This window comes from Micromonospora humidisoli (assembly GCF_016900955.1).
GTDB classification, from domain to species: Bacteria; Actinomycetota; Actinomycetes; order Mycobacteriales; family Micromonosporaceae; genus Micromonospora; species Micromonospora wenchangensis.
In genome coordinates this window covers 1-461,373 of the sequence record NZ_JAFEUO010000002.1, presented here as the reverse complement: position 1 = coordinate 461,373, position 461,373 = coordinate 1, and the positions used below count along the sequence as shown (strand labels likewise).

At 73.0% G+C, this 461,373-nt stretch carries 408 protein-coding genes, 4 tRNA genes, 1 rRNA gene, 1 other RNA gene, 8 pseudogenes and 1 riboswitch (1 of these 423 only partly in view); of the genes and pseudogenes, 184 read left to right on the top strand and 238 right to left on the bottom strand.

What is annotated here, in order from left to right:
- The 5 genes in view from JQN84_RS07490 to JQN84_RS07470 are tightly spaced (at most 55 nt apart) and all read right to left on the bottom strand, a layout consistent with a single transcriptional unit that may run on beyond the window.
- Positions 1-701, bottom strand: partial view of a complex I subunit 4 family protein gene (locus JQN84_RS07490; protein WP_204957672.1) — the 5' end (the start) only. Its footprint begins 829 nt before the window's first position; the window shows 701 of its 1,530 coding nt (coding positions 1-701); the start codon lies at positions 699-701; its stop codon lies off the left edge, out of view.
- On the bottom strand, positions 698-2,611 hold the full coding sequence (locus JQN84_RS07485) for an NADH-quinone oxidoreductase subunit 5 family protein (RefSeq protein ID WP_204957671.1): 1,914 nt from the start codon (positions 2,609-2,611) through the stop codon (positions 698-700). Before JQN84_RS07485 ends, JQN84_RS07490 begins: the two co-directional genes overlap by 4 nt.
- Positions 2,608-2,988 carry an NADH-quinone oxidoreductase subunit NuoK gene (nuoK, locus tag JQN84_RS07480; RefSeq protein WP_307821069.1) on the bottom strand — a complete coding sequence of 127 codons (381 nt, stop codon included), beginning with the start codon at positions 2,986-2,988 and terminating at the stop codon, positions 2,608-2,610. The genes JQN84_RS07485 and nuoK overlap by 4 nt, the downstream gene beginning before the upstream one ends.
- Positions 2,989-3,043: 55 nt before the next feature.
- On the bottom strand, positions 3,044-3,586 hold the full coding sequence (locus JQN84_RS07475) for an NADH-quinone oxidoreductase subunit J family protein (RefSeq protein WP_204957670.1): 543 nt from the start codon (positions 3,584-3,586) through the stop codon (positions 3,044-3,046).
- Entirely contained in the window at positions 3,583-4,176 is a 594-nt protein-coding gene (locus JQN84_RS07470; protein WP_204957669.1) for a NuoI/complex I 23 kDa subunit family protein, read from the bottom strand. The genes JQN84_RS07475 and JQN84_RS07470 overlap by 4 nt, the downstream gene beginning before the upstream one ends.
- 130 nt (positions 4,177-4,306) lie before the next feature.
- On the opposite strand from JQN84_RS07470, the gene JQN84_RS07465 reads away from it, so the two are divergent.
- The gene (locus JQN84_RS07465; RefSeq protein ID WP_204957668.1) at positions 4,307-4,882 is read left to right on the top strand and encodes a Uma2 family endonuclease; all 576 of its coding nucleotides are present in this window, start codon (positions 4,307-4,309) and stop codon (positions 4,880-4,882) included.
- Here the strand turns inward: JQN84_RS07465 and JQN84_RS07460 are convergent.
- A complete protein-coding gene (locus tag JQN84_RS07460) occupies positions 4,863-5,285 on the bottom strand; it encodes an ester cyclase (RefSeq protein WP_204957667.1) in 423 nt (140 codons plus the stop codon). The two genes, JQN84_RS07465 and JQN84_RS07460, sit on opposite strands and share 20 nt — an antisense overlap.
- A gap of 83 nt (positions 5,286-5,368) precedes the next feature.
- Between JQN84_RS07460 and JQN84_RS07455 the strand changes: the two genes are divergently transcribed.
- Positions 5,369-6,415: a glutathione S-transferase family protein gene (locus tag JQN84_RS07455; protein WP_204957666.1), complete on the top strand. Its 1,047-nt coding sequence runs from the start codon at positions 5,369-5,371 to the stop codon at positions 6,413-6,415.
- Between the two features lie 254 nt (positions 6,416-6,669).
- A complete protein-coding gene (locus JQN84_RS07450) occupies positions 6,670-7,986 on the top strand; it encodes a S8 family peptidase (RefSeq protein ID WP_204957665.1) in 1,317 nt (438 codons plus the stop codon).
- 43 nt (positions 7,987-8,029) lie between these two features.
- Here JQN84_RS07450 and JQN84_RS07445 read toward each other — a convergent pair whose 3' ends face one another.
- Together JQN84_RS07445 and JQN84_RS07440 are read right to left on the bottom strand one after the other, a co-directional pair.
- Positions 8,030-8,995: a complex I subunit 1/NuoH family protein gene (locus JQN84_RS07445; RefSeq protein WP_088644755.1), complete on the bottom strand. Its 966-nt coding sequence runs from the start codon at positions 8,993-8,995 to the stop codon at positions 8,030-8,032.
- Positions 8,995-9,792 carry an NADH-quinone oxidoreductase subunit C gene (locus JQN84_RS07440; RefSeq protein ID WP_204957664.1) on the bottom strand — a complete coding sequence of 266 codons (798 nt, stop codon included), beginning with the start codon at positions 9,790-9,792 and terminating at the stop codon, positions 8,995-8,997. The genes JQN84_RS07445 and JQN84_RS07440 overlap by 1 nt, the downstream gene beginning before the upstream one ends.
- Positions 9,793-10,026: 234 nt before the next feature.
- Here JQN84_RS07440 and JQN84_RS07435 point away from each other — a divergent pair, with 234 nt between their 5' ends.
- Positions 10,027-11,073 (top strand): glucose 1-dehydrogenase, encoded by a 1,047-nt coding sequence (locus tag JQN84_RS07435; RefSeq protein ID WP_204957663.1) that lies wholly within the window; start codon positions 10,027-10,029, stop codon positions 11,071-11,073.
- A gap of 16 nt (positions 11,074-11,089) precedes the next feature.
- On the opposite strand, the gene JQN84_RS07430 is transcribed toward JQN84_RS07435, so the two are convergent.
- Both JQN84_RS07430 and JQN84_RS07425 read right to left on the bottom strand, forming a co-directional pair.
- The gene (locus JQN84_RS07430) at positions 11,090-12,406 is read right to left on the bottom strand and encodes a DUF2252 domain-containing protein (RefSeq protein WP_204957662.1); all 1,317 of its coding nucleotides are present in this window, start codon (positions 12,404-12,406) and stop codon (positions 11,090-11,092) included.
- A 431-nt stretch (positions 12,407-12,837) separates the two neighbouring features.
- Complete coding sequence (locus tag JQN84_RS07425) at positions 12,838-13,398, bottom strand: NADH-quinone oxidoreductase subunit B (protein ID WP_204957661.1); 561 nt, start codon at positions 13,396-13,398, stop codon at positions 12,838-12,840.
- A 179-nt stretch (positions 13,399-13,577) separates the two neighbouring features.
- Between JQN84_RS07425 and JQN84_RS07420 the strand changes: the two genes are divergently transcribed.
- Positions 13,578-14,126 (top strand): SigE family RNA polymerase sigma factor, encoded by a 549-nt coding sequence (locus tag JQN84_RS07420; RefSeq protein ID WP_204957660.1) that lies wholly within the window; start codon positions 13,578-13,580, stop codon positions 14,124-14,126.
- A complete protein-coding gene (locus JQN84_RS07415; RefSeq protein ID WP_204957659.1) occupies positions 14,119-15,324 on the top strand; it encodes a hypothetical protein in 1,206 nt (401 codons plus the stop codon). The genes JQN84_RS07420 and JQN84_RS07415 overlap by 8 nt, the downstream gene beginning before the upstream one ends.
- 43 nt (positions 15,325-15,367) lie before the next feature.
- Here JQN84_RS07415 and JQN84_RS07410 read toward each other — a convergent pair whose 3' ends face one another.
- Genes JQN84_RS07410 through JQN84_RS07400 form a run of 3 tightly spaced genes read right to left on the bottom strand, consistent with a single transcriptional unit; the run spans position 15,368 to position 18,717 of the window.
- Positions 15,368-16,816: a pyridoxal phosphate-dependent decarboxylase family protein gene (locus tag JQN84_RS07410; protein WP_204957658.1), complete on the bottom strand. Its 1,449-nt coding sequence runs from the start codon at positions 16,814-16,816 to the stop codon at positions 15,368-15,370.
- The gene (locus tag JQN84_RS07405; protein ID WP_204957657.1) at positions 16,813-18,372 is read right to left on the bottom strand and encodes an MFS transporter; all 1,560 of its coding nucleotides are present in this window, start codon (positions 18,370-18,372) and stop codon (positions 16,813-16,815) included. Before JQN84_RS07405 ends, JQN84_RS07410 begins: the two co-directional genes overlap by 4 nt.
- A gap of 30 nt (positions 18,373-18,402) precedes the next feature.
- Positions 18,403-18,717 (bottom strand): MGMT family protein, encoded by a 315-nt coding sequence (locus tag JQN84_RS07400; protein ID WP_204957656.1) that lies wholly within the window; start codon positions 18,715-18,717, stop codon positions 18,403-18,405.
- Positions 18,718-18,730: 13 nt separating this feature from the next.
- Here JQN84_RS07400 and proB point away from each other — a divergent pair, with 13 nt between their 5' ends.
- Together proB and JQN84_RS07390 are read left to right on the top strand one after the other, a co-directional pair.
- Positions 18,731-19,888, top strand: coding sequence for a glutamate 5-kinase (gene proB, locus JQN84_RS07395; RefSeq protein ID WP_204957655.1), 1,158 nt, complete (start codon positions 18,731-18,733; stop codon positions 19,886-19,888).
- Positions 19,889-19,937: 49 nt separating this feature from the next.
- The gene (locus tag JQN84_RS07390; protein WP_204957654.1) at positions 19,938-21,179 is read left to right on the top strand and encodes a glutamate-5-semialdehyde dehydrogenase; all 1,242 of its coding nucleotides are present in this window, start codon (positions 19,938-19,940) and stop codon (positions 21,177-21,179) included.
- Positions 21,180-21,213: 34 nt separating this feature from the next.
- On the opposite strand, the gene JQN84_RS07385 is transcribed toward JQN84_RS07390, so the two are convergent.
- From JQN84_RS07385 to JQN84_RS32535, 6 genes are all read right to left on the bottom strand, one after another.
- The gene (locus JQN84_RS07385) at positions 21,214-22,155 is read right to left on the bottom strand and encodes a prenyltransferase/squalene oxidase repeat-containing protein (protein ID WP_204957653.1); all 942 of its coding nucleotides are present in this window, start codon (positions 22,153-22,155) and stop codon (positions 21,214-21,216) included.
- A 93-nt stretch (positions 22,156-22,248) separates the two neighbouring features.
- Positions 22,249-23,430 (bottom strand): adenylyltransferase/sulfurtransferase MoeZ, encoded by a 1,182-nt coding sequence (gene moeZ / locus JQN84_RS07380; protein ID WP_204957652.1) that lies wholly within the window; start codon positions 23,428-23,430, stop codon positions 22,249-22,251.
- Positions 23,431-23,541: 111 nt separating this feature from the next.
- A complete protein-coding gene (locus tag JQN84_RS07375; protein WP_307821068.1) occupies positions 23,542-24,462 on the bottom strand; it encodes a DUF3152 domain-containing protein in 921 nt (306 codons plus the stop codon).
- Positions 24,463-24,585: 123 nt separating this feature from the next.
- The gene (locus tag JQN84_RS07370) at positions 24,586-25,617 is read right to left on the bottom strand and encodes a DUF3152 domain-containing protein (RefSeq protein ID WP_204957651.1); all 1,032 of its coding nucleotides are present in this window, start codon (positions 25,615-25,617) and stop codon (positions 24,586-24,588) included.
- 5 nt (positions 25,618-25,622) lie between these two features.
- Positions 25,623-26,660 carry an alpha/beta fold hydrolase gene (locus tag JQN84_RS07365; protein WP_204957650.1) on the bottom strand — a complete coding sequence of 346 codons (1,038 nt, stop codon included), beginning with the start codon at positions 26,658-26,660 and terminating at the stop codon, positions 25,623-25,625.
- A gap of 46 nt (positions 26,661-26,706) precedes the next feature.
- On the bottom strand, positions 26,707-29,916 hold the full coding sequence (locus JQN84_RS32535) for a hypothetical protein (RefSeq protein ID WP_372445947.1): 3,210 nt from the start codon (positions 29,914-29,916) through the stop codon (positions 26,707-26,709).
- A 149-nt stretch (positions 29,917-30,065) separates the two neighbouring features.
- Here JQN84_RS32535 and JQN84_RS07355 point away from each other — a divergent pair, with 149 nt between their 5' ends.
- From JQN84_RS07355 to JQN84_RS07340, 4 genes are all read left to right on the top strand, one after another.
- Positions 30,066-30,704: a TetR/AcrR family transcriptional regulator gene (locus JQN84_RS07355; RefSeq protein WP_204957649.1), complete on the top strand. Its 639-nt coding sequence runs from the start codon at positions 30,066-30,068 to the stop codon at positions 30,702-30,704.
- A gap of 66 nt (positions 30,705-30,770) precedes the next feature.
- Positions 30,771-30,998 carry a DUF3107 domain-containing protein gene (locus tag JQN84_RS07350; protein WP_088644741.1) on the top strand — a complete coding sequence of 76 codons (228 nt, stop codon included), beginning with the start codon at positions 30,771-30,773 and terminating at the stop codon, positions 30,996-30,998.
- A 294-nt stretch (positions 30,999-31,292) separates the two neighbouring features.
- Complete coding sequence (locus JQN84_RS07345) at positions 31,293-33,011, top strand: DEAD/DEAH box helicase (protein ID WP_204957648.1); 1,719 nt, start codon at positions 31,293-31,295, stop codon at positions 33,009-33,011.
- Positions 33,012-33,147: 136 nt separating this feature from the next.
- Positions 33,148-34,326, top strand: coding sequence for a class I SAM-dependent methyltransferase (locus JQN84_RS07340; RefSeq protein WP_204957647.1), 1,179 nt, complete (start codon positions 33,148-33,150; stop codon positions 34,324-34,326).
- A 5-nt stretch (positions 34,327-34,331) separates the two neighbouring features.
- Here JQN84_RS07340 and JQN84_RS07335 read toward each other — a convergent pair whose 3' ends face one another.
- Positions 34,332-34,760 carry a hypothetical protein gene (locus JQN84_RS07335; RefSeq protein ID WP_204957646.1) on the bottom strand — a complete coding sequence of 143 codons (429 nt, stop codon included), beginning with the start codon at positions 34,758-34,760 and terminating at the stop codon, positions 34,332-34,334.
- A 217-nt stretch (positions 34,761-34,977) separates the two neighbouring features.
- On the opposite strand from JQN84_RS07335, the gene JQN84_RS07330 reads away from it, so the two are divergent.
- Positions 34,978-35,394 (top strand): helix-turn-helix domain-containing protein, encoded by a 417-nt coding sequence (locus tag JQN84_RS07330; protein ID WP_204957645.1) that lies wholly within the window; start codon positions 34,978-34,980, stop codon positions 35,392-35,394.
- A 43-nt stretch (positions 35,395-35,437) separates the two neighbouring features.
- Here JQN84_RS07330 and JQN84_RS07325 read toward each other — a convergent pair whose 3' ends face one another.
- Positions 35,438-36,610: a DUF8832 domain-containing protein gene (locus JQN84_RS07325; protein ID WP_307821066.1), complete on the bottom strand. Its 1,173-nt coding sequence runs from the start codon at positions 36,608-36,610 to the stop codon at positions 35,438-35,440.
- A gap of 116 nt (positions 36,611-36,726) precedes the next feature.
- The gene (locus JQN84_RS07320; RefSeq protein WP_204957644.1) at positions 36,727-38,973 is read right to left on the bottom strand and encodes a RecQ family ATP-dependent DNA helicase; all 2,247 of its coding nucleotides are present in this window, start codon (positions 38,971-38,973) and stop codon (positions 36,727-36,729) included.
- Positions 38,974-39,203: 230 nt separating this feature from the next.
- Between JQN84_RS07320 and JQN84_RS07315 the strand changes: the two genes are divergently transcribed.
- Complete coding sequence (locus JQN84_RS07315) at positions 39,204-39,407, top strand: hypothetical protein (RefSeq protein WP_204957643.1); 204 nt, start codon at positions 39,204-39,206, stop codon at positions 39,405-39,407.
- A gap of 165 nt (positions 39,408-39,572) precedes the next feature.
- On the opposite strand, the gene JQN84_RS07310 is transcribed toward JQN84_RS07315, so the two are convergent.
- Together JQN84_RS07310 and JQN84_RS07305 are read right to left on the bottom strand one after the other, a co-directional pair.
- Positions 39,573-39,752, bottom strand: coding sequence for a nucleotidyl transferase family protein (locus JQN84_RS07310; protein WP_204957642.1), 180 nt, complete (start codon positions 39,750-39,752; stop codon positions 39,573-39,575).
- 194 nt (positions 39,753-39,946) lie between these two features.
- Positions 39,947-41,080: a glycerophosphodiester phosphodiesterase gene (locus JQN84_RS07305; protein ID WP_204957641.1), complete on the bottom strand. Its 1,134-nt coding sequence runs from the start codon at positions 41,078-41,080 to the stop codon at positions 39,947-39,949.
- Between the two features lie 192 nt (positions 41,081-41,272).
- Between JQN84_RS07305 and JQN84_RS07300 the strand changes: the two genes are divergently transcribed.
- Together JQN84_RS07300 and JQN84_RS07295 are read left to right on the top strand one after the other, a co-directional pair.
- Positions 41,273-42,607: a TrkH family potassium uptake protein gene (locus JQN84_RS07300; protein WP_204957640.1), complete on the top strand. Its 1,335-nt coding sequence runs from the start codon at positions 41,273-41,275 to the stop codon at positions 42,605-42,607.
- Positions 42,597-43,265: a potassium channel family protein gene (locus JQN84_RS07295; protein ID WP_239484964.1), complete on the top strand. Its 669-nt coding sequence runs from the start codon at positions 42,597-42,599 to the stop codon at positions 43,263-43,265. The genes JQN84_RS07300 and JQN84_RS07295 overlap by 11 nt, the downstream gene beginning before the upstream one ends.
- A gap of 90 nt (positions 43,266-43,355) precedes the next feature.
- Here JQN84_RS07295 and JQN84_RS07290 read toward each other — a convergent pair whose 3' ends face one another.
- From JQN84_RS07290 to JQN84_RS07260, 7 genes are all read right to left on the bottom strand, one after another.
- Positions 43,356-45,017 (bottom strand): serine/threonine-protein kinase, encoded by a 1,662-nt coding sequence (locus JQN84_RS07290; RefSeq protein ID WP_204957639.1) that lies wholly within the window; start codon positions 45,015-45,017, stop codon positions 43,356-43,358.
- A 71-nt stretch (positions 45,018-45,088) separates the two neighbouring features.
- The gene (locus JQN84_RS07285) at positions 45,089-46,642 is read right to left on the bottom strand and encodes a fused MFS/spermidine synthase (protein WP_204957638.1); all 1,554 of its coding nucleotides are present in this window, start codon (positions 46,640-46,642) and stop codon (positions 45,089-45,091) included.
- A 36-nt stretch (positions 46,643-46,678) separates the two neighbouring features.
- Positions 46,679-47,677 carry a coiled-coil domain-containing protein gene (locus JQN84_RS07280; protein WP_281902631.1) on the bottom strand — a complete coding sequence of 333 codons (999 nt, stop codon included), beginning with the start codon at positions 47,675-47,677 and terminating at the stop codon, positions 46,679-46,681.
- A 260-nt stretch (positions 47,678-47,937) separates the two neighbouring features.
- Complete coding sequence (locus JQN84_RS07275; protein ID WP_204957637.1) at positions 47,938-48,744, bottom strand: inositol monophosphatase family protein; 807 nt, start codon at positions 48,742-48,744, stop codon at positions 47,938-47,940.
- Positions 48,737-49,189, bottom strand: a complete 453-nt coding sequence (locus JQN84_RS07270) for a response regulator (protein ID WP_088644726.1) — start codon at positions 49,187-49,189, stop codon at positions 48,737-48,739. The genes JQN84_RS07275 and JQN84_RS07270 overlap by 8 nt, the downstream gene beginning before the upstream one ends.
- Positions 49,186-51,030 carry a sensor histidine kinase gene (locus JQN84_RS07265; RefSeq protein WP_204957636.1) on the bottom strand — a complete coding sequence of 615 codons (1,845 nt, stop codon included), beginning with the start codon at positions 51,028-51,030 and terminating at the stop codon, positions 49,186-49,188. Before JQN84_RS07265 ends, JQN84_RS07270 begins: the two co-directional genes overlap by 4 nt.
- Complete coding sequence (locus tag JQN84_RS07260) at positions 51,027-52,244, bottom strand: PP2C family protein-serine/threonine phosphatase (RefSeq protein WP_239484963.1); 1,218 nt, start codon at positions 52,242-52,244, stop codon at positions 51,027-51,029. The genes JQN84_RS07265 and JQN84_RS07260 overlap by 4 nt, the downstream gene beginning before the upstream one ends.
- A gap of 268 nt (positions 52,245-52,512) precedes the next feature.
- Between JQN84_RS07260 and JQN84_RS07255 the strand changes: the two genes are divergently transcribed.
- From JQN84_RS07255 to JQN84_RS32530, 6 genes are all read left to right on the top strand, one after another.
- Positions 52,513-54,909 (top strand): M28 family peptidase, encoded by a 2,397-nt coding sequence (locus tag JQN84_RS07255; protein ID WP_204957634.1) that lies wholly within the window; start codon positions 52,513-52,515, stop codon positions 54,907-54,909.
- A 63-nt stretch (positions 54,910-54,972) separates the two neighbouring features.
- Positions 54,973-55,314: a type II toxin-antitoxin system HicB family antitoxin gene (locus JQN84_RS07250; RefSeq protein ID WP_145923058.1), complete on the top strand. Its 342-nt coding sequence runs from the start codon at positions 54,973-54,975 to the stop codon at positions 55,312-55,314.
- 63 nt (positions 55,315-55,377) lie between these two features.
- On the top strand, positions 55,378-55,827 hold the full coding sequence (locus JQN84_RS07245) for a GNAT family N-acetyltransferase (RefSeq protein WP_204957633.1): 450 nt from the start codon (positions 55,378-55,380) through the stop codon (positions 55,825-55,827).
- A gap of 111 nt (positions 55,828-55,938) precedes the next feature.
- Positions 55,939-56,328: a hypothetical protein gene (locus JQN84_RS07240; RefSeq protein ID WP_204957632.1), complete on the top strand. Its 390-nt coding sequence runs from the start codon at positions 55,939-55,941 to the stop codon at positions 56,326-56,328.
- Positions 56,325-56,516 carry a type II toxin-antitoxin system RelE family toxin gene (locus JQN84_RS07235; protein ID WP_204958237.1) on the top strand — a complete coding sequence of 64 codons (192 nt, stop codon included), beginning with the start codon at positions 56,325-56,327 and terminating at the stop codon, positions 56,514-56,516. The genes JQN84_RS07240 and JQN84_RS07235 overlap by 4 nt, the downstream gene beginning before the upstream one ends.
- Positions 56,477-56,587: a type II toxin-antitoxin system RelE family toxin gene (locus JQN84_RS32530; protein WP_204957631.1), complete on the top strand. Its 111-nt coding sequence runs from the start codon at positions 56,477-56,479 to the stop codon at positions 56,585-56,587. Before JQN84_RS07235 ends, JQN84_RS32530 begins: the two co-directional genes overlap by 40 nt.
- 6 nt (positions 56,588-56,593) lie before the next feature.
- Here JQN84_RS32530 and JQN84_RS07225 read toward each other — a convergent pair whose 3' ends face one another.
- The 3 genes from JQN84_RS07225 to JQN84_RS07215 all read right to left on the bottom strand — a co-directional run bounded on the left by JQN84_RS07225 (position 56,594) and on the right by JQN84_RS07215 (position 57,401).
- Positions 56,594-56,848, bottom strand: coding sequence for a Smr/MutS family protein (locus JQN84_RS07225; protein ID WP_067315484.1), 255 nt, complete (start codon positions 56,846-56,848; stop codon positions 56,594-56,596).
- A 68-nt stretch (positions 56,849-56,916) separates the two neighbouring features.
- The gene (locus JQN84_RS07220; RefSeq protein WP_067315487.1) at positions 56,917-57,111 is read right to left on the bottom strand and encodes a helix-turn-helix transcriptional regulator; all 195 of its coding nucleotides are present in this window, start codon (positions 57,109-57,111) and stop codon (positions 56,917-56,919) included.
- A 77-nt stretch (positions 57,112-57,188) separates the two neighbouring features.
- Positions 57,189-57,401, bottom strand: a complete 213-nt coding sequence (locus tag JQN84_RS07215; protein WP_204957630.1) for a helix-turn-helix transcriptional regulator — start codon at positions 57,399-57,401, stop codon at positions 57,189-57,191.
- A 300-nt stretch (positions 57,402-57,701) separates the two neighbouring features.
- Here JQN84_RS07215 and JQN84_RS07210 point away from each other — a divergent pair, with 300 nt between their 5' ends.
- Complete coding sequence (locus JQN84_RS07210) at positions 57,702-57,944, top strand: hypothetical protein (protein ID WP_204957629.1); 243 nt, start codon at positions 57,702-57,704, stop codon at positions 57,942-57,944.
- Between the two features lie 32 nt (positions 57,945-57,976).
- Here the strand turns inward: JQN84_RS07210 and JQN84_RS07205 are convergent, their stop codons facing one another.
- A complete protein-coding gene (locus JQN84_RS07205; protein ID WP_088644718.1) occupies positions 57,977-58,345 on the bottom strand; it encodes a tetratricopeptide repeat protein in 369 nt (122 codons plus the stop codon).
- Positions 58,346-58,437: 92 nt separating this feature from the next.
- A complete protein-coding gene (locus JQN84_RS07200; RefSeq protein ID WP_204957628.1) occupies positions 58,438-59,208 on the bottom strand; it encodes an ROK family protein in 771 nt (256 codons plus the stop codon).
- Positions 59,209-59,649: 441 nt separating this feature from the next.
- Between JQN84_RS07200 and JQN84_RS07195 the strand changes: the two genes are divergently transcribed.
- The 3 genes from JQN84_RS07195 to JQN84_RS07185 all read left to right on the top strand — a co-directional run bounded on the left by JQN84_RS07195 (position 59,650) and on the right by JQN84_RS07185 (position 62,481).
- Positions 59,650-61,287, top strand: a complete 1,638-nt coding sequence (locus JQN84_RS07195; RefSeq protein WP_204957627.1) for an ABC-F family ATP-binding cassette domain-containing protein — start codon at positions 59,650-59,652, stop codon at positions 61,285-61,287.
- Positions 61,288-61,324: 37 nt separating this feature from the next.
- Entirely contained in the window at positions 61,325-61,639 is a 315-nt protein-coding gene (locus JQN84_RS07190; protein WP_088646124.1) for a hypothetical protein, read from the top strand.
- Positions 61,640-61,755: 116 nt separating this feature from the next.
- Positions 61,756-62,481 carry a methyltransferase domain-containing protein gene (locus JQN84_RS07185; RefSeq protein ID WP_204957626.1) on the top strand — a complete coding sequence of 242 codons (726 nt, stop codon included), beginning with the start codon at positions 61,756-61,758 and terminating at the stop codon, positions 62,479-62,481.
- A 70-nt stretch (positions 62,482-62,551) separates the two neighbouring features.
- Here the strand turns inward: JQN84_RS07185 and JQN84_RS07180 are convergent, their stop codons facing one another.
- Positions 62,552-63,550: a LacI family DNA-binding transcriptional regulator gene (locus tag JQN84_RS07180; protein WP_204957625.1), complete on the bottom strand. Its 999-nt coding sequence runs from the start codon at positions 63,548-63,550 to the stop codon at positions 62,552-62,554.
- A 127-nt stretch (positions 63,551-63,677) separates the two neighbouring features.
- Here JQN84_RS07180 and arfA point away from each other — a divergent pair, with 127 nt between their 5' ends.
- Entirely contained in the window at positions 63,678-65,189 is a 1,512-nt protein-coding gene (gene arfA / locus JQN84_RS07175) for an arabinosylfuranosidase ArfA (RefSeq protein ID WP_204957624.1), read from the top strand.
- A 67-nt stretch (positions 65,190-65,256) separates the two neighbouring features.
- On the opposite strand, the gene JQN84_RS07170 is transcribed toward arfA, so the two are convergent.
- Positions 65,257-66,759 carry an amino acid permease gene (locus JQN84_RS07170; protein ID WP_281902608.1) on the bottom strand — a complete coding sequence of 501 codons (1,503 nt, stop codon included), beginning with the start codon at positions 66,757-66,759 and terminating at the stop codon, positions 65,257-65,259.
- 460 nt (positions 66,760-67,219) lie between these two features.
- On the opposite strand from JQN84_RS07170, the gene JQN84_RS07165 reads away from it, so the two are divergent.
- A complete protein-coding gene (locus JQN84_RS07165; protein ID WP_307821063.1) occupies positions 67,220-68,893 on the top strand; it encodes a glycoside hydrolase family 10-like protein in 1,674 nt (557 codons plus the stop codon).
- 171 nt (positions 68,894-69,064) lie between these two features.
- Positions 69,065-69,607, top strand: coding sequence for a phospholipase (locus JQN84_RS07160; RefSeq protein ID WP_204957623.1), 543 nt, complete (start codon positions 69,065-69,067; stop codon positions 69,605-69,607).
- A 62-nt stretch (positions 69,608-69,669) separates the two neighbouring features.
- Here the strand turns inward: JQN84_RS07160 and JQN84_RS07155 are convergent, their stop codons facing one another.
- Positions 69,670-72,498, bottom strand: a complete 2,829-nt coding sequence (locus JQN84_RS07155; protein ID WP_204957622.1) for an ATP-binding protein — start codon at positions 72,496-72,498, stop codon at positions 69,670-69,672.
- 169 nt (positions 72,499-72,667) lie between these two features.
- Positions 72,668-72,895, bottom strand: coding sequence for an FmdB family zinc ribbon protein (locus tag JQN84_RS07150; RefSeq protein ID WP_204924783.1), 228 nt, complete (start codon positions 72,893-72,895; stop codon positions 72,668-72,670).
- 56 nt (positions 72,896-72,951) lie between these two features.
- Here JQN84_RS07150 and JQN84_RS07145 point away from each other — a divergent pair, with 56 nt between their 5' ends.
- From JQN84_RS07145 to JQN84_RS07135, 3 genes are all read left to right on the top strand, one after another.
- On the top strand, positions 72,952-74,382 hold the full coding sequence (locus tag JQN84_RS07145; protein WP_372445944.1) for a lytic murein transglycosylase: 1,431 nt from the start codon (positions 72,952-72,954) through the stop codon (positions 74,380-74,382).
- A gap of 72 nt (positions 74,383-74,454) precedes the next feature.
- Positions 74,455-75,471, top strand: a complete 1,017-nt coding sequence (locus tag JQN84_RS07140) for a GNAT family N-acetyltransferase (protein WP_204958171.1) — start codon at positions 74,455-74,457, stop codon at positions 75,469-75,471.
- Between the two features lie 140 nt (positions 75,472-75,611).
- A complete protein-coding gene (locus JQN84_RS07135; RefSeq protein WP_204957620.1) occupies positions 75,612-78,884 on the top strand; it encodes a lamin tail domain-containing protein in 3,273 nt (1,090 codons plus the stop codon).
- A gap of 56 nt (positions 78,885-78,940) precedes the next feature.
- Here JQN84_RS07135 and JQN84_RS07130 read toward each other — a convergent pair whose 3' ends face one another.
- The 7 genes from JQN84_RS07130 to JQN84_RS07100 all read right to left on the bottom strand — a co-directional run bounded on the left by JQN84_RS07130 (position 78,941) and on the right by JQN84_RS07100 (position 86,349).
- Positions 78,941-79,558, bottom strand: a complete 618-nt coding sequence (locus JQN84_RS07130; RefSeq protein ID WP_239484961.1) for a helix-turn-helix transcriptional regulator — start codon at positions 79,556-79,558, stop codon at positions 78,941-78,943.
- A gap of 539 nt (positions 79,559-80,097) precedes the next feature.
- Positions 80,098-81,081 carry a porphobilinogen synthase gene (gene hemB / locus JQN84_RS07125; protein ID WP_204957618.1) on the bottom strand — a complete coding sequence of 328 codons (984 nt, stop codon included), beginning with the start codon at positions 81,079-81,081 and terminating at the stop codon, positions 80,098-80,100.
- 19 nt (positions 81,082-81,100) lie between these two features.
- Positions 81,101-82,681: a bifunctional uroporphyrinogen-III C-methyltransferase/uroporphyrinogen-III synthase gene (locus tag JQN84_RS07120; protein ID WP_204957617.1), complete on the bottom strand. Its 1,581-nt coding sequence runs from the start codon at positions 82,679-82,681 to the stop codon at positions 81,101-81,103.
- The gene (gene hemC, locus JQN84_RS07115; protein ID WP_204957616.1) at positions 82,678-83,646 is read right to left on the bottom strand and encodes a hydroxymethylbilane synthase; all 969 of its coding nucleotides are present in this window, start codon (positions 83,644-83,646) and stop codon (positions 82,678-82,680) included. Before hemC ends, JQN84_RS07120 begins: the two co-directional genes overlap by 4 nt.
- Entirely contained in the window at positions 83,643-85,034 is a 1,392-nt protein-coding gene (locus tag JQN84_RS07110; RefSeq protein ID WP_204957615.1) for a glutamyl-tRNA reductase, read from the bottom strand. Before JQN84_RS07110 ends, hemC begins: the two co-directional genes overlap by 4 nt.
- Complete coding sequence (locus JQN84_RS07105; RefSeq protein ID WP_145921832.1) at positions 85,031-85,801, bottom strand: redox-sensing transcriptional repressor Rex; 771 nt, start codon at positions 85,799-85,801, stop codon at positions 85,031-85,033. Before JQN84_RS07105 ends, JQN84_RS07110 begins: the two co-directional genes overlap by 4 nt.
- A gap of 293 nt (positions 85,802-86,094) precedes the next feature.
- On the bottom strand, positions 86,095-86,349 hold the full coding sequence (locus JQN84_RS07100; protein WP_145921833.1) for a glutaredoxin family protein: 255 nt from the start codon (positions 86,347-86,349) through the stop codon (positions 86,095-86,097).
- A gap of 708 nt (positions 86,350-87,057) precedes the next feature.
- On the opposite strand from JQN84_RS07100, the gene JQN84_RS07095 reads away from it, so the two are divergent.
- The 3 genes from JQN84_RS07095 to JQN84_RS07085 all read left to right on the top strand — a co-directional run bounded on the left by JQN84_RS07095 (position 87,058) and on the right by JQN84_RS07085 (position 90,159).
- Complete coding sequence (locus JQN84_RS07095) at positions 87,058-88,089, top strand: ECF subfamily RNA polymerase sigma factor, BldN family (protein WP_204957614.1); 1,032 nt, start codon at positions 87,058-87,060, stop codon at positions 88,087-88,089.
- A gap of 229 nt (positions 88,090-88,318) precedes the next feature.
- A complete protein-coding gene (locus JQN84_RS07090; protein WP_204957613.1) occupies positions 88,319-89,182 on the top strand; it encodes a DUF5667 domain-containing protein in 864 nt (287 codons plus the stop codon).
- A gap of 107 nt (positions 89,183-89,289) precedes the next feature.
- The gene (locus JQN84_RS07085; RefSeq protein WP_204958170.1) at positions 89,290-90,159 is read left to right on the top strand and encodes an HAD family hydrolase; all 870 of its coding nucleotides are present in this window, start codon (positions 89,290-89,292) and stop codon (positions 90,157-90,159) included.
- 106 nt (positions 90,160-90,265) lie between these two features.
- Here the strand turns inward: JQN84_RS07085 and JQN84_RS07080 are convergent, their stop codons facing one another.
- The 5 genes from JQN84_RS07080 to JQN84_RS07060 form a co-directional block, all read right to left on the bottom strand.
- Positions 90,266-91,120 (bottom strand): lysophospholipid acyltransferase family protein, encoded by an 855-nt coding sequence (locus JQN84_RS07080; RefSeq protein WP_204958169.1) that lies wholly within the window; start codon positions 91,118-91,120, stop codon positions 90,266-90,268.
- Positions 91,121-91,275: 155 nt separating this feature from the next.
- Positions 91,276-92,349, bottom strand: a complete 1,074-nt coding sequence (locus JQN84_RS07075) for an NAD-dependent epimerase/dehydratase family protein (RefSeq protein WP_204957612.1) — start codon at positions 92,347-92,349, stop codon at positions 91,276-91,278.
- 118 nt (positions 92,350-92,467) lie between these two features.
- On the bottom strand, positions 92,468-92,569 hold the full coding sequence (locus tag JQN84_RS07070; RefSeq protein ID WP_007465623.1) for a 30S ribosomal protein bS22: 102 nt from the start codon (positions 92,567-92,569) through the stop codon (positions 92,468-92,470).
- Positions 92,570-92,775: 206 nt separating this feature from the next.
- Positions 92,776-92,988 (bottom strand): helix-turn-helix domain-containing protein, encoded by a 213-nt coding sequence (locus JQN84_RS07065; RefSeq protein ID WP_088646105.1) that lies wholly within the window; start codon positions 92,986-92,988, stop codon positions 92,776-92,778.
- A gap of 187 nt (positions 92,989-93,175) precedes the next feature.
- Entirely contained in the window at positions 93,176-94,096 is a 921-nt protein-coding gene (locus tag JQN84_RS07060) for a proline dehydrogenase family protein (protein WP_204957611.1), read from the bottom strand.
- A 143-nt stretch (positions 94,097-94,239) separates the two neighbouring features.
- Here JQN84_RS07060 and JQN84_RS07055 point away from each other — a divergent pair, with 143 nt between their 5' ends.
- Genes JQN84_RS07055 through JQN84_RS07045 form a run of 3 tightly spaced genes read left to right on the top strand, consistent with a single transcriptional unit; the run spans position 94,240 to position 96,252 of the window.
- A complete protein-coding gene (locus JQN84_RS07055; RefSeq protein WP_281902590.1) occupies positions 94,240-94,515 on the top strand; it encodes a hypothetical protein in 276 nt (91 codons plus the stop codon).
- A 2-nt stretch (positions 94,516-94,517) separates the two neighbouring features.
- Positions 94,518-95,684: a glutathionylspermidine synthase family protein gene (locus JQN84_RS07050; RefSeq protein WP_204957610.1), complete on the top strand. Its 1,167-nt coding sequence runs from the start codon at positions 94,518-94,520 to the stop codon at positions 95,682-95,684.
- Positions 95,685-95,703: 19 nt separating this feature from the next.
- The gene (locus JQN84_RS07045; RefSeq protein ID WP_204957609.1) at positions 95,704-96,252 is read left to right on the top strand and encodes a CGNR zinc finger domain-containing protein; all 549 of its coding nucleotides are present in this window, start codon (positions 95,704-95,706) and stop codon (positions 96,250-96,252) included.
- A 197-nt stretch (positions 96,253-96,449) separates the two neighbouring features.
- On the opposite strand, the gene JQN84_RS07040 is transcribed toward JQN84_RS07045, so the two are convergent.
- Positions 96,450-97,256, bottom strand: a complete 807-nt coding sequence (locus tag JQN84_RS07040) for a sugar phosphate isomerase/epimerase family protein (RefSeq protein ID WP_204957608.1) — start codon at positions 97,254-97,256, stop codon at positions 96,450-96,452.
- Between the two features lie 76 nt (positions 97,257-97,332).
- Positions 97,333-98,277, bottom strand: coding sequence for a Ppx/GppA phosphatase family protein (locus tag JQN84_RS07035; protein ID WP_204957607.1), 945 nt, complete (start codon positions 98,275-98,277; stop codon positions 97,333-97,335).
- A gap of 73 nt (positions 98,278-98,350) precedes the next feature.
- On the opposite strand from JQN84_RS07035, the gene JQN84_RS07030 reads away from it, so the two are divergent.
- Complete coding sequence (locus JQN84_RS07030; RefSeq protein WP_204957606.1) at positions 98,351-99,163, top strand: DUF3109 family protein; 813 nt, start codon at positions 98,351-98,353, stop codon at positions 99,161-99,163.
- 13 nt (positions 99,164-99,176) lie between these two features.
- On the opposite strand, the gene JQN84_RS07025 is transcribed toward JQN84_RS07030, so the two are convergent.
- Together JQN84_RS07025 and JQN84_RS07020 are read right to left on the bottom strand one after the other, a co-directional pair.
- Positions 99,177-99,860, bottom strand: coding sequence for a response regulator (locus tag JQN84_RS07025; RefSeq protein ID WP_067314784.1), 684 nt, complete (start codon positions 99,858-99,860; stop codon positions 99,177-99,179).
- A complete protein-coding gene (locus tag JQN84_RS07020; RefSeq protein ID WP_204957605.1) occupies positions 99,857-101,167 on the bottom strand; it encodes a sensor histidine kinase in 1,311 nt (436 codons plus the stop codon). Before JQN84_RS07020 ends, JQN84_RS07025 begins: the two co-directional genes overlap by 4 nt.
- Positions 101,168-101,379: 212 nt before the next feature.
- Between JQN84_RS07020 and phoU the strand changes: the two genes are divergently transcribed.
- Positions 101,380-102,033, top strand: coding sequence for a phosphate signaling complex protein PhoU (gene phoU, locus JQN84_RS07015; protein ID WP_204957604.1), 654 nt, complete (start codon positions 101,380-101,382; stop codon positions 102,031-102,033).
- Positions 102,034-102,098: 65 nt separating this feature from the next.
- On the opposite strand, the gene JQN84_RS07010 is transcribed toward phoU, so the two are convergent.
- Entirely contained in the window at positions 102,099-102,866 is a 768-nt protein-coding gene (locus JQN84_RS07010; protein ID WP_145921842.1) for a phosphoglyceromutase, read from the bottom strand.
- 151 nt (positions 102,867-103,017) lie between these two features.
- Between JQN84_RS07010 and JQN84_RS07005 the strand changes: the two genes are divergently transcribed.
- The gene (locus tag JQN84_RS07005) at positions 103,018-104,364 is read left to right on the top strand and encodes an MDR family MFS transporter (RefSeq protein WP_204957603.1); all 1,347 of its coding nucleotides are present in this window, start codon (positions 103,018-103,020) and stop codon (positions 104,362-104,364) included.
- Positions 104,365-105,571: 1,207 nt separating this feature from the next.
- Here the strand turns inward: JQN84_RS07005 and JQN84_RS07000 are convergent.
- The 3 genes from JQN84_RS07000 to mshA form a co-directional block, all read right to left on the bottom strand.
- Positions 105,572-106,336 (bottom strand): hypothetical protein, encoded by a 765-nt coding sequence (locus JQN84_RS07000; RefSeq protein WP_204957602.1) that lies wholly within the window; start codon positions 106,334-106,336, stop codon positions 105,572-105,574.
- A gap of 76 nt (positions 106,337-106,412) precedes the next feature.
- Positions 106,413-106,928 carry a type III secretion system chaperone family protein gene (locus JQN84_RS06995; RefSeq protein WP_204957601.1) on the bottom strand — a complete coding sequence of 172 codons (516 nt, stop codon included), beginning with the start codon at positions 106,926-106,928 and terminating at the stop codon, positions 106,413-106,415.
- 60 nt (positions 106,929-106,988) lie between these two features.
- Positions 106,989-108,353, bottom strand: a complete 1,365-nt coding sequence (mshA, locus tag JQN84_RS06990) for a D-inositol-3-phosphate glycosyltransferase (RefSeq protein ID WP_204957600.1) — start codon at positions 108,351-108,353, stop codon at positions 106,989-106,991.
- Between the two features lie 182 nt (positions 108,354-108,535).
- Here mshA and JQN84_RS06985 point away from each other — a divergent pair, with 182 nt between their 5' ends.
- Together JQN84_RS06985 and JQN84_RS06980 are read left to right on the top strand one after the other, a co-directional pair.
- A complete protein-coding gene (locus tag JQN84_RS06985; RefSeq protein ID WP_204957599.1) occupies positions 108,536-109,303 on the top strand; it encodes an SDR family oxidoreductase in 768 nt (255 codons plus the stop codon).
- Positions 109,304-109,309: 6 nt separating this feature from the next.
- Positions 109,310-110,107 carry a class I SAM-dependent methyltransferase gene (locus JQN84_RS06980; RefSeq protein ID WP_204957598.1) on the top strand — a complete coding sequence of 266 codons (798 nt, stop codon included), beginning with the start codon at positions 109,310-109,312 and terminating at the stop codon, positions 110,105-110,107.
- Between the two features lie 382 nt (positions 110,108-110,489).
- On the opposite strand, the gene JQN84_RS06975 is transcribed toward JQN84_RS06980, so the two are convergent.
- Positions 110,490-111,581: a UDP-N-acetylmuramate dehydrogenase gene (locus JQN84_RS06975; protein ID WP_204957597.1), complete on the bottom strand. Its 1,092-nt coding sequence runs from the start codon at positions 111,579-111,581 to the stop codon at positions 110,490-110,492.
- A 71-nt stretch (positions 111,582-111,652) separates the two neighbouring features.
- On the opposite strand from JQN84_RS06975, the gene JQN84_RS06970 reads away from it, so the two are divergent.
- The 7 genes from JQN84_RS06970 to JQN84_RS06940 all read left to right on the top strand — a co-directional run bounded on the left by JQN84_RS06970 (position 111,653) and on the right by JQN84_RS06940 (position 119,936).
- Complete coding sequence (locus JQN84_RS06970) at positions 111,653-112,414, top strand: maleylpyruvate isomerase family mycothiol-dependent enzyme (RefSeq protein WP_204957596.1); 762 nt, start codon at positions 111,653-111,655, stop codon at positions 112,412-112,414.
- A 292-nt stretch (positions 112,415-112,706) separates the two neighbouring features.
- Entirely contained in the window at positions 112,707-114,014 is a 1,308-nt protein-coding gene (locus JQN84_RS06965) for an ABC transporter substrate-binding protein (RefSeq protein ID WP_204957595.1), read from the top strand.
- Between the two features lie 121 nt (positions 114,015-114,135).
- Complete coding sequence (locus JQN84_RS06960; RefSeq protein WP_204957594.1) at positions 114,136-115,122, top strand: carbohydrate ABC transporter permease; 987 nt, start codon at positions 114,136-114,138, stop codon at positions 115,120-115,122.
- Positions 115,119-115,952 carry a carbohydrate ABC transporter permease gene (locus JQN84_RS06955; protein ID WP_088646087.1) on the top strand — a complete coding sequence of 278 codons (834 nt, stop codon included), beginning with the start codon at positions 115,119-115,121 and terminating at the stop codon, positions 115,950-115,952. Before JQN84_RS06960 ends, JQN84_RS06955 begins: the two co-directional genes overlap by 4 nt.
- Before the next feature lie 58 nt (positions 115,953-116,010).
- On the top strand, positions 116,011-117,390 hold the full coding sequence (locus tag JQN84_RS06950; protein WP_204957593.1) for a GH1 family beta-glucosidase: 1,380 nt from the start codon (positions 116,011-116,013) through the stop codon (positions 117,388-117,390).
- Between the two features lie 19 nt (positions 117,391-117,409).
- Positions 117,410-118,417 (top strand): LacI family DNA-binding transcriptional regulator, encoded by a 1,008-nt coding sequence (locus JQN84_RS06945; protein WP_204957592.1) that lies wholly within the window; start codon positions 117,410-117,412, stop codon positions 118,415-118,417.
- Between the two features lie 622 nt (positions 118,418-119,039).
- Positions 119,040-119,936, top strand: coding sequence for a GNAT family N-acetyltransferase (locus JQN84_RS06940; RefSeq protein ID WP_204924752.1), 897 nt, complete (start codon positions 119,040-119,042; stop codon positions 119,934-119,936).
- A 48-nt stretch (positions 119,937-119,984) separates the two neighbouring features.
- Here JQN84_RS06940 and JQN84_RS06935 read toward each other — a convergent pair whose 3' ends face one another.
- Together JQN84_RS06935 and JQN84_RS06930 are read right to left on the bottom strand one after the other, a co-directional pair.
- Positions 119,985-120,500, bottom strand: a complete 516-nt coding sequence (locus JQN84_RS06935) for an O-acetyl-ADP-ribose deacetylase (protein ID WP_204957591.1) — start codon at positions 120,498-120,500, stop codon at positions 119,985-119,987.
- A gap of 1 nt (position 120,501) precedes the next feature.
- Positions 120,502-121,296: an EI24 domain-containing protein gene (locus tag JQN84_RS06930; RefSeq protein ID WP_204957590.1), complete on the bottom strand. Its 795-nt coding sequence runs from the start codon at positions 121,294-121,296 to the stop codon at positions 120,502-120,504.
- An 84-nt stretch (positions 121,297-121,380) separates the two neighbouring features.
- Here JQN84_RS06930 and JQN84_RS06925 point away from each other — a divergent pair, with 84 nt between their 5' ends.
- Positions 121,381-122,376, top strand: a complete 996-nt coding sequence (locus JQN84_RS06925; RefSeq protein ID WP_204957589.1) for a helix-turn-helix transcriptional regulator — start codon at positions 121,381-121,383, stop codon at positions 122,374-122,376.
- Here JQN84_RS06925 and JQN84_RS06920 read toward each other — a convergent pair.
- Positions 122,367-123,284: an SDR family oxidoreductase gene (locus JQN84_RS06920; RefSeq protein ID WP_204957588.1), complete on the bottom strand. Its 918-nt coding sequence runs from the start codon at positions 123,282-123,284 to the stop codon at positions 122,367-122,369. The genes JQN84_RS06925 and JQN84_RS06920 overlap by 10 nt on opposite strands.
- Positions 123,285-123,360: 76 nt before the next feature.
- On the opposite strand from JQN84_RS06920, the gene JQN84_RS06915 reads away from it, so the two are divergent.
- Positions 123,361-124,053, top strand: a complete 693-nt coding sequence (locus tag JQN84_RS06915) for a nucleotidyltransferase domain-containing protein (protein ID WP_204957587.1) — start codon at positions 123,361-123,363, stop codon at positions 124,051-124,053.
- Here the strand turns inward: JQN84_RS06915 and JQN84_RS06910 are convergent.
- The 4 genes and pseudogenes from JQN84_RS06910 to JQN84_RS32525 all read right to left on the bottom strand — a co-directional run.
- Complete coding sequence (locus tag JQN84_RS06910) at positions 124,043-124,930, bottom strand: alpha/beta fold hydrolase (RefSeq protein WP_204957586.1); 888 nt, start codon at positions 124,928-124,930, stop codon at positions 124,043-124,045. The two genes, JQN84_RS06915 and JQN84_RS06910, sit on opposite strands and share 11 nt — an antisense overlap.
- On the bottom strand, positions 124,927-125,241 hold the full coding sequence (locus JQN84_RS06905) for a DUF2516 family protein (protein WP_088643267.1): 315 nt from the start codon (positions 125,239-125,241) through the stop codon (positions 124,927-124,929). Before JQN84_RS06905 ends, JQN84_RS06910 begins: the two co-directional genes overlap by 4 nt.
- Before the next feature lie 70 nt (positions 125,242-125,311).
- Positions 125,312-126,094, bottom strand: a complete 783-nt coding sequence (locus tag JQN84_RS06900; RefSeq protein ID WP_204957585.1) for a hypothetical protein — start codon at positions 126,092-126,094, stop codon at positions 125,312-125,314.
- Positions 126,095-126,273: 179 nt separating this feature from the next.
- Positions 126,274-126,870 (bottom strand): annotated as a pseudogene (locus JQN84_RS32525) (helix-turn-helix domain-containing protein); the annotation flags it as partial.
- Between the two features lie 111 nt (positions 126,871-126,981).
- On the opposite strand from JQN84_RS32525, the gene JQN84_RS06890 reads away from it, so the two are divergent.
- Positions 126,982-127,782, top strand: coding sequence for an alpha/beta fold hydrolase (locus tag JQN84_RS06890; RefSeq protein WP_307821057.1), 801 nt, complete (start codon positions 126,982-126,984; stop codon positions 127,780-127,782).
- Between the two features lie 16 nt (positions 127,783-127,798).
- On the opposite strand, the gene JQN84_RS06885 is transcribed toward JQN84_RS06890, so the two are convergent.
- From JQN84_RS06885 to JQN84_RS06870, 4 genes are all read right to left on the bottom strand, one after another.
- A complete protein-coding gene (locus JQN84_RS06885; RefSeq protein WP_204957582.1) occupies positions 127,799-128,758 on the bottom strand; it encodes an asparaginase in 960 nt (319 codons plus the stop codon).
- 119 nt (positions 128,759-128,877) lie between these two features.
- Positions 128,878-129,705, bottom strand: a complete 828-nt coding sequence (locus JQN84_RS06880) for a beta-keto acid cleavage family enzyme (RefSeq protein ID WP_204957581.1) — start codon at positions 129,703-129,705, stop codon at positions 128,878-128,880.
- Positions 129,706-129,876: 171 nt separating this feature from the next.
- Positions 129,877-130,989 carry a CAF17-like 4Fe-4S cluster assembly/insertion protein YgfZ gene (ygfZ, locus tag JQN84_RS06875; protein ID WP_204957580.1) on the bottom strand — a complete coding sequence of 371 codons (1,113 nt, stop codon included), beginning with the start codon at positions 130,987-130,989 and terminating at the stop codon, positions 129,877-129,879.
- Positions 130,986-131,390, bottom strand: coding sequence for a Fur family transcriptional regulator (locus tag JQN84_RS06870; protein ID WP_204958167.1), 405 nt, complete (start codon positions 131,388-131,390; stop codon positions 130,986-130,988). Before JQN84_RS06870 ends, ygfZ begins: the two co-directional genes overlap by 4 nt.
- 91 nt (positions 131,391-131,481) lie before the next feature.
- On the opposite strand from JQN84_RS06870, the gene JQN84_RS06865 reads away from it, so the two are divergent.
- Complete coding sequence (locus JQN84_RS06865) at positions 131,482-132,324, top strand: aminotransferase class IV (RefSeq protein ID WP_204957579.1); 843 nt, start codon at positions 131,482-131,484, stop codon at positions 132,322-132,324.
- 68 nt (positions 132,325-132,392) lie between these two features.
- Here the strand turns inward: JQN84_RS06865 and JQN84_RS06860 are convergent, their stop codons facing one another.
- On the bottom strand, positions 132,393-132,980 hold the full coding sequence (locus JQN84_RS06860) for a heme-binding beta-barrel domain-containing protein (protein ID WP_204957578.1): 588 nt from the start codon (positions 132,978-132,980) through the stop codon (positions 132,393-132,395).
- A gap of 114 nt (positions 132,981-133,094) precedes the next feature.
- Complete coding sequence (gene mtfM / locus JQN84_RS32070) at positions 133,095-133,199, bottom strand: small membrane protein MtfM (protein ID WP_067315095.1); 105 nt, start codon at positions 133,197-133,199, stop codon at positions 133,095-133,097.
- A gap of 12 nt (positions 133,200-133,211) precedes the next feature.
- On the opposite strand from mtfM, the gene JQN84_RS06855 reads away from it, so the two are divergent.
- The 3 genes from JQN84_RS06855 (at position 133,212) to JQN84_RS06845 (ending at position 136,092) form a co-directional block, all read left to right on the top strand.
- Positions 133,212-133,586: a DsrE family protein gene (locus JQN84_RS06855; protein WP_204957577.1), complete on the top strand. Its 375-nt coding sequence runs from the start codon at positions 133,212-133,214 to the stop codon at positions 133,584-133,586.
- A 74-nt stretch (positions 133,587-133,660) separates the two neighbouring features.
- On the top strand, positions 133,661-134,038 hold the full coding sequence (locus tag JQN84_RS06850) for an SCP2 sterol-binding domain-containing protein (protein ID WP_204957576.1): 378 nt from the start codon (positions 133,661-133,663) through the stop codon (positions 134,036-134,038).
- Positions 134,038-136,092, top strand: a complete 2,055-nt coding sequence (locus JQN84_RS06845) for an amylo-alpha-1,6-glucosidase (RefSeq protein ID WP_204958166.1) — start codon at positions 134,038-134,040, stop codon at positions 136,090-136,092. The genes JQN84_RS06850 and JQN84_RS06845 overlap by 1 nt, the downstream gene beginning before the upstream one ends.
- A 13-nt stretch (positions 136,093-136,105) precedes the next feature.
- Here the strand turns inward: JQN84_RS06845 and JQN84_RS06840 are convergent, their stop codons facing one another.
- Together JQN84_RS06840 and JQN84_RS06835 are read right to left on the bottom strand one after the other, a co-directional pair.
- Entirely contained in the window at positions 136,106-136,882 is a 777-nt protein-coding gene (locus JQN84_RS06840) for a hypothetical protein (protein ID WP_204958165.1), read from the bottom strand.
- Between the two features lie 115 nt (positions 136,883-136,997).
- Positions 136,998-137,483: a winged helix-turn-helix domain-containing protein gene (locus tag JQN84_RS06835; protein WP_281902534.1), complete on the bottom strand. Its 486-nt coding sequence runs from the start codon at positions 137,481-137,483 to the stop codon at positions 136,998-137,000.
- A 300-nt stretch (positions 137,484-137,783) separates the two neighbouring features.
- Between JQN84_RS06835 and JQN84_RS06830 the strand changes: the two genes are divergently transcribed.
- Positions 137,784-142,166: a S8 family serine peptidase gene (locus tag JQN84_RS06830; RefSeq protein WP_372445942.1), complete on the top strand. Its 4,383-nt coding sequence runs from the start codon at positions 137,784-137,786 to the stop codon at positions 142,164-142,166.
- 200 nt (positions 142,167-142,366) lie between these two features.
- Here the strand turns inward: JQN84_RS06830 and JQN84_RS06825 are convergent, their stop codons facing one another.
- Both JQN84_RS06825 and JQN84_RS06820 read right to left on the bottom strand, forming a co-directional pair.
- Positions 142,367-143,293 (bottom strand): pentapeptide repeat-containing protein, encoded by a 927-nt coding sequence (locus JQN84_RS06825; RefSeq protein ID WP_204957575.1) that lies wholly within the window; start codon positions 143,291-143,293, stop codon positions 142,367-142,369.
- A gap of 282 nt (positions 143,294-143,575) precedes the next feature.
- Positions 143,576-143,815, bottom strand: coding sequence for a winged helix-turn-helix domain-containing protein (locus JQN84_RS06820; RefSeq protein WP_204957574.1), 240 nt, complete (start codon positions 143,813-143,815; stop codon positions 143,576-143,578).
- Positions 143,816-144,254: 439 nt separating this feature from the next.
- On the opposite strand from JQN84_RS06820, the gene JQN84_RS31250 reads away from it, so the two are divergent.
- Positions 144,255-144,479: a DivIVA domain-containing protein gene (locus JQN84_RS31250; RefSeq protein WP_372445940.1), complete on the top strand. Its 225-nt coding sequence runs from the start codon at positions 144,255-144,257 to the stop codon at positions 144,477-144,479.
- Entirely contained in the window at positions 144,476-144,730 is a 255-nt protein-coding gene (locus tag JQN84_RS06810; RefSeq protein WP_204957573.1) for a hypothetical protein, read from the top strand. Before JQN84_RS31250 ends, JQN84_RS06810 begins: the two co-directional genes overlap by 4 nt.
- Before the next feature lie 113 nt (positions 144,731-144,843).
- On the opposite strand, the gene JQN84_RS06805 is transcribed toward JQN84_RS06810, so the two are convergent.
- From JQN84_RS06805 to JQN84_RS06790, 5 genes are all read right to left on the bottom strand, one after another.
- Complete coding sequence (locus JQN84_RS06805; protein ID WP_204957572.1) at positions 144,844-145,164, bottom strand: DUF1416 domain-containing protein; 321 nt, start codon at positions 145,162-145,164, stop codon at positions 144,844-144,846.
- Between the two features lie 3 nt (positions 145,165-145,167).
- Positions 145,168-146,016, bottom strand: a complete 849-nt coding sequence (locus tag JQN84_RS06800) for a sulfurtransferase (protein WP_204957571.1) — start codon at positions 146,014-146,016, stop codon at positions 145,168-145,170.
- A 203-nt stretch (positions 146,017-146,219) separates the two neighbouring features.
- Entirely contained in the window at positions 146,220-146,297 is a 78-nt protein-coding gene (locus JQN84_RS32520; protein WP_323135737.1) for an Ms5788A family Cys-rich leader peptide, read from the bottom strand.
- A 115-nt stretch (positions 146,298-146,412) separates the two neighbouring features.
- On the bottom strand, positions 146,413-147,192 hold the full coding sequence (locus JQN84_RS06795; RefSeq protein WP_204957570.1) for an LmeA family phospholipid-binding protein: 780 nt from the start codon (positions 147,190-147,192) through the stop codon (positions 146,413-146,415).
- Positions 147,193-147,344: 152 nt separating this feature from the next.
- Positions 147,345-148,382: a hypothetical protein gene (locus tag JQN84_RS06790; RefSeq protein WP_204957569.1), complete on the bottom strand. Its 1,038-nt coding sequence runs from the start codon at positions 148,380-148,382 to the stop codon at positions 147,345-147,347.
- 273 nt (positions 148,383-148,655) lie between these two features.
- Here JQN84_RS06790 and JQN84_RS06785 point away from each other — a divergent pair, with 273 nt between their 5' ends.
- The 7 genes from JQN84_RS06785 to pstB all read left to right on the top strand — a co-directional run bounded on the left by JQN84_RS06785 (position 148,656) and on the right by pstB (position 155,827).
- On the top strand, positions 148,656-149,372 hold the full coding sequence (locus tag JQN84_RS06785; protein ID WP_088643167.1) for a winged helix-turn-helix transcriptional regulator: 717 nt from the start codon (positions 148,656-148,658) through the stop codon (positions 149,370-149,372).
- 176 nt (positions 149,373-149,548) lie between these two features.
- Positions 149,549-150,436, top strand: coding sequence for a polysaccharide deacetylase family protein (locus JQN84_RS06780; protein ID WP_204957568.1), 888 nt, complete (start codon positions 149,549-149,551; stop codon positions 150,434-150,436).
- A gap of 27 nt (positions 150,437-150,463) precedes the next feature.
- Positions 150,464-151,387 (top strand): mycothiol synthase, encoded by a 924-nt coding sequence (mshD, locus tag JQN84_RS06775; RefSeq protein WP_204957567.1) that lies wholly within the window; start codon positions 150,464-150,466, stop codon positions 151,385-151,387.
- 323 nt (positions 151,388-151,710) lie between these two features.
- Positions 151,711-152,814, top strand: a complete 1,104-nt coding sequence (gene pstS / locus JQN84_RS06770; RefSeq protein WP_204957566.1) for a phosphate ABC transporter substrate-binding protein PstS — start codon at positions 151,711-151,713, stop codon at positions 152,812-152,814.
- A 42-nt stretch (positions 152,815-152,856) separates the two neighbouring features.
- Positions 152,857-153,948: a phosphate ABC transporter permease subunit PstC gene (gene pstC, locus JQN84_RS06765; RefSeq protein ID WP_088643170.1), complete on the top strand. Its 1,092-nt coding sequence runs from the start codon at positions 152,857-152,859 to the stop codon at positions 153,946-153,948.
- Positions 153,945-155,033 (top strand): phosphate ABC transporter permease PstA, encoded by a 1,089-nt coding sequence (pstA, locus tag JQN84_RS06760; RefSeq protein WP_204957565.1) that lies wholly within the window; start codon positions 153,945-153,947, stop codon positions 155,031-155,033. The genes pstC and pstA overlap by 4 nt, the downstream gene beginning before the upstream one ends.
- 17 nt (positions 155,034-155,050) lie before the next feature.
- Positions 155,051-155,827: a phosphate ABC transporter ATP-binding protein PstB gene (gene pstB, locus JQN84_RS06755; protein ID WP_145921987.1), complete on the top strand. Its 777-nt coding sequence runs from the start codon at positions 155,051-155,053 to the stop codon at positions 155,825-155,827.
- Between the two features lie 641 nt (positions 155,828-156,468).
- Here the strand turns inward: pstB and JQN84_RS06750 are convergent.
- Entirely contained in the window at positions 156,469-157,389 is a 921-nt protein-coding gene (locus tag JQN84_RS06750; RefSeq protein WP_204957564.1) for an NUDIX hydrolase, read from the bottom strand.
- Between the two features lie 143 nt (positions 157,390-157,532).
- Here JQN84_RS06750 and JQN84_RS06745 point away from each other — a divergent pair, with 143 nt between their 5' ends.
- Positions 157,533-158,501: a Gfo/Idh/MocA family protein gene (locus tag JQN84_RS06745; protein WP_204957563.1), complete on the top strand. Its 969-nt coding sequence runs from the start codon at positions 157,533-157,535 to the stop codon at positions 158,499-158,501.
- A 54-nt stretch (positions 158,502-158,555) separates the two neighbouring features.
- On the opposite strand, the gene JQN84_RS06740 is transcribed toward JQN84_RS06745, so the two are convergent.
- The 4 genes from JQN84_RS06740 to JQN84_RS06725 all read right to left on the bottom strand — a co-directional run bounded on the left by JQN84_RS06740 (position 158,556) and on the right by JQN84_RS06725 (position 161,900).
- Positions 158,556-159,560 (bottom strand): inorganic phosphate transporter, encoded by a 1,005-nt coding sequence (locus JQN84_RS06740; RefSeq protein ID WP_204957562.1) that lies wholly within the window; start codon positions 159,558-159,560, stop codon positions 158,556-158,558.
- 4 nt (positions 159,561-159,564) lie between these two features.
- The gene (locus tag JQN84_RS06735) at positions 159,565-160,191 is read right to left on the bottom strand and encodes a DUF47 domain-containing protein (protein WP_067311399.1); all 627 of its coding nucleotides are present in this window, start codon (positions 160,189-160,191) and stop codon (positions 159,565-159,567) included.
- Between the two features lie 119 nt (positions 160,192-160,310).
- Positions 160,311-161,312: a PPK2 family polyphosphate kinase gene (locus tag JQN84_RS06730; protein ID WP_239484959.1), complete on the bottom strand. Its 1,002-nt coding sequence runs from the start codon at positions 161,310-161,312 to the stop codon at positions 160,311-160,313.
- A gap of 81 nt (positions 161,313-161,393) precedes the next feature.
- Entirely contained in the window at positions 161,394-161,900 is a 507-nt protein-coding gene (locus JQN84_RS06725) for a DUF402 domain-containing protein (RefSeq protein WP_204957561.1), read from the bottom strand.
- 141 nt (positions 161,901-162,041) lie between these two features.
- Here JQN84_RS06725 and JQN84_RS06720 point away from each other — a divergent pair, with 141 nt between their 5' ends.
- A complete protein-coding gene (locus tag JQN84_RS06720; RefSeq protein ID WP_204957560.1) occupies positions 162,042-164,222 on the top strand; it encodes an ATP-dependent DNA helicase in 2,181 nt (726 codons plus the stop codon).
- A gap of 58 nt (positions 164,223-164,280) precedes the next feature.
- Here JQN84_RS06720 and JQN84_RS06715 read toward each other — a convergent pair whose 3' ends face one another.
- Entirely contained in the window at positions 164,281-165,585 is a 1,305-nt protein-coding gene (locus JQN84_RS06715; RefSeq protein WP_372445936.1) for an AI-2E family transporter, read from the bottom strand.
- 156 nt (positions 165,586-165,741) lie between these two features.
- Here JQN84_RS06715 and JQN84_RS06710 point away from each other — a divergent pair, with 156 nt between their 5' ends.
- Together JQN84_RS06710 and JQN84_RS06705 are read left to right on the top strand one after the other, a co-directional pair.
- Positions 165,742-166,089, top strand: a complete 348-nt coding sequence (locus JQN84_RS06710; RefSeq protein WP_204924720.1) for a GroES family chaperonin — start codon at positions 165,742-165,744, stop codon at positions 166,087-166,089.
- Between the two features lie 97 nt (positions 166,090-166,186).
- Entirely contained in the window at positions 166,187-166,354 is a 168-nt protein-coding gene (locus tag JQN84_RS06705; RefSeq protein WP_204924719.1) for a hypothetical protein, read from the top strand.
- Between the two features lie 41 nt (positions 166,355-166,395).
- On the opposite strand, the pseudogene JQN84_RS06700 reads toward JQN84_RS06705, so the two are convergent.
- Positions 166,396-167,911 (bottom strand): annotated as a pseudogene (locus JQN84_RS06700) (PrsW family intramembrane metalloprotease).
- 58 nt (positions 167,912-167,969) lie between these two features.
- Positions 167,970-169,229 (bottom strand): FUSC family protein, encoded by a 1,260-nt coding sequence (locus JQN84_RS06695; protein ID WP_372445960.1) that lies wholly within the window; start codon positions 169,227-169,229, stop codon positions 167,970-167,972.
- Positions 169,230-169,287: 58 nt separating this feature from the next.
- On the opposite strand from JQN84_RS06695, the gene JQN84_RS06690 reads away from it, so the two are divergent.
- A complete protein-coding gene (locus tag JQN84_RS06690; protein WP_204957557.1) occupies positions 169,288-169,923 on the top strand; it encodes an HD domain-containing protein in 636 nt (211 codons plus the stop codon).
- 45 nt (positions 169,924-169,968) lie between these two features.
- Here JQN84_RS06690 and JQN84_RS06685 read toward each other — a convergent pair whose 3' ends face one another.
- Positions 169,969-170,262 carry a DUF4031 domain-containing protein gene (locus JQN84_RS06685; RefSeq protein ID WP_204957556.1) on the bottom strand — a complete coding sequence of 98 codons (294 nt, stop codon included), beginning with the start codon at positions 170,260-170,262 and terminating at the stop codon, positions 169,969-169,971.
- Between the two features lie 35 nt (positions 170,263-170,297).
- Between JQN84_RS06685 and JQN84_RS06680 the strand changes: the two genes are divergently transcribed.
- Positions 170,298-171,698: an FAD-binding oxidoreductase gene (locus JQN84_RS06680; protein ID WP_204957555.1), complete on the top strand. Its 1,401-nt coding sequence runs from the start codon at positions 170,298-170,300 to the stop codon at positions 171,696-171,698.
- A gap of 15 nt (positions 171,699-171,713) precedes the next feature.
- On the opposite strand, the gene JQN84_RS06675 is transcribed toward JQN84_RS06680, so the two are convergent.
- The gene (locus JQN84_RS06675) at positions 171,714-172,208 is read right to left on the bottom strand and encodes a hypothetical protein (protein ID WP_281902497.1); all 495 of its coding nucleotides are present in this window, start codon (positions 172,206-172,208) and stop codon (positions 171,714-171,716) included.
- Between the two features lie 73 nt (positions 172,209-172,281).
- Positions 172,282-174,123 carry a glycerol-3-phosphate dehydrogenase/oxidase gene (locus tag JQN84_RS06670; RefSeq protein ID WP_372445935.1) on the bottom strand — a complete coding sequence of 614 codons (1,842 nt, stop codon included), beginning with the start codon at positions 174,121-174,123 and terminating at the stop codon, positions 172,282-172,284.
- 462 nt (positions 174,124-174,585) lie between these two features.
- Between JQN84_RS06670 and JQN84_RS06665 the strand changes: the two genes are divergently transcribed.
- On the top strand, positions 174,586-177,108 hold the full coding sequence (locus JQN84_RS06665) for a S8 family serine peptidase (RefSeq protein ID WP_204957554.1): 2,523 nt from the start codon (positions 174,586-174,588) through the stop codon (positions 177,106-177,108).
- Positions 177,109-177,219: 111 nt separating this feature from the next.
- On the opposite strand, the gene groL is transcribed toward JQN84_RS06665, so the two are convergent.
- From groL to JQN84_RS06650, 3 genes are all read right to left on the bottom strand, one after another.
- Complete coding sequence (gene groL / locus JQN84_RS06660; RefSeq protein ID WP_204957553.1) at positions 177,220-178,842, bottom strand: chaperonin GroEL; 1,623 nt, start codon at positions 178,840-178,842, stop codon at positions 177,220-177,222.
- Positions 178,843-179,121: 279 nt separating this feature from the next.
- Entirely contained in the window at positions 179,122-179,850 is a 729-nt protein-coding gene (locus JQN84_RS31245) for a hypothetical protein (RefSeq protein WP_239484956.1), read from the bottom strand.
- A gap of 717 nt (positions 179,851-180,567) precedes the next feature.
- Positions 180,568-180,771, bottom strand: coding sequence for a cold-shock protein (locus JQN84_RS06650; RefSeq protein WP_067305333.1), 204 nt, complete (start codon positions 180,769-180,771; stop codon positions 180,568-180,570).
- Positions 180,772-180,994: 223 nt separating this feature from the next.
- Here JQN84_RS06650 and JQN84_RS06645 point away from each other — a divergent pair, with 223 nt between their 5' ends.
- Positions 180,995-181,525, top strand: coding sequence for a GNAT family N-acetyltransferase (locus tag JQN84_RS06645; RefSeq protein ID WP_204957551.1), 531 nt, complete (start codon positions 180,995-180,997; stop codon positions 181,523-181,525).
- Between the two features lie 188 nt (positions 181,526-181,713).
- Here JQN84_RS06645 and paaN read toward each other — a convergent pair whose 3' ends face one another.
- The 3 genes from paaN to thrC all read right to left on the bottom strand — a co-directional run bounded on the left by paaN (position 181,714) and on the right by thrC (position 186,207).
- Complete coding sequence (gene paaN, locus JQN84_RS06640; RefSeq protein WP_204957550.1) at positions 181,714-183,387, bottom strand: phenylacetic acid degradation protein PaaN; 1,674 nt, start codon at positions 183,385-183,387, stop codon at positions 181,714-181,716.
- A 52-nt stretch (positions 183,388-183,439) separates the two neighbouring features.
- Complete coding sequence (locus JQN84_RS31240; protein ID WP_239485051.1) at positions 183,440-184,603, bottom strand: GNAT family N-acetyltransferase; 1,164 nt, start codon at positions 184,601-184,603, stop codon at positions 183,440-183,442.
- A 317-nt stretch (positions 184,604-184,920) separates the two neighbouring features.
- A complete protein-coding gene (gene thrC, locus JQN84_RS06625; RefSeq protein ID WP_204957549.1) occupies positions 184,921-186,207 on the bottom strand; it encodes a threonine synthase in 1,287 nt (428 codons plus the stop codon).
- A gap of 8 nt (positions 186,208-186,215) precedes the next feature.
- Positions 186,216-186,351, bottom strand: a riboswitch (SAM riboswitch).
- A 276-nt stretch (positions 186,352-186,627) separates the two neighbouring features.
- Between thrC and JQN84_RS06620 the strand changes: the two genes are divergently transcribed.
- Positions 186,628-187,371, top strand: coding sequence for a hypothetical protein (locus tag JQN84_RS06620; protein WP_204957548.1), 744 nt, complete (start codon positions 186,628-186,630; stop codon positions 187,369-187,371).
- Between the two features lie 48 nt (positions 187,372-187,419).
- Here the strand turns inward: JQN84_RS06620 and JQN84_RS06615 are convergent, their stop codons facing one another.
- The gene (locus JQN84_RS06615) at positions 187,420-187,869 is read right to left on the bottom strand and encodes a DoxX family protein (protein ID WP_204957547.1); all 450 of its coding nucleotides are present in this window, start codon (positions 187,867-187,869) and stop codon (positions 187,420-187,422) included.
- 978 nt (positions 187,870-188,847) lie between these two features.
- Here JQN84_RS06615 and JQN84_RS06610 point away from each other — a divergent pair.
- Positions 188,848-190,608, top strand: a complete 1,761-nt coding sequence (locus JQN84_RS06610; protein ID WP_281902481.1) for a hypothetical protein — start codon at positions 188,848-188,850, stop codon at positions 190,606-190,608.
- Between the two features lie 161 nt (positions 190,609-190,769).
- Here the strand turns inward: JQN84_RS06610 and JQN84_RS06605 are convergent, their stop codons facing one another.
- The 4 genes from JQN84_RS06605 to JQN84_RS06590 all read right to left on the bottom strand — a co-directional run bounded on the left by JQN84_RS06605 (position 190,770) and on the right by JQN84_RS06590 (position 194,410).
- Complete coding sequence (locus JQN84_RS06605; RefSeq protein WP_204958156.1) at positions 190,770-191,945, bottom strand: ABC transporter permease; 1,176 nt, start codon at positions 191,943-191,945, stop codon at positions 190,770-190,772.
- 77 nt (positions 191,946-192,022) lie between these two features.
- A complete protein-coding gene (locus tag JQN84_RS06600; protein WP_204958155.1) occupies positions 192,023-192,709 on the bottom strand; it encodes an ABC transporter ATP-binding protein in 687 nt (228 codons plus the stop codon).
- 28 nt (positions 192,710-192,737) lie between these two features.
- Entirely contained in the window at positions 192,738-193,871 is a 1,134-nt protein-coding gene (locus JQN84_RS06595) for a peptidoglycan-binding protein (protein ID WP_204957546.1), read from the bottom strand.
- Positions 193,868-194,410 (bottom strand): hypothetical protein, encoded by a 543-nt coding sequence (locus tag JQN84_RS06590; RefSeq protein WP_204957545.1) that lies wholly within the window; start codon positions 194,408-194,410, stop codon positions 193,868-193,870. Before JQN84_RS06590 ends, JQN84_RS06595 begins: the two co-directional genes overlap by 4 nt.
- A 125-nt stretch (positions 194,411-194,535) precedes the next feature.
- Here JQN84_RS06590 and JQN84_RS06585 point away from each other — a divergent pair, with 125 nt between their 5' ends.
- Genes JQN84_RS06585 through JQN84_RS06575 form a run of 3 tightly spaced genes read left to right on the top strand, consistent with a single transcriptional unit; the run spans position 194,536 to position 197,192 of the window.
- Complete coding sequence (locus tag JQN84_RS06585) at positions 194,536-195,192, top strand: response regulator transcription factor (protein WP_204957544.1); 657 nt, start codon at positions 194,536-194,538, stop codon at positions 195,190-195,192.
- Positions 195,189-196,361: a sensor histidine kinase gene (locus JQN84_RS06580; RefSeq protein ID WP_204957543.1), complete on the top strand. Its 1,173-nt coding sequence runs from the start codon at positions 195,189-195,191 to the stop codon at positions 196,359-196,361. Before JQN84_RS06585 ends, JQN84_RS06580 begins: the two co-directional genes overlap by 4 nt.
- A gap of 42 nt (positions 196,362-196,403) precedes the next feature.
- A complete protein-coding gene (locus JQN84_RS06575; RefSeq protein ID WP_204957542.1) occupies positions 196,404-197,192 on the top strand; it encodes a hypothetical protein in 789 nt (262 codons plus the stop codon).
- A gap of 958 nt (positions 197,193-198,150) precedes the next feature.
- On the opposite strand, the gene JQN84_RS06570 is transcribed toward JQN84_RS06575, so the two are convergent.
- On the bottom strand, positions 198,151-198,384 hold the full coding sequence (locus JQN84_RS06570; RefSeq protein WP_204957541.1) for a winged helix-turn-helix domain-containing protein: 234 nt from the start codon (positions 198,382-198,384) through the stop codon (positions 198,151-198,153).
- Positions 198,385-198,630: 246 nt separating this feature from the next.
- Here JQN84_RS06570 and JQN84_RS06565 point away from each other — a divergent pair, with 246 nt between their 5' ends.
- The 3 genes from JQN84_RS06565 to JQN84_RS06555 are packed head-to-tail and all read left to right on the top strand — an operon-like array spanning position 198,631 to position 199,747.
- Complete coding sequence (locus JQN84_RS06565; protein WP_204957540.1) at positions 198,631-199,239, top strand: hypothetical protein; 609 nt, start codon at positions 198,631-198,633, stop codon at positions 199,237-199,239.
- The gene (locus JQN84_RS06560) at positions 199,236-199,499 is read left to right on the top strand and encodes a DivIVA domain-containing protein (protein ID WP_204957539.1); all 264 of its coding nucleotides are present in this window, start codon (positions 199,236-199,238) and stop codon (positions 199,497-199,499) included. The genes JQN84_RS06565 and JQN84_RS06560 overlap by 4 nt, the downstream gene beginning before the upstream one ends.
- Positions 199,496-199,747 (top strand): hypothetical protein, encoded by a 252-nt coding sequence (locus JQN84_RS06555; RefSeq protein ID WP_204957538.1) that lies wholly within the window; start codon positions 199,496-199,498, stop codon positions 199,745-199,747. Before JQN84_RS06560 ends, JQN84_RS06555 begins: the two co-directional genes overlap by 4 nt.
- A gap of 86 nt (positions 199,748-199,833) precedes the next feature.
- Here the strand turns inward: JQN84_RS06555 and JQN84_RS06550 are convergent, their stop codons facing one another.
- Positions 199,834-200,736 (bottom strand): ABC transporter permease, encoded by a 903-nt coding sequence (locus JQN84_RS06550; protein ID WP_204957537.1) that lies wholly within the window; start codon positions 200,734-200,736, stop codon positions 199,834-199,836.
- Positions 200,736-203,606, bottom strand: a complete 2,871-nt coding sequence (locus JQN84_RS06545; RefSeq protein WP_204957536.1) for an alpha/beta fold hydrolase — start codon at positions 203,604-203,606, stop codon at positions 200,736-200,738. The genes JQN84_RS06550 and JQN84_RS06545 overlap by 1 nt, the downstream gene beginning before the upstream one ends.
- A gap of 370 nt (positions 203,607-203,976) precedes the next feature.
- On the opposite strand from JQN84_RS06545, the gene JQN84_RS06540 reads away from it, so the two are divergent.
- From JQN84_RS06540 to JQN84_RS06510, 7 genes are all read left to right on the top strand, one after another.
- Entirely contained in the window at positions 203,977-205,164 is a 1,188-nt protein-coding gene (locus tag JQN84_RS06540; RefSeq protein ID WP_204957535.1) for a hypothetical protein, read from the top strand.
- Positions 205,151-207,964: a sensor histidine kinase gene (locus tag JQN84_RS06535; RefSeq protein ID WP_204957534.1), complete on the top strand. Its 2,814-nt coding sequence runs from the start codon at positions 205,151-205,153 to the stop codon at positions 207,962-207,964. The genes JQN84_RS06540 and JQN84_RS06535 overlap by 14 nt, the downstream gene beginning before the upstream one ends.
- Positions 207,961-208,431, top strand: a complete 471-nt coding sequence (locus tag JQN84_RS06530) for a roadblock/LC7 domain-containing protein (RefSeq protein WP_067305308.1) — start codon at positions 207,961-207,963, stop codon at positions 208,429-208,431. Before JQN84_RS06535 ends, JQN84_RS06530 begins: the two co-directional genes overlap by 4 nt.
- Positions 208,428-208,895 carry a DUF742 domain-containing protein gene (locus JQN84_RS06525; protein WP_204957533.1) on the top strand — a complete coding sequence of 156 codons (468 nt, stop codon included), beginning with the start codon at positions 208,428-208,430 and terminating at the stop codon, positions 208,893-208,895. Before JQN84_RS06530 ends, JQN84_RS06525 begins: the two co-directional genes overlap by 4 nt.
- A complete protein-coding gene (locus JQN84_RS06520; protein WP_204957532.1) occupies positions 208,873-209,628 on the top strand; it encodes a GTP-binding protein in 756 nt (251 codons plus the stop codon). The genes JQN84_RS06525 and JQN84_RS06520 overlap by 23 nt, the downstream gene beginning before the upstream one ends.
- Positions 209,629-209,669: 41 nt before the next feature.
- On the top strand, positions 209,670-210,341 hold the full coding sequence (locus JQN84_RS06515; RefSeq protein WP_204957531.1) for a hypothetical protein: 672 nt from the start codon (positions 209,670-209,672) through the stop codon (positions 210,339-210,341).
- A 112-nt stretch (positions 210,342-210,453) separates the two neighbouring features.
- Positions 210,454-212,751, top strand: coding sequence for an AAA family ATPase (locus JQN84_RS06510; protein WP_204957530.1), 2,298 nt, complete (start codon positions 210,454-210,456; stop codon positions 212,749-212,751).
- An 82-nt stretch (positions 212,752-212,833) separates the two neighbouring features.
- Here the strand turns inward: JQN84_RS06510 and JQN84_RS06505 are convergent, their stop codons facing one another.
- The 5 genes from JQN84_RS06505 to JQN84_RS06485 all read right to left on the bottom strand — a co-directional run bounded on the left by JQN84_RS06505 (position 212,834) and on the right by JQN84_RS06485 (position 217,010).
- Positions 212,834-213,346: a GNAT family N-acetyltransferase gene (locus JQN84_RS06505; protein WP_204957529.1), complete on the bottom strand. Its 513-nt coding sequence runs from the start codon at positions 213,344-213,346 to the stop codon at positions 212,834-212,836.
- A gap of 133 nt (positions 213,347-213,479) precedes the next feature.
- Positions 213,480-213,926, bottom strand: coding sequence for a DUF3263 domain-containing protein (locus JQN84_RS06500; protein WP_307821049.1), 447 nt, complete (start codon positions 213,924-213,926; stop codon positions 213,480-213,482).
- A 159-nt stretch (positions 213,927-214,085) separates the two neighbouring features.
- Positions 214,086-215,099, bottom strand: a complete 1,014-nt coding sequence (locus JQN84_RS06495; RefSeq protein ID WP_204957528.1) for an ABC transporter permease — start codon at positions 215,097-215,099, stop codon at positions 214,086-214,088.
- Positions 215,096-216,106: an ABC transporter ATP-binding protein gene (locus JQN84_RS06490; protein ID WP_204957527.1), complete on the bottom strand. Its 1,011-nt coding sequence runs from the start codon at positions 216,104-216,106 to the stop codon at positions 215,096-215,098. The genes JQN84_RS06495 and JQN84_RS06490 overlap by 4 nt, the downstream gene beginning before the upstream one ends.
- A 118-nt stretch (positions 216,107-216,224) precedes the next feature.
- Positions 216,225-217,010, bottom strand: a complete 786-nt coding sequence (locus JQN84_RS06485; RefSeq protein ID WP_204957526.1) for a DeoR/GlpR family DNA-binding transcription regulator — start codon at positions 217,008-217,010, stop codon at positions 216,225-216,227.
- Positions 217,011-217,207: 197 nt separating this feature from the next.
- Here JQN84_RS06485 and JQN84_RS06480 point away from each other — a divergent pair, with 197 nt between their 5' ends.
- The 3 genes from JQN84_RS06480 to nagA are packed head-to-tail and all read left to right on the top strand — an operon-like array spanning position 217,208 to position 220,178.
- The gene (locus JQN84_RS06480; RefSeq protein ID WP_204957525.1) at positions 217,208-218,137 is read left to right on the top strand and encodes an SIS domain-containing protein; all 930 of its coding nucleotides are present in this window, start codon (positions 217,208-217,210) and stop codon (positions 218,135-218,137) included.
- Positions 218,134-219,072 (top strand): ROK family protein, encoded by a 939-nt coding sequence (locus JQN84_RS06475; protein ID WP_204957524.1) that lies wholly within the window; start codon positions 218,134-218,136, stop codon positions 219,070-219,072. The genes JQN84_RS06480 and JQN84_RS06475 overlap by 4 nt, the downstream gene beginning before the upstream one ends.
- Entirely contained in the window at positions 219,069-220,178 is a 1,110-nt protein-coding gene (gene nagA, locus JQN84_RS06470; protein ID WP_204957523.1) for an N-acetylglucosamine-6-phosphate deacetylase, read from the top strand. Before JQN84_RS06475 ends, nagA begins: the two co-directional genes overlap by 4 nt.
- Before the next feature lie 476 nt (positions 220,179-220,654).
- On the opposite strand, the gene JQN84_RS06465 is transcribed toward nagA, so the two are convergent.
- On the bottom strand, positions 220,655-221,863 hold the full coding sequence (locus JQN84_RS06465; RefSeq protein WP_204957522.1) for a DUF4032 domain-containing protein: 1,209 nt from the start codon (positions 221,861-221,863) through the stop codon (positions 220,655-220,657).
- Between the two features lie 144 nt (positions 221,864-222,007).
- Here JQN84_RS06465 and JQN84_RS06460 point away from each other — a divergent pair, with 144 nt between their 5' ends.
- Positions 222,008-222,787: a phosphatase PAP2 family protein gene (locus tag JQN84_RS06460; protein WP_204958153.1), complete on the top strand. Its 780-nt coding sequence runs from the start codon at positions 222,008-222,010 to the stop codon at positions 222,785-222,787.
- Positions 222,788-222,796: 9 nt separating this feature from the next.
- Positions 222,797-224,029, top strand: a complete 1,233-nt coding sequence (locus JQN84_RS06455) for an APC family permease (RefSeq protein WP_204957521.1) — start codon at positions 222,797-222,799, stop codon at positions 224,027-224,029.
- On the opposite strand, the gene JQN84_RS06450 is transcribed toward JQN84_RS06455, so the two are convergent.
- A complete protein-coding gene (locus tag JQN84_RS06450; RefSeq protein WP_239484954.1) occupies positions 224,030-225,829 on the bottom strand; it encodes a potassium channel protein in 1,800 nt (599 codons plus the stop codon).
- Positions 225,830-225,940: 111 nt separating this feature from the next.
- Between JQN84_RS06450 and JQN84_RS06445 the strand changes: the two genes are divergently transcribed.
- Positions 225,941-226,465: an MSMEG_6728 family protein gene (locus tag JQN84_RS06445; protein WP_204957520.1), complete on the top strand. Its 525-nt coding sequence runs from the start codon at positions 225,941-225,943 to the stop codon at positions 226,463-226,465.
- Between the two features lie 58 nt (positions 226,466-226,523).
- Complete coding sequence (locus JQN84_RS06440) at positions 226,524-228,050, top strand: FAD-dependent oxidoreductase (protein WP_204957519.1); 1,527 nt, start codon at positions 226,524-226,526, stop codon at positions 228,048-228,050.
- A gap of 32 nt (positions 228,051-228,082) precedes the next feature.
- Here JQN84_RS06440 and adhE read toward each other — a convergent pair whose 3' ends face one another.
- Positions 228,083-230,656: a bifunctional acetaldehyde-CoA/alcohol dehydrogenase gene (gene adhE, locus JQN84_RS06435; protein ID WP_204957518.1), complete on the bottom strand. Its 2,574-nt coding sequence runs from the start codon at positions 230,654-230,656 to the stop codon at positions 228,083-228,085.
- A 223-nt stretch (positions 230,657-230,879) separates the two neighbouring features.
- Between adhE and JQN84_RS06430 the strand changes: the two genes are divergently transcribed.
- Together JQN84_RS06430 and JQN84_RS06425 are read left to right on the top strand one after the other, a co-directional pair.
- Positions 230,880-231,848, top strand: a complete 969-nt coding sequence (locus JQN84_RS06430; protein WP_204957517.1) for a hypothetical protein — start codon at positions 230,880-230,882, stop codon at positions 231,846-231,848.
- Positions 231,849-232,178: 330 nt separating this feature from the next.
- A complete protein-coding gene (locus JQN84_RS06425) occupies positions 232,179-232,622 on the top strand; it encodes an HNH endonuclease (RefSeq protein ID WP_204957516.1) in 444 nt (147 codons plus the stop codon).
- A 127-nt stretch (positions 232,623-232,749) separates the two neighbouring features.
- Here JQN84_RS06425 and JQN84_RS06420 read toward each other — a convergent pair whose 3' ends face one another.
- Complete coding sequence (locus JQN84_RS06420; RefSeq protein WP_204957515.1) at positions 232,750-233,514, bottom strand: enoyl-CoA hydratase/isomerase family protein; 765 nt, start codon at positions 233,512-233,514, stop codon at positions 232,750-232,752.
- A 106-nt stretch (positions 233,515-233,620) separates the two neighbouring features.
- Entirely contained in the window at positions 233,621-236,008 is a 2,388-nt protein-coding gene (locus JQN84_RS06415; RefSeq protein WP_204957514.1) for a M4 family metallopeptidase, read from the bottom strand.
- Positions 236,009-236,176: 168 nt separating this feature from the next.
- On the opposite strand from JQN84_RS06415, the gene JQN84_RS06410 reads away from it, so the two are divergent.
- Both JQN84_RS06410 and JQN84_RS06405 read left to right on the top strand, forming a co-directional pair.
- Positions 236,177-236,719, top strand: a complete 543-nt coding sequence (locus JQN84_RS06410) for a hypothetical protein (RefSeq protein ID WP_204957513.1) — start codon at positions 236,177-236,179, stop codon at positions 236,717-236,719.
- A gap of 137 nt (positions 236,720-236,856) precedes the next feature.
- Positions 236,857-237,543 carry a hypothetical protein gene (locus tag JQN84_RS06405; RefSeq protein ID WP_204957512.1) on the top strand — a complete coding sequence of 229 codons (687 nt, stop codon included), beginning with the start codon at positions 236,857-236,859 and terminating at the stop codon, positions 237,541-237,543.
- Positions 237,544-237,561: 18 nt separating this feature from the next.
- Here the strand turns inward: JQN84_RS06405 and JQN84_RS06400 are convergent, their stop codons facing one another.
- The 4 genes from JQN84_RS06400 to JQN84_RS06385 form a co-directional block, all read right to left on the bottom strand.
- On the bottom strand, positions 237,562-237,987 hold the full coding sequence (locus tag JQN84_RS06400) for an ASCH domain-containing protein (RefSeq protein WP_204958151.1): 426 nt from the start codon (positions 237,985-237,987) through the stop codon (positions 237,562-237,564).
- Between the two features lie 67 nt (positions 237,988-238,054).
- Positions 238,055-238,474, bottom strand: coding sequence for a VOC family protein (locus JQN84_RS06395; protein ID WP_204957511.1), 420 nt, complete (start codon positions 238,472-238,474; stop codon positions 238,055-238,057).
- A 35-nt stretch (positions 238,475-238,509) separates the two neighbouring features.
- Positions 238,510-238,914, bottom strand: a complete 405-nt coding sequence (locus tag JQN84_RS06390) for a helix-turn-helix domain-containing protein (RefSeq protein WP_204957510.1) — start codon at positions 238,912-238,914, stop codon at positions 238,510-238,512.
- Positions 238,915-239,082: 168 nt separating this feature from the next.
- Positions 239,083-239,159 (bottom strand) — tRNA-Thr (locus tag JQN84_RS06385).
- A 366-nt stretch (positions 239,160-239,525) separates the two neighbouring features.
- Between JQN84_RS06385 and JQN84_RS06380 the strand changes: the two genes are divergently transcribed.
- Positions 239,526-240,617 carry an ABC transporter ATP-binding protein gene (locus JQN84_RS06380; RefSeq protein ID WP_088643228.1) on the top strand — a complete coding sequence of 364 codons (1,092 nt, stop codon included), beginning with the start codon at positions 239,526-239,528 and terminating at the stop codon, positions 240,615-240,617.
- Positions 240,618-240,706: 89 nt separating this feature from the next.
- Here JQN84_RS06380 and rlmB read toward each other — a convergent pair whose 3' ends face one another.
- Positions 240,707-241,852 (bottom strand): 23S rRNA (guanosine(2251)-2'-O)-methyltransferase RlmB, encoded by a 1,146-nt coding sequence (rlmB, locus tag JQN84_RS06375; RefSeq protein ID WP_204957509.1) that lies wholly within the window; start codon positions 241,850-241,852, stop codon positions 240,707-240,709.
- Entirely contained in the window at positions 241,852-243,267 is a 1,416-nt protein-coding gene (gene cysS, locus JQN84_RS06370; RefSeq protein WP_204957508.1) for a cysteine--tRNA ligase, read from the bottom strand. Before cysS ends, rlmB begins: the two co-directional genes overlap by 1 nt.
- A 63-nt stretch (positions 243,268-243,330) precedes the next feature.
- Between cysS and JQN84_RS06365 the strand changes: the two genes are divergently transcribed.
- Complete coding sequence (locus tag JQN84_RS06365; RefSeq protein WP_204957507.1) at positions 243,331-244,008, top strand: IclR family transcriptional regulator; 678 nt, start codon at positions 243,331-243,333, stop codon at positions 244,006-244,008.
- 87 nt (positions 244,009-244,095) lie between these two features.
- Here the strand turns inward: JQN84_RS06365 and JQN84_RS06360 are convergent, their stop codons facing one another.
- The 3 genes from JQN84_RS06360 to JQN84_RS06350 all read right to left on the bottom strand — a co-directional run bounded on the left by JQN84_RS06360 (position 244,096) and on the right by JQN84_RS06350 (position 247,587).
- Entirely contained in the window at positions 244,096-245,787 is a 1,692-nt protein-coding gene (locus JQN84_RS06360) for a S8 family serine peptidase (RefSeq protein ID WP_204957506.1), read from the bottom strand.
- A gap of 88 nt (positions 245,788-245,875) precedes the next feature.
- Complete coding sequence (locus JQN84_RS06355; RefSeq protein ID WP_204957505.1) at positions 245,876-246,565, bottom strand: HAD family hydrolase; 690 nt, start codon at positions 246,563-246,565, stop codon at positions 245,876-245,878.
- 59 nt (positions 246,566-246,624) lie between these two features.
- On the bottom strand, positions 246,625-247,587 hold the full coding sequence (locus JQN84_RS06350; RefSeq protein WP_204957504.1) for an EamA family transporter: 963 nt from the start codon (positions 247,585-247,587) through the stop codon (positions 246,625-246,627).
- A 77-nt stretch (positions 247,588-247,664) separates the two neighbouring features.
- Between JQN84_RS06350 and JQN84_RS06345 the strand changes: the two genes are divergently transcribed.
- Complete coding sequence (locus JQN84_RS06345; RefSeq protein ID WP_204957503.1) at positions 247,665-248,213, top strand: CGNR zinc finger domain-containing protein; 549 nt, start codon at positions 247,665-247,667, stop codon at positions 248,211-248,213.
- On the opposite strand, the gene JQN84_RS06340 is transcribed toward JQN84_RS06345, so the two are convergent.
- From JQN84_RS06340 to JQN84_RS06330, 3 genes are read right to left on the bottom strand one after another with little or no spacing between them, the layout of a single operon-like run.
- The gene (locus JQN84_RS06340; RefSeq protein ID WP_281902418.1) at positions 248,170-248,751 is read right to left on the bottom strand and encodes a GNAT family N-acetyltransferase; all 582 of its coding nucleotides are present in this window, start codon (positions 248,749-248,751) and stop codon (positions 248,170-248,172) included. The genes JQN84_RS06345 and JQN84_RS06340 overlap by 44 nt on opposite strands.
- Positions 248,752-248,805: 54 nt before the next feature.
- On the bottom strand, positions 248,806-249,018 hold the full coding sequence (locus JQN84_RS06335; RefSeq protein WP_307821045.1) for a DUF397 domain-containing protein: 213 nt from the start codon (positions 249,016-249,018) through the stop codon (positions 248,806-248,808).
- Positions 249,009-249,821: a helix-turn-helix domain-containing protein gene (locus tag JQN84_RS06330; RefSeq protein ID WP_204957501.1), complete on the bottom strand. Its 813-nt coding sequence runs from the start codon at positions 249,819-249,821 to the stop codon at positions 249,009-249,011. The genes JQN84_RS06335 and JQN84_RS06330 overlap by 10 nt, the downstream gene beginning before the upstream one ends.
- Positions 249,822-250,540: 719 nt before the next feature.
- Here JQN84_RS06330 and JQN84_RS06325 point away from each other — a divergent pair.
- Positions 250,541-250,789: a hypothetical protein gene (locus JQN84_RS06325; RefSeq protein ID WP_204958149.1), complete on the top strand. Its 249-nt coding sequence runs from the start codon at positions 250,541-250,543 to the stop codon at positions 250,787-250,789.
- Between the two features lie 100 nt (positions 250,790-250,889).
- On the opposite strand, the gene JQN84_RS06320 is transcribed toward JQN84_RS06325, so the two are convergent.
- The 4 genes from JQN84_RS06320 to JQN84_RS06305 all read right to left on the bottom strand — a co-directional run bounded on the left by JQN84_RS06320 (position 250,890) and on the right by JQN84_RS06305 (position 256,447).
- Positions 250,890-252,290, bottom strand: a complete 1,401-nt coding sequence (locus tag JQN84_RS06320; RefSeq protein ID WP_372445930.1) for a class II fumarate hydratase — start codon at positions 252,288-252,290, stop codon at positions 250,890-250,892.
- A gap of 318 nt (positions 252,291-252,608) precedes the next feature.
- The gene (locus tag JQN84_RS06315; RefSeq protein ID WP_204957499.1) at positions 252,609-254,276 is read right to left on the bottom strand and encodes a fumarate hydratase; all 1,668 of its coding nucleotides are present in this window, start codon (positions 254,274-254,276) and stop codon (positions 252,609-252,611) included.
- A gap of 67 nt (positions 254,277-254,343) precedes the next feature.
- Complete coding sequence (locus JQN84_RS06310; protein ID WP_204958148.1) at positions 254,344-255,756, bottom strand: outer membrane protein assembly factor BamB family protein; 1,413 nt, start codon at positions 255,754-255,756, stop codon at positions 254,344-254,346.
- 202 nt (positions 255,757-255,958) lie between these two features.
- Positions 255,959-256,447, bottom strand: a complete 489-nt coding sequence (locus JQN84_RS06305; RefSeq protein WP_204957498.1) for an Lrp/AsnC family transcriptional regulator — start codon at positions 256,445-256,447, stop codon at positions 255,959-255,961.
- Between the two features lie 139 nt (positions 256,448-256,586).
- Here JQN84_RS06305 and hppD point away from each other — a divergent pair, with 139 nt between their 5' ends.
- Genes hppD through hisC form a run of 4 tightly spaced genes read left to right on the top strand, consistent with a single transcriptional unit; the run spans position 256,587 to position 260,731 of the window.
- Complete coding sequence (gene hppD / locus JQN84_RS06300) at positions 256,587-257,792, top strand: 4-hydroxyphenylpyruvate dioxygenase (protein WP_204957497.1); 1,206 nt, start codon at positions 256,587-256,589, stop codon at positions 257,790-257,792.
- 11 nt (positions 257,793-257,803) lie between these two features.
- Complete coding sequence (locus JQN84_RS06295; protein ID WP_204957496.1) at positions 257,804-258,532, top strand: RDD family protein; 729 nt, start codon at positions 257,804-257,806, stop codon at positions 258,530-258,532.
- A gap of 40 nt (positions 258,533-258,572) precedes the next feature.
- Positions 258,573-259,631 carry an RDD family protein gene (locus JQN84_RS06290; RefSeq protein ID WP_204957495.1) on the top strand — a complete coding sequence of 353 codons (1,059 nt, stop codon included), beginning with the start codon at positions 258,573-258,575 and terminating at the stop codon, positions 259,629-259,631.
- A complete protein-coding gene (gene hisC / locus JQN84_RS06285; protein WP_204957494.1) occupies positions 259,628-260,731 on the top strand; it encodes a histidinol-phosphate transaminase in 1,104 nt (367 codons plus the stop codon). The genes JQN84_RS06290 and hisC overlap by 4 nt, the downstream gene beginning before the upstream one ends.
- Positions 260,732-260,796: 65 nt before the next feature.
- On the opposite strand, the gene JQN84_RS06280 is transcribed toward hisC, so the two are convergent.
- From JQN84_RS06280 to JQN84_RS06260, 5 genes are all read right to left on the bottom strand, one after another.
- A complete protein-coding gene (locus JQN84_RS06280; protein ID WP_204957493.1) occupies positions 260,797-262,044 on the bottom strand; it encodes an outer membrane protein assembly factor BamB family protein in 1,248 nt (415 codons plus the stop codon).
- 103 nt (positions 262,045-262,147) lie between these two features.
- The gene (locus JQN84_RS06275) at positions 262,148-262,630 is read right to left on the bottom strand and encodes an SRPBCC family protein (protein ID WP_204957492.1); all 483 of its coding nucleotides are present in this window, start codon (positions 262,628-262,630) and stop codon (positions 262,148-262,150) included.
- A gap of 108 nt (positions 262,631-262,738) precedes the next feature.
- Positions 262,739-262,948 (bottom strand): DUF397 domain-containing protein, encoded by a 210-nt coding sequence (locus tag JQN84_RS06270; RefSeq protein ID WP_204957491.1) that lies wholly within the window; start codon positions 262,946-262,948, stop codon positions 262,739-262,741.
- A 154-nt stretch (positions 262,949-263,102) separates the two neighbouring features.
- On the bottom strand, positions 263,103-264,299 hold the full coding sequence (gene fahA, locus JQN84_RS06265; RefSeq protein WP_204957490.1) for a fumarylacetoacetase: 1,197 nt from the start codon (positions 264,297-264,299) through the stop codon (positions 263,103-263,105).
- The gene (locus tag JQN84_RS06260) at positions 264,296-265,168 is read right to left on the bottom strand and encodes a hypothetical protein (protein WP_204957489.1); all 873 of its coding nucleotides are present in this window, start codon (positions 265,166-265,168) and stop codon (positions 264,296-264,298) included. Before JQN84_RS06260 ends, fahA begins: the two co-directional genes overlap by 4 nt.
- A gap of 95 nt (positions 265,169-265,263) precedes the next feature.
- Here JQN84_RS06260 and JQN84_RS06255 point away from each other — a divergent pair, with 95 nt between their 5' ends.
- Entirely contained in the window at positions 265,264-266,448 is a 1,185-nt protein-coding gene (locus tag JQN84_RS06255; protein WP_204957488.1) for a homogentisate 1,2-dioxygenase, read from the top strand.
- 16 nt (positions 266,449-266,464) lie between these two features.
- On the opposite strand, the pseudogene JQN84_RS32650 reads toward JQN84_RS06255, so the two are convergent.
- The 5 genes and pseudogenes from JQN84_RS32650 to JQN84_RS06235 all read right to left on the bottom strand — a co-directional run.
- Positions 266,465-267,322, bottom strand: a pseudogene (locus JQN84_RS32650) (tetratricopeptide repeat protein); the annotation flags it as partial.
- Positions 267,323-267,616: 294 nt separating this feature from the next.
- A pseudogene (locus JQN84_RS32645) lies at positions 267,617-267,814 on the bottom strand (tetratricopeptide repeat protein); the annotation flags it as partial.
- 7 nt (positions 267,815-267,821) lie between these two features.
- The gene (gene ispF, locus JQN84_RS06245; protein ID WP_088643252.1) at positions 267,822-268,304 is read right to left on the bottom strand and encodes a 2-C-methyl-D-erythritol 2,4-cyclodiphosphate synthase; all 483 of its coding nucleotides are present in this window, start codon (positions 268,302-268,304) and stop codon (positions 267,822-267,824) included.
- 16 nt (positions 268,305-268,320) lie between these two features.
- Positions 268,321-269,016, bottom strand: coding sequence for a 2-C-methyl-D-erythritol 4-phosphate cytidylyltransferase (gene ispD / locus JQN84_RS06240; RefSeq protein WP_204957487.1), 696 nt, complete (start codon positions 269,014-269,016; stop codon positions 268,321-268,323).
- Positions 269,017-269,070: 54 nt separating this feature from the next.
- Complete coding sequence (locus tag JQN84_RS06235; protein WP_007073334.1) at positions 269,071-269,556, bottom strand: CarD family transcriptional regulator; 486 nt, start codon at positions 269,554-269,556, stop codon at positions 269,071-269,073.
- A gap of 328 nt (positions 269,557-269,884) precedes the next feature.
- Here JQN84_RS06235 and JQN84_RS06230 point away from each other — a divergent pair, with 328 nt between their 5' ends.
- Positions 269,885-270,616 carry a hypothetical protein gene (locus JQN84_RS06230; RefSeq protein ID WP_204957486.1) on the top strand — a complete coding sequence of 244 codons (732 nt, stop codon included), beginning with the start codon at positions 269,885-269,887 and terminating at the stop codon, positions 270,614-270,616.
- Between the two features lie 9 nt (positions 270,617-270,625).
- Here JQN84_RS06230 and JQN84_RS06225 read toward each other — a convergent pair whose 3' ends face one another.
- From JQN84_RS06225 to JQN84_RS06210, 4 genes are all read right to left on the bottom strand, one after another.
- On the bottom strand, positions 270,626-271,189 hold the full coding sequence (locus tag JQN84_RS06225; protein WP_204957485.1) for a hypothetical protein: 564 nt from the start codon (positions 271,187-271,189) through the stop codon (positions 270,626-270,628).
- A gap of 211 nt (positions 271,190-271,400) precedes the next feature.
- The gene (locus JQN84_RS06220) at positions 271,401-272,462 is read right to left on the bottom strand and encodes a type III polyketide synthase (protein WP_204957484.1); all 1,062 of its coding nucleotides are present in this window, start codon (positions 272,460-272,462) and stop codon (positions 271,401-271,403) included.
- Between the two features lie 58 nt (positions 272,463-272,520).
- Positions 272,521-273,687 carry an acyl-CoA dehydrogenase family protein gene (locus JQN84_RS06215; protein WP_204957483.1) on the bottom strand — a complete coding sequence of 389 codons (1,167 nt, stop codon included), beginning with the start codon at positions 273,685-273,687 and terminating at the stop codon, positions 272,521-272,523.
- Positions 273,688-273,731: 44 nt separating this feature from the next.
- Positions 273,732-274,490: a methyltransferase domain-containing protein gene (locus JQN84_RS06210; protein WP_204957482.1), complete on the bottom strand. Its 759-nt coding sequence runs from the start codon at positions 274,488-274,490 to the stop codon at positions 273,732-273,734.
- 46 nt (positions 274,491-274,536) lie between these two features.
- On the opposite strand from JQN84_RS06210, the gene JQN84_RS06205 reads away from it, so the two are divergent.
- The 4 genes from JQN84_RS06205 to disA all read left to right on the top strand — a co-directional run bounded on the left by JQN84_RS06205 (position 274,537) and on the right by disA (position 279,165).
- A complete protein-coding gene (locus JQN84_RS06205) occupies positions 274,537-275,376 on the top strand; it encodes a UbiA family prenyltransferase (RefSeq protein WP_204957481.1) in 840 nt (279 codons plus the stop codon).
- 142 nt (positions 275,377-275,518) lie between these two features.
- A complete protein-coding gene (locus JQN84_RS06200) occupies positions 275,519-276,298 on the top strand; it encodes a copper chaperone PCu(A)C domain-containing protein (RefSeq protein ID WP_204957480.1) in 780 nt (259 codons plus the stop codon).
- Positions 276,299-276,390: 92 nt separating this feature from the next.
- Positions 276,391-277,842 (top strand): DNA repair protein RadA, encoded by a 1,452-nt coding sequence (gene radA, locus JQN84_RS06195; protein ID WP_204957479.1) that lies wholly within the window; start codon positions 276,391-276,393, stop codon positions 277,840-277,842.
- A gap of 141 nt (positions 277,843-277,983) precedes the next feature.
- Positions 277,984-279,165 (top strand): DNA integrity scanning diadenylate cyclase DisA, encoded by a 1,182-nt coding sequence (disA, locus tag JQN84_RS06190; protein WP_204957478.1) that lies wholly within the window; start codon positions 277,984-277,986, stop codon positions 279,163-279,165.
- Positions 279,166-279,176: 11 nt separating this feature from the next.
- Here the strand turns inward: disA and JQN84_RS06185 are convergent, their stop codons facing one another.
- The 3 genes from JQN84_RS06185 to JQN84_RS06175 all read right to left on the bottom strand — a co-directional run bounded on the left by JQN84_RS06185 (position 279,177) and on the right by JQN84_RS06175 (position 281,306).
- Positions 279,177-279,908 carry a hypothetical protein gene (locus JQN84_RS06185; RefSeq protein ID WP_204957477.1) on the bottom strand — a complete coding sequence of 244 codons (732 nt, stop codon included), beginning with the start codon at positions 279,906-279,908 and terminating at the stop codon, positions 279,177-279,179.
- Positions 279,909-280,056: 148 nt separating this feature from the next.
- The gene (locus tag JQN84_RS06180; protein ID WP_204957476.1) at positions 280,057-280,620 is read right to left on the bottom strand and encodes a peptide deformylase; all 564 of its coding nucleotides are present in this window, start codon (positions 280,618-280,620) and stop codon (positions 280,057-280,059) included.
- Between the two features lie 173 nt (positions 280,621-280,793).
- Positions 280,794-281,306, bottom strand: a complete 513-nt coding sequence (locus tag JQN84_RS06175; protein WP_204957475.1) for a glycine cleavage system transcriptional repressor — start codon at positions 281,304-281,306, stop codon at positions 280,794-280,796.
- Positions 281,307-281,402: 96 nt separating this feature from the next.
- Between JQN84_RS06175 and JQN84_RS06170 the strand changes: the two genes are divergently transcribed.
- Positions 281,403-282,308, top strand: a complete 906-nt coding sequence (locus JQN84_RS06170; protein WP_204957474.1) for an iron-sulfur binding domain-containing protein — start codon at positions 281,403-281,405, stop codon at positions 282,306-282,308.
- 203 nt (positions 282,309-282,511) lie between these two features.
- On the opposite strand, the gene JQN84_RS06165 is transcribed toward JQN84_RS06170, so the two are convergent.
- The 3 genes from JQN84_RS06165 to lysS all read right to left on the bottom strand — a co-directional run bounded on the left by JQN84_RS06165 (position 282,512) and on the right by lysS (position 287,473).
- Positions 282,512-285,037, bottom strand: a complete 2,526-nt coding sequence (locus JQN84_RS06165; protein WP_088647575.1) for an ATP-dependent Clp protease ATP-binding subunit — start codon at positions 285,035-285,037, stop codon at positions 282,512-282,514.
- A 469-nt stretch (positions 285,038-285,506) separates the two neighbouring features.
- Entirely contained in the window at positions 285,507-285,851 is a 345-nt protein-coding gene (locus tag JQN84_RS06160; protein ID WP_168222573.1) for a histone-like nucleoid-structuring protein Lsr2, read from the bottom strand.
- Between the two features lie 113 nt (positions 285,852-285,964).
- Positions 285,965-287,473 carry a lysine--tRNA ligase gene (lysS, locus tag JQN84_RS06155; RefSeq protein WP_204957473.1) on the bottom strand — a complete coding sequence of 503 codons (1,509 nt, stop codon included), beginning with the start codon at positions 287,471-287,473 and terminating at the stop codon, positions 285,965-285,967.
- A gap of 92 nt (positions 287,474-287,565) precedes the next feature.
- Here lysS and JQN84_RS06150 point away from each other — a divergent pair, with 92 nt between their 5' ends.
- Positions 287,566-288,306, top strand: coding sequence for a class I SAM-dependent methyltransferase (locus JQN84_RS06150; RefSeq protein WP_204957472.1), 741 nt, complete (start codon positions 287,566-287,568; stop codon positions 288,304-288,306).
- 28 nt (positions 288,307-288,334) lie between these two features.
- On the opposite strand, the gene JQN84_RS06145 is transcribed toward JQN84_RS06150, so the two are convergent.
- The 8 genes from JQN84_RS06145 to JQN84_RS06110 form a co-directional block, all read right to left on the bottom strand.
- Entirely contained in the window at positions 288,335-289,093 is a 759-nt protein-coding gene (locus JQN84_RS06145) for a type III pantothenate kinase (RefSeq protein ID WP_088647577.1), read from the bottom strand.
- 71 nt (positions 289,094-289,164) lie between these two features.
- Positions 289,165-290,061: a carboxylating nicotinate-nucleotide diphosphorylase gene (gene nadC / locus JQN84_RS06140; protein ID WP_204957471.1), complete on the bottom strand. Its 897-nt coding sequence runs from the start codon at positions 290,059-290,061 to the stop codon at positions 289,165-289,167.
- 56 nt (positions 290,062-290,117) lie between these two features.
- Complete coding sequence (locus tag JQN84_RS06135) at positions 290,118-291,815, bottom strand: L-aspartate oxidase (protein WP_204957470.1); 1,698 nt, start codon at positions 291,813-291,815, stop codon at positions 290,118-290,120.
- Positions 291,816-291,889: 74 nt separating this feature from the next.
- Entirely contained in the window at positions 291,890-292,795 is a 906-nt protein-coding gene (locus JQN84_RS06130) for a septum formation family protein (protein ID WP_204957469.1), read from the bottom strand.
- Between the two features lie 100 nt (positions 292,796-292,895).
- On the bottom strand, positions 292,896-293,321 hold the full coding sequence (panD, locus tag JQN84_RS06125) for an aspartate 1-decarboxylase (RefSeq protein ID WP_204957468.1): 426 nt from the start codon (positions 293,319-293,321) through the stop codon (positions 292,896-292,898).
- A gap of 31 nt (positions 293,322-293,352) precedes the next feature.
- The gene (panC, locus tag JQN84_RS06120; protein ID WP_204957467.1) at positions 293,353-294,198 is read right to left on the bottom strand and encodes a pantoate--beta-alanine ligase; all 846 of its coding nucleotides are present in this window, start codon (positions 294,196-294,198) and stop codon (positions 293,353-293,355) included.
- A 41-nt stretch (positions 294,199-294,239) separates the two neighbouring features.
- The gene (locus tag JQN84_RS06115) at positions 294,240-295,214 is read right to left on the bottom strand and encodes a Rossmann-like and DUF2520 domain-containing protein (RefSeq protein WP_204957466.1); all 975 of its coding nucleotides are present in this window, start codon (positions 295,212-295,214) and stop codon (positions 294,240-294,242) included.
- Positions 295,215-295,358: 144 nt separating this feature from the next.
- The gene (locus JQN84_RS06110; RefSeq protein ID WP_204957465.1) at positions 295,359-296,639 is read right to left on the bottom strand and encodes a phytase; all 1,281 of its coding nucleotides are present in this window, start codon (positions 296,637-296,639) and stop codon (positions 295,359-295,361) included.
- A gap of 46 nt (positions 296,640-296,685) precedes the next feature.
- On the opposite strand from JQN84_RS06110, the gene JQN84_RS06105 reads away from it, so the two are divergent.
- Positions 296,686-297,837 (top strand): SAM-dependent methyltransferase, encoded by a 1,152-nt coding sequence (locus JQN84_RS06105; RefSeq protein ID WP_204958147.1) that lies wholly within the window; start codon positions 296,686-296,688, stop codon positions 297,835-297,837.
- Positions 297,834-299,003 carry an NADH-quinone oxidoreductase subunit D gene (locus JQN84_RS06100; protein WP_204957464.1) on the top strand — a complete coding sequence of 390 codons (1,170 nt, stop codon included), beginning with the start codon at positions 297,834-297,836 and terminating at the stop codon, positions 299,001-299,003. The genes JQN84_RS06105 and JQN84_RS06100 overlap by 4 nt, the downstream gene beginning before the upstream one ends.
- 39 nt (positions 299,004-299,042) lie before the next feature.
- On the opposite strand, the gene JQN84_RS06095 is transcribed toward JQN84_RS06100, so the two are convergent.
- From JQN84_RS06095 to JQN84_RS06080, 4 genes are all read right to left on the bottom strand, one after another.
- Entirely contained in the window at positions 299,043-300,794 is a 1,752-nt protein-coding gene (locus tag JQN84_RS06095) for a hypothetical protein (protein WP_204957463.1), read from the bottom strand.
- Between the two features lie 194 nt (positions 300,795-300,988).
- Positions 300,989-301,993: a glycine betaine ABC transporter substrate-binding protein gene (locus JQN84_RS06090; RefSeq protein ID WP_204957462.1), complete on the bottom strand. Its 1,005-nt coding sequence runs from the start codon at positions 301,991-301,993 to the stop codon at positions 300,989-300,991.
- A 152-nt stretch (positions 301,994-302,145) separates the two neighbouring features.
- On the bottom strand, positions 302,146-302,868 hold the full coding sequence (locus JQN84_RS06085) for an ABC transporter permease (RefSeq protein WP_204957461.1): 723 nt from the start codon (positions 302,866-302,868) through the stop codon (positions 302,146-302,148).
- 81 nt (positions 302,869-302,949) lie between these two features.
- Positions 302,950-303,636: an ABC transporter permease gene (locus tag JQN84_RS06080; RefSeq protein ID WP_204957460.1), complete on the bottom strand. Its 687-nt coding sequence runs from the start codon at positions 303,634-303,636 to the stop codon at positions 302,950-302,952.
- Between the two features lie 2 nt (positions 303,637-303,638).
- Here JQN84_RS06080 and JQN84_RS06075 point away from each other — a divergent pair, with 2 nt between their 5' ends.
- Positions 303,639-304,634: an ABC transporter ATP-binding protein gene (locus JQN84_RS06075; RefSeq protein ID WP_204957459.1), complete on the top strand. Its 996-nt coding sequence runs from the start codon at positions 303,639-303,641 to the stop codon at positions 304,632-304,634.
- A 12-nt stretch (positions 304,635-304,646) separates the two neighbouring features.
- Here the strand turns inward: JQN84_RS06075 and JQN84_RS06070 are convergent, their stop codons facing one another.
- The 7 genes from JQN84_RS06070 to folP all read right to left on the bottom strand — a co-directional run bounded on the left by JQN84_RS06070 (position 304,647) and on the right by folP (position 309,229).
- Positions 304,647-305,147 carry a hypothetical protein gene (locus JQN84_RS06070; RefSeq protein WP_204957458.1) on the bottom strand — a complete coding sequence of 167 codons (501 nt, stop codon included), beginning with the start codon at positions 305,145-305,147 and terminating at the stop codon, positions 304,647-304,649.
- A 65-nt stretch (positions 305,148-305,212) separates the two neighbouring features.
- Positions 305,213-305,518, bottom strand: a complete 306-nt coding sequence (locus tag JQN84_RS06065) for a hypothetical protein (RefSeq protein ID WP_088643875.1) — start codon at positions 305,516-305,518, stop codon at positions 305,213-305,215.
- Between the two features lie 87 nt (positions 305,519-305,605).
- The gene (locus tag JQN84_RS06060; RefSeq protein WP_204957457.1) at positions 305,606-306,817 is read right to left on the bottom strand and encodes an ABC transporter permease; all 1,212 of its coding nucleotides are present in this window, start codon (positions 306,815-306,817) and stop codon (positions 305,606-305,608) included.
- Between the two features lie 100 nt (positions 306,818-306,917).
- Positions 306,918-307,394 (bottom strand): DUF3180 domain-containing protein, encoded by a 477-nt coding sequence (locus tag JQN84_RS06055; RefSeq protein WP_372445921.1) that lies wholly within the window; start codon positions 307,392-307,394, stop codon positions 306,918-306,920.
- A gap of 67 nt (positions 307,395-307,461) precedes the next feature.
- Positions 307,462-307,989 carry a 2-amino-4-hydroxy-6-hydroxymethyldihydropteridine diphosphokinase gene (gene folK, locus JQN84_RS06050; RefSeq protein ID WP_204957455.1) on the bottom strand — a complete coding sequence of 176 codons (528 nt, stop codon included), beginning with the start codon at positions 307,987-307,989 and terminating at the stop codon, positions 307,462-307,464.
- Complete coding sequence (folB, locus tag JQN84_RS06045; protein ID WP_204957454.1) at positions 307,986-308,345, bottom strand: dihydroneopterin aldolase; 360 nt, start codon at positions 308,343-308,345, stop codon at positions 307,986-307,988. The genes folK and folB overlap by 4 nt, the downstream gene beginning before the upstream one ends.
- Positions 308,342-309,229, bottom strand: a complete 888-nt coding sequence (gene folP, locus JQN84_RS06040; RefSeq protein ID WP_204957453.1) for a dihydropteroate synthase — start codon at positions 309,227-309,229, stop codon at positions 308,342-308,344. The genes folB and folP overlap by 4 nt, the downstream gene beginning before the upstream one ends.
- A gap of 355 nt (positions 309,230-309,584) precedes the next feature.
- Here folP and JQN84_RS06035 point away from each other — a divergent pair, with 355 nt between their 5' ends.
- From JQN84_RS06035 to JQN84_RS06010, 7 genes and pseudogenes are all read left to right on the top strand, one after another.
- Complete coding sequence (locus JQN84_RS06035; protein ID WP_088643869.1) at positions 309,585-309,899, top strand: hypothetical protein; 315 nt, start codon at positions 309,585-309,587, stop codon at positions 309,897-309,899.
- A 13-nt stretch (positions 309,900-309,912) separates the two neighbouring features.
- The gene (locus JQN84_RS06030) at positions 309,913-310,275 is read left to right on the top strand and encodes a hypothetical protein (RefSeq protein ID WP_067302246.1); all 363 of its coding nucleotides are present in this window, start codon (positions 309,913-309,915) and stop codon (positions 310,273-310,275) included.
- A gap of 821 nt (positions 310,276-311,096) precedes the next feature.
- Positions 311,097-314,118 (top strand): annotated as a pseudogene (locus JQN84_RS06025) (ATP-binding protein); the annotation flags it as partial.
- Positions 314,119-314,120: 2 nt separating this feature from the next.
- A complete protein-coding gene (locus tag JQN84_RS06020; protein WP_204957452.1) occupies positions 314,121-316,073 on the top strand; it encodes an MraY family glycosyltransferase in 1,953 nt (650 codons plus the stop codon).
- Between the two features lie 4 nt (positions 316,074-316,077).
- Entirely contained in the window at positions 316,078-316,623 is a 546-nt protein-coding gene (locus tag JQN84_RS31235) for a hypothetical protein (RefSeq protein WP_239484952.1), read from the top strand.
- Positions 316,620-317,786 carry a M23 family metallopeptidase gene (locus JQN84_RS06015; protein ID WP_204957451.1) on the top strand — a complete coding sequence of 389 codons (1,167 nt, stop codon included), beginning with the start codon at positions 316,620-316,622 and terminating at the stop codon, positions 317,784-317,786. Before JQN84_RS31235 ends, JQN84_RS06015 begins: the two co-directional genes overlap by 4 nt.
- A 13-nt stretch (positions 317,787-317,799) precedes the next feature.
- Complete coding sequence (locus JQN84_RS06010) at positions 317,800-318,402, top strand: hypothetical protein (protein ID WP_204957450.1); 603 nt, start codon at positions 317,800-317,802, stop codon at positions 318,400-318,402.
- Between the two features lie 3 nt (positions 318,403-318,405).
- Here JQN84_RS06010 and JQN84_RS06005 read toward each other — a convergent pair whose 3' ends face one another.
- Positions 318,406-318,972, bottom strand: coding sequence for a DUF4813 domain-containing protein (locus JQN84_RS06005; protein WP_239484951.1), 567 nt, complete (start codon positions 318,970-318,972; stop codon positions 318,406-318,408).
- A gap of 217 nt (positions 318,973-319,189) precedes the next feature.
- Between JQN84_RS06005 and JQN84_RS06000 the strand changes: the two genes are divergently transcribed.
- Together JQN84_RS06000 and JQN84_RS05995 are read left to right on the top strand one after the other, a co-directional pair.
- On the top strand, positions 319,190-321,907 hold the full coding sequence (locus JQN84_RS06000; RefSeq protein ID WP_204957449.1) for an FtsK/SpoIIIE domain-containing protein: 2,718 nt from the start codon (positions 319,190-319,192) through the stop codon (positions 321,905-321,907).
- Positions 321,908-321,921: 14 nt separating this feature from the next.
- A complete protein-coding gene (locus tag JQN84_RS05995; RefSeq protein WP_281903349.1) occupies positions 321,922-322,608 on the top strand; it encodes a hypothetical protein in 687 nt (228 codons plus the stop codon).
- Positions 322,609-322,653: 45 nt separating this feature from the next.
- On the opposite strand, the gene folE is transcribed toward JQN84_RS05995, so the two are convergent.
- From folE to JQN84_RS05975, 4 genes are all read right to left on the bottom strand, one after another.
- Positions 322,654-323,316, bottom strand: coding sequence for a GTP cyclohydrolase I FolE (gene folE / locus JQN84_RS05990; RefSeq protein ID WP_204958145.1), 663 nt, complete (start codon positions 323,314-323,316; stop codon positions 322,654-322,656).
- 35 nt (positions 323,317-323,351) lie between these two features.
- Entirely contained in the window at positions 323,352-325,358 is a 2,007-nt protein-coding gene (gene ftsH / locus JQN84_RS05985; protein WP_145922108.1) for an ATP-dependent zinc metalloprotease FtsH, read from the bottom strand.
- 378 nt (positions 325,359-325,736) lie between these two features.
- Positions 325,737-326,312, bottom strand: coding sequence for a hypoxanthine phosphoribosyltransferase (hpt, locus tag JQN84_RS05980; protein WP_067302270.1), 576 nt, complete (start codon positions 326,310-326,312; stop codon positions 325,737-325,739).
- Between the two features lie 99 nt (positions 326,313-326,411).
- Positions 326,412-326,549, bottom strand: coding sequence for a hypothetical protein (locus tag JQN84_RS05975; RefSeq protein ID WP_169733054.1), 138 nt, complete (start codon positions 326,547-326,549; stop codon positions 326,412-326,414).
- A gap of 150 nt (positions 326,550-326,699) precedes the next feature.
- On the opposite strand from JQN84_RS05975, the gene JQN84_RS05970 reads away from it, so the two are divergent.
- The gene (locus JQN84_RS05970) at positions 326,700-327,662 is read left to right on the top strand and encodes a GlxA family transcriptional regulator (protein ID WP_204957447.1); all 963 of its coding nucleotides are present in this window, start codon (positions 326,700-326,702) and stop codon (positions 327,660-327,662) included.
- 22 nt (positions 327,663-327,684) lie between these two features.
- Here the strand turns inward: JQN84_RS05970 and JQN84_RS05965 are convergent, their stop codons facing one another.
- The 4 genes from JQN84_RS05965 to dacB form a co-directional block, all read right to left on the bottom strand.
- Positions 327,685-329,313 carry a gamma-glutamyltransferase family protein gene (locus JQN84_RS05965; RefSeq protein ID WP_204957446.1) on the bottom strand — a complete coding sequence of 543 codons (1,629 nt, stop codon included), beginning with the start codon at positions 329,311-329,313 and terminating at the stop codon, positions 327,685-327,687.
- Positions 329,314-329,322: 9 nt separating this feature from the next.
- Entirely contained in the window at positions 329,323-330,396 is a 1,074-nt protein-coding gene (tilS, locus tag JQN84_RS05960) for a tRNA lysidine(34) synthetase TilS (protein WP_307821040.1), read from the bottom strand.
- 89 nt (positions 330,397-330,485) lie between these two features.
- A complete protein-coding gene (locus JQN84_RS05955; RefSeq protein ID WP_204957444.1) occupies positions 330,486-331,553 on the bottom strand; it encodes an Rv3626c family coenzyme F420 biosynthesis-associated protein in 1,068 nt (355 codons plus the stop codon).
- 134 nt (positions 331,554-331,687) lie between these two features.
- Positions 331,688-333,196, bottom strand: a complete 1,509-nt coding sequence (gene dacB / locus JQN84_RS05950) for a D-alanyl-D-alanine carboxypeptidase/D-alanyl-D-alanine endopeptidase (protein ID WP_307821039.1) — start codon at positions 333,194-333,196, stop codon at positions 331,688-331,690.
- 512 nt (positions 333,197-333,708) lie between these two features.
- On the opposite strand from dacB, the gene JQN84_RS05945 reads away from it, so the two are divergent.
- Complete coding sequence (locus JQN84_RS05945; RefSeq protein ID WP_204927072.1) at positions 333,709-334,215, top strand: inorganic diphosphatase; 507 nt, start codon at positions 333,709-333,711, stop codon at positions 334,213-334,215.
- A 65-nt stretch (positions 334,216-334,280) separates the two neighbouring features.
- On the opposite strand, the gene eccD is transcribed toward JQN84_RS05945, so the two are convergent.
- Positions 334,281-335,681, bottom strand: coding sequence for a type VII secretion integral membrane protein EccD (gene eccD, locus JQN84_RS05940; protein ID WP_204957442.1), 1,401 nt, complete (start codon positions 335,679-335,681; stop codon positions 334,281-334,283).
- 102 nt (positions 335,682-335,783) lie between these two features.
- Between eccD and eccCa the strand changes: the two genes are divergently transcribed.
- The 4 genes from eccCa (at position 335,784) to JQN84_RS05920 (ending at position 342,753) form a co-directional block, all read left to right on the top strand.
- Positions 335,784-339,752: a type VII secretion protein EccCa gene (gene eccCa / locus JQN84_RS05935; RefSeq protein ID WP_204957441.1), complete on the top strand. Its 3,969-nt coding sequence runs from the start codon at positions 335,784-335,786 to the stop codon at positions 339,750-339,752.
- A gap of 75 nt (positions 339,753-339,827) precedes the next feature.
- On the top strand, positions 339,828-341,168 hold the full coding sequence (gene mycP / locus JQN84_RS05930; protein WP_204957440.1) for a type VII secretion-associated serine protease mycosin: 1,341 nt from the start codon (positions 339,828-339,830) through the stop codon (positions 341,166-341,168).
- A gap of 41 nt (positions 341,169-341,209) precedes the next feature.
- Entirely contained in the window at positions 341,210-341,998 is a 789-nt protein-coding gene (locus tag JQN84_RS05925) for a phosphatase PAP2 family protein (RefSeq protein ID WP_204957439.1), read from the top strand.
- Between the two features lie 29 nt (positions 341,999-342,027).
- The gene (locus tag JQN84_RS05920) at positions 342,028-342,753 is read left to right on the top strand and encodes a phosphatase PAP2 family protein (protein ID WP_204957438.1); all 726 of its coding nucleotides are present in this window, start codon (positions 342,028-342,030) and stop codon (positions 342,751-342,753) included.
- Positions 342,754-342,803: 50 nt separating this feature from the next.
- Here the strand turns inward: JQN84_RS05920 and JQN84_RS05915 are convergent, their stop codons facing one another.
- From JQN84_RS05915 to JQN84_RS05890, 6 genes are read right to left on the bottom strand one after another with little or no spacing between them, the layout of a single operon-like run.
- Positions 342,804-343,982, bottom strand: a complete 1,179-nt coding sequence (locus tag JQN84_RS05915) for a MarP family serine protease (protein WP_204957437.1) — start codon at positions 343,980-343,982, stop codon at positions 342,804-342,806.
- Positions 343,983-344,040: 58 nt separating this feature from the next.
- Positions 344,041-344,739 (bottom strand): NUDIX hydrolase, encoded by a 699-nt coding sequence (locus JQN84_RS05910; RefSeq protein WP_204957436.1) that lies wholly within the window; start codon positions 344,737-344,739, stop codon positions 344,041-344,043.
- A gap of 28 nt (positions 344,740-344,767) precedes the next feature.
- Positions 344,768-345,466, bottom strand: coding sequence for a TlpA family protein disulfide reductase (locus JQN84_RS05905; RefSeq protein WP_204957435.1), 699 nt, complete (start codon positions 345,464-345,466; stop codon positions 344,768-344,770).
- Positions 345,463-346,251, bottom strand: a complete 789-nt coding sequence (nth, locus tag JQN84_RS05900) for an endonuclease III (RefSeq protein ID WP_204957434.1) — start codon at positions 346,249-346,251, stop codon at positions 345,463-345,465. The genes JQN84_RS05905 and nth overlap by 4 nt, the downstream gene beginning before the upstream one ends.
- Before the next feature lie 51 nt (positions 346,252-346,302).
- Positions 346,303-347,460 carry a CapA family protein gene (locus JQN84_RS05895; RefSeq protein ID WP_204957433.1) on the bottom strand — a complete coding sequence of 386 codons (1,158 nt, stop codon included), beginning with the start codon at positions 347,458-347,460 and terminating at the stop codon, positions 346,303-346,305.
- Between the two features lie 57 nt (positions 347,461-347,517).
- Positions 347,518-348,180, bottom strand: a complete 663-nt coding sequence (locus JQN84_RS05890) for an adenosylcobinamide amidohydrolase (protein WP_204957432.1) — start codon at positions 348,178-348,180, stop codon at positions 347,518-347,520.
- Positions 348,181-348,400: 220 nt separating this feature from the next.
- Between JQN84_RS05890 and JQN84_RS05885 the strand changes: the two genes are divergently transcribed.
- The 8 genes from JQN84_RS05885 (at position 348,401) to JQN84_RS05850 (ending at position 358,804) form a co-directional block, all read left to right on the top strand.
- Positions 348,401-349,078 (top strand): Crp/Fnr family transcriptional regulator, encoded by a 678-nt coding sequence (locus tag JQN84_RS05885; RefSeq protein WP_067306583.1) that lies wholly within the window; start codon positions 348,401-348,403, stop codon positions 349,076-349,078.
- A 159-nt stretch (positions 349,079-349,237) separates the two neighbouring features.
- Positions 349,238-349,981, top strand: a complete 744-nt coding sequence (locus JQN84_RS05880) for a metallophosphoesterase family protein (RefSeq protein ID WP_204957431.1) — start codon at positions 349,238-349,240, stop codon at positions 349,979-349,981.
- Positions 349,982-350,085: 104 nt separating this feature from the next.
- A complete protein-coding gene (locus JQN84_RS05875) occupies positions 350,086-350,718 on the top strand; it encodes a TetR/AcrR family transcriptional regulator (RefSeq protein WP_204957430.1) in 633 nt (210 codons plus the stop codon).
- Positions 350,719-351,090: 372 nt separating this feature from the next.
- Entirely contained in the window at positions 351,091-352,728 is a 1,638-nt protein-coding gene (locus JQN84_RS05870; protein WP_239485015.1) for an acyclic terpene utilization AtuA family protein, read from the top strand.
- On the top strand, positions 352,725-353,921 hold the full coding sequence (locus JQN84_RS05865) for an acyl-CoA dehydrogenase family protein (RefSeq protein WP_204957429.1): 1,197 nt from the start codon (positions 352,725-352,727) through the stop codon (positions 353,919-353,921). The genes JQN84_RS05870 and JQN84_RS05865 overlap by 4 nt, the downstream gene beginning before the upstream one ends.
- Before the next feature lie 118 nt (positions 353,922-354,039).
- The gene (locus JQN84_RS05860) at positions 354,040-355,641 is read left to right on the top strand and encodes an acyl-CoA carboxylase subunit beta (RefSeq protein ID WP_204957428.1); all 1,602 of its coding nucleotides are present in this window, start codon (positions 354,040-354,042) and stop codon (positions 355,639-355,641) included.
- Positions 355,642-355,664: 23 nt separating this feature from the next.
- Complete coding sequence (locus JQN84_RS05855) at positions 355,665-357,644, top strand: ATP-binding protein (protein ID WP_204957427.1); 1,980 nt, start codon at positions 355,665-355,667, stop codon at positions 357,642-357,644.
- On the top strand, positions 357,641-358,804 hold the full coding sequence (locus JQN84_RS05850; protein ID WP_204957426.1) for an acyl-CoA dehydrogenase family protein: 1,164 nt from the start codon (positions 357,641-357,643) through the stop codon (positions 358,802-358,804). Before JQN84_RS05855 ends, JQN84_RS05850 begins: the two co-directional genes overlap by 4 nt.
- Positions 358,805-358,812: 8 nt before the next feature.
- On the opposite strand, the gene JQN84_RS05845 is transcribed toward JQN84_RS05850, so the two are convergent.
- Entirely contained in the window at positions 358,813-359,853 is a 1,041-nt protein-coding gene (locus tag JQN84_RS05845; RefSeq protein ID WP_204957425.1) for a hypothetical protein, read from the bottom strand.
- Complete coding sequence (locus JQN84_RS05840) at positions 359,850-360,791, bottom strand: transporter substrate-binding domain-containing protein (protein ID WP_204957424.1); 942 nt, start codon at positions 360,789-360,791, stop codon at positions 359,850-359,852. The genes JQN84_RS05845 and JQN84_RS05840 overlap by 4 nt, the downstream gene beginning before the upstream one ends.
- A 185-nt stretch (positions 360,792-360,976) precedes the next feature.
- Here JQN84_RS05840 and JQN84_RS05835 point away from each other — a divergent pair, with 185 nt between their 5' ends.
- Positions 360,977-361,303 (top strand): hypothetical protein, encoded by a 327-nt coding sequence (locus tag JQN84_RS05835; protein ID WP_204957423.1) that lies wholly within the window; start codon positions 360,977-360,979, stop codon positions 361,301-361,303.
- Here the strand turns inward: JQN84_RS05835 and JQN84_RS05830 are convergent.
- The 7 genes from JQN84_RS05830 to JQN84_RS05800 form a co-directional block, all read right to left on the bottom strand.
- The gene (locus tag JQN84_RS05830) at positions 361,290-362,846 is read right to left on the bottom strand and encodes a serine/threonine-protein kinase (protein WP_204957422.1); all 1,557 of its coding nucleotides are present in this window, start codon (positions 362,844-362,846) and stop codon (positions 361,290-361,292) included. The genes JQN84_RS05835 and JQN84_RS05830 overlap by 14 nt on opposite strands.
- Before the next feature lie 30 nt (positions 362,847-362,876).
- Positions 362,877-363,395, bottom strand: coding sequence for a hypothetical protein (locus tag JQN84_RS05825; protein ID WP_204957421.1), 519 nt, complete (start codon positions 363,393-363,395; stop codon positions 362,877-362,879).
- 174 nt (positions 363,396-363,569) lie between these two features.
- Complete coding sequence (locus JQN84_RS05820; RefSeq protein ID WP_204957420.1) at positions 363,570-367,145, bottom strand: adenylate/guanylate cyclase domain-containing protein; 3,576 nt, start codon at positions 367,143-367,145, stop codon at positions 363,570-363,572.
- Positions 367,142-367,942 (bottom strand): MBL fold metallo-hydrolase, encoded by an 801-nt coding sequence (locus JQN84_RS05815; RefSeq protein ID WP_204957419.1) that lies wholly within the window; start codon positions 367,940-367,942, stop codon positions 367,142-367,144. Before JQN84_RS05815 ends, JQN84_RS05820 begins: the two co-directional genes overlap by 4 nt.
- Positions 367,943-368,065: 123 nt before the next feature.
- Positions 368,066-368,527, bottom strand: coding sequence for a RidA family protein (locus tag JQN84_RS05810; RefSeq protein WP_204957418.1), 462 nt, complete (start codon positions 368,525-368,527; stop codon positions 368,066-368,068).
- An 11-nt stretch (positions 368,528-368,538) separates the two neighbouring features.
- On the bottom strand, positions 368,539-368,694 hold the full coding sequence (sp36, locus tag JQN84_RS05805) for a Sp36 family protein (protein WP_088643831.1): 156 nt from the start codon (positions 368,692-368,694) through the stop codon (positions 368,539-368,541).
- A gap of 45 nt (positions 368,695-368,739) precedes the next feature.
- Complete coding sequence (locus JQN84_RS05800; protein ID WP_204957417.1) at positions 368,740-369,225, bottom strand: hypothetical protein; 486 nt, start codon at positions 369,223-369,225, stop codon at positions 368,740-368,742.
- A 327-nt stretch (positions 369,226-369,552) separates the two neighbouring features.
- On the opposite strand from JQN84_RS05800, the gene JQN84_RS05795 reads away from it, so the two are divergent.
- From JQN84_RS05795 to bagB, 3 genes are read left to right on the top strand one after another with little or no spacing between them, the layout of a single operon-like run.
- The gene (locus JQN84_RS05795; RefSeq protein ID WP_204957416.1) at positions 369,553-370,158 is read left to right on the top strand and encodes an Rv0361 family membrane protein; all 606 of its coding nucleotides are present in this window, start codon (positions 369,553-369,555) and stop codon (positions 370,156-370,158) included.
- Between the two features lie 26 nt (positions 370,159-370,184).
- On the top strand, positions 370,185-371,162 hold the full coding sequence (gene bagA / locus JQN84_RS05790) for an ATPase BagA (protein ID WP_204957415.1): 978 nt from the start codon (positions 370,185-370,187) through the stop codon (positions 371,160-371,162).
- Positions 371,163-371,216: 54 nt separating this feature from the next.
- Positions 371,217-372,365: an ArsA family ATPase gene (bagB, locus tag JQN84_RS05785; RefSeq protein WP_204957414.1), complete on the top strand. Its 1,149-nt coding sequence runs from the start codon at positions 371,217-371,219 to the stop codon at positions 372,363-372,365.
- Positions 372,366-372,435: 70 nt separating this feature from the next.
- On the opposite strand, the gene JQN84_RS05780 is transcribed toward bagB, so the two are convergent.
- On the bottom strand, positions 372,436-372,756 hold the full coding sequence (locus JQN84_RS05780; protein ID WP_145922143.1) for a WhiB family transcriptional regulator: 321 nt from the start codon (positions 372,754-372,756) through the stop codon (positions 372,436-372,438).
- Positions 372,757-373,158: 402 nt separating this feature from the next.
- On the opposite strand from JQN84_RS05780, the gene JQN84_RS05775 reads away from it, so the two are divergent.
- Positions 373,159-375,591, top strand: coding sequence for a penicillin-binding protein (locus JQN84_RS05775; RefSeq protein WP_204957413.1), 2,433 nt, complete (start codon positions 373,159-373,161; stop codon positions 375,589-375,591).
- 97 nt (positions 375,592-375,688) lie between these two features.
- Here the strand turns inward: JQN84_RS05775 and JQN84_RS05770 are convergent, their stop codons facing one another.
- Positions 375,689-376,144 (bottom strand): GatB/YqeY domain-containing protein, encoded by a 456-nt coding sequence (locus JQN84_RS05770; RefSeq protein ID WP_204957412.1) that lies wholly within the window; start codon positions 376,142-376,144, stop codon positions 375,689-375,691.
- Between the two features lie 25 nt (positions 376,145-376,169).
- On the opposite strand from JQN84_RS05770, the gene JQN84_RS05765 reads away from it, so the two are divergent.
- Together JQN84_RS05765 and JQN84_RS05760 are read left to right on the top strand one after the other, a co-directional pair.
- On the top strand, positions 376,170-377,063 hold the full coding sequence (locus JQN84_RS05765; protein ID WP_204957411.1) for a metallophosphoesterase: 894 nt from the start codon (positions 376,170-376,172) through the stop codon (positions 377,061-377,063).
- Between the two features lie 267 nt (positions 377,064-377,330).
- Positions 377,331-377,407: transfer RNA gene (locus tag JQN84_RS05760), tRNA-Pro, on the top strand.
- A gap of 56 nt (positions 377,408-377,463) precedes the next feature.
- Here the strand turns inward: JQN84_RS05760 and JQN84_RS05755 are convergent.
- From JQN84_RS05755 to JQN84_RS05740, 4 genes are read right to left on the bottom strand one after another with little or no spacing between them, the layout of a single operon-like run.
- Positions 377,464-378,564, bottom strand: a complete 1,101-nt coding sequence (locus JQN84_RS05755; RefSeq protein ID WP_239484949.1) for a tyrosine-type recombinase/integrase — start codon at positions 378,562-378,564, stop codon at positions 377,464-377,466.
- Positions 378,555-378,839, bottom strand: a complete 285-nt coding sequence (locus tag JQN84_RS05750; RefSeq protein ID WP_204957410.1) for a helix-turn-helix domain-containing protein — start codon at positions 378,837-378,839, stop codon at positions 378,555-378,557. Before JQN84_RS05750 ends, JQN84_RS05755 begins: the two co-directional genes overlap by 10 nt.
- A gap of 13 nt (positions 378,840-378,852) precedes the next feature.
- Complete coding sequence (locus JQN84_RS05745; protein ID WP_204957409.1) at positions 378,853-380,577, bottom strand: replication initiator; 1,725 nt, start codon at positions 380,575-380,577, stop codon at positions 378,853-378,855.
- Positions 380,574-381,032 (bottom strand): hypothetical protein, encoded by a 459-nt coding sequence (locus tag JQN84_RS05740; RefSeq protein ID WP_204957408.1) that lies wholly within the window; start codon positions 381,030-381,032, stop codon positions 380,574-380,576. Before JQN84_RS05740 ends, JQN84_RS05745 begins: the two co-directional genes overlap by 4 nt.
- A 174-nt stretch (positions 381,033-381,206) precedes the next feature.
- On the opposite strand from JQN84_RS05740, the gene JQN84_RS05735 reads away from it, so the two are divergent.
- The 3 genes from JQN84_RS05735 (at position 381,207) to JQN84_RS05725 (ending at position 384,134) form a co-directional block, all read left to right on the top strand.
- On the top strand, positions 381,207-381,998 hold the full coding sequence (locus JQN84_RS05735) for a GntR family transcriptional regulator (protein ID WP_204957407.1): 792 nt from the start codon (positions 381,207-381,209) through the stop codon (positions 381,996-381,998).
- Entirely contained in the window at positions 381,995-382,624 is a 630-nt protein-coding gene (locus JQN84_RS05730) for a GNAT family N-acetyltransferase (RefSeq protein ID WP_239484948.1), read from the top strand. The genes JQN84_RS05735 and JQN84_RS05730 overlap by 4 nt, the downstream gene beginning before the upstream one ends.
- 928 nt (positions 382,625-383,552) lie before the next feature.
- A complete protein-coding gene (locus JQN84_RS05725) occupies positions 383,553-384,134 on the top strand; it encodes a hypothetical protein (protein WP_204957406.1) in 582 nt (193 codons plus the stop codon).
- A 200-nt stretch (positions 384,135-384,334) separates the two neighbouring features.
- On the opposite strand, the pseudogene JQN84_RS05720 reads toward JQN84_RS05725, so the two are convergent.
- Positions 384,335-385,551, bottom strand: a pseudogene (locus JQN84_RS05720) (tyrosine-type recombinase/integrase).
- A 739-nt stretch (positions 385,552-386,290) separates the two neighbouring features.
- Complete coding sequence (locus tag JQN84_RS05715) at positions 386,291-388,840, bottom strand: tetratricopeptide repeat protein (protein WP_239485009.1); 2,550 nt, start codon at positions 388,838-388,840, stop codon at positions 386,291-386,293.
- Between the two features lie 843 nt (positions 388,841-389,683).
- Between JQN84_RS05715 and JQN84_RS05710 the strand changes: the two genes are divergently transcribed.
- Positions 389,684-390,250: an NUDIX hydrolase gene (locus JQN84_RS05710; RefSeq protein WP_204957404.1), complete on the top strand. Its 567-nt coding sequence runs from the start codon at positions 389,684-389,686 to the stop codon at positions 390,248-390,250.
- Between the two features lie 3 nt (positions 390,251-390,253).
- Here JQN84_RS05710 and JQN84_RS05705 read toward each other — a convergent pair whose 3' ends face one another.
- Positions 390,254-391,669 (bottom strand): NsdA family TPR-like regulatory protein, encoded by a 1,416-nt coding sequence (locus tag JQN84_RS05705; protein ID WP_204957403.1) that lies wholly within the window; start codon positions 391,667-391,669, stop codon positions 390,254-390,256.
- 147 nt (positions 391,670-391,816) lie between these two features.
- Between JQN84_RS05705 and JQN84_RS05700 the strand changes: the two genes are divergently transcribed.
- Together JQN84_RS05700 and JQN84_RS05695 are read left to right on the top strand one after the other, a co-directional pair.
- The gene (locus tag JQN84_RS05700) at positions 391,817-392,155 is read left to right on the top strand and encodes a hypothetical protein (RefSeq protein ID WP_239484947.1); all 339 of its coding nucleotides are present in this window, start codon (positions 391,817-391,819) and stop codon (positions 392,153-392,155) included.
- 3 nt (positions 392,156-392,158) lie between these two features.
- Positions 392,159-392,431 (top strand): hypothetical protein, encoded by a 273-nt coding sequence (locus JQN84_RS05695; RefSeq protein WP_043964909.1) that lies wholly within the window; start codon positions 392,159-392,161, stop codon positions 392,429-392,431.
- Between the two features lie 201 nt (positions 392,432-392,632).
- Here the strand turns inward: JQN84_RS05695 and JQN84_RS05690 are convergent, their stop codons facing one another.
- Positions 392,633-393,460 (bottom strand): LysR family transcriptional regulator, encoded by an 828-nt coding sequence (locus JQN84_RS05690; RefSeq protein ID WP_204957401.1) that lies wholly within the window; start codon positions 393,458-393,460, stop codon positions 392,633-392,635.
- A gap of 69 nt (positions 393,461-393,529) precedes the next feature.
- Here JQN84_RS05690 and JQN84_RS05685 point away from each other — a divergent pair, with 69 nt between their 5' ends.
- Positions 393,530-394,261, top strand: a complete 732-nt coding sequence (locus JQN84_RS05685; protein ID WP_204957400.1) for an SDR family oxidoreductase — start codon at positions 393,530-393,532, stop codon at positions 394,259-394,261.
- Positions 394,262-394,373: 112 nt separating this feature from the next.
- On the opposite strand, the gene JQN84_RS05680 is transcribed toward JQN84_RS05685, so the two are convergent.
- The gene (locus tag JQN84_RS05680; RefSeq protein ID WP_204957399.1) at positions 394,374-395,561 is read right to left on the bottom strand and encodes a chymotrypsin family serine protease; all 1,188 of its coding nucleotides are present in this window, start codon (positions 395,559-395,561) and stop codon (positions 394,374-394,376) included.
- Positions 395,562-395,854: 293 nt separating this feature from the next.
- Here JQN84_RS05680 and JQN84_RS05675 point away from each other — a divergent pair, with 293 nt between their 5' ends.
- The 3 genes from JQN84_RS05675 (at position 395,855) to JQN84_RS05665 (ending at position 399,723) form a co-directional block, all read left to right on the top strand.
- On the top strand, positions 395,855-396,535 hold the full coding sequence (locus tag JQN84_RS05675; protein WP_204957398.1) for a M23 family metallopeptidase: 681 nt from the start codon (positions 395,855-395,857) through the stop codon (positions 396,533-396,535).
- Between the two features lie 60 nt (positions 396,536-396,595).
- A complete protein-coding gene (locus tag JQN84_RS05670; protein WP_204957397.1) occupies positions 396,596-397,702 on the top strand; it encodes a calcium:cation antiporter in 1,107 nt (368 codons plus the stop codon).
- Positions 397,703-397,815: 113 nt separating this feature from the next.
- Complete coding sequence (locus JQN84_RS05665; RefSeq protein ID WP_204957396.1) at positions 397,816-399,723, top strand: hypothetical protein; 1,908 nt, start codon at positions 397,816-397,818, stop codon at positions 399,721-399,723.
- Positions 399,724-399,799: 76 nt separating this feature from the next.
- Here the strand turns inward: JQN84_RS05665 and JQN84_RS05660 are convergent, their stop codons facing one another.
- From JQN84_RS05660 to JQN84_RS05650, 3 genes are all read right to left on the bottom strand, one after another.
- Positions 399,800-400,276 (bottom strand): hypothetical protein, encoded by a 477-nt coding sequence (locus tag JQN84_RS05660; protein WP_204957395.1) that lies wholly within the window; start codon positions 400,274-400,276, stop codon positions 399,800-399,802.
- Between the two features lie 198 nt (positions 400,277-400,474).
- A complete protein-coding gene (locus JQN84_RS05655) occupies positions 400,475-400,933 on the bottom strand; it encodes a lamin tail domain-containing protein (RefSeq protein WP_281902219.1) in 459 nt (152 codons plus the stop codon).
- 142 nt (positions 400,934-401,075) lie between these two features.
- Positions 401,076-401,759, bottom strand: a complete 684-nt coding sequence (locus JQN84_RS05650) for a histone deacetylase (RefSeq protein WP_239484945.1) — start codon at positions 401,757-401,759, stop codon at positions 401,076-401,078.
- A gap of 174 nt (positions 401,760-401,933) precedes the next feature.
- Here JQN84_RS05650 and JQN84_RS05645 point away from each other — a divergent pair, with 174 nt between their 5' ends.
- A complete protein-coding gene (locus tag JQN84_RS05645; protein WP_307821036.1) occupies positions 401,934-403,355 on the top strand; it encodes a GGDEF domain-containing protein in 1,422 nt (473 codons plus the stop codon).
- Between the two features lie 210 nt (positions 403,356-403,565).
- Here JQN84_RS05645 and JQN84_RS05640 read toward each other — a convergent pair whose 3' ends face one another.
- Together JQN84_RS05640 and JQN84_RS05635 are read right to left on the bottom strand one after the other, a co-directional pair.
- Positions 403,566-404,624 (bottom strand): aspartate-semialdehyde dehydrogenase, encoded by a 1,059-nt coding sequence (locus JQN84_RS05640; protein WP_204957393.1) that lies wholly within the window; start codon positions 404,622-404,624, stop codon positions 403,566-403,568.
- Between the two features lie 5 nt (positions 404,625-404,629).
- Positions 404,630-405,895: an aspartate kinase gene (locus JQN84_RS05635; protein WP_204957392.1), complete on the bottom strand. Its 1,266-nt coding sequence runs from the start codon at positions 405,893-405,895 to the stop codon at positions 404,630-404,632.
- A 530-nt stretch (positions 405,896-406,425) separates the two neighbouring features.
- Between JQN84_RS05635 and JQN84_RS05630 the strand changes: the two genes are divergently transcribed.
- From JQN84_RS05630 to leuA, 3 genes are all read left to right on the top strand, one after another.
- On the top strand, positions 406,426-407,154 hold the full coding sequence (locus tag JQN84_RS05630; RefSeq protein ID WP_307821035.1) for a hypothetical protein: 729 nt from the start codon (positions 406,426-406,428) through the stop codon (positions 407,152-407,154).
- Positions 407,155-407,238: 84 nt separating this feature from the next.
- On the top strand, positions 407,239-407,769 hold the full coding sequence (locus JQN84_RS05625; RefSeq protein ID WP_204957391.1) for a nitroreductase family protein: 531 nt from the start codon (positions 407,239-407,241) through the stop codon (positions 407,767-407,769).
- Between the two features lie 309 nt (positions 407,770-408,078).
- On the top strand, positions 408,079-409,833 hold the full coding sequence (gene leuA / locus JQN84_RS05620; RefSeq protein ID WP_204957390.1) for a 2-isopropylmalate synthase: 1,755 nt from the start codon (positions 408,079-408,081) through the stop codon (positions 409,831-409,833).
- A gap of 138 nt (positions 409,834-409,971) precedes the next feature.
- On the opposite strand, the gene JQN84_RS05615 is transcribed toward leuA, so the two are convergent.
- The gene (locus JQN84_RS05615; protein WP_204957389.1) at positions 409,972-410,661 is read right to left on the bottom strand and encodes a hypothetical protein; all 690 of its coding nucleotides are present in this window, start codon (positions 410,659-410,661) and stop codon (positions 409,972-409,974) included.
- 371 nt (positions 410,662-411,032) lie between these two features.
- On the opposite strand from JQN84_RS05615, the gene JQN84_RS05610 reads away from it, so the two are divergent.
- The gene (locus JQN84_RS05610) at positions 411,033-411,674 is read left to right on the top strand and encodes a hypothetical protein (protein WP_204957388.1); all 642 of its coding nucleotides are present in this window, start codon (positions 411,033-411,035) and stop codon (positions 411,672-411,674) included.
- A 16-nt stretch (positions 411,675-411,690) separates the two neighbouring features.
- On the opposite strand, the gene JQN84_RS05605 is transcribed toward JQN84_RS05610, so the two are convergent.
- Positions 411,691-413,154 (bottom strand): MFS transporter, encoded by a 1,464-nt coding sequence (locus JQN84_RS05605; protein WP_204957387.1) that lies wholly within the window; start codon positions 413,152-413,154, stop codon positions 411,691-411,693.
- Positions 413,155-413,262: 108 nt separating this feature from the next.
- Here JQN84_RS05605 and JQN84_RS05600 point away from each other — a divergent pair, with 108 nt between their 5' ends.
- Both JQN84_RS05600 and JQN84_RS05595 read left to right on the top strand, forming a co-directional pair.
- Positions 413,263-413,922: an HNH endonuclease family protein gene (locus JQN84_RS05600; RefSeq protein WP_204957386.1), complete on the top strand. Its 660-nt coding sequence runs from the start codon at positions 413,263-413,265 to the stop codon at positions 413,920-413,922.
- Complete coding sequence (locus JQN84_RS05595; RefSeq protein WP_204957385.1) at positions 413,904-414,332, top strand: hypothetical protein; 429 nt, start codon at positions 413,904-413,906, stop codon at positions 414,330-414,332. The genes JQN84_RS05600 and JQN84_RS05595 overlap by 19 nt, the downstream gene beginning before the upstream one ends.
- Positions 414,333-414,387: 55 nt before the next feature.
- Here the strand turns inward: JQN84_RS05595 and JQN84_RS05590 are convergent, their stop codons facing one another.
- From JQN84_RS05590 to JQN84_RS05570, 5 genes are all read right to left on the bottom strand, one after another.
- Positions 414,388-415,464, bottom strand: a complete 1,077-nt coding sequence (locus JQN84_RS05590) for an ABC transporter ATP-binding protein (RefSeq protein ID WP_204958139.1) — start codon at positions 415,462-415,464, stop codon at positions 414,388-414,390.
- A 92-nt stretch (positions 415,465-415,556) separates the two neighbouring features.
- Positions 415,557-416,543 (bottom strand): ABC transporter ATP-binding protein, encoded by a 987-nt coding sequence (locus JQN84_RS05585; RefSeq protein ID WP_204957384.1) that lies wholly within the window; start codon positions 416,541-416,543, stop codon positions 415,557-415,559.
- A gap of 109 nt (positions 416,544-416,652) precedes the next feature.
- On the bottom strand, positions 416,653-417,735 hold the full coding sequence (locus JQN84_RS05580; protein ID WP_239484944.1) for an ABC transporter permease: 1,083 nt from the start codon (positions 417,733-417,735) through the stop codon (positions 416,653-416,655).
- A complete protein-coding gene (locus JQN84_RS05575; protein WP_088643793.1) occupies positions 417,732-418,739 on the bottom strand; it encodes an ABC transporter permease in 1,008 nt (335 codons plus the stop codon). Before JQN84_RS05575 ends, JQN84_RS05580 begins: the two co-directional genes overlap by 4 nt.
- A gap of 99 nt (positions 418,740-418,838) precedes the next feature.
- Positions 418,839-420,518, bottom strand: a complete 1,680-nt coding sequence (locus JQN84_RS05570; RefSeq protein WP_204957383.1) for an ABC transporter substrate-binding protein — start codon at positions 420,516-420,518, stop codon at positions 418,839-418,841.
- Between the two features lie 768 nt (positions 420,519-421,286).
- Between JQN84_RS05570 and JQN84_RS05565 the strand changes: the two genes are divergently transcribed.
- The gene (locus JQN84_RS05565) at positions 421,287-421,871 is read left to right on the top strand and encodes a hypothetical protein (protein WP_204957382.1); all 585 of its coding nucleotides are present in this window, start codon (positions 421,287-421,289) and stop codon (positions 421,869-421,871) included.
- A 67-nt stretch (positions 421,872-421,938) separates the two neighbouring features.
- Here JQN84_RS05565 and recR read toward each other — a convergent pair whose 3' ends face one another.
- The 4 genes from recR to ffs form a co-directional block, all read right to left on the bottom strand.
- Positions 421,939-422,532, bottom strand: a complete 594-nt coding sequence (gene recR / locus JQN84_RS05560) for a recombination mediator RecR (protein WP_088647762.1) — start codon at positions 422,530-422,532, stop codon at positions 421,939-421,941.
- Between the two features lie 7 nt (positions 422,533-422,539).
- Positions 422,540-422,848 (bottom strand): YbaB/EbfC family nucleoid-associated protein, encoded by a 309-nt coding sequence (locus tag JQN84_RS05555; protein ID WP_239484943.1) that lies wholly within the window; start codon positions 422,846-422,848, stop codon positions 422,540-422,542.
- Positions 422,849-422,958: 110 nt separating this feature from the next.
- The gene (locus tag JQN84_RS05550) at positions 422,959-425,760 is read right to left on the bottom strand and encodes a DNA polymerase III subunit gamma and tau (protein WP_204957380.1); all 2,802 of its coding nucleotides are present in this window, start codon (positions 425,758-425,760) and stop codon (positions 422,959-422,961) included.
- 106 nt (positions 425,761-425,866) lie between these two features.
- An RNA gene (gene ffs, locus JQN84_RS05545) (signal recognition particle sRNA small type) lies at positions 425,867-425,956 on the bottom strand.
- 82 nt (positions 425,957-426,038) lie between these two features.
- Here ffs and JQN84_RS05540 point away from each other — a divergent pair.
- The 6 genes from JQN84_RS05540 (at position 426,039) to JQN84_RS05515 (ending at position 431,241) form a co-directional block, all read left to right on the top strand.
- Positions 426,039-426,123, top strand: a tRNA-Ser gene (locus tag JQN84_RS05540).
- 208 nt (positions 426,124-426,331) lie between these two features.
- On the top strand, positions 426,332-427,027 hold the full coding sequence (locus JQN84_RS05535; protein ID WP_204957379.1) for an alpha/beta hydrolase: 696 nt from the start codon (positions 426,332-426,334) through the stop codon (positions 427,025-427,027).
- Between the two features lie 59 nt (positions 427,028-427,086).
- Positions 427,087-427,293 (top strand): helix-turn-helix transcriptional regulator, encoded by a 207-nt coding sequence (locus JQN84_RS05530; protein ID WP_204957378.1) that lies wholly within the window; start codon positions 427,087-427,089, stop codon positions 427,291-427,293.
- Positions 427,294-427,432: 139 nt separating this feature from the next.
- A complete protein-coding gene (locus JQN84_RS05525) occupies positions 427,433-428,047 on the top strand; it encodes a hypothetical protein (RefSeq protein WP_204957377.1) in 615 nt (204 codons plus the stop codon).
- Positions 428,048-428,079: 32 nt separating this feature from the next.
- Positions 428,080-428,574: a hypothetical protein gene (locus JQN84_RS05520; protein WP_372445959.1), complete on the top strand. Its 495-nt coding sequence runs from the start codon at positions 428,080-428,082 to the stop codon at positions 428,572-428,574.
- Positions 428,575-428,664: 90 nt separating this feature from the next.
- A complete protein-coding gene (locus tag JQN84_RS05515) occupies positions 428,665-431,241 on the top strand; it encodes a hypothetical protein (protein WP_204957375.1) in 2,577 nt (858 codons plus the stop codon).
- A gap of 98 nt (positions 431,242-431,339) precedes the next feature.
- On the opposite strand, the gene JQN84_RS05510 is transcribed toward JQN84_RS05515, so the two are convergent.
- A tRNA-Ser gene (locus JQN84_RS05510) sits at positions 431,340-431,426 on the bottom strand.
- 75 nt (positions 431,427-431,501) lie between these two features.
- On the opposite strand from JQN84_RS05510, the gene deoD reads away from it, so the two are divergent.
- Positions 431,502-432,212 carry a purine-nucleoside phosphorylase gene (deoD, locus tag JQN84_RS05505; protein ID WP_204957374.1) on the top strand — a complete coding sequence of 237 codons (711 nt, stop codon included), beginning with the start codon at positions 431,502-431,504 and terminating at the stop codon, positions 432,210-432,212.
- A 158-nt stretch (positions 432,213-432,370) separates the two neighbouring features.
- Here deoD and JQN84_RS05500 read toward each other — a convergent pair whose 3' ends face one another.
- The 4 genes from JQN84_RS05500 to JQN84_RS05485 form a co-directional block, all read right to left on the bottom strand.
- The gene (locus JQN84_RS05500; RefSeq protein ID WP_204958137.1) at positions 432,371-432,883 is read right to left on the bottom strand and encodes a nucleoside deaminase; all 513 of its coding nucleotides are present in this window, start codon (positions 432,881-432,883) and stop codon (positions 432,371-432,373) included.
- A gap of 220 nt (positions 432,884-433,103) precedes the next feature.
- On the bottom strand, positions 433,104-433,637 hold the full coding sequence (locus tag JQN84_RS05495; RefSeq protein WP_204957373.1) for a tRNA adenosine deaminase-associated protein: 534 nt from the start codon (positions 433,635-433,637) through the stop codon (positions 433,104-433,106).
- A 112-nt stretch (positions 433,638-433,749) separates the two neighbouring features.
- Complete coding sequence (locus JQN84_RS05490; RefSeq protein WP_204926980.1) at positions 433,750-433,917, bottom strand: hypothetical protein; 168 nt, start codon at positions 433,915-433,917, stop codon at positions 433,750-433,752.
- A 73-nt stretch (positions 433,918-433,990) separates the two neighbouring features.
- On the bottom strand, positions 433,991-434,353 hold the full coding sequence (locus tag JQN84_RS05485) for a hypothetical protein (RefSeq protein WP_204957372.1): 363 nt from the start codon (positions 434,351-434,353) through the stop codon (positions 433,991-433,993).
- Between the two features lie 144 nt (positions 434,354-434,497).
- Between JQN84_RS05485 and JQN84_RS05480 the strand changes: the two genes are divergently transcribed.
- The 4 genes from JQN84_RS05480 to JQN84_RS05465 all read left to right on the top strand — a co-directional run bounded on the left by JQN84_RS05480 (position 434,498) and on the right by JQN84_RS05465 (position 441,307).
- Complete coding sequence (locus JQN84_RS05480) at positions 434,498-435,268, top strand: M23 family metallopeptidase (protein ID WP_204957371.1); 771 nt, start codon at positions 434,498-434,500, stop codon at positions 435,266-435,268.
- A gap of 162 nt (positions 435,269-435,430) precedes the next feature.
- Complete coding sequence (locus tag JQN84_RS05475) at positions 435,431-438,376, top strand: glycosyl hydrolase (protein ID WP_204957370.1); 2,946 nt, start codon at positions 435,431-435,433, stop codon at positions 438,374-438,376.
- A gap of 76 nt (positions 438,377-438,452) precedes the next feature.
- Positions 438,453-439,529, top strand: coding sequence for a PHP domain-containing protein (locus JQN84_RS05470; protein ID WP_204957369.1), 1,077 nt, complete (start codon positions 438,453-438,455; stop codon positions 439,527-439,529).
- 107 nt (positions 439,530-439,636) lie between these two features.
- Positions 439,637-441,307, top strand: a complete 1,671-nt coding sequence (locus JQN84_RS05465) for a DUF885 domain-containing protein (RefSeq protein WP_204957368.1) — start codon at positions 439,637-439,639, stop codon at positions 441,305-441,307.
- 86 nt (positions 441,308-441,393) lie between these two features.
- Here the strand turns inward: JQN84_RS05465 and JQN84_RS05460 are convergent, their stop codons facing one another.
- From JQN84_RS05460 to pgfA, 3 genes are all read right to left on the bottom strand, one after another.
- Positions 441,394-442,908, bottom strand: a complete 1,515-nt coding sequence (locus tag JQN84_RS05460) for a DUF6114 domain-containing protein (protein ID WP_204957367.1) — start codon at positions 442,906-442,908, stop codon at positions 441,394-441,396.
- Positions 442,909-443,009: 101 nt separating this feature from the next.
- Positions 443,010-443,624 (bottom strand): DUF6230 family protein, encoded by a 615-nt coding sequence (locus JQN84_RS05455; RefSeq protein WP_204957366.1) that lies wholly within the window; start codon positions 443,622-443,624, stop codon positions 443,010-443,012.
- 362 nt (positions 443,625-443,986) lie between these two features.
- Complete coding sequence (gene pgfA / locus JQN84_RS05450; RefSeq protein WP_204957365.1) at positions 443,987-445,168, bottom strand: cell envelope lipid trafficking protein PgfA; 1,182 nt, start codon at positions 445,166-445,168, stop codon at positions 443,987-443,989.
- 113 nt (positions 445,169-445,281) lie between these two features.
- Between pgfA and JQN84_RS05445 the strand changes: the two genes are divergently transcribed.
- Positions 445,282-446,499: an acyltransferase family protein gene (locus tag JQN84_RS05445; RefSeq protein WP_204957364.1), complete on the top strand. Its 1,218-nt coding sequence runs from the start codon at positions 445,282-445,284 to the stop codon at positions 446,497-446,499.
- Here the strand turns inward: JQN84_RS05445 and JQN84_RS05440 are convergent.
- Entirely contained in the window at positions 446,394-450,626 is a 4,233-nt protein-coding gene (locus JQN84_RS05440; protein ID WP_204957363.1) for an alpha-(1->3)-arabinofuranosyltransferase, read from the bottom strand. The two genes, JQN84_RS05445 and JQN84_RS05440, sit on opposite strands and share 106 nt — an antisense overlap.
- A 172-nt stretch (positions 450,627-450,798) precedes the next feature.
- On the opposite strand from JQN84_RS05440, the pseudogene JQN84_RS05435 reads away from it, so the two are divergent.
- Positions 450,799-451,944 (top strand): annotated as a pseudogene (locus JQN84_RS05435) (glycosyltransferase family 4 protein); the annotation flags it as partial.
- A gap of 131 nt (positions 451,945-452,075) precedes the next feature.
- On the opposite strand, the gene JQN84_RS05430 reads toward JQN84_RS05435, so the two are convergent.
- Positions 452,076-452,270: a hypothetical protein gene (locus tag JQN84_RS05430; protein ID WP_204957361.1), complete on the bottom strand. Its 195-nt coding sequence runs from the start codon at positions 452,268-452,270 to the stop codon at positions 452,076-452,078.
- Positions 452,271-452,309: 39 nt separating this feature from the next.
- Positions 452,310-453,951: pseudogene (locus tag JQN84_RS05425) on the bottom strand (MmpA family trehalose lipid delivery protein).
- A 148-nt stretch (positions 453,952-454,099) separates the two neighbouring features.
- Here JQN84_RS05425 and JQN84_RS05420 point away from each other — a divergent pair.
- From JQN84_RS05420 to JQN84_RS05410, 3 genes are all read left to right on the top strand, one after another.
- On the top strand, positions 454,100-455,398 hold the full coding sequence (locus JQN84_RS05420) for a polysaccharide biosynthesis protein (protein WP_204957359.1): 1,299 nt from the start codon (positions 454,100-454,102) through the stop codon (positions 455,396-455,398).
- A gap of 12 nt (positions 455,399-455,410) precedes the next feature.
- The gene (locus tag JQN84_RS05415; RefSeq protein WP_204957358.1) at positions 455,411-457,927 is read left to right on the top strand and encodes a DUF5005 domain-containing protein; all 2,517 of its coding nucleotides are present in this window, start codon (positions 455,411-455,413) and stop codon (positions 457,925-457,927) included.
- 277 nt (positions 457,928-458,204) lie between these two features.
- Positions 458,205-460,025 (top strand): VanW family protein, encoded by a 1,821-nt coding sequence (locus tag JQN84_RS05410; RefSeq protein ID WP_204957357.1) that lies wholly within the window; start codon positions 458,205-458,207, stop codon positions 460,023-460,025.
- 225 nt (positions 460,026-460,250) lie between these two features.
- Here JQN84_RS05410 and JQN84_RS05405 read toward each other — a convergent pair whose 3' ends face one another.
- On the bottom strand, positions 460,251-460,877 hold the full coding sequence (locus tag JQN84_RS05405) for an NADPH-dependent F420 reductase (protein WP_204957356.1): 627 nt from the start codon (positions 460,875-460,877) through the stop codon (positions 460,251-460,253).
- Between the two features lie 375 nt (positions 460,878-461,252).
- Positions 461,253-461,369: ribosomal RNA gene (gene rrf, locus JQN84_RS05400) — 5S ribosomal RNA — on the bottom strand.
- Between the last annotated feature and the right edge of the window lie 4 nt (positions 461,370-461,373).

Genomic DNA, 461,373 nt, shown 5'->3' with positions numbered 1-461,373 from the left:
AACCCGAGCAGGGCGAACGCGGTCAACTGGGTGCCCCGGGACAGCCCCACCCCGCCGGTCAGCGCGACGATGTCGGCGGTGCCGGCGGCGGCCACCACCACGAACACGCCGACCAGCAGCAGCACCGAGCCGAAGAGCGTGTAGAGGGCGAACTTGCGGGCCGCCGCGCGGGCCGCGTCGCGTGCCGGCAGATCATCGCCGGTGCCGCCCCAGCCGGCGATGATCGCGTACATCGGCAGCAGGACGACCTCGAAGAAGACGAAGAACAGCACCAGGTCGAGGGCGAGGAAGGTGCCCAGGATGCCCACCTCGACCACCAGCAGCAACGCCACCAGCGCCCGGCCGCTCCCCCGCCCCTGCGGCACCCGACGCACGGTGTAGCCGCAGCAGAGCAGGGTGAGCAGGGCGGTGAGCACCACCAGCGGCCAGGAAATGCCGTCCACCCCGAGGTGGAAACGCAGGTCGAGGCCGGGCACCCAGGGCAGGTCTACCTCGTGCCAGGGCTGCACGGCCGGTGCCGGGCCGTAGCCGAACCAGCCGTGGTCGCCGAGCACCAGCAGCGCCGCCCCGACCAGGGTCAGGCCGGCGACCGCCGTACCCAGCAGCCGGGCCGCCCGCTCCCCGGGGAGCACGGCGACCAGCGCCGCCCCCACCGCCGGCAGTACCAGCACCGCGACCAGCAACACCTGCCCCACCGTCATGAGGAGACTCCGATCAGGGCGGCGGCAAGGCCGATCAGCAGGGCACCGGCCAGCACCGCCGCCGTCGCGCGGGGCAGCGCCGCCCGGTGCAGCGCGGCCAGCCCGGCACCGAGCGCCGAGGTGCCCCGGCCGACCCCCTCCACCAGGCCGTCCACCCCGACCTCGTCACCGGTACGGGTCACCCGGGCAAGCGCCGTCGTGGGGCGTACCACGAGGGTGTTTTGCAGGTCGTCGAGGCGGAAGGCGCGGGCGAACACCGGCCGCAGCGGACCCAGCGCGCGGGCCGGATCGGCGGCCGGGTCCCGCCGCCAACCGGCCCAGGCCAGCCCCGCCCCGACCAGCAGCAGCACGAGCGGCAGCAGCACCGCCGGGGCGAGGTGGACCAGCTCGACGTCGGCGGCGGTGCCGCGCAGCCGGTCGGTGAACGGCGGCCAGAACGCGGCCAGCCCGAGCAGCGCGGCCAGGACGGCCAGCAGCAACACCGGCCAACGCATCAGAGCCGGGGGGTCGTGCGGGTGCAACAGCGGCAGCCGGGGCTCGCCGAAGAAGGCGCGCAGCAGCAGCCGGGTGGCGTACGCGGCGGTGAGCAGCACCCCGAGCAGCCCGGCCAGCCAGACCAGCCACCCTACCCAGGTCGGAGCGGGACCGGTGCCGTCGAGCGCGGCCGACTCGGCGGCGGCGAGCACGCCGTCCTTGCTCCAGAACCCGGACAGCGGCGGCACCCCGGCCAGCGCGCCGAGGCCGATCAGGGTGCACCCGAAGGTGACCGGCATGCTGCGGCGCAGCCCACCCATCCGGGACAGCAGGGTGGTGCCGACGGCGTGGATCACCGCACCGGCGGCGAGGAACAGCAGCGCCTTGAACGCGGCGTGGGTGAGCAGGTGGAACAGTGCGGCGGCCGGGGCACCGACGGCGAGCGCGCCGGTCATGTAGCCGAGCTGGGAGACCGTCGACCAGGCGAGTACCCGCTTCAGGTCGTCCTGGGCGGTGGCGGCGAGCGCCCCGAGCAGCAGGGTGATCGAGGCGAGCACGCCGAGCACCGCCAGCGCCACCGGGGCGCGGGTGAACAGCGGGTAGAGCCGGGTCACCGCGTACACCCCGGCGGCGACCATGGTCGCGGCGTGGATCAGCGCGGAGATCGGCGTCGGGCCGGCCATCGCGTCCGGCAGCCAGGTGTGCAGCGGGAACTGGGCGCTCTTGCCGGCCACCCCGGCGAGCAGCAGCAGGCAGGCGGCGGTCAGCGTAGCGGTGGAGTGGTCGTGGGCGAGCACGTCGGCGATCCGGAAACTCCCGGCGGAGACGCCGAGCAGCGCGATGCCGAGCAGGAACCCGACGTCACCCACCCGGGTGACCAGGAACGCCTTCATCGCGGCGGCCGGCGCCTCGGGCAGCCGCCGGTCGTGGGCGATCAGCAGGTACGAGCAGAGGCCCATCACCTCCCAGCCGACCAGCAGCAGGATCAGGTCGCCGCTGACCACCACCACCAGCATCGCGGCGGTGAACAGGCTGATCTGCGCGGCGTAGGGCGGATAGCGGTGGTCCACCTCGACGTCGTCGTGCGGGCCGCGCCGCAGGTAGGCCACCGAATAGACCTGCACCGCCAGGGCCACCGCCGCCACCGCGACCGCGACCAGCGCGGCGACGCCGTCCAGCCGTACCCCGAGGGTGACCCGCAGCCCACCCAGATCGATCCAGCTGGTGCTGGTCTCCACCGGGTCGCCGACCCGGACCAGCAGCAGCACCGCGACCAGCAACGCGCCGGCCGCGCCGGCCACCCCGAGGCCGATCGCCGCCCGCCGGGCCGCGCCCTCCCCGCCGGTCGCGCCCTGCGGTGCCGGCGGCAGCAGCAACCCGAGCAACCCGGCAACCAGGGGTACGACGGGCAGTGCCGCCCCGAGCAGCCCGGTCACCGCCCGACCTCCGCCCGTGCGCCGGCCGACCCGGCCTCGACGTCACCTGTCGACCCCGCCCGGCCCCCGGCCGGCTCGGTCAACGGCACGTCGTCCACGGTGACACTGGCCCGCATCCGGTAGAGCTGGAGCACGATGGCCAGCCCGACGCCGATCTCGGCGGCGGCCAGCACGATCACGAACAACGCGAAGACCTGCCCGGAGTGCGGCAGCACCGCCCGCACGGTGGTGTCGGCGGTGACCAGGATCAGGTTGACCGCGTTGAGCATCAACTCCACCGCCATCAGCACCAGCACCGCGTTGCGTCGCCGCAGCACGCCGTAGACGCCTAGGCCGAACAGCAGCGCGGCGGTGACGTACGGGATGACCGGCCTCACCGGATGACCTCTGTTCGCGACTGCGGGGCTCGCAAAACCGGCTCACTCCTCGCGCTCACGGGATGACCTCTGTTCGCGACTGCGCGGGGGCGGCGTCGGGGCGGCGGCCGATGTCGGGGCGGGACAGGATGACCGCGCCGACCAGGGCGGCCAGCAGCAGCACCGACAGCACCTCGAACGGCAGCACCCAGGAGCGGAACACCTGCTCGCCGATGCCCTCGGCGGTACCCGCCGCCGGCAGCTCCACCGTCGACCAGCGGAACGCGTCGACCAGCAGCGCCGTCAGGCCCAGCCCGGTGCCCGCCCCGATCAGCGCGGCCGGCCAACCCGGACGGTCCAGGTCGTCGGACGCCCCGATCGGGGCCCGGGTCAGCATCACCGCGAACAGCAGCAGCACCACCACCGCGCCCACGTAGATCAACACCTGCACCCAGGCGACCAGTTCGGCGGTGAGCACCAGGTAGTCACCGGCCAGCGCGCCCAGGCAGAGCACCAGGTAGAGGCCGGCCCGGACGAGGTGCTTCGTGGCGACCACCAGCACCCCCGACCCGACCGCCACCGCGCCCAGGGCGAGCAGGAGGACGTCCGCACCGGTCACCGGGAGGCACCTCCGTCGTCGGCGGGGCCGGGCTCGGGGCGTACCACGGTGGGGCGGGCGGCGGAGCTGGTCGGGGCGGCGGCCTTGCGCGCGGCGGTGGTCTCCTCCTTGGCCGGCTCGCCGTGCGGGTCGTGCGCGGGTGGCGGCGGCACCGTGGCCATCCACTGGCCGAGGTGGTCCCGGTCGTGCAGCAGGTCCTTGATGTCGTACTCGGCGTACTCGAACTCGGGCGACCAGTAGAGGGCGTCGAACGGGCAGACCTCGATGCAGATGCCGCAGTACATGCAGAGCGAGAAGTCGATGTCGAACTTGTCGAGGACGTTGCGCTGGCGGGGACGGGCCGCGCCGGCCACCGCCACCTCCTCCTTGTGCGAGTCGATGTAGATGCACCAGTCGGGGCACTCCCGGGCGCAGAGCATGCAGACCGTGCAGTTCTCGGTCAGTAGCGCGATCACGCCCCGGGAGCGGGGCGGCAGCTCGGGGGCGACGTCCGGGTACTGCTGGGTGTGCGACCGGCGGGTCATCGTCTTCAACGTGACCGCCAGCCCCTTCACCAGCCCGCCGCCGGTGCCCCCGCCGTGCTCGCTCACCGTGTCGCCCCGACTCGCTCGCTCATGGGGTCATCCTGCCCTGTGGCCACGGCGTGCGCGACCACCACCCGGCGTTTGCCGGCGTTACCCTCACGGGTGGGGAGAACGACGCACCGGGAAGGACCGACCGATGACCGCCGCGCTGCAGAACGACCATCCGCCGGAGGGCGGCTGGACGACTGACGATCTGGACGCGCTGCCCGAGGACGGCCGCCGCCGCGAACTTCTCGATGGAGTGCTGATCGTGTCCCCCTCCCCCACCCGTGTCCACCAGACCATCGCCGGCCGCCTGATGGTCGCGCTCGAAGAGGAGTGTCCCGACGACTACGACGTGACCCAGGCCGTGGAGGTGCGGATCAACCGGACCCGCTCGTTCATCCCCGACGTCCTGGTGACCACGTCCACCGCCGCCGCCCGCGAACCGTCCCGGTACGAGCCGCACGAGGTGGTGCTGGCCGTCGAGATCGTCTCCCCCAGCACCCGCTCCATCGACCGGGTGCTCAAGCCGACCCTCTACGCGCAGGCCGGCATCCCGTTCTACTGGCGGATCGAGGTGGAGGACGACGGTCTGGTCGTGCACACCTACAAGATCGACGCGGTGAACGAGGTCTACACCGAGACCGGGCGGTGGACGAAGTTCGTCGACACCGGTGAGCCGTTCCCGGTGAACCTGTCGATCGACCGGATCACGCCCCGGCGTCGGTGAGCGGCGGCAACATCTCCACACCCAACTGTTGCAACAGTTGGAACAGCTCGTTGACGCTCCACACGTCGACGATCCGGCCGGCGGCGTCGAAACGCAGGAACGTCGCCCCGGAATAGCTGACCACCTGCCCGGTCGGCGGCACCGGGCCGAACTGCCCCGCCTGGGTGCCGGCGGCCCGCCAGCGCAGCGCCACCCGGTCCCCGGCCGCCACCACGTCCACCAGCTTGTAACGCAGGTCGGGGAAGGCGGCCCGGCGGTCCCGGTGCCAGGCCAGCACCGCCGCCGGGCCGGTGCCGCCGAGCCCCGGGCACTCCTGCGCCACCAACTCGTACGCCGACTCCTCGCGGCCGGCGTTCCACACGTCGGCCACGAACCGCCGGGCCACCGCCGCCACGTCGATCATGTGGGCAGCCTAGGCCCGCGTTACCGTGCCACCGGACGCCGGACCCGCCATGATGGGAGCCGAAGCGGACGAAGGGCGACACGATGGCGGAGAGCAACGGCAGGACGGCGACCCAGACCGGCGGCAAGTACGTCGAGCCGGGCGGCGAGTTCACCCGGGACCAGCGCTACATCGCCACCCGGATCACCGTCGACGGGCGGGACGGCTACCCGGTCGAGCCGGGCCGCTACCGGCTGGTCGTCAGCCGGGCCTGCCCGTGGGCCAACCGCATGATCATCGTACGGCGGCTGCTCGGGCTGGAGGAGGCGCTGCCGATGGCGGTGGCCGGGCCCACCCATGACGCCCGGAGCTGGACGTTCGACCTGGACCCGGGCGGGCGCGACCCGGTGCTCGGCATCGAGCGCCTGGCCGAGGCGTTCTTCGCCCGCTACCCCGACTACGACCGGGGGATCACCGTGCCGGCGATCGTCGACGTGCCGACCGGTCAGGTGGTCACCAACGACTACGCGCAGATGACCCTGGACCTGTCCACCGAGTGGGGGGCGTACCACCGTGAGGGTGCCCCGCAGCTCTACCCGGAACACCTGCGCGCCGAGATCGACGAGGTGAACGCGGTCGTGTTCGCCGACGTCAACAACGGGGTCTACCGGTGCGGCTTCGCCGGTTCGCAGGAGGCGTACGACAAGGCGTACCGGCGGTTGTTCGACCGGCTGGACTGGCTCAGCGACCGGCTCGCCAACCAGCGTTACCTGGTCGGCGACACCATCACCGAGGCCGACGTGCGACTGTTCACCACGCTGGCCCGGTTCGACCCGGTCTACCACGGCCACTTCAAGTGCAACCGGCAGAAGCTCAGCGAGATGCCGGTGCTGTGGGCGTACGCGCGGGACCTGTTCACCACCCCCGGGTTCGGCGACACCATCGACTTCGACCACATCAAGCGGCACTACTACGAGGTGCACCGGGACATCAACCCGACCGGGGTGGTGCCGCTCGGCCCGGACCTGGTCAACTGGCTCAGCCCACACGGGCGGGAGGCGCTCGGCGGCCGGCCGTTCGGCGACGGCACGCCCCCGCCGCCCCCGCCGCCCGGCGAGCAGGTGCCGCCGGAACACACCCCGATCGGCTGAGCCATCCCGACCACGCGCCCCCGCCCGGCCCACCGGATCGGGGGCGCACCGCCGTGCCCCCACTGAGCCATCCCCGCACGCGCGGAACCACGGTCGACAGCGGACACCGAGAGCTGCCACACATTCACCCTCAGCGTTCAAGAGTTAACACGATGGTCAATATGACCTGTTCGACTAGGGGGCGTCCGTCGCCGCGATTCCCGTCGGCGGGCTACCAGTCCACTACGGACTCCCCCTTCGAGGAGGAACGAGCCTTGCGCAAGCTGGGTAGCAGGACCGCACGTCTGGGCGTACTCGCCGGTGTTCTCGCCGGCGCGCTCGCCGCCACCACCAACGCCGCCGTCGCGGCACCGGTCACCCCCGGCCCCGGCCGGACCGCACCCGCGCCGCTGCTGACCGGCAGCGGGGAAGCCGCGCCGGACCGGTACATCGTCGTCCTGGACGACAAGCCGGTCAGCGGCGAGCGCACCGCCCGCCTCGCCCGCACCGCCCAGTCGGCCGCCGTCGCCGAGCGGGCCGGCGGCACCGTGCTGAACCGCTACACCCAGGTCCTCGACGGGTACGCCGCCGTGCTGCCCCCGGCCGCCCTCGCCGCCGTCCGCAGCGACCCGGCCGTGCAGTACGTCGAGCGGGACACCCGGATCGAGGGCGGACTGACCAGCACCACCCCGGACCGGACCGGCCCGACGACGGCCCGCGCCGAGCGGGCCCAGGCCGGCGGCGCGTCCACCCAGGCCGTGCAGAGCAACCCGCCGTCGTGGGGGCTGGACCGCATCGACCAGCGCAACCTGCCGCTGAGCAACAGCTTCGGCTACACCACGACCGGTTCCGGGGTGACCGCCTACATCGTCGACTCCGGCATCCGGGCCACCCATGTCGACTTCGGCACCCGCGCCGCCGGGGTCTACGACGCGGTAGGCGACGGCAACGGCACCAACGACTGCCACGGCCACGGCACGCACGTCGCCGGCACCATCGGCGGCACCACCTACGGGGTCGCCAAGTCGGTGACGCTGCGGGCGGTCCGGGTCCTCCAGTGCGACAACTCCGGGTGGAGCACCGACCTGATCGAGGGCGTCGACTGGCTGGCCACCAACCACGCCACCACCTCGGTGGCGAACTTCAGCCTCCAGGGTTACGGCACCTCGGCGAACACCTCGATCGAGAACCTGATCGACCACGGCGTGTACCCGGTCTTCATCGCCAACAACTTCAACACCGACGCCTGCACCAACGGCCCCCGGTCCAGCCGGGGCATCACCGTCGCGGCGACCGACATCAACGACAACCGGGCCTCGTTCTCCAGCTACGGGACCTGCGTCGACATCTTCGCCCCGGGGGTGGACATCACCTCCGCCGGCATCGCCTCGAACACCGCCGTCGCCAGCGGCTGGTCCGGCACCTCGATGGCGGCCCCGCACGTCACCGGTTGGCTGGCCCGCTACCGGCAGACCAACCCGACGGCGACCCTCGCCACCGCCAAGAGCGCACTGATCAGCGCCGCCACCACCGGCAAGGTGGTCAACCCGGGGACCGGCTCCCCGAACCGCCTGCTCTACGCCGCGCCGTGAGCACGCCGGAGGGGCCCCGTCCGGGGCCCCTCCGGGCCGACGCTCAGTTCAGGGTGAGACGGACGGCGGTGGTGAGGACGAGCTGGGCCAGCGCGGCCGGCACCAGCACCAGCCAGCACAGCCGCTGGAGCTGGTCCTCCCGCAGCCGGGGGAACGACACCCGCAGCCAGATGATCACGAACGAGACGGCGAACACCTTCAGCAGGGTCCACAGCCAGCCGAGCTGGGCGTCGGCGAACGGGCCCTGCCAGCCGCCGAGGAACAGCACGGTGGTCAGCGCGGCGATCACCACGATCCCGACGTACTCGGCGAGCAAGAAGAACGCGAACCGCAGGCCCGTGTACTCGGTCATGTAGCCGAAGACCAGCTCCGAGTCGGCGACCGGCATGTCGAACGGGGGCCGCCGGATCTCGGCCAGCCCCGCCACGAAGAACACGATCATGGCCGGGGCCTGCCAGAGCAGCCACCACGGCTGCCACGCCTCGACGATCCCGCCGAGGCTCAACGTCCCGGCCGCCACCGCCACCGAGGCGGCGGCCAACACCAGCGGCAGCTCGTAGCCCAGCAGTTGGGCCGCCCCGCGCAGCCCACCGAGCAGGCTGTACTTGTTGGCCGACGCCCACGCCGACATCAGCACCGCCACCACGCCGACCCCGACCACCGCCAGGACGAAGAACAGGCCGATGTCCAGCGGCTGCCCGACCAGGTCGTCCGGGCCGAGCGGAATCACCAGCAGCACCAGCAGGTAGGGCACCAGGGCCACCACCGGCGCCAACCGGAACACCGCCCGGTCCGCCTCACGCGGGGTGATGTCCTCCTTCTGGACGAACTTGATCCCGTCGGCGACGAGCTGCGCCCACCCGTGGAAGCCACCGGCGTACATCGGGCCGAGCCGGCCCTGCATGTGCGCCATCACCTTGTGCTCGGCCTGGCCGACGATCAGCGGCAGGGTCAGGAACGCGACCAGCACCCCGCCGATCCGGATCACCAGCTCCAACCAGGTCGGCATCAGGCCGTACCCCCCTCGTCGCCAGCCTGGTCACCGCGCGCCGGGCCGTCGCTCATCCCCGGCCCGTCGGGGGCCGGGCGGGCGGTGGCCGCCGGGTCGTCGCCTGCCGCGCCGGGGCCGGGGGTACGCGGCGGACGGGCCCCCGGGGCCGGCCGGGCCGGCCGCTCCCGGGGCGCGCGGGCCGCAGCCCTGTCACCCACCGTCACCGGTCCGGCCGGGGCCGGCACCGCACCCCACTCCCCCGGGGCGGGCACTCCGGGTGGGCGGACCGCCCGGCGGCCCCCGCCGGCCTCGGACTCGCCCGGCTCCTTCGCCCCCGGCCACGGCTTGGCCACCCGGGAGGCGAGCACGAACTCCTTGCGCAGCGGATGCCCCTCGAACTCGGGCGGCAGCAGCAGCGGGGCCAGCCCCCGGTGGCCGGTGAAGTCGACACCGAACATCTCGTGGGTCTCCCGCTCGTGCCAGGCCGCGCCCGGGAAGACGTCGACCACCGACGCCACCGTCGGCGTCTGCCTCGGCACCCGGGTACGCAGCAGCACGCCGTGCCGGTGCCGGGTCGACCACAGGTGGACCACGACGTCGAACCCGTCGGCCAGCTCGTCGACGGCGGAGAGCCAGTCGAAGAAGTCGCAGGCCAGCTCGGCGTCGTCGCGTACCGCGCGGAGGGTGTCCGCCCAGGCCGCCGGGGGTACGTCGACGGTGGCCCGGGCGTGGGCCTGCCCGCCGGACACCGACGCGGTCGCCTCGACCGGCGTGAGCAGCGCGACCACCCGCCGACCGACCTCTTCCGGAGTCATGCGGTTGATCCTATGGCCGCCGCCCCGACGCCGGGCCCGCCCGCCCGGTCGTACGCGCCCGGCGGACACCTGGATGAGGTGAACGGACGGCCCCGCGCCCCGTCGTACGACGGTTCCGGCGGGCGTCGTACGACGGTTCCGGCGGGCCTCGTCCGGCGCGTCGCCGGGCAGGGCGGGGCGGGCATCTGACGCTTTGGCCGGCAGGGCGGGGCGGGGCGGGGAAAGATGGGGGTTGTGCGCGCTGTGACGGTGACTCCCGGGGTCCGCGACTCGCTACGGCTGGTGCAGGACTGGCCGGAGCCGCTGGCCGAGGAGGGCGCCATCCTGGTCGAGGCGCTCGCCGTCGGCATCTGCGGCACCGACCAGGAGATCATCTCCGGGGACTACGGCGAGGCCCCGCCCGGCCAGCGGGAACTGGTGCTCGGCCACGAGTCCCTCGGCCGGGTGCTGGAGGACCCGTCCGGCACCCTGCAACCCGGCGACCTGGTGGCCGGCATCGTCCGCCATCCCGACCCGGTGCCCTGCCCGAACTGCGCCGTCGACGAGTGGGACATGTGCCGCAACGGCCGGTACACCGAGCACGGGATCAAGGGGCTGCCCGGCTTCGCCCGGGAACGGTGGCGGGTGCAACCGAAGTTCGCCGTCGGGCTGGACCCGGTCCTCGCCCCGGTCGGCATGCTGCTGGAGCCGGCGAGCGTGGTGGCGAAGGCGTGGGACCACATCGCGCAGATCGGCACCCGGGCCGAGTGGAAACCGCAGACCGTACTGGTCACCGGGGCCGGGCCGATCGGGCTGCTGGCGGCCCTGCTGGCCATCCAGCGTGGCCTGTCGGTGCACGTGCTGGACCGCAACACCACCGGCCCCAAACCGGACCTGGTCCGGGCGCTCGGGGCGACGTACCACACGGTGCCGGTCGACGAGCTGGACTTCGAGCCGGACGTGGTGGTCGAGTGCACCGGCGCGCCGACCGTGGTGCTGGAGGCCATGTGCAAGGTCGGCCCCGCCGGGATCGTCTGCCTGACCGGGGTGTCCAGCGGGGGCCGGACCATCGACTTCGACGCCGGGGCGCTCAACCGGGCGCTGGTGCTGGAGAACAACGTGGTGTTCGGCTCGGTCAACGCCAACCGACGGCACTGGGACCTGGCCGCCCAGGCGCTCGCCCGGGCCGACCAGTCCTGGCTGAACGCCCTGATCACCCGCCGGGTGCCGGTGTCGGCGTACGCACAGGCGTACGCCCACGCCGACGACGACATCAAGGTGGTGCTGGAGTTCGGGCTGTGACGCCCGACGGGCCGGCTCAGATGCCGGGGAGCCGGCCGTTGCGGAACAGGTCGACGAAGAGCTGGTGGTCGGTGCGGGCCCGGACGCCGTACGCGTGGGCGAACTCGACCAGGTGCCCGACGAAGCCGTCGGTGTCGTCGCCGATCGCCGCGACGATCGCCTCTTCGGTGGAGTAGTCCACCAGGTCGTGGCTGGACTCGTCGTCGGCGACCGAGTGCATCCGGGCCACCGCCCGACCCAGGTCGGCGAGCACCCCGGCCAGCTCCTCCGGCTCGTTGACGTCCGACCAGTCCAGGTCGGCGGCGTACGGGGAGACCTCGGCGACGAGCTGACCGGCCCCGTCCAGCTCGGTGAAGCCCAGCCACGGGTCGGCGTGCGCCTGCAACGCCCGCTGCGACTCGGCCGTGCGGTGCCCCTGGTGCCGGAAGTAGCCCCGGACCCGCTCGTCGTCGATGTGCCGGGCCACCGCCGGCACCTGCGCCTGCTTCATGTAGATGACGACGTCGTTCTCCAACGCCTCGGTGTGCCCCTCCAGCAGCAGGTTGTACGACGGCAGCCCGGCCGAGCCGATGCCCACGCCCTTGCGCAGCACCACGTCCTTGATCTGGGTGGCGACCGGTCGCAGTCGGGCCGTCGAGGGGGGCAGGGTGTCCAGGTACGCGGTGAACGCGGCGCACACCTTCTTGCGGGTCTCGCCGTCGATCTCGAAGACCCCGTCGCCGAGGGAGAACCGCCGCTCGTAGTTGTCGACGGTGGTCTGCGCGGCCAGCAGGTCGACCCGGGTGTTCAGCCGGGCCTCCTGGAGCACCCGGCGCAGCACCCCGTCGGCGTTGTCGAGGGTGATCGAGCCGATCGCGTCATCCCCACCGGCGGCGATGGCCTGCAACTCGGTCAGGTACGACCGGGCGAAGCCGGTGACCAGCTCGCCGATCGCCCGGTCGGACAGGGCCTTGGCGTAGCCGATCAGGGCCACGCTGGCGGCGAGCCGTTTGAGGTCCCAGGAGAACGGCCCGACGTACGCCTCGTCGAAGTCGTTGACGTTGAACACCAGGCGGCCGGAGGCGTTCATGTAGGTGCCGAAGTTCTCGGCGTGCAGGTCGCCGTGGATCCACACCCGGCTGGTCTGCTCGTCGAGGAACGCGTCGTCGGCGAAGTCGCCGCGCTGGTCGGCGTAGAACAACGAGGCGCTGCCCCGGTAGAAGGCGAACGGGGAGGCGGCCATCTTGCGGAACTTGCGACGGAACGCCGCCGGGTCGAGCGCCATCGACGCGCCGAACTCATCGGTCAGTACGTCGACGATGAAGGTGGACCGCCGGTCCACGGAGTCGGTCATGAAACGCACGCTAACCCCTACCCGCCACCCACCCTCGGGCCCCTCCTCCCCAACCCGTCCCACCCCGCCCCGTCTCGGTGATCAAGAGGTTTACGTCAGTTGATCAAGAGGTTCGCGTCAGATTCACGCGGAATGGTGACGCGAACCTCTTGATCACCGCGACGGGGCGGCTTGGTCACCGGCCCGGATCGGCCACGCACCTGCGGCACCACCCTGATCTCGGCCACCCCGGCTGACCCGGCCAGCATCCGGCCTCCAGCCCGCATCCGGCACAGTGATCAAGAGGTTTTGGACAGTGTCGGGCGCGGATTTGACGCAAACCTCTTGATCACCGGGGCCCAGCGGAGGTGCGGCGGGGCCCAGCGGGGGTGCGGTGGGGCCCAGCGGGGACGGGGGTGGGGCGCAGCTGGGCAGGGTGGGGCGGGAGCGGGTCAGGAAGGGGTCGGAGGGCGGACCGGGGGAGCGGTCAGGGACTCGACCGGGCGGGGGGCGTCGGCGGGCGAAGCCAGCGGGTCCGTGCGGTCGACGCCGCCGATGCCTGACTGTTCGGCGGCGATCTTCTCCTGGAGGCGGAGGATGCCGTGCAGGAGCGCCTCCGGCCGGGGTGGGCAGCCGGGCACGTAGACGTCGACCGGGATGAGCTGGTCGACGCCCTTGGTCACCGAGTACGAGTCCCAGTACGGGCCACCGCAGTTGGCGCAGGACCCGAAGGAGATGACGTACTTCGGCTCGGGCATCTGGTCGTAGAGCCGCTTGATCGCCGGGGCCATCTTGTCGGTCACCGTGCCGGAGACCACCATCAGGTCGGCCTGCCGGGGTCCGTGCGCGAACGGGATGACGCCGAGCCGGATGAAGTCGTGCCGGCCCATGCTGGTGGCGATGAACTCGATCGCGCAGCAGGCCAGGCCGAAGTTGAACACCCAGAGCGAGTAGCGACGACCCCAGTTGAGGACGAACCGGATCGGCTCGCCGAGCACTCCCGGCAACTGCACGACCGCCTCCTCGTCCGGCCGGTCGACGCCCATCCGTCGCCGTGGCCGCTGCGCTGTCTCCCACTGGACAGTCAACCACAGCCCACGGACGCAACCCCGTGCGCCGGCAGCGGGCTCTTACCGGTGTGACGACGGCCCGGGTGCGGGATGCGGGCCGCCGGCGACCACGGGGAGGACGAGTGACTGTGACGAGAAGCGCGCGGGTCGGTGATCCGCCACCCGACCCCGCGACCGCACCCGGGCAGCTGAGCTTCGACGGGTTCTACCACGCCCACTTCCGAGGGCTGGTCGTGCAGCTCACCGGCTACACCGGCGACCTCGGGCAGGCGCAGGACCTGGTTCAGGAGGCGTTCTGCCGGGCGTACGCGCGATGGGACCGGGTGTCCGGCTACGACGATCCGCTGGCCTGGGTCCGCAAGGTCGCCTGGAACCTCGGCCACCACCGATGGCGGCGGCTGCGGACCGCCCAGGCGTGGTTGTCGCGGCAGCGGGAGACGCACGTGGCCGGGCCGACGCCCGACCGGGTGGCGCTCGACGTCGCGTTGGCGCAGCTGCCCGCGAAGCAGCGCCGGGCGGTCGTCCTGCACTACCTGGCCGACATGTCGGTGGGCGAGATCGCCGCCCAGGAACGGGTCGCCGAGGGGACGGTCAAGTCCTGGTTGCACCGGGGCCGGGCCGCGTTGGCGACGCAACTGCGGGAGAGCACCGGGGAGGTGCGCGATGCCTGATTCGGAGATTCTCGACCCGACCGAGGAGTTCGCCCGTTACCGCCGTACCGTGCTGGACTCGGTGGTGGTGCCGGGCCCGGCCGCCATCCGGCGGACCGTGCGGCTGCGCCGCCGTCGCCGGTGGGCCGCGCTGGTCGCGGCGGCGCTGGCGTTGCTCACCGGTCCGACCCTGGGCTACGTCGCGCTGCACCGCCCGGAGCCCCGGCCCGGCCCGGTGCTGCCCACCCCCGACGCCACCGGCACGCCGACGCCGACCGCGCCGACGACCCCGACCGGCGGCCCTCCGCCGACCGGCGCGGGCCCGACGGCGACCCCGCCCGACGGCCGGATCAGCCGGGGCGAGCTGCTGGCCACCCCGGTGACGCTGCCGACCTGGCCGACCGGTGCGGCCTGCCCTACCGCAGGCGTCCGGTTGACCGCGGACGGCCAGGAGGGGAGGAACGCCCTGCTCGCCCTCGCCCACGGGGACGTCGACGGGGACGGGGCGCAGGAGACGGTGGTGTTGGTGCAGTGCGTCTTCGGCACCCACGGCTGGCAGCAGGTGGTGGCCTTCGACCGGGGCACCGCCGGCCGGATCGTCACCGTCGGGCGGGTGGTCGTCAGCGCCCGGGAGCGGCCCCAGTGGCTGATCGGGGTGCAGGTACGCGGCGACGGGGTGGTCCGGGTGCAGGTCGGCGACATCTACCCGGGCGGCGGCTGGGCCGGTGAGTGGTCGCAGCGGCAGTGGCGCGGCTACCGCTGGGACGGCGGCTCGTTCCGCCAGGTTTCCGGTCCGACCGGTTTCCCGACCAACCCGCACGAGGTGAACCTGGTGGTCACCGCCACCGAACTGGTGCTCGGCGTCGCGCCGGACGGCTCCCGTACCGGAAGCACGACGGTGCGGGTCCGCAACACCGGCACCGCGCCGGCCCGGTCGGTGGCGCTCCGGTTCGACCTGCCGGCGGCGTTGCGTCCGGACGGCGACGGCTGGGCCGCCTGCCGGAGCGCCCCGGGGACGACCGGCGGGCCGGTGCGCTGCGAGGTGGCCGGGCTGGCACCCGGTGCCGAGATCCGGCTCGTCCTGGGCCTGCGGGTGGCAGGTGACGACCCGCCCGGCGCGGGCACCGCCGAACTGACCGCCAGCGCGTTGGACGCCGACCACCGGGTCGTCGCGGAGGTCGTCGAGTACGACAACGTCACCCCGCTGCGCTACCGGTGACCAGCCGTCCCGGCCGGCCCGAGCGCCGGCCGGGACGCCCGGGTCACCAGGTGGGGCGTTGCAGCAGGCCGACGAACTCCACCAGCAGCCGTTCCCGCAGCGCGGCGGGGGCGGCGTCGAGCAGGGTGTTCACCACCGCCATCCGGTCCGGCGGTCCGGCACCGAGCCCCAGGCCGGCGGCGAGTCCACCGATCAGGTCCGGGGTGAGCGCCTCCGGGGTCAACGAGCCGGCCAGGGCGACCAGGTCGGCAGAGAGTTCGACCGGCCCGGCCTGACGGGCGGCGGCCACCGCGTCGGCCAGGTCCGGGCCGAATTCGGCCACCCGGGGGGCCACCGAGGCGGTCACCGTGAGGTGCACGCTGACGGGCAGGTCGGCGTACCGGAGCTGGGGCTGGGTGTGCCAGCCCCGGGCGGTCAGCTCGTCGACCAGGACGAACAGGTCGAGCGCCGGGTCGGTGCTGGTGAAGCAGACCACGGTGGCTTCGGGTTCGGCCATCAGCCGCAGCCCGTCGACCCCGCGGACGGCGGCGGCCAGGGTGCCGACCGCGTCCCGGGTGGTGGCGGCCAACCGCAGGTAGCCGTCGTCGCCGAGGTGCCGCAGCGTGGCGTACGCGGCGGCGATCGGGCCACCCGATCGGGTGGAGGCGAGCACCGGGTTGACCATGGTGTAGCCGGGCCAGTCGGCGTACGCGAAGTACTGCGGGGAGCGCAGCGTCGGGTCCCGGTGCAGCAGCACCGACACCCCCTTCGGGGCGTACGCGTACTTGTGCAGGTCGACGGAGATCGAGGTGACCCCGTCGACGGTGAAGTCGAACGGTGGCACCGGCACGCCGAGGCGACGCAGGTAGGGCAGGGTCCAGCCGCCGAAGCAGGCGTCCACGTGGCACCGCACCCCGGCCGCCGCCGCCACCTGCGCGATCCCGGCCACCGGGTCGACCACTCCGTGCGCGTACGACGGGGCGGAGCAGGCCACCAGCACCGTCTGCGGGCCGATCGCGGCGGCCATGTCCGCCACCGACGGGCGCAGCGTGACCGGGTCGACGGGAACCGTGTCCAGGCCGACCCGCAGCAGGTGGGCGGCCTTGGCGAAGGCGGCGTGCCCGCTGGCCGGCACCACGATCCGGGGTGCGGTCAGCTCCGGGCGGGCGTCCCGGGCGGCCTTGACGGCCAGGATCAGCGACTCGGTGCCGCCGCTGGTGACGCTGCCCACCACGTCCGGTGCGGCGCTGCCCGGCCCACCTCCGAGCAGCCCGCCGGCCGCCCCCACCAGCCAGTTCTCCATCGCCAACAGGGACGGGAAGGCGGTCGGATCGAGCCCGTTCACATGCGCGCTCTCCGCGTAGGCCGCCGCCCCCAACTCGTCGAGCCCCCCGACCCCCGGGTCATACACATAGGCGAACAACCGCCCCCCGTGCACCGGCCGATCCCCCACCCGCAACCGCCGAATCTCGTCCAGCACCCGCTCCGCAGGCACCCCGTTCTTGTCGATCATGGACTTGTGCTGGCCTTTCCGTGGGTTTTCGCGGCTTTCGTCCCCGCCACAACTCCATGATCGACGGGGTGGGAGGGGGGAGCGGGGGTGGGGGGAGGCGGGAGGGGGAGGTAGGGGTGGGGGCGGAGGAGGAGGGTGGCGGGGGCGATGAGGAGGGCGGGGAGGAGGGTGAAGCCTAGGAGGACACCTAGGCGGGCGGTGTCGGACTGCGCGGCGGCGGTGCCGGTGGCTGAGGAGACGTAGCCGGAGAGGGCCAGGACCAGGCCGTAGATGCCGGGGCCCAGGGCCAGGCCGAAGGTCTCCCCGGCGGTCCAGAGGCCGGTGAAGACGCCGGCCTGGCGGCGGCCGGTGCGCGCCGTGGAGGCGGCCACGCAGTCGGGGAGCAGGGCCAGCGCGAAGACCTGTTGGCCGGCGTACCCGACGCCGAGAAGCGCGACCACCGCGTAGACGACGACGGCGGGCAGCACCGGCGCGGCCACCAGGGCCGCCGCGCCGGCGGCCAGCAGCAGCGAGGCGGCCACCAGCGCGGTCTTCTTGCCCAGTCGCGCGCCGAGCCGGGTCCACAGCGGCATCACCAGCAGCGCCGGCCCGACGAAGCAGGCGAACAGCACGGTGGGCCCGGTGGTCGGGTCGTGCAGGATCTGGGCGGCGAAGTAGCTGACCCCGGCCAGGATGGTCGCCACCCCGGCGGACTGGATCACGAAGCAGAGCAGCAGCGCCCGGAACGGCCGGTCCGCGGCGACCACCGCGAGCTGGGCGCGCAGCGTCGGCTCGGTGGCGGTCACCGTGCCGGTCGCCGCAGCACGGGTGCCGAGGAACGCGCCGAGCGCGCCGAGCGCGATCAGCGCGGCGACGAACACCCCCATCCAGCGGTGCCCGGCCACCCCCTCGCCGCCGGCGGTCACCACCACCGGGGCCACCGCGCCGGAGATCAGGATGGCCAGCGCCAGCACCGCGACCCGCCAGCCCATCAGCCGGGTACGCTCCGCCGCGTCGTCGGTCAGCTCGGCGGGCATCGCCACGTACGGCACCTGGAAGAAGGCGAACGCGGTGGCGGTGGCGAGGAACGCGACGGCCACGTACGCCCCGGCGGCCGGCCCGACGCCGAAGGGCGCGGCGAAGATGGCGGCGAAGAGCACCGCCAGGGCGAGCCCGGCACCGAGCAGCCACGGTCGGCGCGGCCCCCAGCGGGAACGGGTGCGGTCGGAGATCCGTCCGGCGACCGGGTTGACCAGCACGTCCCACGCCTTGGGTAGCAGCACCAGCAGGGCGGCCAGCCCGGCGGCCACCCCGAGCGTGTCGGTCAGGTAGGGCAGCAGCAGCAACCCGGGCACGGTGCCGAACGCCCCGGTGGCCAACGAGCCGAGCGCGTAGCCGGCGTGCACCCGACGCGACAATCCGCCCCCGCCGGCACCAGCCGACCGGGGCGTCCCACCGGCCGACCCGGACGAACCGCTGGCCGACCCGGACAGCCCGGCGATCGACGCAGGCGGATCGCTCGCCGACCCGGGCGGACCGGCGGGTGGGGAGCCGGGCCCGGCCGGCGGCGCGTCCATCGGCCGAATGTTACTCACGTTACCGCCGGGTCACCGCCCCTCATCCGGCCACCATTTGGCGGCATCCAGATCCACCCCGGCCCCCCGCAACGGGCAGCCCTCGGCCCGCAGCAGGGCCCGTGCCCGCGCCTCGTGCCCGGGTGGCAGCCGACCCGCCGCGTTCACCACCCGGTACCAGGGGACCCCGCCACCGTGCCGGGCCATGATCGAGCCGACCAGCCGGGCCGAGGCCCGTCCGGACCGCTCGGCCAGGGCGTCGGCGATCGCCCCGTAGGACATCACCCGGCCCGGCGGAATCCGCTCGACCAGCGCGAGCACCGCCTCCACGTACTCCTCAGGCGTCACGACCGGCCAGGATATGGGAACGCGACGGGGTCCGCCGGCACCGACCGCGCAGAATGGGCGGGTGCGTGAAGCAGTCACCCAGGCCCGACGGATCGTCGTCAAGATCGGTTCGTCCTCGCTGACCACCGCGACCGGCGGCCTGGACGACGCCCGGGTGGACACCCTGGTGGACGCCCTCGCCGCGCTCGCCGCCGCCGGCCGCGAGGTGGTGCTGGTCTCCTCCGGGGCGATCGCCGCCGGGCTCGCCCCGCTCGGGCTCCCCCGCCGCCCGCGCGACCTGGCCACCCAGCAGGCCGCCGCCAGCGTCGGCCAGGGCCTGCTGATCGGCCGGTACGCGGCCGGTTTCGCCAGGCACCGGCTCACCGTCGGGCAGGTCCTGCTCACCGTCGACGACGTGACCCGACGGGCGCACTACCGCAACGCGTACCGCACCCTGCGCAAGCTGCTCGACCTGCGGGCGGTGCCGATCGTCAACGAGAACGACACGGTCGCCACCGAGGAGATCCGGTTCGGCGACAACGACCGGCTGGCCGCCTTGGTCGCCGCCCTGGTCGACGCCGACCTGCTGATGCTGCTCTCCGACGTCGACGCGCTCTGGACGGGCAACCCGACCCGCCCCGGCAGCACCCGGATCACCGAGGTACGCGGCGAGGCCGACCTGGCCGGCGTGGACATCGGCGGGGCCGGCCGGGCCGGAGTCGGCACCGGCGGCATGGTCACCAAGGTCGAGGCGGCCCGGATCGCCACCGGCTTCGGCATCCCGGTGGTGCTGACCGCCGCCCCGCTGGCCGGCGCCGCGCTGGCCGGGGAGCCGGTGGGCACGTTCTTCCACCCGGCCCGGCGACGCCCGGCGGCCCGGCTGTTCTGGCTGGCGCACGCCACCGCCCCCCGGGGCCGGCTGCACCTGGACCCGGGCGCGGTGCAGGCCGTGGTGGGCCGGCGCAAGTCGCTGCTGCCGGCCGGGATCACCGCCGTGGACGGCACGTTCACCGCAGGCGACCCGGTGGACCTGGTCGACGTCGACGGGGCGTCGGTGGCCCGGGGCCTGGTCAACTACGACGCGGTGGAGCTGCCCGGACTGCTCGGCCGCTCCACCGGAGAACTCGCCGCGGCACTCGGCCCGGCGTACGAACGTGAGGTCGTCCACCGCGACGACCTGGTGCTGCTGTGACGTCAGGCGTCCCCGCGCGGGCGCTTCCGAAGATCCGAAGGAGTACGCAATGAGCGTCGTCGAGCAGGCCCGGCGGGCCCGGGACGCGGCGGAGGCCCTCGCCGTGGCCACCCGTACGGTCAAGGATGCCGCGCTGCACGCGATGGCCGACGCGCTGGTGACGCGTACGCCGGAGATCCTCACCGCGAACGCGGCGGACCTGGCGGCCGGGCGGGAGGCCGGGCTGAGCGCGGCCGTGCTGGACCGGCTCGCCCTCGACGCGGGCCGGGTGGCCGGCATCGCCGACGCGCTGCGCGAGATGGCCGCGCTGCCCGACCCGGTGGGCGAGGTGGTCCGGGGTTCGACCCTGCCCAACGGGCTGGAGCTGCGGCAGGTACGGGTGCCGTTCGGGGTGGTCGGGATCATCTACGAGGCGCGGCCGAACGTGACCGTGGACGCGGCCGGCATCTGCCTGAAGTCCGGCAACGCGGCGCTGCTGCGCGGGTCGTCCTCGGCGGCGCACTCCAACGCGGCGCTGGTGGCGGTGCTGCGCGACGCGGTCGCCGGGGCGGGCCTGCCCGCCGACGCGGTGCAGTTGCTCGACGCCGGCTCCCGGGACTCGGTCAAGGAGCTGATGCGGGCCCGGGGCCTGGTCGACGTGTTGATCCCGCGCGGCGGCGCGTCGCTGATCCGCACCGTGGTCGAGGAGTCGACGGTGCCGGTGATCGAGACCGGGGTGGGCAACTGCCACGTCTACGTCGACGCCGCCGCCGACCAGGCCAAGGCGGTGGCGATCGCCCTGAACGCCAAGACCCAGCGCCTGTCCACCTGCAACACGGCCGAGTCGCTGCTGGTGCACGCCGACGTCGCCGACGCGTTCCTGCCGGCGGTGCTGGCCGCGTTCGCCGAGGCCGGGGTGACCGTGCACGGCTCCCCCGAGGTCGCCGCGTACTCGCCCGCCGTGGTGCCGGCCACCGACGAGGACTTCGCCACCGAATACCTCAGCGCCGACATCTCCGTCGCCGTGGTCGACTCGCTCGACGCGGCGGTCGCGCACATCCGCCGCTACGGCACCGGGCACACCGAGGCGATCGTCACCGACTCGCAGGCCGCCGCCCGGGAGTTCGTGGCCCGGGTGGACGCGGCGGCGGTGATGGTGAACGCCTCCACCCGGTTCACCGACGGCGGCGAGTTCGGCTTCGGCGCGGAGATCGGCATCTCCACCCAGAAGCTGCATGCCCGGGGCCCGATGGGGCTGCCCGAGCTGACCTCCACCAAGTACGTGGTGACCGGCGACGGTCACCTGCGCTGAGCCGCCCGGCCCCCGCCACGCCCCGGGGCCGGGGTCACCAGGTGCCGGGCTCGTCGTCCGTCGGCGGTGGGACCGGCCGGACCCGGCGCACGACAGGTGAGCCGGGTGGCGTCACCGGCGAGCCCATCGGGGCGAGTGGGAGGACCGGTCCGATCGGGCGGCAGGCACGGATCGCGGTGAGCGTGGTGTGCACGTCGAACTGGTGGCCGTCGTCGCTGTCCCAGCCGCCGTCGCTGCGTTGGGTCTCGGCGAGCCGCTTGCGGGCCGACACCAGCACCCACTGCTCCTCGCCCACCTCGACCCGGCGCAGCGTGGCCGCCAGCGCGGCGGTGTCGGCCGGGGAGAGCTGCGGCATCCGCTCGGCCAGCACCGCCTGGATCCGGGCCGACTCGTAGTAGAGCTGCTGGCGGTGCAGCACGGCCGCGCTCAACCAGCCGGCGGCCAGGAACGACGGCCAGCTGCCGTCCGCGGCGAGCTGCCCGGCCAGGGCCTGCGCCGCCGCCTGCACCACCCCGGCGTACGCGCCGCCGACGCGGTGGTCCAGCGGGCCGGCGGCACGGGCGTCCCGACCGGCGACGCTGAGCCAGAACGCGGCGTTGGCGGAGAGGTAGAGCCGGGCCTCCGGGTCGCCCGGGGTGGCCCACTCGGGGGCGCTGCCGGCCAGCCTCGGGTCCTCGTCCCAGCCGCCGTCGGGCAGTTGCCGGGCGGCCAGCCAGTCCAGGGCGTGCCGGGCCGCCGGCCGGCCGAGCGCGCCGAGGTCGTCCAGCTCGGCGAGACGGAAGCAGGTGGCGTCGATGGAGGGCACGTCACCGCCGAGCATGGCCGGCCAGCCACCGTCGGGGGTCTGCCCGACCTCGGCCGCGTCGAGCAGGTCGGGGGGCACCGGCGCACCGGTGCGCAGCCGGGACAGTCGGGCGCGGTCCACCGCGTCGCCGTGCGCCACGACGAAGCCGACCGCGGCATCCAAGTCCACCACGGCGCTGACGCTACCGGCGCGAACGCGATCCCGCCTCGGGGAATCGGTCGAGGCCGGGGGCGGTTCGGCACCGCCCCACGGCCCCGGCCCAGGTCAGTACGCGGGCAGTGAGGGATCGATCTGCTTGATCCAGGAGAGCACCCCGCCCTGGACGTGCACCGCGTCGCGGAACCCGGCCGCCTTCAGCGCGGCGAGCGCCTCGGCCGAGCGGACCCCGGACTTGCAGTGCAGCACCACCTGCTTGTCCTGCGGGAGCTTCGCCAACGCCTCACCCGAGATGATCTCGCCCTTGGGGATCAGGGTGGAGCCGGGGATCCGGACGATCTCGTACTCGGCGGGCTCCCGGACGTCGACCAGGAAGATGTCCTTGCCGGCGTCCTGCCACTCCTTGAGCTCGGTGGCGGTGATGGTCGAGTCGACGATCGCCTCCTGGGCCGCCTCCGAGACCGCGCCGCAGAAGTCCTCGTAGTCCTCCAGCAGGTCGGTGACCGTGGGGTTCTCCCCGCAGAGCACGCAGTTCGGGTCCTTGCGGATCTTGATCTTGCGGTATTCCATCTCCAGTGCGTCGTAGACCATCAGCCGGCCGACCAGCGGCTCGCCGACCCCGGCGAGCAGCTTGATCGCCTCGTTGACCTGGATCGACCCGATCGAGGCGCAGAGCACGCCGAGCACGCCGCCCTCGGCGCAGGACGGCACCATGCCGGGCGGCGGGGGCTCCGGGTAGAGGCAGCGGTAGCAGGGGCCGTGCTCGGCCCAGAAGACCGACGCCTGGCCGTCGAACCGGTAGATCGACCCCCAGACGTACGGCTTGCCGAGCAGCACCGCCGCGTCGTTGACCATGTACCGGGTGGCGAAGTTGTCGGTACCATCGACGATCAGGTCGTACTGGGCGAAGATCTCCCGGACGTTCTCCCGGTCCAGGGCGGTGTTGTGGATCTCCACCTGGACCAGCGGGTTGATCTCGCGGATCGACGCGGCGGCGGACTCGGCCTTGGACCGGCCGATGTCGGAGACGCCGTGGATGATCTGGCGCTGGAGGTTGGACTCGTCGACGGTGTCGAAGTCGATGATGCCGAGCGTCCCGACCCCGGCGGCGGCCAGGTACATCAGAGCCGGCGAGCCGAGGCCACCGGCACCCACACAGAGCACCCGGGCGTTCTTCAACCGCTTCTGCCCCTCGACCCCCACATCGGGGATGATCAGGTGACGGGAGTAGCGACGGATCTCGTCAACGGTCAGCTCGGCGGCGGGTTCGACGAGCGGGGGCAACGACACGGTGGACTCCCCGGTGATCGGCTGATGGCGAACCGAGCCATTGTTGCTCGACCGGCCACCCTTCGGCCATGAGCAGTGACACCCCGTCCGACATACGGGAGCGGGAATATCTCAACTGCCGGGTACGAGATCGCCCGCGTACAACGAGCCGTCGACGTACGGCCAGGCGTTCGCCACGCAGCCGTCCAGCCCGTACGTCTGCTGCTGCATGACCGGGGCCGGCTCGCCGGGGCCGGGGCAGGCCTGGTGTTCCTCGCCGAGTTCGTGCCCCACCTCGTGGTTGACCACGTACGTCCGGTAGACCGACAGCGGCGCCCCGTAGTCCGGCACCGCCTCCATCCAGCGGGCCAGGTTGATGACCACCCGACCGGGCAGCCGGCAGGAGGTGTAGCCCTCGGTGTCCAGCCCACCCTCGGCGCACATCCGCTCGGAGGTGGCCGGGGTGGCGAGATAGATGGTGAAGTCGGCGGCGGCGACCTCCGGCACCCGCTGGAACCGCAGTTCGCCCGAGCGGATCCAGCTGTTCGGATCGCCGAGCGTCGCGTCGACGGCGGCGGCGAACGCGGCCACGTCCTGCCCGGTTTCCTGCTCCACCTCGATCCGGTAGCGGTGCAACGGCCCGTCGAAGCCGTACACCTCGGAGCGGCCGTCGGCGGCGGTGAAGCGGCCGGGTCCGCTGCGCGGGTAGGCGACGGTGGTCCGTTCCGCGCGTACCCCGTCGGGCAGCCGGCCGCCGCCGGACCCGTCGGCCACCCGCCCGGCGACCTGCTCGGGGCGGCTCGGGCCGCGCTCCGGGTGGAGGGTGACGAACCCGCCCACGCCCGCGCCGAGCAGGGCCAGGCCGAGCAGGGCGGCCCGTCGACGACGCCGGCGCATCCGCCGGCTGCGGCGCGGCCCGACGCCCGGCTCGCCGTGCCACCATGCGGCGCGCGGGTCGGCGTGACGCGGGCCGGCCCGGTACGGGTCGGTGTGACGCCGGTCGGGCCGGCCGGAGTCCGGCGGCTCCGGGCGCTCGGCGGACTCGGTGCTCACCCGGCCAGCATGGCAGACTAATCGGGCATAAACCTGCTATTGCCGCAAACTACGAGAACATGTTTCACTTCTCCGGTAACCGTCCGACAGCCGGCACCAGGCCCGGACACCCCCACCGGGAGCTCAGAGCGCCGGGCCGGCATACCGGCGACCGTCCAGGTACGGCCACGGGTTCGCGGTGCAGCCCCGCAGGAACAGCGACTGCTGCTGCATCACCGGCGCCGGCCGACCCGCCCCCGGACACCCCTCGTGGCGGTGCCCCAACTGATGCCCCACCTCGTGGTTCACCACGTACGTCCGGTAGACCGACAGCGGCACCCCGGCCCGGACGAAGTGCGGCACCGACGTCCGCCACCGGTCCAGGTTGATGATCACCTTCCCCGGCGCGCGGCACGACGTGTACGGCACGCCACCGACCCTGATGTCCACACCCCCGGCCCGGCACAGCCGCCCCGCCGTGCCGCGGGTCGCCAACTGCACGGTGAAGTCGGCAGACGCGTTCCCCGGCACCCGGCGCAGCCGCAACCGGCCGCCGTCCACCCAACTCCCCGGCCCGGCCAGGGCCGCCTGCACCTGGTCCGAGAAGGCACGCACGTCCTCGCCGGAGCCGTCCTCCACGGCCACCCGGTAGCGCCGCAGGCCGCCCGACCGGCCCAGCGTCGCCCCCGCCCGGTCGTCGTAGCGGAAGGTGCCCCGGCCCGTCGCCGGCACCGGGCCCGACAGCGCCAACGGCGGCACGGTCCCCGCCGGGACCACGGCACCGGCCGGTGCCGGCCGGGCCGACCCGACCCCGCCCGGCGCACCGACCGGCCCGGCCCCGACGACCGGCCCGCCGCGACCGAACGGCCCGCCCGCACCGGACGCTGCCCCGGCACCGAACGCCCCGGTGGCACCGGGCGATCCGGCGGTCACACCGGACGCGGGTACGCCGGGCAGGCCGGCCGGGCCCGGCGCGTAACCGTTCGGGCCGCCCGGTGTCGTCGCCGGACCGGCGACGGGCCGGCCGGCAGCCGGCGGCGGGGTGGCGACGGCCAGCCCGCCGGAGGTCACCACCAGCAGCAGGACCACCAGCGCGGTCGGACGCCAGCGGGCGGTGCCGGACGCCGGCCGTGGGAGGAGGATCGGACGCGGGTCACGGGAGGGGAGCGCAGACATCCGGGTCAGGATGCCATGCCGGGAAGCCACCTTCCGTCATCACCGGACCCCGGCGCGTCATCACCGGGCAGGGTCGCGGGACGCTGCGCCGACGGGCCCGGCGTCGACTCGGCGAGCAGGTGCAGCACCGCGCGGGCCACCGTACGCGGCACCTCCAACTGCGCCACGTGCCCGACGCCGGCCAGCATCATCAGCCGGCTGTCCGGGATGACCCGGGCCGTCTGCGGGGCCACCCGCACGTCCACCAACCGGTCCTTCATCCCCCCGACCACCAGCGTGGGCGCCCCGATGCCGGCGGCGATCCGCCACAGCGACTCCGGCCCCGGCAGGTACGACCGCAGGAAACTGGCCACCAGCCCCCGGAACGTGCGCACGTACGCGGCGGCGTAGTGGGGCGCGTCGTAGCGGACCCGGATCTCCTCCAACGCCTCCTGCCGGCGCTGCTCGCTGATCCGGCTCAGGTCGGCCACGCACGCCTCCATCGCCTGCTGGGCCATCACCTCCGGGGCGAGCTGGGCGAGCCGCCAGGCGGCCAGCCGCTCTCCGCGCGGAATGGCCAGCAGCGGCAGCATCCGCCCCTGCAACGAGCGGCCGAAGTTCAGGAACGGCAGCGCCGGGGAGATCAGCGTCAGGGTGCGCACCAGGTCCGGCCGGCGACCGGCGACGTACACCGAGACGGCGCCGCCCAGCGAGTTGCCGAACAGGTGCACCGGCCCCCGGCCGGAGTGCTCGATCCAGCGCACCACCCGGTCGGCGAAGGCCGGGATCGTGTACCGCAGCCCCGGCTCGCTACGCCCGAAGCCCGGCAGATCGATCGCCTGCCCGTCGAGGCGCTCGGCGAGCAGACCGGCGAGGTCCGTCCAGTTCTGCGACGAACCGCCCAACCCGTGCACGTACAGCGCCGGTTCCGCGTCCGGGCCGGTGGCCGGGGTGTCCCGGACGTAGGTGACCGTGCCGTCGAGGCGTACCGGCCGGCCGGGCCAGGGCGGGGGCAGCCGGTGCGGGGGCAGGTGCTCCTCGGGCCAGAGGGCGGCGCGTTTCATGCCGCCAAGTGTTCCCGTTCCGGCCCCGTACCGACAATGTGGCCGGTCAGGCCAGCAGCGCTTCGAGGCGACGGTTGACCGCCGCCAGGGTCGCCCGCACCACCGCCTGGCGTGGGTCCCCGGAGACCAACGCCGACCCGGCCAACTGCTCCACCCAGCCGTCGCAGACCAGCAGCACCACCACGGTCGCCACCTCGCAGTTGCCGAACGGCACCACGGCGGCGTGCTCGACGAAGCACCGCCCCCGTTCGGCGGTGCGCTCGGCGTGCCGCAGCAACTCGTCCACCGCCGCGGCGGCGGCCACCGCGCACAGCCGCAGGACGTACCCGTCCACGGCCGGCCCGGTGGCGTGCCCGGCGGCCGGCTCACCGGCGGTGAGCAGGCGTACCTCGACGTTGGCGTCCAGGCCGAAGGTGCTCACCTGGACGTGGTCGATGACCACCCGGGGCCCCGGCACGCCGCCGGTGTCCAGCGGTCGCGAGGGCGCGGTCTCCGTCGTGGTCATCTGCCCGCCCGAGTACGACGCGTTGAGCGTCGCCGGGCTGCCGGTGGGCGGCAGCGCGCCCGGGAGGGTCTCCTCCACGCTGGCCCGTCCCCGGTGCGGGGTCGACTGTCGGCGTCGCCGGGGCACCCCCGACGCCGTCGGTGACTGCTCGGCCGGCGGGTCCTCGGCGTCGCGGGCCGGGCCGCCGGTCGCCGCGTCGGCGCGTACCCCGGTGGCCTGTCGCTCCACGGCGGGCCGGGCGGCCGGGGGCTCCGCCGCCGACCGGGCCGGGTCACCTGCCGGCCGTTCCGCCGAGGTCGGCAGGCCGGCGGCCGGCTCGACCACGCGGGGTTCACCGGTACGGCGGCGCATCGGCGGCGGCACCGCGGCGCTGGGCTCACCGGACAGGCTCTGCGGTGCGGCGGCGAGCCCCATCCGTTCCTGGAGCAGGCGGGCCACCAGCCGGCTCACCTCCGCCGGGTCAGCCCCGTCGGACAGGTCGAGCCGCAGGCTGTGCGCCCCGGCCGGGGTACGCCGCAACGCCGCGTCGCGGACCCCGGCCACCTCACGTACGGCGTCCAGGATCGCGTTGACGTCGAAGCCCTCGGGGCGTTCCCGCAGCGGCGCCGGCTCGTCGTCGCGGCGCAGGTGGGTGGCGATCCGGGCGAGTTCCGGGGTCTCGGCGGGGGGCTCCACGGCTGGCGGCTCCGGCACGACGGGCACGTCCGGTTCGGCGGGGACGCGCTGCGGCAGCACCGCCGTGCCCCGGTCCGGTCTCCGTCCGTCCACCACCGGCTCGGTCGTGGTCAGCGGATCGGGCGCGGATCGGCGGGCCGCGTAGGGGGGTGCGCTCGTCGGGGCGGGCGCTGCGGGGATCTGGTCCAGCCGGCGTGGCCCGCTCGTGGCGGGGGCACCGGCGGTCGGGAGGGGCTCCGGCGGGTGGCCGGGCAGGTCGGTGGCGGTGGCCGGCTCGGTCGGCACCGACCGGAGCCGGAACGGCTGGTCGGCGCGGCCGGCCGGGGAGGTCGCCGGGCGGGGCGACGGTTCGTCGCGCGGGAGCCGGAACGGCTGCTCGGCGCGGACGGCGGCCGGCAGCGGGGCGGCCCGGTCCTGGCGCAGGCCGGTGGGCTCGTCGCGGGTCAGCGGCACCACGCCCGGCTCGTCGCGGGCGGCGGGCTCGTCCCGGGGCGACGGCGGCGGAACGACAGGCACCTCCCGCGGGGGCGGGGGCACCTCGGTGGGTCTCCCCGTCGACCATCCGGGCCGCTCGGCCGGGTGCAGTCGTTGCAGTGCAGGCGGCTCGGCCGGATGCAGCCGTTGCGGCACGGGCGGCTCGGCAGGCGACCGGTCCCGCTCGCCGGGACCGGGCCAGTTGCGCCCGGCCGGGTCCGACCAGTCCCGCTCGGACCGGTCGGCCCAGTCCCGCCCGGCGGGGTCGGACCAGTCCCGCTCCGGTCGGGTGCCCCGCTCGGACCAGTCCGGACCGGCACGGTCGGCACGGTCCCGCTCGGCGCGATCGGCGGGCTCGTGCCGCTCCGGCCGGTCGGCGCGCTCGGACCAGTCCGGTACGGGGTACTCCCCGCTCCGCCCGGCCCAGGCTCGCTCGGGGTGGTCGATGCCCGGGGTTACCGGGGCGACCCGCTCGGCGGCCGGCCGTTCCCGCCCGGACCGCTCGGCGGTGGGCTCCGGCAGGGCCGGTGGGGTGGCCGGTTCGGTTCGGGTCAGCTCGTACGGGCGGGGCACCTCCGAGCGCACCGGCTCGTACGGGCGGGCGGGCTCGGCGCGCACCGGCTGGTACGGCCGGGCCGGTTCGGCGCGCACCGGCTCGTACGGGCGGGCGGCCTCGGCCGACCACTCGGCCGCGCGTTCGGCACGGGTACGTCGGCCGACTGGTGGTTCCTCGTCCCGCGACCAGGAGGGGCCCCAGGTCCCGCCCCAGCTCGGGCGGTTCCAGCTCGGTCCGGACCAGTCCGGCTCGTCCGGCCCGGCGGTCGCCCGGCGCTCGCCGGACAGCGGCTCCCCGGCACCGCGCGCACCGACGCCCCGCTGGTCCGTCCCGGACGGCCCGGTGTCGGCGGTGGGCTCGGGGCGGTCGGCCCCGCGTGGCCCGTCAGGCGCGGAGAAGCGGTCGCGGGGGTCGTCGCCCGGGGAACCGGTGCCGCCCCGCTCGGGCGCGTGGAAGCCGGGGGGCACCTCGAAGCCGGAGGCGGCGGTGCCCACCGGGGGGACCTGCACGGCCGGTGGGGCCGAGGTGGGCAGGTCGCCTGCGGGCCGGTGGGCCGGCCGGGGTGCGGCGGGATCGTCCGAGGAATGCCGGGCGGCCTCCGGGTCGTGCTGCGGCCCGGCCGGGGAGGCCGGCCGGGGGGCCGGCACGACCAGCCGGTCACCGTCGGTGACCCGGGGGTCGGCGGGGTGGCCCGGCCCGCCGGGCGGGGCGCTCACCGGGCGCCGCAGCGGCGCCGGGAAATCCGGTGCCGAGTCGTGACCATTGCGGTGGACCCGACCGTTACGCGGGGACTCCTCGTCTGTCGACGGGGCGGCGAACGGCGCAGGTAGATCACCGTGCCGGGACGGCTGACCACCCCAGCCGCCGGCGGGGTCGGGCCGGTTCCACGGCGACCCGGTCTCCCGGTAACCCGGGGCGTCGACGCCGCCGGACCACCCGGTCGCAGGTGCCCACCCACTGGCGGAGCGGGCCAGGTCGTCGTGCTGACCCGTCCCGTCGCCGTGCTCTCCCGGGGTGGCGGCACCGGGTTGCCCTGATTCACTCACCGCGCGCTCCTTGGTCGCCCCCGCTGAGGCTACCGTGTGGTGACAGTGGCGATAAGTTACAGCGGCGGGCCAATTCCGGGGCCGGGGTGAGTGCCCTGACCGGTACGGGGTAAAAGTGCCGGCTGGAATGACGAAACTCGGAGGTTCCCATGACCGCTGTGGGGAACGGTGCGCAGACTGCCGGCCGGCCCACCCGGCTGCCCCGTTCAGCACGCCGTAAGCAGCTACTCGCGGCGGCTCAGGAGGTGTTCGTGGCGCAGGGGTACCACGCCGCCGCGATGGACGACATCGCCGAGCGGGCCGGGGTTTCCAAGCCCGTGCTGTACCAGCACTTCCCGGGAAAGATGGATCTGTATCTGGCGCTGCTCGACACGCACTGTGACGCCATCGTCGCCAAGGTGCACGAAGCGATGCGCGGCACGAACGACAACAAGGAGCGGGTCGGCGCTTCGGTGCGCGCGTACTTCGACTTCGTCGACCACGAGAGCGAGGCGTTCCGACTCGTCTTCGAATCCGACCTGCGCAACGACCCGGCCGTGCGGCAGCGGGTCGAGCGGGTGGAGCAGGGCTGTATCGCGGCGATCACCGACACCATCATCTCGGACACCGGGGTCAGCCGGGCGCACGCCGAGCTGCTCGCCTCCGGCCTGGTCGGCGCGGCCGAGACGGCCGCCCAGTTCTGGCTGGCCGGCGGCCGGCAGGTGCCGAAGGCCGAGGCGGAGGCGCTGGTCGCGGCGTTGTCCTGGCGGGGTATCGCGAGCTTCCCGCTCCAGGGTGAGTCGGCCTGAACATCCGGCTCCGAGATCGGATAGCCTTCCCAACGGCGGCTATCTCGCCCACCTGAGGAGGCACACGTGGAGGTCAAGATCGGCGTGCAGTACGCGCCGCGCGAGCTGGTTCTGGAGAGCGCGCAGTCGCCGGCCGAGATCGAGCAGATCGTGACCGACGCCTTCGCCAAGGCGGAGGGGACGCTCTCCCTGACCGACGAGAAGGGTCGACGGGTCATCGTGCCGGTCACCAAGGTCGCCTACGTCGAGATCGCCGAGGCGTCCGCCCGCGCGGTCGGTTTCACCGTTCGCTGAACCGGTCCGACCCTGCGGCGGGCACGGCCCGCCGCAGGGCGACCCGGTGACGCGGGTCACATTTTTCACCCCTGCCGAAAAGCCGGCCATCCAGGTCAGGGGCGTGTACCCACCCGCTCGGGTAGGATGAGGTAGTTGCCGTGGGCGCCGATCTGATCGAAGTCCTGCCCACGGCGCGCGTGCGGCCCGGTCTGACACGGCGATTTTCCGCCGCCGATCGCGTGGCCCGCGCCATACCGACCGCGCCCTGAGGACACCACGGGGCGCACCACGAGAGGGCACCCCCAGATCCAGATGAGCGAACAGATTCTCGACCAGCTGGAGGGCCAGGAACTGGCCCCCACCGCCCCGGTCCGCCCGGAGGCCCCCACGTTCGCCGCGCTCGGCGCGCGGCCCGAGACCGTCGAGGCCCTGGCTGCGGCGGGCATCACGCGCGCCTTCGCGATCCAGGAGTACGCGCTGCCGATCGCCCTGCGCGGCACCGACCTGATCGGTCAGGCACCCACCGGCACCGGCAAGACCCTCGGGTTCGGCGTCCCGCTGCTGGAGCGGGTCTTCGCCCCGGCCGAGGGCAGCGACGGCGTGCCGCAGGCCCTGGTCGTCGTACCCACCCGCGAGCTGGGCATCCAGGTCGCCAAGGACCTGGCCGCCGCCGGCCGTACCCGGGGCGTCCGGGTGCTGCCGATCTACGGCGGGGTGGCGTACGAGCCGCAGATCGACGCGCTGCGCAAGGGCGTGGAGATCCTGGTCGGCACCCCGGGCCGGCTGATGGACCTGCAGAAGCAGAAGCACCTGCGGCTGGACCGGGTCCGCGCGCTGGTGCTCGACGAGGCCGACCGGATGCTCGACCTGGGCTTCCTCGACGACGTCGAGAAGATCCTGGCGATGCTGCCGGAGGACCGGCAGACCATGCTCTTCTCGGCGACCATGCCGGACCCGATCGTCACCCTCTCCCGGCGGTTCCTGCGCCGGCCGGTGACGATCCACGCCGGGCACACCGCCGAAACCGGCCCGTCCCCGCAGACCCAGCAGCTGGCCTACCGCACCCACTCGATGAACAAGATCGAGATCGTGGCGCGTATCCTCCAGGCCGAGGGGCGCGGGCTGACCATGATCTTCACCCGGACCAAGCGGGCCGCCGACCGGGTCGCCGAGGACCTCGACTTCCGGGGCTTCGCGGTGGCCGCGGTGCACGGTGACCTGGGCCAGGGTGCGCGGGAACGGGCGCTGCGCGCGTTCCGGGCCGGCAAGATCGACACCCTGGTCGCCACCGACGTGGCCGCCCGGGGCATCGACGTGAGCGGCGTCACCCACGTCATCAACTACGACTGCCCCGAGGACCAGGACACCTACACCCACCGGATCGGTCGTACCGGCCGGGCCGGGGCGACCGGGGTCGCGGTCACCTTCGTCGACTGGGACGACATGCCCCGGTGGCGGATCATCGACAAGACGCTCGGGCTCGACATGCCGGAGCCGCCGGAGACCTACCACACCTCCCCGCACCTCTACACCGACCTGGACATCTCGCCGGAGATGACCGGCACCCTGCCGACCGCCGAGCGGACCCGCGCCGGGCTCTCCGCCGAGGTCGAGGAGGACCTGGGTGGCCGGTCCCGCCGGGGCGAGAGCGGTGGCCGGGGCGGCCGGCGCGGCGAGGGCCGGGGACGCGGCGAGAGCAGCGGCCGGGGCGGCGGACGCGGTGACCGGCGTCGGGCCCGCCCCGACTCCGACGCGCCGGATGCCACCGGAACGCCCGTGGAGGCCGCCGAGGAAGGCCCGCGTACCCCCCGCAGCCGGCGTCGCCGCCGGGCCGGCGAGGTGGTCGGGGGCGAGCCGACCACGGTGACCACCGGCGGGTCCACCGACACCGCCACCGGCCCGACCGGCGAGCCCGCCGTCGCCGCCGGGTCGGCCACCGAGGGTGAGCCGGGCCGGCCGCGTCGCCGCCGTCGCCGGCGCGGTGGTGGCGGCTCCGGCGCGGACGCGCCGGCCGAGGCCACCGCCGACTGACCCGACAGCACCGCCGACATCCCCCGGCCGTCCGACGGTCCGGGGGATGTCCCGTCTGCGCCGGTGGGCACATCGCCCTCCCTGCCCGGGGCGGGCCGGGAGCGGCGAGGGCCGGGTGGGAAAGGATGATGGGACCATGCCGGAACCGTTGGACGCCGCCCTGACCGAGGTCAGGGCGTTGCTGCTCGACCCCGCCCTGACCCGTGCCGTCGCCGCCGGCCGCCGTCGGGGCCAGCGCCCCTCGGTGGTACGCGCCGAACTCCGCCCGGTCGCCCTCAAGGCCGGCCCCCGGTTGCAGATCGCCACGTCCGACGGCGCACGGCCGTACACCCGGAACGTGTCGCCGGGCGCGGAGGCCGACGCGGCGGTCGACGCGCTGCTCGCCGAGCCCTTCGGCAACTGGCACGTGGAGACCGCCGGGGCGACCCTCCAGCTCCGGGTGACCAAGTCCGGCGAGGCGCAGGTGCACCGGGCGGCGGCCAGCCGGCCGGCCGCGCCCGCCGACGGCCACGACCGGGCCAAGGAGTACCTGCTCGACCCGGGCGACCCGATCTTCGCGGAGATCGGCGGCAACGCCGCGAAACGCCGGCAGGTGGACGCCTTCCTGCGGGCGCTGGCCGCCACCCTGCCCGACGACCTCACCGGGCGGCTGCGGGTGGTCGACCTGGGCTGCGGCAACGCCTACCTGACCTTCGCCGCCTACCGCTACCTGACCGCCCGCGGGCTCGACGTGGAACTGGTCGGGGTGGACGTGCGGGAGGACCAGCGGCAGCGCAACAGCGAGCTGGCGGAGCGCCTCGGCTGGGCCGACCGGGTCACCTTCGTGGCCGGCACGATCGCCGACGCGGTGGTGGAGCCCACCCCCGATCTGGTGCTCGCCCTGCACGCCTGCGACACCGCCACCGACGAGGCGCTGGCCCGCGCGGTGCGCTGGGACGCCAGGTGGGTGCTGGCCGCGCCGTGCTGCCACCACGACCTCGCGGCGCAGCTGCGCGCCCGGCCGGCCCCGGCACCGTACGAGTTGCTGACCCGGCAGGGCATCCTGCGGGAACGCTTCGCCGACGTGCTCACCGACGCGCTGCGGGCCGGGCTGCTGCGGTCGCACGGCTACCGGGCCGAGGTGGTCGAGTTCGTCGACTCCCGGCACACCCCCCGGAACCTGCTGATCCGGGCCCGCCGGACCGGCACCGGCGGCGGTGACCCGCAGGCGGCCGAGTACCGGCAGCTGGTCGACCAGTGGCAGGTGACCCCGCGCCTGGCCACGCTGCTGGCCGACCCGACCGGGGACGGCGTGGCGGACAGCGTGCGGGGCTGAGCGGTTCAGCGCCGCCGGTCGCCGCCGGGGCGCTCCCCCGGCCTGCGGTCGACGATCGAGGAGATCCGCTCCCGCGGCCTCCGCTCGTCGTCGCCGGGCGCGGCAGGGAACGGCACCACGGTGCCGGACAGTTCGGCGTTGCCGGCGGCGGCGAACGCGTTCCAGGAGATGTCGACCAGGAGCCGTTTGAGTTCGGCGTGCCTGACGGCGGCGCTGCGTTGCAGGGCCAGCCGGACGCCGAGCAGCACCCCCACCAGGGTGGTGGTGACCGCACCGGCGGCGGCCAGCACGTGCGCCCCGGTCGCCTCGTCACCGGTGAACACCAGCACCAGCAGCCAGCCCCAGAAACCCAGGGCGAACACGGCCGCCTTGACGACGAAGAAGAGGCTGACCGCACCGGGACGGTGCGACGCCGGACGGTCGGACTCGGCCATGCTGCTCCTCACCGGATGCGACAGGTGACGAACCCGTCGGGTTCGATTGACCTACGACAACTGACGCTGTGTCACGAACTGTGCCGCCGCCCCGCGTGGAGGCCGGACGGGGACTCAGCCGGCCGGTACGGGGAATTGCACCGGACCGCCGTCGTACTACCCTCGGGGGGCGTACCGGACACCCCGGCTCCCACCCGAAGAGGACGATCTCACAGGCATGGGTTCGACAGAGGTTTCACCCCAGATGGCGTTCGCCCGCTTCGTGCGACGGGCCATCGACGACGCCCGTGACGAGCGGGGTTGGACGGTGAGCGATCTCGCTGCCCACACCGGTGTGGGTCGGTCCACCGTCTTCCGCTGGCTCGCCGGCGACTGGCAGGACTACCCCGAACTGGCCAAGGTACGCGGCTTCTGCGCCGCCCTCGACCTGCCGGTCGCGGCGGCCTTCCGGGCGCTCGGCCTGCCCGACGCGGGGCCCGCCCCCCGCCGCCGCGCCGACGACGGCCCGGTGGAGGCCGACGTCCGGGTGATCCTCGACCGGCTGGCCGATCCGACGGTACCCGCCGAGGAGAAGCACCACATCCGTGACCTGCTGCGCTATCTGGCCCGCCGTCCGGTCCGCCGCGCCGGCTGACCGCCGCGCCGGTCGATCCGGCCGGCTCCCCGGGCCGCTGCTCTCAGCGGACGGTCAGGGTGAACTCCGCGGTCCGCACCACGCCCGCCACCTGGAAGTCCAGGTACATCCGGTAGTTGCCGGGGCCGGGTGCGGTCAGCCAGAACGTCACCGTGTCGGCGGCCGGCCCCGGGCCCGGGTGCACGTGCAGGTAGCCCAGGTCCCCCTCGCGCAGGGCGACCAGGTGCCCGTACGCGTCGAGGTAGCGCTCCAGGGCGACGGGTCGTCCCGCCGGGTCCCGGACCGTGAACCGCAGCGGTACGGCGGCGTCCACCTGCGGGGTGCCCTCGTAGTCGACGGTGAACCCGTCGACGGCCGCCCGGCTGGCCGGGGCGGGCAGCGGACGGGGCGCGTACTCCCCCGGGGCGACCAGGTCCACGCCCAGCGTCGCCGGGGTCTGCCGGCCGTCGTCGGCGACCGCCGTGAAATCCGTGTACGCCCGCCAGACGCCCGGCTGCGGCAGGGTCAGCGGGATCGACCAGGTGCCGTCGGCGGCCATCGTCGGGTGCAGGTGCTGGAATCCGGTGAGGTCGCGGCGTACCACCACCAGGTGCATCGGCTTGTCGTGCACGACCGCGAACCGGGTGACCGGGCGGCGCTGCGCGTCACGGATCTGGAACCGCAGTTCACCGGCCCGCCCGGCGACGAACTCCCCGCCCGACCGGACGAGTGTGTAACCGCCGGAGCTGACGGACAGACCGGTGGCCGCGTCGCCTGAGGAGTCCCCGCCGGTGCCGTCGTGCTGGTGTGCGCCGGTGCCCGGAGCGTGGGTGTGGTCACCGGCGGCCGTCGCGGCGGTCGCCGTCGTACGCCCGGTCGGCCGCCCGTTGGCCCGGCCGAGCCCGAAACCGAGCAGGACGGCCAGCACCAGACCGCCCACCACCAGCGCCAGCCGCAGCGTGGCCCGGTCCGGCCCCACCGTCGACGCCCCGTCCCCGGTCGTAGTCCCGCCTGACAGGGTCCATCCGCCGGGTTCCGCGCCGCCCGGTTCCTGCCGGTCCACCGGGTGTGCGCTGCCCGCGTCACTGCCGCGCCCCTGCTGGCCCGTCGGTCGGCCGATGCCTGCGTCGGCCCCCCGGGCCGGCTGGTCCACCGGCTCCGGGGTGCCCTGGTCGGGGGCCGGTCCGCCGCCGGCTGCCGGGCCGGCGGGCCGGGTGACGGATCGCTGGTCGGCCATCCGCTCACCGTACCGCCGACCCCGACGGCACCGGGACGACGGCCGGACACCGTGGCGGCGGTCGCACCAGGGCCGGCCGGGGAACTTATCCGCCCGGTCCGCCGACCCGGTCCGGGTCAGCCGGCGACGGCGAGGGCGAGCGGGAGGACGTCGGGGGCACCGGAGCGGCGCAGCAGGCGGGCCGCCATCGTCATCGTCCACCCGGAGTCGACCAGGTCGTCGACGAGCAGCACCGGGCCGTCCAGGACGGTCAGCGCCCCGGCCACCTCGTCGGGGAGGCTGAAGGCGTCGTGCAGGGCGCGTACCCGCTGGGCGCTGTTGCCGCGCGGCCCGCCGCCCCCGGCAGGGCCGACCGGGGTGACCGCGCCGAGCAGCGGTAGCCGGCCGACCGTGGCGATCCGCTCGGCGAGCGAGGCGACCAGGGTCGGGTGGCTGCGGGAGCCGACCGTGACCACGCCGGCCGGGCGACGCGGCCACGGGTCGTCGCCGTGCGCCCAGGCTTTCAGCACCTCCACCACGGCCGTCACGACGTCGTCGGGCACCGGGCCGTCGGCCGTGCCAGGGCCGACCAGGGCGCGGAGCCGGCCACCCCAGCCCAGGTCGGACAGCCGCCCCACGGCCCGACCGGGCAGCGCCTGCTCCGTCGGCGGAATCCGCCCCTTCAGCGGTACGCCGACCGCGTCGAGGCCGGTCGGCCAGAGCTTCTTGGGAGCGATCTGCACCCCGGGGCGGCCGAGGAAGGTCTGTGCGGCGGTCAGCGCGGGGCCGGACACGTCGGCGGTGAACAGGGGCGCGGCGCAACGGTCGCACCGGCCGCAGTCGTCCGCCCCGCTGTCGTCGAGGCAGTCCCGCAGGTACCGCATCCGGCAGCCGGGCGTCGCGGCGTACTCGCGCATGGCCTGCTGCTCGGCGGTGCGGGCCTCGGCGACGCGGCGCAACCGGGCCTCGTCGTAGGTCCAGGGTTCGCCGGTGGCGAGCCACCCCCCGCGCACCCGGCGGACCGCGCCGTCGACGTCGAGCACCTTGAGCATCAACTCCAGGCGGGTCCGGCGCAGGTCGACGAGAGGTTCGAGGGCCTGGGTGGAGAGCGGCCGGTCGGTGTGCAGGGCGGCCAGCACGGCACGCACCTGCTCCTCGGGCGGGAAGGCGAGTGAGGCGAAGTAGCGCCAGATCGCGGCGTCCTCGACACCGGGCAGCAGCAGCACCTCGGCATGTTCGACGGCCCGACCGGCGCGGCCGACCTGCTGGTAGTAGGCGATCGGCGAGGGCGGCGCACCCAGATGCACCACGAAACCGAGGTCGGGCTTGTCGAACCCCATCCCGAGCGCGCTGGTCGCCACCAGCGCCTTGATCTTGTTATCGAGGAGGTCCTGTTCGGCGGCGCGGCGGTCGGCGTCCTCGGCCTGGCCGGTGTAGGAGGCCACCGACCAGCCGCGCGCACGGAGGAACTCAGCGGTCTCGGTGGCCGCCGCGACGGTGAGCGTGTAGATGATCCCCGAGCCGGGCAGCGCGTCCAGGTGGTCGGCGAGCCAGGCCAGCCGGTGCGCCGGGCTGGGCAGGTCGAGCACGCCGAGCCGCAACGACTCCCGGTCCAGGGTGCCCCGCAGCACCAGCACGTCGGCCCGGCGCGCGGCCCGCCCGACGGGGTCGGCGCTCGGCGCTGCGGGGCCGGTGGGCGGCGTGGTGGGTCCGGCGGGGCCGGTGGTCGACGTGGCCAGGTCGGCCGGGGGCGGGGTGGTTTCGGTGCCGAGCTGCTCGGCGACGTCCCGGGTCACCCGCTCGTTGGCGGTGGCGGTGGTGGCGAGCACCGGGGTCCGCTCCGGCAGGTTGCCCAGGAAGGTACGCAGCCGGCGGTAGTCGGGCCGGAAGTCGTGCCCCCAGTCGGACACGCAGTGCGCCTCGTCGACCACCAGCAGCCCGGTGGTGGCGGCCAGCCTCGGCAGGACGGCGTCCCGGAAGTCGGGGTTGTTGAGCCGCTCGGGGCTGATCAGCAGCACGTCCACCGTGCCGGCGTGGATCTCGGCGGTGATCTCGTCCCACTCGTCGAGGTTGGCTGAGTTGATGGTGCGGGCCCGGATGCCGGCGCGGGCCGCCGCCTCCACCTGGTTGCGCATCAACGCCAGCAGCGGCGACACGATGACCGTCGGCCCGTGCTCACCGCGTTCGCGCAGCAGGGCGGTGGCCACGAAGTAGACCGCCGACTTGCCCCACCCGGTGCGCTGCACGCAGAGCACCCGCCGCCGGTCCACCACCAGCGCCTCGATGGCCCGCCACTGGTCCTCCCGCAGCCGGGCGTGCGCGCCGGCCAGCCGCCGCAGCACCCCCTCGGCCCGCTCCCGCACCGCCGCCCGATCCCCACTCATCCGGCATTCCTACCACCCCGGCCGGACACCCCGACCTCCCACGCGGTTGATCAAGAGGTTTACGTCATGAACCGCTTTTCGGGTGACGCGAACCTCTTGATCACCGGGGCGACCGGGTGGGAGGTGGGCGTGGGTAACCCGCCCACGGCGACTCCGTCCCATGGCAACTCCGGGCGCTTGACCCGAGGGTCCACTCTGAGTGGCAGATCCCTCACCCGCTGGAGGCAGACATGCGCTGGCTCATCATCCTCGTCGTCGTACTCGTGGCTCTCGCAGCCGTGGCATGGTGGCGTCGTGGCCGCCGGGCGGTGACCGACGGCGACCGGCAGGTACGTGACCTGACGGCATCGGAGCAGGCCCGCCGCCGCCTGGACGACCACCGGAACCCGACGGACGGCAGCAACCTCCGCAGCACCGGGGGCGGAAGTCTCTGATCGGAACTCCCGAGCCCGAGATCCTGGGGCACGCCACTCCCCTGAACCGATGGAGCGGTATCCGGCCGGCCTGCCCACCCGTGCCGTTGGATTGTGGAGAGTTGTTGCGGCCCAGGCGACAACAACTCTCCACAGTCGGAGCGCCCCGGCCGTCCGGTGTTCGCGCTACCCCGGTCGCGGCAGCGACTTACCGAGCGTGCGTACGGCGGTCGACGACATCGCCGCCAGTTCGGGCTGGGCGGGCAGGAAGACCGTGGGGACAACCAACGACTGGTTCATCGCGGCGAGCCGGCATTCGGTCTGGAGGTCGGTGGTGTTCCGTACGCCCCGGACGATCGAGACCATGTGTACGCGGCCAAAGCGACTCCTGGCCGGTCCGGGATCGCGCCTGGGCGATTGATCCACTCCCGTGGGCCGAGGTAGCGGTGTCCCGGGCGACGGGACACCGCTACCTCGGCGACACTGAGTTGATCAAGCGCCCGACCGGACCCGACCGGAACCGACCGGACCCGACCGGGTGCGGGCAGGTCAGCGGGCGGTCAGCGGGTGGGGAGGCCGGCGCGGGCGGCGACGGCGGTGTCCGGCTGGTCGGCGAAGACCCCGTCCAGGCCGAGGCCGAGGAAGAGCTCGTACTCGGCGGTGATGTCGCCCCGGGCGTTCGGGTCGGCGCCGATCCGGAAGTCGACCGGGAGGAACTGGTTCTCGGCCCGGAACGTCCAGGCGTGCACCAGCAGCTGGTGCCGGTGCGCGTCGCGGATCACCGTGGTCGGGGCGAGCAGCTTGCCGGTGGCGTCCCGGGGGATGATCAGGTTTTTGTTCAGCCCGACCCCGTCGGCGTACCTGGCGATCCCGCGCAGGCCGGCGGCGGTCGCCAGGTCCTGGTAGGTGCGGGGGTCACCGGCGGCGGTGAAGTCGTACGGCCGGCCGGTGGCGTCGAGGAGCTGGACCAGCGGCACGTCGATCATCCGGTCGAGCGTGCGCAGGTTGGCGGTCTCGAAGGACTGGATGAAGACCGGGTCGTCGCGGTGGGTCAGCTTGTTCCGGCGCAGCACCGTGACCAGCGGCTCCTCCAGCGGCAGCCCGATCGAGGCGAAGTAGGTGGGGTGCTTGGTCTCCGGGTAGACGCCGATGGTGCGGCCCCGCGCCTTCGACTCGGCGCGGGCCAGGTCCAGCACCTCCTGGAAGGTGGGCACCGCGAACCGGCCGTCGAACGCGGTGTTCGCCACCCGCACCTGGGGCAGCCGCTCCTTGGCCCGCAGCGTCTTCAGCTCGGCCAGGGTGAAGTCCTCGGTGAACCAGCCGGTGACCGGCACCCCGTCGATGGTCTTGGTGGCCTTGCGGCCGGCGAACTCCGGGCGGGCCGCCACGTCGGTCGTACCGGAGATCTCGTTCTCGTGCCGGGCGACCAGCACCCGGTCCCGGGTCGAGACCAGGTCGGGCTCGATGTAGTCGGCGCCCATCCGGATCGCCAACCGGTACGCCTCCAGGGTGTGCTCCGGCCGGTAGCCGCTGGCCCCCCGGTGGGCGATCACCAGGGGCCGGTGGGTGGCCCGGTCGGCGCGGTCCGCGTCGTCCTCGCGGGCCGAGGCTGCGCCGGCGGCGGCCACCGGGACGGCGACGGCCACGGCGAGCAGCGCGCCGGCCACACCGAGAGCGGAAAGGGTACGTCGCAACGCGATCTCCTTGGTCGAGGGGCCTCCGGCCGGACGCCGGTACGCCCCGACGGGCGCTCACAGCAGACCGGGCGCGGCTGACGGCCAGTTGGTCGCCGACTGGCCGTCAGGTGAACCCTGCGGGGAGACCGGGACCGGCCCGGGATACGCGATTCACCGACCCGGTCCCGCCGGAATCGACAGGATTGTCTGGTGCGCCGGTTCCTTCGTCACCCCGTCCGGCTGGTGCCGTTCGGTTTCCTGGTGACGATCGCGATCGGCACCGGCCTGCTGATGCTGCCCTGGGCCACCAGCGCGCACCGGTTCACCCCGCTGGTCACCGCGCTGTTCACCGCCACCTCGGCGGTGTCGGTCACCGGGATGGCGGTCACCGACACCCCGAACTACTGGAACGGCTTCGGGCTGGTGATGATCACCGTGCTCACCCAGGTCGGCGGGCTGGGCATCCTCACCGGCGCGGCCCTGGTCAGCCTGGCGGTCACCCGGCAGCTCGGGCTGCGCAACCGGCTGCTGGTACAGGCCGAGACCGCCGAGTACGGCCCGGCCGACCTGCGCCGGCTGCTGCTGCGTATCGCCGGCACGGTGTTCGGCTGCGAGCTGGTGATGACCGCGGTGATCACCGCCCGGCTCCGGCTCGCCTACGACTACTCCCCCGGCCGGGCGCTGTGGTCGGCGGCGTTCCACTCGATCCAGGCGTTCAACAACGGCGGTTTCACCCTGTACACCGACGGGCTGGTCGGGTTCGCCCGGGACCCGTGGGTGGCGCTGCCGCTGGCGTTCGGCGCGATCGTCGGCGGGCTGGGCTTCCCCGCACTGTTCGAGGCGTTCCGCCGGCGTCGCCGGCCGGGCCGCTGGGCGGTGTCCACCAAGCTGACCGTCTGGGGCAGCGTGGTGCTGGTGGCGGTGGGTTTCGTCGGGCTGCTCGTCACCGAGTGGGACAACCCGTTCACCATCGGCACCTACGACACCCCGGGCAAGCTGCTCGCCACGTTCACCCAGATCGCGCTCAGCCGTACCGGTGGCTTCGACGTGATCGGCGTGGCCGCCCTCCGCGAGGAAAGTTACCCCCTGCTCATCGCCCTGATGTTCATCGGCGGCGGCAGCGCCAGCACCGCCGGTGGGATCAAGGTCTCCACGTTCTTCCTGCTCGGCTTCGTCATCTGGGCGGAGCTGCGCGGGGAACCGGACGTCACCGTGGGCCGCCGCCGGATCGCGGTGGCCAGCCAACGCCAGGCGTTGACGGTGGCGCTGCTCAGCGTCGCCCTGGTGACCGTCGGCACGCTCGGCCTGACCGTGCTCACCACCGACGTCCGGTCCAACGCGACGCTGTTCGAGGTGACCTCGGCGTTCAGCACCGCCGGCCTCACCGTCGGGCTCACCCCGCACCTGCCCGCGTCGGGGCAACTGGTACTGACCGTGCTGATGTACGTCGGGCGGATCGGCCCGCTCACCCTCGGTTCGGCGATCGCGTTGAACACCCGACGCCGGCTGTACCGCTACCCGAAGGAGCAACCCGTTGTCGGCTAGGGACGAAGGCGACGGCGACATCGCCGTGATCGGGCTGGGCCGGTTCGGCTGCCACCTGGCCGGGTCGTTGACCCGGCTCGGCCACCGGGTGCTCGCCGTGGACCGCGACCCCGACCGGGTGCAGCGCTGGTCGGCGGTGCTGGACCGGGTGGTGCAGGCCGACGCGACCGAGGAACAGGCGCTGCGGCAGCTCGGCATCGACGACTTCACCCGGGTGGTGGTCGCCATCGGCGCCTCGGTGGAGGCCAGCGTGCTCACCGTGCTGGCGCTGACCGAGGTGGGCGTACCGCAGGTGTGGGCGCGGGCGACGTCCCGCAAGCACGCCAAGATCCTGGCCTCGGTCGGCGCCCACCACGTGGTCTTCCCGGAGGCGGAGACCGGGGAACGGGTGGCCCACCTGATCGTCAGCCGGATGCTCGACTTCATGGAGTTCGGCGACGACTTCGCCATCGCCAAGGTGCCGGTGCCTCCGCCGCTGGTCGGTCACCGGCTGCGGGACCTGGCGGTGCAGGAGCGCTACGGGGTGATGGTGGTCGGTGCGAAACCGGCCGGGGAACGCTTCCGGTACGCCGACCCGGACACGGTGCTCGGGCCGGGCAGCGTCCTGATCGTGGAGGGCGGGATCGCCCGGGTGCAGCAGTTCGCCGCCCTACGCTGACCGCGCCGTCCGCCCGCCGCGACCGGGCCCGGCCTCAGCCCCGGGGCCCCTTGCCGGGACCGCCACCTGCGCCTCTGCCTCCCTTCCCGGTCACTTTCCCGCTTTTCCCGGTGCCCCACCCGGCCCCTTGCCCGCCGCCGGACCGGGCCCCTTGGCGGGCTTCTCGGCCTTCGGCTTCGGCTTCGCCGGCCCGGCCGCGCCGGAACCGCCCTTGCCGGACGTCTTCGCCGGTTTCTTCGCCGCCGGCTGCTTGGCCGCCGGTTTCTTCGCCGCCGGGGGCTTCACCACGGGCGCGCTGCCGGCCACCCCGGAGACCCGTACCCCGCAGCTCGAATCGCCGACGGTGAACTCCAGCGGCAGCGGGTTGCCCCCGGTGTAGCGGCCGGTCAGCGCGACTTTCTCCGACGCGCCGGGGGCCAGCGCGGCCCGCCCGGCCGCCGGGGTGACCCGCACCAGGCGGCCCTCCTGGCGTACCTCGGGGGTGGTCGTGGTGACGGTCTGCTGGCCGGGGAAGGCGAAACTCATCGTCCAGTCCCGCAGTTCCCGGGGACCGGTGTTGGTCAGCGTCAGCTGGGCGGCGAAGTCCCTGCCGGAGTCGCTGCGCAGCGCGTACTCGACCTCGCACGGGATGGTCTCGGGCAACCCCATCCGGGCCTCGGTGGGCCGGTCGACGCCGCCGCTGGCCGGGCTGCGCGAGGTCACCCCCCAGACGGCCGCGGTGACGGCCACCAGGCTCACGGCGGCCACCCCGGCCTCGATCCGGCGGCGGCGGGCAGCGGCCCGGCGGGTGCGGGTACGCCCCGAGAACGGCAACGCGTCGGTGTCGGCCGACCAGGGCAGGATCGTGGTGCCGGCGTTGGCGAGCAGGGCCGGGTCCATTCGCCCGGGTGCCGGCGAGACGGGCACCGCCGCGACCATCCCGGCCGCCGCGGCGAGGGTACGCGCCACCTCGGCCGTCGCCGGCCGGTCCTCGGGGCGCTTGGCCAGGCAGCGGCCGACCAGCTCGACCACCTCGTCGGGGAGCCCGCGGACCGGGGGCATCGGCTCCGGATCGTGGTACATGTGCGCCCGCAGCATCTGCGTCGTGGTGCTGGCCTGCCAGGGCAACCGCCCGGTGAGCATCCGGTAGAGCAGCAGCCCGACGGCGTACACGTCGGTGGCCGGGGAGACCTGGCCGTTGTCGAGGCGCTCCGGGGCGAGGTAGGCGGGGGTGCCGAGCAGCGCGCCGTCCGGCCCCTTCTCACTCTCCCCGACCAGCGCCGAGATGCCGAAGTCGACGACCTTCACCCCGGTCGCGGTCAGCATGACGTTGCCCGGGGTCACGTCCCGGTGCACCACCCCCCGGGCGTGCGCGGTGGCCAGTGCCGAGGTCACCTCGGCGCCGATGGTCACCGCCTCCCGCCAGGGCAGCTGCCCGTCGCGGCCGAGCCGCGCGGTGAGCGGACCGCCGTCCACCAGCTCCATCACCACGTACGGCACGGTCAGGCCGACCTGCTCCGACTCGCCGTAGTCGTACACGTTGGTGATGTTGGGGTGGCAGAGCCGCGCGGCGGCCTGCGCCTCGATCCTGATCCGGTGCCGGAAGGCCCGGTCGCTGGCCAGCCGCGAGGCGAGCACCTTCACCGCGACCTGACGGCCGAGCACCTGGTCGTAGCCGCGCCACACCACGGACATGCCGCCCGCGCCGAGCTGCTCGATCAGCCGGTACCGCTCACCGAGGAGCTGGGCGGCGTTCCGGACTCCTGCACCCATGGTCGACCGAGTTGCCCGGGACGGCCCGGCCTACACCTCGATGGTCGTAATCGGTCAGGAAAGTCACCCGATCAGGCGGTCGCGAGCAGTTGGTCCACCGGGGCGTAGTCGTCGGTCAACACCAGCGCGCCGTCGACGAACCGGGTCACCTCGCTGCCGGCGAGCAGGTCCGGGATCTTCGTCACGGTGCCCAACCGGGCCCGCAGCGCCTCCAGCGGCAGCGGGGCGTCCGAGGCGACGATGAGGAAGTTGCTGCCCTGCTGCCCGGCGATCGCCTCCGGTGGCGCGACCAGCGCCATGTGCTCGAACTCGGCGGCCACCGTGGCCAGCTCCGACCTGATGAACCGGCCCGGCGGGTAGTCGATGACGTTCTGCACGTAGATGCCGCCGGGACGCAGCACCCGGTCGACCTCCGCCGCCATCTCCCGGGTGGCCAGGTGCCACGGCACCACCAGGTGCCCGAAGGCGTCGCCGACGACGAAATCCCGGCTGTCCGCCGGCTCGCCGCCGACCAGCATCCGGGCGTCGCCCACCGCCGCCCGCAGCCCCGGCCCGGTCCGGACGCCCAACTCCCGCCGGTCCAGGTCGACCAGCTCACCGTCGATCTCGAAGACCACGTTGTCGGTGCCCGGCCGGGTGGCGCCCAGGTAGCGGGGCATGGTGAACCCGCCCCCGCCCAGGTGCAGCGCGTCCAGCCGCTGCCCCTTCGGGGCGGACACGTCGGCGACCGCGCCGATCCACTGGGTGTACTCGTACTCCAGGTGCGTCGGGTCGTCCAGGTCGACGTACGAGTGCTGGGCCGAGTTGAGGTAGAGGGTGCGCCCGCCGGCCCGGTCCGGATCACGTTCCACCCGGGCGCAGTGGTAGGCGGTCTCCACGTCACACGGGTTCGGCGCGACCGCGCTCAGCCCCGCCGCGACCAGCCCGAGCACCGCCAGGGCGGCCTTCGCCCGGGTCGGGCCGGGCAGCCCGGCGGCCTCCTGCCGGCGCAGGTAGACCCCGAGCGCCAGCCCGACCACGCCGAGCGCCGCCGCCAGCCCGATCAGGATGACCGTGCTGGGCAGCGCCGCCACCAGCACGAACCCGGTGACCAGGGTGGCGGTGATGCCGCCGAGGGTGCCGATCCCGGAGAGCCGGCCCACCACCTGCCCGGTACGCCGCAGGTCGGACAGTTGCAGCTTCACCACCAGCGGGGTGACCGCCGACAGCAGCGCCGCCGGCACGAACACGGCCAACGCGGTGAGCAGCAGGATGCCGCTGACCGCACCGCCACGCAGCAGCTCACCGGCGTACCGGACCACCGGCAGGGTGACCGCGGCGGCGATGCCGGCCAGGATCAGCGCCGGGGCGAGCAGCCCGCGCGGGTCCCGACGGTCGGCCAGCCAGCCGCCCGTCCACGCCCCGTAGGCGATGGCGGCCAGCGCGATGCCGATCACCGAGCTGGTCACCTGGAGGGTCACCCCGACGTAGGGACCGACCAGGCGCAACGAGACCGTCTCCAGCACCAGCACCGCGCCGCTGGCGAAGAAGACCAGGAACGCGGCGAGCCCGTTGGGCAGGGCCCGGGAGGAGGTCGGCGCGGAGGGCGTCGGAACGGTCACGACGTCGGACGATGAGCTGCTCACCGTCGCGATGCTACGTCCCGTTCCTGGGGCGAACGGTCAGTACATCGAAAGATGAACATGGTTTGTGTGGTCGGCGGCCGGGCTGCCCGACCCGCTGTAGGCCCGCCAGCCGGTGTTCGGCATCCAGATCTGCCGGTACCAGATCACGTAGAGCACACCGAGCCGGTTGGCGTTGTTCTTGAAGTAGTTGGCCAGGCTGTCACCGTAGGCCTTGTCCCCGCCGGTGGCCGTCTCGTCCTTGAAGCCGCTGGTGGCGGCCGAGAAGTCGCAGGCCCGACCCTTGGGGTGCTCGCCGCCCCCGCCGCTGCGGTAGCAGGACACGTAGCGCTTGTAGCCGGCCGCCTTGGCCTGCTGCATGGCGTGCAGGGTGCGCGGGGTGATGCAGCCGGAGGTGGTCGGATCGTTCACCGAACACGACTCGCCAGGCCACGACCCGTCGGAGTTGCGCGGGGCCGGCTTCGCCGAACTCGACCCGCCGCTGAAACCGGCGCTGCTCCCCGAGCTGACCGTGGCCAGGGCGCGCTCGGCGTCCCGCTTCTTCTTGGCCAGCGTGTTGAGCTGCTTCTGCTGCTCGCGGACCTCGGCGTCGATCGCGATGGTGGCCTCGGCGGCGGTCTGCCGGGCCTCGGCCAGGGCACGCAGCTGCTTGCCGTCCCGCTGCGCCATCATGTCCAGGTCGGCGGCCCGCTTGAGGAACGCCTCCGGGCTGGCCGTGTTGAGCAGCATCGACGTGGGGGTCAACCGGCCCACCCGGTACGACTGCGCGGCCACCTCGCCCACCTGGGCGGTCAACGCGCCCAGCCGCCCCTCGACCTCCTTGAGCTGGGCGGCCAGCGCGGCCTGCCGCCGCTTGGAGGTGTCCAGCTTGGCCTTGGCCTCGATGTGCCCCTTGGCCGCCGCCGTCAACGCGTCCTTGAGCTGCTTGGTGCCACCTTCGCCGGGCTCCGCCGAGGCGGGCACCGCTCCGACGCCGAGCAGCAGCGCCACCGCGGCGAGCAGCACGGTCAACGGCCGGGTCAGGTTGGTCCTGGGCACGGAGGTGTCCTTCCCTCTGCCGCCGACGCCCGACCGGGGGCCGGTGCGGCGGCGGTCCCGCCGGCCCCGGTTGGCGGCCTGGGGGCGGAGACCGCCGGTCACATTACCGCAATCACGCCCGGTCACCAGGCCCGTGCCGGCACCGGACGGCGACCCTCGACCGGGAGTGTCGAGCCGGTAGCCGAGGGTCCACCGTCGTCGATCCCTCAGGCGGTGGAGCCGGTGGCGCGGCCCGCCGCGCCCCGGAACCGGACCGGCGGTCAGTCGCCGAGCAGGGCGGCCCGGACCTCGTGCCAGGTCTGCTCGTCGGAGGCGACCAGCAGGCCGGTGCCGTCGTCGGCCGGGTGGTAGTCGGTGCCGTCGAAGCGTCGGGCCACCCCACCCGCCTCGCGCACCAGCAGCGCACCGGGGAGATGGTCCCACGGCAGGGTCCGCCAGAACATGACGAACTGCTGGTCGCCGGTGAGCAGGTCGAGGTACTCCCGCCCGGCGCAGTGCTGGCCGGGCAGCAGCTCCCCGATCCGGCTGCGGCCGGCCGCCACCCGGTCCCGGGTGGCCCGGGGCAGGTACTGGACCATCGCGGTGCCGCGCAGCCGATCCGGCGGCAGGACGGGGTTCTCGCGGACCGGCCGGCCGTCCAGGCGGGTGCCGGCCCCGGCGCGGGCCACGGCCATCGTCCCGGCCAGCGGGTCGAACACCCAGGACGCGGCCGGCTCACCGCCGGAGAGCAGGGCCACCATCAGCGCGAACGGTCGCCGTCCGGCGGCGAAGTTCCCCGTCCCGTCGATCGGGTCGACCACCCACACGTCGCCGTCGCCGCGCAGGTGACGCAGCAGCGACCCGTCCTCGGCCACCGCCTCCTCGCCGACGACCAGGGAACCCGGCAGCAACCGGCGCAGCCCCGCCGAGATCCGCTCCTCGGCCCGCTGGTCGGCGACGGTGACCAGGTCGCCCGGTGCCTTCTCCGTGACGTCGGCGTCGTCCAGCTTGCGGAACAGCGGCAACACCACGCCCGCCGCGGTCTCCCGCAGCAGCGTGTCGACGTCGTCGAGCAGGTGGTCAGCCACGCGGCGGCAGCTTGACCACGCTGACGAAGAACTCGTCGATCTGCCGGACCACCGAGATGAAACGCTCGAAGTCCACCGGCTTGGTCACGTAGGCGTTGGCGTGCAGCTGGTAGCTGCGCAGGATGTCCTCGTCGGCCTGGGAGGTGGTCAGCACCACGACCGGGATACGGCGCAGCTCCTCGTCGTTCTTGATCTCCTCCAGCACCTCCCGGCCGTCCCGGCGGGGCAGGTTCAGGTCGAGCAGGATCAGGTCGGGGGTCACCGCGTCCGCGTACCGACCCTCGCGCCGCAGGTAGGCCAGCGCCTCGGCGCCGTCGGAGACGACCGTCAGCCGGTTGCGGAGCTTGTGCTCCTCGAACGCCTCCTGGGTCATCAGCACGTCGCCCGGGTCGTCCTCGACCAGCAGGACCTCGATCGGGCTCTTGCCGTCCGCCGGCGCGGTCATCCGACCCTCTCCTTCGTGCCACCCGTGGTGCCGTGCCCCGGCGGCCCGCCGGGTGGGTCCTCGTCCTGCGTGCCGTCCGGTTGCCGGCCGACAGGCGTCGGTCGGTCAGCCGGCTCGGCGTCCCCGGCCGGGCGGGACGCGTCGTCGGACGTCGTCGCCGTGCCGCCCCCGTCGGGCGCTGCCGGGACGTCCCCGTCGGATCCTGCCGGGACGTCTCCGTCGGGCCCTGCCGGGGCGTCCTCACCGGTCGCCGTCGCCGGGCCCGCCTCGGCGGCCACCTTCGCCGCTTCGACGTCCTCCGGCCGGGCCGGGAGGGTGAACCGGATCGCCGTCCCCTCGGCCTGGTCGGTGTCCACCCAGACCCGACCGCCGTGGTACTCGACGATCTTCTTGACGATGGCCAGGCCGATGCCGGTGCCAGGGTAGGCGTCCTTGGCGTGCAGCCGCTGGAAGATCACGAAGATCTTGTCGGCGAACTCGGGCTCGATGCCGATGCCGTTGTCCGCGCAGGTGATCTCCCACTCGTCGCCGACCAGCCGGGCCGAGACCCGCACCTTCGGCGCGACGTCCGGGCGGCGGAACTTCACCGAGTTGCTGACCAGGTTGACCAGCAGGTTGGTGAGCAGCGGCTCCTCGCCCCGGATCACCGGCAGCTCGCCCCAGGTCAGCTCGGCGTCGGCGTACTGCCGGCCCGGCTCGGTCTGGCTGGCCACGTCGCCCATCACCCGGTTCAGGTCGACGTCGACGAAGCCGGTGGTGAGCCGGCCGATCCGGGAGAACGCCAGCAGGTCGTTGATCAGGCGCTGCATCCGCTGCGCGCCGTCGACGGCGAACGCGATGTACTGGTCGGCCCGCTCGTCGAGCTGCCCCGCGTACCGGCGTTGCAGCAGCTGGCAGAAGCTGGCCACCTTGCGCAGCGGCTCCTGGAGGTCGTGCGAGGCGACGTAGGCGAACTGCTCCAGGTCACGGTTGGAACGGGTCAGTTCCTCGGCCTGCTTCTGCAACTGGCTGTTGACCCACTCGATGTTCTCCCGGGCGGCCCGCACCTCGGCCAGGTCCTTGGCGATCTTCTGCCGCATCACGTCGACGTCGTCGGCGAGCCGGCGGAACTCCGGCGGCCCCGACCCGGCGATGTGGTGCTGGTAGTCACCGGCGGCGACCTCCCGCACCTGCTGGGCCAGGCCGGTCAGCGGCCGGATCACCATCCGCTCCAGGGAGAGCAGCATCAGGGTGCCGGCGAGGACGACCACCACCGCCGCGACGATCAGCAGCATCACCAGCATGTTGCCGGTCCGCTCGATGTCCCGGGCGCCCCGCTCCCGCTCGGCCAGGATCGCCGTCTGGAGGTCGCCCACCGACGTCCGGATCTCGTCGAACTGCTGCCGCGCCTGGGCGGTGATCAACGCCTGGCCGGCGGCCGTGCCGCTGCTGCCGGTCGTCGCGATCACCGGCTCGGCCACCGTCCGCCGCCAGTCCGCCGCCTGCTGCTGCGCCGTGCGCAGCGCATCCACGATCGCCGGGTAGTCACGGCCGAGGTCGGCGATCGTGGCGGCCACGTCACGCTCCTGCCGCACCCCCTGCTCGTACGGGGCCAGGTCGGCGCGGTTGCCGCTGACCGCGTACCCACGGACGCCCGTCTCCTGGTCGAGCAGCACGTTGAGCAGTTCCTGCCCCTGCACCCGCAGCGGGCCGGTCCGGGTGAGCAGCGTGTCGGTGTAGGCGCGGTTCTTCGCCGCCACCGCCGCCTCGGCCACGGCCAGCCCGACCAGCAGCACGCCCACCAAGGCCAGCAGCGCCAGCACCCGGCGACGCAGGGTCCACCCCCGGCGGTACGTGTTCACCGGCCACCGCCCCGGGTGACCAGCAGCATGGCGACATCGTCGGCGAGTGGCCCGCCGTTGATCTGCTCGGCCCGACCGACCAGCCAGGCGGGCAGCTCGGCCAGCGGCACGGCGTGGTTGGCGCGCTCCTGGAGCAGGCCGGTCAGCCCGTCGACGTCCAACCGCTCGTCGCCGTCACCCACCCGCCCCTCGATCAGGCCGTCGGTGTACATCAGCAGGGACCAGTCATCGGTGTCGAACTCCAGGTCGAACGCGACGGGACGGCGGGGTCGTACGCCGAGCAGCAGGCCACCCCGGGCCGGGACCGGCGCGACCTTGCCGCCGGACAGCAGCAGCGGCGGCGGGTGGCCGGCCAGCCGGACGGTGGCCCGGTTGGCGGCCAGGTCGAGCCGGGCGGTGGCGACGGTGGCGAAGATCTCCTGGAGCCGGCGCTCGCTCATCAGCACCTGCTCCAGGGCGGGCAGCACCTCGTCGTCGGGCACCCCGGCCAGGATCAACGCCCGCCAGGCCACCCGCAGCTCGACGCCGAGGGCGGCCTCGTCCACCCCGTGCCCGCAGACGTCGCCGACGATCAGGTCGACCCGGTCCGGCCGGGTCTGCACCACGTCGAAGAAGTCCCCGCCGATCAGCGCCGCGTGCCGGCCCGGCCGGTAGAAGGTGTGCACCGCCACCTCGTCGGTGCTCATCAGCGGCTGGGGCAGCAGGCCCCGTTCCAGTCGGGCCGACTCGGCCTGGCGCAGTTCGACCTCGCGCAGCCGGCGGGCGTTCTCGTCGGCCCGTTTGCGTTCCACCGCGTAACGCAGGGCGCGGGTCAGCAGCACCCCGTCCACCTGGCCCTTGACCAGGTAGTCCTGGGCGCCCTCGGCGACCGCGACGATGCCGAGGTGCTCGTCGGAGCGACCGGTCAGCACGCAGACGGCCGCACCGCTGGACATCTCCAGCACCCGACGCAGCCCGTCGAGGCCCTGCGCGTCGGGCAGGCCCAGGTCGAGCAGGACGCAGTCGACCCCGGCGATGCGCTGCCGGGCCTCGCTGAGGCTGGTGGCGACCAGCAGGTCGATCATCGAGTTGGTCTCGGCGAGCAGCTCACCGACCAGGAAGGCGTCGCCCTCGTCGTCCTCGACCAGCAGTACCCGCAGCCGTTCACCCGGCGGCAGGTTGGGGTGCGGCCCCAGCCCGCCGTGCGGGTACGGCACGACGGAGGGCCCGGCCATGCCCGGCCCCCGGTGCGACCGGGTCACCGCCGCGAGACGCGGGAGTTCGCTGGTGATGTCGGGCTCCTTCCGAGTGCCCTGCTGATCCTGTATTAGACAACGGTCGCACACAACACGGTCCGCCCGGTCCGGGCGTTCCCGGGCAAGGCCGTCACCAGGTGAGCGTCCGCTCAGCGCCGCGCGTCACGGTTCGGTTCCGGTACGCCCCGGCCGCGCCCCGCCGGGGCAGGATGGTGCACCACCCCCGCACCACCCCCGAGGAGTTCCCGTGGGCGCACCCCCCGCCTCCGCCGCCGACCGGGCCCTGGCCCGCCCCCGGCGTCGTCCACCCGCCGCCCTGGCCGCCCTGCTGGCGCTGGTCGCGGTGGGCGCGGTCGTGCTGGTCACCCTGGCCACCCCGACGCCCCGGCCGGTCGACGCCCCGGCCGACGAGTTCAGCGCCGGGCGGGCCTACCGGACCGTGCAGACGGTGGCGCAACGCCCGCACCCGGCCGGCAGCGCCGCCAACGACCAGGTCCGTGAGCACCTGGTCGGGGTGCTGAGCGGGCTGGGCCTGCAGACCGAGGTGCAGGACACCGTCGCCCCGGAGGCCGGGCAACTCAGCGGGGCGGCCGGCGGGGCCACCTTCGCCCGGGTCCGCAACGTGGTGGCCCGACTGCCCGGGACCGCCTCCACCGGCCGGGTGTTCCTGGTGGCGCACTACGACTCGGTGCAGACCGGCCCGGGTGGCAACGACGACGCGGCCGGCACCTCCACCGTGCTGGAGGTGGCCCGCGCGCTGGCCGCCGGCCCCCGGCCCCGCAACGACGTCGTGTTCGTGCTGACCGACGCCGAGGAGGCCTGCCTGTGCGGGGCGGCGGCGTTCGCGGCGAGCCACCCGCTGGCCGCCGACGGCGGGGTGGTGCTCAACCTGGAGGCGCGGGGCTCCACCGGCCCGGTGATCATGTTCGAGACGTCCCGGAACAACGCCGAACTGGTGGCCGCCTTCGGCCGGGGCGCCCCGCACCCGGTGGGCACCTCGTTCGCGGTGGAGATCTACCGGGCGCTGCCCAACGACACCGACTTCACCGCGTTCCTCGACAACGACTTCGTCGGGTTGAACGCGGCGTACATCGACGGGGGCGCGATCTACCACACCCCGCTGGACACCCCGGCGGCAATGGACCGGGGCAGCCTCCAGATGCACGGCGACAACGCGCTCGGGCTGGCCCGGGAGTTCGGCCGCGCCGACCTGACGGCGCTGCGCGCAGGTCACGACGCCACCTACTTCCCGGTGCCGGGCGGGCTGGTCCGCTATCCCGGCTGGCTGACCTGGCCGCTGGCCGCCCTGGCGGTGCTCGGGGTGCTGGCGCTGGGCTGGCTGGTCCGGCGCACCGGCCGGGCCGGGGCCGGTCGGCTGGCCGCCGGGTTCGGGCTGGCGCTGGTGCCGATCGTGGCCGCCCCGGTCGCCGCCCAACTGCTGTGGGCGGGGATCACCGCGCTGCGCCCCGGCTACGCCGAACTGCTCGACCCGTACCGGCCGGTCTGGTACCGGCTGGCGGTGGTGGCGCTCGCCGCCGCGATCCTGCTCGCCTGGTACGCGCTGACCCGCCGCCGGGTCGGCCCGGCGGCGCTGGCCGTCGGCGGGCTGGGCTGGCTGGCCCTGCTCGGGGTGGTGCTGGCGGCGCTGGTGCCCGGCGGGGCCTACCTGGCCACCCTGCCGGCGCTGGCCGGCGTGATCGCCGGCCTGGTGGCACTGCGTACCCGGATCGACGGCCTGTGGCCGGTGGTCGCGGTGACCCTGGCCGGGGCGGTCGCCGTGGTGATCCTGCTGCCCACCGTGGTGCTGCTCTTCCCCGCGCTGGGGATGGCGATGGGCGGGGTCGCGGCCCTGTTCGCGGTGCTGCTCGGCCTGGCCGCGCTGCCGCTGCTCGACCTGCTGCACCCGGCGGCCGGCGGCCAGCGCGGCCTGGTCGCCGCCCGGGCCCGCCGGCTCGCCGCGCTGCCGGCCGTCGCCGCCACGCTCGCCGCCGCCCTGTTCGCCGGGGTCGGCCTGGCGGTCGACCGGTTCGACGCCGACCACCCCGTGCCCACCCACCTGATGTACGCCCTGGACGCCGACACCGGCACCGCCCGGTGGGTCAGCCGGGAGGCCGCCCCCCGGCCCTGGACCGACGGGTACGTCGACGGCCCCGCCTCGCTCGACGACTTCCCCGGACTGGGGGAGACGGACCTGCGTGGCGGCCCGGCCCCGGCGGCGAACCTGCCCGCGCCGACGGTGCGGGTGCTGGCGGACACCACCGCCGGTGGGCTGCGCACCCTGCGGCTGCGACTGCTTCCCCAGCGCACCGTCCGGCTGGCCACCCTGCATGTGGATGCGACCACCGCCGAGGTGACCCGGGCCGAGGTGGCCGGGCGTGAGGTGCCGGTCGGGCGGCAGCCGACCGTCGAGGAGGCGAAGGCCGACCGGTGGGGCTTCGGCATCGTGTTCCACGCCCCGCCTGCCGAGGGGGTCGAGATCACCCTGACCGTGCGGCCACGGGCGGGGCAGGTGGCGCTGCGGGCGATGGACGCCAGCGACGGGCTGGCGGGGCTGCCGGGGTTCCGGGAGCGGCCGGCGGGGGTGGGGGTGGTCGGCTCGCACACCTCGGAGATGTTGGCGGTCGCCCGCACGTATCCGTTCTGACGAGCGCCTGCCGCTATAGCACCACAGGCGGTACCATATGTCTGGAGCGTGGGAGGCCTTGTGATGCAGGATGTTCGCCCCGAGGTGAGTCACTACTCCTATCGCGTCACGTGGTCGGCCCAGGACAACGAGTTCGTCGCCACCTGCGCCGAGTTTCCCTCGCTGTCCTGGCTGGCCCCCTCTCAGATCGAAGCCCTGCAAGGGCTTCAGGACCTGCTGAGCGAGGTGGTCGCGGACCTGGAGCAGCAGGGCGAGGAAGTACCGGAGCCGTTTGCCGATCGGAGCTACTCGGGCAAGTTCAACGTGCGCGTCGGCGAAAGCCTGCACCGCGAGTTGGCCATCCATGCCGCAGAAGACGGGATGAGCCTCAACCAGTACGTCGTACGGAAGCTGTCGGCAGCCTGAACACGGTGGGATGGCCCGGATAACCGGTCGCCCGGACCGGCGGGGCGGACTACGGTCCGCAGGATGCGGCTGGAGAAGGTCACCCCGGAGAACTACGAGGCGGCGCTCAAACTGTCGGTGCGCCCCGATCAGGAGGATCTGGTCGGGCCGGTGGTCAAGTCACTGGCCGAGGCGTACGTCTTCCCGGACATCGCCTGGCCGAGGCTGATCTTCGACGGCGACCGGCTGGTCGGCTTCCTGATGGCCTTCCTCGACTACGCGTGGGGCGACAACCCCGATGATGTCCGGTCCGGCCTCTGGAAACTCAACATCGCGGCCGACGACCAGGGAAAGGGTTACGGGCGGTTCGCCGTCGAGGCGGTGTGCGCGGAGATCCGCGCCCGGGGCGGCAACCGGGCGTACGTCACCTGGGTTCCCCGGGAGGGCGGGGCGGAGGGCTTCTATCTGAAGCTGGGCTTCCGGCCGACGGGTGAGCAGAGCGACGGGGAGACGGTCGCCGTCCTGAACCTCTGACAATGAGGATGTAGGAGCGGGTCACCCGGCTGGGCTGACTCAACCCTCTGACGGATTCCAGCCGACACCGCCTCAGCTGGTTGTCCGGCTCCGGGGCAGTCCAGCGTTACCATGACCTCCATAACCGCCGCACACGCGTTCGAGTATGAGGTTCCGCCTCATGCCGGTCCGCCGTCCGAGGCCGTCGAGGCGGCTGAGGATGGCAACGTCGTCTACCTGACTCGTCAGGGGCAGCGGGTGGCGGCGATGGGGCCACCGACGGCGCTCGATCCGCAGGGTCTTGAGAAGATCAGACAGTATCTGGGAGCGGTGGCCAGAAACCCGAACCGGACACCCGCTCTGCGCGCCTCGGCTCGTGAGGAGCTTGCGCGGCTCGACGAGATCATGGAACAGGTGATCGACGAGGAGGACGCCCAGGCATGCGACGACGCACTGGCGTCGATGCGTGCTGGTGAGTCGACGCAGCCGTGGAGCGCGGTCAAGCGGGAGCTCGACCTGTGACATGGAAGCTCGAGCTCACCAATGCTGCGGCGCGCGAACTGGCCAAGCTCGATCGCCCCACCCAGGTCCGGATCGCTGCCGCGATCGATCAGCTGGCAGTTGACCCTCGGCCCGCCGGCTGCGTGAAGCTGTCCGGTGGCGATACCAAGTGGCGCATCCGGGTCGGCGATTTCGGATCGTCTACCTGATCCTGGATGACCAGGCTTTGATAGCAGTCGTGCGAATCGCCCACCGGAGAGAGGTATACCGGTCCTTCTAGGGCTGGCTACTTCCAGCGGAAGTGGACGAAGAGGCGGCCGAAGTTCTTGGAGTCCTTCTCGACCCGGTGGTAGAGCTGCTTGACGTCCTTTTGGTCGAGGAAGCGCAGCACCTTCTTTTTGAGCTGGCCGGACCCCTTACCCGGGATGATCTCGACCAGGGTGGCCTTCTTCGCCACCGCCTCGTCCATGATCCCGCGCAGGGCGCGGTCGATGTCGTGACCCTTGTTGAAGATGTCGTGCAGGTCCAGCTTGAGCTTCATCCCGCCTCCCCCACCTGCGCAGCCGCCATGGCAGGCCCATCGTAGGCCGGCAGACGTCGGAGCGAGGCTCAGGCTTCGTCGGGCAGGTTCGGCCGGTGCTCGCGGATCCAGGCCTCGATGTCCTCGGTACGCCAGATCCGACCAGTGGCGAGCGACTCGTAGGGCTTCGGCCAGTCGGGACGCTTCATCAACTGCTCGACGCGCTGCCTGCTCACGCCCAGCCGCATCCGGATCTCGTACGCGCCCATGAGATGCCGGCCCATGAACGGGAGGCTACCGGGGTACGCCTCGCCACTCTCAGCGACGAGCGGTCAGCCCGATACCTACCCAGCGGCCGAACTCAGACGGGCTGTTCCTCGTCGTCGGCCTCGCCGAGGTGAGGGCGGTGTTCGCGGATCCACGCCTCGACCTCAGCCTTCAGCCACACAGCACCCATCCCGAGCCGGTCGTACGGCTGGGGGAAGTCGGGCCGGTCGATGATCTGCCGGGCCCGTTGTCGGCTGACGCCGAGCCGCGTCGTGATCTCGCCTGCCCCGTAGAGGTGGCGTGGCACGGCGCGAGAGTAGCCAGACCGCCAGTAGTCAAACCGCAGCTAGTCAGACTGCATCTTGTCTAATACACCCTTGCATCTTGACAAGTAGCGAGTAGGCCCACACGCTGGACTGATGTCGCAACAGCCCTCCCGACCCGCTCGTCCCACACGCTGATGGCCGACGCCACGGAGAACTCGATGGACCTCAGCCGCACCGGCGTCGGCAGACCGCATGACCGGTTCGTCACCGCAACTCGACGAAGCTCGAACGCCTCGCCGGTGCACGCCCGCCCAGGCGGGGCTGCCCGGCCACACGTACCGATGCGGCCGCTCTGGTTGTGCCGGGTGTGCGCCGCTCCCTGGCCGTGTCAGCCCGCCCGGCTGCTACTGATCTTCGAATACCGGCGGGACCGGGTCGGGCTGTCCATCCACATGGCTGGGCAACTGTTCGACGCCACCGGCGACCTGGCGACCCTCAACCCGAACGCCGTACCGCCCCCGGCGGAGCTGTTCGACAGGTTCCTGGCCTGGACCAGACGCGGAACCGGGCCGGGGGAAGGCTAGAAACCCTCCCCCGGCCCGGCGCGGTCTGCGACTCACCGACCGTTGCCGACCCGGCTCTCCACCCGGCGCAGCGCGGTCACGTAGTCGTCGTTGGTCGAGTGCATGGCCGCCGCGATGCGCAGGTGCCGCAGCGCGTCCGGGTAGCGGTTGAGCCGCTCCAGCGTCCGGCCCAGCACGTGGTGAGCGTAGTGGTCGCTGGGGTCCCGGTCGACCAGCTCCCGCAACTGCTCCTCGGCGCGGCCGAGCTGGGCGGTCTGGAAGTACGCCCGGGCCAGCAGCTGACGTACGGAGGAGTTGCCGGGCTCGGCCGCCACGATCGGCTCCAGCAGCCGGACCGCTCCGCTCGGGTCACCCATCTCGAAGTACATGGTCGCCCGTCGGTACTCCGCCAGAAGATCCATCCCGACCCACCCCCTCGCGTCACGTCGCCATTGCTCCGACGCTGGCACAACACCGGGCGTACCGCGAGTGTTCCTGGGGGTCGACTTGTGGCTCAGGAGGCCGGCTCGTCCCGTTCGCCGGTCAACTGCCAGGCCCGGACACCGCCGACGATTCCGGCCGTGTTGGGCACGATCACCACGTCGTCGCCCATCCGGGCCACCTGTTCGGGGCGGATCAGCCGCGAGTTGCCGCCGCCGAGATAGAGCCGGTCCCAGCGGAACACCGGCCGCAGCCCGTCCACCACCTGCCGGATCCGCCGGGACCAGAAGGCGTCGCCGAGCCGCCGCCGCTCCGGCTCCCCGACGTACGTGTCGTAGGTGGTGCCCCAGCGGACCGGGGCGTGCGACAGCTCCAGGTGCGGGGCGAGCCGCCCACCGTCGAACAGCGCGCTGCCCAGCCCGGTGCCGAGGGTCAGCACCAGTTCACAGCCGGTCCCGGCGACCACCCCGGCACCGTGCACCTCGGCGTCGTTGAGCACCAGCGCGGGAATCCCGAACGCCTCGGTGACCGCCCGCCGCGCGTCGTACCCGGACCATGCGGCGAGCAGGTCCGGGTCGACCCGGCTACGCGGCCCGGACCGGGTCACGTAGTGCGGCGTGGCTACCACCACCCCGTGCCGGATCATGCCCGGCATCCCCACCGTGACCCGGTCCGCCGGGGGCAGCCGGCCGGCCAACTCCAGCAGCGTCTTGACGAACAGCTCGGGCGGCAACGGGTACGGGGTGTCGACCCGGATCACCGGTGCCCGCAGGGTGCCGTCCCCGTCCAGCACCGAGCCCTTGATGCCGCCGCCCCCGCAGTCAACCGCGAACGTCAATCCCACACCCCCACCTTGCCCCACCCGCCACCGTTCCTCCCGCCCCTCCCTCATCTTTCGCCGACCGGGCCGGCAGCCCGACCGCCGACCCACCCGCCGGCCGGAAGACCTGACGGAGGTGGTGACGGGCGACAGTGACCGACGGATGCGGTCGGAGCACAGGATCGTGGAGAGTTCTTGTCGCCATAGCCGCAAGAACTCTCCACGATCAGGCGCACGGACCCCCGGTCCCCGCACCGGGCACCCCACCCGGTGGTCCCGGACCGGTCACCGAGGCCGCAGTGGTCCGGCAGCCGTGGCGGCAGGGCCGACCACCGGGGCCGGCGGCCGGACGGCGGCGGTGGGCCAGCCACCGAGGCCGGTCACCGGGCCCGCCGTGGCCGGCAGCCGGGGCCGGGCCGCGCGGTGTCCCCGCCCCGGACCGACGGACGCTAGGCTCGGGACCTCATGAGCGCCACGATGATCGCCAAGGGACTCGCCGCCGGGCACGGGGAGCGGGTGCTCTTCAGTGACCTCGACCTGGTGGTCGCCCCCGGTGACGTGGTGGGGCTGGTCGGGGTCAACGGGGCCGGCAAGTCGACGCTGCTGCGCACGCTGGCCGGGGTGCAGCCGGTAGAGGAGGGCGGTGTCACGCTGAGCCCGCCGGGAGCCTCGGTGGGCTACCTGTCGCAGGAGACGGAACGGCGGACGGGCGAGACGGTCCGCGACTTCCTGGCCCGGCGGACCGGCGTCACCGGGGCACAGGCCGCCCTGGAGGCGGCCACCGGGGCGCTCACCGCGGGCACGGCCGGTGCCGACGACGCGTACGCCGGGGCGTTGGAGCGGTGGCTCGACCTCGGCGGGGCGGATCTGGACGAACGCGCCGAGCAGGTCGCCGCCGAGTTGGGGCTCACCGTCGACCTGGACCACCCGATGACCGGCCTGTCCGGTGGCCAGGCGGCCCGCGCCGGGCTGGCGTCCCTGCTGCTCAGCCGGTACGACGTCTTCCTGCTCGACGAACCCACCAACGACCTGGACCTGGCCGGCCTGGACCGGCTGGAGCGGTTCGTCACCGGGCTGCGCGCCGGCACGGTGCTGGTCAGCCACGACCGGGAGTTCCTGACCCGGACGGTGACCCGGGTGCTCGAACTCGACCTGGCGCAGCAGCAGGTCCGGCACTACGGCGGCGGCTACGGCGCCTACCTGGAGGAGCGGGAGGTGGCCCGCCGGCACGCCCGCGCCGACTTCGAGGAGTACGCCGAAACCCGGGCCGCGTTGGAGGCCCGCGCCCGCACCCAGCGGGCCTGGATGGAGAAGGGCGTGAAGAACGCCCGCCGCAAGGCCACCGACAATGACAAGATCGGCCGGAAGTTCCGGACCGAGGCCACGGAGAAGCAGGCGGCCAAGGCGAAGCAGACCGAACGGCTGATCGAACGCCTCGACGTGGTCGAGGAGCCCCGCAAGGAGTGGGAGCTGCGGATGGAGATCGCCGCCGCGCCCCGGGCCGGTGCGGTGGTGGCCTCGCTGCGCGACGCGGTGGTCCGCCGGGGCGACTTCACCCTCGGGCCGGTGAACCTCCAGGTCGACTGGGCCGACCGGGTGGCGATCACCGGGGCGAACGGCTCCGGCAAGACCACCCTGCTCGGCGCGCTGCTGGGCCGGTTGCCGCTCGACGGCGGGCACGCCGCGCTCGGTCCGGGGGTGGTGGTCGGCGAGGTGGACCAGGCCCGGGGGCTGTTCCTCGGCGACCAGCCGCTGCTGGAGGCGTTCGGGGCCGCCGTACCGGACATGGCACCGGCCGATGCGCGGACGCTGCTGGCCAAGTTCGGCCTGCGCGCCGCGCACGTGCTGCGGCCGGCGGCGACACTGTCGCCGGGCGAACGGACCCGGGCGGCGCTGGCGCTGCTCCAGGGCCGGGGGGTCAACCTGCTGGTGCTGGACGAGCCGACCAACCACCTCGACCTACCGGCCATCGAGCAGTTGGAGTCGGCGTTGGCCGGCTATCCGGGGACGCTGCTGCTGGTCACCCACGACCGGCGGATGCTGGAGGCGGTCAGCGTCGACAGGCGGCTGCGGGTCGCCGACGGGCGGATCGCCGAGGACTGATCCGCGCCGTCCGGCAGCGGCGGGGTGACAATGGGTCATGCTCAGATGGGAGTACGCGCTGCTGGTGCGCCGTCGCCAGCCGACCGCCTCCGACCTCAGCTGGGAGGTCGTCTTCGTCTGGTACGGCCCGGACGGCTCGATGACCGACGTCACCGCCTACGGCGACACCGCGCTGGCCCACCTGAACCGGGCCGGTGACCAGGGCTGGGAACTCGTCGGGATGAGCGAGGACCCGTCCCTGGAGGGCCACAACGAGCTGCACCGCTACCACCTCAAGCGGCCGAAGGCGGCAGGTGCGCCCCGGCAGCGCATCCGGGCCGTCGGCCGGCCCACCCGACGTGCCGGCGGCTGACCCGGGTGCCGGCGGCTGACCCGGTCGGCGGTGACGGCTGACCCGGGCGGCGCTGGCGAAACAGATCGGGTGGTGTGCCGGGCCGGGAAGCGGGTAACGGCCGGCGGGAGGTGGCCATGGTCGCGCTGGCGCAGGCACCGCCCTCGGCCGAACGGCTGCGGGCGCTCGACGGGTTCCTCGAAGCGGCCTGGGCCGAGCAGGCCCACCACGACGAGCGGTTACGCGGGCTCGGCATCGAGGTGCGGTTCGACCGGGGGGTCGCCCACCTGAGCGGGGAGGTGCCGGGACCGGAGCAGTTGCGGCTGGTCCGCGAGCTGGTCGGCCGGCTGGCCGGGGTGTACGGAGTGTGGGGGCGGGTGCGGGTCGACGGCCGGGACCCGGTGGTGGTGGACCTGGGCTGCGGCGGACAGAAGCAGTACCCGACGAACCTCGGGTTGGACATCTTCCCGGCCGCCGGGGTGGACGCGGTGGCGGACCTGTCCGGGTCGCTGCCGCTGGCCGACGACTCCGTCGACGTGATCTTCACCGTGCACATCCTGGAGCACCTGATCGACTTCCTGCCGCTGCTGGACGAGTGCCACCGGGTGTTGCGGCCGGGTGGCGTGCTGCACGTGATGAGCCCCTGGTGGGGGCATGTCAACGCGGTGGCCGACCCGACCCACGTCCGGCTGCTGGACGTACAGACGATCAAGGGGGTGTGCGGTCAGCGCCCGCCGGGGACCCCGCGCTGGTATCCGCTGCACGCCGGCTGCGACGGCGCGTCGATCTTCGCCGACCTGACCCCGCTGCCCGCCGACGCGCCGCCGGTGTCCCCGGCCCACCTGGCCCGTTTCTTCGACTGACCGAACCGGACCCCGACGGCAGCGGCGAAACGGCAGCCGCCGGGGCCGGTAGCGCGGGCGGACGACGGCGTCAGGCGGTGCTCTCCCGCAAGGACAGCCGGTGCGGGGCGGTGACCTCCCGGGCGGGCGCGTCCCGCTCACCTGCCAGCCGGCCGGCGAGCAGGTCGACGGCGAGCCGGGCGATCCGTTCCTTGTCCGGGCTGACCGTGGTCAGGGTGGGGACGCTGAACCGGCCGTCCTCGATGTCGTCGAAGCCGGCGACGGCGACGTCGGCGGGGACCCGCAGGCCGGCCTCGTGCAGGGCGCGCAGCGCGCCGAGGGCGAGGGTGTCGCTGAAGCAGAAGACCGCGTCCGGGCGGACGCCGGAGGCGAGCAGGTGGCGCACGGCAGCGGCCCCGTCGGCGCGGTGCCAGGCCGGTGTGTCGGCGACGAGGCGTTCGTCGTACCGGATGCGGGCCTGCGCCAGGGCGGCGGTGTAGCCGGCCAGCCGGAGGCGGGCGCCGGCACCCCCGGGGGTGTGTTGCGCGCCGACGGCGGCGATCCGGCGGCGGCCGAGACCGATCAGGTGGGCGGTCATCTCCCGGGCGGCGGTCACGTTGTCGATCATCACGTGGTCGGCCCGGCCGTGGTCCGTCCGCTCGCCGAGCAGCACCATCGGCAGTTCCAGCCCGACGAGGTCGTCGGCCGGAAGCGACAGCGGACTGAAGATCAATCCGTCGATCATGTGGTCACCGATGCCGGCGGCGGCCACCCGTTCCCGTTCCCGGCCACCGCCGGTCTGGTCGATGAGCACGGTCCAGCCGTGGCCGGCGGCGGCGGTGACCACGTGCCGCGCCAGCTCGGCGAAGTAGGGCACGTCCAGCTCCGGCACGGCGAGGGCGATCACGCCGGTACGCCCCTTGCGCAGGTTGCGGGCCGACAGGTTGGGTCGGTAGCGGAGTTCGGCGATGGCGGCCTCGACCCGGGCCCGGGTGTCCGGGCGGACGTGCTGGTAGCCGTTGACCACGTTCGACACGGTCTTGACCGACACCCCGGCCCGCTCGGCGACGTCCTTGAGGCGGTGGCGCACGTGCCCGTTCCCTCCCGTGTCGGTGGCCCGCGACAGATCCTTTACAACGTTGGCGACAACGGTATACAAACGCGGGGCGGTGCATCGACCGCAGTCGCTCCGACCAGCTCAGGGAAGAGGTGGGCCCGTGCGTGCAGCGCGGATGACGATCGACCCGGCCTTCACGATCGGCCCGGTGGACCGCCGGCTCTTCGGTTCCTTCGTGGAACACCTGGGCCGCTGCGTCTACGGCGGCATCCACGAGCCGGGGCACCCGAGGGCCGACCCGCTCGGCCTGCGCCGCGACGTGCTGGAGCTGACCCGGGAACTGGGCGTCACCGTGGTCCGCTACCCCGGCGGCAACTTCGTCTCCGGCTACCGCTGGGAGGACGGCGTCGGCCCGGTCACCGACCGCCCCCGCCGGCTCGACCTGGCCTGGAAGACCATCGAGACCAACGCCTTCGGCCTCGACGAGTTCATGGCCTGGGCCACCGCCGCGCAGGTCGAGCCGATGATGGCGGTCAACCTCGGCACCCGGGGTGTGCAGGAGGCGTGTGACCTGCTGGAGTACACCAACCACCCGGGCGGCACCCGGCTGTCCGATCTGCGCCGCGCACACGGCGCGCAGCAGCCCTACGGGGTGCGGCTGTGGTGCCTCGGCAACGAACTGGACGGCCCCTGGCAGGTCGGCCACAAGACCGCGCAGGAGTACGGCCGGCTCGCCGCCGAGACCGCGCGGGCGATGAAGCTGATCGACCCCTCGATCAGCCTGGTCGCCTGCGGCAGTTCCGGCCGGGGCATGCCCACCTTCGCCTCCTGGGAGGCGACCGTGCTGGAACACACCTACGAGCAGGTCGACTACGTCTCGGCGCACATCTACTACGACCCGACCGACGGCGACCGGGACAGCCTGCTCGCCTCGGCCGTCGACATGGACCAGTTCATCGACGAGGTCGTCGCCACCGCCGATCACGTGGCCGCCCGGCTGCGGCAGTCCCGCAAGCTGAAGATCTCCTTCGACGAGTGGAACGTCTGGTACCAGTCCCGCGTCCAGGGCGACCTGGACGGGCGCGGTTGGGTCGAGGCACCGGAGCTGCTCGAAGACGACTACACGGCCGTCGACGCGGTGGTGGTCGGTGACCTGCTGATCACCCTGCTCCGGCACGCCGACCGGGTCGGCGTGGCCTGCCAGGCGCAGCTCGCCAACGTGATCGCCCCGATCCGTACCCGCACCGGCGGGCCGGCCTGGCGGCAGAGCATCTTCCACCCGTTCGCCCTGACCGCCCGGTACGCCACCGGCACCGTGCTACGCACCGAGCCGGTCGCGCCGCACTACGCCACGAAACGGTACGGCGACGTGCCGGTGCTGGACACCGTCGCGCTGCACGACGAGGAGTCCGGCGCGCTGACCGTGTTCGCGGTCAACCGGGGCACCGACGACCTCCCGTTGGAGATCGACCTGCGGGGCCTGTCGGGGCTGCACCCGGTGCGGCACCTCGCCCTCGTCGCCGGGGACGACCCGGATGCGGTCAACACCGAGGCCGAGCCGGACCGGGTGGCCCCCCGGGAGCTGTCCACCGGCACCGTCGACGGCGACCGTTGCACCGTACGCCTGCCGGGGATCTCCTGGAACCTGCTGCGCTTCGCGCCGCACCCCTGACCCCGCCGGGTCCGGCGACGGCGGGGCGGGTGCCGGCCGGTGGTCCCGGCCGGCACCCGCCGGGCGGTCAGGCGGAGGCGGGTTCCTTGGCGTGCTCCTCGGCCTCCCGGACGGCCAGCCGGTTGTGCCGGTAGCCGTAGCAGAAGTAGACGACGCCGCCGAGCGCCATCCAGATCAGGAACCTGATCCAGGTCTCGACCGACAGGTTGAGCGTCAGGTACAGGCAGGCCAGCGCGGTGAAGATCGGCAGCACCGGGGAGAACGGCACCCGGAACGGCCGCTCCAGGTCGGGGCGCTTGCGGCGCAGGATCGGCACCGCGATCGAGACGATCATGAAGGCGCAGAGCGCGCCGATGCTGACCAGGTCGGCCAGGGCCGACAGCGGCAGGAACCCGGCGAGCACCGCCACCACGACCGTCATCACCGCCGAGATCCGGTACGGGGTCCCCCAGCGCGGGTGGATCTTCGCCACGGCGGGCGGGAGCAGGCCGTCCCGGGAGATGGCGAAGCCGATCCGGCCCATGGCCACCAGGTCGACCAGGATCACGCTGGTCAGGCCGGCGACGGCGGCGATGGAGACGAGCACCCCGGCCCAACCCGCGCCGACCGCGTTGAAGGCCGCCGCGATCGGGGCACCCCGGTCGATCTCGGTGTACGGCACCATGCCGACCACGACCAGCGAGACGCCGATGTAGAGCGCGGTGGAGATCAGCAGGGTCCCGAACAGACCCAGGGTCAGGTCCCGCTTGGGCCGCCGGGTCTCCTCACCCAGGTTCGCCACCGCCTCGAAGCCGGTGTACGCGAAGAAGACCACGGCGGCGGCGGTGAGCACCCCGACGAAACCGAAGACTGAGGGTTCCAGCCCGAACAGCGCCTGGGTGACCGGCTGCTTGATCCCGTCGTCGCCGGCACCGGCCGGCTCGGCCGGCGGGATGAACGGGGTGAGGTTGGCCGCCTTGACGAAGAACAGCCCGGCGACCACGACGAAGACGCAGACGCCGACCTTCACCAGGACCAGCAGGTTGGTGATCCGGGCCGACTCGCGGATGCCGACGATGGCGACCACGCCGAGCAGCAGCACGATGCCGATCGCCCCGAGGTTGACCACGCTGCCCTCCTCGGCGAACCAGGTGCTCGGCAGGCCGAACAGTTCGGCGAGGTAACCGGACCAGCCCCGGGCCACCACCGCCGCACCGAGCGCGAACTCCAGCAGCAGGTCCCATCCGATGATCCACGCGACGATCTCGCCCATCGTGGCGTACGCGTAGGTATAGGCGCTGCCGGCGGTCGGCACACTGGACGCCAGTTCGGCGTAGCAGAGGGCGGCGAGCAGGGCGACCGCCCCGGCGATGGCGAACGAGATCACCACACCCGGCCCGGCGCTGTCGCGCGCCTCGATGCCGGTGAGGGTGAAGATGCCGGTGCCGATCACGATGCCGATGCCGAAGCCGGTGAGGTCGCGGGCCCCGAGTCGTCGTTTCAGACCGGGGGTGCCGTCACTGCCGTCGGCGTTGCCCTGGGCAACCACGTCCCTGATCGGTTTGGTTCGCAGCACGGACACTGCGCTCACCCCTCCCACCACCGCGACCGCCCTGCTGACAGCCGGTGCCGGGCGTTGCTACCCACCCCGACCCCGCCCCAATCACCACGCCCCATCCACACCCGGTTTCCCACCAACCACTTTCGGTCACCCCCACCCGCGTCCCACCCCTTGCACCAGAACCCCAAGTATGAAAATTTCCTCCCATCCCCCCACCCACCCCGCCACTTCCCTCCACCCTCCCCTCCCCTCCCCCTCTCCCCTCCCCCACCCCCGCCGTCCCCGCCATCCCCGGTGATCAAGAGGTTTACGTCAATCCGAGCGCATCAGGTGACGCAAACCTCTTGATCAACTGACGCAAACCTCTTGATCACCGGGGGCGGGACGCCGGAGGGACCGGGGGGAGGTGGCAGGGCAGGAGGCGGAGGGGGCGGGGGAGGGGGAGGGGTGGCGGCGGGTGAGGGCGGGACCGGATGAGGGGGAGAGTGTGGTGCGAAGGCTCGGGATCGGTGTGGTCGGGTTGGTGCTGGTGGTGGTCGGTGGGCTCGCGGCGAGCGGGCCGGCGGCGGCCACCGGCGGGGGTGGCGGGGCTGCGGCGGTCGGGCCGGCCGCCGGCAGCGCCACGGCGGGTGACGCCTGTGTGGTCGATCCGGCGGTGCCGAAGCGGCAGTTCCGGGCGATGTGGATCTCGTCGGTGGTGAACATCGACTGGCCGAGCGCGGGTTCCCGTACCGCCCCCGACCGGATCGCCGCCCAGCAGGCCGAGTACCGGGGCTGGCTCGACCTGGCACAGCGGCTGCATCACAACGCCGTCGTGGTGCAGGTCCGGCCGACCGCCGACGCGTTCTGGCCGTCGCCGTACGAGCCGTGGTCGGAGTACCTGACCGGGGTGCGGGGACAGGATCCGGGCTGGGACCCGCTGGCCTTCCTGGTCGCCGAGTCGCACCTGCGGAACCTGGAGTTCCACGCCTGGTTCAACCCGTACCGGATCTCCATGCCGGCGCCCGGGGGCGCGGGCGCGGACCTGGGGCAGCTCGCCCCGGGGCATCCGGCCCGGCAGCACCCGGAGTGGACGTTCGCCTACCCGCCGGCCGGCGTCGCCGGCAGCCGGTTCTACTACGACCCGGGGGTCCCGCAGGTCCGCGAGTTCGTCCAGACCGCGATGCTCGACGCGGTACGCCGGTACGACATCGACGGTGTGCACTTCGACGACTACTTCTACCCGTACCCGAGCGGCAGCTACCAGGTGCCCGACGACGCCACGTTCGCCGCGTACCACCGGGGGTTCACCGACCGGGCGGCCTGGCGGCGGGACAACATCGACCTGCTGATCCAGGAGACGGGCACCCGGATCAAGGCGGTGAAGCCGTGGGTGAAGTTCGGGGTGAGCCCGTTCGGCATCTGGCGCAACGTCAGCGTCGACCCGGCCGGCTCGGACACCACCGGCAGCCAGTCGTACGACATCATCTCCGCCGACACCCGCAGGTGGGTCAAGCAGGAGTGGATCGACTACATCGTGCCGCAGCTCTACTGGTACATCGGCCAGTATCCGGCCGCCGACTACGCCCGGCTGGTGCCGTGGTGGGCGCAGACGGTACGCGGAACCCGGGTGCAGCTCTACGTCGGCCAGGCGGACTACAAGAGCGGCGATCCGGCGTACGGCACGTACTGGATGAACCCGCAGGAACTGTCGGATCACCTGACGTTGAACCGGGCGTACCCGGAGGTGCTCGGCAACGTGCACTTCTCGGCGGTGCAGGTGCGGGCCGACCGGCTGGGCGCGACGAGCCGCTACGCCGCCGCGCACTACTCCCGGCCGGCGCTGGTGCCGACCATGGCGCATCTGCCGGCGAAGCCGCTGCCGCGCCCGGTGCTCACCCGCGCCGAGCGGACCGCCGACGGGGTGCGGCTGCGCTGGCGGCAGCCGGTGCCGGGCACCGCCACGTCGTACGCGGTCTACCGATTCGACGGGCCCGGGCCGGTCGACGGGTGCGGCCGGGCCGACGCCACGCACCTGCTCGGCACGGTCCGGGCCGCCCCGGGGCAGCCGCAGTCCTGGGTGGACGACACCGCCGAGCCCGGCCGGGCGTACACCTACCAGGTGACCGCGTTGGACCGGGCGTGGAACGAAAGCGCCGCCTCGCCGGCCCGGGTGGTGCGCTGACCGGACGCGGACGCCCCGGGCGTCGCGACGCCCGGGGCATTCGTCTGTTTCGACGCATGTCACCAATACGTCGCCTCCGCCCCGCCCCACCGACCGGATATTGATCGAGACTGATCGAATTCCGGTTACCAGCCGGTGACGCACCGTACCGCCCATCCCGCGGAGGAACCCGTGTCCCGTCGTCTCGCCACCGCCCTTGCCGCCGGCGCGTTCGCCCTGCTCAGCGTGCTCGGCGTCGGCTCGCCCGCGTCCGCCGCGGTGAGCACCTCGCAGAAGCTCAGCGTGCTCAGCAGCTGGACCCAGACCAGCGCCAGCAGCTACAACGCCTGGAACTCCGGCCGCCTCAACCAGGCCGGCTGGGCCGACTACGGTTTCGACTGGTCCACCGACTACTGCTCGTCGAGCCCGGACAACCCGCTCGGCTTCACCTTCAACCTCGCCTGCTACCGGCACGACTTCGGCTACCGCAACCACAAGGCGATGGGGATCTTCTCGGCCAACAAGTCCCGCCTGGACAGCGCCTTCTACGAGGACCTGAAGCGGGTCTGCGCCACCTACAACTCCGTCGTCCGGCCGGCCTGCACCAGCCTGGCCTGGACGTACTACCAGGCGGTCAGCATCTTCGGTTCGGTCGCCGCCGTCTCGCAGGCCGACCTCGACCGGGCCGCCCGGATGAAGGCCGACGCCGAGCGGGCCGCCGCCCGGCGCGGCTGACCCCGCCGGGGCCGACACCCGACCTGTGGTGCCGTCCAGGGTTCCCCGGACGGCACCACAGGTCAGGCCCACTCCTCCCGACGGTCGGCCTCACGGTGGTGGACCGGCCTGGGCGTCAACGGGCCGGTCGCCCGGAACCGGATCGAGTCGGCCGCCAGGTCCGGATGCTCCACCGCGAACGCCAACGCCGCCGCCTCCTCCAGGCCCAGCTCACCACCCTCGCCGTAGGCGGCGTCGAAGGCCGCGTCACCGAGGATGCGCCGCAGCTCGGCCTGCTGCTGGAGCCAGTACGTGCCGTAGATGCCCGGGGTGCCGCGCAGCCGCGCCCGGGTCGCCTGGGCCGCACCGAACAGCCGGGCCGCCGTCAACGGCTCCCCGCCCAACGCGCACCGCACCGCCACCGCGTTCACCGTGTCGCAGGCCCGCCCGTGGTAGCCGTGCCCCATCCGGGCCCGCAACGCCACCAGCAGGTGCTCGTGCGCGGCCACCAGGTCACGCCGGGCCAACGCCACCATGCCCAGCAGCATGTCCACCGACCGGTAGCCCCGCTCCACCGGCCGGGCCGCCTCCACCGGTCGGGCCGCCCCGAGCAGCTCCGCCGCCTCCGTCAACGCGCCCCGCCGCCACAGCAGCTCGGCCAGGTTGTAGACGGCCAGCAGGGCGTCCCCGCTGACCTCCAACTCGCCCGCCCAGTCGATGACCTCCCGGCAGACCCGCTCCGCCTCGGCGAACTGCCCCATGTCGACGAGCGGCACGGCCCGCCCGGCGAGCACCCGGGCCAGCAGCCCCGCGTCGCCGGCCTGCCGGGCCGCCGCCTCCGCACGCTGCGAGAACCGCAGCTCCTCGGCGAACTCGCCGTCCGCGCCGGCGTGCAGCGAGTGCAGGTGGTACGCCGCCGCCAGCTCCGCCTCGGGAATCGCCTCGCCGGTCTCGGCGATCCGCCCGTACAGCCGGAACAGCCACAGCCGGGCCTCCCGGGACAGCCCGCGCTCGCGCCACCACTGGTCCAGCCCACCGGCCAGCCGCAGCCCGGCGCGGGCGCTGCCCCTGGTGGCCGACCAGCGCAGCGCCGAGCGCAGCTCACCGGCGAGCGGGTCGACCGCGTACAGCGACAGGGTGACCGGTCGGCCGTCCGCCCCCAGGTGTGCCCGGTGCAGCGCGTGCTGGGCCCAGGCCACGTGCCGGTCCCGGGCGGCCTGCTCCTCACCGGTCTCGACCAGCCGACGCGCCGCGTACGCCCGGATCGGGTCGAGCATCCGGTAGGTGCTGCCCGAGGCGTGCGGCTCGGCCAGCACCATCGACTTGTCCACCAGCACCGACAGCGGGTCGAGCGGGTCGTCACCGATCAACCACTCCACCGTGGCCAGGTCCACCGGCCCGGTGAAGACCGCCAACCAGTGCAGCAGCCGGGCCGCGCGGGGCCCCAACGTGCGGTACGACCAGGTGACAGTGGCCTGCATGGTGAGGTGCCGCTCGGTCGCCGACCGCTGCACCGCCCGGTGCGCCGGGCTCGGCGGCGTCTGGCCGGAGGCCGCGGCGACCAGGTCCACCGTGTCCTGCTGGTTGCCCGCCCAGCCCCGCTCGGGGGGCCGCTCCGGCACCCCCCGACCGGCGTCGAGGGTGCCCAGCATGTCGTCCAGCCGGGCCGCCAACTGGCCGGCGGAGAGCACCCGCAACCGGGCCGCGGCCAGCTCGATCGCCAACGGCAACCCGTCCAACCGCTGCACCACCCGACGCAGGTCCGCGGCCTCGGTCCACTCCGGTGGCCGCCCGCCCCGGGCCGCCGCCGTACGGTCCAGCAGCAGCGCCACCGCGTCGCTCTCGGTACGCCCCGGCTGCGGGTCGACCGCCAGCGGCGGAATCCGCCACACCACCTCGCCGGGCAGACCGAACGCCTCCCGGCTGGTGGCCAGCACCCGCAGCCCGCTGCCCCCGGCGAGCAGCCGCGAGATCACCTCGGCGCAGGCCGCCGGCTGGGCGTCACAGGTGTCCAGCACCACCAGCATCCGCCGGACGGCCGCGTACTCGACCAGGGTGTCCAGGATCGGGCGGCCCGGTTCCGGCCGGGCCCCGAGCACGGCGGCGATGGCGAACGCCACCAGCCCCGGGTCGGTGACCGTGGCGATGTCGACGAACCACACCCCGTCCGGGTACGCCTCCACCTGGCCGGAGGCCACCTCGACGGCGAGCCGGGTCTTGCCGGCCCCACCCGCGCCGACCACCGTGACCAGCCGCTGGCGGCGGATCAGCAGGTCCAGCTCCACCCGCTCGGTCTCCCGGCCGACGAACGAGCTGACCTGGGTGGGCAGGTTGTGCGCCAGCGCCTCGGCGGTGTTCGGGCGGGGGAACTGCCGTTCCAGCCCCGGCGCGACGAGCTGGAACAGCCGTTCCCGGTCGTCGAAGCCCCGCAGCCGGTGCAGGCCCAGGTCGATCAGGGTGGCCCCGGCGGGCAGCGGGTGGGCCAGCCGCTCGGTCGACGCCGAGCAGAGCACCTGCCCACCGTGCGCGGCGGCGGCCACCCGGGCGGCCCGGTGCACCTCGGGGCTGGCGTACTCGCCGTCGCGGGGCTCGGCGAAGCCGGTGTGCAGTCCCATCCGTACCCTCGGCGCGGCCTCCGGGTTGGGCCAGTCGTGGGTGGACAGCGCCCGCTGCGCGGTCAGGCAGGCGGTCAGCGCCGCCGACGCGTCCGGGAAGGCGAGGAAGAACGAGTCCCCCTCGGTGAGCAACTCCGCGCCGTCGGTCGCGGCCAGGGTGTCGCGCAGCAGCCGGCGGTGCTCCCAGAGCACCGGGCGGTAGTCGGACCCGAGCAGTTGGGCCAACCGGGTGGAACCTTCGATGTCGGTGAAGACGAAGGTCACCCAACCGCTCGGGAGGTGCATCCGTGGCGACATGCGTGGACCTCCGCCCCTGACGTCGGGTTCATGCTGCCCTATGGTCGACCGGTCACGCATCGTAAGAACGGTCGGGCGATATCAGACCCAAGGGGTCACTCATCCCGGCGTACCGGCCTGCCGAACCGTTACATCGGGCCGGTTGCGGTGCGGTCGGTGGCCGGCCAGGTCAACAGCCGCAGCCGCCGCCGCAACAACCACCGCCGGCGGCGGGACCCGCCGGGGCGCCGCCGGTGGCGGAGCCGCCCCCACGTCCGGTGACCGCCACGGTGGACAGCAGCTTGACCGTGTCGGCGTGACCCTGGGGGCAGTCGGCCGGCGCACCGGCCTCGGCCATCGGTCGGTTGACCTCGAAGGTGTCGCCGCAGGCGCGGCAGCGGAACTCGTACCGGGGCATGGGCCCACCCTACGGCCGGACCTGACTCCCCGGCCGACATGGGTGATACTCAAACAGTGGTGAGCGGCGAAGATTCGACGGAACGGCCCCTGCGCGCAGCGACCCCGCCCGAGGACGTGCCTCCCGCTCCGCGTCGCGGCTGGCTCCCCCGGCCCCGCCGACCCCGCCACGACACCCTCACCCCGCCGGCCGCCGGACCCGCCGCCGGTCCTCCCCCGGCCGCTGCTCCTCCGTCGGCCGCCGGGACGGACGCCCGTCCCGGGTCCGATGCGCCGGCCGCCCCGGGCGGCGGGACCGGGCCCGCCGAGCCGGCCGCCCCCGGCGCAGGGACCGAGCCCGCCGGACCGGCCGCGAGGACCGACGGGACCGCGAACGCCGACGCCGGGGAGGTTTCCGAGCCGGCCGCAAAGACCGAGCCGGCCGCAGAGACCCAGCCGGCCGCAGAGACCCAGCCGGCCGCGGAGAAGACCGAGCCGGCCGCGAAGACCGACGGGACCGGGGAGAGCGGCACGGGCGACAGCGCCGCAGCCGGGGTGAAGACCGGTCGGCGGCGGCGGGTGCCGTTCGCCCACGCCGTCCGGCTGCCGCCGCCCCGGCAGGCGGTGGGAGCAGCGACCCGGGCCACCCGGGCCTGGTCGCGCCGGCCCAGCGGCCGGTTGACCCTCCCCGGCCTGTTCCTGTTCGCGCTGGTCGCGGCGACCGCCGCGGTCGGTGCGGTGGTGGTGCCGAGCGCGGTCCGGGCACCCCGGCCGGTGGCCGTGGACGACAGCGCCTCCGCCGGCCCCGAGGCCCCGTCGGCCGGGGCGACCACCGGAGTGCCGGTGTTCCCGGGTGTCACCCCCACCCTGCCGCTGGGCAGCTTCCCGTCGGCCGGGGCCGTGCCGAGCGGGTCGGGCGTACCGCCCGCCGCCGGCCGGCCCGCCGACGCGCTGGGCGACTGGGCCCGGGTCACCGGCAGCAAGGCGGGCGTCTCCCCGATCGCCATGCAGGCGTACGGCTACGCCGAACTGGTGCTCGCCCAGACGAACCGGAGCTGCCAGCTGAGCTGGACCACGCTCGCCGCGATCGGCTACGTGGAATCCCGGCACGGGCAGGCCAACGGCGCGACCCTCGGGCCGGACGGCCGGGCCGTACCGGAAATCATTGGTGATCCACTCGACGGCAAGGGCGGGCGGTCCCTGATCCGGGACACCGACGGCGGGCTGTTCGACCGGGACACCGTCTACGACCGGGCGATCGGGCCGATGCAGTTCATCCCGACCACCTGGCAGCAGGTCGGCGCGGACGCCGACAACGACGGCCGCAAGGACCCGCACGATCTGGACGACGCGGCCCTCGCCGCCGGGAACTACCTGTGCCAGGGCGGCCGGAACATGACCATCCCCGGCGACTGGTGGGGGGCCATCCTCTCCTACAACGACGTACGCCGCTACGCGCAGGACGTCTTCGACAAGGCCCAGGAGTACGGGCGCGCAAGCCGTACGTGAGGTGATCGTTCGCATACATTGGCGGACCGGACACTTCCCCCGAAGAGCCGTTGACGGCAAGCTAGACGCGTGATGGTGCGCGAATGGGACCCCCGAACCGCGTCGTCCGCCGAGATCGGCTCCGTGCTGGACACGCTGAACGCGGTTCTCGCGGCCGACCTCCCGCAGGACCCGCCGTGGCGGGAGGATTCGCTGCGGGAGTACCTCTCCGAGGTGATGCCCGGCGAACGACGCATCTCCTGGGTGGCCCACGCCGATCCGCCGGCCGACGGGGGCCCCGCCCCGATCCTCGGGCACGTGCACGTGCTGCTGCTCGGTGACATCGGCGTACTGGAGGTGCTGGTGCACCCGGCGGTCCGTCGCAGCGGGCTGGGCCGGGAACTGGTGCGCACCGCAGCCCGCCGGGTCTATCAGGAGGGTTTCCGGTCGATCGGGGTCGAGGTGGTCGGCGACACCCCGGCGATCGGCTTCTACTCGTCGCTGGGCTTCACCCGCGAGTACGTCGAGACCCGCAGCGTGCTCGACCTCGGCACGGTCGACTGGACGGCGCTGACCGAGATGGCCGCCGCCGTCAACCCGGGCTACCACCTGGAGTTCTACCCGGGTGGGCTGTTCGACGACCTGATCGAGGCGTACGCCCGGGCGAAGGCCGAGGTCCGCGACGTCGAGGACGGCGAGCTGCGCCCCAGCTCGTACGATCCGCAGCGGCTGCGGGACAGCCTCGACACGCTGCACCGGCGGGGCATGAAGCCGTACATCGTGCTCGCCCTGCACGAGCGCACCGGCGCGGTGGCCGGCCTGACCGAGGTGGTGGTGCCGGTCCAGCACCCCACCCGCGCCGACCAGTACGACACCATCGTGACGCGTGACCATCAGGGCAACGGCATCGACCGGGCGATCAAGGCGCGGATGCTGCTGGAGCTGCGCTCCGCCGAGCCGGAGCTGACCGAGGTGCAGACCTGGAACACCCAGGCCAACGAGGTGATGCTCAAGGTCAACGCCGAGCTGGGCTACCAGCCCGACCGGGACTGGTGCGAGTACAGCGTGGACGTCGCCGAACTGGTGCACCGGCTCGACGCCCACCGCTGAGCAGGGCGGCCGGCGGCATCCGGTCGGGGGCGTCGGGCAGCACTGTCGCGAATTCACCACATCGCCGCCCGAGGGATGGACGGCGGACAGCGACGCACCTTAACGTGCGTTGGTTCCCGTCCACCCATCGTGGAGGCCCCATGCGCCTGCGCCGCAGATTCGCCGCGCTCGCCACCGTCGCCGTCGTCGCCGTACCGGTGCTCGGCGTCGCTCCCACCGCGGCCACCGCCGCGCCCACCGACCTGTTCATCTCCGAGTACGTCGAAGGCTCGTCCAACAACAAGGCGATCGAGCTGTACAACGGCACCGGCGCAGCGGTCGACCTGACCGCCGGCGGCTACCAGCTCCAGCTCTATTTCAACGGGTCCACCACGGCCACCACGATCGCGCTCACCGGTACCGTCGCCACCGGGGACGTGTTCGTCTTCGCCGCCGCGTCGGCCGGCCCGGCGATCCTCGCCCAGGCCGACCAGACCACCGGCGCGAGCCTGTTCAACGGCGACGACGCGATCGTGCTGCGTCGGGGTGCCGTCGTGCTCGACGCGATCGGGCAGGTCGGCGTCGACCCGGGTAGCGAGTGGGGCAGCGGGCTGACCAGCACCGCCGACAACACGCTGCGCCGGCTGCCGTCGGTGTCCAGCGGGGACGCTGACCCGTCTGACGCGTTCGACCCGGCCGCCCAGTGGGCCGGCTACCCCACCGACACCTTCGACGGGCTGGGCGCGCACACCCTCGACGGCGGGGGCCCGGTCGACCAGCCGGCCGTGCTGACCTGCGGCGGGACGTTGACCATCGAGGCCGGCGCGACCGGCACCCGGGAGGTCACCGGCACCGACCCGGACGACACGGTCGTCGACCTGGCGGTCACCGCGGTCGCCCCGGCCCCGGCGGGCGGCTCGATCAGCCGTACCGCGTTCACCCCGGCGACCGCGCCGGGTGGCACAGCGACCGCGACGGTCACCGCCACCGGCCTGCCCGCCGGCACGTACACGGTCACCGTGACCGCGACGGACACCGACGGCGGCACCGCCACCTGTTCGCTCACCGTGCAGGCCAACGGGGTGCTGTCGGTGGGCCAGGTGCAGGGCCCGACCCGCGACGACGAGAACCCGCGCACCGACCGGTCGCCGCTCGCCCCGCCCTCCGGCACCGGCACCAGCCCGCTGCTGTACGACGTGCGGGGCGTGATCACCCAGAAGTCGCTGGCCCGCACCTCGGCCGGTGCCGACCAGTACGGCTTCTACCTGCAGAGCCGCACCGGCACCGAGGACGGCGACCCGCTCAGCTCGGACGGGATCTTCGTCTTCATGGGATCCTTCACCACGCTGATCGGTGGCTACGCGCCGACCGTCGGCGACGAGGTGGTGCTGCGCGGCCGGGTGTCGGAGTACTTCGACCAGACCCAGCTCTCCGGTGCCTCGCTGGTCCGCCGACTCGACACCGGGCTCGACGTGAACACCGCCGTGACCGTGGACGACGCGGTCCCGCCGGCCGACGCGGCGGCAGCCGACCGGTTCTGGGAGCGGCACGAGGGGGCCCGGTTGCGGGTCCGTAGCGGCTCCGGCGTCACCGGTCCCCGGGACGTGTTCGGCTCCACCGCCGACTCCGAGGTGTGGGTGGTGGACCGGGCGGACCCGCTGCTCAAGCGGACCGACCCGTACGCCCGCCGGGTCTTCCGGGACGCCCACCCGCTGGACGACGTGCCAGGGCAGGTCTTCGACAACGGCAACGGGCAGCGCATCCTGCTCGGCGGTGGCGGCGTGAAGGCCACCGCCGGTGACTCGACGGCGCTGCTCCCGCCGGCCCGTACCTTCGACACCCTCACCGCCGACGCGTTCGGCGCGGTGTCGTACGGCTTCAGCAAGTTCAGCGTGCAGCCGGAGTCGCTGGCCCTGACCGCCGGGGTGGACCCGGCGGCGAACAACCCGCCGCGCCCGGCGGACCGGGCCCGGGAGGTCGCGGTGGCGACCTACAACGTGGAGAACCTGTACGACTTCCGCGACGACCCGTTCGACGGCTGCGACTTCACCGGCAACGCGGGCTGCCCGGGGGTGTCCCCGCCGTTCGACTACGTGCCGGCGAGCGAGGCCGAATACCGGGAGCACCTGTCGGAGCTTGCCGCGCAGATCCGCACCGACCTGCACGCCCCGGATCTGATCCTGGTGCAGGAGGCCGAGGACCAGGACATCTGCTCGGTCTCCGGCGGCAGCCTGGTCTGTGGCACCACCGACAACGCCGACGGAGCGCCGGACACCCTCCAGGATCTGGCGTTGGCGGTGCGGGCCGCCGGTGGTCCCGCCTACGCGGCGGCGTACGACCGGACCGGCGCGGACGCCCGGGGCATCACCTCGGCGTTCCTGTACCGCACCGACCGGTTGTCGCTGGCCGGGGCGAGCGCCACCGACCCGCTGCTCGGTTCCGCGCCCACCGTGCAGTACCGGTCGGCGGGGCTGGCGTCCAACGCGGACGTGCAGAACCCGAAGGCGCTCAACGCGGTGCTGCCGGCCGACACCGACACCTCGACCGGCAAGGACGGCAACAACGTCTTCACCCGGGCCCCGCAGCTCGGCAAGTTCGTGGTGAAGGCGACCCCCGGCGGGTCGGAGTCCTACCTGCTGTACGCGCTGAGCAACCACTACTCGTCCGGGCCGGACACCCGGGTCGGGCAGCGCACCGAGCAGGCCGCGTACGGGGCGGCGATCGTCACCGCGATCGAGGCGGCCGACCCGGACGCCCGGGTGGTGTACGGCGGGGACCTGAACGTCTTCCCCCGCCCGGACGACCCGATCGCGACCGGGGCGAACCCGACCCCGTCGGACCAGCTCGGCCCGCTCTACCGCGCCGGCCTGCGTAACCTCTGGGACGACCTGGTGGCCGACGTGCCGTCGGCGGCGTACTCGTACAGCTTCCAGGGGTCGGCGCAGACGCTGGACAACCTGTTCGTCAACGATGCCCTGCACGCGGACCTGGTGCAGATCCGGGCCGCGCACGTCAACGCGGACTGGCCTGCGGAGTTCACCGGGGACGGCACCCGGGGGGCCAGCGACCACGACCCGCAGGTGGCCCGGTTCCGCAGCCAGCCGTCGCTGCGGGTGGCCGACGCGTCCGTGGTGGAGGGCGACCGGGGCACCAGCACGATGACGTTCCAGGTCACCGTGTCCCGTCCGCTGTCCCAGCCGACCACGCTCTGCGCCGCCACGGTGGGGCTGACCGCGACGGTGGTGCTGGACTTCACCCCGTACGTCGGCTGCCGGACCCTGCCCGCCGGGCAGACCTCGCTGGCGTTCCCGGTGACCGTTCGCGGTGACCAGAAGCGGGAGCCGGACGAGAAGATCGCCTTCGCGGTGGCCGGCCCGTTGAACCTGCGGTTCGCCGACCTGCTGGCGACCGGCGTCATCACCGACGACGACTGAGCGTCGCGTACCTCCGACGGCCCGTCGGTCCGGCTTCCCGCCGGATCGGCGGGCCGTCACCATGGCGGGCGCACCACCCGGGGCGGCGGTGGCACGTTGCGGTACTTCGCCACCCGCACCTCCCACTGGCTCCGGCGGCGCATCGCGTCCCGGACGGCCCGGTTACGGTAGAACGTCTCCGGTGGCCGGGCGAGCCCGTAGACGTCCGCCCACCACTCACCCGGTTCCGGGTCCAGAATCGTGTCCAGGTGCGACGGGTAGCGGCGGCCCGCACCGTCCCGGGCGTCGTCGCGGTCCCGCATCGGGGTGAGCACCCGACCGAACTCGTCGACCACGGCCAGCCGGAAACCGGCCGCCGCGATGATCCGGCGCAGCAGGGCGATGCTCGGGGTGAGCGCGCCCGCCTCGATCCGCCCGACCGTGCCGTGGTGCACCCCCGCCCAGCGCGCCAGTTCCCGTTGACTCGCGTCGGCACGCCGGCGGACCGCCCGCACGATCCCGGCCGCCGGCCACGGCAGGTCGTAGGGCGTGCTGAGGAAGGTCGGCGGCTCGTCCCCTTCCCCGTCCGGCGTCGGAGGGGAGGTGGCAGCCGGGCGGGTGTCCGGGGCGGTGGGAGCCGCGGGGACCGGAGTGGGGTGGGTGCCAGGTCGGTGCGGCGGCGCGGGGTCGGTCATGTCGCCACCGTCGCGCCCGGCCGAACCCCGTCGCAATCCCGCCGTCATCACCTGTGGACAACGCCCAGGCCTGTGGAAAACTCGCTTCCTTTGCGACCCGGCATCGATTACACAGGGTCACTTCACCGACCCGACCCGTCAATTACCGTGAGTCATGTCACCTCGGGCAGGGATCCACATCACCAAGATCCGCAAAAACAGCCTGAACAGCGGAAACGCCCAACCTCTCTCCACCCAGCCCTACTCCCCCTCGCACGCTTTGCTCTGCTGCCGAATCGGCGACAGGCACCCACGGTAAGCGTCGCATAGGGGGCAGCAGAGCAAAGCGTGCGAACCAGGGTGGTGGGGGGAGCCGAAAAGTGCGGAGAGTAACCAGATCGGTTGACCGCCGAGCAGGCGGTCGACGCCGATGAGGGACCAGCCACGCCGGCAGCAGGCGCCCGCCGACGGCGGCGGGGCCGGGGAGCCAGGTGCAGGGGCGTGGGCGAGGAGCCACGGCCACGGGCGTGGGCCACGGCGTCCGCAGCCCGCCCCCGCGATCAGTAGCGCTGGCGCAGCAGCTCGGCGGCCTCGACCGCCCAGTAGGTGAGGATGATCTGCGCACCGGCCCGACGGATCGAGGTGAGCGTCTCCAGCATCACCCGCTCGCGGTCGATCCAGCCGTTCGCGGCGGCCGCCTCGACCATCGCGTACTCGCCGGAGACCTGGTAGGCGGCGACCGGGACGTCCACGGCGGCCCGGACCGCCGCCACCACGTCGAGGTAGGGCAGCGCGGGCTTCACCATCACCAGGTCGGCGCCCTCGGCCACGTCCAGCTCGACCTCGCGCAACGATTCCCGCAGGTTCGCCGGGTCCTGCTGGTAGGTGCGCCGGTCACCGTCGAGCGCCGACTCGACGGCGTCGCGGAACGGGCCGTAGAAGGCGGAGGCGTACTTCGCCGCGTACGCCAGCACCGCCACGTCGGCGTGGCCGGCGGCGTCCAGCGCCCGGCGGACGACGCCCACCTGGCCGTCCATCATCCCGGACGGGCCGACCATGCCGACCCCGGCGTCCGCCTGCGCCACCGCCATCTCGGCGTACGCGGCCAGGGTCGCGTCGTTGTCCACCCCGCCGTCGGGGGTGAGCAGCCCGCAGTGACCGTGCGAGGTGAACTCGTCGAGACACAGGTCACTCATCACCACGGTGGCGTCGCCGACCTCGGCCACCACGTCGCGGATGGCGACGTTGAGGATGCCGGCCGGGTCGGTGCCGCCGGAGCCGGTCGGGTCCCGCCGCTCGGGCACCCCGAACAGCATGATCCCGCCGACCCCGGCCTGGACCGCCGCCACGGCCGCCTTGCGCAGCGAGTCCCGCGAGTGCTGGAGCACCCCCGGGAGCGACGCGATGGCCCGTGGCTCGGTCAGCCCCTCCTTGACGAACATCGGCACGACCAGCTCGGCCGGGTCGACGCGGGTCTCGGAGACCAGCCGCCGCACGGCCGCGTTGCGACGCAGCCGGCGGGGCCGGATCTCGGGGTACGGCATGAGGGGCCTCCCAGTACGGCTAGCGGAACCTGAGCGCGGTCGGCCCCTGCACCTTCGAACCCCGACGCTGCTTCGCCGGCATCGCGGCGAGCTTCTCACGCAGTTCGACGGCGTAGGCGGCCAGCGCCTCGACCAGGTCGGGCACCGAGGCGTGCGGCGGCTGCACGTCGACCCGCAGGCCGAACTCCGTCGCGGTCTCCGCCGTCTTGGGCCCGATGACGGCAACCACGGTACGCGCGTGCGGCTTCCCGGCGATACCGACGAGGTTGCGCACCGTCGAGGAGGACGTGAAGAGCACCGCGTCGAACCCGCCCGACTTGATCGCGTCGCGGATCTCGGCGGGCGGCGGGGCGGCCCGGACCGTGCGGTACGCGGTCACGTCGTCGACCTCCCAGCCGCGCTCGGTGAGCCCGGCGGCGAGCGTCTCGGTGGCGATGTCGGCGCGGGGCAGCAGCACCCGGCCGACCGGGTCGAGGATCTCGTCGTGCGGGGAGAACTCGGCCAGCAGCCCCTCGGAGGACTGCTCCCCGGCGGGCACCAGCTCCGGCTGGATGCCGAAGGCGCGTACCGCGTCGGCGGTGGCCTCACCGATGCAGGCGATCTTGACGCCGCCGAAGTGCCTGGCGTCGAGACCGTGCTCGGCGAACTTCTCCCAGACCGCCCGGACCGCGTTGACCGAGGTGAAGATCACCCAGGCGTACCGGCCGTCGACCAGCCCCTTGACCGCCCGCTCCATCTGGGCGGGGGTGCGCGGCGGCTCGACCGCGATGGTCGGCACCTCGCACGGGATCGCCCCGTACGCGCGCAGCCGGGCGCTCATCGCCCCGGCCTGCTCCTTGGTCCGGGGGACGAGCACCTTCCAGCCGTACAGCGGGCGGTTCTCCCACCAGCTCAGCCGGTCCCGCTGGCCGACGCCCTCGCCGACGGTGAGCACCACCCGGCCGGTGAAGCCGAGCGCCGCCGCGACGAACGAGTCCACGCTCGACGTGGTGGTGTACTGCGTCTCGCCGGTGCCGTCGCCGGTCACCCCGACCCCGGTGGTGCCGTCCACCCCGGCGGCCAGCAGGCCGTCCCGCACGGCGGCCAGGTCACCGGCGTCGACGGCCAGGGCCAGTGACCCCCGGCCGACGGCGGCGGCGAGCGCGTCGAAGTCCAGCGTGCCGACGTCCTCGACGTCGGCGGCGGTGCGTACCCCGGGCAGCGGCACCCCGGCGTAGGTGGCGACGCCCTCGGCCTGGCCGACGCCCGGCACCACCTCGAAGTGCGCGGCGGTCCGCGCGACCGCCTGCACCTCCTTGACCACCGAGTCGTGGCCGAACGGGTCGCCGGCGACCAGGTGCACCGCGTTGAGCCCGGAGCGGGCCGCGCTGATGAGCATCTTCGCCACGTCGCCCGGTACGCCCTCGGCGGGGCTGAACTGGGCGTCGGACCGGGCCTGGGCCCGGACCACGTCGAGCAGCGTCTCGGGGACTCCCCGGTCGTAGACCACCTGGTCGGCGTCGACCAGGGCGTCGTGGGCCCGGCGGGTCAGCAGGCCCGGGTCACCGGGTCCGGCGCCGACGAACGCGATGCGGCCGACGGGCTTACGGGTGCGGGTCATTCTGTGCTCCCAAATTGCTGGGTCCCCGGGCCGGTGCTTCCTTCGTGGCCGAGGATCGAGTCGGCGCCGAGTTCGAGGAGTTCGGCGGCGAGTGCCTTGCCGATCTCCGCCGCGTCGGCGGGCGTTCCGGTGCGGGACAGCCGGAGGTCTCGCGAACCGTCCGGGCTGATCACCGCCCCGCGCAGGTAAATCTCGTCACCGTTCTCACCTTCGGCGAGTTCGGCGTAGGCGGCGACCGGGGCGGAGCACCCGGCCTCCAGGGTGGCCAGCAACGCGCGTTCCGCGACGACCGCGGCCCGCGACGGTGCGTGGTCGAGCACGGCGAGCAGCTCGACCAGGTCGGAGTCGTCGGCCCGGCACTCCACGGCCAGCGCGCCCTGGGCGGGCGCGGGCAGCATGAGCATCGGGTCGAGCGTTTCGGTGATCACGTCGGTGCGGCCGAGCCGGGCCAGCCCGGCCCGCGCCACGACGACGGCGTCGAGGTCGGCGTCCGGGCCGAGCACCCGGGCGAGCCGGCTGTCGACGTTGCCCCGGATCGGGGTGACCTCCAGGTGCAGACCGAGGGCGTGCAGCTGGGCGATACGGCGCAGCGCGCCGGTGCCGACCACGGCCCCCGCCGGCAGCTCGGCGAGGGTACGCCCACCGGTGGCGACCAGCGCGTCGCGCGGGTCCTGCCGGGGTGGCACGGCCGCGACGTGCAGCCCGCTCGCCCCGGCGGTGGGCAGGTCCTTGTACGAGTGCACGGCCAGGTCGATGGTGCCGGCGGTCAACGCGTCGCGCAGCGCCGAGACGAAGACGCCGACGCCGAGGCGTTGCACCGGCGCGGACGACCGGTCCCCGGCGGTGACCACCTCGACCAGCTCGACGGCGCGGCCGGTCGCCGCGGTGATCGCCTCGGCGACGTGGCCGGACTGGGCCATCGCCAGGGCGCTGCCCCGGGTGCCCAGGCGCAGGGGGGTACTCATCGCTCACCTCCGGTGGGCGGCTGGTCGGTGTCGGTCGCCGGCGCGTCGGCGCCCCCGAACGGACCACGGCCGTCGACGGTCTCGACCACGTCGGGCACCGAGTCGACCCCGGAGGTCTGCGGCACCTGGAGGTCGAACAGCTCGCGCAGCAGCGCGGCGTACTGGTCGCCGCCCGGCTCGGCGGCGAGCTGGCGGACCCGGACGGTGGGCTGGTGCAACAGCCGTTGCACCACCCGGTGCACCGTGCGGGCCACCTCGGCACGCTGGTCGTCGCTGAAGTCCGGGCGACGCTGGGCGAGCCGGCGCAGTTCGGCGGTGACCACGTCGTCGGCGCGACCGCGCAGGGCGGCCACGGTGGGTGCCACGTCGGCTCCGCGCAGCCAGCTCAGAAACGCCTCGACCTCGGCGGTCACGATCCGGCCGACCTCGGCGGCGTCGGTGGCGGCCGGGCCGTCGGCGAGCAGGGTGGCCATCCGGTCGATGTCGATCACCTCGACGCCGGGCAGCCCGGCCACCTCGGGGGCGACGTCGCGGGGCACGGCGAGGTCGAGCAGGACCAGCGGTCCACGGTCGGGGTCGCGGCGGTCGAGCGCCTGGGTCACCACGTCGACGGTGAGGACCGGTTCGGTGGCCGCGGTGGCGGCCACTACGATGTCCACTGTGGAGAGCGCGGGGACGAGTCCGGCGATCGGGACGGCGTTCGCGCCGTACGACTCGGCCAGCCGGACGGCCCGGTCGGCCCCCCGGTTGGTGACGGTGAGCGGCCCGGCGGCCCGGCGGGACAGCGTCGCCACGCTCAGCGCGCCCATCGCGCCCGCCCCGACCACCAGGGCCGGCCGGCCGGCGAGGTCGCCGTCGAGCAGTTCGGCGGTGAGGTCCAGGGCTGCGGTGACGACGCTCTGGCCGGCCCGGTCGATGCCGGTCTCGGCGTGCGCCCGCTTGCCGACCCGCAGCGCCTGCTGCATCAGCTCGTGCAGCAGCCGCCCGGCGGTGTCCGCGCCGGAGGCCCAGTGGTAGGCGTCGCGGAGCTGGCCGAGGATCTGCGCCTCGCCGACCACCATCGAGTCCAGCCCGGCGGCGACCCGGAAGACGTGGTCGACGGCGGCCGAGTCGTAGTGCACGTAGAGGTGGCTGGCGAAGGCGGCGGGCGGCGCGCCGGCCTGCTCGGCGAGGACGGCGCAGACGTCGCCGAGACCGCCGTGGAAACCGGACACGGCGGCGTACACCTCCACCCGGTTGCAGGTGGAGACGAGCACCGCCTCGGCGACGTACGGCTGGGCGACCAGGCGGTCCAGGGTGCGGGTGAGGTCGGCGGGGGCGACCGCCAACCGCTCCAGCGTCGCCACGGGAGCGGTGCGGTAGGACGCGCCGACGACGAGCAGCTTCACGTGCCGATCGCCTCCTGGGTGTCGGGGGTCGCGAGCCCGCCGGGCAGGGCGGTGAGGGCGGAGCCGCCGGCGGCGGGCAGCGCGGTCAACGACGCCTTGCGGTGCTCGTGGAAGGACAGGATCTGAAGCTCGATGGCGAGATCGACCTTGCGCACGTCGACCCCGTCCGGCACCGAGAGTACGCACGGCGCGAAGTTGAGGATGCTCGTGACGCCGACGGCGACCAGCTGCTCGGCCACCGCCTGGGCGGCCGGCGCGGGGGTGGCGATCACGCCGATCGAGATCGCCTCCTCGGCGGCGACCCGGGGCAGCTCGTCGACGTGCCGGACGACCAGCCCGTTGATCATCTCGCCGACCCGCGACGCGTCGGCGTCGAACAGGGCGGCGATCCGGAAACCCCGGCTGGCGAAGCCGTCGTAGCCGGCCAGGGCGTGACCGAGATTACCCACCCCGACCAGGGCGACCGCCCGGCGCTGGGTGAGCCCGAGCACGAACTCGATCTGGTCGATCAACAGGGCGACGTCGTAGCCGACCCCCCGGGTGCCGTACGAGCCGAGGTGGGAGAGATCCTTGCGGAGCTTGGCCGAGTTGACCCCGGCCGCCCCGGCCAGCCCCTCGCTGGAGACCGTCTCGTGGCCGGCGTCGGCGAGGTTGTGCAGGGCGCGGAGATACTCGGGGAGCCGTGCGACGGTCGCCTCCGGGAGGTCCGGGAGCGCCGGTACGGCACCGGCGCGGCCGGGCGCGCCAGGGTGACGGTGCTGACTCATGAGACTCCGTGCGGTGCGATCCTCGGCCGGCTCCGGTGCCCGCCCGTTGGGGGACCCCCGCCGGTGACCGGGCGAGCCGGCCGTGCTAGCAGGGCGCGTCGAAACTACAGAGTAGGCGCTTGTGAAGACGTGCACAAATCGCGATCTTGCTGAATCGCGGCCGCCCTGCACCTGCTCCCCCATCCCACAAGATCGATCGGGCACGCCAGCGGTGCCGCCGCGCGATTATTGCGCAATCCCGACTTCTCTCACCAATCGCGCTCGCTCGATGACCCAGCGTGATCCACGCCACCCTAGAGCTGGGGGGTGGTCAGGTCGCGCAGCAACCGCTCCTCCTCCACCCGCCAGTAACCGTGCTCCTTGCCGTCGAGCAGCACCACCGGCAGTCGGTCGCCGTACTCGCGCTCCAGCTCGACGTCGCCGGTGACGTCCTTCTCCACCCACCGGTCCCCGGTGACCGCCACCACCCGGTCCAGCGCGGCCTTGGCGTCCTCGCACAGGTGGCAACCGGGCCGGGTGATCAGGGCGAGCCGGGCGGCAGTGGACATCGGGACCTCCGGGTGAGGGCGGCCGGAGTCGGCCGCGACGGGGATGCGCACGGTGGCGGACCGCTGCGCACCGGTGCCGGATGCCCGGCGGCGGGCCGGGCCCACCCGCCCAGTCTCGCCCGTCCCCCGGTGCGGCACACCCGGGACGGCCGAGCCGGTCGCGCGGTGGCTGAGTCTGACACGCCGTCGGCCGCCCGGCCAGGCCCACACACCGGACGGTCACGCAGCGTCGACCGGACCACCCGATCGGGGCCGGCGCAACCACCCGCGCAGCCGCGCCGGGCGGACCTGTGGACACTGCCCGGCGGACCGGACGCGCGGGGCCCCGGCGGCCCTCCACCACTCCCCTGGGCTGCAATTTCCACCAGGGAACAAGCCGCGACGTGAAAGTCAACCGACCACGACGGACAACCGGTCCGCCAGGGGTCGGCGAGCCGGGCAAATACTTTGGCCCTGTGTAACGGACTTGGCACACGCGGGTGACGTTGGCCCTATCATCACTCGGGTCGGCTCACCCCATTTGCCGTGAGTCGACACCCCTCAGCCCGAGGAGGCCCCCGTGCCTGTGCGCGCATTGGACCAGCACCTCAAGGGGATCTGCCGCGCGTCGGCACCCCCCCACACGGCCCTGCCCGTCCGGGGCAGACCCGGCACGGCGGCCGTCCACCGCCGTCCGGTCACCGTCGTGACCCGCTGCGGGGAGGCCCGGTGACCGCCTTCGGCTACCCGGATCGTCCCACCGGACTGACCGGGCCGACGCCCCGGGCCACCGTCAACGAACGGCTCGACCCGGCCCGCCCGGAGGCGACGCCCCGCCGGCCGCACCAGCGTCCGCACCCCAACGAGGCGGCCCCCCGGCCCGCCGCCCCCGGCGGCAACGCCACGCCGGCCGGCCGGGTGACCTCCCACTCCCGGCCCCCGATGCCGACGCAGACCCGACGGGTCGGTGAGCCGCCCGCCGTCACCGACCCGGCCGGTGGGGAGACCGCCGTGATCCCGGTGGTGCCCGCCGACGACACCGCCGTCATCCCGGCCGTGCCCGCCGACGACACCGCCCTGATCCCGGCCGTGCCCGACGGGCCGCCGCCGGCGCCGGCCGCCGAGCCGCCCGGCACCGCGGCGACGCCCGCCGGCACCTCCCCCACCGGCTTCCCGAGCCGCCCCGACCCCTCCGACCCGGCCACCGAGGTCTGGACCCTGGTGGAACGGGCCCAGGCCGGCGAGGCCGAGGCGTTCGGCCTGATCTACGACCGGTACGTCGACACCGTCTTTCGGTTCGTCTACTTCCGGGTCGGCAACCGGCAACTGGCCGAGGACCTCACCTCGGACACCTTCCTGCGCGCCCTCAAACGGATCGGCAGCTTCACCTGGCAGGGCCGCGACCTGGGCGCCTGGCTGGTCACCATCGCCCGCAACCTGGTCGCCGACCACTTCAAGTCCGGCCGCTACCGGCTGGAGGTGACCACCGGCGACGTGCTCGACGCCGACCGGGAGGACCGGGGGCCGGAGGGCAGCCCCGAGGCCGCAGTGGTCGAGCACATCACCAACGTCGCGCTGCTCACCGCCGTCACCCGGCTCAACCCGGAGCAGCAGGAATGCATCGTGCTCCGCTTCCTCCAGGGCCTCTCGGTGGCCGAGACCGCCCGCGCGATGGGCAAGAACGAGGGAGCGATCAAGGCGTTGCAGTACCGCGCGGTCCGCGCGCTGGCCCGGCTGCTGCCGGACGGATTCCAGCCCTGACCTGCACCGACGATCACTCTTCGTGATTTCGCTCCCGACCGCCCCGTAACCGGGGCCCGGCACGGAGCGTTTCTCCGGGTGCGGCCGGTGGTTGTCCGGCGCCCCCGGACCCGTCCCGGTCCGGAGCAGCGCCGCCGACCACGACCCTGGTACGACGGTGCACGCCGCCGCCGGTCGCGTGGAACCACCGCGGCCGACCGGCCGTGACCAGCGAGAGGGGGTGCCTGCGGTGGACAGCGACCTTTTCTCCCGTCGTCGGGCCGTACGCTTCGCCCAGCTTCTCGACGAGGCCAACGGCGGCCGACGCCACCACGTCCGGTCCCGTGCCGACGACCAGCTCACCAGGCTCGTGGCGGTCGGGCAGCGACTCGTCGCCGAACGACCCGACATCCAGGTGGACGTCGAGTTCCGCGCCGGCCTGCGGGCCATGCTGGTGGCCACCGCCGAACGCGAGCACACCGCCGAGGTGGTCACCGACGGCACACCGCAGGCCACCGGCCGGGGTTCCCTGCTGGGCGGGGTGACCGCCCGACGGGCCCGGGCCCGGGGTGCCATCCTGGTCGGCATCGCGGCCGGGGCGGTCGCCGTCTCCGGCATCTCGGCCGCCAGCGAGAACGCGGTGCCGGGTGACGCCCTGTACGGCATGAAGCGCTCCACCGAACGCGCCCAGCTCGCCCTGGCCAGCTCGGACGTCAGCCGGGGGCAACTCTTCCTCGACTTCGCCCGGACCCGGCTCGACGAGGCGGCCACGCTCCGCGACGACGCGGCCGGGTTCAGCGCGGTCCTCGACGACATGGACGCCGACACCCGCCAGGGCGTACGACTGCTCACCGGCGGTGCCGTGCAGCACGGCGATCCGGCGGCGCTGGACGCGGTGAACACCTTCGTCAGCGGGCAGCGCCGGGCGGTCGGTGGCCTGCTCGACGGGGCCGGCGTCGCCGAGCGGGACCGCACCCGGCAGTCCCTCGCCCTGCTCGACGCCATCCGCAAGCGCTCCGACGCGCTGCGTACCGCGCTCGCCTGCGCGCTGCCTGCCCCGGTCGGCAGCGACGCCCTCGGCCCGGTGCCCGGCACCTGCCCGACCTACCGCTGACCGGCGACGGAGCCGCACACCACAGTTCCCGCGCCGGCCGGTCGGCCACGGTCCGCGCCGGACTAGGCTCGATCACGCAGGGCCGCTCGTCGCAGGGAGGTGCCATGATGGCCGACACCCGCAGGGTCACGGTCAGCACCGACGCCCACGGGCACACCACCGGCTGGGCGGAGGCGACGGCCACCGGGCCCACGCCGACCCACTCCCGCGCCGCCGCGTTCTTCGACGTCGACAACACGATGATGCGCGGCGCGTCGATCTACTGGTTCGCCCGGGGGCTCGCCGCCCGCCGCTACTTCACCACCGGTGACCTGGCCCGGTTCGCCTGGCGGCAGGCCCGGTACCGGCTGCTGGCCACCGAGCACGCCGGCGACATGTCGCAGGCCCGGCAGGCCGCCCTCGCCTTCGTCGAGGGCTGGCGGGTCGACGCCGTCGAACGGCTCGCCGAGGAGATCTTCGACGAGTTGATGGCACCCCGGATCTGGGCCGGCACCCGTCGGCTCGCCCAACGGCACCTCGACGCCGGGCAGCGGGTCTGGCTGGTCAGCGCCGCGCCCGTGGAGATCGGCCGGGTGATCGCCGCCCGACTCGGCCTGACCGGCGCGATCGGCACCGTCGCCGAGGTGGTCGACGGGGCCTACACCGGTCGGCTGGTGGGCGAGCTGATGCACGGGCCGGCCAAGGCCGAGGCGGTCACCCAGCTCGCCACCGTCGAAGGGCTCGACCTGCCCCGCTGCACCGCCTACAGCGACTCCTGCAACGACCTGCCGATGCTCACCACGGTGGGACGCGCGGTGGCGGTCAACCCGGACGGCGCGTTGCTGCGGGTGGCCCGGGAACGGGGCTGGGAGGTGCGGGACTTCCGCACCGGTCGCCGGGCCGCGCGGATCGCCGTACCGTCGACGGCCGCGCTCGGGCTGCTGGCCGGCGCGGTCTCCGCCGGTCGGGCGCTGCACCGACGTCGCCGCCCGGCCTGACCCGGACCGCCGCACCGCTGCCGGGGGCCGGGTTCGCCGCACCGCTGCCCCGGGGGACCGGGCCGCGCAGCACTGCCCCGGGGACCGGGCGGTCGGCGGCGTGGGCTCAGGGGCCGAACGGGTCGGGGCGGCGTTCCAGCAGCTGGTGCAGGGTCTGTTGGATGGTCTCCCGGACCTGGTCGGCGAGGTTGAACACGACGAGCGGGTCGTCCGCCGAGTCGGTCAGGTGGGCGGTCGGGATCGGCGGGCAGAACTCGATCAGCCACTTGCTCGGCAGCGGCACCATGCCCAGCGGCCCCAGCCACGGGAACGTCGGGGTGACCGGGAAGTAGGGCAGTTTGAGCAGCCGGGCCAGCGGCTTGATGTCGGCCAGCATCGGATAGATCTCCTCGCCGCCGACGATGGCGACCGGGACGATCGGGGTGCCGGTGCGCAACGCCGCCGAGACGAAGCCGCCCCGACCGAAGCGTTGCAGCTTGTAACGGTCGGAGTAGAGCTTGCCGATGCCCTTGAACCCCTCGGGGAAGACGCCGACCAGCTCACCGTTGCCGAGCAGCCGCTCGGCGTCCGGGTTGCAGGCGACCGTACCGCCGGTCTTGCGGGCCAGCTCGGAGACCACGGGCATCCGGAAGACCAGGTCCGCGCCGAGCAACCGCAGGTAGCGGTGGGCGGGATGCTGGTCGTGCAGGGCCGCGGAGAGGATCAGCGCGTCCAGGGCCACCGTGCCCGAGTGGTTGCCCACCACCAGGCCGGCGCCGTCGGCGGGCACGTGCTCCAGGCCGGTGACCTCGGTACGGAACCAGTCACGGTAGAGCAGCCGCAGCAGCGGGTGGAAGACCGCCCCGGTCAGCTCCGGGTCGAACCCGAACTCGTCCACCTCGTACTGGCCGGCCAGGCGGCGGCGCAGGAACGCCAGCCCGGAGGCGACCCGACGGTCCCACGGGTCACCGGGCCGCTCCACCCCCGGCGAGCGCCCACCCGCCGGACCGGAGGCGGCCGGACCCGGGGTGGCCGGGGTGGGACGGGGCGTCGCGGGGACGGTCGGGTCGGGGCCCGACCCGTTGCGCGAGGCGGGGGTGGGTGACGTGGTGAGCCGGCGGTGGCCGTTCTGCGCGGTCACGTACGTTCCCGGACGGCGGAGCGGACCTGCCGGATGCTCTCCAGCACCAGCTGCTCGGCGGTGGCGAGCTGATCCGGGGTGACCACGACACCGCCGTGGTGGGCCCGGATGAAGTCGTCGAACGCCGCCGCCGTGGTGCGCGGGGTGAAGCCGTACTCCCGGGTCAGCCGGCGGGTGTCGACCACCCGGCCGTGCACGATCAGGTCGACCTGGTCGAGGCCGTAGCGGCCGAAGCCGAGGTTACGGGCGATCGCGGCGGCCCCGGACAGCCCCGGCTCCCACACCGGCACGGCCACCCGGCCGGCCCGGCGGATCGCCTGGGACAGCGAGAGCACCCCCGGCCCGGCCACGTTGTACGTCCCCGGATGGTCCTCGGCGACGGACCGGTGCAGCACCTCCAGGGCGTCGTCGAAGTGCACGAACTGGAGCCGGGGGTCCCGGCCGAAGACGGTGGGCACCACCGGCCGGGAGAAGTAGCGGGTGAGCGTGGTGTCGGCGGTGGAGCCGATGAACGGGGCGAACCGCAGCACCGTCGCGGTCACGTCGGGCCGGCGGCGGCGGAAGCCGCGCACGTACCCCTCGATGTCGAGGATGTCCCGGCCGAAACCGCCGCGCGGCACCTCGCGGGGCTCGGTCTCCTCGGTGAAGACCGCCGGGTCGCGGAAGGACGCGCCATAGGCGGCGGTCGACGACCGGACCACCAGCTTGCGCAGCCGGGGTGCCCGCTGGCAGGCGGCGAGCAGTTGCATGGTGCCGATGACGTTCTGTTCCTTCATCGCCGCCCGACCGCCCTGCTGCGGGTCGGGGGCGGTGACCAGGGCGAGGTGGACCACGGCGGCGACGTCGAGGTCGGCCAGCAGACCGCCGAGCGAGTCGAGGTCCAGCCGGATGCGTTCCACCCGGTCGAGCAGGCCGGCGAACTCGGGGCCGGGGGTGGCCGGGTCGATGCCGATCACCCGTTCGATCCGGGGGTCGGCGGCGAGCCGGGCGGCGACGTGCGCGCCGAGGTAGCGACCGACCCCGGTCACGACGACGACCCCCGGAGCACCTGGGGTGCCACCGGGGGTCATCGCGCACGCCCTGACCGGCAGGCGAGATCGAGCCGGGATGTCCGCGGCCTGATCACTGAGCCTCCGGGGGTCGACAGATGGCAAGTGGTGCCGGACGCCGGGGGTGACCCGGCGTCGGTCACTTGCCGAGACGGCGACGCTGGACGCGGGTCTTGCGCAGCAGCTTGCGGTGCTTCTTCTTAGCCATGCGCTTGCGGCGCTTCTTGACCACCGAGCCCATACGACAGCCTTTCAATGCAACGTTCGGGACGGACCCTCGGCGTCGAGATGGTGACGCCGGTGGCCGCTTACGGACAACGGACCTGGACCAGCCTGGTGGCGTCGGGGCGCACCGGCGCACGGTCAGATCGGGCTCCAGGGTAGCCGGAGAGCGTCAGCAGGACCAACGCGCCCCCGTCGATGCCCGTTACGTCGCGATCGGCGGGCTCAGGCGGTCTCCTGGAACGCCCCCCGCAGATAGTCGTGCACCGCGTGCTCGGGCACCCGGAACGACCGGCCCACCCGCACGGCGGTGAGTTCACCGCTGTGCACCAGGCGGTAGACGGTCATCTTGGAGACCCGCATCACCGAGGCGACCTCGGCGACCGTGAGGAACCTGACATCCGACAGCCGACCGTCGGAGGACTGCGACCCGGCCATGGCTCACCCGACCCATCCCATGCCCGGCGCGCGCCACCCGACGGAGCTCCCGAACGGGCCGGCAACGCGCGTGTTACCAGTACGGTAGCGGGACGGCTGTGACCTGCGCGATCCCTTCCCACAACTGACCGCGCCGCAGGCGTCGTTCACCCGGTCGTGACCCGGTGTTTCCGGGCCGGCCCGGGGCCTACTTCTTCGAGGCCAGGGCCCGGCCGAAGAAGACCAGGTTCGCGGGGCGCTCGGCGAGACGACGCATCAGGTAGCCGTACCAGTCCTCCCCGTACGGCAGGTAGGTGCGTACCGTGTAGCCCTCGCCGGCCAGCCGGGCCTGCTCCTCGGGGCGGATGCCGTACAGCATCTGGAACTCGAACTCGCCCGGCCCCCGGTCGAACCAGCGGGCCCGGTCCTCGCCGATGGCGATCAGGCGCGGGTCGTGGGTGGCCAGCATCGGGTAGCCCGCCCCGGACATCAGCACGTTGAGACAGCGCACGTACGACTTGTCGACCTCGCGGGCCGACTGGTACGCCACCGACTCCGGCTCGGCGTACGCGCCCTTGCACAGCCGGACCCGCGACCCGGCACCCGCCAGCTCCCGGCAGTCCGACTCGGTCCGCCGCAGGTACGCCTGGAGCACCGCGCCTGTCGACGGGTGGTCCTTACGCAGCTTGAGCAGCGTGTCCAGGGTCGAGTCGGTGGTGGTGTGGTCCTCCATGTCCAGGGTGACCGTGGTGCCCGCCTGGTCGGCCGCCGCGCAGATCGCCCGCGCGTTGTCGTAGGCCAACTGCTCGTCGAACCGCTGGCCGAGGGCGGAGAGCTTCACGCTCACCTCGGCGGCCGGGGCGAGCCCGGCGGCGTCGAGCGCCCGCAGCAGGGCGAGGTACTCGTCCCGGGTGGCGGTGGCCTGCTCTGCGGTGACGGTGTCCTCGCCGAGGTTGTCGAGGGTGACCCGGAGGCCGTCGGCGACGAGTTCGCGGGTGGCGCGCAACGCGTCGTCGGTGCCGGTGCCGGCGACGAACCGGCGGACGACGTCCCGGGTGAACGGGGCCGTCGCGACGAGCCGCTCGACCTGGGATGACCGGGAGGCGGCGAGGATGACGGAACGGAGCATGAGCCGAGCGTAACGCCCGGCCGTGGGACCGCGCCCGGCGGCGGGGCGGACCGGTTCCGGCCACGGTGGCGGGCCGGTTCCGGGCCGCGTCATGGGCCGGTCAGGGGACGCGCCGGTGGCGTGGATCAGTTACAACCATGAACGTGGAACGACACCCCCGCCGCCGGCTGCGGTCGGCCTCCGTGCAGCTCGGCGCGCTCACCGCGCTGGCACTCGCCCTGTCCGGCTGCAACCTCACCTCCGACGACGACGATGACGACTGCGCCCTCGGGCCGATCGGCGGCGGGGACACCGTGGCGCTCGCCATGCAGGTGCCGACCGTCGGCATCGACCCCCGGGCCGCCGCACCCGACCCGGTGGCCGGCGCGCTGCCGGAACGCGGCGGGTTCGGCACCCATCTCGCCTCCTGCGGCGGCTGACGGTGCGCCGGGAGCGGGTCACCCCCCGCCCGGACTCCGACGCGGTGATCCGTACCCAGGGCCTGGTGTACGTCGACACCGAGCTGCCCGACGGCGAGATCATGTCGTACTGGGACGAGTCCGCCGCGTACGCCTTCGACCTCGACGAGGTGCTGCGGCTGGAGGAGGCGACCGAGGAGCTGCACCGGATGTCGGTGGCCGCCGCCGAGCACGTGGTGGCCCGCAACCGGTACGCCGAGTTCGGCATCCCCGCCTGGGCGGCGCAGGCGGTCGCCAGGTCGCTGCACGAGCGCCCACCCACCCTGTACGGCCGGTTCGACCTCGCCTACGACGGCACGTGGCCGCCGAAGCTGCTGGAGTACAACGCCGACACCCCGACCGCCCTGGTCGAGGCGAGCATCGTGCAGTGGTACTGGCTGGAGGACACCCGGCCCGACGCCGACCAGTGGAACAGCCTGCACGAGCGGCTGGTCGGGGCGTGGGCCAAGATCGGGGCCGGGCTGCACGACCGGCGGGTGCACGTGTGCTGGTCCAACGAGGAGGAGTCGGGCGAGGACCAGATCACCGCCGGCTACCTGGCCGAGACCGCCCGGCAGGCCGGGTTGGACGTGACGCTGCTGCCGATCCAGCACGTCGGCTGGGACGGCCGGCGCTTCGTCGACGCCGCCGACCGGCCGGTCACCACCTGCTTCAAGCTCTACCCGTGGGAGTGGATGCTGGCCGAGCCGTACGGCCGACCGGCCCTGGAGCCGGGCACGCCGACCACCTGGATCGAACCGGCCTGGAAGCTGCTGCTGTCGAACAAGGCGCTGCTGGCCGTGCTCTGGGAGCTGTTCCCCGGGCACGAGTACCTGCTGCCGGCGTACCTGGACTCGCCGCGCGGGATGCCGGAGTACGTGGCGAAGCCGCTGCTCGGCCGGGAGGGTGGTTCGGTACGCATCGTGACCGGCGACACGGAGATCAGCAATCCCGGGATCTATGGCGACGAGGGTTTCTGCTATCAGGAGTTCCGGCCGTTGCCGCAGTTCGACGGGGGTCGGACGGTGCTGGGCAGCTGGATCGTCGACGGTGAGTCGGCAGGCGTCGGCATCCGGGAGAGCGAAAGTCTGATCACCGACGGTTACGCGCGCTTCCTGCCGCACTACATCGACGCGCCGCGTGCCGCGTGAGTCGACTACCGTTGGTCGGGTGAACTTCGACGCGTACGCCAGGACCGGGGTTGACCTCGTCAACGCCCGCCTGGACGGCCTCGACGACCTGCGGGCCCTCATTCCGGACGAGAACGCGTGGATGCGCGACGAGGTGGCCGACCGGGACCTGGCGGTCTTCCGACGGGCGCAGAAGCGGTTGCGCGACGTCTTCGAGTACGGCACCTCGGGGCGTGACGCCCAGGCGGTGGCCGAGCTGAACGCCCTGCTGGAGGCGTTCCCGGTGCAGCCGCGCATCTCCGGGCACGACTCCAGCGACTGGCACATGCACGTGACCAGCCGGGGCGCGTCGGTCAGCGCCGAATACCTGGCCGGGGCGGCGTGGGGCCTGTCGGTGTGGCTCTGCGAGTACGGCAGCGCCCGGTTCGGGGTCTGCGCCGACGAACGCTGCGGCAACGTCTACCTGGACACCTCGTCGAACTGCTGCCGCCGGTTCTGCTCGGAGCGCTGCGCCACCCGCTCCCACGTGGCCGCCCACCGCGCCCGCAAACGCGCCGCCGAACAACCCACCCTCACCCCGGTCCCCTGACCCCTCCCCCGCGCTCTCCCCCTCCCTCTCCCTGCCGCACCCCGCCCTGCCGTGCCGCCTCGGTGATCAAGAGGTTTACGTCAGTTGATCAAGAGGTTTACGTCAGATCCACGCCCGAACATGACGCAAACCTCTTGATCACCGGGGTGAAGCGGGCGGGGGGCGGGGCGGGAGGGGGGAGAGGGCGGGGGTGGGGGTTAGGCGTTGAGGGGGGTGGGGGCGGTCAGGTGGGCTCGGGCGAAGGCGAGGGATTCGCGGAGGTCGGACTCGCGGACGGCGCGGCTCTTGGCGCCCCGGGTGGTGACCTCCACCGCGACCGAGCCGGTGAAGCCGCGTCCGGCCAGGGAACGGAGCAGTTCGGCGCAGGGTTGGGTGCCCCGGCCGGGCACCAGGTGCTCGTCGCGGCCCTCGCCGGTGCCGTCGCCGAGGTGGACGTGGGCCAGGCCGGCACCCATCCGGTCGGCCATCGCCAGCGGGTCGCTGTGCGACGCGGCGCAGTGCGACAGGTCGAGGGTGTACGCGGGGTAGCCGACCTCGGTCGGGTCCCAACCGGGCACGTACGGCACGAACTGCCGGCCGGCCATCCGCACCGGGTACATGTTCTCCACCGCGAAGTGCAGCCCGGTGAACCGGTCGGCGACGGTGTGCAGCCCGTCGGCGAAGTTGCGGGCGTAGTCGCGCTGCCAGGTGAACGGGGGGTGCACCACCACCGTGGGCGCCTCCAGCGTGTCGGCCAGCTCGGCGGCCCGGCGCAGCCGTACCCACGGGTCGGGGCTCCACACCCGCTGGGTGACCAGCAGGCAGGGGGCGTGCACCGACAGCACCGGGACGCCGTAGTGCTTGGCGAGCCCACGCAGCGCGCCGGCGTCCTGGCTGACGGCGTCGGTCCAGACCATCACCTCGACCCCGTCGTAGCCGAGTGCCGCGGCGAGCTGGAACGCCGCCGCGGTCCGCTCAGGAAAGACCGAGGAACTGGACAGGAGCACCGGGACGCGGGAAGTCACATCCCCGAGGGTAACCGGGGCCGCCACCACAGTTCCGGACGAGCAGCGGCAAAAGCCGCGCAACGACCGGCGTACGTCACATCGGTTCGAGCTGATCCAACCGTCTGAGGATGACGCCCTCACGCAGCGCCCACGGGCAGATGTCCACCGCCGGCACGTCGAGCCGGCGCAGCACCGCCTCGGCCACCACCGCCCCCGCCAGCAGCTGGTGGGCCCGGCCGGCACTCACCCCCTCCAGCTCGGGCAGTTGGGCCGGCGGGATGTGCCTGACGAACCCCAGCACCTGCCGCAGCCCCGTGCGGGTGAGGCTGCGCCGCGCCCACAGGCCGGCCGAGGAGGGGGCCGCCCCGGTCAGCCGGGCCAGCGTCCGGAACGTCTTGGAGGTGGCCACCGGGCGTTCCCAGCCCACCCCGGCCAGTTTCTCCACCACCGGGTCGAGCTGCGCGTCGACGTACTCGCGCAGTTCCTCCACGGCCTCGGCGGTCGGCGGGGTCAGCCCCGACGGGTCGACGTGCAGCCGGTCCCGGCTCAACCGGCCGGCGCCCAGCGGCAGCGACACCGCCACCTCCGGGTCCTCGTCGATGCCGGCGGCCAGCTCCAGCGAGCCGCCGCCGATGTCCATCGCCAGCAACCGCCCCGCCGACCAGCCGAACCAGCGCCGGACCGCGAGGAACGTCGCCCGCGCCTCGTCCGCCCCGGACAGCACCTCCAGCCGTACGCCGGTCTCCTCGCGGACCCGGGTCAGCACCTCGGCCGCGTTGGTGGCGTCGCGCACCGCGCTGGTCGCGAAGGCCAGCAGGTCGTCGGCGGCCAACGCGGTGGCCGACGCACGGGCCGCCCCGACCGCCTCGACCAGCGCGTCGGCGCCGGCCCGGGTGAGCGCGCCGTCGGGGCCGAGCTGCTCGGCCAGCCGCAGCACCACCTTCTCGGAGTGCGCCGCCCACGGGTGCGCGCCGTGGTGCGCGTCGACCAGTAGCAGATGCACCGTGTTGGAACCGACGTCGAGCACACCCAGCCGCATGAGAAGACCCTAGGGCCGCCACGTTTCGACGGCACGCCGGCCGGCCGGTTCACTCACGCGTACGCTGGTCCGGGTGACGAGCCAGGTGGAGCTGCACGTGCTGGTGGACGACCCCGACGACCCCCGCAGCCGGGAGGTCGGGCTGGACTTTCCCCGGGAGTGGATCGAGTTCGTCGACCCGGCCGACGAGCGGCATCTGGTGCGCGCCGACCTCACCTGGTTGCTGTCCCGCTGGACGTGTGTCTTCGGCCGGGGCTGCCACGGCATCGTCGCCGGGCGGGCCACCGACGGCTGCTGCTCACACGGCGCGTTCTTCACCGACGACGACGACGAGAAGCGGGTCCGGGCGGCCGTCAAGCGGCTCACCCCGCAGACCTGGCAGCACTTCCGCAAGGGTACGAAGAACTGGACCGCGACCGACACGATCGACGGCAAGAACCCGGCCCGGCGGACGGCCACCCGGGGCGAGGACGCCCCGTGCGTGTTCCTCAACGACGCCGACTTCCCCGGCGGGGGCGGGTGCGCGCTGCACGGCCAGGCGCTGCGCGACGGGGTGCACCCGCTGGAGTACAAGCCGGACGTCTGCTGGCAGCTGCCGATCCGTCGGGACCAGGAGTGGACCACCCGCCCCGACGACACGAAGGTGCTGGTGTCGACGCTCGCCGAGTTCGACAGGCGGGGCTGGGGCTCCGGCGGGCACGACCTGGACTGGTGGTGCACCTCGTCGACCGACGCGCACGTCGGCACCGAGCCGATGTACCTGTCGTACGGCCCGGAGCTGACCGCGCTGGTCGGCGCGCCCGCGTACGCGAAGCTGGCCGAGCTGTGCGCGGCCCGGCTGGGCCAGGGCCAGATCGCCCCGCACCCGGCCAGCCCGCAGGGGTGAACGGTGTGCCGGCCTACGGCTCGAACTTGTAGCCCAGCCCGCGCACGGTGACGATGAACCGGGGTGCCGACGGCTCCGGTTCGATCTTGGAACGCAGCCGCTTGACGTGCACGTCGAGGGTCTTGGTGTCACCGACGTAGTCGGCACCCCAGACCCGGTCGATCAGTTGCCCCCGGGTGAGCACCCGGCCGGCGTTGCGCAGCAGCAGCTCCAGCAGCTCGAACTCCTTGAGCGGGAGCTGCACGGCCGCCCCGTCGACGGTCACCACGTGCCGTTCGATGTCCATCCGGACCGGGCCGGCGGCCAGCGTCGGGGCACCCGACTCGGTCACCTCGGGGCTCTGCCGGCGCAGCACCGCCCGGATCCGGGCCACCAGCTCCCGGGGCGAGTACGGCTTGGTGACGTAGTCGTCGGCACCGATCTCCAGCCCGACCACCTTGTCGATCTCGCTGTCCCGGGCGGTCACCATGATGATCGGCACGTGCGAGCGCTGCCGCAGCTGCCGGCAGACCTCCGTCCCGGACATCTCCGGGAGCATCAGGTCGAGCAGCACGATGTCCGCGCCGGTCCGGTCGAACTCGGTGAGGGCGGAGGTGCCCGTCGCGGCGACGGAGACCTCGAAACCCTCCTTGCGGAGCATGTACGACAGGGCGTCGGAGAACGACTCCTCGTCCTCGACCACCAGTACGCGGCTCAACGGGGTGTTTCCTTTCCTACGGTCAGGCCCGGCGCAGGGACGGTCGGGCCGGGCTCGATACCAGCGGACGGCAGTAGCGACTCCAGGGCGTCCGGTGGGCTGGCGGGTAGCCGGAGGGTGAATGTCGACCCCCCACCCAGGGTGCTCGCCACCTCCACCCGGCCGCCATGGTTGCTGGCGATGTGTTTGACGATGGCCAGGCCGAGGCCGGTGCCACCGGTGGCGCGGGACCGGGCCTGGTCGGCCCGGTAGAACCGTTCGAAGATCCGGTCGACGTCGGTGGGGGCGATGCCGATCCCCTGGTCGGTGACGGAGACCGTGACGTGGTCGTCGTCGGCCCGGGTGACGACCCGCACGGTGGTGTCCTCGCCGGAGTAGGTGATCGCGTTCTCCACCAGGTTGGACACGGCGGTGGCGAGCTGGCTGTCGCTGCCGTACGCGGTCAGGCCCCGCTGTCCTTCGGTGACCACCTGGACCCGGCGGGCGGTGGCCGAGGTGCGGGTCCGGTCGAGCACCTCGGCGATCACCCAGTCGACCGCGACGGGTTCCGGCGCGGGTTGCGGCTCGGCGCCCTGGAGCCGGGTCAGCTCCAGCAGCTCCTGCACCAGCCGGCCGAGCCGGGTCGACTCGTGCTGGATGCGCTCGGCGAACCGGCGGGCGGCCAGCATGTCCTCGGAGAGGTCGGGTGCCCCGTCGGCCGGCTCGGTGGCGTCGACGAGCGCCTCGGCGAGCAGTTGCAGCGCCCCGATCGGGGTCTTCAACTCGTGGCTGACGTTGGCCACGAAGTCCCGCCGGACCCGGGCGAGCCGGTGTGACTCGGTGACGTCGGCGGCTTCGACGGCGATGTACCCGCCGCCGATGCCCATCGCCCGCAGGTGCACGCCGAGCGGGTTCTCCCCGGCGTTGTCGCGGCCACGGGGCAGGTCGAGCTCGATCTCGCGGCGCACCCCGGTCCGCCGGACCTGCCCGGCGAGGGTACGGATCAGCGGGTGGGCCGCGATGGAGCCGGGGGTGGCACCGGTACGGAGCAGCCCCATCGCCCGTGCGGCCGGGTTCACCAGCACCGGAACGTCGTCCGGGCCGAGCACCACGACACCGGCGCGCAGCGAGTCGATGGTCTTGCGGCCGAGCCCGCTCAGCCCGCCGGACTGGTCGTCGGGAATCGCACGCCTCCCCAGGTCCCCGTGGGGGCCCTCGCCCCCGGACGGCGTCGCGCGACGCCGCCAGGTCTGGACGGGACGCGCCAGCAGCAGCCCGGCGACCAGTCCGGTCACCAGGGCCACCCCGATCGCCACCGCCCACTCCACCCGGCGATCGTAGGGTCATTGTTAACCTGGCTATCGCCCATAACAGGACGAACCACACTCGCTTTGGCAGAAATTCACTCCCGGGCCCCGCGTCGTTCATCCGGGTTCATCTGGGCTCCCGTCACCCCCGCCTACGGTGGGTTCCGCACCTGCTCAACCCGTACGCCAACGGTCCCCGCGACCACCGGCGGCACCGACCCCAGGAAGTGACGATGCGCGACGAGTTCCGGGCCGACCTGCAGATCGTCAGCCAACTGCTGGTGGACATGGCCGACGGCGTACGCGCCGCGATGCGCCAGGCCACCCGCGGCCTGCTGACCGCCGACCGCGAGGCGTCCGAGGCCGTGATCGCGCGGGACGCCGAGATCGACGACCTCTACCAGCACGTCGAGGAGCGGGTCTGCGACCTGCTCGCCCGGCAGGCGCCGGTCGCCTCCGACCTGCGCGCGATGATCACCGCGCTGCACGTCGCGGCCGACCTGGAGCGGATGGGCGACCTGGCCGACCACGTGGCGAAGACGGCGCTGCGCCGGCATCCCTCCCCGGCGGTGCCGGCCGAGCTGCGGCCCGTCTTCACCGACATGGCCTCGGTCGCCGACCGGATGGCCGAGAAGATCGCCAAGGTGCTGGCCACCCCCGACGCCGACATCGCCGCCGAACTGGACCGCGACGACGACGTCATGGACGACCTGCACAAGAGCCTGTTCGGCATCCTGCTCGGCGACGGGTGGCCGTACGGGGTGGAGACCGCCATCGACGCCACCCTGCTCGGCCGGTTCTACGAGCGGTTCGCCGACCACGCGGTCAACGCCGGTGAGCGGGTGGTCTACCTGATCACCGGCGAGACCGCTCCCGCCGCGGGCTGACCCGCACCGCGTGAGAGAGGGCCCCGGCCCGGCGAGCTCCGCCGGGCCGGGGTCCTTCCGTCAGCTCAGCGGCCCTGGTTGGCGACCGCGGCGGCGGCCTCCTTGGCGGCGGCCGGGTCGAGGTAGGTCCCGCCCAGGGCGAGCGGGCGCAGCTGCGGGTCGAGGTCGTAGCGCAGCGGGATGCCGGTGGGGATGTTCAGCTTGGCGATCGCCTCGTCGGAGATCTGGTCGAGGTGCTTGACCAGGGCACGCAGCGAATTGCCGTGCGCCGCCACCAGCACCGTACGGCCGGCGAGGATGTCCGGCACGATCGAGTCGTACCAGTACGGCAGCATCCGGTGCACCACGTCCTTGAGGCACTCGGTGCGCGGCATCAGCTCGGTCGGCAGCAGCGCGTAGCGCGGGTCACCGACCTGGGAGAACTCGTCGTCGTCGGCGATCGGCGGCGGCGGCGTGTCGTACGAGCGACGCCAGAGCATGAACTGCTCCTCGCCGTACTCGTCGAGGGTCTGCTTCTTGTTCTTGCCCTGTAGGGCGCCGTAGTGGCGCTCGTTGAGCCGCCACGACCGACGCACCGCGATCCAGTGCCGGTCGGCGGCGTTCAGCGCCAGCTCGGCGGTGCGGATCGCCCGGCGCATCACGCTGGTGTGCACCACGTCCGGCAGCAGGCCGTGCTCGCGCAGCAGTTCGCCGCCGCGACGCGCCTCCGCCTCGCCCTTGGCGGTCAGGTCGACGTCGACCCAGCCGGTGAAGAGGTTCTTCGCGTTCCAGTCGCTCTCGCCGTGCCGCAGCAGGACCAGCGTCCCGACGGTGGGCCCCTCGCTCGCAGTCATGCCGATCATCCTGCCGCACGGCGTCCGGGGACACGCGGGCGGTGGTGGTGACGACCACCACGTGGAAAAACGGATGACCGGTGTCCGACCCCGGAACTAGGTTGTAAGGCGCTTCAAGGACAGCGGTCATTACCTGAGCGGGGGCGCGGGCGTGCGGACGGTGCGGGGTTGGTTCCGGGAGACCACAGGCGGGCTACCGAGGACCTTCTGGTACCTCTGGACGGGCACGCTGATCAACCGGCTCGGTTCGTTCGTGCTGGTCTTCCTCGCCATCTACCTGACCCAGGCCCGCCATTTCTCGGCCGCCCAGGCCGGCCTGGTGATGGGCCTGTGGGGGGTCGGCGGCGCGGTCGGCACCACCGTGGGTGGCACCCTGGTCGACCGGTGGGGACGGCGGCCCACCCTGCTCACCGCCCACCTGGGCGCGGCCACCATGATGCTGACGCTGGGCTTCGCCCGGCCGCTCTGGGCGGTCGCGGTGGGCGCACTGCTGCTCGGCACGTTCGCCGAGGCCGCCCGGCCGGCGTTCGGGGCCATGATGATCGACGTGGTGCCGGAGCGGGACCGGTTGCGCGCGTTCTCGCTCAACTACTGGGCGATCAACCTGGGCTTCGCCTGCGCCGCCGTGCTCGCCGGCCTCGCCGCCGAGGCCGGCTACCTGCTGCTGTTCGTGGTCGACGCGGCCACCACGCTGGTCACCGCGCTGATCATCTTCGTCAAGGTCGGCGAGACCCGCCGCCCGACGGCAGGCACCGCCCAGGGCGTGCCCGCCCCGGCCGGTCCGCCCCGGGTGGGCGCGCTGCGCACCATCGCCGCCGACCGGGTGTTCCTGGGCTTCGTCGTGCTCAACCTGTTCGGCGCGCTGGTCTTCCTCCAGCACCTCTCGATGCTGCCGATCGCGATGGGCGACGCCGGTCTGTCCCCCGCCACCTACGGCTCGGTGATCGCGCTCAACGGGGTGCTGATCGTGGTGGGGCAACTCTTCGTCCCCCGGCTGATCCGGGGACGGAGCCGGTCGCACGTGCTCGCCCTCGCCTCGGTGGTGATGGGCGTCGGCTTCGGGCTGACCGCGTTCGCCGACGCCGCCTGGTTCTTCGGGCTCACCGTGCTGATCTGGACGCTCGGCGAGATGCTCAACTCCCCGTCCAACGCCACCCTGATCGCCGAACTCTCCCCTGCCGAACTGCGCGGTCGCTACCAGGGGGTGTTCTCGCTGTCCTGGCAGGTGGCCGGGGCGGTCGCCCCGCTGCTCGGCGGGCTGGTGCGCGAACACGCCGGCAACGCCACGCTCTGGCTGGGCTGCGCCGGGATCGGCGCGGCGACCGCGCTGGCCCACCTGCTGTCCGGGCCGGCCCGGGAACGTCGGGCGGCCCGCCTGCGCCGCCCCGGGACTCCGGTCGTGCCGGTCGCCGCAGTTGCGCCGCCGGCCCCGCCGTCGGCCGAGGCCGGGGTGCGGAGCGCACCCGCCGAGCCGGTCACGGCCCGTACCCCCGCCTGAGTACGCTCACCGCCGCCGACCCCACCCCCTGGGCTGCTTCATCGGCCCCTGCCCGCCCGCACCGACCGAACCCCACCCGCTCGAATCCCACCCGGCCGAACCCCACCCGACCGAACCCCACCCGGCCGGACTTCGCCTGCCAGGACGACCACCTGCCAGGACGACCATCCGGCCGGGACCGCCGGGCCCGCCCCTGCCCACCGGGATCCACCCCTGCCCGCCGGACCCGCCCCTGCCCGCCCGGATCCGATCCGCGGGAACCCCGGCGACCCGAAGTGCCGCAGGTCATCGCGTAGCTGGGCGGGGCAGACATACACCGAGCGCGTCCTTTAGACCTGATGACCTCAGCGACTCACACCGGCTTCGACGTCGGCACGAGTGCCGCCCAGCACCCGCCGCCCGCCGCCCGCCGCCCGGGTGCAGCAGCCCTCTTCGATGAGGGCTTGGGTCCTGTCGCCTGTCACGAGTCACGAGTCACGCATCACCGGTCGCCGGTCGCCCCTCGCCCCTCGCCGGTTGCCGGTTGCCGTCGCCGGTCGCCGGTCGCCCCTCGCCCCTCGCCGCTCGCCGGTTGCCGTCGCCGGTCGCCGCTCGCCCCTCGCCGGTCGCCCCTCGCCGGTCGCCGGTCGCCGGTCGCCGGTCGCCGGTCGCCGGTCGCCTGAATCGTTGACGACGTCAGCTCGAAAGGACGCGCTCGGGCCATCCGGTCCTCCGGGCCGAGGGCTGGAACCACGTTCCGCGACACCATGGAGCTTGCTTGCCCGGTCGGCCGAACGGGGCCGAGGCCGAGCAGGGCCGAGGAGCGACGGGGCCGAGGAGCGACGAAAGAAGCCACAACGGCAGAGCGCCCACCGGCGACCCGATGGTCGCGGTGGGCGCTCGTACCGCCTGCCCGGCGGCGGCGGGCGACCCTCACCCCCGTAAGCGTCGCCCGCTCGCGCCGCCGGTTCCCGGGTGGCACCGTCCCCCAACGGCGTGCTCCACCCGATTTGCGTCTCGCTCGGTGCACGGATCTGATCGATCCGCCGCTCCCCCGAACGTTTCCGAGCGTGACGCGGTGCAATAAAGTTAGTTCGCCCGGATTCCGGATTCAACCTTCGAGCACTGTCTCGCCGGTCACAACACCTACCGTCCCTGCTCGGTGCCGCTGCTCCGGGCTCCGTGACTGCCAACACGCGGCTACCCGGCAGCCATTCCGGTAAAACCCTCAGCCGGCTTCCCGATCGGGTGACTCGGTGCGGAAGAAATTGCTCTGCCGGCCGTTCCGCAACTGCTCCTGGAAGATCAGGTTCAGCCTGCGGCCGTCGAACGTCCGGAACCAGTCGTCCCAGCTCACCACGCGCAGCCGACGATTCTCCCGGTAACCAGGCAGGTCGAAGGTGAGCACCCCCGGCCGGCCGTTGCGCTCGGTGCCCGCAATGGTCGCCGGCTTTGCCCCCCGGGCCGCGGCCCAGTTCCGGATCACCTGGTGGTTGGTGGTCACCAGGCTCCGGCCCGGACGTTCCGGACGGTCCGCCGGAGACGTGATGACCTGCGCGGAGCGTACCGAACGGGAGGTGGACCGCCCGGTGCGGACACCGGTGGCGCGGGCGGCCTTCGCCGGCGTCGCCTTCGCCCGCGTCGCCTTCGCCGCTGCCCGCGACGGGGTGGCCTTCGCCGCCCCGGCGGTGCCCGTGCGGGCCGGCGTCTTGCGGGCCGGCGCCCGGCCGGACGGGCCGGTGCTGCGTCGGGCGGCACCGCCGGCCCGACCCTCCGCGCGCAACGTCCGCGCGAGCGTCTTCACCAGTTCCGGCTTGCGCAACGCGGAGATCCCCGAGACCCCCCGCCGGCGCAGTTGACCCCGGATGTCGTCGACCCGCATCCGGGAGATCTCCGACTCGGAGATGCCCGGCGTGTTCGGGGTCCGGTTGCCGGCCTGACGCGTGGTCCTGGTCGCCGTCGCGCCGCGACCTGAGCTGTTCCGCTGAGCCATGACACGCTCCTCGACAGTCCGTCCTCGGCCTGCGGCGGGTCCCACACTGCCGCGCCGCAGCGCTGCGGCATACCCGTCAGGACCGGTCCGAACCACCTGACGACGGGGTGAACAGGTGGGCGAAGGCGGCCAGGTTCGCCGTCGACTCGCCCCGCTTGACCCGCCACTCCCACTCCCGGCGGATGGAACTACCGAAGCCGATCTCCAGCATCGTGTCGAAGGACTCGTCGGCGTAGCTGAGCACCGAGCCGAGCAGCCGGTCCAACTCGTCGGCGTCGACGGCCGACGGATTGACCCGCCCGGTCAGGTAGACGTCCCCGACCGCGTCGATCGAGAACGCGACCCCGTACATCCGGGCGTTGCGTTGCAGCAGCCACGCCCACAGCTCCTCACGCCGCTCGTCGGGTTGACGCATCACGAACGCCTCGACCCGCAGCGCGTGCTCACCGACGATCAGGTTGCAGATCGTCTTCAGCTTGTGGGTGCCCGGCAGGGTGACCGCGTACGAGCCCTCACCGGTGGCTTCCCAGTCCAGCTCCCGTTCGGTGCAGACCGCCTCGATCAGGGCCGCCAGCTCGCTCTTCGCGCTCATCGGACCCACTCTACGGCCGCCGTGGCCGCCCCACCCGACGACGCCGGGCGGGGCACCCCGTCACCAGGAGCCGGTGAGCGCCGGCCCGTCGGCAAGCCGGGCCGCCAACCGCTCCCGGTGCCCGGTGACCGCCTCGCCGTACACGGCGAGCAGCCCGGACACGGTGCGCTCCCAGGAGAAACTGCGGGCGTGCCGGGCAGCCCCCCGGCCCAGCGCCTCCCGGCCGGCCCGGTCGGGCAGCAACCGGGCCAGCGTACGGGCCCAGTCGCCCGGGTCGTGGCCGCGCACGAGCACGCCGCTGACCTGGTCCCGGACGGCGGTCACCAGGCCACCCACGGCGGCGGCGACCACCGGCGTACCGCAGGCCTGCGCCTCCAGGGCCACCAGCCCGAACGACTCGTTGTGCGAGGGCACCGCCACCAGGTCGGCCGCCCGGTAGAGGGCGGGCAGGTCGTCACCGGTGCGCGGCGGCAGGAAACGCACCCGGTCGGCGACCCCCAACGACCCGGCCAGCTCGATCAGCGAGGTGGGCCGGTCGAGGCCGCTGCCGCTCGGGCCGCCGCAGATCACCACGGTCACCTGGTCGGCGAGGACCGGATCGCGCTCCCGCAACGCGGCGACCGCGCGGACCAGCACGTCCGGGGCCTTCAACGGCTGGATCCGGCCGACGAACGCGACGACGTACCCGCCGGTGGGCAGGCCCAGCCGGCGACGGGCGGCGCGGGTGGCGACCTCCCGGTCCCCGACGACGGGCCGGAACCGCGCCAGGTCCACCCCCGGCTCGACGACCGCCACCCGGGCCGGGTCGGCGGCGTACCTGTCGACCAGGTCGGTGGCCTCCGCCCGGGTGTTCGCGACCAGCCGGTCGGCCTCGGCGACCACCTGCTCCTCGCCGATCACCCGGGCCTTCGGCTCCGGCCGGTCGCCGGCGGCGAGCTGGGCGTTCTTCACCTTCGCCAGGGTGTGCGCGGTGTGCACCAACGGCACCCCCCAGCGCTCCTTGGCCAGCCAGCCGACCTGCCCGGAGAGCCAGTAGTGCGAGTGGATCAGGTCGTAGTGGCCCGGCGGGCGGGCCGCCTCGGCCCGCAGCACCCCGGCGGTGAAGGCACAGAGCTGACCGGGCAGTTCCTCCTTGGTCAGCCCCTCCAGCGGGCCGGAGGTGACGTGCCGGACGTGCACGCCGGGGGCCATCTCCACCACCGGGGGCAGGTCACCGGAGGTGGCCCGGGTGAAGATCTCCACCTCGACGTTCGCCTCGGCGAGCCGCCGGGCGACCTCCAGGATGTAGACGTTCATGCCACCGGCGTCACCGGTGCCCGGTTGGTGCAACGGCGAGGTGTGCACCGACAGGGTGGCGATCCGGCGGGGCCGGGGCCACGGCAGGGCACCTCGCTGACGCCCGACACCGGTGTGCTGATCCGCCACGTCCGCTCCCTCTGTCAGGGTTGATGCCGTCCCGCACGACCGGCGCTCCTCCGTCAACCTGCACGCCGGATGCAATCTTCCCCATCGGGCTTCGGAAATGCCTCGCCCCGGGCCGTGGGCGTGACGGACCTCATCACCGGACCCGGGGCGGCCGGTCCCGTCGCCAGGGTGAGAATGGCGTGATGACCTCTGTCGCGATCGTCACCGGGGCGTCCAGCGGGATCGGCGCGGCCACCGCCCGCCGGCTCGCCGCCGAGGGTTTCCACGTGCTCGCCGCCGCCCGCCGCACCGACCGGCTCGCCGCGCTGGTCGCCGAGATCGCGTCGGCCGGCGGCAGCGCCACCGCCGTGGCCTGCGACGTCACCTCGGACGAGTCGGTGGCCGGGCTGGCCCGCGCCGCCGACGACGCCCCCGGGCCGGTCACCGTCCTGGTCAACAACGCCGGCGGGGCACGCGGGTTGGACCCGGTGGAGACCGGCTCGGTCGCCGACTGGCAGTGGATGTACGACGTGAACGTGCTCGGCACGTTGCGGGTCACCCAGGCCCTGCTGCCGGCCCTGGAGCGCTCCGGCGCCGGGACAGTCGTGATGGTCTCCTCCACCGCCGGCTTCACCGTGTACGAGGGCGGCGGCGGATACAGCGCGGCCAAGCACGCGCAGACCGCCGTGGCGGGCACCCTGCGGTTGGAGCTGTGCGGCCGGCCCGTCCGGGTGGTGGAGATCGACCCCGGGATGGTCCGGACGGAGGAGTTCAGCCTGAACCGCTTCGGCGGGGACTCGGCGAAGGCCGACGCCACCTACGCCGGGGTGGCGCAGCCCCTGGTGGCCGCCGACGTCGCCGAGTGCGTCGCCTGGTGCGCCACCCTCCCGCACCACGTCAACGTGGACCGGCTGGTGGTCCGCCCGCTGGCCCAGGCCGCCCAGCACAAGGTGCACCGGGTCGGGCAGTGACCCGGGATGGCTGACCGGGGCCGGCAGCGGCCGGTAGGGGTGGTGACCCGGGGAACGACGAACCCCAACCGGCTCCGCCGGGTCGACAACTGGATCGTCGAGACCTGCGGCGACCGGTTACGGGTCGCCGCCGACCCGCTGGTGGTGGACCTCGGTTACGGCGCCACCCCGGTCACCGCCGTCGAACTGCGCGAGCGGCTGGCCGCCCGGGTCCGCGCCGACGTCCGGGTGGTCGGGCTGGAGATCGACCCGGTACGGGTGGCCGCCGCCGCGCCGGCCGCCGACCCGCCGGGGTTGACGTTCGCCCGGGGCGGCTTCGAACTGGCCGGGTTGCGGCCCACCGTGGTCCGGGCGTTCAATGTGCTCCGCCAGTACGACGAGCGCGAGGTCGCCGATGCCTGGCGGACGGTCACCGACCGGCTCGCCCCGGACGGGGTGCTGGTCGAGGGCACCTGCGACGAGTTGGGCCGGCTGGCCGGCTGGCTGCTGATCGACGCCACCGGCCCCCGGACGCTGACCCTGGCCGCCAAACTGACCACGCTGGAGGGCCCGGCCCAGCTGGCCGAGCGCCTGCCGAAGGCGCTGATCCACCACAACGTGCCGGGTGAACGCATCCATGCCCTGCTCCGCGCCCTGGACAACGCCTGGCACGCCGCCGCCGGGCTGGCCCCGTTCGGTCCCCGCCAACGGTGGCTGACCGCCGTCGGCACCTTGCGGTCCGCCGGCTGGCCCGTCCTCGACCGCCCCCACCGCTGGCGGCACGGCGAACTCACCCTCCCCTGGCCCACCATCTCCCCCACCTGACCCCACTCCCCACCCGCACCCACCCGCGCCGCCCCGCCCGCGCCCACCCGCCCCATTTGTGTTGATCAAGAACTTTACGTCAAATTCGATCAGCAGCCTGACGTAAATCTCTTGATCACCCGACCCACCTGCCCACCTGCCCCGCCCCGACGGGCCTCGCAGGGGTGATCAAGAGGTTTACGTCATCCAGCCGCCCGAGAATGACCCGAACCTCTTGATCACGCTCGCCGACCACCGACCACCTCAACGCCACCCGTCCCGCCGAGGGTGGGGCCCGGCGATCAAGAGGTTTGCGTCATGGGGGCGGGCAGGGATGACGTAAAGCTCTTGATCAACACGGGCGGACACGAGCGCGGACGCGGCGCGGGGCGGGGCAGGGGGGTCAGAGGGTGCAGTTGATGAGGACGGGTTCGGGGTGGAGGGGGACGGCGAAGCGGGTGTGCACGCCGTCGCGGATCTCCCGGGCGAGGGCGATCAGGTCGGCGGTGCGGGCGGTGCCGCTGTGGTTGGTCAGGGCCAGGGTGTGCTTGCCGGAGATGGCGGTGCCGCCCGGCCCGGGATGCCCCTTGGCGAAGCCCGCCTTGTCGATCAGCCAGGCGGCGCTGACCTTCACCAGGTCACCCGGGCAGGGCCAGGAAGGGGGCTCGCCGATGTCGGCGGCACGCTCGCGCAGCAGGTCGTACGCCGCCCGGTCGAGCACCGGGTTGGTGAAGAACGAGCCGACCGACCAGGTGTCCGGGTCGGCGGTGTCGAGCACCATGCCCTTGCCGGCGCGCAGGGTCAGCACCGTGTCCCGGGCGGCGGCCAGCGGCACCCGGTCGCCGACCTCGACGCCGAGCGAGCGGGCCAGTTCGGCGTAGCGGACCGGCCCGGACAGCGGCGAGCGGTCCAGCCGGAAGTCGACCGAGAGCACCACCCAGCGGTCGCTGTACTTGAAGATGCTGCCCCGGTACGCGAAGCCGCAGTCGGCGGCGGCGACGGTGGTGAGCCGGTCCTCGGCGCGGTCGTACACCTGGACGCCGGTGATCCGTTCGGCGACCTCCTGGCCGTACGCGCCGACGTTCTGGATGGGGGTGGCGCCGGCCGAGCCGGGGATGCCGGAGAGGCACTCCAGGCCGGACCAGCCGTTGCCGACGGTGGCGGCGACGAGGTCGTCCCAGGGTTCGCCGGCTTCGACCCGTACGGTGACGGTGTCGGTGTCCTCGGCGACCACGGCGAAGCCCCGCGACCGGATCAGCACGACGGTGCCGGGGAAGCCGGCGTCCCCGACGACCACGTTGCTGCCGCCGGCGAGGACCAGCACCGGCTCGTCGCGCCGGTGCGCCTCGCGGACCCGGTGGACGATCTCGTCGGCGCTGGTGGCGGCGACGCAGCGGGCGGCGGGACCACCGAGGCGCAGGGTGGTGTATTCCGCCAGGGCAGCCGGATCGGCGGGTTCGGCGTCCGTTGTCGGTTTGGCGTAGACGTCTGACACGCCTTTCACCCTAGGCTGAGGGGTAGCCGCGGCACCCACTGGTCGCCGGGTCACCCCGGGGAGGATTTGCGATGAGCAGACTGCACGCCACGAAGGACTTCTGGATGGGAGCGCTCCGGGTCGACGGCCCGGCGTTCGCCGCGGCCGTCGCCGAGGCCCCGCCGGAGACACCGGTGCTGTCCTGCCCGGGGTGGACGGTGGCGGACCTGACCCTGCACCTGGCCGGCCTCTACCACTGGGTGCACTCCTTCGTCGGCTCCGGGGACACCGCCCAGCCGGCCCGCCCCGACGACACCGCCGAGATGCCCGCCGGGGTGTCCCCCCTCCAGCTCTGGCAGTACCAGTACGACCAGCTGATGACGCTCTTCGACACGCTCGACCCGGAGGCCCCGGCGTGGAACTGGGCGCCGCAGCCGAAGAAGGCCGGGTTCTGGCCCCGGCGGATGGCGCACGAGACCGCCGTGCACCGGTGGGACGCCCAGCTCGCCATCGCCGCCGGTGACCCGATCGAGGCGAAGCTCGCCGCCGACGGGGTCAGCGAGGTGCTGGACACCTGGCTGCCGTCCGGCCGTCGGCGCAACCGGGGGCAGTGGCAGGGGGTGGTGCACCTGACCGCGACCGACGCCGCCCAGGACTGGTACCTGCGGATGCGCGGCGAGGGGGTGGCCCTGCTGGACACCGCGACGGTCTTCGGGCACGACGACCACCACGCCCGGGTCCAGGTCACCGGGTCGGCCAGCGACCTGCTGCTGGCGCTGTGGGGCCGGGTCAGCTTCGACACCCTCGGCGTTGCGGGGGACCGTTCCCTGCTGGAGGGCCTGCGCGTCGGCTGACGCCCACCCGCGACCGCGCGTCGCCGTACCGAGAGCGGCCGTCCCACCCGTGACGGCCGCTCTCGGCGTTTCCGGGCGGCTGCTTCCGGCGTTGCGGTGCAGACCACGGGACGGCCGGCCCCGGCATCCGCGACAAGGTTCGAGAGAGCGCTCTCTTGACAGGAACCCATCGACCTACCACCCTGTCGTGAGAGCGCTCTCTCACCGAGATCGAATCCGGGCCGACGATCCGCGCGGCCCGCTCATACGCAGGTCCACACCCCACCACCCGACCTGAGAGGGGTCCCGACCCATGGGTGTCATCTCCCGCCGCCGCCTCACGGCGGTCGCCCTGGTCACCGTCACCGCGTTGCTCGGCACCACCGCCTGCGGCGGCGACGACGAGGCCGCCGACGGCGGCCCGGTCACGCTGACCGTCGACGTGTTCGGCCAGTTCGGCTACGAGAAGCTCTACCGGCAGTACGAGGCCGACCACCCCGGCGTCAAGATCGTCGAGCGGGGCACCGGCGGCAACCTCGACGAGTACTCCCCCAAGCTCACCCAGTGGCTCGCCGCCGGCAAGGGCGCCGGTGACGTGGTCGCCATCGAGGAGGGGCTGCTGGTCGAGTACAAGGCCAACCCGCAGAACTTCGTCAACCTGCTCGACCACGGGGCCGCCGAGCTCAAGGGCAACTTCCTGGAGTGGAAGTGGAACGGCGGGCTGACCGCCGACGGCAAGCAGCTCATCGGCCTCGGCACCGACGTCGGCGGGATGGCGATCTGCTACCGCAAGGACCTCTTCGCCGCCGCCGGCCTGCCCACCGACCGGGAGGCCGTGTCCAAGCTCTGGCCCACCTGGCAGGACTACGTGCGGGTCGGCGAGCAGTTCACGGCGAAGAACACCGGCGCGGCCTTCCTCGACGCCGCCACCAACACCTTCAACACCATCCTGTTGCAGACCGCCGGCAACACCACCGGCTACAGCTACTACGACACCGCCGACAAGCTGGTGGTCGACAGCAACCCGGCGGTACGCCAGGCGTACGACACCACCGTCGACATCATCGACTCCGGCCTCTCCGGCCGGTACGGGGCCTGGTCGGAGGAGTGGGTGTCGGCCTTCAAGCAGGCCAAGTTCGCCACCATCGCCTGCCCGGCCTGGATGACCGGGGTGATCGAGGGCAACGCCGGCCCGGACGCCAAGGGCAAGTGGGACATCGCCCAGGTGCCCGGCAGCGGCGGCAACTGGGGCGGCTCCTACCTGGCGGTGCCGAAGCAGAGTCGGCACCAGGCCGAGGCGATCGAGCTGGCCAAGTTCCTGACCAGCGCCAAGGGCCAGATCGGCGCGTTCCAGGAGAAGGGGCCGCTGCCGTCGTCCCCGCAGGCGCTCGACGACCCGGCGATCGTCAACTCGACCAACGCGTACTTCTCCGACGCCCCGGTCGGCACGATCTTCGCCGCCGGCGCGAAGAGCCTCAAGCCGGTCTACATGGGGCCGAAGAACCAGGCCGTCCGCACCGAGGTGGAGAACGCCGTGCGCACCGTCGAACTGGGCCAGCGCAACCCCGCCCAGGGCTGGGCCGACGCCACCGCCAACGCGAAGAAGGCCGCCGCCAAGTAACCCGCCCGGGTCCGTCCGGGGGCGAGGTGGCGGGGTCAGCACGCCGGGACGCCGCCACCCCGCCCCGGACGGACCCGGCAGGCGGGGACCGGGTGGGCGCGGAGAGAGGGAGCTGCGGGAGATGGTTGTTCAGGTTGACGGTCCGCCGCCGGGTGCAGTGACGACCCGGAGCAGACCGCCGGAGCGGGGGCACCGGTTGGCCCGGCTCGACGTCAGGTACTCGCCCTACCTGTACGTGACGCCGTTCTTCCTGCTCTTCGCGGTCTTCGGGCTCTATCCGCTGGCGTACACGTTCTGGGTGTCGCTGCACGACTGGGACCTGTTGGGGGTGGACCCGGCCTTCGTGGGCGCGCAGAACTACACCCAGCTGCTGGCCGACGCCGACTTCTGGAACTCGGTGGTGAACACGCTGGGCATCTTCGTCATCTCCACGGTGCCGCAGCTGCTCGCCGCCCTCTGGCTGGCCAATCTGCTCAACCGGCGGCTGCGGGCGCGGACCACCTGGCGGATGGCGGTGCTGGTGCCCAACGTCACCTCGACGGCGGCGGTGGCGATCGTCTTCGCGGTGCTGTTCGGCCGCGAGTTCGGCATGATCAACTGGCTGCTCGACCTGGTCGGCGTCGACGCGATCGACTGGAAGGCGAACCGGTTCGCCGCCTGGACGGCGATCTCCGCCATGGTCGACTGGCGGTGGACCGGCTACAACGCGTTGATCTTCCTGGCCGCCATGCAGGCCATCCCCCGCGACCTGTACGAGTCCGCCTCCATCGACGGGGCCGGCCGGGCCCGGCAGTTCTGGTCGATCACCGTGCCGCTGCTCAAGCCCACGATCATCTTCGCGGTGATCATCTCCACCATCGGCGGACTGCAACTGTTCACCGAGCCCCGGCTGTTCAACTCCGGCACCAACGCGATCCGGGGCGGGCCGCTGCGCGAGTCCCAGACGATGACCATGTACATGTTCGAGAACGCCTTCGCCCCGCACTACAACTTCGGCTACGGCTCAGCCGTCGCCTGGCTGCTCTTCGCCCTGATCGCGGTGGTCGCGGCGATCAACGTACTGATCCTGCGCCGGCTCGGCGGCGGCGCCCGCAAGGGGGACCGATGACCCGCATCTGGTCGGCCGGCCGGCTCACCTACCCGGCGCTGACGCTCACCGCCCTGCTGTCGATCTTCCCGATCTACTGGATGTTCGTGGTCGCCAGCCGCAGCAGCGACGCGATGGGCCAGGTGCCGCCACCGCTCACCCCCGGCGGCAACCTCGGCGCGAACATCACCCGGCTGTTCGCCAACCCCGACGCGCACTTCCTCACCGGCCTGGTCAACTCGACGATCGTCGCGGTCAGCGTCACCTTCTCGGTGGTGCTCTTCTCCACGCTGGCCGGGTTCGCCTTCGCCAAGCTGCGGTTCCGGGGCCGCAACGCCCTGCTCATGGTCATCGTCGCCACCATGATGGTGCCCACCCAGCTCGGGGTCATCCCGCTGTACCTGCTGATGACCAAGCTGAACTGGAACGACCGGCTGCCGGCGGTGATCGTCCCGGCCCTGGTCACCGGGTTCGGCGTGTTCATGATGCGCCAGTACGCGGCCCAGGCGGTCAGCACCGAGCTGATCGAGGCGGCCCGGGTCGACGGCTGCCACACGCTGCGGATCTACTGGAACGTGGTGCTGCCCGCGCTGCGCCCCGCCGCCGCCGTCCTCGGCCTGCTCACGTTCATGACGACCTGGAACGACTTCCTCTGGCCGTACGCTGTGCTCAACGACCCGGAGAACCCCACCGTGCAGTTGTCGCTACGGGCCCTCTCCGACGGTTACTACCAGGACATGTCGCAGGTGTTCACCGGCACGGCGATCGCGACGCTGCCGCTGCTGCTGGTGTTCGTCGTGTTCGGTCGCCAGATCATCGGCGGCATCATGGAAGGTGCGGTTAAGGCGTGAGCGCGAGGAGTGAGCCGGGTTTGCGAGCCCCGCAGTCGCGAACGAAGGAGAAGGCCGCGTGAACGATGTTCGATTTCCGGAGGGCTTCGTGTGGGGCGCGGCGACCGCCGCGTACCAGATCGAGGGCGCGGCCCGCGACGACGGTCGCGGCGAGTCCATCTGGGACACCTTCAGCCGTACGCCGGGCAAGGTGTTCGCCGGGCACACCGGTGACGTCGCCTGCGACCACTACCACAGGTACGCCGACGACGTGGCGCTGATGGCCGAGCTGGGGCTGGCCGCGTACCGGTTCTCGGTGGCCTGGCCCCGGATCAGGCCGGACGGCACCGGCCCGGTCAACCCGCGCGGCCTGGACTTCTACGACCGGTTGACCGATGCGCTGCTCGACCGGGGCATCGACCCGATCGTCACCCTCTACCACTGGGACCTGCCGCAGGCTTTGCAGGACCGGGGCGGCTGGGCCAGTCGGGAGACCGCCGAACACTTCGCCGACTACGCCCTGGCGGTGCACGCCCGGCTCGGCGACCGCATCCGCACCTGGACGACACTCAACGAGCCGTGGTGCTCGGCCTACCTGGGTTACGGCAACGGGGTGCACGCTCCCGGCGAGCGGGACGCCGGGGCGGCGTTCCGGGCCGTACACCATCTGCTGCTGGGGCACGGGCTGGCGGCGCGGGCGCTGCGGGCGGCGGGCGCGCGGACGGTCGGGATCACCCTCAATCCGGCGGACGTCGCGCCGGCCGACCCGGCCAGCGCCGCCGACGCCGCCGCGGTACGTCTGGTCGACGGCCTCCAGAACCGGATCTTCCTGGACCCGCTGACCGGCGCCGGCTACCCGGCCGACATGCTCGAACACGTGGCCCGGATGGTGGAGCCCACGTTCGTCCGGGACGGCGACGAGAAGATCATCGCCGCGCCGCTGGACCTGCTCGGGATCAACTACTACTCACCCACCTACGTCGCGGGCCGCCCGGACGGGGCGGGCAGCAGCGCCTACCCGGGCACCGAGGGGGCGGTGGAGTTCCTGCCCGCCACCGGGCCGGTGTCCGACATGGGCTGGCAGATCGAGCCGGCCGGGCTGACCCGGCTGCTGGTGCGGCTCGCCGCCGACTACCCGGGGCTCCCGCTGATGATCACCGAGAACGGTGGCGCGTTCCCCGACGACGGCAGCAGCCCGGCGGCCGACGCGGCGGGCCGGATCCACGACGCCGACCGGATCGCCTACCTGGACGGGCACCTACGGGCCGCGCACGAGGCCATCTCCCGCGGCGTCGACCTGCGCGGCTATCTCGTATGGTCGTTGCTGGACAACTTCGAGTGGGCCGAGGGCTATCGGAAGCGGTTCGGGATCGTCCACGTCGACTATCTGAACCAGCGGCGCACCCCGAAGTCGAGCGCCCGGTGGTACCAGGAGGTGATCTCCCGGAACGGGCTGTGACGAGGTGGTGGTGGCGGGTATGACGGCGGCACAGCGGCCCACCCTGGAGGAGGTCGCCCGGCAGGCCGGCGTCTCCCGGGCGACGGTCTCCCGGGTGGTGAACGGCTCCACCACGGTCGCCGAACCGATCCAGGAGGCGGTCCGTCGGGCGGTGGCCGAGCTGGGGTACGTGCCGAACCTGGCCGCCCGCAGCCTGGTCACCCAGCGGACCGACTCGGTCGCCCTGGTGCTGCCGGAGGCGGCCACCCGGGTCTTCTCCGACGACCAGGTCTTCCCCGGGCTCATCCGGGGCGCGGCCCAGGAGCTGGAGGCGGCCGACAAGCAGCTGGTGCTGATGCTGGCCGGCTCGCCCGCCGGACACGACCGGGTCACCCGCTACACCACCGGCCGGCACGTCGACGGGGTGCTGTTCGCCTCGCTGCACGGGGAGGATCCGCTGCCCGGCCGGCTCGCCCGCCTCGGCATCCCGGTGGTGTGCAGCGGCCGGCCGCTGGACGCCGCCGACGTGCCCTACATCGACGTGGACCACATCGGCGGGGTCGCCAGGGCGACCCGCTACCTGATCGACAACGGTCGTCGCCGGATCGCCACCATCGCCGGCCCGCAGGACATGGTCGCCGGCATCGAACGGCTCGCCGGCTACCGGGACACCGTGGTCGCCGCCGGCCTGCCCCAGATGATCGAGTACGGCGACTTCACCCGCGAGTCGGGGACCCTCGCGATGCGTCGGCTGCTCGCCGCGTACCCCGATCTGGACGCGGTCTTCGCCGCCTCCGACCTGATGGCGCACGCGGCCCTGCGGGCGCTGCACGAGGCGGGCCGGCGGGTGCCGGACGACGTCGCGGTGATCGGCTTCGACGATATCGAGACGGCCGCCTACACCGAGCCGCCGCTGACCACCGTGCGGCAGCCGATCGTCGAACTGGGCCGGAAGATGACCCGGCTGCTGCTGGCCCTGGCCGATGGTGCGGAGGTGGAGCGGGCGGTGGTGCTGCCGACCGAGCTGGTGATCAGGCAGTCCGCCTGACCCCTCCGCCCGTTCCCTTCCCCCGCCCCGCTCCCGGCCCGACGCTCCCTTCCCCGCCCCATGCTCCCCGCCCGACGCTCCCGGCCCGACACCCACGCCTTCGCCGCTCCCACTCGCGCCTTACTCGCCCACTTCCCCGCACTTCCCGCCGCCCGGCCACCCCGCTACCCGGCCACCCGGCCACCCGGCATATTTGAGCATCGCCCGACATAATCACTTTGAGTGACATAGCCGCAGCCCACCCACATCCCACCTCGACGCTTTGCTCTGCTGCCATCCAAGTGACAGGCACCGTGAGTAGTCGTCCGCGATAAGCGTCAGCCGGGCGTCCGCCCACCCCGCGCCAGGTCAGACGCCTGTCGCGCAGAGGGCAGCAGAGCAAAGGAAGGAAGTGAGAAGTGATGGGGATGGGCGGGCGCTTACCTGGAGTAGTCACGGTCGCATTCCCTCTCAACCGCTACCCAGAGCGACGACGGTAGGGGACGACGTAAAGCCGTAGCAGTCGGCTGCGACGGATGCCTACGCTCGCGGGCATGCCTGCCGCCGCTGTATCGCGTCGTCCCTCGCCCGTGCCTCCCGGCGAAAAGCGCTCCGCAGTCCGGCCGGGGGCGGGGTGGCGCGGGTGCTGATCCGTACCGCCCGACCAGACGACGCGCCGAGGGTGGTGGCGCTGCGGTCGCTCGTCCATCCGTATTTGGTGCGGGGGATCGCGTCGACCCGGCAGATGATCGCCCAACCACCACCCGAGGAGAACTGGGCGGCCTGGGTCGCCGAGACGGACGGGCAGATCACCGGCTGGGTTTCGGCGTTCCGGAACGCTCAGACCTCCGAGCCGGACTTCGGGGACATCTCCACCCTGCACGTGCATCCGGGGCATCGGGGCCGGGGGGCCGGAACGGCGCTGCTCACCGCCGCTCTGGCGCACCTGAGGTCGCTCCGGGTCCGCCGGGTGCGGACCTGGGCGCTGACCGACTCCCTGCCGTACGCCCGCCGGCACGGGTTCACCCCGAGCCGGGAACTGCGCTACTCGGCGCTCGACCTCCGCCCGGCACCACCGATGCCCGAACCGCCCGCCGGGGTACGTCTGCTCCCGCTCACCGGGCTCGACCCGTACCAGGTCTATCTCCTCGACGACGCCGCCGCTCCGGACGAGCCGGGCGACGTGCCGGTGGACGCGACCAGCTACTCCTACTGGCGGTCGGAGTGCTGGGAGAACCCGGGGCTGGACCGGGACGCCAGCACCGTCGCCGAGGTCGACGGTGCGCTGGTCGCGCTCAGTCTGGTCAAGCGGGACGGCGACCGGATGTGGTCCGACTACACCGCGACCCGGCCGGAGTACCGGGGCCGAGGGCTGGCGCGACTGACCAAGCAGGCCGCGCTGCACCGGGCCGCCGGCAATGGGGTACGGACTGCCTACACCGCCAACGACGAGGCCAACGCCCCGATGCTGGCGATCAACACCCGACTCGGCTACCGCCAGACGGCATCCAGTTGGTCCTGCCTCCGCGAACTCACCTGACGACACATCCGGCCGGATCACCCCACCACCGGGAAGCCCGGCCGCCGGTCAGCCCTCGGCGAGGACGCGGGTGGCGATCGCGTGGGTATCGACGCCGAAGAGCACCAGGCGGGCCTCGGTGACCTGGGCCGGCGTCGCAGGGCGCAGCACGGACAGCGCCTGGCGTACCGCGTCGTCGATCGGCCAGCCGTAGACGCCGGCGGAGATCAGCGGGAACGCGACGGTGGTCGCACCCAACCCGCCGGCGACGGCGAGACTGTTGGCGTAGCAGTCCCGCAGCAGGGCCGACCGGTCCTCGGTGATGGAGTGGACCGGGCCGACGGTGTGCACCACCCAACGGGCCGGCAGGTCACCGGCGGTGGTGGCGACCGCCTGCCCGGTGGGCAGACCCCGGCCGTACCGGGAGGCCCGCAACGCCCGGCACTCCGCCAGGATCGCCGGGCCGCCCCGGCGATGGATGGCCCCGTCGACGCCTCCGCCGCCGAGCAACGACGAGTTGGCCGCGTTGACGATCACGTCGACCCGCTGAGCGGTAATGTCCCCCTCGACCAGGGTCACCCGCATGTCAGCTCTCCTCGATGTGCTGGCCCAGCGACCGGCGGGCGAGCAGCGCCGCCCCGGCGACGGCGGCCGGCATCACCAGCACCGCACCGAGCGGGATCAGGAAACACAGGAAGACCGCCACGCCGAAGCCGAGCGAGGTGGCCCGGTCCGCCTTGAGCCGGGCCCGCCGATCCGGCAGGCGCAGCCCCCGGCGGGAGAACGGCGCACCGACCAGCTCCACGGCGAGCAGCCAGCCGCCCACCGCCGCGCCGACCACCGGCACCACGGTCTGCCCGACCACCGGGATGAAACCGGCCAGGAACAGCGGGATGCCGAACAGCACCGAGAGCCCGACCAGCCGCAGCGAGTCGACGACGCTGCGCCGCAACGACGCCCCGAACGGCACCTCCACCGCGCCGGGGGTGCCACCGAGGCGGTCCTCCACCCGCTCGGAGATCTTCTCGTAGAACGGGTCACCGATGACCAGGGTGACCGCGGTGAACCCGACCACGGTGAGCAGCCCGCCGAGCCCGAGGAAGGCCAGCCCGGCGATCACCCGGACCAGGCTGCGCGGGGTGTCCGACCAGTCGTCGGCGAACGGGGTCACCCACGCCGCCAGCTCGTCCACGAAATAGATCAGGGTGGCGAACGCGGCGACGAAGAGCGCGGCGGACAGCAGCGCCGGTACCACGCCCAGCAGCATCAGCCCCGGGCTGCGGACGTACAGGCCGAGGCCGCGCAGGAGCAGGCCCACGCCGCCGAAGAAGCGACGGGTGGCGCCGGTCACCGGCGCGGCGATCGTACGGGGTCCGTTCACGACCGCAGAGCCTATCGGCCGTACGCCATCGCCACCGGACACCCGGTGACGCCGCGCGCCGGGTCGGGCCGGCAGGATGCAGGGGTGCGCGCCGCCCGGTTGATCTCCCTGGTGCTGCTGTTGCAGGCCCGGGAGACGATGACCGCCGCCGAACTCGCCCGGGAGCTGGAGGTGTCCGAGCGGACCGTCTACCGGGACGTGCTGGCGTTGTCCGCCGCCGGGGTGCCGGTGTACGCCGACCGGGGACGCGCCGGCGGGTACCGGCTGCTCGGCGGCTACCGGACCCGGCTGACCGGGCTGACCCGCGACGAGGCGGAGGCGCTCTTCCTCGCCGGGCTTCCCGGCCCCGCCGGTGACCTGGGACTGGCCGACGCGGTGGCGTCCGCCGAACTGAAGGTGCTCGCCGCGTTGCCGCCGAGCCTGCGCGACGCCCCGGCCCGCACCGGGCAACGGTTCCACCTGGACGTGCCCGGCTGGTTCCGGGAGTCCACCCCGCCCCGCTGGCTGGCCGAACTGGCCCGCGCGGTGTGGCGGGACGGCGTGGTGGTGCTGCGGTACCGGCGCGGCGAACGGGAGGTGACCCGGCGGGTCGAGCCGTACGGGTTGGTGCTCAAGAGCGGCACCTGGTATCTCGTCGGCCGGGTCGGTGACGCGATGCGTACCTACCGGGTGGACCGGGTGGTCGACGTCGTGCCCGACCCGGCGACGTTCGTCCGGGACGACGGTTTCGACCTGGGCGGCTACTGGCGGGAGCAGGCCGAGGCGTTCCTGCGGGGCATGCTCGCCGAGCGGGTCACCGTGCGGGTCAGCCCCGTCGGCCTGCGCCGGCTGCGGTTCCTCGCCGACACCCCCTTCGCGTACGAGGAGGCGCTGGCCGCGGCCGGCGCACCCGACGGGCAGGGGTGGGTGGTGACCCGGCTGCCCGTCGAGTCCGTCGAGGTGGCGTACGCCCAGCTGCTCGCCTTCGGTCCGGAGGCGGAGGTGCTCGACCCGCCGGAGCTACGGGCCCGCCTGGTCGACGCGGCGGCCCGCTCAGCCACCCTCTACGGCGTCGCCCCCGGGCCCCCGGATCAGCGGTAGCCGGTGGGGTCGGCGGGCCGGTCCGCCTCGACCACCTCGCTGAGGTAGCGGAAGGCGTCCGGGCGGCTGCCGTCGAGGTCGGTGAAGCCGTACACCCGGGCCAGTTCGCCGGCCGAGACGGACGCCTGGTTCCAGCGGGCCCGGTCGGCGTCGGCGGCCAGGGCGACGACCGCGCGCCCGACGAAGGCCGGCGTCTCCGAGATGACGAAGTGCGGGTCCTTCGCCGCGCCGTCGCGCCAGGTCTCCTCGGTCACCCCGAAGTGCTCCAGCATCGCCTCGGACCGGATCCAGCCGGGGGTGAGCGCCACGGCGGTGCACCCGTGCGGTGCCAGCTCGTGCCCCCAGCTGTACGCGAGCCGGGTCACCGACACCTTCGCCAGGTCGTAGAAGACCGACAGCCGGTAGTGCGTGTCGTTGTACGCCCGGGTGCCGTCGCCGATCTCGACGACCAGCCCCCCGGGGCGGCGGATCAGCAGCGGCAACGCGAAGTGGCTGGTGACGATGTGGGTGTCCACCGCCAGCCGCAGGGTGCGGAACCCGGTGTCCAGCGGCTGCTCCCAGACCGGCTTGTCCCAGGTGATCAGCGGGTCGGCCCCCCACACGTCGTTGACCAGCACGTCGAGCCGGCCCTGTTCGGCGTCGATCCGGGCCACCAGGTCGCGTACCTGCTCGGGCACGAGGTGGTCGACCCGGACCGCGACGCCGGTGCCCCCGGCGGCGGTGACCAGCTCGGCGGTCTCCTCGATGGTCTCGGGACGGTCCAGCTCGGAGCGGCCGGCCCGGCTGCTGCGGCCGGTGGCGTAGACCGTCGCTCCGGCCGCGCCGAGCTGGATGGCGATCTGCCGGCCCGCGCCCCGGGTCGCGCCGGCCACCAGCGCGACCTTTCCGTCCAACGGTGTCGTCGTCATACCGTCGAGGGTGGCAGTGATACCTGACAACCGAAGTCCGGTTTCACGCGACGGTTCGATCCGGCATGCTCCCGGCATGCACCTGCTGCTCTCCGGGATCGTCGGCTCGGTCGCCTACGGACTGGCCGGCCCCGGCTCCGACGTCGACCGGATCGGCGTCTTCGCCGCCCCGACCGTCGCCTTCCACGGCCTGCGTCCGCCCCGGGAGTCGGTGGTCACCACCGACCCGGACGTCACCCTGCACGAGGCCGGCAAGTACGCCCGGCTGGCGTTGAGCGGCAACCCGACGGCCACCGAGCTGATCTGGCTCCCCGACGACTGCTACGAGACCCGCACCGAACTCGGTGACCGCCTGGTCGCCATCCGGTCGGCGTTCCTCAGCGCACCGCGCGTCCGCGACGCCTACCTCGGGTACGCAAGCCAGCAGTTCCGCAAGCTGACCACCCGGGACGCGACGGTGGGCGGCCGACGCCGCTCGGCCAAGCACGCCCGGCACCTGGCCCGGCTGCTGCACCAGGGGCGCACCCTCTACGCCACCGGCGTGCTGGAGATCCGGCTGGCGGACCCGCAGTGGTTCCGGGCGTTCGGCGAGCGGGTCGCGGGCGGCGCGCTGGCCGAGGCGCAGGCGCTGGTCGCCGAGGCGGAACGGGACTTCGACCGGCTCCGCACCCCGCTGCCCGACCGGCCCGACGAGGCCACCGTGGAACGCTGGCTGCGTGCCGTCCGCGCCGCCCACCTGCCGACGGCGGACGCCGACGCTAGTCGTTGAGGAAGGTGGAGATCCGGTCCCGCAGGTCGGCGCGGTCGGTCCAGGCGAACCCGGGGCGGTCGTAGACGTGCAGGGTCGCCTGCGGCAACGCATCGGCCAGCTCGGCGGCGATGTGGGTCGGGTGCAGGTCGTCCCCGACGCAGCCGATCACCAGGGCCGGGGCGGTCACCCCGGCCAGCACGGCGAGGTCGGCCAGCGGGGACTGCTCCGGCAGGTCGGCCAGCCCGGCGGCGAGCCCGTCGCGGAGCAACTGGTCGAGCCGCTGCCGCAGGTAGGCCCAGCCGGCCGGGGTGTTGCGGACCGACGGCGGCAGCTCCAGGGCGACCACGTCCGCCACGGCCGAGGCGTCGCCGCCGGACACCGCCGCCAACAGGTCGGCCAGCCGCTGCTGGGCGATCGGGCCGCGCGGCCGGTCGAGGACGGCGGGCAGCAGGAAGACCAGCTTGTCGAACCGGTCCGGGCTCTCGGCGAGCAGCCGGCACAGCGCGCCCGCGCCGAGGCTCGCCCCGAACGCCCGGGTGGCGCCGCTGAGGTCCGCCACCGCCCGCAGGTCACGGGCCAGGTCGAGGTAGCTCCACGGGCCGGGCGGCGCGTCGGAGCGGCCATGGCCCCGGAACTGGAAGAAGACCCGGCGGCCGGCGACCGCGCTGCCGAACGGGCGGGTGGTGGCGATGCCGTTGCCGAATCCGTGCGCGAACACGGTGACCGGGTCACCGACGCCGGTGACCAGCCGTTCCAACTGCACGTCGTGCGGGGTGGCGACCAGCTCGGTCTCCGGCTCCGGCAGGGCGGGTCGCCCGGTGCGCGGCGCGCCCGGCCCCGGGCCCCAGGTGCGGGGTCCGCCGTCCGGCGGTGGCGGCCAGCGGAAACCCCTCACCAGAACCCTTTGCCGTCGTGCAGGTCACGCAGCCCCACCCGGACGTCGAGCAGGTAGATCAGGCCGGCAGCGATGCCGATCAGCCCGAAGATGCTCAGCGCGCCGAAACCGAGCAGGGTGAGCAGCATGCAGACGGCCAGGATGGCGATCCAGCCACCCTTGGGGAGGGTCCCGATCGCCGGGAAGGCGTCCGAGCGCTGGGTGAACGCGTGCACCAGCGAGATGCCCTGCACCGCCAGTGCGAACACGAGCAGGACCAGGTCGATCACGTAGACGAGGTGGAACACGAAGATCGGCGCGGCGATGGCCATGTCGGCCAGCATATGCCGACGGCCCCGGAAACGTCCGTCAGGACGCCCCCGGGGCCGGTGTCGGCGACCGTCACTCGGCGGCCGGGCGGGTCCGCTTCGTGGTCTTCGGCTTCGCCGGCGTACCGGTCGTGGTCGACCCGGTCGCCGCCGCCTTGGTGGCCTTGGCGGCCTTGCTGACCCGGGTCCGGGCAGGCTTGGCGGCGACCGGCTTGGCCTCGACGACCTCGGCCACGTCCGCCGGGGTCGGCGTGTGGTCGGTGGCGGTCACGTCCGAAGGGCCGGTCGTGGCGTCCTGCGTGGTCCCCGTACGCACGGTGGCGTCGGTCGCCTCGATGTCGGCGTTGACGGTCTCGGCGGCCTCCAGCACCCCGGCACCGACCACCCGTTCGCCCCGGGCGATCAACGCACCGTAGGCGGCCAGCGCACGCTCCTGGGCGGCCTGCGCCCCGGCGACCACGACGGCCGCGTTGCGGGTGGCGGCGCCGCGCAGCCGGTCCAGGTCCAGCTCGGCCCGCAGCTTGTCCAGGTCCAGCTCGGCGCGGAGCTTGTCCAGGTTCAGCTCGGCGCGCAGCTTGTCCAGGTTCAGCTCGGTCGGGGCGACCCGCTCACGCAGGCCGGTGGCGGTCAGGTTGGCGGTACGGAACGTCTCGGTGGCCTTCTGCCGCAGCTCGACCCCGGTGACGACGGCCCGGCCACCCAGCTCGGCGACGACCTTGGTGCCGTCGGCGACGACCCGGTTGCCCAGTTCGGTCGCCACGCTGGGCAGCTTGCGCAGCTGCTGGTAGGCCAGCTCTCCGGCGCCGGCGGCGGCGTAGAGCGGGGCAGGGATGCGGTTGGTCTTCGGCTGGGTCATGACAACTCCTCCTCGGCCGCTCCGGCGGCCCTGCTGGTGCTGGTCGTGGGTGCGGCGTCCACCCGGCCGGTGCGGGTGCCGGTGGCCGGAAACTCCGGTGCCGCCACGCTGTCGGCGGCGCTGCCCGGGGCGGGGGCGGTGCCCGCCTCGGTGCGGGCGACCGATTCGAGGACGGCCTCGGTCGGGGTGCCCTCCGGGGTGACCGGGCCGGTGGCCGCCGGGGTGATCCCGGCTGCCGCCTCGGTCGGCACGGCCGGTGCGGACGGGCCACCCGCCGGGGCCGGCGTGGCCGGTCCGGGGTTGGTGACCGGTCGGTCCGCCATGGCGGCGGTCCGGTCCGTGACGACCGGCTGAGCCGTGCCGGGGGCCTCGTCGGTGGCGGCCACCGGCTCGTCCTCGGCGGGCGGGTTGGTGGCGGCTTCGGCCTCGGCCAGGCGGGTGTTCTCCCGGCGGAAGGTCTCGTAGATCTGGCTGAGGGACTGTTTCTGGGCCATCGTGAGGTCGGGGTCGACCGCGATGGCGGCGAGCACCCCCTGACCCTCCTTGTCGTCGAGCAGCCCGGCCCGCAGGTACATCGCCGGGGTGGAGACCCGCAACGCGCTGGCCAACTGCTGGAGCACCTCGGCGCTGGGCTTGCGCAGCCCCCGCTCGATCTGGCTGAGGTAGGGGTTGCTCACCCCCGCCTGCTCGGCGAGTTGGCGGAGCGAGATCTTGGCGTTCCGCCGCAGGTCACGGATGAATCCGCCGACGTCGGGTAGATCCTTGGGTGCGGCCATACCCCAACCGTAGTCCGCGCCGCTAGCTCCAGCAAGCAAAACGCTAGCCAGAGTTAGCGAGGTAACAAACCGCGTTGCGGCACCCGATGTCCGGTCCGTACCTTGCTCGGCGTGACCACGAACATCGCCGTCAACGGCACCACCCTGGGGTACGACGAAGCGGGCAGCGGCAGCCCGGTGCTCCTGCTGCACGCGGGGATCGCCGACCGGCGGATGTGGCACGGCGTACGGGACGCCCTCGCCGACCGGCACCGGGTGATCTGCCTGGACCTGCGCGGCTACGGGGACTCCGCGCTGCCGCCGAAGTCCTTCGCCCACCACGACGACGTCCGGGCGGTGCTGGACGCGCTCGGCATCGAACAGGCCGCCCTGGTCGGATGCTCGTTCGGCGGGGCGGTGGCGATCGACACCGCGCTGGCGTACCCGCAGCGGGTGTCGGCGCTGGCGCTGTTCGGCACCGCCGTGTCCGGGCACGAGTGGTCGGCGCAGACCGAGGAACTGTGGGACACCCTGGTCGGTGAGGTCGACGAGGCGGATCTCGCGGCCAGCGCGGCAGGTGAGGTGCGGTTCTGGGTGGTCGGGCCGTACCGCCGCCCGGAGGACCTGGACCCGGCGTTCATCGCCGCCGCCGAGGAGTCCGACCGCCGGGCCCTCGCCGCCGAGCAGGCGCTGAGCGCGGTCGACGTCGTCGAACTCGACCCGCCCGCCATCGGCCGGCTCGGCGAGCTGCGGATGCCGGTGCTGGTCACCGCCGGTGCCGTCGACATCCCGGACATCATCGGACTGGCCGACCGGATCGCCGCCGAGGCCCCGGACGCCCACCGCCTCCCCGACGTACCCGACGCGGCCCACCTGGTCCCGCTGGAAAGCCCAGCCCCGGTCGCCGACGCCCTCCGCGCCTTCCTCCCCTGACAGTCGCGGGGGCGGGTCACCAGACGGAACGGACCGCACCGACCGGGAGGCCCCCACCCAGCAGGGGAAGCTCGGCGTACTCGGTCAGGACAGGGGCCTGTACGCCGAGCCGGCGCAGCCCGGAAACCAGCACCGGCGTCCGGGCCCGGGTGGCCCCGTCGTCGATCTTGACAGCGACCGCGCCGACACCGGGCAACGCGGCGGCGATCACGCCCTCCGCGCCGATCTTCACCAGCATCCCCGGTACGCCCCGCATCAGCCGGGTGTCGTCCGCCCCGGTGCCGCCGACCAGTTCCGGGTACGCCCGCATCGCGTCCGCGACGGTGCGCTCCGGGGAGCCGGGCTGGGCGCTCACCAACCGCAGGAAAGCCCGTGCCAGCCCGGTCAGCGAGATCGCCAGCACCGGCGCACCGCAGCCGTCCACCCCCACCGCTGCCGCCGGCTCACCGGCGTACTCCTCGATGGTGGCGGTCAGCCGGCGCTGCAACGGGTGTTCCGGCCGCCAGTACCCGTCCAGCGGCCAGTCGGCGGCCAGGCAGGTCAACAGCATCCCGGCGTGCTTGCCGGAGCAGTTCATCGCCAGCCGGCTCGGGCCACCGCCGGCCCGGAGCACGGCCTGTCGGGCGGCCTCGCCGAACGGCAGGTCGGGCGGGCAGTGCAGGGCCTCCGGGTCGAGGCCGGCGGAGCGCAGCAGCGTCGCCACCCGGGCCAGGTGGAACTCCTCACCGGCGTGGCTCGCCGAGACGAGCGCGACGTCGGCCGGGTCGGTCGTCGTCAGGCCGGCCCGGAGCATGCCGAGCGTCTGCAACGGCTTGCTCGCCGACCGGGGGAAGATCGGGGAGGTGCCGTCCCCGGCCCCGGCCACCGGGGCGCCGGTGGCGTCGAGCACCACCGCCGAGCCCCGGTGCACACCCTCCACGAACCCCGACCGGACCACCTCGGCGACCGGCTCGCCACCCTCGTACGTCTTGGCCACCCTGGGAAGGTACCGACGGGGGCCGGAGCGGCCGACACCCGGGTGACCTGCGGCGTCAGCCACCGAGGTAGGGAGCGCCGGGCCGGGTACGGCTTACCGACGCCGGGCCGGGCGGCGGGCTACCGGCCGAGCAGCCGGCGGGCCTCGGTGGTGGTCAGCGGCGGGCGCTGGGCGAGCTGGGCGAACCCGACCGCGCGGGCGACGAGCTGCATGTTGGACTCCACCGGGCGGCCCTTGGCGTACGTCACGGTGTCCTCCATGCCGACCCGCAGGTGACCGCCGGTGGACAGCGACGCCAGCATCACCGGGATGGTGCTGCGGCCGATGCCGGTGGCCGAGAAGGTGGTGCCCGCCGGCAGGTCCCGCAGCATCTGCTGGGCGGCGACCAGGGTGGCCGTGGTGCCCGGCATCCCGCCCGGCACCCCCATCACGAAGTCGACGTGCACGTGCCCGCCGTGCGGCACGCCGTACCGGTCGAGCAGGCGGGACAGGGCGGCGAGGTGACCGAGGTCGAAGATCTCGTACTCGGGGAGGATGCCGCGTTCCTGCATCCGGGTGTGCAGGTCGACGATGAACTCCCACCGGTTGAGGAAGACGTCGTCGCCGAAGTTGACGGTGCCCATGGTGCAGGAGGCCATGTCCGGGGCGGCATCCAGCACGGCCAGCCGGTCGGCCTCCGGGTCGGTCACCGCGCCGCCGGAGGAGAGCTGCACGATCAGGTCGGTACCCTCGCGCAGCGCCGCCACCGTCTCCCGCAGCCGTCCCTGGTCGAGGGTGGGACGGGCCGCGTCGTCCCGGATGTGGACGTGGATCACGGAAGCGCCGAGCGCCTCGCACTCCTTGGCGGTGAGCAGCAACTCGTCGAGGGTCACCGGCAGCGCCGGCACCTCCGCCTTGGCCGACTCCGCGCCGGTCGGGGCAACCGTGATCAACGTCCCTGTCGTCATGCCGGGATGGTAGCCGTCCCGACCGCCCCAGGTCGATGGCGCAGCCAGGCAGGACAGGAAGAACCGCACGCTCGAAGCGGAATACGCGAAGGAATTCCCGCCCGCGTGGCGGCGGAGGGGCATCCTTGCCGTCCGCCGGGTCGGCCACCCCGGGTCGGCACCCCGGGTCGGCTACTCCGGGTCGATGGCGGCGGCGGTGTCGCCCACCGACAGCCGGGCGTCGTCGGCAAGGTTGCGCTTGACCACGGCCAGCGCGACCTGACCCAGTTCGTAGTGGTGCACGGCGGTGCCGACGAAGCCGACCGTCCGGCCGTCCAGGGTGACCGGGGTGCCCGCCGCCGGAAGCTGGTCGGTGGTCACCCCGTCCAGGTGCAGCAGGACGAGCCGACGCGGCGGCTTACCCAGGTTGTGCACCCGGGCGACCGTCTCCTGCCCCCGGTAGCAGCCCTTGTCCAGGTGTACCGCCGGGGCGATCAGGCCCACCTCGGCGGGGATGGTCCGGTGGTCGGTGTCCACCCCGACCCGGGGCCGTCGGGCGGCCACCCGTACCGCCTCGTACGCCCACAGCCCGGCCGCCGGCACCCCGCCGGCACGCAGCTCGGCGACGACCCCGTCCAGGGCGGGCCGGGGCACCAGCAGGTCCACCCCCAGCGGGACCCGACGGGCCCAGCCGCCACCGGTCAGCGGCTGCGCGTCGTACCGGATGGTGGGTCGGGGGGGCAGCTCGCCGGAGCGGAACTTCGGACCCGGCACCGTGAGCGCCTCGGGTGCGGCCAGCCCGGTCACGCCGAGCGTGGCGACGGCGTCGGTGGCCTGCGGCCCGACCAGCGACAGCAGCGCGTGCCCGGCGGTGGCGTCGTGGGTCTCGACCTGGCTGAAGAACCGCATCTTCTCCAGGTACGTCAGCAGGCCGGCGGTCATCCCCGGCTCGGTGTCCAGCCAGGTGGTCGTGCCGTCCTCGGTCACCATGGCGTGCTGCTCGACGTGCCCGTGCGGGCTGAGCACCAGCAGCTCGGTGCCCTGCCACGGGCCGAGCGCGGCGAGGTGCTGACTGGTCAGGGTGTGCAGCCAGCCGATCCGTTCCGGACCGGAGACGGCGACGACGCCCCGGTGCGAGCGGTCCACCAGACCGACCCCGGTGGCCAGGGTGCGCTGCTCGCGCAGCGGGTCACCGTAGTGCGCGGCGACGCCCCGTACCCCGGCCGCCCGGTGCTCGGCGTCCGGCTGGTCCCGGCTGGCCTCGTCGATCGCCTCGACGGCGACCGCCCCCCCGATGTCGATCATGTCGGTTCCCCGTCCTCGCAGTTGTCGCAGACGCCGAAGAGCGCCACGTGCCCGATGTCCACCCGGAAGCCCCGCCCGGTGGCGAGCTGGTCGGCCAGCGGGCGCATCAGCTCCGGGTCGATCTCGTCGATCGCGCCGCACTCGCGGCAGACCAGGTGGATGTGCTGGTGCTCACCCGCCGCGTGGTAGGTCGGCGAGCCGTGCGACAGGTGGGTGTGGGTCACCAGGCCGAGCCGTTCCAGCAGCTCCAGCGTGCGGTAGATGGTGGTGATGTTGACCCCGGCGGCCACCTCCCGGACCGCCGTGTGCACCTGCTCCGGTGTGGCGTGCCCCAGGTCGAGCACGGCTTGGAGGACCAGTTGCCGCTGCGCCGTCAGCCGCAACCCACGGGAGCGGAGCATTTCCGCCAGCGAGGATTCGGACACCGTCCGATCATAGTTCGGCCGCCGGCCCGCGCCCGGCCGCGTCGTGCCGCCGCTAGGCTCGACGGTCGTGGTGGCATCGAGGATCGCCGTGCTCGGCCGGGGCGTCGTCCCCGCGACGGAGCCGGTGCTGCGCGGCAACGACCTGGGTGCACTGCACGGCGACGGGCTGTTCGAGACCATGCACCTGCGCGACGGACGCCCCTGGCTGCGGACGGCCCACCTGGCCCGGCTGCGCACCGGCGCCGCCGCCCTGGAACTCCCGCTGCCCCCCGACGCGGTCCTGGTGGACCTGCTGGACGCCGTCGTCGACGGCTGGCCCGCCGGGGTCGAGGGCGCGCTGCGCCTGGTCTGCACCCGGGGACCGGAGGGTGGCGGGCTGCCCACCGTCTACGCCACCCTGGCCGAGGTGCCGGCCGCCGCGAAGCGGCTACGCCACACCGGGGTCACCGTCGCCACCCTGCCCCTCGGGGTGCCGGCCACCGCCCGCCCCGAACTGTCCTGGCTGCCCACGGGCATCAAATCCATCTCGTACGCGACCAACAGCGCCGCCCGCCGCTGGGCCGCCCGCAACGGCGTGGACGACGTGCTCTGGGTCTCGACCGACGGCTACCTGCTGGAGGCACCCGGCGCGAACGTCGTCTGGCTGGACGGCGACACCCTGTGCACCGTCCCGGCCGCGCGCACCGGCATCCTGCCCGGCACCACCTGCGGCCGGCTGCTCGACCAGGCCGCCGAGCTGGGCCTGACCCCGGCCGAACGGATGGTCACCCCGGCCGGGCTGCACGCCGCCGCCGGAGTCTGGCTGACCTCGTCGGTACGTGGCCTGGTCGAGGTCAGGACCCTCGACGGCACGCCCCGCCCGCCCTCCCCGCACACCCCCCGCCTCCGGGAGCTGCTGGGCTTCACGTGATTCACACGACGGGCCGAGGTTGCGGTATCCCCGCTCGCGGTAACCGCAACCTCGGCTCACCCGAGACGTCAGCCGGCCACCCGGATCAGCCGGGCCGACAGGTGCGGGGAGAGGCTGTGGCCCATGCCCGCCATCTCCTGGGCGTAGAGCAGCGCCCCCTCCACGATGCCGAAGAGCCGGGCACCAGCCGTCACCTCCTTGGCGGTGGCCGTACGCACCACCGCGTCGGTGGCGAACTCGATCTGGGTGCCGGTGCGCTTGCCGATGTGCAGCTCCATGATCCCCGTCGGGACGGTCATCAGGGCCTCCAACTCGTCGGTGACCCGCTCACCGTCCAGCACCGGACGCCACCAGCCCACCTCACGCCCGGCCGGACGGACCGGACGGCTCTGGTCGTCGAGCAGCCAGGCCCGGGACTCGTAGAACAGGAACGGCCGGCCGTCGTGGCTGATCCGGATCTCCTGGGCGTAGTCGAAGTCCTCGATGGTGGGGAACCCGCCCCGGCCCCGACCGCGCCACACCCCGACGTACGGCAGCAGCCCGTCCAGCGACGGGTGCAGCTTCGGGCCGACCCGCAGATCGTGGCTCTCCTGGTACGGGTACTCCTCGACCGGCGGCGCGTTCAACCACGGCGGCTGAAGGGGATTCTCGCTCACCGGATCTCCTTCGTTCGCGACTGCGGGGCTCGCAAACCCGGCTCACTCCTCGCGCTCACCGGATCACCTTCGTTCGCGACTGCGGGGCTCGCAAACCCGGCTCACTCCTCGCGCTCACCATTTACCTCTCGACAGGCGTACGGCCAGGTAGACCAGGCCACCGGCGAGCGCGCCCAGGCCAGCGACCAGCAGGCTGACGAACCCGATCTCGGTAACCATCATGGTCATCCTATGCTGGGCGGCATGGGCCGCACTCTCGTCGTCAAGGCCACCGCCGGAGCGGACGCCCCGGAGCGGTGCGCGCAGGCGTTCACGGTGGCCGCCACGGCCGCCGCCGCCGGGGTGACCGTGTCGCTCTGGCTGACCGGTGAGTCAACCTGGTTCGCCGTGCCCGGTCGGGCCGGGCAGTTCACCCTGCCGCACTCGGCACCGCTCGACGACCTGCTTGACGTCATCCTCGCCAGCGGCCGGGTCACCGCCTGCACGCAGTGCGCCGCCCGCCGCGACATCGGCCCGGACGACGTGCTGCCCGGTGTCCGGATCGCCGGTGCGGCCGTCTTCGTCGAGGAGGCGATGGCCGAGGGCGCGCAGGCCCTGGTCTACTGACCCGGCCACACCTGCCCGCACCGGGCGGTGCCGATGTTGCCCCTGTCTGTAGGCATTTTGCCTACCATGCGGAGGTGAGTCGGGCGACGGAGGAGTTCTTCGCGGCACTGCCGGCACGTGCCCCGGCGGTGCTGCGTGCCCCGGTCACCGGAACACTCCAGATAGACCTGGTCGACGACGACCACACCGACCACTGGCTGGTGCGGATCAGCCCCGGTCGGGCGGTGGTGGAACGGGCCACCGGCCCGGCGGACGCAATCTGGAGCAGCAGCTCGGACCTCTTCGAACGGCTGGTCACCGGGCGGGCCCAGGGGGTCTCGGCGGTGCTGCGCAACGAGTCCACGTTCAGCGGCAACGTGATGCTGTTCCTGGTGTTCCGGCAGTTCTTCCCCGCCCCGCCCGGGGTGCGCGACCCCCGGGAGACCGCCCGTGAGCAGACCGGGCGGACGTGATGCAGCAACGGGTCAGCATCCTCGACGGCAACACGTTCCTGGTCTGCGACGGGCGCGGGGACGTCGAACCGTCGTTCGACTTCCCGACCGGGTTGTTCTCGTTCGACACCCGGTTCCTGTCCACCTGGCTGCTCACCCTCGACGGCGAGCGGCTGCACGCCCTCTCGGTCGACGACGCGCACTCCTACCAGACCCGGTTCTTCCTCGTCCCGGGCGAGCCGACGCACTACCTCGACGCCAAGGTGTCGATGATCCGTACCCGGTCGATCGGCGGCAACTTCACCGAGGAACTCACCGTGCTCAACCACTCCGGCCGGGAGATGCATTTCGACCTGCGGCTGGAGATGGGCTCCGACTTCGCCGACCTCTTCGAGATCAAACACCAGCGGCCGAAGAAGGGCCGCACCAGCGCCGTCGCCGGGGACAACGCGCTGCGGCTGACCTACCGGCGCGAGGCGTTCCACCGCGAGGCGACGATCACCAGCAGCACCGACGCCCACGTCGACCAGGCCGGGATGACCTGGTCGATCACCGTCGCGCCGCACTCCGAGTGGAACACCCGGCTGACCGTGACGCCGATCATCCACGGCGCGCGGGGCGAGGACGTCCGGGCGATCACCGCGCTCGGGGCGGTACGCGGGCCGTCGGTCATCCGCGCCGAACAGGAGGAACTGGTCAGCCGGGCACCGCAGCTCGGCTGCGACTGCGAGCCGCTCGCCGGGGCGTACCGGCAGAGCCTGCACGACCTGGCCGCGCTCCGGTACGAGTCGATCACGTTGGGCGTACGGCTGCTCGCGGCCGGTCTGCCCTGGTTCATGACCCTGTTCGGGCGGGACAGCATGCTCACCTCGTTGCAGGTGCTACCGTTCCTGCCGGAACTGGTGCCGCCGACGATCCTGATGCTGGCCGGGCTCCAGGGCCACCGGCTCGACGACTTCCGCGACGAGGAACCCGGCAAGATCCTGCACGAGCTGCGGTACGGCGAGACCGCCGGCTTCGAGGAGCAGCCGCACTCCCCCTACTACGGGGCCGCCGACTCGACCCCGCTGTTCGTCATCCTGCTCGACGAATACGAGCGGTGGACCGGGGACGCGACACTGGTCAAGCAACTGGAAACCCCCGTCCGGGCCGCGCTGCACTGGATCGACACCTACGGCGACCTGCTCGGCACCGGGTACGTCTGGTACCGCAGCCGCAACCCGGAGACCGGCCTGGAGAACCAGTGCTGGAAGGACTCCTGGGACGCCATCTCCTACGCCGACGGCCGGCTGCCCGGTTTCCCCCGGGCCACCTGCGAGATCCAGGGGTACGCCTACGACGCCAAGCGGCGCGGCGCCCGGATGGCCCGGCTGTTCTGGAACGACCCCGAGTACGCCGACCGGCTGGAACGGGAGGCGGCGGCGCTCAAGGAGCGTTTCAACCGGGACTTCTGGATTCCGGAGAAGGAGTACTTCGCCGTCGCCCTGGACCCGGACGGCCGGCACGTCGACTCGCTCACCTCCAACATCGGCCACCTGCTGTGGAGCGGCATCGTCGACGAGCCCCGGGCGGCCCGGATCGCCGAACACCTGCTCGGCCCCCGGCTCTACTCCGGTTGGGGGGTACGCACCCTGGCCACCGGCGAGGGCCGTTACAACCCGATCGGCTACCACGTCGGCACGGTGTGGCCGTTCGACAACGCGTTCATCGCCTGGGGGCTGAGCCGGTACGGCTTCCGGGAGGAGGCCGGGCGGATCTGCGAGGCGATGCTCGACGCCTCCCGGTTCTTCGGCGGCCGGCTACCTGAGGCGTTCGCCGGCTACGAACGGACCCTCACCGACTACCCGGTGCAGTATCCGACGGCGTGCAGCCCGCAGGCCTGGTCGGCCGGCACCCCGCTGCTGCTGCTGCGGGTGATCCTCGGCCTGGAACCGCAGGGCGAACACCTGATCATCGACCCGCTGGTGCCGGAGGGGATGGGCCGGGTCGAACTGCTGGACATCCCGGGCCGGTGGGGGCGGGTCGACGCCCTCGGCCGCAGCCGCACCCCACGCGAGCACGGACCCCGGCACTGACCGGCCGGGCGGGTCAGCCGGGGCAGCCGGTGGAGGCGGCGACCCGCACCTGCGCGCCGGTGCCGTCGGCCAGCACGGTGGCCGGGCCGCTGCGGTAGGCGTACACCTCGGGGAGGTCGGCCACCGGGGGGCCGGCGGCCAGCGGACGCAGGCCGGTCAGCGCGACCGGCGCGTCGCCGGCCGAGACGGCGACGGTACGCGCGGTGCCGCCGCCCGGGCAGGGCGCGGTGACCTGTTCCGGGGCGGAGCGCGCCGGGCGGCCCAGCGCCCGCAGCGCGGCGTCCAGCGTCGCATCGGCGGGGGCCGCCGACGGCTGCGGATAGCCGACGCCGACCGGGCGGCACCCGGTGTCGGCGGTGAACCGGACCCGGCCGCCGCTGGTGACCCGGCCCTGCACGGCGACGAACTCCCCGGCGTCGGCGCGCAGCCGGGGACCGGACGCGCCGGCCCGCACCCCGGCCCGCCAGCCGGCCGGCAGCCGTTCGGCGACCCGGTCCAGCAGGGCCCGCTCGCCGCCCTCGGCGACCAGCACGTCCAGCCCCCGGCTCAGGGTCGCGCCGTCGGCCATCGGGGTGATCCGGCAGCCGCGCTCGATCTGCGGGCCGGTCATGGCCCAGGCGCCGTCGCCGACCGCCGCGACCAGTTCACCGAGCGCCCGGTCGACCACCGGCCCGGCCTCGGCGAGGGTGCGCTGTTCCTTGACTGTCGGCGGATCGTGCCGGGCCGACCACCAGGTGAGCCCGCCCACCACCACCGCCCAGGCCACCGTCACGGCCACCAGCCAGGCCAGCCGGCGGCGCGGCGCGGACGGACCGGTCGGTGGGGCGTATCCCTGCTGGACGGCACCGTTCACCGGGCCATCGTGTCACGCCCCCGCCGCCGGTCCGCCCGCCGGTGTCCGGACGTCAGGCGCACGGTACGGCGAGCCGGTAGCCGACGCCGCGTACGGTCTGCACCTGCGGGCCGCCGGCCACCTCGCGCAGCTTGCGGCGCAGCCGCTTGACCGCCGAGTGCAGGATGGCCGCGTCGCCCAGCCAGGTGCCGCCCCAGACCGAGCCGAAGATCCGTTCGTAGCTCCACACCGACCCGGGGTCGCCGGCCAGCCGGGCCAGCAGTGCCCGTTCCAGCCGGGTCAGCGCCAGCGGCTCCCCCCGCCAGGTGACCAGGTGGCGGGCCGGGTCGACGACGAGGTCGCCGCAGCGCACCGGGACCTGCTCCGGCGGGGGCGCGGGGGCCGGCACCGGCGTGGTCGGGAAGAGCATGGCGCGCAACTCGGCCAGGTCGGCGCAGATCACCACCGGGCCGAGGTCGTCGAGCCGGCGGACCACCCGCTCCCGGACCGCGACGTCAGCGCTGACACAGACCACGAAAGGGATGTCGACACCGGTCACCCGTCCTCCCCAGGACCGCACCCGCCGCCCGCCCCCGACGCCCGTCTGCCCACGACAGGTGCCGGTGCGGCTGAAGTCAGCCTAACGGTCAGCGTGGCGCCCGGTTACTGACCAAATACTGACCGACCCGATCCATTGATCAGCATGGTTCTCCGGCTGAGCATGATGCACAGCGGCCGTGGGGGGCCGGCTTACCAGCACCCACCACCTGCCGCCTCCCCGACCGCTCCGCGTGGCCGTGACCCGGCACACGCGGCCGGGCCCGAACCGATCGGGCCCGCCGACGTGGGGAGGAACAGCGTGCTCAGACGACCGACCGGACGACCGTCCCGGTGGCGATTGGTGGCCGCGCTCGCGGCCGGACTGTTGGGCCTCACCGCCCAGCCCGCACTACCCGCCGGGGCCGCACCGGCCGCGCCCCGGGCCACCGTGGACCGGCAGGTACTCGACGGACTCGCCGACGGCACCGAGACCTTCCTGGTCTACCTGCGCGAACAGGCCCCGCTCGCACAGGCGGCCCGGCTGCGCAGCCCGGACGCCCGCGCCGGCGAGGTGCACCGGCTGCTCACCACCACCGCCGAGCGGACCCAGCGCGACCTGCGGGCCGTGCTCGACGACCGGAAGGCCAGCTACACCGCCTACTGGATCGCCAACGCGCTGCGGGTGACCGGGGACCGGGCGCTGCTGGACACCATCGCCGCCCGGCCCGAGGTCGAGCGGATCGCCCCGACCCGCAGCTACCCGCTGATCCGTCCGGTCCGCAGCACCGCCGCCCGCGCCGGCACCGACGCCGTCGAATGGGGGCTGACCAACATCGGCGCACCCCGCGTCTGGGACGAGTTCGGCGACCGGGGTGAGGGCCTGGTCGTCGCCAACATCGACAGCGGCGTCCAGTTCGACCACCCCGCGCTGGTCAACTCCTACCGGGGCAACCTCGGTGGCGGCACCTTCGACCACAACTACGACTGGTACGACCCGGCCGGCATCTGCCCGCAGGACGCCCCCTGCGACAACAACGACCACGGCACCCACACCATGGGCACCATGGTCGGCACCGACGGGTCCGCCAACCAGGTGGGGGTCGCCCCCGGCGCCAAGTGGATCGCCGCCAAGGGCTGCGAGACCAACAGCTGCTCGGACGCCTCGCTGCTGGCCGCCGGCCAGTGGGTGCTCGCCCCGACCGACCTCAACGGGCAGAACCCCCGCCCCGATCTGCGTCCCGACATCGTCAACAACTCCTGGGGCGGCGACGGCGACGACCCGTGGTACCAGCAGACCATCGCCGCCTGGCGGGCCGCCGGGATGTTCCCGGTCTTCTCCGCCGGCAACGACGGCCCGGCCTGCGGCAGCGCCGGCTCCCCCGGCGACAACCCCAACGCCTACGCGGTCGGCTCGTACGACGTGAACAACGCCATCTCCAGCTTCTCCGGTCGGGGTAACTCCACCGACCCGGCCGGGCTGAAGCCGAACATCGCCGCGCCCGGCAGCAACGTGCGCTCCAGCGTCCCCGGCAACGGGTACGCGTCGTTCAACGGCACCTCGATGGCCGCCCCGCACGTCGCCGGCACGGTCGCCCTGATCTGGTCGGCCGCGCCCAGCCTGCGCGGGGACATCGCCGGCACCGAGGCGCTGCTCGACCGCACCGCGACCGACGTCGACGCGACGAACTGCGGGGGCACCGCCGCCGACAACAACGTCTTCGGCGAGGGTCGGCTCAACGCGTACGAGGCGGTCCGGCAGGCCCCGCGCGGGCCGGTGGGGCAGGTCGGCGGCCAGGTCACCGACCAGGCGACCGGTGACCCGGTGGCGGGTGCCACCGTCGCCACGGGCGCGCGCAGCGTCACCACCGGCACCGACGGCAGCTACTCGCTGACCGTCCCGGCCGGTGAGACCACGCTGACCGTGTCCGCGTACGGCTTCCGCACCGCGATCGACACCGTGACCGTCCCGGAGGACGGCACGGTCACCAGGGACTTCGCCCTGACGGCCACCCCGACGGCCACCGTCTCCGGCCGGGTCACCGACGGCTCCGGGCACGGCTGGCCGCTGTACGCCACGATCGACGTCGCCGGCCGCCCCGGCGGACCCGTCTTCACCGACCCGGTGACCGGCCGGTACTCGTTCACCGTGGCCGGCAACACCGACTACAAGCTCACCGTCACCGCCAAGTACCCGGGCTACCGGACGGTGACCAAGGACCTGACCGTCGGGTCGACGGCCACCACGGCCGACGTCCCGGTCCCGGTCGAGGCGGCCTGTGTCGCCGCCGGCTACACCGGCAGCCTCAGCGCGCCGCTGCTGTCGCAGAGCTTCGACGGCACCACCGCGCCCGAGGGGTGGACGGTGCGCAACCGCACCGACAAGGGCGGCTGGGTCTTCAACGACCCGGGCGCGCGGGGCAACCTGACCGGCGGCACCGGCGGGTTCGCGATCATCGACAGCGACAAGCTCGGCACCGGCAACACCCAGGACACCGACCTGATCGCCCCACCGGTCGACCTGACGGCCTCGGCCGCGCCGCTGCTGCGCTTCCGCAGCGACTGGCGGGCGGTCGGGATCAGTGACACCGCCGACGTGGACGTCTCCACCGACGCCGGGACGAGCTGGACGAACGTCTGGCACCAGACGGCGAGCCGGCGCGGCCCCCGGGTCGAGGAGGTGCCGCTGACCCCGGCGGCCGGTGCGACCGGGGCGCTGGTGCGCTTCCGGTTCAAGGGCACCTTCGCCTGGTGGTGGCAGGTGGACGACGTCCAGCTGGTCAACCGGGACTGCACCCCCGTGCCGGGTGGCCTGGTGGTCGGCAACACCACCGACCGCAACACCGGCGCGGCGGTCAACGGGGTGACGGTGACCAGCGTCGACCGGCCCACCGACACGGCCGTCTCGGCGGCCACCCCGGACGACCCGAACCTGCCGGACGGCTTCTACCACCTCTTCTCGGGGCTGACCGGCACCCACCCGTTCACCGCCGCCAAGCCGCCGTACACCCCGGTCACCCAGCAGGTGACCGTGGTGGCCGACAGCACCCGCCGGGCCGACCTGGCCCTGGCCGCGGGGCGGCTCACCGTCAGCACCACCACGATCGAGGCCCACCAGCCGTACGGCAGCACCCGCACCGCCAAGGTGACGGTCCGCAACACGGGCTCCGCCCCGGCGACCGTGGAACTGCTGGAACGCGGTGGCGGGTTCGAGGTGCTGTCCACCGGCGGTGCACCGCTGCGGGAGCAGGTGGTCAAGGGGATCAGCACCGGGCGTGACGGTGCCCGGTACGGCGGCGGGAACGTCGACGCCGCGCCGCAGGCCGACGACGCCTGGGCCCGGATCGCCAGCCTGCCCGCCGCGATCTACGACAACGCGGCGGCCAACCTGGACGGCAAGGTCTACTCGGTCGGTGGCGGTGGCGACACCGGCAACGAGCGCAAGGCCTGGGTGTTCGAGCCGGCCACCGGCGTCTGGACGGCGCTGCCCGACCTGCCGCACGCCCGGTCCAAGCCGTCGGCCGTGGGCATCAGCGGCAAGCTGTACGTCCTCGGCGGCTGGGGCGACGGTACCGGTGCCGAGCCGACGGTGGACGTGTTCGACCCGGCCACCGGGGCGTGGAGCACCCTGGCCGGGGCGGTCAACCCGGCACCCGCCGCAGCTGCCGGCACCGCCGTGGCCGGGGGCAAGGTGTACCTGGTCGGCGGCTGCGTCGACAGCACCTGCACGGAGAGCAACAAGCTGGTGGTGTTCGACCCGCGTAGCGGCACGTTCCGCACCGGCGCGGCGTACCCGCACCCGGTCTCCTGGGTGTCCTGCGGCGGGATCGGCAGCCAGGTGTACTGCGCGGGCGGGGTCGCCGCCGACGAGTACACCGACACCTGGCGGTACGAGCCGGCGGCGGACTCCTGGAGCGCGCTGCCGAACCTCCCGGTCGACCTGTGGGGTTCCCAGTACACGTCGGCCGGCGGCATGCTGGTGCTGGCCGGCGGGGTGACGGGCGGCTCGACGTCGGTCACCAACCGGACGCTCGGCTTCGACCCGGTCGCCGGGGCCTGGAAGAACCTGCCGAACGCCCAGTTCAGCAGGTACCGGGGCGCCGCCGCCTGCGGGGCGTACAAGATCGGTGGTTCGCCCAGCTCGTTCGTCGGCTCGGCGGACAGCGAACGCCTCGGCGGGCTGGAGGGCTGCTCGGACGCCGCCGATCTGCCGTGGCTGTCCACCGCGCCGACCAGCTTCACGCTCGCCCCGGGGGCGTCCCAGACGGTCACCGTCACGCTGACCGCCACGGCGGCGGCCGGGGTGCTCCAGCCCGGGGCGTACTCGGGTGAGCTGGGGCTCACCTCGAACACGCCGTACCCGGTGTCGTCGGTGGGCGTCGAGATGAACGTCTCGCCGCCGAACAACTGGGGCAAGATCCAGGGCACGGTGACCGGGGTGACCTGCGGCGGCCAGACCGTCGGCGTCCCGGCGACGATCCGGCTGAACCTGGTCAACTCGACCACCGGCGTCACGCTCACCGCCGACGCCCAGGGTCGCTACGCCTGGTGGCTGCCCAAGGGCAGGTACGAGGCGATCGTGGCCAAGGACGGTTGGGTGCCCCAGGTCCAGCGCACCGTCGTGGAAGCAGGCATCGTCGGGACGCTCAACTTCGGGCTGACCCCGACGTCGACCTGCGCGGGCGTCCGGGCATCCGGCCTCTGACCGGCTGACCGGCCCCACCCGGTGGCCGTCGACCCCGCCCGGGGTCGGCGGCCACCGCCATCTCTCCCCCCGCCCTCTGGGGCGGCGTCCCTCGTGATCGACGCTATTGGGCCGATGTAGCGGTATCCGCCCGCTCTGATACCGCTACGCCGGCCCAATGGTTGAGCTATCCGGTGTGCGCGGCGGTGGAGGCCGGCTCATCAGGAGCACGATTTCGGACGGACCGCTCCTGCTGGCAGCCGGGTGTCGTCATTCGTTCTGGCACATTCCCAACGCGCGTTGCGCAGTCCGGTACCCCTCAGATCAGCCCCGAACAGGTTCGCGCCACTCAGGTCCGTACCGCTCAGGAGCGCATAGCGCAGGTTCGCGCCGCTCAGGTTCGCGCCGCTCAGGTCCGCATGGATCAGGTAGGCGCCGCCCAGGTTCGCGAGGCCCAGAAGCGCACCCCTCAGATCCGCATCTTCCAGGTTTGCGCCCTCCAGATTCGCCCGGAGCAGGACCGCGTCCCGCACATTCGCGTGGCCCAGGTCCGCACCCTTCAGGTCCGCCTCACCCAGATTCGCGTTGGCCAGATTCGCGTTGCTCAGATCCGCGCCGAGCAGGTGCGACCCTTTCAGATTGGCGCGGAGCAGGTCGGCACCGCTGAGGTCCGCGCCGCTCAGGTCCGCGCCGGAGAGGTTCAATCGGCGGGGACTCGGGTCCTCGTCACCCGCACCGACGGTGCCGTCACGGGCGCTGTCGCGGCGGCCGAGCACGGTCAGCGCGGCCTGGATGTCAACCGGTGGGTTGGACCGGGTCAGGGAGGCTCGCGGGGAGCGGGAGGGCGTCGGGATGGGCGTGACCCCTACGGGCGCGGGGGCATGGACCCGGATGAACGTGGCGAGAATGTCGACGACGGCGGGTTGGTCCGCAGCCGAGTCACGCATGATGCGTTCCAGTGCGTAGATCGCGCCCAGTCGCACGTCGACCTTCTCCGCGCCGGCCTGGCCGAGTTGTTCGATGGCCTTGGAGAACCGGTCGGTGATCTGCCCCTGCGCGGTGAGCCGCTGCTGTTCCCGGTTGGCTTCGTTGGTGAGATAGAGGCCGATGGCCACGAACAGCACCGACAGGATGCTGCCGACAGCCACCAGCCGCTGCCAGGGGTCAGCTACGACGTCGACCTTGCCGGCCGGGACGATTTCCAGCCGGGTCGTCGCAGGCAGGGAGGGGCGTAGCGCCCTGTTCCTGGTCGGCGGCTGACCCGCAGCCCGCCACGGCCGTCTCGATGCGGGCACACCACTGCGTGGACCTCGCGCAGGCGGTTGATCGGCATCCGTGGACACAGGCACCATTAAACGCGGTGTAGGCCACTCTCCGAACACATGCGATCACCCTGTCACGGCGGTGGCAGCTGAACCGTCAGCTACCGGTCAGGGCTTGCGCAGCCAGGTCGCCGGGTCGGTCACATAGACACCCTTGCCCTGATGGCGGTCGATCACTTCAAGCGCCTCAAGGCGCACAAAAACCATCCTGATCGTCGATGCACTCACCTTGTGCAGTGCACACAGCTCAGCGATCGACGGCAGCTTGTCCCCCGGCTTGAGGCGACCGCTCCGCGTGTCCGACATGATCTCGTTGGCGATCTTGAAGTAATCAGGCAAAGCAGGCATAGCACTCCTCGCGTGGCACCTCCGATTCGATCACAAAACAAGCGCACTGAACAAGCGGAAGACACAAGACAATTGGAGGTTGCCTTAGAAGACTTCCGTGACTAAGTTGGTCGCCGAGCGCTCCTCGCGTGGCAACGAGCAGGGCTCTCCCCCGGCCGGGGTGGGTGCAGTGGAAGGGAAACCGCCCGCCCCGGCCACCTTCCACGGCAGCACGATCCCCCGCTGCCCCCTGCGGAGAGGTGGTCCCATCGTGTGCAGGTTCCTCCGGCTGTTCCGCCGGAACCGGTCGACGGCAACCGACCGACCCCCGACCATCCAGGTCCCGACCAGCCATGTCGCGAGCAGCCGGACCGGCAACCGTCCCGTCAGGCGGTCCGGGCCGTCGGGGCGGCAGAACACTGGGCACCACCACGGGCCGGCGGCACACCAGCATCGACCGGTGGCGTACCGGCCGCTGTGTACGAGTCAGGTGCGGCAGCAACGGTTCCGGCGGTCCCGGCACGGGCTGGACCCGGCCGAGGTGGACGGGTTCCTGCACCGGGTCGCCGACGAGCTGGCCGTGCTGCACGCCGAGCTGGCCCGTACCCGGGAGGAGAACGCACGGATCAAGGGTGCGCTGCGCGACTGGCAGTCCCGGTTCGCACCCCGGGTGGTGCGGGCGTGACCGCCGCGACCGGACGCGAGCGGTTCGTCGTACACCTGACCGTCGCTGCCGACGACCTGCCGGCGGCGCGGCTGCTGGCCGGCGCGATCGGCCGGTCGCTGGCGTTCCTGCCGGAGCTGGTGCTGGGCGAGACGACCGTCTCCGAGGAGGGCGGGTCGGAACCGCAGCACCAGGTCTTCTGCGACCGACGGCTCGGTGGGCGTCGCCGCTGCGTCCGGCGGGTCGACCACCAGGGCGGCTGCACCTCGTGACGCGCCCGCCGGGCGACCGGGGCGGTGCCGGCGCGAGGTGCCGGAGAGGGCTACGGCGCGGGGCCGGTCACCCCGGGTGGGGTGACCGGCCCCGGGCCGATCGTGAGCGTGGGTCAGGCCACCGTGACGGAGACCTCGTTGACGCCCCGGCTGGCGGTCACGGCGGTGTCGCCGTTGCCGTGCCGGGACAGCGCCCGCAAGGTCCAGCTGCCCGGCGCGGCGAAGAACCGGAACTGGCCGGTCGGGGAGGTGACGACCTCGGCGGTGAACTCACCCGTCGAGTCGAGCAGCCGGACGTACGCGCCCGGCACGGGCTCGCCCGACCCGGCCAGCACCTGGCCGGTGATGACGGTTTCCTTCTCCAGGTCCAGGCTGGCCGGCAGGGGCGCGGACTGGTCCGGCGCGGCGCAGCCGGCGGCGGTGGGAGCAGTCATGGCTCAGGCCTCCCCGGGCTCGTCGCCGAGGGCCACCGGCACACCGACCAGCGAGCCGTACTCGGTCCAGGAACCGTCGTAGTTCTTGACGTTGGAGTGGCCGAGCAACTCCTGGAGGACGAACCAGGTGTGCGAGGAGCGCTCGCCGATCCGGCAGTACGCGATGGTCTCCTTGCCGTCGTCCAGCCCGGCGTCGGCGTAGATCTTGCGCAGCTCGTCGTCGGACTTGAAGGTGCCGTCCTCGTTGGCCGCCTTGGACCACGGCACGCTGATCGCGGTGGGGATGTGACCGGCCCGCTGCGCCTGCTCCTGCGGCAGGTGGGCGGGGGCCAGCAGCCGACCGGCGAACTCGTCGGGGCTGCGCACGTCGACCAGGTTCTTGGTGCCGATCGCGGCGACGACCTCGTCGCGGAAGGCCCGGATCGAGGTGTCCGGCTCCTGCGCGACGTACTGCGTCTTCGGCCGCTCCACCGCGTCGGTGACCAGCGGGCGGGCGTCCAGCTCCCACTTCTTGCGACCGCCGTCGAGCAGCTTGACGTCGCGGTGGCCGTAGAGCTTGAAGTACCAGTACGCGTACGCGGCGAACCAGTTGTTGTTGCCGCCGTAGAGGACCACGACGTCGTCGTTGCCGATGCCCCGCTCGGACAGCAGCGCCTCGAACTGCGCCTTGTTGACGAAGTCCCGGCGGATCGGGTCCTGCAGGTCGGTCTTCCAGTCGAGCTTGATCGCGCCGGCGATGTGGCCGGTGTCGTAGGCCGAGGTGTCCTCGTCGACCTCGACGAAGACGACGCCCGGGGCGTCGAGGTTCTTCTCGGCCCACTCGGCCGAGACGAGTGCGGTGTCGCGACTCATCAGATCACTCCCTGGTGAGGATGGGTGGTGAGCCAGCGCGGGTGGTGGAGATCGGTGATGTCGCACCATGCGCGGGACCCATAGAGGAACGGATCACGGGTTCGTGCGACGGCGCCGCTGCCGGGCGTTTCGGAGGGTTGGCACCGAAGGTCGGAAGGACCCTGGGTGCGGTGGCCGCTGGGCGGCCGGAGACAGCCCCGCCGTCAGATGACGGAGCGACACAGGCAGGTGGCCACGCGGCACAGGTCGACCGCGCGCCGTTTGGTGAGGTGCGTCCCCATGAGCTCGGAGCCTACCAGCCGTATCGGAGAGTGGCAGCTCACGACCAACATGCGGGACGTCTGCCCACCTGGCGGGCAACGCCCGGCGGGTCCGCGTTCACGGCTGAGCGGTGACTCAGCTCGGCGAGTTGATCGGGACGTCCTTCGCGTCGGCGGTCACCGTGAGCCCCTCCGGGCGCGGCTCGACCTTGCGCACGTTGAGCTGGAACGGCAGCGACGGCAGCGGCACGTCCACCGAGATGCCCCGGGCGTAGTTGTTCAGCAGGGTCCGGGCCAGCGGCACCGCCGGCAGCCCCTGGGCGTTCAGGTCGCTGAACTTCAGCGACACCTTGCCGTCGTCGGCCACGGTGACGTCGGCGGTGCCGGTGACGGTGAGCTTCTGGCCGAGGATGTCGACAGGCGCGGTGACGGCCAGCTTGCCGTTCTGCTCACCGAGCTTGAGGCCCGGCCGGTCCAGCAGCTTGGCCAGGCTGTCGTAGGTGACCGTGCCGGTGCCGGCCACCGTCTCGGCCACCACCTCGCCCTGCCCCGAACGGATCGTGTCCAGCGGGGCGCGCACGTTACGGGCGTCCACGTCGAGCCGGGGCAGGCTGACCGCGTTGCCCTCCACCGAGCCCTGCACGTCGGTCAGCACGATGGAGATCCGCTCGTACCGGCCGTCGACGACCTGGGTGAGGAACGGAAAACCACCCACGTCGACCTGGGGCGGCGCGGAACTGGCGTCCTGGTCGGTGATCGCCTGCTGCACCTGGTCGGCGATGGCGCGTTCGGCCAGCCCGGCCGCCACCCGGTCGGCCACCACCAGCAATCCGCCCAGGATCAGCACCAGGATCACCAGTACGACGAGCCACCTGCGCCCGCGCCGCCGGGGCCGCTCCTCGTACGTCTGCGCCACGCCCGTCTCCGTCCTTCGTCGCCGTCGCGGGTACGCGACGTGCCTGTCATCGATGCCGCCGCCCGCGGCGCACCGCTACTACCCGAGCGCCGCCGCGCCCAATCGCGCCGCGCGCCCCACCGCCGTCAGCGGCCCCGGCCGGCGTCGGAGGATCAGAGAAAGAGCACACACATGGCGTACGCCGCCGGAGCGGCAAGCGCGAACCCGCCCAGCGGACCCTGCATGTGCCGGGCGATCCACATCGTGGGCGGCTCGCCGGCCATCAGCCGGCCCGCCTCGGCGTAGCCGACGGCGAGGTCGGCCAGCACGGCGGTGGCCGCACTGACCAGCCCGATCACCGCGGCGCTGGTCGGGGTGAAGCCGACCAGGTAGCTGCCGAGCAGGGCGCTGGTGAGGGTGCCCACCATCGCGCCGACGACCACCCCGGCGGCCCCCCGGGGCACCTGCGGCGCGAGCCGGGGCCAGGCGAGCACGGCATCGGTGAGCCGGGCCACGGTGAGGGCGACGCCGGTGGCGGCCAGGCAGACGGTGATCGCCTGGGTGCCGGCGGGAATCCGGCTGAGCGTGATCAGGGTGGCGAACGCCACCACGCCGACCACGATGAGCAGGGTGGTGCCGAGCGAGTCGGTCACCCGCACCCGGTCCACCCGGCGGACGAGCTGGCCGAGCACCCCGACCAGGAACCCGCCCAGCGCCACGTACCCGAGCGGGGCCAGCCCGGCGACGTCGGTTTGCACGGCGGCGATGTCGGCCCCGGCGGCGACCACGCCGCTGGTCAGCGCGACCAGCAGCAGCGCGGGCGGGCGCATGGCCATCGTCCAGGCCAGCACGAAGAGCAGTTGCACGCCGAACACGATGATCGCGAACGGCAGCCGGTGCCCGGGGCCGGCGGTCTGCGCGCCGAGCACCAGGCCGACGCCGAGCAGCGCGGCGAAACCGGCGACGGTCAGCGAGAGCTGCCGGCGTACCTCGACCGGCTCGACCGGTTCCTCGTCCGGCTCGACCTCGTCGTCCTCGCTGCGACGCGGTGCGCCGCCCTTGCGGAACCGGCGCGGGCCGCGTTCGCGTCGGCTTCCGGGGTCGTCGTCCGGGGCGGGGCGGGGCCCGGGTGCGGGCCCGTCCGCCGGGCCGTCGGGGGCGTCGTCGGCCCACGGGTCACGGCCGGTCTCGGGCGAGGTGGAGGGAAACACGCCCCGATCGTGCCAGACCGACGGGGTTCGGCGGGGATCACGGGGTGCCGGACGGGGATCACGGTTTCGGCGACGTTAAAACCTGACCGGTGATCACGGGCAGATCCGACAAACAGGAAAGGACGCCGGGGTGACAGCGGAGCAATCGGTTACGCTCAGGCTGTTACCCGCCCGTCAGCGACGCCGGGACCCACGCAAGTTCTCAGCGCCCTGCCCACCCGCGGGGCAGCTGGTCGCGTGCGGCCGAAGGGCCGCCGGGACGGAGGTGATCGTGTGGAGCTCCTGCTGCTGGTGACCGCGCGCGCAGGTGAGCCCTCGGCGGTGCTGCCGGCACTCGACCTGTTGCCGCATTCGGTCCGTACCGCACCGCGTGACGTCCGCACCCTGGTTTCCGGGCCAAGCCCGGACGCGGTGCTGGTCGACGCCCGGTCGGAGTTGAGCGAGGCTCGTGCCACCTGTCGCATGCTGCACGCCACCGGGCTGGGCGTGCCGCTGGTCGCGGTGGTGACCGAGGCCGGCCTGATCGCCCTGAACGCCGATTGGGGCGTCGACGACGTGATCCTGGCCGGGGCGGGTCCGGCCGAGGTGGAGGCCCGGCTGCGGCTCGCCGTGGGCCGGCTGAGCAACGCCACCTCCGGCGCCGGCGGCTCGATCCGGGCCGGCGAGCTGAACATCGACCCGGACACCTACGCGGCGAAGCTGAAGGGCCGGCCGCTCGACCTCACCTACAAGGAGTTCGAGCTGCTCAAGTTCCTCGCCCAGCACCCGGGCCGGGTGTTCACCCGGGACCAGCTCCTGCGCGAGGTCTGGGGCTACGACTACTTCGGCGGCACCCGGACGGTGGACGTGCACGTCAGGCGACTGCGGGCCAAGCTCGGCTCGGAGTACGAGTCGATGATCGGCACCGTCCGCCAGGTGGGCTACAAGTTCGTGGTCCCGCCGTCGTCCCGGTCGCTGCCCGAGTCCGAGCCCGCCCCGTTGCCGGTCTGATTCCGGGCGGTACCACCGCACCCCGATAGGACTATTTCCGATACGCCCCTTTTGCCCTTGTTGTCGGCTCTATTCTTGGTGCCGGAATCAGCAAGGGTGAGAGGGGCTACGGTGCGTGCACTGACCACGGGGGCGACACGAGGACCGTCCCGCGATCCGGACCGACGGTGGCGCTGATGCGTACCCGGTCGACCGGCGGCACCATCGGCGTCGTCACGTTGGTGCTGGCCGCCCTGCTCGGGTCCGCGTACGCGCTCGGCCGCAGCATGACCCCCGACCCGCCCCGCCAGCCCCTCGGCACGACGCAGATCGCGGGGGCCCAGTACGGCGAGCAACCCGCCGACCCGGCCGCGCCGCCCGCCACCACGGACGGCACCAGCCCCGACGGGACCACCCCGGCCGGCAGCCCCACCGCCGGGGCCGACCCGGACGCGGCGCAACCCGCCAGCGGCGGAGACGGCCCGTTCGGCAGCCACGCCAGCACCGGCACCGGCGAGGTCGCGCTGACCTTCGACGACGGCCCCGACCCGACGTACACGCCGCAGGTGCTGGAGGTGCTGCGCACGTACGGGGTCAAGGCGACGTTCTGCGTGGTCGGCGAGAACGCCCAGGACCACCCGGACCTGATCCGGGCGATCGTGGCCGACGGGCACACCCTGTGCAACCACTCCTGGCAGCATGACGTGCTGCTCGGCAAGCGATCCCCCGCTCTGATCCGGGCCGACCTGCTGCGGACCAACGCGGCCATCCACGCCGCCGTGCCGGACGCCCCGGTCAGCTACTTCCGGCAGCCCGGCGGGGCCTGGACTTACCCCGTGGTGTCGGTCGCCGAAGGGTTGGGGATGACCCCGCTGCACTGGACCGTCGACCCCAACGACTGGCAGGTCCCCGGGGCCGCGAAGATCATCGCGGCGGTCTCCCGGGACACCGGGCCGGGCGCGATCGTGCTCATGCACGACGCCGGTGGCGACCGGCAGGGCACGGTGGACGCGCTGCGTCGGCTGCTGCCCGACCTGACCGGCCGGTTCCATCTGGAGGCGCTACCGACCAGCGGGGCCAACTGAGCCGGCGACGCCGACTACGGTGGCGGGATGAGCAGCGTCGAACCGAACGCCGACCGGGTGGTCCGCACCGACCGCCTCACCCCGGCCGAGGCGACCGAGGTGCTGGCCCTGGCCCGGCTCGGCGGCGACGCCGACGGGGCCGATCCGTTCGACGAGCACACCCTGCTGCGGCTGCGTGACCCGCAGGCGGCGGCCGGGCACCTGACCGCCCGCGCCACCGACGGCACCCTGACCGGCTACGCCCACCTGGACACCACCGAGCCGGAATCCGGAATCGGGGTGGAACTGGTGGTGCACCCGGCCTTCCGGCGACGGGGCACCGGGCGGGCGCTGGTCCGGGGCGTCCTCGCGGCGGCGTCCGGCCCGCTGCGGGCCTGGGCGCACGGTGACCACCCGTCCGCCGCGGCGCTCGCCGTCGACCTCGGTTTCACCCGGGCCCGGGTGCTCTGGCAGTTGCGCCGGCCGCTGACCGCTGCGGTGCCACCGCCCCGCCTGCCGGACGGGGTGACGCTGCGGTCCTTCCGCCCCGGTGCGGACGACGACGCCTGGCTCGCGCTCAACGCCCGCGCCTTCGCCACGCACCCCGAGCAGGGCCGGTGGACCATCGACGACCTGCGGGCCCGGCAGGCCGAGCCGTGGTTCGACCCGGACGGTTTCCTGCTCGCCGTCGACGCCGCCGGGCGGCTGCTCGGCTTCCACTGGACCAAGGTGCACGAGCGGCCGGGCTCGGCCCGTACCGGTGAGGTCTACGTGGTGGGGGTGGACCCGGACGCCCACGGCGGCGGCCTGGGCCGCGCACTCACCACGGCCGGCCTGGCCTACCTGCGGGACCGGCGCGGGCTGGACCGGGTGATGCTCTACGTCGACGAGTCGAACACCGCCGCCGTCGCGCTCTACGAACGGCTCGGGTTCGCCCGCTGGTGCGGGCACGTCAACTACCACCTGGGCTGACGCCGCCCCGTCCCCTCCACCCCGTCCGGTGACCTGCCGAGGCACGACCGGTGCGGTCTCCGTGCGGTAACGGCGGGGCCACGCGCGGATAACGGCTGCCCGGATATATCGCATCAATGCGGATACCGGGACGGCAGTTCACCTAACGGACAACCCTGCCTCAGGCAGCGGTCACCTTCCCGGCCGGGGCTGTTCATGCTCCGTTCACTTCCGACCGGCGAACCGTCTACCTGGCACTTCTAGCTTTCGTGTCAGCCGGTCAGCGCCGGCACTCGGGCCCCATCCGGGCGACCTGACCAAAGACGTGAAGGGAAACCCCTCAGGTGAAGCTCCAGCGGCACGGCGCCATTGCCTGCCTCGCTCTTACCGCGGTCCTCGGCCTCAGCGCCTGCGGCTCGGACAACAACGAGCCGGCCAGCGCCTCCGCCTCCGGCTCGGCCAGCGCGGCCGACTGTGGCAAGGGCACCCTGAACGCGCAGGGCTCCTCCGCGCAGAAGAACGCCATGGCTGAGTGGATCAAGGCGTACCAGCAGAAGTGCAGCGGCACCACGATCAACTACGAGTCGACCGGTTCGGGCGCGGGCATCCAGGCGTTCATCGCCGGCACCGCCGACTTCGCCGGTTCCGACTCCGCCCTCAAGCCGGAGGAGCAGCCGCAGGCCGACGCCAAGTGCACCGGCGGCGCGGCGCTCAACCTGCCGATGGTGATCGGCCCGGTCGCGGTCGTCTACAACGTCGGTGGCCTGGACAACCTCCAGCTCAAGCCGACCACCCTGGCGCAGATCTTCGCCGGCAAGGTCACCAAGTGGGACGACCCGGCGATCAAGGCCGACAACCCGAACGCCACGCTCCCGGCCTCGCCGATCCAGACGGTGCACCGCTCCGACGAGTCGGGCACCACCGACAACTTCACCAAGTACCTGTCGAAGACCGCGCCGGCCGAGTGGACCTTCGGCAACAACAAGGCGTGGAAGGCCCCCGGTGGCCTCGGCGCCCCCAAGTCCGACGGGGTCGCCTCCAAGGTCAAGAGCACCGAGGGCACGATCAGCTACGTCGAGTGGTCGTACGCCGAGAACTCCGGCCTGAAGAAGGCCAAGGTGCAGAACGGGGCCGGCGAGTACACCGAGCTGACCGCCGAGTCGGCCGGCAAGACCATCGCCGGGGCCAAGATCGAGGGCCAGGGCGACGACCTCAAGATGTCGATCGACTACGCCACCAAGGAGGCCGGGGCGTACCCGATCGTCCTGGTGACCTACGAGATCGTGTGCAGCAAGGGCATCGCCGCCGACAAGCTGCCGCTGGTCAAGGGCCTGCTGGGGCACGCCGCCAGCACCGAGGGCCAGGCCGAACTGGTGGAGCTGGGCTACGCCCCGCTGCCCGACTCGGTCCGGACCAAGGTCGAGGCCGCGGTCAAGAACCTGGCCTGACCATCCCGAGCGACATCACCTCAAGTCGAAGCGAGCGAGCAGATGGGTGAAACCCCTCACCGCTCGGCACACGCCGGCACCGGCGGACACCCCGTGACCCTGGGTCACGAGCGGTCCGCCGGTGCCTCGGCGCGTGTGGCCGAGGCACCAGTCAGCCCCCGTACCCCCGATGACGACCGTGGCCTCGGCGGAGGCGGCGGGCTGCCCCGGGCCCGCGCGTTCGGCGCGGAACGGGCGTTCCGTGGCGTGACCCTGGCCGCCGGCGTCGCCGTGCTGGTCATCATCGCGGCCATCGCGGTCTTCCTGATCGCCAAGGCCGTGCCGGCGCTACGGGCCAACAGTGCGAACTTCTGGACCTTCGAGGGGTGGTTCCCCAACGACGATCCACCCACCTTCGGCATCGGCGCGCTCGCCTTCGGCACCGTGCTCACCGCCCTGCTGGCGCTGCTGGTCGCGGTGCCGGTGGCGCTGGGCATCGCCCTCTACCTGTCGCACTACGCGCCCCGGCGGCTCGGCACCGCGCTGGGCTTCGTGATCGACCTGCTGGCCGCCGTGCCGAGCGTGGTGTTCGGCCTGTGGGGGCGGGACTACCTGGTCGGGCCGGTCGCCGACCTGTCGGCCTGGCTGAACCGGTACTTCGGCTGGATCCCGATCTTCGGCGACGGCCCGTACGGCAACTCGATCCTGCTCGGCTCGCTGGTCCTGGCGATCATGGTGCTGCCGATCATCACCTCGCTCTCCCGCGAGGTGTTCCTCCAGACCCCGACCGCCAACGAGGAGGCCGCCCTCGCGCTGGGCGCCACCCGCTGGGAGATGCTGCGCACGGCGGTGCTGCCGTACGGCCGGCCGGGCATCATCGCCGCCGTCATGCTCGGCCTGGGTCGGGCGCTCGGCGAGACCATCGCGCTCGCGCTCACCCTCGGTTCGACGTACGCCATCTCGTTCAACATCCTCGCCAACGGCGGCAACAGCATCGCCGCGAACATCGCCAACCGGTTCGCGGAGGCCAACGAGACCGGCCGGGGTGCGCTCATCGCCTCCGGCCTGGTGCTCTTCGCCATCACGCTGGTCGTCAACATCACCGCGCGGGCGATCATCTACCGCCGCCGCGAGTTCACGGAGTCGGCCGCATGACCACCACCCTCACCCCCCGCCGTTCCCGCCCACCGGCCCAGCCGGACAGCCTGCGGGCCCGCCGTCTGCCCGGGTACGCCGCCCCCGCCCTGGCGGTGCTGGCCCTGCTGGTCGCCGCCGGCCTCGTCTACGGTGTCGACCTCGGCGGCCCGGTCCTGGTCGTGGTGCTCGGCGCGGTGCTCTACCTGACCGGTCTCTTCGTCGCGGCGAACGCGGTCGAGGGCCGGCGCTCGGCCCGCAACCGGTTCTGGAGCGCGCTGATCCACTCCGCCCTGGTGCTGGCCGTGCTGCCGCTCGCCTCGGTGGTGTGGACGCTGGTCAGCAAGGGCACCGCCCGGCTCGACGGTGACTTCTTCGGCAGCTCGATGAACAACATCGGGGCCCGGGACGCCAACGGCGGCGCGTACCACGCCATCGTCGGCACCCTGGAGCAGGTCGGCATCGCCACCGCGATCACCGTCCCGCTCGGCGTGCTCTGCGCGATCTACATCGTCGAGTACGGCCGGGGCCGGTTCGCCTTCACCATCCGGTTCTTCGTCGACGTGATGACGGGCATCCCGTCCATCGTCACCGGCCTGTTCGTGCTGGCCTTCTGGGTGCTGATCGTGTCCCCGTGGTTCAACGACGGGCAGCCCGGCTTCTCCGGGTTCGCCGCCGCGCTCGCGTTGAGCGTGCTGATGCTGCCCACGGTGGTCCGTTCCACCGAGGAGATGCTGCGGCTGGTCCCCGCGCCGCTGCGGGAGGGCGCGTACGCCCTCGGCGTGCCGAAGTGGAAGACCATCCTGCGGGTGGTCCTGCCGACCGCACTGCCCGGCATCGTCACCGGCATCATGCTCTCCATCGCACGGGCCGCCGGTGAGACCGCCCCGGTGCTGCTCGTCGCCGGTGGTGGTGCGGCGATCAACTTCAACCCGTTCGAGAACAACCAGTCGTCGCTGGCCCTCTTCGTGTACCAGCAGGCCGGCGAGGCGTCGAAGTACTCCCCGGCACGGGCCTGGACCGCGGCGTTGACCCTGGTCGTCCTCGTGCTCGTCCTGACCGTCGCCGCGAAGCTGCTGGCCCGCCGCAACCGGCTCGGCCGATGAACCCCGGAGGTACCACCATGGCCAAGCGCATCGACGCCACCGACGTGACCGCCTACTACGGCGGTTTCAAGGCGATCGAGAACATCAACCTGACGGTCGAGCCGAAGACGGTCACCGCCCTGATCGGCCCGTCCGGCTGCGGCAAGTCGACCTTCCTGCGGTCGATCAACCGGATGCACGAGGTGCTGCCGGGTGCCCGGGTCGAGGGCAGCCTGACCATCGACGGCCAGGACGTCTACCACCGCGACGTCGACGTGACCGCCGTCCGCCGCATGATCGGCATGGTGTTCCAGCGGCCGAACCCGTTCCCCACCATGAGCATCTTCGAGAACGTGGTGGCCGGGCTGCGGCTCAACGGGGTCCGCCGGAAGTCCATCCTGGACGAGGCCGCCGAGAAGGCGCTCCGCGCGGCGAACCTGTGGGACGAGGTCAAGGACCGGCTCGGCAAGCCCGGCGCGGGCCTGTCCGGCGGTCAGCAGCAGCGGCTCTGCATCGCGCGCACCATCGCGGTCGAGCCGCAGGTGGTGCTGATGGACGAGCCCTGCTCGGCGCTGGACCCGATCTCGACGCTGGCCATCGAGGACCTGATGTTCCAGCTCAAGGACAAGTTCACCATCATCATCGTCACCCACAACATGCAGCAGGCGGCCCGGGTCTCCGACCGCACCGCCTTCTTCTCGATCGAGAAGACCGGCGACCCCGGCCGGCTCATCGAGTACGACAACACCCAGAAGATCTTCAGCAACCCCGGCCAGAAGAAGACCGAGGACTACATCACCGGCCGCTTCGGCTGACTGCCGCCCGCCGGTCCGGTCTTTACGGGCCGGTCCAGCCGGTCCGGTCCGCACGTTCGCTGCGCCGGGGCGTCCCTGCGGGGGCGACCGCCGACGCGGCGGAATGATGCGGTCCAGGAACACTCCAGCGGGCCCTTTCGACCTGATGACGTCAACGACTCGCCTGTCCGGCGACCTCACCGGTCCCATAGCCCTGAGAAGCCCCCGCCCGACGGCACGGCGAACCGCCGCCCGCACCGGCGGGTGCCGGTGAGTCGCCAACGTCATCAGCTCGAAAGGATCCGAGGTGAACCCCCTCGGTGGGGCGCGGCGGGGCCGCCCACGGCGGACCCCGGGTGCGGTAAGGCGAGCGCGGTAAGGCCAGGCACGGCGGACCCGGACGCGGGAAGGCCGAGCGCGGTAAGGCCAGGCACGACGGACCCGGACGCGGTAAGGCCAGGCACGGTAAGGCCAGGCACGGCGGACCCCGACGCGGTAAGGCCAGGCACCGCGGACCCGGACGCGGGAAGGCCAGGCGCGGCGGACCCGGGCGCGGGAGGGCCGGGCGCAGCCGGAGCGGGCGCGGTGAGGACGCGCGGCAGGGGCGGGCACGGCAGGGGCGGCGGCCGCTCGGCCCCCTGCCCGACGCGGGACATAGCCGGTCAGGCGATGAAGTGCGGGGTGCCGTCCTCGGCGACGTGAAGGCGGGGGGTCACCGGGGTGGCCGCGTCCCGGGCCGCCGAGGCACGCGCCACCGCAGCCAGGCCACCGCCAGCAGCCACGCCGCCGGCACCATCACCGCCGGCACCATCACCGCCGCCAGCGGCGACGCCGCCGGCCGACACACCGTCACCAGCCGCAGCGGCGGCCACCTCGGCCAGGGTGACCAGGGTGGGCGGGAGCATGGCCAGCTCACCGTCCCGCGCGCGGGCCAGGGCGTCGGCCGGGCGGATCCACATGGTGTGGTCGGCCTCGCCCGAGACGTCCCGGGTCCGCTGCCCCGCGGGCAGCAGAGCGACGAAAAAGTACGTGTCGAAGCGGCGCGGCTCGAACTCCGGGGTGATCCACCGGCTCCACGGCAGCAGCAGGTCGGACCGCAGGGTGAGCTTCCGCTCGGCGAGCAGCCCGGCGAAGCCCCGACGGCGTGCCTCCAGATCCTGCCGTGCGGCCTCCCAGTCGTCACCGCTGACGTCACCCACCACGGTGTCCGGGTCGGGGCCGGCAAGCAGCACCCCGGCCTCCTCGAAGACCTCCCGCGCGGCGGCGCACACCACCGCCCGGGCGGCGTCCGGCGTGACGCCCAGGCGGCCCGCCCAGGTTGCCGGGTCGGGCCCGGCCCAGTCCAGGTGCGCCTCGGAGTCCGACGGGTCGACCCCGCCGCCGGGGAAGGCGTACACCCCGCCGAAGGCCATCGCGGCGACCCGGCGGATGACGTACACCTCGAAGTCGGTGCCGGCCGGGCGGAGTAGCAGCACGGTGGCCGCGACCCGGGGTGTCGCCGGGGTGCCGCCCTCGGCGTGGAACCGGCGGGCGTGCTCGACCAGGGCCGGCGGGGCGGGGAAACCGGTGCCGTCGATCGTCATGCGCCGAGCCTAGCCCCGCCGCCCGGACCGCCCCCGGGTCGACGACCCCGGCCCCGGGCGGCAGGCGGCGGACCCCGGACCCCGGGGCGGGAGGACGGCCTCGGGCCACCGGCAGGCGACCAGCGGCGGGTTAGCGTAGCGGCATGACACGTTGGGGGATTCTGTCCACCGGCCACATCGCCGGCCGGTTCGCCGAGGATCTCCGGCTGGTGCCGGGGGCCGAGCTGGTCGCGGTCGGGTCACGGACCGTTGGCAGCGCCGAGGAGTTCGCCGGCCGTTACGGGGCCGACCGGGCCCACGGCTCGTGGGCGGAGCTGGCGGCCGACGACGGGCTGGACGCGATCTACGTGGCCACCCCGCACGCCGCCCACCACGAGGCGGCCCGGATCTGCCTGGAGGCCGGGCGGGCGGTGCTGCTGGAGAAGCCGTTCACCCTTGACCTGGCCACCAGCACCGAGCTGGTCGAGCTGGCGCGGGCCCGGGGCGTCTTCCTGATGGAGGCCATGTGGATGCGCTGCAACCCGCTGATCCTGCGCCTGGTCGAGCTGGTCCGGGCCGGGGCGATCGGCGAGGTGACGAGCGTGCGGGCCGACTTCGGGGTGGCCGGGCCGTTCCCGCCGGAGCACCGGATGCGCAACCCGGCGCTGGGCGGTGGCGCCCTGCTGGACCTGGGCGTCTACCCGGTGAGCCTGGCCCACCTGCTGCTCGGCGTGCCGCAGCACGTGCAGGCGTGGGCGAAGCTCAGCCCGGAGGGGGTGGACGAGAACACCGGCATCGTCTTCGGGTACGACTCGGGCGCGGTCGCCACGCTGGGCTGCGGCATGGTGGGGGCGACCCCGCTGACCGCCGCGATCACCGGGACCACCGGTCGGATCGAGCTGCCCGAACCGTTCTTCCGGCCGGGTTCGGCGGTGCTGCACCGGGCCGGTGCCGAGCCGGAGACGCTCACCGACGACCCGACCGGCGGCGGTTACCAGTACGAGGCCGCCGAGGTGCAGCGGTGCCTGGCGGCCGGGCTGACCGAGAGCCCGCTGGTGCCGCACGCGGTCACCCTGGAGGTGATGGGCCTGCTGGACGACATCCGGGGCCGGATCGGCGTCGACTACGCCTGAGCACGTCGTCGCCGAGGGGCGCCCCGGGACCGGGGTGCCCCTCGGCGACGACGGTCAGAACAGCGGGCGGACCAGCAGGTAGGTGAGGCAGGCGATCAGCGCGGCGGCCGGGAACGTGATGATCCAGGCGAGCACGATGTTGCCGGCCACGTTCCAGCGGACTGCGGAGAGCCGCTTGGTCGCGCCCACCCCCATGATCGCCGAGGTGATCGTGTGGGTGGTGGAGATCGGGGCCTTGAGCACCAGCGCGTTGAAGTAGAGCACCGCGCTGGCCACCGTCTCGGCCGCGAAACCCTCCGGCGGGCCCAGGTCAATGATCTTGCGGCCGAGGGTCCGGATGATCCGCCACCCACCGGCGTACGTGCCGAGCGCCAGCATGGTCGCCGAGGTCCAGAAGACCCAGCCCGGGATGTGCGTCTTGTCGTCCTGGAAACCGCCGGTGTAGAGGGCCAGCACCACGATGCCCATGGTCTTGGCCGCGTCCTGCATGCCGTGGCCCACCGACATGGCCGCCGCCGAGGCGGTCTGCGCCCAGCGGAAGCCCCGGTTGAGTTTGGCCGGCTGCCCCTTGCGGAACGTCCACAGGATGGCCAGCATCAGCAGGTAACCGAGGGTGAGCCCGATGATCGGGGAAAGCACCATCGGCAGGATGACCTTCTCGCCGATGGTGACCCACTGCACCACGCCGCCGGTGGAGAGCAGGGTCGCCCCGACCAGCCCGCCGAACAGCGCGTGCGAGGACGACGACGGCAGGCCGAAGTACCAGGTGATCAGGTTCCAGGCGATGGCGCCGAGCACCCCGGCGAAGACCACCCCGAGACTGCCCACCCCGGTCGGGAGGGTGACCAGGCCGTCGCCCACGGTCTTGGCGACCCCCGCGCCGAAGTGCGCGCCGACGAAGTTGCCGACCGCCGCCAGGAGCAGGGCGATCCGGGGGGTCAGCGCCCGGGTGGAGACGCTGGTGGCGATCGCGTTGGCAGCGTCGTGGAAGCCGTTGGTGTAGTCGAACGCCAGGGCCACCGCGATCACCGCCAGCACGGCGATGAGTTCGGGACTCACAGGATCAGGACTCCTTGACCGCGATGGTCTCGACTGTGTTCGCCACGTGCTCGAAGGCGTCGCAGGCGGCCTCCAGCTCGTCGGCGACCTCCTTCATCTTCAGCACGGTCAGCGCGTCGTACTCGCCGGAGAAGAGCCGGACCAGCAGCATCCGGTACGCCTGGTCGCCGTCGTTCTCCAGCCGGTTGCACTCGATCCAGTAGTCCTCGAGATCCTTCATCGACTTCAGCCGGGGCATCGCCTCGGCGGTCAGCTTGGCCTGGAGGTCGAGCACGTTGACCAGCTCGTGCAGCTCACGCGGCAGCGACGGGAGCTTGGTGAGCCCGTAGAGGTAGAGCAGGTTGCCGACCGCCTCCAGGTGGTCCATCACGTCGTCGAGCAGCGAGCCCAGCCGGTAGATGTCCTCCCGGTCGAACGGGGTGATGAAGGTGGAGTTGATCTTCTTGTAGAGATCGTGGGTGATCTGGTCGCTGTCGTGCTCGACCTCGGTCAACCGCTCGCTGACCGACTGCACGTCGACGCCGGGCAGGGCCAGCTCGTTGAGCAGCTCCGTGCCCTTCACCAGGTTCTGCGCTGCCCTGGTGAAGAGCTCGTAGAAGGCGCCCTCGGTGGGACGGAAGGAAAACTTCACAGCACGGACCTCGTCGTGTCGGTGGAAGGGTGGCCGCCGCCCCAGGGGGCGTCCGCTGATGCATGCTAGGTACCCCGCCGGAGCGGGTCTCCGCCGGCCTACCCCTGGTCAGACCCGATTCACCGCTCGTTCATCTGCTGTTCACCTCGGCCGTCACCACCGCCACTCGCCAACCGCTGGCGCTCCCGTTCCACGTCGAAACCGGCAGCCGGATACCCCAGATCAAGACCCTCGAACGTCTCCCGCAGCAGGTGCGCCACCGCCCAGTCCCGGTACCACTTGCGGTCCGCCGGCACCACGAACCAGGGCGCGGCGTCCGTGTCGCACCGCCCCAGCGCCTCCGCGTACGCGGCCTGGTAGTCGTCCCAGCGGGCCCGGGAGTCGAGGTCGCTCGGCTGGTACTTCCAGTACTTCGTCGGATCGGTCAACCGCTCCGACAACCGCTGCGCCTGCTCGTCCGGCGAGATGTGCAGCAGCACCTTGACCACCGTCACCCCGCCGTCGGTCAGCTCCCGCTCGAACGCGTTGATCTGGTCGTAGCGGGCCCGCCAGGTGTGCTCCGGCACCAGGGCGTCGACCCGGGCCACCAGCACGTCCTCGTAGTGCGAGCGGTTGAACACCCCGACGTACCCGGGCGGGGGCAGCGCCCGGCGGACCCGCCACAGGAAGTCGTGCCGCAACTCCTGCCGGGTCGGCGGCCCGAACGAACGGATGTGCAGGCCGAGCGGGTTCATCGCGCCGGCCACCCGCTTCACCGTGCCGTCCTTGCCCCCGCAGTCCATCGCCTGGAGCACCAGCAGCAGCCGACCCGGCCGGCCCCGGCCCAGCCGCGCCCCGTCCCGGGCGGGAGCCGACACCGACGGGCCCGGTTCGCCGGCGGCCCGCGCGGTGGCGAAGAGCATCTCCTGCTGCCGGGCCAGCCCGGCACCGACCAGCTCCACCTGCCGGCGGGCCCACGGCTTACGGGCACCGCCCCGGCCCGCCACGGCGGGCAGGCCCGGGGTGGCCCGGGGATCGACCGCCCCCAGGTCGACCGGGCCGCCACCGCCGGGCACCCGCAACAACTGCCGCATCGTCGCCCCCTCGGGTACGACGACCTCCGTCTGCTCGTCTGCGCGCATCCCCCGATCCTCGCCCACCGCCGCACCGGCCGCCTCCCGGGCATCGGTGGGGGAACCCGCGTCGGTCAGGCCACGCCCAGGTCAGACCACCAGGGCCAGCCACTTCCGGTACGCCGAGGCGAACGGCTCGGTGCCGTCACCGAGGGCGGTGAGCAGCTTCGCCGCCGCCGCCTGCGCCTGCGCCACCACGTCGTCCGGATAGCCGAACCGGGCCCGGTGCTCGGCGAACTCGTCCTCGTCGCGCAGCTCCACCAGGCCGGTGCTCCGGCGGCGCACCACGTCCAGGTCGAGGTCGACCAGGTGGACGGTGTCGTCGCCCTCCCAGCGGGCCGGGGTGGCGATGTCGCAGTAGACCTCGCTGGTCCTCGGCGGCGGGTTGAACATGCCCGTCCACCAGGCGTGGTGCGGCACCAGCAGGACGAAGGGGATCTGCTCCACCGAGGGCCGGCCGTGGTAGACCGACGCGGTGCCCTCGGTCACCCCCAGCCACACCCCGAGGTCGTCCTCGGCCAGCCGGCGGGCCGGGTAGTCGCGGTGGGCGCTGCCGTCGTACTTGCGGTAGATCACGCGGACCACGTCGCTCGGCATGAATCGCACCCTAGCCGATTCCGGCCCCTCCCCGCCGCAGTGAGTTGACCGGTCCGAGGTCACGACAATCCGGACGGTGACCGCGCCACGCGGGGAGGCGGGGGCGCGTCCACTGTCGGCGGCGGCGGGTACCGTCGCACGGTGACTCCGCCCCGTACCGCCGCCGGCCCCAGCACCCCCGCGGCCCGCTCCGGCCGACGGCGCGGTGGCCGGCCGAGCGGCACCGAGCTGCTGGCGGCGGCGGTCGGCGCGGTGCCCGGCGGCGCGACCCGGCCGGGCCAGCAGCAGATGACCGAGGCGATCGAACGCAGCGTCGCCGCCCGCGAGCACCTGCTGGTGCAGGCGGGCACCGGGACCGGCAAGTCGCTGGGCTACCTCGCCCCGGCGCTGACCGTGGACGGGCCGGTGGTGGTCTCCACCGCCACCCTGGCGTTGCAGTCCCAACTGGTCGAGCACGACCTGCCCCGGCTCGCCGATGCGGTCGAGCCGCTGCTCGGCCGCCGCCCAACCTTCGCCGTGCTCAAGGGGCGGCACCACTACCTCTGCCTGGCCCGGCTGGACAACTCCACCGAGGACGAGCCGGAGGACACCCTCTTCGACGCCCCCGCCGAGCGGCCCGCCGGCGGGACGAAGTGGCTCGGCGAGGCCGGCCGGATGGGCAAGCAGATCCAGCGGCTGCGCGACTGGGCCGAGAAGACCGACACCGGCGACCGGGACGAGCTGGACCCGGGCGTCGACGACCAGGCGTGGCGGCTGGTCTCGATGCCGGCCCGCGAGTGCGTGGGGGCGTCGCGCTGCCCGTTCGGGCAGGAGTGTTTCGCCGAGGCGTCGCGGGCCCGCGCCCGGGAGGCCGACGTGGTGGTCACCAACCACAGCCTGCTCGCGGTGGACATGCTGGCCGGCCGGCACATCGTGCCGCCGCACAAGCTGCTGATCGTCGACGAGGCGCACGAGCTGGCCGACCGGGTCTCCTCGGCCGCCCAGGCCGAGCTGGTGCCGGAGCAGATCGACAGGTCCGCCCGCCGCGCCCGCCCGCTGCTGCGGCCGGACGTCGCCGACCGGCTCACCGAGGCCGGCGACGCGCTCGCCGTCGGGCTGGCCGAGGCCCCGGCCGGGCGGCTCACCGGCGGCCTGCCCGGCCCGCTGCGCGAGGCGTGCACGCTGCTGGACGCGGCCACCCGGGCCGCCCTGGACGCGATCGGCGACATCAAGGCCGACGATCCGGACCCGGTCCGCAAGCAGCAGGCCAAGGCGGTGCTCGACGAGTTGTCGAGCACCGCGCAGCGGCTGCTGGAGGAGGCCGACCACGACGTCGCCTGGGTGGAGAAGCCCGACAACGGCAGCCGCCGGGCGCTGGTGGTCGCACCGCTGTCCGTCGCCGGCACCCTCGCCACCCACCTGTACGACGAGCGCACCGTGGTCGCCACCTCGGCGACCCTGGCGCTGGGCGGCCGGTTCGACACGGTGGCCCGGGCGCTCGGCCTGGAGGCCCCGCCGCCCGCCCCGCCGTCCCCGGCCGCCGCCGCGCTGGCCACCGCCACCGCCGGCCGTTCGACAGGGGTCGTCGGCGGCCCCGGGCCGGATGCCGGCGGGGTGGCGAGTGCCCCGGGCAGCCGGGCCGCCACCGGCGTGGTGCCGGCCACGTCGGGGCCGGGCTGGTCGTCGCTCGACGTCGGCTCACCGTTCGACTACGCCCGGCAGGGCATCCTGTACGTCGCCGCGCACCTGCCCCGGCCCAGCGTCTCCGGGCTGCCCGAGGCGGCCGGTGAGGAGTTGCTGCGGCTGGTCGGCGCGCTCGGTGGTCGTACTCTCGGATTGTTCTCCTCCCGGCGGGCCGCGCAGCAGGCGGCGGAGCTGCTGCGGGCGCGCACCGACCTGCCCGTGCTGCTCCAGGGCGAGGAGGCGCTGCCGCTGCTGGTGCGCCGGTTCCGCGACGACCGGTCGAGCTGCCTGTTCGGGGTGATGTCGCTCTGGCAGGGGGTGGACGTGCCGGGCGACTCGTGCCAGCTCGTGGTGATCGACAGGCTGCCGTTCCCGCGCCCCGACGAGCCGCTGGCGGCGGCCCGCGCGGCGGCGGTGGACGCGGGCGGCGGGTCCGGCTTCTCGGCGGTCAGCGTGCCGATCGCGGCGGTCCGGCTGGCGCAGGGGGTGGGCCGGTTGATCCGGGCCACCGGCGACCGGGGGGTGGTCGCGGTCCTCGACTCGCGGCTGGAGACGGCGCGCGGCTACGGGCCGTTCCTGCGCCGTTCGCTGCCCCCGTTCTGGTACACCACCCGGCCGGAGGTGGCCCGGGGCGCACTGGAACGCCTGGCCAAGGCCTGACCCCCGCACGGCAACCGCCCGCTCCCCCGGCGGGGAACGGGCGGCGGGCCGGTCCGGGTCAGGGGGCCTGGGAGGCGACCACCACGGCGTCGGGCGGGGTGTCCGGCACGCTGCGGGCGGCGAGTCGGCGGACGGCGGTGTTGAGCACCGCGATCAGCGGCACCGCGACCAGCGCGCCGGTGATGCCGGCGAGTACCACCCCGGCGGCGATCCCGATGATCACCGCGAGCGGGTGGATGGCCACCGCCCGACCCATGATCAACGGCTGGAGCAGGTGACCCTCGACCTGCTGCACGCCGATCACCACGCCCAGGATGATCAGGGCGGTCACCGGGCCGCTGTCGACCAGCGCCACCAGCACCGCCACCACCCCGGAGAGGAACGCGCCGACGATCGGGATGAACGCCCCGAGGAAGACCAGCGCGGCCAGCGGGAACGCGAACGGGACGTCGAAGACGACCAGGAAGATGCCGATGCCCACCGCGTCGATGAACGCCACCAGCACGGTGGCCCGCACGTACGCGCCGAGCGTCGCCCAGGAGGCCCGACCGGCGTCGTCGACCTTCCACCGGGCGGCGACCGGCAGCAGGCGGACCAGGAACCGCCAGATCCGGCTGCCGTCACGCAGGAAGAAGAAGGTGGCGAAGAGCACCAGCACCGTGCCGGTCAACACCTCGGCCAGCGTGGTGGCGGTGGCCAGCGCCCCGCTGGTGAACCTCTCGGTGTTGCCGTTGATCCAGCCCTGTGCCTCTTCGATGTAGCGGTTGAGCTGGCTGTCCGACAGGTGCAGCGGGCCGGTCTTGAGCCAGTCCTGGATCTGCCGCACGCCCTGCGACGACTTCTCGCTCAGCTCCGGCACACCCTGGATGAACTCGTTGACCACCAGGGTCAGCGTGCCGAACACCGCGACCAGGCCGCCGACCAGCACCACGGCGGTGGCCAGCGAGCGGGGGAACCGGGCCCGCAGCAGCCAGCCCACCGCCGGGGCGAGCAGCGCGGAGAGCAGCAGCGCCACCGCCAGCGGGATGATCACGATGCTGATCGTCCCGACGATCCTCAGCAGCGCCCAGGTGACCACACCGATCACGATCAACCGCCACGACCAGGCGGCGGCGATCCGCAGCGCGTGCGGCACGTCGGCGTCGTCCCGGCTGGAGGTGGAGTTGTGCATGGCCGCCGGCGGCTCGACCCCGACCACCGTCGCCGACGGGGCGGCCGGCGGACCGGGGAACGCGGGGGTGGCCACTCCGGCCCCCTCGGGCGCGTCGACCGGATCGGCGCGCCCCGCGCGGACCGACTCCCGTCCGGACTCGTAGGCACGGCGGAGTCGGCCGCGTACCCGCTCGAAGCGGCTCAAGCGCACCTCCTGAGAAACGACACCGGGACGCCCGTGGCGACGGCCCGGACAGGGTACGTCCGTACGCCCGCCACCGTAGGGCAGTTCCGCCACTCATTGCCCCGCGCCGCATCGGCTCAACCACCGCACGGACGCCACCGGCCCACACGGTAGCGTCTTGGCGTGACCGCCGACCCGAATCTCGACACCGGCCTGCCGATCCGCCTGCTGCACGACCGGGTGCTGGTCAAGGTGGACGGCAGCGAGGGCGAACGCCGTTCCACCGCAGGCATCGTCATCCCGGCCACCGCCGCCGTCGGCAAGCGGTTGGCCTGGGCCACCGCCGTGGGGGTGGGTCCGCACGTACGCGCCGTCGTGGCCGGCGACCGGGTGCTCTTCGACCCGGACGACCGCTCCGAGGTCGAACTGCACGGCCGGGGGTACGTGCTGCTGCGCGAGCGGGACGTGCACGCCGTCGCCGCCGAACGGGTGGAGAGCGAGTCCACCGGCAGCACCGGCCTCTACCTGTAGGTCCGGTCCCTCCCCGGCAGTCGTCCCGGGCGACCTACCGGTTTGTCCCGCTTCCCGGCGGGAAGCCAGGCACGTCCAGGCGCCCTGGGGAGGGACGATGCCGGTTCTCGTGAAGAAGGTGCTGCTCTGGGGCAGCGTCGCCTTCCTGATCTATTTCATGGCGTTCCGCCCGGACGGGGCGGCCCAGATGTTCAAGGGGATCGGGGCCGCCCTGATGGCGATGGCCCAGGGCCTCGGCGACTTCCTCACCACCCTGATGACCTGACCCCACCCGGGGCCGGGCCGGTCAACGCCCGGCCGGGCCGGTCAGCGTCCGCCGCCGGGCGGCCAGGGGGCGGCCGGGCGGGGGCCGTACCAGCCGGGCGGGCCGTAGCCGGCCGGGTACGCCGGGGGCGGCGGCGGGGCCAGCACCACCGGGATCGGCACCACCGGCGAGTCCGGGGCGTCGACGACCCGCTGCGTGCCGTCGGGGAACCGCAGGTGGTAGCGCTGCCCGTCCCAGACCCCCACCGGCGTCTGCGGGTCCCGGCCGACGAAGAACGACCGGTACGCCGCGATCGTCTCCAGCAGCTGCCGTTCCTCCCGCAGGGTGTTCTCCCGCTCCGCCGGTTTGCGGTCCAGACCGCGCCGCATCCCGTCGCGCAGCAGCGCCAGCCGGGTCGCGGCGAACTGGTAGCCGCGCATCGCGCGCAGCCCGGCGTCCCCGCCGACCCGCCGGGCCCAGGTGCGGGCGGCGTGCCGGCGGCCCAGGCTGCCCAGGGCGGCCACCTCGGGCGGGCTCAACCAGCCCGCCCGCACGTAGTCGGGCAGGGTCCGCTCGGTGAGCCGCCCCTCCCAGGCGCGCAGCCAGACCGCGAAGCCGACCATGCCGAAGAAGATCGGCACCATCACCGCGACCATCCCGTAGAAGAAGATCACCGCCTGGCCGGTGGCCTGCACCAGCGTCGGGATCAGGTTCCAGGTGCCGTGCAGCATCATCGCCAGCAGCAGGCCGGCGACCGGGGCGAGCACCCGGACCCGCCGGTCGGCGGTGCGCGCGGCGATGCCCAACCCCACCCCGGTCATCGAGGTGAACAGCGGGTGGGCGAAGCCGAAGAAGAGGATCCGGGAGATGAAGATGACGATGACGTTGCGGACACCGGTGGCCGGCCCCCACTGGTCGACGCCCGAGGCGTACCCGAGGCCACCCAGGTAGAGGATGTTCTCCACCATGGCGAACCCGACGGCGGACAGCCCGCAGTAGACCAGGCCGTCGGTGATCCCGGACCACTCCTTGCGCCGGAAGATCAGCAGCAGGATCGGGCCGAGCGCCTTGGTCAGCTCCTCGATGAACGGGGCCACCAGCACCCCGGTCAGCGACGACGAGACCCCCCAGTCCTTGAACAGGGCGGCGAAGGTGTTGTTGACGGTCAGCGACGCGGCGGTCGAAACGAATGCGCCCCAGGCGAAGCAGAAGATCAGGTACTTCAGCGGTTCGGGTTCGTACCTGTCGAGCCAGAGGAAGCAGGCGACCAGGACGGGCACCGGCAGGATCGCCGCGGTCACCCCGACCAGCAGCGCGTCCAGACCCAGGTTGGAGCCGAGCGTGTAGAGCATGTAGACCGCGCAGGCCGCGATCAGCAGCACCACCCCGGCCAGCACCAGGACCCGCCGCCAGCCGAGCCGGCGCAGCGGCATCCGGGGCGCGGCGGCGTCCGGCGACGGTACGGCGGGCGCGGGCGTCAGCGGGGGCCCGCCGGGCGGGGTGTCGGCCATGTGGATCAGCGTAGTCATCCCCGGCCCGTTCGGCCGGGCTCTCCCGGTGCGCGACGGCACGGTCCACGGCCGGGGCGGCCCGGGGGGCGGCGCGGTCGGACGAGCCCAGGGACGGCGCGGTCGGGTCAGCCCAGCGGCGGCGCGGTCGGGGGTTTCGGGGCGGCGTGCTGCTCCGCCGGGCCGCCGCCCGGTTTGTCCTTGTCGCCGAACGCCTGCCGGACCAGCCGGTTGGCGTCCTCCTGCTCGATGCCCGAGGCGACCAGCAGGTCACTGGCGGTCGTACGCACCTGGGCGATCACCACACTGCCGGAGAACCCGACCCCCTGGTCGTACGCCCGGCCGGCCTCGCTGACCGCGCGCAGCGACCGTTCCCGGGCCCGTTCCGGCTCGTCCCCGGCGGCGAACTCGTGGCGCAGCAGGCGGACCGACTCGGCCAGGTGGACCACCGCGTCGGGCATCGGCTCCGGAACCGGCTCGTCGTCCTCGATCATGGTGACCGCGCGCCGGATCAGGGTGCCGCTGTTGCGCATCGCCCGGTCGATCGGGTCGGCCGCCTCGGCGTAGTGGGTCAGTTCGCTGCGCCGGTGCCAGCGGGCCGGGGAGAGCGTGCTGGTCTCCTTCGCCCCCTCGATGGCCTCGGTGAAGGTGGCCAGTTCCTCCTTGTTCTCGCGCAGCCGGTCCAGCGCCCGCTGGGCGGCGCTCCGGTCCCGGTCACGCAACGCCTGGGCGCAGACGTCGAGCTGGTCGGCGAGCAGGTCGAGCGCCGGCCGGGCCGCCCGGTTGATCACCCGGAGCGGGTTGAGCGGCAGCAGGATCGCCGTGACCAGCAGGGCGATGCCGCCGCCGACGAACGCGTCGACGAACCTGGGCAGTTCCAGATCCTCGGTGGACGGGCTCAGCGTGACGATCAGCACGGCGGTCGCGGCGGCCTGGATCACCACCGCGACGCTGGCCCCGAAGAAGGTGGTGAGCACGATCGCCGCGGTCACCACCAGCCCGAGCTGCCAGCCTCCGGTGCCCAGGAAGTAGATCAGCACGTCGCCGAGGAACACCCCGACCGCCACCCCGACGATCAGCTCCACGGTCCGGCGCAGCCGCTGGCCGACCGAGGCGGCCAGGGTGCCGACCGCCGAGATCGGTGCGAAGACCGGTTGCGGGTTGCCCAGCAGGTGGTGCGACACGATCCAGGCCAGCGCGGCGGCCAGCCCCGCCTGCACGGCCAGGCCCATCGCCAGGTGCACCTGGTGCAGCCGGTCGCGCAGGGTGGCCCGGCCCCGGTGGCGCAGGTAGGCCACCGCCTCGGCGATCCGCGCGGTGTCGATGTCGTCCCCGGCGTCACGCAGCCCGGTCCGATGCAACAGTGACGGTCGTCGGTCCCGGGCCAGCGCCATGGCGGGGACTACCCGCGCCACACCGGTTCATCCCTGCGGCAGAATCGTCCGGGTGACCGAGCTGATCGACAGGTGGGTGGCGGCGGCGCTCGCCGCCGGGGCCGCCGCCGGGCCGGCGCTCACCGCCGCCGGGGTCGACCTGCTCAACCGCTGGCGGGAGCCGCACCGGCGCTACCACACGGAGCACCACCTGCGGGCGGTGCTCGACCTGGTCGACCGGCACGCCGACCTGGCCGACCGGCCGGAACGGGTCGCGCTCGCCGCCTGGACGCACGACGCCGTCTACGACCCGCGCGCCGCCGCCGACGCCAACGAACGGGCCAGCGCAGAACTGGCCGGCGACCTGCTCACCGGGCTGGGGGTGCCGGCCGGCACGGTGGCCGAGGTCCGCCGGCTGGTGCTGCTCACCGCCGGGCACCGCACCGCGCCCGGCGACCGTGACGGCGCGTTGCTCTGCGACGCCGACCTGGCCGTCCTGGCCACACCCCCCGAGGTGTACGACGGGTACGCCGCCGCGATCCGCGCCGAGTACGCGCACGTGCCCGAGGCGGACTTCCGTGCCGGCCGGGCCCGAGTGCTCGACGGGCTGCTCGCCCTGCCGACCCTGTTCCGGCTGCCCCCGCTGGCCGCCCGGTGGGAGGCACCGGCCCGCGCCAACCTCCGCCGCGAGCTGACGTCCCTGCGCTGACCTGCCGGCCGACCGTCGACACCCCGGGGTGCGGGCCGACCGGCGTCAGCGGCGGGCGAGGTCCCCGGGCAGGTCGGGGCGGTTGAGGTGTTTGGGGCGGCGCAGGCCGGCGGCGTACAGCAGGCGGACGATCTCCCGGCTGGGCACCACCCGGGCACCGAGCCACACCGCCACGGCGAACCGGTCGGCGGGGATGTCGTAATGGTCCCGGTCGAATCCGCGCCGGGGCACCCCGAGCATCTCGGCGAACACGTGCAGCTCCGCCGGGGAGACGTCGCTGATCAGGTGCGACCAGAGCCGACCGCGCCACGGCCAGGCGGGCCGGTCCAGGTACAGCATGGCGGCCAATCTAGCCGCCGGTTAGCCTCGGCCGCATGGCTGGCTCCCTCCTCCTCGACGACCTGCGGGCGGCTCTCGGCGACGAGGCGGTCCTCACCGATCCGGATCTGCTCCGGCTGCACCGGCGCGACGAGGCGGACCTCTGCGCCGCCGGCACGCCGCTGGTGGTCGTCCGCCCCCGGGACACGGCACAGGTGGTGGTGGTGGTCCGGGCGGCGGCCCGGCACGGCGTACCCGTGGTGCCGCAGGGGGCGCGGACCGGGCTGGCCGGCGCGGCGAACGCGGTCGACGGCGCGGTGGTGGTGAGCACCGTCGCGATGACCGCGATCCGGGAGATCGACCCGGTGGCCCGGATCGCCGTGGTGCAGCCGGGCGTGGTGAACGCCACGCTGGCCCGCGCGGTGCGGGAACAGGGCCTGTACTACCCGCCCGACCCGGGTTCCTGGGAGTCCTCCACCATCGGCGGCAACGTCTCCACCAACGCCGGCGGGATGTGCTGCGTCAAGTACGGGGTGACCACCGAGTACGTCCTCGGGCTGGAGGTGGTGCTCGCCTCCGGCGAGGTGCTGCGCACCGGCCGGCGTACCGCCAAGGGCGTGGCCGGGTACGACCTGACCCGGCTCTTCGTCGGCGCGGAGGGCACGCTCGGCGTGATCACCGAGGTCACCGTGGCGCTACGGCCCGCGCCGGAGGAGTCGCTGACGATGGTGGCGGTCTTCGACTCGACCGCCGGGGCGGGTACGGCGGTGGCCGGGATCGCCGCGCAGGGCCTCACCCCGAGCCTGCTGGAACTGCTGGACCGGACGCACCTGCGGGCGATCGAGGCGTACCGGCCGATGGGGTTGCGGACCGATGCGCAGGCGCTGCTGCTCGCCGCCGCCGACACCGGCCCCCGGGCGGCGGACGACCTGGCCCGGATCGCCGGGGTCTGCACGGCGGCCGGCGCGCAGGAGGTCTACGCGGCGACCGACGCGGTGGAGGCGGCGGCGCTGCTCCAGGCCCGCCGGCTGGCCCACCCGGCGATGGAGAAGTTCGCCGTCGACACCTACCCGGACGGCAACGGCGGCCTGATCATCGACGACGTGGCGGTGCCCCGGGGGGCGCTCGCCACGCTGCTGGACGGGGTGGCCCGGATCGCCACCGAGTGCGGGGTGCCGATCGGGGTGGTCGGTCACGCCGGTGACGGCAACCTGCACCCGAACATCGTGGTGGACCGGGCCGACCCGGCGAGCCTGGAGCGGGGCCGGCGGGCCTTCGACGAGATCATCCGGCTCGGGCTGGAACTCGGTGGCACCTGCACCGGCGAGCACGGCGTCGGGCTGCTCAAGCGGGACTGGCTGGCCCGGGAGATCGGCCCGGTCGGCGTCCGGGTGCACCAGGCGATCAAGGCGGCGCTCGACCCGGCGGGGCTGTTCAACCCGGGCAAGGTGCTCTGAGCGGGCCGGCTCGGCTCAGCGGGTCGGCTCGGCCGGGGTGGCCTGGGTGAGCAGGAGCAGGATCTCGCCGGCCACCGCCGGGCGTTCCTCACCCGGGCAGTCCTGCGAGGTGATCAGACCAGCCGTGGTGAGCAGGCTGGACGTCAACGCGTCGATGCAGGTCGCCCGGTACCGGCGGGCCTGGTCGGTCTCCTGGGCCAGCCGCGGGTCGGCCAGCAGCCGGTGCAACCGCTGCACCTGTTCCGGGTCCAGCGAACCGGCCGAGGTGACCCCGTCGCCGGCGCAGTCGGCGCACTCCCACCGGCCGTCCGGCTCGACGGTCAGCGAGCGTAGTGGACCGTCCTCGCCGAGCTTCTGCATCAGGCTCACCCGGGTCGCCCCCGGCGCTGTCGTGCCGCCCCGACCCTCCGCCGTGGACCCGCCCTGCCGGTCGACCAGCGCGCAGCCGGTCAGGGTGACCGTCATGACGGCGGGGACGAGGAACGCGCGTGACCACTGAGGGGGAACCACGGGCCGGAACCTATCCCACCCCGCTGCCATCGGGAACCGGCCGACCGGCCCCGCACCGCCGCCCCGGGTCCGGTCAGCGCGACGACGTCGGCAGGTGCAGCGGGCCGTCCTCCACCCCGTCGGCACCCCGGTCGGCCGCGAAACCCCGCACGTCGGGGGCACCGAGGCGGGCCGCGTCGGCGGTCGCATCGTCCGGCATGAGCTGCGACTCCCGCTCGGCCTCGACCCGGGCCCGGTAGTGCGCGATCTCCCGCTCCCGGGTGGCCGCGTCCCAGCCGAGCACCGCCCCCATCAGCTCCGCCGTGTGCCCGGCCGAGTCGAGACCCCGGTGGGTCGTCTCGAAGGAGATCCGGGTACGCCGGGTCAGCACGTCCTCCAGGTGCAGCGCCCCCTCGGAGCGGGTGGCGTAGGTCACCTCGGCGGCCAGGTACTCCGGTGCGCCGGCCAGCGGCGAGGCGAGCAGCGGGTCGGCGGCGATCAGCGCCAGCACCTCCAGGGTGAGCGTGCCGTACCGCTCCAGCAGGTGTTCGACCACACCGACGGGCACCCCGTGCCGGCGGGCCAGGTCGGCCCGGTCCCGCCACATCGCGGCGTAGCCGTCGGCGCCGAGCAGCGGCAGGTCGGCGGTGCGCGAGGGGCGTACGCCGCCGAGCCGGTGGGCGGCCCGGTCGACCACGTCGGCGGCCATCACCCGATAGGTCGTGTACTTGCCGCCGGCCACCAGCAGCAGTCCGAGCATCGGCTCGAAGACGGCGTGTTCCCGGGAGAGCTTGGAGGTCGAGTCGGCCTCACCGGCGAGCAGCGGACGCAGCCCGGCGTAGACGCCCTCGATGTCGGCGCTGGACAGCGGCCGGTCCAGCACCAGGTTGACCTGGTCGAGCAGGTACTGGATGTCGCGGGCGGAGGCGGCCGGGTGGGAGCGGTCGAGCCGCCAGTCGGTGTCGGTGGTGCCGATGATCCAGTGCCCGCCCCAGGGGATGACGAAGAGCACACTGGTCGCGGTGCGCACGATCAGCCCGGTCTCGCCGGTGATCGCCGAGCGGGGCACCACCAGGTGCACCCCCTTGGAGGCCCGGACCCGCACCCCGGGGCGCAGCCCGACGTCGTTGAGCATCCGGGACATGTCGTCGCTCCACACGCCGGTGGCGGCGATGACGGTACGGGCGCGTACCTCGAACTCGGCGTCCGGGGAGCCGGGGGGCGCCTCCAGGTCGCGGACCCGGACCCCGGTGACCTCGCGGGCCTGCCGCACCAGCCCGACGGCACGGGCGCTGCTCACCACTGTCGCGCCGAGGCTGGCGGCGGTGCGGGCCAGGGTCACCACCAGCCGGGCGTCGTCGACCTGCCCGTCGTAGTAGCGGATCGCCCCGGCCAGCGCGTCGGCCCGCAGGCTGGGGAAGACCCGGCGGGCGCCCTCACGGGTCAGGTGCCGGTGCAGCGGCATCCCCCGGCCGGTGCCAAACAGCCCGGCGAAAGCGTCGTAGGCGGCCACCCCGGCCCCGTAGTAGGAGCGGCGGAACAGCCGGGCCGGCAGGTCGCGCAGCCCCCGCCCGGCGGGGAGCGGGATCAGGAACGGGACCGGCCGGACCAGGTGCGGGGCGAGCCGGGTGGCGAGCAACCCCCGCTCGGTCAGCGCCTCGTGGACCAGGTGGAACTCCAACTGTTCCAGGTAGCGCAGGCCGCCGTGGATCAGTTTGCTGGACCGGCTGGAGGTGCCGGCGGCGAAGTCGCGGGCCTCGACCAGGGCGACCTTGAGCCCCCGGGAGGCGGCGTCGAGCGCGGCCCCGGCCCCGGTCGCCCCACCTCCGATGACCAGTACGTCGAACCGCTCGGCCCGGAGCCGGCGCAGGTCGGCGGCGCGGCGCTGCGGGGAGAGTTGACCGGCGGCGGATCGGGTCACATTGGGGTCACGCACCCGTCCACCGTAACCCGCCGGGTCCCGCCCGCAGCAGGCCCGGAACCGGCCAGATTCCCCGCCGCCCACCCGATTACGCTGAGCAACACCCACCCGGATCGGCTAGATTACGATCCGTAATCAGCTTCCCGTCGACTCCCCCTCCTCGCACACCGCCCCCCACTGCCGCGACCAGCCCGATCGCCGCATCTCCCGCCCACACTCCACCTCCCTCCCTCGGCCCCTTTGCTCTGCTGCTCTCCACGCGACGCGCACTTTCAGTGACCGCTGCGTCCAGGGCAGCAGAGCAAAGGATCCGCAAGGTAGCGTCCACACCCCACCTTCCGTCACTTTCCGTGACCAGGGGACGGAGTCGGCGACCGGGGAGAACGACGGAACGCGGGAGGTGGAAGCAGCGGCGGGCGGGACCGGCGTCGGACCGGCACCGCCGACGGACGGCGCCGTACGTCGTACTGTTTCCGGATGTTGGCCGACACACCACCTCCGCCGGGCTACGGCTTCCCGCCGAGCGCCGCCGCCCGTCCGTCGAGCCCGTGGCCGGTGGTGGCCGCCGCCCTCGCCGGCGGCTGGACGGTCACCCTCGCCGTGCTGCTCCAGGCGGTCGGCTGGTCGGTCGAGCAGTTGCAGGTGGCCGCGGGCTGGGACCGGCAGGCGTGGCTCTGGCCGGCGCTCAGCCTGGCCACCGCCCTGCTGGTCGGCCTGCCCGCGCTGCTGCTGGCCCTGCTCCCCCGCTCCCCCCGGGTCCGGGTCACCGGCCGGGTCTGGCTCGCCGCCGCGCTCGCCCTGGTCGCCCTCGGGTCGCTGCGGGCACTGCCGCAGGTCCACCACGAGGCGTACCTGGCCGCGCTGGCCGCGACGGCGACGCTGCTCGCGCTGCTGGCCGCCCGGCTGCCCGCCCCGGCCCAGCCGGCCGCCGCCATGCCCGCCCCGACCACCGCCCCCGAGGGCACCGACCCCACGCACGGGCCCGCCACACCCGCCGACCGTCACCGGCAGCGCAGCCAGCAGACCGACCACGGTCGCGGACCGGGTGGCGGGGTCGGCCGGCCGCAGGCGGTCACCCTGCTGGCGGTCGCCGCCGGGCTGGCGCTGCTGCTGCCGTGGGTCCGGTTCGGCGCGCTGGGCGGCCTGCTGGAGACGGTGCTCGCCGCGCTCGCCGCGACGGCGGTCGGTCTGCTCGCCGGAGCACTGCTCGACGACCGGTTCTGGGCCCCCTTCACCGGTGACGGGCCACCCCGGGCCGCCCGTACCGTGCTGGTCGGCGGCCTGGTCGCCGGCGTGGTCCTGTTGCTGGTCGGCGCGGGCACCGGCCACTCCGGCGTCCAACTTCCCGCGCTGCTCTTCGTCCCGCCCGTCGGGTTCGCGCTGGGCGCGTGCCAGGTGGCGGCCCGGCGGGCCGGCCGGCCCGCCGGTTCGGCACCGGTGCGCTGGCTGGTCGGCCTGGCGGTGTTCGGCCCGCTGGCGCTCACCGACCCGGAGGAGATCTCGGTCCTGCTGGCCACCACCCGCGACGTCCCGTACTGGGTCATGGTCGCCTCGGGCGTCGGGTTCGCCGTCGCGGTCCTGCTGGCCATCGGGTACGGGGTGCTGCTCGCCAGGCCGCGCGGGCGTGCGCCGCGCCGGCTGGTCGCCGCGTCGGGCGCGGCCGTCCTGCTGCTCACCGTCGGGGTGGTCGACGTGGCCGCCGGTCAGCCCGGCCTGTACGGCGAACGGCTGCTGGTGGTACTCCGCGAGCAGGCTGACCTCTCCGGCATCCCCGCCGGCCCGCCCGGCCGGGCGGGCCGGGAGGCGCGGACCGCCGAGGTGTACCGCAGGCTCGTCGCCACCGCCGAGCGCACCCAGGGCGGGCTGCGCCGGGACCTGAACCGGCTGGGCCTCGAACCGACGCCGTACTACCTGGTCAACGCGATCGAAACCGACGGCGGGCCGGCGGTGCGGGCCTGGCTGTCCGGCCGCCCTGAGGTGGCCCGGGTGCTGGTCAGCCAGCGGCTCCGCCCGTTGCCCGCACCCGCCCCGGTCAGTCGGGGCGACCAGCCGGCACCGACCGGGCCGGAGTGGAACCTGCGGATGATCGGGGCCGACCGGGTCTGGTCGGAGCTGTCCGTCACCGGCTCCGGGGTGGTGGTCGGCAGCTCGGACTCCGGGGTCGACGGCACCCACCCGGCGCTGGCCGCCGGTTTCCGGGGCGGCGACGACTCCTGGTACGACCCGTGGAACCACACCCGCTCCCCCGCCGACTCCGGCGGCCACGGCACCCACACCGCCGGCAGCGCCGTGGGGCGGGACGGCATCGGGGTGGCGCCCGGCGCGCAGTGGGTGGGCTGCGTCAACCTGGATCGCAACCTGGGCAGCCCGGCGCACTACCTGGACTGTCTCCAGTTCATGCTGGCACCGTTCCCGGTCGGCGGTGACCCCTTCACCGACGGACGCCCGGCGCGCGCCCCGGACGTGCTGACCAACTCGTGGGGGTGCCCACCGGTGGAGGGCTGCGATCCGGGGGCGCTGCGTCCGGCGACCGCCGCCCTGGAGGCGGCGGGCATCCTGGTGGTGGCTGCCGCCGGGAACACCGGCCCGGACTGCGGGTCGATCGTCGACCCGCCGGCCCCGTATGCGGACGTGCTGACGGTGGGGGCGGTGAACCGGGACCGGGTGGTCGCCGAGTTCTCCAGCCGGGGTCCCGTCGCGGGTGGGGTGGTCAAGCCGGATCTGGTCGCCCCGGGGGAGGGCATCAGGTCCGCGATGCCCGGCGGCGGCTACGCCACGCTGGACGGCACCTCGATGGCCACCCCGCAGGTGGCGGGCGTGGTGGCGCTGATGTGGTCGGCGAATCCGGCGCTGGTCGGGGATCTCGCGCGGACCCGGAACATCCTGCGGGACACGGCGCAGCCGGCCGGGCCCGCCGACCTCAGCTGCGGCCCGGTGACGGCGTCGAGCGGGGCCGGGCTGGTCGACGCGTACGCGGCGGTGCGGGCCGCCCGCCGCTGATCGCTCCCGTCACCGGGGTGGGCCGGCACGGGCCGTGGTGGGTACGGGCCGTGGACACGGAACGGGGCGGACCGCTCGCGCGGCCCGCCCCGTTCGGGGTTGGAACTGGACTCAGAAGTCCATGTCCCCGCCACCCGGGCCAGCCGGGGCGGCCGGGGTCTTCTCCGGCTTGTCCGCCACGACGGCCTCGGTGGTGAGGAAGAGCGCCGCGATCGACGAGGCGTTCTGCAGCGCCGACCGGGTCACCTTGGCCGGGTCGATGATGCCCGCGGCCAGCAGGTCGACGTACTCACCGCTGGCGGCGTTGAGGCCGTGCCCGGCGTCCAGGTTGCGGACACGCTCGACGACGACGCCACCCTCCAGGCCGGCGTTGACGGCGATCTGCCGCAGCGGGGCGTCCAGCGCGATCTTGACGATCTGCGCGCCGGTGGCCTCGTCGCCGGTCAGGTCCAGCTTGTCGAAGGCGGTCTTGCCGGCCTGCACCAGCGCGACGCCACCACCCGGGACGATGCCCTCCTCGACGGCGGCCTTCGCGTTGCGGACGGCGTCCTCGATGCGGTGCTTGCGCTCCTTGAGCTCGACCTCGGTGGCCGCGCCGACCTTGATCACCGCGACGCCACCGGCCAGCTTGGCCAGCCGCTCCTGCAGCTTCTCGCGGTCGTAGTCGGAGTCGCTCTTGTCGATCTCGGCCCGGATCTGGTTGACCCGGCCCTGGATCTGGTCGGCGTCGCCGGCACCGTCGACGATGGTGGTCTCGTCCTTGGTCACCACGACCTTGCGGGCGCGGCCCAGCATGTCGAGGCCGACGGCGTCGAGCTTGAGGCCGACCTCCTCGCTGATGACCTGGCCACCGGTGAGGATGGCGATGTCGGCGAGCATGGCCTTGCGGCGGTCACCGAAGCCCGGCGCCTTGACGGCGACCGACTTGAAGGTGCCCCGGACCTTGTTGACGACCAGGGTCGCCAGGGCCTCGCCCTCGATGTCCTCGGCGATGATCAGCAGCGGCTTGCCCGACTGCATGACCTTCTCCAGGATCGGGAGCAGGTCCTTCACCGAGGAGATCTTGCTGTTGACGATCAGGAGGTACGGGTCGTCGAAGACGGCCTCCATACGCTCCGGGTCGGTCATGAAGTACGCGGAGATGTAGCCCTTGTCGAAGCGCATGCCCTCGGTGAGCTCCAGCTCCAGCCCGAAGGTGTTGCTCTCCTCGACGGTGATGACGCCTTCCTTGCCGACCTTGTCCATCGCCTCGGCGATGATCTCGCCGACGGTGCTGTCACCGGCGGAGATGGAGGCGGTGGAGGCGATCTGCTCCTTGGTCTCGACGTCCTTGGCGAGCTTGGACAGCTCCTCCGAGACGCTGGACACGGCAGCCTCGATGCCCCGCTTCAGGGCCATCGGGTTGGCACCGGCGGCCACGTTGCGCAGACCCTCGCGCACCAGGGCCTGGGCCAGGACGGTCGCCGTCGTCGTGCCGTCACCGGCAACGTCGTCGGTCTTCTTGGCGACCTCCTTGACCAGCTCGGCGCCGATCTTCTCGTACGGGTCCTCGAGCTCGATCTCCTTGGCGATGCTCACACCATCGTTGGTGATGGTGGGGGCACCCCACTTCTTCTCGAGCACCACGTTGCGGCCCTTGGGGCCGAGGGTCACCTTCACGGCGTCGGCGAGCTGGTTCATGCCCCGCTCGAGGCCGCGGCGAGCCTCTTCGTCGAACGCGATCATCTTGGCCATACGGCGTTGTCCTCCTGGACACTCACGGGCCACCCGGGTGTTGTGCCCCGGACGGGCCGCCTGGTGTACGCACCTTGGGGACGTCGCCACCTGGCGACGACGACGTCCTCCTCGGTCGGGCCGGACAGCCCGCGACGACCGGCCATGTGCCACGCCGACGCCATCGAGACGCCTGTGTGACCGTGGCCCTACCGCCCCGACCATTGGCACTCATCGTATGCGAGTGCCAATGACTTGTTTAGCACTCTCCCCTGCCGAGTGCAAGCACGATGGGGCCGGTCAGCCGAGTTCCGCCACCAGTCGCGTGACGTTCACCGGCCCCTCCTGCGCCCGCTGCTCGGCGTACGTCACGACGAGTCCGACCAGCTGCACGAGGTAGGCGGGGAGCACCAGCACCGCGCTGACCAGGATCACCGCCACCGCGCCCACGGCGGTGCCCGGCGCGGTGAACGGGTCGGTGCCGAACGGCACGGTGCCGACCGACTCCACCACCCCGCCGAGCACGCTGCCGAGGAGCACCGCCAGTGCGACCAGCGCCACCCGGCCGAGCACCATGCCCAGCCGGTCGTGGAACATCCGGAACGAGCGGCCGACCGGGTTCTGCCCCTCGAACAGGTAGACCGGGCCGGCCAGGGCGAGGGCGAGGGCCAGGTAGACGCCGGGCAGCAGGCAGAGGCAGAACCCGACGCCGATGAGCACGCCCAGCACCAGCATCCAGCCCCACAGGCCGAGGCAGCGGCGCGCGCCGTAGCGCAGCGCGCCGGGCAGATCGGCCGGCTGGCCGGCGGCCTGTCGGGTCACCACCCAGGTGCCACCGGCCCAACCGATGCCCTGCACCACCCCGAACGCCAGCGCGACCAGGAACACCGAGACGCCGTAGATCACCAGGTCGCTGAGGTAGTCCTCGGGCAACGAGCCGTCGGCGGGCAGCACGGTCGCGTCGGGTCCCATGCCGAGCGAGAGCAGGGACACCGCCACCGCCGGCACGACCTGGGTCAGCAGCAGCAACGGCAGCAGGGGCCGCCAGCTGCGTCGTACCGCGCCGGCACACCTGCCGAACCACCCCTCCAGGCCGGCGTACGGGGGGTTGACCAGCGGGTCCTCCGGGCCCCACGGGCCGGCGTACGGCGCAGGACCGCCACCCTGGCCGGGGTACGGACCGACCCCCGGCGGGAGGCTGCCGGCAGGCGGCTGGCCCCAGCCAGGCGGCCCGACCCCGGGCTGACCCCAACCGGGCTGACCCCACCCGGGCTGCCCGGACGGTGCGCCCCAGCCAGGCTGCCCGGGGGACGTGCCCCAAGCGGGTTGCCCGGAGGGCGTGCCCCAGCCAGGCTGCCCGGGGGACGTGCCCCAGGCGGGTTGCCCGGAGGGTGTGCCCGAGGGCTGCTGGCCGGAGGGCGTGCCCGAAGGCGGTTGCCCCCACGGGCCGCCCGGGGACCCGGCAGCGGGGTCGGGCGGACCCGAAGGCGACTGGTCGGACATGAACCCTCCTCAGCGGGACGCCTGGACGGTTCACGATCTTTCCCGGCACCGGCCTGCGCCGCCAGCCGCCACCCGGACGGCCCGACGGGCCCGAACCCGCCCCGACCACCGGAGCGGCCCGGAGGTGAGACCCGCCCGACCGCCGGGGACGGCCCGGAGGTAGGAACCCCCGGCCACGGGGGCGGCCCTGGGGCGGGACCCGGTACGCCCCGTCACCGGGGAGGAGCGGGACCGGCGAGGAGGTCAGGCGATGACGCGGACCCGTTCGGCCTGCGGGCCCTTCTGGCCCTGGGCGATCTCGAACTCCACCCGCTGACCGTCGTCGAGCGCCTTGTAGCCGTCCATTTCGATGGCGGAGAAGTGGACGAAGACGTCCTGCCCGCCGTCGACGGCGATGAAGCCGTAGCCCTTTTCGGAGTTGAACCACTTGACGGTGCCCTGTGCCACGGTGCACTTCCTCACTCTGCGCGGCGTTCCCCAACTCCGGATTGCCGGCGGGCCGACAGCGGAGAGCCACCGTTCCGGCGGTCGGTGAGGGCCGCTGAATCGGTGACCGAAATCGCACGCTACACGAGGAGTGACGACAGCGCACGACCACAAATAGGGGCAAATCAGACGGGTATCGACCCGGTCACCCATCGGTGAACGTCGCTGCGGTATGCATGCCTGCATGACCTCTGCCCCGGCCCCACCGGCGACCCGCACGGCCCCCGTGCACCGGGTGCGTCCGCAGGACGCGGCCCGGATGCGGGCGCTGCGGCTGGAGATGCTCGCGGACGCGCCGCTGGCCTTCCTGGAGACGGTCGCCGAGGCAGCCGCCCGCCCGCACGCCGACTACGCGGCCCGGGTCGCGTACGTCTCCCAGGGGTGCCACACCGCCCAGTTCGTGGCCGACCCCGGCGGCCGGCTGGTCGGGCACGCGGGCGGCACCATCTCCCCCGACGAGCCGGGCCTGACGGTGGTCTACGCGGTCTACGTGACCCCCACGTGGCGGGGTACCGGCCTGCTCGGCGCGCTGATCGACGAGGTCGCCGCCTGGTCGCGCGCCTGCGGCCGGCCACAGCTCATGCTGGAGGTGGTGGTCGGCAACGACCGGGCCTGCCGGGCCTACCGTCGCCTGGGCTTCACCGACACCGGGGTACGCGTCCCGCACCCCAAGATCCCCGCCCTCAACGAACTCCAGATGCGCCGCCCCGCCTGACCCGCCGCCCCTCCCTCCCCTCCCCTCCCCGCCCCGCCCGGCCTCCCCCGTGATCAAGAGGTTTAGGTCAAGTGATCAAGAGGTTCAGGTCAACCAGCCGCCCGGATCTGACGCAAACCTCTTGATCACCGGGGCTGGCCGGACGGGGGCGGGACGGACGGGGTGGGGCGGGGCGGACGGGGTGGGGTTTAGGCGGGGCGGCGGGACTGGATGATGCGGAAGCGGTTGGCCACGTAGGCGCCGTCGGTGAGGGCGGCGTTGGCGGCCGGGTTCGCGCCGCTGCCGTGGAAGTCCGAGAAGGCGGCGGACTGGTTGACGAAGACCCCGCCGGTGAGGTTGGCCGACAGGTGCACCCCGGCGTCGATCGCGGCGGCCTCGGCGGCGTCCAGCACCGCCTCGTCGGTGGAGTAGACGGCGGCGGTCAGCGCGCCGCACTCGCCCACGGTGGACCGGAGGATCTCCAGGCCGTGCGCGGTCGAGTCGGTGGCGATGACGAACGAGATCGGCCCGAACCACTCCCGGCCGTAGACCTCGGTGTCGGTGGCGGCGAGCTTGACGATGGTCGGCGTCCGGACCACCGCGTCGGGCAGCGCCGGGTGTGTGACGGTACGCGACTCCAGCACCGCCTCACCGACCTTGGTGACCTCGTCGAGGCGTTCCAACACCCCGTCGTTGACGATCGCGCCGGTCAGCTCCACCCCCCGGGCCGGATCGGCGGTGAGCTTCCCGACGGCGGCGGCGATGCCGGCGGCCACCTCGTCGAAGCTCTTGTGCCCCTGGTCGGTGTCGATGCCGGCGGCGGGGATCAGAATGTTCTGCGAGGTGGTGCACATCTGTCCGCTGTAGAGGGTCAGCGTGAAGCCCAGGTTGCGGCACATCCCGACGAAGTCGTCGGTGGAGTCGATGACGACGGTGTTCAGGCCGGCCTTCTCGGTGTAGACGGTCGCCTGCCGGGCGTTGGCCTCCAGCCAGTCGCCGTACCCGGTGGAACCGGTGAAGTCGACGATCTTCACGGCGGGGTGCAGGGCCAGGGTGGAGGCGAGCTTCTCGCCGGGGGCCTCGGGGGCGAGCAGCACCAGGTCGGGGTCGAAGCCGGCCTCGGCGAGCACCTCCCGGGCGTACTTCACGGTGATCGCCAGGGGCAGCACCGCGCGGGGGTGCGGCTTGACCACCACCGGGTTGCCGGTGACCAGCGAGGCGAACAGCCCGGGGTACGAGTTCCAGGTCGGGAAGGTGTTGCAACCGATGACCAGGGCCACCCCGCGCGGCACCACGTGGAACGTCTTGGTCATCCGCAGCGGGTCGCCCTTGCCGGCGGCCTTCTCCCAGCCGGCCGTCCCCGGGTGCCGGGTCATCTCGGCGTACGCGTAGGCGATCGCCTCCAGGGCCCGGTCCAGTGCGTGCGCGCCACCGGCCTGGAACGCCATCACGAACGCCTGGCCGCTGGTGAACTGCACCGCGTTGGCCAGTTCGAAGATGTGCTTGTGCAGCCGGGCGAGGATCTCCAGGCAGACTCCCGCCCGGGTCTGTGGGCCGGCGTCGCGCCAGGCCGGCAGGGCGGCGGAGGCGGCGGCGACCACCTCGTCCGCGCCCGGGTGCGGGTAGCGCACGTCCAGGGCCACCCCGAACGGGCTCGTCTCGGTGGCCACCCGGTCGCCCGCGCCGGGCTGGTCGAGCGGGAAGTCCCCACCGAGGTACGCCTCGAAGGCGGCCCTGCCGTCGGCGGCGGCGGTCTCGCCGTACACCCGGGGGCTGGGCGATTCGGGGTAGGCGGACCAGTACCCGCGTTCGGTGATCGCGGTCAGCGCGCGGTGCAGGGTGTCGGCGTGCCTGTCGTACAGCGGGTGCGGGGTCTCCGTCATGCCCGCCATCATGCAACAGATCACGACCAGATCAGTAGGGGCGTGTCACAGTTCAGATGGTCAACTGCCACTCCGTGGACCCGGCCACCGGCCGGAACCCGAGCTGCTCGTTGATCGCGATCATGTGGCTGTTCGCCGCCGCGTTGTAGGTGTCGACCGCGCCCAGCTCCGGCTCGTACGCCAGGGTGTGTTCGAGGTTCTCGGCCTTGCAGAGCAGGCCGAGCCGGTGCCCCCGGTGGGCCGGGTCGACGATGGTGATCTGCTGCCAGGCGTGCCGGGTGGTGTTCGCGGCCAGACTGAGCACGCTCCAGGCGACCAACCGGCCGGACGCCCCGTGCACGGCGGCGACGCTGTACCGGCGGACGCCCCGCGCGTCCAGCGCCCGCTCCATGCCCTGGAGGCGCTCGGCGTCCATCCGCTCGGGTTCCCATTCCAGGTCGCCCAGGGGTGCGTCGGCCAGCAGCCGACCCTCCAGGTAGGCGAGGTCGGCGAGGTGTTCCGGCGGCGGGTGACCGTGCCAGCGGACGGTGCAGTAGCCAGCGGCGGTCGACCGCGCCCCGGCCCGCAGCGCCGCCAGCCGGTCCCGGTCGAGCGCGGTGACGTCGAGCCGGCGGCGGACGTCGACGAGCGCCGGCCGGGCACCGAGTGCCGCCGCGAAGGCGGCCCCGGGAAACTCCCCCACCGGGGTGGCCCCGACCGCTCCGGCCGACGGCTGCCCGCCCAGGCCACCCGACGCCGACGCACCCGGCTCATCGGGTGTCGTCCCACCCGGACCGCCTGACGCCGACGCACCCGGCCCGACCGGCGTCGTCCCGCCCGGGATCGCCCCGCCCGGCCCGTCCGGTAGCGGGGTCACGGCGGAGCCGACCACCCGCTTGCAGCCGGCCTCCCGGAGCAGCCGCCGCGCGTGGGCGGCCAATGCCCGTCCCACTCCGCGCCGCCGGTACGCCGGATCCACGGCCAGCTCGATGCTGGCGTTCTCGGTGTTGTCCAGCAGGTGCAGGTTGATCCGGACCCAGCCGACGGGCACCCCGTCGAGCCGGGCCACCGACCACCTGGTGTCGATGCCGGGCATCGGGTGCCACAGCGCCGCCTCGAAGCGTCGCCGGCACAGCGGCGGCAGGTCGGGCGATTCCGTCGCCTCGACCGTGGCCGCGATCCGGTAGGCCGCGTCGAGGGTGGGCTGATCGGTCCGGTCGATCGTTGCGATGTCCAGGGCCACGCCGCGAGTCTTTCCCGTGGACGACATCGGGGGCCAGCGGATTTCCGCTGGCCCCCGGTTCACGTTGGTCGGGAGGGACGTTCGCACAACGCCTCCGGCGTTGGGTCGCAAGAACTTGAAAAGTCTCCGGCGAAAGCCCTCCCGCACGGAGCATCTTCCGCCGCCCGGTTCCTGCCGTCAAGTCCTTCCCGGTGGGTTTTCATCACCCACCGCGAAAACCCGGTCACCCAGAGATCCACTCGGGCCGCCCAGCGCCCATGATCGACACGCGCACGGGGCCGACCACGCAGGGGGCGGGCGGCGCGCCGGGTTCAGGCGAGCAGGCCGGCGTCGCGGGCGGCCCGCAGGGACGGCTTGATCCGGTGGGTGGGGCCGACCTGACCGGCGACCGCGTCGATGGTCTTGAGGCCCTCGCCGGTGTTGAAGACGACCGTCTCGGCGGTCGGGTCGAGCCGACCGGACTCGACGAGCTTGCGCAGCACCGCCACGGTCACCCCGCCGGCCGTCTCGGCGAAGACCCCGGTGGTACGGGCCAGCAGCCGGATGCCGGCGCGGATCTCGTCGTCGTCGACGTACTCCATCCAGCCGCCGGTGCGCCGCACCGCCTCCAGGGCGTACAGGCCGGCGGCGGGGTCACCGATGTTGAGCGACTTGGCGATGCCGGTCGGCCGGACCGGGGTGATGGTGTCGGTGTCGGCGTGCAGGGCGGCGGCGATCGGGTTGCAACCTGCCGACTGGGCGCCGAACACCTTCCAGCCCCCGGCCGGCGCTTCGACCAGGCCGATCTCGACCAGCTCGGTGAACGCCTTGTCGATCTTGGTGAGCAGTTCGCCGGAGGCCATCGGGATGACCACCTGGGCCGGGATCCGCCAGCCGAGCTGCTCGGCCACCTCGTACCCGAGGGTCTTGGAGCCCTCGGCGTAGTAGGGCCGGACGTTGACGTTGACGAAGGCGGTGTCCTCGAACTCGTCGGTCTCCACCAGCTCACCGCAGAGCCGGTTCACGTCGTCGTACGAGCCGTCGATGGCGACCAGGTCGCCGCCGTAGACGGCGGTGGTGATCACCTTGCCCTGCTCCAGGTCGCCCGGGATGAAGACCACCGAGGGCGCACCGGCGCGGGCCGCGTGGGCGGCCACCGAGTTGGCCAGGTTGCCGGTCGAGGCGCAGGCGAACCGCTCGAAGCCGAGCGCCTTCGCGGCGGTGAGTGCCACCGAGACCACCCGGTCCTTGAACGAGTGGGTCGGGTTGGCGCTGTCGTCCTTGACCCACAGCGGCGCGCTGATGCCCAGCTCGGCGGCGAGGTTGGGCGCGGCCACCAGCGGGGTCAGCCCGGGGTCGAGGGTGACCCGGGTGGCCGGGTCCTGGCCGGCGGGCAGGAGGGCGGCGTACCGCCAGATGTTCTGCGGGCCGGCCTCGATCTGCTCCCGGGTGACGCGGGCCAGCGCGGCGGTGTCGTAGTCGACCTCCAGCGGGCCGAAACACTCGTGACAGGCGTGCTGCGCGGCGAGCGGGTAGCGGGCGGAACAGGCGCGGCAGACCAGCGCGCGGGCGGGGCTGGCGGTGGTGTCGATACCGGGGGCGGCGAGCGTCGACGTCATGTCGATTCCTCTCATCTTTCCCCGCATCGCACCCTGCGGCGGGGACGGAATTGGCACCTGCCCCGCCGGACGCTCAGCGATGAGCGCGCGGGGTGGTTGCCGGGGCGTCGTCGGGCCGTATCCCTCAGCCCCTCTGGATGAGGTATGCAGTTGTGGGACCGAGTCTAGGCAGCTTCGCGGCCTTCGCCCAGCCGGCTTCCCACGGTGTGAGCCACCCCGCTGCCGGACCTCGGCCGGGCACCCCGGCCGGCACCCTTGTTTCGGGGAAGTTTCCAGCTCAACACGGCCGTACGCACCGGGCCGGGAAAGCCGTACGCCGGCCCCCCGGTCGGCCCCTGACCGCGCTCCGACAGGCCGACCCGGGCCGCCCGTGGAGCCGATGACCGATATTGCCATCGATCAGTACGGTGCGGTCACCTGATGTCGAGAGAGGACCCCCCGGCCATGCGACGGATCCCGTTGAGCCTCACCAGCCTCGCCCTGGTCTGCCTGCTCACCGCGTGCGGGGGTGAGCAGGGCCCGACGGAGGCGGCGACGCCCACGGTCAGCCCGTCCACCGAGCCCTCCACCGCCTCGGTGCTGAACGCGACCACGCCCGACCCGATGCCCACCAGCGCCAAGCCGGCCCCGCAGCAGAAGAGCGCCTCCGGCACCGCCCCGGCGACCACCACCACCGCCCCGGCACCTGTGGTCAAGGCTCCGTTGACCTGCGCCCACCTGGCGGGCGCCAAGCTCGGCAGCAGCAAGACGCCCTACAACGGCTACCCGGACTACCTGCCGTTGACCGAGGGGCAGTGGTCGGGCGAGGACGGCGCGACCGTGACGCTCCAGAAGCCCTGCGGCATCGGCGACCTCGACGGCGACGGCGCGGACGACGCGGTCGGTGTGGTCTCGGTCAACTCCGGGGGCAGCGGCACCTTCTACACCGTCGCGGTGTGGCGCAACAGCGGCGGCCTGCCGGTGTTCCGGGCGCTGACCGACCTCGGCGACCGGACCCCGGTCGTGTCGATCAGTGTGGCCGGGCGGCGGGCCACCGTCGTCTGGTTGACCCGCAGCCCCAGCCGGGGCATGGCCGAACTGGACATCAGGCGCACGTCGGTCTACAAGCTCTCCGGCAGCACGCTCACCGAGGTGAGCCACTCCGACGCCCCCTACAACCCCTGACCGGACGGGTCGCCGGGGCCACCTGCCCCGGCGACCCGGATCGGTGGGTCAGACCGGCACCGAGCTGGGCTCGGACGCCGGGGTCGCCGGGGCGTCGGAACGCCGGCCGCCGAGCAGCGTGTCGAGCGCCCAGGAACCCGGGCCAAGCACCGCGATCAGCAGGAACGACCAGCAGAACAGCGCGGACAGTTCCCCACCGTTGCGCATCGGCAGCAGCCCTTCGGGCTGGTGCACCACGAAGTAGGCGTACGCCATCGAGCCGGACGCGAGCAGCGCCGCGGGCCGGGTGAACAGACCGGCGAGCACGAGTGCGCCGCAGACCAGCTGGATCAGCGCGGCCCACCAGCCCGGCCAGGTGCCGAGCGGGACGGCCTTGCCGGTCATCGGGTTGCCGCCGAACAACCCGAAGACCGACGACAGGCCGTGCAGCATGAACAGCAGGCCGATGACGATGCGGTACAGGGACAGGGTCGGCCCGCCGAGCCGAGAGACGTTCATGGGAACCTCCATGGAAGGGATTACTTCCCACCCATGATGAGGCATCGAAGCACTTAAATCGATAAATTCTTTGTTACTGGGAAGATCCCGTCGCGAGACAATACCCCACCTTCCGCACCCCGGGTCACCGCCCGCCGGCCGACGCCGGCCGACCGACCGACCCCCACCCCGCCCCCACACCCCGCGCCGACCACCCGCGGGGCCGTCGGCGCGGCACGGAACATAATGATTGTTAACTATTAATTAACTGTCATCAAGTTCATACCCCCCGTTTATGGTAAATGAATATGCGCACAATTCGCGTGACCCGTGGCGGGCGCATCGTCCAACGGGCGGTGGGACCATCCGACCCCGACCACCACCTCCCGCCGCGACGCAGCCGGCGCGGCTCCCCGACCGACACTCCCGGCCGACACTCCCGCACCACACCGTGCGACGTGCACGTTCACTGAGCGCGCCGACAGGCGTGGAGCGAGCCGGCCACCCCGGCGGCGGCCGACACCCGGGACCGTCCGCCCCGGCCCGTGCGCCGGCTTCGGACGACAGCAACCGGTTGGCGCGATATTCCCGGGAAACCCCGAAAGCCGGACCCATCAGCAATTTCCGCGACGCCACCCCCGGGCATACTGCGGCACCTCCGAGCCGCCACCCAGCGCCCCGGCCGATCCCCCGGGCAGTTCAATAATCCTTAACAACCAGTACCACGACATCGACCTACGTAATACGTTAGCCTCGTCACCACGTTACGCCCGGAACTGCGGACCCATCCCCCTGTTCATCAGCCGTCCACACCACACCCATCGGCCCGTGATGCCCGTGTCGGCAATTTCCTATTTCCGTCGTACGAGGCACCCCGGGCGACCGGTGCTGCGATTCCGCGCGTCACGTCGATTATCCATTCCCCCTGGTCGAGAGCGGTCTGCCCACTCCCCGTCCCGGCTGACGCCACCTCGACCAGCATTCACGGAGAGGACCACCGTGCGACGTCGACCACTCCTGCCGTCACGACTTCTGGCCGCATTCGGCACGCTGATTCTGCTACCCGTTCTCGCCACCCCGGCCAGCGCCGACACCCCGTCCGAATCGATACGGCTGCTCGCCAAGGCCGCCGCCGACGAGTGTTTCGCCGGTGTCGGGGTCGACTACCCTCCGGGGCCGCCCTGCGCCGAGGGACAACCCAAGGTCAACCAGTCGTACGTCTGGGGGCTCGCCCAGGCCGGCCGCCGGCTCTGGTTCGGCACCGGAGCGAACGTGCTCTGCCTCAAGCCCAAGGGCTACCAGGTCCGGGAACCGATCCTCAACGACGACTACGTCTGCGAGTTCAACCAGAGCCAGCCGGCCCGGAACAATCCGGCCTGGCCGGCCACCCTCGGCGACCACCGCGCACCCGAGGTCTACACCTACGACCTGGCCACCGAACGGCTCACCGAGCGCACCGCCGACATCACGTCGGCCTCCCCGGCGGACGCCAACCTGTTGAACACCACGGCCGGGCTGCGCAGCGCCGCCGCCCACCAGGGCGTCGTACTGCTCGCCGGCCCCAGCGTGCTCGGCGGGGTGAACGTGTTCGCCTTCGACGGCATCACCGGCCGGTACCTCGGCTCGACCAACCTCTCCGCGTACGAGAACATCAGGCACTGGGTGGTCGCCGCCGGTGTGCTCTACGCCGGGGTCGGCGTGGGCATCAACGGCGGCGAGGCGGGCAAGGTGCTGCGCTGGACCGGCGACCGCACCACCCCGTTCAGCTTCACCGAGGTCGCCGACCTGCCCACCCAGGTCGCCGACCTGACCGAACACCAGGGCCGGCTCTACGTCTCCACCTGGCCGAAGGCGGTCGTCGAGGGCTCCGTCGCGCCGTCCCCGGTCAGCACGGTGGCCACCGCCCCCGGCGACAGCGGCACCCCACTCGCACCCCCGGCCGAGGACGTCAACGACCTGGCCAGCATCTGGCGGAGCCCGCTGCTCGCCGTCGGCACCCCCGGCCTCAACCCGGAGGACGCCGGAAACTGGACGCAGGTCTGGTCGGCCGCCGAGTACGAGCCGGACCCGGTGGTCCGCCGGGCGTACGCCCTCGGTGGGCTCGCCTCCTTCGGCGGCCAGCTCTACTGGGGCACCATGCACGTGCCGCTGCAGGCGACCGCCCTGCACGTCTCGGTGTACCCGCCGCGCACCCCGGCGCAGCTCCAGGCCACCGTGCAGAACACCCAGCGGGCGTTCGCCGTCTTCCGGGGCCAGAACCTCGGCGGAGCCCACGAACGGATCGAGACGCTCTACGGCGAGTCGACGCTGCCGGCCTTCGACCCGGCCGCGAACAACGGCGTGGGCGCCTGGGCGCCGGCACCCACCGGCGTGACCCCGGTCTACGGCGGTTCCGGCTTCGGCGACCCGTTCAACCTGTACGCCTGGAAGATGGCGGTGGCCGGCGGCCGGCTCTACATCGGCACCATGGACTTCGCCTACATCTCGCTGGAGGGGCAGATGCCGACGCCGCCGGCCGGTGCCACCACCACCCCGCCCACCTTCGGCTCGGACCTCTGGGCGTTCGACGGGTCGGACCAACCCGCCCGCGCGGTCGACACCGGAGGCTTCGGCAACCCGCTCAACCAGGGGGTACGCACGATGATCGTGGACGGGACCACGCTCTACGTCGGGATGGCGAACCCGATGAACCTGCGTACCGACCCGACGCCCGGCGTCCCCAAGGGGGGTTGGGAGCTGATCCGGGTCAGCCGCCGGTGACGCCGGCCGGCTGACCGTGGCCCGGCGGCCCGGGGTTCCACCGGCCGCCGGGCCGCACCGCCCGCACGCCACCTGCCCGCACGGGTGTGGCGCGCGGATCGGGGGTCACCCGGCGGCACGTCGCCCACCGGGCGAGGTGCCGCCGGGCGGGCCCGGGGCCGTCACGGGGTGGCGAGGGCCTCGGTGGGCGAGAGCCGGCTGGCCCGGATCGCCGGGTAGAGCCCGGCCAGCGCGCCGATGGCGATGGTCGCCCCGATACCGCCGGCCACCACCCAGAGCGGCACCACGGTCGGCCACCCCTGCGAGCTGGCGTAACCGGCGGTGACCAGGCCGCCGAGCAGCACCCCGCCGACGCCGCCCAGGGCGGACAGCAGCAGCGACTCGGCGAGGAACTGGGTCCGGATCTGCCCCCGGGTGGCGCCCAGCGACCGCCGCAGCCCGATCTCGGCCCGCCGCTCGATCACCGAGATGACCATGGTGTTGGCCACCCCCACCCCGCCGACCAGCAACGCCACCGCGCCGAGCCCGAGCAGCAGGCCGGTGAACGCCTCGTCGGTGGCCTGCTGGGCGGCGAGCGCGTCCGACGGCCGGGAGACCTGGATCTCGTTGGACTGCTCCGGGTTGGCCGTCGCCGCCAGCACCGCCCGGACGGCCTCGACGTGCTGCTCGGCCGAGCGGGTGTAGATCCGGGTCGGATGCCCGTCCAGGCCGAGGTAGGTGGTCGCGGCCGACCAGCCGACCAACGCCGACGAGTCGAGTTCCGGGGCGAGCGGGACCGGCCGCAGGATGCCGATCACGGTGAACCACCGCCCGTCGACGTACACCTGGATGTCGGGCCCGGCCGCACCGAGGCCGAGCCGCTGCGCGGCCACCGACCCGAGCACCGTGGCCGGATACCGCGCGGTGGCCTCGTTGAGCCAGGTCCCGCTGGCCAGCGAGCCGCCGACGGTGTCGAGCAGGTCCAGCTCCACCGCCTGGGTGCCCAGGCCGCCGGTCTGCGCCTCCGGAATCCGGTCCGACCGGTAGACCGGGGTGTCGGCCAGTTGCGCGGTGGCCGACACCTGGCGTACCGGGGCGATCCGGCTGATCATGCCGACCGCCTCGACCGGCAGTTGGGCGTCCGCGCCGAACAGGGTGCTGCCCGGCGCGACGGTGAGCAGGTTGGTGCCCAGGGCGGCCAGCGTCCGGTCCAGGTCGGCCCGGGACGACGACGAGATGCCGACCACGCTGATCATCGCCGCGATGCCGATGGCGATGCCCAGGGCGGACAGGAACGCCCGCAGCGGCCGGGTGCGTAGTCCCACGCCGCCGACCCGCAGCACGTCACGCGGGCTCATCCGGGCCGGGCGCAGCCGCTCCGGCCGCCCGGCGTCACCCCGACGTCGCGCGCCGGTCGGCCGCACCGGTGTCGTGGTCATCGCAGCACCCCTTCGGTAGGCGCGGCGGAGTCCGCCACGATCAGCCCGTCGCGCATCTGCACCTGCCGGGGCAGGCTCGCCGCGATCTCCCGGTCGTGGGTGATCACCACGACGGTGGTGCCGGCCGCGTGCAGTTCGTGCAGCAGCTCCATCACCCCCGCACCGGAGCTGGAGTCGAGGTTGCCGGTCGGCTCGTCGGCCAGCAGCAACGGCGGTTCACCGACCACCGCCCTGGCGATCGCCGCCCGCTGCCGCTCGCCGCCGGAGAGCTGGTGCGGCCGGTGGTCCAGCCGGTGCCCCAGGCCGACCCGTCGCAGCGCCGCCTCCGCCCGCCGCCGCCGCTCCCGCCGGGGCACCCCGGCATAGAGCAGGCCGTCCGCCACGTTCTCCACCAGGGGTACGCCGGCAGCCAGGTGGAACTGCTGGAACACGAACCCGATCCGGCTGGCCCGCAACGCGGACAACTCCCGGTCGGACAGCCGGGCGGCGTCGTACCCGTCGATGTGGACCGCGCCCGAGCTGGGCCGGTCCAGCGTGCCGATCACGTTGAGCATGGTGGACTTCCCCGACCCGGACGGGCCGACGATGGCCACCAGGGCACCCCGGTCGACGGTCATCGACACCCCACCGAGGGCGGCGACCGTGTCGCCGTACCGTTTGGTGACGTCGCGCAGCTCGACCACGTGGTCGGGGCCGGCGGGCCGGGCCGGCTCAGTCACCGGGCATCCCCACGGTCAGCCCCGCGGTGACCCCCTCGCCGGAGACCTCCACCCGACCGTCCGCGAACAGGCCGGTGCGCACCGCGACGATCCGGGTGCCGGTGTCCTCCACCACCTGTAGCCCGTAACCGCCCTCGGCGAGGGTGAGCAGCGCCGCGACCGGTACGGAGAGCACGTCGGCGCGTTCCGAGGCGATCAGGCCGAGATCCACCGCCGCCTTGTCGTAGCCGGCCAGCACCTTCGGGTCGTCCCCGGTGACGGTGACCTCGATCTTGGTCTCGGTCTCCGGGTCCTTGCCGGACGCCGCCGTCGTCTGCACCACCGTCTCGACCGTGTCGACCCGACCGGTGCTGCGGGTGCCGTCCGGCAGGGTGATGGTCACCTTCGCGCCCTTGCGGGCCAGCCGCTGGTCCTCGACGTCCAGGGTGCAGGTGACCAGCCGGGCCGTCCCGGTGGTGGACAGCACCACCTTGCCCGCGCCCACCGTGTCGCCCACCTCCACGCCGTGGCTCTCCACCCGCACCTCGCCCGGGGCGTAGACGATCCGGGCCGGTTCGACCTGACCGGTCTCCGGCAGGCCCAGGTCCTCCTGCCAGTCGCGGACCGCGTCGGCGGTCGCCGAGGTGAAGTCCTCGTCGACGTCGAAGCCGGTGTGCCCGAGCGCGGCGAGGTTCTGCTCGAACTGCTTGACGTCGGTGCCGCTGACCCCGGAACGCAGCATCCGGTACGCGGGCAGGCTGCCGTAGAGCAGCACCACCGGCTCGTCGTCGATCCGGTAGAGGGCCTTGCCCCGCTTGACCGTCGCGCCACCCGCGGCGAGCCAGGTGACCGTCCCGGCCAGCCGGCTCTCCCGGGCGCGCGGGGTGCCGTACCCCAGCTCGCCGTTCTTGGTCTCCCGGTCGACCAGGGTCTGCCGGGTCACGGTGGCGGTCGCCGGCGGCCGGTCCACGGCGGCCGACCGGTCGGCCTGGCCGTCGGTGGCGGAGGTGACCGCCACGACCGCCACCGCCACCACCAGCAACGCCACCGCACCGAGCAGGACCCCGGCGCGTGGGCGTCGCCGCCGGGCCGGTGGCTCGTCGGGTGCGGTGGCGGTCGACTCGACGGGTCGGGCCGTGGTGCTCATGACGTCCTCCGGCGTTCACCGAGGTTGGGCATGATCTCCCGACACTTGTCGAACGCGGCCCGCACCTTCGGGTCCTTCAGGTCGATGTTGGCCTTGCCGGGCTGGATGCGCCCGTCGGCGGACGGGTCCGGGAAGTCCGGCACGCCGTTCTCCCGCATGCAGCCGGCCAGCTTGCGGACCTGCTCGGTCTGTTCGGCGTCGAGCTGCCGGGGTTGCCCGCCGTTGGGGGCGTACTCGCGGCACTCCTGGAGCGCCGCCTGCACCTTGCCCAGGTCGATGTCCGCCCCCGAGTCGAACCGTGGCCCCTTCTGCCCCGGCTCCGGGTCCGGCACGTCGAGGCCCTGTTCCCGCAGGCACGTGGTGAACTTGAGCTGGCGCTGCTCGTCGCTCAGCCCGGCGGCGGACACCGAGGGCTCCGCGCCGCCACCACCGGCGGTGGCCACCCCGGGGTCGTCGTCGCCGTCGGACTGGCAGCCGCTCAGGGCCAGGGCCGCCACCACCGGCAGGGCCAGCAGCAGGCTCAGCGGATTTCGTCGCATCGTCGGTCTCCCTTCCGGCCGGCAGAGAGCCGGCATTAGGGATAACTCAACTCCTCAGGCGGTATCCAGGGCATAAGCGGTGGCGTTAACGCGGTGGTTATCCCGGCGTAGGCGAGGATGGAACGGTGCGCGTACTGGTGTGCGAGGACGAGAAGCTGCTCGCGGACGCGATCGCCGAATGGCTCCGCCGGGAGTCGTTCGCGGTCGACGTCGCGTACGACGGCGACGCGGCCCTGGAACGGATCGGCGTCAACGGCTACGACGTGGTCGTCCTCGACCGTGACCTGCCCGTCGTGCACGGTGACGACGTGTGCCGGGCACTGGTCCGGGCCGAACGGGACACCCGGGTGCTGATGCTGACCGCCGCCGCCGCCGTGCGGGAACGGGTCGCCGGCCTGGCCATCGGCGCCGACGACTATCTCACCAAGCCGTTCGCGTTCGTCGAGCTGAGCGCCCGGGTGCACGCGCTGACCCGGCGTACCCGCCCGGCCGCCCCGCCGAAGCTGAGCCGGGCCGGGATCGTCCTGGACCCGGCCCGCTTGCAGGTCACCCGGGACGGGAACTTCGTGCCGCTGTCCCGTAAGGAGTTCGGCGTGCTGGCCGAGCTGCTGCGCGCCGACGGCGCGGTGGTCTCCGCCGAGGACCTGCTGGAACGCGCCTGGGACGAGCACATCGACCCGATGACCAACGTGCTGCGGGTCACCGTGATGAAGCTGCGGCGCAAGCTCGGCGACCCGCCGGTCATCGAGACGGTGCCCGGGGTGGGATACCAGATCCGATGAGGAAACCGACCATCCGGGCCCGGCTGACCCTCATCTACGGCGGCCTGTTCCTGCTCGCCGGCACGGTGCTGCTCGCCGTGACGTACGTGCTGGTCGACCAGCGGCTCGCCCACGGGCTCGGGTTCAACCTGCGCGGCAGCGGCGGCAATGAGTCGGTCTCGCTGCCGCAGGGCACCCAGATCAGCGCCAGCCAGGCCGAACACCTGCGCACCATCGTCCGACAGGTGCAGGACGACGCCCGCCGCGACGCCCTGGACTCGCTGCTCACCCAGGGCGGGGTGGCACTGGCCGTGGTGACCATCGCCGCGGTCGCCTTCGGCTGGCTGGTCGCCGGCCGGGCGTTGCAGCCGTTGCAGCAGATCACCGGCACCGCCCGCCGGATCGCCGGGGCCGACGGGGCGGGCCGGGGGCTGCACGAGCGGATCGCCCTGGTCGGGCCGACCGACGAGGTGAAGGAGCTGGCCGACACGTTCGACCTGATGCTCGAACGCCTCGACCGGTCCTTCGACGGGCAACGGCGCTTCGTCGCCAACGCCTCACACGAGCTGCGTACCCCGCTGGCGATCAACCGGTCCCTGGTGGAGCTGGCGATCACCAGGCCGGACGCCTCACCCGAGGTCCGGCAGCTCGGGGAGACCCTGCTGGCCGTCAACGAACGTCACGAACGGCTGATCGACGGGCTGCTCACCCTCGCCGACTCGGAGAACGCGCTGGCCGAACACGCCGAGGTGGACCTCGCCGAGATCGCCGGGCACGTCGCGGAGCAGACCGGCCGGTCCACCACGCTCGCCGTCACCCGCGAACTGGCCCCGGCACGTACAGCCGGCGACCCGGTGCTGCTGGAACGGCTCACCCAGAACCTGGTGGAGAACGCCGTCCGGCACAACGTCGACACCGACGGCTGGCTCTCGGTCGCCACGGCGGTGGTCGACGGTCGGGCCACCCTGACCGTCAGCAACAGCGGGCCGGTGGTGCCCGGGTACGAGATCGAGACGATGTTCCTGCCGTTCCGCCGGCTCAACCGGGAACGGGTCGCCGGTCAGCGGGGCTTCGGCCTGGGGCTGTCCATCGTGCGGGCGGTGGCGCGGGCGCACGGCGGGACGGTGCGGGCCGTCCCCCGCCCCGACGGCGGCCTGGTGGTCACCGTCTCCCTCCCCACCACCGGCTGACCCGACGGCCCACGGCCAGCGGAGCCATGACGGGAGATGACGATGAACGCGACGAAGGTCGTGGTTGCCCTCCAAGCGGTGAACGACAACACCGTCGTACGCCCGTACGGCGACGGCCTGCTGGTCGACCTGCCGCTGACCTACGGCGACGGCGACGGAGTGCGGGTGTTGGTCGAGCCGATGGGATCGGGCTACCGGGTGACCGATCGCGCAGCCGCTGCCTCCCTGTTGGCCATGGCTGGAGTGAACCTGTCCACCGGCCGCGCAGCCGAGGCATTCGCCGAGCTCATGGTCGGGGCCGGCCTGAACGGGGTCAACGCTGCACCCGGTGAGATCACGACTTTCGGGGCCGCTGATGATCTGGGCAGGCTGGTGCTCGACGTCGCCCAGGCCTCCCTCCGCGCCGATCAGTTGCGATGGCTCGCCCCACGGCAGGCGGGAATGGGGTTCGTCGATCGGGTCACGGACCGGGTCACCGCTTGGGCCGGGCGCAGCCGCGAGCTTCAACGGGACGCTCCGATTCCGCTGGAGTCAGGACGGAACCGGCCGGTCACCCTGCGGGTCGCCAACGACAGTAAGGCGGCATACGTCCAGGCCGTCAGCCTGCGTGATCCCGATCAGGCAGCCGAATACTGCTACCACGTCTTCGGCCTGTCGACGATCGCGCGAGAGAGCCGGGTCGCGGCGCTGGACGGCTCGGCGCGCGACTGGCCGGCAGCGATCGTCGCCGAGTTGCGGACGGTCAGCGACGTCGAGTTCTTCGATGACCCACTCAGCCTCGAACGGCAACTCGACAAGGTCGTACCGCCCCCGCAGGCCGCGCTCCGGTAATGGCGGGAGCCGCACCGTCGGTGTGGGCATAGGTGGGCACTCATGATCATTTAGCCTTCTCGCGCACTCGACACGGCGTGTCGTCTCCCTGACCTGCAAACAATCATGGGAATCCTCTCCGGCACACCGCCGACCTCATCCTGCTCACGACGCGACAGCGCCACCGCTCGCGCAGCCGTGAAACGAGACGGAACAGCCCCATGATCGTGCTCGATCCATGATGTCAACACGGTTGCGTTAACGCCGTGGGCGGCTGGTCAACCCGGGACAGGAAGTGCCCGATCGGGGAGCGGGGTGGGCCCGCTTGACGATCATGGAGTTGTGGTGCCGACTTTGGGGTTTTACGGGCGTTCCGTTACCCACCACAACTCCATGATCGGCGAGGCAGCGCTGGTTGACGAACAGCCGTTCCACCTAACGCAACGGTGTTGTCCACGATGTAGTGGCATCCCACTACCACGACACCACTACAACGTGGATACAGCACGACGGTGCAGGTGCAGGTGCAGGTGCGGGCGGGGTGGGTGCGGGGTACGGGTGGGGTTTCAGGCATGCGGGGTGCGGAGTGGGTCCCGCCTGAGCGATCGAGATCAGGAGCCACCCGCCTCACGGACGAACACTCCACGACCCGGCGCTCCGACGACCACACCCCGGTCACCCAACAGCGCCACCACCCTGCGCAGCCGTCGAAAACGAGACGGAGCAGCCCCCATGATCGTGCTGTATCCACGATGCAGTGGCATCCCACCGCTACGACACCACTACATCACGGACACAGCATGACCTTGCGGGTGCGAGGGCGAGGGCGGCGGGGTGGTGCGGGGTGGGTCCGCGAGCTGAGCGTAGGGCGGGAGCTTCGCCGCCGGCTCATACTCGCCGGCCGTGACCCGGCCGGCGATGTCGGCGGCAATGCCGGTCTAGCTCAACGGAAGCGGGACATGGTGATCCGTCGTATCAACTACGCCGGGTCCTCAGGTGCGGCGACGTAGGTTCCCTTGCCCTGGTGCCCCTCCACCAAGCCGCGATCCCGCAAGATTCGCAGCGCCGCCTGAGCGGTCGAGATACTGATCTTGTATTCGTCGGCAAGCTGGGCATAGGTGGGCAGCTTGTCACCAGGGGCAAGCTCACCGGCACGAATCTGCGCGGTGATCGTCTCTACGACACGAACGTAGTCAGCGGTTCGGTTGGCCATCTGTGGTACTCCTCGCTCGGCACCACCATCTGACCACGAATGACCATTACCTACAACATCGTCGTTGACTTAGGTAACCAACCGAACTAGCGTATTTAACCGGGACTCCTCGCTCGGCAGCCTGGCGTCCCGCCCCGGGTCACACACCCGGACAGCGCCGGGGCAGTGCGCGGCATCCCGGCCAGGAACCCCCTTGCAGGCTGGTCGGCGTGCTGCCCCGGCACCCACCCGGGCAGAGGAGGCACGGTGGAGACGAATACGGAGGTGCCGGTCGCCAGTGCGATCTGGGCGGTCGAGCAGGTGGCCGCCGAGTTGCGGGAGACGTACCTCGGGGTGGCAGCCGCCATGGTGCTGCTGCAACGCGTCGGTGCAGGCTGCACGCACCCGGCGCTCCGGCTGGCCCAGCGTTGCAGCGGGGATGCCCTCGACCTGGCCGGCGAGGTCGACCAGCAGGTCACCGACGGGGTACGCCGACTCCGGGGCACCGCCGGACATGCGGATCCGAGCACCATCGGTGAGCTGGTCGAGGTGTTGGACACCGTCGGCAGCCAGTGGAGTGCGGCGGCCGATCGGATCCGGCGGCTCCCGGCCCGGGTCACCGCCGCCGGCCAACAGCTCCGCGACGCGCCCCCCACCGACGCCCCACCCACCGAGGTCACCGGTCCCGCCGGGGCGGCCACCCGTCGGCAGGGGCGACACGACACCGAGACGACCACGCGGCAGTGGCGATACGCCGCCGAGCAGCTCGACCTGATGGCCGAGTGTCTGGCCGCTGCCGTCGCCGCACTGGGGTCGTACACCGACGGGTTGTCGGGTGCGGCACCCCGACCGGCCAGGAAGGGCGACACAGGATGATCTATCGAGCCGGGCGGCGGCTGCTGCCGCAGCACGTCCGCACCGTCACCTTCGGCACCCGTCGGTGGCGTGGTCTCGACCCCGAGCAGGTGTACGCCTTCCTCGACCAGGTCGCCGACGAGTTGGAACGGGTCACCCGGGACCTGGCGACCGCCACCACCGAGGGCGAGCGCATCCGGGTGGCGCTGCGACGGTGGGGATCAGGGCACACCGACTGCCGCCGGACGAGAGCCGCCCGGAACAGGTGGTGGCCACGATGACCGACCCGTGCTGGATCATCCACCTGCCGACCAGGCTGACCAGCGTCGACGAGGTCGCCGCCCTGGCGATGGCGTTGCGTCGCTCGCTCGGGCACGTGCTCGCCGTCGACTTCGGCGAGACGACCCTGTCGCCGGAGGACCGGCAGTCCGTGCGTACCCGGGTCTGGTGCGACGCCCCGCTCGGCGGCCCCGGCCGCTGCGGTCGCACCGCCGGCCACGACGGCGGGTGCGCCCCGACGACGGAATGATCGACTCAACGGGGCCGATGTCGCGGTGTCCGCCGGCGGCGATAGCGCAACATCGACCCCGTTGCTCCACGGCGAGCGGGCGGGGGTCAGCTGGTGACGTCCTTGCGGGTGAAGCGCCAGAAGGCCAGTCCCCAGAACAGGGTGGCGTAGCTGACCGCCGAGATCGCGCCCCGGACCACGTCGTCGGTCTGCATCGGGGTGGACAGCAGGCCCAGCCAGGCGCTGCTGTAGTGGGTCGGCAGAAAGTCGCGCAGCACCCCCAGCGCGGTGATCTGGTCCAGGATGCTGGACAGGATCCACAGCAGCACCGCACCACCGACCGCACCCAGCGCGGCATCGGTGACCACCGACAGCAGGAACGCCAGCCCGGCCACCACCAGCAGCACCACCGCCAGATAGCCGAGCACCGCCAGCAGCCTTACCAGCCCCTCGGTCGGGGTCAGCTCGGCGGCGACCTGGCTGGTCAGCGGCGACCAGCCGTAGCGCAGGGTACCGGCGAGCAGGGCCGTACCGGCCAGCAACAGCAGCGCCAGCCCCGAGTACGCCAGCGCCACCAACAGCTTCACCGTCAGCAGCCGGGCCCGGGGCACCGGCACCGCCAACAGGTAGCGCAGGCTCCCCCAGCTCGCCTCGCTGGCCACCGTGTCACCGCAGAACAGCGCCACCACCACGACCAGCAGGAACGACGCCGACACCAGGATCGAGAAGAGGGTGAAGTTGAGCCCGCCCGAGGTGGCCAGGTCGGCGAGGCTGGCGAACTCGCCCCGGCCCCCGCCGTCGTCGTCCCCGGACTCGAACTGGAACGCCACCAGGATGATCAACGGCAGCAGCACCATGAACCCGAGCGCCAACTGGGTACGCCGCCGCGACGCCTGCCGGCGGAACTCCGCCCCGAACGGCAGGGTCGCCCCCGGCCGGTAGCCGGCCGCCGCCCCACCCGACCCGAACTCCCCCACCCCCGACGGGGAACCCACCGAAGAACCTGCCATCACCGGTCACCGCTTCCCCGAGAGTTCTCGCCCACCAAAGCGAGGAACGCATCCTCCAGGCGACGCCGTGGCACCACCCGGTCCACCCCGATCCCGGCCCGGACCAGCTCGGCCACCACCTCGCTGCGGGCGGTCCCGTTCGTGTCCACCACCAGAGCACCGGCGTCGTCGGCGGTCAGCACCTGCACCGCGTCGAGGCGGCTCAGCACCTTCCGCGCGGCGGCCTGGTCGGTCACCTCGAACAGGGTGCTCGGCGACTCGCCGACGATCTCCTCCACCGGGCCGGACGCGACGATCCGGCCCTTGTTCACCACCACCGCGTGCGTGCAGGTCTGCTCCACCTCGGCCAGCAGGTGACTGGAGACCAGCACCGCCCGGCCGTCGGTGGCGTACCGCTGGAGCACCCGGCGCATCTCGGCGATCTGCGGCGGGTCCAGGCCATCGGTCGGCTCGTCGAGCACCAGCAGCTCCGGCAGGCCCAGCATGGCCTGCGCGATGGCCAGCCGCTGCCGCATGCCGTGGCTGTAGTTCTTGGTCCGCCGGTGCACCGACTCGCCCAGGCCGGCGATCTCCAACGCCTCGTCGAAGTGCGCGTCGGCCCACGGCCGCCCGGTGGCCCGCCAGTACGCCTTCAGGTTGTCCAGGCCGGACAGGTGCGGCAGGAAACCGGGCCCCTCCACCAGCGCGCCGATCCGCGACAGCACCGGCGAGCCGGGCACCAGCCGGTGCCCGAAGACGTAGATCTCCCCGGCGGTCGGCTGGGTCAGCCCCATCAGCACCCGCAGGGTGGTGGTCTTGCCCGCGCCGTTCGGGCCGAGCAGCCCCATCACCTGACCGGGGTGCACCTCGAAGTCCACCCGGGACACCGCGACGAACCCGTCCGCGTACTCCTTGCGCAGGTCGCGGACGGCGAGCGGGATGCCCGCGTACTCGGGGTGGACGGAGTCGTCCTGGCGGCGGTGCCGGCGGCGGACCACGGCGACGACCACGACGAGCCCGACCAGGATCGCGGCCAGCAGGCCGACCAGCACCCAGCGCCACACCGTGGCGGTGGTCGGGATCGGGGTGGCGGTGACCGTCGGCAGGCTCACCGCCCCGTCGACCGCCACCGTGTAGACGGCCGGCGCGGTCGGCGTGGTGTACGCCTGGTCGGCGGTGGCCAGCACCACCCGCAGCCGGTGCCCGGCCTCGACCCGACGGACGATCGCCGGCAGGGTGACCTGGACCGGCTGCGCGGCGTCGATCGTGGCCGGCAGCCCGGTCAACCGGATCGGGGCGACCAGCCCGTCGGGCAGCGTCGCCGCGCCGGCCGGGTCGACGTCGTAGAGCTTGGCGAACAGCACCGCCTCGCCGGTCGCCGACGCGGCCCGGACGGTGACGGTGGGCGCGCCCACCACGTCCACCGCCTCGGTCAGCGGCGCAGACTCGAACCGGGCGTGCTGGCCGGGCACGTCACCGGCCACCCCGTCGAGCAGGGAACCGAGCGAACCGGCGAACGGGATCGCCGAGATCGCCGCCGGGTTGCCGTTGGGCGGGTTCGCGACCGGCTGCGCCGGCCCGGTGACCGGCACCTCCCGCCGGGCGTCCCCGGTCACCCCGGGATAGTCGGCGGTGCGGTAACCGGTGGCGACCAGTCCCCGGTCGAGGGCGTCGAAGCCGGCGATCCGGGAGAACGTGAAGTCGTCACCGGGGGCCGCGCCGGTGCCCTTGACGTAGTGGTCCAGCCACTGCACGGTCAGGTACTTCACCCGGTCGGAGTCGCTGGTCGGCCCGGTGCCGCCGTCGTGGCCGCCGGTGAACCAGGCCACCCGCACGGGGGTGCCGGCGGCGGCGATGCCACGCGCGTTGGCGTCCGCCTCGGTGAGCGGGAAGAGGGTGTCCGCCTCGCCCTGCACCAACAGGGCGGGGGCCTTGATCCGGCCCAGCACGTCGGCCGGGGAGGAACGCCGGAGCAGGTCCACCGCCGCCTGGTCGGCCCGCCCGGTGGTGGCGATCCGCAGGTACGCGGCACAGACGTCGGCGGCGAACCGGCCGCAGGACGGGTCGGCGGCGGCCCCGGGGGCGCGCGGCGACCGGCTGCCCGGCCCGTCGCCCGGCTGCGGGCTGGGCGCACCGGCCGACGCGGGAGCGCCCTCCGGCTGGACGGCGGCGGTGTTGCCGGAGAGCCCGGCCGGCCCGGAACCGGCGCTGCCGCCGCCGCCGAAGAAGATGCCGGCCCAGCCCTTCTTGAAAACGCCCTCGGTGGCCGGCTTGCCGGTGCTCTCCGGCAGGAAGGCGCGGGACAGGTCGTTCCAGGTGATCATGGGGACGATCGCGTCGACCCGGGGGTCCTGCGCGGCCAGCAGCAGGGCCAGCCCGCCGCCGTACGAGCCACCGACCACCCCGACCCGGGGGTCACCGGCGGTGTCGGTACGCACCTCGGGGCGGGCGGCCAGCCAGTCCAGCAGCCGCTGGGCGTCGCGCACCTCGTAGTCGGGGCTGTCCAGGTGGATCTGCCCGCCGCTGCGGCCGAAGCCCCGCGCGGTCCAGGTCAGCACCGCGTAGCCCTGCCCCACCAGGTCCTCGGCGTCGGCGCGGACGGAGTCCTTCGTACCGCCGAAGCCGTGCGCCAGCAGCACCGCCGGCGCCTTCCGGTCGGCCGACGCGCCCTCGGGCAGGTAGAACGTGGTGTCCAGGTCGACGGGCTCGTCACCGGCCGGCCCGGAGCGCACGGTGAGCATGGTCGACTCGGTGCGGAAGTCCGGCCGGTCCGGCCAGACCGCCCAGCCGACGACCGCCGCCAACAGGACGACGACCACCGACGCGGCGACCGCTCGACGACCGGTGGGCAGGGCACGGCGAAGCCGGGCGGCCGACAACGGCGATTTCATTCGGCTCACGGTACGGCCCGGAAGCTGAGCGTTGGCTGAGATCCGCCGTACGTCCGTCCTGGCCAGCCGATCGGCGATCGGCGGGGGCAAACCGCACAAGGTCACCCGGCGTTCACGCAGAACGAATTCGGATTACGTGAATTCACGCGTAAGGCGTGATATCGCTATGGAAACGAGCATGTCACCGTGACAACAGTACGCAGCGTCACGAGAAGGTCAATCTTGCGTCACATCACTCGAAGTGACGCAAAACTGACCCGCGTAGACCTCCGACCAGGGATCACCCGTCGATTAGGTTCTCGGTCCGACGCACGGGACCGAACTGTCACGCCATCCCCGACCCCCTGCGCCGCCGCCGGAGGAGACAACCATGACCGTTCCCGCCTCGCGGGTCCGTCGACGGCCCAGGACACCGGGCCGCCTGTTGCCGCTGTTACTCGCCACTGCGCTGCTGCTGCCGGTGGCGTTCCTCGTCGTACAGGGCCACCAGCTCGTGGACACCGACCGCGAGCTGGCCGAACGGGAACGGCTCGGCGTCGAGTACCTGCGCGCCCTCGGCCCGGTCACCGAGGCGCTGGTCGACGCGCAGACCGCCGCCGTCGCCTCCCGCCCGGTGCCCCGCGACGCCCTGGACCGAGCCGTGGAGGCGGCCGCGGCGGTCGACGCCCGGGTCGGCGGCGAACTGCGCAGCACCGAACGGTGGGCCGGCCTGCGGGCGAAACTGGAGGGCCTGCCCAGCCGGTCGCTCACCGACCCGGAAACCGCCTTCACCGCGTACGGCGAGGTCACCGACCTGCTGCTCGCCCTGCACGGCAAGATCCGCGAAACCTCCGGCCTGATCCGCGACCCCGGCTCCGACTCGTACTTCCTGCAGGACGGCGTCGGCGAGGAGATGCCGGAGGCGACGGTCGCCGCCGGACGCCTCGTCGACCTGGCCGTGCTGGCACAGCGACGCCCCGCCGCCGACCAGGCCCGCACCGTGGGTGAGCTGGCCACCCTCCGGTTCGCCGCCCTGCAACCGGCCGGTGACCTGGTCAACGACCTCCAGACGGTGGTCGACACCTCGGAGAGCGCCGACATCGGCGCCGACGTGCTCACCCCGTTCGACAAGTACCAGCGGGCCGTCGAGGCCCTGGGGGCGCTGTCCCAGCCCCGGGGCCGGACCCAGGAGCTGGACGTGGCGAAACTCGCCGCCGCCCGGACCCAGGCGCAGACCGCCGCCCGGGAACTCCAGCCGGTCCTGCTCGACGAGATCGACCGGCTGCTGCGGCAGCGCATCGACCAGCTCGACCGCGACGCCCTACTGATCCTCGCCGCCGGTGGGGTGGCCGGGCTGCTGCTGGTGGCGCTCGGCGCGAGCGGTTGGCTGCCGACCCGCCGCCGCGAACGCCCCACGGGCCGGGGCAACCCACCGGGCGGAGAGCCCGCCGACGCCACCGCGCCCACCCCATGGGAACCGCCGACGCCGCCCGGTCGCCTGCCCGCCGGGCCGGTGCTCCAGCCGGCCGGCCGGGGCACCGAACCCGACAGGTGGAGGCCCTTCGATGCTGCTCGGTAGGCTGCGGATCCGGGGCAAGCTTGCCCTGCTGGTGGTCGTCCCGCTGCTCTGCATGGCCGGGCTCACGGTGCCGGTGGTCTGGGAACGCGCCACCGAGGCCCAGCGGGCCGGCGACACCGCCGACCGGGTCCGGATCGCCAGCCGGGTCGGCACGATCCTGCAACACCTCCAGCAGGAACGCCTGCTCGCCGTCGGCCTGCTGCTCGGGCAGGTCCAACGCACCGACCTCGTGCAGAAGATCGCCGAGGTGGACGACCGGGTCGCCGACCTGCGCTCCGACCTCGGCGACGACCTACCCGCCGAGGTCGACACCGCCCTCGACGGGGTACGCCAGCTGGCCACGCTGCGGACGGCGGCGGTCGCCGGGCAGACCGGCCCCGACCAGCTCATGGCCGGGTACGGGCCGGTGAACACCGCCCTGATCGACTCGCTGCGACTGCGGCTCAACGCGGACACCCGCACCCCGGCCGGACGACAGGTGCTCGCCCTGGACGGCCTGCTGCGCACCGGCGAGAGCCTCAGCGCCGGGGCCACCCTGATCGTGCTGGTCGCCGCCCGACCCAACGCCCAGACCGTCACCGCCTACGTGGCCAACTTCGCCGTCCTCTCCGACGAGAGCGCCAGGCTCCAGGCCCTGGTCACCCCCGAGCAGCTCGACCTGCTCACCCTGGAGGAGATCGCGGTCGCCAACCGCACCGGGCCGAACTTCATCGACCAGAGCGCCGTCGACCCGGCCACCGCCATCGGCGCACTGGACGTGGCGACCCTCTTCCCCACCGTTGGCTCGATGATCACGCTAGGCCAGTTCGTCGAGAAGAAACTGGCCGCCGACGTCACCGCCGAGGTACGCGCCGACCGGCAGGTGGCGCTCGCCGGGGCGTACTGGGTGACGCTGCTGATGGTGACCATCCTGATCGCGGTCATCCTGCTCACCATGGCGGTCGGCCGGGCGGTGGCCCGACCGCTCACCCGGCTCACCCGCTCCGCCGACCGGGTCGCCCGGGTCGCCGAGTCCGAACTGGTCCGGGTCGCCGACGACGAGTCCGAAACCACCCCACCGGTACGCCTCGACCCGGTCGACGTGGGTGCCCGGGACGAGATCGGCGACCTGGCCCGCGCCTTCGAACGGGTGCAGAACACCGCCGCCCGGCTGGTGGAACGGCAGGTGGCCAGCCGCCGCAACGTGGCCCAGATGTTCGGCCACGTCGGGCGGCGTACCCAGAACCTGGTCGGCCGGCAGATCGCCCTGATCGACCGGCTGGAGCAGCAGGAGACCGAGCCGGGCCGGCTGGAACACCTGTACCGGCTCGACCACATCTCCAGCCGGCTGCGCCGCAACGCGGGCAGCCTGGTGGTGCTCTCCGGCGCGACCGGTGACGACGCGCACGTCGCACCGGTCCCGGTCGCCGACGTGGTCCGGTTGGCCCTCGGTGAGATCGAGGACTACACCCGGGTGGACGTGCAGGTCCCGCCGGAGGTCGTCGCCGCACCGGCGATCGTCGGTGACCTGGTGCTGACGCTGGCCGAGCTGATGGAGAACGCCACCGTGTTCTCCCCGCCGCACACCCGGGTCGTGGTCACCGCCGAGACGACCGACGACGGCGCCCGGCTGGCCGTCATCGACCAGGGCATCGGGATGAGCGGGCAACGGCTCGCCGAGGAGAACGCCCGGTTCACCCGCCGGGAACGGCTGGACCTGGCCCCGTCCGAGGTGCTGGGGCTCTTCGTGGTGGGTCGGCTCGCCCGCCGGCACGGCTGGACGGTGGAACTCGCCGCCACCCCGGGCGGCGGGGTGACCGCCAGCCTGGCGCTTCCCGGCTCAGCCCTGGCCCGCCCCGCGACCGGGCGTGGCGGGGAACCCGTCAACCGGGTCGCGCTGCCGGCGCGGGAACGACCCGTGACGACCCCGCCGGCCGGACTGCCGACGCGGGAACGACCCGGACCGACCGGCCCGGCCACCGGGCCCGGTACCGACGTTCCCCTGCGGACCGGCCGCACGCCGGTCGTGCTCGACGCCGGTCCGGCCCGGCCGACGGTCGACGCGGCGTCGGCCCGGCCGGTGGTCGACGCCACGGCGCTGCCCGGGTTCGATCCCACGCTGCTCAGCAAGGCGACCAGGAGCATGGCGGCCACCGGCCCCTGGGACGCGTTCAGCACCGCGCCGGCCGACCAGGAGCCGTCCCGTGCCTCCGGCGGCGACCCGGACGTGGCCCGTCCCACCGGCGGCGAACCGGCCGGGACGACGACGGTGCTGCCGGCCCGGGGCACCGCCCCGGTGGCCGACGCGCCCCGCCCGGCGGTCCCGCAGGCCGTCGGACTCCCCACGGTGGGGCAGACCACCGCGCCCACGGCGGACCGACCGGCCCCGCTGCCCGGCATCCGGCAGCGGGTCCCCGGGGCCAGCCTGCCCCGCACCGCACCTGTCGTCGGGCCGGTCGACGGCAGCCGGGCCGACCCGGACGCCGCGCGGGCCCTGGTCGAGCAGTTCCAGTCCGGGGTGCACCGGGCCGAACAGGCCGGGCCGACCGCCGCGCCCGTCGCCGCCCGACCCGCCGCCACCCAGCCCGCTGCCACCCGACCCCCTGCGGCCCAGCCCTCCGCCGAACCGGCGGTGCCCCGGCTGACCCGGCGGATCCCGGGCGCCAACCTGGTCGTCTCACCGCCCCGGCAGGCACCCAGCCAGAATCCGGGAGATCCGGGCGAGGTCCGCGATCTCATCAACGCGTTCGAGACGGGCGTCGCCCGCGCTCTGCGCGAAGTCCGCACCGACCACCGCACTGAAGAAGGAACGACACGGTGACCAGCCCGCACGTACACGAGAACGTCGACTACCAGAACCATCCCGCCGGGGATCTCAGCCCGGAGGCGCGCACGTTCAACTGGCTGTTGGACTCGTTCACCTCCAGCACCGCCGGCGTCCTGGAGGCCATCGCGGTCTCCTCCGACGGGCTGCTGATGGCCATGTCGTCGATCAAGGACCGGTCCAACGCGGAACGCCTCGCCGCCGTCGTCTCCGGCATGACCAGCCTGGCCGGGGGTGCCGCCAGCTGGTACGCCCTCGGCGGGCTCAACCGGGTGATCGTGGACATGGCCGACGGCTACCTGCTGATCACGGCGATCAGCAGCGGTTCCGTGCTGGGCGTGATCGCCGACCGGTCGGCGAACCTGGGCACCGTCGCGTACGAGATGACGCTCTTCGCCGGCCGGGCCGGCGGCGCGCTGACACCGAGACTCATCGCCGAGCTGAAGAACGCCGTTCAGCAATGACCCGGGACGCCGCCGGCGAGGAACCGGAACCCGAACCCATGGTCCGGGTCCGCCCCTACCTGCGGATTCCGATCGGCGACGCGACACCGACGCCCGCGCCCGAGCCGGAGGCCGACCGCCCGGCCAGCCCTCGTCCGTTCGTGCTGACCGCCGGGCGGGTGGCCGGCGCGGACCCGGCGATCGGCCTGGAGACCCAGGTCACCGCCCGGTCCGGGCCGGGCCGGGCCGCCGCCGTGGCGGCCCTGCTGGCCCCCGAGTTGCAGGCGATCGTCGCCCTGTGCGGCGAGCCGATCTCGGTGGCGGAGATCTCCGCCCGGATGCGGCTGCAACTCGGCGTGACCCGGGTGCTGGTCGGTGACCTGCGGGCCGCCGGCCATCTCGACGTGCACGTCGGCGTCGTCGACGACGCATTTGACCCCGACCTCATCCTGCGAGTGATTGATGGACTCCGTGCGATCTCCTGAATGGCCGGTCGCCCCGCTCGGCGGGCTCGCCGCGAACAGTGCCTCCGCCCGCTACGGACAGCCCGTGGGCGGCCCTCCGACGGTGCCGCAGCACCTGGGCGCGCCACCGCCGTACCGACCACCGGCGGCGTCGGCGACACCGACGACGGACACCCGCAGCGGCCCGCCGACCGCTCCGCCGATCCCGGTCAAGCTGCTCATCGCCGGGGGGTTCGGAGTGGGCAAGACGACCACGGTCGGTGCCATCTCCGAGATCGCTCCGCTGACCACCGAGGCCGAGATGACCAGCGCCGGGATCGGGGTGGACGACCCGGGGGCCCGCAGCGGGAAGACCACCACCACGGTGGCGATGGACTTCGGCTGCGTGACCATCGACCGGAGCCTGAAGCTCTACCTGTTCGGCACGCCCGGCCAGGACCGGTTCGGTTTCATGTGGGACGACCTGGCACGGGGCGCGCTCGGCGCGTTGGTGGTGGTGGACAGCTCCCGGCTGGACGACTGCTACCCGGCGATCGACTTCTTCGAGCGGGCCGGCCTGCCCTTCGTGGTCGGGGTGAACACCTTCGACGGCCGGCTGACCCACGAGCTGGGGGCGATCCGGTGGGCGCTGGCGATCGGTGACCACGTGCCGCTGGTGCAGTTCGATGCCCGGGAACGGCTGTCGGTGCGGGACGCCCTGCTGGTCGTCCTGGACCGGGCGCTGGACCGGGCGGTACGGGAGAAGGGCGCCTGACCGAACCGACGCCCGGTCGTTTCATCGGAGAGGGGGACGTGATGAGGGGTGGTCTGGACGAGACACTGGCCCGGTTGGCCCGCCGTGAGGAGGCCCGCCGCCGCCGGTCGGCCGATCCGGAGGCCGACGACGGTGGACCGACCCTGGCCTTCGGGGCCACCGGCCACCCGCCCACCACCCCGGCCAGCCCTGGGCCGGGAGCGACGCAACAGGCACGCCCGGGGCCGACCGCCACCGAGCCGACGCGCTCCGCGCCGGGACCCGCGACGCCGGCGGCCGGCGAACTGGCCCGGACCGGGTCCGGGTGGGCCGGGCCGGTGCCCGCCGCCGACGGCGACCCGGTGGAGGAGGTGGCCGAGGCCGTCCGCCGGGTGGTGGCCGCCCGTCCCGGGCTGACCGTGGTGCTGCGTGTCGAGTACGCGGGACGCACGTACCCGCTGCGCATCGAGCAGGCGCAGCCCACGGCCCGTAACGAGCGGCCGGGCACCGGGCCCCGCACCGAAGGACCGGAGAACGGGGCACGCAACGAGCGGCCGGAGGTCGGGGCACGGGCGGGTGTCGACCCGTCGGCCGCCCCGCCGCCGGCCTGGCCGCTGGCCGACCAGACTCCGCCGGCGTGGACACCGGCCCGGGAGATGCCGGGTGTCGATCCGGCCGCCCGGCTCGCCGAGTTGATCAGGCGGGACCCGACGCTGCTCGACAGCGACACCTGACGGTACGACCGGGGCGCGGGACCCCGCGTCACCGGCCGGCCGGGCGGCTGGCCTGGGCGGTCGTACCGGATGACCACGGGCGTCGGCGGCGGCGGGCGGCTACTGTCGGGCGATGCCCGCACCGGATCTGACCCTGACCGCCAGTCTGCGCCCGGCCGCGCTGGACGCCCGACGTGGCATCGTCCGGCTGCATCCGGAGGTGCTCACCGCCCTGGCCCTGCGCCCCGGGGACCCGGTGCGGCTGGCCGGTAGGCGGGTCACCGCCGGGATCGTCGCGCCCGCCGAGCCGACCGCCAGCGCCGCTCTGCTCTACGCCGACGACCTGACGCTGGGCAACCTCGGGCTACGCGACGGCGGTCAGGTGACTGTCGGTCCCGCCCCGGTGACCTCGGCCCGTCGGGTGACCCTGGCCGGCCCGGTGTCGGTGCTCGCCGCGGTGTCCCCGGAGATGCTCCGGCTCGCCCTGCTCGGCAAGGTCGTCACCGAGGGTGACAACGTCTCGCTGCTCCCCCAGGACGTGCTCCCCGACGCCTCGGTGCGCGGTCTGGTCGAGGCCGCCCGCCGCAGTCTCGCCAACACCGTCGGGTACGCCTGGACGAGCACCCTGTTGACCGTGGTCGCTGCCGACCCGCAGACCGGTGGCCTGGTCACCATGGACACCGTGGTCGGTTGGGAACACGGCCAGGTCACCCACGGTTCGTCCGGTCCGGGCGGTGGCGGGCCGGGCTCGGCCGGCCGCGCCGGGACGGCTCCGGCCGGCAGCCCGACGGGCCCGACCGGAGAGGCCGAGAGGGCCGGGCAGGCCGGCGGGGCCGGGGAGGCCGGCGGGGCCGGGCACGACGACGACGTGCCGCACGTGGACGAACTGCCCGGCCTGCGGGCCCAGGCCGAGCAGCTGACCGAACTGCTGGACCTCGGCTTCCACCACCGGGAGGTGCTGGGGCGGCTGGGCACCACGGTCTCGCTCGGTGTGCTGCTCAGCGGGCCGGCCGGCTCGGGCAAGTCGGCGCTGGTGCGGGCGGTGGCCAAGACGGTCGGTGCCCGGGTACGCCCGCTGTGGGCGCCGGAACTCGCCGCGCTGACCAACGACGCGGCGGCCCGACGGCTGCGCGACACCGTCGCCGAGCTGGCCTCGGGCGGGCCGACCGTGCTGCTGGTCACCGACGTGGAGGCGCTGGCCCCGGCCGAGGACGCCGGGCCGCTGGCCACCGTGTTCCGGCAGGTGCTCGCCGGGGCCGTCCGGTCGGGTACGGCGGTGGTGTGCACCACCTCGCGGCCGGAGTCGGTCGACCCGGGGTTGCGCGCGCCGGATCTGCTGTCGATGCGGATCTCGGTGCCGCTGCCCGACCCGGCGTTGCGTCGGGAGCAGTTGACCGTGCTGACCCGGCAGGTGCCGCTGGCCGAGGACGTCCGGCTCGACGAGGTGGCGGGGCGTACCCCCGGGTTCGTCGCCGCCGACCTGGCCGCGCTGGTCCGCGAGGCCGGGGTGCGGGCGGCGCTGCGGCAGAAGACGGCGCAGACGCCGACGGTGGCGATGGCCGACTTCACGGCGGCGCTGGAGGTGGTCCGGCCGACCACCATGGCGGCGTCCACGCTGGAGCTGGCGACGGTCACCCTGGACGACGTCGGCGGTCTCGGCGAGGTGAAGCAGACCCTCACCGAGTCGGTGCTCTGGCCGCTGACCTACCCGGACACCTTCGCCCGGCTGGGGGTGCAGCCGCCCCGGGGGGTGCTGCTCTACGGGCCGCCCGGGTGCGGCAAGACCTACCTGGTGACCGCCCTGGCCGGCACCGGACGGGCGAACGTGCTGTCGGTGAAGGGTGCCGAACTGTTGTCCAAGTGGGTCGGCGAGAGCGAGCGGGCCGTACGGGAGCTGTTCCGCCGGGCCCGCGAGGCCGCGCCGACGCTGGTCTTCCTCGACGAGATGGACGCGCTGGCCCCGGTGCGCGGCCAGGCCACCGACGGCGGTACGACCGACCGGGTGGTGGCCGCCCTGCTGACCGAGCTGGACGGGGTGGAGGCGCTGCGCAACGTCGTGGTGATCGGGGCGACCAACCGGCCGGACCTGGTCGACCCGGCCCTGCTGCGCCCCGGCCGGCTGGAACGGCTGGTGTACGTGCCGCCGCCGGACGGCCCGGCCCGCGCGGAGATCCTGCGGGCCGCGTCCCGTGCCGTGCCGCTCGCCGGGGACGTCGACCTGGCGGCGCTCGGCGAGGAGCTGACCGGCTTCTCGGCAGCGGACTGCGCGGCGCTGGTGCGGGAGGCGGCGCTGGCCGCGATGCGGGAGTCGCTGTCGGCCGCCACGGTCACCGCCGCGCACGTCGCCACCGCCCGGGACCGCGTCCGCCCCTCGCTGGACCCGGAGCAGGTCGCCTGGCTGGCCGCCTACGCCGACAAGCACGCAGGCTGATCCTGCTGGTGTCGCCCGTGGGGTGCTGCGCGGACCGGCGGTCCGCGGGGTCAGCCCTCGGCCGGGCCAGCCGACGGCGGGGTCAGCCGGCGGCGGGGGGCGTCGCGTCGAGTGAGATCTCCGCGTACACCTTGTGGTCGTCTTCGCGGAGCTTGGCGCCGCAGTTGCGCAGCACCGCGACGGCCCCCAGGTTGTCCGGGGTGGTCTCGGCGACGACGGAGTGCATGCCGGCCGCCGCTGCGGCGTTGAGCAGTTGCCGCAGGGCCGCCGCGCCGAGCCCCTGGCCCCGGGCCGACCGGCCGAGCCACATTCCGGTCTCGACCACGCCGGGAGCGTCGCAGCGGGTCATCCGGATCATGCCGACGACCTCGCCGCCGGCGCACACGGCGAACATCAGGGTGCGGGTCGGGCCGTCCAGCCCGCCGAAGCTGGCCCGGTGGAAATCCCGGAACGCCTCCCGGCGGGCCAGCGACCAGCCGGCGGGGGCGTCGACCGGGGGCATGACGTCAATCGGCTCCGCCTCGGCCGCCGCTACGGAGAGCAACGATTCCAGGTTCGCCTCGTCCACCGGCTCCAGCCGTACCGTGCCTGCCACGTGCCGCAGTCTGCCGCCCGTAGCGGCCGTCGTCCACCTCTTTGGCCGGTGACTGGCGGTCTGGTCGCAGGTCTCGGCCGGTCGTCCCATCGGAGCGGGCAACCTCACGCTCCGCTGTCGGTGCGCGCGGGTCTCAGCGGCGGCGGTTGCGGGCGCGGGAGGCGCGCAGCCGGCGGAGCCGACCGATCAGCAGCGGCTCGGCGGCCAGCGCGGCCGGGCGGTCCAGCAGGGCGTTGAGCAACTGGTAGTAACGGGTCGCGGACAGCCCGAAGGTGTCCCGGATGGCCTGTTCCTTGGCCCCGGCGTGCCGCCACCACTGCTGTTCGAAGGCGAGGATCGACCGCTCCCGCTCGGTCAGCTCGTCGCCGGCCGCCGCCCGTGCACCGGCCGACCCGGCCTCCGGCCCGGACCGGGGCGACGGCACGTCGGTGTCCGGGGTCGGTCGGGGTGCGGGCAGGTCACCCTCCGGCAGGTCACCCTCCGGAGCCGGTCGGGGCGCGGGCACCGGCGGCGGCGTGGACCGGGCGTCGGTGGGCGGTGTGGGGTCGGTGGGCGGCATGGCGTCGGTGGGCGGCGGCACGGCGCTCCTCGGCAGGGTGGACGACCGGGCGTGCCGGCCGGGGAAGCCCAGCTTAACCAGGGTGGGCGACGCTTCCGGACGACGGACGGGCCCGGCCCGACACGTGGTCGACCCGGGCCCGTCACGATCGGGTGCCGCCCGAACCGGGCGGCACCCGGATCAGGTGATGTCCCGCCGGCGCATCATCCAGAACGCGGCGACCATCACCACGGCGGTGCCGATGCCGAACACCAGCGCCGAGTCCTGCCAGGTCACCAGCAGTTCCTTGGGCGTGCACTCGCCCTGGACGAGCTCGCAGGAGCGGTAGTCGACGAGCGCCCACTGCTTCTGGAACCAGGCCAGCGCGTAGGTGGACAGCACCCACCGGTCACCGAAGCGCACCTCGGCGATCGTCGTGGCGATCCGGATGCCGATCTCACTGATCACCCCGGCGCCCACGGCCACCCCCAGGGCCATCGCCGTGTGCCGGCCCAGGGACGCCAGGGCGAAGGCCACCGCGCCGGCGGCGAGGATCATCGCCAGTGCCCGCAGGCCGCTGATCCCGGCGGACTGCCACACCCCGGAGGTGACCTTCTCGGTGGTCCCCCGGAAGCTGGCGATCAGCCAGAAGGCCAGCGTCCACAGCGCACCGAGCACCACCGTCACCCCGGTCAGCGTGGTGAGCACGGCGGCCAGCTTGGTGCCGAGCACGGTGAGCCGTTTCGGCCGCCACAGCAGCAGGTTCATCATCCCGCCGGTGCTCCACTCGGCCCCCACGAAGGAGGCGCCGATCAGGAAGCCGAACAGCGCCACCGCCCCGGCGAAGATGGCGATGAAGTTGCCGAACTCGGCCCGGAAGTCGAACTGGTAGGGCAGGTTCCACTTCGGGTCGAACATCTCGGCGGTGGGCTTCCAGTCCCGGCCGCAGTTCGGGCCGTACCGCTCGTCGGTCTGCTCGCCGCGCGCCTTGGCCGCGTCGCACTCGGCGATCGAACGCTCCCACTCCCGGAGGGCGTCGCGGAAGTTCGCGTCCGACTCCGCCTGCGCCTGGGCGATCACGGCCGGCGAGAGTTTCTGGCTGGAGAAGGTGAAGGCGGTGACGATGCCGGCCAGGCCGAGGACGAGCAGGATCAGCATGACCCGGGTGAGCCGGCGCTTGGCCAGCCGACGTAGTTCGGTGACGTACAGGCTCATGCGCCCCACCCTCCCGTGGTGCCGGCGGTGCGGCCCGGCTCGCCGATCGTGGCGGACTGGTCGACCTGGCGGTGCTGACCGGGGACCGGTGCGGTGGCGGTGATCTCCAGGAAGACGCTCTCCAGGTCCACCGAGACCGGGGCCAGTTCGCTGACGTACAGGTGTTGTTCGGCGAGCAGCCGGCTGACCGTGGCCGGCTTGTCCACGCCGGCCAGCATCAGGTGGTCCGGGTGGCGGGTGACCGCGACGCCGGCCCGGCCGAGCAGGTCGGCGGCGGCGGCGAGGTCCTCGGCGGCGTCCAGCCGCACCCGTACGCCGCCGTGCGAGTGCTGGGCCAGCACCTGCTCCACCGGACCGGCGGCGACCCGGCGGCCCAGCGAGATGATGGTGACCTCGTCGCAGATGAGCTGGATCTCGCCGAGGATGTGGCTGGAGAGCACCACCGTCATCCCGGATTCGGCGAGGGTGCGCATCAGGGTGCGCATCTCCCGGATGCCGCCCGGGTCGAGGCCGTTGGCCGGCTCGTCGAGGATCAGCAGCTTGGGGTTCTTGAGCAGGGCGGACGCGACGGCGAGCCGCTGCTTCATGCCGAGTGAGTACGTCTTGACCCGCTCGGCAGCCCGGTCGCGCAGCCCGACGAGTTCGAGCACCTCGTCGACCCGTACGGCGGGGACGTCGCCGGCCCCGGCCAGCAGGGACAGGGTGTCCCGGGCGGAGAAGTGCGGGAAGAACTGCGGGCTCTCCACGATCGCGCCGACCTGACCGGCGACGGTGGGCAGTGCGCCGGGCACCTCGTGCCCGAGGACGGCCATCCGCCCACCGTCGGGCTGGATCAGCCCGAGCAGGGTACGCAGGGTGGTGGTCTTGCCCGACCCGTTGGGGCCGAGGAAGCCGTGCACCTGGCCGGCCTCCACCCGCATGTCGAAGCCGTCCAGCGCGTTGCGGACCCCACGCCGGCGGCTCTTGTACGTCTTACGTAGACCTTCGATCTCCAGGACAGCCGACAAGCTGCGCCTCCCCCGATGGTGGCTGATGACAGCGGTCACCATACTCGGTATACCCGGGAGGGCAATACCCGGTATGCATCGGCGCTCGATTACTACCGACGGTGTACCGACGGGTCACTCAGGCACAGATGACGGCCACTCCGGCGGCGCGGAACGCATCGACCAGTTCCGGGGCCGCCCCGGAGTCGGTCACCAGGGTCTCCACCCGCTCCACCGGGCAGATCCGGGCGAAGGCGTGACCGCCCAGCTTGGACGAGTCCGCGATGATCACGACCCGTTTGGCCCGCGCCACCATCAGGTTGTTCATCGCCGCCTCCCCCTCGTGGTGGGCGGCGGCACCCAGCTGCGGATCGAGCGCGTCCACGCCCAACAGGGCGACGTCCAGGGTGACCTCGCGCAGCAACGCCCCACCGAGCGGCCCGACCAGTTCGAACGACTTCGGCCGCACCACACCCCCGGCGACCACCACCTTCATCCGGGAGCGGACCAGCAGTTCGTTGGCGATGTTCAGGGCGTTGGTGACCACGGTGAGCTGGGCACCCTCGGCGTTGGTGTTCAGATCCGGCCGGACGGCCAGGGCGCGGGCCACCTCGGTGCTGGTGGTGCCGCCGTTGAGGCCGACCACGGTGCCCGGCGACACGAGCGCGGCGGCGGCGGCCCCGATCCGCTGCTTCTCGGCCGAGTGCTTGGCCGTCTTGTAGCGCAGCGGCAGGTCGTAGGACACACCGTTGGCGACCGCGCCGCCCCGGGTCCGGGTGATCATCTGCTGCTGGGCGAGCTGGTCGAAGTCGCGGCGGATGGTGGCCTGGGAGACGTCCAGCCGCTCGGCGGCCTCCTCGACGCTGACCCGACCGCTGTCGGTGAGCATTTCGAGCAGAGCGTTCCACCTGGCGTACCGGTCCACGGGGGGCCTCCGACTCTGCACGAAGGGTGATCGAATGCGTGCACAGTAGTGCGCGAAACTCCCGGTACGCAAAACCATCGACTGCGCGATCCGGGGGCAGGTTGCCACGCGCACCTCGTTTCGCGCAGAATAACGCGCGAAAGACGGTGGTAATGAGCCGTATTGCGCACCTCCCTCCCCTGTGCGAGGAGTTCCCCATGGCGTACGTCGACGCGGAGATCGCCAGCCAGCCCGACTGCTGGCGGGAGGCGGCCCGACTGGCCGGCACCGTCGCCGGCACCCTTCCCCGCCCCGGCGAGCGGGTCGCCGTCGTCGGGTGCGGCACGTCGTGGTTCATGGCCATGGCGTACGCCGGGCTGCGCGAACGGGCCGGCCACGGCGAGACCGACGCCTTCCAGGCCAGCGAGTTCCCCGCCGACCGCCGCTACGACCGGCTGATCGCCATCACCCGCTCCGGCACCACCACCGAAGTCCTCGACCTGCTCGCCGCGCTGCACGGGCGGACCCCCACCACCGTCCTGGTCGGCGACCCCGGCTCGCCCGCCGTCACGTTCGCCGACACGGCCGTGCCGATGCCCTTCGCCGACGAGCGTTCGGTGGTGCAGACCCGGTTCGCCACCACCGCCCTGGCCCTGCTCCGCGCCCACCTCGGCGACAACGTCGAGGCGCTGGCCGCCGACGCCGAGGTCGCCGTCCGCGCCCCGCTGCCGCTCGACCCGGCCCGCATCGACCAGGCCACCTTCCTCGGTCGCGGCTGGACGGTCGGGCTGGCCCAGGAGGCAGCGCTGAAGTGCCGTGAGGCGGCCACCTTCTGGGCCGAGGCGTACCCGGCGATGGACTACCGGCACGGCCCCATCTCGATCGCCGGCCCCGGCCGGCTGGTCTGGGCGTTCGGTGAGCTGCCCGAGGGCCTGCCGGAGGACGTGGCGGCAACCGGGGCGGCGTTCGTGCACAGCCGGCACCACGGCTGCCACACCGTGCTCGGCAGTTGGGCGGCCGGCCGGACCCCGGTCGACCCGATGGCCGACCTGATCCTCGCCCAACGCTTCGCGGTGGCCCTGGCGACCAGCCGGGGGCTGGACCCGGACGCGCCCCGCCACCTGACCCGCTCCGTGGTGCTGGCATGACCGACGGGCCGCCGGGCGACGACCGGGTCGTCGTCGCGCTGGACGTCGGCGGCACCGGCATGAAGTGCGCCCTGGTCCGCCCGGACGGCAGCGTGCTGCACGCCGAACGGCACCCGACCGACGCCGGGCGCGGCCCGGACGCCGTGGTGGAGACCGTCCTGGCCGTCGCCGGGGGCCTGGCCGACCGGGCGCGTGCCGCCGGGTCGATCCCGGTGGCCTGCGGCGTCGCCGTGCCCGGGGTGGTCGACGAGGCCGCCGGGGTGGCGGTCTGGTCGGCCAACGTCGGCTTCCGGAACGTACCGCTGCGGGAGCTGGTGGGTGCGCGGCTCGGGCTGCCGGCGGCGCTCGGCCACGACGTGCGGGTGGGCGGGATCGCCGAGGCCCGGCTCGGCGCCGGCCGGGCGGCCCGGCACGTGCTCTTCGTCGCGATCGGCACCGGCATCGCCGCCGCGCACGTGGTCGCCGGGTCGGCCGCCGTCGGCGCGCACGGTGCCGCCGGCGAGATCGGCCACATCCTGGTACGCCCCGACGGCCCGCGCTGCGGCTGCGGCCGGACCGGCTGCCTGGAGGCCGTCTCGTCCGCCTCGGCCGTGGCCCGCCGCTACGCCGAACTGGCCGGGGCGACGGCGAGCGCGGCCGACGTGGCCGGGCGGGCGGCGGCCGGTGAGGAGCTGGCCGGGCGGGTGTGGCGGGAGGCCGTCGAGGCGCTCGCCGACGGGCTCGCCACCGGGCAGGCCCTCTACGACGTGGACACCATGGTCATCGGCGGCGGCCTGGCCCGGGCCGGCGGGCAGCTGCTCGACCCGCTCCGCGCCGCCCTGCACGAACGGATGACCTTCCATCGGGAGCCGCGCCTGGTCGCGGCGGCCCTGGGCGACGAGGCCGGCTGCCTCGGTGCGGCCCTGCTCGCCCTCGACAGTCTGGAGAGACGATGACCCAGCGGGTGACCGGCAAGGTGGTGACCCCGACCGGCGTGATCCGGCAGGGGTGCGTGGAGCTGGACGGCGAGCGGATCACCGCCGTCGCCGAGTACCCGGCCAAGCGCGACGGGCACTGGATCGTGCCGGGCTTCGTGGACATGCACACCCACGGCGGGGGCGGGCACACCTTCACCACCGGTGACGCCGACGCCGCCCGCGAGGCCGCCGCGTTCCATCTGCGGCACGGCACCACCACCCTGCTGGCCAGCCTGGTCAGCTCCCCGTTCGAGCTGATGCGGACGGCGACCGTCGCGTTCGCGCCGCTGGTCCGCGAGGGGGTGCTGGCCGGCGTCCACTTCGAGGGGCCGTACCTGTCGGCGGCCCGGTGCGGCGCGCAGAACCCGGAGTTCCTCCGCGACCCGGCCACCGACGAACTGGGCCGGCTCATCGCGGACGGCGACGGGACGGTCCGCATGGTCACCCTGGCCCCCGAGCGCCCCGGCGCGCTGGACGCCATCAAGCTGCTCGCCTCGCACGGGGTGGTCGCCGCCGTCGGCCACACCGACGCCACCTGGGAGCAGACCCGGGCCGCCGTCTCGGCCGGGGCCAGCGTCGGCACCCACCTGTTCAACGGGATGCGCCCGCTGCACCACCGCGAACCGGGCCCGGTGGTGGCCCTGCTGGAGGCCCCGAACGTGGTCTGCGAGCTGGTCGCCGACGGGGTGCACCTGCACGACGGGATGCTCAGCTTCGCCGCCACCGTGGCCGGCCCGGAGCGGATCGCCCTGGTCACCGACGCCATGGCCGCCGCCGGGATGCCCGACGGCGAGTACGAGCTGGGCGGCCAGCCGGTCGCCGTGGCCGACGGGGTGGCCCGGCTGGCCCGGGACGGCGCGATCGCCGGCAGCACCCTCACCATGGACGCGGCGCTGCGGCACGCCGTCACCGCCGGCATCCCGATCGTCGACGCGGTACGCATGGCCGCCACCACCCCGGCCCGTGCCATCGGCCTGGGCGACCGGATCGGCGCGCTCCAGCCGGGCCGCCGTGCGGACCTGGTGGTGCTCGACGACGAGCTGAACGTCGTCCGGGTGATGCGCGCCGGCAGCTGGCTCGACTGACCACTCCGCCCGCCCAGCTGGTGCGACACGGCGACGCGACGCGTCGGGCCTGGGCGGGACCTCGGTCATCCGCCATTCCGTAACGCGGCCCGCTGGCTCCCCGGCGACCTGCCCACAGGTGCGGACCGGCGAGCACCGGGGGTGCGGCGCGCGTCCTTTCGAGCTGATGACGTCAACGGTTCACGGGGCACCCGAAGACGCCGGTGCCCGAAGGACCACAGCGGACCGACGCATCGAACCCCGGTGTGGCGAAACGCGCCGCACCGGGTACCCGAGTCGTCCACGTCATCAGGTCTAAAGGACGCGCACCACACATCCTGACCGGCGGAGGCGCTGACGGCGGAGGCCTTGGCGGCAAAGGCCTTGGCGGCGGCGGTGTTGACGGCGGAGGCGTTGGCGGAGCCGGTGTTGCGGAGCCGGCCGGCCGGCGGTCATCCGGTCGACCCGGTGCCGCCCCCGGCCGGAACGCGGGCGGGTCAGGCGGTGGGGACCTCGACGCCCAGCACGGCCTGCTCGTCGGGGCGGTGCACCAGCACGTCGGCCAGGTACGACTGCACCGCCGGACCCATCCCCACGTCCCGGCCGGCCCGCTCGGAGAGCAACCACTTGTGCTCGATGATCTGCGCGAAGACCTCCTGCGGCTCCAGCTTGTGCCGCAGGTGCGCGGGGACCGCCCGGACGACCGGCTCGAAGACCTCGGTCAGCCAGCGGTGGGCCGCCTGCTGCTCGTCGGTCAGGTCGCTCTCCACCCGGTAGGCGTCCAGGTCGTTGAGGAGCCGGCGGGCCTGGTTCTCCTCGGCGTCCAGCCCGGTGAGCCGGATCAGCCGCCGGGTGTGGTAGCCGGCGTCGACGACCTTCGGGCGAACCAGGTACCGCCCGTCGTCGACCGTCGACAGGGCCACCTCGGCCACGTCGAAGCCCAGGTCGTTGAGGCGGCGGATGCGGCGCTCGATGTCGTGCCGGGCCTCCCGCTCGACCTGCTGCTCGTAGGTGATCTCGTGCCAGAGCCGTTCGTAGCGCTGCACGACCTCCTCGCAGACCACCTCCGGGTCGATCGAGTCGTGCAGCAGCCCCGCCGCCTGGAGGTCCAGCGCCTCACCGAAGATGTTGACCCGGGCGATCTCCAGGTCCTCGCCGCGCTGCCCGTTGGACAGCGAACGGTGCAGCGCGCCGGTCTCGGCGTCGACCAGGTAGGCGGCGAACGCCCCGGCATCCCGCCGGAACAGGGTGTTCGACAGCGAGCAGTCACCCCAGAAGAAGCCCGTCAGGTGCATCCGGACCAGCAGCACGGCGAGGGCGTCGAGCAGCCGGCCCATCGTCTCCGGGCGCAACGTGCGGGAGAACAACGCCCGGTAGGGCAGCGAGAACTGGAGGTGCCTGGTGATCAGCACCGGGTCCAGCGGGGTGCCGTCGTCGGCCTGCCGGTCGGCCACGATCGCGATCGCCTCCACCGACGGGAAGTCGATCCGTTCCAGCGCCCGCAGCAGGTCGTACTCGCGTTCGGCGACCCGTTCCCCGGTCTCCTTGACCGCGTACACGTAGTCGCCGAGGCGGACGAACCGGACGATGTGCCGGGAGATGCCCTGCGGCAGCGCCACCAGGTGCCGGGCGGGCCACTGTTCCAGCGGAGTCGACCAGGGAAGGTCGAGCAGCGCCGGGTCGACGAGGGCCGAGGTGATCCGCACGGGGACAAGTGTGCCGGGTGTCCCCCGTCCGACGCTTCCCTTCGTGGTTCGACACACATCGACCCCGGGCCGTGCCGTCCCGACCACCGGGTCGGCCGGTAGCGTGATCGCGTGCGGGAGCGAACCACGAGGGTACGCGGCGGAGTGCGGCTCAGACCGGTCCGCCCGGCCGGCTGGTGGTACGACCTGCTGCTGCTCACCGCCCTGGTCGCGCTGACCTGGGCACTCGCCGCCGGCCACCTGTTCGGCGTCGACCGGGCGGTGGCCGACTGGGCCGACGGACACCGGCCGACCGCCGCCTACTGGGCCGCCCGGGTGCTCAACCTGCTCGGCCAGGGCACCCCGTTGACGCTGCTCGCCGCCGCCCTGGGGGTGCTGCTGGCCGTCCGGCTCCGCTCGGTGCGCCCGCTGCTGCCCCCGGTGGTCGCCTTCGCGCTCACCCTGCTGACCATCGGGCCGCTCAAGGTGTGGACGGCCCGCCCGGCCCCGAGCGCCAGCGTGAAGGAGCCGTTCCTGTCACCGGAGCAGACCCTGCCGCTGTTCCAGCACGAGCTGCCGGTGCGCTACGCGCAGTCGTACCCGTCGGGGCACGTGGCCAACGCGATCGTCTGGTACGGCGTGCTCGCCCTGCTGCTCGTCCCGCTGTTGCGTACCGTCGGCCGGCGGATGCCGCCCCGGCTGGCCACCGCCGTACGGGTGGTGCCGCCGCTGGTGGTCCTGTGCACCACCACCTACCTGGGCTGGCACTGGTTGACCGACTCGGTGGCCGGGCTGCTGCTGGGGCTGCTGCTGGACCGGCTGCTGCGCCGGATCCCCTGGGACGACCTGCCGCTACCGACCCGGCTGCGCGGCCGGGACCGCCCGTTCACCGCCGACCCGGGCCGGTCGCCCGATGGGGGCCGCCCGTTCACCTCCGCCCCGTAACCTGCCGGGGTGGATCGACTGCGGCGGCGGTTGGGCGTACCCGATGCGGTGGTGGTCGGGTTGGGGGCGATGCTCGGCGCGGGCGTGTTCGTGGTCTTCGCCCCGGCCGCCGCAGCGGCCGGGGGCACCGGGCTGCTGGTGGCGCTGGCGCTGGCCGGGTTCGTCGCCTACTGCAACGCGACCAGTTCGGCCCGGCTGGCGGCCCGCTATCCGGAATCCGGCGGCAGCTACGTCTACGGCCGGGAACGCCTCGGCCCGTTCGCCGGGTTCCTCGCCGGTTGGGGTTTCGTGGTCGGCAAGACGGCGAGTTGCGCGGCGATGGCGCTGACCATCGGAGCGTACCTGTGGCCGGGGCAGGCCCGGCCGGTCGCGGTCGGCGCGGTGCTCGCGGTGACCGCGGTGAACCTGCGCGGTGTCACCCGCACGGTCGCCGCCACCAAGGTGCTGGTGGTCGTGGTGCTGGCGGTGCTGGCCCTGGTCGCGGTGACCGGCCTGGCCGCCGGGGAGGTGCGGCTCGACCGGCTCGCCGAGGGCGGCGGTACGGCCCGGGGTGTGCTGACCGCCGCCGGGCTGCTCTTCTTCGCCTTCGCCGGGTACGCCCGGATCGCCACCCTCGGTGAGGAGGTCCGCGACCCGGCCCGCACGATTCCCCGGGCGGTGCCGCTGGCCCTCGGGGTGGTGCTGGCGGTCTACCTGGTCCTCGCCGTGGTCGCCGTCGGCGTGCTCGGCCCCGACCGGCTGGCCGCGTCCGTCGCGCCCCTGGCCGACGTGGTGACCGTCGCCGGGCTGCCCGGCCTGGCCTGGGTGGTCCGGGCCGGGGCGACGGTGGCGGTGACCGGGGTGCTGCTGTCCCTGCTCGCCGGGGTGGGCCGCACCCTGCTGGCGATGGCCCGCCGCCGGGACGTGCCGGGGGCGCTGGCCGCCGTGCACCAGGTGCACCGGGTCCCGCACCGCGCCGAGCTGACCGTGGCCGCCGTGGTGGTCGCGGTGGTGGCGCTCGGTGACGTCCGGGGCGCGATCGGCTTCTCCAGTTGCACGGTGCTGGTCTACTACGCGATCACCAACGCCGCCGCGTGGACGCTGGGCCGGGACCCGACCCGACGGCTGCCCACCCGGGCGCTCGCCGGGGCGGGGCTGGTCGGCTGCCTGCTACTCGCGGTCAGCCTGCCCACCGCCAGCGTGCTCGCCGGTTTCGGGGTGCTCGCCCTCGGCGCGCTCTGGTACGCCGTCCGCCCCCGCTAGTCACTCCTGCGGGTCACGTGAGGCCGGCACCCCGGCGGGCGGCGGCGGGGCCGGGGGCGGGGGCGGGGGCGGGGTGGTCTCGCTGAGCAGGGCGCTCAGCCCGGCCCGCCGGGCCACCACGGTCAGCCGGTCCCCCGCCGAGATCACCATCTGGGGGTCGGCCCGCCAGTCGGTCTTGTGGCCGGGCCGGGAGTGGGCCAGCAGGCGCACCTCGCCGGGGCGGGCCACCGCGCCGAGCGGGCGACCGTCCAGGGCCGCACCGGCCGTCACCGGCACCTCCACCACCAGCAGGGCGTGCCGGTCGACCGGGATGGTGGCGATCACCGCCCGGTCCAGCAGGGCGGCGGCGAACGACGGCGCGGCCAGGTAGGACACGCTGCGCGAGATGCCGATGCCGAACGCCCGCTGGATACGTTCGGCGAAGTCGCCGTCGAAGAGCCGCAGCACCACCCGCAGCTCCGGGTTGAGCACCCGGCCGTTCAGCGCGGCCCGCAGGTTGACCCCGTCGTCGGTGGAGACCACCACCAGCGCCTGGCAGTGTTCCACCGAGGCCGAACGGAGGGTCTCCTCGCGGGCGGCGTCCCCGACGATCAGGGGCACCCCCAGCCGCCGGGCCAGCGCCGCACCACGCGCCTCCGCGCTGCGGTCGATCGCCACCACCTCGACGCCGAAGTCGTGCAGTTGGGCCATCACCCGGGTGCCGATGTTGCCCAGGCCGACGACCACCACGTGCCCGGTGCGTTCCGGCTGGATGCGCCCGGCGTGCAGGGCCAGCCGGGCGTTGACGATGCCGTCGACCACCACGGCGGTGATCAGCGGGATCAGCGCCAGCCCGGCCAGGTTGAGCACCACCTGCATGATCTGGGCGGCGGCCGGTTTGGTGACGTCCGGGTCCTGGCCGCTGAGCGTGGTGACCAGGGTCAGGTAGAGCGCCTCCGTCCAGCTCACCGCGACCGCACGGGCGTTGAGCCAGCCGAGCAGGGCGATCACCCCGAGCAGGGTCAGCACCGCGATACCGATCTTGCGGGTGGCGAAGCTGCGGACCGCCCGCAGCAGCACCGCCAGGGGTCGCCGGCGACGCCGCGCCCGGACCAGCCGGCGGGCCGCCAGCTCGGTGCCGGCGGGCTGGCCGGTCGCCTCGGCGAGCACCACGTCGGCTGCCTGCTCGTCGGCGGGCAGCACCCGGACCAGTTCCGGATCGGTGGTGACGGCCAGCCCGCAGACCACGTCGGCGGGGCGGACGTCGGCGCGGCGGGCCACGTAGAGGGTGCGACCGCCGTGCCGGAAGTGGGTCGGGGCCACCTCACCGAGGGCGGCGGCGACGAACGCCGGGGCGGCCATCGAGGCGTCGGAGAGGACCGCCGAGTCGGGAAAGAGCTGCCGCAGGCCGTTGGCGAGGCTGGTGTTGAACATCCGGACCACCAGGCGCAGCCGGGGTTCGACCTCCTGCGCGCAGAGCGCGGCCTGCATGTTGCCCACGTCGTCCTGGTGCAGCAGGGCCAGGCCGTCCGCGCCGGCCAGGCCGGCCCGGCGGAAGGTCGACTCGTCGAGCCGGTCGGCCCGGATCACCTGTACCCCGTCGACGTCCCGCCCGTCGGGGCCCTCGGAGCGGCGGCGTTCCGGCACCACCAGGGTGATCCGGACCCGCCCGTGCGCCGGGTCGGTGCCGAGCAGCGCCCGCACCACCCAGTACGCCAGCGGGTCGTCGCCGCAGACCACGTAGTGCCCACGGGTGTCGCCGTTCATCCGTAACCGCCAGCCGGTCGCGCGCCGGGCCCGGTCCCGCAGGGGTTCGGCCATGCCCGGATGGTAGCCATCCGGTCGCCGGACACGCAGCCCTGGTGAGCGCACCGGACGGTACCGGTTGGGCGGGCAGGCATGGTGGGCGTGGCGGCGGGTAGAGCAGCGGACGTGCAGACGTTCCTGCCGTACCCGGACTTCCTGGCCAGTGCGCGGACCCTCGACCAGCGGCGGCTGGGCAAGCAGCGGGTCGAGGCGCTCCAGGTGCTGCGCGGGCTGACCCGGCCAGGTTACGGCTGGCGCAACCACCCGGCGGTGAAGATGTGGGCCGGTTACGAGGAGGCGTTGACCCGGTACGGGCTGGACGTGTGCGCGGTCTGGTCGGCGGCGGGCCGGGCGGACACCTGCGCGTCGACACTGGTCACCGACCTGACCGCCGCCCGGGGCCACGGCCGGGTCCGCAGCCAGGCGGAGTTGGCCGCCGTCGGTGAGCTGCCACCCTGGTTGGGCCGCGAGGACCTGCACCGCAGCCACCGCTCGGCGCTGCTGCGCAAGGACCCGGCGCACTACCGCCCGCAGTTCGGCGACGTGCCGTCCGACCTGGAGTACGTCTGGCCGCCGTCCGACCGTCCCCCGCTCGCCGCCGGTCGGCCGAACCCCGCCGACGACTCCGGTGGCGGCACCGCACCGGTCTGACCGGGCCGGATCGGGCCTGGTCGGGCAGACTGGGGGTCCCTCGGGTCGGAAGGTGCACATGGCGCTGTCGCAGAAGCTGGGCCGGCTCATCGGCGTACGCGAGCACGTGGTGGACCCGGGCGGGGGTGGCGCCCCCCGGGTGGCCCGACCGACCACGGCCGTGGTGGTGGGCGGCGGGATCGCCGGCATGTCGGCGGCGGTGGTGCTCGCCGAACGCGGGGTGGACGTCACCGTGCTGGAGGCCGCGCCGACGCTGGGCGGCCGGCTCGGCGCGTGGCCGGAGGCGCTCGCCGACGGCAGCCAGGTCAACGAGCACGGCTTCCACGCGTTCTTCCGGCAGTACTACAACTGGCGGTCGATCCTGCGGCGGGTCGAGCCGACGCTCGGTTTCCTCAAGCCGATTCCCGGCTATCCGATCCTGTCCGCGCAGTGGCCCACCGAGGAGTTCGGCCGGCTGCCCCCGGCCCCGCCGGCCAACCTGCTGGCGTTACTGCTGCGCAGCCCCAGCCTGCGCCTGGCCGACCTGCGCACGATGGACCGGGACGCCGCGTTGCCGCTGCTCAGCTACGACCCGGTACGCACCTACGCCGAGTTCGACGACACCACCGCCGACGCGCTGCTCGCCTCGCTGAAACTGCCCGACCGGGCGCGGGCGATGCTGTTCGAGGTCTTCTCGCACTCGTTCTTCAACCACGAGACCGAGATGTCGGCCGCCGAGATGATCGCCCAGTTCCACTTCTATCTGCTGGGCAACCCGGAGGGGTTGGCGTTCGACTGCCCCGACGAGGACTACGCCACGGCGATCTGGCAGCCGCTGACCCGGTACGTGGACAAGCACGGCGGCCGGGTGCACACCGGGGTCGCCGCCACCCGGCTGGACCGGGAACCGGACGGCTGGCGGGTGACCACCGCCGACGGCACCGTCCACTCCGCCGGGCAGGTGGTGCTGGCCGTCGACCCGCCCGCGCTGGCGGCGCTGGTCGCCGCCTCCCCCGGCCTGGTCACGGTGGCACCCGAGCTGGTGGCGCGGATGCCCGCGTTCGGTCGGCCCGGCCCGCCGTACGCGGTGGCGCGGTACTGGCTCGACGGGGACGTCCGGGCCGACCGGGCGGTGTTCAGCGGGGTGTCCCGACAGCCCACCCTGGACTCGGTGACCCTCTACCACCGGCTGGAGAACGAGTCCCGCCGCTGGGCGCAGCGCACCGGCGGCGCGGTGGTGGAGCTGCACGCGTACGCCTGCGACGAGGGGGTGCCGGCCGAGGAGCTGGCCGAGCGGATGCGCACCGAGCTGGTCACGCTCTGGCCGGAGGTCGGCGGGTTGGGGGTGCGGGAGCTGCGCGCCCGGGTCGAGGCGCAGGCCCCGGCGTTCACCCCGGGCAGCCACCCCGGCCGCCCCGGGGTACGCACCGACGCCGAGGGCCTCTACCTGGCCGGGGACGGCATCGGCACCGACTTCCCCAGCGCGTTGATGGAACGGTCGGCGGCGACCGGGATCATCGCCGCCAACCACATCCTGCGCGCTGCGGGGGCGGCCACCGAACCGGTCCGCTCCATCCGCCCCCGGGGACTGCTCGCCGGGAAGTGAACGGGGGCCCGCCCGGCCGGTGGGCCGGACGGTCAGCGCGCGGTGCCCTGGTACGCGTCCCGCATGAGCTGCTGCATGTCGTCGAGCATCGGCATCCGGGGGTTCGCCGGGGCGCACTGGTCCTCGTAGGCGTTGAGGGCCTGCTGCGGCAGCGCCGCCTCGAACGCGGCCCGGTCGACGCCGATCGCGGCGAACGACGGTTCGATGCCGACCGCGCCGCGCAGCCGTTCCACCGCGTCGGCCAGCGACGCCACCCCTTCCGCCGGGGTGCCCGCCGGCAGGCCGAGTTGGGTGGCGATCTCGGCGAACCGTTCCGGGGCCCGGTAGCTCTCGTAGCGCGGCCAGCCGGACAGCTTCGTCGGGACGGTGCCGTTGTAGCGGATCACGTGCGGCAGCAGCACCGCGTTGGTCCGGCCGTGGGCGATGTGGAACGTCGCGCCGAGGGTGTGCGACATGGCGTGCACGATGCCGAGGAAGGCGCTGCCGAACGCCATCCCGGCGATGGTGCCCGCGTTGTGCATCCGTTCCCGCGCCTCGGGGTCGGCGTCGACCACCGCCCGTTCCAGGTTGGCGAAGATCAGCCGGATGGCGTGCAGCGCCAGCCCGTCGGTGAAGTCGTTCGCGTACACCGACACGTACGCCTCGATGGCGTGGGTGAGGGCGTCGAAGCCGCTGTCGGCGGCGATGGTCGCCGGCATGCTGGCGGTCAGCACCGGGTCGACGATCGCCACGGTCGGGGTGAGCGCGTAGTCGGCCAGCGGGTACTTCTTGCCGGTCCGGTGGTCGGTGATCACCGCGAACGGGGTGACCTCCGCGCCCGTGCCCGACGTGGTCGGCACACAGACCAGCCGGGCCAGCGCGCCGAGGGTCGGGAAGGTGAAGGCGCGCTTGCGGATGTCGAAGAACTTCTCCCGCATGTCGTCGAAGACCACGTCCGGGTGCTCGTAGCGCAGCCACATCACCTTGGCCGCGTCCATCGCCGAGCCGCCGCCGAGGGCGACGATGGTGTCCGGCCGGAAGGCCCGCATCAGCGCGGCCCCCCGGTCGACGGTCTCGACGCTCGGCTCGGGCTCCACGTCGTCGATGATCTGCAGGGCGATCCGCCCGGGGCGGCGTTGCAGCACCCGGTTGATCCGGTCGACGAAGCCGAGCCGGGTCATGGTGGCGTCGGTGACCACGGTGACCCGGTGCACGTCGGGCATCTCGGCGAGGTAGCGGATCGCGTTCGCCTCGAAGAAGATCTTCGACGGGACCTTGAACCACTGCATGTTGTTGTTCCGCCGGCCGATCCGCTTGATGTTGAGCAGGTTCACCGCCGAGACGTTGTCCGACACCGAGGTACGGCCGTAGCTGCCGCAGCCCAGCGTCAGCGACGGCAGGAACGCGTTGTACATGTCGCCGATGCCGCCCTGCGAGGCCGGCGAGTTCCAGATGATCCGGACCGCCTTGACCCGGCGGCCGAACTCCTCCACCAGGTCCTCGTCGGCGGTGTGGATGACCGCGCTGTGCCCGAGGCCGTGGAACTCGACCATCTGCTCGGCGTACCGCAGGCCCTGCTCGCGGCTGTCGGCGCGGAGCACGGCCAGCACCGGGCAGAGCTTCTCCCGGGTCAGCGGCTCGTCGGGGCCGACCCGGTCGACCGCGACCAGGATGATCGAGGTGTCGGGGGCGACGGTGATCCCGGCGGCGTCGGCGATCCAGGCGGCGGTCCGGCCGACCACGTCGGGGTTGAGCTTGCCGGCGGGGAACAGCAGCGCCTCCAGTTTGGCCTTCTCGGCCGGGGTGGCCAGGTGGGCGTGCAGGGTGCGGAACTCCGCGATGGCGGCGTCGTGGATCGCCGCGTCGAGGATGACGGCCTGCTCGGAGGCGCAGATCATGCCGTTGTCGAACGACTTGGACAGCACGATGTCGTTGACCGCGCGCTTCAGCTTGGCGGTCGCCTCGATCCAGGCCGGCACGTTGCCCGCGCCCACACCGAGCGCCGGCTTCCCCGCCGAGTAGGCCGCCCGGACCATGGCGTTGCCGCCGGTGGCGAGGATGGTGGCGACGCCGGGGTGGTGCATCAGCGCGGTGGTCGCCTCGACCGACGGCTCCTCGATCCACTGGATGCAGTGCTCGGGGGCCCCGGCGGCGACGGCCGCGTCGCGTACCGTGCGGGCGGCCTCGACGCTGCACCGCTGCGCCGCCGGGTGGAAGGCGAAGATGATCGGGTTGCGGGTCTTGAGCGCCAGCAGCGCCTTGAAGATGGTGGTCGAGGTGGGGTTGGTGACCGGGGTGATCCCGGCGACCACGCCCACCGGGTCGGCGATCTCGACGATCCCGCTGATCTCGTCCCGGGCGATCACCCCGACGGTACGGGTCTTCGCCATGCTGTGCGTGACGTGCTCGCAGGCGAAGATGTTCTTCACCGCCTTGTCCTCGAACACCCCCCGACCGGTCTCGGCGACGGCGAGCTGGGCGAGGGCGGCGTGCCGGTCCAGCGCGGCCACCGACGCCTTGCCGACGATGTGGTCGATCTGCTCCTGGTCGTACCGGTCGTAGTCGGCCAGGGCCTTGAGGCCGTCGGCGACCAGGGCGTCGATCGTGGTGGCGAGTTCGGTCGACATGCTTTCACCTCGGCGGTTGGCGGCGTCTCGGACACCCTCAGCATCCATCGACGGCCGTCTCGGCGGTGGGGCGCAAGGACCCGTCCGACGGTGGCCAAAGGTCCCGTCGTCACGCCCGTCCCGGGCACCTCCGGGTCGACCGAAGGTCCCGATGTCACGCGGCGGGCACGCAGCGTCGCCTACCCGACACCGCGCCCCGTCGCCCCCGTCCACCATGATTCGCATGACGGGACCGCGAAGGGCCTACACGTTGCTCGCCGTGGCCGCCGTCGGGGTGGCGGTGCTGGCCTGGCGGATCGGGGTCGACAAGGCCAATGCCCTGGTGGGCCTGGCCGGCGTCTTCGCCGCGAGCGCGCTCGGGCTGTTGTCCCTGTTCAGCGCGATCGACCCACGACTGTCCCGGGCGGCGACGGACGCCGCCGCCCTGCCGCCGGGGTCCACCCCGCCCGCGTCCGACGCACCGACCGGAGCAGACGCCACTCCGTCGGCCCCGGGGTTGCGCCGCCGCTGGCGACGCTGGCGGCTGCCGGCCGGGATCGCCGCGCTGCTGCTGGTGATCGTCAGTACGGTGACCGTGCTCTCCTGGCCGACGGACCGCACGCCGGACGCGCGCAGCGCCTCCCCCACGACCTCCGTCGACGCTTCGTCGGCCGACCCCGGCGTCACGGCGACCCCGGTCGGGCCGACGCCCTCCGCCGATCCGTCCGGGGCGACGCCCGCCACCACCCCGGCGACCCCGGATCCCGGCCCGGACGGGCCCACGGCCGGCCCGGGCCCGACCCCCACGGCCCGGCCGACGCCCGCCCCCGGGCCGGTCGAACGGGACTGGGTGCCGCCGAAGGACGCGCCGCACTGGAAGCTGCTCGACGGGGACTCGGTCTACTTCCTGCCGAAGCCCCGACTGGCGAAGGGCACCGGTTCCGGCACCCTGATCTTCCAGGGGAAGGACCACCAGCTCGCCCTCTACAACTGGACCGACGACCCGACCGACCTCAGCTACGAGGGCTGCCGGAATCCGAAGGCGCAGCGCTATTCGAGCATCGACCTCGAACAGCTCGAACCCACCCCGGTCACCTACTGCCAGCCCGACCCGGGCGACCCGACGGTGGTCAACTACGTCCGGATCGACCACAACCGCTACCAGGCGACGCCGGCCTCGGTCGACGTGACCGTCTGGTCGGTCCGCTCGTAACCAGGTCTGCCGGTCCGGCAGCTCGCAAGCGGAGGGCACGGCCGGCGGGTGGCATCGAAATGCGTTGCCCGCCCGCGCCGCCGCGCCTACCGTGATCCGCGCAAGGCCAACCAGTCGAACCGGGAGCACGCCATGACGTCGCCGCAGCTCACCAGCGCGTGGTCGACGCTACCCGTCGACGGTGACCGAGCCGAACACCCCCGGGACGGGGAACCCGACTGACGCGTGCCGCACGTGCCGGCCGCCCCGTCCCACCGTGGACCGGGTGGCCTTCGTCGTCCGGGCCGACCGACAGACCGATCGACCCACCGACCGCGAAGGGAGAGCCCGGTGGACGCCGTCCTCGTCATCAACGCCGACCTCGGCCCACTGCACCGGGTCACCGTCCAACACGCGATCCGGATGCTGTGCCGTCGGGTCGCCGAGATCCACGAGGCCGAGCCGGACCGGGTGATCGGGGTCTTCCCCGTCCCCCGGGTGGTCCGGCTCGTCCGGTACGTCGTCACCCGCTGGCGGTTCAGCGCCGGCCCGGCCTGGTCCCGGGCGGGGGTGCTGCGCCGCGACGGTGGGCGGTGCGCGTACTGCGGCGGGCCGGCCAGCACCGTCGACCACGTGCTGCCCCGCTCACGCGGCGGTGGCAACACCTGGCGGAACACCACCGCCGCCTGCTACCCGTGCAACCAGCGCAAGGGTGACCGGACGCCGGCCGAGGCGGACATGCCGCTGCGGCGGGCACCGGCGACGCCGAGCTGGGCGAGCCTCGCCGGGCGGTGACCGGACCGGCCGGCGGGCACAGGGGGTCGCGTCGGGGTACGCCCCGGCGCGACGCCCGCCGGCCCCCACCGCCCCGCCCCACCCAGGGGAACGGGCCCCGCAATCGGTGGCAGCCGGGCGGACCGGATCAGTGACCGGCGGCCGGCGACCAGGGAAAGTCGGGCGGGCGGCGTTCGTGGTGGGCGGCGACGCCCTCGCGGGCCTCGCCACTGTCGCGTGCCTTGCGGTGCCACCAGGCGATCCTCGCCGGCCCGGCCCGGTCGTCGATGATCTCCTTGGCGGCGGCGATACTGAGCTGGGAGCGGGCGGCGATGGCCCCGGTGATCGCGGACACCCGGCCGGGCAGGTCGTCGACCACCTCGTCGGCCAGGCCGACCCGCAGCGCCCGTTCGGCGTCGATCAGCTCGGCGGTGAAGATCAGGAACTTGGCCGTGGACGGGCCGACGAGCCGGGTCAGCCGCCTGGTGGTGGGTGCCGGGTAGACCAGCCCGAGCCGGGCCGGCGGCACCCCGAACCGGGCGTCCGGGGCGGCGATCCGCAGGTCGCAGGCGACCGCGAGCAGGCATCCACCGCCCACGCACGGGCCCTGCACCGCCGCGACGGTGGGCTTGGCGAACGCGGCCAACCGTTCCTCGGCGGCGACCGCGATGCCCGCGTCCCCGTTCGCGTCCAGCAGCTCGTCGAAGTCGCCGAGGTCGGCACCGGCGCAGAACGCCCCGTCAGCGCCGGTGAGCACCAGGGCGCGGACCGCCGGGTCGGCCTCCAGCCCGTCCAGCAGCACCGGCAGCCGCCGCCACATGGCAGGCGTCATCGCGTTGCGCCGGGCCGGGTTACGGATCGTCACCGTCGCCACCGCGCCGGTCACCCCGACGGTCAACTCCGCGTCCGACACCGTCGTAACCCCTCTCGTCGCGTCACCGGTGCGGCGACCATAACGGCGCGGGCCCGGCGACCACCCAGGAGGGGTGGCCGCCGGGCCCACCGACGCAGGGGTCAGGTCAGGACACGTCGAGCGCCGTGTCGTCGACCACGAAGGACGTCCGCAGCGAGGCGTCCTCGGTGCCGGTGAACTTCAGGGTCACGCTCTGGCCGGCGTACGCGGCCAGCGAGAACGAGCGCTGGGTGTACCCGGTGGCCTTGTTCAGGTTCGAGTAGGTCGCCAGGGTCGCCAGCACGGTGCCCGAGGAGTTGAGCACCTGCACGGTCAGCTTGTCGTACGCGGTCGTGGTGGTGACCTCCCGGCTGTCGATGTGCAGCCAGAAGCTGAAGTTGTACGTCGAGCAGCCCGCCGGCACGCTCACCGACTGGGAGAGCGTCTCGGTCAGGGTGCCACCGGTGCCGCCCAGCCAGGCGTTCCAGGTGCCACCGTGGGTGGGCTGGCTGGCGCCGTTCTGCCCGATGACGCCGGTGCTGGCCGCCCAGACCGTGTTGCCGGACTCGAAGCCGGGGTTGCCCAGCTTCTGGCCGGCGGTGCAGGTGCCACCGACGCTGCTCACGACCAGCGTGTAGCTGGCCGAGTGGGCCACCGCGCCGGTGCCGGTGACCGTCACCGGGTAGCTGCCGGCCGGGGTGCTGGCCGAGGTGGCGATGGTCAGGGTCGACGCGGCACCCGAGGTCACCGAGGCCGGGCTGAACGTCGCGGTCGCGCCGGTCGGCAGGCCGGACGCGGAGAACGTGACGGTCTGCGCGGTGCCGCTGGTGGTCGCGGTGGCGACGGTGGTGGCGACCGAACCGCCCGCGGTCACCGAACCGGAGGTCGGGGAGAGCGAGACGGAGAAGTCGTTACCGGTCGAGGAGCAGGGGGCGTCGCTGCCGGAGACGGCGACCGCGGTCCACGCCGCCTGGACGGCCTTGTACTCGGTGGAGCAGCTGCCGTACAGGTCGGTGGCCGCCTTCAGGCTGTACGCACGGGCGGTGTTCGACGGGGTGCTGGTGTTGACGTACGACGTGTTGGAGGTGAAGTACACGTCCAGGGCGCGGAACCAGATCTTCTCGGCCTTCTCCCGGCCGATGCCGGTGACCGCCGGGGCGGAGCCGCAGACCGGCGAGGTGCCGTACGACGTGGCGCCGGTGCCCTCGGCGAGGTTGAAGAAGAAGTGGTTGCCGACGCCGGAGGAGTAGTGCACGTCCTTGTTCTTGGTGCTGGTGGTCCAGCACGAGTCGGACGAGCCGTCCAGCGACGGGTTGTACATGTAGCGCAGCGGGGTGCCGTTGCCGTTGATGTTGATCTTCTCGCCGACCTGGTAGTCGCCCGGGTCGCTCGGCGCGGCGGCGTAAAACTCCACCATGTTGCCGAAGATGTCGCTGGTGGCCTCGTTGAGGCCGCCCGACTCGCCGGAGTAGACCAGGCCGGAGACGGCCTCGGTGACGCCGTGGCTCATCTCGTGGCCGGCCACGTCGAGGGAGACCAGCGGCCGGGAGTTGCTGGCGCCGTCGCCGTAGGTCATCTGGGCGCCGTCCCAGAAGGCGTTGATGTAGTTGCGGCCGTAGTGGACCCGGCTCGGCACGCCGGTGCCGTTGCCGAAGATGCCGTTGCGGCCGTGCACGTTCTTGAAGTAGTCGAACGTCTTGGCCGCGCCGAAGTGGGCGTCGACGCCGGCGGACTGCCGGTTGCTGTTGGTGCCGTCGCCCCAGACGTTGTCGGCGTCGGTGAACGTGGTGCAGGTGGTGGTGCCGTTGTTCATGTCACAGGTGCGCCCGTTGCCGTGCGACGGGTCGATCATCTGGTAGGTGCTGCCGGAGAGCGTGGTGTCGATGCTGACCGAGCCGGTGTAGATGCCCTGGCCGCTGCCGACCACCGACTCGATCTCGTCGTGCGCGCCGACGACCCGGCCGGTGCTGGCGTCGGTGATGACGTGCAGCTTCGACGGGGTCTGCTGGTCGGCCTTCCAGCCGGACAGCACGGTCTCCCAGGCGAGCATGCCCTTGCCGGAGGTGGCGTCGACGAAGAGTTCCGGCGTACCCACCTCGGTGATCGTGCCGGAGAACGCCTTGCGGGCCGTCGCGGCGGCCGACGCCGCGCTGATCTTGGCGGTGGTGCCGAGGGTCAGCGGGGCGGCCAGGCCGACCGAGGTGCCGGCGAGGGTGCCGTCGGGCGCGGTGTGGATGACGAAGTCACCGCCGTACACCCGCAGCCCCTGGTAGGTACGTGTGTACCGGACGTGTGCCGCACCGTTGGCGTCGACCTTGGTGCGGACCGCCTGGTACGCCTCCGCGCCGGTGCCCTGGACCGCGCCCGGGTTGCTGCGCAGCAGGCTCTCGGCGCGGGCGGCGGGGGCGGCATCGGGGGCGGGGGCGGGGGGAGCCGCGTGCGCTGCGGTGGCGACGCAGGTCAGCATTCCGCTGGTGAGCAGAGCTGCGCTGACGGCGGCGAGGGGTCTTTTCACGTGCCCTCCTGGCAAGGGAAAGATGTGACGGGGGTAGTCACGCATGTAGATATAGCGATACACCCGGGAAAAGAGAAGGGATGGAGCGGTTCCATGACACGACACTGGCCGAACGGAGGAGGGGCCCTACCCGGGGAACCGATTGACGTCGATGCACGTCCGATCGGGATGAGATCACCCGCCCTGCTCCTGGCAACCGTCACGACCGCCGCCGCGCTACTGACCGGCTGCTCAGCGGCCGAGCCGGGAACCCCTGCGTCACCAGCGGCCACGACCGCTCCGACCTCCGACGGGACCGCCGCCGCAGGCACCCCGACCGGGGCCCCGGCGACCGGCACGCCCGGCGACCCCGGCACCCGGGGAACCGGGGCGGACCGGGTCGTCCTGACCCGCTCCGGCGGTTTCGCCGGTAACCGGGACACGGTGACCGTCGAGCCCGACGGCCGGTGGACCACGACCGACCGGGCCGGCGCGACGCGTACCGGCCGGCTCGACTCGGCGGCGCTCGACCGGCTCCGGATGCTCATCGGCCCGGCAACCCGCGACCATGCCGGCGTCCTGTCCGACGACGGCTGCGCCGACACGTACCGCTATCAGCTCGCCGTCGGCGCCACCCACGTCGACTGGACCGACTGCCCGACCGGCCCGCAGCCACCCGCCGCCACGCGGGAACTGGCCGCGCTGCTGATGAAGACCACCACCACCGGCTGACCACGAAGGTCGTTTCCCGCGTCCGGCCAGCGGTCGCGTCGGCGGTGGCGCGGCTCACGGCGGCCCGCGCGGGCGGAAGCCGCCCGGGGTGACACTGGTCGGATAACCTACCCGCTCCGATTCGTGCGAGGAGCGTTGTGCCGAAGAGACGACCCGCCGGTCCGCGCCACCCGCTCGACCCGACCGTCCCACACCGCCCGTCGCGCCCGCACCTCCCCCTCGGCCTACCGCGCGCGTCCGGGCCGGCCGGCCTGCGCCGGACGCTCGGCCGGATCGGGTCGCTGCCGGCGGTGGTCGCCACCGTCCTGGCCACGGGGTGCGCGGTCGCCGACGTCGAACGGGCCTCCGTGCCCACTCCGACACCGGTGGCGCGGACGTTGCGGACCCCGGACACCCTGCTGGGGCTGCCCCGCACGGGCACGCCACTGCCCGCCGGGCTGCCCCGGTTCCGGCTCAACGAGCTGACCCGCGAGGCTTCCCCGGCCACCAGCACCGTCGAGGGGGTCTACGGACAGGGTCGACCCACCCCGGAGACGATCGTGGTGAGCGCCGTCTCGGGCACCATCGCCGACCCGCAGGCCATGCTGGACCGGCTGCTCAAGCCGTACCGGGTTCCGAAGCCCCGGTCGGTGGAGTTCGGCAGGTACGGCGGCGAGGCCCGGTGCGGGCGCGGGCGGACCGCCGACCAGGGCCACCTCACCGCCTGCGCCTGGGCCGATCCCGAGGTCGCCGGGGTGGTGGTCTTCCTGACCGCCACCAAGCAGCCGGACCGCAAGGAAGACTTCATCACCATCCGGGACGAACTGGAACAGCCCACCGGCTGACCAGCCCGCCACCCCGGGTCAGCCGGTGACGCCCGGCACCACCCGGAAGCGTTCGACGACGGCGAGGGTGTCGTCGTCCACCCGGAACCCGGGATCACCCAGCCAGCCCAGGTAGTCCGGCCCGTGCCAGTAGTCCTCGTGACCGGCCCGCCAGGCCGCCACCGAGTCGTAGCCCTCCCCCTCGTCGCGGGCGTGGTCGAGGTCGACGTCGCCGAGCCGGACCACCCGCACCCCGGTCACCTCGATCACCGCGACCGGCCGGTCGGCGGAGTCGACCACCACCGACCGGTCGCCCACCGCCGGTAACGGCTCGCCGTCGCGCTCGTAGTCCTGGAGCAGGCCCGTGGTGGAGGTCTTCGCCCCGCTGAGCACGGCGGCGACGAGTTGGTCACGCAGCGGGCCAGGGAAGGCGAACTCGCATTTCGGCAGGTCGGGAACGTTCAGCGTGGTCACCGGGCGACGGTAGCCCGGTGACCACGCCGCCCGCACCCGCGATACCGGCGTCGCCGGGTCAGGCCCGGGGGAACATCTGGCCGATCCGGATCCGGTTGCCGAACGGGTCACGGATGCCGAAGTCGATGCCGTACGGCCGTTCGGTCGGCTCGTCGGTGATGTCGACGCCCATGGCGACCAGGTCCTCGTACGTCTTGTGCGCGTCGTCGGTGGTGATGCTCAGCCACCCGCCGATCGCGCCCTTGGTCAGCAGCTCCCGGACCTGCTCGGCGGTCGCCGGGTCCAGCGCGGGCGGGCCGGGCCTCTCCAGCAGCACCTCGCGCTGCGGGTCGCCTGGCACGTTGACCGTCAGCCACCGCATGAAGCCCAGATCCTGGTCGGTGTTGACCTCGAAGCCCAGCTTGCCGACGTAGAAGTCGAGCGCCTCGTCCTGGTCGAGGACGTAGAGCTGGGAGCGGGTGATCGCGTTCATCGTCATGCCGCAGACGCTATGCCAGGCCGCTGACCTGCTGCTTATCCAAAACTGCTGGGCCTGGTCCAGGCCTTGGTGAAGCAGCTCGGCACCGTCGGGTCGCCGGCCGACCGGCGGCTGCGGTACTCGCTCGGTGACTCGCCGACGATCTGCCGGAAGGTGCGGCTGAACGAGCCGAGACTGCTGAACCCGACGGCGAAACAGATGTCGGTGACGTCCCGGCCGGTCTCCACCAGCAGCGCCATCGCCCGCTCCACCCGACGTCGTTGCAGGTAGCGGTGGGGCGTCTCGCCGAAGGTTGCCCGGAAGGTACGGATGAAGTGCGCCTCGGACACCAGCGCGATCCGGGCCAGCGCCGGGATGTCCAGCGGTTCGGCGTATGCCCGGTCCATCGCGTCCCGGGCCCGCAGCATGGCCCGGTTCGACTGCTCCACCGCACGACTCATCGGCCCCCGCCCCCGTCGTCCCCGTTCGCGCCGGATCAGGTTACCCAGCCGGGCCCGGCCGGCGGGGTCCCGCGACGGGCGGGGACGGCGGCACGGACGGTCGTCCGCGCCCGCGCACCGCCGACGGATCGACAAGCGGCAACGCCAGTGGCGGCCGTGCTGTGGAATTGGAGCCCCCGGCCGGGATCGAACCGGCGACATCTCGCTTACAAGGCGAGTGCTCTGGCCAGCTGAGCTACAGGGGCGCGTGGTGCGAGGTCAGCATAGCGACTGACGTCGGGAAATCCCGGCCGGCAGGGTGCCCGAGCATGGAAAACGTCAATCTCATGCCCGTACCACCGACGAATCGACGCGCCGGAGCCCCGTCAGGCGAGGGGATTGATGCCCGGCCGTGCCCGCCTGACCGAAATGCGTATGCCGTCCGTCCCACTCGGTGTATCCCGTCTTGGCAGGGATGGAAATCCCGTTTACCGTGCAGTGACACGGATGACACCCGGGGTCGGCCACGGCTGCCCTGCGGATGGCGTCCGCGGGTCGGCACCGTGGGTGCCGACAGCTCCTTCACTCGGATCGTCCGGCACGTTCCTGCCGGTGAAAGGAAGCGCACCACCATGGCTACGGTCACCTACGCGAAGGCCTCCCGGATCTACCCGGGCACCGAACGCCCCGCCGTCAACCAGCTCGACCTCCAGATCGGCGACGGCGAGTTCCTCGTCCTGGTCGGCCCGTCGGGTTGCGGCAAGTCCACCAGCCTGCGGATGCTCGCCGGCCTGGAGGACGTCGACGACGGCGCGATCTACATCGACGACCGGGACGTCACCCACCTCCCGCCGAAGGCCCGCGACATCGCGATGGTCTTCCAGAACTACGCCCTCTACCCGCACATGTCGGTGTACGAGAACATGGCGTTCGCCCTCAAGCTGCGCAAGACCCCCAAGGCCGAGATCGACCGGCGGGTCAAGGAGGCGGCCGGCCTGCTCCAGCTGGAGGAGTACCTCAGCCGCAAGCCGAAGGCGCTCTCCGGTGGTCAGCGCCAGCGCGTCGCGATGGGCCGGGCGATCGTCCGCGAGCCGCAGGTCTTCCTCATGGACGAGCCGCTGTCGAACCTCGACGCCAAGCTCCGCGTGCAGACCCGTACCCAGATCGCGTCGCTCCAGGCCAAGCTGGGCATCACCACGGTCTACGTCACCCACGACCAGGTCGAGGCCATGACCATGGGTCACCGGGTGGCGGTCATGCTCGACGGCGTCCTCCAGCAGGTGGACACCCCGCGGGCGCTCTACGACACCCCGGCCAACGTGTTCGTCGCCGGCTTCATGGGCTCCCCCGCCATGAACATCAAGACCGTCCCGCTGAACGAGCGGGGTGCGGCGTTCGCCGAGATGCACATCCCGCTGACCCGCGAGCAGGTCGAGGCGGCCCGCAGCGAGGGTGGCGACAACCGGGTCACCGTCGGTTTCCGCCCGGAGGACTGCGACCTGGTCAGCCCCACCGAGGGCGGCATGCCGGTCGTGGTCGAGCTGGTCGAGGACCTCGGTTCGGACGCGAACGTCTACGGCCACGCCGCGCTGGAGGGCCACGAGGAGCGGTTCGTGGTCCGCACCGACCGGCGGAACATGCCGAACATGGGTGACACCGTGTTCGTGAAGCCGCGTGCCGGCCGCAGCCACGTCTTCAACGCGGCCACCGGTCACCGCATCTGATCCCACCGCACGGAAAGGGGCGGTCCGCTTCGGCGGGCCGCCCCTTTCGTCGTGTTCTCGTCCCGGGCGGGCCGGGTGCCCGCGCCGGATCAGCCTTCCGCAGCGCGGCGGCGGGCCACCTCGGCGAGGGTGACGGCGGCGGCGACGCTGGCGTTCAACGACTCCACGTCGGAGATCATCGGGATGCTGACGGTCAGGTCACAGGTCTCCCCGACCAGCCGGGACAGCCCGCGCCCCTCGGAGCCGACCACCACGACCAGCGGGCCGACCGCGGCCTCCAGGTCGTACAGGTCGGTGTCGCCGTCGGCGTCCAGGCCGACCACCATGAACCCGGCGTCCTGACACGCCTTCAACGACCGGGTCAGGTTGGTGACCTGGGCGACCGGCACCCGCGCCGCCGCGCCGGCACTGGTCCGCCAGGCGGTCGCGGTGATTCCGGCGGCCCGCCGCTCCGGTACGAACACACCCTGCGCACCGAACGCGGCAGCCGACCGGATCACCGCACCCAGGTTGCGCGGGTCGGTGACCCCGTCCAGCGCCACCAACAGCGGGGCGGGCTGCTCCAGGGAGGCCGCCAGCAGGTCCTCGAAGAGCTCGTAGGCGAACGGCGGCACCTGGAGGCCGACACCCTGGTGCAGCACACCGCCGGTCATCCGGTCCAGTTCGGCCCGGCTGATCTCCAGGATGGCGATGCCCCGGTCGGCGGCCGTCCGGGTGATCTCGTTGACCCGGTCGTCGGCGTCGATGCCCAGCGCGGTGTAGAGCGCGGTCGCCGGCACCTGGGCGCGCAGCGACTCCAGCACCGGGTTGCGGCCCACCAGCAGCTCCGGGCTGTCCCTCGACGGGTTGGACTTGCGCCCCGGCGCGACCCGGGGACCGCTGCGGCCCGCACCGGCGCCACCCCGGCCACCCGCGCCGGACCGACCACCACCGCCGGCCCGGGCGGGGGCCACGCCCCGGGTTCCCTTGCCCCAGGTGGTGTCCTTGGTGCCCGGCTGGCCGATCTTGGGAGCCCGGCCCTCCTCGGCCGCCGCCCGGCGCTCCTTGTCCTGCTTCCAGGCGGTGCGCTGGGGCAGCTTCTCGGTCCCCGAGTACGCCTTGTGCCAGGGACGCTCGTCGGCGGGCAGGGTCTTGCCCCGGCCCGCGAGGGAGTCCTTGTTCTTGCCGCCGGAGCCCTTGGGGGCACCCGCCTTCGACGTCAGTCGCCGGCCACGGCGCTGCGAGTTGCCGGCCATCAGTCCTGCTCTCCAATAGTCCAACGGGGGCCCTGCGGGGTGTCCTCGACCACCACGCCGGCCTGCTTGAGCTGGTCGCGTACGGCGTCCGCAGCCGCCCAGTCCTTGCGGCTGCGGGCCTGCGCGCGCTGCTCCAGGGCCAGTGCGACCAGGGAGTCCACCACGCCCCGCAGGTCGTCGACGCGACCGCCACCGGTCCAGGCCGGGTCGAGGGGGTCGACGCCGAGGATATCCAGCATCGCCCGGGTGGCGGCCAGGGTGGTGCGGACCGTCACATCGTCGCCGTCGGCCAGCGCGGTGTTGCCGTCCCGCAGGGTCGCCTGGAGGACGGCGAGCGCGGCCGAGGTGTTCAGGTCGTCGTCCATCGCGGCCACGAACCCGGCGGGCAACTCACCGAGCTGCCCCGCGCCGACCCGCTCCACGGCCCGCTGCACGAACCCCTCGATCCGCCGGTACGCCACCGCGGCCTCGCGCAGCGCGTCCTCCGAGTAGTCGATCCGGGACCGGTAGTGCGCCGCCGCGTAGTAGTAGCGCAGCTCCACCGGACGCACCCCGAGCGAGTCGACGTAGTCGAGGTCGAGGGCGTTGCCCAGCGACTTGCCCATCTTGGCGCCGCCGATGCTGAGCAGTCCGTGGTGCACCCACCAGCGGGCGAAGGGCAGCCCGGCGGCCTGCGACTGGGCGATCTCGTTCTCGTGGTGCGGGAAGGTCAGGTCGAGCCCGCCGCCGTGGATGTCGAACTCCGCGCCGAGGTACCGCAGGCACATCGCCGAGCACTCGATGTGCCAGCCGGGCCGGCCCCGACCCCACGGCGAGGGCCAGTAGGCGTCGGCCGGCTCGTCCGGCTTGACGCCCTTCCACAGCGCGAAGTCCCGGGGGTCCCGCTTGCCGCGCTCCGGGGCGTCCCCGGCGGACTGCATGTCGTCGGGCGACTGGCCGGACAGCGACCCGTACGCCGGCCAGGAGGACACGTCGAAGTAGACGTCGCCGGAGCCGTCGGTGGCCGGGTAGGCGTGACCGGTCTCGATCAGCCTGGCGATCAGCTCGTGCATCTCCGGGATGTGCCCGGTCGCCCGCGGCTCGTACGTCGGCGGCAGCACGTTCAACGCCCGGTAGGACCGGGCCAGGACCAGCTCGTTGGCGTACGCGATGGACCAGAACGGGCGGCCCTGCTCCTGCGCCTTGACGAGGATCTTGTCGTCGATGTCGGTCACGTTGCGGATGAAGGTGACCTCGAAGCCGGCGGCCGACAGCCAACGCCGCAACACGTCGTAGTTGACGCCGGAGCGAAGGTGACCGATGTGCGGCGGCGCCTGGAGGGTGAGACCACACAGGTAGACCCCCACCTTGCCGGTTTCCCGCGGAACGAAGTCCCGCACCGATCGGGCGGCGGTGTCATACAGGCGTAGCGTCACCGTACCAGGGTAGCTGTCCGTGCTGTCCCGGGTCGGCCCGAGCCGGGTCGTACGCTGCCTGCTGTGGAGACGACGGCGGCCCCCGGCGAGCCGGGCAACCAGACGCCTGCGGGTGGCGAGACGGCGCAGACCCTGGACCGGGGCCTGCGCCTGCTGCACCTGGTCGCCGACGCGCCGGCCGGACTGACCGTCACCGAGGCCGCCCACCGGCTCGGCATCGGCCGGGCCGCCGTCTACCGGCTGGTGAGCGCGCTGACCGGACACGGCATGCTGCGCCGGGGCGGCGACGGCCGGCTGCGCCTCGGTGTCGGCGTGCTGCACCTGGCCCGACGGGCCCAGCCGCTGCTGGCCGAGGGGGCCCTGCCGGCGCTGCGGCGGCTCGCCGAGCAGACCGGGGCGACCGCGCACCTGACCGTGGTGGAGGGCGGCGAGGGGGTCGCCCTGGCCGTGGTCGAGCCGAGCTGGACGTCGCTCCACGTGGCGTACCGGCCGGGGGCCCGGCACCCGCTGGAGCGCGGGGCCGCCGGGCGGGCCGTCCTCGCCGGGCGGGCCGGCCACGCGGGCCCGGTGAGCACCGCCGGGGAACTCCAGGCCGGGGCGTACGGGGTGGCCGCGCCGGTGCTCGGGGTGCCCGGCCTGGAGGCGAGCGTCGGGGTGATCTCGCTGGCCCCGCTGCCGGTCGACACGGTCGGCCCGCAGGTCACCACTGCCGCCCGGACGATCGCCACCGCCCTGTCCTGAGCCGCCGGGCAGATGCGCGGAGAGGCCCGCACGACCAGGGGTCGTCCGGGCCTCTCCGTCGAGCGGTTCAGGCCGTGCTGTCGAACGTCAGGGGGTGACGTTCGGCTTGAGCGGGCTGCGGACCGCCGCGTTGGCGTCCACGATGCCGTACCCGTAGAAGCCGTTGAAGTTCAGCGACCCGGCGCAGTACGCGTCGAACTCGGTCGACCGGCCCTCGTTGGCGTAGCTCTGCAGACGCGGCTCCGGGCAGGCGTGCTCGGTGGCGGTCCGGTAGAGGTGCTGCTCCACCTTGGCCGGCGCCAGGCCGTAGCCGTCCTTCCCCTCCTTCTTGCCCCACTTGCTGACGATCAGCGCGGCGACCCCGCTGACGTGCGGCGACGCCATCGAGGTGCCCTGGAGGTAGGTGTAGTAGCCACACTCACCGGCGGTGGTGCACTGCTTGAACACCGAGTTCTCGAAGCCCGGCACGACGTTGCCGTTCTCGTCGACCGATCCCTCCTCCTGGAGCACCTTCTTCGGGTACGTCGAGAGGATCATGTTGGCGTCGGTGCGGTAGGTGTCGGTGCCGAAGCCGTCGCGGTACCAGCCACCCGGCGCGGCGACCGAAATCTGCTCGGTGCCGTAGTTGGAGAAGTCGGCCTTCTTGCCGGACGGGCCGACGGCGGACACGCCGATCACGTGCGGGCCCTCCGCGGGGAGGTCCCAGCAGCTCTCGTTGTCGATCGGGCGCGGGTACGGGTCGGCGCCGTAGTCCGGGCTGGACACGTCGGTGCGGGGCGCGCCGAGGTCCTCGTGGTTGTTGCCGAGCGCGCCGACCAGGGTGACGCCCTTGTTGTGGGCGAAGTTCAGGGCCCGCTTCATCGCCTTGATGACAGCCCGCTGCTCGGCCTGCGACTCGGGCGAGTCGGCCGGGTTCGCGGTGCAGTTGTAGAGCCACGGGTCGACGTAGAACGACATGTTCACCACGTCGAGGCCGGACTTGCCGGCGTGCACCAGGGCGTTGACGACCGGGTTGAGGAAGAAGTATCCGGAGTCCTGGCCGCCCTTGAGCTCCACCAGCGAGACGTTCGGGGCGACACCGGACAGGCCGAAGCCGTTGGCCGCCGCACCGATGGTGCCGGCGACGTGGGTGCCGTGCCCACCGTCGTCGGTGCCGACCGGGTCGAGGCAACTCGCCACCTCGCACGGACCGTCGATGTCGACGATGTCCGGAGCGAAGTTGCGGGACAGCGCCCAGTTGAAGTTGGGCGCGAGGTCGGGCTGGCTGGCGTCGACGCCGGTGTCCAGGACGCCGACGGTGACCCGCTTGTCGCCGGGCATGACCTTGCGGGCCTTGTCGGCCCCGATCATGCCGAGGCCCCAGAGCTTGTCGTCGAGCGGGTCGAGCTTCTTGCCGTTGGCGTTGCCCTTCGCCTTGGCCGCCTGCCCGGCCCGGGTCAGCAGGTTCTCCTGCTCGACCCGGTCCAACTTGGGCTTGCGGCCGATGGCCCGCTGCTCGGCCGCGCCGACCAGCGCGGGGGCGGCGGTGACCCGACCGGCGAAGTCGGCCCGGTCGCTGGTGACCTGGTACAGACCGACGTCGTCCGTACGGGACACGACGGTGCCGCCGGCGGCACGGATCGCGGCGATCGCCGCGTCCGCAGAGACGCCGTCCTCGGCCACCACGGTGAACGTCCGGCTGGTGGTCGGCCCGGCGTTCGCCGGGACGGTCAGGCCGGTCACCGTAAGTGCCAGGGCCGCCGCGGTCGCGACGGCTCCGGCGGTGAAGCGCTTGCTCACCACATCAGATCCTCTCGTTGAGGGACGTGGCGCCATCCCATAGCACCAGCGGGAATTCCGCCAGATACAAATCCGAATTGGTCCCGCATCAGGCATTCGTCGGTTGCAGGCTGCGCAGGGCCGCCGGCAGATCGGTGAGCGTGCCCACCTCGGCGTCGGGGCGTACCCCGGCGGGGAGGGCCAGTCCGCGTCGGTTGAGCCAGATGCCACGCATTCCGGCCTGCTGGGGGCCGAGCACGTCGTGGGAGATCGAGTCGCCGACGTACGCGATCCGTTGCGCCGGCACGCCGGCGGCGGCGACGATCGCCGCGTAGAACGCCGGGTCGGGCTTCTTGGGCAGGCCGCCCTCGTGGGCGTACAACTCGAAGGCGAACTCTCCGGGCAGGCCGCAGCGTTCGGCGCGGCTGTTGCCGTTGGTGGCGTACCCGAGGGTGAAGTCGGCGCGCAGCGCGGCCAGCGCCGGCAGGGCGTCGGGGTACGGGTGGCTGAGCGCGTAGCGCGTGGTGAAGAAGAGTTCGGCGAACTCGTCGAGCTGGCCGACCAGCCCGGCCCGGTCGAGGGACCGGGCCAGCGCGGCCCGGCGGATCTCCATCACCGGCGCGGCGGTCATCGACCCGAACACCGCCTGCCAGTCGGACTCCACCTCGGCGAAGGTCACCCCGGCCGCCACCGGGGTCCGGCGACGCATCTCCTCCAGTACGGCCACCAGGGCGCCGGTGACCGCCGGGCGCAGGTCGATCAGGGTCTCGTCGGCGTCGAACACCACCACGCTGAGCATGCCCGACACCCTCTCACGTTCCCCCTGCCCGGCCACGTCGAGCAGGCCACCACCCCGGCTCAGGTCAGTGCCGGCTGTTCCGTCCGGGCCGCCGGCTGTTCGGTGCGGCCCGCGCGCAGCTCGTCGAGGCGGACCAGGGCCACCCCGGCGACGATCAGCGCACCCCCGGCGAGTTGCACCGGCACCGGCAGCTCGCCGAGCACCAGCCAGGCGATGAGCACCGCGAACAGCACCTCGGTCAGCCCGACGAACGACGACAGCCGGGCACCGAGCAGGCGCGTCGCGGCGATCCCGGTCAGGTAGGCGACCACGGCGGCGACCAGTGACAGCCCGACGATCGGGACGAGCCAGCTGGTGCGCTGCCCGGCGAAGTCGACCGCGCCGAAGGTGGCCCGCAGCGGCAGCACCCCGACCAGGCCGAGCAGGGCGAGCACGGCCGCGCCGACGGCCATCCCGCCACTGGCCATGGTCACCGAGGGCAGGTCGGCGTCGACCCGCGCGGCGAGGACGAAGTAGCCGGCCAGCCCGACGGCCGCGCCGAGGCCCCAGAGCACGCCCACCGGGTCGAGCCGGCCCGTGCCGGTCAGGTCGAGCACCAGGACGAGCCCGACCAGGGCGGCCAGTGATCCGGCGACGGTGAGCCGGCGGGGGCGCTGCCCGTGCACCAGCCACAGCCAGCCGACCACGAGGATGATGCCGAGGTATTCCAGGAGCAGGGCCACCCCGACCGGCAGGTAGCGGACGGCGTTGAAGAAGCAGGCCTGTGCGGTGGCGACACCGAGCAGGCCGAAGACGGTGACCGGGCCGAGGTTGCGGCGCAGCACCCCGGCCCGGCCGCGCAGCGCCAGCACGGCGGGGACGGCCAGCACCAGGGCGGCCAGGCCGACCCGGGCGACCACGACCGCCTCGGCCGACCAGCCGGCCCCGATCAGCGACCTGGCGAAGATGCCGGAGGTGGCGAACGTGACGGCGGAGAGCAGGGCAAGGGCCAGGCCGGTGCCGGCGACGGGTCGGTGCGGCATCGGGGCTCCTCGGACGTGACATCAGCAAAGTAGGCTTACGCCAGTGACGCTAGCCGCCGACGACGACAGGGGTCAAGTTGCTTTTCGCCCATGACACGGAGTGCGGGCTGACCGCCGCCACCGCCCTGGTCAACACCGACGGCCGGGACGGCGAAGGGCTGCCCGACATCGCCGCGCTGGACCGCTTCGTCACCGCGAACGGGTGGACCGGCCGGCACGAGCGCACCGACGCCGAGCTGCACGCCGTCCGGGCCCTGCGCCCCCGGCTGCGCCGGCTCTGGGACGACGACCCGGACACCGTCGTCACCGTGGTCAACGACCTGCTCCGCGAGTCCCGGGCGCTGCCGCAGCTCATCCGGCACGATGACGAGCCGTACCACGTGCACGCGGTGCCCCGGGACGCCCCGCTGGCCACCCGGATGGCCGTCGAGGCGGCGATGGCCGTCGCCGACCTGGTCCGAGGCGACGAGCTGGGCCGGCTGCGGCACTGCGCCCACCCCGAATGCCCCAACGTGCTGGTCGACCTGTCCCGGAACCGGTCCCGCCGGTTCTGCGACGCGGGCTGCGGCAACCGGGTCGCGGTCAGCGCGTACCGGGCCCGCAAGGCGGCCGGTAGTCGCCCCTGAGCAACTCGTACTCCACCTCGCCGTGCTCCGTTCCGGGGATCGGGTCGGCCCAGTCGAGGTGGAAGGTGCGGACGTACCGCAGGCCGGCCTTCGCCAGCACCGCCCGGGAGCGCACGTTCACCGCCATCGTCTGCGCCCACACCCGGCGTACCCCCGGGGTGTCGAAGGCGTGGCCGACCAGCGCGCGGGCCCCCTCGGTGGCCAGGCCCCGCCCCCAGGCCGCCCGACGCAGCCGGTAACCCAGCTCCGGCCCGGTGCCGTCGTCGGACGGGTCGAGCGCGAACCAGCCGAGGAAAGCACCGTCGATGGTGTCCTCAGCCGCCCACCGGCCCAGCCCCGGGTAGCGGTCGTAGCCGGCGAGAATCCGGGGTAGCTGCTCGTCCCGCACGGTGGCGGGCGGGGTCGGCCGGCCGCCGGTGAGGAACCGCATCACCTCCGGGTCGCTGTCCAGTTCGACCAGATGCGGCACGTCGTCCGAGGTGAAACGGCGCAACCGCAGCCGGGCCGTCGTCAGCAACACCCCGTCCGAGCCGGTCACACCCCGGATCATGCCGCCCGCCGGCCGTCCGGTCGACCGGCTTTTCCGGTCCCGTCAGCGCGGCGGCGCGGCCACGAAGATCCGCCAGGAGTACGCCGGGAAGGTGAGCACCGGGCCCGTCGGGTCCTTGCTGTCCCGCACCCCGACCACCCCGACCAGGTTCGCCACCTCGACACAGTCGTGGTTCTGGCTGCTGCGGGTGCTCGTGCGCCAGGTCGGGCCGGTCGGCCCGGGAACCGCACGACCTGCCGCACCGGTCAGTTCCACGACTCCGCCACCTCCCGCATCAACTCGATGGACTCTGCCGGGGGCAACGCCTCACCGAGGGTCGACTCCCAGACCTCCCGCATCCGGATCAGCACGTCGGGCTCGGTGAACTCCTGGGTACGGACCTGCCCGCCGACACACCCCAGCTCCACGCCGTCGGGCAGGGTCGCCAGCACGAAACCCCCGGCGAGCCCCGGGTACTCCCCGGCCGTGCCCGGCACCAGGTGCAGCCGGACCCGGGGGTGCTCCGTCGCCACCCGCGCGAGGTGCGCGACCTGCTCACCCATCACCTTCCGGTTGCCGACCTGACGGCGGAGGGCAGCCTCGTCGAGGATCGCGACCACCTGCGGCGGCTGGTCGCGGTACAGCACCGCGTGGGTCTCCAGCCGGTCGGTCAGCCGCCGCTCCACCTCGGGCCCGTCGAGCAACGCGCCGGCCTCGAAGACGGCTCGGGCATACGCCTCCGTCTGGAAGAGACCGGGCACGTACAGCGGCTCGTACCAGCGGACCGCGCGCGCCTGCTCGATCAGTGCCCGCCAGCCGAGTTGCCACACCCGGGCCCGGTCGAGCGCGACCAGGTCGGTGAGCATCCGGCTGAAGATGCCGCCGGTGTCGAGGGCCCTGTCGGCCAGTTCGAGGTACTTGGCGGTGGGCGGCTGCTGGCCCAGTTCGATCGCGCTGACCATCGACGCCGAGTAGTTGACCGCCTTGGCGAGGTCGTCCTGGCTCAAGCCCCGCCGGGTTCGGGCCCGCCGCAGCTCGGCGACGAGGAAGGCCGCCGCCGTCATCCGCCCGTCCGTCATCTCCAGCCGCCCTCCACCGCGCCGACGATCGACTCCGACACCACGCCGACCAGGGACGCCGCTGACACAGGACAAGACCGGAAGCCGACAACAACCCTTCACACGGTAGTGGTTTCATCAGCAGACTGTGAAGTGCGACATCGACCGCTCTCCCTCCGGGCGGACCGGTGTCGCGGTGGGACGGCCTGCTCCCCGGCCGGCGGTCCCACCGCCGGGGGAGACGACCAGCCGACCCACCATGGAGGCGACGCGATGCCCCGGCTCACCTGGCGATACCGGCTTGCCCGTAGATTCCGATCCGGCCGGTTCCCCGAAGCGGCCCCACTCCACCGGCCCGCTCCCCCACCCGCCCGCCCGGTCACCCACCCGACACCGTTTCCGCCCAGCGGACCGGGCGCTTATCCGGCCACGTCCCCGACCACCGGGCCAGCCACCCACCCGGCCTTCTACCGGGCCAGCGGACCGGACGCCCATCCGACCCCGGACACGGGAGCGGAGGTAACCCCGGGTACCGGGTCGGGTCCGCCCGGGTGGGAGGACACCACCATCTCGTTTCCCCGGGTGGGGCGGGTCGGTTGGCTCACGCTCGCCCAGGAGTGGCGCGCCAACCGGGGACGCCGGTGAGCGCGGCGGCCGGCCCGGACGGGCCGCGCCGCCCCGGCGGACCACCCGACCCCGTCGGCCGCGGTGGGCCGGGGCCGGCGAATCCGCGCCCCCACCTGCCGTTGCGCCCGCTCTGGCTGTGTCGGGTGTGCGCCGCGCCGTGGCCCTGCGGGACCGCCCGACTCACCCTCGTCTCCGAGTACGCCCACGACCGGGTCGCGCTCAACATCTACCTCTGCACGGTGCTGCACGACGCCACCGCCGACCTGTACCGCCTCTATCCCGACACCGGCCCCGACCCGGCGACCCTCTTCGCCCGCTTCCTCGCCTGGGTTCCCCGTACCCGCCCACCGACCGAGCCATGATCCACTCACGAGAGCCGATGTAGCGCTGTCGAATCCGCCTGACACCGCTCCATCGGCCCACAGGAGTCGATCAAGCAGGGGCGGGGTCAGGCAGGGCGGGTCAGGGGTGGGTCATCCGGAGCAGGTCAAGGGCCTCGTCGAGCTGGGTCTCGGTGAGTTTGCCGGAGTCGACGTGCCCCCGGGAGATCACCACCTCCCGGATGCTGACCTGCTTCGCCAGCGCCTCCTTGGCGATCGAGGCGGCCTCGTCGTACCCGAGGTGGCGGTTGAGCGGGGTGACGATCGACGGCGACCCCTCCGCGTACGCCAGGCAGACCTCGGCGTCCGCGACCAGGCCGGCCACCAGCCGGTCGGCGAAGAGCCGGCTGGACGTGGAGAGCAGCTTGATCGATTCGAGCAGGTTGCGGCCCATCACCGGGAGCATGACGTTCAGCTCGAAGTCGCCCTGGCTGCCGGCGAACGCGACCGCCGCGTCGTTGCCGATCACCTGCGCGCAGACCTGCCGCACCGCCTCGGCGACCACCGGGTTCACCTTGCCCGGCATGATCGACGAGCCGGGCTGGAGGTCGGGGATGCGCAGCTCCCGCAGGCCCGCCCGGGGGCCGGACCCCATCCAGCGTACGTCGTTGGCGATCTTGTAGAGCCCGACCGCGACGGTACGCAGCTGGCCGGACGTCTCGACCAACGCGTCCCGCGCCCCCTGCGCCTCGAAGTGGTTTCGGGCCTCGGTCAACGGCAGCCCGGTCGAGGCGCGCAGCTTCTCGATCACCTTGCCGGCGAAGCCCAGCGGGGTGTTGATGCCGGTGCCCACGGCGGTGCCGCCCAACGGCAGCTCGGCCAGCCGGGGCAGCGCCGACTCCAACCGCTCGACGCCGTAGCGGACCTGTGCCGCGTACCCGCCGAACTCCTGCCCCAGGGTGACCGGGGTGGCGTCCATCAGGTGGGTACGCCCCGCCTTGACCACCGTCTCGAACTCGGCCGCCTTCGCCTCCAACGCCTCCGCCAGGTGGCGCAGCGACGGCAGCAGGTCCTCCACCACGAACTGGGTGGCGGCCAGGTGGATCGAGGACGGGAAGACGTCGTTGCTGGACTGGGAGGCATTCACGTCGTCGTTCGGGTGCACGTCGCGGCCCAGCTCCCGGGTGGCCAGGGTGGCGATCACCTCGTTGGTGTTCATGTTCGACGAGGTACCCGAGCCGGTCTGGAACACGTCGATCGGGAACTGGTCGTCGTACCCGCCGTCGGCCACGTGCGCGGCGGCGGTGGCGATCGCCTCGGCGACGTCCGCGCCGATCACCCCCAGCTCGCCGTTGACCAGGGCGGCGGCCCCCTTGATCTGGGCCAGCGCCTTGATCTGGGCCGGCTCGATGCCCCGGCCGGAGATCGGGAAGTTCTGCACCGCGCGCTGGGTCTGCGCCCGCCACAACGCCTCGGCGGGCACCTCCACCTCGCCCATCGAGTCGCGTTCGATCCGGTAGCCCGCTGCGTCTGGAGTCGTCACCCGTCCCATCCTGCCCCGCGCTCCCCCTGCTCGCAGCGAGGCTCAGGAGAAAACGGACGACAGAACAAGATCAAGCAAAACGGGGTAGGCCCGCTTGACGATCATGGAGTTGTGGTGCCGACTTTGGGGGTCTTACGGGCGTTCTGTTACCCACCACAACTCCATGATCGGCGAAGACCTCCGGTCGACGCTGACAGGAGCACACGTCATCGAGATCGTCGAGCGTGACCGGAGGCAGGGTGAGCCGCGCCGTACGAATCGGGTAGGTCGGTCGGGACACTCAGCGATGTTAGGGCGTGTGCGGGGCGAACTGGCTCGTCAGCGGCGGCCCACGGTCAGGACCGGCTTGGTGACCTCGGCGAAGAAGTCGTTGCCCTTGTCGTCGACCACGATGAACGCCGGGAAGTCCTCCACCTCGATCTTCCAGACCGCCTCCATGCCCAGCTCGGCGTACTCCAGCACCTCGACGTGCTTGATGCAGTCCTGGGCGAGCCGGGCCGCCGGGCCGCCGATCGAGCCGAGGTAGAACCCGCCGTGCTGCTGGCAGGAGCGGGTCACCTGGCCCGACCGGTTGCCCTTGGCCAGCATCACCTGGGAACCGCCGGCCGCCTGGAACTTCGCCACGTACGCGTCCATCCGGCCCGCGGTGGTCGGGCCGAACGAGCCGGAGGCGTAGCCCTCGGGGGTCTTGGCCGGGCCGGCGTAGTAGACGGCGTGGTCGCGCAGGTACTGCGGCATCGGCTCCCCGGCGTCGAGCCGCTCGGCGATCTTGGCGTGGGCGATGTCCCGGGCGACGACCAGCGGGCCGGTCAGCGACAGCCGGGTCTTCACCGGGTACTTCGACAGCTCGGCCCGGATCTCGTCCATCGGCCGGTTGAGGTCGACGCGTACCACGTCGGAGGCGTCGAGCGTCTCGTCGGTGACGTCCGGCAGGTAGCGCGCCGGGTCGGTCTCCAGGCGCTCCAGCCACACGCCGGACGGGGTGATCTTGGCGACCGCCTGCCGGTCGGCCGAGCAGGACACCGCGATCGCCACCGGGCAGGACGCGCCGTGCCGGGGCAGCCGGACCACCCGCACGTCGTGGCAGAAGTACCTGCCGCCGAACTGCGCGCCGATGCCGAAGTTGCGGGTCAGCTCCAGCACCTCCGCCTCCAGCTCCAGGTCCCGGAAGCCGTGGGCGGTCATCGAGCCGGAGGTGGGCAGCGCGTCGAGGTACTTCGCCGAGGCGTACTTGGCGGTCTTGAGGGCGTACTCGGCCGAGGTGCCGCCGATGACGATCGCCAGGTGGTACGGCGGGCAGGCCGAGGTGCCGATCAGCCGCAGCTTCTCCTCCAGGAACTGCATCATCCGCGTCGGGTTGAGCAGCGCCTTGGTCTCCTGGTAGAGGTAGGACTTGTTGGCCGAACCACCGCCCTTGGCCATGAACAGGAACTTGTACGCGTCGGGGTGCCCGTCCGGGTCCTCGGCGTACAGGTCGACCTGGGCGGGCAGATTGCTGCCGGTGTTCCGTTCGTCCCACATGGTCAGCGGGGCGAGCTGCGAGTACCGCAGGTTCAGCCGCGTGTACGCCTGGTAGACGCCACGCGAGATCGCCTCGGCGTCGGCGCCGTCGGTGAGCACGTGCCGGCCCCGCTTGCCCATCACGATCGCGGTGCCGGTGTCCTGGCACATCGGCAGCACGCCACCGGCGGCGATGTTGGCGTTGCGCAGCAGGTCCAGCGCGACGAACCGGTCGTTCGGCGAGGCCGCCGGATCGTCGATGATCGACCGGAGCTGGGCCAGGTGCGCCGGGCGCAGGAAGTGCGCGATGTCATGCATCGCCTCGGCGGTCAGCGCGGTCAGCGCGGCCGGCTCCACGGTCAGGAAACGGCGACCCCCCGGACCGTGGACGACGTCGACGCCCTCGTCGGTGACCAGGCGGTATTCGGTCTGATCCGGACCGGTCGGCAGCAAGGGGGCGTACGAGAACGCGGCGGCACTGCTCATGACGGAAAAGCCTAGGGCAGACCGGGCGATCGGTGACACCCGCCGGGTGGGTCGTGGGACGCCGCTCTCACCCGTTGCCGTTGGCGCAGAGTTCCCGTTTCGGCCCGCAGCTGTCCTCGGGCTCCGGCGCGCCGCCGGTCCGCCCCGGGCCGGACCCGTCACCACCGTCCGATCCGGCCGGGGGCGCGGCGGGCGGGGGCGCACCGGCACCCGCGCCGAACCGGACGTAGCCGATCTCCCGCCCCTCGCCGACGACCATCCCGTTCGGGCCGACAGCGAGCGCGTTGGCGCTGGTCCGCAACACCACGAGTTCCCTACCGGTACGCGGGTCCACGGCGACCAGCCGGTTCGGCTTGTCCCCGGTCAGCACCGCCGCGTACGGGGTGAGCGCCGCGCCCGCCTTCGCGCCGGCCGGCCGGGTCCAGCGGGCCCTGCCGGTGCCCAGTTCCCGGGCGATCACCGATTCCTTGTCGGCGCTGCGGACCAGGGCGTACCTGTCGTCGACGGCGAGCAGTTTCTCGCCCTCGGCGTCCACCAGCAGCAGCCGGCCGTCGTAGCCGTCGAGGACGGCCTCCCGCCCGTCGGGGGCCACCCCGATCAGCACGCTGCGCGCCCCCTGCGGGTCCTCCCGCTGCGCGCATCCGGCGCTGTCGGCGGTGCGCAGGTTGAACCCGCTGCGCCGCCACACCTCCTGCCCGGTGGCCGGGTCGCGGGCCGAGACGGTGTACTGGCAGCTGCCGTCGACCGACACCGCGCGGATCTTGAGCAGCCGGCCGCCGACCACCGACAACCGCTCGTCCCGGCCCGGCTCGACGTCCTGCACCACCCGGCCGGTGGCGGTGTCCACCACGTGCACCCGGCCGTCGACGGGGAAGCCGAGCAGCGGCGGCACCGACTCCGGCCCGGCCACCCCCTCGTCGATGCGCTGCGCGGTGAGCCGCCGGGTGCCGAGCAGACCCGGGTTGTCGGCGAACAGCCCGCTGCTGACGCCGGGCAGGAAGGCCGTCCACAGTGGGCGGGTGCCGCGCGGGTCCCAGGCGCTGAGCGTGCAGTCGGTGGCGGCCACGCACCGGGCGTCCAGCAGCATGTTCCGGTACGTCCAGACGGCCACCGCGTCACCGTCACGTCGCCGCACCGCCCCGGTGGTGGGGTCGAGCAGCTCGTACCCCTTGACCAGGAGCTTGCCCACGGCGACGACGGCGTCGCGGTCGCCGCCGGCCACCGCCGACCAGTCCGCCTTGCGTTCCCACAGCGGCGCGCCGGTGGCGAGGCTGCGCACCTCCGTGCGGGTACGTTGCTCGACCACGACGGTGTCGCCGACGATCGTGACGCTCTTCGGGGTACCGCCGACCCGCTGCTGCCACAGCACGTCCGGTTCGGAGATCGGCTCGCTGCGGTCGACCCAGTCCCACACCCCGGGGAAGGGGTTCCACACTCCGGTGACGGCGAGCGCGATCACGATGACGAGCCCGAGCAGCAGCCCTCCCCGCACCCCGCCAAGGCCCTTCACACCGGACACCGTAGCGACGATCACCTCCCCGCCCCGCCCCCGCGCCGGAGTGTCGCCCCGCTTTCTCCCTGGCGGGGGACGTACCCGGCGGGCAGACCGGACGCATCACACCATCGCCGAAATAGCGTCCATAGAGCCTTCGGATACCGCTATATCAGCCCAATTGCCCTGATCACGAACCGGCGGCGGACCGCAGCAACGGCAGCGTGCGGTACGGGATCTGCTCGGCCAGCGCGATGATCGTGGAGGCCCGGCGGATCGCCTCGGACGAGACGATCTGGTCGATCACCCGTTGCAGGTCGGTGTTGGAGCGCGCCACGATCCGGCAGAGCAGGTCGCTCGCCCCGGTGATGGTGTGCGCCTCCAGCACCTCCGGGATCGCCGCCAGGTGGGCGGTGACCGTGTCGTGGCCGTGCCGCTGGCTGATCTCCAAAGTGACGAAGCTGGTCACCGCGAACCCGATCGCCGCCGGCCGGATCTCCGGCCCGAACCCGCCGATCACCCCCCGGTCGACCAGCTTGTCCAGCCGGGCCTGGACGGTGCCCCGGGCCACCCCGAGCCGGCGGGAGCATTCCAGCACCCCGATCCGGGGTTCGTCGGCGAGGAGTTGGACCAGCCTGCCGTCCAACGCGTCGAGCTGTGCACCCTGTCCAGCGTTCATGGCTGGACACCCTACCGATTGCGCAACCTGACCAGCGGAAAACGTGACGGTTGCCCAGTGAACCCGGCCCCGCGATGCTCCCTGCAAGAGCTGTCGGACCACCGGCCCACGACGCCGGCCGCAACCGAGGGAGGCCACCGTGACCCAGGCGATCGACCGACCCCAGCCGACCGAGAACATCGACGTCGACACGCTCGTCGGCGCAGTCGACCACGACATCACCCGTGACCCGTTCCCGGTCAAGGGCCTCGACCACGTGCACTTCCTGGTCGGCAACGCCAAGCAGGCCGCGCACTACTACTCCACCGCGTTCGGGATGACCTGCGTGGCCTACCGGGGGCCCGAGCAGGGCTACCGCGACCACGCCGAGTACGTGCTGACCAGCGGCTCGGCCCGGTTCGTGCTGACCGGCGCGGTCCGCCCCGACGCGGCCGGCGCCGACCACGTCGCGAAGCACTCCGACGGGGTCAGTGACATCGCGCTGGAGGTGCCGGACGTCGACGCCGCGTACGCGCACGCGCTGGCCCAGGGCGCTACCGGCCTGGTCGAGCCGCACGACGTGACCGACGCGTACGGCACCGTCCGGATGGCCGCCATCGCCGCGTACGGCGACACCCGGCACAGCCTGGTCGACAGGTCCCGCTACAGCGGCCCGTTCCTGCCCGGCTTCGTGGCCCGGGGCCCGATCGTCGACCGGCAGCCGATGATCGCCGCCGGCCTCCAGCCGAAGCGCTTCTTCCAGGCCGTCGACCACGTGGTCGGCAACGTGGAGCTGGGCCGGATGGACGAGTGGGTGGAGTTCTACAAGCGGGTGATGGGCTTCTCCAACATGGCCGAGTTCATCGGCGACGACATCGCCACCGACTACTCGGCGCTGATGAGCAAGGTCGTCGCCAGCGGCACCCGGAAGGTGAAGTTCCCGCTCAACGAGCCGGCGGTAGCCCGCAAGAAGTCGCAGATCGACGAGTACCTGGAGTTCTACCAGGGCCCCGGCGCGCAGCACATCGCGGTCGCCACCAACGACATCCTGGCCAGCGTCGACGCGATGCGCGCGGCCGGCGTCGAGTTCCTCGACACCCCCGACTCGTACTACGACGACCCGGAGCTGCGGGCCCGGATCGGCAAGGTGCGGGTGCCGATCGAGGAGCTGAAGTCCCGCAAGATCCTGGTCGACCGGGACGAGGACGGCTACCTGCTCCAGATCTTCACCAAGCCGGTGCAGGACCGGCCGACGGTCTTCTTCGAGCTGATCGAGCGGCACGGCTCGCTCGGTTTCGGCAAGGGCAACTTCAAGGCGCTGTTCGAAGCCATCGAGCGTGAGCAGGAAGCGCGCGGCAATTTGTAACACTGTCTCGCGTGACGCAACCTCCGAGCTATCCGACACCGCCGGCCGGTGGGCCCAGGCCCGCCGCCGGCGGCTTCGCCCCGCCCGCCGGCCCACACCCCCAGGGGTACGCCGTGCCGCCGCAACCCGGCCCCTACGCCGCCCCGCCCGGCGGCTACCCGCGACCCGGCCCGTACGCCGGGATGCCCGGGTACCCGCCGCCGGCACCCGGCATGCCGCCGCCCGGGATGTCGCCGCGTGGGCTGCCGCTGGCCAGCTTCGGTGACCGGCTGCTCGCCCTGCTCATCGACGGGGCGGTGCTCATCGCGGCCAGCATGGTCTTCATCGTGCCGGCCTTCATCGTCTTCTTCCAGCTGGTCCTGCCCGACCTGACCACCACGGCCGACGGCCGGGCCACCTCCGACCCGTTCACCAACTTCCTGATTCCGATGCTGGTGTTGCAGGGCGTGATCTTCGTGGTGGCGTTCGCCCTGAGCTACGTCTACCAGGTCGAGATGATGTTCAAGACCGGGCAGACCATCGGCAAGCGGGTGATGAAGATCCAGGTGGTGCCGCTCGACCCGGCCGCCACGCTGACCCGTACGGCGGCGGCCAAGCGGTGGGCCGCCTACCAGATCGGCGGGGCGGTCATTCCCGTCTTCAGCTACCTCGACGGGCTGTGGCAGCTCTGGGACAAGCCGTGGCAGCAGTGCCTCCACGACAAGTTCGCCGGCACCATCGTCGTTAAGGTTGCCGGGTGAGCGAGCAGAGCGACCGCACCGGACAGCGCAGGGCGAGACCGTGAGCGTGCAACCAGGTTGGTACGTCGACCCGGCCGAGCCGACCACCCGACGGTGGTGGGACGGCGAGGGCTGGATCGGTGCCCCGATCCCGGTCGACGCCACGCCACCCGACGGGCCGCCCCCGCCCGAGCCGGAGCCCGCCGCCGAGCCGCCCGCCCCGACCTCCCCCGCCGGGGCCACCCCGGTGTCCGGCCAGCACCCGCCGGTCGCTCCCGGCACGCCTGCCGTACCCGGCCCGACCTGGGCGGGGCAGCCGGGCGCAGGCCGGCCCTGGGCCGGGCAACCCGACGCCGGCCAGCCCGGCCCGGGTCAGCCGTGGACGGGACAGCCCGGCGCGACCGGGCAGCCCTGGGCCGGCCAGCCGGGAGTGGGGCAGCCCGGCGGTCCACCGCCCGGGTGGCCGTACCCGACCTGGCCGGGGCGACCGCCGGAACCCAGGCCGCATGGCGTGCCGCTGGCCGGCTACGGTGCCCGGCTGCTCGCCCGGCTGATCGACTTCGGGGTCGTCTTCGCGCTCAACGCGGTGGTCAACGGCTGGTTCGTCTGGCGGTACTTCGAAGAGACCGCCCCCTACCTGCGGGAGGCGGTCCGGCGGGCGATGGCCGGCGACTCCTCCCGGGAGGGGCTGCCCGCCATCGGTGAGCAGGCCGGCGGCCTCCAGATCGCCATCCTGGTCATCGCGACCGCGCTCTGGTTCGCCTACGAGGTGCCGACGATGGCCGCCGGCGGGCAGACCCTGGGCAAGCGGCTGCTGCGCATCCGGGCGGTACCCGTCGACGCCGACCAGCCGCTCGGCTTCGGCCGGGCCACCCGGCGGTGGAGCACCATGGGCATGCCCACCCTGCTCTGGTTCTGCTGCGGCTTCGGCCTGCTGCTCCAGTTCGTCGACGCGGTCTCCGCGCTGTTCGACCACCCGCTGCGCCAGGCGCTGCACGACAAGCGGGCCCAGACGGTCGTGGTGCAGGTGCCCCGCACCGACCACCCGGACACCCGCACCGACGATTCCGACACCGCCACCGACCGCACCGACCCCGAGCCCCCGGGAGACACCCCATGACCGACACCGGACGGCACCAGCCCCCGCTGCGGCTGACCCGCGCCGACCTGGACGCCCTGCCGAACTACGTCCCCGGGCGCAGCCCGGCCGACCTGGCCCGCGAACTGGGCCTGGCCGAGGCGATCAAGCTGGCCAGCAACGAGGTGCCGTACGGGCCGCTGCCCGGGGTGGTCGAGGCGGTCACCGACGCGGTCGCCGGGTCGCACCGCTACCCGGACATGGGCGTGGTGGCGCTGCGCGCCGCGCTCGCCGAGCGGTACGGCGTGGACCCGGACCGGATCGCCACCGGCTGCGGGTCGGTGGCGCTGGCCGAGCACCTGGTCCGGGCCACCTGCCTGCCCGGCGACGAACTGCTCTACTCGTGGCGCTCGTTCGAGGCGTACCCGATCATCGCGGCGACCAGCGGCGCGAGCAGCGTGCGGGTGCCCAGCGACGCCGGGCACGGGCACGACCTGGCGGCGATGGCCGCGGCGGTGACCGACCGGACCCGGATGGTGCTGGTCTGTAACCCCAACAATCCCACCGGTACCGCCGTGCACAAGCCGGAACTGGACCGCTTCCTCGACGCCGTCGGCGACGACGTGCTGGTCGTCATCGACGAGGCGTACCGGGAGTTCGTCACCGACCCGCAGGTGCCCGACGGCCTGACCTACCTCGACCGGCCCAACGTGGTGGTGCTGCGCACCCTGTCCAAGGCGTGGGGCCTGGCCGGGCTGCGGATCGGCTGGCTGGTCGGCACCCCGGAGGTGGCCGCCGCGGTGCGCAAGGTGGTCACCCCGTTCTCCACGAACACGGCGGCGCAGGCGGGGGCGCTGGCCGCGCTCGCCCAGGCCGACGAGGTCGAACGCCGCTGCGCGCTGGTCGTGGCGGAACGGGAGCGGGTCACCGCGGCACTGCGCAAGTTCGTCCCCGACCTGCCGTCCAGCCAGGCCAACTTCGTCTGGCTGCCGCTGGGCGAGAGGGCCGTGGAGTTCGGCCGGGCCTGTGAGGCGCGCGGCGTGATCGTCCGCCCGTTCCCCGGCGACGGCGTCCGGGTCACCATCGGCACCCCGGCCGAGAACGACGCCTTCCTGGCCGTGGCGGAGGCCGCCCTGTCCTGAACCACCGTCCGGCCCCGCCCCGGCCCACCGGCCGGGGCGCGCGGCCGGACGCCGGTCGGGCCGGGTCAGGTCGCGGCGAGCACCACCGGCTCGGCCATCAGGAAGTACGCCTGGTCGTCGTCGTCCGGGCCGGCACGCTCCCGCAGCCGTTCCACCGCGACGTAGCCGCCGGCCGCGTACGCCCGGCCCGGTTTCCAGCCGATGCCGTCCCGGCCGGGGGTCAGCGGGAAGCGGGACCGCTCGGCACCGGTGACCGGATCGAGGGTGACCAGTTCCCGGCGTTCGGTCAGCACGTAGAGCCGGCCCGCCTCGGTGGCGAGGACCGTCACCCGGCCCAGGTCACCGCGCTGCCAGCGGCCCTTGCCACTGCGCGCCTCCCAGCCCTTGAGCACCCCGCCGTCATCGCCGACGGCCAACTCGCCGACCAGGGTGGTGTCGGCGGCGTCCAGGGCGGGGGCGGCCATCGGCGCACCCGGGCCGACCTGCCAGCCCCGGCCGCCGTCACCGCCGTCGGTGCGCAGCCCCCGGCACTGCGACCGGGGGGTGAGGCAGCCGACCGGGGTGACGGTGAACCGCTCGGGTGCGTCCGGGGGCCGCCAGCGGGTGCCCACCGTGCCGGTGGCGACGGCGCGGAACTCGACAGTCGTCGGGCCGGCGCAGGAGTCGACCGAGAAGACCTGACCGGCGGCGGTGGTGCCCAGGTCGGTACGGCAGTCCCGGCCGCCGTCGACCCGCCACAGCTCGCGCCCGTCGGCGAGGTCGTAGCCGCGCAGGCCGTTCCGGCCGGAGATGACGAGCACCGTCCGGCTTCCGGGGGCGGGGGCGACGGAGATGCCGCGCGGGTCCCAGACGGTGGCCGCCCCGGTGCGCCGGGCGGGGGCCACGGCGTACGGCGTCGGCCCGTCGACCCGCCAGGCGACCGTACCGGTGAGCCCGTCCAGCGCCACCAGCTTCCCGTCCGACCAGCGGCTGAGCACCGTCGTGCCGGCCGCCAGCACTCCGTCGAGGGTGGCCGGCCAGCGCCGGTACGACCAGAACGGGGTGACCCGGTTGCGACCGTCGGCGGGCTGGTCGGCGTAGAGCTGACGCTCGGCGGCGTAGACCCGCAGCCGTCCCGCCACCACCAGCGGCGCGACCGGCAGCCGACCCACCACCCCGACCGCCGGGGTGCCGGCGGGCGGCGGTGCGCCCCGGGCGGGCGTGACGACCTCGGCGGGGGCGAGCACCCGGTAGCCGATGCCGGCGACCGCCGCGAGGGTGAGCAGCGTGGTGGCCGCGACCACGAGTCGCCGCCGTCCCTTCGGGAATCCCATGCCCACCTCCGCCCGGCACCCTACCCAGGCATCCCTCCTGGGGACCGGTCAGGTCGCGTCGCGTCGCGCGAAGGAAGTCGGGCCGCCGGTGTCCGGACGCGGATCAGGCGGCGGTGGCCCGGCCGGTGCTGCGCACGGTGGCGGCCAGCGCGGTCAGGTCGTGCCGGATCGCGCCCTCGACCGTCCGGGCGGCCAGGCCGCCGAAGAGCAGCGCCATCACCCGCCCGTACGGGGTGGTCGGCAGGGCCCGGTGTTCGACGGTGACGGCGGTGCAGGCGCGGCGGCGACGGTGCACGGCGCGCAGGGTCCAGGTGATCCGGTAGTCCACCCCGCTGCCCGGGGAGGCGAGCACCAGCCGGTGCGGTGGCTCGGCGGCCAGCACCAGGAACTCCTCCACCTGGTCACCGCCGTCCGGGCGGGTACGGGTCTCCCGCCAGGCGGTGCCCGGCCCGAACGGCCCCGGGGTGAGCAACTCGGCGGCGCTGACCGTGCAGAGCCAGTCGACCCGGACGGGCAGGTCGGTCAGGAGTTCCCACACGTCGACGGCCGACGCCTCGATGACAGCGGTGACCGCGACCGTCGACATGGCACCTCCCGTGTCGTCCACCGTACGGCGGGTGAGCGACCGACGGGGGGCCGTACGGTGAAATTTCCGTCACCGGCGTCCCGGGTGGGACGCCGGTGACGGGGCCGGTCAGGGGCGGAAGGCCCCCTGCCGGACGGCGTCGACGAACGCCGTCCAACCCGGTGGGCCGATGACCAGGGCCGGGCCCGACGGGTCCTTGGAGTCGCGTACCCCGACCACGGCCCGGGTGCGGACGAGGTTGTCCGCCACCTCCACACAGAGCCCCTGGTCGTTCGAGCGGCTACTGGTGCGCCACACCGCGCCGACGAGATCGTTCATGCTCGTACCTCCTCTCCACTGGGACGTGCCACGCCGACGCGCCCCGCGCCGCCGACGGGAGACGGCGGCGCGGGGCGTACGGCGGAATCCGGTGGGAGAAACGCGGCAGGAGCGCCTGACGGTCGGACAGCGGGTGCGACCGTCCGACGTCGGTTCAGCGGGCGGGCAGGATGCGCCCGGTGACCTCGCCGAGCGCGATGGTGGAGCCGTCCGGGCCGGGCGCGGTGGCCCGCAGGGTGACGGTGTCGCCGTCGGCGAGGAAGGTGCGGGTGTCCCCACCGACGGTGACCGGTTCGGCCCCGCCCCAGGTCAGTTCCAGGAACGAGCCCACCTGGCCGCGTTCGGGGCCGGAGACCGTGCCCGAGGCGTACAGATCGCCGGTCCGCAGGGACGCGCCGTTGACGGTCAGGTGGGCCAACTGTTGGGCGGGGGTCCAGTACATGCCGGCGAACGGCGGCTCGGTGACCCGCTCACCGTTCCACTCCACCGAAAGCCGCAGGTCGAGGCCCAGGTGCGGGGTCTGGCGCAGGTAGTCCTGCACCGGCGGGTCCTGCCGCGGGGCGGGCACGAACGCGTCGGCCAGGGCGTCCAGCGGGGTCACCCAGGCCGAGACGGAGGTGGCGAAGGACTTGCCGAGGAACGGCCCGAGCGGCTGGTACTCCCACGCCTGGATGTCCCGGGCCGACCAGTCGTTGACCAGCACCACCCCGAAGACGTGGTCGGTGAAGTCGCCGGTGGGCACCCGGTCGCCGAGCGCGCTCGGCACGCCGACCACGAAGCCCACCTCGGCCTCGATGTCGAGGCGTACCGACGGGCCGACGGTGGGGCCCTCGCCGGTGGCGCGCTGCCCGCTCGGGCGGACGACCGGGGTACCGGAGACCACCACCGTGCCGGCCCGGCCGTGGTAGCCGATCGGCAGGTGCTTCCAGTTCGGCAGCAGCGGCGGCTGGCCGGGGCGGAAGATCTGCCCGACGTTGCCGGCGTGGTGCTCGGAGGAGTAGAAGTCGACGTAGTCGGCCACCTCGAACGGCAGCAGCAGCTCGACCTCGGCCAGTGGCACCAGCAGCGGCTCGACGGCGGGCCGGTGCGCCGGGTCGGTGAGCAGTTCGACGAGGCGCTGCCGGACCGAGGTCCACTGCGGGCGGCCCAGCGCCATGAAGTCGTTGAGGGTGGGCCGACGCAACGCCCCGGCGGCGAGGACCAGCCCGGCCTCCTCGGCTCCGGTCAGGTCGAACACCAGGTCGGCGACGCGTACGCCGATCCGGGGTGGCCGCCCGTCGTGCCGGAACACCCCGTACGGCAGGTTGGTCACCCCGTACGCCGAGCCGTCCGCGCCCGTCACCCAGCTCATCTGTCGAATCCCCCGTTCACCAGCCCCAGCCGGATCAGATCGGTCAGTGGTTCCCGCACGCTGCACGAGCCGAACCCGATCCACAGCGGACGGTCGGTGTCGCGGGCCGACCGGGCCGGCTCGACCACCCGTAGCGGGTCGGTGTCGGCGAGCAGCGCGGCCACGGCGTCCACCTCGGCGTCGTCGGCGGCGGCGAGGGTGGCGGCCAGCACGTTGCCGAACCCGTGGTGGGTGAAGCCGGTCTCCGGGTCGATCTGGCGCAGCGCGTGGTGCAGCCCGGCGGTCAGCTTGAACGGCAGCGCCCGGTCCCGGCAGGCGCAGATCACCGCGGCCAGCTCGACGGGGGTGGGGAACAGTTCGGCGGCCAGTCCGCCGGTGCGGAACTTCGCGGCGATCGGCAGGCCGGTGGCGCGGGCCTCGGCGAGGGTGTCCAGCGCGGCGGTCAGCCCGAAGGTCAGCGGCAGTTCGGCGTACCAGTGCACGGCCGGCTCCCGACCGGGGTCCGCCGCGGCGAGCCGGAGCAGCTCGGCCAGGCCGGGCTGCGGGTCCTCGCCACGTCGGGCGACCGCCACCTCGACCTGCCGGACCACGAGGCCGGCGGCGTCGAGGCGGCCCAGCGCGGCGGGCAACCGGGCGGGACCGGTGTCGCCGATCAACCCGACCACGAAGTCCTCCGCCGGGTCGGTCAGGCCGGTCAACGCGTCGACGGCGGAGGCGGGCACCAGCAGCGGGCCGACCAGGTCGGCGTACCAGGAGGCGCGGTGTTCACGGTGTGCCGCGACCGCGTCGGGCAGCGTCGCGCTGCCGGGCGGGAAGACGGCGGCGTCGTCGACGAGTCCGGCGAGGAGGCGGGGGACCTGCGTTGACACGAGACAAGAATCTACGGGACGCTGTCAAGGAACGGACAGCGACGTCCGATTAACGGACACCACCGGCCGGATATCGGGACAATACGGGAGGCGACATGCCGTACTACCGCAGCGTCGGCGAGGTGCCCCGCAAGCGGCACACCCAGTTCCGCCAGCCCGACGGCAGCCTCTACACCGAGGAGCTGATGGGTCAGGAGGGCTTCTCCGCCGACTCGTCCCTGCTCTACCACCGGCACCCGCCGACCGCGATCGTCGCCGCCGAAGAGTTCACCCCGCCCGGGTACACCCGGCTGCCGAACCACCCGCTCAAGCCGCGCCACCTACAGACCCACAAGCTCGACGGCGCGGGTGCCGACCCGGTGCTCGGCCGGCGTCACCTGCTCGCCAACGACGACGTCCGGATCGGGTACGTGCTGGCCGACCGGCCGTCCCCGCTCTACCGCAACGCCACCGGCGACGAGTGCCTCTACGTCGAGGCGGGCACCCTGCGCCTGGAGTCCACCTTCGGCGCGCTCGACCTGGTCGCCGGCGACTACGTGGTCGTCCCCACCTCGACGGTCCACCGGCTGGTCCCCACCGGCGACACCCCGGTCCGGCTGCTCACCATCGAGGCCACCGGGCACATCGGCCCACCCAAGCGCTACCTGTCGGTACGCGGCCAGTTCCTCGAACACTCCCCCTACTGCGAGCGGGACGTCCGGGGGCCGGACACGCCGCTGCTGGTCGACGGCACCGACGTCGAGGTGCTGGTCCGCCACCGCGCCCGGACGGCCACCGGCACCGCCTGGACCCGACACGTCTACGCCCACCACCCGTTCGACGTGGTCGGCTGGGACGGCCACCAGTACCCGTGGGCGTTCTCCATCCACGACTTCGAGCCGATCACCGGCCGCCTGCACCAGCCGCCACCGGTGCACCAGACCTTCCAGGGCCCCAACTTCGTGATCTGCTCGTTCGTGCCCCGCAAGGTCGACTACCACCCGGACGCCATCCCGGTGCCGTACCACCACCACAACGTCGACTCCGACGAGATGCTCTTCTACACCGGCGGCAACTACGAGGCCCGGCGCGGCTCCGGCATCGGGCAGGGCTCGATCTCGCTGCACCCGTCCGGCTTCACCCACGGCCCGCAGCCCGGCGCGGCGGAACGCTCGATCGGCGTCGACTTCTTCGACGAACTGGCCGTCATGGTCGACACCTTCCGCCCCCTCGACCTCTGCGACGCCGCCGTCGAGTGCGAGGACCCGGGCTACGCCTGGACCTGGAACCGCCAGCCCTGACCCCGGGCCCTGGAGGCTAGGAGACGCCCGCGCGGGTGGCGGCGATCAGCGTCGACGGCACCGCGACGGCGATCGCGAGCACCAGCGGCCACGGGCTGCCCACCAGGGCGAACAGCAGCAGCAGGGCCGGGCCGGCCGGGACGGCGTACACGGCGAACGCCAACGCCCGGTCCTCCCGGCGCAGCGCCGGCAGGACCACCCGGCCCAGTTCGGGCACCCGCCGGGACAGCCGCCAGGCCAGCAGCGCACCACCGGCCGCCGCCAGCACCGCCACCACCCGACTCGCCCCCGCGCCGCCGGCGGCCAGGAACGCGAGCAGCAGGCTGGCCACCAGCGACCAGCCGTTGCCGATCAGGACGAGCCGGCGCAGCCCGGCCCAGAGCGGCAGCTTCTCGGCCCGCGCCGGCTGCACCGGCGCCAACGCGGCGACCTGTTCCAGCGCCAGCACCCAGCGCCGCCGCTCCAACCGCAGCACCCCCGGGTCGTGCCGCGCCTCGGCCAGCTCCGGATCGAGCCGCAACGCCTCCCGGTAGGCCCGCTCGGCCAGGTCGAACAACTCCAGCCGGCCGGCGACCAGGGCCAGCACCAGATGCGCCTGCGGCTCGTCGGGGGCCAGCTCCACCCCGCGCCAGGCCGCGTTCAGCGCCGGCTGGCCGTTGCGCGCCTCGGCCAGGATCGCCGCGGCGCTCCGCTGGGCGTACGCGTCACCCGGCCCGGCCGCCAGGATCCGATCGGCGGTACGCGCCGACTCGGCGTACTCCCCCAGGTCGGCGAGGGCGATCGCCCGGACGACCAGCGCGGCGGTCGGCACCCTCGCCCCGGCCTCCCCGGGCGCGCCGGCTCCTCCGGCCGGACCGGGGGCGGGTGCACCGGCCGGACCGGGGAACGAGGGTGCATCCGGCTGGTCGGAGCCGACCGGCGGTGCGGGCCGGTCCGGCGACGACCCGGACGGGTCGGGCGACGTCGGAGGGCCCGCCTGTCCCGGCGTCGCCCATGATCCGGTAGGGCCGGCCGGCACCGGCCCACCTGCCCGGTCAACCGGGCCCGAGGGCACAGCCGGCCCCGGCGGCACGGCTGGCCCCGGGAGCACGGCGGGCCCCCGGGGCACAGGCGGGTGCGGCGGTGCGGGGAGCGGTGGGGTGTCGGGGCGGGGTGGGGCGATCGCCGCATCGGCGGCGGCGAGTGCCTCAGCGGGGCGGCCGGCGGCCAGGTGCAGCCGGGCCAGCAGCGTCAACGCGGCCGGGTCGGTGGGGGCCAGGGCGAGCGCGAAGCCCAACTCCTCGGTGGCCTCGTCGTGGCGGCCCAGCTCGGCCAGGAGTCCGGCCCGCTGCCGGTAGCCGTCCAGCGGCGACTCGTCGTCGGTCATCGCGGCCCTACCCGGCCGACGCGTCGTAGACCAGGGCCACCGCGATGCCGGCGAGGCCCTCGCCCCGCCCGGTGAAGCCGAGGCCGTCGCTGGTGGCGGCGGTGACGGTGACCGGTGCGCCGACCGCCGCGGAGAGCACCTGCTGCGCCTCGTCGCGACGCGGCCCGATCCGGGGCCGGTTGCCGACGACCTGCACCGAGACGTTGCCGATCGCGTACCCGGCGGCGCGGACCCGGCGGGCCGACTCGGTGAGCAGCGTGACCCCGGAGGCGGCGGCCCACTCCGGCTGGTCCACCCCGAAGTTCGCCCCGAGATCACCGAGCCCGGCGGCGGAGAGCAGCGCGTTGCAGGCGGCGTGGGCGACCACGTCGGCGTCGGAGTGCCCGGCCAGGCCGTCCTCGCCCGGCCAGTGCAGGCCGGCCAGCCAGCATGGCCGGCCGGCCGCGAAGGCGTGGATGTCGGTGCCGACGGCGACCCTGGGAACGATCATGAATCGAGGGTACGCGTCAGTGCCCGGCGGCCAGCAGGTGCTCGGCCAGGGTCAGGTCGAACGGGCGGGTGACCTTGAGCGCGTACTCCGAGCCGGGGACGCAGAACACCGGCACCCCCTGCTGCTCGACCAGGCCGGCGTCGTCGGTGAGCGGGTCACCGGCGGCGGCGTGCGCGGCGGCGAGCACCCCCCGGCGGAAACCCTGCGGGGTCTGCACGGCCCGCAGGGCGGACCTGTCGACGGTGGCGAGGACGACGCCGGCAGCGTCCACCCGCTTGATCGTGTCGCTGACGGGGAGCACCGGGATCACCGCGTCGTGGCCGGCCCGGACGGCTGCCGCCACCGCCTCGACGAGCGCGGGCGGGGTGAGCGCCCGCGCCGCGTCGTGCACCAGCACGATGTCGGGGCCGGGTGGCACCGCCGCCAGCGCGTTCGCCACCGACGCCTGACGTTCGGCACCACCCGCCACCACCAGGACCGGGGCGACCGGGGTCAGTAACTGCCGGACGGCGTCGGCCTCGGCGGCCGGGGCGGCGACGACGACGGTGTGCACCGACGGGGCGGCGGCGATCCGGCGTACCACGTGCACCAGTAGGGGTTCGCCACCGAGGAGCCGCAGCGCCTTGGGGCCGCCCGGCCCGAGCCGTACGCCGGCACCGGCCGCAGGAACGAGGACCGCGACGTCACCGCGCGGATTGAGCTGCGCGGTCACGTCGCGGTCCTCGGGAATTCTTCGCTGCGGGGTGGGTACGACGATGCGGTGGGATCAGGCCTCGGTGAGGACCTTGTCGAGCAGCGTCTCCGCCTCGTCCTTGGTGCTCTTCTCGGCCAGCGCGACCTCGCCGACGAGAATGTCGCGGGCCTTGGCGAGCATGCGCTTCTCGCCCGCGGACAGGCCCCGCTCCCGCTCCCGACGCCACAGGTCGCGGACGACCTCGGCGACCTTCAGCGGGTTGCCGGAGGCCAGCTTCTCCAGATTCGCCTTGTAACGCCGCGACCAGTTGGTCGGCTCTTCGGTGTGCGGTGCACGGAGCACGTCGAAGACCTTTCCCAGGCCCTCTTCGCCGACCACCTCACGCACACCCACGATCTCGGCGTTCTCGGCCGGCACCCGGACCGTCAGGTCACCCTGCGCGACCCTCAGGACGAGGTACTGCTTGGGTTCGCCCTTGATGACCCGAGTCTCGATTGCCTCGATGAGTGCGGCCCCGTGGTGGGGGTAAACAACGGTCTCGCCGACGCTGAAAACCATAGGTTCGAAACCCCTTTCGCTGTGTCTAGGGTAACACGCTCAGGCACCAATGTCCCGCTGCCGTCCTGACCGTTGGCGCAGCTCAGGGGCCCTGTGAGAGGCGTTGCTTCGGCTTGACAGGCGGCCAAACCAGTGGTTCAAACACGCTCCGTGAGCAGCGGATGACAACCCGGTACGGGTGATCGGAGCGCGGATTTCTCCAGCTGTGCGCTCCTCCCATGGTAGCCCGGCGGCGTCCCGGCCGCCCAGGTCTAGCGGCAGGAGGGTCCGTGCGGGAGGCTGGAGGGGTACCGCACACCGCTCGCCGCACCGCTTACCGGGGGGTCCGATGGGCATGCCCGACGCCGAGGGAAACGGTCCGACCGACGGGCTGCCCGACCTGCCACCGGAGTGGGGTCGGGTGGTGGTGCCGGACGACGCGTCCGCGCTCGCCGACGAGGCCGCCCAACTCCGCCGCGAACTGCGCCGCCAGGCCCGGTCCGGCCGGTGGCGCCGCCGGCTGGGGTTGACCGCCCGCCCCGACGGGCGGCCACCGCTCGGGCTGCCCCTGCTGATGCTCCTGGTGGCGGTGCTCGCCACCGCCGTCGGGCTGGTCACCGTCACCTGGCCCCGGTCGTCGCGGGGCACCGAACGACCCACCGTCCTGCCGCAGGCGGGCACGCCGACGCCGCTGGTCGGACGGTCGCTGCCCGCGCTGGACCTGGTCGACGTCGACCAGCGGCCGGTACCGCTGCGCGGCCTGCTGCCCGCCATGATCATCCTGGTCGACGGCTGTACCTGCGCCGAGCAGGTCGCCGCCGCCGCCGGTGCCGCCCCCGACGGGGTGCAGGTGGTCAGCGTCGCCGCCGGCCGGGAGGTCACCCCCGCGCCACCGGTCGGCGGGCCGGTCCGCGCCCTCGCCGACCCCGCCGGCGAGCTACGTGCCGCGGTGCACCTGCCCGCCCAGGCCGGCGCCGCCCCGGCGCTGCTGGTGGACCGGGCCGGCACGGTCGTCCGGGTGCTACCCGAGCTGGGTGCCGCCGCCGACTACCGGGGCGACCTGATCCGGCTCGCCGGCTGACCGGGCCACTCAGGGCAGGGCGACGACCTGCGCCTCCAGCTCGACCGAGCCCGGCCCGACCACCGAGAACTCCAACCGGGTGCCCCCGTCCGGACCGTGCAGCTCCCAGGCGACCAGTTCGCCGTCGCAGGCCGTCCGCCGGTGCTGCGGCGGATCGTCGTGCAGCACCGAGACCAGCAGCGTCCCGTCGCCCGAGCAGCGGTACTGGAAGAGGTGCCGTGCGCCGTCCGGGGCCGACTCCCGGCGTACCGGCGCCCGGCCGGACACCAGGGTCATCCGCTCCCGCCAGGTGGTGTCGGTGAACGTCGGCAGCCCCACGTCCGGGTCACCGGAGGTCCCGGGCAGCTCGGTCGCGCCCAGCAGCCGCCCGGTGCGGGCGTCGATCACCACCACCCGCCTGGTGGCCTCCGCACCGACCGACGCCTGCGGCGACACCGTCGCCGCCGAGCCGGCCGGGTCGACCACCGGGGCGGTGGCCGACCACCACCAGCCGCCCCCGACCAGGGCGAGCAGGGCCACGCCGGCCAGTACCGCACCGCGCAGCCGATCACCGCCGCCCCGCTCGATCCCCACCTGGCGAGGGTAACCAGCAGCCGGCGGCGGCGCTTGGCGCAGCGCCGACCCCACCGGCCCTGACCAGGTCATCTACCTCACTCCGAGCGTTCCCGACCGGCCGGCGACGGGTCCGGGCCGGCCAGCTTCCGGACCGGGCCGGACCGGGTCCGAAGCGGGCCGGACCGGGTCCGCGGCGGACCGGGCCGGCCCGGGTGCGGTGGCGGGTGGCTCAGGAGCGGCGTTCGAGGAGGGCGGCGTAGAGGGTCAGTCCCGGGCCGAAGGCGAGCAGCACGATCCACCGGGGCGGTACCGCCGCCCGCAGCAGCCGGTCCAGGATCAGCAGCACCGTGGGCGACGAGCAGTTGCCGTGCGCGTCGAGGACCGCCCGGGAGGCCGCCAGCGCGCCGTCGGGCAGGGCCAGTTCCCGCTCCACCACGTTGAGGATGCGCGGACCACCCGGGTGCACCGCCCAGCCGTCCACCTCGGCGACCGTCGTGCCGTGCCGGGCCAGCAGGCCGTCCACCAGCCCCCGGACGTGCGCCGAGAGCACCTGCGGCACCTTCGGCGACAGACCCATCCGGAAGCCGGTGTCGGTGACGTCCCAGGTCATGTGGTCGGCGGTGGAGGTGTCGGTGACCGAGGCGACCTCGCGCAGCGCGTACCCCCGGCCGGTGGTGCCGGTCCCGGGGACCAGCACGGCGGCGACCGCGGCGTCGGAGAAGAGGGCGTGCGAGATGATCTGCTGGGTGTCCATCCGGGCCGAGGACGGCTGGATGTGCAGGCTGGTCAGCTCGGCACAGAGCAACAGCGCCGGCCGGCCCCGCGCGGTCACGAAGTCACCAGCCGCGCCCAGGCCGGGCAGGGCCGCGTAACAGCCCATGTGCCCGACGAACATCCGCTGGCAGTCCGGGGCCATGCCCAGGTCCCGGGCGAGGAGGATGTCCAGCCCGGGGGTGGCGTAACCGGTGCAGGAGCAGACCACGAACAGCCCCAGGTCACTCGCCGCGAGCCCGGCGGCGGTCAACGCCCGGCCGATCGCCTCCTTGCCCAGCGGCAGCGCCTCCACCTGGTAGCGCCGCATCCGCCGGTCGGTAGGCCAGTCCGAGACGTCCTCCAACAGCGGGTTGACCGCCGCCTGCCGGTGGGACACCCCCGAGTTGGCGAAGATCCGCTCGGCCAGCGCCCGGGTCGGACCCGAGAAGTGCTTCGCGAAGTAGCCCGCCCACAGCTCGTCCTGGGCGGCGCCGGACGGGTGTGCCGCCCCCAGCCCCGCGATCAACGGCACGGCCATCCGTCCCCACCTCTCGTCGACACTGCCCGTCCGGCGGTCGCCCCGACCCCCGTCACCCTCACCAACGAGGGGCCGTTCCGTCGCGGTCCGGGTCACCCCCGAGCACCGCCACCCCGAGCCAGTCGGCGCACACGTCCGAGGTCGCCGGGTGCAGCGAGCCGCAGCGGGCGTCCCGGTAGAGCCGTTCCAACGGATGCCCCCGGCGGGTCGCCGAGGTGCCGGCCGCCTCCAGCATGGACGCCGCCACCTCAGCCGCCGTGGTGCCGGCGAGCAGCTTGGCCCGCCACACCCACCGGTTGGTCTCCGCGTCGCCGGGGGCGTCGTCGACCCGGCGGGCCGCCTCGGCCACCACCAGCTCCGCCGCCGCCACCGCCGCGTCCGCCCGGCCGAGCCGGGCCCGCACCGCCGGCAGTCCGCCGAGGTCCCGCGCGGTGAGGTGCTCGGCGGCGGCGTCCACCGCCGCCCGGGCCACCCCCACGTAGACGGCGGCGTAGCTGGCCACCAGCCAGTGCGGCATGAGATGGGCGACCACCAGGGCCAGCCCCTCCACCCCACCGAGCAGCCGGTCCGCCGGAACCGTCACGTCCAGATGCAGGTCGTGCGACGAGGTGGCCCGCATGCCCAGGGCGTCCCAGGTCGGTTCCACGCTCACCCCGTCCCCGGCGGGCACCAGGAACTGGGAGACCACCGACGGGTCGGCGGCGCTGCGGGCGGCCACCAGATAGCCGTCGGCGTGCCCGGCACCGGAGCAGAAGGTCTTGCTCCCCTTGATCCGCCAACCGCCGTCGACCGGCTCGTAGACCGTGCTGAGCCGGGACAGCCGGGCCCCCGCCCCGCGTTCGCTCATCGCCACCGCGTACCAGGCACCCTCGGCCGCCGCGCGCAGCAGCCGGTCCCGGGCGGCCAGCGCCTCGTCCGGTACGCCCAGCGCCTCGGCCAGTTCCTCGGTGACCGCACCGAGCGCGCCGGTGACCGAGGCGTGCATGTTGAACACCAGCGCGGTCGCGCCGTTGCCCCGGGCCAGCTCGGTGGCGACGGCCGCGTACCCGGCGAAGGAGGCTTCCGCGCCCCCCAGCCCGGCCGGGACCATCAGCCCGAAGAGCCCGGACTCCCGCAGGTCGGCGAAGTCGTCGACCGGGAACGTGCCGTCCCGGTCGTGCCCGGCGGCCCGGGCGGCGAACCTCGGTGCCAACCGACGGGCCACCGCCGGTGCGTCCACAGTCATGCGGTCCCCTTCCTGGGTGTTCCTGGTACCCCGAACCGGGGCGGCTACCCGTGCCGGACCCCCCGGCCCTGGTAGAGCACCGCCGTCGACCAGGTCGGCCGGATCGCGGGTCCGGCGTGCGACACGTCGCGGGCGGCACCCCCACGGGTACGCCGCGCCAGCCAGCCCAGCGTCGCCCGCAACCCCGGCCGGACACCGCGCACCCGCAGGGCGACGCCGTGCCTGGCGCACTCGGCCACCAACTCCCGGTCGTCCACGAACAACCGTGGGTCGTGGATGCCCCGGGGCACGGTGGGCAGCCGTTCGCCCAGCTCCACCGCGACCAGCCGGGCCAGCAGCGTGTCGTTGAGGGTGTCCAGCACGAGCAGCCCGCCGGGACGCAGCAGCCGGCACGCCTGGGCGACCGCCGCCCGCCAGTCCGGCACGTGCTCCAGCACCTCGCCGGCCGCCACCACGTCGGCGCATCCGTCGGCGAGCGGCACCGCCGTGGCGTCACCGACCAGCGTGCTGACGCCGTGCGCCGCCGCCTGCTCCAACGCCGACCGGGTGAGGTCCACCCCGACGTGCCGGTAACCCTTGCCGGCCAGGTGCGGCGCCATCAGTCCGGCACCGCAGCCCAGGTCGACCAGGAGCGCGCCGGGCCGGGTCGCCGGCGGCACCAGGGCGGCGCGGGCCCGGGCCAGCCAGTGCAGCATCGCGAACGCGCCGTCGGGCCGCCACCACTCGCCGGCCAGGTCGTCGTACTGGCGGAGGTCGTTGGGGGGCAGCGCGCGTACACCGTTGGACACCGGACCGTCACCCATGGCACCGAGCGTGGCACGACCGGCCGGTAACGACCAGACTTCCCTTATGTGGCGGACGGTGTTAGGGCTGGTCAAGGCGAGTCATCCGGAACCGGGCCTGGCCGTGACCACGGTGGCCGGGCTGCTCGCCGTCGCGGTCGGGCACCGTCCGGCCGGGACGGTCGCCGTGGTGCTCACCGTGCTGTCCAGCCAGCTCGCCGTCGGCTGGGCCAACGACGCGGTGGACGCCGGGCGGGACGCCACGGTGGGGCGTACCGACAAGCCAGTCGCCGCCGGGGCGGTGGGCCGCCGGACGGTGGTGGTGGCCGCCGCGCTGGCCGCGGTCGCCACCCCGCTGCTGGCGCTGACCACCACCCCGGTCGCCGCGCTCTGCTACACCGTCGGCCTGGTCTCGGCGCTGCTCTACGACTGGCCGCTGAAGTCCACCTTGGTCTCGGTGCTGCCGTACGCGGTCTCCTTCGGCTCGTTGCCCGCCTTCGTGGTGCTCGCCCTGCCCGGGGCGCCCGCGCCGCCGGTCTGGCTGGTCGTCGCGGCGGCCTGCCTGGGCGCGGGGGCGCACTTCGCCAACGTGCTGCCCGACCTGGCCGACGACGCCCGGACCGGGGTGCGCGGGCTGCCGCACCGCCTCGGTGCCACCGGCAGCCGGCTGGCCGCCGCCGGGCTGCTGCTCGCCGCCACCGTCGCCCTGGTCCTCGGGCCACCCGGTCCGCCGTCGTGGGTCGGCTGGTCGGCGGTCGCGGCGGCCGTCGCGGTGCCGGCCGCCGGCTGGTACGCGGGCCGCGCCGCCACCCGGCGCGACGGCCGCTCGGTGGCGGCCTTCCGGGCGGTGCTGGTGGTGGCCCTGATCGATGTGCTGCTGCTGGTGGCGAGCGGTCGGGTGGTCTGACCGGCACCCGCCCGGGTGGCGGCACCGGGTCCGTGTGCGGCCCTCGATCAGCCCCAACTACCCTGGAGCGCGGTCTGCGCGGGTATGACCACCCCACGCCCGGGGCACGCACCGGGTGGGGATCGTGACGAGGAGGACCGACGTGACGCGCTCGATCAGGGGTTCCCGGCGGGCCACCCTGCTGCTGTCCGGCCTGGCGGGGGCGACCGCCCTGCTGGCGACGGGCTGCGGGGCGGGCCAGGTGTCCGAGACCGCCAACAAGCAGCCGTCGGTCCAGGGGGTCAACGTCCAGACGTCGGACAACGCCTACAAGGTGCGTGGTCTCTACGTCGCCTACCCGGGCGAGGACGGTCTCACCGCCGGGGCGAACGCCGCGCTCAACGCCGTGATCTACAACGACACCCGGGACCCGGTCACCGTCACCGTCACCACCGACAGCGCCCGGCAGATCGTGCTCACCGGGGCCGCCGGCTCGGCCAGCCCCTCCGGCTCCGCCTCCCCCTCCGAGAGCGCGTCGCCGTCCGAGAGCCCGTCGCCATCGGGCAGCGCCTCCCCGGCCGAGGGGGCCTCCCCATCTGAGGGGGCCTCGCCGTCCGAGGGGGCGTCCCCGTCCGAGGGGGCCTCGCCGTCGGCCGGCCCGTCCGCGCCGGCCGGTCAGCCGGCCCGGATCGAGATCCCGGCGCTCGGTTACGTACAGCTCAACGTGCAGAACGGCCAGCACCTCCAGCTCATCGGGCTCAACGAGGCGTTGCGCACCGGCCAGCAGGTCAACCTGACCTTCGACTTCGGCGACGGCCGTACCGTCAGCACCCCGGTCCCGGTCGGCGTGCCGCTGAGCCCGGCCGCCCGCCCCTCCCCGATCGTGCACCGCGAGGGTGGCGAGGAGAGCGGCCAGGAGGGCACCTCCGGCCACGGCGGCTGACCCGGCCGGCCCGCAGACACCGACGACACCGCCGGCGTGGTGACCACCACGCCGGCGGTGTTTTCGTCACCGGTGGGGGTTAGCGTCCTGGGGTGACCACCTCCCGATCGACCCCCGCCCGCAGCGGTGCCGGCACCTCCCGGGGCCGGGCCGCCCGCGAGCCCCGCCCCGCCTACGAGTGCGACGCCTGCGGCCACCAGCCACCCAAGTGGGTCGGGCGGTGCCCGGAGTGCGGCGAGTGGGGTTCGGTGGTCGAGTCCACCGTCACCGGGCCGGTCGTCTCCGGCCGGGTGGTCAGCTCCCGGATGCCGGCCGAGCCGGCCCGGCCGATCGCCACGATCAGCGCCGCGCCGGCCCGGGCCCGCCCCACCGGGGTCAGCGAACTCGACCGGGTCCTCGGCGGCGGCCTGGTCCCCGGCGCGGTGGTCCTGCTGGCCGGTGAGCCTGGGGTCGGCAAGTCCACCCTGCTGCTCGACGTGGCGCAGCAGTGGGCGGCCAGCGCCGGCAGCCCGTCGCTGGTGGTCAGCGGCGAGGAGTCGGTCAGCCAGGTCCGGTTGCGCGCCGAGCGGATGGGTGCCCTGCACGAACAGCTCTGGCTGGCCGCCGAGAGCGACCTGAGCGCCGTGCTCGGGCACCTCGACGCGGTCAAGCCGGGCCTGCTCGTCCTCGACTCGGTGCAGACCATCTCCACCACCGGCACCGAGGGGGTGCAGGGCGGGGTCACCCAGGTCCGGGCCGTCACCGCCGCCCTGGTCGCGGTCGCCAAGGAGCGCGGCATCGCCACCGTGCTGGTCGGTCACGTCACCAAGGACGGTCAGGTCGCCGGCCCCCGGGTGCTGGAACACCTGGTCGACGTGGTGCTGCACTTCGAGGGAGACAAGCACTCCTCGCTGCGGATGGTCCGGGGAATCAAGAACCGGTTCGGCGCGGCCGACGAGGTCGGCTGCTTCGAGATGCACGAGGGGGGCATCAGCAGCCTGGCCGACCCGTCCGGGCTCTTCCTCACCCGCTACTCCGAGCCGGTCCCGGGCACCTGCGTCACCGTGGCGATGGAGGGGCGGCGGGCGCTGTTGACCGAGGTGCAGGCGCTGATCGGCGCGACGGTGGCCGGGTCGCCCCGGCGTACCGTCTCGGGGCTCGACGGGGCCCGGCTGGCCATGGTGCTGGCGGTGCTGCAACGCCGTACCGAACGGCTGACCCTGCACGACCGGGAGGTCTTCGCAGCCACCGTCGGCGGCATCCGGGTGGTCGAGCCGGCCGCCGATCTCGCGGTCGCGCTGGCGGTCGCCTCCGGCGGGCTCAACCTGGCCATCGCGCCGCACCTGGTGGCGATCGGCGAGGTCGGGCTGACCGGCGAGGTGCGCCGGGTCGGCGCGGTCCCCCGCCGGCTCGCCGAGGCGGCCCGGCTCGGCTTCCGGATGGCGCTGGTGCCGCCCGGCTGCGGCCCGGAAAGCACCGGTGCCGGCCCGGAGAACATGCGGGTGACCGAGGTCACGGACGTCCGGTCGGCGCTCCAGGCGGTCGCCCGCGCATCCGCGGAGTGACCGAGGGTGGCGACGGCGGGGTACCGGTCGGCCCATACCGGTCAACGTCCGGCAGGTCCGGCAGGTGGAGGAAGACGACGCCGTGACACATCACAGTAACCACGGGAGCACCCACCGCAGGGCAGTCCGTAGACTGTGCCCGTGCCGACCGACCGCGACGCCGCCAAGCCTGCCGGCGCGACGCCCCACACCCGCGCCGCCGCCGTGGGCTCGCCCACCCGTCCGATCAGCGTGAGCGTGGCCGGGGCCACCGGCAACGCCGGTGACCCGCTGCGGGCCAACCTCGCCCTGATGGCACCCGGCACCGCGTTGCGCGACGGGCTCGAACGCATCCTGCGCGGCCGGACGGGCGCACTGATAGTCCTCGGCTACGACAAGGTCGTCGACGGGATCTGCACCGGCGGCTTCCCGATGGACGTCGAGTTCTCCGCGACCCGGGTCCGTGAACTGTGCAAGATGGACGGCGCGGTGGTGCTCTCCAGCGACGGCACCCGGATCGTGCAGGCCGGGGTGCACCTGATGCCCGACCCGTCCATCCCGACCGAGGAGTCCGGCACCCGGCACCGTACCGCCGAGCGGGTGGCCCGGCAGACCGGCTACCCGGTCATCTCGGTCAGCCAGTCGATGCGGATCATCAGCCTCTACGTCAACGGGCAGCGGCACGTGCTCGACGACTCGGCGGCGATCCTCTCCCGGGCCAACCAGGCCCTGGCCACCCTGGAGCGTTACAAGCTCCGCCTCGACGAGGTCTCCGGCACGCTGTCCGCGCTGGAGATCGAGGATCTGGTCACCGTGCGCGACGCGGTCGCCGTGGTGCAGCGGCTGGAGATGGTCAGGCGGATCGCCGACGAGATCGCCGGGTACGTGGTCGAGCTGGGCACCGACGGTCGCCTGCTCGCCCTGCAACTCGACGAGCTGATGGCCGGTGTCGACGCCGACCGTACCCTGGTCATCCGGGACTACCTGCCCACCGGCCGCAAGTCGCGCACCCTCGACGAGGCGCTGGTCGAGTTGGACCTGCTCGGTGCGACCGAGCTGATCGACCTGGTCGCGGTCGCCAAGGCGATCGGCTACCCGGCCGCCTCCGACGCGCTCGACGCGGCGGTCAGCCCGCGCGGGTTCCGGCTGCTGGCCAAGGTGCCGCGGCTGCCGGTGTCCATCGTCGACCGGCTGGTGCTGCACTTCGGCAGCCTCCAGCGGCTGCTCGGGGCGACCGTGGAGGACCTCCAGGCCGTCGAGGGCGTCGGTGACGCACGCGCCCGGGGCGTCCGCGAAGGGCTGTCCCGGCTGGCCGAGGCGTCCATCCTGGAACGTTACGTCTGACCGGGGGCCGGTCAGCCGGTGACGACCAGCTTGACCGGCTCGCTCAGCTTGGTGCCCACCCGGGCGAAGACCTGGTAGTTGCCGGCCGGCGGGTTGGGGCCTGCGGCCACCCCCTGCTTGCACCGGCTGGCGTCCATGCCGTTCCAGGTGAGCTGGTAGGAGCGCTCGAAGCCGGGGGTGAACGTCTGCACGTCGGAACCCCGGCCGGTGCCGCAGGTGTCCGACGACCAGACCTTCTCCGCGCCGGACTTGATGAACAACTCCTGGGCGTCCGCGCCGACGTCCCGGTTACAGGTCCGCTGGGACTTGTTCCTGACCTTGAGGCTGAGATCGACCGGGGCACCGCTGCTCACCTCGGCAGGCAGCGCCACCGGGGTCACCACGATCTCACTGTCGGTGCAGGTGCCGTCGTCGACCCGGGCCGGGTTGACAGGCGGGGCGGGCGGATCGGCGGCCGGGGCGCTGCTCGTGTCCGGGTCGGCGGTCGGCCCGGCGGGCGGGCCCGCCGCATCGGAACCACCCGACGGGGATGCGGACCCGGCGGGCGGCGAGGCGGCCGTCGGTGTGGCCGCGCCCGCGGCGGGAGCCGACGACGAGGCCCCGGCGCCCGGTGTGGCGCCGGTGTCCCCCGATCGGGCACACGAGTAGAGCAGAACAACCAGGAGCAGAAGCCCCGCTCCGAGTACGACGGCGCGACGCCGCCAGTACACGGCGGAAGGCAGGGGACCGACCGTCAGACGCATGATGCCCCCACCGTAGCGGCGCAGCGCACGTGGACCGGCCACGACTCGCCGGGTATCGGCCACCGGGCGGCGAACCACGTTCCACTGACGACAGTCGGCCGGCCCGCTGCAGCGGGAACCGGCCCCACCGGAGCGGTGACCGGCCGGGTCACAGGTAGACCTTGCGTTGGTAGACCGCGTGCGCGCCAGCCACCCGGTCGAGGAAGAGCAGCCCGGCGCAGTGGTCGATCTCGTGTTGCAGGGCACGCGCCTCGAACCCGTCGGTGACCAGCCGGACCGGCGTGCCACTGCCCGGCAGCGCCCCCTCCACCACCAACCGGCTGGCCCGCTTCACGTCACCGGTCAGGTCGGGCACCGACATGCAGCCCTCCCGACCCGGCTTCCAACGGCTCGCCTCGACCACCCGGGCGTTGCAGAGCACGAAGGTGCCGTGCACCGTCACCGCCTTGGCATGCCCGGTCACGTCCACCGCGAACACCTGCGCCCCCACCCCCACCTGCGGCGCCGCCAACCCCACACAGCCGGGCGACACCCGCATCGTGGCGACCAGGTCGGCGGCGAGCCGGACGGTCTCCTCGGCCGTCGGATCCACCTGCGGCCCCGGCCGGCTCAGCACCGCCTCAGGGGCGCAGACCACCCGGCGCACCTCCCCCGGCACGCCCAGGTCCGCCGGGGTCCAGCCGCCCAGCCCGAGGTACGGTTCCGCGCTCACGGGTTCGCCTCCGTTCGCGACTGCGGGGCTCGCAACCCCGGCTCACTCCTCGCGCTCACAGGGCCACCTCGGTTCGCGACTGCGGGGCTCGCAACCCCGGCTCACTCCTCGCGCTCACAGGGCCACCTCGGTTCGCGACTGCGGGGCTCGCAACCCCGGCTCACTCCTCGCGCTCACAGGAGGTCCGGGTCGGCGGGGCGCAGGGAGACCCCGACCCCCAGGTCGGCGGCCGTTCGGGCGAGCCGGCCGGCCAGCTCGTCGGCGCGGCCGGCAAGCAGATCCACCTCGGCCACCACCACGTAGAGCGTGCCGGCCAGCCGGGTGCTCAGATCCGTCACGTTGCCACCCGCCTCGGCGATCACCCTGGTCATCGCCGCGACGATGCCCATCCGGTCCGCGCCGTGCACCGCCAGCACGTACGGTTCACCCGCCGCCGTCGCCGTACCGTCCGGGGTGACCACGCGTACGGTGGCCAGAAGTTGACCGTCGGCGGCCAGCGGGGTCAGGGCGGCCTCGACCTCGGCGGCGGCGGGGCCGACACAGATCAGGGTCATGGCGAAGTGACCGCGTAGCCGGGTCATGGTGGAGTCGGTGAGGTTCGCGCCGAGCCCGGCGAGCACCTCGGCGACGTCGGCCACGATGCCGGGCCGGTCCCGACCGATGACGGTGATCGCGAGCTCGCTCATCCGGGCATTCTGCCCGATCCGCCCGGCGACCCGGCGACGCCCCGCCCGGCCCGCCCAACCAGCGGGAAGGCATCGCGTGACATCATCGTCGGCGCGATGACTGAACCCACATTCACCACCCTGGTCAGCCGGTGGTACGAGCAGAACGCCCGCGACCTGCCCTGGCGGGTGCCCGGCATCGGGGCCTGGCCGATCCTGGTCAGCGAGGTCATGCTCCAGCAGACCCCGGTGGTACGTGTGCTGCCCGCCTGGCACGCCTGGCTGGCCCGCTGGCCCGATCCCGCCGCCCTCGCCGCCGACACCCCGGCCGAGGCGATCCGGATGTGGGGTCGGCTCGGCTACCCCCGCCGCGCGGTACGACTGCACGAGTGCGCGGTGGCGATCGTGGAACGCCACGGCGGGCGGGTGCCCGACCAGCTGGACCAGTTGCTGGCGCTGCCCGGCATCGGGACGTACACGGCGCGGGCGGTCGCCGCGTTCGCCTACGGTCAGCGGCACCCGGTGGTCGACACGAACGTCAGGCGGGTCGTCTCCCGGGCCGTCGCCGGTGCACCGGATGCCGGCCCGGCCACCACCCCGGCCGACCTGGTCGCCTGTGCGGAGCTGCTGCCGGTGGAGCCGGCCGCCGCCGCGCTGGCCAGCGCCGCCTTCATGGAACTCGGGGCGATCGTCTGCACCGCCCGTTCGCCGCGCTGCACGGGTTGCCCGGTCGAGTCGATCTGCGCCTGGCGGGCCTCCGGCCAGGTGGCACCCGCCGGTCCGACCCGCAAGATCCAGCGGTACGCCGGCACCGACCGTCAGGTACGCGGGCTGCTGCTCGGGGTGCTCCGGGACGCCATCGGCCCGGTGCCGCACCAGCGGCTCGACCAGGTGTGGCACGACGACGTGCAGCGGGCCAGGGCACTCGCCGCGCTGGTCAAGGACGGCATGGTGGAGCCGGTCGGCGAGGACCACTTCCGGCTCATCGGGGACGGCCCCGCCACCCAGCCGCTTCCCGGCTGACCCGGACCCCGGAACAGCCGGCCTGGCCGCTTCCCGGCTGACCGCGCCCCCGCTCCGGGCAGGCCCCGCACGGCCCGTCACCAGCGACTGCGGCTCCGCGTGCACCGAGGAAGACCGGTGGTAGGCGGAAAGGGCGGCGGCCCGGTGGCTCACGCCACCGGGCCGCCGCCCTCGTGCTCGATGTCCTACCGGCCCGTCGGGGCCTACTCGCCCGTGGTGGCGGCGCCACCCAGGTCGGCCGGGACGGCGTCCGGCACTGCGGCCGGACGGTCGGAGCCGTGGAAGACCAGCTTCGACTTGTCGATGTCCTCCGGGTCGCCCTCGCAGTCCACCACCACGATCTGACCGGGGGTCAGCTCGTTGAACAGGATCCGCTCGGAGAGGTTGTCCTCGATGTCGCGCTGGATCGTCCGACGCAGCGGACGGGCACCCAACACCGGGTCGAAGCCCTTCTTGGACAGGTACTTCTTGGCATTGTCGGTCAGCTCCAGACCCATGTCCTTGTTGCGGAGCTGGCCCTCGATCCGCTGGATCATGATGTCCACGATCGAGAGGATCTCGTTCTGACGCAGCTGGTGGAAGACGATGGTGTCGTCGATCCGGTTGAGGAACTCGGGCCGGAAGTGCTGCTTCAGCTCGTCGTTGACCTTCTGCTTCATCCGGTCGTAGGTGGACTCGGAGTCCTCCGACTGCTGGAAGCCCAACGACACCGCCTTGGCGACGTCCCGGGTGCCCAGGTTGGTGGTCAGGATGATAACCGTGTTCTTGAAGTCCACGATCCGACCCTGACCGTCGGTCAACCGGCCGTCCTCCAGGATCTGGAGCAGCGTGTTGAACACGTCCGGGTGGGCCTTCTCGATCTCGTCGAAAAGCACCACCGAGAACGGACGACGACGGACCTTCTCGGTCAGCTGGCCACCCTCGTCGTAACCGACGTAACCGGGAGGGGCACCGACCAGGCGAGACACCGTGTAGCGGTCGTGGAACTCGGACATGTCCAGCTGGATCAGCGCGTCCTCGCTGCCGAACAGGAACTCGGCGAGCGCCTTGGACAGCTCGGTCTTACCCACACCGGACGGGCCGGCGAAGATGAACGAGCCGGACGGCCGCTTCGGGTCCTTCAGGCCGGCCCGGGTACGCCGGATCGCCTTCGAGACCGCCTTGACCGCGTCCTCCTGGCCGATGACGCGCTTGTGCAGCTCGTCTTCCATCCGCAGCAGCCGGGAGGTCTCCTCCTCGGTCAGCTTGTAGACGGGGATGCCGGTCCAGTTGCCCAGGACCTCGGCGATCTGCTCGTCGTCGACCTCGCTGACGACGTCCAGGTCACCGGCCTTCCACTCCTTCTCCCGCTGCGCCTTCTGGCCAAGGAGCTGCTTCTCCTTGTCGCGCAGCTGGGCGGCCCGCTCGAAGTCCTGCGCGTCGATCGCGGACTCCTTGTCGCGGCGCACCTGGGCGATCCGCTCGTCGAAGTCACGCAGGTCTGGCGGCGCGGTCATCCGGCGGATACGCATCCGGGCCCCGGCCTCGTCGATCAGGTCGATCGCCTTGTCGGGCAGGAAGCGGTCGGAGATGTACCGGTCGGCAAGCGTCGCGGCGGCCACGAGGGCGGCGTCGGTGATGCTCACCCGGTGGTGCGCCTCGTAGCGGTCGCGCAGGCCCTTGAGGATCTCGATGGTGTGGGCCAGCGACGGCTCACCCACCTGGATCGGCTGGAAACGGCGCTCCAGCGCGGCGTCCTTCTCCAGGTGCTTGCGGTACTCGTCGAGGGTGGTCGCACCGATGGTCTGGAGCTCGCCACGGGCCAGCATCGGCTTGAGGATGCTCGCCGCGTCGATCGCGCCCTCGGCGGCACCCGCACCGACCAGGGTGTGGATCTCGTCGATGAACAGGATGATGTCGCCCCGGGTGCGGATCTCCTTGAGCACCTTCTTGAGGCGCTCCTCGAAGTCACCCCGGTAGCGGGAGCCGGCGACCAGGGCACCGAGGTCGAGGGTGTAGAGCTGCTTGTCCTTGAGCGTCTCGGGCACCTCGCCCTTGATGATCTTCTGGGACAGGCCCTCCACCACGGCGGTCTTGCCGACGCCTGGCTCACCGATCAGGACCGGGTTGTTCTTGGTGCGGCGGGACAGCACCTGCATGACCCGCTCGATCTCCTTCTCGCGCCCGATCACCGGGTCGAGCTTGCCCTCGCGGGCCGCCTGGGTCAGGTTGCGGCCGAACTGGTCCAGCACGAGGCTGGTCGACGGCGCGGCCTCGCCCGGCGCGGTGCCGGCGGCGGCCGGCTCCTTGCCCTGGTAGCCGGAGAGGAGCTGGATCACCTGCTGACGGACCCGGTTGAGGTCGGCGCCCAGCTTCACCAGCACCTGGGCGGCGACGCCCTCGCCCTCGCGGATCAGCCCGAGCAGGATGTGCTCGGTGCCGATGTAGTTGTGGCCGAGCTGTAGCGCCTCGCGCAGGGACAGCTCCAGCACCTTCTTGGCCCGGGGCGTGAACGGGATGTGCCCGCTCGGCGCCTGCTGGCCCTGGCCGATGATCTCCTCGACCTGCTGACGGACGCCCTCCAGGGAGATGCCGAGGCTCTCCAGGGCCTTGGCCGCCACACCCTCACCCTCGTGGATCAGGCCCAGCAGGATGTGCTCCGTACCGATGTAGTTGTGGTTGAGCATCCGGGCCTCTTCTTGGGCCAGGACGACAACCCGTCGCGCTCGGTCGGTGAACCGCTCGAACATGCCCTCGTGCTCCTCACGTGCCGTGCGCCTCGACTGCGAGATCTTGGCGGGGCCGGTGCTCGGACGTCCGGGACGGGCGTCCGTGCCTCCTTACTCTATCGCCGCTGACCGACTCCGCTGAGGTCGTGTCTCCTCGTACCGAGCCATTCCGACGTCGTTTTGACCAACCATCCGCGCTCAGGAGGTGTTCCGGCACCCCAGCCTGTACGCGCAGAGCGAAATTCGCCCGGGGTGCACGACGCCCTCCCGGGGGCCCGTGGGTCATCCACAGGCTGTGGACGAAGTCTCCACCGTCTGTGGACAACGCCCCCGGAGCCGGAAAACTTCCCTTCCGGGCCGGGTACCGCCGCCGGGCGCAAGGAGGAGCACCCGCGACGCCCGGAGGCACCGCGGACCGCCCGGACCGGCCCCAGACGGCGACGCCGGCCCGGAGGGGTGCTCCGGCCCGGCGTCGGTTCGCCACTGACGCTCAGCGGGTCGCGTGGTACTCGTCGACGATCTCCTGCGGGATGCGACCCCGGTCGGAGATGTCCTTGCCGTTCTTCTTGGCCCAGGACCGGATCGCCTTGTTCTGCTCGCGGTCGGCGGTCGCCCCGCCCCGGCCCCGGGCAGCCCGGCCACCCACGACCACACCGCCGCGACCGACCCGGGTACCGGCGGCCACGTACGGCGCGAAAACATCCCGCAATTTGTCGGCGTTGGAGTTCGACAGGTCGATCTCGTACTGAACACCGTCGAGGGCGAACTTGACGGTCTCGTCCGCGTCCCCGCCGTCCAGGTCATCGACCAGCTTGTGAATGATCTGCTTGGCCACGTCCCACATTCCTTTCGAGCAGGGTGCTCCTGCAATAGGAGCACGATAACCCGCCCGATGCTTGCCACGTCAATAGGTCGCTGTAACGACCCGGCAAAGGTCCCACCGGGGAGCTACTCGGCACGGACCAACGGGAAGAGGATGGTTTCCCGAATTCCCAGGCCGGTCAGCGCCATCAAGAGCCGGTCGATTCCCATTCCCATACCCCCGGCGGGCGGCATTCCGTACTCCATGGCCCGGAGAAAGTCCTCGTCCAGCCGCATGGCCTCGTCGTCGCCCCGGGCGGCCAGCTGCGCCTGCGTGACCAGGCGTTCCCGCTGCACCACCGGGTCGACCAGCTCCGAATACGCGGTGCCCAACTCGAAGCCGAGCACGTAGAGGTCCCACTTCTCGGCCAGCCCCGGCTCGCTGCGGTGGGCCCGGGTCAGCGGGCTGGTCTCCTCGGGGTAGTCCCGCACGAAGGTCGGCGCCTGGAGGCCCGGCACCACCAGTTCCTCGAACAGCTCCTCGGCCAGCTTGCCCGGACCCCACTTCGGGTCGACCGCGAGCCCCACCTTGTCGGCGTACTCCACCAGGCGGGCCCGGTCGGTGCGGACCGTGACCTCCTCGCCGAGCGCCTCGGAAAGCACCCCGAAGAGGGTCACCGAGCGCCACTGCCCGCCCAGGTCGAACTCGCGCCCGTCGGCGTGGGTCACCGTCGTGGAGCCGCTGACCGCCACCGCCGCCTGCTGCACGAGATTACGGGTCAACTCGGCCATCGTGTCGTAGTCGCCGTACGCCTGGTAGGTCTCCAGCATCGCGAACTCCGGCGAGTGCGACGAGTCGACTCCCTCATTGCGGAAGTTGCGGTTGATCTCGAACACCCGGTCGACCCCGCCGACCACGGCGCGCTTGAGAAACAGTTCCGGCGCGATTCGCAGATACAGATCAGTACCGAGTGCATTGCTGTGGGTCACGAATGGGCGGGCCGCCGCGCCGCCGTGCAGCAACTGGAGCATCGGCGTCTCGACCTCGATGAATCCCTGACCGTGCAACGAGTCACGCAGGCTGCGCACCGCCGCGGCCCGGGTCCGGACCATCTGGCGGGCCTGCGGGCGGACGATCAGGTCCACGTAACGCTGGCGGACCCGGGCCTCCTCGCTCAGCGGCTTGTGCGCCACCGGCAGCGGACGCAACGCCTTGGCGGTCACCGCCCACTCGTCGGCGAGCACCGACAGCTCACCGCGCCGGCTGGTGATCACCTCGCCGGTGACCCCGACGTGGTCACCCAGGTCGACCAGGCGCTTCCAGTCCTCCAGCCGCTCCGCGCCGACCCGGTCCAGGGAGAGCATCGCCTGCAACTCGGTGCCGTCACCGTCGCGCAGGGTCGCGAAACAGAGCTTGCCGGTGTTCCGTACGAAGATCACCCGGCCGGTGACCGAGGCCCGGTCCCCGGTCGCGGTGTCGGTGGGCAGTTCGGCGTACCGCTCGCGCACCTCGGCCAGGGTGCTGGTCCGGGGAAAACCGACGGGGTACGGCTCGACGCCCTCGGCGAGCATCCGGTCCCGCTTCTCCCGGCGGACCTTCATCTGCTCGGGAAGGTCGTCGGCGGGGTCCACTGGCACGGCGTTCTGCTCGGTCACGGCACGCTTCCTCGGCTAAGGGAGTTTCGGCGGGGTCAGCCCATGAGCGTACTCAAGCCCCCGGGCGGCCGTTACGGGATAACCTGCCCGCCATGGTCGACCACACCCGCGCACGCTCCTTCGGCACGATCGCCGCCGACTACGACCGGTTCCGACCCGGCTATCCGGCCGAGGCGCTGCGCTGGGCGCTGGCCGGCACGGGCGACGACGCGCACGTGGTCGACCTGGGTGCCGGCACCGGCCTGCTCACCCGTGACCTGCGGGCCCTCGGCCACCGGGTCACTCCGGTCGAACCCGACCCGGCGATGCGGGCCCGGCTCGACACGGCCGTCCCGGGGACCACCGCCCTCGCCGGCTGCGCCGAGGCGGTCCCGCTGCCCGACGCGAGTGCGGACGCGGTGCTGGTCGGGCAGGCGTACCACTGGTTCGACCGGGAACGCGCGCACGTCGAGATCGCCCGGGTCCTCCAGCCGGACGGCATCTTCGCCCCGATCTGGAACATCCGGGACGAAACGGTCGGCTGGGTGGCCGAGCTGGGGCGGATCGCCCAGATGGGCGAGAGCATCAGCGACCTGACCGTGAAGGTGACCACCTTCGGTGCGGCCTTCGGCCCGGTCGAGCTGGGCCGGTTCACCCACCGCACGACAGTCACCTCCGACGAGGTCCTCGGGCTGATGCGTACCCGCTCGCACTGGTTGGTCGCCGCCCCGCAGCAGCGGCAACGGATGGACCGGGAAGTGCGCGAGCTGTTCGCCACCCACCCCGACCTGGCCGGCCGGGCGACCGTCGAGCTGCCGTACCAGACGCTGGTCTTCCGGGCCCGGCGGCGCTGAACCGCCACCACCGGCCCGGCCGCCGTGATCAGGTGTTGCGTTCGTAGACCATGCGCAGGCCGATCAGGGTGATCATCGGCTCGTGGTGGGTGATGGTCCGGCACTCGCCGATCACCACCGAGGCCAGCCCACCGGTGGCGATCACCGCCCGGACCTCGCCGAGTTCCTCGGTCATCCGCTCGACGATCCGGTCGACCTGCCCGGCGAAGCCGAAGTAGAGGCCGGACTGGAGGCACTCCACGGTGTTCTTGCCGATCACCGAGCGGGGCTTGTTCGCCTCCACCTTGCGCAGCTGGGCGGCGCGGGCGGCGAGCGCGTCGAAGGAGATCTCGATGCCGGGGGCGAACGCCCCGCCGAGGAACTCCCCCCGGCCGCTGATCACGTCGAAGTTGGTGGTGGTGCCGAAGTCCACCACGATCGAGGGGCCACCGTAGAGGGTGTACGCGGCCAGCGTGTTGACCACCCGGTCCGCGCCGACCTCCTTCGGGTTGTCGATGGCCAGCTGCACGCCGGTGCGTACCCCGGGCTCGACGACCACGCTCGGCAGGTCGGCGTAGTAGCGGGCCAGCATGGTCCGCAGCGAGCGCAGCGCCGCCGGCACCGTCGAGCAGGCGGCCACCCCGGTGATCTCGACGGCGTCACCGGCCAGCAGCCCCCGGAACATCAGCCCCAGCTCGTCCGCCGTCGAACGGGCGTCGGTCTTGATCCGCCACGAGTGCACCAGGCGGTCGCCGTCGAACGTCGCCAGCACGGTGTTGGTGTTTCCGATGTCGATGCAGAGCAGCACGCACGCAGCCTAGACGCCGGCCGGGCCGCCGGACGCGAGGAGTGGGCCGGCGTCCGGCGACCTGTGCCGGTTCACCGCTCGCGCAGGTCCAGGGCGATGTCCAGGATCGGCGACGAGTGCGTCAGCGCGCCCACCGAGAGGTAGTCCACCCCGGTCGCCCCGTACTCGGCTGCCACCTCCAGGGTCAGCCCACCGGTCGCCTCCAGTTCGGCCCGGTCGCCGACCGCCGCTACCACCTCGCGCAGGGTCGCCGGGGACATGTTGTCCAGCAGCAGGAAGTCGGCACCGGCCTCGACCGCCTCCACCGCCTCGGCCGGGGTGTCCACCTCCACCTGCACCGGCACCTCGGGGAAAGTCTGCCGGACCCGCCGGTAGGCCGCCCCGACACCACCGGCGGCCAGCTTGTGGTTGTCCTTGATCATGGCGACGTCGTACAGGCCCATCCGCTTGTTGGTGCCGCCGCCGACGCGGACCGCGTACTTCTCCAGCATCCGCAGGCCGGGTGTGGTCTTGCGGGTGTCCAGCACGGTCGCCTTGGTGCCGGCCAGGGCGTCCGCCCAGGCCCGGGTGTGGGTGGCCACCCCGGACATCCGGGAGAGCAGGTTCAGCGCGGTGCGCTCGGCGGTGAGCAGCAGCCGGGTCGGGCCGGTCACCGTCGCCAGCACGTCACCCCGGGCCACCCGCGCGCCGTCGTGGGCCACCACGACCACCTCGACGGTACGCTCCGCAGCCGTCACCTCCCCGACCAGCTCGAACACCGCGGCGGCCACCGCCAGCCCGGCCACCACCCCGTCCTCCCGGGCCACCAGGTCGGCGGTGTCGGTCTGCCCGGCCGCGATGGTGGCGACGCTGGTGACGTCGCGGAAGTCCGCCCCCAGGTCCTCGGTGAGCGCGTCGACGATCACCCGCCGCACCCGTTCCGGGTCCAGCCCACCGCTCGTCAACGCCTGCCGCGTCGGTTCGCGCAATGTACTTCCTTCCGTTCGCCACTACGGGGCTCGCAAACCCGGCCCGCTCCGGGTGGTCAGGGCACGGCCTCCCAGCGTTCGGTCAACTCGCCCCGGGTGCCGACCGCCGCGACCAGGTGACCGCGCCATCCCTCGTCGGCCGTCGGGAAGTCCTCCCGCCAGTGGCAGCCCCGGGTCTCCTGCCGGGCGTACGCGGCGGCGACCAGGGTCGCCGCCACGGTGACCAGGTTCGTCGCCTCCCAACCGGCGGTGCCCGCCCGGCCGGCGTCCCCGGCCAGCCCGGTCAGGGTGGCGGCGGTCCCGGCGAGGCTGGCCGCCGACCGCAGCACCCCGGCACCCCGGGTCATCGACCGTTGCAGCGCCGGCACGCCATCGGCGGACAGCACCCCACCCCCGCCGCCCACCCACGCGCCGGTCGACGCCGGCTGCGCCTGCTCGGGCAGCCCGGTGGCGATGTCCTCGGCGATCCGACGGGAGAAGACCAGCCCCTCCAGCAGCGAGTTGCTGGCCAGCCGGTTCGCACCGTGCACACCCGTGCAGGCGACCTCGCCGCAGGCGTACAGGCCGGGGATGGAGGTCCGGCCGCGCAGGTCGGTGCGGACCCCGCCGGAGGCGTAGTGGGCGGCCGGGGCGACCGGGATCAGGTCCGTCGCCGGGTCGACCCCGATGGCCAGGCAGGACGCGACGATGGTCGGGAACCGCCCGGCGAGGAAGTCGCCGCCGAGGTGCCGGGCGTCGAGAAACACGTGATCCGCGCCGGTGGCCAGCAGCACCCGGTGGATGCCCTTGGCCACCACGTCGCGGGGGGCCAGCTCGGCCAGTTCGTGCTGGCCGAGCATGAACCGCTTGCCGTCGGCGTCGACCAGGTGCGCACCCTCGCCCCGCAGCGCCTCGGAGACCAGCGGCTGCTGGGCCAGGCCGGCCCCGGGCACCCGGGCCGGCTCGGGCACGATCAGCGCGGTCGGGTGGAACTGCACGAACTCGACGTCGGTGACGGCCGCGCCGGCCCGCAGCGCCAGCGCCACCCCGTCGCCGGTGGAGACCGCCGGGTTGGTGGTGGCCGAGAAGACCTGCCCCATGCCGCCGGTGGCCAACACCACCGCGCGGGCCAGCAGGGCGCCGACGCCGTCCTCACTGCCCTCGCCGAGCACGTGCAGGGTGATCCCGCAGGCGGGGCCGGGGGAGTCCGGGCCGTCGCCGGGGGCGCGCAGCAGATCCAGCACCAGGGCGTGCTCGACCAGCCTGATCCACGGGTCGCGGCGGACCGCCGCGTGCAGGGCCCGCTGCACCTCCGCCCCGGTCGCGTCACCACCGGCGTGGACGATCCGGTCGGCCCGGTGCCCGCCCTCCCGGGTGAGCATCAGCGAACCGTCCGGGTTGCGGTCGAACTCCGCGCCGATGCGCATCAGCTCCCGCAGCCGCAGCGGCCCCTCCTCCACCAGCACCCGGACCGCCGCCGGGTCGCAGAGTCCGACCCCGGCGATCTCGGTGTCCCGGGCGTGCGCGGCGGGCGAGTCCGCCGGGTCGAGCACGGCGGCGATCCCGCCCTGCGCCCAGCGGGTCGAACCGTCGTCGATGTTGACCTTGGTGACCACGGTGACGTGCAGGCCCGCCTCGCGCAGGTGCAGCGCGGCGGTGAGCCCGGCCACCCCGGAGCCGACCACGATCACGTCGGTGGTCTCCACCCAGCCGGGCGCGGGAGCAGCCAGCAGGCTGGGCAGGGCCGGCAGGTCGACGGTCGGACGAAGTTCCATGACCACAGTCAACCCGAACGATCCTCGCGACGGGGGGCGGGGGGCGGGACGAGTGGTTTCGGCTACCCCGTCCGCTACTTCGTCCGCACCGGCAGGGCGGCCGGACCGCCGCCCTTCAGTGAGGCCGTCACCGTCCGGTCGCTCAACCACAGATAGCAGCGGACCCCCCGGTCACCGACCCGCCACCGGCCAGGACCGGGCGGACGCACCACCACCCCGCTACGGAAGGGCAGGCTGGTGTCGTTCGGCACCCCCACGTACCGGGCCAGCGTGCCGCGGCAGCCGGCGTACATCGGCAGCCAGTCGACGTCCTTGGTCGGATACGGCCGGTCGGGGGCCTTCCAGACGCCCACGAACTCCGCCTCGTGCACGGCCGCGCACTCCACTGGGACCAGCACCTGCACCCCGGCACCCCGACCACCGCTCTTGGCCCGCTGGCAGCCCAGCCGCAGCGGGGAGGGGCCCTTCAACGCGTCCCGCAGGCTGCCCGTCCTTGTGACCACGGTGGCCGCCGCCTCGACGGTGTTCAGCTCGCTCAGGTCGCACCGGAACCAGCGGGCCCCGGCCGCCCAACCCGGCGCGGTCGGCACCGCCACCGCCAGCCGCAGCCGGCCGGCCCGCCAGTCGTCGCCCACGTAGCCGGCAGCCCGGGTGTCGCACTCGGCGAACGCGCCCCGCAGCTCCGTCGAGCCGGTGGCCGGCGCGGTGGCCCGCGAACCCGGCAACACGCCCACGTGCACCGTCTCCACCCGGTGCGGTACCGCGCAGTCCACCGGCGCGTACGCCGCCAGGGAGACCGTGTCGGTGAAGTCGGCGACCTGGCACACGCCTGCCGCGGGGGTGAACGGCCCGGCCGGCGGCAGGGCCGCCCAGTCGTCGGTGAGATCGCCGTCAAGGCCGCCCGGGGCGCCGCAGGCCGCCAGGACCGCTCCCGCCGCCACGGCGGCGATCACGAGCGTCACCGCTCGGCGGACCCTCATCGCACGGCGCAACGCGGCCTCCCCCAGCCGACGACCGTCAATCCGACGGTCAGCCCAGGGTAACCAAAAATGACCTTCCGGTAACAGACCGGAATTCCGGTCAGCCCACGACGGCGAGTGGACTCGGCACCGGGTCACCGGCCGTCCCGGGGGCCGCAGCCGCCGGATCGCCGCCCAGCTCAACCACCCTGTTGTCGGCGTCCACGTGGACCACCCGGGGGCGGTACGTCCGGGCCTCCGCGTCGTCCATCTGACCGTAGGAGATCAGGATCACCAGGTCCTGCGGGTGCACCAGGTGCGCCGCCGCGCCGTTGATGCCGATCACGCCGCTGCCCCGCTCACCGGGGATCACGTACGTCTCCAGCCGGGCCCCGTTGGTCACGTCCACGATCGCCACCTGCTCGCCCGGGAGCAGGTCGGCGGCGTCGAGCAGATCCTGGTCCACCGTCACCGAACCGACGTAGTGCAGGTCGGCCTGGGTCACCGTCGCCCGGTGGATCTTCGACTTGAGCATGGTGCGGAGCATCGTGGTGCCTCTCGACAGGTGGTGTGCGTGGTCAGGATCGGGGGGCGAGGTCGATGGCCAGGTTGTCGATCAGCCGGGTGCCGCCCACCCAGGCCGCGATCAGCAGCCGGGCCGGCCCGGTGACCGGCCCCGGCTCCAGATCCGGATCGGTGAGCACCAGGTAGTCCAACCGCACGCCCGCCGTCCCGCCCAGCGCCCGGTTCGCGGCCGACAGCACCTCACCGGCGTCGGCACCCCGCTCGGCGGCCTCCGCACCGGCGCGCAGCGCGGCGGACAGCCCCAACGCAGCCTGCCGCTCGTCCGCCGACAGGTAGCGGTTGCGGCTGGACAGGGCCAGCCCGTCCGGCTCCCGGACGGTGGGCACGCCGACCACCTCCACCGGCACGTCCAGGTCCCGGGCCATCCGGCGGACCAGGGTCAGCTGCTGGTAGTCCTTCTCCCCGAAGAAGGTGAGATCGGGCCGGGTGAGCTGGAGCAGCTTCAACACCACGGTCAGCACCCCGTGGAAGAAGCCGGGCCGGCTCTGCCCCTCCAGATCCTCACCGAGCTGCCCCGGGTTCACCCGGACCGCGGGCTGCCCGTCCGGGTACATGTCCGCCACGGACGGGGCGAAGACCAGGTCCGCGCCGGCCCGCCGGCACACCTCCAGGTCGGTGTCGAGGGTGCGCGGGTACCTGTCGAAGTCCTCGTTCGGGCCGAACTGCAACGGGTTCACGAAGATCGTCACCAGCACGTGGTCGGCCCGCTCCCGGGCGGCCCGGATCAGCGTCTCGTGCCCCGGGTGCAGCGCACCCATCGTCATCACCACGCCGACCGTGCCGGTCAGCCCGGCCCGCGCCTTCGCCAGCTCCGCCCGGGTGTGCACCAGCTCCGTCATTGCTCAGCCCTCCTTCGCCTGCCGGGCCCACGGCACCCGGTTCACGCCGCCACCTCGCGGTGGACGCCTGCCAGCACGTCGAGCAGGGACTCGGCGTCGACCGGGCGCAGCCGGCCCGCCGCGATCGCCCGGTCCGCGCTCCGTCGGGCCAACGCCAGGTAGGGGGCGACGGATTCCGGCGCGGTCTGCGCCAGCCGGAGCAGGTGCCGTCGTACGGTGCCCGCGTCGCCGCGCGACACCGGGCCGGTGAGCGCGTCGTCACCGAGCCGCAGGGCGTTCTCCAATGCCGCCCGCAGCAGCGGGGCCAGCACCTTCTCCGGCTGGGTCACCCCGGCGTCCCGCAGCCGGTCGGCCGCCTCGTTGACCAGGGTCACCAGATGGTTGGCGCCGTGTGCCAGCGCCGCATGGTAGAGCACCCGGTCGGTCTCCCCCACCCACTCCGGCACCCCGCCCAGGTCGGCGACGAGCCGGGCCGCCGCCGCCCGCAGCTCCGCCGGGACGGTCACCCCGAAGGAGATCCCGGCCAGCCGGGACAGGTCGTCAGGCGTACCGGTGAAGGTCATCGCGGGGTGCAGGGCCAGCGGCCGGGCACCCACGGCGGCGGCCGGGGCCAGCACGGCCAGCCCGTGCGCGCCGGAGGTGTGCGCGACCACCTGGCCGGGGTGCAGCGCCCCGGTGTCGGCCAGCCCGGCGACCACACCGGCCAGCGCGTCGTCGGGGACGGCGAGCAGCAGCAGGTCGGTGGCCTCCCGGGCGACCGAGGTGGCCGACCTGATCTCGGCGTCCGGCAGGAGCAGCGCGATCCGGGCCCGGGTCGCCCCGGAGACGCCGGAGGCGGCCACCACCCGGTGCCCGGCGGCGACCAGCGCCGCGCCGAGCACGGCCCCCACCCGGCCGGCACCGACCACACCGACGGTGAGCTGCGCGGGAAGGACGAACGGGACGCCGGGTCCGACGGGGCCCTGCGGTACGGCGACGCCGGGGGCAGCCGGACGCGGGCGCAGCGGTGCGCTCATGGCAACGATCCAGTCCTCGAAGGGGGTACCGGTCGAGGGCAAGTATGCGCCGGGGGCAGGGAACCCGAACAAGGATGTGTGAAAACGTTCACCGACCGCCGGCACCGGGCGCCCCGGTGGCGGCCGGGGGCCCGGTGTGGCAACTCACCGCCGTCCGGCCAGGAACCCGGCGTCGACGAACTTGACGTTGCTGTCCGGGCGTACCCCGTCGTCCCCGTCCGGCGTCGTCGGGGTGTTGCGGCCGTCCTGCACCACCAGCAGCCCGCCGGGGAAGCCCGGCAGCGGCGTGGCCGTCACCGCCGCCCCGTCGCACTCCTGCGCGCCGTCGAACCGGCCGTCGACCACCGCGAACCGCCCGGTCGGCCGGTTGCTGACCCGGTCGTAGGTGAAGAACGTGTCGTCGCCCTGGCTGGACACGACGAGGGTGCCCGCATACCGGCCGGTGCGCATGATCGTCAGGCCCTCCACGTCCTGGGCGATCCGCCCGCCGAAGCCCGGGTCGGCGGTGTGGTCGGTGACGCAGTCGTCGGCCGCCGGGTCGAAGACCGCCGGGACGCCGTACTCGCGGACCCGCTCCACCGACCGGGGTACGCCCACGAACCGGCCACCGACCAGTCGGGTCCGCCACAGGCCGACCTTCTCCTGCGCCAGGTACACCACGCCGGTGGCCGGATCCACCACCGTCCCCTCCACCTGCGGGCCGTCCCCCGGGTCGGTGCACGGCGACCAGGCGGAGCCGTCCGGCAGGGTGAACGTCGACGGCAGCACCAGCCGCCCCACCGGCCGGTAGCTGACCCGCCCGGCCTGCTCCACCAGCCGGAACACCCCCACCTCAGGGGTGCTGCGCCGGCTCACCACCGCGTACGCGGCCCCGTCCCGGTCGGTGAACGTGCCCAACCCGTACGCGGTGCGCTGGGTGTTCACCTCCGCCTGGTCCCGGCTGAACGCGAACGGCGGCTGCGGCGCGGTCACGTCGACCAGCCGCCGCGACACCGGGTCGATCCGGTAGAACCGGAGCTGGTCCCGCCCCCGGTCGGTGACCACCGCCAGGTCGACCGGCCGGCCCGCCAACCGGAAGCCGCTGACCAGGTCGACGTTGTTGAACCGGCCCGCCTCGTCGTCCGGACCGGGGGCCGGCGGGGTGGCCATCGCCTGCCGTTCCCGGGCCCTCAGGTCGTACACCCGCAGGCCGCCGTTCTTGGCGGTGACGATCACCAGGCTGCCGGCCCGGTCGGTCGGGTGCACCCAGATCGCCGGATCGTCGGCGTCGGCGTCGCCACCGGCGGCGTCGTCGAACAGGGCGGGGGTCTCGGCCACCGCCCGGACCGCACGCGGCACGTCGTGGCGGGCGGGCGCGGCGGCGGCACCGGTGGTCGTCACCAGCAGCGGTACGACCGCCAGCGCGGGGATCACGATTCGTCTCATGCCCGCAGACCGTAGGGTCGGCACGGTGACGGACCCTGAACACGGGATGAACGCGATTCGCTGGCGGGACGCCATGGCAGCCGCCCTCTACGGGCCGCACGGCTTCTTCGTCTCCGGTTCCGGCCCGGCCGACCACTTCCGGACCAGCGTGCACGCCTCCCCGGCGTTCGCGGCGGCGGTGTTCCGGCTCGTGTCCCGCCTCGACGCCGCCCTCGGCTTCCCCACCCCGTTCGACGTGGTGGACGTCGGTGCCGGCCGGGGTGAGTTGCTGCGCGCCCTGGCCGCCCTCGCCCACGGCTCGGCGGGGCCCGACGCGGCTACGACGCCGCTGTCTGACCGCCTGCGCCTCACGGCCGTGGAACTGGCCCCCCGCCCGACGGACCTGCCGCCCGCCATCGCCTGGACGACCGAGCCCCCGGGGGCAATCACCGGTCTGCTGACCGCCACCGAATGGCTGGACAACGTCCCCCTGGACGTGGCCGTCCCCACCGTCACCGGCTGGCGCTACCACCTGGTGGACCCGAGCACCGGCGAGGAAACCCCAGGCCCCCCACTGACCCCCGAGGACCTCACCTGGCTGACCACCTGGCACCCCACCCCACCCCAAACCCCCACCCCACCCCCCGCGACCGCCCCGGTGATCAAGAGGTTTGCGTCAGCTTCGGGCCCTTCCGTTGACGCAAACCTCTTGATCACCGGGCCCGGAGCGGGGGTGGAGGCGGAGCGGGCCTGGGTGGGGCGGGTGGAGGTGGGCAGCGGGCGGGATCTCGCCTGGGGTGGAGTGGTCGGGCGGGTGCGGCGGGGGGTGGCATTGGCCGTGGACTACGGGCACCTGCGCGAGCGGCGGCCGGTGGGCGGAACGTTGACCGGATACCGGAACGGACGGCAGGTCCCCCCGGTGCCGGACGGGTCGTGCGACATCACCGCGCACGTCGCCGTGGACTCCGTCGCCGCCGCCGGTGCACAGGTCGCCGGGTGTGCGTACACGTTGCTGTCGCAGCGGGAGGCGTTGCGGGCGCTCGGGGCCGACGGCGGCCGACCGGCGCTGAGCCTGGCCGGCACCGACCCGGCCGGCTACGTGCGGGCCCTCGCCGCCGCCTCGACGGTGGCCGAGCTGACCGACCCGGCCGGGCTCGGCGGGCACTGGTGGCTGCTCCAGCCGGTCGGCGTCGCCGTCGATGCGCTCATGGCACGATGACCGGCATGACCACGGACACCGGTGAACTGCGCGAGCTGACCGTCGGCACCGGGGCCGGCGGGGAACAGCTCGGCACCGACATGGTGCTCAACATCGGCCCGCAGCACCCCTCCACGCACGGCGTGCTGCGCCTCAAACTGGTGCTCGACGGGGAACGGGTGGTCGCCGCCGAACCCATCGTCGGATACATGCACCGGGGCGCGGAGAAACTGTTCGAGGTCCGCGACTACCGGCAGATCATCGTGCTGGCCAACCGGCACGACTGGCTGTCGGCGTTCTCCAACGAGCTGGGCGTGGTGCTCGCCGTCGAACGGCTGATGGGCATGGAGGTCCCCGAGCGGGCCACCTGGCTGCGGATGGCGCTGGCCGAGCTGAACCGGGTGCTCAACCACCTGATGTTCCTCGGCTCCTACCCGCTGGAGATCGGCGCGATCACCCCGGTCTTCTACGCGTTCCGGGAACGGGAGACCATCCAGGCGGTCATGGAGGAGGTCTCCGGCGGCCGGATCCACTACATGTTCAACCGGGTCGGCGGGCTCAAGGAGGAGGTCCCCGCCGGCTGGACCGGACGGGCCCGCGCCGCCATCGGCGAGGTCCGCCGCCGGATGCCCGACCTCGACAACCTGATCCGACGCAACGAGATCTTCCTGGCCCGCACCGTCGGGGTGGGGGTGCTGTCGGCCGCCGACGCCGCCGCGTTCGGGGCGTCCGGGCCGGTCGCCCGCGCCTCCGGGCTCGACCTCGACCTGCGCCGCGACGACCCCTACCTGGCGTACGACCAGCTCGACGTGCCGGTGGTCACCCGGACCGCCGGGGACTGCCACGCCCGCTTCGAGGTGCTCCTCGACCAGGTGTACGCCTCCCTCGACCTCGCCGAGCAGTGCCTGGACCGGGTCGACCGGCTCACCGGCCCGGTGAACACCCGACTGCCCAAGGTGGTCAAGGCCCCCGAGGGGCACACCTACGCCTGGACCGAGAACCCGCTCGGGATCAACGGCTACTACCTGGTGTCGCGGGGCGAGAAGACCCCGTGGCGGCTCAAGCTGCGCACCGCGTCGTACGCCAACGTGCAGGCGCTGGCCACCCTGCTTCCCGGCTGCCTGGTGCCCGACCTGATCGCCATTCTCGGCTCGATGTTCTTCGTGGTCGGCGACATCGACAAGTGAACCGCCACTGACCCTGCCGTCGGCGGTGCACCCCGGCGGTCAGCGCCAGTGGCCGCCCGCGCGGGGGACGTCGTCCTGCGGCGGGTAGCCGTACCGCTGCCCGCCCGCCCACTGCTGGTGCTCGCGCGGCTCGGGCTCGGGCTCGGGCTCGGGGTCGCGCCACGACACCACCGGCTCCCGGTCCCGCCACTGCTCGGCGCGCTGCCCCTCCCACCGCCGGTCGTCGGCGCGCGCCGGCCACTCACGAGCGGGCTGCGGCTCGGCGCGGGCCGGCCACTGCCCGTCCGGCCGGTCCGGTGCCGGTGGGGTCACGTGGTCAGGCCACTGTTCGGCCGGCCGGTGGCTGCGCGCCGGCTCCCGCCACTGCTGCGGCACCGGCACCCCGCCGGCCGGCAGCGCGGGACGGTCGGCCTGCTCCGGCCGAGCACCACCCCACCGGTCGCCGGTGGGTTCCGTCCCGTCCCGGTACGGCTCCTCCTGCCGCACCGAGGCCCACCGGTCCGAGTAGTGGTAGCCGCCGTCGGCGCGCGCCTCCGCACGGCGCTCCCCGACCCGTACCTCCCGGGCCCGTCCCTCGTCGCGCACGTCGGCCCAGCGGTCACCGGCCCGCGCCGCACGGGCCGGCGGATCGGCCCGGTCCTGCGCCCGGCGGTCACCGGCGCGCGACTCGGTACGGCCCTCTGCCCAGTCGGACCGGCCACCCGCCGACCAGGCACCCGCCTCCCCGCCAGCCGCCGACCACTCCGGCCGGACCGGCTCGGGCCGGTCGTCGCCCGGGGTCGACCACCCGGGGCCGGGAGCGGCCGGCGGCGACCAGCCGGTGCCGGCGGCGCTCGGCCAGGCCCGGTCGTCAGGGGATGCCTGACGGGTCGCCCGGGAACGGTCCTCCGGTCGGGCCGACCAGCCCCGGCCGGTCGGCTCGGCCGGCGTCGACCAGGAACGCTCCGGCTCCCCACCGGCCCAGGACGACTCGTCCCCGCCCGAGGCCCACCGGCCGGCGTACCCGCCGCCGTAGCCGCCGGCCGGGTCGGGGCCGTCGACGACGGTGTGCCGAGTGGTCACGTGCACGGTCTCGGTGTGCCGCACCACCCCGAGCGGACGGGACGTCGACTCGGCAGCGGGCACCCCGCCGCGCGGCTCCCGGGTGGCCGCCCCGTACACCCCGGCCTGCCCGGTCGGACGCTCCGGGGCGTAGCGGCGGCCGGTCGGTTCGGCGGCCTCCCGATCGGCCGGGACCCGCCCCCGACCCGCCGCGACCGGCGCGGAACTCTCCGGGTGTTCCCAGTCCGACAGGGGCTCCTCGACGGCGGCCCGTCGCCGGCCCACCGGGGCCTCCGGTGCCGGCTCGGCGGCCGGGACCCGGGCCCGGCCGGCACCGGCGACGGAATCCTCGGCGGGCGGGGCGGCGACGGCGGCAGCCAGCTCGGCCGCCGTGTCCAACCGGCGACGCAACGCGGTGACCTGCTCCTCGGCCCGCTGCGACTGGTCCAGCGCCTGGTTGCCGCGCTGGGCGGCGGCCACGATCTCGCTGCGCAGCTCGCGGCGGAGCTGCTCCAACTCGTCGAGCACCGTCTCGTCGGACGACCGGGCACCGCCGTCGGCACGCAACGCGATGGACAGGCCGATCAGCACCACGGCGGTGATGGCCAGCACCGCGGCGAAGCGCAGCGGGCCGTTGCCGTCGGCGAACAGCAGGATCAGCGCGGCGATCGGCGCGAACGCCACCCCGATCCAGAACAGTACGGTCAGTAGTTGCGGCCTGCGCTTCTCGGAGACGACCGGGGAGGGCATGGCTGTGCAGCCTACCGAGATGTAGGCGGAGTGGGAACGGTCCCAGGGCAGAATTGCCCCGATCTCAGCCGGTACGGTCGGCGCGACCGGATCACTGCGGACCGGCATCCCGCCTGGTCAGCGGGGCACGAACAGCCCGTTGCGGGGCAGGCCCGGTCGCGGTCGGGACCAGCCGACCGCGACCGGGATCACGCTCAGCTGGTGGCGAGCGCGCCGTCGGACGAGAAGACCAGTCCGACACTGGCGGTGCCGGTCTTCAGGGCATTCTTGGTCTGCGGGCCGCCGGCGTCCAGCGAGCTGAACGAACCGGCCTTGAAATCGTAGACCTCCACCAGACCGGCCTGGCACTTCGGCCGCTGCGGGCACTCCGGCGGGCCGGCCAGCACGGTGTCCTTGCCGGAGCACTTGGCCGCCAGGTCGGAGATGGTCTTCAGGGCGTACTTGTCGGCGAACGCCTTGGTGACGGCGAAGGCGTTCTGGTCCTGCGCCGAGGACGGGGTGCCGAACGTGATGCCCGCCTTGTCACCCTCGGACTTCAACGCGCTGACCGTCTTGTCCAGCTCCGGCGAGGAGACCGGGGTGGCGTCCTTGCCGTTGGCCTTGGTGTTGAGGAACTCGGCCATGGTCGCCGCGTACTCGGGGACGACCTGGATCTCGCCCTTCTCCAGGCTCGGCTCGTACAGCTCGCGGTTGCCGATCTGCTGCACCTTGACCTGGTAACCGGCTGCGGTCAGGGCGATGTTGTACAGCTCGGCCAGGGTCTGGCTCTCGGAGAAGTTGCCCGCGCCGACGACGATCTGCCCGCCCGGGCCCTTGGCGATGCCGGTGGTCAGCCCGTTGGCCGAGGCGAACTCCTCGGCCGCCGCCTTCGGCGTCTTGCGGTCCACGTCGACCGCCTTGTTGAGGGCGATCAGCTTCGGCGTGTCCAGCGCGGCGGAGACCTTGTCCAGCGCGGCGAGCAGCTGCGGGTTGGCCACCTTGGCGTTGACCGCCGGAATGATGTTGTCGGTGTTCTGGAGCTTCTTGTCGTCGTCGAGAACGACGAGCTGGTCACCGGCGACCGGGGCGCAGCCAGCACCGCTGGCGCCCTGCTCCGGGGCGTCGGTGCCGGACGAACCGGCGTCCCCACACCCGGTCAACAGACCCGCCAGGGTCAGGGCGCCCACCGCGCCCACCGCCAGCCGTGTCCGTACGCGCATCGTGCCCGCCTTCCGTGTCCCGGCGCGACCCGGAGTGGGCCGGCCGCGTATCCGACGGGCGACGGCCGCCGCCCGCGGGTTCAGCCAATATCCTTCCGGGCCGACCGACAAACCCTGAGCCAGTTTCGTCATGTGATCGTCACGGAACGGGATCAGTTCCCCGCCGTGGCGTCCGCCGCCCGTCGGTTCGCCGCCCGCCGGGTACGCCGCAGCGGTCGCGGGGTCACCGCCCGCTCGACCAGCGCCAGCACCCCCTCCGCCGCCAACGCCAACCCCGCCACCAGCACCCCGCCGGCGATGATCTGCCCGCCACCGGCCGCGATGTCCAGCCCGAAACCGGCCCGGATGATCTGGCCCAGCCCGCCGCCGTTGACGAACGAGGCCAACGCCGCCGTCGCCACCACCTGCACGGCGGCCGTCCGGAACCCGGCGGCCAGGTACGGCACCGCCAGCGGCAACTCCACCCGGCGCAACACCTGCCACCCGGACAACCCCATCCCGCGCGCCGCGTCCCGGGCCTCCGGGTCGGCCTGCCGCACCCCGGTGTACGCGTTCGCCAGCAGCGGCGGCACCGCGAACACGGCCAGCGCCACCACCACCGCCGGTCGCCCGAAGCCGAGGAAGGTCAGCGGCAGGATGGTGAGCAGCGCCAGGGTAGGGATGGACAGGGTCAGGTTGGAGATCAGCACGACCGCGCCGCCGCCGCGCCCGGAGTGCCCCAGCCAGAGGCCGACCGGCCAGGCCACCAGGCAGCCCAGCAGCACCGCCGCGGCGGACATGCTCAGGTGCTCCCCGATCCGGTCCAGCACCCCACCGGGGTTGGTCCAGTTGAGCGGGTCGTTGAGCCAGACCACCGCCTGCTGCACCGGGTTCACCGGGTCTGCCTTTCGCTCGTGACTGCGGGGCTCACCGGATCGGCCCCCTGGTCGTGACTGCGGGGCTCCACCGCGCCGCGCTCATCGGGGGCGGCTCCGCAGCCAGGGGGTGAGCAGGCGGCCCACGCCCGCCAGGATCAGGTCCAGCACCAGGGCGAGCAGGACGCAGAGCAGGGTGCCGGTCATGATCTGGGCCTTGTAGAAGTTGTTCTGGAAGCCGGCGAAGATCAGCTGCCCCAGGCCACCCCGGCCGATCACCACCCCGACGGTGACCAGCGCGACGGTGGAGACCGTGGCGAGGCGTACCCCGGTGAGGATGCCGGGCAGGGCCAGCGGCAGGTCGATCCGGAACAGCCGGGCCCACCGGCCGTACCCCATGCCCTCGGCGGCGTCACGCACCTCGGGGGGCACCTGGTTCAGCCCGGCCACCGCGTTGCGGACGATCACCAGCAGCGCGTACAGCACCACCACCGTCAGCACGGTCACCGCCCCGATGCCCAGGTAGGGGGCGATGAACGCGAACAGGGCCAGGGAGGGGATCGTGTAGAGCACGCCGGTCAGTGCGAGAATCGGCCCGGCGAGACGCCCGTACCAGTAGGCCACCACCGCCAGCGGCAGGGCGACCAGGGCGGCGAGCAGCACCGCCCGGCCGGTCAGCGAGGCGTGCTCGCGCAGCGCGGCGAGAATGGTGTCAGAGTTGTCCCGCACGTACTGCCAGGAGAACCACGGATTACCCGGCTCGGCCCGGTAACTCAGGTGGAAGGACACACGTGGACGTTACCCCCGGGGGCACCGGCGACGCAGGACACAGCGCCGCCTCGATCACGCTCGACGGCATCCGCAAGCGGTACCCGGACGGCACCGACGCCGTCCGTGAGCTGAGCCTGGAGGTGCCGGCCGGCGAGCTCGTGGTGCTGATCGGCCCGTCCGGCTGCGGCAAGTCGACGGTGCTGCGGATGGTGAACCGGCTGATCGAGCCGACCGGCGGCCGGATCCTGCTCGGCGACGAGGACATCACCCGGGTCGACCCGGTGAAACTGCGCCGACGGATCGGCTACGTCATCCAGAACGTCGGCCTGTTCCCGCACCAGACGGTCGCCACCAACGTCGGCACCGTACCCCGGCTGCTCGGCTGGTCGAAGGAGCGGATCCGGCAGCGCAGCGGCGAACTGCTGGAGCTGGTCGGGTTGGACCCGGCCCAGTTCGGACGCCGCTACCCGCACGAACTGTCCGGCGGTCAGCGGCAGCGGGTCGGGGTGGCCCGCGCGCTGGCCGCCGACCCGGTGGTGCTGCTGATGGACGAGCCGTTCTCCGCCGTCGACCCGATCGTGCGGACCCGGTTGCAGGAGGAGTTCCTCCGGCTCCAGGCCGAGGTCCGCAAGACCATCGTGCTGGTCACCCACGACCTCGACGAGGCCGTCCGGCTCGGCGACCGGATCGCGGTGCTCTCCGAGGGCGGCCGACTGGAGCAGTACGACACCCCGGCGGCGCTGCTCGGCACGCCCGCCTCGCCGTTCGTGCGGGAGTTCGTCGGCGCGGACCGGGGCATCCGTCGGCTCGCGGTCACCCCGGTCACCCGCGAGGTGCTCGACGGGGAGGCCACCGACGCCACCCTGCCGGAACTACCGCTGGGCCGCTCGGCGTACGACGCGCTGGCCGCGATGCTGACCGCCGGCACCGACGCGGTCGTGGTCACCGCCGACGGCCGGCCGGCCGGCACGCTCAGCCGGGCCCGGGTGCTCGACCTCGGGCGGCCCGGCAGCTAGCCACCCGGCGGGTCAGGCCCGGCCGCCCAGGCTGGCCAGCCCGATGATCCAGCCGGCAAAGAAGCCGTAGCCGGCCCCGGTGCCGGTGGTCTCGAAGGCCGCCAGCAGCGGGCCGTCCGCGGTGAGCAGCGCCGCCAGCAGGGTCGCTGCCGCCGCCGCCAGGGTGTACGCGGCCCAACCGGAGAAGAACTGGCTGGCCGACCCGGGCACCCGGGCCACCTGACCCGCCGGCAGCAGGTAGAGCAGGCCCGCGGCGAACAGCAGCAGCAGGATGGCCCGCAGGTCGGTGGCGAGCACCCCGTGCTCCGGATCGGTCGACCCGACCCGCCAGGCGGGCCAGGCGAGCAGCCGCAGGTACCAGCCCCCGGCGGAGTTCGGATCGGTGTGGGCCTCGGCCCAGCCGACGTACCAGGGGCTGCCACAGACGACGACGAGGATCAGCGCGGCGAGGCTGCCGGTGCCGGCGGCGGTGCCGTACCCCTGCACGGTGCGGGGGCGTTGGGTGAGGGCCATGCGGCGGGAAGTTCCCGACCCGCCACGGCCGGCAAACCTCTCCCGCCAGCCGGCGGGCCGGCCGCTCAGTGCTTCATCAGGTAGTCGATGAACGCCGCCCGCAGCAGTGGCGCCGACTCCTCGTAGCCGTGCCCGGTCAGCTCCCGCCACAGCGCCGCCGCCTCGTCGATGGTCGGCCCCACCGAGTTGGGTGCCCCGTCGAGCGCGGCGGCCTCGTCGGCGTTGGGCAGGTGCCGCAGCACCGACCAGAAGAACCCGACGTCCCGCCGTTCCCGGGCCCGCGCGAAGGCCCGCTCGCGCAGCTCCTCGGTGGAGAGGGCGTCGAGCTGGTCGAAGGTGTGGCCGGTGCCGGCGGAAGGAGTCTCGGTCATGCCCGCGAGCCTAACCGGCGAGGTCGTCGCCGGCCCGCCGTCCACGCCCGCCCACGGCAGCGGCCGGCGGCGTGTCGGTCGGCCGGGTCACCGCTCGTCGGCGTCCCAGCGGGGCGGGGCGCTCTGCCAGCGGGGTGCCTCCCAGGGGTCGGGCGGGGTGTCGTCGGTCGTCCGCTCCGGCAGGGCCGGGGTCCAGTTGCGCTCCTGCCCGCCCGGGGGCATCGACCAACCGGAGCTGATCGCCCCGTCCCGCACCGGCGGCAGCTCCACCGGTTCACCCGGGACGGTGCGGGGCCGACCGTACGTCTCGACCAGCCGGGTGACCAGCAGCCCACCGGCCAGTGCCGTCCCGCCGACTGCCCACCTGTCGGTCGGCGCACCGGCACCGTCCGCCCAGGCCAGGTAGGTCACCACCAGGCCGACCGCGAGGAGGGCGCCGAAGATCCCACCCCGCCTGCCGTACGCGCTGGTGCCGCCGAACATGGACACGCCGACCGCGAGCACCGTCCAGTCCAGTCCCGACGTCGGCGTCACCGGGCCCTCCGCGTTGGCGGCGACGAGCACCCCGGCGAGCATCGCCAGCACGGTGGAGGCGATCAGCCCGGCCGAGGTCACCAGAGCGGCGGCCATGCCGCGTCGGCGGGCCGGGTCGGCCACCGGCCGGAACCGGCCGACCAGCCGGCGTACGGTCCGGATCGCGCCGAACGCGCCGAGCAGCACGACCACCCCGGCCAACCCGGCGAACAGGTAGTAGGCGTTGCGCCGGGGATCGTAGTCGGCCTGCACCGCCACCGGCAGGTCCCGCCGTTCGATCCAGACGATCACCCCGGCGGCGGCGGCGAGGCTGGCCGCCCAGCCGGGCACGTGCAGCACCACCACCGCCCAGGCCAGGGCCAGCCCGCCCAGCGCGGCGACGACCAGGGCCGGGACGACCGCGGCGGACACCCCCCGGTCACCCTGCTCGGCGAAGTGCAACGCGGCGGCCAGCGCGACCGGGCCGATCGCCAGATTCACCGCGGCGGTCCGCAGGCTCAGCCCGGCGGCGAGGACGAGCAGGCCGAGCGCGACCGCGTCGACGAGCAGCCGCCGCAGGCCGGCACCGCGCAGCGCGTCCGGGTCGTCCCGCCACAGCAGGTAGGCCAACGCGGCGAGGGCGAGCAGCAGCACCAGCTCCCAGACCACGTGCACGCCGAGCCGGTCCCGGCCGGGTTCCCCCTGCTCCGGGTCGTCGAGGACGTTCTCGGGTACGGTCGCGGGCACCTCTGCCGACGCGGTCCGGCCCGGGTCGTCGTACACCATGCGGCGCGCCTCCCAGGTGACCGGCCGTCACCGGTGACGGCTGACTGTGTTCCGGTCGCCAGGCACCGTACCCGCGCGCCGGGGGCGGGCGTAACCCCTGTCAGCGCCGCCCGGGTCGGTCCGCCCGGTCGTCGGCGTCGTCGTCGGACTCGGGGACCCGGCAGGAGCGTTCGAGCCAGAGCGCGGCGGCGACCAGGGCCAGCGCGGCCAGGGCACCCGCCCCGGCCGCCGGCCGGTCCTCGATGGCGGCGTTGGTCGGCTCGACGAAGAGCCAGCCGGTCAGCCCGATGTAGAAGCCGAGGAAGATCGACCCGGCCAGCGCGGACGCCTTGGCCAGCACCACGAACCGGGCGACCAGCAGTGGATTGACCGGCTCCCGGCCGGGCTTGCGCTCGATCCGCCCCCGGGTGTTGACCGCCGCGTACGCCTCCAGCACGGCCAGCCCGGCCAGGGTGACCACCGGCAGCCAGGGCAGCCGGGGGATGCCGCTGTAGTAGAAGCTGCTGATCAGCAACCAGGCCACGGCGGCGGCGGCGAGCACGGCGACCAACAGGGTCGAGAACCGGGTGGGGCCCATCCTCGACCCGTCGGGCTCCCGGTCACGGGGCGGTCGGGACGACGTCATACCGGCCGGCTCCACTGGTTCATGTGTCCGACTCTAACGAAAGATCGGGGCGGGGGGTCAGTTCGAGGGCGTCCCCGGCGACCGGTTCGGCGTTGAGCAGGTCGGTGAGCCAGCCGTGCCCGGCCAGCCGCCCGTGCGGGTCGATGTCGATCCACGGGCGGAGCACGAAGGCGCGCTGGTGGGCGCGGGGGTGCGGCAGGGTCAGCGCGGGGTCGTCGCTGAGCACCGGCCGGCCGCCGTCGTCCCAGACGGCGACGACGTCCACGTCGAGGGTGCGCGGCCCGTACCGGCGGGCCGGGTCGCGGACCCGGCCGGCGGCGGTCTCGGCGGCGTGCGCCCGCGCCAGCCAGTCGTCGGGGGTCGCCGCCGGGTCGGCGACCATGACCGCCGCGTTCAGGTACGCCGGCTGGTCGGCGTCGCCCCACGGGGGTGTCTCGTAGACGCCGGAGACCACCAGCACCGCGTCGCCGAGACCGGCGACCGCGGCCCGCAGGTGGTCGATCCGGTCGCCGAGGTTGCTGCCGATCGACAGCACCGCCCGGGTCACCGGGTACGCCGCATCGTCACGGCCACGTCGGTGAACGTGTGCGGGATCGGGGCCTCGGGCTTGTGGACGGTGACGGTGGCGGCGGTGACCAGCGGCTCGGCCAGGCAGACCGCGAGCAGCCGGTCGGCCAGCGTCTCGATCAGGTTGACCGGCTCACCGGTGACCACCGCGACCAGCCGCTGCGCCAGCTCGCCGTAGTGCACGGTGTCGGTCACCTCGTCGGAGCGGGCGGCCGGGGCGAGGTCGAGTTCGAGTTCGGCGTCGACCACGAAGTCCTGGCCTTGGGCGCGTTCGAAGTCGTAGACGCCGTGCCGGCCCCGGGCCCGCAGTCCGGTCAGGACGATCCGGTCGGTCACGTTCCTCCCTCCGTCCGGCCGGTGGGGGCCGGGTCGTTGCCGGTGGTGGCGAGCCGGGGGCGGCCGGTGGCCGACCAGACGGCGAGCGCGTCGGTGGTGCCCCGGACGTCGTGCACGCGTACCCCCCAGGCACCGGCGGCGACGGCGAGCACGCTGGTGGCGATGGTGGCGGCGGCCCGGCCGTCGGTGTCCCGGGGGGTGCCGTCGGGGGTGGCGAGCAGGTGGCCCAGGTAGGACTTGCGGCTGGCTCCGAAGAGCAGCGGCAGCCCGAGGTCGAGCAGTTCGGGCAGGCGGGCGCTGAGTTCCCAGTTGTGCGCGGCGGTCTTGGCGAAGCCGAGCCCGGGGTCGATCACCAGCCGGTCGGCGGCCACCCCGGCGGCCAGCGCGTCGTCGACCCGTTGGGCCAGTTCGGCCCGGACGTCGGTGACCACGTCGGTGTAGCTGGCCAGCTCGCGCATCCCCCGGGAGTGTCCCCGCCAGTGCATGAGCACCCAGGGGCAGCCGGCGTCGCGGACCACCCGGGCCATGTCGGGGTCGGCCAACCCGCCGGAGACGTCGTTGACCACGGCGGCCCCGGCGACGACGGCCGCCTCGGCGACCGGGGCGCGGGTGGTGTCGATGCTGACCGGCACCCCGGCGGCGGCGAGTTCGCGGATCACCGGCAGCACCCGGGACGCCTCGGTGCGGGGGTCGACCCGGTCGGCACCCGGGCGGGTGGACTCGCCTCCGACGTCGACCAGGTGCGCGCCCTCGCGGTGCAGTCGCACACCGTGTGCGACGGCGGCGTCGAGGTCGGCGTACCGGCCACCGTCGGAGAAGGAGTCGGGCGTGACGTTGAGGACGCCCATCACCACCGGGGCCTGCGCCCGTACCAGATCGGTCACGACTAGACGGTACCGGTCGCATCGGGCCGCTCCGGGCACCCCCACCGACCCCTCCACGGCCACCCTGACGTGCCTGTTGGAACAGGTGTACGATCGGTCTTCCGGGTCGAATCGGGTCGACTCTTCGCGGCTTGTCGCAAAGGAGGGCGGCCCGTACGCTGTGGAATTGCCCAGCATCAAGAGATGGTGAAGCCTGGAGGGAGGGCCGAAGCGGGAAAATCCCCCCAAATCTCGCCACTCTCCGTGGTGGGAGACCCGCGCCGCGTCATCGACGCCGTGCACAGTGAGCACATTCCCGCCAGGCTTGCCTACTGCACCACCGCGGCACCGCCGGCCGCGTTATGGGGAGGTTCCAGTGATCGCCTTCGAGCTGATGGAGACGACGTCTTCCGGCGTCGCACAGGTGCTGCACACCCTGGCGACGACGCCACTCGCCGAACCGGCCCCCAAGGGCATCGACACCAACGGTGTCGTCACCTTCTTCGCCAGCAAGATCGCGCCCATCCTGCTCGCCGTGCTCGGCGTCATCTTCATCGGCCGGGCCAGCCGGGGCGAGATCTCCAAGGTGCTGACCAGCTCGGCCATCGCGATCGTCGGGCTGGCCTTCATCGCCGGCGCGGCAACACTCTTCTTCATCGGTGACTACCTGATCGATCTGATCTTCGAATAGGCGCGGGCGAGACATGCGGCTGCGCACCGACGACGACATCTACCGGGCCCGCCTGGTCTACCTCGGGCCACCCGGCTACACCCTTCCGGTCCACCTGCCGTACGCCCAGTACGGACTGTTCATGCTGCTCGTACCCCTCTACATGTTCATCCACTGGCTGTTCACGTTGCAGGTCGAGCTCTTTCCCGCCTGGGAGATCGCGCTCGCCATCGTGAGCACCTCGTTCATCTTCCGGTACGTCGACCCGGACCGGCCGGCGCGGATGGTCATCCGCACCGCGCTCACCGACTGGCGACGCACCCGGGAACCGGCCGCCGAACTGCGGGACCCCCGCCTGGTCGGCAGCCGGATCAGGATCCGGGAGGAACTGGCATGACGGGGCGTACCCGAATCGGGCAGTCGGACCACACGGGTGAGGCGGTCGAATGAGTCGCTCTTCCACGCCGGGTTTCCCGGCCGGACGACACAGCGCCCCGCACGGTAACCGTGCGCGGTCGTTCGACTACCCCCAGGAGGAGCTGCGGGACGACGAGCCGTACGACCCTTCCCTGCTCACCGGCCCGGGTCAGAGCGGTGTAGGGGTGTTCCAGGCCCCCCGGCCCAGCCCCGGCCGGGGCACCCCTGAGGCCGAGCCGACGCCTGCCGCGCCGATGCTGGTGGGTGACGGCACCGACATCGACTCCCCCTTCCTCGACCTCTTCGGTGGCGGCCCCCGCCCCGGCACCGCCCCGTCGCCCGGCACCCCCGCACGCCGGGGTCCGGGCCGGGAGCAGCGCCCCGTACCGCACCAACCGAGCCCCGCGCCGACCCCGCCGCCGGCCATCGAGGCGCAGGCCCCCCGGCGGCCATCGAGGCGGCCCCACCGGCCGGGCGCACCGCGCGCACCCGCGTCCCGCACCAGCAGGGCGACCGGTCGACGGCGGCCCCGACCGACGACCGCCGGGCCGAGGCACCACAGCGGCCACCGCGCCGGGTGCCCACCGACCTGTTCCCCAGGGACACCGGCGAACCGCTCACCGCGCGGGAGGCGGCCGAACGCGCCCGCCGGGAGGCCACCGAACGGGCCCGGGAGGCCACCGACCGCGCCCGGCGCGAGGCCGCCGAGCGGGCCCGCCGGGAGGCCGCCGAACAGGCCGCGGCGGACGCGGCCCGCCGGGAGGCCGCCGCGCAGGCCGAACGCGAGGCCGCCGAACAGGCCCGACGGGAGGCGGCCGAACAGACCCGACGCGAGGCCGCCGAACAGGCGCGCCGGGACGCCGACGAGCAGATCCGACAGGACGTCGCCGAACAGGCCCGACGCGAGGCCGCCGAACAGGCGCGCCGGGAGAACGCCGGGTCGGCCCGACGCGACGCGACGCTGACCGCCCGGCCCCGGCCCACCCCGGTGGTGCCCACCCCCGGCTGGCCGGAAACGGCCGAACCGGCCTGGCCGGAGGACGTCGCCCCCGGCTGGCCGGAGCCGGCCGAACCGATCCGGGCGGAGGCCGTGATCGCCCCGACCGGCGCGCTGGCCGCCGAACCGGCCCGCCCCGCACCCGTCGACGCCGACCGGATCGCGCCGGCGGACTCCGGCCCCCGGGAACTGGCCACGCCCCGGGAACGCGCGGCGAGCCGCCGTACCGCGGCGACCAAACCGGTCCGGGTACGCCCGCCGAAGATCAAGTTCGGGGACCGGGACCCGTCGATCGAACTGGCCATCACCGAGATCGCCGGGCACCTGACGTTCACCCCCAACACGGTCACCGCCTGGTACTGGCTCCCCGAGGTGCGGTGGGCGTTCCGCCCGGACGCCGAACGCGAGGCGCTGCTCTCCGCGATCTCCGAGCAGTACGCCGGCCTCGCCGGCTTCCGGCTGCACCTGCGCCGCACCACCAGGCCGTTCCCCGCCGACGAGTGGGCCCGCACCATCGACGCGCACACCGCGTCGCCGCTGCCCGACGTCCCCGGCACGCCGGGCTGGGCCGACCACCTGGTCGCCGCCCAGCAGCACCTGATGTCGGTCAACCACGCCGAGGGGCAGACCTACCTGGGGGTCACCTTCGCCCGTCGTTCCCTCGGCGACTCCCTCACCGAACGCCTGCTGCGCGCCTTCGGCAAGGGCACCGCCGACGGCGAACGCCGCAAGCTGGGTCGTACCGTCGAGCAGTTCGACGAGGTGCTGGGCAGCTTCGGCATGCGGGGCAGGCGGGTCACCGCGCAGGAGCTGGAATGGCTGCTCTACCGCTCGGTGGCGCTGTGCATGGCCCCGCCCGGTGCGCTCTCCCCGGTGACCAACGGCCGGTGGGAACGCGGCGACCTGCTCGCCCTCACCGAACAGGTCGAGCGGTACCGCACCCCGTACGGCACCACCGTCAAGCTGGTCAACCGGATGACCGGTGAGGAACGGCACGTGGCCGTGCTCGCGGTCGGCCGGATGGAGCCGCTGGAGATCCCCGAACGGCACGAGCCGTGGCTGCACTTCCACGAACGGCTGCCCTGGCCGATGGAAATCTCCACCCGGGTCGACATCCTCGGCTCCGGCGACTCCTTCCGTAACCTCGAACACCGGCTGCGGATGATCCGGTCGCAGCAGCTCGACTACGCCGAGCACGGCATCGACGCCCCGCCCGAGCTGGAACGGCTCGCCAAGCGGGCGCTGGTGATCGGCGACGAGATGACCACCGGGCTACCGGTCGACTCCGCCCGGGCACACGGCTGGCACCGGATCGCCGTGGGCGGCCGGACCCGCGAGGAGTGCATGGAACGGGCCCGCCGGCTCATCCAGCTCTACTCCCGGGAACTGCGCATCTCCCTGCAACACCCGAAGAACCAGGACTGGCTGGCCCGGGAGTTCATCCCCGGCGAACCGATCGCCAACACCGGGTACGTCCGCCGGATGCCGGTGCCGCTGCTGGCCGCCGCGCTCCCCCAGGCGGCGTCGACCGTCGGCGACCGCCGGGGCGACCTGATCGGGCGTACCGCCGGGACCTGCCGTCGGCCGGTCTTCCTCGACCTGCACTTCCCGATGGAGGTACGCGAGCGCTCCGGGCTCGCCGTCTTCGTCGCCGAACCCGGTGGTGGCAAGTCGACCCTGCTCGGCGCGCTCGGCTACCTGGCCGCCCGGCGGGGCGTGCAGGTCACCCTGCTCGACCCGTCCGGTCCGCTGGCCCGGCTCTGCGCCATGCCGGAGCTCAAGCCGTACGCCCGGGTGCTCAACCTGACCGGTTCGGAGCCGGGGACGCTGGCCCCGTACGCGCTCATCCCCACCCCGCTGCGCAGCGAGTTCACCTCCGGGGCGGCGGGCGACCGGGAGTTCGAGATCGCCGTCTCCAACGCCCGGGCCGAACGACGCATGCTGGTCCAGGACATCTGCATGATGCTGGTGCCGCCGCAGGTCGCCCGGGAGGCGTCCACCGCCACCCTGTTCCGGCACGCGGTACGCCAGGTGCCGGCCGAGGAGACGTCCACCCTGGACGATGTGGTCGCCTGCCTGCAAGGGCTCGACGACGACGCCGGTCGGGAACTGGCCCACCTGCTGCTCGACACCGCCGAGATGCCGCTGGCCATGCTCTTCTTCGGCCGCCCGCCGGAGGGGCTGCTCGGTGCGGGCGCGGCGCTCACCGTGATCACCATGGCCGGCCTCCGCCTGCCCGACCTCAAGATCGAACGCGAGTACTGGTCGGCCGAGGAGGCATTGGCCCTGCCGATGCTGCACACCGCGCACCGGCTCGCCGTCCGCCGCTGCTACGGCGGGTCGATGTCCTCGCGCAAACTCGTCGGCCTGGACGAGGCGCACTTCATGGAGGGCTGGCGCTCCGGCCGGTCCTTCCTGGTCCGCCTCGCCCGGGACTCCCGCAAGTGGAACCTCGCCGCCCTGGTCGCCTCGCAGAACCCGAAGGACATCCTCGGCCTCGACGTCCAGAACCTCGTCTCCACCGTCTTCGTCGGCCGCATCGCCGAGGACACCGAGATCGCCTCCGAGGCGCTCCGGCTGCTCCGGGTGCCGGTCGACGACGGCTACGAGGCCACCCTGGCCTCCCTGTCCGCCGTCGACACCACCTCCGCCACCCGGCTCGGCTTCCGCGAGTTCGTCATGCGGGACGTGGACGGCCGGGTGCAGAAGGTCCGGGTCGACGTGTCGTACGTCGAGGGGCTGCTGGATCACCTCGACACCACCCCCGCCGCGGTCGCCCAGGCCGCCGGGATACTGCCGACCGTCCTGGCTGATCTGGAGGCGTGACAATGGCGAGGGCCCGGGCACGGATCACGGCGCTCCTCCTCGCACTCGGCGTACTCGCCGGTGCCACGATCGCCTGGCCGGTGGTTGGGGCCACACCGGCGTACGCCCGTACCCCCGTGACGGCACAGGCGGCCGCCGACCTCTGCACCACCAAGGAGTGGCAGGCCGACTTCCGCGCCTGCGTCAAGAAGCTCGATGACATTACGTCTGACAGAGCCGCCTGCCTAGAACCTCCTACACCCAGTACACCTGACTCTGGCCTCGCTGGTTGGTTTGCCAGTGAGCCTGCTGCCGCGACGGCGGGAGGTGTCGCTGGCCGCTACAGCCTCTACGGCTACGCGGGTTACGACTACAACACTTACGACCTCGGGTGCGGGGCCTCTGTCCTTCACGCAGACTACAAATTCACCACGACAGTGGCTAACGGCGAATTCATGTTCGCTACGGCCGTGGTGGGTGCCTCAAACGCACTGCGTGAACGCGCCTGGGATCCGAGCTCGATGTGGGGTTGGGCAGACCCACTTGTAGAAAAGGCAACCAAGGCTGTCTACCAAAAGGTCTTCAGTGTCTTCGGAATCGTCACACTGTGCGTAGTGGGCCTCTATCTTCTATGGCGCTCTCGCCAGTCCGACATGAGCAACGCAATGACCACCGCAGGCTGGGCAATACTCGTGATGGTGGCTGTAACCGCGCTCGCAGCATGGCCGGTGAAGTCTGCCAATATAGCTGACGGCACGCTCATCGCCTCACTCGGCGTTGTGCATGACGCCGTCGGACCACAAGCAAAGGATCCCGAGCCCGGCCGTTGCATCGATCCCAATCCTGACCGATGTAAGGATCTCCGCCCTCCAGCTGTCCGCGCGAGTGACACCGCAGCGGAGACCATGCTCTATCGAAACTGGCTGCGTGGCGTCCTCGGCTCCGCCGACAGTGAAACCGCCAAGAAATATGGCCCCGCCCTATACGATGCCCGGTCCTTGACCTGGGGTGAGGCCAAATCCATTCGCAGCAACCCTGCCACCCGCGATGCGACGGTTCAGGCGAAGAAGCAGCAGTGGATGAAGGTCTCCGAGCAGATCAAAGCAGAAGATCCCGAGGCGTACGAATATCTGCAAGGAAAAAGGGACATGGACCGGATCGGTTCCGGGTTCATCGCGGTCCTGGCCTCGTTGCTCTTCGCCATGTTCGATCTCACCGCCTCGCTATTGGTGCTGCTCGGATTCATGATCTTCCGGTGGGCGGTGATCGCCGCGCCGATCCTGGGCACGATTGGCCTGCTCCGTCCGGCCAGCGCCGGACTGCGACGGCTGGCGAACGCCGTGGTCGCTGCTGTGTTCAACATCGCCATCTTCGGCACCGGAGCGGCGATCTACCTGTTCGCCGTCGATCTGATCATGAGCACTCCGACCCTGCCGGGCTGGCTCCAGGTGGTGCTGGTCTGGCTCTGTGGTGTGGTCGGTTGGTTGCTGCTGCGGCCCTACCGGCGGATCACCCAGCTCGGCGGCAAGGACAGCAGCGAGGCGGTCGGCTCGGCCGGGTCGTGGCATCGCCGGTTCTTCCGGGACATGCGCGTCGCCGCCCGAATCGACGTGGCCGAGCCGGGCGGTACGGCCGAGCCGAAGCTCACCCGCAGACGCGGGGCCGGACTGGAACCGGCCACCCTTCGTCCCGAGGCCAGACGGGAGGACCCCAGTCACTCGACGGTCAGCACGCCGGCGCAGCGGGAACGCCCGGATGGACGTGAACGCGCCGACGAGACCGAGGCGAAGCCACCGACGCGGGAGAACAGCCGGCACACGGCCGCACCCCGCCCCCGGCGTCGTGCCACGGCGGGCTGGACCGAGCCGGACGTGCCAGAGGAGACCCCGTCCTTCGTGGTCTACCGACCCGACTCCGCCACGCCGGCACCGACGCCCGTGAAGCCCAGCCCCCGTATACGCTCCGAGGCCAGGTGACGCGATGCGGCGAGCACTTAGTTTCCTCGTCACCCGGGCACTGCGTTCTCGCATCGGCATCGCACTCATGCTTGCCGTGTCGGTCCTGGCAGTAATCGGAGCAGCCCGCTTGGTTGCCGGCCCAGGCGAATTCAACACGGGGTTGAATAGGCCACGTGAACCCATCACCACTGTCGAACCGGATGAGGGTGATGACGGGGTCGTAGGAGCGCCATCGCCGGAGGCCCCGGTCGTTGCCCCTGGCCAGCTACCGCCTGCTCAGACGGCAATCCGGTTCACCACAGCATGGCTTGACCACACAATCTCTGAGGCCGACCAGTGGCGTAGTAAATTGCACCCGTTTTCCACACCGGAATTGATGGAAAAACTCGCCGGCGCAGGCCCTGATGGCGCCCCGCGAGCTCGCGTTACTGGCGAGCCAGAGGTACGACCGCGAAACGCAACGTTCGCTGAGGTGGTTATACCACTGGATGCCGGGATCCTTCGCCTCGAACTGGTTGCACCCGATGGCCGATGGCTGGTGGATGCCGTGGACTGGGAGCGAAAATGAATTCAAAGCCCAGATCACCACGCCGCAAGATCCGGACGGGTTTCGCCTTGGGGCTGTCTATAGCCCTACTGTCACTCCTCTGTTGCACCGGGGGAACAGCTGCCTTCTTCCTGACCAGTCTGGGCACCACCCGGCAATCCCCGACGGCTGCGGATATGAGCTGCGAAGAAGATCACCAGGTCAAATTGTCTGGAACCATCCCCCGGCTCGGGCGATACGGACAGACACAGATGCGTAATGCGGCAGTCATCATCAAGGTCGGACAAGATATGAAGGTGCCACCCCGGGGCTGGGTGATCGCGGTGGCCACGGCGATGCAGGAGTCGGCGCTGCGCAACCTGTCCAACAGCACCGTCGCAGGCTCTCGCGGCATCCCGAACGAGGGGGTCGGCTCCGACCACGACTCCCTCGGTCTCTTTCAGCAGCGGGCGGGCTGGGGCAGCGTCACGCAACGGATGAGCCCCGACTATGCGGCCCGCAAGTTCTACGAGAAACTGGTGAAGATCGACGGTTGGGAGCGGATGCCCCTAACCCGGGCCGCGCAGAAGGTGCAGATCAGCGCCTACCCCGACGCGTACGCCAAGCACGAGGACGTCGCCAGTCAGATCGTCAACGCGCTCGCCGGCGGGGCTGCCCGGACGGTCCAGATCGCCGAGCAGGCGGTGTGCGACCGGGCCGCCGCGCGGACCATCGCCGCTTCGGGCTGGACCGCACCGATCGACGGCGGGGTCGGCTCCGGCTTCCGCACGGCCAGCCGACCGCGACACAACGGCGTGGACATCGGCGCCCGCAAGCGAACCGAGATCCATGCCGCTGCCACCGGCCGGGTGCTGGTGGCCCGCTGCGATCCGGACCACAGCGGAAATCGCAGCTGTGACGTCGACGGTTTCCCCGGCAAGGGGGGGTGCGGATGGTTCGTCGACATCCTGCACGCCGGCGGCTTCGTCACCCGGTACTGCCACATGATCGAAAAGCCCCGGGTGGCCCCCGGACAACTCGTCAAGGCCGGGGAGGTGATCGGGCTGGTCGGAAGCAGTGGCAACTCCTCCGGTCCGCACCTGCACTTCGAGGTGCACATCGACAGCAACCGCAGCTTCTCCGGCGGGATCAACCCGGTCCCGTTCATGCGGCAGCGCGGTGCCCCGCTGAACGGTTCGGCATGAGGCCGTCGCCCCGATGAGCGGACCACTGCCGGACCCGTTCGCCGGTCAGCCCGACTGGGCACCACTTCCACCACGGCCGGTCGAGATCGTCCCCGCCACCGGCCGGGTCGAACTGCGCGGCCGGCGGGTCCTCGTCGGGCTCCCCGGCCTCGGTTGGCGGGGAGACCTCCGCGCCGACGAGCGGGTGGTGCAGGGCAGCCGGACCTACGTGCCGGTCATCCCCGAGCACGAGTGGTACCGGGCGGAGGCCGACCAGGTGGAGGTCTTCGCCCCGCTCGTCCCCGTGGAACGGGTCTGGGTGGAGACCCTGGGTGACCGGCCTGCACCCACCGGACCGATCCGCGAGCAGGGGATCCAGCTCGTCTCGTTGGACGGGCCGACCCACCGGGCCCCCACCCCGGTCTTCGAGACCGACGCGGTCAGCGGACGACGGGTGGTACACGTCGAGGACGCCGTCGAACACCGCGACCTGCGTGCGGTGACCGAGTCATACTCCGGTGCCGACGGCGACATCTGCGTCCGGGTCACGCCGGAACTGGAGTGGTACCGCTGGGCCTGGCGTGGGCAGCCGCCCACCACGATGGAGATCCCCGTCCACCTACTGTGGATTGAATGAAAACTATCTGAGGCGTTCACCTGAACAGACTCGCCAGCCCTCCTTTTGATCCACGACCTCAAAACGCCAGGCGTCGGCCAAGCTTTGCTGAACCTCATCAATGGTTGCACTTCGCCTGACGACCACCTGTACCGCAGCGGACGACTTGCTGGTCATTGTCACGTGGACATCCTCGATATTGATCGAGAAGACGGCATCCAGCTCCCGCTCCCGACTCACCATCTGGTTTCGAAAATCATCAACCGATGGCAGTAAACCGGTACAGGTGAAGAGCTTCGCTCTATTGTCGTCACGAGCCACAAAGGTAGCCTGCAAATAGCTGACCACGACGACGTCCGGGGCGCTGCGGTCCGGGGTCGCGGCCCGCTCGTACAGCACGTAGCCGGTGATCCCACCGCCGACGCAGAGCAACGCCAGCACCCCGGCCACGACGGTGAGGACGGTCCGGAGCCGGCGGGTCGGACGCTGCGGCACCGGCAGCGGCGCAGGGGGGGCCGAGTGCTCCGGTGGGGTCCGCTGCGCCGGAACTCGGGACACCTGGGAACCGGCGGGGGGCTGCACTGATTCCACCCCCTGAGGCTATCGGCTGGACGCTCCGTTCCCAATGCCCCGGAAGCTGCGGATCGTGACAGGACGACCCCGGGAGGTGAGAGTTAGCCGCGATTTGCGACAAGCCTGGCGCACCGCCGCCGCGCTTCCCGGAGGAGCGGCGGGGGCTGGGATACGGTCTGCAGTCGGGGAGGCTTCCCGTCGCGAACAGCGGGGTGGACGCGCCTCGGAAAGAGGGGTGGACGCGGTGGCCGGTCCCAAGGCTCGCACGAACCGCGCCGCAGCCCTGCACCGTCGGGCCGCTGCGACCGTTGCCGCTGCCGTCACGGTCCTCGACGAGATCCGTCCGGCCCCCGCCGACCAGCGTCGACAGTACGAGCTGGCGGCCCGCCTGCGGCACGCCGCCGCCCTGCTCGCCCCGGGCTGGGCCGGGAACGCCCTGGAGGACCTGACGCCCGACGCCCCGTGTGGTGAGGAGCATCCGCCCTTCGTACGGATCGGTACGGCGGCCCCGTTGGAGGATGCGCGCTTCCCGGCGCTGGTGCCGCTGCTCGGCTCGGCTCATCTGACCCTCGACGGGGACGTCCGTGACACCCGGGTGGCTGGTCTCGTCCGGGCCGTGTTGTTGCGTCTGCTGGCGGCCACTCCGGCGGGCTGCCTGCTGGTCCGGGGCGTCGACGGCACCGCCGCGCCGGGCACCGCGGGCACCGGCACGGACGACACCACCGTCAGCCCCGGCCCAGGCACCGGCAGAGCCGGCACCGCAGGAGCCGAACCCCGGAACGTCACCGTCACCGCCACCGACAACGCGAGCACCGCAACGCGCAACGGTGCACCACAGGAGGCCCGGAGCGGCACCGTCTTCGCCCCGTTCACCGCGCTGGCCGACGCCGGCCTGTTCCCGCCTCCGGCGACTGACGCGGCCGGGCTGCGGGCGGTGCTCGCCGAGGCCGAGCAGTGGGTCTCCCCGGGGGCCGGCCGGCCCCGCCGGCACGACCGGACGCTGCTGCTGGTGATCGCCGGGCTGCCCGCGTCGTCCGGGCCGAGTGACCTGGACCGGATCGCAGCGCTCGCCGAGCGGGCTCGGGGCACCGGTCTGCACCTGGTGGTCGCCGGCTGGCCGGCGGCCCGGCCACCGCTGCCGCAGGCCACCCCGGTACGGCTGCGCACGTCGTACGCGCTGCTGGGTGATCCGCCGGGGAGCCCGTTCAGCGGGCCGGGCACCGACCCGCCGGGCGGCCTCAACTGTCCCGTCCTCGTCGACGAGGACCCCGGCCCGGAGCTGATCGGGGCCGTCTGCCGCCGGCTGGCCGACCAGATCGAGGCGGGCTCCCGGTTGGGTCTCGCCGAGTTGCTGCCGCCCGGGGACGCGCCGCTCTGGGCGTCCTCGTCGGTCGACGGCCTGTCCACCACCGTGGGCGACGCCGGCGGCCGGCCGGTCACCGTGGGCTTCACCGAGTTGACCCCGCACTGGCTGGTCAGCGGCCGGTCGGACGCGGACCGGGGGGCCTTCCTGACCAACACGCTGCTCGGTCTGGCAGCCCGGTACGGTCCGGACGAACTGGCCCTGTACCTGGTGGATCTGGGTGCCGGGGAGTCGTTCGTGGAGTTCCTCCAGACCCGGCGGGACAGGTCGTGGGTGCCGCAGGTCCGCGCGGCGGGGATGGCCGCCGACCCGGAGTACGTGCGGGACCTCTTCGATCAGTTGGCGGCGGAGATCCACCGCCGGGAGGAGGCGGCGGCGCGGGCCGGTGGTCAGCGTTTCGCCGAGCTGCGTGAGCATCAGGCGCTGCCGCGCGTCGTCTGCGTCATCGACAACTTTCCGCTGTTGCTGGCGGATCGGGATCCGGTGGCTGCCGAGGTGCTGAGCCGGTTGGACGGGCTGGCCCGGTCGGGTCGCGGGTACGGCGTACACCTGGTGCTGGCCGGCGTGGGTGACCTGGGTGTCGGCGCGGGTCCGGCCCCCCGGGACTCGGTGCTGGGGCAGTTCCCGGTGCGGGTGGCGCTCGCCGGGGGCAGTGCGGTGCTGATGCCGACCAACGACGCCGCCGCCGGTCTGGCGGTGGGTAGTGCCGTGGTCAACACCGCGGGTGGGCTGGGTGGCCCACGCGGCGCGACCCGCGGGCACGAGCGGTTGATCCGGTTCCCGGACCCGCACGACGCCCCGGAGGTGGTGCAGGAACTGCGGCACCGGCTGTTCGCGGCACGGCCGCAGGATGCCGTACCGCCTGTGGTGTTCGCGGGTTGGGCCCGGCCGTTGCTGGGCAACGATCCGCGGATGCGCGCCGCCGTGGCCGGCGGGTGCGGGGCACCGGCGGCGCTGCTGGGTCGGGCGGTCGACGTGGCCCGGACGACCGTTGCGGTGCCGCTGGGCCCGGTGGCCGGCCAGAACCTGGCTGTCCTCGGGCCCGGTCCGGGGGCGGCGGCGCTGCTGGCGACGGCCGCGCGCAGCACCGCCGCGCACCATCCGCCGGGTGGCGCGGAGTTCGTGCTCGCGCCGCTGGCCGAGGGGTCCGCGCCGCTGGCCGCCGCCCTCGCCGCCGAGCTGGGCGAGCGCCACCGGGTGTCGACGGTGGACGGGCCGGGGTTGCTGACCGCTCCTGCGGGTGCCGGTCCGACCTACCTGGTGGTGTTCGGGGTGGACGTGCCCCCGGCGGAGGAGTTGCCCGTGGACCGGCTGCGTGCGCTGCTGCGGGAGGGTCCGCCGGCGGGCCGGCACCTGCTGGGCTGGTGGCGGACGGTGCCGCCGCTGGCCGGGCTGGTGGAGCCGGACGGCGAGGTGGGAAAGCTGACGGCGGTCGCGGCGGTCGACGTACCGGGTGCGCAGCTCGCCGCGCTCTTCGGGCATCCGGTGCAGTGGCGGCCCCGGCCGGCCCGGGTGGTCCTCTGGGACACCACCGACGACCGGGGCACGGTCCTGGTGCCGTTCGCCGACGAGGAGGAACATCGGCCGTGAGCATCGACGACGCCGTGACGGTGGCTCCGGTCCGGCAGCGGGCCGGCAGCGGGCCGGCTCCGTCGGTGGCCGCCGCCTGGACCGACTACCTGGCCGCCGCCCGTCAGCTCGACGGGGTACGCCGGGGCGCGGCGACGGCCGCCGCCGACCAGGCCCGGGCGGTCGAGGGGGCCCGTGCCGAGTTGGACGGGGTGCGTGCCCGCCTGACGCCGCAGCAGGCCCGGCTGCGGGAGTTGGGCGTACCGGCGATCTCGCTGACCCCGACGCCGCCGGAACTGACCGAGGCGACCCGGGCGATGGCTGGCGGTCCGGCGGCGGTGCTGGCCGGCCTCCGGACGGCCCAGGGCTGGGTGGAGGGCGCCGATGCGGCGCTGGCGGCGCGCGGTTCGTTGCGGTCGGCGGCCTGGCCGCCCCGGTTGCGCAACCTGCTGGTGTACGGCCCACTGGCGCTGGTCGTGCCGCTGGTGCAGCTGCTGCTCCTGGTGACCCTCGGCACCGGGCCGGTGGTCGTGGTGGCGCTGCTGGTGGGTCTGCCGTTGCCGGCGGTGTCGTTCGCGGCCGGCTGGGTGGGGGTGGGTCGGTTGTTCCCGCCGGGGCCTGACGGCCGGTGGGACCGTACGCCCCGGCTGGGGTTGCTGACCTGCCTGATTCCGGCGGTGGTGACCGCCGCCGGGATCACGTTGGCGTTGCTGGCCGGTTGACCGGGGCGCGCCCCTGGCGGGGCGGCGGGCAGTCCAGGCGGCGGTTCAGCGGGGGATGATCAGCGACATCGCCTCGGCGCGGGACTTCGCGTCGTGCTGGAGCACGCCCCGTACCGCCGAGGTGATGGTCTTGGCGCCGCTCTTCTGGATGCCGCGCATGGCCATGCACATGTGCTCGCAGTCCAGTATCACGATGACGCCACGCGGTTCCAGCTTGCTCATCAGCAGGTCGGCGATCTGCGAGGTGAGCCGCTCCTGCACCTGCGGGCGGCGGGCGAACACCTCGACCAGCCGGGCCAGCTTGGACAGGCCGGTGATCCGGCCGTCGGGGCCGGGGATGTAGCCGATGTGCGCGCTGCCCCGGAACGGGAGCAGGTGGTGCTCGCAGAGGCTCATCACGTCGATGTCCCGGACGAGCACCAACTCCTCGTGGTTGGCCTCGAAGGTGGTGCTGAGCACCTGGGACGGGTCGACCCGCAGGCCGGCGAAGAGCTCGGCGTACGCGCGGGCGACCCGGGCCGGGGTCTGCTGGAGGCCGTCCCGGTCGGGGTCCTCGCCGACCGCGATGAGGATCTCGCGGACCGCCTTCTCGATCCGGCCGAGGTCCATGGTGTCCTCGATCGGGCGACCGTTGAGCTTGCCGCTGATCAACCGGGCGGCGACGTAGTCCAACGTCTCGTCACCGGGCTCGGTGGACGAGACGGCCAGCCCCGGGTTGTCGGGGCTGGCCGCGGCGTCGGTGTTCAGTGCAGACCGTCCGAGTTGTTCGTGGCCCCGCCGACGGAGATGCCGTCGGCCGTGGCCTGCGCCTTGAGCTTCTCCTTCTCGGCCGGGGTGAGCACCGGCGGCTCGGTGGAGGGCAGACGCTTGCCGAAGCCGTTGTACGGGGCCATCGGCGGGCGCTTGACCACCCGGGAGCAGATCCGGGCCATGTCGGCGGTGGAGAGGGTTTCCTTCTCCATCAGCTCCAGGACCATGTTGTCCAGGACGTCCCGGTACTCCACCAGGATCTCCCAGGCCTCGTCGTGGGCCAGCTCGATCAGGGCCCGCATCTCGCCGTCGATCTCGGCGGCGACCGAGTCGGAGTAGTCCCGCTCGTGGCCCATGTTGCGGCCGAGGAACGGCTCGTCCCCGCTGGTGCCGTACTTGATCGCGCCGAGCTTCGAGCTCATGCCGTACTGCGTGATCATCGCGCGGGCCAACTGGGTGGCCTTCTCGATGTCGTTGCCGGCCCCGGTGGTGGGCTCGTGGAAGACGAGTTCCTCGGCGGCCCGGCCACCCAGGGCGTACGCCAGGGTGTCGATCATCTCGGCCCGGGTCTGGGTGTACTTGTCCTCGGTCGGCAGGACCAGGGTGTGCCCCAGCGAGCGTCCCCGGGACAGGATGGTCACCTTGTGCACCGGCGCGGCGTGCGGCAGCGCCCAGGCGACCAGCGCGTGCCCGCCCTCGTGGTACGCGGTGATCTTCTTCTCCTGGTCGCTCATCACCCGGGTCCGGCGCTGCGGACCGGCGATCACCCGGTCGATCGACTCCTCCAGCGAGTCGTTGGTGATCGCCCGCTGTTCCTTGCGCGCGGTGAGCAGCGCCGACTCGTTGATCACGTTGGCCAGGTCGGCACCGGAGAAGCCGGGGGTACGCCTGGCGACCGCGTCGAGGTCGACGTCGGGCGTGAACGGCTTGCCCTTGGCGTGCACCCGCAGGATCGCCTTGCGGCCCTCCATGTCGGGGGCGTCGACCGGGATCTGCCTGTCGAAGCGGCCCGGACGCAGCAGCGCCGGGTCGAGGATGTCCGGCCGGTTGGTGGCGGCGATCAGGATGACCCCGCCCTTGGTGTCGAAGCCGTCCATCTCGACGAGCAACTGGTTGAGGGTCTGCTCCCGCTCGTCGTGGCCGCCGCCCATGCCGGCGCCGCGGTGCCGGCCGACGGCGTCGATCTCGTCGACGAAGACGATCGCCGGGGCGTTCGCCTTGGCCTGCTCGAAGAGGTCCCGGACCCGGCTGGCACCGACACCGACGAACATCTCGACGAAGTCGGAGCCGGAGATCGAGTAGAACGGCACCCCGGCCTCACCGGCGACGGCGCGGGCCAGCAGCGTCTTACCGGTACCGGGCGGACCGAAGAGCAGCACGCCCTTCGGGATCTTGGCGCCCAGGGCCTGGTACTTCGCCGGGTTCTGGAGGAAGTCCTTGATCTCGTGGAGTTCCTCCACCGCCTCCTCGGCCCCGGCGACGTCCGCGAAGGTCGTCTTCGGGGTGTCCTTGGTGATCATCTTCGCCTTGGACTTGCCGAAGTTGAGCACCCGGGAGCCGCCACCCTGCATCTGCGACATGAAGAACAGCAGCAGGAGCACGAGCAGCGCGATCGGCAACAGGTTGACCAGCAGGCTCACCCAGATGCTGTCGGACGACACCTTGGCGTCGGCCGGGCCGGTGACCCGGTTGGCCGCCTTGGCCTCCAGCACCTCGTTCCAGACCTGCTCGCCGGCCTGGTAGGGGAACTGGGCCTCGATCCGGTCGGTCGTGGTGTCGCCGAACTTGGTCTTCTCGGCCAGGTTGAGCTGGAGCGTCTGCTCCTTGTCCTGGAAGACGACCTTGTTGATCTTGGCGGTGTGCAGTTGGTCGAGCGCAACGGAAGTGTCCACCCGGTGGTAGCTGGGACCAGCGGTGAACAGCTGACTGAGCACAACGGCGCCGAGGATGACCAGGATGATCCAGACCACCGGTCGGCGGAAGAAACGCGTACGTTCCATGCTGTTGTCGAGCGCCGAGGCGCCCGCATCCTCCTGATCGACGTCCTGACCGTCTGAATGGTGTCGCCGCCGGGGGCGGCGTCGAGCCGCCGTGCGGGCCGGCCTCGACCCCGAGGCGCGCGAACTGCCGCACCGCGGTCATTCGACGGTACACCGTGCACGCGACACGGGAGCTTGCGAGCCCCGCAGTTACGCGTACGGCGAACCGGGGTTTCAGCCGGCGTGCCGGGGAACGTGCGCACCGGAACCGTCGACCGCCCGGTCACGCGGGTCGGGGTCCCGGACGCGGAGATGTCCCACGCCACCAGTACCCACCGTAGTCGGACTGCCTGGGAGCCCGCTGAACGTCCGCTCGACGACGACAGGTCCGGGCAGAGCTCAGGCGCGGGCGTAGACCTCGGGCTTGAGCACCCCGACGTAGGGCAGTTCGCGGTAGCGCTCACCGAAGTCGAGGCCGTAGCCGACCACGAACTCGGTGGGGATGTCGAAGCCGACGTACTTGACCGGCACCGTGACCTTCACCGCGTCGGGCTTGCGGAACAGGGCCACCACCTCGACGCTGGCGGCCGACCGGGATTCCAGGTACCGCAGCAGCCAGGACAGGGTCAGCCCGGAGTCGACGATGTCCTCGACCACCACCACGTGCCGGCCGGCGATGTCCCGGTCGAGGTCCTTGAGGATGCGCACCACACCGGAGGAGGTGGTGCCCTGGCCGTACGAGGAGATGGCCATGAAGTCCAGCTCGACGGGCGGACCCTGCCGGCCCAGCGCGCGGGCGAAGTCGGCCATGAACATGACCGCGCCCTTGAGGACGCAGACGAGCAGCAGTCCGTCGGTGACCCCGGCGTAGTCCGCCGAGACCTGCTTGGCCAGCTCCGCCGTCTTCTCGCGGATCTGCGCCTCGGAGATGATCACGTGATCGATGTCGGCGTCGTACCAGGAGCCGTCAGCCATGGTCCTAGCCTGCCGTACGCCGGAGGGCCCGCGTCGGCGGGGCCGCCGCTTTTGGCGCGGTCCCGCCCCGAATTTTCCGGCACAACGGAATCAATCACCTCAGCAGGTGCGGGATCGCCAGCGGCGACCCTCCTCGGTGGGCTTCCAGTCGGCCGAGTCGCGGGTGTCGGCGGTCAGGCCGAACGCCGAGGCGGCGGTCAGCGCGGCGAGAAAGAGCAGGAACAACAGGAACTGCATGGCGGCGCTCACTTTCTCCTGTTCTGAGTGGTTTTCGCCGCCGGTGCGCACCGGACTCATCCCAGTTTCCGCCGGTGGTCCAGGGCGGGCCAGTGGCAGCCATGCCACACACCCTCGATTTCCTGCCATCTCTCCGGTTACCCTCGTCACATGATTCGATCGGTGGCCGTCATCGCGTTGGACCAGGTGGCCGTCTTCGAGCTGGGTGTGCTCACCGAGGTGTTCGGCACCGACCGCACCGACGACGACTTCCCCGGCTACCGGTTCACCGTCTGCAGCGCCGACGGCGACCCGGTCCGTACCGCCTCCGGGTTCGGCCTCACCCCGCACGCCGACCTCGCCCCGGTCGACGACGCCGACCTGGTCGCCGTGCCCGCGTACACCCAGGGGGGTGAGGTGCCCGAGGCGGTGCTGGCCGCGCTACGCCGCGCCGCCGACCGGGGGGCGTACGTGTTCAGCCTCTGCTCGGCGGCGTTCGTGCTCGGCGCGGCCGGCCTGCTCGACGGCCGGGAGTGCACCACCCACTGGAAGTACGCCGACGAGCTGCAACGCCGCCACCCCTCGGCCCGGGTCCGGTGCAACGACCTCTACGTGGCCGACGGGCCGGTGCTGACCAGTGCCGGCACCGCCGCCGGAATCGACGCCTGCCTGCACCTGGTACGCCAGGAACACGGCTCGGTCACCGCCACCCGGCTGGCCCGCCGGATGGTGGTACCCCCGCACCGCGACGGCGGCCAATCCCAGTACGTCGAGGCGCCGATCCCGGCCACCCCCGACGCGCCCACCCTCGAACCGGTGCTGAGCTGGCTGATGGGGCACCTGGACCGGCCGACCACGGTGGACGAGCTGGCCGCCCGCGCCGGCATGTCACCGCGGACCTTCGCCCGCCGGTTCCGGGCCGAGACCGGCACCACCCCGCACGACTGGCTGACCAACCAACGGGTGCTGCTGGCCCGCCGGCTGCTGGAGGAGACCCGGCTGAGCGTGGAGAGCGTCGCCGGCCGCTCGGGTTTCCCCGACGCCGCCGCCCTGCGCCACCACTTCGCCAGGCGGGTCGGCACCACCCCGCAGGGCTACCGCACCACCTTCCGCGACCGGGTCCCCACCGCCTGAACCGCCGGGGCCGCGCCGGGGGTCAGTAGCCCAGCGCCGCGCCGTCGACCCGGGGCTCCGCGCCGACCACCCAGCCGCCGGCCGGGTCACGCCACAGCGCCTGGCCGTACCCGAAGACGGACGGCTCGTCGGCGACGGTGACCTCGTGGCCCCGGGCGCGCAACCCCGCGACCAGGCCGGGCTCGGCCGCCAGGGCCGGCTCGACCAGCAGGGTCCGGCCGGCGTGCCAGTACCAGCGGGGGGCGTCCAGGGCGGCCTGCGGATCACGGCCGTCGTCGACGGTCGCGGCGACCAGCTGCACGTGCCCCTGCGGCTGCATGTGCCCGCCCATCACCCCGAACGGGCCGACCGGTGCGCCGTCGCGGGTCAGGAAACCCGGGATGATCGTGTGGAAGGGCCGCTTGACCGGCCCCACCACGTTGGGGTGGCCCGGGTCGAGCCGGAAACCGGTGCCCCGGTTCTGCAGGGCGAAACCGTATCCGGGCAGCACCACCCGGGAACCGAACCCCAGGTAGGTGGACTGGATCAGGCTGACCATCAGACCGCCCGCGTCGGCCGTGCAGAGGTAGACGGTGCCGCCCCGCTCGGGCGTACCGGCCACCGGGTCGCCGGCCCGGTCGGTGAGCAGCGCCCGCCGAGCCGCCAGATAGCCCGGGTCGAGCAGGCCGGCTGTCGGCACGTCGGCACGGTCCGGGTCGGCCACGTGGGCGTGCGCGTCGGCGAAGCCGAGCTTGACCGCCTCCACCTGCCGGTGTACCCGGTCCACCGGGCCGGCGGCCGGGTCGAGACCGTCGAGGACGCCCAGCGCCTGCAGCGCCGCCAGCCCCTGCCCCGGCGGCGGCAGCTCCCACACCTCGTACCCCCGGTAGCGGACGCTGACCGGGTCGACCCAGGTCGAGGTGTGCCCGGCCAGGTCGGCGGCGGTGAGCAGGCCACCGGTACGGGCCGCGTGCCGGTCCAGCGCCTGCGCGACCGCACCCCGGTAGAAGTCCTCCGCGCCGCTGGCGGCGATCAGGCGTAGCGTCCGGGCCGCCGCCGGGTTGCGCCAGCGTTCGCCGGGCCGGGGCGCCCGGCCGGCCACCGTGAAGACCCGGTCGAACTCGGTGAACTCGGCGCCTGCCGGCACCGGCTGCGCCAGCGCGCGGGCCCAGGTGGCCGCGGTGCCGGCCGAGACGGGGTGGCCGTGCTCGGCGTACCCGACCGCGTCGGTGAACAGGTCGGCGAAGGGCAGCACGCCGAACCGGTCGTGCAGGTCCCGCCAGCCGGCCGGCGCACCCGGCACGGTCACCGGCAACCAGCCCCGGGCGGGCATCGCCGGCCCGGACGCCTGCGCGCCACCGAGCGCCGCAACCGGTTCCGCCGGCACCCCGCCGGTGGCGGCCAGCACCACCTCCCGGGTCAGCCCGGCCGGTGACCGCCCGGCGGCGGCGAGGCCGTGCAGCCGGTCGCCGTCCCAGACGATGGCGAACAGGTCACCGCCGATGTCGTTGGACGGCGGTTGCACCACGGTCAACGTGATCGCGGTGGCCAGCGCCGCGTCGACGGCGTTGCCGCCGCGCCGCAGCACGGCCAGGCCCGCCGCCGCCGCGAGCGGATGGCTGGTCGAGACGGCACCGTGCGGGGCGAACAGGGCACTGCGGGGGTACGCCATCAGCCCTGTCTACCGCACCGCAGCGGGGCCGCCCAGGTCGACGGGGAGCAGCCGGCCGTCCCGGCGCGCGACGCGTACGCCACCCGGCAGGGCGGTCGGGCCCTGCCCGCGCCAGGCGGTGACCAGCGCGTCCAACGCGTCCACGTGCCGGTGGGAGAGCGCACCGGGAGGGGCCCCCAGCTCCCGCGCCCAGGCGTGCAGCACCCGGCTGCGGACCGCACCAGGCAACCCGGCCAGCGCCGCGACCGACAGCCCCCCACCGTCGCGCACGGGGAGCCCCACCCCGTCGGGCCGGGGTTGCGGGGTGCCGAGGGCGGCGGTGGCCAGGTCGTCCAGGGCGGCGGTGTCGGCGGCGAGCAGTCGGGCCGTACGCGCCAGGTTGTCCACCACCCCGTCGCCGAGCGCCGCGACCAGCGCCGGCAGCGCGTCGGCGCGGACCCGGGCCCGGGCGTACGACGGATCGGTGTTGTGCGGGTCCTGCCACGGGGTCAGGCCGAGCGCCGCGCACGCGTCGCGGGTCTGCGCCCGGGTGACGTCGAGCAGGGGGCGCAGCAGCGGCACCCCGGCCAGGTCCCGCCGGGCGGGCATCCCGGCCAGCCCGCGCGGGCCGGCCCCCCGGGCGAGCGCCAGCAGCACCGTCTCAGCCTGGTCGTCGCGGGTGTGTCCGAGCAGGACGGCGCTGGCCCGGTGCCGGCGGGCGGCGTTCGAGAGCCCCTGGTAGCGGGCCTGCCGGGCGGCGGCCTCGGGGCCACCGGGACGACCGGCCACCGTCACCGGCACCGCCTCCACCGGATCGAAGCCGACTCTCGCGGCCCACTCGGCCACGGCGGCGGCGCGCCCGGCCGACCCGGCCTGCAAGCCGTGGTCGACGGTCACCAGACCGGCCGGTCGGCCGACCCGGGACGTCACGAAGGCGGTGGCGGCGGCGAGGGCGAGCGAGTCCGCCCCGCCCGAGCACGCCACCAGCACCGGCCCGTCGACGGGGAGCCCGGCCAGGGCACGGCGTACCGCGACCCGGACGGCGACCACCGCCGGATCGGGGGACGGCCCGCGGGCGGCACCGGTGCCATGCCGCCCGACCACGGCCTCCTTCATGACGGGCCCGGTCGGCGGGGCGGCAGGGGGCGGCCCGGTCACCGGGTCGGCGGGGGTGGGCCGGCCGGCCACCGGGGTCAGCCGGCGGTCGGGGTGGCGCCGGCCGGCCCGTGCACCCGGGCCACCCAGGCGGCCGGGTCGCCCAGCTCGTCGAGCCGGGGCAGGGTCAGCGGCGAACCGAAGATCTTGTTGAAGCCGGGCATGCCGACCTGCTCGACCACGCCGTGCACGAACTTGCGGCCCTCGGCGTACTGGCGCATCTTGACGTCCACGCCGAGCAGCCGGCGGATCGCCTTCTCCAGCGGGTTGCCCGCCTCGCGGCGGCGGTTGAACCCCGCCCGGATCCGCTCCACGCTGGGGATGACCTGCGGGCCGACGCCGTCCATCACGAACTCGGCGTGCCCCTCCAGCAGGGTCATCAGCGCGGTGAGCCGGTCCAGCACGGCCCGCTGCGCCGGGGTCTGCACGATGTCCAGCACGCTGGTGCGGCTGTCCGGGTCGCGGACCGCGTCCGACAGGGTGGACACCCCCCGGCGCAGCCGCTCGACCAGGTGCTCGGCGCCCTGCGAGGCGTCCACGAACGCCTGCACCTCACCCAGGAAGTACGCCCGCATCCACGGCACGGCGGTGAACTGGGTGCGGTGGGTGACCTCGTGCAGGCACACCCAGAGCCGGAAGTCGCGCGGGTCGGCCCCGAGCTTGCGTTCCACCTCGACGATGTTCGGCGCGACCAGCAGCAGCTGCCCCGGATCGGCCGAGAAGACCTCGTACTGGCCGAGCACCCGGCCGGAGAGGTACGCCAGCACGGTGCCGGCCTGCACCCCGGTGAGCCGGGAGCCGACCGCCTCGGTGAGCACGCCTGGCGGCTTGTCACCGGAGAGCCGGCTGACCAGCGGGGTGATCACCTCACGCAGGCCGGCGATGTTGGTGGCCGCCCAGTCCCGCCGGTCCACCACCCGCACCGGCGGGTGGCTGACCTGTGGGCGCAGCCCCGTGTAGTCGGCGACGTGCCCGGCCGCCTCGTCGGTGAGCCGGCGCAGATCGCCGACCACCCCGGTCGCCTCCGCGTACGACACGCGGGGGCCCGACTTGCTCAGCGCCCCCGCGGTGGCGGCGGCCAGATCCCAGTCCACGAACTGCGCCATGCCACCCACCGTACCCGCGCCGCGACACCCCGGCCGGCTGCGCGCGACGGGCCGCCCGGCAGCCGACCCGGACGCACCCCACGGCGGGGCGGTCCGGACAGGCCGCGCCCACCGGGCAGGTCGGCTGCCGCCGGTCAGCGGCAGCCGCAGCCGGCCAGCGCGCCGGCGATCCGGTCCAGCGCCGCCCGGGTCACCTCCGGGTCGCCCGCCGGGGCCCGGTCGGTGAGCACGGCGAAGGTGAGCAGCCGGCCGTCGCGGGTGGTGACCAGGCCGGCGATGGCGTGCACCCCGGTCAGGGTGCCGGTCTTGGCCCGGACCACGCCGGCTCCGGCGGCGGTCTCCGTCGACTCGTAGCGACCGCCGAGGGTGCCCGACCAGGCGGCCACCGGCAGGCCGCCGAAGATCGCGGTCAACTCCGGGTGGGTGCCGTTGCCGGCCACCGCGATCAGGTCGGTGAGCAGCGAGGGGCTGATCCGGTTGCTCCGGGACAGTCCGCTGCCGTCGGCGAGGCTGATCTCGTCGGCCGGCAGTCCCAGCTCGCCGATCACCTCGTCCGTCGCCGCCGCGCCACCGGCGAAGGACGCCTGCTGGTTGCGGGCCAGGGCCACCTGGCGGGCCAGGGCCTCGGCGATCACGTTGTCACTGTCGGTGATCATGATGTCGACCAGCCGGACCATCGGCAGCGACTCGACCTTGCCCAACTCGGTGCCGGGCGCGGGCGCGCCGGTCGCCGTCGCGCCGCCGTCCGCCGGTGCGGTGCCCCGGACCACCCCGCCCTCGGGCAGGCCGAGCAGCCGGGCGAACGAGCGGCCGGCGGCCAGGTCCGGTTCGGCGTACCGGGTGGCCGCACCGTGGCTGTCGGCGAAGTTCTTCCGCGCCCCCACCGGGTCCCGGCGTGCCCCGTCGGTCATCAGCGCGGTGATCGACGCGCCGAAGCCGCCGGTCGGGATGTCCGCGTCCCAGCCCGGGCCGTGGACCGGGCCGGGGAAGAGCGTGGAGTCGACCACCACCCGGGTCGGCGCGGTGCCGCCGAGGGCCTGTTTGACCTGCGTCGCGAGCGCGTCGAGGCGGGCCGCGCCGGGGTAGAAGCCGTTTTTGTCCACGGCCAGCGTCGGGTCGCCGCCACCGACCAGCACCACCTCGCCCGGACTCGCCCCGGCCACCGCCCGGGTGGCGATCCGGTAGCCGGGACCCCGCGCCTTGAGCACGGTCACCCCGGTGGCGAGCTTGGTGACCGAGGCGGGCACGGTGGCGTCGTCGCCGCCCTTGGCGTACAGCGGTTCGCCGGTGACCACGTCGGCCACCGACAGGTTGACCCGGCTGCCCAGGGCGGCGGAAACGGTCAGCGGCTCGACTGCGGCGCGTACCCCGGCGGGGGTCGGCGCCGGTGCGGCGGCGTCGGGGCCGGCGAGCACCGGCACCGGGTCGGGCTCGGGGGGACGCGCGGAGGGCGACGGGGTGCTAGTCGCGCCCAGCCAGCCGGCGACCGGGCCCGGGCGGAGCACCGCCGCCGCGCCGGCGAGACCCGCCAGCAGCACGACGACCAGCACCACCGGCACCCACCGTCGACGCCGACGCGACGGGCCGGTGGCGGGCGGCGCGGAACCGGGACGGGCCGACGGCTCCGCAGGGGGCGACGCCACGTCCGGACGGCCGACGACCGGGGCCGCGCCCCGGTGCGGGGAAGAGCCGGCAACCGGGGCGGAACCGGCGACCGACGCGGAACCGACGGCCGGGGCGGCACCGGACGGGGGGAACGGGGGCGACACCGGGGCGGACCCGACGGCCGGCCGGTCACCGGCTGCCGACGGCGGACGCCAGGCCGGCGGTGGCGGGTGCTCGCCGGTCCGACCGGTGACCGGCGGTTCGGGCGTCGACTCGGGGCGACGGGGGACGTTCGCGTCGGGCACCGAGACCCGACCGGTGGCACCGCCGGTCACGGACCGGCCCGATCCCCGACCGTCAAGCCCCTCCGGGCGGTAGTGTGAATCTTCCCTCCCCACGACCCCCTCCTCCCGCCGCCGAACTCGCCTGGGTGACACTACTTCGGTCCGAAGACTATGCGGCGTCCGGAGCCGACGGGTGGCCATTCATCCGCACCGGGGACGTCAGTGGTTCCGTTCAGCCAGCGTGGGCAGACGAGGGAGCGTGGGAGATGGATTTCGACGTCACGGTTGAGATCCCGAAGGGTCACCGCAACAAGTACGAGGTGGACCACGCGACGGGCCGGATCCGGCTGGACCGCACCCTGTTCACGTCGACCCAGTACCCGGCCGACTACGGCTTCATCGAGGGCACCCTCGGCGAGGACGGCGACCCGCTGGACGCGCTGGTGCTGGTCCCCGAGCCGACCTTCCCGGGCTGCCTGATCCGCTGCCGCACCATCGGCATGTTCCGGATGACCGACGAGAAGGGCGGCGACGACAAGGTCCTCTGCGTGCCCTACGAGGACCCGCGTCAGGAGCACCTGCGCGACATCCACCACCTGGGCGAGTTCGACCGGCTGGAGATCCAGCACTTCTTCGAGGTCTACAAGGACCTCGAACCGGGCAAGTCGGTCGAGGGTGCGACCTGGGTCGGCCGGGTCGAGGCCGAGGCCGAGGTGCTGGCCTCCTACCAGCGGGCCCGCGACGCCGAGGCGCAGGGCGGCACCGCGCACTGACCGGCTTGCCGCGAGCGGCCCGGACCTGACGGTCCGGGCCTTCGTCGTCGCCCGGCCGGCGGCGGTCAACCCAGCAGGCCCCGGGCCGCGTCGTAGAGGTCCAGCACCGCGCAGGCCACCGGGACCACCGCCACCACCAGCGCGGTGTCGCTCAGGTCGGCCACCCGACCGAGGTACGGCGAGACCGGCCGCCTGGCGTACGTGGTGCCGGCGGCGACGGCGAGCAGGGCGACGACCAGCCCGCCCCCGCTCAACGCCAGCAGACCGGGGGCACCGGGCCGGTCGGCGAGCACCGCCCCGAGCACCGCGAACCCGGCCAGCCCGGCCGTGACCGGGGGCACCCGGTGCCGGACGGCCACGAACGTCCGGGACCGCAGCAGCAGAACCGCCGCGCCGACGGCCACCAGCACCCGTCCGGCGGGCCCACCGTCGGCGGCGAGCACCAGCACGGCGGCCACCACCGCGACCGCGTGCCCCAGCAGCATCCCGGTCAGCATCTCCTCGCTGCGGGCCACCGCCGTGTGCACCCGGGCCCGGTCCGGCAGGTCCCGTACGCCGTCCGGGCCACCCGTGGGGCCGGCCGGCAGGGTGATCGGCGGCAGCGGCACCTTGCCCAGCCGGATCGCCAGCAGCGGCAGCGCCCCGAGGACGAAGACCAGTACGCAGAGCAGCACGGCGGCGGTGCCGGCCGGGTCGAGCAGCAGCCCGCCCAGACCGGCGAGCGTGCCCACCGTGCCGGCCGTCGCGCCGGCCACGAAGACCCGCAGCCGGGTGGCGACGCCGAGCAGGCCCAGCACGGCGGCCAGGAGCAGCGCCACCGCCCCGGCGAGCAGTTCGGGCGCGCCGAGCCAGGGCAGTGGCCGGAACGCCCCCACCGGGTCGCCCGAGCTGACCGCGAGCGCACCGGCTGCGGCGGCGTACGGCAGGGCGTAGCCGCCGAGGGTGGCCCCGGTCGGGCCGTCGCCGTACGCCCGGGAGGCGGCGGTGCCGGCGAGGGTGAGCAGCAGCGCGACCGCGACCGCGGCGGGCCAGGCGGCGGGCTGCCCCGGACCGGCGGCCAGCACGGCGAGCAGCCCCACGGCGAGCGGGACGGCCGCGCCGGCCAGCACGGCCGCCCGGGTCGTCGCCGGCGACCAGGCCGCACCCCGGCGGCGCGCGCCGTCGGCGATGGCCTCGACCACGTCGTCGTACTCCAGTTCGGGCCACTGGTCGTGGGCGGGCACCAGGTGCAGCACCTCGCCGTCGCGTACCCCCTGCGGGAGCAGCGGCTGAGCGGTGACCAGCACCGCCCCGTCGGTACGCCGCAGCACCCAGCCGCCGTGCCGTTCGCCGTCGTCGGCCAGCCCCTCCCCGGCGTGCCGGAGCACCTCGGGCAGCAGCTCGGCCAGGGGGATCTGCTCCGGCAGGGCCACGTCGACGCGTCGCCCGGGCGCGCTGATGGTGACCCTGGCCAGCCCGATGGTCATCGACTGGACTCCATATCGATCGGGAGCGGCGGCTGACGGACGACGCGCACTTTACCTACGATGAGCCAGGTTCGGGTTACCGAGCGCCACAGGGAGGTGCTTTTGTCCACTGTCGTCATCAAGCGGCCACCGCGCCGGCCCGCCCCGGAGATCCCGGTCGGCGAGCTGCCCGTGGCGGGTCCGCCCGAGATCCCGGTGGTCAACGGCGGACGCTGGCAGCAGGCGCTGATGGTGCTGCCGATGCTCGGTGGCACGGTGGCGATGGCGATGATGTTCGGCCGGGGCGGCGGCGCCTACTCGTACGTGGTGGGCGCGATGTTCGGGCTCTCCTCGGTGGCGATGCTGATGACCTCCTGGGGCAGCGCCACCGGCAGCCCGGGGAAGTCGGAGATGATGGCCGCCCGCCGGGAGTACCTGCGGCACCTGACCACCCTGCGGCGACGGGTCCGGCAGACCGCCCGGCAGCAGCGGGCCGGCCTCTACTACCGGCATCCCGACCCGGGCCGGCTCTGGTCGACGGTGGACAGTCACCGGGTCTGGGAACGCCGGCCGGGCGACCCCGACTTCGGCGTGGTGCGGGTCGCCGTCGGTCCGCAGACGTTGGCCACCCCGCTGGTGCCGCCGGTCACCCGACCGCTGGAGGAGCTGGAACCGATGACCGCGGGGGCGCTGCGGCGGTTCCTCGACGCGTACTCGGTGGTGCCGGACCTGCCGGTGGCGCTGTCGCTGCGCAGCTTCGCCCGGGTCTTCGTCCGGGGTGGGCAGCCGGCCGGCCCCGGCGGGGCGGCGCAGAGCGTCGGCACCGGCTCGCCCGACGCGCAGGCGCTGGCCCGCGCGATGCTCCTCCAGCTCGCCGTCTTCCACGCCCCCGACGAGCTGCTCGTCGCCGTCTGCGCCGGCCCGGAACGGCGTCGGCACTGGGAGTGGGTGAAGTGGCTGCCGCACGCCCACCACCCGAGCAGGGTCGACGCGCTCGGTCCCGTCCGGCTGGTCACCAGCTCCGCCGTCGACCTGGAACGGCTCCTCGGCGACGTGCTGGCCAGCCGGTCCCGGTTCAGCCCGGCCGGGCCGGCCACCGACGGCCCGCACGTGGTGGTGCTCCTCGACGGCGGTGACCTGACCGACGCCACCGAACTGACCGGCGACGGCGGCATCGACGCGGTCACCGTACTCGACCTGGACACCCCGCCGCCGCGCCTGCTGGACCGGTTCGCCCTGCTGCTGGAGATCCGCGCCGGCCGGCTGCACTCCTGGTCGGCCGAGGGGCACGCCGAGGTGGGCACCGCCGACCGGCTGGACGTGGTCGACGCGGAGGCGGTCGCCCGGCGGCTCGCCCCGCTGCGGCTCGCCGCCGTCGCCCGGGGCGCCGAGGCCGCCCCCGGGGCCGAGCCCGGCCTCCCCGAGCTGCTCGGGCTGGGCGACCCGGAGGGGTTCACCGCCGACCAGGGGTGGTTGCCCCGGTCGCCCCGGGACCGGCTGCGGGTGCCGATCGGGGTCGGCCCGGACGGCGGCGCGGTCGAGCTGGACCTCAAGGAGTCGGCGCAGGACGGGATGGGCCCACACGGGCTGCTGATCGGCGCGACCGGTTCCGGCAAGTCGGAGTTGCTGCGAACCCTGGTCCTGGCGTTGGCCGCCACGCACAGCTCGGAACAGCTCAACTTCGTCCTGGTCGACTTCAAGGGCGGGGCCACCTTCGCCTCCTTCGACCGGCTGCCGCACACCGCCGCCGTGATCACCAACCTGGTCGACGCGCTACCGCTGGTCGACCGGATGGTGGACGCCATCAACGGCGAGCTGATGCGCCGCCAGGAGCTGCTGCGCCGGGCCGGCAACTTCGCCAGCCTGCGCGACTACGAGCGGGCCCGGACGGCCGGCGCGCCGCTCGCCCCGCTGCCGTCGCTGCTGCTGGTCTGCGACGAGTTCTCCGAACTGCTCTCGGCCAAGCCCGACTTCATCGACCTGTTCGTGCAGATCGGCCGGCTGGGCCGGTCACTCGGGGTGCACCTGCTGCTGGCCAGCCAGCGGCTGGAGGAGGGGCGGCTGCGCGGCCTGGACACCCACCTGTCGTACCGGATCGGGTTGCGGACCTTCTCGGCGCTGGAGTCCCGCACGGTGCTCGGGGTGCCTGACGCGCACGAGCTGCCCCGCTCCCCCGGGCACGGCTACCTGCGCGCCGGCACCGACCCGTTGGTGCGGTTCCGGGCCGCGTACGTGTCCGGTCCGCTGCGTCGGCACGGCGGTCCGGTCGGGGGCGGCGGTGGGGCGGCCCGGCTGCTCGCCTTCACCACCCATGTCGTGCCGGTGCCCGAACCGGCCGCCCCGGTGACCCCACCTGTCGTCGAGGAGGCGTCGGGGAGCCTGCTCGACACGCTGGTCGGCCGGTTGGCCGGGCAGGGGCCGCCGGCCCACCAGGTGTGGTTGCCGCCGCTGGACCTGGCACCGGCCCTCGACGAGCTGCTCGGCCCGCCCGGCGTCGACCCCGAACGGGGGCTGACCTTCGCCAACCCGGAGCTGCACGGCGGCCTCCAGGTGCCGGTGGCGGTGGTCGACAAGCCGTACGAGCAGCGCCGCGACCTGCTGTGGTTGGCGTTGGGCGGGGCCGCCGGGCACGTGGCCGTGGTCGGCGCGCCGCAGAGCGGCAAGTCGCACGCGTTGCGGACGCTGGTCTGCGCGCTGGCGCTCACCCACACCCCGACCGAGGCGCAGGTCTACTGCCTGGACTTCGGCGGCGGCGGGTTGACCGCGCTGCGGGAACTGCCGCACGTGGGCGGGGTCGCCGGCCGGGCCGACCCGACCGTGGTCCGGCGGACGGTCGGGGAGGTCGCCACGCTGCTCGCCGAACGGGAACGCCGCTTCACCGAGCTGGGTGTGGAGTCGATGGCGGCGTGGCGCAAGCGGCGGCGGGAGCTGGCCGCCGCCGGTCAGCCCCCTGTCGACCCGTTCGGTGACGTGTTCCTCGTCGTCGACGGCTGGGCCACCCTACGCGGCGAGTACGACGACCTGGAACCCCTGATCACCGACCTGGCCACCCGGGGCCTGTCCTACGGGGTGCACGTCGTGGCGAGCGCGGTGCGCTGGCTGGACTTCCGGCCCGGCATCCGGGACCTGTTCGGGTCCCGGTTGGAGCTGCGCCTGGGTGACCCGTCCGACTCGGTGGTGAAGCGGGTGGCGGCGGCCGGCGTGCCGGAGCAGGCGGGGCGGGGGATCACCGCGCAGAGCCTGCACTTCCTCACCGCCCTGCCGCAGCTCACCGGCGGGGACACCGCAGATCTGGTGAAGGCGGTGGCGGGTGCCTGGTCGGGGCCGGTCGCGCCCCGGGTGCGGTTGCTCCCGCCGGTGCTGCCGTACGCCGACCTGGACACCTCGGCCGGCACCGGCCTGGCGTTCCCGGTCGGGATCGCCGAGGCGGACCTGCGGCCGGTGCTGCTCGACTTCGCCACCGAGCCGCACTTCGTGGTCTTCGGCGACGCCGAGTGCGGCAAGTCGTCGTTCCTGCGGGCGCTGGCCACCTCGATCGTCACCCGGTTCACCCCGGAGCAGGCCCGGGTGATCCTGGTCGACTACCGGCGCAGCCTGCTCGGCACGGTCGAGACCGACCACCTGATCGGGTACGGCACGGCGGCGGCGCACACCACCGAGCTGATCGAGTCGGTCGCCGGTTACATGCGCGGGCGGCTGCCCGGCCCGGAGGTCACCCCGGCCCAGTTGCGGGACCGTTCCTGGTGGTCCGGCCCGGAGTTGTTCATCCTGGTCGACGACTACGACCTGGTGGCCAGCGGCCCGGCGAACCCGCTGCGCGGGCTGGAGGAGCACCTGCCCCAGGCCCGGGACGTCGGCCTGCACCTGGTGCTGGCCCGCCGCTGCGGTGGCGCGGGCCGGTCCCAGTACGAGCCGGTCGTGCAGCGGTTGCGGGAGCTGTCCACCGCCGGTCTGGTGATGAGCGGCAGCCCCGACGAGGGGCAGCTGGTCGGCGCGGTCCGTCCCGGTCCGCTGCCGGCGGGGCGTGGTCGGCTGGTCACCCGGCGCGAGGGGGTCCGCCTCGTTCAGCTGGCACATCTTCCGCCACCGTGATCCGGGTGTGCCGGAACGTGCCGTGTCGGCAGCCGGAACCGGTAATCTCCGAGCAGCATGTGTCCCACGTGATGAATGGCTGACGATGTGACCAGGGTTCGGCAGGGCTCTCCGACGGCGCTGCACCGGTTCGCCGGGCGGGCGCTGCTCGGTGTCGCGGCGACCACCGTCACCGTGCTCGGCACGGCCCCGCCGCCCGCGTCCGCTGCGCCTCTGCCGTCGTCCACCCTGGTCGGGGCACGGGCCGAGCCCGACTTCGCCCCGGTGCAGGCGCGCGCCGACCGGGTCCGCGACGACCAGTTCCAGCTCGACGAGTTGAACGCGGCGACCGCCTGGCGTACCTCGACCGGGCGGGGCGTCACGGTGGCGGTGATCGACTCCGGGGTGGACGGCAACCATCCCGACCTGGTCGGCCAGGTGCTGCCCGGCATGGACCTGGTCTCCCCCGGCGGCGGTGACGAGCCGGACCCGGTGGGGCACGGCACCACGGTGGCCAGCCTGATCGCCGGGCGGGGCGACGACCGGCGGGGGGTGGTCGGGCTCGCGCCGGACGCCCGCATCCTGCCCGTCCGGGTGCTCGACGACGAGAACCGCTACGACGACGCGATGATCGTCGCCAAGGGTGTGCGCTGGGCGGTCGACAACGGCGCCCGGGTGATCAACCTTTCCCTGGGCGGCAGCGGCGACAGCCCGGCCCTGGCCGCCGCGCTGGACTACGCGTTCGCCCGGGACGTGGTGGTGGTCGCCTGCACCGGCAACGTCGCCACGTCCACCACCTCGCAGGTCTGGTACCCGGCGCGGGAGCCGGGGGTGATCGCGGTGGCCGGTCTGGAACGCGACAGCGAGAACCTCTGGTCCGGTTCGATCACCGGTCACGCCACCACGTTGACCGCTCCGGCGACCGGTCTGGTCGGGGCCCGCCCGCCGAGCAACTACTGGGGCGTGCAGGGCACCAGTTTCGCCGCGCCGCTGGTCACGGCGACCGCCGCCCTGGTTCGCGCCCGCTACCCGCAGATGTCCGCCGGGGACGTGGTGAACCGGCTGCTGAGCACCGCGAAGGACATCGGCCCCGTCGGCCGGGACGACCGTTTCGGGTACGGCCGGGTCGACCCGGTGGCCGCGCTCACCGCCGACGTGCCGCTGATCGGCTACAACCCGCTGGACGACAACGACTCCCCCGGGGTGGTCGGGTTCGGGCCGGCACCCGGTTCCGCCGACGACGCCCGCGCCGGTGGCACCGGCAGCGACCCGCTCGGGTTCGCCGCGCCCCGCCAGCAGACCCGGTGGACGGCCCAGCCGGCCGGTGCCGCCGGCGAGGACGCCCCCCGTCGGCTGTGGACGGGTGTCGCGGTCGTGGCCGCACTGGTCACCGGGGTCGCGATGATGGTCCGTCGGTTCCGGCTGCGGAGTCGTTGAACCGGGCCTGAGCGCGGGTTCGGGTGGGTAGAGCAGGGCGCATGAGTTCCTCCGGTCCGCGTACCTCCGTGTCCCCGTCGGCCCGGTCCTGGCGGGACCGCCGCCTGGACCGGGACCGTTCGCTCGGGTTGCGGCTGACCCTGGCGTCGGCGGCGGCGTTCCTGGTGCTGGTGCCGTTCGCGCTGCTGGCGGTGCTGGTGGTCGGGGCCTGGCCGCCGCTGCACGACCTGGACGCGGCGGTCACCGACGCCCTGCACCGGTTCGCCGCCGACCATCCGCTGTGGGTGCGGGGGATGACGGCGTGGACGCACCTGGCCTCGCCGGGACCGCTGCGGGTGGCCGCGCTGGTCGTGGTGGTGTGGCTGTGGCGTCGCGGGGCCCGCCGGCTGGCGCTCTGGGTGGTCACCACGATGGCCGTCGGCGGGGCGCTGGGGGCGGTGCTGAAGCTGCTCGTCGGCCGGGACCGCCCGGAGTTGCTCGATCCGGTGGCGCGGGCCGCCGGGTTCTCCTTCCCATCCGGGCACGCGCTGAACGCGACCCTCGCGGCGGGGGTGCTGCTGCTGGTGTTCCTGCCGTTCGCCAGGGGTCGTCCGGCGGTCCGGGTGGCGCTGTGGACGGTAGCCGTGCTGCTCGTCGGGGTGACCTGTCTGAGCCGGGTGGCGCTGGGTGTGCACTGGGTCAGTGACGTGCTCGGCGGCTGCCTGCTCGGGGTGGCGGTGGTGGCGGCCACCGCGGCGGCGTTCCGTACCTGGCGGGAGCGGGTCGGGCTGCCCGACGGCCGGGCCACGGTCGACGGGGTCGCGCCGGAGCAGACCGACCCGCACGCGTAGCGGCCCCGCGCTCCGGGTACTGGGCGGCCATGTCCACCATCGCTGCGCAGGTCGCCAAGCGGGTGCTCGTTCCGGTCGCCCTGCTGCTCTCGTTCATGGTCCTGCTCGGGCTGCTGGTGACCCGGGTCCTCGACGACGTCTGGCCGTTCACCGTGGAGGACGCGGTCAACCGCGAACTGGCGGCCGACCGGACCGGGGGGTGGAACGACGTCTCACTGGTGTTCAGCACGCTGGCCAGCACCCAGCTGATCGTCGTGGTCACCGTGCTGGTGGCGCTGGTGCTCCGGCTGGTGCTGCACCGCTGGCGGGAGCCGCTGTTCCTGTGCGCGGCGGTGAGCGCCCAGGCGCTGGTCTTCCTGCTCACCACGCTGGCCATCGACCGGCGTCGGCCGGCGGTGGAGCACATGGACGTCTCGCCGCCGACGTCGAGTTTCCCGTCCGGCCACACCTCGGCGTCGGTCGCCCTCTATGTCGGCATCGCGCTGCTGCTGGCGCTGCGGGCCCGGAGCACCGCCGGCAAGGTGACCTGGTGGACGCTGCTGGTGCTGGTCCCGGTCGGGGTGGCGGTGACCCGGATGTACCGGGGGATGCACCATCCGAGCGACGTGGTGGCGTCCTTCGTCAACGGCGGCACCTGCGTGGCGATCATGGCGCGGGCGGTGCTCGACAGGTCGCTGACCTGGGGTCGGGCCAAGCTGCCCGGCCTCACCCCGGCCGGTGGTGACGCCCCGGCCACCGCGCCGGCCGGCGGCTGACCACCCGGCGACGACGCCCCGGCCCCGGCCGTCGGGCCATGTCCGGGGGCTCAGGTGCAGTCGCCGGTGCCCACTCCCCGGGTACGCTCCGCGCCGGCCAGCGCCACCGGCCGGGCCTCCTCGGCGGTCACCGCGAAGCCGGTGTTCGGGTCGTCCGCCGCCGCCGCGAAGATCACCCCGAGCACCAGCCCGTTGGAGGAGACCAGCGGCCCGCCGGAGTTCCCGCTGCGGACCAGCGCCCGGATGGTGTAGATCTCCCGGTTGACCTTGCTGGCGTTGTAGATGTCCGGGCCCTCGATCCGGTCGACGTCACGGATGCGGGCCGGGCGGGCGTCGTACGGGCCGTCGAGCGGGAAGCCCAGCACGATCGCGTCCGCCCCGCTGCCGGCCTGCCCGGCGGCGAAGCGCAGGGACGGACCGGGCAGCCCCGGCACGTGCAGCACGGCGAGGTCGCGGTCCGGGTCGTAGACGACGACCACCCCGTCGTACCGTTCGCCGCGCAGCTCGACCGCGACGGAGCGGGTGCCCGCGACGACGTGCGCGTTGGTCATCACCCGGTCGTCGGCGTAGACGAAGCCGGAACCCTCGATCCGGCGCGAGCAGCTCGGCGCGGACCCGAGCACCTTCACCACCGCCCGCTGGCTGTTCGCCACCACCTGCGAACCGGCGAGCGCCGGGTCCGGCGGGGCGACCTGCCGGGCCGAGGTGCGGCCCAGCCCGTTGAAGACGTCGGGGAAACCGTTGGTGTCGACGGTGTCGCGCAGCGCCGTGGACAACTCCTGGGCCTGGTCGGGCAGGACCCGGTCCACCACGGTCAGCAAGGCGCTGTTCTTGACCGAGGCGGCCAGCCAGGGCAGCGACGAGGAACCCAGCGGTACGGCGACCAGCCAGGCCACCAGCATCACCGCGAGGATCGAGACGAACGCGCCGCCGATGTCGTCGGCCCGCCTGGCGACGTCGTTGGTGATCGTGCGGCGCAGGTGGGAGCCGAGCCAGCCGGCCAGCGCCTGGCCGAGGACGGCGAGCCCGAAGACGGCGACCAGGGAGACCAGCACCCGCGTCCCGCTGTCGATGAACTGGCGGGCGAGCATCGGCCCGACCTGGAGTCCGATGAGCGCGCCCAGGAAGAACCCGGAGAACGACAGCGCCCCGATGACGAAGCCCTGACGGTATCCGCTGATCGCGAACACGAGCATGAGCAGGAGCAGAACGAGATCCACGGCCGACACCGGTCAAGGGTACGTGCACCGGACACCCGTACGGCGCTGCGGCTGCGGAACGTAATGATCAGGTCAGCGGACCGGCCAGTTCGTCGGCCCTGTCGGTGCCGGCGGAGGGGGCCGGGGTGGCACCGGACGGCGGTAGTTCGACCACCCGCGACCGGGGCCACGGGCGGGCCCACCCGGCCATCTCCAGCAGCGCGGCGAGCACCCCGGCGGTGAAGCCCCAGACCAGCATCCCCCGGACGGAGAACGCCGGGCCGGTCCAGCCGCTGGGGTGGCGGACCCGCATCCGGTTGGCCGGGTCGACCAGTTCGGCGACGGGCAGCCGGGCGACGTGCGCCACCTCGGCCGGTTCCCGGGGGTGCACCGGGTGCGGGCTGTGCCACCAGGCCAGGACCGGGGTGACCACGAACTCGCTGACCGGAATCCAGAGCCTCGGCAGTTCGGCGAGGACGGTCACACTGGCCGGGTCGAGGTCGACCTCCTCGTTGGCCTCACGCAATGCGGTGGCCCGTGCGTCGGCGTCCCCCGGGTCGGCCGCGCCACCGGGGAAGGCCGGCTGGCCGGCGTGGTTGCGCAGGGTGGCGGCCCGCTGGAGGACCAGCACGTCGGGGCCGACGCCGGGCTCCTCGCCGAGCAGCACCAGCACCGCGCTCTCCCGGCCGCCCTGCTCGGGGGTGGTCAGCCGGGTGAAGTCCTCGGCCCGGGCGGTGCCGAGCCGGCCGAGCAGCGGATCGAACCAGGACGGTGGACGGCGGTTCATCGGACCGGCCCGGCACCGGCGGTCGGTCTCACGCGGGCACCGCCAGGCCGAGGTGCCGGTGGACCAGGTCGGCGAGGCGGACGTCGTCGAGCGCGCCGGAGGTGTCGGTGTGGGCGATCCGCCCCTTCGCGTCCACCAGCAGGGTCAGCGGCACCGCCGTGCGGCGCAGCTCCCGTTGCAGGGCCTCCCCCTGGTCGAACAGGACCGGGAAACGGATGCCGAAGTCCTCGCCGACGGCCTGTGCGCCGTCCCGGCTGTCCCGGCTGTTCACCCCGATCACCTGGAGCTGGCCGGCGGCGCGGACGCTGAGCCGTTGGAAGGCCGGCAGTTCCTTGCGGCAGGGCGGGCACCAGGAGGCCCACACGTTGATCACGGCCGGGCCGTGGATGTCACGCAGCGCCACCGGGGCACCACCGGTGAAACAGGAGAGCACCAGTTCGGGCAGGGGGCTGCCGCCGCCGTCGGCCGCAGCCGGGCTGCCGGCCGTACCGCTGCCGTCGCCGGCACCGGCGGACCCGGTGGGGGCGGCCGGGCCGGACCGGGCGGCGGACCCGGACGGGGCGGCGGTGGTGCCGGTCGGGGCGGTCAGGGTGGCACAGTCGGCGAACGGCGAGGGGCGCGCGGCGCGGGTGGGGCCGGCGGCGGAGCCCTCCTGGCCGGTGGTGGCGGTGCAGCCGGCGAGCACCAGCAGCACCGGGACGAGCAGCGCGGCGAGCCGGGGTTTCACGGCGCCTCCGCAACGGCGGCCTGCGCGGGCACCAGCTCCGGGTCGACCCCGGCGGCGACCGCGAGCTCCCGGGCGCGGGGCCCCTTGAGCAGCTTGGCGGCGGCGGCCGGCTCGGTCGGCCCGAGCCCGTACGACGGGCAGAGCCGGGTCAGGGTGCACGCCCCGCAGGCGGGTTTGCGGGCGTGGCAGACCCGTCGGCCGTGGAAGATGATCCGGTGGGAGAGCATGGTCCACTCCCGCTTGGGGAACATCGCCCCGATCTCGTGTTCGATCTTGACGGGGTCGGTCTGGATGGTCAGCCCCCAGCGCTGCACCAGCCGCTGGAAGTGGGTGTCGACGGTGATCCCCGGTACGTCGAAGGCGTTGCCGAGGATCACGTTCGCCGTCTTGCGGCCGATCCCGGGCAACGTCACCAGGTCGGCCAGCCGGCCGGGGACCCGGCCGTCGTACCGCTCGGTCAGGACCTGCCCCAGCTTGATCAGCGAGTCGGTCTTGTTGCGGTAGAACCCGGTCGGCCGGATCAGCTCCTCCAGCTCGCCCCGGTCGGCCCCGGCGTAGTCGGCCGCCGTCGGGTAACGGGCGAACAGCTTCGGGGTGACCTCGTTGACCTTCTTGTCGGTGCACTGCGCGGAGAGGATCGTGGCGACGGCCAGCTCCAGCGCGGTGGTGTGGTCCAGTTCGCAGTGGGCGTCCGGGTGCGCCTCGGTCAGCGCCCGGCCGATCCGCCGGGCGCGCCGGGTACGGCCGAGATCCGTCTCGACCCGGCCGGGAGAGCTGATGGTCACGCCGGCCAGCCTACGTCGCCGCCCCGACGGGCCGCCGGAGCACGCCCCCGGTCAGCCGGCGTCGGGCGGGCTGATCTTCCCCTTGCCGTCGAACCGGGCGGCGGTACGCGGGAAGTCGTTGGTGCTGAGCTGCTTGACCAGGCCGAGGCCCTGCCCGGCGGGGTCCAGCCCTGGCTTGCCCACCGAACTCATCCGGGTGGAGGTGAACGAGCCACCGGCGAAGCTGCCGTCGGGCTTGAGGGAGACCTTCAGCACCCCGCCCCAGCCGAGCCGGCCGGTCGGGTTGAGCGACCGGGCGCCGCCGGCGAAGTTGCCCAGGCTGTACGCGATCAGCCGGCCCTGGTAGAACTCCATCCCGCGCAGCACGTGCGGGCCGTGACCGACGATCAGGTCGGCCCCGGCGTCGATCATGGCGTGGGAGAACTTCACCGGGTCCCCCCGGTTCTCGCCGAGGAACATCTCGGTGCCGGGCCGGACCCGGGTCTTGTCCGACCCCTCGGCCCCCATGTGCACCTGCACCACGACCAGGTCGGCCATGGTGGCGGCCTTCTCGACCACCTCCGTGGCGGCGTCGATGTCGACCAGGCTGTTCGACCACGGGTACGACGAGAAGCCGGCCACCGCGACCTTCACCCCGCCGACCTCGACCACGGTGATCTGGTCGGGTGCGCCGGTGTGCTTGAGGCCGTGCTGCTCCAACGCCTGCTGGGTGTTCTCATAGCCCTGCGGGCCGAAGTCGTAGCCGTGGTTGTTGGCCTGGTTGAGCAGTTGGAACCCGGCGTCCTTGAGGTGCCCGGCGTACTCCGGCGGGACCCGGAACTGGTAGCAGTTGCTGGCGTTCGCGCCGCACTTGCCGGTGCCGGTGTCGGTGGTGAGCGGCTCCTCCAGGTTGCCCATCACCAGGTCGGCCTTGAGCGCGCCCTTGACCTCGTCGAAGAAGCCCTTGCCGCCGTTGGCGGGCAGCCGGGACGGGGCCATCCCCATCACGATGTCCCCGGTGGCCGACAGGGTGACCGACCCGTCCTTGTCGGCCGCCCCGGTGGTCGGCACCGGGGAACCGGTGGCGCCACCGCCGCCGCCCGGTCGCCAGACCGGGGCCGGGGTGTCGGACGACTGGCCGCAGCCGGCGAGGAGCACGGCGAACAGCGCGCCACAGGCGAGCGCGGCGCGGCGACGGGGACGGGGCTGGAGGAAGGCGGCAGAGTACATCGCCCGCGACGCTACCGGGTGGCGAATCGACCGACGACGGGCCGATCGGACGGAAGTTCAGCCCGTCCGCCGCTGCGACCACGGCACGCAGGGCGCCGTGCCGCCGTCCCGCACGGCCGCGTGGACGGCGCGGGCGAGCGGCCCGCCCCAGGTCGACCGGGGGCCGCCGTAGGGCTCGGCCGGGTCGCCCGCCGGGCAGAGCACGGTGACCGCGTCGGTGGGCGTGCCGGTGCCCGGCAGGCCCAACTCCCCGATCGCCTGGCACTTGGCCTCGGTGGCGGTGGCGACCGCGTTCACCAGCGCCGCGTCGCCGAGCGCCGCCGGCACGTACACCACGATGTTGACCGTGCCCACCCGCTGCGCCGGGGCGGGGGCGGGGTCGGCGGCGGCCCACAGGGGGGTGCCGAGGCCGACGGTGACCCAGGCCCGGACCCCGGTGTCGGTCCGGGTCACCACCTCGGCGACGTCGACGCCGGTGAGCAGGCCGACCCCGGGTCCGTCGAGGTCGAACCGGGCGGCGAGCGCGGCCAGGTGGGCCGCCGGGTCGTCCCGGTGGTACGACATCGGCACGGTCGCGTTGAGCACCCAGTTGCGCGGGCCGACGCCGCCACCGAGCGGGCCGGAGCTGACCGCCCGTAGCGGGACGCGGGCCCGCCAGACGAGCACCGGAATGTCCCACCCGTCCTCGGGGCGGTGGGTCAGCACCGGGTCGCTCAGCACCCGGACACCCTACGACCGGGGGTGGTGAACGCCGGTGACCAGGTGGTTCGGGCGGACGATCATAGTGCCCGATCGGGTCGGTGAGGTTACGCCCAACGATCAAGATTCCAGGGGTGCAGCTCTGATTCGTCCTCACGTGCGCCTAGACTTGGCGGCGCGCGAGGGATCAGCGGACGGCGGACCCGGCCGAGGGACGGCAACGCGCAACCGGAGGTGCGCGATGGACGAGGTACTGGCCCGCAGCGGGATCTTCCAGGGTGTCGACCCGGAGGCTGCCGAGGCGCTCGCCAAGGAGATGGAGACGATCGACGTCCGTAAGGGCGAGATCGTGTTCAACGAGGGCGAGCCTGGCGACAGTCTCTACATCCTCCTGTCAGGCAAGATCAAGGTCGGGCGGCGGGCAGCCGACGGCCGGCAGAACCTGATCGCGGTGATGGGCCCGTCGGACATGGTCGGTGAGCTGTCGCTCTTCGACCCCGGCCCGCGTACGGCCACCGCCACCGCGGTCACCGACACCCGCCTGGTCCGGCTGCGCAAGCAGGCGCTGCGGCCCTGGCTGAACAACCGGCCCGAGATCGCCGAGCAGCTGTTGCGGGTGCTCGCCCGCAGGCTGCGCCGGACGAACGACTCGCTGGCCGACCTGATCTTCACCGACGTGCCGGGCCGGGTCGCCAAGAACCTGCTCCAGATGGCCGGCCGGTTCGGCACCCGCGACGGCGGCGTGCTGCGGGTGACCCACGACCTGACCCAGGAGGAGATCGCCCAGCTCGTCGGCGCCTCCCGGGAGACGGTCAACAAGGCGCTCGCCGACTTCGCCTCGCGGGGCTGGCTGCGGCTGGACGGCAAGAGCATCATCATCCTCGACCCGGAGCGTCTCGCCCGCCGCGCCCGGGTCTGACCGGCACCGCGTACGCACCCCGAGCCAGGGCCGCCCCCACCGGCGGCCCTGGCTCGTCGGCATGCCGGCCCGGTTCCGCCCGCCCCGGTCGGCGACGGCCCGCTCTGCCCGGCGCAGAATCGCTCGACAACCCGCTCCGCCGGGCGCAACCCTGGACCGGTGCTGGAACGGGTAGCGGTGCTCTCCGACGTCCACGGCGCGTTGCCCGCGCTGGAGGCGGTCCTGGCCGAGCCGGAGGTGGCCGCCGCCGACCTGGTCGTGGTCACCGGTGACGTGGCGGCCGGCCCGCAGCCGGTCGAGGTGTTGGACCTGCTGACCGGGCTGGGTGACCGGGTCCGCTGGGTGCGCGGCAACGCCGACCGGGAGCTGGTGCAGGCCCGCGCCGGCCGGCCGTCGGAGCACGACGTCTCGAACTGGGCGGCCGACCAGCTCCGGGCCGATCAGGTGGCCCTGCTGGGCGCGCTGCCGCTGACGCTCACCCTTCCGGTCGCCGGTCTCGGCCCGGTGCTCTTCTGCCACGCCACGCCCCGCGACGACGAGGAGGTGGTACTGGTCGACTCCCGACCCGCCCGCTGGGCCGAGGTGTTCGCCGGGCTGCCCGCGTCGGTGCGCACCGTGGTCTGCGGGCACACCCACATGCCGTTCACCCGGCTGGTCGACCGCCGCCTGGTGGTCAATCCGGGCAGCGTGGGCATGCCGTACGGCGGGCCGGGGGCGTACTGGGCGCTGCTCGGCCCGGGGGTGCAGCTGCGGCGTACGCCGTTCGACGTCGACGCGGCCTGCGCCCGGGTCGCCGCCGAATCGACCTATCCGGACGCCGCCGCCTGGGCGGACGAGTACCTGCGTTCCCGGCACAGCGACCTCGACGCGCTCACCGCCTTCGCCCCACGCGACGGCCGCTGACCGGCCACCCGGCACCGGGCCGGACCAGCGGGCCCGGCCGGGGTCATCCGGAGCCGAAAAAAGTCAGGCTTGACTGTTTGTTTCGGCGGCGGCACGCTGTTCCCGTGTCCACCCCGTCGACCCGCGTCCCCCAGCAGGAACGCAGCCGCGCCACCCGGGCCCGGCTGCTGGAGGCGACCGTCGACTGCCTGGTTCGGTACGGCTGGTCGGGCACCACCACCACCGTGGTCGCCGCCCACGCCGGCGTCTCCCGGGGCGCTCAACTGCACCACTACCCCACCAAGGCGGCCCTGGTCACCGCCGCCGTCGCCCACCTCGCCGAGCGGCGTGCCGAGGAGCTACGCGCCGAGGCCGAGGCACTGCCGGTCGGGCCGCAACGCCTCGACCGGGTGGTCGACCTGCTCGGGGTCGCCTTCACCGGGCCGCTCTTCGTGGCCGCACTGGAGCTGTGGGTGGCCGCCCGTACCGACCCGGAGCTGCGCGATGCGCTGGTGCCGCTGGAGGCACGGGTGGGCCGGGAGATGCACCGGCTCACCGTGGCGCTGCTCGACGTGGACGAGCGCCGCCCCGGCGTCCGCGAGGCCGTGCAGGCCACCCTCGACCTGCTCCGTGGGCTCGGCGTGGCCAACCTGCTCAACGACGACTCGGTCCGGCGCACCGCCCTGCTGCGCACCTGGAAGCACCAGCTCGCCACCCTGCTCGCCCCCGCAGCACCGGGCGACGACGGGCCGGCCTGACCCGACGACCGCCGCGCAACCGCCGCCGACACCGGACCCCACGACCCGACGCCCGCGCCACCACCGGACCCCGACCCCGACGACCGCACCTGACCCGTACGCACCGGCCCACCCGACCGGAGGCACCATGGTCGACCCGACCGCACCGCCCGCCGACCTGACTGACGAGTCAGGGCAACCCGACGCGCCCGTCGCCGGGCCGCCCCCGACCGCCGCCGCGTGGCCCGACATGACGTCGGCCCCCACCGGCCCGCCGGGGGACGGCCGCACGCCCCGCGCGGGCGCAGCCGGGACGGCCGTCCGGTGACCGGGGTGCTGCGGGTCGGCAACGCGTCCGGCTTCTACGGCGACCGGTCCACCGCCTGGCGGGAGATGCTCGACGGCGGTGAGCTGGACGTGCTGACCGGCGACTACCTGGCCGAGCTGACCATGCTGATCCTCGGCCGGGACCGACTGCGCGATCCCGGCCTCGGCTATGCGAAGACCTTCCTGCGCCAGCTCGAAGGGTGTCTCGGCGCCGCCCTCGACCGGGGGGTACGGATCGTCACCAACGCGGGCGGGTTGAACCCGGCCGGGCTGGCCGCTGCGATCGGCGCGCTCGCCGACCGGCTCGGCCTCACCGTCCGGGTCGCCCACGTCGAGGGCGACACCCTGGCCCGGCCGGACGCGCTCACCGCCAACGCCTACCTCGGCGCGTTCGGCATCGCCGCCTGCCTCGACGCCGGGGCGGACGTGGTGGTCACCGGGCGGGTCACCGACGCCTCGCTGGCCGTCGGGCCGGCCATCGCCCGGTTCGGCTGGCGGCGGGACGACCTGGACGCGCTGGCCGGGGCGACCGTCGCCGGGCACCTGATCGAGTGCGGGGCGCAGGTCACCGGGGGCAACTTCAGCTTCTTCACCGAGCTGCCCGACGGCGGGCACCAGCCCGGCTTCCCGATCGCCGAGATCCACCCGGACGGCTCGTCGGTGCTCACCAAGCACCCCGGCACCGGCGGCGCGGTCACCGTCGAGACGGTCACCGCCCAACTGTTGTACGAGGTGGGCGGCCCCGACTACCTCGGCCCGGACGTGGTGACCCGGCTGGACACGGTACGGCTGCACCCCGACGGGCCGGACCGGGTCCGGGTGCACGGGGTCCGGGGCACCCCACCGCCGGCCACCCTCAAGGTGGGGGTCAACAACCTGGGCGGTTTCCGCAACACGATGACGTTCGTGCTCTGCGGGTTGGACATCCCGGCCAAGGCCGCCCTGGTCCGGGGGCAGGTCGAGGCGGCGGTCGGCGCGGACGGGCTGGAGTTCACCCTGGCCCGTACCGACCACGTCGACGCGGTCGACACCGAGACGGCGAGCGCGCTGCTGCACGTACACCTGCGCGACGGTGACCGGGCGCGGGCCGGGCGGGCGTTCTCGGCGGCGGCGGTGGAACTGGCCCTCGCCTCCTATCCGGGGTGCACGCTGACCACCCTGCCAGGCGACGCCACCCCGTACGGGGTGTTCACCGCCGACGCGGTGCCGCAGGCCGACGTGCCGCACGTGGCAGTCCTGCCGGACGGCACCCGGCTGTCGATCCCCCCGCCCGAGACGGTGGCACCGGTGCTGGCCGGACCGACGCCCGTCGCGGCGGGCCCGATCCCGGTGGCCGGGCCGACCCGGCGGGGGCCGCTGGGTGAGCTGGTCGGGGCCCGGTCGGGTGACAAGGGTGGCGACGCCAACCTCGGCGTCTGGGCGCGTACCGACGCCACCTGGGAGTGGCTGCGCGGATGGTTGACCGTCGACCGGCTGACCGGGCTGCTGCCGGACACGGCCGCGTTGACCGTCGAACGGTACGAGCTGCCGCACCTGCGGGCGGTCAACTTCGTGATCCGGGGACTGCTCGGGCCGGGGGTGGCCGCCTCCACCCGGTTCGACCCGCAGGCCAAGGCGCTCGGCGAACTGCTCCGCTCCCGCATCGTCGACCTGCCCGCCGCCCTCGCCGCCGGACCGCCGGCAGCCGGGGAGGCCGACCGGTGACCATCGTGGACACCCCGGAGCGGCGGCAGTTGCGGGAGTTGACCCGGGCCTTCGTGACCCGGGAGGTGCTGCCCCACCTGGTCGACTGGGAACGGTCCGGTGAGGTCCCGCGCGCGCTGCACGCCACCGCCGCGAAGCTCGGCCTGCTCGGCGTCGGCTTCCCCGAGTCGGTCGGCGGCAGCGGCGGCGACCTGCTCGACTCGATCGTGGTCACCGAGGAGATCATCCGCTCCGGCGGCTCGTCCGGGCTGGTCGCGGCCCTGTTCACGCATGGCATCGCGCTGCCGCACATCGTCGCGGCGGCCGGTGGGCGGACCGGCGGCACGCTCGGTGGCCGGCTCGCCGCCCGCCCGTCCGCCGCCGACGATCCCCTGGTCAACCGGTACGTCCGGCCGACGCTGGCGGGTGAGCTGATCGGCGCGCTGGCGATCACCGAACCGGACGCCGGCTCCGACGTCGCCGCGATCCGCACCACCGCCCGCCGCGACGGCGACCACTACCTGGTGAACGGGACGAAGACGTACGTCACCAGCGGGGTACGCGCCGACTTCGTCACCACTGCGGTCTGCGGTGACTTTCCCGGCAGCGGGTCGCTGCACCTGCTGGTGATCGACAAGGGCACCCCCGGGTTCACCGTCGGCCGGAAGCTGGACAAGCTCGGCTGGCACTGCTCGGACACCGCCGAGTTGTCCTTCGTGGACGTCCGGGTGCCGGTGGGCAACCGGATCGGCGAGGAGGACACCGGCTTCCTGGCGATCATGCAGGGCTTCGCCGCCGAGCGGCTCTCCCTGGCCACCCAGGCGTACGCGACCGCGCAGCGCTGCGTGGAGCTTTCGACCCGCTGGTGTCGGGACCGGTCCACGTTCGGTCGTCCGCTGGCCGGCCGGCAACTGGTCCGGCACCGGCTGGCCGAGATGCACACCCGCGCCGAGGCGGCCCGCGCGTACGTGCACCAGGTGGCCGCCCGGGTGGCGGCCGGCGAGCCGGTGGTGACCGAGGTGGCGATGGCGAAGAACGTCGCGGTGGCCGCCTGCGACCAGGTGGTCGACGCCGCGCTGCAACTGCACGGCGGCTTCGGCTACCTGCGCGACGCCGAGGTGGAGCGGCACTACCGGGACGCCCGCATCCTCGGCATCGGCGGCGGCACCACCGAGATCATGAACGAGATCATCGCGAAGGGCCTGGGCCTGTGAGCGCGAGGAGTGAGCCGGGTCTGCGAGCCCCGCAGTCGCGAACGAAAGACGGACCTGTGAGCGCGAGGAGTGAGCCGGGTTTGCGAGCCCCGCAGTCGCGAACGAACGGGGGAGATCTATGACGACGCTGGAGAGTGCGGTCGATCCGGCCGCGCCGGCCTTCGTGGCCAACCGGGAGGCGCTGCGGGAGCGGCTCGCCGAGTTGGACGCCGCCCTCGACCGGGCGCGGGCCGGCGGCGGCGAGAAGTACGTGGCCCGGCACCACGGGCGCGGCAAGCTGCTGCCCCGGGAGCGGATCGAGTTGCTGCTGGACCGGGACAGCCCGTTCCTGGAGTTGTCGCCGGTCGCCGGGTACGGCACCGACTTCCCCGTCGGGGCGAGCGTGGTCACCGGCATCGGCGTGGTCGAGGGCGTCGAGTGCCTGATCGTCGCCAACGACCCGACGGTACGCGGCGGCGCGGTGAACCCGTGGTCGCTGGCGAAGACCCGGCGGGCCGGTGAGATCGCCCTGGCGAACCGGCTGCCGATGGTGAACCTGGTGGAGAGCGCCGGGGCGGACCTGCCCACCCAGGCGGAGATCTTCATTCCGGGCGGCCGGGTGTTTCGTGACCTGACCCGGCTCTCCGCCGCCGGCATCCCCACGGTCAGCGTGGTCTTCGGCAACGCCACCGCCGGTGGCGCGTACGTGCCGGGGATGTCCGACCACGTGATCATGATCCGGGACCGGTCGCAGGTCTACCTGGCCGGGCCGCCGCTGGTGAAGATGGCCACCGGCGAGGTCACCGACGACGAGTCGCTGGGTGGCGCGGCGATGCACGCCGGCACGTCCGGCCTCGCCGACCAGCTCGCCGAGGACGAGCGGGACGGCATCCGGCTGGCCCGGCGCTGCGTCCGCCGGTTCAACTGGCGCAAGCAGGGTCCGCCGCCGCGCAACCCGACGCCGACCCCACCGAGGTACGACCCGGAGGAGCTGCTCGGCATCGTCAGCGCCGACCTGAAGGTGCCGTTCGACCCGCGTGCGGTGCTGGCCCGGATCCTCGACGGCAGCGAGTTCGACGAGTTCAAGCCGGCGTACGGCACCGCGCTGGTCACCGGCTGGGGCGAGCTGCACGGCTACCCGGTCGGCGTGCTGGCGAACGCCCGGGGGGTGCTGTTCAGCGCGGAGGCGCAGAAGGCGGCCCAGTTCATCCAGCTCGCCAACGCCGCCGACACCCCGCTGGTCTTTCTCCAGAACACCACCGGCTACATGGTCGGCACCGAGTACGAGCAGCGCGGCATCATCAAGCACGGCGCCCTGATGATCAATGCGGTGGCGAACTCGACGGTGCCGCACCTGACGGTCAATCTGGGTGCCTCGTACGGTGCCGGCAACTACGGCATGTGCGGCCGGGCGTACGAGCCGAGGTTCCTGTTCACCTGGCCGAACGCGAAGTCGGCGGTGATGGGTCCGGCGCAGTTGGCCGGGGTGCTGTCGATCGTCGCCCGGCAGGCCGCCGCCGCCCGGGGCCGGGACTACGACGAGGACTCCGACGCGGCGATGCGGATGATGGTCGAGCAGCAGATCGAGTCGCAGTCGGGGGCGCTGTTCCTGTCCGGCCGGCTCTACGACGACGGGGTGATCGACCCCCGGGACACCCGTACCGTCCTCGGGCTCTGCCTGTCGGCGATCCACAACTCACCGGTGAAGGGCGCCGACGGCTTCGGCGTCTTCCGGATGTAGCCACCAACGAAAGGCAGGGGTTCGTGATTCGGAAACTGCTGGTGGCCAACCGGGGGGAGATCGCCCGCCGGGTCTTCGCCACCTGCCGGGCGCTGGGCGTGGCGACGGTCGCCGTGCACTCCGACGCGGACGCCGACGCGCCGTACGTGGCCGAGGCCGACGAGGCGGTCCGGTTGCCGGGGAACACGCCCGTCGAGACGTACCTGCGGATCGGGTCGATCCTGGACGCGGCCCGGCGCACCGGCGCGGACGCCGTCCACCCGGGTTACGGGTTCCTCGCCGAGCACGCCGGGTTCGCGGCGGCCGTGGTCGACGCGGGCCTGACCTGGGTCGGTCCGTCGGCCGGGGCGATCGCGGCGATGGGCGACAAGATCGCGGCGAAGGAGCTGCTCGCCGGGGCGGGGGTGCCGATGCTGCCCACCTGGACCGAGGCCGACGCGGTCACCGACTTCCCGGTGCTGGTCAAGGCGTCCGCCGGGGGCGGCGGCCGGGGGATGCGCATCGTCCGCGACCCCGCCGACCTGCCGGCGGCCGTCGACTCGGCGCGCCGCGAGGCCGCCGCCGCGTTCGGCGACGGCACGGTCTTCGTCGAGCGGTACGTCGAACGCGGCCGGCACGTCGAGGTGCAGGTCTTCGGCGACACCCACGGTACGGTGGTGGCGCTCGGCGAGCGGGACTGCTCGATCCAGCGGCGGCACCAGAAGATCGTCGAGGAGGCCCCGGCGGTGCTGCCCGACGGGGTGCGGGAGCGGCTGCACGCGGCGGCGGTCGCCGCCGGGCGGGCGGTCGACTACGTCGGGGCGGGGACGGTGGAGTTCCTGCTCGCCCCGGGCGGCGAGTTCTTCTTCCTGGAGATGAACACCCGGCTCCAGGTGGAGCACCCGGTCACCGAGGCGGTCACCGGGCTGGACCTGGTGCGGCTGCAACTGCTGGTTGCCGAGGGCGGTGCGCTGCCGGTGCCGGCGACCCCGCCGCCCGACGGCCACGCCATCGAGGTACGGCTGTGCGCGGAGGACCCGACGCAGGGGTTCCGGCCGGCGACCGGCACGCTGCACCGGTTCGCGGTGCCCGGGGTGGCCGGCGCGTTCACCCCGACCCGGGGCCTGCGGCTCGACTCGGGGGTGGACACCGGGTCGACGGTGGGCGTGCACTACGACTCGATGCTCGCCAAGCTGGTCGCCTGGGCGCCGACCCGGGCCGAGGCGGCCCGGTCGCTGGCCGGGGCGTTGGCCCGCGCCGAGTTGCACGGGGTGGCCACCAACCGGGACCTGCTGGTGCGGGTGCTGCGCAGCGCGGAGTTCGGCGCGGCGCAGGTGGACACCGGGTTCCTGGACGCGCACGCCGAGGTCTTCGCGCCGCTGCTGCCGGCCGACCGGCTGCCGGTCGCCGCGCTGGCCGCCGCGCTGGCCGGGGCCGCCGCGCGTCGGGCCGACGCCCCGGTCCTCGCCGGGCTCCCGTCGGGCTGGCGCAACGTGCCGGCCGTCCCCCAGTCCGTCCGGTACGCCACGGCGACCGGGGACGAGATCGAGGTGCGCTACCGGCTGGACCGGTCCGGCGCGCTCGCCGACTGGTCCACCGACCCGACCGCCGCCGCACCGGCGATGGTGGAGCTGGTGGCGGCGGCACCGGAGCGGGTGCTGCTCGACGTGGCCGGGGTACGGCGGGTGTTGCGCGTACACCGGGCGGGGTCGACGGTCTTCGTGGACGGCCCGGACGGGGCGGCGGAGCTGACCGAGCTGCCCCGGTTCCCGCTGCCCCGCGCGGCGTTGGCGGTCGGTTCGCTGCTCGCGCCGCTGCCCGGCACGGTGACCCGGGTGCACGTGGTGGCCGGTCAGCGGGTCGCCGCCGGTGACCTGCTGCTGACCCTGGAGGCGATGAAACTGGAACATCCCGTGCTCGCCCCGACCGACGGCGTGGTCGCCGACCTGCCGGTGCCCGCCGGCGGGCAGGTCGAGACGGGTGCGGTGCTGGCCGTGGTCAACCCCGAGGAGGCACCCCGATGAACTTCGACCTCACCCCCGAGCAGGACCAGCTCCGCGACGCCGTCCGCGCGCTGGGCCGCCGGTACGGCCACTCCTACTTCGTCGAGAAGGCGAAATCCGGCGGGCACACCACCGAGCTGTGGGAGGAGGCCGGCCGGCTCGGCTACCTGGGGGTGAACGTCCCCACCGAGTACGGCGGCGGCGGTGGCGGCCTCACCGAGCTGGCCATCGTCTGCGAGGAGCTGGCCGCCGCCGGCTGCCCGTTGCTGCTGCTGGTGGTGTCGCCGGCCATCGCCGCCACGGTGATCAACCGGCACGGCACCGAAGAGCAGCGCAAGCGGTTCCTGCCCGGGTTCGCCGACGGCTCGCTGAAGGTGGTCTTCGCGATCACCGAGCCGGACGCCGGGTCGAACTTCCACCGGCTCGGCACGGTGGCCCGCCGCGACGGCGACGACTGGCTGCTCTCCGGCCGTAAGTGCTACATCTCCGGGGTGGACGAGGCACAGTACGTGCTGGTGGTGGCCCGTACGGAGGACGCGACGACCGGAAAGCTCAAGCCCGCGCTGTTCGTGGTGCCGACCGACGCGCCCGGGTTGACCCGGTCCAAACTGGACATGGAGATCGTCTCTCCGGAGAACCAGTTCCTGCTCTACCTGGACGACGTCCGGCTACCCGCCGACGCGCTGGTCGGCGGGTCGTTGGACGCCGGCCTGCCGGCGTTGTTCGCCGGGCTGAACCCGGAGCGGATCACGGTCGCCGCGATGGGTGTCGGCACCGGCCGGTACGCCATCGAGCGGGCCACCGACTACACCGCCACCCGCAAGGTCTGGGGTGGGCGGAGCATCGGCGCGCACCAGGGCGTGGCGCACCCGTTGGCGCACGCGGCGGTGCAGGTGGAACTCGCCCGACTGATGATCCACAAGGCGGCCACCCTGTACGACGCGGGCCGCGACCTGGAGGCCGGGGTGGCCGGCAACATGGCCAAGTACGCGGCCGGGGAGGCCGCCGCGTTGGCCGTGGACACCGCCGTGCAGGCCCTCGGCGGGGCCGGCATGACCACCGAGTACGGCGTGGCGACGCTGCTCGGCGCGGTCCGGGCCGGACGGATCGCCCCGGTCAGCCGGGAGATGATCCTCAACTTCGTCGCCCAGCACGTGCTGGGTCAGGAGAAGTCCTACTGATCCGTCGGTCAGCGCACGGCGCGGCAGGCCGCGTCGGTACGGTGCACCGGGCGCACCCGCCGGCCCAGCCCCTCCAACAGCGAGTCCTCGACGTGGTAGTCGCGGATGCGCAGCCGGTGCCGGGGCAGTTCCTCCTCGCTGGGGCAGAGCACCTGGCCGCGGACGTCGTCCACCGGCACGTACCGGACGCCGCCGCGCTCCTGGAGCAGCACCATGTTGACGTCGTCCACGGTGACCACGTGCCCCCGGACGTCCTCGGTGACGCCGGGGCTCGACTCCACGGTGGTCACGGTCAGCGGCAGCACCGGGGTGGTGATCACCGGCAGCGCCGCCCAGACCAGCATGGCCAGCACCGCCGCCTCGGTGACCGAGGCGAGCGGTCGGATCACCGCCCCGGGCAGCGGGCCGGTCACCGCCAGGGCGAGCAGCGGCGGGGCGACCAGCAGCGCCAGGACGAGCAGTTCCCGTTGCTGCCACGCGTCGACCAGGGTGGGGGCGAGCAGCCAGCCGTACCCGGCGAGCAGCGCCACCAGGACCAGCGTCCGGGGCACGACGTGCTCGTGCAGGCGGGCCGGGGTGAGCTGGAAGGCGGCCACGAACGCGGGCAGCAGCAGCGGCAGGTAGAGCAGCTGCCAGGTGACCAGGGCGGTGAGGAAGCTGGCGAGCACGAACCAGGCGGGGGTGAGGTCCGCCCAGCGGACGAAGAGTGGACGACGGACGGTGGGCGGCATCCGTTCCACGCTGACCCGCAGCACCGCGCCGAGCGCGAAGACCGCGACCAGGCCGGTGGAGAGCAGCCGGGCGGCGGTGGTGAGGAAGCCGGCGAGCAGGTTCACCGGCCCGACGTTCGCCACCAGCAGCAGCGTGGTCTGGAGCTCGCCGCCCGCCTCCACACCGAGACGCAGCACGGAGAAGATGGCGGGCACCCCCACCACGGCCGTCCAGAACGACTGGCTGGCCCGCGCCCGCCGCTCCACCGCCGGGTCCCAGCCGTCGCGCACCGGGACGGTGGTGGCGCCCAGATCCTGCGGTACGGCCGGGGCGGTCACCGCGTCGGCGCCTTGTCGTCGAAGTCGACCAGCTCCGGCACGTTCAACGGCTGGGGCTGTGCCTTGTCCGCCTTCAACCAGGGCCCGAGGGTCTTGTTGTAGGCGGTGAGCCACGGGCTGCTGATCCCGTTGCGCCCGGCCAGGTAGCTCTTCTGGAGGGCGAAAGCGACCAGGTCGCGCAGGGCGGGGTCGCCGATCGGCACCCCGACGCCGAGCAGTTCACTGGTGCCGAAGGGCATGTCGACGATCTCGAACTCGGTCGGGTAGAGGGAGAGGAACCCGGCGAGGATCGTCTCGTCGGAGCTGACCGCGTCGTAGCGGCCCTCCCGGATGCCCTTGACGCAGTCGCCGACCTCCTTGACCACCAGCGCCTTGACGTCGTGCTTGGCCAGCTCGGCCTCGGTGGTGGAGCCGCCGCTGGTGCACACCTTGTAGGCCGGTTCGCGGAGGTCCTCGATGGTGCGGATCTTGTCCCTGAGCCGGGTCGGCACCATCACCTCCTGGGTGGTGACGAAGTACGGCCCGGCGAAGCTGACCAGCTTCTCCCGCTCCTCGGTGATGGAGAAGCTGGACACCACCAGGTCGACCACGCCGCCCTGGAGGGCGGGGATACGGTCCTCGGTGGTCACCGAGACCCACTCGATGCGCTGGTCACCCTCGTAGCCGAGGTAGGAGGCGACGTAGCGGGCGATCTCCACGTCGAAGCCGGAGTGCACGCCGTTGCGCAGCTCGCCCATCAGCGGCTCGGTGGTGGCCACCCCGATCTTGATCTTCGGCTGACCGTCGATGTGCGACTCGCGCAACTTGTCGCGGACCGAGGGCAGCGACGGCTCACGGCGGTTCTCGCAACCGGCGGCGGCGGCCAGGGTGAGGGTCAGGGCCACCGCCAGGGTGGTGGTGACCGATCGGACCCGGTGGCGGGTGAAGATGTGATTCATCGGCGCACCTCGCTGACGGACAGCCTGGGGACACCGAGGGTAGCGGCTCCGGTCCATCTCCGTCGCATCGCCCGGCCCACTGGACGGGCCGGGCCGACACCGTCGTTTCGTCACTCTAGGCAGAACGGACAACCACAGCGAGCCGTATGGTTTGACAGCACGCCCGTTCAGGCCATGCTTGTCGGGTGAGGCGATTCCTGAGGCCGGACGCGCGGACCGTGGCGGTGGTCGCGGCGCTGGCGACCGGCGCGGTGGTGGTGGCGCTGGTCTTCCGGCACCCCGCCGGCATCCTGACCGTGGGGTTGGCGCTGCTCGGTGTCCTCTTCGCGACGGTGACCGGCACCGCGCTGGCCGCGCTGCGCGAACGCGACGACCGGGAGCAACCTGTCGGAACAGCCGCTCCACGCCTGCCGGAGGCCGGCTCGTTCCTCGACGCCGACACCCTCGACGCGCTGGACAGCGCGGCGGTGTTGAGCCGGCTGCACCGGACGCGCGAGGTCAGCGACCAGTGAGGGTGGGGGCGACCAGGGCGTTCACGCCCCGCCCGGCGAGGCAGCGGTAGGTGCGGTCGAGGTCCTTCTCGGCTGGCGGCAGCACTTCGAGCCGCCAGCCGTTGGTGTAGTCGATCCCGCTGGTCAGCCGGAACGTCCGCGCGTTGCACACCGACCGGACGGTCGGGTCGGCGCTGATCGCGGCGTGCCCGGCGGTGGTCAACGCGGCCGGCAACTGCCCCTCCACGTACGTCTCCCAGGTGTGCCGCCCCTCGCACGAGACCTGCTCGGCCTCGGCCCGGTCGGCACGCAGCCGGACGGGGCCGAAGCACTCCAGCACCGGGGCGCACCGGGCACCGGGCGGCAGGACCACGGCGGTGCCGTCGGCGGCGCAGCCGGGCAGGGTGCCCCAGCGGGCGGCCGGGCTGGACGACCCGACCGTCGACGGGGCGGCGGTCGGCCCGGCCAGCGGCGGAGCGCCACCGGCGACCCACGCCCCGGCGCTTGCCGAGGCGGCCAGGGCGAGCACCCCGGCCCCGCCGAAGAACCAGCGCCGCCGCCGACGTGTGCCGTGCGGCACGGTCGGGTGGTCGTCCTGGGACGGGGGACGGGGAGCGGGCCGCCCGGTGGTCCGTCCGGGTTGGCTGGTGGTCCACCCGAGGGTGTACGGCCCACCGCCGCCGGTGCCACCGGACGGCCCGCCGGAGACCGGAGCGCCGCTGACCGGGGCGGGAGCCGGGTCGAGGGGCAGCGCGGTGAGCAGGTCGCGCAGTTCGAGGGCGGAGGGGCGGGCGTCGGGGTCGTTGGACATCCCGGCGCGCAGCACGTCGACCAGTTCGGTGGGCACCCCGGGCAGGTCGGGGATCGGCTGGTGGAACAGTTCCAGGACGGTTACCAGGCTCGGGTTGCGCTCGGACTGCCAGCGCGGGGGGCGTCCGGTCATCACCGCGTAGAGGGTGGCGCAGAGGGCGTACACGTCGACGGCCGGGGACGGCGGGCTGTGGTTGAACATCTCCGGCGGGGCGTAGGCCGGGGTGAGCACCTCCAGGGTGACCGAGGCGTCCCGCGCCTCGGCCAGTACGGCCAGCCCGAAGTCGGCGAGCACCGCCGAGTTGAAGTGCGAGTGCAGGATGTTGGCGGGCTTGACGTCGCGGTGCAGCACCCCGGCCGCGTGCGAGTGGGCCAGCGCATCGGCGATCTTGATGCCGAGGTCACGGGTCTCGGACGCGTCGAGCGGCGAGGTCCGCATCCGTTCGGCGTACGACCCGTCGCACAACTCCATGATCAGGTAGGGGTGCTGGTCGACTGTCACCCCGACGTCGAACAGGTCCACCACGTGCGGGTGCGAGGACATCCGCCCGGCCGCCCGCGCCTCCCGCAGGAACCGGGCCTGGTCACGTTCGTTGTCCAGGGTGCGGTTCTCCACCTTGACGGCGACCTCCCGACCGACGGAGATCTGGGTGGCCCGGTAGACGGTGGCGTAGCCGCCCCGGGCAAAGACCTGCAAGTCGGTCAGACCGGGCACATTGGGCAGCCGGAGGGCGCCGGGCGGGGTCTCGGTCACGGCTCGAAAATACCCGTTCCGCCGGGGCGCTCAGCGGTCCGTACCGGCGGCTGTGGCCGGACCGGCAGCAGCCGACCGGCTCGTCACGCCTCCGGAAACGCCGCTGACCTGGGACGGTGTCGAGATGGGAGCGCTACCGCCCCCACCTGCGGATCGACGGGCATCCCAGCGCAGGCCGAGCGCCGTGGCCACCGCGCCGACCCCCTCCCACAGCGCCACCCCGATGAACCGGTCAGGTGCCACGTCGGCCAGCACGGTCAGCGTGAAGACGGTGAAGGTGACCAACCGGAAGACCACCGTGAACCGGTAGAACGCCCGCCACTCGGTCGCCACCGCCAACAGGTAGTAGACGCCCATGTTGAACGAGGCCATCGAGGACGCGGTGAGGAACGTGCCGGTGTAGTCGCCAGGTGCCCGGGTCGCCGGCACCTCGAAGCCGAGCATCCGCAGCTGCGCCTCCGGCCACACCAGCCCGAGCGCGCCGAGCAGCACCGCCAGCACCCCGAAGACCGCGATCGTCCAACCGGCACCCGAACGCGGCAACCTCATCCTGCCCCCCACCCGACGGCGCGACCGGCACCGAGTGGCGGTCGCGTGAAGTGACACGCTAACCGTCCCGGCCGACAGGCGCACATCCCCGGAACCGACAGACCTACCGTCCACCGACGATCAGGACCCGCCGGACCACCCGGCCGGACCCGCCGGCACCCGCCGACCGACCGGTCAGACCCCGTCAGCGAGCCGGGCCGCCAAGGCGTCGGCGCTGGCCCGTTCGCTGCGCTGCTCGGTGGCGTACGCCAGCCGCACCGCCTCCTGCGCGCTGGCCGAAGCCTCGGCCGGATGACCGCAGGCCGCCAGCGCCTCGGCCAGCACCCCGGCGCCGATCACCTGGCTGCGGACGTCCTCCGCCGGGGCGGCGACCGCCCGTCGGGCCCAGTCCAACGCCTGCTCCGGCTGGCCGTGGGCGAGCAGCGCGGAAGCGTACCGGGCGAGGGTCTGCCGGCGGGAGAACAGCAGCGTCGGCGTCTTCGCGGCGGTCGTCGCCACCGGGGCGAGCAACCCGACCGCGGTGGCCGGGTCACCGGCGGCGAGCCGGGCGGTGGCCAGCAGCACCCGGGGGGCGGCCTGCGCCGGGGCCTGCGGGTTGTGCGGTTCCACGGCGGTCAGCACCGCCCGGGCGTCCCGCTCGGCGGTCTCGCAGTCGCCCATGTCCAGCGCAACGAAGCCGCGCAACGTGCCGGCCATCCCGGTCAGCAGCGGATGCGAGGTCCGCCCGGCGTACGCGAGGGCGTCGGTGAACAGGTCGGCCGCGTGCTCCGGCTCGCCCAGCCCGCGCGCCACCACCCCCCGGACCACCAGGGCGAACCCGCGCCCCCAGTCGTCGGAGACGGCGGCGAAGTCCCGGTACGCCCGGCGGGCCGACCGGTCGGCCTCGGCCACCTCACCCATCTCCGCCCCGGCGAACGCCTCGACCGCGCGCAGCGTGCCCACCGCCCACGCCTCGCCGACGCGTTCCCCGAACGGCAGGAAGACCCCGGCCAGCCGGCAGGCCTCCCCCAGCCGGCCGGCCAGCAGCCGGGCGAAGGCGGTGGTGCCGCGCAACCAGGCCCGCCCGTACGGGTCCTTCAGCTCGGCGAAGAGCCGGGCGGCCCGGCCGAGCACCGCGTCGGTGCCGGCGAAGTCCCCCCGGGTGGTGGTGACCCAGGCCAGGTTCTGCAACGCCCACGCCTGCCCGCGCAGGTCCTTCGCGGCGAGGCTGATCTGGTAGGAGGCGGCGAGCCGGCTGCTCGCCTGCCCGAGCCGGCCGGCGACGAAGTCGGCCATCCCGAGCCGGCGCATCGCCGAGGCCCGCAGGTTGGTCACCTTCCCGTCGGTGGCCACCTGCAACGCCTCCTGCCAGCAGGCCGTCGCGCGGGCCTGGTCGCCCTGGGTCTGCTGGGCCTGGCCGGCGAGCAGCAGGGCGCTGGCCCGGGTGCCGGCGTCGTCACCGGCGTTGGCAGCGATCTTCTCGGCGAAGGCGAGCGCGTCACCGACCCGGCCGACCTGGAGCAACGCCCGCGCGTGCACCAACCGGTCGGCCGGGGGCATCCCCTCGCGGGCCAGCTCGGCGGCGCGTTCGGCGTGCTCGACGGCCAGCGCCGGCTCGCCGTCCTGCAACGCCCGGCGGGCGGCCCGGCCCAGCGCGGCCACCCCGAGCCCGGCGACCGTCCGGGCCGGCGAGTCCGGGCGGAGCTTCACCGCGTCGGCGAGGACGGCGGCCCGCTCGACCTGCTCGGCCACGAAGTCGTCCCGGGCCGCGTCGGTGAACCCGCCAGGCGGGGCGACCGTCGCGCCGGGGACCCCGGTCGCCCAGCGGGCCAGCGCGGCGTGCCGTTCGGCGAGTTCGGCCTTGCTCACCCCGGCGTAGGCGGCCTCCCGCATCAGCGGGGTGGCGAACGCGAAGCCGCTGCGGGTGCGGTGCAGCATCCGGCGTTGCAGCAACTCCTCCACGGCCCGTTCCAGCTCGACGGCGGCCACCGCGCCCGGCCGGCCGGCCGGACCGGTCCGCTGCTCACGCAGCGCCTCCAGCGCACCGGTGGGCACCACGTCGCCGACCACGGCGGCGTCCCGCAGCACCGACCGGGCCTCCGGCGGGAGCGCGTCGATGCGGGCGGCGAGCACGGCGGCGAGGTCCCGGGAGAGCAGCCGGCTGCCCAGCGACCCGGGCACCAGCCGCCAGCCGCCGTCGGGGCCGGCGGTCAACGCCCCCCGTTCCCGCAGCAGGGTGACCAGTTCGGCCAGGTAGAAGGCGTTGCCCTGGGCGGTGGCGAGCAGCCGGTCGGCGTCGGCCTGGGGCAGCCTGCCGCCGTTGAGATAGCTGGTGAGCAGGCGGGAGGCGTCCGCGCCGCGCAGTGGCGGCAACGGCTGCACCTCGGCGTCGGCGATCCAGGTCAACGCCCCGGCGGTCCGGACCAGCTCCGGGCGGCCCAGCAGCATCACCAGGACCGGGCCGGTGAGCCGGGACAGGGTCGCGCCGAGGGCGGCGATCGTCTCGCCGGTGGCGTCGTGCAGGTCGTCGACCACGATCACCAGCGGCGCCTCGGCGGCCAGGGCGTTGAGCAGCCCGGCCACCGCGACCGGCACCGCCTCGGCGTCGGCGGTCGGCGGGGTGGCCCCCCACCCGCCCTGGTCGCCGGGGCTGCCGGCGGGCAGTTCGGCGTACCCGAGCAGGGCCAGGAGCTGGTCACCGGCGAGCGGTGGCGGGTCGGGGCGCAGCCGGCCGAGCCGCTGGGCGAGCCGGCGCAGCCGTTCCTCCACGGCCGGCCGGGTGAGCGCGGTGGAGGTGTCACTGGGCAGGCCGACGGCGGCCCGGACCAGGTCGGCCAGCGGGGCCAGCCGACGTCGCTCACCGAAGGCGGCACAGCGCACCGACAGCACCCGGGCCCCGCTGTGCGCGGCGTACCGGCCCGCGCCGACGTCGTAGCCGGCGGCGAGGCGTTCCACCTCGGCGGCGAACCGGGACTTGCCGATCCCCGCCTCGGCGGTCATCAGCAGCACCCGGGGTTCGCCCCGGTCGATCACCTCGGCGAGCCGGCCGGCGACCCGGCCGATCTCGGTCTCCCGCCCCACGAAGGGCGCCTCGTCACCGAGCCCGGACCGGGTGCCGGGGGCGTCGAGCAGGCCCAGCAGCTCGTACGCCTCGACCGGCTCGCGCTTGCCCTTGAGCCGCAGCGGACGCAGCACCCGCCAGGAGGCGACGTGCCGGGTGGCCGACGAGGTGCGGGCCCCGGCGTAGATCGCGCCGACGGCGGCGGCGTCGGCCAGCCGGGCGGCGGTGTTCACCGTGTCCCCGATGACCGTGTACTCGATGGCGGCCTGGATGCCGGCGATCACGTCGCCGGTGTTCAGCCCGACCCGTAGGCCGAGCGGTGCGCCGCCGCCGCGTTCGTCGTCGAGCACCCGACGCACCGCCCGCTGCATCGACAGGGCGGCCCGGACGGCCCGTTCGGCGTCGTCCTCGTGGGCCACGGGCGCGCCGAAGACCGCCATGATGCCGTCGCCGGTGAGCTTGTCGACGTGCCCGCCGAACGTCTTGACCGCGCCGGCGAGCGCGGCGAGCACCCGGTCGGTGACCGCGCCGACCCGCTCCGGGTCGAGGTCCTCCGACCACGAGGTGAACTCGGACAGGTCGCCGAAGAGCACGGTGACGACCCGGCGTTCGGCGGTCGGCAGGCCGGCGGCGGCCGGCAGCGCCGCCCCGCAGTTGTGGCAGAACCGCGCGCCCGGGACGGCGAGCGTGCCGCACACCGGGCAGGTCACGGCTGCTCCACTCCCAGGTACTCCAGCTGGGCGCGGACCGACCATTCGGCGGCCCACCACAGCGACCGGTCCACGTCGGCGTAGACGGTCGCGACCACCTCGGATGCGGTGCGCGCGCCCGCGTCGACGGCGGCCCGGACCTGGTCGAGCCGGGCCCGGCGGTGGGCGAGGTAGAAGTCGGCCGCCGCGCCGCAGTCAGCGAGCGCCGGGCCGTGGCCGGGCAGCGCCGGGATGCCCTGGTACGCCGACAGCCGCTCCAGGCTGGCCAGGTAGTCGCCGAGGTGGCCGTCGGGGTGGGCGACGACGGTGGTGCCCCGGCCGAGGATGGTGTCCCCGGTCAGCACCACCCGCTCGGTGCCGTACGACACCTGTAGGCAGACCGAGTCGGCGGTGTGCCCGGGGGTGGCGATCAGATCGATGCCCAACCCGTGCCCGTCGAGCTGCCCGGCCGCCCCGGTCAGCGGGTTGCCGCCGACGGTGTGTGCCGGGTCGACGGCGAGCACGGGGACCCCACCGAGCAGGTCGCTCAGCCGGGGGGCACCCTCGGTGTGGTCGGGGTGCCCGTGGGTGATCAGCACGAGCCCGACCGGCCCGGACGCGACCACGGCGGCGAGGTGTCCCTCGTCGGCCGGGCCGGGGTCGACGACGATCGCCCGTTGCGCGTCGGGGGCGCGCAGCAGCCAGGTGTTGGTGCCCTCCAGGGTCATCGGCCCCGGGTTGGGGGCGCGCAGCAACGTCACCCACTGCGGCAGCCGGTCGGCCAGCGCGGCCGGCGGTGCCGTCACATGCCCGGTCATGGCTGCGATCGTACGACCCTGTACGCCACTCCCCGCGATCTTGCCGAACCGGCCCACAGGTTTGTGGCCCTTCACGGCTTTCGACCCACCGGGCGGGTCACCTCGCGGGGAGTGGCGGTGCGGTCAGGCCACCTCGACGATCAACTCGATCTCGACCGGGGCGTCCAGCGGTAGCTCGGCCACCCCGACGGCCGAACGGGCGTGCCGGCCGGCCTCCCCGAAGACCGCGCCGAGCAGGTCGGAGGCCCCGTTGATCACGGTCGGCTGGCCGTGGAAGCCCGGTGCCGAGGCCACGAAGCCGGTCAGCTTCACGATCTTGACGATGTTCTCCAGGCCGACCAGCGAGTCGACGGCGGCGAGGGCGTTCAGCGCGCACCGCTCGGCGAGGTCCTTGGCCTGCTCGGGCGAGACACCCGCGCCGACCTGCCCGGTGGCGAGCAGCTTCCCCTCGGCGACGGGCAGTTGACCGGAGACGTAGACGTGCTGACCGGACTGCACGGCCGGGACGTAGCTGGCCACCGGCGGCACCACCTCGGGCAGGGCCAGGCCCAGCTCGGCCAGCTTGGCGTGGGGTCCGTTGCTCATCCTCGGTCCCTTCAGCCCTTGGGCCGCTTGAGGTACGCGACCAGCTGGTCCGGGTTCGGGCCGGGGATCACGGCGACGAGTTCCCAGCCGTCCTCGCCCCAGTTGTCGAGGATCTGCTTGGTCGCGTGGACCAGCAGCGGGACCGTGGCGTATTCCCACTTCTGCATCGGTGGAAGGCTCCCTTGCCTGGCGTGGACTGTGTCGTCGACAGCCTACGGTCCGGGTGACGGCCGGGGCGCGGGACGCTGCTCGGGGGCGGTGGGCAGCTCGCCGCACTGCCCGGTGTGGTCGTACGGCTGGGGGCAGCGGGACCGGTCGGGCAGCAGCAGGTCGCAGAAGACCCGGTGCCTGTTGTTCTGGTCGTCGGCGGTGGAGACGGTGGTCTCGCCGGCGTCGAGTTCGACGAGGAAACCCAGCGAGGTGGCCACGGTGCCGGCCAGCGCGGTCGCCGCCGCCAGGTCGGCCACCCGGATCGGCAGGTGGATGACGTAGCCGGGCTCCTCGTCGTCCCGGCCACGGTCACCGGGGCGGCCGAGCATCCGCAGCACCTCGGTCGGTTCGGCGCAGCGCCGGTAGGAGCGCTCGTTCATCGGCAGCCCCGTGCCGGGGGCGTCCGCGTCACCGGCCGAACCTCCCCGCCTCCCCCGGTCTCCTGGTGCTGAGAAGTGGGCTCGGGCGATATTCTCCGCGTCGCGCATGTACCTTCCTCCGGCCTCGTACCGTGAATGACCGCCGTCCGGACCGGGTGCCGACCCGATCCGCTCCCCCACACCCGGACGAACGTAGGACCCCGCCCGACACGGGGACAACGGGACGCGCACGGTTGATTACGCAAAGTCACATATGCGACACTCGCTTGGTCCGGAAAACGATCGCGATCCACAGCAGGTCGTGAGCGGTCCGCCACGCGCCGCCCATCGACCGTTACCCTTGCGCCTCGGACGGGCGATCAGGGGTCGCCCGCCGCGCCCGTACCCGCGTCGTCGCCAGGGGCGGCGACGGCGCCCCATCCCCCGGGGGACCACATGACCCATCCACCGTTCGGTGGCGCGAGCGGATCGCCAGGCGGACCACCGCCACGGCACGACCCACCAGACCCGGGCGGGACGACCGCTCCCGGCCTCTCCCCGTCAGGTGTCGGCGCGCCGCCGTCGACCAGTCACCCCGGGTACCGGGCGGCGACCCCGGCGCGGCGACGCGGCCCGCTGGCCGCCTGGCTCGCGCTGGCGGCGGCCGTGGTGCTCTGCGGCGGCGGCGGGACGCTCGCCTTCCTGACCCTTCGCGACGCCGAGGGCGGTGAGGGGGCCAAGGAGCCGACGGTGGCGGTGGACGGCTTCCTCACCGCCGTCTACCAGGAACGCGACGCCGGCAGGGCGGCCAACTTCGTCTGCGCGGAGTCCCGCGACCCGCAGAAGATCAACGCCAAGGTGGCCGAGGTGCAGAAGTACGCCACCACCTACATCAACCCGCGGTTCCGCTGGTCCAGCCCGACCGTCGACAGCCAGAACGGCGACCGGGCCACCGTCTCCACCACGCTGACCATGACCACCGCCGACGAGAAGATCGCCGAGCAGCCGTTGCGGTTCACCGTCGTACGGAAGACGGGTTGGTGGGTCTGCGAGGTCGGCTGACCGCGCGGGGTGGATAGGCTCGACCGGTGCGAGCAGCAGAGCGGCCGGCCGACCCGGCCGGTACCGGGTGGCCGTCCCGCCTGCACGTGGTGACCGGCAAGGGCGGCACGGGAAAGACGAGCGTGGCGGCGGCGCTGGCGCTCGCCCTGGCCGCCGGTGGCCGCCGCACCCTGCTGGTCGAGGTGGAGGGCCGGCAGGGGATCGCCCAGCTCTTCGGGGTCGATCCCCTGCCGTACGCCGAGCGGCACCTCGTCGACGCCCCCGGCGGCGGCGAGGTGCGCGCCCTCGCGGTGGACGCCGAGGAGGCGTTGCTGGAGTACCTCGACATGTTCTACAAGCTCGGCGCGGCCGGCCGGGCGCTGCGCAAGCTCGGCGCGATCGACTTCGCCACCACCATCGCCCCGGGTCTGCGGGACGTGCTGCTCACCGGCAAGGTCAAGGAGGCCACCACCCGCACCGCCGGCCAACGCCGGGTGTACGACGCGGTGGTGCTGGACGCCCCGCCGACCGGCCGGATCGGGCGGTTCCTCAACGTCACCGCCGAGACCGCCCGGCTGGCGAAGGTCGGCCCGATCAAGACCCAGAGCGACGGGGTGTCGGCGTTGCTGCGCTCCCCGATGACCGCGGTGCACGTGGTGACGCTGCTGGAGGAGATGCCGGTCCAGGAGACGGTGGACGCGATCGCCGAGCTGACCCAGCTCGGTTTCCCGGTGGGCCGGGTGATCGTCAACGCGGCCCGCCCGCCGTCGACCACCGGCCGGGAGGTGACCCGGGCGGAGCTGAAGCGGGGGTTGGCCGCCGCCGGCCTGCCGACCGACCCGGCGACCGTGGCCGGCCTGGCCGGCGAGGCACGGGACCAGCAGGTACGCCGGGAGCTGGAGGATTCGCTGCGGACCGACCTGGTGGAGCTGGGGCGACCGGTGACCGAGCTGCCGCTGCTGCCCGACGGGGTGGATTCGGCCGGGCTGGCGGCGTTCGCCGAGATCCTCCGTCGGGCGGATTGACGCGCACCTCACGTCGGCCCTGGCGCACGGACCCCACCGGCCCGATACGCTCGATTGGTGCCTTCCGAAGACGCGGCGCCCGTGCTGGACGTCGACCAGATCCTCGCCGACCCCGGCGTGCGCATCGTGGTCTGCTGTGGCGCCGGCGGAGTGGGCAAGACGACCACGGCGGCGGCGCTGGCGCTGCGGGCGGCCGAGCGGCACGGCCGACGCACGGTGGTGCTCACCATCGACCCGGCCCGCCGGCTGGCCCAGTCGCTCGGCCTGACCGAGCTGGACAACACCCCCCGCCGGGTCAAGGGGATCGACGTGGAGGCCGGCGGCGGCGAGCTGCACGCCATGATGCTGGACATGAAGCGCACCTTCGACGACGTGGTGCTCCAGCACACCGACCCGGCGAAGGCGGCGGAGATCTTCGCCAACCCGTTCTACCAGGCCATGAGCTCCACCTTCGCCGGCACCCAGGAGTACATGGCGATGGAGAAGCTCGGCCAGTTGCATGCCCGGGGCGAGTGGGACCTGATCGTGGTGGACACCCCGCCGTCCCGTTCGGCGCTGGACTTCCTCGACGCCCCGGCCCGGCTCTCCCGTTTCCTGGACGGCCGGATGCTGCGGCTGCTGCTCGCCCCGGCCCGCAGCGGAGGGCGGAGCATGTTCAGTTTCGTCACCGCCAGCTTCGGGATGTTCTCCCGGGTGGTGCAGAAGGTGCTCGGGGCGCAGTTGCTGACCGACCTCTCCGGTTTCGTCGCCGCGCTGGACTCGATGTTCGGCGGCTTCCGGCAGCGGTCCGAGCAGACGTACCGGATCCTGCAGGCCCGCGAGACGGCGTTCCTGCTGGTGGCGACGCCGGAGCCGGACGCGGTCCGGGAGGCGGCCTACTTCGCCGGCCGGTTGGGCGCGGAGCGGATGCCGCTGGCCGGGCTGGTGCTCAACCGGGTGCACCGGCCGGCGGTGGCCCTGGACGCGGCGGCCAGCCGGGCGGCGGCCGACCGGCTGGCCGACCTGGGCGGGCACGAGGCCACGGTCGACGTGTTGCGGGCGCACGCCGCGCTGGCGCAGCAGGCGGCCCGCGAACAGCAGGTGGCCCGGCGGTTCACCGAGGCGTTCCCGGCGGTGCCGACGGTGTCGGTGACGGCACAGCCCGCCGACGTGCACGACGTCGACGGGCTGCGGACGATCGGCGCGGCGATCAGCCACCCCTGACCTGCGGGCCGGTCCACCTGGCCGGGCCCGCGCCGGGCGGACCGTGGTCCGGGCGGACCACGGTCGGGTCTCAGCCGGCGGTGGTGACCAGGATCTTGTCCTTGCCGCTGCGGTCCTTGGCGTTCTTCTTCATCGCCGCCTCGAACATCTTGCGCCAGCTCGCCACCTGCGGGTGCCGGCGCAGCAGGGCGCGGCGTTCCCGTTCGGTCATGCCACCCCACACGCCGAACTCGATGCGGTTGTCGAGCGCGTCGGCCAGGCACTCGTACCGCACCGGGCAGCTGCGGCAGATCCGCTTCGCGACGTTCTGCTCGGCGCCCTGTACGAACAACGCGTCCGGGTCTCCGTTCTGACACGCCGCCAGCGACGGCCAGTCAGTGATCATCCCCATCTGTACACGTCCCCCCTTGCAGTACCAACCGACTCGTGCGACCAGCCGTCGTTCCCCCCGGTCGTCCGGCCCGTTCCTTCCCCAAGGAGGCACGGACGACGTGTGGCTCGGGTCGCCGCCACCATCATGCTCTGTAGTCGCATGATTACGCAACGTTGTCGGCGAAATCCAACATTCCGGACAGTCCCGGCTTCCCGGGCCTTCGATCGCCGCTTACCCCGTCGGAGTACGTGAAAACGCTGCGCGGGCTCCACCGATCGGTGGAGACTCGGCGCGGTCACCCGCAACCTCGCACCGGGGGTCGTGCGTTTAGCACAACGAGGTCGGCGCGCGCAGGAAATGGGGAAAGAACGCCCCGGCGCCCCTCGTTCCCTACTCGCGTACCCTGTCGAGGTGACCTGGATGCGGAAACGTGACCACAATGTCTTCACCAACGCCGCATCGCTACTGATCTGCGGCCTGCTGGCCGGTGTGGTGGTGGCGGCGGCGGCCTTCCCCGCGGTGGCGATGTCCGGTCTGGCGGCCAAGGCCGGCGCCGAGACCTTCGGCGCGCTGCCCAAGGAGCTGACGGTGGCCCGCGCGCCACAGATCAGCTACCTGCTCGCCAACGACGGCAAGACCCCGCTGGCGACCATGTACGACGAGAACCGGCGCGACGTCAAGCTCGCGGACATCTCCCCGTACATGCAGAAGGCGATCATCGCCGCCGAGGACCACGACTTCTACAAGCACAACGGCGTGGACGTCAACGGCGTGGCCCGGGCGTTCGTCAACAACCAGTCCGGCACCAACTCGCAGCAGGGTGCGTCCACCCTGACCATGCAGTACGTCCGGCTGGCCATCGCCTACTCGGCCACCCACCCGGCCGACGTGGTCGCCGCGACCGAGGACACCAGCGCCCGCAAGATCCGCGAGATGCGGCTGGCCCTCCAGGTCGACAAGGAGTTCTCGAAGGACGAGATCCTCACCCGCTACCTGAACCTCGCCTCCTTCGGCAACGGCGCGTACGGCATCTTCGCCGCCAGCCAGGTGTACTTCGGCAAGTCCCCCAAGAACCTCAAGATCGAGGAGGCGGCGCTGCTGGCCGGCATGGTCAAGGCGCCGACCACCAACGATCCGACCACCCGCAGCGGCTACCCGCTCGCGCTCGACCGGCGTAACTACGTCATCGACAACATGGTCAAGACGAAGGCCATCACCCAGCAGGAGGCCGACGCCGCCAAGGCGACCAAGCTGGTGGTGAAGGACAAGCGCACCCCGAACGGCTGCGTCGCCACCAACCAGAAGGACTGGGGCTTCTTCTGCGACTACTTCTACCGCTGGTGGCTTTCGCAGGAGACCTTCGGCTCCACCACGTACGACCGGGAGCGGCGGCTCAAGAGCGGTGGCTACACCATCACCACCACGCTCGACGTGCAGGCGCAGAACGGTGCCGACCGGGCCGTCCGCCGCAACCTCGGGGTGAACAGCAAGGCCGCCCGGATGGTCGCCGCGATCGAGCCGGGCACCGGTCGGGTGCGCGCGCTGTCGGTCAACCGGAACTTCAAGATCGATGATCCGAAGAAGCCGCAGAACAAGCTCTCCAGCGACCCCAAGAAGGCCAAGAAGAAGATCCGGGGCAACTACCCCAACACGGTGAACCCGCTGCTCAGCGGCGGCCAGGGCATCACCGGCTACCAGGCCGGCTCGACGTTCAAGATGTTCACCATGGTGGCCGCGCTGGAGAAGGGCATCCCGCTCGCCTACCAGATCAACTCGCCGCCGGTCTTCAAGTCGGAGTACATCGTCGAGCAGAACTCGCCCGCCGCCTGCCCGGGGACGCACTTCTACTGCCCCAAGAACGCCTCGGCGAGCATGGCCGGCGTGCACAACATGTGGACCGCCTTCGGCAGCTCGGTCAACACCTACTTCGTCCCGCTGGAGCAGCAGGTCGGCGCGGAGAACGTGATCAAGGCGGCGCAGAAGCTCGGCATCACCTTCCGCAGCAGCGACGACGCCCGCCGGGCCACCAAGGAGGGCGGCGCCAACCAGTGGGGCGCGTTCACCCTGGGTGTCTCCCAGACCACCCCGCTGGAGTTGGCCAACGCCTACGCCACCCTGGCGGCCGACGGGAAGTACTGCGAGCCGATCCCGGTGCAGCAGATCAAGGACCCGGAGGGCAACAAGCTCGACGTCGCCAACCCGCGTTGTGAGCAGCGGATCTCGACCGAGGTGGCCCGGGCCGCCGTGGACGCGGCCCGCTGCCCGGTCGGTGACCGGTCGTCGGTCTCCAAGTGCTCCGGGGCGACCGCCCGCAACGTCCGGGGCATCGTCGGCAAGCCGGTGGCCGGCAAGTCCGGCACCACCGACAGCGAGAAGACCTCCTCGCTGGTGGCGATGACCAAGCAGTTCGCGGTGGCCGGCATCATGGCCGACCCGGACTGGGCGCAGACCAACCAGCAGATGGGCCACGACACGGCCACCGGCATCAACCCGGCGGTCTACGAGACGCTGCGGGACGCCATGAAGGGCAAGCCCGGCGTCGAGTTCACCCCACCCAACGGCAAGATCATCAACGGTGACCAGCGTTCCATCCCGAACGTGAAGTGCCAGTCGGTGGACGGAGCCCGGGGCAAGCTCAAGGAGGCCGGCTTCTCCGTCGTCGTCTCCGACAACAAGATCGCCTCGGAGTGCCCGGCCGGCACCGTCGCCGGCACCAGCCCCAACGGCCGCACCATCAAGGGCGGCGTGGTCACCATCGAGGTGAGCAGTGGCGGCGGCAGCACCCCGAACCAGGGCGGCAACACGCCCGGCGGGCCCGGCGGGCCGGGCGGCCCACCACCAGGCAACAACTGACCCGTACCGACGACGACGGGCGGGCACCCCACACGGGGTGCCCGCCCGTTGCGTGTCCGGCGTACCGGCGAAGCGGACCGACCGGCGTGACGGTGGGTCAGAGGCCGAGCTGTCGGCGTACCTCGGCGGCGACGCGGCCACCCTCGGCCCGGCCGGCCACCGCGGCCTGGGCCACCTTCATCGCCGGGCCCATCTGGGACTTCTCGGTGAAGCCGCCCGCGGCCAACGCCCCCGACACCAGCTCCGTCAGCTCCTGCTCCGAGAGCTGCTTGGGCAGGTAGCGGTCGAGCACCGCACCCTCGGCGGTCTCCTTGTCGGCCTGCTCGGCACGGCCGGCGTCGGCGAACGCGGCAGCCGCCTCCCGGCGCTTCTTCGCCTCCTTGGTCAGCACCGCGAGCACCTCGTCGTCGGAGAGCTCGCGCTTGGCCTTGCCGGCGACCTCGGCGTTGCCGACGGCGGCCAGCGCCATCCGCAACGTGGAGGTGGTCAGCTCGTCGCGCGCCTTGAGGGCGGCGCGCATGTCTGCGGTCAGGCGGTCCTTCAGCGTGCTCATGGACGGTCAAACTACCCTGGTCGGCATGCGAAAGCGCACACTATTCGGCCTCGCCGCCGGGACCGTCGCCGCCGGGGCGGCCACCCTGGCGTACGCGTCCCTCGTCGAACGCAACATGTTCACCCTGCGCCGGTACGACGTGCCGGTGCTGCCGGCCGACGCCGAGCCACTGCGCGTGCTGCACCTGTCGGACCTGCACATGATGCCCGACCAGCGGCGCAAGCAGCAGTGGGTGGCGTCGCTCGCCGCCCTCGACCCGGACCTGGTGGTGGTCACCGGGGACAACATGGCCCACCCCGACGCGGTGCCCGGGGTGCTGCGCGCCCTGCAACCGCTGCTCGACTACCCGGGCGCGTTCGTCTTCGGCTCCAACGACTACACCGGGCCGGTCTGGAAGAACCCGTTCACCTACTTCCTGCCCGGCCGGGAGTACACCGAGGGCGCCGCCCTGCCGTACGAGGAACTGCGTGACGTCCTCACCGGGGCCGGCTGGGCGGACCTCAACAACGCGCGTACCTCACTCAAGGCCGGTGGCCGCCTCGTCGAGCTGGTCGGCGTGGACGACCCGCACATCGGGCAGGACGACTACCCGGCCGTCGCCGGCCCGGTCACCCCCGCCGCCGACCTGTCCATCGCGCTCGCCCACGCCCCGGAACCGGCGCTGCTCGACCAGATGGCCGCCGACGGCTTCGGCCTGCTGCTGGCCGGGCACACCCACGGCGGTCAGGTCTGCGTACCCGGCTACGGCGCGCTGGTGACCAACTGCGGGCTGCCTCGGTCGATGGCGAAGGGCCTGCACAGGTGGCCCGGCTCCGACTCCTGGCTGCACGTCTCGGCGGGCCTCGGCACCCACCCCACCGCCCCGGTCCGCTTCGCCTGCCCACCCGAGGCCAGCATCCTCACCCTCACCCCCCGCTGACCCCGCTCTGCTGCCCCCACCGCCTCCTGCCCTGCTACGCCTTCTCGCCCACTCCATGATCAGATTGCCGAAATGCAGACGACACGCCGTCAACACTGCGCGAAATCGCAATCTGATCATGGAGCCGGTGGGGTGACCCGGTCGGCAGCAGGGCGGAACCGGGCGACGGAGCGCCATCAGAGACACCCCCGGCCCCGAGCGGCCGGAGCCGGGGGGGTACCGAGTTTGATCGGCGGAGCGGGTGGGCTACTATTTCACCGCACGCCTCGGGGTGTGGCGCAGCTTGGTAGCGCGCTTCGTTCGGGACGAAGAGGTCGTCGGTTCGAATCCGGCCACCCCGACCAGAGGTAAGAGCAGGTCAAGGCCCCTCCACGGAGGGGCCTTGATTCATTCCTGGGGCTCACTGCCCTCCCGGAGGCAGCGAGAAGGCAGCGAACGAAGCGAGCACCCTGCGATCGCGGTCACGTGTTGAGTGCGTGTAGCGGTCCAGGGTGGTCGACGTCTGCTCGTGCCCCATGACCTTGGCAACGTCGTTGATGGGCACCCCGTCGGAGACGAGCCACGTCGCATACGAGTGCCGCAGGTCGTGAAACCGCAGCCCGAACGGCAGACCGGCGCGCTGTAGTGACGGCTTCCATACCCGCGCCCGAAACGTGCCACGCTTGAGCGGTTCACCGGTACGCGCGACGAAGATCAGATCCTCGGTGCCCGTCTCGAATGCCTGCCGATGCTCGGTCAGCGCCTGAACCACGAACGGCGGCAAAGGCACGGTGCGCCGGCCAGCGCGTGACTTCGGGTACGGCTTCAACGTGACGTGCCCCGAAATCTCTTCCGCCACTCGCACCACCCGAAGCTCACCCACCGCCAGGTCGACGACGTCCCAACGGAGCCCCACGCATTCTCCCCATCGAAGACCGGTGCCAGCGGCGAGGGCGACCAGGGCTCGATAGCGGTCCGGGACGACAGGCAGCAACTTGCCGAACAACTCCGAACGCGAGATCACCAGTTCCTCAGTATCGGTCCGCCTACGCGGGGGCAGCCGGACACCGTCGCAGGGGTTGAAGCCGATGAGCCGATCGCGGACCGCCGAACGCAGGACCCCGGAGGTGAGGCGATAGCACTCGCGGACGGTGGCTGGCGACAGCCGTTGCCCCAGACTGGTCACCCACTCCTGAACGGCTGAGTGCTCGATCTTCGCCAACGGCACCGGTCCCCACTTGGGCAGCACGTGATTACGCATGATCGAGGAATCCCGAGCAGCGGTAGCCTTCTCGTCGTTTCGGTTGCTGAGCCAGCGGGTTCCGTACTCAGCGAAGCGAAGTCGACCCGCGTCAGGCGCGACATAGGTCCCACGGTTGAGCGCGGACTCAACCTCCGCCAGGAAGGCGTTGGCCTCCCGCTTAGTCCGAAACGTCTTCGACCGCTGCCGACCAGCCGGGTCACGCCAGCACGCGCGGTGGCGGCCGACCGGGGTCTTGCGCACGAAGCCCATCAGGCCCATCCCCTCGGTTCCTCAGCCGGCTCGACGCACGAGTCAAGCCAGGCGTGAAATCGCTTCTTGGGGATGACCCAGCGTCCACCGAGCTTTCGGGCGGGTATCTCCCCCTCGCGAACCAGGGCGTAAGTGCTACCCAGGGAGAGGGAGAGCAGACGGGCGACCTCGCGGACGGAATAGACGACGCGGGCGTCTCCGAGGCGAAGAACACGGCCCGGCGTCTCAGGCTCAGTGGTGGCGGGACGGGAACGCGAGTCGAGGCGAGTGACGTTGCTGTCCATGAGTTTCCTTCGATCAAGGGGTGACGTTCGGGCGTTGGTTGTCGCCGGCGGTTGTTCCGGCTCTTGCGGCGTTGAGTGCGGCTTTCCATTGGGCGCGTTGGGATAGGGCTTTGAGGAGTCGGTGTTGGAGGGGTGGGATGTCGGGGTCGTCGGGTCGGGCGAGTTCCCAGGCGTAGGCGGGTGGGTCGTCGGGTCCGGTGGTCGGGGCGGTGTCGGCGGGGATGGTGACGCCGAGGAGGTTGCGGACCCAGGCGCGGGCGTCGGCGCGGTGGTCGGCGAGGGTCTTGCCGGACCAGTCGCGGGAGACGAGGATGCGGCGCCCGCCGATGCCGAGGGTGGCGCGTTGGTGGACTTTGCCTTTGCAGCGTCCCGCTTGCAGCCTGCCGTGGGCTTTCTTCGGCTGGATGCCGTAGATCAGCCAGTTCGCGCAGCGTTCGTTGCAGGGGGTGACCCGTAGTTGCTGCCAGAGCCGGTCGTGGTGCTGCCGCTGCCGGTCGGTCGTCGCGGTGTGGCAGTCGGCGGCGGACTTGGTGATGTACTTCGTGATGTAGCCGATCGTGCGGTTGGCGTGGACGGTGCCGGGGGTGACGCCTTCGGCGCGGACCTGTACACCGAAGCGGGCGACGTGTGCCGGTTGGGCGTCGGGGTCGGCGTCGACCTGGTCCAGGGCGTCGGTCCAGGACGGCAGCGGCTGTCGGGTGTCGGGGTCGACCCAGGCGTTGTGGTCGTTGTCCCAGACGGGTAGCCGGTCGAGGGTGTACACGGGTTTGTCGGCGGGGGGCCACCACACCTGGTGGTAGGTGGCGGCGGCTACCTGCTTGAGCATGGCGCGGGGGATGGTGCCTCGGATGGCGAAGTGTGCGTGTGGGGCGAGTCGGCGTTGGGGTTCGACGCAGCCGGCGTATTGGATGTTCCAGCCGGCGCAGCGGCGGAGGTTTTGCCAGAACCGGTCGAGGAGTCGGGGGAAGTGCACGGCGTCCCAGGCGGCCCGTCGGTAGTCGTAGGTGTCCGGGTCGACGGGGGTGCCGTCGGGTAGGACGCGGCCGTAGCTGTCGAGGGTGAGGGTCAGCCACATCGACGGCCGGTGCTCGGTGCCGTCCGGGGCGGTGTAGACGCGGCCGACGGTGCGCGGCTCGACCTTCTTGCGAGGCAGGTCGGGTGCGTCCTGGCGGCGGCGGGTGGAGCGCTTGCGGCGGGGACCGGTGTCGTCTTCGTCGTCGGGTTCGTGGGTGGGGGCGATGTGGCCGCGGAGTCCTTCGGCGGCGATGGCTTCCTCTACCTCACGGATGGCGTCGTCGACGTCGGCGACCTGGTCGTGCTGGGCGGCACGGGAGGCGTCGTCGCGGGCGAACTCCAGGTGCGCCCGCAGCAGGATCAGTTCGCGTTGGGCGTCGGTGGCGGGTGTGGGTGCGGGGGCGGGTTCGTCGGTGCGGTGCCAGCCTTCCCGGATCTGGGTACGGCGCAGCCGTAGGGCGCGTTGGGCGCAGGGTGGGCACTTGTCGTCGCGGGTGGAGCCGCAGGGCAGGTCGATGACTTCGGTGTGGCCGGTGTGCAGGTCGGTGCGGCGCAGGGTGACCGGGTGCAGGCAGACGCCGTACTCGGCGGCCATCTCTTTGAGGACCTGACGCGACATCGGCAGCGCCATCCGGGCGGCACGGGTGCCGGGGGTGGGCGGGGTGTCGGCGGGTACGGGGGTGGGGGTGTCGGGGGCGAGGCCGGGCAGGGCCGGAGCGGTCATGCGTGGCCCCGGCTATCGACCAAGAAGAAGAACGCCATCTCCGTACAGCGCAAGAACCGGCGGTCACTACCCCACAGCTCCCGCACCCCCTGCCGGTACCACGCGGGGGCACCACCGGTATCCGCTTCGTTGATCAGCCGCAAGTTCAGCCGGCGTTGCGCGTGAGCACGAAGACGAACCTCTGACAGGCCAAGCCGGGTCAGCCCTTCTACGAAGAAGGCCCACACCTGACGCGGGTCGGACGGCGTCTTCTTCGTCGGCATGCTGGACGCGGCCAGCGCAACGGCGAACTCGTCCATGGTCACCAGGTCACCAACCGTCGCTCGCCAGAACGGGCCATCGACCGCCAGGCCAGCGTCAGGGCCGGACACGAGTCGGAGGAAGTCCCGATCCGTCGCGGACAGCGAGGTGCCAGCAGGCGTGACAGGAGGAGCAGAGATAGGCTTGACCAGCATCGTTCTCGTCCCTTCGACAGGTGAAGCGGTGCACCGGCCTCGACGGGTGCCAGCCCGTCGGGGCCTTTGTTGTCCGGACCCAAACCTTGGGTCGCCCACTTGGTATCTACCAAGGAATCACAACGAGAGCGCCCCGTCAACACTTGGTCCGTACCAAGTCGTAGAGTGGACGCCATGAGTTCGGAGCGAACGTCGAATGACCTGGGGCGGGAGCCGGAACCGCGTCACGTCGTTCTTGCCACGACACTGCGTGACGCGATCAGCCGTGGTGAGTTCTCGCCCGGCGAACGGCTGCCCCCGGAGCGCGAGCTTGCGGACCGCTTCAACGCCTCCCGGACCACCGTCCGCCTAGCCCTGTCCGCCTTGAAGTCGCAGGGCTTGATCGGGTCTGGGCAGGGGCAGGGCACGTACGTGCGCAAGGCCCGGCCCATTCGCGTCATGGCGATGGACCAAGATCGACGGGCACGTCGAGCCGAGAACCATGCGGCGACCTTCAACAGCGAGATTGCCCGGCAGGGTCGGATCGGGCGTCAGAACATCCTCAGCGTCGCCCCGGAACCCGCCTCAGCCGAGGTGGCACGGTGGCTACGCATCGCGGAGGGAACGCCAGTGCTGGCACGCCGTCGGGTGATGCTTGTCGATGATGATCCGTATCAGCTTGGCGACAGCTACTACGTCAACGAACTGGTAAAGGACACCGCTATTGCCGAGGCAGCACCCGTTGAGGAAGGCGTCTTGACGGTGCTCGAACGGGTGCACGGAAAACCGATCTCGTACTATATCGACGAGTTGAGTTTCCGTATGCCGACGCCGGAGGAGGCCACGACATTACGTCTCGACCCCGGGGTTTGCGTCGTGCGTGCGGTCCGCATCGCATACGACAGCGAGGACACGCCGATTGAGGCGTTCGACCAGCTTCTAGCCGGCGATAAGCACATCTTGGTATACGAGGTTTCGGGCGAATGAACGAGCCGATGGAGCTTGGACAACCCACCCTCACCGGAAAGCTCATCCGACTGGAGCCCCTGACCGAGGACTCAGCCGCTGCGCTTGCGGAAGCTGCAAAGCACGCGGAAATCTGGCGCTACCTCGACGAGCCCACACCGGACACCATGCAGGCAGTCTCAGACCTGGTGGAAGAGGCCATCGAGGAGCAGCGCCAGGGTGTGCGAGTACCGTACGTAATTACTGAACGTCTCCACGGAAACGCCATCGGAAGCATCAGCTTTATCGACATTCAGCCCCGGCACCGAGGCGTGGAGATCGGGTGGGCATGGGTAACGCCGAGCCACTGGCGCACAGGCGCTGCACGTGAGGCGTCGTATCTACTCATGCGCCACGCTTTCGAGACGGCGGGTGCGATTCGAGTCGTCTTCAAGACGGACTCTCGCAACCTCCGCTCTCAACGAGCGATCGAACGAATCGGCGCAACCCGCGAAGGTGTCTTCCGCAACCACCGCATTCTGCTCGACGGCCACATTCGCCACTCAATCTTCTACAGCGTCACGGTGGAAGACTGGCCAGGCGTACGCCAGTTGCTCGACTCATGGCGAGAGTCGTTGCCGCCGGGTAAGGCAGGTGGGGAAGAGTAGCCGGCGAGGCGACAAGGTTCTCAGCTGTCATGAGTTGGTGGAGATGAAGGCAGCGACCCACCGGCAACAGCACGGGTGCCCCTCGACGACAGACACAACCCTCGCCGGCAGCAAGGCTGCAAGGTTGCTGCGGATGGGAGACGCCGGGTGGTTGGTGTCGTCGTACCCGTCCAGGTTGGCTCGGAGCTTACGGTGATCTGTTGCCGAATTGGCCTGTACTAGATCAAGCGCGCTCCGCGCGGCGCGGGCCGGGCGCGGTAACCGGCTCCTGCGGAGCCGCCGCCCCGCTCGCCTGCGGCGGCGGGGCGGAAAGTCAGCCGGCCCGAAGCCCACGCCCGCCCCGCGCGTCACCCACTGGTTCCGTGAAGGGAACCGGTGACGAGTCCCGGAGACGACCGGGACCAGGACGACAACCCCGATCCGCCCGGTGGTCTTCCACCACGTGACGTCTCACCTCGGACCGGTCGACGGCCGGTCGGGACGAAGTTGCCGAACGGAATCCGTCGGGCTGCTCACGGGTCCGAGGTGGGAAAGGGGTGAGGGTGGGGAAGGGGGCGGTGGGTGGTGGCGGGGTTGGGGTTAGGGCTGTGCCTCCGGCGGGGGCCAGACGACTCCGGGATGGAGTTGCCGAACGTTGCGGTGGGTGGGTGGTGGGGGTGGGATGCCATCCCGCCAGCCACCGACCCAGGCAGAGCCGAGCAGATCAGGGCCAGGGTGACAAGGTCGTTCGTCCGGTAGGGCGCTCCACCTTGTCACCCTGGCCCTGACCTGCTCCACGGTGTGTGGGTCGGCGGCAGACGGGATGGCAGAGGACCTTCGGTGCTTGGTAGAGGTTCCGTTCTGATGCACAGCTCACCAACTGGCTAGTCAGCAGGATCCTCCTAAGCCCGAGGCGTAGTTGTTTGAGATGAGAGACTAGCCTTGCGTCATGGCTAACGGTCCATGGTGGGGAACTGCCATTCTCGCAGGTGCCTTTACCCTTATTGGTGTAGTTTTGGCGCAGGCGGTGGCGATGCGCATTGAGAAGGCCCGGTCAGAGCGTGAAGATGAGCGGCGCTGGCACAATGATCGCCGTCAGGCATACGCAGAGTTCCTTGCTATCGCTTTCGAATACCTTCAAGTCTTACGAGTGGCCTGGGATCGGCCGGAAAATCTGCAACAAATCGACACGTTGCAACAGAAGCTCGTATTCCGGTATCAAGAAATACTTATCGTAGCTTCCAGTCCAGTTGTGCGCGCTGCGGGCGAGTTGCGCAATGCTCTCTTTGCGGCGACGAGGAAGGTCCGAAACCACGGCGATGGAGAATCGTTCCCCGAGGTGAGGAAACACATTTCTGGGCTAGGTAAGGAGTTTGTGTCGCGGGTGCGTGACGAGTTGGGCATCCGAGATCTAAGGGGCGCAACAACTCGGTCGGATCAGCGCCTTCGCCGTCGCTGGCTGGCGGCAGTCTTGCCCGCTGCGAGGCGGAAGCAGCGAGGAGGCAGCAAATCCGGTAGGGGCGGCCGGTAGCGCCTGTCGGTGGTTGGTACCACAGTCGTGCTCAGCGGCACAGGATGACAGCGGACGACAGGCCACGATGCACCGTCCTGGCGTTCGGGACGAAGAGGTCGTCGGTTCGAATCCGGCCACCCCGACAGAGGTCAGAGGGCACATCCGATCCATGGATGTGCCCTCTGGTGCTTCTGTACAGCAGTGAAGTACAGCAGCGGTCAGCGCAAACTCTCCCCCAGCCGCTTGAGGGCGTCGCGGGTGGCGTCCGAGGACGCCTGCGAATAGATCTCCATCGTCACCGACACCTCGGCGTGCCGGAGCACCTGCATGATGACGCGCGGGTGCACGTCCAGGTCGACGAGCAGGGTCGCGCAGGTACGCCGGGCGTCGTGCACGGTGATCTTCCGAACTCCGGCACGGGCACAGCGGGCGTCCCAGGAGCGGTTGAAGTTGCGCGGCTCGATGGGGGTTCCGTAGCGGGTGGTGAACAGCAGCGGCGAGCCCTGCCAGGCGATGCCCGCCTGGTCGCGGTCGGCCTTCCTCGCCTGCTGGCGGAGGTCGAGTGCCGCCGCGCAGATGTCGGGCAGAGGGAGGGTGGCGTCCGAGGTCTGCGTCTTGGTCTCCCGGTGCAGCAGTTGGCCGCCGACCCGCTGCAACTGCCAGCCGATCGACAGCTCCCCCGCCGCCAGGTCCACGGCGTCCCCGGTGAGGCCGAGCACCTCACCCTTGCGCAGCCCGAGCACCAGGATCAGCACGTACGCGGCGTAGAGCGGATCGCGGTCGGCCCGCGCGGACTCCAGGAAGCGACGCGCCTCGTCGCTGGTCCACACCCGGCCCCGACGGCGACGGACCGGTGGGAGCTTGACCAGGGCGGCGGCGTTGCGGGTGACCAGTTCCTCGGTGGCGGCATGGTTGAGCGCCGAGCGCAGCACACCCCGGACGTCCTTGACGGTGCGGGCGGACGGCACGTCACCGCAGCAACGGCCGAGCGCACAGCAGCGCCGCCTGAGTTCCGGGCGGCGGGCGTCCTTGCCCTGGGCGCAGCACTGGCAGTCGCGGGCCGCCTCGTTGATCCAGGTCTGCACGTCGCGCACCTGGAGCCGGTCGAGCCGCTTCCCGCCGAGGCCGGGGATCACGTACAGCCGGAGGATCGTCTCGTAGGTAGCGCAGGTCAGCGGCGCGAGGTTGGGGCGCACGACCTCCCGGTGCCAGTAGGTCAGGTAGTCGCCGAGGGTCGGCACGCGGGTGGCGACCGGCCCGGCCTTGGCCTGCTGGTGCAGCTTGATCCACTTGTCGTGGACGACCTCCCGGGTCGGGCCGTAGACGTACTTGCGGGTCCGCTTCCCGTCGGGCTTGGTGACCCAGCGTACGCGGCGAAGCCGTTGCGGTACGGGAAGATCGAGCCTTCGCCGTTGGCGCGGGTGCGGCCGGACAAGACACGGCCGCACTTGCCGTCCTTGCCGTCCTTGTAGAGCGCAGCCCCCCGGTGGCGATTCTTCATATTGACCTTGGACAGGCTGAAGCAGAGCAGGACGGCAACCTCGCAGCGCGGGTAGCAGCGCGCGGTGAGGGATCAGGTCACGCTGCCATCCCAGACCACGCCTCTTTGAGTGACGACTGGCCCGAGCAGTGATGGGTTTTCATGGACTGCCTGAAGTAGTGCTCCTGTGGTCGCACACGGAAGACGAGGCAGCCATTGACTCCTGATGGTTGCTTGTGTCAGGGCCTAGGTTGACCGGGGCGACTACCGAATGCCGGGCACCCGATGGCCAGCTGAACCGCGTGGCGGATCTACTCGGGGAACAACTGGTGGAGCGCGTCCGGCAGGCGCAAGCGTCGCGGCAAGGACGGCAAGGTCGATCCACCGGTGCACGACGACCTGCTCCAGCGCGGGGCTTCACCGCCGATGGCCTGAACCGGTTGCGGCTGGCCGACATCACCGAGCAGCACACCGCCGAGGGTAAGCTCTAGGATGGCCATAGCACCGCCGATGGGTCACGGTCCGGGGTCGTCGCCATGGGACATCCCGCCTGCCATCGACCCGGCAAGCCGAGCACACCACCGCCCCGACCCGCCAGCGTCCGTGCGGGCCGCGAGGGTCCGCTTGACGTGGCAGGCTGGGCGGAGTCCCTTCCAACAGGACGGGTCAACGGCAGCCAGTGAGGATGGACAGCTCACTTCTTGCGGCCTTTCTTGCGACCCGAGGATTTACCACCGCCATGTAGGGGAAACGAGCCGCGGAGCGCCGAGGCCTTCCGCTTCTCGGCTTCCAGGCAAAGCTTTGTATCGCGAGTTTCGGAGTGCTTGGGACCTAAAACTCGTCGTTCTATCGCATACAGCTGAGAGAGAGCGGACTGTGCCCCGATTGAGTCCCCTGAATTGGAGATGGCATGAGCTAATTCGTGACGTGCCCTCAAGGTTTGATAATGCTCATGGCCGAGCGTCTCTTCAAGCAGCTTTATGACGGCCCGGAACTCACGTTCTGCCGCATCCGACTTTTCTTGCTTGGTCAGAACAGACGCGATACAGGTACGCATTTCGAGAGTGCTCGGGTGAGTTTCGCCATAAATTTTGCGGCGTCCTTCGAAGGCGATCGTTGCCTGATTCATAGCCTCGACTAGCTCACCTTGGCTGGTAAGTAGGTGTGATAGGCAATGCCTGCTGGCGAAAACCGCTGGGGAATCGGGCCCATACTTGGAGACGTAGTCATCAATAATGCGACGATGCAGCTTCTCCGCCTCACTCAATTCACCCATGTCTGATAATATGTGAGCGAAATTATGGCGCGTATGTAGCGTATGGTCATGATTTGGTCCGAGCACCTCGATGCGAGCATCCAAAACCTCCCTGAAGCATTCAAGTGCGGCCGGAAATTCGCCCTTATCTCCCAAAATTTTGGCTAAACAGAACTTCGTTTGCAAAGTGCTCTCGTGCATCTCACCGCGAAGGCTACTCTCAGTCGCGAGAACCATTCGTAGAATGCGTTCAGCTTTAGGGTATTCACCCCTTTCCCTCAGGAAGTCGGCATATCTATGTCGGGCGTCCAAGAATCGGAGCGAGTCAGTGCCGAACACCCGCCCATAGTCGCGGACGACTGCGGCGAAGACACCTTCAGCTTCTTGATATTTGGACCGGCCGGCCAATACTATGGCTAAGTGGAAGCGGCGATGCAGTACCACCGAATCCTGGCTACCTAGTAGTTTTTCAGTCGCTCTTGTTGATTTGCGCGCCAGTTCTTCCGCATCGGCCTGCATCCCTCGGGCCATCAGGTAGTCCGAAAAAGCGCACCATGCCGGGACGAGTTCTTGGACAGATCCTGCCGTCGCGTCGGCAGACTCTACAGAGCGGGTGAGCAGCATGACATGCGGCGTGAGATCCCCCCATGTTTTCCAGCTCTTAACATCGTCAGCTTCCCCGATATTGGCATCCTCAACCACTCGACGTACGAGGCGAGCCGCCGCCTCAAGGTATGAGGCCGCATTTGCAATCGGCGGATCGCCGATGCGCGTAATATCCCGAACGACGGGGTGAATTCGGAGATGCTCGGGTAGTTCCCGACTTCCGTCAAATCGCACCATATCGACCATGCCGAGATCCGCTAGGGCGTTGATCGTCCTCCATAGGGATGCACTGTTAATTCCCTCGAACGGCAACTGGATAGCGAGGGTTGGTGGATCAAGCAGCACCCGGAACGGAAAGAGCGTTTCAGCAAACAGTGACAACAGGTAGAGCGTCTGCCGCGCGAATCGAAAACCTCGATTGTCTAGCAGTTGCAGCGACAAGGACCATGCGCGGGCGAAGGTATCTCGACTTTCGTTGTCCGGGATTAGGCCCTCGTCCATTGCCTTCTGATACTCGGCCATCGTCGCAATAGAGTCGGGATCTGGCCATGGAATGCCGCTTGTTTCGGCTAGGTAGAGGCCAGCAAGTCTAATTGCTAGAGGGAGGCCGCCAAGGCGCGCCGAAAGTGACCTAGCGTCGTGAATGCTTCCAGCAGACGAAGGTACGTAGTCGAACAACATCCTCGCACCGTCGTCTGCGCTTAACATCATTGTCGGATGTAGCGAACACCACGAACCCCAGGCCGAGGGCGTCGCCATTCTGGTCGTAATCAGGACGCCGCCGCTGGGCCCGACGATCGGACGCACCCACCCCGTACCGTCGGTGAAGTTGCTACCTCCACCGTCAAGCACTGAGGGATCGTCAACATTATCAATGATAAGTAGCCAAGGTTGATCCAGTTGACCTAGCCGTCGCCACAGCGCATCGGCTGGATCACTGTGGGCCAACTCGATCTCGGTTACACCAACGCTGCTGGCCAATGTTCTCATCCCCATAGCCAGGGTGCTGCCGCTGTTGCCCGCGATCCACCAAGTCTGAATGCCTGCTTGAACGGACCGCGATGCAATTTCTAGCGCGACGCTTGTTTTTCCGCTACCCGCGAGCCCGCAGATAACATGTACTCCTGCGACTCGGCCTTCCGACCCTCCTTGAATGCCGGTAATCAAGTCGTAGCGGCCTCGCAGCGGCCGCTCCTTGGAAATTCGACCGAGCGGGGGCGAGATGGTGGTGTGTACCGGCGGGAGGGTTGACAACTGCGGGTGAATGCCGTAATAGACATGCTGTATGCCGTGCCCAAGAGATGCAGATTGACCGTGACCGAGGGTCAAAGTGGTTTGCTCGATATCCCTCAGCGGCGCCAGCGCGTTGTGGCTAGCATCCATGCTGATCAAACGTAACATTCTGCACGCCGGACCCCAGTACGGCCTGCTTTGAGCTTCCGAAGCTTGTAGCATGCTGGGTGACATTGAAATTGGTAGACGAACCCGAATTCGAGGAGCGCATGGCACGCGTTACTATCTCCGATAGATCAGCCAGCAAAGCAGGGTCATTGGCTAGCTCATTCCGAATTTGGAATCGCAAAGCTGCGGTCGCGTCTTCGCTTTCTGGAGTTACTTCCAAATCACGAATAGCAGCCTCGATGGCCGGTTGAACCCCACCCTTTCCTACAAGCCGCGCCAGCAGCCTGCGCCCCCAGTCAACTGATGCGTCCGATGCCTCACCTATGGCAGCGTCGCGAATCTTCGCTAGTGTTTGCGTCCCGTAGGCCTGGACGGCGGAGACGATGTACGGCACGACCGCCGATGCGACCTGCGCAGCTTCTAGGTCCATCTCCCATACCTACACCAAGCCCACGAGAGTTGGAAGCATCGGCAAGTTGCCTAGCCGAGAGGTTTCCAAGCTCTGCGCTCATCTTTGTAGATTGCAACCGGCAATGACCTGCGCTTGTGGACGTCCGAAGGCCGGGAGGGCTGTCAGGCTAAGTTTGAAAGCCTGTCTTATAGCCGACAGTGAGACAGCTTGGAGCGGAAAAGCGTTGACCTTGGCAGCGCGGGGCCCTTACTGAGACGGCGCTGGATTGAGCGGAGTGTAAAGCCCGCCCGGTGCTGCCGCTTCTGATCCTGGCAGTCGTCTCGACCTTCAGGGAAGCGGTGATCTCTATGGGGATAGTCGACGTCGCCCTCGGTTCCATCGCGCGGTGAGGGTTCGGCGCGGATACTGGCGGGGTGGTGGAGGAGCAGGCGACGGAGTTGACCCGGTGGACCATCCACGGCGAGCGGGTCGTGGACGACACCCGCCGGGCGCGGCTGAGCATCGCCGAGGTGGAGTTGCCCGATGGGATTCGCTTCGAGCAGTACGTGATCCGGGCTCCCCGGTCAGCCATGGTCGCCGTACTCGACGACCGGGAGCGCCTGCTGCTGATGCGGCGGCACCGGTTCGTGTTCGACCGGTGGGTGTGGGAGCTGCCCGGCGGCTACGTCGATGACCAGGAGCAGCCGGCGCAGTGTGCGGTACGGGAGGTCGAGGAGGAAACCGGCTGGCGGCCCCAGGCGGTAGAGCCGCTGCTGTCCTTCCAACCGTGGGTCGGCACTGCCGACGCCGAGAACCTTCTCTTCCTGGCTCGGCACGCCGAGCACATCGGCACACCCACGGACGTGAACGAGGCCGAGCAGGTCGCCTGGATTCCGCTCGAAGAGGCGTACGAGATGGTGTCCCGGGGTGAGATCGTCGGTGCCGGCACGGTTATCGCGGTGCTGGAGCTGGTGGCGCGCAAAGCCCGGGGAGAGCTGTGACGGTCAGCGTCGAGGGCCGAGGGTGGCGTCAACACGGCCGGTGAAGTGCCGGACGGCCGGTAGCCGCCGGTGCGGGGCGAGCTGCGCTTGCAGGTCGCGGACATAGCGAACGGCCCTGGCCGAGCGAAGCTGGTTAGTCAGAGTCAGGGCTTCCGCGCCGACGGCGCAGGCCCGGTCGGGTTCGCCCTGCTGGGCATGGACGCTGGCGAGCAGCGCGAGGTTGAAGGCTCTGCCGCGTACATACCGGTTGTCCATCCGCAGGGATCGGGCGGCGAAGCGTTCGGCGTGGGTGTTGCGGCCGAGGGCGTGGAAGCAGTGGCCGAACTTGGCCGACAGGTACGCCTCGTCGAAGTAGCTGAGCCATTGCGGATCACCGCTGCGGTCGGCCCGGTCGAGGGCCTGTTCCGCCTGGTGCAGGGCGGCAGCGCAGGCCCGTTCGTCGTTGGCCTTGGCCAGGGCGTGGGCTTCCATGACGTGGGCTTCGGCGGTCAGCACGGGAACCCCGGCGCGGCGGGCGGTCCGGCCGGCGGCGCGGGCGAGGTCGAGGCCGGTGGCGGTGTGGCCGAGGTAGGTGGCCTGGTGGCTCATCGCGGCGAGGATCTCCGCGCCGAGGCCGTCGTCTCCGGCAGCGTGGGCGAAGTCCAGGGCAAGGGTCAGGTACCGCTGGGCGATGCCGTGCTCGGCCGTGTCATACGCCTGCCACCCGGCGAGTTGGGCCAGCTCGGCGGCGGCACTGAGCAGCCGTTGGCCGGTGGCGTGGTCGTAGCGGCCGTCGGTGAGCAGCGGGGTCACCTCCTGGTGGAGGTAGCGGGCGACGGTGTCGCGGGCGTGCCCACCGCCGTACTGGTTGTCCAACTGGCGGTAGGTCGCCGTCATCGCCCGGATGGTGTCAATCGCGGGTTGACCGACCGCGCTGCGTCCGGGTTGGGTGACCGGGGCCGGGTCGGGAGCGGTGAACCAGCGCAGCGCCGGCAGGGTGTAGCCGGCGGAACTGAAGGCCACCTGCCGGAGTACGTCTCGACGGTTCACGTCACCTCGCCAAAGCTCTGCGGCACTGCTTACGTCGTCGCGCCAGGTCCGCTGAAAAGGCGGCGCGTCGGGAACGCGCCGACTGGGGGCGGCGGCCGGTGGTGCGGCCTGGCGGGGTGCCAGGCCCATCGTGGTACGCGCCTGGTCGGGCATCCGACAGCCGTCGGCGATCCGCTCCAGGACGTCGATCGAGGTGACCTTGCGTCCGGCCATGATCCGGCTGACGTAGCCCTGTTCCAGCCCGACAGCGGCCCCGATCCGGCTCTGACTCGCCCCGGTGAGACGGGTGATCCACCGGAACAGCCCGCCGATATCGCGGACGGCCAGGACGTTCAGCACCTCGCCGTGCGACCACGCATCCTCCGGTATTCGCAGCGGATCGAGCAGCACGGCAGCTCCCAGCGTCGCGTTCCGACTACTCAAGGTGTTCAGGTCGACAGCCTAGGGCGACCATTCGTACTGGTCGAGCCGTCCCATGTCACCGTGACATGACCGCTGGCCATGGAACGGCCCACCGCCTGCCGAGATCGTCGGAGCATGTCCTTCGATGTCGACAACCCGCCCGAAGATCCACCCGCCGACTGCCAACACCGTCTGCTGTGGCGACTGGCCCGCGCCCTCTGGGAAGCCCACCGACCCGACAGCACCGGCTTCTGCGTGGCCACCGGCTGCTGGCACACGAACCAACGTGACCCCTGCCGGCTGGCCCGACTCGCCCAGCAGGGGATGCGCACCGCCTGCGGCGAAGCCGTCAGCGCCTCGCCGCCCTGGATCGCCGTCACCCGCGAACGCCTGGCCACCGGCGAGATCGACCCCATGGACGCCGTCGCCGAAGCCCTCTGGCACCGCCGCCACACCCACAGGTCGGGGCGGTGACCGATGGGAGCCCTCTACACCTCGGCAGCCTTCCGCGAGTACGCCCGAGCCCAGGTGGCCTACGCGGACATCCTGCTGACCAAGCACGCCGAGTCGACCCTCAGTCTGTGCCGCTGCGGCCGACTCCACCCCTGCGACGAACACCGCCACTGGCTGGAGATGCGCACCCACTTCCGGCAGTTCCTCGTCGACGAGCAGTACAGCAGCGAAGTACAGCAACCGAGCCGACCACACCCGACCCAGCGCGACCCCAGCAGGCCGGATGACCTCGGATGACACCCGATCCAACCGACCCGCCGCCAGTTCGGGACGAAGAGGTCGTCGGTTCGAATCCGGCCACCCCGACAGAGGTCAGAGGGCACATCCGATCCATGGATGTGCCCTCTAGTGCTTCTGTACAGCAGTGACGTACAAGCGGGTCCATGGTGCTGGAGGCGGTCGGCGGGCAGGTGCTGCGCGTGCGACGGCGAGCCGGTGTCAGCCTGCAACCGCGGCGCGGACGAAGGCGGCGACCTCGCGTGACGTGCTGGTCTGCGACCAGGCGAGGACCAGGGTGGCCGGGTCGGCGTCCAGGACGGGGCGGCTGATCAGGCCCGGGGGCAGGTACTCGCCTACCGATTCCGGGACGACCGCGATCAGGCGGCCGAGCTGGATCAGGTGCAGCAGTTGGTTGCTGTCGGCGACCGGGTGGCCGGTGACGCCGGGGCGGGCTTCGGGCCAGCGGGGCATCGGTTCGCCGTGCAGGTCGGCCATCGACACGGTGGCGCGTTCGGCGAGCCGGTGACCCTCGGGCAGCAGCACGACCTGGTCCTCCGTGTGCAGGTCGTCGCTGTCCAGGCCGGTCAGGTCGTTCTGCGGCCGGTGCAGCAGGGCGAGGTCGGCGCGGCCGTCGCGGACCATGGCGGCGCGTCCGCCGACCCGGAAGTCGAGGTCGACCGGGATGGCGTCGGGAGATGCCGCGTAGCGGTCGAGGATGGTGCGCAGCAGTCCGGCGTCGCCGCCGGGTTTGAGGGCCAGGGTCAGGCGCGGGGTGGTTCGGGCGGCTTTTCGGGTACGCCGGATCGCCGCCTCGACCGCGTCGAGCGCGCCGCGGGCCTCGGTGAGCAGCACCTCGCCGGGCGGGGTGAGGTGGACCGCGCGGCTGGTGCGTTCCAGCAGCGTGACACCCATCCGGCGTTCGAGCAGGCGGATCGCCCGGGACAGGGGTGGCTGGGCGATGCCGAGGCGCTGTGCGGCGCGGCCGAAGTGCAGTTCCTCGGCGACCGCGACGAAGTAACGCAGTTCGCGCGTCTCGACGTCATCCATACCGCCAAGGTATCGCCACGGACCGCTTCGGTCCTGGTCCGCAGGCGCTGCCGGTGCTGGGCTGGGTGCATGAGTGGAGCACGCATCGCGCTGGTGACCGGGGCGAACAAGGGGATCGGGCGGGCCGTCGCCGAGGGCCTCGCCGAGTTGGGGATCACGGTGCTGGTCGGTGCCCGGGACCCGGAGCGGGGAGCGGAGGCGGCGGCGACGATCGGGGGCGCGTCGGCGGTCCGGCTGGACGTGACCGATCCGGCCGGGGTCGCCGCTGCCGCCGAGGAGATCGGGGCCCGGTTCGGCCGGCTGGACATCCTGGTCAACAACGCGGGGATCGGCGGTGACCTGACGGCGCAGGCACCCGGTGCGGCCCGGCTGGACGGCATCCGGGAGGTGTTCGAGACGAACCTGTTCGGGGTGGTGACGGTGACCGAGGCGATGCTGCCGCTGCTGCGCCGCTCGGCCGGGGCGCGGATCGTGAACGTGTCCAGTGGCACGTCGTCGATGGCGTGGATGACCGACGCGACGCACTATCTGAGCCGGATGCCGGCGTCGCTGGGTTATCCGGTGTCCAAGGCGGCGTTGAACATGCTGACCGTGCAGTATGCGAAGGCGCTGGCCGGGGACGGGATCCTGGTGAACGCGATCGCGCCGGGCGCGTGCGACACGGATTTCGCCAAGGGGCTGCCCTTCCAGCTGTCCCGGACGCCGGCCGAGGGCGCGGCGGTGGTGGTGCGGCTGGCCACGCTGGGGCGGGAGTGCCCCAGCGGCGGGTTCTTCGACGACGACGGGAAGGTGCCGTGGTGAGACGGCTCAGCCCGAGGTCGGAGGCCACTCCCCTCAACAGGGAGTGGCCCCCGGCCCGGTCGGGGACGACGGCGGCACGGTCACCCGTGCCCGCCGGACCCCGTCGGTCAGGTCAGGACGGGTTCAGTTTGATGGCGAAGCCGTTGAAGATCGACCACACGTCGACCCAGGCCAGCCCGGTGGTGCACCCGGACGCGTTGCAGCCGTAGCCGTAGCTGACGATGCCGTTGAGCTGGCGGGAGTTGGGGTCGTTGAGGTAGATGACCGGCCCGCCGCTGTCGCCACCGCGACCGACGATGCCGCCGGCGTTCGGTACGCCGTAGCTGCCCCAGACGGTGGTGCCGTTCACGACCCAGCTGGCATTGCCCGCGTACACCGTCCTGATGTTGCAGACGACCTTCGAGTTGTATCCGAGCTGGCAGAGGAAATCGCCGACCGCCACATTGCGTACGCCGTTGAGATAGCGGGAGTAGCCGGCCGCGTCGAGGCCGTCCCAGGTGTACCGGTTCGTCGGCGCCTCGATGAATAGCGAGTCGAGATCGGCCCGCTTGTACTTGACCTGGCCGATGTAATTGCCGCCGGCCGCCGAAACGTTGTCGCCGACGTTGTAACAGTGACCGGCGGTGACCAGCCACTGCCGGCCGTCCCAGGTACTGACGGCGGGGATGCCGCTGGTGCAGTAGGACTCGCTCCCGTAGGCCGGCCCGAGGGCTGCTCCCGCGTAGAACGGGGAGGTGTCGTTCCAGCGGCTCAGCGGCTTCGACGGGGGTGCCTGCCGGATGCGGATCTCGGTGGCGTCGGCGGTGGCGCGCCGCTGCGTGACGGCCGGCGAGGCGAGGTAGGCGTGCGCGGCCTCGGTGTCGTCCACGGCGAGTTCGATGACGCTGCCGTCGACCGAGCTGCCCGCCAGGCCGACGGTGAAGGGCAGGTCGGTGCGCTCGGTGAGGGCGGTGATCTCCTGCCGGAGCTGCTGCCGGGACTTCCTGCTCTGCACCACGTTGATCAGCCGGGTGTCCACCCTGGGGTTGACCCGGCGGACCGCGGCGATGAAGGCGCGTCCCTGCCGCACGTCGGTCAGGTAGACGTTGATCGACCGGTAGTCGGCGGCCATCTCGACCTGCGTGTAGATGTCCGCCCGGGTGCCCTGCCCGACCTGGGCCACGGCGTCGGCCGCCAGCCGCAGCGGTTCGAGCACCGTGGCCTGTCGTTCCGGCGTCATGGCCGCTACCGCCGCGACGCTCAGCGGTCCCGGTGCTGCCGCGTTGGCCGGCACGGCCATGAACGGCAGTACGACACCCACGCCCACCAGGGCAATGATTCTTCGGAGCGAATTGTTCATCTGCACCCTCTCGATAAATGGCGATTGCCCGCCATCGAGAGCATCATCTATTGATTTACGTCAGGCAATACGCCTGCCTGTCGGGTGATGGACTGAACGCCACCGCACCGGCCCGACCATTCGGAACGCGCGTACTGTTTTCGCCGAAGGAATTGTCCGGCCGATGTGGAACGTCACGAACGGGCCGGATTCGCCCCCGGGATGCCGGTGGCCGTGGCGTCGTACCGTGGGCGTCCCACCCGTGGAGGAGCCCGATGTCGATCCCCGATCCGGTCGTGCTCGCCCTGCCGTTCCGGGGCACCTGGCTGGTGCAGAACAGCCCCGCCCGGCGGGTGCCCAGCCACGGCACCGACCTCTTCGCCACCACGTACGCGATGGATTTCGTGGCGGTGCGGGGGCGACGGACGGCGACCGTCCGGGACTGGCGGACGCTGCTGGCGACCGAGCCGCCGCAGCGGTTCCTCGCCTTCGGGCGGCCGGTCCTCGCCCCCGCCGCCGGCCGGGTGGTGGCGGTGCACGACGGGGAGGTCGACCACGAGGCCCGCCGGTCGCCGACGACGCTGCTGGCCTACGCGCTGACCCAGGCGGCCCGGGTCCGCCGGGGCGCGGGCGCCGTCGCCGGCAACCACGTGATCGTCGAGCTGGCCGGGCGTCAGGGGTACGTCCTGCTCGCCCACCTGCGCGCCGGGTCGGTCCGGGTGGCGGTGGGCGACCCGGTCGACGTCGGGCAGGAGCTGGGCGACTGCGGCAACTCGGGGAACTCCACCCAGCCGCACCTGCACCTACAGGTGATGGACGCCGCCGACCCGTACGCCGCCCGGGGCTTGCCGATGGCCTTCCGGCACTACCGGTCGTGGCGGCGACCGGGTGACCCGCCGGTCGAGGTCGACCGGGGCGTCCCGGGCGAGGCGGCGGTGGTCGAGCCGACGCGGTGACCGTGCCGTCCGCCGCCCGGCGCGGCGCGACGACCCGGTTTTCCTGGCAAGGTGTACGGCATGCCCGCGCTGCGCCGCCCCCGGATGTCCGACTGGACGATCGTGGTACCCGTACTCGCGGTGCTGCTGCTGCTCGTCACCTGGAACCGCGAGCTGCCGGGTCTGCTGGTGGCGGTGGTCGCCCTGCTGCTGGCCGGGGCGGTGCTGGCGGCCGTGCACCACGCCGAGGTGGTCGCCCACAAGGTCGGTGAGCCGTACGGTTCGCTGGTGCTCGCGGTGGCGGTCACCGTCATCGAGGTCGCCCTGATCGTCACCCTGATGATCAGCGGCGGGGACAAGACCCAGGCGTTGGCCCGGGACACCGTCTTCGCCGCCGTGATGATCACCTGTAACGGCATCCTCGGGCTCTCGCTGCTGCTCGGCGCGCTCCGACGGCGGGTGGCGGTGTTCAACCCGGAGGGCACCGGTGGGGCGCTGGCCACCGTGGCGACCCTCGCCACCCTGAGCCTGGTGGTGCCGACGTTCACCACCAGCAAGACCGGCCCCGAGTTCTCCCCCGCCCAGCTCGCCTTCGCCGCCGTGGCCTCACTGGCCCTGTACGGGCTGTTCGTGATGGTGCAGACCGGCCGGCACCGGGACTACTTCCTGCCGGTGACCAGCGACGGCAGCGTGCCCGACGCCGACGGCGACGGGCACGCCGACCCGCCGTCGACGCGGACCGCGGTGACGAGTCTGGTGCTGCTCGTCGTCGCCCTGGTCGCCGTGGTCGGTGACGCGAAGACCGTCTCGCCGACCATCGAGGCCGGGGTCGCGGCGGCGAACCTGCCGCAGTCCTTCGTCGGGGTGGTCATCGCGCTACTCGTGCTGCTGCCGGAGACCCTGGCCGCCGCCCGCGCGGCCCGCCGGGACCGGGTGCAGATCAGCCTCAACCTGGCGCTCGGCTCCGCGATGGCGAGCATCGGCCTGACCATTCCGGCGATCGTCCTCGCCTCGATCTGGCTGGACGGGCCGCTGCTGCTCGGCCTCGCCGGCACCCAGTTGACCCTGCTGGCGTTGACCGTCGTCACCGGGGTGCTGACCGTGGTGCCGGGCCGGGCCACCGTCCTGCAGGGCGGGGTGCACCTGGTGCTGCTCGCCGCGTTCGTCTTCCTCGCCGCCAGCCCCTGACCCCGCAACAGGCACCGACCGAAAGGTGGTTGTCGGGGGCACATGCTCAGGGTTTGATGCCGGTAACTGTCCGGGCGGGGGCCCGGACGGCTACACGGGGAGGACGATCCACTGTGCTCACATCCAGGCCACGTCGTGGTCTCATCGGCGCGCTCGCGTTGACGCTCGGCGTCACCGGGCTCGCCGTCGCCACCACCGCCGGTGTCGCGTCGGCGGCACCGCACTTCGACAGCCCACCGGCCGTCCAGGTCGGCTGGGTCGACTCGGCCACCCCGAAGACGGCCTACCAGGCCGACGGGGACACCAACCTGCCGCTCGGCACCCGGGTCGACGACGCCGGCAAGACCCACACCGCCCGCGTCTACGCCACCTTCGACCTGTCCCGGTACGAGGGGAAGAAGATCTACGAGGGCAAGGTCTTCGTCCAGGAGCACAGTGCCGCCGACTGCACCAAACGGGCCGTCGAGATCTGGCGTACCAAGCCGGTGGGTGCCACGCCGACCTGGAACAAGCAGCCCGAACCCCTGGTCAAGCTGGACGAGGAGGGGAGCTCGACGTACTGCCCCCGGTCCCTCGCCTTCGACGTCGGCGCGGCGGTGCAGGACGCGGTGGCCCACAAGCAGCGCCGGGTCACCTTCGAGATCCGGGTGCCGGAGCAGTACGAGGCCGACCCGTCGTACGGCCGGGAGCTGTACTGGTACAAGAACGTAGAGCTCAGCGTCAGCTACAACTCGCTGCCGAAGGTCGACAGCGAACACCTCTACAACGGCGGTTTCCTCTGCACCCAGCTGAAGCCGTACCCCCGGATCGGCGGGTTCGCCGGCCTGCTCCAGGCCCGCGGCACCGACGCCGACGAGTGGGACTCCCCCCGGACGGATTTCGCGATCTGGCCGACCGGCCAACCGGAGCAGCGCACCGAGTTCAGCTCGGACCGTGGCACGTTCGGGCGGGTCGCCAGCGGCACGGTGCCCGCCGGCGTCCTGGTCGACGGGAAGTCGTACGGCTGGCAGGCCCGCGTCGGTGACGGCGCGGACACCTCCGCCTGGTCGAAGAAGTGCTTCTTCACCTACGACGGTACCGGCCCGACCGCCCCGGCGGTCAGCTCGTCGAACTACCCGGCCGACGACACCGGGCAGCAGGCTCCGGCCGGCGAACCGGCGGTCTTCACCTTCTCCGGCATGGGCGACAAGGACGTGGCCGGCTTCCAGTACTCCTGGAGCGGCCTCGGCGCGGCCGGCGTCTGCGAATACAGCGGCGAGTACGGGCAACTGGTCTGCAAGGACCCGTTCAGCAAGCCGGGCACCGTCCGGGCGGCCACGCCCGGCGGATCGGCGACGGTAACCCTCAACCCGACCGGTTCCGGGCCGCAGCGGCTGACCGTCCGCTCCGTCGACGCGGCCGGGAACGTCTCCGCCGAGACCGTCTACCGCACCTTCGTGCCGTCGTCCACCCCGCAGATCCGGGTGGAGAGCGGGACGCCGCAGTGGGGCCAGGAGGTGCTGTTGAAGTTCCTCCCCGCCACCGGGGTCACCGACGTGCAGGAGTACGAGATCGTGCTCGACAACGCCCAGCCGGAAACCCGGCAGGCGGAGGCGGACGGCACCGCGTACTTCAGCTTCGTCGCGAACAACCCCGACGGGCACACCGTGCGGGTGCGCAGCCACAGCGGGAACGGGTTCGTCTCACCCGAGGCGACCTGGCAGGCGTACTTCCTGCCGTGGCCGGGGGTGCGGTCCGACGTCTACCCCGACAGCGGCGAACCGTCAGGCGGTGTCGGGGTCACCGGCACCTTCACCTTCTCCCCGCCGCCCGGCGGGACCGACACCGCCGCCTACCGGTACTCGTTCGGCGGCGACGGTGAGCTGACCGAGGTGGCCGCCGACTCCGCCGGCCGGGCGACGGTGACCTGGACGCCGGAGACCGCCGGCTGGGTCACCCTGACCGTGTACGCGGTCCGCGCCGACAGCACGGTCCACGACTACCCGAACTGGTACTCGTTCCAGGTGGCCGCCGCCTCCTGACCGGCGGGGCCGCGACGGCGGGGAGGCCACCTGGTGACAGGTGTCCTCCCCGCCGTCGTCGCGGGTGGGGGCGTCGTCAGTCGTCGTGGCGTTCGGTGCGGGCGACCTCGGCGAACGCCGCTTCCAGGCAGCCGGCGAGCGGGACGCCGGTCACCGCGAGCAGGTCGGCCACCAGCAGCGGCGCGTGGGCGGCGACGGCGGCCGGGTCGGGCGGGGTGTCGTCGTCGCCCGGGTCGTAGACGCCGAGCGCGCCGGCCAGCAGCACCAGCACCACGTGCGGGTGGACGTCGGGTCGCCAGGTGGCGGCGGCCCGGACGCAGCGTTCCAGCACCTGCCGCACGTCGTCGCTGTCGAGCCCGTCGGGGTGGGCCTGTTCGAGCAGGAGCCGGACCACGCCGCCGAGGACCAGCCCGGCGCGGTCGGCACCGGCGAGCCGGGGCACCGCGTCGTCGTACGCCGCGTCGTCGTGGGCCTGGGCGGCCTCGACCGCCGCGGTGGCGGCCACCGCGATCTCGCGGGCCGGGGCGGGCAGGTGTCGCCAGGTCACCGTCACCGGCCCAGCATGGCAGAGCCGACCGACACCGACCCGGCCGGACGCCGGTGGTGCCGGCAAGGGCGGAAACGGGTCGACCGCCCCGGGACCGGCCGCGACTCCCGGTGCGAGAAGTCGCCGGCCGTCCTTCCCGGGACGGTCGAACGATGGCCGGAGAACGCCCCTCAACGCTCCGGTCACCGCGGGTCCGAGCGGTGGTCAGCAGTTCGTGTAGCTGCCCTTGCTTCCCCACGTGCAGGAGTCGATCCCGGTACCGGCGGAGTTGCGCAGGTAGGCGGTGTCCCCGGTGTTGTTCCAGATGTAGTTCCCGGAACCCCAGTACCGGTGGGTGGAGGTGTTCTTGCCCTTGCCGGTGTGGATGTAGACGCTGGCGCCCTTGGCGAGGCGGACGTCGCCGGAGAACGTGTAGACGTGCTTGGACTTGTCACGCAGCGTCCAGGACTTCAGGTTGAGCGTCGAGCTGCGCCGGTTGGTCAGTTTGACGTACTCGGCGTTGAGGCTGGTGTTGGAGCGGGTGTCGCTGCCCGGGGAGTCGTAGTAGACCTTGGTGATCTCGACGGCCGGGGTGGCGGCCTGGGCCGGCCCGGCGACGGCGAGCGAACCGCCGACGGCGACGACGAGCGCCACGGCGAATCCGACGAGCCTGGTGTGCTTCACGCGTACCCCCACAGGTTCACGGACCGGCGTCCACGGGGACCGGTCACGGAAAGTGAGCCGAGGTTATCGACGCGGACCGGCGACTGTGGACCGGAAATGCGCCGCGTCGCCAATCCGGTCCGCCAGTCCCGGCAGCGGGACCCTAATGGTGATCATGGACGACGCGATCGTCAGGCGACGGCGGCCCTTCCACCGATCCGCACTCGTCCGGCGGGCGGATCAGGCCAACCAGTCGGGGCCGGTTCCAGTGTCCGGCCACCCCGGGCCGGTCGGCCAGGTAGTCGACCGCCTCGGCCGGCGACCAGCCGTGCGCCTCCCGCAGCCCTTCGGCGATCATCCGCAGGTAGACCGGGGCGGGCGGGGTCCACGCCACGTCGGCGGCCCGCCACGGCGCGGTGAAGGTGAGCATCGGCAGGCCGTCGCGGGTGCCGACCCGCAGCAGCGTCTCGTAGCGCCCCGGGCCGAGGGTGGCCCGGCCGTCGGCCACCGCCGCGTCGAGCGCGGGCAGGTCGTCGCCGGGGGGCCGGTACATCTCCTGGGCGGCGAGGTCGGCGAACTGGGCCCGGGTGAGCAGGTAGCCGCGGGCCGCCGCGACGCCCGGCAGCGTCGGGTCGTAGAAGGCCATCCCGCCCGTCCAGGCCCGGGACTCGCCGGCGAAGTAGATGCCGCCGGGGATCAGCACCGGCAGCGTCAGGCGCGGCGGTCGGCAGTCCCGGCAGCCGGGGTACGTCCGCAGCCCGCCGGGCGGCCGGCCGCCGGAGAGGTACCAGCCGAGCCGGGCGGCGTGCAGGTTCGACCCGTAGGCGACGTACCAGAGCAGTTCCATTCCACCCCCCTCCCACGCGCCGGGGTCCCCACGCTATCGCCCACAGGCCCTGTCCACACCCTGTGGATGAAACATGTGTACGAACGAAATGATCATGGTGGGACCGACCGGTCGGCGCTGAGTACGCTTGATCGCAGCCCCGGCACCCGCCGGGCCCATCTCACCTGGAAGAACGTGGATCACGAGCGAGTCGTCCGGGACGTCACGGTCCGCCTGTCGATGGCGTCGACCGCCGCCGAGGCGTGCCGGTGGACGGTGACCGCGCTCGCCCGGTACGCCCCCGCCACGATCTCCGTCCTGCTCCAGGTGCACGACCGGCTGCGCTGCATCGCCGCCACCGGGGCCTGGCAGGTCTTCTCCGCCGTCCCGCCGAAGTCGGGCATCGTCGGCCGGGTGTACGCCTCCGGCGTGGGGGCCACCGTCGTCGACGTCACCGCCGACCCGGACTACCTGCCGCTGCGCCCCGACGTCACGGCCGAGATCTGCGTACCGGTGCGGGACCCGCAGGGCCGGCCGATCGGCGTGCTCGACCTCCAGTGGAGCGGGCCGGTGGACCTCACGCCGTGGCGGGAGACCGCCGACCGGCTCGCCGAGCGGCTCGGTGCCCGGATCGCGGCGCTGGGCGGGCCGCCCGCCGAGAGCCGCAGCGAGAAACTGCTCAGGCACGCCACCGCGATGACCGCCGCCCCCACCGACTGGGACCTGCTGACCGCCGCACTCACCGCCGCCCGGGAGGTCTCCACCCTCTCCACCGCCGTGCTGGTGCTCGCCGGTCGACACGGCCCCCGCGTCGGCGCACCCGCCACGGTGCCCACCGAGTGGGAGGCGCGGGTCCGGGCCGCGCTGGCCGACGCCCCGACCACGCAACTCGACCGGCTCGTCGCGCGGGCCCACCGGTACGGCGCGGCGTACACCCTGGGTGAGGCGGGCTGCCCGCCCACGGAGGAACACCTCGCGCTGGCCCGTGCTGGGGTACGCACCCTGGTGTCGGTGCCGGTCGGCCCACCCGATGACGGCGGGGTGCTGCTGGTCGCCGACGAACGGCTGCTGCACCCCGACCCGACCACGGTCAACCTGATGGAACTGCTCGCCGGGCAGGCGTGGGCCGCCCTGGAGCGGCTGCGCACCCTGGCGCAGCTGCGCGAACAGGCCAGCCTCGACCCGCTCACCGGGCTGCGGCACACCGGCACGTTCGGGCGGCGGATCGCGGCGGCCACCCCCGGGCGCACCGCGCTGCTCGCCATCGACGTGGACGGCTTCAAGAGCGTCAACGACACGTACGGCCACCAGGCCGGGGACCGGCTGCTGGTGGGGCTGGCCCGCGCCCTGGAGGCGGCGCTGCGGCACGGCGACGAGTTGTACCGCACCGGCGGCGACGAGTTCGTCGCGGTGATCGAGGTGGCCCACCCCGACGAGGCGGTCCGGATCGCCGAACGGCTCACCGGGGCGGCCCGCCGCACCGGCCGCACGATCAGCGTCGGCGTGGCGCTACCGCTCCCCGGCGAACCCGCCGACCGCACCCTGCACCGCGCCGACCAGGCCCTCTACACCGCCAAACACCAAGGCCGAAACCGAGTCCACCTCTCCACCCCCTAACCCCCACCCCTCCCCCGCTCCCCCGCCCCCGCTCCCCGCCCCGCCCCGCCCCGCCCCGCCCCGCCCCGCCCCGCCCCAGTCGATCATGGACTCGTGGTGGGCGTTTTGCTCCGGTTCCGACCCTTTTGTGAGCACCACAACTCCTTGATCGACAGGGAGTGGGGGCGCGGGGGCGGGGGGCGGGGTGGGGCCCGGGAGGTGGGGGTGGGGTTAGGGGCGGGGGGGTTTGACTAGTAGTTCTGCGATCTGGGCGGTGTTGAGGGCGGCGCCCTTGCGCAGGTTGTCGCCGGTGACGAAGAAGTCGAGGGCGCGTGGGTCGTCGATCGCCCGGCGGATCCGGCCCACCCAGGAGGGGTCGGTGCCGACCGCGTCGATGGGCATCGGGAACTCCCCGGCTTCCGGGTCGTCGACCAGGATCACGCCGGGTGCGTTGCGCAGCGCCTCCCGGGCACCCTCGGCGTCGACCTCGGTGGCGAAGACGGCATGTACGGCGACCGAGTGGCCGGTCACCACAGGCACCCGTACGCAGGTGGCGGAGACCTTGAGATCGGGCAGGCCGAGGATCTTGCGGGACTCGTTGCGGACCTTCATCTCCTCGGACGACCAGCCCTGCTCGGCCGGTGACCCCGCCCACGGCACCACGTTCAACGCCAGCGGCGCGGGGAACGGGCCCAGCTCGTCGCCGACCGCCTGCCTGACGTCGCCGGGGCGGGAGCCGAGCACCCGGTCTCCGGCGATCTTGCCGAGTTGCCTGTGCAGCGCGTCCACCCCGGCCTGCCCCGCCCCCGACACCGCCTGGTACGACGCGAGCACCAGCTCCCGCAGGCCGTACTCGCGGTGCAGCGGGGCGATCGCCACGATCATGGTCAGGGTGGTGCAGTTGGCGTTGGCGATGATCCCCCGGGGCCGGTGGTGCACCTGTTCGGGGTTGATCTCGGGCACCACCAGCGGCACGTCGCGGTCCATCCGGAACGCGGCCGAGTTGTCGACGACCACCGCGCCCCGCTCGACGGCGATCGGCGCCCAGTACGCCGACACCTCGTCGGGCACGTCGAAGACCGCCACGTCGACCCCGTCGAACGCCTCGGGGGTGAGCGCGCCGACGGTCAGTTCCTCGCCCCGGCAGCGCACCTGCCGGCCGACCGAGCGGGCCGAGGCGAGCAGCCTGATCTCCCCCCAGACGTTGCGCCGGGAGGAGAGCAGGTCACACAGCACGGTGCCGACAGCCCCCGTCGCCCCGACCACGGCCAGGGTGGGCTGCGGTCCCATCGGGGCTACCGCCCGGTTCCCGCGTACACCACGGCTTCGGAGTCGCCGCCCAGCTCGAACTGGTCGTGAATGGCGCGTACCGCCCGGTCGAGGTCGGTGTCGCGGCAGACCACGGAGACCCGGATCTCGGAGGTGGAGATCATCTCGATGTTGACGCCGGCCGCGCCGAGGGCGGCGAAGAAACCGGCCGCGACACCGGGGTGCGAGCGCATGCCGGCGCCGATCAGGGACACCTTGCCGACGTGGTCGTCGTAGAGCAGGCCCTTGAACTTGACCGGCTCCTGGATCTTGCTGAGCGCGGCCATCGCGGTCGGCCCGTCGGCCTTGGGCAGGGTGAACGAGATGTCGGTACGCCCGGTGCCCTCGGTGGAGACGTTCTGCACGATCATGTCGATGTTGATCTCGGCACCGGCCACGGTGTCGAAGATGCTGGCGGCGGCACCCGGCTCGTCGGGCACCCCCACGATCGTGATCTTCGCCTCGCTGCGGTCGTGGGCAACCCCGGTGATCAGTGCCTGTTCCACGGGAAGGTCCTCCATCGATCCGGTGACCATGGTGCCGGTGTTGGTCGAGTATGACGAACGGACGTGGATCGGCAAGCCTGCCCGACGCGCGTACTCCACGCTGCGCAGGTGCAGCACCTTGGCGCCGCAGGCGGCCAGCTCCAGCATCTCCTCGTAGGTGATGTGCCTGATGTGCCGGGCGTTGGGCACGATCCGGGGATCGGCGGTGAAGACGCCGTCCACGTCGGTGTAGATCTCGCAGACGTCGGCGTGCAACGCGGCGGCGAGCGCCACGGCGGTGGTGTCCGAGCCGCCCCGGCCCAGCGTGGTGACGTCCTTGGTGTCCTGCGAGACGCCCTGGAAGCCGGCCACGATCACCACCGAGCCCTCGTCGAGCGCGCCCTTGAGCCGCCCGGGGGTGACGTCGATGATCCGCGCCCGGCCGTGCGCCGAGGTGGTGATCACACCGGCCTGCGAGCCGGTGAACGAGCGTGCCTCGTACCCCAGGTTGTGGATGGCCATGGCCAGCAGCGCCATCGAGATCCGCTCCCCGGCGGTGAGCAGCATGTCCAGCTCACGGCCCGGCGGTAGGGGGCTGACCTGGTTGGCCAGGTCGAGCAGCTCGTCGGTGGTGTCGCCCATCGCGGAGACCACCACCACCACGTCGTCGCCGGCCTTGCGGGCGGCGACGATGCGCTCGGCCACCCGCTTGATCCGCTCGGCGTTGGCGACGGAGGATCCGCCGTACTTCTGCACCACGAGTGCCACGACGGCGCACTCCCTCCCAGCGATGACCCTGAGCGTGCCGACGCCGCCGGCTGAAGTCCGGCGGCGCGTGTCAGACCACCCCAGGGTATCGGGCGGTACGCGAGTGCGGGTCGGGTGATCCCACCATCCGGCGCAGGCCACCGCCGCACGGCGCGGTCCGGGCGGGGGACGGGACCCGACACGCCCGGCCCGTCAACGGTCCGCGCGGGGTCGTCCGGGGCGGTCGCCGGGCGCAGAATGACCCGGTGCATGCCCACCCCCGCCCGCTCCTCCTTCCCCCGGCGCGGCCGGCCCGACCGGCCCGTCCCGCGCGTCGGATGCCGCCGACCCACCTGGCCGGTCCGACCGGGCCGCGGCCGCCGGACCGATCGGGGCCGCCCGACCGATCGGGGCCGCCCGACCGATCGGGGCCGCCCGACCGATCGGGGCCGCCCGACCGATCGGGGCCGCCCGACCGATCGGGGCCGCCCGACCGATCGGGGCCGCCCGACCGATCGGGGCCAGGGCGGGCGGTGCTGCCGGTGGTGTCGGTGCTGGTACTGCTGGCCGGTTGCGGCTCCGACGGGCCGGACGTCCCGCCGACCGCCCCGCCGTCCGCTCCGGCACCCGTCACGGTCGACAGCGCCCGCGACGAGCTGGCCGCGCTGGCCGCCGCCGCCCGGGACCGGCACCTGACCGCCCGCTACACCCTCACCGGCACCGGCGGGCCGGCCCGCGAGATCACCGTGACCAGCGCGAACGACGGTAGTTGGCGGGTGGACGTGCCGGGGGGCGCCCTCGACGGGGCGGCCGACGTCGCGCTCACCGCCACCCGGGACGGGTTGTTCCAGTGCGGCCTGCCCTCGGCCGGCCGCCCCGAGCCGGCGAGCTGCGTACGGCTGGGTGACCGGGACGACGCGGTGCCGCACCGGCTGGACCCCCGGGTGCAGCACCCGTTCACCGACTGGCTGGAGGTGCTCACCGACAGGCGTACCGCGTTGTCGGTCTCCACCGCGACCACGCCGCCCGGGGTGCCGGGGACCTGCTACGCGGTGGAGAGCACGTCCGCCTCGCTGAATCCGCCGCTGGACGTGGGCATCTACTGCTACCAGCCGGACGGGACGCCCACCTTCGTCCGGGCGGCGCTGGGCACGTTGACCCTGGTCGGTCCGCCCGGCCCGGCGCCCGACACGGTGCCGCTGGCCGGGCCGGTGGTGCCCGGTGAGCCGCTCGGGCGGGAGTCGGGGGCATCGGCCGAACCGAGCCCGGAAACGTCCTGACCCGTTCGGGCGTTACGGGTGGCCTTGACCACATTTGCCATAGCGGGCTAATCCACCAAAAACCCCATACGGGATTCTCTTCGCATGGTTCACCTCACGCCGCTGCTCGCCTTCCGCTGGAGCCCCCGGGCGTTCCACCCGACCGCCGAACTGACCGGCGACGAGGCGGCCTCCCTGCTGGAGGCGGCCCGCTGGGCCCCGTCGGCCGGCAACGCCCAGCCGTGGCGGTTCGCCCTCGGCCGCCGCGACGACGAGACCTGGAAACGCATCCTGGTCAGCCTCACCGGGGCCGACCAGCGCTGGGCGCGGCACGCCGCCGCGCTGCTGGTGGGCGCGCACGTCGCGGGCGATCCGGAGCGGTGCGCGTACGACCTGGGCCAGTCGATCGCCCACCTGAGCGTCCAGGCCACCGCCCTCGGTCTGCACGTACGCCAGATCCGCGACTTCGACCGGGCCGCGCTCGCCGCCGACCTGGACCTGCCCACCGGGGTACGCCCCCTGGTGGTGACCGCCGTCGGCCCGCTCGGTGACCCGTCCACGCTGCCCGTGGACCTGTTGCGCCGGGAGACCGCGCTGCGCCGTCGGCACCCGGTCCACGCCCTGCTGCTCGGCTGACGCCACCGCCCCTCGACGGTGGTGGCGGGACCTCGGCCGGCGGCCCGTGGCGGGTGCGATTCGGATCTCAGAGTCCGGACCCACCTTTGCACCCCCCGGCTCATCACGTAGGGTCACTCTGTCATGTGGCGGGCGTACCTTCTCCTTGGTCGCCGCGACGGGGCCTGACCGGCCGGCACCCCGTCGCGGAGTCGAACCGCGCCGTCCAGCAGATCCGAACTCCATCTCGGCAACCGTCCGGGCATCGCCGCCCGACCCGCCGACACCTTCGCAATGCTGACGCCACCTGACCCACGGGAGCACTCCGTCATGGCTCAACCTGTCACCACCGACGCCGACGCCGATCAGATCGCCCGGCAACGTCCCAGCCGGATGCCGTACCAGCGCTACCAGCCGTACCACCAGCAGTTCCGGATCGACCTGCCGGACCGCACCTGGCCGACCCGGCACGTCGAGGCCGCCCCCCGCTGGTGCGCGGTCGACCTGCGCGACGGCAACCAGGCCCTGATCGACCCGATGTCGCCGGAACGCAAGCGGCGGATGTTCCAGCTGCTGGTGCAGATGGGCTACAAGGAGATCGAGGTCGGCTTCCCGTCAGCCAGCCAGACCGACTTCGACTTCGTCAGGCAGCTCATCGAGCAGGACCTGATCCCCGACGACGTCACCATCCAGGTGCTCACCCAGTGCCGGGAGCACCTGATCGAGCGGACCTTCGAGTCGCTGCGCGGCGCGCACCGGGCCATCGTGCACTTCTACAACTCCACCTCGACGCTCCAGCGTCGGGTGGTCTTCGGCCTGGACCGCGACGGCATCACCGACATCGCCACCCAGGGCGCACGGCTGTGCCGCAAATATGCCGAGATCCACACCCCGGACACCGACATCTACTACGAGTACTCGCCCGAGTCGTACACCGGCACGGAGCTGGAGTACGCGGTGGAGGTGTGCGGCAAGGTCATCGAGGTGATCGACCCCACCCCGGACCGCAAGCTGATCATCAACCTGCCGGCCACCGTCGAGATGGCCACCCCCAACGTGTACGCCGACTCGATCGAGTGGATGCACCGGCACCTGCCCCGCCGGGACAGCCTGGTGCTCAGCCTGCACCCGCACAACGACCGGGGCACCGGGGTCGCCGCCGCCGAGCTGGGCCTGCTGGCCGGCGCGGACCGGATCGAGGGCTGCCTGTTCGGCAACGGCGAGCGCACCGGCAACGTCGACCTGGTGACGCTGGGGCTGAACCTGTTCTCCCAGGGCATCGACCCGATGATCGACTTCTCGAACATCGACGAGGTCAAGCGGGCCGTCGAGTACTGCAACCAGCTCCCCGTGCACGAGCGGCACCCGTACGCCGGCGACCTGGTCTACACCGCCTTCTCCGGCTCCCACCAGGACGCCATCAAGAAGGGCTTCGACGCCCTGCACCGCGACGCCGAGGCGGCCGGGGTGCCGATCGACGAGTTCACCTGGGCGGTGCCCTACCTGCCGATCGACCCCAAGGACCTGGGCCGCACCTACGAGGCGGTCATCCGGGTCAACTCGCAGTCCGGCAAGGGCGGCGTCGCGTACATCATGAAGACCGAGCACCAGCTGGACCTGCCGCGCCGGCTCCAGATCGAGTTCTCGGGCGTCGTGCAGCAGGTCACCGACCACGACGGTGGCGAGGTCGACCCGGGCACCATGTGGCAGATCTTCGCCCGCAACTACCTGCTCGACCACCAGGTCGACCCGTCCGTCAACCTGACCGGCTACACGATCGGCACCGTCGACGGCAAGGTCGAGATCGAGGCCCAGGTGGTCGTCGACGGCGCGGCGCGCACCCTCACCGCCGTCGGCAACGGCCCCATCGACGCGTACGTCAACGCGCTCCAGTCGGTGGGTGTGGCCGTACGCGTGCTGGACTACCACGAGCACGCCCTCTCCTCGGGTGGCGACGCCCAGGCCGCCGCCTACGTGGAGTGCGACATCAACGGCCAGACCGTGTGGGGCGTCGGCACCGACCCCAACATCGTCACCGCCTCCATCAAGGCCGTCACCAGCGCCGCCAACCGCACCCGGCACTGATCCCGGACGAGCACGGGGCCCTGGCGTGTTCCGTCAGGGCCCCGTCGCCATTCGTGATCCACAGGTCAAGACCAGTGACGCCAGCACCGGCCCCACGGGCCTCACATCTGAGCCGCGCAGGGGAGCGGCCCTACGGAACTAGTCCGGGATGTTCCAAGCCGACAACTCCACCGTGGCCGCGCCGTCGTTGGAAACGCCGACCACCTGCATCAGGATCATCCGCCATTGATCCCTGCGCTCTCGCGCATCCTGGTAACTGGTCGTGATGCACAGGGCCGTACCTTTGCGCACCGGGATGGGCGCGTCCCGTCCGACCAGCGCGCTACGGATCTTGTCGGCGCACTCCTTCGGTGTCATGCCGGGACGGGCGTCCTCGCTGCCCTCCACTCCGTCCATCAGACGGAGCATGGGCTGGTTGGAACTGCAACTGGTCGACAGACTGATCTCGGCCTGGTCGTCGTCGTTCTTGGCCCTCGGCTCGTCCAGGTCGGCGTACATCGTGCGTCCACACGCGGCCTGTAGGACCATCGGCTGCTTCTGGTACTTGGGTTCGTAGACGGTCTGCTCGGTCAGCACCGGCGCCTCGCCCGGCGAACGCGGAACGTCGTCGATCCCCGACGGCAGTTCCGACGGGAGGTTCGATGCCGGCGCCGAGGTGGCCGGGGCCGCACCGGAAGGGTCCGGTGACGGCGCGGTACTCGCCGGGCGGTTACCCAGTGCGAACGACTTTGCATCCTTGGCCTGGTCGATCGCGCGCCAGGCGAACAAGGCGGACCCGAACGCCAGCAACAGCGCCAGGACCGAAACCCCCAACGCAGTGAGAGCCACGCCCCGACCACGGGGGGAACGGCTATCGGAATTCACGGGTTGCGGATGGGAAGCGGCACCCGACTGGTCGCCCGCCGTCGGCGGAGCAGCCGGACTGCTTGGCGCGTTCCCATCGTTTGGCAGAACCACTAAAAACCTCCTGCAATCTGTAGCAGGGAATTCTGTAGTCCCCTCCATACAAGAAACAACGAGATCCACTGTCGCATAAACGACAGCAGCCAGTTAGGGGTGGAGTCCGATCATCCGGATGATAGATGCCGTCCGAGCATTAGTGGATACAATCGGGGAGAGACGTGGCTGACGTTGAGAACCTCCGCCCAGCAGAGAGCCGTGGCCACCAGCCCGACGAAGGGTCGAGACGCGGTCGTCGCTTGACGATTGCCCTGACCTTGCTGGGCATCCTCATAGCCGCCGCGTCGCTGGGACGCGACTACCTCGATCTCAAGAAACGTGAACCCAATTCCGATCCTGCGGCGTCAGCTAGCCGGACAACGGCTACTGCACCCGCCCAAACAGCCGGCGATCGGGGAAATGTCGATCAAGAGAATACGGGGGAGCCTACCGGCGGGCAGAGCACTCCGAACGGCGTCCACCTCGACACCCTGGAAGTGCAGGGCGGGAAGGACAATTTGGTGGATCTGCCACGCGCCCTGCGCGGTCAGCCAGGTTATCAGCGCCCGATCACCATTACCTGCCCACGGAACACCTCAGCAGACAAGTACCGGGAGGTCACCTACCCACTGCTGGGCCGTTATGTGGATCTCACGACTGTCGTTCGCCCCTACTTTCCGGACGATTCGCAGGCGAAGGCCTACGTGTCAGTGATCACCTCCACCAAACAGGAGGATGACACGGTCAATCGGCTGGATCGCGGCGGCAAGACGACCAGGCAGGGTGCCCCGGTTCAGCTTTCGGTCGATGTCGAGAAGACTGACGAACTCACCATACGGGTGCAGTGTGAGTCACCGACCGGCTTGGTGGTGTTGACTGAAACCCTACTCACCCCCAGGTGACAACTCGTCAGGGCCGTCACCCGCCCGTGGCCGGGCGCGCGGCCCGGTCCGGCGCGCCGTCGGGGGACGCCGGGCGGTGCACCAGCAGGCCGGCCAGCAGCGCGCCGCCGAGCAGCAGCCCGGCGCACCAGGTCATCGCGCCCCGGAACGCGTCGGTCAGGGCGGCGGTCTGCTCGTAGCCGGTGCCGGACAGGCCGACCAGTAGCGGCAGCGCGGCCACCGCGAGCAGGCCGCCGGTGCGCGACGCGGCGTTGTTGAAGCCGCTGGCCACCCCGGCGAACCGGTCCGCCACGGCGGCCAGCACCGACGCGGTCAGCGGCGCCACCACCAGGGTCAGCCCGACGCCGAACAGCAGCACCCCGGGCAGCACGTCCCACCAGTACGACGCACCCGGCCCGACCCGACGCAACAGCAGCAGACCGGCGGCGGCGACGACCGGGCCGACGGTCAGCAGCGGCCGGGGGCCGATCCGCGCCGACAGCGCCCCGGCCCGCGCCGAGCCGAGCAGCAACAGCACCGTCATCGGCACGGTGGCCAGCCCGGTGCGCAGCGCCGACCAGCCGACAACGTTCTGTAGGTAGACGGAGAGGAAGAAGGTGAACCCGCTCAGCGCGGCGTAGACCAGCACGGTGAACACGTTCAGCACCGAGAAGAGCCGGCTGCCGAAGATCGTGGTGGGCAGCATCGCCCCCTCGCCCCGGTGCCGTTCCAGCAGCACGAAGCAGACCGCGGCGAGGACCCCGACGCCGGCGGCGAGCAGCACCGGCCAGGAGCCGGCCCCACGTACCGGGGCGTCGATCAGGGCGTAGGTGAGCCCACCCAGGGCCAGCGCGCCGAGCAGCGCACCGGCGATGTCGAACCGTCGGCCGGCGGTGCGGGAGGCGTTCTCGTCCCGGCTCTCCGGCACCCAGCGCACCCCCGCCAGCAGCACCCCGGCCGCGAGCGGCAGGTTGATGAAGAAGATCCACCGCCAGGAGAGCGCGTCGATCAGCCACCCGCCGACGAACGGTCCGAGCGCGGTGGACACCCCGGACAGGCCGGACCAGGTGCCGATGGCGCGGCCCCGGTCGTCCGGGTGGAAGCTCGCCTGGAGCACCGACAGCGACCCGGGGGTGAGCAGCGCCCCGCCCGCGCCCTGGAGGAACCGGGCGGCGATCAGCTGGTTGGTGTCCTGGGCGAGGCCGCACAGGACGGAGGCGACCGCGAACCAGACCACCCCGATCAGGAAGATCCGCCGCCTGCCGAACCGGTCTCCCAGCGACCCACCGAGCAGGACGAACGCGGCCAGCATCAGCGCGTACCCGTTGACCGTCCATTGCAGACCGGCGACGGTCGCGTCGAGGTCGGCGCCCAGCCGGGGCAACGCCACGTTGACCACGGTGCTGTCCAGGAACACCATGCCCGAGGCGAGGATCGCGGCGAGCAGCGTCCCCCGTCCGGCCGTGGTACGGATACGGAGCGCGTGAGCGGGTGCCGTCATGGGTACCAATCTGCACGCCCTCGACCGGAGACGCCACGAAACGCGGAAACCGTGCCTTGGGTACTGTGCGGGATCGCCGGAAGCCCGCAAGCTGGAAAGGTGTCGTCTGTGCGTACCAGATCAGGAGGCCGCGCGGCGGTGGCGGCGGCCCTTGCCGCGCTGCTCGCCCTCGGCGCGGGTGGTTGTGACGTCTCGGTGGCGGAACCGGAGGCGCCACCCGGCAACTCCGGCAACGTCGGTGAGCAGCTCGCGGAGCTGACCGTCGCCGAGGCCGGCTCGATGAAGGGTTACAGCCGGAACCGCTTCCCACACTGGCGGGACACCGGCAAGAACTGCGACGTACGGGACAGTGTGCTCCAGCGCGACGGCAAGGACATCCGGCTCTCCGGCTGCAACGTGGTCGGCGGGCGGTGGGAGAGCGTCTACGACGGGCGGACCTTCACCGACCCCTCCGACGTGGACATCGACCACATGGTGCCGCTGGCCAACGCGTGGCGTTCCGGGGCCGACGAGTGGGACGACGCCAAGCGCGGCGACTTCGCCAACGACCTGACCCGACCGCAGCTCTTCGCGGTCTCCGCCAGCTCCAACCGGTCCAAGGGTGACCAGGACCCGTCGCAGTGGAAACCGCCGAATCGCGCCTACTGGTGCACGTACGCGGAACACTGGGTAGAGGTCAAGCACCACTGGAAGTTGACGGTGACCAGCGCCGAGAAGGCCGCCATCACCGACATGTTGGGGGGCTGCACATGGGCGAGCAAGCGCTGACACCGGCCGACGCCGGGGCCGACCCGGCCGGGACCCCGGCCGACCGATCGCAGGAGGGCACGGGGGCGGCCACCGCCGGGATGACCGCCGACGGACAGCCCGCCGCCCCGGCCGGGGTGCCGGGCGCGGGGATGACCGCCGACGCGGGCGGCACCGGCGGGCCCCGCGAGCTGACCGCCGACCTGGTCGCCGGCCCCGGCGGGGTGATGACCGACGAGGTGGGCGTGGTGACCGGCGAGCTGACCCTCAAGACGCGGTACGCCGACGGGCAGGTCACGCTCACCGTGCAGTACAAGGACGCCGACGAGTGGTACGCGGTGACCGGCGGGACGGCCAAGCTCGCCGACCCGGCCGACCTCGACGCCGTGCACACCGTCGCGCTCGCCCTGCTGCACCGCCCCGAGGGCTGACGCACCCACGGCAGGGCCCCCTTCCCGACGCCGGGAAGGGGGCCCTGTCACCTGCTCACGGGGTGGGGATCAGCTCACCGGGGTCGCCCGGCGTCCCGCCCTCGTCCGGTCGGACCAGTTCGGGTTCCACCTCGTGCGGGCGCAGCCGCCCGGCGGCGATATCCTCGGCGAAGTGGCAGGCGACCCGGTGGCCGCCGACGACCTCGCGCAGCGCCGGCCGCTCGTCGGCGCAGCGGGTCGGCTGCGCCCACGGACACCGGGTGTGGAACCGGCAGCCGGCCGGCGGGTTGGTGGGCGACGGCAGGTCACCGGCGAGCAGGATCCGCTCCCGCCGGTCCTCGACCAGCGGGTCCGGCACCGGCACCGCCGACATCAACGCCTTCGTGTACGGGTGCATCGGCTCCCGGTAGAGGTCGTCGCTGGACGCCTCCTCCACCAGCCCGCCCAGGTACATCACCCCGACGGTGTCGGCGATGTGCCGGACCACCGCCAGGTCGTGCGCGATGATCAGGTACGTCAGCCCGCGCTCGTTCTGGAGGTCCTCCAGCAGGTTGAGCACCTGGGCCTGGATCGACACGTCGAGGGCGGAGACGGGTTCGTCGGCGACGATCAGGTCCGGGTCGAGCACCAGGGCACGGGCGATGCCGATGCGCTGGCGCTGCCCGCCGGAGAACTCGTGCGGATACCTGCTCAGCGCCGAGGCGGGCAGGCCGACCGCCTTCAGGGTGTCCCGCAGCCGCCGGTTCGTCGCCTCCTTGTCGTCGGCGAGGCCGTGCGCCTTGAGCCCTTCCACCAGCAGCGACTCCACCGACTGCCGGGGGTCCAGGCTGGAGAGCGGGTCCTGGAAGATCATCTGCATCCGGCGGCGGGCCCTGCGCATCGACTCGCCCTTGAGCGCGCGTACGTCGGTGCCGTCGAAGACGATCTCGCCGTCGGTCGGTTCGACCAGCCGCAGCAGGCCCCGGCCGAGCGTCGACTTGCCGCACCCCGACTCGCCCACCAGCCCGTACGTCTCACCCGCGTTGATCGACAGGGAGACACCGTCGACCGCGTAGACGTAGCCGACGGTACGGTCGAAGAGCAGCCCGCTCTTGATCGGGAAGTGCACCTTGACGTCGCGCAGCTCGATCAGCGGCCGCCCCTGTTCCGCCGCACCCCCCGCCCCGGCCTGCCCGGTCGCGGCGTCGTCCGTCGCGGCACCATCCGTGTTTCCGGTCCGTTCGGTCACGGCACCGCCACCTCCTCCGAAACGGGGTTGTTGCACCGCAGGTCGCCGCCGGTGGCGGTGGGCTCCAACGGTGGCGGGCCGTCCAGGCAGGCGTCCACCACGTTGTCGCAGCGGGGCGCGAAGGCGCAGCCCTCGACCCACGGGATGTTGTCGGCCACCGAGCCACGGATCGCGTGCAGCCGTTCGCCCCGCACCGAGTCGAGCCGGGGCACCGAGTTGAGCAACCCGTGCGTGTACGGGTGCCGGGGCCTGGCGAACAGCTCGTGCCGGGCGGCCCGCTCCACCACCTTGCCGCCGTAGAGCACGTTGACCGTGTCGCAGAGGCCGGCCACCACCCCGAGATCGTGAGTGATCATGATGAGCGCGGTGCCGGTCTCGTCGACCAGCTGCTTGAGCAGGGTGAGGATCTGCGCCTGGATGGTGACGTCCAGCGCGGTGGTCGGCTCGTCGGCGATGAGCAGCCGGGGCTTGCAGGCCAGCGCGATGGCGATCAGGGCACGCTGGCGCATACCGCCGGAGATCTGGTGCGGGAACTCCGTCAGCCGACGGTCCGGGTCGGGGATGCCCACCGCGTCGAGCAGTTCCCGGGCCTCCCGCAGCGCCTTGCGGCGGTCCATCCCCCGGTGCCGCTCCAGCACCTCGGCGACCTGCACCCCGATCGGGACGACCGGGTTCAGCGAGGACAGCGGGTCCTGGAAGATCATGCCGATGTCCCGGCCGCGGCGGTCCCGCAGGTCGTCCGGGCGGAGCTTGAGCAGGTCGGTGCCCTCGAACAGCACCTCACCGGTGACCCGGTTGCCGCGCTTCGGCAGCAGCCCCATGACCGCCAGGCTGGTCACGCTCTTGCCGCAGCCGGACTCGCCGACCAGGCCGACCGTCTGCCCCGGCTCCACCGTGAAGCTGACCTGGTCGACCGCCGTGAACGGCCGCTCGCCCCGGCGTTGGAACACCACGCTCAGATCGCGTACGTCGAGCAGGCTCATCGGGTCACATCCTCACTGTGCTGGTCGTTCGCCTCCGGCTGCGGTCGCCGGTCCACCCGGCTCCCGTCCGGCCCGGGGCCGCCTGCCACACCGCACCGCCGCACCGCCGTCACCGCCGGTTCTTCGGGTCGATCGCCTCGCGCATCGCCTCACCGAGCAGGGTGAAGCCGAGCGCGACCACGATGATCGCGAGCGCCGGATGGTAGGCCAGCTCGGGGCGGACCTCGAAGTAGCGCTGGCCGTCGACGCCGAGCATCAGCCCCCACTCCGCCCGGTTGATGTCCGGGTCGCCGAGGCCGAGGAAGGACAGCGCCGCCGCGTCGAGGATCGACACCGCGAAGGTCAGCGTGGCCTGCACGATCACCGCGGTCAGCGAGTTGGGCAGCATGTGCCGCAGGACGATGTTGCGTTCCTTGACGCCCAACGCCCGCGCGGCGAGGACGTGGTCGCTCTCCCGCTGGGCCAGCATCGAGCCGCGCAGCAGCCGGGCGAAGATCGGCACGCTGACGATCGCCACCGCGAAGATCACCGTCCACTGGCTCGACCGGCTGGCCATCGCGACCAGGGTGATCGCCAGCAGCAGGCTGGGCAGCGCCAGCATCACGTCGGTGAGGCGCATCAGCACCACGTCGACCCAGCCGCCGAAGGCACCGGCGATCGCGCCGAGCAGCACGCCCAGGGTGAGGCCGATCAGGGTGGCCAGCACGCCCACGAAGAGGGTCTGCCGACTGCCGTGGATCATCCGGGAAAGGAAGTCCCGGCCGAGCGGGTCCGAGCCGAACGGGTGCCCGGCGGTGGCGCCGGGGATGCTGTCCACGGTCAGGTCCCGGGTCAGCTCGTCGAAGCGTTGCACCGGGTCGTGCGGGGCGATCAGCGGGGCGAAGAGCGCCACCAGCACGAACAAGCCGACGATGACGGCGCCGACGATGGCCACCGGGTTACGGCGCAGCCGGCGCAGCGCGTCCCGGTAGAGGCTGACCCCGCCCGGGTCGGCGGTGGCCCGCGCCAACTCGTCGAGCCGGGCCCGCTTGCGGTCGCCGAGCCGACCGATGCTGCGCTCCCGCCGCTGCTCCGGGGTCTCGTCGGCCGGCCCGGCGGGGCGGTCCTCGGTCGGGTTCCCGGCGGGCTGGTCGGTGGGGGTGTCGCCGGTACGGGGCTTGCCCACGCCGGGGCGGGTGGTCGGGTCGGTCATCGCACACGCACCCTCGGGTCGATGAAGGCGTAGGAGAGGTCGACCAGCAGGTTGACCAGCACGAAGACCAGCGCGGCGAGCAGGATGATCGCCTGGAGCACCGGGTAGTCCCGGCCACCGCTGATCGAGTCGGTGATCAGGGTGCCGAGCCCGCCCCAGTTGTAGACCTTCTCGGTGAGCACCGCGCCGGAGAGCAGCGCACCCGTCTGCAGACCGATGGTGGTGACCACCGGCAGCAGGGCGTTACGCAGGATGTGCCGGCCCCGGATGGTGCGGTGCCGCAGGCCCTTCGCCTCGGCGGTCCGTACGTAGTCCTCGTTGAGCACGTCGAGCACGCTGGCCCGGGTGATCCGGACGATCACCGCCAGCGGGATCGTGGCCAGCGTGACCGCCGGCAGGATCAGGTGCCAGAGCGCGTCGGCGCTGGCGTCGAACTCCCGGGTGAGCAGGCCGTCCAGGACGTAGAACCCGGTCACCGAGGTGTTGTCCATCCCGGTGCTGATCCGCCCGGACGGCGGGAACCAGTGGATGTCCTGGGTGAGCACGTCCTTGAGCAGGTAGCCCAGGAAGAAGATGGGGATCGAGATGCCGAGCAGGGTGCCGGCGATGGTCAGGTTGTCGAGGAGTCGGCCCCGGTAGCGGGCGGCGAGATAGCCCAGCGGCACCCCCAGCCCCACCGCGATGATCATGGCGGCGATGGCCAGTTCGATGGTGGCCGGGAAGGCGCGGGCGATGACGTCGGTGACGGGGTCACCGGTCCGGATCGAGTTGCCCAGGTCCCCGGTGAGGACCCGCTGCATGAACTTGCCGTACTGCACGAGGATCGGCTGGTCGTAACCGAGCGCCTTGATCAGCAGCGCCCGTCGTTCCGGGGTGGCCCGCTCACCGAGCAGCGCCTCGACCGGCCCGCCGGGCAGGTTCCGCAACCAGACGAAGATCAGCGCGGACAGCGCTATCAGCGTCACCACCAGTTGGAGCAGGCGGCGGACTATGACTCGCAACATCTCTCACACACCAGACTCTCGATGTTCGCGGCATCGGCCCGGGCCGGCACTTGCTCCCGACCCGGGCCGATGCACGCCTACGGCGTCAGCCGACGGACGTCACTTGCTGCTGACGCTGACCGTGTTGAACCGCTCGTCGGTCAACGGGCTGGCGACCATCCCCTGCACGTCCTTGGTGACGACGATGGCCGGCGGGGCGTGCCAGACCGGCACGGCCGGCAGCCACTTCGCGGCGATGTCGCGGTTGACCTGCTCCCAGGCCGCCTTCTTGCCCGCCTCGTCGACGGTGCCGTCGGCCTTGGCGATCGCGTCGAACATCTCGGTCATGGCCTGGTCGCCGAACTCGACCTTGCCCCGGCCGAAGAAGGTGCCGACGAAGTTGCCCGGGTCGTTGTAGTCACCGGTCCAGCCGAGGATGTGCAGGTCCTGCTTGCCGAACTGCTGCACGTCGTCCTTGAAGCCACCGTTCCACGGACGCGGCGTGCCGTTGACCTTGATGCCGACGGCCTGCAGGTCGTTGGCCAGGACGGTGAAGATCTCCTGCGGGTTCGGCATGTACGGCCGGGAGACGTCCGGCGGGTAGTAGAAGTTGAGGGTCAGCCCCTCGGCACCGGCCTCCTTGAGCAGCTGCTTGGCCTTGTCCGGGTTGTACTCGTACTTCTGCACGTCCGGGGCGTAGCCGAGCACGGTGTCCGGCATGAACTCGTCGGCGACCTTGGTGCCACCCGGGCCCTTGGTCTGCACAAGCTGCTGACGGTTGAGGGCGTAGGCGATCGCCTGGCGCACCCGCAGGTCCTTCAGCTTCGGGTTCTTCTGGTTGATGCCCAGGTAGAGGATGTTGAACGCCGGGCGGTCGAGGACCTGGAAGCCCTCACCGGCCAGCGCCTTGCGGTCGGCCGGCGCCGGGAAGTCGATGCCCTGGACGGTGCCCGCGCGCAGCTCCTGCTTACGGGTGTTCTCGTCCTTGATCACCTTGATGATGACCTTGTCGACCTTGGCCTTCTCACCCCAGTAGTCGGGGTTGCGGTTCAGGGTGATCTCGTTCTTGGCCTTGTCCCAGCCGCCGAAGGTGAACGGGCCGGTGCCGACCGGGGTGGTGGTCGCGAACGAGCTGTACTCGAAGGAGTCGCCGTTCTGCTTGACCGTGTCGGCGTCACCCTTCTTGAGGGCCTCCGGGCTGGCGATCGAGAGCGCGGTCAGCGCGAACGCGCCGGGGAACGCACCCTTGTACCTGTTGAGGGTGACCACGGCGGTGCCGTCGTCCTTGGCCTCACACTTGTTGTAGAGCGCCTCGCCGGCACCCTCGGCCTCGTTCTTGGCGAACCCGCCGAAGACGTCCTGGTAGTAGATCATCTGCGACTGGGCGGCGGCGCCCTTCATGTTGTACCAGCGGTCGAAGTTGAAGCAGACCGCGGCGGCGTTGAAGGGGGTGCCGTCGTGGAACTTCACGCCCTGGCGCAGCTTGAAGGTCCAGACCTTGCCCTCGGGGTCGTGCTCCCAGCTCTCGGCGAGGCCACCGACCAGGTCGGCCGTGCCGGGCTTGTGCTGGACCAGCGTGTCGTACATCTGCCGGACCGGCCGGAACGACTCACCGTCGTCGTTGAAGATCGGGTCGAAGTTCTTCGGGTCACCGGCACCGGCGAAGATGAAGGTGCCGCCCGTCTTGGCCTCGCCACTGCTGTCATCGCCGCGGTCACTCTCCGCACAGCCGGCCGCGCCGACCGCCAGGGCTGCAACGGCCACGAGGCTCACGGCCGTCCTTAGCCTTCTCGCCTGCATCTCTCACCTCTGTCATCCGCCTGAACAACGCCGGTCCATGGCTCGGTCCGTGAGCGGGAGGCTATGACACGACACACCGAAGCGGAACGTCCGTTAGGCAATCGCTACCAAGCCGACACCAAGCGCTCCGTCTGACACCGCCGGATCTCCCGACAAACGGGACTGTCACAGCGGAACCTCGGAGTTATGTCGGGAAGTCACCCGATTGTCCGGGCCAGGAACGCCGTCGTCACCCGCCGTCACGATCCAGCCCGCCGCCCCGCGCCGACCGGGCCGACGGACGCCGTCCGGACGGGGTGCCGGGCGCCGCCGGCACCGGTGTCCGGTCCTGGGCACGGCCCGCGTCCGGGCCCGGGTCGTATGCGCCGGGTGGGGTCGACGTCCGGTGACCGGCGGCACCCGCCGGCCGGAATCCCGACCGGGCCCCCGGCGTTACACCATCCGTACGACCGCAGCAGCACCCCGGGCCGCCCGACGCCCCGGCCGCCGGCGGAATGACCCGGCACCGACGGTCGTTACACCTCGGTACGACCGCAGCAGCACCCCGGCCCACCCCGCACCAGCTGCGGGAATGACCCCGGAACCCCGGTCGTTACCACTGACCCCGGCACGAGCGGCAACCACCCCGGCCGGGAACCCCTGAACCTCCCTTCCCCCGCACGAGCGGCCCCCGACGTGGTGCCCACGCCCCAACACCGCCCGTCCCCCACGGGCACACCCGGCCCTCCACCGGCCGGACGGGGCGTCTACCCCCGAAGGAGCTTCCCCATGAACACCACCATCCTGCGCAAGAGCATCCTCGGCATCGCCGGTCTCGCCGTCGCCGGTGGCCTGGCCGCCGGCCCGCTCAACCACCACACCCCCACCATCGACACCCGCCCCGTCGCCGCCGTCCAGGCCGACAAGCCGGCCACCGACACGCTGATCCCGCACGGTGTGCAGGGCGACCAGTCCCACATCGACCTCAACGACGAGCAGACCGGCAACGTCAAGGCGATCATCGCGGCGACGAAGAAGGCCGGCATGGACGAGCGGGCCGCGGTGGTGTCGATCGCCACCGCCCTGCAGGAGTCGAAGCTGGAGAACCTCGGCCACCTCGGCGACCGCAACGACCACGACTCGCAGGGCCTGTTCCAGCAGCGCCCGTCGAGTGGTTGGGGCACGGTGGAGCAGATCACCGACCCCGAATACGCCACCCTGGCCTTCCTCAAGGGCCTCAAGCAGGTCGATGGCTGGCAGGACATGCCCCTGACCAAGGCCGCCCAGACGGTGCAGGTCTCCGCCTACCCCGACCACTACGCCCAGTGGGAACAGCAGGCCGCCGACCTCGTCGCCCAGCACTGGAACAGCTGACCCTGCGTACGACACGATGGCCGGCACCCCGAACGGGGTGCCGGCCATCGGCGTACGTGGCGGGGGGTCAGACCGCGCGGCGGCCCTCGAAGGCCCGACCCAGGGTGATCTCGTCGGCGTACTCCAGGTCGCCGCCGACCGGTAGGCCGCTGGCCAGGCGGGTGACCGCGATGCCCATCGGCTTGACCATCAACGCCAGGTACGTCGCGGTCGCCTCGCCCTCGGTGTTCGGGTCGGTGGCCAGGATCAACTCGCGGATCGTCCCCGCGCTGAGCCGGCTCATCAACTCGCGGATGCGCAGGTTGTCCGGGCCGATCCCCTCCAACGGATTGATCGCCCCGCCGAGCACGTGGTAGCGGCCCCGGAACTCACCGGTCCGCTCGATCGCCACCACGTCCTTCGGTTCCTCGACCACGCAGATCACCTCGTCGGTGCGGCGCGGGTCGCGGCAGATCCGGCACTGCTCCGACTCGGCGACGTTGAAGCAGGTGGTGCAGAACCGGACCAGGTCCTTGACCTTGCGCAGCGCACCGGCGAGCCGGGTGACGTCGGCCGGGTCCGCCGACAGGACGTGGAAGGCGATCCGTTGGGCGCTCTTCGGGCCGACGCCCGGCAGCCGCCCCAACTCGTCGATCAGGTCCTGGATGGCACCCTCGTACATCTGCGGGTCAGAATCCGGGCAGGCCGAGGCCGCCCATGCCGCCGGCCACCGGGCCCATCTTCCGGTCGGTCAGCTCCTTGGCCGCCTCGGCGGCGTTGTGCAGGGCCGCGACGACCAGGTCCTCCAGGGTCTCGACGTCCTCCGGGTCGACCGCCTTCGGGTCGATCCTGATGCTCTTGACCTCGCCGGAGCCGGACACGGTCGCGGTGACCAGGCCGCCGCCGGCGGTGCCGGTCAGCTCGGCCTCGGCCAGTTCGGCCTGCGCCTTGGCGATCTGCTGCTGCATCTTCTGCGCCTGCTTCAGCATCTGCTGCATGTTCGGCTGTCCACCTGGGCGCACGGATGGCTCCTTCTCGCACTCGTCTGCTCGGCCGCGCCCAGCCTAGTCGGGCACGACCGGTGGTCTCCGGTCCGGGCGACGGCGGGTCAGCGCGCGTCCACCTCGTCGATCTTCTCGGCCCCGAACGCCTCCCGGAGCAACTGCACCGCCTGCTCCTCGCTGGACTGCCGGGCGGTCCGCTCGTCGATCACCTCGTCCAGCGGTTCGTCACCCGGATCGAAGCCCTCGTAGGCCGGGGCGGTCGTCGGCTGCGAACGTCCACCGGCACGCCCCGGCCCGTCGTAGTCCGGGTCGTACGGTGGCTCACCGGCCCAGTCGGCGTCCGCCGTCCGGCGTGCCGGCTGGGCGGTCCGGGGCACCTTGGCGCTGCCGGCCGCTGCCGCCGCCGCGGCCGCCCGCGCCGCCGCGATCGCGCTGCTCACCGGGGCTGCACCGGGGGCGGTCGCACCGGTCTGCGCCGGGGCCGTCGCCGGTCCCGCCGGCCTGGGTACGGCAGTCGCCGCCCCGCCGGCACGCGCGGTCGCCGCCCCGGCCGCCGGTGCCACCGGCCGTGCTCCCGACCCCCCGGCCGTGCCCGGTCCGGCCTGCGCGCCCGCAGATCGGCCCGCCATACCGTCGGGCGTCGTCGCCGTGGCCACCGCGCCGCCCGGACGGGCCGCCTCGGGCCAGTCGCCGGCGTCGCCCGCGCCGCCGACCCCGCCGGGGCGGGCAGCCTCCGGCCATCCGTCCTCGCCACCGGGACGGGCCGGCTCGGGCCAGTCGTCGTCGGCCGCGTTGGTCCCGCCGCCCTGCGCCTGCGGGTCGTCGCCCCGCACCGCGACGGCGGTCGCCCCGCCCGCGCCGGAACCGTCCACCGCACCGGCGCCGTTCACGCGACCGGCACCGGCAACACCCGGCACCCCGTGCGGGCCACCGGGGCCGGCCCCGCCCGCCACGCCGTTCACGCCGAGCCCGGGGTGCGCGCCGGTCGGGGCAGCATCGGACCGGGCCGCCGGCCCGCCGGCCGGACGGGCCACGCTGGACGGGCCGGGACCGGCATCCGGGCTGGCTGACGGGCGGGACGGGTGGGGGGTGGCAGCACCATCGGGCGGGCCGGGCGGGGAGTCGGCGACAGGCGTGGCCGGGCGGGCCGGACGCGACGGACCACCCAGGGTCGCCCCACCCCGCTCGCCGGCCACCTCGCAGCGGATCTGCCAGCGACCGCCCAGCTCCTCGTAGAGCGCGTCGGTGAGCACCCGGGCGTGGTCGGCCATCATCTTGGCCAGCACCACCGACTTCACGGTCACCACCAGCGTGTCACCGTCGAGGTCCCGGACCACGGCGTCCCGCATCAGGGCGGCGATCCGCTTGTTCGTCCGGTTGACCTTGCCGACCACCTCCGGCCACGCCCGCCGGACGGCCACCGCGTCGAGCGCGCCCACCGGGTCGCCGCCCGGACGGGGCGGCTCGGGCGTCGCCGGATCGGGCAGCACCGCCGACGGCGGCACCGGACGGCGTACGGGAGCGGCGTCGACGACCGGTGGGCCACCCGACGTCGGCGCGGCGGGTGCCGCCGAGGATGGTGCGGATCGGGCTCCGGCCACGGCGGCCCGCGCGGCAGCCGCCCCGGTGGGGCCTGCGGACTCCGCCGGGGTGTCGGCGACGGCCGGAGTGGGCTGGGGGCGTACCTCGGTGGGGGTGGGGGAAGTCGCGGAGCCGGCGGCGGCCGGCGGCAGGTCGACGGCACCCAGGGTGAGCCGGCGCTCCATCCGTTCCAGGCGTTGCAGCAGGCCACCTGAGGAGTCGTCGACGCCGGGCAGCAGCATCCGGGCGCAGATCAGCTCCAGCAGCAGCCGGGGAGCGGTGGTGCCGCGCATGTCGACCAGACCGTTGTGCACGATGTCGGCGCAGCGGGACAGCGTCGCCGGGCCGAGCCGCTGGGCCTGGGCGGCCATCCGCTCGATCTGGTCGGCCGGGCCGTCGATCAGGCCCTTGTCGGCGGCGTCCGGCACCTGCTGGAGCACGATCAGGTCGCGCAGCCGTTCCAGCAGGTCGGAGGCGAACCGGCGCGGGTCGTGCCCGGCCTCGGCCACCCGGTCGACGGTCGCGTACGCCGCCGCGCCGTCCCCGGCGGCCAGCGCGTCGCACATCTCGTCGATCAACGCGGCATCGGTGACGCCGAGCAGCGCAGCGGCCCGGGGATAGCTGACCCCCTCCGGGCCGGCACCCGCGATGAGCTGGTCGAGCACGGAGAGGCTGTCCCGGGCGCTGCCGCCACCGGCGCGCACCACCAGCGGGAAGACCGCCGGATCGACGGTCACCCCCTCGGCCTGGGTGAGCTGCTCCAGGTACGGCCGGAGCACCTTCGGCGGGATCAGCCGGAACGGGTAGTGGTGCGTCCGTGACCTGATCGTGCCGAGGACCTTCTCCGGCTCGGTCGTGGCGAAGATGAACTTGACGTACTCCGGGGGCTCCTCGACCAGCTTGAGCAGCGCGTTGAAGCCGGCCGACGAGACCATGTGCGCCTCGTCGATGACATAGATCTTGAAGCGGCTCTGGGCCGGCGCGAAGAACGCCTTCTCGCGCAGCTCACGGGCATCGTCGACGCCACCGTGGCTGGCCGCGTCGATCTCGATGACGTCGATCGAGCCGGAGCCGTCGACGGCCAGCGACCGGCAGGAGTCGCACTGCCCGCACGGCTCCGGGGTGGGGCCCTGCTCACAGTTGAGCGAACGGGCCAGGATCCGGGCGCTGGAGGTCTTGCCGCAGCCCCGGGGGCCGGAGAACAGGTAGGCGTGGTTGAGCCGCCCGCTGCGCAGCGCCTGCGACAACGGCTCGGTGACGTGCTCCTGGCCGATGACCTCGGCGAAGGTGCGCGGCCGGTACTTGCGGTAGAGCGCCAGCGTCACTCGCCCCGCCTCCTCTCGACCGAGCCATTCTGCGCCGGTCGGGCGCGGGTGACCACCCACCACCCCGGACCCGGCCCGCAGGTACGGTACCGGTGGCCGGAGACAAAAAGGCCTCCCGTGCACCCGGCAGAGCTCGCTTATCCTTGCTGCCTTCCGGCCCTGGGGAGGTTCACGAGATACCGCCGCACGGGAGGTAGGCCCCACCCTACCCGACAGCCGGTGGATCTTCGGGGGGTGGTGGGGTGGCCGGGCCGCCGGGGACCTGTATCCTGGCTCGCGGAGGATTCGCCTAGAGGCCTAGGGCGCACGCTTGGAAAGCGTGTTGGGATAAAACCCTCACGAGTTCGAATCTCGTATCCTCCGCTCGCCTGAGCAGCACCAACGTCGAGGGTCGGCCCCGATCGGGAGCCGGCCCTTCGTCGTTTCCTGCGACGTCCAGCGCCCCGCCCGCCGGCCGCGCCCGGTCCCGCTGCGCTATGCCCGTGGCAGAACGGGCGTACCACGCCTCGTCCCCTTCTCTAGGGTCACCGCAGGTGGGCCGGTGGGCGGGCCGCCCGGTGGGGAGGCAGCGATGCGGATCGTCTTCGTGCACGGGGCGTGCGTACGCGACGGGGCGTGGTGGTGGTCCCGGGTCGACGCGCTGCTCGCGGCCGGCGGGACGGCGAGCGTCGCGGTACGGCTACCGAGCTGCGGTGAGCTGCCGGACGCCCGTCGGCCGGCAGGGCTGGACGACGACGTGGAGGAGACCCGTCGGGTCCTGCGGGACGGCGGGCCGACGATCCTCGTCGCCCATTCCTACGGCGGGGTGGTCGCCAGTGCGGCGGCCGACGCCGGGGACGTCCGGCATCTCGTCTACGTCAGCTCGTTCCTGCCCGACGTGGGTGAGTCGCTGGCCGATCTCGGCCCCGCCGGACCCGCGCCCCACCTGGAGTTCTTCCCCGACGGCACGTTCGCAGCCCGGCCCGAGCTGGTTCCGCCGCTGTTCATGCACGACTGTGACCCGGCGGCGGTGGACGGTGCGCTGGCCCGGCTGGTCCGGCAGGACGCCGCCGTGCTCACCACCCCGGTCCGGTACGCCGGCTGGCGGTCGACCCCGTCGACGGGGGTGGTCTGTGCCGGGGACCGCGCCACCCCGCCGGAGGTGCAGCGCGCCCAGGCGGCACGGGCGGGGCGGACGGTGGAGCTGGCCACCGGGCACCATCCGATGCTCTCCCACCCGGAACTGCTCGCCAGTCTGCTGCGGAAGGTCGCCGCCGAACACGACTGAGAACATATGCGCGGGACGCCAGAGGGGTCTGAGCGGTGCGTGTCCCTTACGGTCGAACGGTGAAGCGACCGCGCTTGTACGGACCGGGCGAACTGGCTGCCCTGTTCAACGTGTCGCGGCAACGGGTCCTACAGATCACCCGCCGACCCGGCTTCCCCGAACCACTCGCCCGCCTGATCGGCACCACGGTCTGGGACGCGGACGAGGTGGACGAGTGGGCACGCCGCCACCGCCCACCCCGCCCGCCTGCGGAAGACGACGAGTAGCCGCCCGGCCCGTCGGCAGGGCACAGCAACACCGGCATGCCTCCCGCCGCGGACCCCGGTACGGTGCGGGCACTCGCGGCGGCCCGGGCACCGTCGTACACATGTGCTATCCACAGGGTGTGGATGGCGGGGGGATCGGATGAGTTACGAGCTCAGCGCGGTCGTCGCGGACGTCGAGCTGCTGCGGGAGCAGACCGCCGACCTGGATCACGCGGTGCTGGCGGCGCTGCGACAGGATTTCGCGCTGCTGCCGGTGACGCCGCAGTTGGTCGAGGAGCTGACCGGCGCGCTGCCGGACTACCACCCCGAGGAACCGACCCCCGAGCAGCCGTTCGAGCTGGTGATCTCGCCGGCGCTGGGTGGGCTGCTGGACCGCTGGTCGCAGCGGGGGCCGGTGGCGTACCTGGAGGCGGAGTTCGCCGGCGGGCTCGGCCACCAGGCGTCGGCGGTGTGGTTAGGCGGCCGGTTGAGCTGGGGCCCCCGCTTCGACTCGGCCTTCACGCTGCCGCGCGGGGAGTGGCCGATCAACGCGGCACTGGCCCGGCTCGGCGTGGAGCCCGGCCGGTGGCTGGACCCGTTCGCCGAGCTGGGCCTGCACCTGGAACGGCACACCGCCGGCTGGCTGGCACACGGCCGGCGCGGGCTGACTGCCGACTACTGGGACGAGCTGGCCGAGGAATGGGAAGAGCAGCAATTCCCGGCTGACCAGCAACCTGAACGCTCCGGTCCCGTTGGGGACTGGGGGATTCCATGAAATTGCGACAATTTGCCGTTCTTGCGGCGTTACTGGTGGCTGCCTCGGCGTCGGGCAGCGGCACCCATCCGTCGGGGCCCGAGGTCCCGGCGCGGCCGATCGGGGCCAGCCAGGTGGTCGGACTGCACGGCCTCGCCGGGGCCGAGTTCGGTGCCAGCGAGACCGAGCTGGCCCGACGCGGGGTGCTGCGCGCCGACGCCGACGCCTGCGGCATGACGCTGGCCGGGCACGGCACGGCCAGCCCGATCTTCGTCGACGACCGGCTGGTGCTGCTCTGGCTCGACGACCCGATGAGCACCCCGGAGGGGATCACGGTCGGCACCCCCGTCGCCGAGGTGCTGAGCCGCTACCCGTCATCCGTCCGGCTGCACGCGCCACCACGGACGTACCGGTTCGACGGGCTGCTGGCCCGCGACGGCGACCGGGGCTACCTCTTCCTGCACGACGGCACGGCCGTCCGGGAGATCATCGCCGGGTACGCCGACTGGGCCCGCCGCCTCTTCGACGAGGGTCACAGCCCCTGCTGAACTGCAACCGCGACGTGGATTGTCCGCGACCGGCCCCGATGAGAACATCTCCTGGCCACGCGGTCGGCGTCAGCAGCACACGGGGGATCGATGTCACGTACCGTCCTGTCCCGCCCGGTGATCCGGGCCGGAAAGTCACTGCCACGCCTCGCGCTGGCCGCCCTGCTCGTCCCGGCCCTGGCCGTCGGCCCGATCGCCGCAGGTGACGGGGCACCGACCCCGGCTGCGGCGGTCGGTACGTCAGACAGCACGGCGACCCACCCGCCGGCACCCGCCACATGGGACCCGGGGTCGCCGGCCGCCACCGCCCGGAAGACGCCGGCCACCGGATCTGGCCGGAACACACCGGACCGGGACGTGCCGGTTCCCGCAGCCGAGCGGACCGCACCACAACTGGCGACGACCCCGGCCCCTGGTACGCAGGCCGCCGGGCTGAGCACCGGACAGCCACGTACCCGGTCCACCACCATCGTCCGGCAGCCCAAGCCACCCCGCTCCCGCTGCGGCGGCGTTCTGGCCCTCGGCAGGGTCTTCACCTGCACCGCGATCGTCGACCAGGCGCAGGACGTCTGGACCGTCACCACCACCGCCGCCGACGACCTGCTGCTGATCCAGCTCGGGCGGGGCTCCGGGCCGGACTCCGTCGGCGGCCGGGTCGCCGATGCCGCAGGTCGCGAGTTGTGCCGGCTCGGCGTGGACGCGAACCGCTGTCGGGTCGGTGCCGCCGGGACCTACCGGATCACCCTGCGGTTGCCGTACTCGACCGGGCGGGGGAACTACACGATCGCGGCCGAGTCGACGCATACCCCGTCGAGCTGCGGGCAGTTGCCGGCGGATCTGTTCGACTTCGGGTCACCGGGGAGCACGGTGACCCTGCCGGCCGGGGCGGCCGCCCGGTGTCACCTGTTCGACCAGCCGCGCGGTGCGCTGCTGCGGTTCGCCGACCCGGGCGGCCCGCGCGACATCCGGGGGCTGATCCTCGACGGGCAGCACGGAACGCTCTGCGAGTTGAGCTATGGCGGCGGTGACTGCTGGCTCGAACGGCCGGGCCCCTACCGGCTGCTGAGCTGGGAACAGTACGGCAAGGAGGGCACCCACCTGGTCAAGGCGCGGCGGCTGTCCGACCCGGCGGGCTGCCAGAGCCTGCCGCTCGCCCCGTACGGCGACCCGGGCAGCGCCGTGAACAGCGGTGCGACCCCGGCCGGCGAGACGACCTGTCACATCTTCAGCACCGACGCGGCCCGGCCGCTGCTCGTCCGCGCCATCAGCCTCGACGCCACCAGCTTCGACTGGCAGGTGCTGGATGCCACGGGCGCTCAGGTCTGCGCCCGGGAGGGCATCCCGGTCTGCAGCGTGCCGGCCGCCGGCCGGTACACCCTGCTGGTCAGTAGTCCCCTCTACGCCGACCGGCCCCACCGGTACGAGGTGGCGCTGAACCCGCTCGACCGGGCCGACGGATGCGCGCCGAACACCGGCTACGCCCCCTGGGACCAACCGGCCCTCCAGGTACGCCAGCTCGCCCGGGTACAGACCAACTGCCATCCCTTCACCGGCCTGGCAGGTGAACGGGTGATCGTGTCCGGCGCACGCTGGACGATGGACAGCGGTGGCGAACGGGTCTGCACTGAGCCTTCCGACCAGGTCGGCTGCGTGCTCCCGGCTGACGGCGATTACCGGGTGATCTCATACCGGGAGTGGACCGGGAACGCCCCCGAGACGTACCCGCTGGCCATCAGGCGGATCTCCGACCCGGTGGGCTGCCCCACGGTCCGGCCCGGCAGCTACGGCACGGCACCCACCGGTGCCCCGGCCCCGGTCGCGTGCCGGATCCTGGACGTCCCGGCCGCCGGGGTCTACCGGGTGACCGCCCTGGACAGCGACAACGTGACCGCGTTCGCCCGGGTCCTCGACACCGCCGGCCGGACGGTCTGCGCCCAGGTCCGCTGCCCGCTGCCCGCCGGACGGCACACCCTGCTGGCCAGCGGGGACGCCACCAGCACCACCGAGTTCGTGGTGTCCCTGCTGCCGCTGCGGCCGACCGGGTGCACACCCGTCTCCGACGCCGGCTGGGCCGACGCGCCGCACCGGGGCCGGATCGACACCTCCGGCCAGATCGACTGCCTGGTCCTGCCCACCCTGTCCGGGGCGTCGATCGCCACGCTGCTGCCTGTCGACGCCGCGTTGAACGTCGACATCGTGGACGCGGACGGCGAGGCGGAGTGCAGCCTCTGGTGGTACACCTGGCACGGCTGCGAACTGGACGGCCCGGCACCGCACTCGGCGCTGCTCACCGGGCACACCTTCGTGACGCAGCTGGCGTACACGGTGGGCTTCGCCAGGACCGACGCGCCGGCCTGCCCGACGCTGCCCCGGGACACCACGGACACCACCGTGACCACCGGCCCGGACCGCCTCGCGGCCTGCTTCACCGTCCCAGCCGACCAGCACGCCGCCCGGCAGACCCTCACCTGGGCGCGCACCGCCGGCACCGGCCGGGCCCGGCTGACCGTCTTCGACGGGGCGGGACGGTCGCCGTGCGGGACGGACCGTGCCGTCCAGGGCACCGTCACCTGCGCGCTGCCTCCCGGCCCGGTCACCGTGCTGCTGGATGCCGACGGCAACACCGCCACCTACCGGCTGGGTCACCGGAACGCCGGCACCTCCTGACCCGGTCGCGGGCCGGCTCCGACCAGGGGCCGGCCCGACAAACGCGGAACGCCCGGTCGATCCTCACGGATCAACCGGGCGTTCTCGCTGTTCACGAGCGGTGGCGGCGGGATTTGAACCCGCGGAGGGCGTAAACCCTCACACGCTTTCGAGGCGTGCTCCTTAGGCCACTCGGACACGCCACCGCCGACGAGGGTACAGGAACACCGGTTCGGATGCCGCACCGGTATCGCTCCGGCCGGCCTGGCAGGATCTTCGCCATGAGTACGCACATCGGCGCGAAGCCGGACGAGATCGCCGAGCGGGTCCTGATGCCGGGCGACCCGCTGCGGGCCAAGTGGATCGCGGAGACCTACCTCGAGGACGCCACCTGCTACTCGACGGTGCGGGGGATGCTGGGTTTCACCGGGCGGTGGAACGGCGTGGACGTCTCTGTCCAGGGCTCCGGGATGGGCATGCCGTCCGCGTCCATCTACGCCCACGAGCTGATCAACGAGTACGGCGTGAAGACCCTGATCCGGGTCGGTTCCTGCGGCGCGCTCACCGAGGACCTCCAGTTGCGGGACGTGATCGCGGCGATCGGGTCGTCGACCGACTCGAACATGAACCGGATGCGCTTCGACGGGTTGATCGACTACGCCCCGGTGGCCGACTTCGGGCTGCTGCGTACCTCGGTCGAGGTGGCCGAGCGGCGCGGCATCACCATGCACGTCGGGCCGATCCTCGCCGCTGACGCCTTCTACACCGACCGGCCCGACCTGTACGACACGCTCGCCGACTACGGCGTGCTGGCGGTAGAGATGGAGTCGGCCGCGCTCTACACGATCGCCGCCCGGTTCAAGGCCCGCGCGCTGACCCTGCTGACGGTCAGCGACCACATCAAGACCGGCGCGAAGACCACCGCGCAGGAGCGTGAGCAGACCTTCGGCCAGATGGTCGAGATCGCCCTGGACACCGTCGCCGCCTCCTGACCGCCGCCCCGACGGCTCGACGGCTCGACGGCTCGACGGCTCGACGGCTCGACGGCTCGACGGCTCGACGGGGCCGATGTTGCGGTATCTCCGCCCGGCGATACCGCAACATCCGTCGGCCCGACCCGGCCCGGCCCGGCCCGTCGGCCCGGCCTGGGTCAGCGAAAGAAGGCGCGCAGGACCGCCGCGTTCTCGGCCTCCAGGACGCCTGGGTAGACCTCGGGGCGGTGGTTGAGCCGGCGGTCGCGCAGGACGTCCCACAGTGAGCCGGCGGCGCCGGTCTTGGGTTCCCAGGCACCGAAGACGACCGTCGAGATCCGGGACAGCACCAGCGCGCCCGCGCACATCGTGCACGGTTCCAGGGTGACCACCAGCGTGCAGTCGTCGAGCCGCCACCGGCCCAACCGCGCGGCGGCCCGGCGCAGCGCCAGCACCTCGGCGTGTGCGGTCGGGTCCCCGGTCAGCTCCCGTTCGTTGCGGCCGACGGCCAGTTCGGTGCCGTCCGGGCCGTAGACCACCGCCCCCACCGGCACGTCCCCCAGCACCCCGGCACCCTCGACCATCCCACCGGGCCCGCCCGCTCCACCCGGCCCGTCGGGTTGCCCGGGTCCGGCGGAGGTGTCGGCGGGCAGGTCGGGGCCGGTGACGGCGATCTCCAGCGCTCGGCGCATCCACCGTTCGTGCCGCTGCCGGCGGCCGACGGATTCCGGCCCGGCCGGCCGCTCGGTCGCCCCGGGACCGGCCCGTCCGCCCGCGCCGGGCGTCGGCTGCCCCGGCCGTACGGCATCCGGGGCGGGATCGGTCGCGTCGACCGGCCCGGCCGCACCCGGCCACGCCGGGCCACCTCCGGCCCCGGCCGACCCTGCGGTGGCGTCGTCGGGGTGGGGAGGGTCAGACCTCACGCAGCTCCTCGACCTCGTCGGCGCAGCCGAGCACCTGGCACACCTCGGCGGTCACGTCGGCGGGGAGCATGCCCTCGTGGGCGCAGAGCTTGAGCAGGCGTTGGGCGGAGATGCCCAGGTCGGCGAGGATGTCGGCATCGCCCACCGGGTCGGCTTCCGGGTCGACGGCCGGCTGCTCGCTGTCCTCGTCGCCGCCACCGGCGGTGGCCGACGGCGGTTCGTCGACGTCGTCGAGGCCGGTGACCGACGTCTTGAGGTCGCCGACGAGCAGCGCACCGAGCCGGGACTCCTCGGCGTAGCCCGAGTCGGAGCCGAAGACCCGCAGGTCCTCCCCCTCGTCGAGGCGCAGCACCACCAGGTAGGCGTCGTCGGCCTCGACGAAGAGCAACGACACGTCGGCGTCGGGTTCGACGTCGCGCAGCCGGTCGGCGACCTCGTCGATGTCGGTGGCCCCGCGCAGGTTCACCTCGGCGGCGTTCCAGCCGCCCCCGTCGCGCACCACGGCGGCAGCGAAGTACGACATGGTTCCCCCAAAGACCTCGGCACAGCCGACTCGTTACGCGTGCACGTTAACCGGTCGGGTCGGCAGCCGACCGCTCAACGCCCCGAAGGGCCGGCAATCCGGGGAAAGTTCGTCAGCCGGCGACGCGGCGACGGGTCGCGATGAGCTGGCGCAGCCGCTCGGTGCGTTCCCGCTGCGGCCGTTCCCGCTGGCGTACGGAGCGGGCGCCCGCCAGCTCGGCGAGAATCTGGAGGCGGCGGCGGCTCCGCTCGGAGTCGAGCCGCGGGGTGTTCCAGGCCATACCGAAGAGCGTCCTCAGTCACAGCGGGTACGTCAAGATGGTGCGGCAAACGAAGCCGCGCGATGACACAGGGTCACCACATCGGCCAGTCCGCGCTGACCGCCCACCGCACCACGACCACCGCGAACGCGATGCTCCAGCCACCGGCGGTGACGATGGCCACACCTGTGCCGACCCCCCGGTCGCCGAAGCGGACCAGGGCGAACGCGGCGAGCCAGGCGAACGCTCCGGCGATCACCGTCCACCAGGCGTAACCTGCGACGTCGCGGCCGAGCAGGCCGAAGAGCACCAGCCAGGCGGCGGCGAGGGTGCCACCCGCGGCCACCGCCGCGCCGGTGACGGGGTGTGGTTCCCGCCAGGTCGGCCGGCGGGGCGGACCGGCGGGGAAGAGCCCCGAGGCGGCGTACGGGACGCGTCCGGGCTGGTGGTCGGTCATGGTCACTGTTCCCCCTCCGGCCGGACGGAACCCGGCGCGCCGCCGCCGGCCGGTGACGGGTCGACGGGTCGTCGCGGGAGCCGTCGTCGGCCGGGTGCCGCTGTCGGTGCGACCTCCACGGTAGCCGTCTGTCAGGATGTCCGAATGTCCCTGTTGCGGCCCGACCTACGGCGTACCCGTCCGGCGTACCCCGTCCTGCTGCTCGTGGCGGCGGTGCTGGCCGGCTGCGGGACGGACGAGCCGGTCGCGGGCCCGGTCTGGGACGGCCCGTCGACGGTGGCGACGGGCGACCAGCCGGCGACCCCGACGGCCCCGGCGGGCAGCCCGTCGGGCACCCCGGCTCCGAGCGGGACGCCGTCGGCCACGCCGGATGCGGCGGCCCTGCGCCGGGTCTTCCCGGTACGGGCGGGCAACGTCGCCTACCACCCGACGCACTCGGGTTACCCGGGCACCGACATCTTCGCCGACTGCGGTGAGCCGGTGGTGGCGGTGACCGACGGGACGGTGCTGGAGGTGAGCCGGGTGGACCGCTTCCGCAAGAACGGGCCGTTGGGGCCGTACAACGGTGGTCTGTCGGTGTCGTTGCTGGGCGACGACGGGGTGCGGTACTACGGGTCGCACCTGAGTGCGGTCGCCCCGGGGATCGAGGCCGGGGTCCGGGTGCGTTCCGGGCAGCAGCTCGGCGAGGTGGGCCGGACGGGGAACGCGAACAACGTCTGTCACCTGCACTTCGGGTTGTCGCCGAAGTGCACCGGGCACGACGACTGGTGGATCCGCCGGGGTGTGGTGTGGCCGGCGAAGTACCTGGACTCCTGGCGGAAGAAGGGCAACCGGTCGCCGGTGTCGGCGGTGACCGCCTGGGAGCGTGAGCACGGCTGCCCGCGCGCGCCGCGCGGCTCCTCCGGCGCAGGCTGACCGGGGGTCGGCGGCGGCGCACCTCGACCGTACGCATTGACGTGGGTGTTACCCGTCGGTTAACGTCCCGCTAGAGAGAGCGCTCTCTCGACCGACCAAGCCCCCGAATTCCGACGAACCGCGCGCTGCCGGCCGACCCGCCCCGCGCGCGGAGGAGGCACGATGACACCTCCCGTCCCCCGCCGCCGCACCCCCTGGGTGCTGGCCGCCACCACCGCCCTGACCGTCCTCGTTGGCGGTCTCACCCTCACCACCGCCGGCACCCCCGCCGAGGCGGCCACCGTCGGCGCCGGCAGCTACACCACCGACCCGGTCGGCCCGCTCCCCGCCGGCTGCGGCGCCCTGTCCACCAACCCCCGCCAGTACGCCACCGCCAACGCCCCCGCCGGGCCGGTGCCCACCAACGACTGGTGGTCGTCGCTGCTGTGGAAGAAGACGAACTGCTCCTACAGCGAACCGCTGCACGCCCACCCGGTGTCCTACCAGCCGTTCAGCGACGGGCTCGGCTTCTCGGCACCGTCGGCCGCCACCGTCAGCGGCACCGCGACCGGGGTGGGCGAGTTCAAGTACACCTACACCGAGGACATCCGGGTCGGCGTGGCCGCGCTCGGCGCACCGGTGGTCAAGGTCGACGACTGGACGGACTGGACGGTCACCCCGTACTGGAGTGACGGGTCACGGACCCTGCGCGCCACCATCGGCCACGGGCTGCCGTTCGCCTACTTCCAGGCCAGCGGCGGCGACGCCCAGATCAACCCGACCGGCGGCACCGCCACCGTCTGGTCCAACAGCGGGAGCACCATCGGCTTCACCGTCCGGGGCCACGACTACGTCGGGTACGCCCCGACCGGAGCGAGCTGGACCGTCGCCAACGGACGGATCACCTCCACCCTGGCCGGCAAGGGTTACTTCTCGATCGCCCTGCTGCCGCCCACCGCCGACGCCACCGCCCGCGCCTCGCTCGCCACGAGCTACGGCCGGTACGCACACGCGCACGTCACCGGTACCGGGGTCGGCTACACCTACGACCCGGCGACCAGCACCGTGACCACCACGTACTCGTTCACCACCACGGCCCGGGAGGGCACCGCCACCCAGACCGTGGTGAGCCTCTACCCGCACCAGTGGAAGGCGCTCACCGGCAGCACCCCGCTCACCCAGACCTACCCGTCGGCGCGCGGCCGGATGAAGGTGCTGACCGGGGTGGCCTCCTTCCGCACCGGGATGAAGTTCCACGGGGTGCTGCCCGAGGTGCCCGCCGTGGCCACCGGCTCCGGCAGCGACCTGACCCAACTGAAGGAGCAGCTCGCCGCCGTCCGGGGCAACCCGATGGACCAGCGCGGCACCGACACCTACTGGACCGGCAAGGGCCTCGGCCGGGCCGCCCGGATCGCCGAGATCGCCGACCAGGTCGGCGACACCGAGACCCGCAACGCGGCGCTGAACGCTATCCGCAGCACCCTGACCGACTGGTTCACCGCCGCCCCGGGCAAGACCGCGAAGATCTTCTACTACGACCGCAACTGGGGCACCCTGATCGGCTACCCCGCGTCATACGGGTCCGACCAGGAACTCAACGACCACCACTTCCACTACGGCTACTTCATCGCGGCGGCGGCGACGCTCGCCAAGTTCGACCCGGCGTGGGCCACCCAGAGCCAGTACGGCGGCATGGTCGACCTGCTCATCCGGGACGCCAACAACTACCAGCGCTCCGACACCCGCTTCCCCTACCTGCGGGACTACGACATCTACGCCGGGCACGACTGGGCCTCCGGGCACGGCTCGTTCAACGCCGGCAACAACCAGGAGTCCTCGTCGGAGGGGATGAACTTCGCCAACGCGCTGATCCAGTGGGGTCAGGCCACCGGCGACACCGCCGTACGGGACGCGGGCGTGTTCATCTACACCACCCAGGCCGCCGCGATCCAGGAGTACTGGTTCGACGTCGACGACGAGAACTACCCGGCGGCGTTCGGGCACTCCACCGTCGGCATGGTCTGGGGCGACGGTGGGGCGTACGCGACCTGGTTCAGCGCCGAACCGGAGATGATCCAGGGCATCAACATGCTCCCGGTCACCGGTGGACACCTCTACCTCGGCTACCGGCCGGCCTACAACAAGGCCAACTACGCCGAACTGGTCCGCAACAACGGCGGCGAACCCACCGTGTGGCAGGACATCCACTGGCAGTTCCTCGCCCTCGGCGACCCGGACGCGGCACTGGCCAAGCTGCGCGCCAACCCCGGCTACACCCCGGAGGAGGGCGAGAGCCGGGCCCACACCTTCCACTGGGTCCGCAACCTCGCCGCGCTCGGCCAGGTCGACACCACGGTCACCGCCAGCCACCCGCTGGCCGCCGTGTTCAGCCGCAACGGCGCACGCACCTACGTGGCCAGCAACATCACCGCCGCGCCGCTGACCGTACGGTTCTCCGACGGCACCAGTCTCACCGTGGCCGCCGGGAAGACCGCCACGACCGGGGCGTACACCTGGAGTGGTGGCAACGCGGCCGGCGGCACCAACCCGAGCCCGACGCCGACCACCTCCCCGACGACGTCGCCCAACCCGACGCCCACCCCGACCGGGCCGTCGCCGACCCCGACCAGCCCGACCCCGCCGCCGACCACCCCGCCGGCCGGCTCGCCCACCCGGTTCCTGCTGCCCGGTGGCGGGCTCGGTTCCGCCGGCAGCGCGGCGACGACCACCGTCCCCGGCAGCGGAGGCGCGAACCACGACGGCACCCCCAGCAACCCGGTGGTGTTCACCGCGACCCGGCTGAACCTCGCCTACACCGGCGGCCAGACCGGCTTCGACCTGTTCCTCGACGCCGGCCAGTCGGTCGGCAACGGGGTGCAGGCCCGGGTCTCCTACGACCTGACCGGGGACGGCACCTTCGACCGGGTGGAGACCTACCGGTACTTCGCCACCGACCCGGTGCTCGGCTACGAGCACTACACGCAGAACGCCGGCCTGCACTCGGCCACCGGCACGCTGGGCAACCTGTCCGGCGGCACGGTCAGGGTGGAGGTCTGGTCGGCGATCGGCGTCAACCCGTCCACTCTCGGCACCGGCAACCAGTCGGTGGTGAAGCTGCCGTACTCCTGATCCGCCTCCCCGTTGTCCACACCCCGCGCCGCCGGTCGTCCCCCGACCGGCGGCGCGGGCGCGTAGGTTGCCATCCATGAGCGCCAGAGACCCCGTCGCCGACCTGCGCCGGATCGCGTTCCTGCTGGAGCGGGCCAACGAGGCCACCTACCGGGTACGCGCGTTCCGCTCGGCGGCGACCGCCCTGGCCGCGTTGCCGGCGGCGGAGCTGGCCGAGCGGGCGCGGGCCGGCACGCTCACCGACCTGCCCGGGGTCGGCGACGTCACCGCCCGCTGCGTCACCGAGTCGCTGGCCGGCGAGGAACCGGTCTACCTGCGCCGGCTGGTCGCCACCGAGGGCGTCGACCTCGACGAGGCGGCCGGCGCGCTGCGGGCCGCGCTGCGCGGCGACTGCCACACCCACTCGGACTGGTCCGACGGCGGGTCACCGATCGAGGAGATGGCGCTCGCAGCGGTCGAACTCGGCCACGAGTACGTGGTGCTGACCGACCACTCGCCCCGGCTGACGGTGGCCCGGGGCCTCACCGCCGACCGGCTGCGCCGGCAGCTCGACCACGTGGCGGCGGTCAACGCAGCGCTGCCCGAGGGGTTCCGCATCCTCACCGGGATCGAGGTGGACATCCTCGCCGACGGCACCCTCGACCAGGACGAGGAGTTGCTGGCCCGGCTCGACGTGGTGGTCGGCTCGGTGCACAGCGGGCTGCGTGACGAGCGGGCCCGGATGACCCGCCGGATGCTCACCGCGGTCGCCAACCCGCACCTGGACATCCTCGGCCACTGCACCGGGCGGATGGTGTCGTCCCGGCCCGCCGGGGTGACCGGCCCGGGTGACAAGGGGCACCGGGCGCGGACCCGGGCCGAGAGCGACTTCGACGCGGACGCGGTCTTCGCCGCCTGTGCCGAACACGACGTGGCCGTGGAGATCAACTCCCGGCCGGAGCGGCAGGACCCGCCGAAGCGGCTGATCCGCCGCGCCCTGGAGGCCGGCTGCCGGTTCGCCATCGACACCGACGCGCACGCCCCCGGGCAGCTCGACTGGCAGCGGTTCGGCTGTGTGCGGGCAGCCCTGTGCGGCGTGCCCGCCGACCGGGTGGTCAACACCTGGCCGGCCGACCGGCTCCTCGACTGGACCCACACCCGCGCCTCGGGATGATCCACTCCTTTGGGGCGGTGTTGCGGTACCGGAAGCGCAGGGGATACCGCAACGACGGCTCCGATGTGCCGGTCACGCCGTTCGCGACGGTCACGTAGGGTCGCAGCGTGGGACGAATCGATGACCTCGCGAACCGGTACGTGGCCGACTGGGCGCAGCTGAGCCCGACCGGCGCCACCTACGTCGGCATCGCCGGCTACGACGACCAGCTCGACGACCTCTCGCCCGCCGGTTACGAGGCACGGGCCGAACTGACCCGGCGCGCCCTCGCCGACCTGGACGTGACCGAGCCGGAGTCCGAGGCGGAGCGGACGGCCAAGGAGGCGATGCAGGAGCGCCTGGGGCTGGAACTGGCCCGGCACGACGCGGGCGAGATCACCAGCGAGGTGAACGTCATCGCCAGCGGCCTGCACGAGATCCGGATGGTCTTCGACCTGATGCCCACCGAGGGGGAGCAGGGCCGGGCCGCCGTCGCCGCCCGGCTCAACCGGTTCGCCGCCACCCTGGAGGGCTACAAGACCACGCTGCGTGAGGCCGCCGCCGCCGGTCGGGTCAGCTCCAAGGTGCAGCTCACCGAGGTGGCCAAGCAGTGCGACACCTGGACGGACCCGCACGGCGACAACTTCTTCCACGGGCTGGTGCAGCGGCTGGACGCCGACGGCACGCTCGGTGCCGAGCTGCGCCGGGGCGCGGCGGCGGCGACCGCGGCGACCGCCGAGTTCGGCCAGTTCCTGCGTACCGAGCTGGTTCCGCTGGGGCGGGACAAGCAGGCCGCCGGCCGGGAACGCTACGAGCTGGCCTCGCAGTACTTCCTCGGCGCGAAGATCGACCTCGACGAGACGTACGCCTGGGGGTTCGCGGAACTGGCCCGCCTGGAGGCCGAGATGCGGATCGTGTCCGGCCGGATCGCCGGCCCGGGTGCCACCATCGACGAGGCGGTGGCCGTGCTGGACGCCGACCCGGCCCGCACCATCCAGGGCAAGGAGGCGTTCCGGGACTGGATGCAGGCGCTTGCCGACAAGGCGATCAGCGAACTGCACGGCACCCACTTCGACATCCCCGAGCAGGTCCGGCGGATCGAGTGCTGTCTCGCCCCGACCAGCGACGGGGCGATCTACTACACCGGGCCGAGTGAGGACTTCTCCCGGCCGGGGCGGATGTGGTGGGCGGTGCCGCAGGGGGTCACCGACTTCTCCACCTGGCGCGAGGTGACCACGGTCTACCACGAGGGCGTTCCCGGGCACCACCTCCAGGTCGCGCAGACCGCCGTCCGGGCGGAGCTGCTCAACCGCTGGCAGCGGCTGCTGTGCTGGGTCTCCGGCCACGGCGAGGGCTGGGCGCTCTACTCCGAACGGCTGATGGACGAGCTGGGCTACCTGGAGGACCCGGGCGACAAGCTCGGCATGCTCGACGGGCAGGCGTTCCGGGCGGCCCGGGTGATCGTCGACATCGGCATGCACCTGGAGCTGGAGATTCCCCGGGACAACCCGTTCGGCTTCCACCCGGGTGAGCGGTGGACGCCGGAGCTGGGCTGGGAGTTCATGCGGGCGCACTGCCGGGTGCCGGAGGAGAACCTGCGCTTCGAACTGAACCGCTACCTGGGCTGGCCGGGGCAGGCGCCGTCGTACAAGGTGGGCGAGCGGATCTGGCTCCAGGCCCGGGAGGAGGCGATGGCCCGCAAGGGCGCCGACTTCGACCTGAAGGAGTTCCACCGGCAGGCGCTCGACCTGGGTGCGCTCGGGCTCGACCCGCTGCGTCGGGCCCTGGCCCGGCTCTGAACCGCACCGCCGGTCGGCGGTCGTGACGGGTGTGTCGGGGGCGGGCGGATGCCCGCCCCCGACACACCGTGGGGGTGGGAGCAGGGTCAGGAGAGGCTCAACGCCAGGGCCGGTCGGGCGGTCAGCGTGTCGGAGTCGACGAACGCCAGGTCGATCGCCGGGTCGGTGAAGGTGATCGGGATCGGCGAGGTGACCGGGATGCCGTCGGGGAACGGCAGGTCGGGGGTCAGCGTGATGGTGATGCCGAGCAGCTTGCCGACGAACCGGGTGGCGTAGAACGCGACGTCGCCCCGCACCGTCAACTCGTCGGTGACGTACCGCTGGTGGCGGCCCGCCGGGCCGTCCGCGACCAGGCTGAAGTCGGCGGTGACCGCCCGGCTCATGCTGAACTTCAACGCCGTCAGCGTGCCGTCGGCGGTGGGCAGCTCGACGATGCCCTCGAACCGCAGCCCGGTCATGGTGACCCGGGTGCCGGTCAGCTTGGACGGCTGCCGGGCCACCCTCGGCTGCCCCGGCTCGGGGGCGATCCTCGGCAGCGGCCGTCCCGGCCGTACGGTGCCGGGGCCGCCGGGTTTCCCGGGGGTGCAGCGGGTCGGGGGGCGGGTCGCGCTGGGCTTCGGTCGGGTGGTGGGGGTGGCCTTCGGGGTCGTCCCGGCCCCAGGCAGCGGGGTGCGGCCGGACGGGGTGGCGGTCGGATCGGTCCTACCACCGCCGGTGAACAGGTCACCGATGCCGTGCAGCAGGTCGGTGAGCAGGTTGCCGTCCGGGGACGGAGACGAGGACGGGGACGGGCTGGCCGCGCCGGGGGTGGCCGTCGGGGTCGCGGTCCGGCTCGCCGTGGGACGCGGGGCGGCGGTCCCGGTGGGGATCGGCCGTGCGCAGGTGGTCGGTGCCGACTGCGGCGCGGCGGCCCGTACCGGCTGCGACGCGGCGGCCCGTACCGGCCCCGGGGCGGCGGCCACCAGGGCACCGGCGGCGAGGCCGAGGACCAGCAGCGCGACCCCGAGGTGGCGCGGGTCCCGCCCGCCTGCGGGGTCCTGTGCCGGATCGCGTGCTGTGGTGGCGTCAGTTCCGGAGCCGCCGAAGAAGCCGAGCCGGCCGTCGGCGTCGAACCCGCCGTCGACGCCGGGGGCGGCGTCCGCCTCGGGGTCGGCGTCCGGGTGGGGTGCGGCGGTGGTCGGCGCGGCGGGGTCGGTGGCGGGCGGTGGGGCGGGGCGGACCGGGGTCCAGGCGAAGCCGAGGGCACTGCCGACGAGGCCGAGCAGCAGACCGAGGAAGAACCCGCCGAGGTTGAGGCCCATCAGGGAGTAGACCGTGGTGACCGCCGCGACGATCGAGTAGAACAGCCGCTGGCCGGGGCTGAACCAGAGCAGCAGCCCACAGGTGACCAGGATGATCGGGATGAGCAGCGAGTAGAGCCCGGTCGCGCCGGAGGAGAAGCTCAGCCCGTTGAGGGTCATCCTGGTGGAGGCGAACATCTCCACCCCGGCGAGCACGGTGAGCAGGCCACCCCAGAACGGCCGGCTGCGTCGCCACCGGCGGAAGCTCCGCCACCCGCGACCGGGGCCGGCCGGGGCGTACGGCGGTTGCGCGCTTGTCACGTGCTCCTCCTGGGCGGATGGGTTCGGGGTCGGGTGGGCCGGGCCCCTGCCGTCCGGCGGGGGTGACGAGAGGGGTCCGGCCCGGCGTCGTCGGGCGCGGCTCACTCGTCCGCGAAGCACTCCTTGCCCTTGGCGGCGTCGCCGACGTTCACCTTGAGCCGCAGGCCGGTCAGGTTGAACGTGGCCGCCGTGGTGTAGCGGGACACCTGCCGCAGGTCGGTGATGGTGACGTGCTGGGCGTCCTGGCCGAACGAGCCGGCCTGCGCCGACGCGTTGAGGTCGGTGGCGTCCCGGCCGATGCGGATGTTGGTGAAGGTGGCGTTGCCGCCCAGGCTGTCCATCGCGATCATCATGTTCTTGGCGGTGGCCGGCTTGTCGTCACCGGCGTTGATGGTCAGCACCACCGGCAGGCCGGGCAGGTCGGCGCGGACGGACTGGCAGAGCTTGTAGAGCTGCGCGCTGCTGATCTCGGAGAGGGCGACCGGGTGGACCTTGCCGTTCTTCTCCTTGACGATGCCGCCGTACTGGGTGAAGCCGTCGCCCTCCAGGCGTTCGGCGCCGATCTTGAAGGTCTGCCCGGAGACGGTGATGTCGGAGGCGATGGCCCCGCTCTGCATGCCGAACAGGATGGCGCCCACGGCGGCCGTCGCGGGCACCATCATCGCGGCGAAGCGCCGCCACCGGGTACGCCCCGGCTCGTCGGTCCGATTCTGCACGGATTCCTCCTCAGGCTGGTGCCGGTCGTGGAAGCCGGTCGGGCCGCCGACCGGGCCGGAAGATCTGTTACCGACGGGTAACGAATGTGCGCCTGATGGTGCACCCGCTGAGGCGTGGCTCACAAGACCCCACCTACCGACCGGTAACCGTCGATCGCCGGGACCGGTCGCCATGTTCACGCTGGGTGCAACCCACTCCCCGCCGCCGACCGGATAGATACCGCCAAATCCGGCGTCGATCCTCACGCTGAGCTGACAAACCATCGACAGGTTACGATTGTGCAACGGATGCGGACGGTTACCGGACAGACGCGGAGGGCGGGCCGGGAAACCCGACCCGCCCTCCGCACACCGCTGTGGAGTCAGCGCGTACCGGAACCGTCGCCGGTCCGCCAGTTGGTCGACGCGGGTGGGATCTCGTCGGTCAGCGGACCGCCCGGCCGCCCGGCGGCCGGCCCACCGACCGTGGCCGGCTCGGCCTTCCCGCCGCGGGTCGGCACGTCGGCCGCCGGGGCGACGCCTGCCGAACCCGGGCCGCCGGCCGTCGTCGCACGCCGCCCGGCGACGACCAACCAGAGCCCCAGCAGCAGCACCAGGCCACCGAAGACGGCCAGCCCGATCGGCAGGGTACGGCCGATCAGCTGGAGCTTGTCCCGGGTGACGCCCGCCGACTTCACGCTGTTGGCGATGGTCGCCTCGTCATAGACGAAGTCCGCGTCGAGCAGGGTCACCGGGCTGCCCTGGTTCGGCACGAAGTTCTTCCGCTGCTGCTCGCGTACCTTGACGAAGTTGCCGCTGACCGGCTCGATCCAGATCGTCCGGGTGTTGCTGTAGGTGACCTTGCCGGTGGTCGCCCCCGGGGCCAGCGCACCGGCCAACGCGGTCAGCGAACCCTCCGGGGTGACCAGGTCGGTCTCCGGAATCCGCTGCACGTACCGGTACGCCTCGGTGCCGTTGATCTGCTCGGTGCCGTCGAACACGATCGGCAGCCCCCGGCGCAGGTCCCGGTCGAAGAAGGTGTGGTCCCGGCGTTCGGCGCGGAACGGGAACTTGTAGGTCTGCCCGGCGAAGGTCACCGAGTCGTCGGTGCCACCCGGACCGTCGGTGTCCAGGTATTGCTTGTCCCAGTCCCGGGCGGCGGCACTGACCCGGTCCAGGGCGAACTCGGCCGCGTACTTGCTGACGTCGGAGCCGTTGTCGGTCCGCACGACGGTCCCGTAGACGTCCCAGACGACCGCCTCGCCCCGCAGGTCGCCGGTCATCTCCTTCTCGGTCGTCGCCGCCTGCGGCACCACCTCGGTGGTGGCCTTGAGCTGCCCGGTCTGGATCGTCGGCTTCCCGTCGAGCACCTGCATGTAGGTGGCGTCGTCGGCGATCGCGACGCTCGCCCGCAGGCACCCGTCCGGCTTGCCGTCCGCGTCGCAGAACGTCAGGTCGTACGGCAGCTTCGTCACCGACGGCGCCACGTAGTACGCCGTTCCCGCGGCGACCGCGAGCGACAGCACGCCGATGCCGAACAACGCGGCACCCAGGCGAGTCTTCACTGGTCCTCCCCTAACAAAGACGGTCAGCCGGTTACCGGCGGAAGATCGAGGATGTAAAACTTGGCCGCAGGTTACTCCCGAGTCACATAGCCCCGCGACCCTCTGGACGGTTGATGTCTGCCCCGCTTCCCGATCAGGTCCTGCGACGGCTGCCCGCCCTCGACGCCGTCCGGGTGATCGGGGCACTCGCCGTGGTGGGGCACCATGTCGGCTTCGCCACCGGGCGTAACACCGGCGACACCACCGTCGGGGCCTGGCTGTCCCGACTGGACGTGGGCGTCGCGGTCTTCTTCGTCCTCTCCGGGTTCCTGCTGTTCCGGCCGTACGCGCACGCGCGGGCAACCGGCCAGCGGCCCCCGGGCACCGGCCGCTACCTGTGGCGACGGGCCACCCGCATCCTGCCCGCCTACTGGATGGCGGTGGTGGTCTGCCTGCTGGCGCTGCCACAGAACCGGCCGGCGTCGACAGGTGACTGGCTGCGGCACCTCACGCTGACCCAGATCTACCAGCACGGGCAGCTGCGGCACGGGCTCAGCCAGACCTGGAGCCTGGCCACCGAGGTCACGTTCTACCTGCTGCTGCCGGTGCTGGCGGTCCTCCTGCTCGGCCGGCGACGGACACCGGGCACACCGACGTCGGCCCACCCGGACGGGGTGCTGCGGATCGCGGTGGCCGCGACGGTGGTCACCGGCGGCTGGGTGGCGTTGATGGGGTCGGGCCTGCTCAGCCTCGGCCTGCACACCATGTGGCTGCCCTCGTACGCCGGCTGGTTCGGTGCCGGGATGGCCCTGGCCGGCGCGCAGGTCGCGCTGCGCACCGGCCGGGGCGGGCGCTGGCGCTTCCTGGACGACCTGGGTCGGGCCCCGCTGGCCTGCTGGACGATCGCCCTGGGCGCGCTGGCCGTCGCCACCACCCCGGTCACCGGCCCCCGGGACCTGGCCGAGCCGACCGCCGGCCAGTTCGCCACCAAGCTCGTGCTCTACCTGGTGGTCGCGGTGCTGCTGATCGTGCCGGTGGCGTTCGGGCCGCAGACCCGCACCAAGGGCGTCTTCGACAGCATCGTCGGCCGGTGGCTGGGCCGGGTGTCCTACGGGCTGTTCCTCTGGCACCCGTTCGTGCTGGAGGGGATCTACCTGCTCGACGGCCGGCCGGAGTTCACCGGTGACCCGCTCGGCACGTTCGCCCTCACCGTGGCCGGTGGGCTGGTCCTCGCGGCGGTCAGCTACTACGCGGTGGAGCGCCCCTTCCAGCGCTGGGGTGGCCGGTGGCCACGTCGGCGCAGCACCAGCGACAGCCAGAGCAGGGTGGCGGTGGCGACCGCGGCCAACTGAGGCAGCCAGGCGGTGTGCCCGCCCCGGGTCGCCGCCCACCAGCCGGCCACCGCGAAACACGCCACCGGCAGCCAGCGCACGGTGGCCCGGCGCAGCCGGTGCATACCGCGCCGGTCCGGCGGGTGCAGGTGCGGTTCCAACGCCCGACCGGCCAGCACCACGGCCACCACCGTCAGCGCCACCCCGACCGCCGCCGGCCCGCCGAACGACAGCAACGCCCCGCCGCCGACGAGCGCGGCGAGCACCCGCCCGCGCCGCCGCCGCAGCACCACCGCCCCCGGGGTACGCCGTGACGGCAGCAGCGCCAGCAGGGCGACCCCGGCCAGCAGCACCGCCCCGGCCCCGAGCGCCAGCACGTACCCCCGGTCGGGGGCGAACCGCAGCGTCACCGTACCGGCCACGTCGGCCGGGACGAGCCAGCCCTGCTGCCAGCCGTCCACCACGAACGGGGTGAGCGTCCGGCCGCCTGCGGTGGCGACCCAACCGGCGTTGGCGTTCTCCCGCAACGCCAGCACCCGCTGGCCGGGATAGCTCTCCAGGCGCAGCACCCGACGGGAGGCCGTCCACTCGTCGACCCGCAGCACCGTCCGGGTCGCCCCGGGTGGTCGGGGTCCGCCGGTCGCGTCGCTCGTACCGGTGCCGGCCGCGGTGCCGCCGGCCGGCACCGCCGGGGTCGGGGCCCCGCCCGTCGGGGTGAGGGCGAGCCGGGTCGGTACGGTCAGCCGGGTCCCCGCCGCCACCACCCGGTTCTCCCCGGCGGCCAGCCGCAGCGGCGTCCTCGCGGCCGGACCGCAGAGCACCGCCGGCACCTCGCGTAGTTCCACCAGGTCCCGTCGGCTGGCGACCAGCGCGGTCCGGCGCTGCCCACCGGCCACGGTCACCGTCGGGCCGGTGCCGCAGGGCAGGGTCACCCGCTTCGCGGGGTCCACCGTGGTGGCCGGGCCGTCCGGTAGCACGGTCAGCTCACCCACCCCCACCGGCAGGTCCTGCGTCACCCGCCGGTACGGGTCGTACGACGCCGTCGGCACCACGTCGGCGATCAGCACGGTCAGGTCGTCGCTGCGCATCGGCCTGTCGAACAGCAGCGTGCCGCCCTCGTCGAGCACCCCGCCGCGCATCCCCTCGTCGCCGAGCACGGTGACCCGCCAGGGGCGGGCCGCCGCCGCACCGGGCGGCAGGGTGATCCGCAACCCGCTGACCGTACGCGCCTTCGGCCAGGTCAACCGCAGCCACGGTTGCCGGTCGGCGTCGGCGGCGTACCAGATGGTCGCGGGGTTCCCGTCGACCACCGCGCCGGGGCGGGCGCTCGGGTGGGACACGCCGACGGTCGAGGCGGCCACGGTCGGGGTGACCCCGGTGGTGACCGCCGCCGCCCCACCGGGATCGAGCAGCGCGTTGAGCGCCCCGCCGGGCCGGGGCCGGGCCCACAGCGCGACCCGGTGGTCCGCGCCGACCGGCAACCGTACGGTGCGGTCGATCCGGTCGCTGTCCTCGGAGGCGCGGGCCATCGCCCCGGCGCAGATCGGCCGGCCCTCGTCGAAGACGCACGCCGGGATGGCCGGGGCTGCGACGAACACCATCGTGGCCGGCCGGTCGGTGGCCGGCGGGTCCGGCACGACCAGGGTCCGGGCGGCCTCGACACCGGGGATGACGAGTTCGGCGATGCCCACCCCGCCGAAGCCGGCCCGCACGTCGAAGACCTGCTCGACGGTGACCCGGACGAACCGGGTGGGGTAGCCGTCGGGCAGGGGCACCTCGACGGTCTGTCCGGCGGTCTGCACGGTGCTCTGCTGCCGGCCTGCGGTCACGGTGATCCTGGTGGGCAGCGAGTCCGCCCCGGTGTCGAAGGTGATCCGCACCTGCCGCACGACCTGCGGCCGGTCCAGTTCCACCTCGAACCACTGCCCCGGCGCGCTGGTTCCCGGGGCGGACCGCCAGGACGTGCTCAGGTCGCCGTCGACTGCCGCGTACGGCTGGTGTTCGGGGCGTCCCCCGCCCAGCGGCTGCGCCTGCGACCAGGAACTGGACGCGGTCACCCCGCCGATGCCGAGGTACCGCACCACGGTGGACTGCCCGTCGGCCCACTCCGGCAGGTAGTCCCGGGCCGGGGCGTCGAGCTGGGGGCGGTCCCGGGCGGTGAGGGTGGCCGAGGCGTTGTCGTGCTGCTGCCCGAAGGCCACCTCCCGGCGGCGCAACCCGTCGGTGAGCGTCACCGACGACGCGTCCAGCCCGGCCGGGCGGTCCCCGGCGAGCACGGTGGGCGCGGCGGAGAGCCGGCCGGCGGCGGCCAGCGGCAGCAGCGACTCGGGGCCGCCGACGACAGTGGTCAGGTCGGCGGCGTCGTACGCGACGACCCGGTCGACGTCGCGGCGGACCTCGTACACCTCCAGGGCCCGGACCGCGACGTCCAGTCCCCGGTCGACGACGTTGCCGGGCAGCCGGCCCCCGCCGACCTCGGGGCCGAACCCGCGCACCGGCTCGATGCCGGCGGAGCGCAGCAGCGCCTGCCGGACCACCACCGGCCGGACGGCATCGCTGCGGCCGTAGTCGAGGTCGGAGCGCAGCAGCAGGTACTTCACCCCGGAACGGGCGAGCAGGTCGGCGAGGCCGGCGGAACCCTCCCCGTCGGCCAGTGCCGACTCGACGGTGTCCAGCAGCCGGATGGTGCCGGGCGGGGTGAGCGGCACCGAGCTGCGCACCGCCCACGGCCGGTCGGACAACGGCTGGGTGATCTCGTCGCTGGGGCTGCCCCACAGGTAGCGGGGGAACCGGGCGGCGGGCACCACCAGCACCCGGTCGTCGCCGACGGCCCGGTCCAGCCAGTCCGACGCCTCCCGCCAGTAGCCGGGTACCCCGGCGAAGCTGCCCTGGGCGGCCAACCCGCCGCCGAGCGCGGGCGTGGCCACCGCGGCGACCGCGACCAGGGCGGTGCCGGTGACCAGGCCGGCACGCAGCCGGACCGGTTGCAGCGCCCGCGGCAGCACGGCGGCCAGCTCCGGCCGGTCGCCGGTGCGGGCGGCCCGCAGCACCAGCCCGACCAGGTGGGCCAGGCCGAGGATGAGCGGCAGCCGGAGCACCACGTCGAACTTGTGCACGTTGCGCAGCGGCGCGCCGGCCGCGTCGAGGAAGGTGCGCTGGGTCTGCGCGCCGAACCCGTCGAGCTGGCCGAGGTGCCCGAGCCCGACCAGGGCCAGCCCGACCAGCAGCCCGGTGACCAGGAACCGCCGGTACGGCATGCCCCGGCGGGCCAGCCCGGCGATGCCCAGCCCGGCGACCACCAGGGTGGCGACCACCAGGGGACGTTCGGTGGCGAGCCGCCAACCCGCTGTCCACGGCGGCCCGTACGCGCCGGTGAGGTAGGCGTGCCAGTGCGAGGCGCCGCGCAGCACGGTGGTGGTGTCGGTGGGGGTGGTGGTCACCGGCGCGGTCTCGATGTAGTCGAGGAACGGCGGGCTGTACCGGCCGAGCAGCAGCAGCGGCACCAGCCACCAGGCGGTCGCCGCACCCACCGCGAGCCCCCAGGCGGCCAGTGCCTTCACCCGCAGCCGGAACGGGTGCAGGCCGAGCAGCCAGAGCGCGGCCAGCGGCACCACGGCCAGTACGGCTGTCGCGTTGACCCCACCGGCACAGGCCACCACCAGGGCCGACCGGGTGACCGCCCGACGCAGCGGCACCCCGTCGACCAGGCCGACCAGCGGGACGAGCACCCACGGGGCGAGCGCGCTGGGCCACGCTTCCACCGAGATCGGGCCGAGTTCGGTGAGCAGCCGGGGGGAGAGCGCGAAGGCGGCACCGGCGAGCAGCCGCGCCCACGGGGTGCCGACGTGCAGCCGCTCGGCGAGCCGGACCACGCCGACGCAGGCCACCGTCAGCAGCAGCGCCCACCACAACCGCTGCACCACCCACGCCGGTACGGCGAGCAGCTTGCCGAGCAGGAAGAACGGTCCCATCGGCCACAGGTAGCCGTACGCCTGATTCTGCAACTGCCCGAAGGTGCCGTCCGGGTCCCAGACGTGCAGGGCCCGGGTCAGCCATCCGGCCGGATCGATGGCCAGGTCGACCTTGGTGTCGATGGCGATCAGCCCGGGGTCCTGGAGGAACGCCAGTGCCGACAAAGCCAGACACACCGCCACCAAGCGCACACGCCACACCGTGCTCGATGTGTCGTCCGGCCCCTCGGCCGCCCCCGGACGGCCCGGCGACTGCTGCATCTCGCCTCCGATCGGGCATTGCGACGTGCGTGACGCAGCCCATAGTGTGACGCGACCGCGAAGACTACTCGGCAGTAGGAGTTGAGTGTTGGACGCACCCGCTGCCGCCACCACCAGGCACGTTCTGTTCCTCAACTGGCGGGACACCCGCAATCCGGAGGGCGGCGGATCGGAGGTCTACGTCGAGCGGATCGCCGGCGAACTGGTCCGCCGCGGCCACCGGGCCACCCTGTTCTGCGCCACCCACCCCGCCGGTCCCGACGAGGAGACCACCCCCGACGGCGTACGCGTGCTGCGGCGCGGTGGCCGGCACACCGTCTACCTCCGGGCGGCGCTGGCGTACCTGGCCGGGGCGCTCGGCTTCGGCCCGCTGAGCCGCCGCCGGGGCGGCCGACCCGACCTGATCGTCGACGTCGGCAACGGGCTGCCGTTCCTGTCCGCCCTCTACGCCCGCCGACCGGTCATCGCGCTGGTGCACCACGTGCACCGCGAGCAGTGGCCGGTGGTGCTCGGCCCCGGGCTGGCCCGGTTCGGCTGGTGGGTGGAGTCCTGGCTCGCCCCCCGGGTCTACCGTCGCTGCCGGTACGTCACCGTCTCCGCCGCCACCCGCGACGAACTGGCCACCCTCGGCATCGACCCGGCCCGGGTCGACATCGTGCACAACGGCACCCCGGACATGACAGTCGGGCAGGTGCCCCGCTCGGCGGAGCCGTCGCTGGTGGTGCTCGGCCGGCTGGTCCCGCACAAGCAGGTCGAGGTGGCGCTGTGGACCCTCGCCGCGCTCGGCGACGAACTGCCCGGCCTGACCCTGACCGTGGCCGGGCAGGGCTGGTGGGAGGCGCAGCTGCGGCACACCACCGCCGAGCTGGGCCTCACCGACCGGGTCCGGTTCACCGGCTTCGTCTCCGACGCCGACAAGCGGCAGCTGCTCGCCTCGGCCTGGGTGGCGCTGACCCCGTCGCTCAAGGAGGGCTGGGGGCTCACCATCGTCGAGGCCGGCGCGGTCGGCACCCCGACGGTCGCGTTCCGGGGCGCCGGTGGGGTCGAGGAATCCCTGGTGGACGGTGAGACCGGCCTGCTCGCCGAGGACGTCGACGACTTCGTGGCCAAGGTGCGCCGGCTGTTGACCGACGACGACCACCGGGCCACCATGGGCGCGGCGGCCCGCGCCCATGCCGCCCGGTTCACCTGGCCCGTCTCGGGCGAAAAATTCGCGGCCCTCGTGACGAGAGCCGCGAACGGTCCGGCGGGCACGCCGGTCGAGCGGTCGGGGCCGGCGGACACACCGGCGCAACGGTCGGAGCAGACAGGACAGTCAGGGTCGACGGTGCCGGCGGGGTCACCGGCCGGGCAGGTGGAACGGTCCTACCTGGTGCCGTAGACCAGCGGCCGGTTGGCACCACCGTTGCCGCCGCCGGACTCGGTGCGGGCGGCCTGCTCGGCCTTCGCCGCCTCGGCCGCCGACGTGCCGGTCAGGCTGGTGGCCAACGCCACCGTGCCGAAGGCACCCAGAGCGATCGCGGCCACCGCGACCAGAACCAACGAGAGAGCACTGCGCATGGTGCTGTATTCCTCCTCGTGAGCTGCGTGCGCGGCACGTTACCACCAAGTAGCCAACGCCGGGAGGGCCGCGCGGACGATCAACCACCGGCCCGGCAGGCAGGGGAAACAGGCGGCGACCGGCCGGTCACCGGCCGGCGGGATTCTCGTACAGGGTCAGGTCGGGCCCGGCGTACACCTCGCGCAACCCGGCCAGCGTCGCCGGGTCCACCCGGCCACCGACGGTCCGCTGCACCACCACCCACCGCACCCCGGTCGCGGCGACCGGGCCACCGGCGGCGAGCACCCGGCCCACCTCGGCGGCCCGCGGGTTCTCCCCCCGCACCGCCGTCGACCCCACCCACAGCGTGTCGTCCACCAGCACGTCGGCGTCGACGTAGCGGGGCAGCGGGTCCAGCACCGTCCGACCGTCGTTCCACGGGTAAGCCCGGTAGGCCCCGAACGGCAGCGACAGCACCTCCCCCGACCGGCCGTCCAGCCGCCGGGCCACCGCGTCCCAGTCCGCCGGGTACGCCACCGGACGCAGCCGGCCCGCCGCACCGAACGCCAGGTCGGGCAGCACCACCACGGGCAGCAGCAGCACGGCGACGAGCACCGCACCGGCACCGCCCGGCGCACCCCGGGCGGCGACCCGATCGGCCAGCCGCTCCGCCCCCAGCGCGGCGGCCAGCGCCAGCAGCAGCGCGTACGGGACCAGGAGCTTCTGCCCGTCGCGCAGCACCCCGGCCCCGGGCACCGTCGCCACCAGCCACCCCAGCCCGGCCGACCCGCCCGGCAGCGCCCCGGCCAGGGCGGCCAGGAAACCGGCCACCGCCAACCCGACGAGCCGGTCCGCCGCCCCGGCCGGCCACCGCCGGCGCAACTCCCGCAGGCCGTACCCCGCCAGCACCAGCAGGACCACCGTCGCCAGCGGGGTCAACGGCGACGCGCGGCTCGCCGGGACGGTCTGCCCGTTCCAGATCCCGCCGGTGCCGGCCAGCGCACCGACCACCCCGCTCCAGTTCTCCGCCCGCGCCGCGAACGCGGCCACCCCGGCCGGGTCGGACCGGGCGTCCGCCGCACTGAACCCGGCGACCACCAGCCACGGCAGGTTCAGCAGCAGCAGTGCGCCGACGGCCAGCGCGGTCGTCCGGACGGCACCCCGTCGGGCGACCAGCACGGCGACCGTGACCAGGGCGACCAGGCCACCCGTCGGGGTGACCACGGCGGGCAACGCGGCCAGCACCAACCGGCGCAACCCGCCCGGCCGGTGCACCCGGATCGCGGCGTCGACCAGCCAGGGCAGCGCCCCGTACGCCAGCAGCAACCCCCAGTGCCCGATCAACAGCCGCTCCGCCAGGTACGGCGTCCACGCGTAGCCGACCGCGGCGACCACCCGGACCACCGGCCGCCGGGCGGGCACCAGCCGACCGGCCCCGGTCGCGGCGAGCAGCAGCACCCCGGCCAGCACCAGCCGTTGCAGCAGCCACCCCGGCACCGCCTGGCTGGCCAGCGAGACCAGCGCGTCCAGCGGGACCGCCCGGGGCAGCGAGTCGACCGGCGCGACCAGTTCGGCCCGCCACGGCTGCCGGGGCACGAAGACCATGTCGTAGCCGAGCACGTACCCGGGCGCGGCCAGCGGGGCCAGCACCAGTGCGGTGACGGCCAGCCCGGTGACGACGAGGATCGGCCTCTCCCGCAGGGGTTGACCTCCTCACTAGGCTGACCCGGCGATCGACGCCGGCGTGGCGACACTGTACTTGCGCTGCTGGCGACGGGCGGAGCCGCCGACCCGGGCGATCACGGGCGGGGCAGCGGAGCACCGGCGGAGCCGGCGACACGGAGCGGTGATGGGCACAGCAGCGGAGCACCGGCGACCCGGGGGCCGGCCGACCGACGGCACCGGGGGCCGGGCGGCCGGGATCGGCGTCGCCGGGGTGGCCGTCACCCTGGCCGGGGTCTTCGTCAACGGGCTCGCCTACGTGGTGCCGGTCCTCGGTGCCCGGCACCTCGCACCGGCCGAGCTGAGCGCGCTGGCCACCCTGCTGGCGCTCGGCGCGATCGGCGGCGTGGCCGGCACCGGCCTGCAGATCGCGGTGGCCGTGCACCGGGCCCGGCACGGTCGGGCCGGCACCGCCCGCCCCACCCTGCTGACCGTGGCGGTGACCACCGCGCTGCTGGCCGTGACGTTGCCGGTCGCCGCCGTCGGGCTGCGGTTGACCGGCCCGGCGGTGCTGCTGCTCGGGGTGCTGACCGTGGCCGTGGTGGCCGCCGGCCGGTGGCTCGGTGAACTCCAGGGCGACCAGCGTTTCCTGCGGCTGGCCGGCGGGATGGCGTTGCTCGCCGCCGGCCGCTACGGCGGCATGATCGCCGGGCTGGCGTCCGGTGGCGGGTTGACCGGCGCGCTGCTGGCCGGGGCGGTCACCTCTGTGCTGGTGCTGGCACTGCTGGTCCGGCTCAACCGGGGGGCGGGCCTGGACCCGGTCGCCCCGACCCTGGCCACCCGGACGGTGCTCACCGCCAGCGGGGCCACCCTGGCAATGCTCGTCGTGTCGTACGCCGACCTGCTGCTGGCCCGCCGGTTCCTGCCCCCGGACGCCTCCGGCACGTACGCGGTCGGCACGGTGCTCACCAAGGGCGCGTTGTGGGCCCCCCAGGTGGTGACGGTGATCGCGCTGCCCCGGCTGGCCCGGGGCGACCGGGGCACCCTGCGGGCCGCGCTGCTGCTGGTCGGGGCGGCCGGCGCGGCACTGGTGCTCGCCGCGACCCTGGCCGGTGGCCTGGCCTTCGGGTTGGCCGGCGGCCCGGAGTACACCCGCCACGGCGGTCTGGCACCGCTGTTCGCCGCCACCGGGGCGCTGTACGCGCTGGTCTTCGTGCTGATCAACGCCCGGGTCGCCGCGGCGGCCCGGTGGCCCTCGGCACCACTGTGGATCTCCACGGCGGGTTTCCTGGCCGCGACCGCCACGGTGGTGCCGCACACCGTCACCGGGATCGCCGGTGCCGCCCTGGCCACCGCGGCGGTCACCGCCGCCGTCACCGGCGTACTGACGCTCCACCGCGCCCCGGCAGCACCGTCCACGTCCACCCGGCCGACGACTACCGCCCCCGCCGTCGATCATGACACCCTACGGGTCGGTGACCGGTAGACGGGGGTTCTGGTGGCGGTGGTCGACGTGGGCCGGGGCGGTGCCGGTGTCCGCCGGCCGACCCGCTGGCTGCTCGCCGTCTGGCTGGTCGGGGTGCTCGCCGCCGTACCCGCCGCGACGCCGCACCCGGCCCGGCCCGACGACGGGACGGCCGCCGCCCGGCTCACCGCCGCCTTCGACGACTACGGCGACACCTCCGGCCGGTGGAACGGCGCCGACCGGACGGCCTCGGTACGGCTGCCCGACGGCCGGCTGCTCTGGCTGTTCTCCGACACCTTCCTCGGCCCGGTGCACCCCGACGGCTCCCGCCCCCGCACCGCGCCGTTCGTGCACAACTCGGCGGTCGTCCAGCAGGGCGACCAGCTCACCGCGACCCTGCACGGCGGCACCGCTGACGACCCGCGCGACCTGATCCCCGCGACGGCACCCGGCGAGTTCTCCTGGATCGGCGACGCCACCGTCTCCGGCGACACCCTCCAGGTGCTGGTCCACCGCTACCGGCGTACCGGTGTCAGCCCGCTGGACCACACCCTGCTCGGCACCGCCCTGGCCACGTTCGCGCTGCCCGCGCTCACCCCCACCGGGGTCCGCCCGCTGCCCCTGGCCGCCCGGGTCTCCTGGGGCTCCGAGCTGCTCCGCGACGGCGACCACACCTACGTGTACGGCACCGAGGCGGCCGGCGGGGCGAAGTTCGCCCACCTGGCCCGGGTGGCCGGCGACGACCTGACCGGCCGGTGGGAGTTCTGGACCGGCAACGGCTGGTCCGCCGACGACCGCGCCTCGACCCGGCTGCTCAGCGGCGTCGGCACCGCCTACGGGGTGCAGCGGGTCGACGGCCGGTACGTGCTGGTCACCCAGGAGAACAACCTGGTGTTCAGCGGCGACCTGGTGGCCTACTTGGCCGACGCACCGACCGGCCCGTTCACCGGCCCGGACTACCTGCACCGGGCCGGTGAGACGGCGGCCGGCCACCTGGTCTACGACGTCGACCTGCACCCGGAGCTGGCCCGTCCCGGCCGGCTGCTCTTCTCCTACAACGTCAACGACGTCGACGACGCGGTCACCTACGCTGACGCGGGCCTCTACCGGCCCCGTTTCGTCGAGGTGCCGTGGCCCCGCCGCCGCCCCGACCTGGCCGAGCTGCCCCCGCCACCGGCGGCGGTGACCGCCCGTCCGGGCGGCGCCGGCACCGCCGAGCTGGCCTGGCCGCCGGTACCCATCGACGACGAACTGCGCTACCAGGTGCACCGGCGGGACGTCACCGCCGGTCAGACCCATTTCGTCCGGATCGGCGAACCGGTCGACGAGCCCCGCTTCGCGGCCGACTTCCTGGTCAACGGGCACGACTACGAGTTCCGGGTGAGCGCCGTGGGCCGGCGCGGCGAGGGCCCGCCCTCACCGCCCGGCCGGGTCACCGCCACGGTGCCGCCCCCGCCACCGCCGGGCGGCCTGCGGGCGGTGCCGGGCCGGGCCGGTGACGTCGCGTTGAGCTGGCAACCGGTGCCCTTCGTCCAGCTCTACCGGGTGTACCGGCACGACCTGGACACCGGGGAACACGACGCGGTCGGCACCTTCACCGGCACCACCGCCACCGTCGCGTTCCTGCGGCACGCGCACCGCTACGAGTTCACCGTGGTCGCGGTCGGCGGTGGCGGCGACAGCCCACCCTCGGCCCCGGTCCGGGTCACCGCCCTGGTCACCCCACCCGCGCCACCGTCGGGCCTGGTCGCCGCCGGGCAGCCCGACGGCACCGTCCGGCTGGCCTGGCGCACCCTCGGGCCGGGCGTCTCCTACCGGGTGTACCGGCGGGACCTGACCGCCGGCACCCGGGAGTACGGCCCGCCCGCGCTGGAGACCACCGCCGGGCACCTCGCCCGGCACCTGGAACACGGCCACGAGTACGAGTTCACAGTCAGCGCGGTGAACGGCGGCGGCGAGGGGACCCGGTCCACGCCGGTGCGGGCCCGCGCCCGGTTCACCGCACCCGGCGACGCCCCCCGGCAGCTGCGCGCCAAGGCCGGTGTCGGCAGCGTCGAGCTGACCTGGCTCTCGCCGGTGCCGGACGGCTGGCACCGGGTCCACCGGCGGGACGTCACCGCCGGGGAACGCGACTTCACCGTCGACGAGATCCCCACCCGGGGCACCCGGGCCGTCGTGGCGGGGCTGCGCAACGGCCACGAGTACGAGTTCACGGTGGCCGCGACGAACCAGGCCGGCCCGGGCCCACGCAGCGTGCCGGTACGGGCCACCCCGCGGTTGCCCACCCCCACCGGTCTCGTCGTGACCGCCGTCGACGCCGGTGAGGCCCGACTGACCTGGCAACCTGCCGGGCCGGGGTTGGCCTACCGGGTGCAGTGGCGCGACGTCACCGCCGGGGAGCCGTGGCGGGCCGACCCGTACCCGGTGCGGGAAGCCCGGCACACGGCGGTGCTGCTGACCCGGGGGCACGACTACCGGTTCCGGGTCGCCGTGACCGACGGGCGGGACGACGGGCCACCGACCCCGGCCGTCGGCGTCCGCATCCGCTGAGCACCGGCCGGTGGCGCGATCCGGGTGGCGGGCGACTGTGCCGCCGACCACTGCGGGTCCCGGCGGAACACCGCACCACGGTCGATTCGTCCGCCCCCGTACGGCGGCCACCTGGCGCTCATCCGGACACCGTGCCACGAACGCTCATACACCGTGTGACCGGCCGCGACACGCGGCGGTGAGGATGGCCGGACGCACGCTGTCGGCTGGCCGTGCGGTTGGCTACCGTAGGTGTCCCTGGGGGCCCGCAACCCCCCACGTGGTACGTCCGATCGAGGTGGCTGTGACCCTGTACGGCGACAAACCGGTCTCCGACGACCGCCCCACGGTGCAGGTCACCGCGGTCAGCTGGCCGTCCGAGGACGATCCCCCACCGCCCGGTGGGCCCGCAGGTCCCGGTTCCGGACCGGGGCCGTGGTGGCGGCGCGGCCGGGTGCTGCTCGCCGCCGGGGTGACCGCCGCGGTGCTGGCCGGGGTGGTCGGCGCGGGCGCCTGGGCGTACGCCGGGGACGTCCCACGCGGCACCAGCGTGCTCGGCACCGAGCTGGGTGGCCGCAGCCGGGCCGACGCGGCCCGGGAGCTGCGGGCCGAGTTGCAGAAGCGGGCCGCGACGCTCGACGCGCCGTTGACCGTGGTGGTGGGCGAGAACCGGGCGGAGATCAAACCCGCCGACGTCGGCCTGACGGTGGACGTGGACGCCACCGTCGCCGCCGCCACCGACGCGCAGGCGCACCCGGTGGACCGGCTGTTCGGTTCCCGTTCGGTCGACCCGGTGGTGACCGTCGACGCCACCAAGCTGGACGCGGCGTTGCGGCAGGTCCTCGGCGAGCAGGGTCGGGACATGACCATGCCGGCGATCATCTTCACCGGCACCACGCCGAAGCCGGTCTACCCGAAGCCGAGCCTGACCCTGGACCCGGAGCAGTCCGCCCGGGTGGTCCGCGCGGGCTGGCTGGCCGGCCAGCCGGTGACGGTGCCGGTGGTGGAGAAGAACCCGGTGACCACCCGGGAGGAGGTGGACCGGATGATCGCCGAGCTGGCGAAGCCGGCGGTCGCCGCACCGGTGACGATCACCTCCGCCAAGGGCTCGGTCAGCGTGCCGCCGGCGGCGATCGCCCGGTCGTTGCGCTTCTCGGCCGACGACGAGGGGAAGCTGACGCCGAAGGTCGACGTGAAGCGGCTCCGGTCGGCGCTGGGCAGCAAGCTGACCGCGATCGAGTCGACGCCCAAGGACGCCGGGTTGACCATCTCGGGCGGTAAGCCGAAGGTGGTGTCGGGCCGGGCCGGCCAGCAGCTCGACGCGGCGGCGCTGAGCCGCGACCTGCTGGCGGTGCTGCCGAAGCCGGACGGCCGGACGGTCACCGGGCAGCTCAAGGAGGCCGAGCCGGAGCTGACCGAGGCGAAGCTGGCCGAACTGGGCATCAAGGAGCGGGTCTCCACCTTCTCCACGAAGTTCCCCGGTGGGCTCTCCTCGCCCCGCAGCCAGAACATCATCCAGGCGGCGAAGGACGTGGACGGCACCATCGTCAAGCCCGGGGAGACGTTCTCGCTCAACGGCCACACCGGCGAGCGGGGCTACGACCAGGGCTACAAGGACGCTCCGGTGATCCTCGGCGGCAAGCTGGTTCCCGGGGTGGGTGGCGGCGTCTCCCAGTTCACCACCACGCTCTTCAACGCCAGTTACTACGCCGGCTTGGAGGACGTCGAGCACAAGCCGCACTCGTTCTACTTCAGCCGCTACCCGGCGGTGATCGAGTCGACGATCTTCTGGCCGGACCTGGACTTCAAGTTCCGCAACAACACGCCGTACGGGGTCCTGATCGACACCGCGTACACCTCGGACACGATCACCGTGTCGATGTGGAGCACCAAGATCTACGACAGCGTGAAGACGGAGTACGGCCCGCGCCGCAACATCACCTCGCCGAGGACGGTCTACCTGGAGCCCGGCCCGAGTTGCATCGCCGCCGCCGGCAGCACCGGCTTCACCCAGGACGCCTTCCGCGTGATCAAGAAGGATGGCAAGGTCGTCAAGCGGGAGAAGTTCAGCTGGACCTACGACCCCGAACCCAACTTCGTCTGCGGTCCCAAACCCTGACCCGCGCCCCGACCCGCGCCGGGCCGGTACCACCCCGGACACGACCGAGCCCCGCCGGCTGATCAGCCGGCGGGGCTCGGTGTCCCCGGGTACGCGGTGTGTCCCCGGGTACGCGGTGCCTGCCGGACATCCGGGCCGGCCCGGCATCCGGTGCCTCCCGGCGGAGGGAGTCGCTGCGGTGGTGGGTGGCGGTGCCACCCGGCCGTGACCCGCCGACGTGGCAGGTCAGGGGCGGGCTTCGGCGAGGCCCTGCCGGACGCCCTCGGCGTCCCGGTCGGTGCCGTACACGGGGGTGTCGGGCTGCTGTCGCCAGCTCTCGTCGAGGGTGCCCGCGTCGACCGGGTCGAAGCCGAGCGCGTCGACGAGCTGCATCACGAGCTGCTTGGCGTCGTTGTCGTCCCCGGCCACCGGCAGCGCGATCCGGTCACCGGCGTCGGCCGGCTTGCCGTGGTCCATCAGATGCGCCGCCTGGATGTTGTTGAACGTCTTCACCACCCGGGCGCCCTTGAGATGGTCGGCCGTCCACCGGCTGGAGCTGAGGCTGCGGTCGAGCAGTTCGGCGATGTCGCCGTCACGCTGCGGGTAGTAGTTGTTGGCGTCGACCACGATCTTGCCGTCGAACGGCTGCACCGGCAGCGTGGGCACCGCGAACAGCGGGATCGCCACCACGACCAGCTCGGCGTCCTGGACGGCCTGCTCCACGGTGCCGGCCGTCGCGCCGCTCTCCCGGGCCAGTTCGGTGAGACTCTCCGGGCCACGCGAGTTGGCGACCGTCACGTCGTGCCCCAGGGCGCTCAGCCGCCGGGTGAGGGTGCCACCGATGTGCCCCGAACCAATGATTCCGATCTTCATGACCACTCCTGCCTCCGCCGGTCCCGACGGTCAGTTCCGGTCCTACGGTCAGCAGGTACCCCGACAGGTTCGCTCCGATTGCGGTCGGGGCGTGCACCACGTCACGTCGTCGCGGACCCGGGCGCGGGCCCGGGAGCCAGGTCCCGAATCGACGGTACGAGGTCACGGGCGTCATCCGGGCCGATTCACCGAACGTCGGCAGCCCCTGCCGGTACCCGCCCCGCCCCTGGCGTCGGTCCTACGCCTGGCGGACACCGCAGCTCAGGGCCTGGACGCAGCCCCAGGGGACTGTTCCCCCGGGCAGGTCGCGGGTGAATGGGTGCGGACAGCAGTCGAGGCCGGCCCCGTGACGGGGCCGGCCTCGACCGAAAGATTGTCCGGCGGTGTCCTACTCTCCCACACCCTCCCGAGTGCAGTACCATCGGCGCTGGAGGGCTTAGCTTCCGGGTTCGGAATGTAACCGGGCGTTTCCCCTCCGCCATGACCGCCGTAACAC

Coding starts and splice junctions, on each gene's coding strand:
- JQN84_RS07465 (WP_204957668.1), top strand. CDS start 4,307: ATGACCGCCGCGCTGCAGAACGACCATCCGCCGGAGGGCGGCTGGACG.
- JQN84_RS07460 (WP_204957667.1), bottom strand. CDS start 5,285: ATGATCGACGTGGCGGCGGTGGCCCGGCGGTTCGTGGCCGACGTGTGG.
- JQN84_RS07455 (WP_204957666.1), top strand. CDS start 5,369: ATGGCGGAGAGCAACGGCAGGACGGCGACCCAGACCGGCGGCAAGTAC.
- JQN84_RS07445 (WP_088644755.1), bottom strand. CDS start 8,995: ATGCCGACCTGGTTGGAGCTGGTGATCCGGATCGGCGGGGTGCTGGTC.
- JQN84_RS07440 (WP_204957664.1), bottom strand. CDS start 9,792: ATGACTCCGGAAGAGGTCGGTCGGCGGGTGGTCGCGCTGCTCACGCCG.
- JQN84_RS07430 (WP_204957662.1), bottom strand. CDS start 12,406: ATGACCGACTCCGTGGACCGGCGGTCCACCTTCATCGTCGACGTACTG.
- JQN84_RS07415 (WP_204957659.1), top strand. CDS start 14,119: ATGCCTGATTCGGAGATTCTCGACCCGACCGAGGAGTTCGCCCGTTAC.
- JQN84_RS07410 (WP_204957658.1), bottom strand. CDS start 16,816: ATGATCGACAAGAACGGGGTGCCTGCGGAGCGGGTGCTGGACGAGATT.
- JQN84_RS07405 (WP_204957657.1), bottom strand. CDS start 18,372: ATGGACGCGCCGCCGGCCGGGCCCGGCTCCCCACCCGCCGGTCCGCCC.
- proB (WP_204957655.1), top strand. CDS start 18,731: ATGGGAACGCGACGGGGTCCGCCGGCACCGACCGCGCAGAATGGGCGG.
- JQN84_RS07390 (WP_204957654.1), top strand. CDS start 19,938: ATGAGCGTCGTCGAGCAGGCCCGGCGGGCCCGGGACGCGGCGGAGGCC.
- JQN84_RS07370 (WP_204957651.1), bottom strand. CDS start 25,617: ATGTCTGCGCTCCCCTCCCGTGACCCGCGTCCGATCCTCCTCCCACGG.
- JQN84_RS07365 (WP_204957650.1), bottom strand. CDS start 26,660: ATGAAACGCGCCGCCCTCTGGCCCGAGGAGCACCTGCCCCCGCACCGG.
- JQN84_RS07355 (WP_204957649.1), top strand. CDS start 30,066: ATGACCGCTGTGGGGAACGGTGCGCAGACTGCCGGCCGGCCCACCCGG.
- JQN84_RS07345 (WP_204957648.1), top strand. CDS start 31,293: ATGAGCGAACAGATTCTCGACCAGCTGGAGGGCCAGGAACTGGCCCCC.
- JQN84_RS07340 (WP_204957647.1), top strand. CDS start 33,148: ATGCCGGAACCGTTGGACGCCGCCCTGACCGAGGTCAGGGCGTTGCTG.
- JQN84_RS07335 (WP_204957646.1), bottom strand. CDS start 34,760: ATGGCCGAGTCCGACCGTCCGGCGTCGCACCGTCCCGGTGCGGTCAGC.
- JQN84_RS07330 (WP_204957645.1), top strand. CDS start 34,978: ATGGGTTCGACAGAGGTTTCACCCCAGATGGCGTTCGCCCGCTTCGTG.
- JQN84_RS07325 (WP_307821066.1), bottom strand. CDS start 36,610: ATGGCCGACCAGCGATCCGTCACCCGGCCCGCCGGCCCGGCAGCCGGC.
- JQN84_RS07320 (WP_204957644.1), bottom strand. CDS start 38,973: ATGAGTGGGGATCGGGCGGCGGTGCGGGAGCGGGCCGAGGGGGTGCTG.
- JQN84_RS07315 (WP_204957643.1), top strand. CDS start 39,204: ATGCGCTGGCTCATCATCCTCGTCGTCGTACTCGTGGCTCTCGCAGCC.
- JQN84_RS07310 (WP_204957642.1), bottom strand. CDS start 39,752: ATGGTCTCGATCGTCCGGGGCGTACGGAACACCACCGACCTCCAGACC.
- JQN84_RS07290 (WP_204957639.1), bottom strand. CDS start 45,017: ATGGGTGCAGGAGTCCGGAACGCCGCCCAGCTCCTCGGTGAGCGGTAC.
- JQN84_RS07270 (WP_088644726.1), bottom strand. CDS start 49,189: ATGACCGCGCCGGCGGACGGCAAGAGCCCGATCGAGGTCCTGCTGGTC.
- JQN84_RS07260 (WP_239484963.1), bottom strand. CDS start 52,244: ATGGCCGGGCCCTCCGTCGTGCCGTACCCGCACGGCGGGCTGGGGCCG.
- JQN84_RS07250 (WP_145923058.1), top strand. CDS start 54,973: ATGCAGGATGTTCGCCCCGAGGTGAGTCACTACTCCTATCGCGTCACG.
- JQN84_RS07245 (WP_204957633.1), top strand. CDS start 55,378: ATGCGGCTGGAGAAGGTCACCCCGGAGAACTACGAGGCGGCGCTCAAA.
- JQN84_RS07240 (WP_204957632.1), top strand. CDS start 55,939: ATGACCTCCATAACCGCCGCACACGCGTTCGAGTATGAGGTTCCGCCT.
- JQN84_RS07225 (WP_067315484.1), bottom strand. CDS start 56,848: ATGAAGCTCAAGCTGGACCTGCACGACATCTTCAACAAGGGTCACGAC.
- JQN84_RS07220 (WP_067315487.1), bottom strand. CDS start 57,111: ATGGGCCGGCATCTCATGGGCGCGTACGAGATCCGGATGCGGCTGGGC.
- JQN84_RS07210 (WP_204957629.1), top strand. CDS start 57,702: ATGCGGCCGCTCTGGTTGTGCCGGGTGTGCGCCGCTCCCTGGCCGTGT.
- JQN84_RS07205 (WP_088644718.1), bottom strand. CDS start 58,345: ATGGATCTTCTGGCGGAGTACCGACGGGCGACCATGTACTTCGAGATG.
- JQN84_RS07195 (WP_204957627.1), top strand. CDS start 59,650: ATGAGCGCCACGATGATCGCCAAGGGACTCGCCGCCGGGCACGGGGAG.
- JQN84_RS07190 (WP_088646124.1), top strand. CDS start 61,325: ATGCTCAGATGGGAGTACGCGCTGCTGGTGCGCCGTCGCCAGCCGACC.
- JQN84_RS07185 (WP_204957626.1), top strand. CDS start 61,756: ATGGTCGCGCTGGCGCAGGCACCGCCCTCGGCCGAACGGCTGCGGGCG.
- JQN84_RS07155 (WP_204957622.1), bottom strand. CDS start 72,498: ATGTCGCCACGGATGCACCTCCCGAGCGGTTGGGTGACCTTCGTCTTC.
- JQN84_RS07150 (WP_204924783.1), bottom strand. CDS start 72,895: ATGCCCCGGTACGAGTTCCGCTGCCGCGCCTGCGGCGACACCTTCGAG.
- JQN84_RS07140 (WP_204958171.1), top strand. CDS start 74,455: ATGGTGCGCGAATGGGACCCCCGAACCGCGTCGTCCGCCGAGATCGGC.
- JQN84_RS07135 (WP_204957620.1), top strand. CDS start 75,612: ATGCGCCTGCGCCGCAGATTCGCCGCGCTCGCCACCGTCGCCGTCGTC.
- JQN84_RS07130 (WP_239484961.1), bottom strand. CDS start 79,558: ATGACCGACCCCGCGCCGCCGCACCGACCTGGCACCCACCCCACTCCG.
- hemB (WP_204957618.1), bottom strand. CDS start 81,081: ATGCCGTACCCCGAGATCCGGCCCCGCCGGCTGCGTCGCAACGCGGCC.
- JQN84_RS07120 (WP_204957617.1), bottom strand. CDS start 82,681: ATGACCCGCACCCGTAAGCCCGTCGGCCGCATCGCGTTCGTCGGCGCC.
- hemC (WP_204957616.1), bottom strand. CDS start 83,646: ATGAGTACCCCCCTGCGCCTGGGCACCCGGGGCAGCGCCCTGGCGATG.
- JQN84_RS07105 (WP_145921832.1), bottom strand. CDS start 85,801: ATGAGTCAGCACCGTCACCCTGGCGCGCCCGGCCGCGCCGGTGCCGTA.
- JQN84_RS07100 (WP_145921833.1), bottom strand. CDS start 86,349: ATGTCCACTGCCGCCCGGCTCGCCCTGATCACCCGGCCCGGTTGCCAC.
- JQN84_RS07085 (WP_204958170.1), top strand. CDS start 89,290: ATGGCCGACACCCGCAGGGTCACGGTCAGCACCGACGCCCACGGGCAC.
- JQN84_RS07075 (WP_204957612.1), bottom strand. CDS start 92,349: ATGACCCCCGGTGGCACCCCAGGTGCTCCGGGGGTCGTCGTCGTGACC.
- JQN84_RS07070 (WP_007465623.1), bottom strand. CDS start 92,569: ATGGGCTCGGTGGTCAAGAAGCGCCGCAAGCGCATGGCTAAGAAGAAG.
- JQN84_RS07065 (WP_088646105.1), bottom strand. CDS start 92,988: ATGGCCGGGTCGCAGTCCTCCGACGGTCGGCTGTCGGATGTCAGGTTC.
- JQN84_RS07060 (WP_204957611.1), bottom strand. CDS start 94,096: ATGCTCCGTTCCGTCATCCTCGCCGCCTCCCGGTCATCCCAGGTCGAG.
- JQN84_RS07035 (WP_204957607.1), bottom strand. CDS start 98,277: ATGCGGCTGGGTGTGCTCGACGTCGGTTCCAACACGGTGCATCTGCTA.
- phoU (WP_204957604.1), top strand. CDS start 101,380: ATGCGCGACGAGTTCCGGGCCGACCTGCAGATCGTCAGCCAACTGCTG.
- JQN84_RS07010 (WP_145921842.1), bottom strand. CDS start 102,866: ATGACTGCGAGCGAGGGGCCCACCGTCGGGACGCTGGTCCTGCTGCGG.
- JQN84_RS07000 (WP_204957602.1), bottom strand. CDS start 106,336: ATGGCTCAGCGGAACAGCTCAGGTCGCGGCGCGACGGCGACCAGGACC.
- JQN84_RS06995 (WP_204957601.1), bottom strand. CDS start 106,928: ATGAGCGCGAAGAGCGAGCTGGCGGCCCTGATCGAGGCGGTCTGCACC.
- JQN84_RS06985 (WP_204957599.1), top strand. CDS start 108,536: ATGACCTCTGTCGCGATCGTCACCGGGGCGTCCAGCGGGATCGGCGCG.
- JQN84_RS06980 (WP_204957598.1), top strand. CDS start 109,310: ATGGCTGACCGGGGCCGGCAGCGGCCGGTAGGGGTGGTGACCCGGGGA.
- JQN84_RS06970 (WP_204957596.1), top strand. CDS start 111,653: ATGAGCAGACTGCACGCCACGAAGGACTTCTGGATGGGAGCGCTCCGG.
- JQN84_RS06965 (WP_204957595.1), top strand. CDS start 112,707: ATGGGTGTCATCTCCCGCCGCCGCCTCACGGCGGTCGCCCTGGTCACC.
- JQN84_RS06960 (WP_204957594.1), top strand. CDS start 114,136: ATGGTTGTTCAGGTTGACGGTCCGCCGCCGGGTGCAGTGACGACCCGG.
- JQN84_RS06955 (WP_088646087.1), top strand. CDS start 115,119: ATGACCCGCATCTGGTCGGCCGGCCGGCTCACCTACCCGGCGCTGACG.
- JQN84_RS06945 (WP_204957592.1), top strand. CDS start 117,410: ATGACGGCGGCACAGCGGCCCACCCTGGAGGAGGTCGCCCGGCAGGCC.
- JQN84_RS06935 (WP_204957591.1), bottom strand. CDS start 120,500: ATGCGGGTGACCCTGGTCGAGGGGGACATTACCGCTCAGCGGGTCGAC.
- JQN84_RS06920 (WP_204957588.1), bottom strand. CDS start 123,284: ATGACGACGACACCGTTGGACGGAAAGGTCGCGCTGGTGGCCGGCGCG.
- JQN84_RS06915 (WP_204957587.1), top strand. CDS start 123,361: ATGCACCTGCTGCTCTCCGGGATCGTCGGCTCGGTCGCCTACGGACTG.
- JQN84_RS06905 (WP_088643267.1), bottom strand. CDS start 125,241: ATGGCCATCGCCGCGCCGATCTTCGTGTTCCACCTCGTCTACGTGATC.
- JQN84_RS06900 (WP_204957585.1), bottom strand. CDS start 126,094: ATGACCCAGCCGAAGACCAACCGCATCCCTGCCCCGCTCTACGCCGCC.
- JQN84_RS06880 (WP_204957581.1), bottom strand. CDS start 129,705: ATGACGACAGGGACGTTGATCACGGTTGCCCCGACCGGCGCGGAGTCG.
- ygfZ (WP_204957580.1), bottom strand. CDS start 130,989: ATGATCGACATCGGGGGGGCGGTCGCCGTCGAGGCGATCGACGAGGCC.
- JQN84_RS06870 (WP_204958167.1), bottom strand. CDS start 131,390: ATGCTCCGCTCCCGTGGGTTGCGGCTGACGGCGCAGCGGCAACTGGTC.
- mtfM (WP_067315095.1), bottom strand. CDS start 133,199: ATGGTTACCGAGATCGGGTTCGTCAGCCTGCTGGTCGCTGGCCTGGGC.
- JQN84_RS06855 (WP_204957577.1), top strand. CDS start 133,212: ATGCTGGGCGGCATGGGCCGCACTCTCGTCGTCAAGGCCACCGCCGGA.
- JQN84_RS06845 (WP_204958166.1), top strand. CDS start 134,038: ATGCAGCAACGGGTCAGCATCCTCGACGGCAACACGTTCCTGGTCTGC.
- JQN84_RS06820 (WP_204957574.1), bottom strand. CDS start 143,815: ATGCCTGCTTTGCCTGATTACTTCAAGATCGCCAACGAGATCATGTCG.
- JQN84_RS06805 (WP_204957572.1), bottom strand. CDS start 145,164: ATGACTGCTCCCACCGCCGCCGGCTGCGCCGCGCCGGACCAGTCCGCG.
- JQN84_RS06800 (WP_204957571.1), bottom strand. CDS start 146,016: ATGAGTCGCGACACCGCACTCGTCTCGGCCGAGTGGGCCGAGAAGAAC.
- JQN84_RS32520 (WP_323135737.1), bottom strand. CDS start 146,297: ATGGGGACGCACCTCACCAAACGGCGCGCGGTCGACCTGTGCCGCGTG.
- JQN84_RS06780 (WP_204957568.1), top strand. CDS start 149,549: ATGCGTACCCGGTCGACCGGCGGCACCATCGGCGTCGTCACGTTGGTG.
- mshD (WP_204957567.1), top strand. CDS start 150,464: ATGAGCAGCGTCGAACCGAACGCCGACCGGGTGGTCCGCACCGACCGC.
- pstC (WP_088643170.1), top strand. CDS start 152,857: ATGGGTGAAACCCCTCACCGCTCGGCACACGCCGGCACCGGCGGACAC.
- pstA (WP_204957565.1), top strand. CDS start 153,945: ATGACCACCACCCTCACCCCCCGCCGTTCCCGCCCACCGGCCCAGCCG.
- pstB (WP_145921987.1), top strand. CDS start 155,051: ATGGCCAAGCGCATCGACGCCACCGACGTGACCGCCTACTACGGCGGT.
- JQN84_RS06750 (WP_204957564.1), bottom strand. CDS start 157,389: ATGACGATCGACGGCACCGGTTTCCCCGCCCCGCCGGCCCTGGTCGAG.
- JQN84_RS06745 (WP_204957563.1), top strand. CDS start 157,533: ATGACACGTTGGGGGATTCTGTCCACCGGCCACATCGCCGGCCGGTTC.
- JQN84_RS06730 (WP_239484959.1), bottom strand. CDS start 161,312: ATGCGCGCAGACGAGCAGACGGAGGTCGTCGTACCCGAGGGGGCGACG.
- JQN84_RS06725 (WP_204957561.1), bottom strand. CDS start 161,900: ATGCCGAGCGACGTGGTCCGCGTGATCTACCGCAAGTACGACGGCAGC.
- JQN84_RS06705 (WP_204924719.1), top strand. CDS start 166,187: ATGCCGGTTCTCGTGAAGAAGGTGCTGCTCTGGGGCAGCGTCGCCTTC.
- JQN84_RS06685 (WP_204957556.1), bottom strand. CDS start 170,262: ATGCTGTACCTGGACCGGCCCGCCTGGCCGTGGCGCGGTCGGCTCTGG.
- JQN84_RS06680 (WP_204957555.1), top strand. CDS start 170,298: ATGGCTGGCTCCCTCCTCCTCGACGACCTGCGGGCGGCTCTCGGCGAC.
- JQN84_RS06665 (WP_204957554.1), top strand. CDS start 174,586: ATGTTGGCCGACACACCACCTCCGCCGGGCTACGGCTTCCCGCCGAGC.
- groL (WP_204957553.1), bottom strand. CDS start 178,842: ATGGCCAAGATGATCGCGTTCGACGAAGAGGCTCGCCGCGGCCTCGAG.
- JQN84_RS06645 (WP_204957551.1), top strand. CDS start 180,995: ATGACCTCTGCCCCGGCCCCACCGGCGACCCGCACGGCCCCCGTGCAC.
- paaN (WP_204957550.1), bottom strand. CDS start 183,387: ATGACGGAGACCCCGCACCCGCTGTACGACAGGCACGCCGACACCCTG.
- thrC (WP_204957549.1), bottom strand. CDS start 186,207: ATGACGTCGACGCTCGCCGCCCCCGGTATCGACACCACCGCCAGCCCC.
- JQN84_RS06620 (WP_204957548.1), top strand. CDS start 186,628: ATGTCGAGAGAGGACCCCCCGGCCATGCGACGGATCCCGTTGAGCCTC.
- JQN84_RS06615 (WP_204957547.1), bottom strand. CDS start 187,869: ATGAACGTCTCTCGGCTCGGCGGGCCGACCCTGTCCCTGTACCGCATC.
- JQN84_RS06605 (WP_204958156.1), bottom strand. CDS start 191,945: ATGAGCCCGCGTGACGTGCTGCGGGTCGGCGGCGTGGGACTACGCACC.
- JQN84_RS06595 (WP_204957546.1), bottom strand. CDS start 193,871: ATGAGCACCACGGCCCGACCCGTCGAGTCGACCGCCACCGCACCCGAC.
- JQN84_RS06590 (WP_204957545.1), bottom strand. CDS start 194,410: ATGCGACGAAATCCGCTGAGCCTGCTGCTGGCCCTGCCGGTGGTGGCG.
- JQN84_RS06580 (WP_204957543.1), top strand. CDS start 195,189: ATGAGGAAACCGACCATCCGGGCCCGGCTGACCCTCATCTACGGCGGC.
- JQN84_RS06575 (WP_204957542.1), top strand. CDS start 196,404: ATGAACGCGACGAAGGTCGTGGTTGCCCTCCAAGCGGTGAACGACAAC.
- JQN84_RS06570 (WP_204957541.1), bottom strand. CDS start 198,384: ATGGCCAACCGAACCGCTGACTACGTTCGTGTCGTAGAGACGATCACC.
- JQN84_RS06560 (WP_204957539.1), top strand. CDS start 199,236: ATGATCTATCGAGCCGGGCGGCGGCTGCTGCCGCAGCACGTCCGCACC.
- JQN84_RS06555 (WP_204957538.1), top strand. CDS start 199,496: ATGACCGACCCGTGCTGGATCATCCACCTGCCGACCAGGCTGACCAGC.
- JQN84_RS06550 (WP_204957537.1), bottom strand. CDS start 200,736: ATGGCAGGTTCTTCGGTGGGTTCCCCGTCGGGGGTGGGGGAGTTCGGG.
- JQN84_RS06545 (WP_204957536.1), bottom strand. CDS start 203,606: ATGAAATCGCCGTTGTCGGCCGCCCGGCTTCGCCGTGCCCTGCCCACC.
- JQN84_RS06540 (WP_204957535.1), top strand. CDS start 203,977: ATGACCGTTCCCGCCTCGCGGGTCCGTCGACGGCCCAGGACACCGGGC.
- JQN84_RS06535 (WP_204957534.1), top strand. CDS start 205,151: ATGCTGCTCGGTAGGCTGCGGATCCGGGGCAAGCTTGCCCTGCTGGTG.
- JQN84_RS06525 (WP_204957533.1), top strand. CDS start 208,428: ATGACCCGGGACGCCGCCGGCGAGGAACCGGAACCCGAACCCATGGTC.
- JQN84_RS06520 (WP_204957532.1), top strand. CDS start 208,873: ATGGACTCCGTGCGATCTCCTGAATGGCCGGTCGCCCCGCTCGGCGGG.
- JQN84_RS06515 (WP_204957531.1), top strand. CDS start 209,670: ATGAGGGGTGGTCTGGACGAGACACTGGCCCGGTTGGCCCGCCGTGAG.
- JQN84_RS06510 (WP_204957530.1), top strand. CDS start 210,454: ATGCCCGCACCGGATCTGACCCTGACCGCCAGTCTGCGCCCGGCCGCG.
- JQN84_RS06495 (WP_204957528.1), bottom strand. CDS start 215,099: ATGAGCCTGTACGTCACCGAACTACGTCGGCTGGCCAAGCGCCGGCTC.
- JQN84_RS06480 (WP_204957525.1), top strand. CDS start 217,208: ATGGCGTACGTCGACGCGGAGATCGCCAGCCAGCCCGACTGCTGGCGG.
- JQN84_RS06475 (WP_204957524.1), top strand. CDS start 218,134: ATGACCGACGGGCCGCCGGGCGACGACCGGGTCGTCGTCGCGCTGGAC.
- nagA (WP_204957523.1), top strand. CDS start 219,069: ATGACCCAGCGGGTGACCGGCAAGGTGGTGACCCCGACCGGCGTGATC.
- JQN84_RS06450 (WP_239484954.1), bottom strand. CDS start 225,829: ATGGCCGAACCCCTGCGGGACCGGGCCCGGCGCGCGACCGGCTGGCGG.
- JQN84_RS06440 (WP_204957519.1), top strand. CDS start 226,524: ATGGCGCTGTCGCAGAAGCTGGGCCGGCTCATCGGCGTACGCGAGCAC.
- adhE (WP_204957518.1), bottom strand. CDS start 230,656: ATGTCGACCGAACTCGCCACCACGATCGACGCCCTGGTCGCCGACGGC.
- JQN84_RS06430 (WP_204957517.1), top strand. CDS start 230,880: ATGACGGGACCGCGAAGGGCCTACACGTTGCTCGCCGTGGCCGCCGTC.
- JQN84_RS06410 (WP_204957513.1), top strand. CDS start 236,177: ATGAGATCACCCGCCCTGCTCCTGGCAACCGTCACGACCGCCGCCGCG.
- JQN84_RS06395 (WP_204957511.1), bottom strand. CDS start 238,474: ATGACGATGAACGCGATCACCCGCTCCCAGCTCTACGTCCTCGACCAG.
- JQN84_RS06390 (WP_204957510.1), bottom strand. CDS start 238,914: ATGAGTCGTGCGGTGGAGCAGTCGAACCGGGCCATGCTGCGGGCCCGG.
- JQN84_RS06380 (WP_088643228.1), top strand. CDS start 239,526: ATGGCTACGGTCACCTACGCGAAGGCCTCCCGGATCTACCCGGGCACC.
- rlmB (WP_204957509.1), bottom strand. CDS start 241,852: ATGGCCGGCAACTCGCAGCGCCGTGGCCGGCGACTGACGTCGAAGGCG.
- JQN84_RS06355 (WP_204957505.1), bottom strand. CDS start 246,565: ATGCTCAGCGTGGTGGTGTTCGACGCCGACGAGACCCTGATCGACCTG.
- JQN84_RS06350 (WP_204957504.1), bottom strand. CDS start 247,587: ATGCCGCACCGACCCGTCGCCGGCACCGGCCTGGCCCTTGCCCTGCTC.
- JQN84_RS06330 (WP_204957501.1), bottom strand. CDS start 249,821: ATGACGGACGGGCGGATGACGGCGGCGGCCTTCCTCGTCGCCGAGCTG.
- JQN84_RS06315 (WP_204957499.1), bottom strand. CDS start 254,276: ATGAGCAGTGCCGCCGCGTTCTCGTACGCCCCCTTGCTGCCGACCGGT.
- JQN84_RS06305 (WP_204957498.1), bottom strand. CDS start 256,447: ATGAACGCTGGACAGGGTGCACAGCTCGACGCGTTGGACGGCAGGCTG.
- hisC (WP_204957494.1), top strand. CDS start 259,628: ATGACCGACACCGGACGGCACCAGCCCCCGCTGCGGCTGACCCGCGCC.
- JQN84_RS06280 (WP_204957493.1), bottom strand. CDS start 262,044: ATGGGATTCCCGAAGGGACGGCGGCGACTCGTGGTCGCGGCCACCACG.
- JQN84_RS06275 (WP_204957492.1), bottom strand. CDS start 262,630: ATGTCGACGGTCGCGGTCACCGCTGTCATCGAGGCGTCGGCCGTCGAC.
- JQN84_RS06270 (WP_204957491.1), bottom strand. CDS start 262,948: ATGAACGATCTCGTCGGCGCGGTGTGGCGCACCAGTAGCCGCTCGAAC.
- fahA (WP_204957490.1), bottom strand. CDS start 264,299: ATGAGCTGGGTGACGGGCGCGGACGGCTCGGCGTACGGGGTGACCAAC.
- JQN84_RS06255 (WP_204957488.1), top strand. CDS start 265,264: ATGCCGTACTACCGCAGCGTCGGCGAGGTGCCCCGCAAGCGGCACACC.
- ispF (WP_088643252.1), bottom strand. CDS start 268,304: ATGATCGTTCCCAGGGTCGCCGTCGGCACCGACATCCACGCCTTCGCG.
- JQN84_RS06235 (WP_007073334.1), bottom strand. CDS start 269,556: ATGGTTTTCAGCGTCGGCGAGACCGTTGTTTACCCCCACCACGGGGCC.
- JQN84_RS06230 (WP_204957486.1), top strand. CDS start 269,885: ATGGGCATGCCCGACGCCGAGGGAAACGGTCCGACCGACGGGCTGCCC.
- JQN84_RS06220 (WP_204957484.1), bottom strand. CDS start 272,462: ATGGCCGTGCCGTTGATCGCGGGGCTGGGGGCGGCACACCCGTCCGGC.
- JQN84_RS06215 (WP_204957483.1), bottom strand. CDS start 273,687: ATGACTGTGGACGCACCGGCGGTGGCCCGTCGGTTGGCACCGAGGTTC.
- JQN84_RS06210 (WP_204957482.1), bottom strand. CDS start 274,490: ATGGGTGACGGTCCGGTGTCCAACGGTGTACGCGCGCTGCCCCCCAAC.
- JQN84_RS06205 (WP_204957481.1), top strand. CDS start 274,537: ATGTGGCGGACGGTGTTAGGGCTGGTCAAGGCGAGTCATCCGGAACCG.
- JQN84_RS06185 (WP_204957477.1), bottom strand. CDS start 279,908: ATGCGTCTGACGGTCGGTCCCCTGCCTTCCGCCGTGTACTGGCGGCGT.
- JQN84_RS06175 (WP_204957475.1), bottom strand. CDS start 281,306: ATGAGCGAGCTCGCGATCACCGTCATCGGTCGGGACCGGCCCGGCATC.
- JQN84_RS06170 (WP_204957474.1), top strand. CDS start 281,403: ATGACTGAACCCACATTCACCACCCTGGTCAGCCGGTGGTACGAGCAG.
- JQN84_RS06165 (WP_088647575.1), bottom strand. CDS start 285,037: ATGTTCGAGCGGTTCACCGACCGAGCGCGACGGGTTGTCGTCCTGGCC.
- JQN84_RS06150 (WP_204957472.1), top strand. CDS start 287,566: ATGGTCGACCACACCCGCGCACGCTCCTTCGGCACGATCGCCGCCGAC.
- JQN84_RS06135 (WP_204957470.1), bottom strand. CDS start 291,815: ATGGAACTTCGTCCGACCGTCGACCTGCCGGCCCTGCCCAGCCTGCTG.
- JQN84_RS06130 (WP_204957469.1), bottom strand. CDS start 292,795: ATGAGGGTCCGCCGAGCGGTGACGCTCGTGATCGCCGCCGTGGCGGCG.
- panD (WP_204957468.1), bottom strand. CDS start 293,321: ATGCTCCGCACCATGCTCAAGTCGAAGATCCACCGGGCGACGGTGACC.
- panC (WP_204957467.1), bottom strand. CDS start 294,198: ATGACGGAGCTGGTGCACACCCGGGCGGAGCTGGCGAAGGCGCGGGCC.
- JQN84_RS06115 (WP_204957466.1), bottom strand. CDS start 295,214: ATGAGCGCACCGCTGCGCCCGCGTCCGGCTGCCCCCGGCGTCGCCGTA.
- JQN84_RS06110 (WP_204957465.1), bottom strand. CDS start 296,639: ATGAGACGAATCGTGATCCCCGCGCTGGCGGTCGTACCGCTGCTGGTG.
- JQN84_RS06105 (WP_204958147.1), top strand. CDS start 296,686: ATGAACGCGATTCGCTGGCGGGACGCCATGGCAGCCGCCCTCTACGGG.
- JQN84_RS06100 (WP_204957464.1), top strand. CDS start 297,834: ATGACCGGCATGACCACGGACACCGGTGAACTGCGCGAGCTGACCGTC.
- JQN84_RS06095 (WP_204957463.1), bottom strand. CDS start 300,794: ATGCCCTCCCCGGTCGTCTCCGAGAAGCGCAGGCCGCAACTACTGACC.
- JQN84_RS06090 (WP_204957462.1), bottom strand. CDS start 301,993: ATGCGCGTACGGACACGGCTGGCGGTGGGCGCGGTGGGCGCCCTGACC.
- JQN84_RS06070 (WP_204957458.1), bottom strand. CDS start 305,147: ATGGCCCTCACCCAACGCCCCCGCACCGTGCAGGGGTACGGCACCGCC.
- JQN84_RS06065 (WP_088643875.1), bottom strand. CDS start 305,518: ATGACCGAGACTCCTTCCGCCGGCACCGGCCACACCTTCGACCAGCTC.
- JQN84_RS06060 (WP_204957457.1), bottom strand. CDS start 306,817: ATGGTGTACGACGACCCGGGCCGGACCGCGTCGGCAGAGGTGCCCGCG.
- JQN84_RS06055 (WP_372445921.1), bottom strand. CDS start 307,394: ATGGGCCCCACCCGGTTCTCGACCCTGTTGGTCGCCGTGCTCGCCGCC.
- JQN84_RS06030 (WP_067302246.1), top strand. CDS start 309,913: ATGCGGCTGCGCACCGACGACGACATCTACCGGGCCCGCCTGGTCTAC.
- JQN84_RS06020 (WP_204957452.1), top strand. CDS start 314,121: ATGGCGAGGGCCCGGGCACGGATCACGGCGCTCCTCCTCGCACTCGGC.
- JQN84_RS31235 (WP_239484952.1), top strand. CDS start 316,078: ATGCGGCGAGCACTTAGTTTCCTCGTCACCCGGGCACTGCGTTCTCGC.
- JQN84_RS06015 (WP_204957451.1), top strand. CDS start 316,620: ATGAATTCAAAGCCCAGATCACCACGCCGCAAGATCCGGACGGGTTTC.
- JQN84_RS06010 (WP_204957450.1), top strand. CDS start 317,800: ATGAGCGGACCACTGCCGGACCCGTTCGCCGGTCAGCCCGACTGGGCA.
- ftsH (WP_145922108.1), bottom strand. CDS start 325,358: ATGGAACGTACGCGTTTCTTCCGCCGACCGGTGGTCTGGATCATCCTG.
- hpt (WP_067302270.1), bottom strand. CDS start 326,312: ATGGCTGACGGCTCCTGGTACGACGCCGACATCGATCACGTGATCATC.
- JQN84_RS05975 (WP_169733054.1), bottom strand. CDS start 326,549: ATGCAGTTCCTGTTGTTCCTGCTCTTTCTCGCCGCGCTGACCGCCGCC.
- JQN84_RS05970 (WP_204957447.1), top strand. CDS start 326,700: ATGATTCGATCGGTGGCCGTCATCGCGTTGGACCAGGTGGCCGTCTTC.
- JQN84_RS05965 (WP_204957446.1), bottom strand. CDS start 329,313: ATGGCGTACCCCCGCAGTGCCCTGTTCGCCCCGCACGGTGCCGTCTCG.
- JQN84_RS05955 (WP_204957444.1), bottom strand. CDS start 331,553: ATGGCGCAGTTCGTGGACTGGGATCTGGCCGCCGCCACCGCGGGGGCG.
- JQN84_RS05945 (WP_204927072.1), top strand. CDS start 333,709: ATGGATTTCGACGTCACGGTTGAGATCCCGAAGGGTCACCGCAACAAG.
- eccD (WP_204957442.1), bottom strand. CDS start 335,681: ATGACCATCGGGCTGGCCAGGGTCACCATCAGCGCGCCCGGGCGACGC.
- mycP (WP_204957440.1), top strand. CDS start 339,828: ATGGCTGACGATGTGACCAGGGTTCGGCAGGGCTCTCCGACGGCGCTG.
- JQN84_RS05925 (WP_204957439.1), top strand. CDS start 341,210: ATGAGTTCCTCCGGTCCGCGTACCTCCGTGTCCCCGTCGGCCCGGTCC.
- JQN84_RS05920 (WP_204957438.1), top strand. CDS start 342,028: ATGTCCACCATCGCTGCGCAGGTCGCCAAGCGGGTGCTCGTTCCGGTC.
- JQN84_RS05910 (WP_204957436.1), bottom strand. CDS start 344,739: ATGAACCGCCGTCCACCGTCCTGGTTCGATCCGCTGCTCGGCCGGCTC.
- JQN84_RS05895 (WP_204957433.1), bottom strand. CDS start 347,460: ATGTACTCTGCCGCCTTCCTCCAGCCCCGTCCCCGTCGCCGCGCCGCG.
- JQN84_RS05885 (WP_067306583.1), top strand. CDS start 348,401: ATGGACGAGGTACTGGCCCGCAGCGGGATCTTCCAGGGTGTCGACCCG.
- JQN84_RS05870 (WP_239485015.1), top strand. CDS start 351,091: ATGCTCGACGGCGGTGAGCTGGACGTGCTGACCGGCGACTACCTGGCC.
- JQN84_RS05860 (WP_204957428.1), top strand. CDS start 354,040: ATGACGACGCTGGAGAGTGCGGTCGATCCGGCCGCGCCGGCCTTCGTG.
- JQN84_RS05850 (WP_204957426.1), top strand. CDS start 357,641: ATGAACTTCGACCTCACCCCCGAGCAGGACCAGCTCCGCGACGCCGTC.
- JQN84_RS05840 (WP_204957424.1), bottom strand. CDS start 360,791: ATGAATCACATCTTCACCCGCCACCGGGTCCGATCGGTCACCACCACC.
- JQN84_RS05825 (WP_204957421.1), bottom strand. CDS start 363,395: ATGAGGTTGCCGCGTTCGGGTGCCGGTTGGACGATCGCGGTCTTCGGG.
- JQN84_RS05815 (WP_204957419.1), bottom strand. CDS start 367,942: ATGACCGGGCATGTGACGGCACCGCCGGCCGCGCTGGCCGACCGGCTG.
- JQN84_RS05810 (WP_204957418.1), bottom strand. CDS start 368,527: ATGAGCAACGGACCCCACGCCAAGCTGGCCGAGCTGGGCCTGGCCCTG.
- sp36 (WP_088643831.1), bottom strand. CDS start 368,694: ATGCAGAAGTGGGAATACGCCACGGTCCCGCTGCTGGTCCACGCGACC.
- JQN84_RS05800 (WP_204957417.1), bottom strand. CDS start 369,225: ATGCGCGACGCGGAGAATATCGCCCGAGCCCACTTCTCAGCACCAGGA.
- JQN84_RS05795 (WP_204957416.1), top strand. CDS start 369,553: ATGACCCATCCACCGTTCGGTGGCGCGAGCGGATCGCCAGGCGGACCA.
- JQN84_RS05780 (WP_145922143.1), bottom strand. CDS start 372,756: ATGGGGATGATCACTGACTGGCCGTCGCTGGCGGCGTGTCAGAACGGA.
- JQN84_RS05775 (WP_204957413.1), top strand. CDS start 373,159: ATGCGGAAACGTGACCACAATGTCTTCACCAACGCCGCATCGCTACTG.
- JQN84_RS05770 (WP_204957412.1), bottom strand. CDS start 376,144: ATGAGCACGCTGAAGGACCGCCTGACCGCAGACATGCGCGCCGCCCTC.
- JQN84_RS05765 (WP_204957411.1), top strand. CDS start 376,170: ATGCGAAAGCGCACACTATTCGGCCTCGCCGCCGGGACCGTCGCCGCC.
- JQN84_RS05755 (WP_239484949.1), bottom strand. CDS start 378,564: ATGGGCCTGATGGGCTTCGTGCGCAAGACCCCGGTCGGCCGCCACCGC.
- JQN84_RS05750 (WP_204957410.1), bottom strand. CDS start 378,839: ATGGACAGCAACGTCACTCGCCTCGACTCGCGTTCCCGTCCCGCCACC.
- JQN84_RS05745 (WP_204957409.1), bottom strand. CDS start 380,577: ATGACCGCTCCGGCCCTGCCCGGCCTCGCCCCCGACACCCCCACCCCC.
- JQN84_RS05740 (WP_204957408.1), bottom strand. CDS start 381,032: ATGCTGGTCAAGCCTATCTCTGCTCCTCCTGTCACGCCTGCTGGCACC.
- JQN84_RS05735 (WP_204957407.1), top strand. CDS start 381,207: ATGAGTTCGGAGCGAACGTCGAATGACCTGGGGCGGGAGCCGGAACCG.
- JQN84_RS05730 (WP_239484948.1), top strand. CDS start 381,995: ATGAACGAGCCGATGGAGCTTGGACAACCCACCCTCACCGGAAAGCTC.
- JQN84_RS05725 (WP_204957406.1), top strand. CDS start 383,553: ATGGCTAACGGTCCATGGTGGGGAACTGCCATTCTCGCAGGTGCCTTT.
- JQN84_RS05715 (WP_239485009.1), bottom strand. CDS start 388,840: ATGGATGCTAGCCACAACGCGCTGGCGCCGCTGAGGGATATCGAGCAA.
- JQN84_RS05700 (WP_239484947.1), top strand. CDS start 391,817: ATGTCCTTCGATGTCGACAACCCGCCCGAAGATCCACCCGCCGACTGC.
- JQN84_RS05695 (WP_043964909.1), top strand. CDS start 392,159: ATGGGAGCCCTCTACACCTCGGCAGCCTTCCGCGAGTACGCCCGAGCC.
- JQN84_RS05690 (WP_204957401.1), bottom strand. CDS start 393,460: ATGGATGACGTCGAGACGCGCGAACTGCGTTACTTCGTCGCGGTCGCC.
- JQN84_RS05685 (WP_204957400.1), top strand. CDS start 393,530: ATGAGTGGAGCACGCATCGCGCTGGTGACCGGGGCGAACAAGGGGATC.
- JQN84_RS05675 (WP_204957398.1), top strand. CDS start 395,855: ATGTCGATCCCCGATCCGGTCGTGCTCGCCCTGCCGTTCCGGGGCACC.
- JQN84_RS05670 (WP_204957397.1), top strand. CDS start 396,596: ATGCCCGCGCTGCGCCGCCCCCGGATGTCCGACTGGACGATCGTGGTA.
- JQN84_RS05650 (WP_239484945.1), bottom strand. CDS start 401,759: ATGGAACTGCTCTGGTACGTCGCCTACGGGTCGAACCTGCACGCCGCC.
- JQN84_RS05640 (WP_204957393.1), bottom strand. CDS start 404,624: ATGGGACCGCAGCCCACCCTGGCCGTGGTCGGGGCGACGGGGGCTGTC.
- JQN84_RS05625 (WP_204957391.1), top strand. CDS start 407,239: ATGGTTCACCTCACGCCGCTGCTCGCCTTCCGCTGGAGCCCCCGGGCG.
- leuA (WP_204957390.1), top strand. CDS start 408,079: ATGGCTCAACCTGTCACCACCGACGCCGACGCCGATCAGATCGCCCGG.
- JQN84_RS05605 (WP_204957387.1), bottom strand. CDS start 413,154: ATGACGGCACCCGCTCACGCGCTCCGTATCCGTACCACGGCCGGACGG.
- JQN84_RS05595 (WP_204957385.1), top strand. CDS start 413,904: ATGGGCGAGCAAGCGCTGACACCGGCCGACGCCGGGGCCGACCCGGCC.
- JQN84_RS05585 (WP_204957384.1), bottom strand. CDS start 416,543: ATGAGCCTGCTCGACGTACGCGATCTGAGCGTGGTGTTCCAACGCCGG.
- JQN84_RS05580 (WP_239484944.1), bottom strand. CDS start 417,735: ATGACCGACCCGACCACCCGCCCCGGCGTGGGCAAGCCCCGTACCGGC.
- JQN84_RS05575 (WP_088643793.1), bottom strand. CDS start 418,739: ATGTTGCGAGTCATAGTCCGCCGCCTGCTCCAACTGGTGGTGACGCTG.
- JQN84_RS05570 (WP_204957383.1), bottom strand. CDS start 420,518: ATGCAGGCGAGAAGGCTAAGGACGGCCGTGAGCCTCGTGGCCGTTGCA.
- JQN84_RS05565 (WP_204957382.1), top strand. CDS start 421,287: ATGAACACCACCATCCTGCGCAAGAGCATCCTCGGCATCGCCGGTCTC.
- recR (WP_088647762.1), bottom strand. CDS start 422,532: ATGTACGAGGGTGCCATCCAGGACCTGATCGACGAGTTGGGGCGGCTG.
- JQN84_RS05555 (WP_239484943.1), bottom strand. CDS start 422,848: ATGCAGCAGATGCTGAAGCAGGCGCAGAAGATGCAGCAGCAGATCGCC.
- JQN84_RS05535 (WP_204957379.1), top strand. CDS start 426,332: ATGCGGATCGTCTTCGTGCACGGGGCGTGCGTACGCGACGGGGCGTGG.
- JQN84_RS05525 (WP_204957377.1), top strand. CDS start 427,433: ATGAGTTACGAGCTCAGCGCGGTCGTCGCGGACGTCGAGCTGCTGCGG.
- JQN84_RS05515 (WP_204957375.1), top strand. CDS start 428,665: ATGTCACGTACCGTCCTGTCCCGCCCGGTGATCCGGGCCGGAAAGTCA.
- deoD (WP_204957374.1), top strand. CDS start 431,502: ATGAGTACGCACATCGGCGCGAAGCCGGACGAGATCGCCGAGCGGGTC.
- JQN84_RS05500 (WP_204958137.1), bottom strand. CDS start 432,883: ATGCGCCGAGCGCTGGAGATCGCCGTCACCGGCCCCGACCTGCCCGCC.
- JQN84_RS05495 (WP_204957373.1), bottom strand. CDS start 433,637: ATGTCGTACTTCGCTGCCGCCGTGGTGCGCGACGGGGGCGGCTGGAAC.
- JQN84_RS05490 (WP_204926980.1), bottom strand. CDS start 433,917: ATGGCCTGGAACACCCCGCGGCTCGACTCCGAGCGGAGCCGCCGCCGC.
- JQN84_RS05485 (WP_204957372.1), bottom strand. CDS start 434,353: ATGACCGACCACCAGCCCGGACGCGTCCCGTACGCCGCCTCGGGGCTC.
- JQN84_RS05480 (WP_204957371.1), top strand. CDS start 434,498: ATGTCCCTGTTGCGGCCCGACCTACGGCGTACCCGTCCGGCGTACCCC.
- JQN84_RS05475 (WP_204957370.1), top strand. CDS start 435,431: ATGACACCTCCCGTCCCCCGCCGCCGCACCCCCTGGGTGCTGGCCGCC.
- JQN84_RS05470 (WP_204957369.1), top strand. CDS start 438,453: ATGAGCGCCAGAGACCCCGTCGCCGACCTGCGCCGGATCGCGTTCCTG.
- JQN84_RS05445 (WP_204957364.1), top strand. CDS start 445,282: ATGTCTGCCCCGCTTCCCGATCAGGTCCTGCGACGGCTGCCCGCCCTC.
- JQN84_RS05430 (WP_204957361.1), bottom strand. CDS start 452,270: ATGCGCAGTGCTCTCTCGTTGGTTCTGGTCGCGGTGGCCGCGATCGCT.
- JQN84_RS05420 (WP_204957359.1), top strand. CDS start 454,100: ATGGGCACAGCAGCGGAGCACCGGCGACCCGGGGGCCGGCCGACCGAC.
- JQN84_RS05405 (WP_204957356.1), bottom strand. CDS start 460,877: ATGAAGATCGGAATCATTGGTTCGGGGCACATCGGTGGCACCCTCACC.